Annotated in this window: 415 protein-coding genes, 2 tRNA genes and 1 other RNA gene (2 of these 418 cut by a window edge); 164 read left to right on the forward strand and 254 right to left on the reverse strand. The window is 70.1% G+C overall.

From position 1 onward, the window contains the following. The 7 genes from H284_RS0106015 to ffs all read right to left on the reverse strand — a co-directional run. Positions 1-254, reverse strand: partial view of an acyl-CoA thioesterase/BAAT N-terminal domain-containing protein gene (locus H284_RS0106015; RefSeq protein ID WP_231371088.1) — the start only. The gene continues 985 nt to the left of window position 1, outside the view; 254 of the gene's 1,239 nt are visible here — the first part of the coding sequence; its start codon is at positions 252-254; its stop codon lies off the left edge, out of view. Beyond that, positions 251-1,552, reverse strand: coding sequence for an acyl-CoA thioesterase/bile acid-CoA:amino acid N-acyltransferase family protein (locus H284_RS0106020; RefSeq protein ID WP_231371089.1), 1,302 nt, complete (start codon positions 1,550-1,552; stop codon positions 251-253). Before H284_RS0106020 ends, H284_RS0106015 begins: the two co-directional genes overlap by 4 nt. A gap of 13 nt (positions 1,553-1,565) precedes the next feature. Next, positions 1,566-2,927 carry an acyl-CoA thioesterase/bile acid-CoA:amino acid N-acyltransferase family protein gene (locus H284_RS0106025; RefSeq protein ID WP_051092448.1) on the reverse strand — a complete coding sequence of 454 codons (1,362 nt, stop codon included), beginning with the start codon at positions 2,925-2,927 and terminating at the stop codon, positions 1,566-1,568. A 16-nt stretch (positions 2,928-2,943) separates the two neighbouring features. After that, positions 2,944-4,146, reverse strand: coding sequence for an acetate/propionate family kinase (locus tag H284_RS0106030; RefSeq protein WP_020075521.1), 1,203 nt, complete (start codon positions 4,144-4,146; stop codon positions 2,944-2,946). Next, positions 4,143-6,278 (reverse strand): phosphate acetyltransferase, encoded by a 2,136-nt coding sequence (gene pta / locus H284_RS0106035; RefSeq protein WP_020075522.1) that lies wholly within the window; start codon positions 6,276-6,278, stop codon positions 4,143-4,145. The genes H284_RS0106030 and pta overlap by 4 nt, the downstream gene beginning before the upstream one ends. Before the next feature lies 1 nt (position 6,279). Next, positions 6,280-7,611, reverse strand: a complete 1,332-nt coding sequence (locus H284_RS0106040; protein ID WP_020075523.1) for a DUF1254 domain-containing protein — start codon at positions 7,609-7,611, stop codon at positions 6,280-6,282. Between the two features lie 114 nt (positions 7,612-7,725). Further along, positions 7,726-7,822: signal recognition particle sRNA small type (ffs, locus tag H284_RS20680), an RNA gene on the reverse strand. Positions 7,823-7,925: 103 nt separating this feature from the next. Here ffs and H284_RS0106045 point away from each other — a divergent pair. Then, positions 7,926-8,013, forward strand: a tRNA-Ser gene (locus H284_RS0106045). Between the two features lie 48 nt (positions 8,014-8,061). On the opposite strand, the gene H284_RS19960 is transcribed toward H284_RS0106045, so the two are convergent. Both H284_RS19960 and H284_RS0106055 read right to left on the reverse strand, forming a co-directional pair. After that, positions 8,062-8,691 (reverse strand): SMI1/KNR4 family protein, encoded by a 630-nt coding sequence (locus H284_RS19960; protein WP_020075524.1) that lies wholly within the window; start codon positions 8,689-8,691, stop codon positions 8,062-8,064. Between the two features lie 43 nt (positions 8,692-8,734). Then, positions 8,735-10,108, reverse strand: coding sequence for a DUF445 family protein (locus H284_RS0106055; protein ID WP_020075525.1), 1,374 nt, complete (start codon positions 10,106-10,108; stop codon positions 8,735-8,737). Here H284_RS0106055 and H284_RS0106060 point away from each other — a divergent pair. Next, positions 10,107-10,814: a hemerythrin domain-containing protein gene (locus H284_RS0106060; RefSeq protein ID WP_020075526.1), complete on the forward strand. Its 708-nt coding sequence runs from the start codon at positions 10,107-10,109 to the stop codon at positions 10,812-10,814. The two genes, H284_RS0106055 and H284_RS0106060, sit on opposite strands and share 2 nt — an antisense overlap. Before the next feature lie 26 nt (positions 10,815-10,840). Here H284_RS0106060 and H284_RS20495 read toward each other — a convergent pair whose 3' ends face one another. The 7 genes from H284_RS20495 to H284_RS20500 form a co-directional block, all read right to left on the reverse strand. Further along, positions 10,841-14,608, reverse strand: a complete 3,768-nt coding sequence (locus H284_RS20495; protein WP_020075527.1) for a D-Ala-D-Ala carboxypeptidase family metallohydrolase — start codon at positions 14,606-14,608, stop codon at positions 10,841-10,843. A 13-nt stretch (positions 14,609-14,621) separates the two neighbouring features. Beyond that, entirely contained in the window at positions 14,622-15,767 is a 1,146-nt protein-coding gene (locus H284_RS0106075) for a hypothetical protein (protein WP_020075528.1), read from the reverse strand. Continuing rightward, positions 15,764-16,270, reverse strand: a complete 507-nt coding sequence (locus H284_RS0106080; RefSeq protein WP_155885446.1) for a hypothetical protein — start codon at positions 16,268-16,270, stop codon at positions 15,764-15,766. The genes H284_RS0106075 and H284_RS0106080 overlap by 4 nt, the downstream gene beginning before the upstream one ends. 50 nt (positions 16,271-16,320) lie before the next feature. After that, the gene (locus H284_RS0106085) at positions 16,321-17,577 is read right to left on the reverse strand and encodes a hypothetical protein (RefSeq protein WP_020075530.1); all 1,257 of its coding nucleotides are present in this window, start codon (positions 17,575-17,577) and stop codon (positions 16,321-16,323) included. Next, on the reverse strand, positions 17,574-20,030 hold the full coding sequence (locus H284_RS19975; protein ID WP_020075531.1) for a hypothetical protein: 2,457 nt from the start codon (positions 20,028-20,030) through the stop codon (positions 17,574-17,576). Before H284_RS19975 ends, H284_RS0106085 begins: the two co-directional genes overlap by 4 nt. 228 nt (positions 20,031-20,258) lie before the next feature. Next, positions 20,259-20,942 carry an AfsR/SARP family transcriptional regulator gene (locus H284_RS0106095; protein ID WP_081630375.1) on the reverse strand — a complete coding sequence of 228 codons (684 nt, stop codon included), beginning with the start codon at positions 20,940-20,942 and terminating at the stop codon, positions 20,259-20,261. Between the two features lie 145 nt (positions 20,943-21,087). Next, positions 21,088-22,029, reverse strand: coding sequence for an NAD-dependent epimerase/dehydratase family protein (locus tag H284_RS20500; protein WP_020075533.1), 942 nt, complete (start codon positions 22,027-22,029; stop codon positions 21,088-21,090). 66 nt (positions 22,030-22,095) lie between these two features. On the opposite strand from H284_RS20500, the gene H284_RS0106105 reads away from it, so the two are divergent. The 5 genes from H284_RS0106105 to H284_RS0106125 all read left to right on the forward strand — a co-directional run bounded on the left by H284_RS0106105 (position 22,096) and on the right by H284_RS0106125 (position 25,323). Then, positions 22,096-22,440, forward strand: a complete 345-nt coding sequence (locus H284_RS0106105) for a metalloregulator ArsR/SmtB family transcription factor (RefSeq protein ID WP_018189901.1) — start codon at positions 22,096-22,098, stop codon at positions 22,438-22,440. Positions 22,441-22,499: 59 nt separating this feature from the next. Further along, positions 22,500-22,949: an iron chaperone gene (locus H284_RS0106110; RefSeq protein WP_018189900.1), complete on the forward strand. Its 450-nt coding sequence runs from the start codon at positions 22,500-22,502 to the stop codon at positions 22,947-22,949. A 91-nt stretch (positions 22,950-23,040) separates the two neighbouring features. Next, a complete protein-coding gene (locus H284_RS0106115; RefSeq protein WP_231371091.1) occupies positions 23,041-23,607 on the forward strand; it encodes a hypothetical protein in 567 nt (188 codons plus the stop codon). Positions 23,608-23,674: 67 nt separating this feature from the next. Further along, positions 23,675-24,502: a helix-turn-helix domain-containing protein gene (locus tag H284_RS0106120; protein ID WP_020075535.1), complete on the forward strand. Its 828-nt coding sequence runs from the start codon at positions 23,675-23,677 to the stop codon at positions 24,500-24,502. Then, positions 24,499-25,323 (forward strand): aminoglycoside phosphotransferase family protein, encoded by an 825-nt coding sequence (locus tag H284_RS0106125; RefSeq protein WP_020075536.1) that lies wholly within the window; start codon positions 24,499-24,501, stop codon positions 25,321-25,323. Before H284_RS0106120 ends, H284_RS0106125 begins: the two co-directional genes overlap by 4 nt. 25 nt (positions 25,324-25,348) lie before the next feature. On the opposite strand, the gene H284_RS0106130 is transcribed toward H284_RS0106125, so the two are convergent. The 13 genes from H284_RS0106130 to H284_RS0106190 form a co-directional block, all read right to left on the reverse strand. Continuing rightward, complete coding sequence (locus H284_RS0106130; protein WP_020075537.1) at positions 25,349-27,250, reverse strand: helicase HerA-like domain-containing protein; 1,902 nt, start codon at positions 27,248-27,250, stop codon at positions 25,349-25,351. A 5-nt stretch (positions 27,251-27,255) separates the two neighbouring features. Next, positions 27,256-27,981 (reverse strand): phosphatase PAP2 family protein, encoded by a 726-nt coding sequence (locus H284_RS0106135; RefSeq protein WP_020075538.1) that lies wholly within the window; start codon positions 27,979-27,981, stop codon positions 27,256-27,258. A 122-nt stretch (positions 27,982-28,103) separates the two neighbouring features. After that, the gene (locus H284_RS0106140; protein WP_018189894.1) at positions 28,104-29,333 is read right to left on the reverse strand and encodes a multidrug effflux MFS transporter; all 1,230 of its coding nucleotides are present in this window, start codon (positions 29,331-29,333) and stop codon (positions 28,104-28,106) included. A 389-nt stretch (positions 29,334-29,722) separates the two neighbouring features. Continuing rightward, the gene (locus H284_RS0106145) at positions 29,723-30,901 is read right to left on the reverse strand and encodes an ROK family transcriptional regulator (RefSeq protein ID WP_020075539.1); all 1,179 of its coding nucleotides are present in this window, start codon (positions 30,899-30,901) and stop codon (positions 29,723-29,725) included. Positions 30,902-30,995: 94 nt separating this feature from the next. Beyond that, positions 30,996-33,242 carry an alpha-xylosidase gene (gene yicI / locus H284_RS0106150; protein WP_020075540.1) on the reverse strand — a complete coding sequence of 749 codons (2,247 nt, stop codon included), beginning with the start codon at positions 33,240-33,242 and terminating at the stop codon, positions 30,996-30,998. Positions 33,243-33,258: 16 nt separating this feature from the next. Then, on the reverse strand, positions 33,259-34,155 hold the full coding sequence (locus tag H284_RS0106155; RefSeq protein ID WP_020075541.1) for a carbohydrate ABC transporter permease: 897 nt from the start codon (positions 34,153-34,155) through the stop codon (positions 33,259-33,261). Beyond that, positions 34,155-35,120, reverse strand: a complete 966-nt coding sequence (locus H284_RS0106160; protein WP_020075542.1) for a carbohydrate ABC transporter permease — start codon at positions 35,118-35,120, stop codon at positions 34,155-34,157. The genes H284_RS0106155 and H284_RS0106160 overlap by 1 nt, the downstream gene beginning before the upstream one ends. A 111-nt stretch (positions 35,121-35,231) precedes the next feature. Beyond that, positions 35,232-36,542 (reverse strand): ABC transporter substrate-binding protein, encoded by a 1,311-nt coding sequence (locus tag H284_RS0106165; protein ID WP_020075543.1) that lies wholly within the window; start codon positions 36,540-36,542, stop codon positions 35,232-35,234. Between the two features lie 214 nt (positions 36,543-36,756). Further along, a complete protein-coding gene (locus H284_RS0106170) occupies positions 36,757-37,959 on the reverse strand; it encodes an ROK family transcriptional regulator (RefSeq protein WP_020075544.1) in 1,203 nt (400 codons plus the stop codon). A 52-nt stretch (positions 37,960-38,011) separates the two neighbouring features. Beyond that, a complete protein-coding gene (locus tag H284_RS0106175; RefSeq protein ID WP_020075545.1) occupies positions 38,012-39,109 on the reverse strand; it encodes a Gfo/Idh/MocA family protein in 1,098 nt (365 codons plus the stop codon). Continuing rightward, positions 39,094-39,786 (reverse strand): ThuA domain-containing protein, encoded by a 693-nt coding sequence (locus H284_RS0106180; protein WP_020075546.1) that lies wholly within the window; start codon positions 39,784-39,786, stop codon positions 39,094-39,096. The genes H284_RS0106175 and H284_RS0106180 overlap by 16 nt, the downstream gene beginning before the upstream one ends. Before the next feature lie 89 nt (positions 39,787-39,875). Continuing rightward, positions 39,876-41,063, reverse strand: a complete 1,188-nt coding sequence (locus H284_RS0106185) for a Gfo/Idh/MocA family protein (protein WP_020075547.1) — start codon at positions 41,061-41,063, stop codon at positions 39,876-39,878. An 88-nt stretch (positions 41,064-41,151) separates the two neighbouring features. Then, positions 41,152-42,105: a LacI family DNA-binding transcriptional regulator gene (locus H284_RS0106190; protein WP_020075548.1), complete on the reverse strand. Its 954-nt coding sequence runs from the start codon at positions 42,103-42,105 to the stop codon at positions 41,152-41,154. Positions 42,106-42,278: 173 nt separating this feature from the next. Here H284_RS0106190 and H284_RS0106195 point away from each other — a divergent pair, with 173 nt between their 5' ends. Further along, positions 42,279-43,250 carry an acetylxylan esterase gene (locus tag H284_RS0106195; protein WP_020075549.1) on the forward strand — a complete coding sequence of 324 codons (972 nt, stop codon included), beginning with the start codon at positions 42,279-42,281 and terminating at the stop codon, positions 43,248-43,250. 230 nt (positions 43,251-43,480) lie between these two features. Here H284_RS0106195 and H284_RS0106200 read toward each other — a convergent pair whose 3' ends face one another. After that, entirely contained in the window at positions 43,481-44,479 is a 999-nt protein-coding gene (locus H284_RS0106200) for a LacI family DNA-binding transcriptional regulator (RefSeq protein WP_018189882.1), read from the reverse strand. Positions 44,480-44,589: 110 nt separating this feature from the next. On the opposite strand from H284_RS0106200, the gene H284_RS0106205 reads away from it, so the two are divergent. The 6 genes from H284_RS0106205 (at position 44,590) to xylB (ending at position 53,031) form a co-directional block, all read left to right on the forward strand. Continuing rightward, on the forward strand, positions 44,590-45,876 hold the full coding sequence (locus tag H284_RS0106205) for an ABC transporter substrate-binding protein (RefSeq protein ID WP_020075550.1): 1,287 nt from the start codon (positions 44,590-44,592) through the stop codon (positions 45,874-45,876). Between the two features lie 11 nt (positions 45,877-45,887). After that, positions 45,888-46,925 carry a carbohydrate ABC transporter permease gene (locus tag H284_RS0106210; protein ID WP_018189880.1) on the forward strand — a complete coding sequence of 346 codons (1,038 nt, stop codon included), beginning with the start codon at positions 45,888-45,890 and terminating at the stop codon, positions 46,923-46,925. Beyond that, positions 46,922-47,818, forward strand: a complete 897-nt coding sequence (locus H284_RS0106215) for a carbohydrate ABC transporter permease (protein WP_018189879.1) — start codon at positions 46,922-46,924, stop codon at positions 47,816-47,818. The genes H284_RS0106210 and H284_RS0106215 overlap by 4 nt, the downstream gene beginning before the upstream one ends. A 30-nt stretch (positions 47,819-47,848) precedes the next feature. Further along, positions 47,849-50,173 (forward strand): beta-xylosidase/alpha-l-arabinosidase, encoded by a 2,325-nt coding sequence (locus H284_RS0106220; protein ID WP_020075551.1) that lies wholly within the window; start codon positions 47,849-47,851, stop codon positions 50,171-50,173. Positions 50,174-50,271: 98 nt separating this feature from the next. Next, positions 50,272-51,462, forward strand: a complete 1,191-nt coding sequence (gene xylA, locus H284_RS0106225) for a xylose isomerase (RefSeq protein WP_020075552.1) — start codon at positions 50,272-50,274, stop codon at positions 51,460-51,462. Between the two features lie 129 nt (positions 51,463-51,591). Continuing rightward, a complete protein-coding gene (xylB, locus tag H284_RS0106230; RefSeq protein ID WP_020075553.1) occupies positions 51,592-53,031 on the forward strand; it encodes a xylulokinase in 1,440 nt (479 codons plus the stop codon). Between the two features lie 80 nt (positions 53,032-53,111). Here xylB and H284_RS0106235 read toward each other — a convergent pair whose 3' ends face one another. Together H284_RS0106235 and H284_RS0106240 are read right to left on the reverse strand one after the other, a co-directional pair. Then, positions 53,112-53,621 (reverse strand): gluconokinase, encoded by a 510-nt coding sequence (locus H284_RS0106235; RefSeq protein WP_020075554.1) that lies wholly within the window; start codon positions 53,619-53,621, stop codon positions 53,112-53,114. Further along, positions 53,618-55,048 carry a GntP family permease gene (locus H284_RS0106240; RefSeq protein ID WP_018189874.1) on the reverse strand — a complete coding sequence of 477 codons (1,431 nt, stop codon included), beginning with the start codon at positions 55,046-55,048 and terminating at the stop codon, positions 53,618-53,620. Before H284_RS0106240 ends, H284_RS0106235 begins: the two co-directional genes overlap by 4 nt. A gap of 144 nt (positions 55,049-55,192) precedes the next feature. Between H284_RS0106240 and H284_RS0106245 the strand changes: the two genes are divergently transcribed. After that, entirely contained in the window at positions 55,193-55,876 is a 684-nt protein-coding gene (locus tag H284_RS0106245; protein WP_020075555.1) for a FadR/GntR family transcriptional regulator, read from the forward strand. 145 nt (positions 55,877-56,021) lie between these two features. On the opposite strand, the gene H284_RS0106250 is transcribed toward H284_RS0106245, so the two are convergent. The 5 genes from H284_RS0106250 to H284_RS19985 all read right to left on the reverse strand — a co-directional run bounded on the left by H284_RS0106250 (position 56,022) and on the right by H284_RS19985 (position 61,881). After that, entirely contained in the window at positions 56,022-57,125 is a 1,104-nt protein-coding gene (locus H284_RS0106250) for a glycerate kinase (protein ID WP_020075556.1), read from the reverse strand. A gap of 52 nt (positions 57,126-57,177) precedes the next feature. Continuing rightward, positions 57,178-58,050: a sugar phosphate isomerase/epimerase family protein gene (locus H284_RS0106255; protein WP_020075557.1), complete on the reverse strand. Its 873-nt coding sequence runs from the start codon at positions 58,048-58,050 to the stop codon at positions 57,178-57,180. Next, positions 58,047-59,231 (reverse strand): dihydrodipicolinate synthase family protein, encoded by a 1,185-nt coding sequence (locus tag H284_RS0106260; RefSeq protein ID WP_020075558.1) that lies wholly within the window; start codon positions 59,229-59,231, stop codon positions 58,047-58,049. Before H284_RS0106260 ends, H284_RS0106255 begins: the two co-directional genes overlap by 4 nt. Next, a complete protein-coding gene (locus tag H284_RS0106265) occupies positions 59,228-60,427 on the reverse strand; it encodes a Gfo/Idh/MocA family protein (RefSeq protein ID WP_020075559.1) in 1,200 nt (399 codons plus the stop codon). The genes H284_RS0106260 and H284_RS0106265 overlap by 4 nt, the downstream gene beginning before the upstream one ends. Positions 60,428-60,591: 164 nt before the next feature. Further along, positions 60,592-61,881 (reverse strand): MFS transporter, encoded by a 1,290-nt coding sequence (locus H284_RS19985; protein ID WP_020075560.1) that lies wholly within the window; start codon positions 61,879-61,881, stop codon positions 60,592-60,594. A gap of 109 nt (positions 61,882-61,990) precedes the next feature. Here H284_RS19985 and H284_RS0106275 point away from each other — a divergent pair, with 109 nt between their 5' ends. The 6 genes from H284_RS0106275 to H284_RS0106300 all read left to right on the forward strand — a co-directional run bounded on the left by H284_RS0106275 (position 61,991) and on the right by H284_RS0106300 (position 68,563). Beyond that, positions 61,991-62,653 (forward strand): ThuA domain-containing protein, encoded by a 663-nt coding sequence (locus H284_RS0106275; protein WP_020075561.1) that lies wholly within the window; start codon positions 61,991-61,993, stop codon positions 62,651-62,653. Between the two features lie 118 nt (positions 62,654-62,771). Then, on the forward strand, positions 62,772-63,782 hold the full coding sequence (locus H284_RS0106280; protein WP_020075562.1) for a hydroxyacid dehydrogenase: 1,011 nt from the start codon (positions 62,772-62,774) through the stop codon (positions 63,780-63,782). A 46-nt stretch (positions 63,783-63,828) separates the two neighbouring features. Further along, complete coding sequence (locus H284_RS0106285) at positions 63,829-65,250, forward strand: aldehyde dehydrogenase family protein (RefSeq protein WP_020075563.1); 1,422 nt, start codon at positions 63,829-63,831, stop codon at positions 65,248-65,250. Positions 65,251-65,305: 55 nt separating this feature from the next. Next, on the forward strand, positions 65,306-66,622 hold the full coding sequence (locus H284_RS0106290; protein WP_231371092.1) for an extracellular solute-binding protein: 1,317 nt from the start codon (positions 65,306-65,308) through the stop codon (positions 66,620-66,622). A 109-nt stretch (positions 66,623-66,731) separates the two neighbouring features. Continuing rightward, the gene (locus H284_RS0106295) at positions 66,732-67,646 is read left to right on the forward strand and encodes a carbohydrate ABC transporter permease (RefSeq protein WP_018189863.1); all 915 of its coding nucleotides are present in this window, start codon (positions 66,732-66,734) and stop codon (positions 67,644-67,646) included. Continuing rightward, entirely contained in the window at positions 67,643-68,563 is a 921-nt protein-coding gene (locus tag H284_RS0106300) for a carbohydrate ABC transporter permease (RefSeq protein WP_018189862.1), read from the forward strand. Before H284_RS0106295 ends, H284_RS0106300 begins: the two co-directional genes overlap by 4 nt. A gap of 12 nt (positions 68,564-68,575) precedes the next feature. On the opposite strand, the gene H284_RS0106305 is transcribed toward H284_RS0106300, so the two are convergent. The 3 genes from H284_RS0106305 to H284_RS0106315 form a co-directional block, all read right to left on the reverse strand. After that, the gene (locus tag H284_RS0106305; protein WP_020075565.1) at positions 68,576-69,616 is read right to left on the reverse strand and encodes a LacI family DNA-binding transcriptional regulator; all 1,041 of its coding nucleotides are present in this window, start codon (positions 69,614-69,616) and stop codon (positions 68,576-68,578) included. A gap of 31 nt (positions 69,617-69,647) precedes the next feature. Then, positions 69,648-70,676 carry a LacI family DNA-binding transcriptional regulator gene (locus H284_RS0106310; protein WP_020075566.1) on the reverse strand — a complete coding sequence of 343 codons (1,029 nt, stop codon included), beginning with the start codon at positions 70,674-70,676 and terminating at the stop codon, positions 69,648-69,650. 70 nt (positions 70,677-70,746) lie between these two features. Continuing rightward, the gene (locus H284_RS0106315; protein WP_018189859.1) at positions 70,747-71,247 is read right to left on the reverse strand and encodes a winged helix-turn-helix transcriptional regulator; all 501 of its coding nucleotides are present in this window, start codon (positions 71,245-71,247) and stop codon (positions 70,747-70,749) included. A gap of 96 nt (positions 71,248-71,343) precedes the next feature. Between H284_RS0106315 and H284_RS0106320 the strand changes: the two genes are divergently transcribed. Beyond that, positions 71,344-72,732, forward strand: a complete 1,389-nt coding sequence (locus H284_RS0106320; protein ID WP_231371093.1) for an MFS transporter — start codon at positions 71,344-71,346, stop codon at positions 72,730-72,732. Further along, the gene (locus tag H284_RS0106325; RefSeq protein WP_020075568.1) at positions 72,729-73,640 is read left to right on the forward strand and encodes a ketopantoate reductase family protein; all 912 of its coding nucleotides are present in this window, start codon (positions 72,729-72,731) and stop codon (positions 73,638-73,640) included. The genes H284_RS0106320 and H284_RS0106325 overlap by 4 nt, the downstream gene beginning before the upstream one ends. Before the next feature lie 40 nt (positions 73,641-73,680). Here H284_RS0106325 and H284_RS0106330 read toward each other — a convergent pair whose 3' ends face one another. From H284_RS0106330 to H284_RS0106370, 9 genes are all read right to left on the reverse strand, one after another. Beyond that, on the reverse strand, positions 73,681-74,205 hold the full coding sequence (locus H284_RS0106330; RefSeq protein ID WP_231371172.1) for a hypothetical protein: 525 nt from the start codon (positions 74,203-74,205) through the stop codon (positions 73,681-73,683). A gap of 2 nt (positions 74,206-74,207) precedes the next feature. Continuing rightward, entirely contained in the window at positions 74,208-75,584 is a 1,377-nt protein-coding gene (aldh, locus tag H284_RS0106335; protein ID WP_020075570.1) for an aldehyde dehydrogenase AldH, read from the reverse strand. Between the two features lie 43 nt (positions 75,585-75,627). Then, positions 75,628-76,524, reverse strand: a complete 897-nt coding sequence (locus H284_RS0106340) for a BadF/BadG/BcrA/BcrD ATPase family protein (RefSeq protein ID WP_039731216.1) — start codon at positions 76,522-76,524, stop codon at positions 75,628-75,630. An 82-nt stretch (positions 76,525-76,606) separates the two neighbouring features. Further along, positions 76,607-77,626 (reverse strand): SIS domain-containing protein, encoded by a 1,020-nt coding sequence (locus tag H284_RS0106345; RefSeq protein WP_020075572.1) that lies wholly within the window; start codon positions 77,624-77,626, stop codon positions 76,607-76,609. After that, positions 77,623-78,783, reverse strand: coding sequence for a Gfo/Idh/MocA family protein (locus tag H284_RS0106350; RefSeq protein WP_020075573.1), 1,161 nt, complete (start codon positions 78,781-78,783; stop codon positions 77,623-77,625). Before H284_RS0106350 ends, H284_RS0106345 begins: the two co-directional genes overlap by 4 nt. Beyond that, positions 78,780-79,496, reverse strand: a complete 717-nt coding sequence (locus H284_RS0106355; protein ID WP_020075574.1) for a sugar phosphate isomerase/epimerase family protein — start codon at positions 79,494-79,496, stop codon at positions 78,780-78,782. The genes H284_RS0106350 and H284_RS0106355 overlap by 4 nt, the downstream gene beginning before the upstream one ends. Continuing rightward, complete coding sequence (locus H284_RS0106360; protein WP_020075575.1) at positions 79,493-81,517, reverse strand: primary-amine oxidase; 2,025 nt, start codon at positions 81,515-81,517, stop codon at positions 79,493-79,495. Before H284_RS0106360 ends, H284_RS0106355 begins: the two co-directional genes overlap by 4 nt. A 1-nt stretch (position 81,518) precedes the next feature. Continuing rightward, positions 81,519-82,292, reverse strand: a complete 774-nt coding sequence (locus tag H284_RS0106365) for a GntR family transcriptional regulator (RefSeq protein ID WP_018189849.1) — start codon at positions 82,290-82,292, stop codon at positions 81,519-81,521. Beyond that, on the reverse strand, positions 82,289-83,329 hold the full coding sequence (locus H284_RS0106370; RefSeq protein ID WP_018189848.1) for a Gfo/Idh/MocA family protein: 1,041 nt from the start codon (positions 83,327-83,329) through the stop codon (positions 82,289-82,291). The genes H284_RS0106365 and H284_RS0106370 overlap by 4 nt, the downstream gene beginning before the upstream one ends. A 166-nt stretch (positions 83,330-83,495) precedes the next feature. On the opposite strand from H284_RS0106370, the gene H284_RS0106375 reads away from it, so the two are divergent. From H284_RS0106375 to H284_RS0106395, 5 genes are all read left to right on the forward strand, one after another. Further along, positions 83,496-85,172, forward strand: a complete 1,677-nt coding sequence (locus H284_RS0106375; protein WP_231371094.1) for an ABC transporter substrate-binding protein — start codon at positions 83,496-83,498, stop codon at positions 85,170-85,172. A 61-nt stretch (positions 85,173-85,233) separates the two neighbouring features. Next, positions 85,234-86,217, forward strand: a complete 984-nt coding sequence (locus tag H284_RS0106380; RefSeq protein WP_020075577.1) for an ABC transporter permease — start codon at positions 85,234-85,236, stop codon at positions 86,215-86,217. A gap of 8 nt (positions 86,218-86,225) precedes the next feature. Further along, positions 86,226-87,218 (forward strand): ABC transporter permease, encoded by a 993-nt coding sequence (locus H284_RS0106385; RefSeq protein WP_020075578.1) that lies wholly within the window; start codon positions 86,226-86,228, stop codon positions 87,216-87,218. After that, a complete protein-coding gene (locus H284_RS0106390; protein WP_018189844.1) occupies positions 87,215-88,078 on the forward strand; it encodes an ABC transporter ATP-binding protein in 864 nt (287 codons plus the stop codon). Before H284_RS0106385 ends, H284_RS0106390 begins: the two co-directional genes overlap by 4 nt. Further along, the gene (locus H284_RS0106395; RefSeq protein WP_029042842.1) at positions 88,075-89,007 is read left to right on the forward strand and encodes an ABC transporter ATP-binding protein; all 933 of its coding nucleotides are present in this window, start codon (positions 88,075-88,077) and stop codon (positions 89,005-89,007) included. Before H284_RS0106390 ends, H284_RS0106395 begins: the two co-directional genes overlap by 4 nt. Positions 89,008-89,155: 148 nt before the next feature. On the opposite strand, the gene H284_RS0106400 is transcribed toward H284_RS0106395, so the two are convergent. The 10 genes from H284_RS0106400 to H284_RS0106445 all read right to left on the reverse strand — a co-directional run bounded on the left by H284_RS0106400 (position 89,156) and on the right by H284_RS0106445 (position 100,160). After that, positions 89,156-89,929 (reverse strand): GntR family transcriptional regulator, encoded by a 774-nt coding sequence (locus tag H284_RS0106400; protein WP_018189842.1) that lies wholly within the window; start codon positions 89,927-89,929, stop codon positions 89,156-89,158. A 48-nt stretch (positions 89,930-89,977) separates the two neighbouring features. Next, complete coding sequence (locus H284_RS0106405) at positions 89,978-90,955, reverse strand: NAD-dependent epimerase/dehydratase family protein (RefSeq protein WP_020075579.1); 978 nt, start codon at positions 90,953-90,955, stop codon at positions 89,978-89,980. Further along, a complete protein-coding gene (locus H284_RS0106410; protein WP_020075580.1) occupies positions 90,952-91,746 on the reverse strand; it encodes a sugar phosphate isomerase/epimerase family protein in 795 nt (264 codons plus the stop codon). Before H284_RS0106410 ends, H284_RS0106405 begins: the two co-directional genes overlap by 4 nt. Beyond that, entirely contained in the window at positions 91,743-92,411 is a 669-nt protein-coding gene (locus tag H284_RS0106415; protein WP_020075581.1) for a ThuA domain-containing protein, read from the reverse strand. The genes H284_RS0106410 and H284_RS0106415 overlap by 4 nt, the downstream gene beginning before the upstream one ends. A 70-nt stretch (positions 92,412-92,481) precedes the next feature. Then, the gene (locus tag H284_RS0106420) at positions 92,482-94,140 is read right to left on the reverse strand and encodes an ABC transporter substrate-binding protein (protein ID WP_231371095.1); all 1,659 of its coding nucleotides are present in this window, start codon (positions 94,138-94,140) and stop codon (positions 92,482-92,484) included. After that, complete coding sequence (locus tag H284_RS0106425; RefSeq protein ID WP_020075583.1) at positions 94,137-95,324, reverse strand: ABC transporter ATP-binding protein; 1,188 nt, start codon at positions 95,322-95,324, stop codon at positions 94,137-94,139. The genes H284_RS0106420 and H284_RS0106425 overlap by 4 nt, the downstream gene beginning before the upstream one ends. Then, the gene (locus tag H284_RS0106430; protein WP_020075584.1) at positions 95,321-97,402 is read right to left on the reverse strand and encodes a dipeptide/oligopeptide/nickel ABC transporter permease/ATP-binding protein; all 2,082 of its coding nucleotides are present in this window, start codon (positions 97,400-97,402) and stop codon (positions 95,321-95,323) included. The genes H284_RS0106425 and H284_RS0106430 overlap by 4 nt, the downstream gene beginning before the upstream one ends. A 6-nt stretch (positions 97,403-97,408) precedes the next feature. Then, the gene (locus H284_RS0106435; RefSeq protein WP_018189835.1) at positions 97,409-98,383 is read right to left on the reverse strand and encodes an ABC transporter permease; all 975 of its coding nucleotides are present in this window, start codon (positions 98,381-98,383) and stop codon (positions 97,409-97,411) included. Further along, positions 98,380-99,075 (reverse strand): ThuA domain-containing protein, encoded by a 696-nt coding sequence (locus H284_RS0106440; RefSeq protein WP_231371096.1) that lies wholly within the window; start codon positions 99,073-99,075, stop codon positions 98,380-98,382. Before H284_RS0106440 ends, H284_RS0106435 begins: the two co-directional genes overlap by 4 nt. Positions 99,076-99,080: 5 nt before the next feature. Next, positions 99,081-100,160 (reverse strand): Gfo/Idh/MocA family protein, encoded by a 1,080-nt coding sequence (locus tag H284_RS0106445; RefSeq protein WP_231371097.1) that lies wholly within the window; start codon positions 100,158-100,160, stop codon positions 99,081-99,083. 220 nt (positions 100,161-100,380) lie between these two features. On the opposite strand from H284_RS0106445, the gene H284_RS0106450 reads away from it, so the two are divergent. Further along, a complete protein-coding gene (locus H284_RS0106450) occupies positions 100,381-101,331 on the forward strand; it encodes a zinc-binding dehydrogenase (protein ID WP_020075586.1) in 951 nt (316 codons plus the stop codon). A 108-nt stretch (positions 101,332-101,439) separates the two neighbouring features. Beyond that, complete coding sequence (locus H284_RS0106455; protein ID WP_020075587.1) at positions 101,440-102,831, forward strand: APC family permease; 1,392 nt, start codon at positions 101,440-101,442, stop codon at positions 102,829-102,831. A 24-nt stretch (positions 102,832-102,855) separates the two neighbouring features. Here H284_RS0106455 and H284_RS0106460 read toward each other — a convergent pair whose 3' ends face one another. The 6 genes from H284_RS0106460 to H284_RS0106485 form a co-directional block, all read right to left on the reverse strand. Next, on the reverse strand, positions 102,856-104,598 hold the full coding sequence (locus tag H284_RS0106460) for a cellulase N-terminal Ig-like domain-containing protein (protein WP_020075588.1): 1,743 nt from the start codon (positions 104,596-104,598) through the stop codon (positions 102,856-102,858). A gap of 72 nt (positions 104,599-104,670) precedes the next feature. Continuing rightward, entirely contained in the window at positions 104,671-106,062 is a 1,392-nt protein-coding gene (locus H284_RS0106465) for an MFS transporter (protein ID WP_020075589.1), read from the reverse strand. A gap of 71 nt (positions 106,063-106,133) precedes the next feature. Beyond that, complete coding sequence (locus tag H284_RS0106470) at positions 106,134-107,153, reverse strand: LacI family DNA-binding transcriptional regulator (protein WP_020075590.1); 1,020 nt, start codon at positions 107,151-107,153, stop codon at positions 106,134-106,136. A 53-nt stretch (positions 107,154-107,206) separates the two neighbouring features. Further along, positions 107,207-108,574, reverse strand: a complete 1,368-nt coding sequence (locus tag H284_RS0106475) for an APC family permease (protein WP_029042843.1) — start codon at positions 108,572-108,574, stop codon at positions 107,207-107,209. Positions 108,575-108,616: 42 nt separating this feature from the next. Continuing rightward, positions 108,617-110,704, reverse strand: coding sequence for a glycosyltransferase family 39 protein (locus tag H284_RS0106480; RefSeq protein WP_020075592.1), 2,088 nt, complete (start codon positions 110,702-110,704; stop codon positions 108,617-108,619). Then, positions 110,701-111,966 (reverse strand): bifunctional glycosyltransferase family 2/GtrA family protein, encoded by a 1,266-nt coding sequence (locus H284_RS0106485; protein WP_020075593.1) that lies wholly within the window; start codon positions 111,964-111,966, stop codon positions 110,701-110,703. The genes H284_RS0106480 and H284_RS0106485 overlap by 4 nt, the downstream gene beginning before the upstream one ends. Positions 111,967-112,121: 155 nt before the next feature. On the opposite strand from H284_RS0106485, the gene H284_RS0106490 reads away from it, so the two are divergent. The 3 genes from H284_RS0106490 to H284_RS0106500 all read left to right on the forward strand — a co-directional run bounded on the left by H284_RS0106490 (position 112,122) and on the right by H284_RS0106500 (position 114,252). Beyond that, complete coding sequence (locus H284_RS0106490) at positions 112,122-113,708, forward strand: Na+/H+ antiporter (RefSeq protein WP_020075594.1); 1,587 nt, start codon at positions 112,122-112,124, stop codon at positions 113,706-113,708. Positions 113,709-113,803: 95 nt separating this feature from the next. Then, positions 113,804-113,965 carry a hypothetical protein gene (locus H284_RS21015; RefSeq protein WP_018189823.1) on the forward strand — a complete coding sequence of 54 codons (162 nt, stop codon included), beginning with the start codon at positions 113,804-113,806 and terminating at the stop codon, positions 113,963-113,965. Positions 113,966-114,045: 80 nt separating this feature from the next. Then, complete coding sequence (locus tag H284_RS0106500) at positions 114,046-114,252, forward strand: hypothetical protein (RefSeq protein ID WP_018189822.1); 207 nt, start codon at positions 114,046-114,048, stop codon at positions 114,250-114,252. 31 nt (positions 114,253-114,283) lie between these two features. Here H284_RS0106500 and H284_RS0106505 read toward each other — a convergent pair whose 3' ends face one another. Both H284_RS0106505 and H284_RS0106510 read right to left on the reverse strand, forming a co-directional pair. Then, positions 114,284-114,553, reverse strand: a complete 270-nt coding sequence (locus tag H284_RS0106505) for a hypothetical protein (protein WP_020075596.1) — start codon at positions 114,551-114,553, stop codon at positions 114,284-114,286. Between the two features lie 97 nt (positions 114,554-114,650). Beyond that, positions 114,651-115,763 carry a glutamate--cysteine ligase gene (locus tag H284_RS0106510; protein WP_286132266.1) on the reverse strand — a complete coding sequence of 371 codons (1,113 nt, stop codon included), beginning with the start codon at positions 115,761-115,763 and terminating at the stop codon, positions 114,651-114,653. Positions 115,764-116,004: 241 nt separating this feature from the next. On the opposite strand from H284_RS0106510, the gene H284_RS0106515 reads away from it, so the two are divergent. After that, positions 116,005-116,286 (forward strand): hypothetical protein, encoded by a 282-nt coding sequence (locus H284_RS0106515; protein ID WP_020075598.1) that lies wholly within the window; start codon positions 116,005-116,007, stop codon positions 116,284-116,286. Between the two features lie 23 nt (positions 116,287-116,309). Then, positions 116,310-117,140: a hypothetical protein gene (locus H284_RS0106520; RefSeq protein WP_231371099.1), complete on the forward strand. Its 831-nt coding sequence runs from the start codon at positions 116,310-116,312 to the stop codon at positions 117,138-117,140. Here H284_RS0106520 and H284_RS0106525 read toward each other — a convergent pair. The 3 genes from H284_RS0106525 to H284_RS0106535 form a co-directional block, all read right to left on the reverse strand. Continuing rightward, positions 117,127-117,546, reverse strand: coding sequence for a VOC family protein (locus tag H284_RS0106525; RefSeq protein ID WP_020075600.1), 420 nt, complete (start codon positions 117,544-117,546; stop codon positions 117,127-117,129). The two genes, H284_RS0106520 and H284_RS0106525, sit on opposite strands and share 14 nt — an antisense overlap. A gap of 68 nt (positions 117,547-117,614) precedes the next feature. Next, complete coding sequence (locus tag H284_RS0106530; protein ID WP_020075601.1) at positions 117,615-118,760, reverse strand: cystathionine gamma-synthase; 1,146 nt, start codon at positions 118,758-118,760, stop codon at positions 117,615-117,617. 35 nt (positions 118,761-118,795) lie between these two features. After that, a complete protein-coding gene (locus tag H284_RS0106535; RefSeq protein WP_018189815.1) occupies positions 118,796-120,160 on the reverse strand; it encodes a cystathionine beta-synthase in 1,365 nt (454 codons plus the stop codon). 65 nt (positions 120,161-120,225) lie between these two features. Here H284_RS0106535 and H284_RS0106540 point away from each other — a divergent pair, with 65 nt between their 5' ends. Then, a complete protein-coding gene (locus tag H284_RS0106540; protein WP_020075602.1) occupies positions 120,226-120,897 on the forward strand; it encodes a metal-dependent transcriptional regulator in 672 nt (223 codons plus the stop codon). A 16-nt stretch (positions 120,898-120,913) separates the two neighbouring features. Here the strand turns inward: H284_RS0106540 and H284_RS0106545 are convergent, their stop codons facing one another. From H284_RS0106545 to H284_RS0106555, 3 genes are all read right to left on the reverse strand, one after another. Beyond that, positions 120,914-122,158, reverse strand: coding sequence for an Nramp family divalent metal transporter (locus tag H284_RS0106545; RefSeq protein ID WP_020075603.1), 1,245 nt, complete (start codon positions 122,156-122,158; stop codon positions 120,914-120,916). Positions 122,159-122,308: 150 nt separating this feature from the next. Continuing rightward, positions 122,309-122,659 (reverse strand): nuclear transport factor 2 family protein, encoded by a 351-nt coding sequence (locus H284_RS0106550; RefSeq protein ID WP_020075604.1) that lies wholly within the window; start codon positions 122,657-122,659, stop codon positions 122,309-122,311. A 31-nt stretch (positions 122,660-122,690) separates the two neighbouring features. Beyond that, on the reverse strand, positions 122,691-124,577 hold the full coding sequence (locus H284_RS0106555; RefSeq protein WP_029042844.1) for an ABC transporter ATP-binding protein: 1,887 nt from the start codon (positions 124,575-124,577) through the stop codon (positions 122,691-122,693). Positions 124,578-124,731: 154 nt separating this feature from the next. On the opposite strand from H284_RS0106555, the gene H284_RS0106560 reads away from it, so the two are divergent. The 5 genes from H284_RS0106560 (at position 124,732) to H284_RS0106580 (ending at position 129,318) form a co-directional block, all read left to right on the forward strand. Next, the gene (locus tag H284_RS0106560) at positions 124,732-126,015 is read left to right on the forward strand and encodes an ABC transporter substrate-binding protein (protein WP_018189810.1); all 1,284 of its coding nucleotides are present in this window, start codon (positions 124,732-124,734) and stop codon (positions 126,013-126,015) included. Between the two features lie 83 nt (positions 126,016-126,098). Further along, on the forward strand, positions 126,099-127,142 hold the full coding sequence (locus H284_RS0106565; protein WP_020075606.1) for a carbohydrate ABC transporter permease: 1,044 nt from the start codon (positions 126,099-126,101) through the stop codon (positions 127,140-127,142). Further along, positions 127,139-128,053 carry a carbohydrate ABC transporter permease gene (locus H284_RS0106570; RefSeq protein WP_018189808.1) on the forward strand — a complete coding sequence of 305 codons (915 nt, stop codon included), beginning with the start codon at positions 127,139-127,141 and terminating at the stop codon, positions 128,051-128,053. The genes H284_RS0106565 and H284_RS0106570 overlap by 4 nt, the downstream gene beginning before the upstream one ends. A 4-nt stretch (positions 128,054-128,057) precedes the next feature. Continuing rightward, a complete protein-coding gene (locus H284_RS0106575) occupies positions 128,058-128,297 on the forward strand; it encodes a hypothetical protein (RefSeq protein WP_018189807.1) in 240 nt (79 codons plus the stop codon). 13 nt (positions 128,298-128,310) lie between these two features. After that, complete coding sequence (locus H284_RS0106580) at positions 128,311-129,318, forward strand: LacI family DNA-binding transcriptional regulator (RefSeq protein ID WP_020075607.1); 1,008 nt, start codon at positions 128,311-128,313, stop codon at positions 129,316-129,318. A gap of 195 nt (positions 129,319-129,513) precedes the next feature. Here the strand turns inward: H284_RS0106580 and H284_RS0106585 are convergent, their stop codons facing one another. The 4 genes from H284_RS0106585 to H284_RS0106600 all read right to left on the reverse strand — a co-directional run bounded on the left by H284_RS0106585 (position 129,514) and on the right by H284_RS0106600 (position 132,762). Further along, positions 129,514-130,752, reverse strand: coding sequence for an MFS transporter (locus tag H284_RS0106585; protein ID WP_018189805.1), 1,239 nt, complete (start codon positions 130,750-130,752; stop codon positions 129,514-129,516). Positions 130,753-130,817: 65 nt separating this feature from the next. Further along, positions 130,818-131,282, reverse strand: coding sequence for a MarR family winged helix-turn-helix transcriptional regulator (locus H284_RS0106590; protein ID WP_018189804.1), 465 nt, complete (start codon positions 131,280-131,282; stop codon positions 130,818-130,820). Positions 131,283-131,314: 32 nt separating this feature from the next. Continuing rightward, positions 131,315-131,971, reverse strand: a complete 657-nt coding sequence (locus H284_RS0106595; RefSeq protein ID WP_502685485.1) for a class I SAM-dependent methyltransferase — start codon at positions 131,969-131,971, stop codon at positions 131,315-131,317. After that, on the reverse strand, positions 131,968-132,762 hold the full coding sequence (locus H284_RS0106600; RefSeq protein ID WP_020075609.1) for an SDR family oxidoreductase: 795 nt from the start codon (positions 132,760-132,762) through the stop codon (positions 131,968-131,970). The genes H284_RS0106595 and H284_RS0106600 overlap by 4 nt, the downstream gene beginning before the upstream one ends. A 79-nt stretch (positions 132,763-132,841) precedes the next feature. Here H284_RS0106600 and H284_RS0106605 point away from each other — a divergent pair, with 79 nt between their 5' ends. Continuing rightward, entirely contained in the window at positions 132,842-133,717 is an 876-nt protein-coding gene (locus H284_RS0106605; protein WP_020075610.1) for a sigma-70 family RNA polymerase sigma factor, read from the forward strand. Positions 133,718-134,153: 436 nt separating this feature from the next. Here the strand turns inward: H284_RS0106605 and rplL are convergent, their stop codons facing one another. The 8 genes from rplL to H284_RS0106645 form a co-directional block, all read right to left on the reverse strand. Then, positions 134,154-134,543 (reverse strand): 50S ribosomal protein L7/L12, encoded by a 390-nt coding sequence (gene rplL, locus H284_RS0106610; RefSeq protein WP_018189800.1) that lies wholly within the window; start codon positions 134,541-134,543, stop codon positions 134,154-134,156. 53 nt (positions 134,544-134,596) lie between these two features. Continuing rightward, a complete protein-coding gene (gene rplJ / locus H284_RS0106615; protein WP_018189799.1) occupies positions 134,597-135,112 on the reverse strand; it encodes a 50S ribosomal protein L10 in 516 nt (171 codons plus the stop codon). 258 nt (positions 135,113-135,370) lie between these two features. Continuing rightward, positions 135,371-136,939: a sensor histidine kinase gene (locus H284_RS0106620; protein WP_020075611.1), complete on the reverse strand. Its 1,569-nt coding sequence runs from the start codon at positions 136,937-136,939 to the stop codon at positions 135,371-135,373. After that, a complete protein-coding gene (locus H284_RS0106625) occupies positions 136,936-137,706 on the reverse strand; it encodes a response regulator transcription factor (protein WP_269209383.1) in 771 nt (256 codons plus the stop codon). The genes H284_RS0106620 and H284_RS0106625 overlap by 4 nt, the downstream gene beginning before the upstream one ends. A gap of 60 nt (positions 137,707-137,766) precedes the next feature. After that, a complete protein-coding gene (locus H284_RS0106630; protein WP_231371100.1) occupies positions 137,767-139,011 on the reverse strand; it encodes a CynX/NimT family MFS transporter in 1,245 nt (414 codons plus the stop codon). Beyond that, positions 139,008-139,730 carry a FadR/GntR family transcriptional regulator gene (locus H284_RS0106635; RefSeq protein WP_020075613.1) on the reverse strand — a complete coding sequence of 241 codons (723 nt, stop codon included), beginning with the start codon at positions 139,728-139,730 and terminating at the stop codon, positions 139,008-139,010. Before H284_RS0106635 ends, H284_RS0106630 begins: the two co-directional genes overlap by 4 nt. Positions 139,731-139,786: 56 nt before the next feature. Further along, positions 139,787-140,683 carry an RNA polymerase sigma-70 factor gene (locus H284_RS0106640; RefSeq protein ID WP_020075614.1) on the reverse strand — a complete coding sequence of 299 codons (897 nt, stop codon included), beginning with the start codon at positions 140,681-140,683 and terminating at the stop codon, positions 139,787-139,789. Further along, positions 140,680-141,897, reverse strand: coding sequence for an NAD(P)/FAD-dependent oxidoreductase (locus tag H284_RS0106645; RefSeq protein ID WP_020075615.1), 1,218 nt, complete (start codon positions 141,895-141,897; stop codon positions 140,680-140,682). Before H284_RS0106645 ends, H284_RS0106640 begins: the two co-directional genes overlap by 4 nt. Before the next feature lie 172 nt (positions 141,898-142,069). Here H284_RS0106645 and H284_RS0106650 point away from each other — a divergent pair, with 172 nt between their 5' ends. Both H284_RS0106650 and H284_RS0106655 read left to right on the forward strand, forming a co-directional pair. Continuing rightward, complete coding sequence (locus tag H284_RS0106650; protein ID WP_020075616.1) at positions 142,070-143,596, forward strand: ABC transporter permease; 1,527 nt, start codon at positions 142,070-142,072, stop codon at positions 143,594-143,596. Positions 143,597-143,627: 31 nt separating this feature from the next. Beyond that, positions 143,628-144,299: an ABC transporter ATP-binding protein gene (locus H284_RS0106655; protein ID WP_018189792.1), complete on the forward strand. Its 672-nt coding sequence runs from the start codon at positions 143,628-143,630 to the stop codon at positions 144,297-144,299. A 6-nt stretch (positions 144,300-144,305) separates the two neighbouring features. On the opposite strand, the gene H284_RS0106660 is transcribed toward H284_RS0106655, so the two are convergent. Genes H284_RS0106660 through H284_RS0106695 form a run of 8 tightly spaced genes read right to left on the reverse strand, consistent with a single transcriptional unit; the run spans position 144,306 to position 152,826 of the window. Next, entirely contained in the window at positions 144,306-145,190 is an 885-nt protein-coding gene (locus H284_RS0106660; RefSeq protein ID WP_020075617.1) for an alpha/beta hydrolase, read from the reverse strand. Between the two features lie 51 nt (positions 145,191-145,241). Continuing rightward, the gene (locus H284_RS0106665; protein ID WP_020075618.1) at positions 145,242-145,907 is read right to left on the reverse strand and encodes a TetR/AcrR family transcriptional regulator; all 666 of its coding nucleotides are present in this window, start codon (positions 145,905-145,907) and stop codon (positions 145,242-145,244) included. A 52-nt stretch (positions 145,908-145,959) separates the two neighbouring features. After that, positions 145,960-146,925 (reverse strand): sugar kinase, encoded by a 966-nt coding sequence (locus tag H284_RS0106670; RefSeq protein WP_020075619.1) that lies wholly within the window; start codon positions 146,923-146,925, stop codon positions 145,960-145,962. Further along, positions 146,922-147,575 carry a bifunctional 4-hydroxy-2-oxoglutarate aldolase/2-dehydro-3-deoxy-phosphogluconate aldolase gene (locus tag H284_RS0106675; protein ID WP_020075620.1) on the reverse strand — a complete coding sequence of 218 codons (654 nt, stop codon included), beginning with the start codon at positions 147,573-147,575 and terminating at the stop codon, positions 146,922-146,924. Before H284_RS0106675 ends, H284_RS0106670 begins: the two co-directional genes overlap by 4 nt. Then, positions 147,565-148,794 carry a D-mannonate dehydratase ManD gene (manD, locus tag H284_RS0106680; RefSeq protein ID WP_020075621.1) on the reverse strand — a complete coding sequence of 410 codons (1,230 nt, stop codon included), beginning with the start codon at positions 148,792-148,794 and terminating at the stop codon, positions 147,565-147,567. The genes H284_RS0106675 and manD overlap by 11 nt, the downstream gene beginning before the upstream one ends. Before the next feature lie 16 nt (positions 148,795-148,810). Then, the gene (locus H284_RS0106685; protein ID WP_018189786.1) at positions 148,811-150,211 is read right to left on the reverse strand and encodes an MFS transporter; all 1,401 of its coding nucleotides are present in this window, start codon (positions 150,209-150,211) and stop codon (positions 148,811-148,813) included. A gap of 42 nt (positions 150,212-150,253) precedes the next feature. Next, complete coding sequence (locus tag H284_RS0106690; protein WP_020075622.1) at positions 150,254-151,303, reverse strand: L-idonate 5-dehydrogenase; 1,050 nt, start codon at positions 151,301-151,303, stop codon at positions 150,254-150,256. Further along, complete coding sequence (locus H284_RS0106695) at positions 151,300-152,826, reverse strand: mannitol dehydrogenase family protein (protein ID WP_020075623.1); 1,527 nt, start codon at positions 152,824-152,826, stop codon at positions 151,300-151,302. The genes H284_RS0106690 and H284_RS0106695 overlap by 4 nt, the downstream gene beginning before the upstream one ends. Before the next feature lie 162 nt (positions 152,827-152,988). Between H284_RS0106695 and H284_RS0106700 the strand changes: the two genes are divergently transcribed. Genes H284_RS0106700 through H284_RS0106715 form a run of 4 tightly spaced genes read left to right on the forward strand, consistent with a single transcriptional unit; the run spans position 152,989 to position 155,720 of the window. Beyond that, a complete protein-coding gene (locus H284_RS0106700; protein ID WP_020075624.1) occupies positions 152,989-153,948 on the forward strand; it encodes a LacI family DNA-binding transcriptional regulator in 960 nt (319 codons plus the stop codon). Positions 153,949-153,985: 37 nt separating this feature from the next. After that, the gene (locus H284_RS0106705; RefSeq protein WP_020075625.1) at positions 153,986-154,855 is read left to right on the forward strand and encodes an MBL fold metallo-hydrolase; all 870 of its coding nucleotides are present in this window, start codon (positions 153,986-153,988) and stop codon (positions 154,853-154,855) included. Beyond that, on the forward strand, positions 154,852-155,346 hold the full coding sequence (locus H284_RS0106710; RefSeq protein ID WP_020075626.1) for a MarR family winged helix-turn-helix transcriptional regulator: 495 nt from the start codon (positions 154,852-154,854) through the stop codon (positions 155,344-155,346). The genes H284_RS0106705 and H284_RS0106710 overlap by 4 nt, the downstream gene beginning before the upstream one ends. Then, positions 155,343-155,720 carry a carboxymuconolactone decarboxylase family protein gene (locus tag H284_RS0106715; RefSeq protein ID WP_020075627.1) on the forward strand — a complete coding sequence of 126 codons (378 nt, stop codon included), beginning with the start codon at positions 155,343-155,345 and terminating at the stop codon, positions 155,718-155,720. The genes H284_RS0106710 and H284_RS0106715 overlap by 4 nt, the downstream gene beginning before the upstream one ends. Here H284_RS0106715 and H284_RS0106720 read toward each other — a convergent pair. Further along, positions 155,717-156,316, reverse strand: coding sequence for a pentapeptide repeat-containing protein (locus H284_RS0106720; RefSeq protein WP_020075628.1), 600 nt, complete (start codon positions 156,314-156,316; stop codon positions 155,717-155,719). The genes H284_RS0106715 and H284_RS0106720 overlap by 4 nt on opposite strands. A gap of 117 nt (positions 156,317-156,433) precedes the next feature. Here H284_RS0106720 and H284_RS0106730 point away from each other — a divergent pair, with 117 nt between their 5' ends. From H284_RS0106730 to H284_RS0106745, 4 genes are all read left to right on the forward strand, one after another. Further along, positions 156,434-157,330, forward strand: a complete 897-nt coding sequence (locus tag H284_RS0106730) for a UbiA family prenyltransferase (RefSeq protein ID WP_020075629.1) — start codon at positions 156,434-156,436, stop codon at positions 157,328-157,330. Between the two features lie 9 nt (positions 157,331-157,339). Continuing rightward, complete coding sequence (locus H284_RS0106735) at positions 157,340-158,371, forward strand: sensor histidine kinase (protein WP_020075630.1); 1,032 nt, start codon at positions 157,340-157,342, stop codon at positions 158,369-158,371. After that, positions 158,368-158,976 carry a response regulator gene (locus H284_RS0106740; protein WP_020075631.1) on the forward strand — a complete coding sequence of 203 codons (609 nt, stop codon included), beginning with the start codon at positions 158,368-158,370 and terminating at the stop codon, positions 158,974-158,976. Before H284_RS0106735 ends, H284_RS0106740 begins: the two co-directional genes overlap by 4 nt. Positions 158,977-159,254: 278 nt before the next feature. Further along, positions 159,255-159,881: a DedA family protein gene (locus H284_RS0106745; protein ID WP_020075632.1), complete on the forward strand. Its 627-nt coding sequence runs from the start codon at positions 159,255-159,257 to the stop codon at positions 159,879-159,881. Positions 159,882-159,929: 48 nt separating this feature from the next. Here H284_RS0106745 and H284_RS0106750 read toward each other — a convergent pair whose 3' ends face one another. The 6 genes from H284_RS0106750 to H284_RS0106775 form a co-directional block, all read right to left on the reverse strand. Beyond that, positions 159,930-162,941: an alpha-mannosidase gene (locus tag H284_RS0106750; protein WP_020075633.1), complete on the reverse strand. Its 3,012-nt coding sequence runs from the start codon at positions 162,939-162,941 to the stop codon at positions 159,930-159,932. A gap of 45 nt (positions 162,942-162,986) precedes the next feature. Further along, a complete protein-coding gene (locus tag H284_RS0106755; RefSeq protein ID WP_018189773.1) occupies positions 162,987-163,823 on the reverse strand; it encodes a carbohydrate ABC transporter permease in 837 nt (278 codons plus the stop codon). Further along, positions 163,823-164,785 carry a carbohydrate ABC transporter permease gene (locus H284_RS0106760; protein ID WP_020075634.1) on the reverse strand — a complete coding sequence of 321 codons (963 nt, stop codon included), beginning with the start codon at positions 164,783-164,785 and terminating at the stop codon, positions 163,823-163,825. Before H284_RS0106760 ends, H284_RS0106755 begins: the two co-directional genes overlap by 1 nt. After that, the gene (locus H284_RS0106765; RefSeq protein ID WP_020075635.1) at positions 164,785-166,137 is read right to left on the reverse strand and encodes an extracellular solute-binding protein; all 1,353 of its coding nucleotides are present in this window, start codon (positions 166,135-166,137) and stop codon (positions 164,785-164,787) included. Before H284_RS0106765 ends, H284_RS0106760 begins: the two co-directional genes overlap by 1 nt. A 134-nt stretch (positions 166,138-166,271) precedes the next feature. Next, positions 166,272-167,519, reverse strand: a complete 1,248-nt coding sequence (locus H284_RS0106770; RefSeq protein WP_020075636.1) for an ROK family transcriptional regulator — start codon at positions 167,517-167,519, stop codon at positions 166,272-166,274. An 81-nt stretch (positions 167,520-167,600) separates the two neighbouring features. After that, positions 167,601-168,584 (reverse strand): helix-turn-helix transcriptional regulator, encoded by a 984-nt coding sequence (locus H284_RS0106775; RefSeq protein ID WP_020075637.1) that lies wholly within the window; start codon positions 168,582-168,584, stop codon positions 167,601-167,603. A gap of 100 nt (positions 168,585-168,684) precedes the next feature. On the opposite strand from H284_RS0106775, the gene H284_RS0106780 reads away from it, so the two are divergent. Next, complete coding sequence (locus H284_RS0106780; protein WP_020075638.1) at positions 168,685-169,137, forward strand: VOC family protein; 453 nt, start codon at positions 168,685-168,687, stop codon at positions 169,135-169,137. Between the two features lie 3 nt (positions 169,138-169,140). On the opposite strand, the gene H284_RS0106785 is transcribed toward H284_RS0106780, so the two are convergent. After that, positions 169,141-169,575, reverse strand: a complete 435-nt coding sequence (locus H284_RS0106785; RefSeq protein ID WP_020075639.1) for a MarR family winged helix-turn-helix transcriptional regulator — start codon at positions 169,573-169,575, stop codon at positions 169,141-169,143. Positions 169,576-169,646: 71 nt separating this feature from the next. Between H284_RS0106785 and H284_RS0106790 the strand changes: the two genes are divergently transcribed. Continuing rightward, complete coding sequence (locus H284_RS0106790) at positions 169,647-170,582, forward strand: quinone oxidoreductase family protein (RefSeq protein ID WP_020075640.1); 936 nt, start codon at positions 169,647-169,649, stop codon at positions 170,580-170,582. Positions 170,583-170,591: 9 nt separating this feature from the next. Here H284_RS0106790 and H284_RS0106795 read toward each other — a convergent pair whose 3' ends face one another. Genes H284_RS0106795 through H284_RS0106810 form a run of 4 tightly spaced genes read right to left on the reverse strand, consistent with a single transcriptional unit; the run spans position 170,592 to position 174,639 of the window. Beyond that, entirely contained in the window at positions 170,592-171,647 is a 1,056-nt protein-coding gene (locus H284_RS0106795; RefSeq protein ID WP_020075641.1) for a sugar phosphate isomerase/epimerase family protein, read from the reverse strand. Then, positions 171,640-172,809, reverse strand: coding sequence for a Gfo/Idh/MocA family protein (locus H284_RS0106800; RefSeq protein WP_020075642.1), 1,170 nt, complete (start codon positions 172,807-172,809; stop codon positions 171,640-171,642). The genes H284_RS0106795 and H284_RS0106800 overlap by 8 nt, the downstream gene beginning before the upstream one ends. Positions 172,810-172,822: 13 nt before the next feature. Beyond that, positions 172,823-173,920, reverse strand: a complete 1,098-nt coding sequence (locus H284_RS0106805) for a Gfo/Idh/MocA family protein (protein ID WP_020075643.1) — start codon at positions 173,918-173,920, stop codon at positions 172,823-172,825. Beyond that, entirely contained in the window at positions 173,917-174,639 is a 723-nt protein-coding gene (locus H284_RS0106810; RefSeq protein ID WP_020075644.1) for a sugar phosphate isomerase/epimerase family protein, read from the reverse strand. The genes H284_RS0106805 and H284_RS0106810 overlap by 4 nt, the downstream gene beginning before the upstream one ends. 167 nt (positions 174,640-174,806) lie before the next feature. Between H284_RS0106810 and H284_RS0106815 the strand changes: the two genes are divergently transcribed. The 5 genes from H284_RS0106815 to H284_RS0106835 all read left to right on the forward strand — a co-directional run bounded on the left by H284_RS0106815 (position 174,807) and on the right by H284_RS0106835 (position 179,862). Then, positions 174,807-175,997 carry an ROK family transcriptional regulator gene (locus tag H284_RS0106815; protein WP_020075645.1) on the forward strand — a complete coding sequence of 397 codons (1,191 nt, stop codon included), beginning with the start codon at positions 174,807-174,809 and terminating at the stop codon, positions 175,995-175,997. Positions 175,998-176,079: 82 nt separating this feature from the next. Further along, entirely contained in the window at positions 176,080-177,222 is a 1,143-nt protein-coding gene (locus H284_RS0106820; RefSeq protein WP_020075646.1) for a Gfo/Idh/MocA family protein, read from the forward strand. Further along, positions 177,219-177,953, forward strand: a complete 735-nt coding sequence (locus H284_RS0106825) for a ThuA domain-containing protein (RefSeq protein WP_020075647.1) — start codon at positions 177,219-177,221, stop codon at positions 177,951-177,953. Before H284_RS0106820 ends, H284_RS0106825 begins: the two co-directional genes overlap by 4 nt. Before the next feature lie 41 nt (positions 177,954-177,994). Continuing rightward, a complete protein-coding gene (locus H284_RS0106830; protein WP_020075648.1) occupies positions 177,995-179,038 on the forward strand; it encodes a Gfo/Idh/MocA family protein in 1,044 nt (347 codons plus the stop codon). Continuing rightward, entirely contained in the window at positions 179,035-179,862 is an 828-nt protein-coding gene (locus tag H284_RS0106835) for a YqaJ viral recombinase family protein (protein WP_020075649.1), read from the forward strand. Before H284_RS0106830 ends, H284_RS0106835 begins: the two co-directional genes overlap by 4 nt. Here the strand turns inward: H284_RS0106835 and H284_RS20685 are convergent. Next, positions 179,748-180,512, reverse strand: coding sequence for a DUF998 domain-containing protein (locus H284_RS20685; protein ID WP_081630377.1), 765 nt, complete (start codon positions 180,510-180,512; stop codon positions 179,748-179,750). The two genes, H284_RS0106835 and H284_RS20685, sit on opposite strands and share 115 nt — an antisense overlap. Before the next feature lie 220 nt (positions 180,513-180,732). Here H284_RS20685 and H284_RS0106845 point away from each other — a divergent pair, with 220 nt between their 5' ends. Beyond that, on the forward strand, positions 180,733-181,701 hold the full coding sequence (locus H284_RS0106845; RefSeq protein WP_018189755.1) for an NADP-dependent oxidoreductase: 969 nt from the start codon (positions 180,733-180,735) through the stop codon (positions 181,699-181,701). Between the two features lies 1 nt (position 181,702). Here the strand turns inward: H284_RS0106845 and H284_RS0106850 are convergent, their stop codons facing one another. The 9 genes from H284_RS0106850 to H284_RS0106890 form a co-directional block, all read right to left on the reverse strand. Beyond that, complete coding sequence (locus H284_RS0106850) at positions 181,703-182,248, reverse strand: GNAT family N-acetyltransferase (RefSeq protein WP_020075651.1); 546 nt, start codon at positions 182,246-182,248, stop codon at positions 181,703-181,705. A gap of 106 nt (positions 182,249-182,354) precedes the next feature. Next, positions 182,355-184,349 carry a S53 family peptidase gene (locus H284_RS0106855; protein ID WP_231371101.1) on the reverse strand — a complete coding sequence of 665 codons (1,995 nt, stop codon included), beginning with the start codon at positions 184,347-184,349 and terminating at the stop codon, positions 182,355-182,357. Between the two features lie 239 nt (positions 184,350-184,588). Then, complete coding sequence (gene rplA / locus H284_RS0106860) at positions 184,589-185,278, reverse strand: 50S ribosomal protein L1 (RefSeq protein ID WP_018189752.1); 690 nt, start codon at positions 185,276-185,278, stop codon at positions 184,589-184,591. A 72-nt stretch (positions 185,279-185,350) separates the two neighbouring features. Further along, positions 185,351-185,782, reverse strand: a complete 432-nt coding sequence (gene rplK, locus H284_RS0106865) for a 50S ribosomal protein L11 (protein ID WP_018189751.1) — start codon at positions 185,780-185,782, stop codon at positions 185,351-185,353. Between the two features lie 119 nt (positions 185,783-185,901). Continuing rightward, the gene (gene nusG / locus H284_RS0106870) at positions 185,902-186,825 is read right to left on the reverse strand and encodes a transcription termination/antitermination protein NusG (RefSeq protein WP_020075653.1); all 924 of its coding nucleotides are present in this window, start codon (positions 186,823-186,825) and stop codon (positions 185,902-185,904) included. A gap of 53 nt (positions 186,826-186,878) precedes the next feature. Then, on the reverse strand, positions 186,879-187,151 hold the full coding sequence (gene secE / locus H284_RS0106875; RefSeq protein WP_018189749.1) for a preprotein translocase subunit SecE: 273 nt from the start codon (positions 187,149-187,151) through the stop codon (positions 186,879-186,881). A 42-nt stretch (positions 187,152-187,193) separates the two neighbouring features. Beyond that, positions 187,194-187,266 (reverse strand) — tRNA-Trp (locus H284_RS0106880). Positions 187,267-187,466: 200 nt separating this feature from the next. Further along, complete coding sequence (locus tag H284_RS0106885; RefSeq protein ID WP_020075654.1) at positions 187,467-188,141, reverse strand: LuxR C-terminal-related transcriptional regulator; 675 nt, start codon at positions 188,139-188,141, stop codon at positions 187,467-187,469. After that, a complete protein-coding gene (locus H284_RS0106890) occupies positions 188,138-189,346 on the reverse strand; it encodes an ATP-binding protein (protein ID WP_020075655.1) in 1,209 nt (402 codons plus the stop codon). The genes H284_RS0106885 and H284_RS0106890 overlap by 4 nt, the downstream gene beginning before the upstream one ends. Before the next feature lie 114 nt (positions 189,347-189,460). Between H284_RS0106890 and H284_RS0106895 the strand changes: the two genes are divergently transcribed. From H284_RS0106895 to H284_RS0106905, 3 genes are all read left to right on the forward strand, one after another. Further along, complete coding sequence (locus H284_RS0106895; RefSeq protein WP_020075656.1) at positions 189,461-190,747, forward strand: PspC domain-containing protein; 1,287 nt, start codon at positions 189,461-189,463, stop codon at positions 190,745-190,747. Between the two features lie 47 nt (positions 190,748-190,794). Continuing rightward, the gene (locus H284_RS0106900; protein ID WP_020075657.1) at positions 190,795-191,175 is read left to right on the forward strand and encodes a hypothetical protein; all 381 of its coding nucleotides are present in this window, start codon (positions 190,795-190,797) and stop codon (positions 191,173-191,175) included. 92 nt (positions 191,176-191,267) lie between these two features. Next, the gene (locus H284_RS0106905) at positions 191,268-193,358 is read left to right on the forward strand and encodes a RecQ family ATP-dependent DNA helicase (RefSeq protein ID WP_020075658.1); all 2,091 of its coding nucleotides are present in this window, start codon (positions 191,268-191,270) and stop codon (positions 193,356-193,358) included. 83 nt (positions 193,359-193,441) lie between these two features. Here H284_RS0106905 and H284_RS0106910 read toward each other — a convergent pair whose 3' ends face one another. From H284_RS0106910 to H284_RS20865, 5 genes are all read right to left on the reverse strand, one after another. Then, a complete protein-coding gene (locus H284_RS0106910; protein WP_020075659.1) occupies positions 193,442-194,260 on the reverse strand; it encodes a hypothetical protein in 819 nt (272 codons plus the stop codon). 197 nt (positions 194,261-194,457) lie between these two features. Next, on the reverse strand, positions 194,458-195,597 hold the full coding sequence (locus H284_RS0106915; RefSeq protein ID WP_020075660.1) for a UDP-N-acetylmuramate dehydrogenase: 1,140 nt from the start codon (positions 195,595-195,597) through the stop codon (positions 194,458-194,460). After that, a complete protein-coding gene (locus H284_RS0106920) occupies positions 195,594-196,019 on the reverse strand; it encodes a MaoC family dehydratase (RefSeq protein WP_020075661.1) in 426 nt (141 codons plus the stop codon). The genes H284_RS0106915 and H284_RS0106920 overlap by 4 nt, the downstream gene beginning before the upstream one ends. Then, positions 196,019-196,465 carry a MaoC family dehydratase N-terminal domain-containing protein gene (locus H284_RS0106925; RefSeq protein ID WP_026307047.1) on the reverse strand — a complete coding sequence of 149 codons (447 nt, stop codon included), beginning with the start codon at positions 196,463-196,465 and terminating at the stop codon, positions 196,019-196,021. Before H284_RS0106925 ends, H284_RS0106920 begins: the two co-directional genes overlap by 1 nt. A gap of 842 nt (positions 196,466-197,307) precedes the next feature. Continuing rightward, complete coding sequence (locus H284_RS20865; RefSeq protein WP_155885449.1) at positions 197,308-197,682, reverse strand: hypothetical protein; 375 nt, start codon at positions 197,680-197,682, stop codon at positions 197,308-197,310. A 1,513-nt stretch (positions 197,683-199,195) separates the two neighbouring features. On the opposite strand from H284_RS20865, the gene H284_RS0106940 reads away from it, so the two are divergent. From H284_RS0106940 to H284_RS0106990, 11 genes are all read left to right on the forward strand, one after another. Further along, complete coding sequence (locus tag H284_RS0106940) at positions 199,196-199,621, forward strand: hypothetical protein (protein ID WP_020075663.1); 426 nt, start codon at positions 199,196-199,198, stop codon at positions 199,619-199,621. A gap of 158 nt (positions 199,622-199,779) precedes the next feature. Further along, complete coding sequence (locus H284_RS0106945) at positions 199,780-200,610, forward strand: ABC transporter ATP-binding protein (RefSeq protein WP_020075664.1); 831 nt, start codon at positions 199,780-199,782, stop codon at positions 200,608-200,610. A gap of 11 nt (positions 200,611-200,621) precedes the next feature. Next, positions 200,622-201,482: an ABC transporter permease gene (locus tag H284_RS0106950; RefSeq protein WP_018189736.1), complete on the forward strand. Its 861-nt coding sequence runs from the start codon at positions 200,622-200,624 to the stop codon at positions 201,480-201,482. 113 nt (positions 201,483-201,595) lie between these two features. Continuing rightward, positions 201,596-202,708: an ABC transporter substrate-binding protein gene (locus tag H284_RS0106955; protein ID WP_020075665.1), complete on the forward strand. Its 1,113-nt coding sequence runs from the start codon at positions 201,596-201,598 to the stop codon at positions 202,706-202,708. A 31-nt stretch (positions 202,709-202,739) separates the two neighbouring features. After that, complete coding sequence (locus H284_RS0106960; protein WP_020075666.1) at positions 202,740-203,804, forward strand: LLM class flavin-dependent oxidoreductase; 1,065 nt, start codon at positions 202,740-202,742, stop codon at positions 203,802-203,804. After that, positions 203,801-204,460 carry a cysteine hydrolase family protein gene (locus H284_RS0106965; protein ID WP_020075667.1) on the forward strand — a complete coding sequence of 220 codons (660 nt, stop codon included), beginning with the start codon at positions 203,801-203,803 and terminating at the stop codon, positions 204,458-204,460. The genes H284_RS0106960 and H284_RS0106965 overlap by 4 nt, the downstream gene beginning before the upstream one ends. 5 nt (positions 204,461-204,465) lie before the next feature. Further along, complete coding sequence (locus H284_RS0106970) at positions 204,466-205,791, forward strand: NtaA/DmoA family FMN-dependent monooxygenase (RefSeq protein ID WP_231371173.1); 1,326 nt, start codon at positions 204,466-204,468, stop codon at positions 205,789-205,791. Positions 205,792-205,804: 13 nt separating this feature from the next. Next, entirely contained in the window at positions 205,805-207,577 is a 1,773-nt protein-coding gene (locus tag H284_RS0106975; RefSeq protein WP_018189731.1) for an MDR family MFS transporter, read from the forward strand. Beyond that, complete coding sequence (locus tag H284_RS0106980) at positions 207,577-208,080, forward strand: NADPH-dependent FMN reductase (RefSeq protein WP_018189730.1); 504 nt, start codon at positions 207,577-207,579, stop codon at positions 208,078-208,080. Before H284_RS0106975 ends, H284_RS0106980 begins: the two co-directional genes overlap by 1 nt. A gap of 2 nt (positions 208,081-208,082) precedes the next feature. Further along, positions 208,083-208,577 (forward strand): flavin reductase family protein, encoded by a 495-nt coding sequence (locus tag H284_RS0106985; RefSeq protein ID WP_018189729.1) that lies wholly within the window; start codon positions 208,083-208,085, stop codon positions 208,575-208,577. Between the two features lie 69 nt (positions 208,578-208,646). After that, on the forward strand, positions 208,647-209,243 hold the full coding sequence (locus H284_RS0106990; RefSeq protein WP_020075669.1) for a dihydrofolate reductase family protein: 597 nt from the start codon (positions 208,647-208,649) through the stop codon (positions 209,241-209,243). Positions 209,244-209,261: 18 nt separating this feature from the next. Here H284_RS0106990 and H284_RS0106995 read toward each other — a convergent pair whose 3' ends face one another. Further along, positions 209,262-210,080, reverse strand: coding sequence for a hypothetical protein (locus tag H284_RS0106995; RefSeq protein WP_020075670.1), 819 nt, complete (start codon positions 210,078-210,080; stop codon positions 209,262-209,264). 49 nt (positions 210,081-210,129) lie between these two features. Beyond that, positions 210,130-211,026, reverse strand: a complete 897-nt coding sequence (locus H284_RS0107000; protein WP_020075671.1) for a LysR family transcriptional regulator — start codon at positions 211,024-211,026, stop codon at positions 210,130-210,132. A gap of 100 nt (positions 211,027-211,126) precedes the next feature. Between H284_RS0107000 and H284_RS0107005 the strand changes: the two genes are divergently transcribed. Together H284_RS0107005 and H284_RS0107010 are read left to right on the forward strand one after the other, a co-directional pair. Beyond that, complete coding sequence (locus H284_RS0107005) at positions 211,127-212,044, forward strand: NAD-dependent epimerase/dehydratase family protein (protein WP_020075672.1); 918 nt, start codon at positions 211,127-211,129, stop codon at positions 212,042-212,044. Positions 212,045-212,124: 80 nt separating this feature from the next. Beyond that, positions 212,125-213,333: an MFS transporter gene (locus H284_RS0107010; RefSeq protein ID WP_039731320.1), complete on the forward strand. Its 1,209-nt coding sequence runs from the start codon at positions 212,125-212,127 to the stop codon at positions 213,331-213,333. Between the two features lie 45 nt (positions 213,334-213,378). On the opposite strand, the gene H284_RS0107015 is transcribed toward H284_RS0107010, so the two are convergent. The 3 genes from H284_RS0107015 to H284_RS0107025 are packed head-to-tail and all read right to left on the reverse strand — an operon-like array spanning position 213,379 to position 215,089. Beyond that, positions 213,379-213,687: a hypothetical protein gene (locus H284_RS0107015; protein ID WP_020075674.1), complete on the reverse strand. Its 309-nt coding sequence runs from the start codon at positions 213,685-213,687 to the stop codon at positions 213,379-213,381. A gap of 45 nt (positions 213,688-213,732) precedes the next feature. Then, a complete protein-coding gene (locus tag H284_RS20690) occupies positions 213,733-214,560 on the reverse strand; it encodes an AraC family transcriptional regulator (protein WP_081630398.1) in 828 nt (275 codons plus the stop codon). 43 nt (positions 214,561-214,603) lie between these two features. Beyond that, on the reverse strand, positions 214,604-215,089 hold the full coding sequence (locus H284_RS0107025; protein ID WP_020075676.1) for a MarR family winged helix-turn-helix transcriptional regulator: 486 nt from the start codon (positions 215,087-215,089) through the stop codon (positions 214,604-214,606). Positions 215,090-215,117: 28 nt separating this feature from the next. On the opposite strand from H284_RS0107025, the gene H284_RS0107030 reads away from it, so the two are divergent. Then, a complete protein-coding gene (locus H284_RS0107030) occupies positions 215,118-215,999 on the forward strand; it encodes an SDR family NAD(P)-dependent oxidoreductase (protein WP_020075677.1) in 882 nt (293 codons plus the stop codon). Between the two features lie 40 nt (positions 216,000-216,039). Here the strand turns inward: H284_RS0107030 and H284_RS0107035 are convergent, their stop codons facing one another. The 3 genes from H284_RS0107035 to H284_RS0107045 form a co-directional block, all read right to left on the reverse strand. Continuing rightward, a complete protein-coding gene (locus tag H284_RS0107035; protein ID WP_020075678.1) occupies positions 216,040-217,722 on the reverse strand; it encodes a type 2 periplasmic-binding domain-containing protein in 1,683 nt (560 codons plus the stop codon). Positions 217,723-217,807: 85 nt separating this feature from the next. Continuing rightward, positions 217,808-218,761: a carbohydrate ABC transporter permease gene (locus tag H284_RS0107040; protein ID WP_020075679.1), complete on the reverse strand. Its 954-nt coding sequence runs from the start codon at positions 218,759-218,761 to the stop codon at positions 217,808-217,810. Beyond that, the gene (locus tag H284_RS0107045; RefSeq protein ID WP_231371102.1) at positions 218,755-219,741 is read right to left on the reverse strand and encodes an ABC transporter permease; all 987 of its coding nucleotides are present in this window, start codon (positions 219,739-219,741) and stop codon (positions 218,755-218,757) included. Before H284_RS0107045 ends, H284_RS0107040 begins: the two co-directional genes overlap by 7 nt. A 273-nt stretch (positions 219,742-220,014) precedes the next feature. Between H284_RS0107045 and H284_RS0107050 the strand changes: the two genes are divergently transcribed. After that, on the forward strand, positions 220,015-221,205 hold the full coding sequence (locus H284_RS0107050; protein ID WP_231371103.1) for an ROK family protein: 1,191 nt from the start codon (positions 220,015-220,017) through the stop codon (positions 221,203-221,205). 6 nt (positions 221,206-221,211) lie between these two features. Here H284_RS0107050 and H284_RS0107055 read toward each other — a convergent pair whose 3' ends face one another. Further along, the gene (locus H284_RS0107055) at positions 221,212-222,378 is read right to left on the reverse strand and encodes an ROK family protein (protein ID WP_020075680.1); all 1,167 of its coding nucleotides are present in this window, start codon (positions 222,376-222,378) and stop codon (positions 221,212-221,214) included. Positions 222,379-222,410: 32 nt separating this feature from the next. Then, positions 222,411-224,813 carry a glycosyl hydrolase family 95 catalytic domain-containing protein gene (locus tag H284_RS0107060; RefSeq protein ID WP_020075681.1) on the reverse strand — a complete coding sequence of 801 codons (2,403 nt, stop codon included), beginning with the start codon at positions 224,811-224,813 and terminating at the stop codon, positions 222,411-222,413. Between the two features lie 87 nt (positions 224,814-224,900). Between H284_RS0107060 and H284_RS0107065 the strand changes: the two genes are divergently transcribed. The 3 genes from H284_RS0107065 (at position 224,901) to H284_RS0107075 (ending at position 230,763) form a co-directional block, all read left to right on the forward strand. Beyond that, positions 224,901-227,099, forward strand: a complete 2,199-nt coding sequence (locus tag H284_RS0107065; RefSeq protein ID WP_020075682.1) for an alpha-galactosidase — start codon at positions 224,901-224,903, stop codon at positions 227,097-227,099. 92 nt (positions 227,100-227,191) lie between these two features. Beyond that, a complete protein-coding gene (locus H284_RS0107070) occupies positions 227,192-229,783 on the forward strand; it encodes a X2-like carbohydrate binding domain-containing protein (RefSeq protein ID WP_020075683.1) in 2,592 nt (863 codons plus the stop codon). Positions 229,784-229,839: 56 nt separating this feature from the next. Further along, the gene (locus tag H284_RS0107075) at positions 229,840-230,763 is read left to right on the forward strand and encodes an acetylxylan esterase (protein ID WP_020075684.1); all 924 of its coding nucleotides are present in this window, start codon (positions 229,840-229,842) and stop codon (positions 230,761-230,763) included. Positions 230,764-230,775: 12 nt separating this feature from the next. Here the strand turns inward: H284_RS0107075 and H284_RS0107080 are convergent, their stop codons facing one another. Continuing rightward, the gene (locus H284_RS0107080; RefSeq protein WP_018189709.1) at positions 230,776-231,108 is read right to left on the reverse strand and encodes an L-rhamnose mutarotase; all 333 of its coding nucleotides are present in this window, start codon (positions 231,106-231,108) and stop codon (positions 230,776-230,778) included. Positions 231,109-231,194: 86 nt separating this feature from the next. Between H284_RS0107080 and H284_RS0107085 the strand changes: the two genes are divergently transcribed. The 3 genes from H284_RS0107085 to H284_RS0107095 are packed head-to-tail and all read left to right on the forward strand — an operon-like array spanning position 231,195 to position 234,104. Next, positions 231,195-232,046 carry a fumarylacetoacetate hydrolase family protein gene (locus tag H284_RS0107085; protein ID WP_029042849.1) on the forward strand — a complete coding sequence of 284 codons (852 nt, stop codon included), beginning with the start codon at positions 231,195-231,197 and terminating at the stop codon, positions 232,044-232,046. 38 nt (positions 232,047-232,084) lie between these two features. Further along, a complete protein-coding gene (locus tag H284_RS0107090; protein ID WP_020075686.1) occupies positions 232,085-232,831 on the forward strand; it encodes an SDR family NAD(P)-dependent oxidoreductase in 747 nt (248 codons plus the stop codon). A 4-nt stretch (positions 232,832-232,835) separates the two neighbouring features. Then, complete coding sequence (locus H284_RS0107095) at positions 232,836-234,104, forward strand: alpha-hydroxy acid oxidase (protein ID WP_018189706.1); 1,269 nt, start codon at positions 232,836-232,838, stop codon at positions 234,102-234,104. Positions 234,105-234,737: 633 nt separating this feature from the next. Here H284_RS0107095 and H284_RS0107100 read toward each other — a convergent pair. Together H284_RS0107100 and H284_RS0107105 are read right to left on the reverse strand one after the other, a co-directional pair. Further along, positions 234,738-235,571, reverse strand: a complete 834-nt coding sequence (locus H284_RS0107100) for an amidohydrolase family protein (RefSeq protein WP_020075687.1) — start codon at positions 235,569-235,571, stop codon at positions 234,738-234,740. A 3-nt stretch (positions 235,572-235,574) separates the two neighbouring features. Further along, a complete protein-coding gene (locus tag H284_RS0107105) occupies positions 235,575-236,933 on the reverse strand; it encodes an alpha-L-fucosidase (RefSeq protein ID WP_231371175.1) in 1,359 nt (452 codons plus the stop codon). A gap of 131 nt (positions 236,934-237,064) precedes the next feature. On the opposite strand from H284_RS0107105, the gene H284_RS0107110 reads away from it, so the two are divergent. The 7 genes from H284_RS0107110 to H284_RS0107140 all read left to right on the forward strand — a co-directional run bounded on the left by H284_RS0107110 (position 237,065) and on the right by H284_RS0107140 (position 244,643). Continuing rightward, positions 237,065-238,429 (forward strand): alpha-L-fucosidase, encoded by a 1,365-nt coding sequence (locus tag H284_RS0107110; protein ID WP_020075689.1) that lies wholly within the window; start codon positions 237,065-237,067, stop codon positions 238,427-238,429. Positions 238,430-238,622: 193 nt separating this feature from the next. Next, positions 238,623-239,870 carry an ABC transporter substrate-binding protein gene (locus H284_RS0107115; RefSeq protein WP_231371104.1) on the forward strand — a complete coding sequence of 416 codons (1,248 nt, stop codon included), beginning with the start codon at positions 238,623-238,625 and terminating at the stop codon, positions 239,868-239,870. Between the two features lie 3 nt (positions 239,871-239,873). Beyond that, positions 239,874-240,860, forward strand: coding sequence for a carbohydrate ABC transporter permease (locus H284_RS0107120; protein ID WP_018189701.1), 987 nt, complete (start codon positions 239,874-239,876; stop codon positions 240,858-240,860). Then, complete coding sequence (locus H284_RS0107125; protein ID WP_018189700.1) at positions 240,850-241,746, forward strand: carbohydrate ABC transporter permease; 897 nt, start codon at positions 240,850-240,852, stop codon at positions 241,744-241,746. The genes H284_RS0107120 and H284_RS0107125 overlap by 11 nt, the downstream gene beginning before the upstream one ends. Positions 241,747-241,778: 32 nt before the next feature. Further along, complete coding sequence (locus H284_RS0107130; RefSeq protein ID WP_018189699.1) at positions 241,779-242,903, forward strand: mandelate racemase/muconate lactonizing enzyme family protein; 1,125 nt, start codon at positions 241,779-241,781, stop codon at positions 242,901-242,903. After that, positions 242,903-243,880, forward strand: coding sequence for an aldo/keto reductase (locus H284_RS0107135; RefSeq protein ID WP_020075691.1), 978 nt, complete (start codon positions 242,903-242,905; stop codon positions 243,878-243,880). Before H284_RS0107130 ends, H284_RS0107135 begins: the two co-directional genes overlap by 1 nt. 55 nt (positions 243,881-243,935) lie before the next feature. After that, positions 243,936-244,643, forward strand: coding sequence for a GntR family transcriptional regulator (locus tag H284_RS0107140; protein ID WP_018189697.1), 708 nt, complete (start codon positions 243,936-243,938; stop codon positions 244,641-244,643). 41 nt (positions 244,644-244,684) lie between these two features. Here the strand turns inward: H284_RS0107140 and H284_RS0107145 are convergent, their stop codons facing one another. Next, entirely contained in the window at positions 244,685-245,593 is a 909-nt protein-coding gene (locus H284_RS0107145; RefSeq protein ID WP_039731222.1) for a DMT family transporter, read from the reverse strand. Between the two features lie 145 nt (positions 245,594-245,738). Here H284_RS0107145 and H284_RS20000 point away from each other — a divergent pair, with 145 nt between their 5' ends. After that, positions 245,739-246,659 (forward strand): LysR substrate-binding domain-containing protein, encoded by a 921-nt coding sequence (locus H284_RS20000; RefSeq protein ID WP_039731223.1) that lies wholly within the window; start codon positions 245,739-245,741, stop codon positions 246,657-246,659. Between the two features lie 124 nt (positions 246,660-246,783). Further along, entirely contained in the window at positions 246,784-248,109 is a 1,326-nt protein-coding gene (locus H284_RS0107155) for an enolase C-terminal domain-like protein (RefSeq protein ID WP_020075694.1), read from the forward strand. 37 nt (positions 248,110-248,146) lie between these two features. On the opposite strand, the gene H284_RS0107160 is transcribed toward H284_RS0107155, so the two are convergent. The 5 genes from H284_RS0107160 to H284_RS0107180 all read right to left on the reverse strand — a co-directional run bounded on the left by H284_RS0107160 (position 248,147) and on the right by H284_RS0107180 (position 253,474). Continuing rightward, a complete protein-coding gene (locus H284_RS0107160; protein WP_020075695.1) occupies positions 248,147-249,304 on the reverse strand; it encodes a serine hydrolase domain-containing protein in 1,158 nt (385 codons plus the stop codon). Then, positions 249,301-250,293 (reverse strand): glycoside hydrolase family protein, encoded by a 993-nt coding sequence (locus tag H284_RS0107165; protein WP_020075696.1) that lies wholly within the window; start codon positions 250,291-250,293, stop codon positions 249,301-249,303. Before H284_RS0107165 ends, H284_RS0107160 begins: the two co-directional genes overlap by 4 nt. Positions 250,294-250,296: 3 nt before the next feature. Then, on the reverse strand, positions 250,297-251,121 hold the full coding sequence (locus H284_RS0107170; protein WP_018189691.1) for a carbohydrate ABC transporter permease: 825 nt from the start codon (positions 251,119-251,121) through the stop codon (positions 250,297-250,299). Next, positions 251,118-251,990: a carbohydrate ABC transporter permease gene (locus H284_RS0107175; protein WP_020075697.1), complete on the reverse strand. Its 873-nt coding sequence runs from the start codon at positions 251,988-251,990 to the stop codon at positions 251,118-251,120. Before H284_RS0107175 ends, H284_RS0107170 begins: the two co-directional genes overlap by 4 nt. Before the next feature lie 131 nt (positions 251,991-252,121). Continuing rightward, a complete protein-coding gene (locus H284_RS0107180) occupies positions 252,122-253,474 on the reverse strand; it encodes an ABC transporter substrate-binding protein (RefSeq protein WP_231371105.1) in 1,353 nt (450 codons plus the stop codon). Between the two features lie 157 nt (positions 253,475-253,631). On the opposite strand from H284_RS0107180, the gene H284_RS0107185 reads away from it, so the two are divergent. Next, positions 253,632-254,654 (forward strand): LacI family DNA-binding transcriptional regulator, encoded by a 1,023-nt coding sequence (locus tag H284_RS0107185; protein WP_020075698.1) that lies wholly within the window; start codon positions 253,632-253,634, stop codon positions 254,652-254,654. A 15-nt stretch (positions 254,655-254,669) separates the two neighbouring features. On the opposite strand, the gene H284_RS0107190 is transcribed toward H284_RS0107185, so the two are convergent. The 5 genes from H284_RS0107190 to H284_RS0107210 form a co-directional block, all read right to left on the reverse strand. Then, entirely contained in the window at positions 254,670-255,767 is a 1,098-nt protein-coding gene (locus tag H284_RS0107190) for a glycoside hydrolase family 172 protein (protein WP_020075699.1), read from the reverse strand. A 47-nt stretch (positions 255,768-255,814) separates the two neighbouring features. Then, entirely contained in the window at positions 255,815-256,726 is a 912-nt protein-coding gene (locus H284_RS0107195; protein WP_020075700.1) for a carbohydrate ABC transporter permease, read from the reverse strand. Then, complete coding sequence (locus H284_RS0107200; protein ID WP_020075701.1) at positions 256,723-257,580, reverse strand: ABC transporter permease subunit; 858 nt, start codon at positions 257,578-257,580, stop codon at positions 256,723-256,725. The genes H284_RS0107195 and H284_RS0107200 overlap by 4 nt, the downstream gene beginning before the upstream one ends. Positions 257,581-257,728: 148 nt before the next feature. After that, positions 257,729-259,063: an ABC transporter substrate-binding protein gene (locus H284_RS0107205; protein WP_018189684.1), complete on the reverse strand. Its 1,335-nt coding sequence runs from the start codon at positions 259,061-259,063 to the stop codon at positions 257,729-257,731. 160 nt (positions 259,064-259,223) lie between these two features. Then, positions 259,224-260,261: a LacI family DNA-binding transcriptional regulator gene (locus H284_RS0107210; protein WP_020075702.1), complete on the reverse strand. Its 1,038-nt coding sequence runs from the start codon at positions 260,259-260,261 to the stop codon at positions 259,224-259,226. Between the two features lie 171 nt (positions 260,262-260,432). On the opposite strand from H284_RS0107210, the gene H284_RS20005 reads away from it, so the two are divergent. Next, positions 260,433-261,134, forward strand: coding sequence for a YoaK family protein (locus H284_RS20005; protein ID WP_018189682.1), 702 nt, complete (start codon positions 260,433-260,435; stop codon positions 261,132-261,134). Here the strand turns inward: H284_RS20005 and H284_RS0107220 are convergent. The 4 genes from H284_RS0107220 to H284_RS0107235 are packed head-to-tail and all read right to left on the reverse strand — an operon-like array spanning position 261,036 to position 268,529. Continuing rightward, the gene (locus tag H284_RS0107220; protein ID WP_020075703.1) at positions 261,036-261,857 is read right to left on the reverse strand and encodes an ABC transporter ATP-binding protein; all 822 of its coding nucleotides are present in this window, start codon (positions 261,855-261,857) and stop codon (positions 261,036-261,038) included. The genes H284_RS20005 and H284_RS0107220 overlap by 99 nt on opposite strands. Then, positions 261,854-262,771: an ABC transporter ATP-binding protein gene (locus tag H284_RS0107225; RefSeq protein ID WP_020075704.1), complete on the reverse strand. Its 918-nt coding sequence runs from the start codon at positions 262,769-262,771 to the stop codon at positions 261,854-261,856. Before H284_RS0107225 ends, H284_RS0107220 begins: the two co-directional genes overlap by 4 nt. Then, a complete protein-coding gene (locus H284_RS0107230; protein WP_020075705.1) occupies positions 262,768-265,467 on the reverse strand; it encodes an FtsX-like permease family protein in 2,700 nt (899 codons plus the stop codon). The genes H284_RS0107225 and H284_RS0107230 overlap by 4 nt, the downstream gene beginning before the upstream one ends. Further along, positions 265,464-268,529, reverse strand: coding sequence for an FtsX-like permease family protein (locus H284_RS0107235; RefSeq protein WP_020075706.1), 3,066 nt, complete (start codon positions 268,527-268,529; stop codon positions 265,464-265,466). The genes H284_RS0107230 and H284_RS0107235 overlap by 4 nt, the downstream gene beginning before the upstream one ends. A 65-nt stretch (positions 268,530-268,594) precedes the next feature. Here H284_RS0107235 and H284_RS0107240 point away from each other — a divergent pair, with 65 nt between their 5' ends. Together H284_RS0107240 and H284_RS0107245 are read left to right on the forward strand one after the other, a co-directional pair. Beyond that, positions 268,595-269,590 (forward strand): class I mannose-6-phosphate isomerase, encoded by a 996-nt coding sequence (locus H284_RS0107240; RefSeq protein ID WP_231371108.1) that lies wholly within the window; start codon positions 268,595-268,597, stop codon positions 269,588-269,590. A 58-nt stretch (positions 269,591-269,648) separates the two neighbouring features. Beyond that, positions 269,649-270,191: a GIY-YIG nuclease family protein gene (locus H284_RS0107245; protein WP_018189676.1), complete on the forward strand. Its 543-nt coding sequence runs from the start codon at positions 269,649-269,651 to the stop codon at positions 270,189-270,191. Between the two features lie 82 nt (positions 270,192-270,273). Here the strand turns inward: H284_RS0107245 and H284_RS0107250 are convergent, their stop codons facing one another. Next, a complete protein-coding gene (locus tag H284_RS0107250) occupies positions 270,274-271,860 on the reverse strand; it encodes an MFS transporter (protein WP_020075707.1) in 1,587 nt (528 codons plus the stop codon). A 166-nt stretch (positions 271,861-272,026) separates the two neighbouring features. Between H284_RS0107250 and H284_RS0107255 the strand changes: the two genes are divergently transcribed. The 5 genes from H284_RS0107255 (at position 272,027) to H284_RS0107275 (ending at position 276,667) form a co-directional block, all read left to right on the forward strand. After that, positions 272,027-272,593, forward strand: a complete 567-nt coding sequence (locus tag H284_RS0107255; RefSeq protein WP_018189674.1) for a TetR/AcrR family transcriptional regulator — start codon at positions 272,027-272,029, stop codon at positions 272,591-272,593. 38 nt (positions 272,594-272,631) lie between these two features. Next, positions 272,632-274,359, forward strand: coding sequence for a cation:proton antiporter (locus H284_RS0107260; RefSeq protein WP_020075708.1), 1,728 nt, complete (start codon positions 272,632-272,634; stop codon positions 274,357-274,359). 107 nt (positions 274,360-274,466) lie between these two features. Then, on the forward strand, positions 274,467-274,661 hold the full coding sequence (locus H284_RS0107265) for a hypothetical protein (RefSeq protein ID WP_018189672.1): 195 nt from the start codon (positions 274,467-274,469) through the stop codon (positions 274,659-274,661). Positions 274,662-274,691: 30 nt separating this feature from the next. Then, positions 274,692-275,132 (forward strand): Fur family transcriptional regulator, encoded by a 441-nt coding sequence (locus tag H284_RS0107270; RefSeq protein ID WP_020075709.1) that lies wholly within the window; start codon positions 274,692-274,694, stop codon positions 275,130-275,132. Positions 275,133-275,173: 41 nt separating this feature from the next. Next, positions 275,174-276,667 carry a catalase gene (locus H284_RS0107275; RefSeq protein WP_018189670.1) on the forward strand — a complete coding sequence of 498 codons (1,494 nt, stop codon included), beginning with the start codon at positions 275,174-275,176 and terminating at the stop codon, positions 276,665-276,667. A 74-nt stretch (positions 276,668-276,741) separates the two neighbouring features. Here the strand turns inward: H284_RS0107275 and H284_RS0107280 are convergent, their stop codons facing one another. Then, positions 276,742-277,434, reverse strand: a complete 693-nt coding sequence (locus tag H284_RS0107280) for a PhzF family phenazine biosynthesis protein (RefSeq protein ID WP_020075710.1) — start codon at positions 277,432-277,434, stop codon at positions 276,742-276,744. A gap of 58 nt (positions 277,435-277,492) precedes the next feature. Between H284_RS0107280 and H284_RS0107285 the strand changes: the two genes are divergently transcribed. Further along, positions 277,493-277,717, forward strand: coding sequence for a three-helix bundle dimerization domain-containing protein (locus H284_RS0107285; RefSeq protein ID WP_018189668.1), 225 nt, complete (start codon positions 277,493-277,495; stop codon positions 277,715-277,717). Positions 277,718-277,744: 27 nt separating this feature from the next. Here H284_RS0107285 and H284_RS0107290 read toward each other — a convergent pair whose 3' ends face one another. Further along, positions 277,745-279,229 (reverse strand): NAD-dependent succinate-semialdehyde dehydrogenase, encoded by a 1,485-nt coding sequence (locus H284_RS0107290; RefSeq protein WP_018189667.1) that lies wholly within the window; start codon positions 279,227-279,229, stop codon positions 277,745-277,747. Next, positions 279,226-280,587 (reverse strand): 4-aminobutyrate--2-oxoglutarate transaminase, encoded by a 1,362-nt coding sequence (gabT, locus tag H284_RS0107295; RefSeq protein WP_020075711.1) that lies wholly within the window; start codon positions 280,585-280,587, stop codon positions 279,226-279,228. Before gabT ends, H284_RS0107290 begins: the two co-directional genes overlap by 4 nt. Positions 280,588-280,678: 91 nt before the next feature. Between gabT and H284_RS0107300 the strand changes: the two genes are divergently transcribed. Further along, positions 280,679-282,130 carry a PucR family transcriptional regulator gene (locus H284_RS0107300; protein ID WP_020075712.1) on the forward strand — a complete coding sequence of 484 codons (1,452 nt, stop codon included), beginning with the start codon at positions 280,679-280,681 and terminating at the stop codon, positions 282,128-282,130. 112 nt (positions 282,131-282,242) lie between these two features. Further along, entirely contained in the window at positions 282,243-283,166 is a 924-nt protein-coding gene (locus tag H284_RS0107305) for an aldose 1-epimerase family protein (RefSeq protein ID WP_020075713.1), read from the forward strand. 142 nt (positions 283,167-283,308) lie between these two features. On the opposite strand, the gene H284_RS0107310 is transcribed toward H284_RS0107305, so the two are convergent. The 6 genes from H284_RS0107310 to H284_RS0107335 all read right to left on the reverse strand — a co-directional run bounded on the left by H284_RS0107310 (position 283,309) and on the right by H284_RS0107335 (position 291,385). Beyond that, a complete protein-coding gene (locus H284_RS0107310) occupies positions 283,309-284,919 on the reverse strand; it encodes an alpha-amylase family glycosyl hydrolase (RefSeq protein WP_020075714.1) in 1,611 nt (536 codons plus the stop codon). Positions 284,920-284,975: 56 nt separating this feature from the next. Beyond that, on the reverse strand, positions 284,976-285,986 hold the full coding sequence (locus H284_RS0107315) for a LacI family DNA-binding transcriptional regulator (protein WP_020075715.1): 1,011 nt from the start codon (positions 285,984-285,986) through the stop codon (positions 284,976-284,978). Between the two features lie 31 nt (positions 285,987-286,017). Further along, positions 286,018-286,878 carry a carbohydrate ABC transporter permease gene (locus H284_RS0107320; protein ID WP_020075716.1) on the reverse strand — a complete coding sequence of 287 codons (861 nt, stop codon included), beginning with the start codon at positions 286,876-286,878 and terminating at the stop codon, positions 286,018-286,020. Continuing rightward, positions 286,875-287,816: a carbohydrate ABC transporter permease gene (locus tag H284_RS0107325; RefSeq protein ID WP_231371109.1), complete on the reverse strand. Its 942-nt coding sequence runs from the start codon at positions 287,814-287,816 to the stop codon at positions 286,875-286,877. Before H284_RS0107325 ends, H284_RS0107320 begins: the two co-directional genes overlap by 4 nt. Positions 287,817-287,889: 73 nt before the next feature. Beyond that, a complete protein-coding gene (locus H284_RS0107330) occupies positions 287,890-289,212 on the reverse strand; it encodes an ABC transporter substrate-binding protein (protein WP_018189659.1) in 1,323 nt (440 codons plus the stop codon). A gap of 37 nt (positions 289,213-289,249) precedes the next feature. After that, complete coding sequence (locus H284_RS0107335; RefSeq protein WP_018189658.1) at positions 289,250-291,385, reverse strand: glycoside hydrolase family 36 protein; 2,136 nt, start codon at positions 291,383-291,385, stop codon at positions 289,250-289,252. 241 nt (positions 291,386-291,626) lie between these two features. Here H284_RS0107335 and H284_RS0107340 point away from each other — a divergent pair, with 241 nt between their 5' ends. Beyond that, positions 291,627-294,335: a CBM35 domain-containing protein gene (locus tag H284_RS0107340; protein WP_020075718.1), complete on the forward strand. Its 2,709-nt coding sequence runs from the start codon at positions 291,627-291,629 to the stop codon at positions 294,333-294,335. A 37-nt stretch (positions 294,336-294,372) separates the two neighbouring features. Here H284_RS0107340 and H284_RS0107345 read toward each other — a convergent pair whose 3' ends face one another. Together H284_RS0107345 and H284_RS0107350 are read right to left on the reverse strand one after the other, a co-directional pair. Beyond that, positions 294,373-295,149 (reverse strand): isocitrate lyase/PEP mutase family protein, encoded by a 777-nt coding sequence (locus H284_RS0107345; RefSeq protein WP_020075719.1) that lies wholly within the window; start codon positions 295,147-295,149, stop codon positions 294,373-294,375. A gap of 32 nt (positions 295,150-295,181) precedes the next feature. Continuing rightward, positions 295,182-296,111, reverse strand: coding sequence for a helix-turn-helix domain-containing protein (locus tag H284_RS0107350; RefSeq protein WP_196802418.1), 930 nt, complete (start codon positions 296,109-296,111; stop codon positions 295,182-295,184). 126 nt (positions 296,112-296,237) lie between these two features. On the opposite strand from H284_RS0107350, the gene H284_RS0107355 reads away from it, so the two are divergent. The 3 genes from H284_RS0107355 to H284_RS0107365 are packed head-to-tail and all read left to right on the forward strand — an operon-like array spanning position 296,238 to position 298,034. Next, on the forward strand, positions 296,238-297,260 hold the full coding sequence (locus H284_RS0107355) for a zinc-dependent alcohol dehydrogenase family protein (RefSeq protein ID WP_020075720.1): 1,023 nt from the start codon (positions 296,238-296,240) through the stop codon (positions 297,258-297,260). 25 nt (positions 297,261-297,285) lie between these two features. Continuing rightward, positions 297,286-297,693, forward strand: coding sequence for a (R)-mandelonitrile lyase (locus H284_RS0107360; protein WP_020075721.1), 408 nt, complete (start codon positions 297,286-297,288; stop codon positions 297,691-297,693). Next, positions 297,690-298,034 carry a carboxymuconolactone decarboxylase family protein gene (locus H284_RS0107365; protein ID WP_020075722.1) on the forward strand — a complete coding sequence of 115 codons (345 nt, stop codon included), beginning with the start codon at positions 297,690-297,692 and terminating at the stop codon, positions 298,032-298,034. Before H284_RS0107360 ends, H284_RS0107365 begins: the two co-directional genes overlap by 4 nt. Here the strand turns inward: H284_RS0107365 and H284_RS0107370 are convergent. The 4 genes from H284_RS0107370 to chvE all read right to left on the reverse strand — a co-directional run bounded on the left by H284_RS0107370 (position 298,031) and on the right by chvE (position 302,865). Beyond that, on the reverse strand, positions 298,031-298,942 hold the full coding sequence (locus H284_RS0107370) for an NADP-dependent oxidoreductase (protein WP_029042852.1): 912 nt from the start codon (positions 298,940-298,942) through the stop codon (positions 298,031-298,033). The two genes, H284_RS0107365 and H284_RS0107370, sit on opposite strands and share 4 nt — an antisense overlap. Positions 298,943-298,951: 9 nt before the next feature. Beyond that, entirely contained in the window at positions 298,952-300,127 is a 1,176-nt protein-coding gene (gene mmsB / locus H284_RS0107375; protein ID WP_020075724.1) for a multiple monosaccharide ABC transporter permease, read from the reverse strand. Continuing rightward, complete coding sequence (gene mmsA, locus H284_RS0107380) at positions 300,124-301,668, reverse strand: multiple monosaccharide ABC transporter ATP-binding protein (RefSeq protein WP_018189647.1); 1,545 nt, start codon at positions 301,666-301,668, stop codon at positions 300,124-300,126. The genes mmsB and mmsA overlap by 4 nt, the downstream gene beginning before the upstream one ends. Positions 301,669-301,743: 75 nt before the next feature. Next, positions 301,744-302,865, reverse strand: a complete 1,122-nt coding sequence (gene chvE, locus H284_RS0107385) for a multiple monosaccharide ABC transporter substrate-binding protein (RefSeq protein ID WP_029042853.1) — start codon at positions 302,863-302,865, stop codon at positions 301,744-301,746. A gap of 318 nt (positions 302,866-303,183) precedes the next feature. Between chvE and H284_RS0107390 the strand changes: the two genes are divergently transcribed. Together H284_RS0107390 and H284_RS0107395 are read left to right on the forward strand one after the other, a co-directional pair. Beyond that, on the forward strand, positions 303,184-304,218 hold the full coding sequence (locus H284_RS0107390; protein WP_026307036.1) for a LacI family DNA-binding transcriptional regulator: 1,035 nt from the start codon (positions 303,184-303,186) through the stop codon (positions 304,216-304,218). Between the two features lie 26 nt (positions 304,219-304,244). Beyond that, positions 304,245-306,191: a potassium transporter Kup gene (locus tag H284_RS0107395; protein ID WP_020075725.1), complete on the forward strand. Its 1,947-nt coding sequence runs from the start codon at positions 304,245-304,247 to the stop codon at positions 306,189-306,191. Positions 306,192-306,272: 81 nt separating this feature from the next. Here the strand turns inward: H284_RS0107395 and H284_RS0107400 are convergent, their stop codons facing one another. Next, positions 306,273-307,142, reverse strand: coding sequence for an SDR family oxidoreductase (locus tag H284_RS0107400; protein WP_018189643.1), 870 nt, complete (start codon positions 307,140-307,142; stop codon positions 306,273-306,275). Positions 307,143-307,235: 93 nt separating this feature from the next. Here H284_RS0107400 and H284_RS0107405 point away from each other — a divergent pair, with 93 nt between their 5' ends. Next, positions 307,236-307,631: a winged helix-turn-helix transcriptional regulator gene (locus tag H284_RS0107405; protein WP_020075726.1), complete on the forward strand. Its 396-nt coding sequence runs from the start codon at positions 307,236-307,238 to the stop codon at positions 307,629-307,631. 21 nt (positions 307,632-307,652) lie between these two features. Here the strand turns inward: H284_RS0107405 and H284_RS0107410 are convergent, their stop codons facing one another. Continuing rightward, positions 307,653-308,555 (reverse strand): alpha/beta hydrolase, encoded by a 903-nt coding sequence (locus tag H284_RS0107410; RefSeq protein ID WP_020075727.1) that lies wholly within the window; start codon positions 308,553-308,555, stop codon positions 307,653-307,655. A gap of 47 nt (positions 308,556-308,602) precedes the next feature. Here H284_RS0107410 and H284_RS0107415 point away from each other — a divergent pair, with 47 nt between their 5' ends. Next, entirely contained in the window at positions 308,603-309,082 is a 480-nt protein-coding gene (locus H284_RS0107415; protein ID WP_231371110.1) for a MarR family winged helix-turn-helix transcriptional regulator, read from the forward strand. Positions 309,083-309,122: 40 nt separating this feature from the next. Here H284_RS0107415 and H284_RS0107420 read toward each other — a convergent pair whose 3' ends face one another. Then, positions 309,123-309,659, reverse strand: coding sequence for a TetR/AcrR family transcriptional regulator (locus H284_RS0107420; RefSeq protein WP_020075729.1), 537 nt, complete (start codon positions 309,657-309,659; stop codon positions 309,123-309,125). A 105-nt stretch (positions 309,660-309,764) separates the two neighbouring features. On the opposite strand from H284_RS0107420, the gene H284_RS0107425 reads away from it, so the two are divergent. The 4 genes from H284_RS0107425 to H284_RS0107440 all read left to right on the forward strand — a co-directional run bounded on the left by H284_RS0107425 (position 309,765) and on the right by H284_RS0107440 (position 313,546). After that, a complete protein-coding gene (locus tag H284_RS0107425) occupies positions 309,765-310,769 on the forward strand; it encodes an amidohydrolase family protein (RefSeq protein ID WP_020075730.1) in 1,005 nt (334 codons plus the stop codon). A 26-nt stretch (positions 310,770-310,795) separates the two neighbouring features. Next, positions 310,796-311,665 (forward strand): LysR family transcriptional regulator, encoded by an 870-nt coding sequence (locus H284_RS0107430; RefSeq protein WP_020075731.1) that lies wholly within the window; start codon positions 310,796-310,798, stop codon positions 311,663-311,665. Positions 311,666-311,756: 91 nt separating this feature from the next. Further along, entirely contained in the window at positions 311,757-312,458 is a 702-nt protein-coding gene (locus tag H284_RS0107435) for a type 1 glutamine amidotransferase domain-containing protein (protein ID WP_020075732.1), read from the forward strand. A gap of 101 nt (positions 312,459-312,559) precedes the next feature. After that, complete coding sequence (locus H284_RS0107440; RefSeq protein WP_020075733.1) at positions 312,560-313,546, forward strand: aldo/keto reductase; 987 nt, start codon at positions 312,560-312,562, stop codon at positions 313,544-313,546. Positions 313,547-313,558: 12 nt separating this feature from the next. Here the strand turns inward: H284_RS0107440 and H284_RS0107445 are convergent, their stop codons facing one another. From H284_RS0107445 to H284_RS0107455, 3 genes are all read right to left on the reverse strand, one after another. After that, positions 313,559-314,641: a LacI family DNA-binding transcriptional regulator gene (locus H284_RS0107445; RefSeq protein WP_020075734.1), complete on the reverse strand. Its 1,083-nt coding sequence runs from the start codon at positions 314,639-314,641 to the stop codon at positions 313,559-313,561. An 83-nt stretch (positions 314,642-314,724) separates the two neighbouring features. After that, positions 314,725-316,353: an amidohydrolase gene (locus H284_RS0107450; protein ID WP_020075735.1), complete on the reverse strand. Its 1,629-nt coding sequence runs from the start codon at positions 316,351-316,353 to the stop codon at positions 314,725-314,727. Then, the gene (locus tag H284_RS0107455; protein ID WP_020075736.1) at positions 316,350-317,780 is read right to left on the reverse strand and encodes a purine-cytosine permease family protein; all 1,431 of its coding nucleotides are present in this window, start codon (positions 317,778-317,780) and stop codon (positions 316,350-316,352) included. The genes H284_RS0107450 and H284_RS0107455 overlap by 4 nt, the downstream gene beginning before the upstream one ends. Before the next feature lie 84 nt (positions 317,781-317,864). On the opposite strand from H284_RS0107455, the gene H284_RS0107460 reads away from it, so the two are divergent. After that, positions 317,865-318,494, forward strand: coding sequence for a TetR/AcrR family transcriptional regulator (locus tag H284_RS0107460; RefSeq protein ID WP_020075737.1), 630 nt, complete (start codon positions 317,865-317,867; stop codon positions 318,492-318,494). 1 nt (position 318,495) lies between these two features. Here H284_RS0107460 and H284_RS0107465 read toward each other — a convergent pair whose 3' ends face one another. From H284_RS0107465 to H284_RS0107495, 7 genes are all read right to left on the reverse strand, one after another. Next, entirely contained in the window at positions 318,496-320,493 is a 1,998-nt protein-coding gene (locus H284_RS0107465) for a beta-galactosidase (protein WP_020075738.1), read from the reverse strand. After that, the gene (locus tag H284_RS0107470) at positions 320,490-321,431 is read right to left on the reverse strand and encodes a carbohydrate ABC transporter permease (protein WP_020075739.1); all 942 of its coding nucleotides are present in this window, start codon (positions 321,429-321,431) and stop codon (positions 320,490-320,492) included. Before H284_RS0107470 ends, H284_RS0107465 begins: the two co-directional genes overlap by 4 nt. After that, positions 321,424-322,377 (reverse strand): carbohydrate ABC transporter permease, encoded by a 954-nt coding sequence (locus H284_RS0107475; protein ID WP_018189631.1) that lies wholly within the window; start codon positions 322,375-322,377, stop codon positions 321,424-321,426. Before H284_RS0107475 ends, H284_RS0107470 begins: the two co-directional genes overlap by 8 nt. A 70-nt stretch (positions 322,378-322,447) precedes the next feature. Further along, on the reverse strand, positions 322,448-323,806 hold the full coding sequence (locus H284_RS0107480) for an ABC transporter substrate-binding protein (RefSeq protein WP_231371112.1): 1,359 nt from the start codon (positions 323,804-323,806) through the stop codon (positions 322,448-322,450). 28 nt (positions 323,807-323,834) lie between these two features. Then, the gene (locus tag H284_RS0107485) at positions 323,835-325,937 is read right to left on the reverse strand and encodes a beta-galactosidase (RefSeq protein ID WP_020075740.1); all 2,103 of its coding nucleotides are present in this window, start codon (positions 325,935-325,937) and stop codon (positions 323,835-323,837) included. A 142-nt stretch (positions 325,938-326,079) separates the two neighbouring features. Beyond that, complete coding sequence (locus H284_RS0107490; protein ID WP_020075741.1) at positions 326,080-327,078, reverse strand: LacI family DNA-binding transcriptional regulator; 999 nt, start codon at positions 327,076-327,078, stop codon at positions 326,080-326,082. A 40-nt stretch (positions 327,079-327,118) separates the two neighbouring features. Further along, a complete protein-coding gene (locus tag H284_RS0107495; protein WP_020075742.1) occupies positions 327,119-327,802 on the reverse strand; it encodes an SDR family NAD(P)-dependent oxidoreductase in 684 nt (227 codons plus the stop codon). Positions 327,803-327,904: 102 nt separating this feature from the next. Here H284_RS0107495 and H284_RS0107500 point away from each other — a divergent pair, with 102 nt between their 5' ends. After that, a complete protein-coding gene (locus H284_RS0107500) occupies positions 327,905-328,744 on the forward strand; it encodes a helix-turn-helix domain-containing protein (RefSeq protein ID WP_020075743.1) in 840 nt (279 codons plus the stop codon). 77 nt (positions 328,745-328,821) lie between these two features. On the opposite strand, the gene H284_RS0107505 is transcribed toward H284_RS0107500, so the two are convergent. Beyond that, entirely contained in the window at positions 328,822-329,565 is a 744-nt protein-coding gene (locus tag H284_RS0107505; protein WP_029042855.1) for a phosphotransferase, read from the reverse strand. A 56-nt stretch (positions 329,566-329,621) separates the two neighbouring features. Here H284_RS0107505 and H284_RS0107510 point away from each other — a divergent pair, with 56 nt between their 5' ends. From H284_RS0107510 to H284_RS0107535, 5 genes are all read left to right on the forward strand, one after another. Next, on the forward strand, positions 329,622-329,888 hold the full coding sequence (locus H284_RS0107510; RefSeq protein WP_018189624.1) for a lipopolysaccharide assembly protein LapA domain-containing protein: 267 nt from the start codon (positions 329,622-329,624) through the stop codon (positions 329,886-329,888). Between the two features lie 65 nt (positions 329,889-329,953). After that, positions 329,954-330,496 carry a sigma-70 family RNA polymerase sigma factor gene (locus H284_RS0107515; protein WP_020075745.1) on the forward strand — a complete coding sequence of 181 codons (543 nt, stop codon included), beginning with the start codon at positions 329,954-329,956 and terminating at the stop codon, positions 330,494-330,496. Further along, positions 330,486-331,259, forward strand: coding sequence for an anti-sigma factor (locus H284_RS0107520; RefSeq protein WP_020075746.1), 774 nt, complete (start codon positions 330,486-330,488; stop codon positions 331,257-331,259). The genes H284_RS0107515 and H284_RS0107520 overlap by 11 nt, the downstream gene beginning before the upstream one ends. Positions 331,260-331,392: 133 nt before the next feature. Further along, complete coding sequence (locus H284_RS0107525; RefSeq protein ID WP_029042856.1) at positions 331,393-332,247, forward strand: DUF4397 domain-containing protein; 855 nt, start codon at positions 331,393-331,395, stop codon at positions 332,245-332,247. A gap of 35 nt (positions 332,248-332,282) precedes the next feature. After that, positions 332,283-332,921: a class F sortase gene (locus H284_RS0107535; RefSeq protein WP_231371113.1), complete on the forward strand. Its 639-nt coding sequence runs from the start codon at positions 332,283-332,285 to the stop codon at positions 332,919-332,921. Positions 332,922-332,952: 31 nt separating this feature from the next. Here H284_RS0107535 and H284_RS0107540 read toward each other — a convergent pair whose 3' ends face one another. From H284_RS0107540 to H284_RS0107605, 14 genes are all read right to left on the reverse strand, one after another. After that, positions 332,953-333,294: a hypothetical protein gene (locus H284_RS0107540; RefSeq protein WP_020075750.1), complete on the reverse strand. Its 342-nt coding sequence runs from the start codon at positions 333,292-333,294 to the stop codon at positions 332,953-332,955. Then, on the reverse strand, positions 333,295-333,750 hold the full coding sequence (locus H284_RS0107545; RefSeq protein ID WP_020075751.1) for a hypothetical protein: 456 nt from the start codon (positions 333,748-333,750) through the stop codon (positions 333,295-333,297). 54 nt (positions 333,751-333,804) lie between these two features. Continuing rightward, positions 333,805-333,993, reverse strand: coding sequence for a hypothetical protein (locus H284_RS0107550; RefSeq protein WP_018189616.1), 189 nt, complete (start codon positions 333,991-333,993; stop codon positions 333,805-333,807). Between the two features lie 8 nt (positions 333,994-334,001). Beyond that, the gene (locus tag H284_RS0107555; protein ID WP_020075752.1) at positions 334,002-334,415 is read right to left on the reverse strand and encodes a hypothetical protein; all 414 of its coding nucleotides are present in this window, start codon (positions 334,413-334,415) and stop codon (positions 334,002-334,004) included. A 16-nt stretch (positions 334,416-334,431) separates the two neighbouring features. Further along, positions 334,432-335,166 carry a DUF4397 domain-containing protein gene (locus H284_RS0107560; protein ID WP_020075753.1) on the reverse strand — a complete coding sequence of 245 codons (735 nt, stop codon included), beginning with the start codon at positions 335,164-335,166 and terminating at the stop codon, positions 334,432-334,434. Between the two features lie 160 nt (positions 335,167-335,326). Continuing rightward, a complete protein-coding gene (locus H284_RS0107565) occupies positions 335,327-337,282 on the reverse strand; it encodes a glycoside hydrolase family 127 protein (protein ID WP_020075754.1) in 1,956 nt (651 codons plus the stop codon). Continuing rightward, positions 337,279-338,994, reverse strand: coding sequence for an amylo-alpha-1,6-glucosidase (locus H284_RS0107570; protein WP_020075755.1), 1,716 nt, complete (start codon positions 338,992-338,994; stop codon positions 337,279-337,281). The genes H284_RS0107565 and H284_RS0107570 overlap by 4 nt, the downstream gene beginning before the upstream one ends. Before the next feature lie 2 nt (positions 338,995-338,996). Then, complete coding sequence (locus H284_RS0107575) at positions 338,997-339,815, reverse strand: carbohydrate ABC transporter permease (RefSeq protein ID WP_018189611.1); 819 nt, start codon at positions 339,813-339,815, stop codon at positions 338,997-338,999. Next, entirely contained in the window at positions 339,812-340,783 is a 972-nt protein-coding gene (locus H284_RS0107580) for a carbohydrate ABC transporter permease (protein WP_029042857.1), read from the reverse strand. Before H284_RS0107580 ends, H284_RS0107575 begins: the two co-directional genes overlap by 4 nt. 37 nt (positions 340,784-340,820) lie before the next feature. Then, complete coding sequence (locus tag H284_RS0107585; protein ID WP_020075757.1) at positions 340,821-342,071, reverse strand: sugar ABC transporter substrate-binding protein; 1,251 nt, start codon at positions 342,069-342,071, stop codon at positions 340,821-340,823. A 70-nt stretch (positions 342,072-342,141) separates the two neighbouring features. Continuing rightward, complete coding sequence (locus H284_RS0107590) at positions 342,142-343,149, reverse strand: LacI family DNA-binding transcriptional regulator (protein ID WP_018189608.1); 1,008 nt, start codon at positions 343,147-343,149, stop codon at positions 342,142-342,144. Positions 343,150-343,515: 366 nt separating this feature from the next. Then, a complete protein-coding gene (locus tag H284_RS0107595) occupies positions 343,516-344,529 on the reverse strand; it encodes a LacI family DNA-binding transcriptional regulator (RefSeq protein WP_020075758.1) in 1,014 nt (337 codons plus the stop codon). Positions 344,530-344,620: 91 nt separating this feature from the next. Beyond that, on the reverse strand, positions 344,621-344,848 hold the full coding sequence (locus H284_RS0107600) for a hypothetical protein (RefSeq protein ID WP_020075759.1): 228 nt from the start codon (positions 344,846-344,848) through the stop codon (positions 344,621-344,623). Between the two features lie 9 nt (positions 344,849-344,857). Beyond that, positions 344,858-345,301 carry an MSMEG_6728 family protein gene (locus tag H284_RS0107605; RefSeq protein ID WP_020075760.1) on the reverse strand — a complete coding sequence of 148 codons (444 nt, stop codon included), beginning with the start codon at positions 345,299-345,301 and terminating at the stop codon, positions 344,858-344,860. A 115-nt stretch (positions 345,302-345,416) separates the two neighbouring features. On the opposite strand from H284_RS0107605, the gene H284_RS0107610 reads away from it, so the two are divergent. Then, positions 345,417-346,241, forward strand: coding sequence for an alpha/beta fold hydrolase (locus H284_RS0107610; protein WP_020075761.1), 825 nt, complete (start codon positions 345,417-345,419; stop codon positions 346,239-346,241). A gap of 56 nt (positions 346,242-346,297) precedes the next feature. On the opposite strand, the gene H284_RS0107615 is transcribed toward H284_RS0107610, so the two are convergent. Both H284_RS0107615 and H284_RS0107625 read right to left on the reverse strand, forming a co-directional pair. Then, positions 346,298-347,041 carry a hypothetical protein gene (locus tag H284_RS0107615; protein ID WP_020075762.1) on the reverse strand — a complete coding sequence of 248 codons (744 nt, stop codon included), beginning with the start codon at positions 347,039-347,041 and terminating at the stop codon, positions 346,298-346,300. Positions 347,042-347,219: 178 nt separating this feature from the next. Then, entirely contained in the window at positions 347,220-347,957 is a 738-nt protein-coding gene (locus H284_RS0107625) for a GntR family transcriptional regulator (RefSeq protein WP_018189601.1), read from the reverse strand. Between the two features lie 290 nt (positions 347,958-348,247). On the opposite strand from H284_RS0107625, the gene H284_RS0107630 reads away from it, so the two are divergent. From H284_RS0107630 to H284_RS0107645, 4 genes are all read left to right on the forward strand, one after another. Next, positions 348,248-350,737, forward strand: coding sequence for a hypothetical protein (locus tag H284_RS0107630; RefSeq protein WP_020075763.1), 2,490 nt, complete (start codon positions 348,248-348,250; stop codon positions 350,735-350,737). Beyond that, positions 350,734-352,884: a phosphocholine-specific phospholipase C gene (locus H284_RS0107635; RefSeq protein WP_020075764.1), complete on the forward strand. Its 2,151-nt coding sequence runs from the start codon at positions 350,734-350,736 to the stop codon at positions 352,882-352,884. Before H284_RS0107630 ends, H284_RS0107635 begins: the two co-directional genes overlap by 4 nt. 70 nt (positions 352,885-352,954) lie before the next feature. Continuing rightward, the gene (locus tag H284_RS0107640; protein ID WP_020075765.1) at positions 352,955-353,530 is read left to right on the forward strand and encodes a TetR/AcrR family transcriptional regulator; all 576 of its coding nucleotides are present in this window, start codon (positions 352,955-352,957) and stop codon (positions 353,528-353,530) included. A 72-nt stretch (positions 353,531-353,602) separates the two neighbouring features. Further along, complete coding sequence (locus tag H284_RS0107645) at positions 353,603-354,538, forward strand: NADP-dependent oxidoreductase (RefSeq protein WP_020075766.1); 936 nt, start codon at positions 353,603-353,605, stop codon at positions 354,536-354,538. Positions 354,539-354,664: 126 nt separating this feature from the next. Here H284_RS0107645 and H284_RS0107650 read toward each other — a convergent pair whose 3' ends face one another. Next, complete coding sequence (locus H284_RS0107650; RefSeq protein ID WP_020075767.1) at positions 354,665-355,282, reverse strand: helix-turn-helix domain-containing protein; 618 nt, start codon at positions 355,280-355,282, stop codon at positions 354,665-354,667. Positions 355,283-355,394: 112 nt separating this feature from the next. Between H284_RS0107650 and H284_RS21020 the strand changes: the two genes are divergently transcribed. Next, on the forward strand, positions 355,395-355,655 hold the full coding sequence (locus H284_RS21020) for a putative antibiotic biosynthesis monooxygenase (RefSeq protein ID WP_166645307.1): 261 nt from the start codon (positions 355,395-355,397) through the stop codon (positions 355,653-355,655). Between the two features lie 23 nt (positions 355,656-355,678). On the opposite strand, the gene H284_RS0107665 is transcribed toward H284_RS21020, so the two are convergent. The 6 genes from H284_RS0107665 to H284_RS0107690 all read right to left on the reverse strand — a co-directional run bounded on the left by H284_RS0107665 (position 355,679) and on the right by H284_RS0107690 (position 361,051). After that, positions 355,679-356,059 (reverse strand): VOC family protein, encoded by a 381-nt coding sequence (locus tag H284_RS0107665; protein WP_020075769.1) that lies wholly within the window; start codon positions 356,057-356,059, stop codon positions 355,679-355,681. Positions 356,060-356,146: 87 nt separating this feature from the next. Beyond that, positions 356,147-356,842, reverse strand: coding sequence for a helix-turn-helix transcriptional regulator (locus H284_RS0107670; protein WP_020075770.1), 696 nt, complete (start codon positions 356,840-356,842; stop codon positions 356,147-356,149). A 113-nt stretch (positions 356,843-356,955) separates the two neighbouring features. Next, positions 356,956-357,468 carry a hypothetical protein gene (locus tag H284_RS0107675; protein WP_018189591.1) on the reverse strand — a complete coding sequence of 171 codons (513 nt, stop codon included), beginning with the start codon at positions 357,466-357,468 and terminating at the stop codon, positions 356,956-356,958. Positions 357,469-357,570: 102 nt separating this feature from the next. Beyond that, a complete protein-coding gene (locus H284_RS0107680) occupies positions 357,571-359,172 on the reverse strand; it encodes an N-acyl-D-amino-acid deacylase family protein (RefSeq protein ID WP_020075771.1) in 1,602 nt (533 codons plus the stop codon). Beyond that, entirely contained in the window at positions 359,169-359,792 is a 624-nt protein-coding gene (locus H284_RS0107685) for a bifunctional 4-hydroxy-2-oxoglutarate aldolase/2-dehydro-3-deoxy-phosphogluconate aldolase (RefSeq protein WP_020075772.1), read from the reverse strand. Before H284_RS0107685 ends, H284_RS0107680 begins: the two co-directional genes overlap by 4 nt. A gap of 8 nt (positions 359,793-359,800) precedes the next feature. Then, on the reverse strand, positions 359,801-361,051 hold the full coding sequence (locus H284_RS0107690) for an alanine racemase (RefSeq protein ID WP_020075773.1): 1,251 nt from the start codon (positions 361,049-361,051) through the stop codon (positions 359,801-359,803). Positions 361,052-361,149: 98 nt separating this feature from the next. Here H284_RS0107690 and H284_RS0107695 point away from each other — a divergent pair, with 98 nt between their 5' ends. The 3 genes from H284_RS0107695 to H284_RS0107705 are packed head-to-tail and all read left to right on the forward strand — an operon-like array spanning position 361,150 to position 363,344. After that, entirely contained in the window at positions 361,150-362,166 is a 1,017-nt protein-coding gene (locus H284_RS0107695; protein ID WP_020075774.1) for a sugar kinase, read from the forward strand. After that, complete coding sequence (locus H284_RS0107700) at positions 362,163-362,909, forward strand: IclR family transcriptional regulator (RefSeq protein ID WP_029042860.1); 747 nt, start codon at positions 362,163-362,165, stop codon at positions 362,907-362,909. Before H284_RS0107695 ends, H284_RS0107700 begins: the two co-directional genes overlap by 4 nt. Positions 362,910-362,939: 30 nt before the next feature. Then, entirely contained in the window at positions 362,940-363,344 is a 405-nt protein-coding gene (locus H284_RS0107705; protein ID WP_020075776.1) for a RidA family protein, read from the forward strand. Positions 363,345-363,350: 6 nt separating this feature from the next. On the opposite strand, the gene H284_RS0107710 is transcribed toward H284_RS0107705, so the two are convergent. Together H284_RS0107710 and H284_RS0107715 are read right to left on the reverse strand one after the other, a co-directional pair. After that, complete coding sequence (locus tag H284_RS0107710; protein ID WP_020075777.1) at positions 363,351-364,139, reverse strand: thioesterase family protein; 789 nt, start codon at positions 364,137-364,139, stop codon at positions 363,351-363,353. A 7-nt stretch (positions 364,140-364,146) separates the two neighbouring features. Then, positions 364,147-365,046, reverse strand: coding sequence for an NAD(P)H-binding protein (locus H284_RS0107715; protein ID WP_020075778.1), 900 nt, complete (start codon positions 365,044-365,046; stop codon positions 364,147-364,149). A gap of 82 nt (positions 365,047-365,128) precedes the next feature. Between H284_RS0107715 and H284_RS0107720 the strand changes: the two genes are divergently transcribed. Then, entirely contained in the window at positions 365,129-365,692 is a 564-nt protein-coding gene (locus H284_RS0107720; protein WP_020075779.1) for a TetR/AcrR family transcriptional regulator, read from the forward strand. A gap of 10 nt (positions 365,693-365,702) precedes the next feature. Here the strand turns inward: H284_RS0107720 and H284_RS0107725 are convergent, their stop codons facing one another. Further along, on the reverse strand, positions 365,703-366,281 hold the full coding sequence (locus H284_RS0107725; RefSeq protein ID WP_020075780.1) for a TetR/AcrR family transcriptional regulator: 579 nt from the start codon (positions 366,279-366,281) through the stop codon (positions 365,703-365,705). 84 nt (positions 366,282-366,365) lie between these two features. Between H284_RS0107725 and H284_RS0107730 the strand changes: the two genes are divergently transcribed. The 3 genes from H284_RS0107730 to H284_RS0107740 all read left to right on the forward strand — a co-directional run bounded on the left by H284_RS0107730 (position 366,366) and on the right by H284_RS0107740 (position 368,901). Continuing rightward, positions 366,366-367,325, forward strand: a complete 960-nt coding sequence (locus H284_RS0107730; RefSeq protein ID WP_020075781.1) for a zinc-binding dehydrogenase — start codon at positions 366,366-366,368, stop codon at positions 367,323-367,325. A 135-nt stretch (positions 367,326-367,460) separates the two neighbouring features. Then, positions 367,461-367,757 (forward strand): DUF2277 domain-containing protein, encoded by a 297-nt coding sequence (locus H284_RS0107735; protein WP_018189579.1) that lies wholly within the window; start codon positions 367,461-367,463, stop codon positions 367,755-367,757. A gap of 52 nt (positions 367,758-367,809) precedes the next feature. Next, positions 367,810-368,901, forward strand: a complete 1,092-nt coding sequence (locus H284_RS0107740; RefSeq protein WP_020075782.1) for an epoxide hydrolase — start codon at positions 367,810-367,812, stop codon at positions 368,899-368,901. 7 nt (positions 368,902-368,908) lie between these two features. On the opposite strand, the gene H284_RS0107745 is transcribed toward H284_RS0107740, so the two are convergent. After that, positions 368,909-369,775, reverse strand: a complete 867-nt coding sequence (locus H284_RS0107745; protein WP_020075783.1) for an AraC family transcriptional regulator — start codon at positions 369,773-369,775, stop codon at positions 368,909-368,911. Between the two features lie 159 nt (positions 369,776-369,934). On the opposite strand from H284_RS0107745, the gene H284_RS0107750 reads away from it, so the two are divergent. From H284_RS0107750 to H284_RS0107765, 4 genes are read left to right on the forward strand one after another with little or no spacing between them, the layout of a single operon-like run. Further along, positions 369,935-370,681, forward strand: coding sequence for a hypothetical protein (locus H284_RS0107750; protein ID WP_020075784.1), 747 nt, complete (start codon positions 369,935-369,937; stop codon positions 370,679-370,681). A gap of 43 nt (positions 370,682-370,724) precedes the next feature. Beyond that, positions 370,725-371,072, forward strand: coding sequence for an ArsR/SmtB family transcription factor (locus tag H284_RS0107755; protein ID WP_020075785.1), 348 nt, complete (start codon positions 370,725-370,727; stop codon positions 371,070-371,072). A 1-nt stretch (position 371,073) separates the two neighbouring features. Further along, positions 371,074-371,718 (forward strand): dihydrofolate reductase family protein, encoded by a 645-nt coding sequence (locus H284_RS0107760; protein ID WP_020075786.1) that lies wholly within the window; start codon positions 371,074-371,076, stop codon positions 371,716-371,718. A 9-nt stretch (positions 371,719-371,727) separates the two neighbouring features. Then, positions 371,728-372,201, forward strand: coding sequence for an SRPBCC domain-containing protein (locus H284_RS0107765; RefSeq protein WP_020075787.1), 474 nt, complete (start codon positions 371,728-371,730; stop codon positions 372,199-372,201). On the opposite strand, the gene H284_RS0107770 is transcribed toward H284_RS0107765, so the two are convergent. Next, complete coding sequence (locus tag H284_RS0107770; protein WP_020075788.1) at positions 372,198-373,709, reverse strand: DHA2 family efflux MFS transporter permease subunit; 1,512 nt, start codon at positions 373,707-373,709, stop codon at positions 372,198-372,200. The genes H284_RS0107765 and H284_RS0107770 overlap by 4 nt on opposite strands. Before the next feature lie 63 nt (positions 373,710-373,772). Between H284_RS0107770 and H284_RS0107775 the strand changes: the two genes are divergently transcribed. Then, entirely contained in the window at positions 373,773-374,441 is a 669-nt protein-coding gene (locus H284_RS0107775) for a winged helix-turn-helix transcriptional regulator (protein ID WP_020075789.1), read from the forward strand. Here H284_RS0107775 and H284_RS20505 read toward each other — a convergent pair. Further along, on the reverse strand, positions 374,438-375,661 hold the full coding sequence (locus H284_RS20505; RefSeq protein ID WP_196802824.1) for an ice-binding family protein: 1,224 nt from the start codon (positions 375,659-375,661) through the stop codon (positions 374,438-374,440). The genes H284_RS0107775 and H284_RS20505 overlap by 4 nt on opposite strands. A 240-nt stretch (positions 375,662-375,901) precedes the next feature. Between H284_RS20505 and H284_RS0107785 the strand changes: the two genes are divergently transcribed. The 7 genes from H284_RS0107785 to H284_RS0107815 all read left to right on the forward strand — a co-directional run bounded on the left by H284_RS0107785 (position 375,902) and on the right by H284_RS0107815 (position 384,289). Next, positions 375,902-377,161, forward strand: a complete 1,260-nt coding sequence (locus H284_RS0107785) for an extracellular solute-binding protein (RefSeq protein WP_020075790.1) — start codon at positions 375,902-375,904, stop codon at positions 377,159-377,161. Positions 377,162-377,217: 56 nt separating this feature from the next. After that, entirely contained in the window at positions 377,218-378,168 is a 951-nt protein-coding gene (locus H284_RS0107790; RefSeq protein ID WP_039731324.1) for a carbohydrate ABC transporter permease, read from the forward strand. Then, entirely contained in the window at positions 378,165-379,049 is an 885-nt protein-coding gene (locus tag H284_RS0107795; RefSeq protein WP_020075792.1) for a carbohydrate ABC transporter permease, read from the forward strand. The genes H284_RS0107790 and H284_RS0107795 overlap by 4 nt, the downstream gene beginning before the upstream one ends. Beyond that, a complete protein-coding gene (locus tag H284_RS0107800; RefSeq protein ID WP_020075793.1) occupies positions 379,046-380,329 on the forward strand; it encodes a family 1 glycosylhydrolase in 1,284 nt (427 codons plus the stop codon). The genes H284_RS0107795 and H284_RS0107800 overlap by 4 nt, the downstream gene beginning before the upstream one ends. A gap of 83 nt (positions 380,330-380,412) precedes the next feature. Further along, positions 380,413-382,527, forward strand: coding sequence for an RICIN domain-containing protein (locus tag H284_RS0107805; protein ID WP_231371115.1), 2,115 nt, complete (start codon positions 380,413-380,415; stop codon positions 382,525-382,527). Between the two features lie 115 nt (positions 382,528-382,642). Then, positions 382,643-383,749 (forward strand): phospho-N-acetylmuramoyl-pentapeptide-transferase, encoded by a 1,107-nt coding sequence (mraY, locus tag H284_RS0107810; protein WP_020075795.1) that lies wholly within the window; start codon positions 382,643-382,645, stop codon positions 383,747-383,749. A gap of 21 nt (positions 383,750-383,770) precedes the next feature. Further along, positions 383,771-384,289, forward strand: coding sequence for a P-loop NTPase family protein (locus H284_RS0107815; RefSeq protein WP_020075796.1), 519 nt, complete (start codon positions 383,771-383,773; stop codon positions 384,287-384,289). An 8-nt stretch (positions 384,290-384,297) separates the two neighbouring features. On the opposite strand, the gene H284_RS0107820 is transcribed toward H284_RS0107815, so the two are convergent. Then, a complete protein-coding gene (locus H284_RS0107820; RefSeq protein ID WP_020075797.1) occupies positions 384,298-385,215 on the reverse strand; it encodes an aldo/keto reductase in 918 nt (305 codons plus the stop codon). 78 nt (positions 385,216-385,293) lie between these two features. Between H284_RS0107820 and H284_RS0107825 the strand changes: the two genes are divergently transcribed. Both H284_RS0107825 and H284_RS0107830 read left to right on the forward strand, forming a co-directional pair. Next, positions 385,294-385,875 carry a TetR/AcrR family transcriptional regulator gene (locus H284_RS0107825; protein ID WP_020075798.1) on the forward strand — a complete coding sequence of 194 codons (582 nt, stop codon included), beginning with the start codon at positions 385,294-385,296 and terminating at the stop codon, positions 385,873-385,875. Positions 385,876-385,906: 31 nt separating this feature from the next. Continuing rightward, entirely contained in the window at positions 385,907-386,425 is a 519-nt protein-coding gene (locus H284_RS0107830) for an Lrp/AsnC family transcriptional regulator (protein WP_018189561.1), read from the forward strand. A 9-nt stretch (positions 386,426-386,434) separates the two neighbouring features. Here the strand turns inward: H284_RS0107830 and H284_RS0107835 are convergent, their stop codons facing one another. From H284_RS0107835 to H284_RS0107910, 16 genes are all read right to left on the reverse strand, one after another. After that, entirely contained in the window at positions 386,435-386,920 is a 486-nt protein-coding gene (locus tag H284_RS0107835) for an Lrp/AsnC family transcriptional regulator (protein ID WP_018189560.1), read from the reverse strand. 49 nt (positions 386,921-386,969) lie between these two features. Further along, entirely contained in the window at positions 386,970-387,701 is a 732-nt protein-coding gene (locus tag H284_RS0107840) for a 3-keto-5-aminohexanoate cleavage protein (RefSeq protein ID WP_020075799.1), read from the reverse strand. A gap of 38 nt (positions 387,702-387,739) precedes the next feature. Next, a complete protein-coding gene (locus H284_RS0107845; RefSeq protein ID WP_020075800.1) occupies positions 387,740-388,408 on the reverse strand; it encodes an RraA family protein in 669 nt (222 codons plus the stop codon). 31 nt (positions 388,409-388,439) lie between these two features. After that, a complete protein-coding gene (locus H284_RS0107850) occupies positions 388,440-389,234 on the reverse strand; it encodes a carbon-nitrogen hydrolase family protein (RefSeq protein ID WP_020075801.1) in 795 nt (264 codons plus the stop codon). A gap of 39 nt (positions 389,235-389,273) precedes the next feature. Next, positions 389,274-390,425, reverse strand: a complete 1,152-nt coding sequence (locus tag H284_RS0107855) for an ABC transporter ATP-binding protein (protein ID WP_020075802.1) — start codon at positions 390,423-390,425, stop codon at positions 389,274-389,276. Positions 390,426-390,471: 46 nt separating this feature from the next. Beyond that, positions 390,472-391,536 (reverse strand): ABC transporter substrate-binding protein, encoded by a 1,065-nt coding sequence (locus H284_RS0107860; protein WP_020075803.1) that lies wholly within the window; start codon positions 391,534-391,536, stop codon positions 390,472-390,474. Positions 391,537-391,573: 37 nt separating this feature from the next. Beyond that, on the reverse strand, positions 391,574-392,401 hold the full coding sequence (locus tag H284_RS0107865) for an ABC transporter permease (protein WP_018189554.1): 828 nt from the start codon (positions 392,399-392,401) through the stop codon (positions 391,574-391,576). Further along, positions 392,401-393,357, reverse strand: coding sequence for an ABC transporter permease (locus H284_RS0107870; RefSeq protein ID WP_020075804.1), 957 nt, complete (start codon positions 393,355-393,357; stop codon positions 392,401-392,403). Before H284_RS0107870 ends, H284_RS0107865 begins: the two co-directional genes overlap by 1 nt. Positions 393,358-393,523: 166 nt before the next feature. After that, on the reverse strand, positions 393,524-394,756 hold the full coding sequence (locus tag H284_RS0107875) for an ROK family transcriptional regulator (RefSeq protein ID WP_020075805.1): 1,233 nt from the start codon (positions 394,754-394,756) through the stop codon (positions 393,524-393,526). Between the two features lie 17 nt (positions 394,757-394,773). After that, positions 394,774-396,216 (reverse strand): glycoside hydrolase family 5 protein, encoded by a 1,443-nt coding sequence (locus tag H284_RS0107880; protein ID WP_020075806.1) that lies wholly within the window; start codon positions 396,214-396,216, stop codon positions 394,774-394,776. 25 nt (positions 396,217-396,241) lie between these two features. Beyond that, entirely contained in the window at positions 396,242-397,153 is a 912-nt protein-coding gene (locus H284_RS0107885; RefSeq protein WP_020075807.1) for a carbohydrate ABC transporter permease, read from the reverse strand. Further along, the gene (locus H284_RS0107890) at positions 397,140-398,018 is read right to left on the reverse strand and encodes a carbohydrate ABC transporter permease (RefSeq protein WP_018189549.1); all 879 of its coding nucleotides are present in this window, start codon (positions 398,016-398,018) and stop codon (positions 397,140-397,142) included. Before H284_RS0107890 ends, H284_RS0107885 begins: the two co-directional genes overlap by 14 nt. A gap of 53 nt (positions 398,019-398,071) precedes the next feature. Beyond that, positions 398,072-399,319 carry an extracellular solute-binding protein gene (locus H284_RS0107895; protein ID WP_286132270.1) on the reverse strand — a complete coding sequence of 416 codons (1,248 nt, stop codon included), beginning with the start codon at positions 399,317-399,319 and terminating at the stop codon, positions 398,072-398,074. A gap of 58 nt (positions 399,320-399,377) precedes the next feature. Further along, positions 399,378-400,754 (reverse strand): GH1 family beta-glucosidase, encoded by a 1,377-nt coding sequence (locus tag H284_RS0107900; protein WP_020075809.1) that lies wholly within the window; start codon positions 400,752-400,754, stop codon positions 399,378-399,380. A 97-nt stretch (positions 400,755-400,851) separates the two neighbouring features. After that, positions 400,852-403,689 (reverse strand): discoidin domain-containing protein, encoded by a 2,838-nt coding sequence (locus H284_RS0107905; protein WP_231371116.1) that lies wholly within the window; start codon positions 403,687-403,689, stop codon positions 400,852-400,854. Positions 403,690-403,801: 112 nt separating this feature from the next. Continuing rightward, complete coding sequence (locus H284_RS0107910; protein ID WP_018189545.1) at positions 403,802-404,404, reverse strand: TetR/AcrR family transcriptional regulator; 603 nt, start codon at positions 404,402-404,404, stop codon at positions 403,802-403,804. Between the two features lie 119 nt (positions 404,405-404,523). Between H284_RS0107910 and H284_RS0107920 the strand changes: the two genes are divergently transcribed. The 5 genes from H284_RS0107920 to H284_RS0107940 all read left to right on the forward strand — a co-directional run bounded on the left by H284_RS0107920 (position 404,524) and on the right by H284_RS0107940 (position 409,246). Beyond that, positions 404,524-405,300, forward strand: a complete 777-nt coding sequence (locus H284_RS0107920; protein ID WP_020075811.1) for an SDR family NAD(P)-dependent oxidoreductase — start codon at positions 404,524-404,526, stop codon at positions 405,298-405,300. Between the two features lie 86 nt (positions 405,301-405,386). Next, complete coding sequence (locus H284_RS0107925; RefSeq protein WP_020075812.1) at positions 405,387-406,562, forward strand: PP2C family protein-serine/threonine phosphatase; 1,176 nt, start codon at positions 405,387-405,389, stop codon at positions 406,560-406,562. Next, entirely contained in the window at positions 406,559-408,511 is a 1,953-nt protein-coding gene (locus tag H284_RS0107930; protein ID WP_029042861.1) for a glycosyltransferase family 2 protein, read from the forward strand. Before H284_RS0107925 ends, H284_RS0107930 begins: the two co-directional genes overlap by 4 nt. Further along, positions 408,508-408,840, forward strand: coding sequence for an STAS domain-containing protein (locus tag H284_RS0107935; protein WP_018189541.1), 333 nt, complete (start codon positions 408,508-408,510; stop codon positions 408,838-408,840). Before H284_RS0107930 ends, H284_RS0107935 begins: the two co-directional genes overlap by 4 nt. After that, complete coding sequence (locus H284_RS0107940; protein ID WP_020075814.1) at positions 408,833-409,246, forward strand: ATP-binding protein; 414 nt, start codon at positions 408,833-408,835, stop codon at positions 409,244-409,246. Before H284_RS0107935 ends, H284_RS0107940 begins: the two co-directional genes overlap by 8 nt. A 57-nt stretch (positions 409,247-409,303) precedes the next feature. Here H284_RS0107940 and H284_RS0107945 read toward each other — a convergent pair whose 3' ends face one another. Further along, positions 409,304-410,083, reverse strand: a complete 780-nt coding sequence (locus H284_RS0107945) for an alpha/beta fold hydrolase (RefSeq protein WP_020075815.1) — start codon at positions 410,081-410,083, stop codon at positions 409,304-409,306. Between the two features lie 50 nt (positions 410,084-410,133). Here H284_RS0107945 and H284_RS0107950 point away from each other — a divergent pair, with 50 nt between their 5' ends. Beyond that, the gene (locus H284_RS0107950) at positions 410,134-410,565 is read left to right on the forward strand and encodes a MarR family winged helix-turn-helix transcriptional regulator (protein WP_020075816.1); all 432 of its coding nucleotides are present in this window, start codon (positions 410,134-410,136) and stop codon (positions 410,563-410,565) included. On the opposite strand, the gene H284_RS0107955 is transcribed toward H284_RS0107950, so the two are convergent. Then, on the reverse strand, positions 410,562-411,332 hold the full coding sequence (locus tag H284_RS0107955; RefSeq protein WP_020075817.1) for an SDR family NAD(P)-dependent oxidoreductase: 771 nt from the start codon (positions 411,330-411,332) through the stop codon (positions 410,562-410,564). The two genes, H284_RS0107950 and H284_RS0107955, sit on opposite strands and share 4 nt — an antisense overlap. On the opposite strand from H284_RS0107955, the gene H284_RS0107960 reads away from it, so the two are divergent. The 5 genes from H284_RS0107960 to H284_RS0107980 all read left to right on the forward strand — a co-directional run bounded on the left by H284_RS0107960 (position 411,331) and on the right by H284_RS0107980 (position 415,489). Further along, on the forward strand, positions 411,331-411,771 hold the full coding sequence (locus tag H284_RS0107960; RefSeq protein WP_231371117.1) for a MerR family DNA-binding transcriptional regulator: 441 nt from the start codon (positions 411,331-411,333) through the stop codon (positions 411,769-411,771). The genes H284_RS0107955 and H284_RS0107960 overlap by 2 nt on opposite strands. A gap of 229 nt (positions 411,772-412,000) precedes the next feature. Continuing rightward, positions 412,001-412,738 (forward strand): cohesin domain-containing protein, encoded by a 738-nt coding sequence (locus H284_RS0107965; protein ID WP_231371118.1) that lies wholly within the window; start codon positions 412,001-412,003, stop codon positions 412,736-412,738. After that, positions 412,735-414,624, forward strand: a complete 1,890-nt coding sequence (locus H284_RS0107970; protein WP_231371119.1) for an amidase family protein — start codon at positions 412,735-412,737, stop codon at positions 414,622-414,624. The genes H284_RS0107965 and H284_RS0107970 overlap by 4 nt, the downstream gene beginning before the upstream one ends. A gap of 94 nt (positions 414,625-414,718) precedes the next feature. Beyond that, positions 414,719-415,114 (forward strand): RidA family protein, encoded by a 396-nt coding sequence (locus tag H284_RS0107975; protein ID WP_020075821.1) that lies wholly within the window; start codon positions 414,719-414,721, stop codon positions 415,112-415,114. Between the two features lie 72 nt (positions 415,115-415,186). After that, on the forward strand, positions 415,187-415,489 hold the full coding sequence (locus tag H284_RS0107980; RefSeq protein ID WP_020075822.1) for a YciI-like protein: 303 nt from the start codon (positions 415,187-415,189) through the stop codon (positions 415,487-415,489). Between the two features lie 19 nt (positions 415,490-415,508). Here the strand turns inward: H284_RS0107980 and H284_RS0107985 are convergent, their stop codons facing one another. The 19 genes from H284_RS0107985 to H284_RS0108075 form a co-directional block, all read right to left on the reverse strand. Continuing rightward, the gene (locus H284_RS0107985; protein ID WP_020075823.1) at positions 415,509-416,273 is read right to left on the reverse strand and encodes an SDR family NAD(P)-dependent oxidoreductase; all 765 of its coding nucleotides are present in this window, start codon (positions 416,271-416,273) and stop codon (positions 415,509-415,511) included. An 86-nt stretch (positions 416,274-416,359) separates the two neighbouring features. Continuing rightward, entirely contained in the window at positions 416,360-416,923 is a 564-nt protein-coding gene (locus H284_RS0107990; protein WP_020075824.1) for a TetR/AcrR family transcriptional regulator, read from the reverse strand. A gap of 90 nt (positions 416,924-417,013) precedes the next feature. After that, entirely contained in the window at positions 417,014-417,445 is a 432-nt protein-coding gene (locus H284_RS0107995) for a VOC family protein (RefSeq protein WP_020075825.1), read from the reverse strand. A gap of 167 nt (positions 417,446-417,612) precedes the next feature. Next, a complete protein-coding gene (locus H284_RS0108000; RefSeq protein ID WP_020075826.1) occupies positions 417,613-418,050 on the reverse strand; it encodes an HTH domain-containing protein in 438 nt (145 codons plus the stop codon). A 142-nt stretch (positions 418,051-418,192) separates the two neighbouring features. Next, positions 418,193-418,936, reverse strand: coding sequence for an HAD-IIB family hydrolase (locus H284_RS0108005; RefSeq protein WP_020075827.1), 744 nt, complete (start codon positions 418,934-418,936; stop codon positions 418,193-418,195). Beyond that, positions 418,936-419,997 (reverse strand): LacI family DNA-binding transcriptional regulator, encoded by a 1,062-nt coding sequence (locus H284_RS0108010; RefSeq protein WP_020075828.1) that lies wholly within the window; start codon positions 419,995-419,997, stop codon positions 418,936-418,938. The genes H284_RS0108005 and H284_RS0108010 overlap by 1 nt, the downstream gene beginning before the upstream one ends. Before the next feature lie 16 nt (positions 419,998-420,013). Next, positions 420,014-424,600 carry a polysaccharide lyase family 8 super-sandwich domain-containing protein gene (locus tag H284_RS0108015; protein WP_020075829.1) on the reverse strand — a complete coding sequence of 1,529 codons (4,587 nt, stop codon included), beginning with the start codon at positions 424,598-424,600 and terminating at the stop codon, positions 420,014-420,016. 31 nt (positions 424,601-424,631) lie between these two features. Then, positions 424,632-425,726 carry a glycoside hydrolase family 130 protein gene (locus H284_RS0108020; RefSeq protein ID WP_020075830.1) on the reverse strand — a complete coding sequence of 365 codons (1,095 nt, stop codon included), beginning with the start codon at positions 425,724-425,726 and terminating at the stop codon, positions 424,632-424,634. Between the two features lie 39 nt (positions 425,727-425,765). Next, positions 425,766-426,662: a carbohydrate ABC transporter permease gene (locus H284_RS0108025; RefSeq protein WP_020075831.1), complete on the reverse strand. Its 897-nt coding sequence runs from the start codon at positions 426,660-426,662 to the stop codon at positions 425,766-425,768. Then, positions 426,659-427,570, reverse strand: a complete 912-nt coding sequence (locus H284_RS0108030) for a carbohydrate ABC transporter permease (protein ID WP_020075832.1) — start codon at positions 427,568-427,570, stop codon at positions 426,659-426,661. The genes H284_RS0108025 and H284_RS0108030 overlap by 4 nt, the downstream gene beginning before the upstream one ends. 60 nt (positions 427,571-427,630) lie before the next feature. Beyond that, on the reverse strand, positions 427,631-428,959 hold the full coding sequence (locus tag H284_RS0108035) for an ABC transporter substrate-binding protein (protein WP_020075833.1): 1,329 nt from the start codon (positions 428,957-428,959) through the stop codon (positions 427,631-427,633). Positions 428,960-429,119: 160 nt separating this feature from the next. Continuing rightward, positions 429,120-430,130, reverse strand: a complete 1,011-nt coding sequence (locus H284_RS0108040; RefSeq protein WP_231371121.1) for a LacI family DNA-binding transcriptional regulator — start codon at positions 430,128-430,130, stop codon at positions 429,120-429,122. 95 nt (positions 430,131-430,225) lie between these two features. Next, positions 430,226-432,016 (reverse strand): DEAD/DEAH box helicase, encoded by a 1,791-nt coding sequence (locus H284_RS0108045; protein WP_020075834.1) that lies wholly within the window; start codon positions 432,014-432,016, stop codon positions 430,226-430,228. Next, positions 432,013-432,657 carry a hypothetical protein gene (locus H284_RS0108050; RefSeq protein ID WP_020075835.1) on the reverse strand — a complete coding sequence of 215 codons (645 nt, stop codon included), beginning with the start codon at positions 432,655-432,657 and terminating at the stop codon, positions 432,013-432,015. Before H284_RS0108050 ends, H284_RS0108045 begins: the two co-directional genes overlap by 4 nt. Beyond that, positions 432,654-433,823, reverse strand: a complete 1,170-nt coding sequence (locus H284_RS0108055; RefSeq protein ID WP_020075836.1) for a Gfo/Idh/MocA family protein — start codon at positions 433,821-433,823, stop codon at positions 432,654-432,656. Before H284_RS0108055 ends, H284_RS0108050 begins: the two co-directional genes overlap by 4 nt. A gap of 81 nt (positions 433,824-433,904) precedes the next feature. Continuing rightward, on the reverse strand, positions 433,905-435,407 hold the full coding sequence (locus H284_RS0108060; protein ID WP_020075837.1) for a glycoside hydrolase family 36 protein: 1,503 nt from the start codon (positions 435,405-435,407) through the stop codon (positions 433,905-433,907). Between the two features lie 75 nt (positions 435,408-435,482). Then, positions 435,483-436,823, reverse strand: a complete 1,341-nt coding sequence (locus H284_RS0108065; protein ID WP_020075838.1) for an ABC transporter substrate-binding protein — start codon at positions 436,821-436,823, stop codon at positions 435,483-435,485. A 52-nt stretch (positions 436,824-436,875) separates the two neighbouring features. Then, entirely contained in the window at positions 436,876-437,832 is a 957-nt protein-coding gene (locus H284_RS0108070) for a carbohydrate ABC transporter permease (RefSeq protein ID WP_020075839.1), read from the reverse strand. Positions 437,833-437,841: 9 nt separating this feature from the next. Continuing rightward, complete coding sequence (locus H284_RS0108075; RefSeq protein ID WP_018189511.1) at positions 437,842-438,768, reverse strand: carbohydrate ABC transporter permease; 927 nt, start codon at positions 438,766-438,768, stop codon at positions 437,842-437,844. A gap of 201 nt (positions 438,769-438,969) precedes the next feature. Here H284_RS0108075 and H284_RS0108080 point away from each other — a divergent pair, with 201 nt between their 5' ends. Then, positions 438,970-440,133 carry an ROK family transcriptional regulator gene (locus tag H284_RS0108080; protein WP_020075840.1) on the forward strand — a complete coding sequence of 388 codons (1,164 nt, stop codon included), beginning with the start codon at positions 438,970-438,972 and terminating at the stop codon, positions 440,131-440,133. 51 nt (positions 440,134-440,184) lie between these two features. Here H284_RS0108080 and H284_RS0108085 read toward each other — a convergent pair whose 3' ends face one another. Continuing rightward, positions 440,185-441,978 carry a DUF4832 domain-containing protein gene (locus H284_RS0108085; RefSeq protein ID WP_020075841.1) on the reverse strand — a complete coding sequence of 598 codons (1,794 nt, stop codon included), beginning with the start codon at positions 441,976-441,978 and terminating at the stop codon, positions 440,185-440,187. 144 nt (positions 441,979-442,122) lie between these two features. Here H284_RS0108085 and H284_RS0108090 point away from each other — a divergent pair, with 144 nt between their 5' ends. Beyond that, positions 442,123-442,896: a GDSL-type esterase/lipase family protein gene (locus H284_RS0108090; protein WP_020075842.1), complete on the forward strand. Its 774-nt coding sequence runs from the start codon at positions 442,123-442,125 to the stop codon at positions 442,894-442,896. Here H284_RS0108090 and H284_RS0108095 read toward each other — a convergent pair. The 8 genes in view from H284_RS0108095 to H284_RS0108130 are tightly spaced (at most 23 nt apart) and all read right to left on the reverse strand, a layout consistent with a single transcriptional unit that may run on beyond the window. Beyond that, positions 442,880-444,433, reverse strand: coding sequence for a sulfatase family protein (locus H284_RS0108095; RefSeq protein WP_020075843.1), 1,554 nt, complete (start codon positions 444,431-444,433; stop codon positions 442,880-442,882). The genes H284_RS0108090 and H284_RS0108095 overlap by 17 nt on opposite strands. Further along, the gene (locus H284_RS0108100; RefSeq protein WP_020075844.1) at positions 444,430-446,886 is read right to left on the reverse strand and encodes a beta-glucosidase H; all 2,457 of its coding nucleotides are present in this window, start codon (positions 446,884-446,886) and stop codon (positions 444,430-444,432) included. The genes H284_RS0108095 and H284_RS0108100 overlap by 4 nt, the downstream gene beginning before the upstream one ends. Then, positions 446,883-448,556, reverse strand: coding sequence for a sulfatase family protein (locus H284_RS0108105; RefSeq protein WP_020075845.1), 1,674 nt, complete (start codon positions 448,554-448,556; stop codon positions 446,883-446,885). Before H284_RS0108105 ends, H284_RS0108100 begins: the two co-directional genes overlap by 4 nt. Next, entirely contained in the window at positions 448,553-450,313 is a 1,761-nt protein-coding gene (locus H284_RS0108110; protein ID WP_020075846.1) for a sulfatase, read from the reverse strand. The genes H284_RS0108105 and H284_RS0108110 overlap by 4 nt, the downstream gene beginning before the upstream one ends. 23 nt (positions 450,314-450,336) lie before the next feature. After that, positions 450,337-451,206 (reverse strand): ATP-binding cassette domain-containing protein, encoded by an 870-nt coding sequence (locus H284_RS0108115; RefSeq protein WP_020075847.1) that lies wholly within the window; start codon positions 451,204-451,206, stop codon positions 450,337-450,339. After that, positions 451,203-453,053 carry a dipeptide/oligopeptide/nickel ABC transporter permease/ATP-binding protein gene (locus H284_RS0108120; protein WP_020075848.1) on the reverse strand — a complete coding sequence of 617 codons (1,851 nt, stop codon included), beginning with the start codon at positions 453,051-453,053 and terminating at the stop codon, positions 451,203-451,205. The genes H284_RS0108115 and H284_RS0108120 overlap by 4 nt, the downstream gene beginning before the upstream one ends. Further along, a complete protein-coding gene (locus tag H284_RS0108125) occupies positions 453,050-453,991 on the reverse strand; it encodes an ABC transporter permease (RefSeq protein WP_020075849.1) in 942 nt (313 codons plus the stop codon). Before H284_RS0108125 ends, H284_RS0108120 begins: the two co-directional genes overlap by 4 nt. Positions 453,992-454,009: 18 nt before the next feature. Beyond that, a protein-coding gene (locus H284_RS0108130; protein ID WP_029042864.1) for an ABC transporter substrate-binding protein crosses the window boundary here: on the reverse strand, positions 454,010-455,446 show its 3' portion. The gene runs 114 nt beyond the window's last position; 1,437 of the gene's 1,551 nt are visible here — the last part of the coding sequence; its start codon lies off the right edge, out of view; its stop codon occupies positions 454,010-454,012.

The following is a 455,446-nucleotide window of genomic DNA, read 5'->3' on the forward strand; positions in this document are numbered from 1 at the left end:
CCGGACGACGGGACGCTGTAGACGGCCTGCGAGCTCCACCGCTCACCCACTGCCGCGCCGGACCGCGCCGTCGCGCGCACCGTCACCCGTCCACCCGGCGGCAGCGAGACGACCCGGACGTGGATGGGCTTCCACACCCCGCTCGGCTCCTCACTGACCTCGACGCGGGGTCCGCCCGCGCCCGGATTGGCGACGCAGGCGGCGAGGGATGCCACCAGCAGCGCGAGGACCACGCCCGCCACCATCCGCCTCATGGCCGCATCGCCCCCGCCAGCTTCGCGATGACGACCTGCCAGAACTGCGCCCGCGCCCCTTCGGTCGCCTGCGCGGTCGCCGGAGCCAGGTCGCTCAGCCCGATCGGCAGCAGCGGCGGTGTGGTGATGTCGTGGCCGGCGCCGTCCAGGTAGAGGAAGGCGTCGCCCGGTTCGTCGCCGCGCACCTGCTCCCCCGCCCGCGTCCAGTCGCACGCTGTCGGGAGCAGCCGGTCGTCGGTGCCGCAGGCGAGCACGAGCGGCCCGCTGATGCGCTGGAGCGGCAGGATGTCCGTGCCCGCGATCGTGCGCTCCGGGTTGGCGCACGGCAGCGCCCTCCCGTGCTGGATGAGCAGCGGGCTGCCCGCGGACGACGTGCACTGCAACGCCGTCGCGCCGCTGGCGGCGAACGCTCCGTGGACGCGATCCGGGTCGTTCGCGGCGAACCAGAGGGCCAGCGACGAGGCACGACCGGTGCCGTAGACGAAGATGCGTCCCTCATCCACGACGGGAAGAGAGGAGAACCAGGTCAGCACGGCGTCGAACGTCTCGACCGAGAGCGCGGCGGATCCGGGGATGCGCCCGGCCGGGACGAACGCCGGCAGCACGACGACGGGGAAGCCGGCCGACGCGATCCGCCGCGAGACGAACGCGCCGGACGCTCCGCCGTCGTCGCCGTCGATGACGATCACGCCGGGACGCAGGTCGACCGGCGTCGGCACCGAGTCGACCAGCGTCCCGACGGTGGCCGTCGGCGCGAGCCCGGACGCCTCGGGGTCGCCGGTGTCGATGAGATCGCTGCCCAGCACATCCCGGCTGATGGTCCCCGCCGAGAGCGGCGTGCGGTGGAGCTCGCCGGAGGCCACCTGGTGTCCCGCCTGCTCGGCCGAGAACCGGATGTCGAGCGGGCTGTACACCCACTGCGCCTCCAGCTGCTGCTGGCTGAGCGACGGTCCCGTCAGGCTCCACAACAGACCGGAACTGTCCGGTCGCGGGTAGGGCGCTGCCGTCGGCTCCTGCGACCACAGCCGGATGCTGCCGGTGGGCGGAACGGCGTAAACCGCCCGCGACGACCACGAGCCGGCGTTGGAGTGCGCGCGTGCGGTGAGCACGACGGGCTCGCCCGGCTCCAGGCCGACGACCTGGATGCCGACGGGCTCGGTGATCCCGTCACCGAACCGGCTGAACACGAACCGCGCGCCCCCTCCCGAACCCGTCGCGCAGGCCGAGAGGAGGAGTGCCGCCACCGCTCCGACCACCGCGACCCGCAGCAGCCGTCGCAGCGCCCACCGCCCGGTCACGCCCACCGCCTGGTCATCCGAGCACCGCCCGGAGCAGGTCGCGGCCGACCGCGTTCCAGAACGCGATACGGGCCTTCTCGGTCGGCTGGCCGCCGGTCGCCGGGAGGGCGATCGGCAGGCCCGGCGGCACGCTGACGGGATGCGTCGCGCCGTCGGCGTAGATCGTCCGGTCGCCGGGGCGCGGCTCCCGGGTGGCCGCCAGGGCGCGCTGCCAGGCGCACGACGACGGCAAGGTCGCGTCCTGCGTGCCGCAGGCCAGCACGACCGGGCCGTCGACGCCGTCGATGGACGGCACCGCGGAGGGGACGACGGTTTCCGCGTCGGTGAGGCAGGGAAGGCCGGACGAGTCCTCGAAGACCGGGGCCACCCGCGCCGCGGGCAGGCACAGCAGCGCCGGCGCGCCCCCGGCGACGAACAGCCCGTGGATGCGCGACGGGAACCGTGTCGCCGCCCAGACGGCCAACTGCTCGGCCGCCCCGGTGCCGTAGACGTAGACGCGGTCCTGCTCGATGTCGGGGCGCTCCGACAGCCAGTCGAACACGGCCTGCACGGTCGTGTCCGCGACGATGCCGGTCGAACGCACGCCGTCCGCCGCCGCGGCGACCGGGATGCGCAGCACCGAGGCGCCGAACTGCGCGATCACCGGGGCGACGTAGTCGCCGGACGCCCCCGGCCGCGCGTCGTCGAACATCAGCACCACCGGCGTCTGCGGGTGCTCCAGGCTCGCCGCGCTGTAGAAGGTGGCGAGTGCGACGTCCTCGTGCGTCTGCCGCGGCAAGCGCGGGTCGATGGCCGGCCGGAGGTCGCGCGTGTAGATGGTGCGCACCGCGAGGGACGATGCCAGCCCGTCGAGTTCGAACGATCGGGAGGCGACGACGCGGCCGGCGTCGGAGGCGGCGACGGTGACGCGGATGGTGTCGCGCATCCACTGCCGGGCAGCCGCCTCACCCGACAGCTGCGGCCCGCGCAATGTCCAGAACAGCCCGGCCGAGTCGGGCTCGGTGAACGGGGCGAGCTGCGGCCGGGCGGCCGCAAGGTCGAGCGTCCCCGAGGCCGGGACCGTGTAGGTCGCCGCCGACGTCCAGGTGCCGTGCGCCGTGGCGAGCCGCGCGGTCAGCCGTAACCGCGCCCCGGGCTCGGCGCCCACCAGCTCCAGTGGGAAGGGCCAGAGCACGGCGCTGTAGCGGACGAGCGGTGAGGTCACGAACCGGGCGCCGGCCGCCACGTCCCCGGTCGCGCACCCGGCGAGCGCGGTGACCGCGACGAGTGCGGAGGCGACGACCGCCACGATCCGCGGCAGCAGGCCGGGGCGGCGCGCGGCGGACACGCGTCGCGGCATCCCGTGCCGTTCGCCGTCGCCGCGCCGTCGCCGCATGGCCTCTCTGCTCCCGTCAGCCCCCGGTCGCTGCCCGAACCGCCTCGAGCGACTGCCGGGATATCTCCAGCTCCTCGTTCGTCGGCACCACCAGCACCGTCACGGCGGAGTCGTCGGTCGAGATGACCCGCGCGTCGCGCGACGTGCTCGCGTTGCGCTCCGGGTCGAGCCGGATGCCGAGCACCTCCAGCCCGGAGAGCACCTCCGCACGGAGCGCTGCGTCGTTCTCGCCGACTCCGGCCGTGAAGGTCAGCACGTCGAGGCGCCCGAGCAGCGCCGTGTACGCACCGATGTAGTGCTTCAGTCGGTGAACCGTCACATCCAGAGCGAGGCGCGCAGCGTCATCCCCGCGACCCGCCGCCTGACGGACATCGCGCATGTCGCCCCGGCCGGAGAGACCGAGCAGGCCACTCCGACGGTTCAGCAATTCGTCAAGGTCGTCAGTCGACAGCTGCGCGCGCCGCGCCAGGTGGATGAGCACCGCCGGGTCGAGATCGCCCGACCGCGTCCCCATGACCAGGCCCTCCAGCGGCGTCATGCCCATCGACGTCTCCACCGAGCGGCCGCCGTCGATCGCGCACGCCGACGCGCCGTTGCCCAGGTGCAGGACGATCTGGCGCAGCTCGCCGAGCGGCCGTCCGACGACATCCGCCACCGTCTCGGAGACGTACTTGTGCGACGTACCGTGGAAGCCGTACCGCCGCACACGATGGCGCTCGGCCAGGTCGGCGTCGATGGCGTACGTGTACGCCTCCGGCGCCAGTGTCTGGTGGAACGCAGTGTCGAACACCGCGACGTGCGGCACGTCCGGGAACGCCTTCTTGGCGGCACGGATGCCCTCGAGGTTCGCGGGGTTGTGCAGCGGCGCGAGGTCGGACAGGTCCTCGATGTTGATCTCGACGAGCGGCGTGACGATCGTCGGCTCGAAGAAGCGCTTGCCGCCGTGGACCACGCGATGGCCGACCGCATCCAGCGGGTTCTCGTCGAGGCTGGGGCCCTCCGCCGCGAACGCGTCGAGCATCGCGCGGAACCCGGCCGTGTGGTCCGGGATCTCGAGTGTGCGCTCGCTCGTGCCGTTCGGCCCGCGGTGCGTGGTGTGCCCGCTCGACTCGCCGATCCGCTCCACCAGCCCGGAGGCCAGGGACTCCTCGGTCTCGCTGTCGATCAGCTGGTACTTGAACGACGACGAACCGCTGTTGACGACCAGGACGGCGCTCATGACAGCGCCGCCTGGATCGCCGTGATCGCCACGGTGTTGACGATGTCGTCGACGGTCGCGCCGCGGGACAGGTCGTTGATCGGCTTCCGGAGGCCCTGCAGGACGGGACCGATGGCGACGGCGCCCGCGCTCCGCTGCACCGCCTTATAGGTGTTGTTGCCGGTGTTGAGGTCCGGGAAGATGAACACGGTCGCCCGCCCGGCCACCTCCGATCCGGGCATCTTGGCGGCACCGACCGCCGCATCCGCCGCCGCGTCGTACTGGATGGGGCCGGCCACCGCGAGCTGCGGCGCGCGCTCCCGCACCAGCTCCGTCGCCGTCCGCACCTTCTCCACGTCCGCCCCGGCGCCGGAGTCGCCGGTCGAGTATGACAGCATGGCGACGCGTGGCTCGATCCCGAACTGTTCGGCGGTCCGAGCGGACGAGATCGCGATGTCGGCCAGCTGCTCGGAGGTCGGGTCCGGGATGACGGCGCAGTCCCCGTAGACGAGCACGCGGTCGGCGAGGGCCATCAGGAAGACACTGGACACGACCGAGACGCCCGGCGTCGTCTTGATGATCTCGAAAGCCGGCCGGATGGTGTGCGCCGTCGTGTGCGCGGCGCCGGACACCATCCCGTCGGCGAGCCCCAGGTGCACCATCATCGTGCCGAAGTAGGACGTGTCGGTGATGGTGTCGGACGCCTGCTCGATCGTGATGCCCTTGTGCGCGCGCAACCGGGCGTACTCGGTCGCGAACCGCAGCCGCATCACATCGTCGAACGGGCTGAGCACTTCCGCGCCGGAGAGGTCGAGACCCAGCTCGATCGCCCGCGATCGCACCTCGAACGGCTCGCCGAGGATCGTCAACTGGGCGACCCCGCGCGCCAGCAGGGTGTGGGCGGCACGCAGGATGCGGTCGTCCTCCCCCTCGGGCAGGACGATGTGCTTCTTCGCCGCCCGCGCGCGCTCGATCAGGTCGTACTCGAACATGAGCGGGGTGACGACGTCGTGCCGGGAGACGTTGAGGCGGGCGAGGAGCGCGCCCGCATCCACGTGCCGTTCGAACAGGGCGAGCGCGGTGTCGTACTTGCGCTGCGAGTCGGCGGCGAGCCGGCCGCGCGCGTGCGTGATCCGCACCACCGTGTCGTACGTGTCGAGCCCGGTCCGCACGATCGGCAGCGGCGACCGCAGGCCGGCGAGCAGCCGTTGGATCGGCTCCGGCAGGTCGAACCCGCCGTTGAGGACGATGCCCGCGATCGACGGGAAGGTGCCGGACGCGTTCGCCATCAGCACGGCCAGCAGCACCTCGGTGCGGTCGCCCGGCACGACGACGACCGCGCCGTCCACCAGGCGCGGGAGCACGTTGTTCATCGACATCCCGGCGACGACCACGCCCAGCGCCTCGCGGGTGAGCAGCGCCTCTTCGCCGGCGATCAGGGTCGCACCGGTCTCCTCCATGATGGAGCGGATGCTCGGCGCCACCAGGAACGGGTCCTCCGGGATCGCCCACACCGGCGGACGGTCCGCACTGCCGGCCGCGGCCGCCGCCGCACCGACGACCGACCCGACCGCTGCGACGATCTCATCCAGCATCCCGTCGTCCGCCCGGTTCGCGATGACCGCGAGCAGTCCGGCGTGCTCCGTCCGCAGCTCGGCGACGGCGATCTCCGCCAGCTGGCGGAGCTCCTCCGGCGAGCGCGGGTCGGCCTGCCCGAGGCGCTCCCCGAAACCCTGGCCTATCCGTCCGCCGAGAACGAGCAGCACCGGCGCGCCCAGGTTCGCGGCGATCCGGGCGTTGTACCCGAGCTCGGTCGGGCTGCCGACGTCCGTGTAGTCGGAGCCCAGGATGACCACGGTGTCGCACTGCGCCTCCACCGCGCGGAAGCGCTGGACGATCTCGGCGAGGGCCGCATCCGCGTCGGCGTGGACGTCGTCGTAGGTCACGCCGAGCGCGTCCTCGTACGAGATGTCCGCTGTGATCCGCTGGAGAAGAAGCTCGAGCACGTAGTCGCGTTCGTCGGTCGACCGCGCGATCGGGCGGAAGACGCCCACTCGCTCGACCGAGTGACGCAGGGACTCGAGCACGCCGAGGGCCACGGTGGACTTGCCGGTGTGCCCTTCGGCGGAGGTGATGTAGATGGAGCGCGCCACGTCAGCCGATCCGCTCGATCGCCGGGATGCCGTAACGCCCGTCCAGCACCTCGTCACCCGGCAGGTACAGGCGGAGGATCGGGCGGAAACGTCCGGTCGGTGCGGGCAGCCAGTTGGCGGCCGCCTTCTCATCGGTCGGTCGGGTGGCGCTCATCGTGATGGTCAGTCCTCCGTCGTCGTCGTACACGAGCCCGCTGGTCCTGTCGCCGACCGAGTAGCGCTCGATCGGGTTGGCGACGAGGTAGTAGTGCGGGAGGTCGTACATGGTCAGTGACCAGAAGGCGCCCACCGGCGGCGTGGGGTTCAGCCGGAGGCGGTAGACGTGCTCGCCGCTGAGCGGCTCGCCGTCGGCGTCCTCGTAGGTCATGATGTAGGCCGCTTCGTAGGCGTGGTTGCCCCACAGCCCGCCGAGCGCCGCCGCAGCGCGGTGCGCGTACCGGGTGCGCGGGTCGTCCAGCTTCCACTCGGGCGCGTCGATGGCCCCCAGCTCGAAGAAGTCGAGGTTGTAGTCGAAGACGTGGAGGTTGACCGCCCAGTGGTCGGTCAGCGTCCCGGAGGTGCGCAGTGCCGACTCCAGTGCGTCCTTGCCGAGGGCGTACCCGGCGGCGAGCGCCTGGCGCACCCCCTCCGGCTGTTCGACGATCGTGTACGGGCTCACCAGCCCGAGCGGCGCATACGACTCGAGCGCGGGCCGATCGCGCAGCGCCGGCGGGAAGGCCTGCGACCACACCCGCAGCTTCTCGAAGAAGTCGAGCGCTTCGCCCTGGCCGCCGTCCACCGCCGGGACGCCCTGCGGCGGGACGAGGGTCTGGTGCAGCTGCGTCAACATCAGTGCGTCCTGCAGCGCGTGGACGGCAGGGAGGTCATCGGCGCCGTCGACCGCCCACCGTCCGACGATCGTCGCAACGCGTGTGGGGAAGCGGATGGCCGGGAGTCCGGAGGTGTCGGGCGCGGCCTCGTCGTCGGGCGGCAGCAGCAGGAACTCGCCACCCTCTCCCCCGGTGGCCCGGGTGCCGATGTAGGCGAAGTTGTTGGTCCACGCGTCCACGAACTGCAGGACGAAATAGCGGTCACCGGCTGCGGGGACGCTGAGCCTCACCGGCCCGACCCCCAGATCGACCTGGGCGATCGAGTACACGGTGTCGTTGTTGATCGACACGAACGTGTCGTCGGGTCCGGCCAGCTCGCGCGCGTGCCCGAACGAGTTGTATGGCGTCGGAGGAACCGACCCGATGCCCTCCTCCGTGAACCGGACGACCTGCTCCAGGTCGAACACGAGCGGGAAGCCCACCACGTACGCCTCGGTCGACAGCTCGGTCAGCTGATCGGTCACTGCGGCACCCGTCCCTCCATCGCTCCACGGAAGACACGGACCATTCTACAGGGCGTAGAAGGTCCGGCACTGGTGGCCACAATATACGCGGCGGCGGTGACACGCGGCTGGACATGAAAAGACTCCCCACGCACCCGCCAGAGCCCGGTTACCCTTGCTGCGTTTCCGCCCTGGGGGAGTTGGCCTGGATGGCGCCACGTGGGGAGCCATCAACGATTGTAGCGGCTACGGATGGGAGCCGTGTGCGCGAGGCCCTCCGGCATTCGGGTAAGATACTGGGAGCCGCCGGCCGCGACAGCGAATGGCGACGACCAGGAGAATTCGCCTAGTGGCCTATGGCGCACGCTTGGAAAGCGTGTTGGGTGCAAGCCCTCGGGGGTTCGAATCCCCCATTCTCCGCCAATTGACTCCGCGCGTGACGGCTCGTTTCTCGTCAGGTGAAGCAGCGCCTCAGATGCCCATCTCGACAGACGTCCCGTCAGGCGCTCCGTGGATTCGCTTCGCCAACGCGCCTCGGGTTCGCATCGCCTCGGCGTCGCGCACGGGGCCGAGATTGGAAAGCGCGTAATCGCCGCCCAGGACGAACGGCACCGTCGGGACGAGGCGGTACCCGGGCGTCAGTGCGCCATGCTCCTGCTGCCACGCGTGCGCGAGTGGATGGCCGGTGAGAAGGGAGTAATCACGCAGGATCTCGGCCGCCCACGCGTCGAGGGAGTCGGCGATGACGACGCGCTCCGCCGTTTCCGCGTCGAACGCAACGACGTCGGATCCGGCGAACCCGAACTGGCTACCGAAAACGTCCTCGGCGAAGAATGTGAGGCCGTGATCGAGACCATCGTAGGAATCTCTCCAGAGCGATTTCCGGTTCCATGCGCGGATGTCCACCGCGTCGGCGCCCAATCCCCTTACGAGCAGGGCGGATTCGAACGCATAGAAGCCGTTCCGCGCGCCGAGAAGCGCTAGGAGCTCCGATGATCCGCCGAGATCGTCGAGCGTCGAATCCTGCACGACGAGTTGACCCTCGATCGGCGCGCTGCCGAGCTCGATCAACGTTCGCAGGTGTGGTCCGATCTGGCTCATTCGTCTCCGCTTTCGATCCCGTTCGTGGGCAGACCCTCCGACGCTAGAGCAGCGCCGAGATACCCGTCGCCACACCGTAGATCGCAAGGCCCGCGAGCGCGCCGACGACCGTGCCGTTGATGCGGATGAACTGCAGGTCGCGGCCGACCTGGGTCTCGATCTTGTCGGTGGTCTCGGCCGCATCCCACGATTGCACCGTCTCGGTGATGACGTGCGAGATGTCGCTGCGGTAGTTCGTCACCAGGTGCAGGGCGGCGTCGGTCAGCCGGGTGTTGAGGGATGCCCGCATGTCGTCGTCGGCCAGGACGCGGCGGGCGACGTCGGCGACGAAGGCCTCCGCGCGGCGGCGCAGGTCGCTGTCCTCCTCCGAGAGCGCATCCAGCGCGGCCGTGCGTGCGGCTGACCAGGTGGATGCGGCGAGCTCGCGGATCCGCGGGTCGTCGAACGCGCGGCCCTTCGCCGCCTCCAGGCGTTCGATGGTCGCCTCGTCGTGCTGCAGCCGGTCGGTCAGCTGAGCGAGGTAGTCGTCGAGCGAGCGACGGAGGCGGTGGTCCGGGTCGTCCCGCATCTCGCGGACGAACCGGCGCGCCTCCGCATGGAGACGCTCGTCGATCACACGATCCACGAACGACGGCAGCCATGACGGGAGGCGCCGCGACACCACAGGTCCGAACGCTTCCGGATTCGCCGCGAGCCACTCATCCAGCCGGTCCAGCAGCAGGTCGACCGCCTCATGGTGGCCGCCCGAACTGAGCACACGCTCCCCGAGCCGTCCGAGCGGCGGACCCCACTCGGGCGCGACCACGTGCGTGCGCATGACACCCTCGATGGCTTCCCGCATCCGATCGTCGTCGAGCAGCGCGGCCAGCCCGGTCATGCCACGGAAGGACTCCGCCACCACGCGGCGCGAGTTCTGCGGCTCGGAGAGCCAGTCGGCGACCGCCCCGGCGAGGTCGATGCCCCGAAGCTTGCCGGCGACGACCTCGTCGGAGAGGAAGTTGGTCTCGACGAAGTCGCCGAGGGTCGCCCCGATCTCGTCCTTACGGGTCGGGATGATCGCCGTGTGCGGGATGCGGAGCCCGAGCGGATGCCGGAACAGGGCGGTCACGGCGAACCAGTCCGCGAGCGCGCCCACCATCGCCCCCTCGGCGGCGGCGCGCACGAACCCGAGCCACGGGTAGCGGTCCTGCAGTGCGAAGGCGATGGCGAACACCACGGCGGCCACGGCGAGCAGGCTCGTCGCGAGGGCCTTCATCCGCCGCAGGGCGAGTCGACGTTCGGCGTCGGTCGGGAGGGTTGCGGTCACGTTGTGGATGCTACTCACGCCCGGCGAGAGCGCACGGTGAGCATCGGACGCCGCTCGTCGCGGGAAATTGGGGAGCGCGCATCCCGCCGCGGGGTCGTAGAGTTCCGCCATGTCGGCGACCTCCCTGCCCTCCTCCGGCGAACCTCCCCTCACCGGCCCGAAGACCTGCGACGCGAGCGGGATGATCGAGATCCATCGGCTGTTCCGCCACTCCTTCGCCGAGGCTCCCGGCCTGGTCGAGGGTGTGGCCGACGGCGACATCGCCCACGCGGACGTCGTCGCCTCGCAGCTCGACCTCGTGTCCGTCTCGCTCCACGGCCATCACGAGGGAGAGGACGCCCGGCTATGGCCGGCGATCGACGAGAGGCGTCCCTCCTGCGCCCTGCACGTCGAACGGATGAAACAGCAGCACGCCGCGATGCTCGTCCACCTTCAGGAGCTGGACCGCGCGGTCCCTGCATGGAGGGCGGCGCCGGGCGCGACGACGGCCGCGCCGGTGCAGGCGGCGCTGACGGGCATCAACGCCGCGCTGGCGGAGCACCTCCCCGACGAGGAGGCGAACATCGTCCCAGTGATGGAGTACACGCTCACCGAGCCCGAGGTCGAGTGGTTCGCGAAGCACGGACGCGCCAGCACGCCCAAGGGTCAGACCTGGAACATGCTGGGAGCGATCCTCGCCGCGCAGCCGGACGGCGGCAAGGAATGGCTCGGGAAGAACCTCCCCGCACCGGTCGCCCTGGCCTGGCGGTGGGTCGGCTCGCGCAAGTACGCGCGGTACCGCGCCGCTCTCGAGGGGCGGGTGACGCCCGCGGCCTGACCGCGGGCTGCTCCGCGTCCGGCGTCTCAGCCGTCGTACGCCTCTTGGAGCACCGAGATCAGGTGCTGCAGCTTGATCGCATTGATGCGGGACTGCCGGAACTGGCCCTCCTTCGGCGTTCGGTGGAAAGCCCACACCGGCAGCGTGGGGATGGTGCCGTCCGGATCGGCACTCGTGGACATGTCCCGGCGGCGGAACTTCCGGAACGACTCAGCGACCATGTTCCATCGCATGTAGGTGAGACCGTCGAGGTCGAGCGGGGTCGGCGTGGACGCCGCGATCTCCGGCGCCGCCACGACGTCGGCCCTGTTCTGCCGCCAGAACGCGTCCACCAGCATGAGCGACAGGACGAAGAACCGGGTGGTGGGGACCACGCTGAACCGGTCCGTGGTCCCCGGAACGCGGCTCACCGTCAGCTGGGAATCGATCTCCGCCGACACATCCCGTGGCAGCCTCCCCGCCGTGACATGCTGTGCGACCGCAGCGCGCAGGATCGCGTCGTGCTGCGTACCGGTGCCCGGCCGGTCGTCGATCTCGTTGTCGCGGTTCGGCTGCTTGGGTTTCAGCAGGATGTAGTGGTCGATTCCCATGTTGACGAAGTAGCAGCGCGAGCGCCAGATCGAGCGGGCGTCCGCCGGGCTCGTCGCGACGACCTCGCCGGCGACCTGCGGCTGCCCGAGGCCCTCCTTCACCCAGAGGGCCATCAGCGTCCACGGCTCGACCGACTGCAGGGGGTTCTCCGCCCACGCCCGATACGCCTGCTCGAACCGGTCGTCGGTGGAGTTCGCGGCGTACGGGTTGCGCTCCGCGTCCACACCGGTCTCGGCGGCGATCCTCCGCCGGGACGCCGAGGTCCGGCTGGTCGGTCTGCCGGCGTCACGACGGGCCTGCGCGGCGTGGGTGCGGGCGAACGCGATGCCGCGCTGCAGCACGGCGGCCCGCGCCGCGGGGTCGGTCGCCGCGATGAACGCAGGCTTGATGATCCGGAACCGGTCGTCGACGACCGGCGTCGGAGCAGGCTTCGGCTGCGGGTTCGGATGGGGCTGCGGCTTCTTCTTGCCCTTTTTCGCGACGTGGTGGGCGAGGACGACCTGCTTCGCCGCCAGGCCCGCTGCCCCCGGGAGGTACGTCCACAGCTTCCAGGTGCCGCGGACGTCCACATGGAGGTAGTTGCCGCCGATGCCGAGCGCGAGGTCGTCGTCGACAGCGTCGATCGCCGCCTGCGCCAGCTGGGTGCCCGTCAGTCCGATCACGCGGATGTCCGCGGCCTGGCCCGAGGCGTGCCGGGTGTTCTTCGGATGGCCGCCGCGCGCCTCCGCGACGGCCAGCGCCTGGGCCCACCGCCGGTAGCCGGAGTCGACGTACACCGGGCGCCCCAGGCGCGCGCGGATGGCCTGGAGCACGCGGACCAGTTCGGGCGAAATGCGCGAGTACGGCGACGCCGTTCCTCCGCTCGACGCCAGCTCGCGGACGACGAAGTTGGTCGCCAACTTCTGCCGGTGGGTCGACGGCGGCGTCGCCACCAGCGGGACGCCCGTGTTGTTCGGGTCGGCGTATCCCGGAGCCGCGGCGATGGATGCGGGGGCGGGCGCGAGCACCAGACCGGACGGATAGACGACGCCGGTCGTGACGAACCCCTCCTCCAGCCCCTCGAAGCCCTCCGACTCGCCGTCCTCGTCCTCCGACTCCTCCGCCACCATCGCCGCGGGCGTGAAGGCCTCGGAGCCGGACTGCTCGGTCTCCGACCACTCGTCGTGGCCGCGCTCGGAGTCGAACGACTCCGCCTCCCCGGCCTCGCTCTGGTCGAAGCTCTCGCCCTCGTCGAAGGCTTCGGCCTCATCCAAGCTCTCGCCCTCGTCGAAGGCTTCGGCCTCATCCAAGCTCTCGCCCTCGTCGAAGGCCTCACCCTCGTCGAAGGCCTCACCTTCATCGAAGGCCTCCGCCTCGTCGAACCCCTCCGCCTCCTCGAAACCCTCAGACTCCGATTCCGCCTCGTCGTACCCTTCCCCCTCGGTGTCCAGATACTCGGCCTCGCCCTCGTCGAGCCCCTCCAGGGCGAACGACTCCGCGTAGTACTCGGGTTCGAAGAACTCGCCCTCGTCCAGGTTCTCGCCCGGATACGGGCCCTCGTACGCATCCCAGGCCAGCGACTCCTGTCCGTCGAACGCCTCCTGCTGGACACCGGGCACCGGGCTGGTCCCCGACAGGTCGGCGCCCGCGTCCCCGAGCAGTGTGCTCCCGTACCTCTTCGGGATCGTCCCGTGCTGCTCCGTGGTGCGCTCCACCCGGAACCGCGGTCGCAACGGCGCGGCGGCGGGAACGGAGAGCACGGCGGCGAGCTGCCGGGCGAGTGCCTCGCTCGACGGCTGCGTCGACTTCTTGCCGTCGGCGCGGTACAGCACACGCAGCGCCGGGGCAGGCGCGGAGGGCGACGCGATGTGCCTGGCGACGCGTCTCTCCATCCACGCGCCGAGCGCCGTCGCCCGCTGGTAGAGGGCGTCGAACACGAAGACCTCGTCGGGATCGGTGTGGTTCAGGATCGCGAGGAGCGCCTTCCCGCCGCCGGAGTGCGCGGTGAGGATGAGACGGCCCCGCGGCGCTCCCACGCCGGTCCGTGCGGTGAACGCGGCGAACGCCGACGCGATCAACGCGTCCAGCCGCCCGGCGGGTGTCAGCGCGGGGAAATCGTAGCCGCGCCCCGAGTCCCCACCGAAGTAGTCGCCGCGCGGCAGGATCGTCAGCGTCGGGCGGGCGCGGCTCCCGAGCCCGAGACCGCTCACCGGCAGCTTCTCGGTGTCGACGCGCATGGCGGCACCGCTCGCCGAGAAGCCGTGCAGATGGACGACGACGTCGATCGCCGTCGGCGAGCTCATCGCGTTCCAGCCGAGGATCAGATCGGGATGCGTGCCGCGGTGCGACGCGAGCAGCGGCGATCTGCGGATCACCAGGCCGCCGGCTCCCGTTGCGCCAGGGACGATGGGGATGGGGACGATCGGGACGGGCACGGGAGGGACGGGCACCGGAACCGGCTGCGGGAGCTTCCCTGCCTTCTTCGCCGCGCGATACGCGTCGATCTCGGCGATCGCACGCCGGTTCGCCTCCCCTTTCAGGTAGGTCCAGCGACTCCACCTCGGCCGCACGTCGACGTGGGCGTAGTCGCCGCCGATCCCGACCCCGATCGTCGGTCCCCAGACGTCGATCGCGAGTTTGGCGATCTGCATCCCGCTGTAACCGGAGATCCGGATGTCTGCGGCCTGACCCGAGCAGTGGCGGCTCAGGGTCGGCGGCTTGCCGTAGCCCTTGTACACGACGCCGTTCCGCTTCCACGATCGGTAGCCGGAGGTGATCCGCACCGCCCTGCCTGCGCGGTCGCGGATGCGCTGCAGCAGGTCGACGAGCGCCGGAGCGATGCGGGCGGGATCGGCGTACACGCCGCCGCTGCGCACCAACTCGCCGACGGTGAAGTTGCGCGACACCTTCTGCGATCGCACAGCGGGGCCGGTCGAGAGCAGCGGGATCCCGGTGTCGTTCGGGTCCCAGTGCTCCTGCCCGGGGCCGGTCGCGCCGGTCGTCTCCGAGAGCACCAGCCCGGAGGGGAACGTCTCGCTCTCCGCGGAGGGACCCTCGAGCGTGAAGCCCTCGTATCCCTCGAACGCTTCGTATCCTTCGTACTCCTCGGACTCGTCCGCCGTGAATCCGCTCTCGTTCACGGTGAACCGCTCGCCGGGCGTCACCTCGAACGGCGACTCGAACCCGCCGGGCACCGGCTGCTCGTCGAAGGTCTGCGTCGGCATGATCGCCTCCGTCTCAGCGTGCCAGGGCCGCGGGCCGGCGCTGCTGGGTGTCCACCGGCGCTTTGCGGGCCTTCAGGTCGCGGCCGGCGGCCGAGGACCACTCGGTGATGACCCGGCGCGTGTAGGAGCCGAGCGGCTGCACCGGCGACGGACCGGGCGCGACAGTGTCGTAGAGCACCCACGCGAACTCCGGCCCGGTGACGATGTCGGCTTCGATGGTCCTCATCAAGATGGACAGGTCCTGCGCCATCGTGATGAGCGACGTCGACTTCGAGTGCGCCGCCAGGCCGACCCGTTCGCCGACCAGCCGCAGGCGGTCGCCCGCGCTCGTCGCCTGGGACTTGAGGTCGGTGATGACGGAGGTGTTCGAGTCCAGTGTGAGGTTCAGCCAGCCGACCACCGTGGCGGCCGCCAACTCCTCGCGCGCGAGCACGGCGTTCTGCCGCCGCGATCGGAGGATGTACTTCAGCTCCTGGGCGATGGCGTAGATGCGGTCGTTGTCGGCGGAGTTGACGCCGGCGACGTTCCGCAGGTTCACCATCGCCTGCCAGACCTCGTACAGCAGCTCCTCGAACAGCCGGACGAACGTCGAGTTGGATGCGGTGGAGCGGGCGTAGGTCGCCGGCCGGTTGTCGTCCATCCCGAAAGACAGGTCCATCCCGAACATCCGCCAGTACGCGTTCCGGCGCACCGCCTCGGGGTCCGTGCGCACAGAACTGGTGCTCAGCCAGAGCGGCAGCGGATTCCATGCGCCGAGGAGCAGCGCCTCCGTGGTGTCCAGCCAGCGCTGGGTCGCGATCGACGGCACGCCGAGGCTCTCGCCCGTGCGGTACTCCTTCACGACACGGGCGAAGATCTGCACCATGCGGGTGTTCTCGAGCACGTACGAGGACAGGAAGTGGTCCCAGGCCGGCCCCGCGACCGGGACGTAGCCCGCGAACTGACCGGTGGCGAAGAGGGCGCTGCGGGCCGGTCCGGCGCGGTAGCCGTTCGGCGCCCAGACGTCGGCGCTGTCCCACACCTCCTCCAGGTACAGCACGAGGTCGAGCGGATCGGCCTTCAGCACAGCGGCGGCCGCGTCTGCGGCGTTCCCGATCGGGAGGACGGGCCCGGGCGCCGACGGCGGCGAGAGCAGACGGTTGGTGAGCTGCGGGATCATGACGGCATTCCCTCCTGGGTGTAGCCGGCCGAGCCGGCGGCGCCGGTGTCCGGCCGGTCGCGCGGGTCGTTGAGGAAGCCGACGTCGTACTCGCCCAGCGGCACCTGGTACGAGTCGGCCTGGATGCGCTGCTGCGTCGCCTGCAGCGACGCGAAGCGGTACTGGGTCGGCAGAGGGAGCGGGGTCTCCCCGCTCGGCGGCCGGAACTCGGTCAGCGGCTCGAGCTGCCCGATCACCTGCTCGAAGCCGTTCTCGAGCACCGTGCTGATCGCATCCAGGCCGCTGACCAGGAACAGGTCGCGCTGGCGGTCCTCGTACTCGCGGCGGAGCTGGGACTGCTCGCTGCGCAGCTGCTCGTACTCCTGGCGGAGCGCCTCGCGCTCTTCGGCCAGCCGCGCCGTCTCGACGGCGATCAGCGCCTCCATCGCCTCGAGTCGCTGCGTCGTGTTCTGGCGTCCCGAGGACCCCGAGGATCCTCCTCCCGGGGGAGCTGACTGGGCCATTTCGTCTCCGATCTCTCTGTCTGAAGTGCCGGCGGCCTCGCCGTCGGCGGTCACGCCGCGAGCGGCGTCGCGGTCATCCATTCGCGGGCCCGCGCGATCCACGCGGAGGCTTTGTCGGGCTGTTCCGCCTCACGCAGCCCGGCGAGGGCGACGATGCGGATCCCTTCGGTGCGCCGCCAATGCGGCGAGGTCCACAGGGCGGCCCCGGCGGTCCGATCCAGTTCGGCCAGTGCGGCGGGCGAGACGCGCGCCGGGTCGACCGCGGCCCCGATCGGGCTGCCGCCGAGTCCGGGGACGGGAGCGGTGAGGCACGCGACCGCGATGCCCGGCATCCGGCTGCGCGAGCGTTCGAGGAGCGCGCGCACCGTCGGGTCGGCCCGGCGCAGCGGGAACCCCGTCACGACGGCGGCTTCGAGGTCGTCCCACGGCCCGGCGCCGAACGCCGCACGGCACATCGCGCAGCCCAGCAGAGTGCGCAGCCAGCCGACGGGATGCGGATCGCCGATCGGCCAGCGGAGGAGCGTGCGCGCATCCCCCACCACATCGAACAGGGCCGTGACCGACGCGTAGCCGGTGTGCGCGAACGCGAAGACGTCGGCCGCGATCTCCGAGGCCCACGGCAGCCACATCGCGCGCAACTCCGCATCCCCGGCGAGCGATCGCCCCAACGACTCCTGGAGGGAGGGCACCCAGCCGGTCACTGCGGCGACCTGATGGCCGGCCTCGTGGAACAGCGATGTGGGCCGGTAGAGGTTGTGCCGCACGATCTTGATCGCGGCGACCGGGTTGATACTGCCCGGCGCCCACAGCCGGATGTCGGCGCGCAGGATGGAGGCCCCCATCCCCTTGTCGACATAGGTGAGCACCGGGATGGGCGCGAGCCCGGCGCGGGTGAGCACGGGCGCGATGCTGGCTCCGGCCAGGGCGTCGAGTGCCTGAAGCGCTGCGCGGAGCTGCGGGCTGGTGCGCGACGAGACGGCGTCGCCGAAGAAGTCGAGGGTGGTCTCCACCTGGGTGTACCGGCGGCGCAGCTTCTGCACCGCTGCCATCGCCTCGGGGAGTGCGAGCGCATCCCGCCGTGCGGCGCGGGTCAGCGCGATCGTCGCCCGGCCGATGTCGATCAGTTCCTCGACGATGACCTTCAGGTGCCGCCGCAGGGGCAGCCCGACGAAGGTCTCGACGGATCGCCACGCGGCCTCTGAGGCGAACTCCTCGGCGTCGAGGAATGTAGTCGCAGCCGCGACCCAGTGCGCGCTCTGCCGCTCCAGGTCGGCGGCGACCGCTCGCGTCGCGGCGTCGGCGATCATGGCCGGCGCCGCCCGGGGTGCGCGGTGACGGCGATCGCGGGAGCGCCGCGGAAGGCCCTCCCCGACGCGAGAGCGGCGAGCGACGCGGCGCTCAACGCGCCGGAGGCCGCCTGCCGCACCAGGTCGAGGCCGGGTGCGGACCGGATGGTGGCGGTCACGGTCACGCCGTTCCGCGGGTCGGCCGATGCGCGGGCGAACTCGGCGCTGCCCTCGCGCGACCACATCGCGAAGGCGGGCAGCAGCCAGCGCCGCAGGGCGACGGTGAGTCCGGCCACCGCCCCCGGAGGGATGCGGTCCAGCACCCGGGGTAGCCGCGAGACGGCCTCGGACTGCTCCAGCTCGGCGCGGATCCGCAGCCGGCCGGTCCGCTGCGCGAAGCGGCGCGCGAGGCCGTCGTAGGCCTTCGTCAGCGCCGGCAGCAGCACGGCCTCGGACCGTCCCTCCCGGATGGCGGCGGCGATCGTCTGGGTCTCCGCCTCGGAGAAGAACAGTCCCACCCGGATCACGGAGGCTCGCGTGTCGACCACGACCCAGCCCTGCGAGGGCTCCCCGCCGCTCCGCCTGCCCGGGCCGCCGACGGTCGGCAGCAGGGTCTGGTCGAGCGGCTCCAGCCAGTAGAACCGCTGCCCTGCGGCGACGCGGGCGCGGCTGCGCAGGAACTCCGCGGGCACGGCGACGCCCATCCCCGGGTCTTTCAGCAGCAGTCCAGCGGCCCTCGGCGTCAGCGGGTGCAGTTGCGAGCTCGAGAGGCGGACACCGCTGCGCGTCCGCTCGATGGCCGCGATCCGCCGCAACGACGTGCCGATGGTCGCCTGGAAGAGATGGATGCGCACCCGCGCCGGCAGCGTCAGTCCGGCCGCGCGCAGGCTCGACCCGAGGCTGACACCGCCGAAGGTGTCGATCGCGTCGGCGATCCCCGCCGTGACCTCGACGTCGATCGAGCGGCTGTACCGTCGGTAGGGCCGGGGCGAACGCGCCTTGCGCGTGACGAACCGGCCGCCGAGCTGCGCTCCGCGCTGCACTCCCGAGCGCAGGAGCGACGGGGGGAAGGTCGCGGCGACCGAACGGTCGAACGCCCGGGCCGTCGCCGCCCGCATGAGCGACTCGTCCTCCAGCTCGTACTCGGACGTCTCCGCCAGCTGCCGCACAGTGTCCTCGATCGTGCCTGCGAGCATCGCGGGGACGGCCTCCGACTCCAGTTCGGGTTCGATCTGCTCGAGCGAGATGAGCCGCAGCCCGGTGTCGACGATGGCGTTGGAGAGCGGACCGGACAGCTGCGGGCCGACCCATTTGCCGATCAGCTTCCCCAGGAACTTCGCGAGGAAGCCGACGACACGGGGACGACCGACCAGGTTGATGCCGATCCGGAGCGCTCCGAGGAGCGCCGGGATGAACTGCTCGACCGCTGGCGCGACCTCATCGGCGCTGCGGGCCTCCGCGAGCGCATCGATGAGGCGTCCGCGCGCTTCCGCGAGGAGTTCGAGCTCCGAGCTGCCCTGAGCGGCCTCGCTCTCGCCTTCGGCTTCGGCCTCCCCTTCTCCGGCGAAGCCCACCTCGCCCGTCTCTCCGGAGACGAGCGCTTCGGCGAGTGCCGCATCGAACGACTCGGTCAGCGCCTCGGTATCGCGCGACACGGCCGGGGAGATCGCGAAGGCCTCGCCCTCGCGCTCCGCCTCGAAGGCCTCGGCCTCTGCGGAGGTCTCGGCGAAGCCCTCGGATTCGCCGAAGAGCTTGGACGACAGCAGCCGGGCCGGTGCGCGCAGCGGCGCGGGCAGGCGTCCGATCGCGAAGCTCAGCACCCGCTTGAGGAGCGGCCGCACCAGCTTGGTGAGACCTTTCAGACCCGCGGTCAGCAGCCCTCCCGCGGCGGCGCCGACCTTCTTGGCGGCGTTGGCGACGAACCTGACGGCACTCCGGGCCTTCCGGATCAGACCGCCGATGAACTGCTCGCCCGCGGGCGAGACCTCGCTCAGCTCCGGCTGCACCCGATCCATCAGCTCGTCGAGCTGCTCATCGCTGAGCGACTCGACGTCCTGCCCGACGAGCGCCTCGCTCAGCCGCTCCAGGTACCGCTCCGCTGCGTACTGCGTCGGCGCCAGGTGCGCTGCGGCGAGCCGCTCGCGCTCCCCCGCCGTCGCGGGCGACTCGTCCGAGAAACGCTGCCCGACGGCGTCCTCCGTCTCGGCGAGCAGCTCGGAGACGGCCTCGTCGAACGCCTCGTCGCGCACGGCCTCGAACGCGCTCTCGAGCAGCGCCTCCTGCTCCCCCGCCGGCGACTCTCCCTCGGAGAACGGCGTCAGCCCTTCGGCCCACGGCGAGAACGACGCCAGGCTCTCCGACGTCGCTCCCTCGGACGTCGGGGACTCGGTCTGCTCCGCTTCGCCCCCGGGAGCCGCCTCGGCGAACGGCTGGCTCTCCAGCGTGAACTGCTCCTCGTTCGTGATGATGGTCATCGCGCGAACTCCCTCCGGCGGCATCCGAACCCCGTGGTCCCACTGCACCAGACGACCCGTCCTCCGCCGTGGCCGCGAGCGACCGACTTCCGTGCGCCGGCCGTCGCGCCGGAGGGATGCGGGCGTCGGTAGCCGCTGCCTGCCGCGTCCGCGGTGCGTCCGGCCGACGTGACTCCGGCGTCGTCGGAGCGTCGCGCAGGCAGCCGCCTGCACGCAGCCGGGTCGGGCTCAGAGCGAGCGGACCGCCACGGCGGAGTTGACCGCGCGGGCAAGCCGCGGATCGGGCGCGACGCCCAGCTCCTCCTCGAGGGTGCGGGCGAACGCCCGGAACCGCACGGCAGCCGCGTGACGGTTGCCCTCCTGCAGATGCGCCAGGATCAGCGCGTAGGCGGCGGACTCCCGCAGCGGATCGGCCGCGAGCGCCGCCGTGCCCGCCTGCGTGGCGAGTGCGTGCATCCGCTGCTGGGTCATGGTCACGCACGCCGCCTCGAGGGCCTGAACGCGCAGCAGGTGGAAGGCCTCCTGCGCGGGGATCGCCCACTCCTCATGCCACCCAGGAAGCAGGTCGCGCGACAGCAGGTCGATCTCGTCCATCGTCAGCGGGGCGCCCTCGATCGCGGCGCACGCCACCTCGTGCAGCCGGGTCAGGTCGACTTCGGCATCCAGACGCAGCTCGTCGCCGTCGGCGACCACCCATCCTCCCGGCGACTGCCAGATCGCGCGCCGGAGGTTCGCCCGCGCCTGTGTCTCGGGGATGTCCGCCCACAACCGGCCGGCGACGACACCCCGGGAGGCCTCCGAGCCGGCGACCGCGAGGAAGGCGAGCAAGCGGCGCGACGGCAGCGACAGCCGGACGGAGGGCAACACTCCCAGTCCCCCGACCACAGCGAGTCTCCGCGTCGGCTCAGGCATGACGGCTTCCTGCAGACGCGTCGTGCCCCGGGCACGGCACGTGATCTCCCCGCGACGCGAGCCATTCCCCCGCCGCTCGCCTCAAGGGTGGACCCGGCCCTCCACCCGCGTCAATACACAATCCGGCCGGGCGCCGGCGGGTCGGTCAGCGACGGGAGGCGCCCGCCGGCCGGACGCGCCGGGCCGCTGCCTGCCTGAGCCCAAGGCGACGCACGATCCGCAGGTCGTCGAGCGAGAAGCGACCCTCGGGCATCGCGGCGCGGATGCTGTCGTCGCTGAACGGACGCGACGGCCGCAGGTCGGCCGGCAGCTCCGGAGCGTGCGGTGCGGACTCCGCGACGCCCTCTGCAAGCATCCGGGCCTGCGCCTTCGCCACCAGCGGGACCACCATCGTCCACTCGGTCAGCTGCGCCAGCGCGCGGATCGTCCAGACCGGCGCCGGGAAGAAGATCGGACGACGGCCGGCCACCCGCGCGATGCGGCGCACCGCCTCGCCGAGCGTGAACTCCTCTGCACCCATCACGGCGACAGTCGGCTCCGCGACCCGGCCCTGCAGCGCCGCCACCAGCACGTCGACGGCGTCATCGACCGGGACCGGGCGCACGGTCCGCTCGCGGAACCCCACCGTCGCGAAGGCCGGGAGGGTCCGGACCGCGCGGGTGACGTGATCCACCATGTGATCGCCGGGGCCGTAGACCATGCTGAGCTTCAGGATGGTGTGGTCGATGCCTGAGGCCCGGATCAGCTCCTCCGCCGCCCACTTCGACTCGTGGTAGCCGGAACCGCAGTCGGGCCGTGCCCGCAGGAAGCTGACCATCACGATGCGGCGCACACCCGCTCGCCGTGCCGCCTCGATCACGGCTCGGGTGCCGTCGATGTGGATGCGCTGGAACGTCTGGTCGCCGATCTCACGGTTGATCCCGGCGCAGTGCGCGACCGTGTCGCAGCCCGCGAAGGCCGCCGCGAGCGCATCCACGTCGTCGATGTGGACCCCGGTGCGGCGCGAGACCACGACGGCCTCATCGCCGAGACGCTCGGCGAGATGGCGGCCGATGAAGCCGGTCCCTCCGGTGATGGCTGTTCGCATCCTTCACTCCTTCGCTTATTAGCAATGTAGCTAAACTGTATATAGCAATGATGCTATAGTGCAAACATGACAGACTCAGCGAGCGACATCTTCGCCGCGCTGGCCCACCCGACCCGGCGGCAGATCCTGCAGGACCTGAAAGACGGGGAGCTCGCGGCCGGCGAGATCGCCGCCCGCTTCAACGCGACCGGGCCGACCATCTCCCGGCACCTCAGCGTGCTCCGCCAGGCGGGCCTCGTCACCGAACGACGGGATGCGAACCGCATCCTGTACTCGCTGGCGGGCGAACGGCTGGCGCTCTCGGTCGGCGACTTCCTGTCGACGGTCTGCCCCGAGCAGATCGTGCTGCGCGAGGTCCGCAAGCGGGGCACCGCCCGGACCGATGGGCGGAAGTCCGCGGCGACCGCATAGCGGTCAGGTGAGCAGTTTCGGAGAAGCGCACAGCACCCCGCCCGTTCTACGGTCGGACTATGACCAAGACAACCGAGACCTCATCCACGGCTCCCGCCTTCACCGACGAGGAGCGCGCCGCCATGAAGGAGCGGTCGAAAGAGGTGAAGACCGCGCGCAAGGGCAAGACCACGCGCGAGGACGACACCCGCGACCTGCTCGCCAAGATCGCCGAGCTCCCGGAGCACGACCGATCTCTCGCCGAGCGCATCCACTCGATCGTCACCGAGACGGTGCCGGACGTCTGGCCGAAGCTCTGGTACGGGCAGCCGGCCTACGCCATCGGGGGCAAGACGTTCTGCTTCTTCCAGCCGGCGTCGAAGTTCAAGACCCGCTACTCCACGCTCGGCTTCAACGACCCGGCGAAGCTGGACGACGGGCCCATGTGGGCGACGGCGTTCGCCATCCTGGACCTCGGACCGGAGGAGGAGCAGCGCATCCGCGAGCTCGTGCGCACCGCCGCCGGCTGATCCGGGCGGCGACGGGAGCCGTCCGTCCCACGAATGGGTGTCCCCCAAAATGCCGCTACCGAGCCCTTGCGCTTTGGGCGAGGCTCGTCTGGTGAGTGAACCAGCCGAGGTGGGGACGGATGTGGCAGCGACCCGTGAGACCGTCCTCCGCCCGCACCGGCACCTGTTCACCCGGGGCATCGTCGCGGTGCTGGCGCTCACCACACCGGTGTTCGCCGTCCTCTACTGGCTGACCATCCCGTCCGGGGCCTGGGTCTTCGTGCTCATCGCGCACCTCGTCGTGATCGCGGCGACAGTCGTCGGCGTCGCATCGTTCCTCAACACGACCATCACCTACGGGCCGGACGGCGTGCGCGAGCGCGGATTCTTCGGGCGGACGGTACGCGTCGGCCACGGCGAGGCGGGCGCTGTGATCCTGGTGCAGGTCTACGAGCGCAGCACCCTCGACGTCCTCCCCCAGCTCTTCGTGGCGTCCCCCGAGGGGCGGCTTCTCATCCGTATGCGCGGTCAGTTCTGGTCCGCGGACGACATGGAGCGCATCGCGGAGGAGCTGGATGTGCCCGTCACCCGGCCCGAGGAGCCCATGACGCACGGGCAGTTGCGCCGCGCGTGGCCACGCCTGCTCTACTGGTTCGAGCGCATCCCGGTCGGTCGCTGAGCCGCCGACGGCTCCCCGCCGGAGTCGACGCCCGCCCCGCACCCAGCGGGCGTGGCAGGATGACAGCGTGACGCCGCGCACCGAGGTCGAGCCGCGCAGCAAGGGTCTGCTCACGCCCAGCCGGATCGCCCCGGCCGCCCCGGTATCCATCGCGCGGCACGCGGCCGAGGGCCGGGCGGCCGCGTTCGTGCGGCACTACTGGCTCCCCCGCTGGCAGCTCCCGGACGGGACGAGCATTCGACAGGACGTGCTCGAGTACCCGACGGCGAACCTCGTTGTGGAGGAGCGGTCCGCCGCGCTGTACCGGGCGCACCGCGGGATGAGCTCCCGCACCTTGGAGGGCTCGGGGTGGGCGCTCGGCGTGCTCCTTCATCCCGGTGTGTCGCGAGGGTGGGCCGGCACCTCCCTGCGCGGCCTGCCGCCTTCCGTCCCGCTCGACCGGCTGCCGATCGGGCAGGGCGCGGCGGGGATGGTCGCCGCCGTCCGAGAGCGCATGGCCGACGGCGACGATGCGAGCGCGATCGCCGCGTTCGAGGAGTGGCTGGGCGGCATCCCCGAACCGGATGACGACGCCCGCCTGGTCGACCGCATCGTCGCGGCAGTGGAGCAGGACCGCACCCTCCTGCGGGTGGAGCAGCTCGCCGACCGCTTCGGGCTCGGCGTCCGGCACCTGCAGCGCCTGGTCGCCGGGCACATCGGTTTCGGACCCAAGTGGCTCATCCAGCGGTACCGGTTGCAGGAGGCGGCCGCCGCCCTGCGATCGAGCACCCCTCCCCCGCTCGCGGACCTCGCCGCGGAGCTGGGCTACGCCGACCAGGCGCACTTCAGCCGGGAGTTCAAGTCGGTCATCGGCTCGACGCCCGGCGCCTACACCGCAGCCGAGGGGCAGGAGTGACCGACCTCGACGCCGCGCTGGCGCCGTGGCGTGAGCGGTGGCAGCTCGACCCCGACGGAGAGGCCTTCACGACGCCGTCGAGCGTTCTGCAGCTCGTCCGGCACCGTGGGGAGCCCCTCTTCCTCAAAGTCGCGACCGCTGAGGAGGAACGGGCGGGCGGAACCGTGATCGCCTGGTGGAGCGGCGACGGAGCCGCGGCCGTCATCGAGGCCGACGCGGATGCTGTGCTCCTCGAGCGTGCGACCGGGGCCCGCGACCTCGGGCAGCTCTCGCGCTCGGGCGCCGCAGGCGACGACGAGGCGACGCGCATCCTCTGCCGGGCCGGCCGTCGGCTGCATGCTGCGGGGACCGGGCCGCGCCCGGACGGCCTCTTCGACCTCCGTCGTTGGTTCCGCGATCTCCTGCAAAGAGGGGATGCGGCCGGCGACGATCTGTTCGTCGTCGCCGCGCGGGTCGCCGAGGGGCTGTTGCGGCATCCCGATGGGGACGTCGTGCTGCACGGCGACCTGCACCACGGCAACGTGCTCGACTTCGGGCCGCGCGGGTGGCTGGCCATCGATCCGAAGCCGCTGCACGGCGACCCCGGTTTCGACGCGGCCAACATCCTCTGCAACCCCGACCCCGCGACGGCGCTCGCGCCGGGTCGCCTGGAGCGCGCGGTCGCGGTGATCGCCGCGGAGACCGGCCAGAGCGAGGACAGGGTGCTGCGCTGGGCGCTGGCCTGGGGCGCGCTGTCCACGGTCTGGGCGGAGCAGGACGGCGCCGCGCACGCCTCGGCGGCCGGTGTGGCGCAGCGGGCACGGACGCTCCTCGGGCTTTGACCCGGCTCCACGTTCCGGCCGCGGCTCAGCGACGGCGGCGGGTGCCGAAGATGCCCTCCACCACGCTGCCCAGGATGTCGCGGGTCGCCTTCGAGCCGAGCACCTGCTCCAAGACGGTCTTCGACGAGCCGGATGAGGCGCGCCGCGTCGTGCTGCGCGGCGAGGTCTGGCGCAGGATGCGGTCATACTCCTTCTGCGCTGCGCGCTCGGCGGCCTCGCGCGCCTTCGCGTCGGCCTTGGCCTGCGCTTCGGCCGCCTTCTGCGCCTCGGCGGCCGCCTTGGCCGCGGCCTCCTCGGCCTCCGCTTTCGCTGCGGCGGCCGCGGCGGCGTCGAGCTTCCGGCCGAGCATCTCGCGGGCGGAGTCGCGGTCGAGCGGGGTGCCGTATCTCGCCTGCAGCGGGGAGGCGGCGATCGTCGCATCCACCTGCTGCTCCGATGCCGGCGACATGGAGCCCTGCGGTGCGCGGAGGCGGGTCCAGGCGACCGGCGTCGGCGCGCCCTTCTCGTTCATCACCGTGATGACGGCCTCACCGGTGCCGAGCGACTGCAGCACCTGGCCGAGGTCGTAGCCGGAGGTCGGATACGTCGACACCGTGGCCTTCAGCGCCTTGGCGTCGTCCGGTGTGAACGCCCGCAGCTGGTGCTGGACGCGCGAGCCCAGCTGCGCGAGCACCTCCGAGGGCACATCCTTCGGCGTCTGGGTGACGAAGAAGATGCCGACGCCCTTCGAGCGGATGAGGCGGACCGTCTGCGTGATCGCCGCCAGGAAGTCCTTCGACGCATCCCGGAACAGCAGGTGCGCCTCGTCGAAGAAGAACACCAGCTTCGGCTTGTCGAGGTCGCCGACCTCGGGCAGGTCGTTGAACAGATCGGCGAGCAGCCACATGAGGAAGGTGGAGAAGACGGCCGGCTTGTCCTGGACGCCGGGCACCTCCAGCAGGCTCACGACGCCCGTGCCGTCGGGAGCCGTGCGGAGGAACTCGGCCGTGTCGATCTCCGGCTCGCCGAAGAAGGCGTCGGCGCCCTGGTCGGCGAAGGCGACCAGCTCGCGCAGGATGACGCCGACGGTCGAACCGGACAGCCCGCCCAGCCCCGACAGCTCCTCCTTGCCGTCGTCGCTCGCAAGGTACGTCAGCACGGCACGCAGATCGGCGAGATCGAGAAGCGGCAGCCCTGCCTGCTCCGCGTAGTGGAAGACCAGCCCGAGGCTCGACTCTTGCGTCGCGTTCAGGCCGAGAACCTTCGACAGCAGCAGAGGTCCGAAACCGGCGACGGTCGCCCGGACCGGCACCCCGCGGCCGACGCCGCCGAGCGAGAAGAATTCGGTCGTCGCCGCGTGCGGTGCCCAGTCCTGGCCGATGCCGCGGGTTCGTTCGAGCAGTTTGTCGTTCGCCTCGCCTGGTGCCGCGATGCCGGAGAGGTCGCCCTTGATGTCGGCCGCGAACACCGGGACGCCCGCCGCCGAGAGCTGCTCGGCGAGCACCTGGAGCGTCTTGGTCTTGCCGGTGCCGGTCGCTCCGGCGACGAGGCCGTGACGGTTGGTCATGGCGATCGGGATGCGGATCGGTACGTCCGGCAGCGGATCGCCGTTGACGAGGGCGCCGAACTCCAGCACATCGCCTTCGAACGCGTAGCCGGCCCGGATGGTCTCGATTTCTGCGGCGTCCAGCGGGCCGGAGGTCGGGGGCGGCGGGGTGGTCGGCGGGGTGCCGGCTTCGGGAGCCGCGGGCGTTGCCGCTGCAGCGGTCGCCGCGGCCGCCGCGGTCGAAGCGGCCTCCCGCAGGGATGCGGCCTGGGCCTCCGCCGCGGCCGACGCCTCCTGCGCCCTCCGGACGGCCTCGGCCGCCTCCGCCTGCAACCGCTCGGCCTCCTCGGCCGCCGCCAGTGCTTCCGCCTGCGCCTTCGCCAGCGCGTCCGCGTCGCTCATGCGGCTCACTCTACTGGCGCGTGACGGCGTGCGAGCCAGAATGGATGCGGCTCCGCCGCCTCCCTCGCGAGACGGTGCGCGAGCGGCGCCCACACGATCACGGCGACCCCGGCGCCGAGCAGCAGCCCGCCGATCGTGTCGCTGATCCAGTGCGCGCCGAGGTACGTGCGACTGACCGCCATGAGAACTGCCCACACCACGCCGAGGATCCACACCCACACCCTCGGGAACAGGATGCCGAGCACGACCACCATCGTTGCCGCATTCGCCGTATGCCCGGACGGGAATGAACCGGTGTCGGCGTTCACGAGGATCTCCGTCGGGCGGGCTCGTCCGACCGTGTGCTTGATCAGCTGGACGCACACGACCGACAGCACGCTGGCGATCGCGAAGAAGGTGGCGCCCCAGGGCCTCCGGAACGCGAGCAGCAGCAGGAAGATCAGGACAGGGATCACGACCGAACCGAGGATGCTGCCGCCGACGTAGTTGAAGAAGAGCGCCGGTCCGAGCCAGAGCGGGGAGCGATGCTCGACGATCTCGCCCATCCACTCGGCGTCGATCGCGAACGGCTCCCGCGGACGGAGCGCGATGATGAGGCCGAGACCGACGACGAGGACGACGGCCACCGACGCCGCCACGACCGGCCACCTCCGCGTGACCCGCGCCGCCTTGACGACGTCGTGGCCTTCGGCATCCTCGGGCGGCGGCGGAGCGGGATGCGGTTCTGTCATGCGCCCAAACGTACCCGCGCCCACAGTCCGCCCCACCGTCGAGTACGCGAAAACTGCACACGAATCGCCGCGCGCGCGTGCAGTTTTCGCGTACTCGACGGTGGGCGGTAGGGGCTTGGCGGCTAGTGCGCGAGTTGCGGGACGGTGCGCGGCCGCACGACGATCCACAGCGAGGCGATCGAGACGAGCGCGCAGATGGCCATGACAGCGCCCATCGGGGCGGCGCTGCCGACGCCGAGGATGCCGACGACCGGCGACACGATGCCGGCGATGCCGAAGTTGAGCGCACCGAGCAGGCTCGCCGCGGTCCCCGCCTCGTGACCGTGGCCGTTGAGCGCGAGCACCTGGACGCACGGGAATCCGAAACCGCACGCCGCGATGAAGAACCACAGCGGGATGACCGTTCCCCACAGTCCGACGTGCGACTGGTCGAGCACCACGATGGTCACGGACGCCAGGAACATGACGATGGTGGAGCACGCCAGGATCCACTGCGGACCGACGTACTTGGTGAGGCGTGCGGCCGACTGCACGCCGATGATGATTCCGATCGAGTTGATCGCGAACAGCAGGCCGTACTCCTGCGCGTTGAACCGGTAGATCTCCTGGAAGATGAACGAGCTCGACGAGAGGTACGAGAACAGGCCGGTGAAGTTGGCGGCGCCGACGATGGCGATGCCTACGAACACCCGGTCGCTGAGGACGGCCTTGTACCGCTGGCCGACCGTCGAGTGCCCGGCGTCGTGGCGTCGCGCCTTGGGGAGCGTCTCCACGATCCACAGGGCGACGCAGATGACCACGAACAGGCCGTAGCAGGCGAGCACGACGAAGATTCCGCGCCACGGCATCACGAGGAGCAACCAGGAGCCGAGCACGGGCGCGAGCACGGGGGCGAGGCCGTTGACGAGGGCGAGTCGGCTCAGCATCCGCACCAGCGGACGTCCGCCGAAGAGGTCGCGGACCATGGCCATCGCGACGACACCACCGGCCGCGGCGCCGATGCCCTGCAGGGCACGCGCGACGCCGAGCAGCTCGACGTTCGGAGCGATCGCGGCCGCCAGACACGCGATGATGTGCACCCCGGTCGCGACCATGAGCGGCGTGCGCCGGCCGATCTTGTCAGACCACGGGCCCACGAGCAGCTGGCCGACGCCGAAGCCGATGGTCGTGGCGGTGAGGGTCAGCTGGATCGCCGCGGTGGAGACGTTGAAGTCGTTCTGCAGCGTCGGCAGCGCGGGCAGGTACGTGTCGATCGTGAACGGGCCCAGTGCGGTGAGCGCGCCGAGGATCAGGATGTAGGCGAGGCGCTGGCGGCCGGAGAGCGAGTCTCCGGGATGCACGACGGTGGTCACGAAAGGGTCCTTGGCAGGTCGAGGTGGATGAGGCCGCGCCCGCCGTCGGACGCAATGACAACAGCACCGCGCGGAAGCGGTGCTGTCGGGATGGTGGTTCGAATCGATTCGATTGATCGACTACAAGGAATCCTATACCGTACAGCCCCCGAATGTGAACGTGCGCATAGGCTTTCCCTTCGCCGAGATTCGTGCCGAATGTGCGTTATGGCGGCGCCAAAGCGCACATTCGGCACGAATGTCCGCCCCTAGAGCGCCTCGGGAGCGTGGATTTGCGCCAAATCTCGGTTATCGCGGCGTCAGAACGTGGATTTGCGCCAAATCTCGAGCACCACGGAGGCGCACAGAGGGGACGCGAGGGGATGCGGGCGGATGCGGGTGGAATGCGGTCAGGATGCGGGCGCGGCCAGGAGCGGGCGGAAGGCCAGCTCGGCCGCACCGATCATGAGGATGTCGGAGCCCAGCCCCGCACGGACGATCGAGAGCCGCTCGGCGCTGGCTGCGAGGGCCTGCTCCCCCACGAGGCGCGGCAGCCGCTCGGGATCCAGCGCGTGGAGCGCGCCGAGGAATCCGCCCAGCACGATCAGCTGCGGGTCGAAGACGTTGGTGGCGTTGCGCAGCGCCGTCGCGAGGAACCCGACCTGGCGGTCGACCTCCGCGGTCACGGCCGGATCGCCCGCCGCGATCGCCGCCGACAGCGCCCGGTCGAGCTCCTCGGGGTCGGCCGCATCCATCCCGAGCACGTGCAGCAGCGCACTCTGGCTCACCTCGGTCTCGAGGCAGCCGACGGCGCCGCAGTGGCAGCGGACGCCCGCCGAGTTGACGAGCGTATGCCCCAGCTCACCCGCGTACCCGCTGATCCCCGTGAGGGGCGCTCCGCTGACGATCACCCCGGCGCCGATGCCCGACGCGCCGCCGTTGAGGTACACCAGGTCGCTCGCACCGCGTCCTGCGCCGAACAGCCGCTCGGCGTCGGCGCCGAGGCTCGCGTCGTTGGCGGCGAGCACGGGGTACCCGGTGGCCGCGGCGAGTTCGGCGGCGAACGGCTCCTCGGCCCATTCGAGGTGGGGAGCGAGCCGCACGACGCCGTCCTCCTCCCGAACGAGCCCGGGGACGGCCACGCCGATCCCGACCACGCGCGAGGCCTTCGCGAGGTCCGCGCGCAGTCCGTCGACGACCGCTGCGGCGATGGCCACTGCCTCCGGGGCCGACGGGATGTGCCCGGTCGGGTACCGCACTCGCCGGTGCACGGTCGCGTCCAGACCGACGACGCCGACGGTCACCGCGTCGATCTCGGGGTTGATGGCCAGCGCGACGACGCGCCCGTCCGGCGCGACGACGGGAGACGGCCGCCCGACCCGGTTGCTGAGTGCGGGCTCGCGCTCCTGCACGAGGCCCAGCTCCGCCAGCTCGGCGACCAGGGCGCCGACGGTCGAGCGGTTGAGTCCGGTCGCCTGCGTGAGCGCCGAGCGGGCCAGCGGACCCTCGCGGTGGACGAGCCCGAGCACGGTCGCGAGATTGTGCCGCCGCACCGTGTCGAGGTTCGTCCCCGTCGCCCTGCCGTTCATACTCCGCGTAACTGTACCGTCGGGCGCGGCCTCCGGTGACGTGGGCGCCAGGCGCGCGCCCACGTCGCCGGTCCGCCGGGCTGGATGCGCCGGCTCAGTCGAGGGTCGCCGTCCCCGACTCCGAGGCCGCGGTGCGGCCGGTGACCGCATCCCGCAGCGTGAAAGGATGCCCGCTCGGCCCGGTCGCCGTCAGCGCCTCACCGCGGCGGGTCACCGTGTACTCGGCGACCTCGCCATCGGGCGTCGTGACGACCACCGTGCGCACTCCGTCCGGCCCGGGGTAGACGGCGAGCGTGAGGTCGGTGCGGTAGTCGTAGTCCGGGCGGTCGTCGCGGGCGCCGAGCGGCAGGACGGCCCCTTCACGCACGAACAGCGGGATGCTGTCGAAGCCGTGGGTCTCGCGCAGCCAGCGTCCGCCCTCCACCGTCCGGCCCGAGAAGTACTCGGTCCACGTGCCGTCGGGCAGGTAGAACTCGACCTCGGACGGCGAGAACACGGGCGCGACCAGGAGGTCGGCTCCGAGCATGTACTGGCGGTCGAGGTAGTCGACGGCCGGGTCGCCCGGGAACTCGAGCTGCATCGGCCGCATGACCGGCGTCCCCGCGACGTGCGCCTCCTGGCCCGCCGCGAACAGATACGGCATCAACCGCAGCTTCAGCTTCGTGAACAGACGCGTGACCTCGACGGCTTCCTCGTCGAACGCCCACGGCACCCGGTACGAGTCGCTGCCGTGCAGGCGCGAGTGGCTCGACAGCAGCCCGAACGCGGTCCAGCGCTTGAAGACGCCCGGGTCGGGGGTGCCCTCGAAGCCGCCGATGTCGTGGCTCCAGAAGCCGAAGCCGCTGAACGCCAGCGAGAGGCCGCCGCGCAGGGTCTCGGCCATGGACTCGTAGCTGGAGGTGTTGTCCCCGCCCCAGTGGACGGGCAGCTGCTGGCCTCCTGCGGTCGCCGATCGCGCGAACAGCACGGCCTCGCCGACGCCCTTCGCCTCCTGCAGCACCTCGAACACGGCCTCGTTGTAGAGCTGCGTGTAGAGGTTGTGCATGCGCTCCGGCGACGAGCCGTCGAAGTAGTCCACCTCGAGCGGGATGCGCTCCCCGAAGTCGGTCTTGAAGCAGTCGACGCCCTGGGCGACCAGACCCCGCAGCTTGTCCTGGTACCAGCGGGTCGCATCCGGGTTCGTGAAGTCGACGAGGCCCATCCCGGCTTGCCAGAGATCCCACTGCCAGACGTCGCCGTTGGGGCGCTTCACCAGGAAGCCCGCCTCGGCGGCCTCCGCGAACAACGGCGAGCGCTGCCCGATGTAGGGATTGAGCCACACGCAGACCCGGAGGTCTTTGTCGTGCAGGCGCGCGAGCATCCCCTCCGGGTCCGGGAACGTGCGCGGGTCCCACTCGAAGTCGCACCAGTTGAACTCGCGCATCCAGAAGCAGTCGAAGTGGAACACCGACAGGGGCAGGTCGCGCTCGGCCATGCCGTCGATGAAGGAGGTGACGGTCGCCTCGTCGTAGTCGGTGGTGAAGCTGGTGGAGAGCCACAGGCCGTACGACCAGGCAGGAACCGACGCCGGCCGACCCGTCAGTGCGGTGTACCGCTCCAGGATCTCCTTCGGAGTCGGGCCGTACACGAGGTAGTACTCCAGGCTCTCGCCCGGCACCGAGAACTGGACGCGCTCCACCGACTCCGACCCGATCTCGTACGAGACGTGGCCGGGGTGATTGACGAGCACGCCGTAGCCGCGGTTGGTCAGATAGAACGGGACGTTCTTGTACGCCTGTTCGCTGGACGTGCCGCCGTCGGCGTTCCAGATGTCGACCACCTGGCCGTTCTTCACCAGCGGTCCGAAGCGCTCCCCCAGGCCGTAGACCAGCTCGCCGACGCCGAGCGCCAGCTGCTCGTGGACGAACGTCCCCTCGCCGGCGACGGTCATGTAGCCGAGCGACTTGTGTCCGCTCGAGGTGAGCACGCGGTCACCCGCCGAGAAGGTCAGCGACCACGGCGCCCCGCGCTTCACCGTCGCCGTGAGGCCGCCGCTCGTGAGCACGCCCGCCTCGTCGTCGACGGACACGTGCGCGTGCCCCTCCTCGACGTTGAGGTCGAAGCCGCGCTCCGGCTGCGTGCCCTGCCAGTGGTCGACGCGGACGCCGACCACGCCGGGCAGCGGCGAAGTGAGCGTGACGGTCAGCGTCGGGCGGTTCAGGGTGTCCCCCCTGCGCTCGATGACCTTGGCGGGCGCGGTGATCGTGATGCTGCCGTCGCCGGCGACCACGTCGTACGCCTCCTGGGCGTAGACGGGCGTGACGCCGTCGCGCAGCATCCAGAAACCATCGGTGAACTTCATGCGGTGACTGCTCCGGTTACTTGACCGCGCCGGCGGTGATGCCGCGGGTCAGGGTGCGCTGGAAGATGAGGAAGAAGACGAGCGTGGGGATGAGGCCGAGCAGTGCCGAGGCGGACGTGGTCGTCACATCCATCAGCCGGTCGCCCTGCAGGGCGCTGATCGCGACAGGGACCGTCTGATTGTCGTTCGACACCAGGAAGGTCAGCGGGATCAGGAACTCGTTCCACGTCCAGATGAAGAAGAAGATGAGCAGGACGCTCAGCGTCGGGCGCGAGATCGGGACGACGACGCGCCACAGGATGCGCCAGCGGCCGGCGCCGTCGAGCGATGCGGCCTCCAGCACCTCCTTCGGGAAGGTGCCGTACACGCTCGACAGCAGGTACGTGCCGAACGCGCTCTGGATCACCGTGAAGATGATGATGACCGCCCACGGATTGTCGTACAGGCCGACCTGCTTGAACATGAAATACAGCGGGTAGAGCAGGGCCTCCTGCGGCAGCATGTTGGCCAGCAGAAACAGCACGATGATCCAGGTGCGCGCCTTCACCCGGCCGATGCCGAGCGCGTACGCGTTGAGGACCGACAGCACGACCGACAGCAGGGCGACCATCCCGGAGATGAAGATGGAGTTCCACAGCTTCTCGGGGAAGTTGACGCGGTTCCAGAAGTTGACGATGCCGTCCGTGTAGAGCGACGTCGGCAGCTGCAGCGGACCACCCGAGTTGTAGTCGGCCGGGCTCTTGAACGAGTTGATGAGGATCAGCAGGAACGGGAAGGCGATGCCGATCCCGATGAGGATCGCGACGACGAGGATGACCCAGTCGGTCACGGTCTTGCGCGGCTTCTGCCGCTTCAGCCGGCGGGGCTGCGCCGTCGCCGCATCCGTGCGGGGGCGCTCGATGGTGGTCGACATCAGATCTGGTTCTCCCTGCGCTCCGCGCGGTTCTGGGCGATCATGAAGAGGACGGAGACGGCGATGATGACCACCGTCAGCGCGGTCGCGATGGTGGCGCCGTATCCCACCTGCTGGCTCTGGAAGAACTCGCTGTAGGAGTAGTAGCTGGGCACCATGGTCGCCGTGCCGGGCCCACCGCGGGTCAGCGTGTAGACCGGGCCGAAGACCTTGAGGGCCGCGATGGTGCAGGTCAGGGTGACGACGAAGATCTCGGGCCGGATGATGGACACGGTGATCGAGCGGAACCGCTGGAACCAGTTGGCTCCATCGAGCTCGGCCGCCTCGTACAGCTCGGGGTCGACCCGCTGGAGCGCCGCCATGAAGATGACGACCGGATAGCCGATCTGCACCCAGACCATCACGGCCATGATGGATGCGAGCGCCGTGTCCGGGCTGCCCAGCCAGTTGTGGGCGAACTGCCCCAGACCGACGGCCTGCAGCATGGTGTTGAGCGCGCCGTTGTCGGGCCGCAGGATCCAGCCGATCACGATCGCCGCGATGACGACGGGCAGGATCTGCGGGAGGTAGTAGGTGGCCCGCAGGAAGCTGGCGAGCTTGCCGCCGAACTTCTTGCCGACCAGGTCGAACAGCATGGCCGCGAGGATGAGGCCGACGAGGGTCGGGATGACGACCATCGCGATGATCATCGCGATGGAGTTGCCGAACGATGTCCAGAACTTGTCGTCGCCCATCAGGCGGACCCAGTTGTTCAGCCCGATGAACTTCGGCGGGCGGATGCCGCGGTAGCTCGTGAAGCTGAGGTAGATGTTCCACACCAGCGGGACGAGGACGATCACCGTCAGCAGGACGAATCCCGGAAGCAGGTACAGCCAGAACCGGCCGTGCCCTCGGCCTGGCACCAGCGCTTCGCTCTGCGCCTTCCGTCTGCGCCCTTCCGGCGCGCGCACGCTCACGTCGACCATGCGTTCTCTCCTTTGCGTTCCCTCCCCCACCGTCGAGTCCGCGAACTTTGCACGCTGGAACGGCGTGGCGCGTGCAATTTGTGCGGACTCGACGGTGGGGGCTTGGGAGTTTTACTGGTTGACGATCTGGTCGACGCCGTCCTGGTACTCGGAGCCGAGCTCCTTATTGACCGCGGACGGGTCCTTCGTGCCGTTGATGAGCTCCTGCAGACCGGCGTTCAGCTGGTCGTAGAAGGTCGGCGTAGGCCAGTCGGGGTAGTACGCGATGCCGTCCTCCCCGGTGAGGGTGTTGAAGTTCGCGATGAGCTCCTTCGACTTCTCGTCGGTGATGTCGGCCGTGTCGGCCGCGACGGGGACGCCGCCGTTGTTGCCGATGAGCGCCTGGATCTTCGGGGTCATCGTGATGTCGATGAACTTCTCGGCAAGACCCTTGTTCTTCGCCTTCTCGGGGATCACCCACATGTTGCCCGCGGATCCGGGCGAGAGCTTGGTGCCCGGGAAGAGGAACGTGCCCCACTGGTAGTCCTTGATCTCCGTCTGGAAGCGGCCGTACCACCAGCTGCCCGAGAAGAAGATCGGGTACTTGCCCGAGATGAACGCGGTCCCGGCGTCCTCGGCCTTCAGGCCGGAGGCGTCCTTGGAGATGTAACCCTTCTGCACCCAGTCGTCGACCGTCTTGGTGGCGGAGAGGAGCTCACTGCCCTGCCAGTTCACCTTGCCCTTGTAGAGCTGGTAGTCGTCGACGAACGACCGGTCGGCCTTGGTCAGCGCGAGCTGGTACCAGAGCTGGCCGAGCGGGTACTCGGCCGCCGACTCCGCGAGCGGGGTGACGCCGTTGTCCTTGAACTTCTGCAGCGCGGCGACGAACTCGTCCTGCGTCTTCGGCACCTCGATGCCGTACTTCGCGAACATGTCCTTGTTGTAGTAGACCTCGACGTACTCGCCGTAGTTCGGGATGCCGTACCACGAGCCGGAACCCATGATGCCCTTGTCGTCGTATCGCGACGTGGTCTGCAGGCTGGGCGCGAGCTTCTTGTCCCAGCCGTACTTCTTGACGGCGTCGTCGAGGTTGGTGAGCAGGCCCTGGCTGGCGAGGAGGCCGGCGGTCGCGTTGCCCTTGTTGTACTCGAGGATGTCGGGGGCCTGGTCCGAGTTCAGGACCTGGGACGCGGTGGAGCGGATCTGCTCGAATGCCTTCGCCTCGAACTTGACCTTGGCGCCGGTCTCCGACTCGAACTCGTTGATGGCCTCGTTCCAGGCCTTGCCCATCGCCGAGTCTTCACTCTCGAAGTGCCACAGGGTGAGGGTCTTGCCCTTCCCGTCGGTGCTGTCGGACGACGAACCGGACGTGCCGGAGCATCCGGCGAGCAGCAGGGCACCGGCGGCCAGAACGGCGCCGATTGCGAGGTGCCTCTTGCGCATCTGTTACCTCCTTGTAGTGGAGTGGACGCGCGTCTGCAGGCCTCGCAGCCACTCCGATGCATTTTGTTGGTGAACACAACATAAGCGACGAAGGTGGCGAAATCAAGTCCGCATTTGGATGCTAAACCGCATGATTGCCGGGTAGAACAGTTAGTTTTCGGCAACAACATACGAGCCGCGTCAGGCGCATTCTCGCCCGGCAGCGCCCGCAGGCTCAGGCGGCGACGAGCGCTCGAGCGGGGTCCGCGATCAGGTCGGCCAGCACCAGCTCGGCCGCGCCGATGAGCAGCTGATCGGTTCCGAGCTCCGCCTCGACCACGGTGACGCCCTCCCTCGCCGAGTGCACGACATCGTCGAGCAGGTCGGGTGCGCCGTGCGCGCGGGCCCCCCGGTACAGGGCGGCGAGGAAGCCGCCGAGCACGAGCAGCGAGGGGTTGAACACGTTGACGGCATTACGCGCCGCGATCGACAGCAGCGCGTAGTCCCGCTCGATGACGGCGAGCGCCGCTGGATCCTCCGTGGCGACCAGCCGGTCGGCGAGGGATGCGGCCTCCGCCGACGCGAGGCCCACCGACGCCAGCAGCTCCGCCTGGGTGACCTCGGCCTCCAGGCACCCGCGCGATCCGCAGGAGCAGTGCCGGCCGTCCGACCGGACGAACGTGTGCCCGAACTCCCCCGCGTATCCGGCGGCACCCGTCAGCAGACGGCCGCCGCCGATCGCGCCGCCGCCGATCCCTGACGCTCCGCCGATCATGTACACGAGGTCGTCGACGCCGCGCCCGGCGCCGAACGCGCTCTCGGCCCGCAGGCCGAGGACGGCCGCGTTGGCCGCCCACACCCGGTAGCCGGTCGCGGCGGAGAGCATCCCGGCCAGCGGCTCGTCCACCCAGCCGAAGTGCGTCGCCTCCCGGACCATGCCGTCCGACAGCCGCACCTGGCCGGGCACTGCGACGCCGATCCCGGCGATGCGGATGCCGGACTCCCCCGCCAGCATCCCGGCGATGCCGGCGGAGGCCAGCGTGACGGTCTCCGCGGCCGACCGGGCCGACGCGGTCTCGATGCGGACCCGCTTGAGCACACGGCCGCCGAGACCGACGAGGCCGACGATCACCGCATCCACTTCGGGGTTCACCGCGACGGCGGCGACACTGCCCGAGACGCGGACGACGGGGCTCGGACGACCGGCGCGACCGCCTCCTGGCGTTTCGTCCACCTCGACCAGGTCGAGGGCCGCGAGTTCCGCCACCAGGTCGCCGACCGTCGAGCGGTTCAGCCCGGTCAGGCGGGTCAGGTCGCTGCGCGACAGAGCTCCGTCGCGGTGCACGAAACCGAGCACGGTCGCCAGGTTGCTGCGGCGCAGCGCGTCCGTGGCGCCGCCCGACGACGGGCGCACGGTGCTCAGCTCGGATGCGGACATGGAATGACCATAACGCGCGGCGTGCAGCCGCTCGGTCACCGGGTTCGGTCGCTCACCAGCTCTCGGGACGCGCGCCCAGCGGCACAGGGGCCGGACGCTCGACGGTCGACGCGAGCTCCACCACCGTGTGGGTCGCCCCGGCCCGGATCACCGACTCCATGATCTCGAGCACATGGAAGGCGAGCTCGCCGGAGGCCCGGTGCGGGCGGTCCGTCTCGATCGCCCGCGCCATGTCGGCGAGGCCGTAGCCGCGACCGGCGTCCGCGTAGCCGGCGGCGACCGGCACCTCGCGGAACTCGCGGTCGTCGGCCGTGGCCAGCTCCACCGGGTCGGAGAACATGTTGGGGTCGGGCACGGCGATCGTCCCCGCGGTCCCGTAGACCTCGAACTTCGGAGCGCGCGTCGCCCACACCTCGAACGAGACGGTCACGGTCGAGATGACGCCGGACGCATGCTCGAGCAGGGCGGTCACGTGGGTGTCCACATCCACCGGGATGGTCGAGCCGGCGAGCGGGCCGGTCGCGACCGTGCGCTCGCGCGTCGACCGGCCGGTCGCCCCCGACACCCGCACGACCGGACCGAAGAAGCTGACCAGGCTGGTCAGGTAGTACGGCCCCATGTCGAACAGCGGGCCGCCGCCCGGCTGGTAGTAGAACGCCGGAGCCGGATGCCACAGCTCGTGGCCCGGTGCGCTCCAGGCGACGGCGGCGGCGACCGGGTCGCCGATCCGGCCGTCGTCGAGCAGCGCGAGGGCGGTCTGGATGCCGGTGCCCAGCACGGTGTCCGGAGCGCTGCCGATCCGCAGGCCCTGCGCCGCAGCCCGCTCGAGGACCGGTGCCGCCTCCGCGGTCGAGAGAGCCAGCGGCTTCTCGCCGTAGACGTGCTTGCCCGCGGCGAGCGCGCGGAGGGCGATCTCGGCGTGCGCCTGCGGGATGGTCAGATTGAGCACCGCATCCACCTCGGGATGCGCGAGCAGCTCGTCGACCGAGAGCCCGAGCACGCCCTGCTCGGCGGCGACCGCGGAGGCGCGCTCCACATCCAGGTCGGCGACGGCGGTCAGACGCAGGTTCGGCAGCTGCGGGAAGTGCTCGAAGTACTGCCGGCTGATGTTGCCGACGCCGATGACGCCGACGTTCAACGGGACGCCCACAGCATCCCCCTCTCGATGATGGTGCGGACGGGCTGGCTCTCGACGATCTCCAGCCGGTGGCCGGGTGCCGAGACGAAGATGCGTCCCTTCCCCCACTGCCGGGTCCAGATGGCCGGAGCGGTGACGGGGCGGTTCCACGCATCCCACGGGCGGACGCTCTGGGTGGTTGTGGCGAGGACGTCGTTGTACTCGTCGCTGAGCACCCAGTACTGCTCGGTGACCAGGTCGAAGTCGTCGATCCCCTGCGTGATGGGATGCGTCCGGCCGTAGTAGGTGATGTGCACGGTGTACGGGATGTAGTTGTCCGACTGCTCGCCGACGCGCTCGGCCGGATCCTTGCCCGCGTGATGGGCGAACTGTCCGCCGATCATGTGCAGGTAGTCGGCGTTGTTGCGGTACGAGTCGGCGATCCCGCCGTGCCAGCCGGCCATCCCCGTCCCGTTGAGCACGGCCCGCTGGAGGCCGCGGAACTCAGGCTCCTCGATCGTGTTCATGGTGTTGACCTGCACGACGAGGTCGACGGTGTCCATGAAGGCGTCGTCCGCGTAGACGGCCGTGCCCTCCTCGACCCGGGTGTCGAAGCCGTTCTCGCGCAGGAAGGGGAGGAACAGCTCCGTGGTCTCGACGGGCATGTGCCCATCCCATCCTCCACGGACGATCAGTGCCTGCTTGCTCATGCTTCCTTCCGGTGGTCGCCGCCGGCTTCTGAGTTTCTCTGCTTTTCGAACGCCATTCGGCCGAAAAACTCAGGAGCTGCGGGCGTGGTTCAGGGGATCGGGGTCCAGGCGCTGCCGTCGGCGGCGCTGCGCTCGACGGCCTCGAGGACGCGCTGGATGTGGAGGCCGTCGGCGAACGACGGCTCGGGGTCGGTTCCGGACGCGATGGCGGTCACCAGGTCGACGACCTCGTGGCTGAACGCGTGCTCGTAGCCGATGGCGTGACCGGTCGGCCACCAGTTGGCCATGTAGGGATGCTCGGGCTCGGTGACGATGATCCGCGTGAAGCCCTGCTCCCCGGCCGGGGCCGTCGCGTCGTAGAACTGCAGTTCGTTCATCTCCTCGAGGTCGAACGCGATGGCGCCGCGCGAGCCGCTGAGTTCGATGCGGAGCGCGTTCTTGCGGCCGGTCGCGTACCGGGTGGCCTCGAAGGCGCCGATCGCGCCGTCGGCCTCCCCGCCTTCGAGCCGGGCGGTGAACCAGGCGGCGTCATCGACGGTGACCTTCCCGCGTTCTGTGGATGCGGTGCCGGACAGGCCGACGCCCTCGCCGAGCAGCGGGCGCTCCTCGACGAAGGTGGTCAGGGTCCCGGAGACCGCACCGAGTTGCGAGCCGGTGAGGTGTTCGATGAGGTCGACGGCGTGCGCCCCGATGTCGCCGAGCGAGCCGGAGCCGGCGAGCGCCTTGTCGAGGCGCCAGGTCATCGGGCCGTCCTCGTCGCGGAGCCAGTCCTGCAGGTAGAGCGCGCGCACCTGGCGGATGGCGCCGAGGCGCCCCTCCTGCACCAGCGAGCGGGCGTAGCCGATGGCGGGGACCCGGCGATAGCTGAAGCCGACCATCGAGCGGATGCCGCGGGCGGCGGCGCGCTCGGCGGCGGCGGTCATCGCCTCCGCCTCCGCGACGGTGTTGGCGAGCGGCTTCTCGCAGAGCACGTGCTTGCCGGCGTCGAGGGCGGCGATCGCGATCTCCGCGTGGCTGTCGCCGGGTGTGCAGATGTCGACGACGTCGATCTCGGGGTCGTCGATCACGGCGCGCCAGTCGGTCTCGGCGCGCTGCCAGCCGAACCGGCGGCGCGCATCCTCGACGCGGGCGGCGTCGCGGCCGACGATCACGGACATGACCGGCTCGGCGGGGAGGTCGAAGAAGCGCGGGGCGGTGCGCCAGCCCTGCGAGTGTGCTGCGCCCATGAACCCGTACCCGATCATGGCGACCCGGAGCTGCGGCTTGTCGTCGGTCATCGTCGGCCCTTCGTCTGGCGGTACCCGTGCGACGGTAGTTCGCGGGCGGCGGGGGAGCAAGTTTCCTGCGGGGGTTGGAAAACTTTCGTCAGGCGGCGGGCGCTGCCGTCGACCCGCGCTCGACCAGGGCGGTCGCGAGCTCCAGCCGGGTGTTCTCCACCGCGCCGGCCCGGAGCCGCAGCGCGAGGCGGGTCGCCTCCTCCGCCATCTCCTGCAGCGGCTGCCGGATGGTCGTCAGCGGCGGTCGCGCCCACGCCGCGGACGGCGCGTCATCGAAGCCGACGACCGACACATCCCGGGGCACATCGAGGCCGAGCGCGAAGGCGGCGTCGTACACGCCGAGCGCCTGCATGTCGTTGCCGCAGACGATGGCGGTCGGGCGGTCCGGCGACGCGAGCAGCCTGCGCCCTTCCCGCTCGCCCTCCGCGCGCGAGAACCCTCCCCCGCCGATCTCCGACGGCACCGGGAGGCCGGCCTCCTGCAGGGCCGACTGATATCCGGCGACCCGAGCGCGGGAGCACATCAGATCGGCGGGGCCGGCGATCGCCGCGATGCGCCGATGGCCGAGCGCCAGCAGGTGACGGGTGGCGGCGACGCCGCCCGCCCAGTTGGTGGCCCCGATGGCGGGCACGTCCGGCGGAGGGTCGCCGGCGGGATCGACGACGACGAAGGGGATGTTGCGGGTGCGCAGCTGGCGGCGGTGGTCGGCCGTCAGGTTCGAGAACTGCAGCACGATCGCGATCGGCTTGCGGCGGAGTACCCCGGTGATCAGCTCGTCTCCGACCGCGTGGTAGTCGCCGATGGTCGAGAGGGTCATCGCCAGCCCGTTCTCGCGGGTGACGCGCTCCACGCCGCGGATGACCTCGACGGACCACTCGCTCGCCAGGTTCTCGATGACGAGCTCGACGGTCTCGCCGCGTTCCGCATCCACACCGCGGCGGGCGTACCCGGAGTCGTGCAGCAGCTCTTCGACGCGTCGGCGGGTGTCGGCGGACACGCCGGGGCGGCCGTTGAGCACCTTCGACACCGTCGACAGCGACACGGACGCCTCGCGCGCGATGGCCTCCAGGGTGGGGCGCGTTGGTGCGGGCATGGAGCCACTGTCGCACACACCGTCGCACGCCGGGCCGGTCCCACGCTCGGCGCCCGGCTGTGCCACAATGACGCCCAGCCTCTGCCGCCCGCGTCGCGAAAACCGTTCAGAAAGCGAGACCGATGCCGCTCACCGACCTGACCCACTCCGAACTGCTCGCCTTCCGTCCGGAGGTCCAGGAGCCCGCCGACTTCGACGCCTTCTGGGAGCGCACGATCGCCGAGGCGCGCGCCGCCGGTGGCGTGCCGGAGCTGACTCCCGCGGACTCGCCGGTGACGCAGCTGCGCATCGACGACCTGGTCTTCCCCGGGTTCGGAGGGGAGCCGGTGCGAGCCTGGGTGTCACGGCCGCTCCACGATGACGGGCCGCTCCCTGCGGTCGTGCAGTACCAGGGTTACGGCGGCGGCCGCGGGCTGCCGGGCGAGAACGTGGCGTGGGCACTGGCCGGCTACGTGCACGTCTTCGTCGACACCCGCGGGCAGGGCAGTGGATGGGGCAGCGGCGGAGACACGCCCGACCCGCACGGCTCGGGTCCGGCCACTCCGGGCGTGATGACCCGGGGCATCCACGCGCCGGAGACGTACTACTACCGCCGCGTCTTCACGGACGCCGTGCGCGCCGTCGACGCCACGCGGTCGCTGCCGTTCGTCGATCCCGACCGCATCGCTGTGACCGGCGGCAGTCAGGGCGGTGGGATCGCCCTCGCGGCCGGCGCACTCGCGGGCGGCATCACGGCCGTGATGCCGGATGTCGCGTTCCTCTGCGCGTTCCGCCGCGGCGCGGAGGTGGCGGCCGGCGGACCCTTCCTGGAGCTCGCGACCTACCTGTCGGTGCATCGCGACGAGGTCGCGGACGTGTTCCGGACGCTGTCGTACTTCGACGGGGTCAACTTCGCCCGCCGCATCCACGCGCCCTCGCTGTTCTCGGTGGCGCTGATGGACACGGTGGTGCCGCCGTCGACCACCTTCGCGGCGTACAACCACGTCGCGGCGTCCGACCGCGCGATCGAGGTGTACCCGTTCAACGACCACGAGGGCGGCGGCGGCGCTCACTGGCGCACGCAGGCGGCCTGGCTGGCCCCCCGCCTCCACTGACCGCCGCCCGCTTCCCTGCCCTCTCCCCATCGGAAGATTTGCGCCAAATCGCGGTTCTCGCGCTCCGATAACCACGATTTGCGCCAAATCGCGGTTATCACGCCACGTAAGCCACGATTTGCGCCAAATCGCGGCCGGACCGGTGCCGGGCCAACCCGTCGGGAACGCGCTGATTCGTGCCGAATGTGCGCTTTCGGGGGCGCAAAACGCACATTCGGCACGAATGTGCGTCAGGCGGGCGGGGCTGTCGTCGCCCGGCGGACGAGCCGGGTGGGAAGGCGGACGTGGATGCGCTCCGGCGTCTCTCCGTTCATCAGCCGGATCAGGAGGTCGGCCGCCGTCGCGCCCAGGCCCTGCATCGGCTGCCGCACGGTCGTCAGGGGCGGGCTGAACTGCGACGCCTCGGGGATGTCGTCGAAGCCGACCACCGAGAGGTCGCGCGGAACATCGAGGCCGAGCTCGGCCGCGACCTCGATGACCGCGATCGCGGAGATGTCGTTCGCCGCGAACACCGCCGTCGGGCGGTCCGCCCGCCGCAGGAGCGGCAGCGCCACCTCGCGCACGGTGTCGTGCTCGTAGCGGCCGACGGCCACCAGCGACGGATCGAATGGGATGCCGGCCTCGCCCAGCGCGCGGCGGTATCCCGCGTCGCGCAGGCTCGACGAGCGGAGGTCCGGACGACCGGCGACGAAGGCGATGCGGCGGTGGCCCAGCCCGATCAGGAAGGCGGTCGCGTTGCGTGCGCCGCCGAAACTGTCCGACTCGACGGTGGGCAGGTCGGCCCGTCCTGCGTGCGGGTCGATGGCCACCATCGGGACGTCGGCGTTCGCGTTCACGACGGTCGGAGTGACCATGATCACGCCGTCGATGAGCGTGCCGCTGAGCCGGCTCAGCGAGCGCCGCTCCCATCCCTCGCTCGACGGCTGGCGTGACCCGCTGTAGGCGAGCAGGTCGTAGCGCGAGTCATGGAGCGCCGTCCCGACGCCTTTCAGGATCTCGGCGGAGAACGGCTCGAAGTCGGCGACGAGCACGCCGATGACGCCGGTGCGCCGCGAGCGCATGCTGCTCGCCACGAGGCTCGACTCGTAGCCGAGCTCCTGCACCACCTGCAGCACGCGCTCCACCGTCGAGGTCGCGACACCGTACCGGCCGTTCACGGCCTTGGACACGGTGGCGACCGAGACGCCGGCAGCAGCAGCCACATCGCTGATCGTCGGACGCCGTCCCATGGCGACCGAGCATAGCGTAGAAAAGGTTTTCGAAAACGTTTGACACAGTCCCCGTCGCTTGCGACACTTCCGACGTCCCCACCTCAACGAAGAGAACAGGTTGGAATCACATGAAAGGCACCAAGCTCCTCACCGGGGCCGCCGTCGTGATGGCCGGCGCACTCGCACTCACCGGGTGCAGTGGCGGCTCCGACAGCTCCGGCGACGGCAAAGTCAACATGACCCTCTGGCAGAACTCCACCACCGGCCCCGGCCAGGAGTTCTGGAAGAACGCCGTCGCAGCATTCGAGAAGGCGAACCCGAAGGTCACCATCAAGGTCCAGTCCATCCAGAACGAGGACCTCGACGGCAAACTGCAGACCGCTCTCAACAGCGGCGACGCACCCGACATCTTCCTGCAGCGAGGCGGCGGGAAGATGGCGGCGATGGTCAACGCGGGTCAGCTGATGGACATCACCGACAAGGTGTCGTCCGAGACCAAGAAGAACATCTCCGAAGGCTCGTTCAAGGCGGAGACCTACCAGGACAAGGTGTGGGCCATGCCCATCGCCGTGCTCCCGGGCGGTCTCTTCTACAGCCAGGACCTGTTCAAGGCGGCAGGCATCACCGAAGCGCCCAAGACGATCGACGACCTCAACGCCGACGTCACCAAGCTGAAGGCCACCGGGGTCTCCCCGATCGCCCTCGGCGCGAAGGACGCCTGGCCGGCCGCGCACTGGTTCTACTGGTTCGCTCTGCGCGAGTGCGCAGGGTCGACCATGGAGAAGTCGGCCGACTCGAAGTCGTTCAACGACCCGTGCTGGCTGAAGGCCGCTGAGGACCTCAACGACTTCGCCAAGACCCAGCCGTTCAACGAGGGCTTCCTCACGACGACCGCACAGCAGGGCGCCGGAAGCTCGGCGGGCCTCGTCGCCAACCACAAGGCGGCGATGGAGCTCATGGGCGCGTGGGACCCGGGCGTGATCGCGTCCCTGACCCCCGACCAGAAGCCCCTCCCCGACCTCGGCTTCTACCCGTTCCCGGAGGTTCCGGGCGGTAAGGGCGAGCCCGGCTCCATCATGGGCGGCGTCGACGGCTACTCGTGCTCGGTCAAGGCTCCGAAGGAGTGCGCCGACTTCCTCAACTTCGTCGCGTCGACGGAGCAGCAGGAGGCCTACTACAAGGCCTTCAACGCCCCGCCGGTCAACTCGGAGGCGCAGAAGGTCGTCACCGAGCCCTACCTGAAGGATGTGCTGGCCGCCTACAACGCAGCCCCGTACGTCTCGCAGTGGCTCGACACCGTTCTCGGACAGAACGTCGGCAACGCGCTCAACGTGGCGGTCGTCGACATGCTGGCCGGCAAGAGCGACCCGAAGCAGCTCATCCAGGCGGCCAACGACGCCGCCAAGAAGGGCTGAGGACTCTCCTCGTGACACACATCCGCGAGAACACGTCCCCCGGCCTCGTGCCGAACGCGGGTCTCGCGCAGCACGGCGGGGGCGGCGCAGTCGCGTCGCCCCCGTCGCAGCCGCGCCGCCGCAAGCGCACCGGCTGGGCCATGCGCCTGGAGATCGCTCTGCTGGCCGGACCCGCAGCCATCGTCTTCCTGGCCTTCGTGATCTTCCCGGTCGCGATCGCCGCCTACTACGGCTTCTTCCGCTGGCAGGGATACGGGCCGGCCACCGACTTCATCGGCCTGCAGAACTACATCACCATCCTCCAGGACTCCGCGTTCCAGCAGGCTCTGCTGCACAACGGGATCATCGTGATCGGCTCCCTGGTGCTCCAGGGGCCGGCGGCCATCCTGCTGGCGCTCCTGCTCAACCGCAAGATGCGCGGGCAGTCCCTGATCCGCGTCCTGATCTTCGTGCCGTACGTGATCGCCGAGGTCGTCGTCGGCACCGGGTGGAGCCTGATGCTCTCCACGAAGGGCGCCCTCAACGGGCTCCTGGAGAACCTCGGGCTCGGATTCCTCACCCAGGACTGGCTGTCGAACCCGAGCCTGGCGATCTGGACGCTGCTGGCCATCCTGACCTGGAAGTACGTCGGCTTCGCCGTCATCCTCTTCCTCGCAGGGCTCCAGGGCATCCCGGAGGAGCTGTACGAAGCGGCCGCCCTCGACGGCGCGTCGTACTGGCAGATCCAGCGACGGATCTCCCTGCCGCTCCTCGGCCCGACGCTGCGCATCTGGGCGTTCCTCTCCATCATCGGAGCGCTCCAGCTGTTCGACCTCGTCTACATCATCTGGGGCCAGTACGTCGCCTCGACCGCCGGCACCTCGACCATGGCGACCTACATGGTCGCCAACGGCCGCAACGCCGGCAACTTCGGCTACGGAAACGCCGTCGCCGTCGTCATCTTCCTGATCTCCCTGATCGTCGCCCTGTTCTACCAGCGGTTCGTGCTGCGGCGCGACACCGAGGGCGCGCTCACGGGTGACAGGCGCACCGGAAGGAAGAAGCGATGAGCGCCTTCACCGTCATCCCCGACGCGCCGGACGCGCCGGGCGTCCTGGATGCGCCCGACCGCAAGAAGGCCAAGGGGCTGCCCTGGGGCTCCCCCACCGTCTACTTCGTCGCCCTCGTCGTCATCGCGCTGATGCTGGCGCCGATCGCGTACATCGTGATCGGCGGGTTCCGCACCAACTCCCAGATCACGGTCGACCCGGCCGGATTCCCCAACCCGTGGAACGCCGCCAACTACATCGGCGTGCTCACGGGCGGGGTGTTCTGGCAGGAGGTGCTCAACTCGACCATCGTCGCCGTCGTGACGACGGTCGGCGTGATCATCCTCGGACTGATGGCCAGCTACGTGCTCGCCCGCTACCAGTTCCGCGGCCGCGGCGCCCTCTACGCGCTGTTCGCCGCCGGGCTGATGTTCCCGATCACGGTGGCGATCACCCCGCTGTACATCGTGGTCCGCAACCTGGGCCTGATGAACTCGCTCGGAGGCGTGATCCTCCCGCAGATCGCTTTCGCCCTGCCGACGACGATCATCATCCTGGTGCCCTTCCTCCGCGCCATCCCCGACGAGATCCAGGAGGCGGCCTTCATCGACGGCTGCAGCCGCCTGGGCTTCTTCTGGCGGATGGTGCTGCGGCTGTCGCTTCCCGGCGTCATCACCGTCGGCATCCTGGCCTTCATCGCGAGCTGGAACAGCTACCTGCTGCCCCTCTTCCTCCTCAACAACGAGGCGACGTTCACGCTGCCGCTCGGGGTGCAGGCGTTCTCGTCGCAGTACTCCGTCGACACCGCCAAGGTGCTCGCGTTCACGTCGCTGTCCATGATCCCGGCGCTGATCTTCTTCAGCCTGTTCGAGCGCCGCATCGTCGGCGGCCTGACCGGCGCCGTCAAGGGCTGACGCCCGCACGTCAAGAAGTGTGAGATCGACATGACCGAATCCCTCCCGCGCTCCACTGCGCCCTCCGAGCGCGTGAGCGCCCTCCTCGCCTCCATGACGCTGGAGGAGAAGCTCGCCCAACTGGTCGGCTTCTGGGTCGACAAGGGCGACGAGCTCGTGGCGCCGATGGCCGGCGAGATGGGCAACCCGGGCGCGTACGCGGACGCCACTGTCCACGGCCTCGGGCAGCTCACCCGCGTCTACGGCACGCGACCGGTCGAGCCGGTCGAGCGCGCGGCCTGGCTGTGGGCGGAGCAGCGCCGGCTGAAGGAGGAGACCCGGCTGGGCATCCCCGCGCTGGTGCACGAGGAGTGCCTGACCGGGCTCGCAGCCTGGAAGGCGGCGACCTTCCCGACGCCGCTGGCGTGGGGCGCCTCCTTCGACCCGGAGCTGGTCGAGGAGATGGCCGGCCTGATCGGCATGTCGATGCGCGAGCTGGGCATCCACCAGGGGCTCGCTCCTGTGCTGGATGTCATCCGCGACCCGCGCTGGGGACGCGTCGACGAGTGCATCGCGGAAGACCCGTACGTCGTCGGCACGCTCGGCACCGCTTACGTGCGCGGGCTGCAGGGCGCCGGCGTCCACGCGACGCTGAAGCACTTCGTCGGCTACTCCGCGTCGCAGGCGGGCCGCAACCACGCGCCGGTGCACGCCGGACCCCGCGAGGTGCGCGACACCCTGCTGCCTCCGTTCGAGATGGCGCTGCGGGACGGCGGCGTCCGGTCGGTCATGAACTCGTACGCCGAGATCGACGGTATCCCCGTCGCGGCGAGTGCCGAATACCTCACGGGCGTGCTGCGCGACGAGTGGGGCTTCGACGGGACAGTGGTCTCCGACTACTTCTCCGTCGCCTTCCTCCACACCATGCATGGCGTCGCCTCCGACCTGGGCGAGGCCGCGGCGATCGCGCTCGCGGCCGGCATCGACGTCGAGCTGCCGACGGGCGACGCGTTCCTCGAGCCGCTGGCCTCCCGCATCCGATCGGGCGAGGTCGACGAGGCGCTGGTCGACCGCGCCGTCCTCCGTGTGCTCGCGCAGAAGGAGGAGCTCGGCCTGCTGGACGAGACCTTCGACGCGCCCCCCGCATCCATCGATCTCGACACTCCCGCCCACCGGGATGTCGCCCTGCGGCTGGCCGAGGAGTCGCTCGTGCTGCTGACCAACGACGGCACGCTGCCGCTCGCGTCGGCACCGGCGAGCATCGCGGTGCTCGGCCCGAACTCCGACGCCCCGGAAGCCCTGATGGGCTGCTACTCGTTCGCGAACCACGTGCTCGCGCACCATCCGGAGGTGCCGCTCGGCTTCGAGCTGCCCTCTGTGCTGGAGGCGGTGCGCGCCGAGTTCCCATCCGCCTCGGTCGCCTATGAGCGCGGCTGCGACGTGGAGGGCGACGACCGCTCCGGCATCCCCGCAGCAGTGGCCGCGGCGAGCGCAGCGGACGTCGCCGTGGTCGTCGTCGGCGATCGCGCCGGCCTGTTCGGCCGCGGGACCGTCGGCGAGGGCAACGACGTGGAGAGCCTCGAGCTGCCCGGCATCCAGCGCGAGCTGGTGGAGCGTGTCGTCGCGACCGGCACGCCGGTCGTGCTCGTCGTGCTCTCCGGCCGCCCGTACGCGATCGCCTGGGCGGTCGAGGGCGTCACCGCCCCCGCGGCCGTGCTGCAGGCGTTCTTCCCGGGCGAGGAGGGAGGCCGTGCGCTGGCCGCGGTGCTCTCGGGGCGGATCTCGCCCTCCGGGCACCTCCCCGTCTCGCTCCCCCGCTCGGCCGGCGCGCAGCCGTACTCGTACCTGCACCCCGTGCTCGGCGGCCCCAACGAGATCACGAGCGCGGACAGCACCCCGGTGCTGCCATTCGGTCACGGGCTCTCGTACACGACGTTCGAGCACAGCGATCTGGTGGTCGACGGGGAGGTGGCCGCCGGGGGGACGTTCGCCGCGAGCGTCCGCATCCGCAACACGGGTGAGCGCGCCGGAACCGATCTGGTGCAGCTGTATGCACGGGATGTGCAGGCGAGCGTCACCCGTCCGGTCGCGCAGCTGCTCGGCTACCGCCGGGTGGAGCTGCAGCCGGGCGAGGAGGCCGTCGTGCGGTTCGCCGTGCCGACGACCCGCCTCGCCTTCTCGGACCGGTCGCTGACCCGCATCGTCGAGCCCGGCGCGGTGGACCTGTGGGTCGGGCCGTCGTGCGACCTGCGCGAGAGCACGGCGGCGCTAACGATCACCGGTCCCGTTCACGAGGTCACCCCGGAGGACGCCCGCCTGGTGACGGCGGACGTCGAGACGGCTACCGTGGGTGCCGTCTTCACGGACGCCCGCTGACCGGCGCCGCGAGTTCACTCCCCGGACTCGCGCTCGCCCCGCCAGTGCTGTATAAGTTTATTGAAACAACAAATCACCGACGACGCTGAAGGAACATCATGAGCCTCACCCCCACCCGCGCCGACAAGTTCTCGTTCGGACTGTGGACCATCGGCTACAACGGCACCGACCCGTTCGGCGGCCCCACCCGCCCGCAGCTCGACGTGGTGGAGGCGGTGCACAAGCTCGACGAGCTCGGCGCCTACGGCCTCACCTTCCACGACGACGACCTGTTCGCGTTCGGCTCCACCGACGCCGTGCGCCAGAAGCAGATCGACCGACTCAAGCAGGCCCTCGCCGACACCGGCATCATCGTGCCGATGGTGACCACCAACCTGTTCAGCGCTCCGGTCTTCAAGGACGGCGGATTCACCTCCAACGACCGTGCCGTCCGCCGCTTCGCCCTCCGCAAGGTGCTCCGCAACATCGACCTCGCCGCCGAGCTCGGCGCCAAGACGTTCGTGATGTGGGGCGGCCGCGAGGGCGCCGAGTACGACGCCGCGAAGGACATCCGCGCCGCGCTCGAGCGCTACCGCGAGGCCGTCAACCTCCTCGGCGACTACGTCACCGACAAGGGCTACGACATCCGCTTCGCGATCGAGCCGAAGCCGAACGAGCCGCGCGGCGACATCCTGCTTCCGACCGTGGGCCACGCGCTCGCGTTCATCAACTCGCTGGAGCGCCCGGAGCTCGTCGGCCTCAACCCCGAGGTCGGCCACGAGCAGATGGCGGGCCTCAACTTCGCCGCCGGCATCGCCCAGGCGCTGTACCACGGCAAGCTTTACCACATCGACCTCAACGGCCAGCGCGGCATCAAGTACGACCAGGACCTCGTCTTCGGTCACGGCGACCTGCAGAACGCCTTCGCCCTCGTCGACCTGCTCGAGAACGGCGGCCCCGACGGCGGCCCGGCCTACGAGGGCCCGCGCCACTTCGACTACAAGCCGTCCCGCACCGAGGACATCACCGGCGTCTGGGACTCGGCCGCAGCGAACATGCGCACCTACCTCCTGCTCAAGGAGCGGGCGCAGGCGTTCCGCGCCGACCCGGAGGTGCAGGAGCAGCTGGAGGCGTCCCGCGTCATCGAGCTGTCCCGCCCGACCCTCGGCGAGGGCGAGTCGTACGACGACCTGCTCGCCGACCGCAGCGCGTACGAGGACTTCGACCCGAGCGCCTACTTCGGCGCCAAGGGCTTCGGGTTCGTCCGCCTGCAGCAGCTCGCGCTCGAGCACCTGCTCGGCGCGCGCTGATCCGCATCCACCCCCTCCCATCCCGCTCCCACCCTCCGTCGAGTCCGCACTTTTTGCACGTTCTCGCTCCGAAAACGTGCAAAGTTCGCGGACTCGACGGCGGGTGGGATCGCCCGTGAAAGGACACCCGTGACTCTCGTCGCCGGCGTCGACTCCTCGACGCAGAGCTGCAAGGTGGTCGTGCGCGACCTCGAGACCGGTGCGCTGGTGCGGTCCGGCCGCGCCGCGCATCCCGACGGCACCGAGGTGGACCCCGCGGCCTGGTGGAGCGCGCTGCAGGAGGCCATCGCGTCCGCAGGCGGGCTCGATGACGTCGACGCGATCTCCGTCGCCGGGCAGCAGCACGGGATGGTGGTGCTGGATGCGCAGGGCCGGGTCATCCGCGACGCCCTGCTCTGGAACGACACCCGCTCGGCGCAGGCCGCCCGCGACCTGATCGACGAGGTCGGGGCCGAGGAGTACGCGAACCGCGTCGGCGTGGTTCCCGTCGCCTCGTTCACCGCGACCAAGCTGCGCTGGCTGCGGGATGCCGAACCCGAGAACGCCGCGCGGGTCGCCGCGGTCGCGCTCCCGCACGACTGGCTGACCTGGCGCCTCCGCGGCTACGGGCCGGAGGGCGAGAGCGAGCTCGGACCGGACCTCGAGGCGCTGACCACCGACCGCTCCGACGCCAGCGGCACCGCCTACTGGGGCGCGGCCTCAGGCGCATACGATCTCGACCTGCTCGAGCGGGCGCTCGGTCGGCCGGGCCGTGAGGCGGGCTCGTCGGCCGGTGCGGCGGGCGACGCCGTCGTGCTCCCGCGTGTGCTCGGACCGTCGGATTCGGCCGGCCGGACGCCATCCGGTGTTCTCGTCGGACCGGGCGCGGGCGACAACGCCGGTGCGGCCCTCGGACTCGGCGCCGCGGAAGGCGACGTCGTCGTCTCGATCGGCACCTCCGGAACGGTCTTCGCCGTGACCGATGCACCCATCGCGGATGCGTCGGGCACCGTCGCGGGCTTCGCGGACGCCTCCGGCCTCTCCCTGCCGCTCATCGCGACGCTCAACGCCGCGCGGGTGCTCGGCTCCGTCGCCGGCCTGCTGTCGGTCGACCACGACGGACTGTCCGCCCTGGCGCTCTCGGCGGAGCCCGGATCCGGCGGCGTGGTGCTCGTCCCGTACTTCGAGGGCGAGCGCACCCCCAACCTGCCCGACGCGAAGGCCAGCATCCACGGACTCACCCTCGCCTCGACGACCCCGGCGAACCTCGCGCGTGCTGCCATCGAGGGGATGCTGTGCGGGCTGGCCGACGGCCTCGACGCCGTGCGGGCGGCCGGCGTACGCGAGCGCCGCATCCTGCTCATCGGGGGAGCGGCGCAGAACCCGGCCGTGGCGCAGGTCGCCGCGCAGGTGTTCGACGCGCCGGTCGAGGTGCCGGCGCCCGGCGAGTACGTCGCGGACGGCGGCGCGGTGCAGGCCGCATGGGCGCTGACCGGCACGCGTCCGTCCTGGACCGTCGAGACGTCCGCCGCGCTCCCCGTCGACACGCGCTCCGTCATCCGCACCCAGTACGCCGCCGCCCGCGCCTGACCCTCCACCGTCGAGTACGCACAAATTGCACGCTCGCGCGGCGATTCGCGTGCAAAGTTTGCGTACTCGACGGTGGGGGCTCAGGGGGTGAAGGCGGAGGCGGCGAGCGCGGCTCGGGCGGCGAGGGCGGACGGCGGCTCGGCGATGTCGAGGGTGAGGTGGCGTTCGTCGTCGGCGGGCGGCTCGAGCGTCGCCAGCTGACTCTGCAGCATGCCCGACTTCATGAAGTGATGCTCGCGCGACGCCAGGCGCGCCTCGAGGAGCTCCGGCGAGCCGCTCAGGTGCAGGAACAGCACGTCGTCCCGGCGGAGCACATCGCGGTACCTCCGCGCGAGCGCGGAGCAGGCGACGACGACCGGTCGTCCGGCGTCGAGCCGCTCCCGCATCCACTCGGCGATGGCGGCGAGCCAGGGCGCGCGGTCGTCGTCGGTGAGCGAGACCCCCGCGCTCATCCGCTCGACGTTCGTCGCAGGATGCAGTCCGTCGCCTTCCAGCAGCTCCCAGCCCAGACGCTCGGCGAGGAGAGCCGCGACGGTCGACTTGCCGCATCCGGCGACGCCCATGACGACGACCGCGCGCACCGGCGTCACCCGAGGCCGCCGACGAACAGGCTCAGGATCAGGACACCCGCCAGCCCGACGATCGAGACCAGGCACTCCAGCACGGTCCAGCTCTTCAGGGTCTGCGGGATGCTCAGGCCCAGGTACTCCTTCACCAGCCAGAAGCCGGCGTCGTTGACGTGGGACAGGAACACCGATCCCGCGCCGATCGCCAGCACCATCAGCGACACCATCGGGGTCGACAGGTGCTCGGTGAGCGGGAGCAGGATGCCCGCGGCTGTCACGGTCGCGACCGTCGCGGAGCCCGTGGCGATGCGGATCAGCGCCGCCACAGTCCAGGCGAGGAGGAGCACGAGGATCCCGCTCGCACCGGTCGCCCAGTCCGCGATCACCTGACCGATGCCGGTGTCGACGAGGACCTGCTTGAACCCGCCGCCGGCGCCGACGATGAGGAGGATGCCCGCGATCGGGGGCAGGGAGGCGCCGAGGCTGGTCTGCATGGCCTTGCGGTCCATCCCGCCGCCGACACCGAGCAGCAGCAGGCCGGCGAGCACGGCGACCGTCAGGGCGATGACCGGCGTGCCGAGGAAGTCGAGGACGACCTTCCACACCGGGGCCGCGTCGGGGGCGGCGATGTCGGCGACGGCCTTGCCGAGCATGAGGACGACGGGCAGCAGGATGCTGATCAGCGCGGCCCCGAACGACGGCCGGCGGCGCGCGGGGCCGTCGCCCTCCTCCGGGACGAACAGGTCGGGGACGCCGACCGGAACCCAGCGCGCGGCCAGCCGGCTGAACAGGGGGCCCGCGACGGCGATCGTCGGAATGGCGACGAGCACGCCGAAGGCCAGCGTGAGGCCGAGGTTGGCGCCGAGCGCGCTGATCGCGACCAGGGGCCCGGGGTGCGGCGGCACCAGTCCGTGCATGGCGGAGAGGCCCGCGATGGTCGGCAGAGCGATGCGCATCAGCGGGAGGCCGGACCGGCGGGTCACCAGGATGATCACCGGCATCAGGAGCACGAGGCCGACCTCGAAGAACATCGGCAGACCGATGATCGCGCCGACGGCGCCCATCGTCCACGGCAGCAGGCGCGCGCTGGTGCGCGAGACGAGGGTGTCGACGATACGGTCGGCGCCGCCGGAATCGGCGAGCAGCTTGCCGTACATCGCACCGAGGCCGATGAGCACGCCGACGCTGCCCATCGTGTTTCCGAAGCCGGTGATGAAGCTGGCGATCGCCGCATCCGCCGCCAGTCCCGCGGCGAGGCCCGCGACGAGCGAGCCGAGCAGGAGCGAGAGGAACGGGTGCAGCTTGAGCCAGGTGATCAGCACGACGATGACCGCGATGCCGGCCAGGGCGGCGAAGATGAGCTGGCCTTCGGGGCCGCTGGGAGTTGGAGCGGGGGCGGGGGCCGCAGTGCGGGCGGCAGCCGCCAGGTGAGCGAGCAGGGTGGGGGTCATGAACGTCCTTGGTCGTGAATCCGGATAGGGCACGAACACTCTAGGAATAAACCTGATTTGTGTCTAATCGAGGTAAATAATGACGGGTTTATGGGCAATGCGTGTCGCTTTGACCCGATCACTTCCGTACGCAGATAATGAAGCGTGACTCAGGCAACGCAGGCCTCCCAGCACGAGCAGGCGATCGCCTCCCTCGGCGCCCGCATCGTGGCGGGCGACATCCCCGTCGGAGCGGTGCTCACGCCCGAAGGGCTCGGGATCTCGCGGACGGTCCTGCGGGAATGCATCCGCGTGCTCGAGTCGCTGGGGCTCGTACAGGCCAGGCGGCGTCGAGGGACGGTCGTGCTGCCGGAGTCGTCGTGGCAGGCGCTCGATCCGCGCATCCTCAGCTGGCGTCTCGCCGGTCCCGACCGGCTGACCGCGCTCGCGGAGCTCGGCGAGCTGCGGATGGCGATCGAACCGGTCGCCGCGCGGCTGGCGAGCGCCCGGGCGACGCCGGCTCAGTGCGGCGAGCTCACCGCCGCGATCGTCGGGATGTCGGCGACCCAGCGATCGGCGGACCGCGAGGAGTATCTGGCGCACGATCGCGACTTCCACCGCGTGCTGCTGGAGGCATCCGGCAACCCGGTGTTCTCGGCGCTCAGCGACGCCGTCGCGGAGGCGCTGAACGGGCGGACCGTGCACGCGCTGATGCCCGACACGGCGAACCCGGAGGCGATCCGGCTGCATGAGGAGGTCGCCGCGGCGGTCCGTCGGGGCGACGCCGCAGCCGCCGAGGCCGCGATGCGCGCGATCGTGGAAGAGGCGAGCGCCGCCCTCACCCGCTGACGCGCCCTATCCCTCCGCTCCGCCCCCTCCCGCCCACCGTCGAGTACGCACAAATTGCACGCCCACACGGCGATTCGTGTGCAAAGTTTGCGGACTCGACGGTGGGGGGAGGGGCGAGAGGGATAGGGGGCGAGAGGGGCGAAGGTCAGGGGCGGAAGCGGCGGGCGAGGGCGGCACCGGCGGCGCGCGCCCAGCGCACGGGGTCGGCGATCGCGGCGGCGGAGGAGCCGGCGAGGTCGGCCAGCGCGACGGCGTCGGCGAAGCCGGCGGTGGGCGCCTGGATGCTGCCGGCGGCCAGCAGGACGCGCGCGCCCGCGTCGCGCGCCAGCCCGGCGACGTACGTCGGCACCTTCCCCGACGCCGACTGAGTGTCGAAGCGCCCCTCCCCCGTGACGACCGCATCCGCCGCCGCGATCGTCGACGGCAGCCCCAGCGCCTCACCGACCGCGGCCGCGCCCGGCGCCATCCGCGCGCCCCAGACCAGGAGGCCGAAGCCGGTCCCGCCCGCGGCTCCGGCGCCGGGCTCGTCCGGGTCTGTCGCAGCGCCGGCCGCCCGCAGCGTCTCGGCGAGGCGCCGCAGTCCCGCCTCCAGCACCGGCACATCCCCCTCGCCCGCACCCTTCTGCGGTCCGAAGACCGCGGCGGCCCCGAGCGGACCGAGCAAGGGGCTCGTGACATCGCTGAGGATGCGCGCGCCACCGACCGGGAGCGCCGCAAGGCCCGAGAGATCGGCCCGCGCGAGCGACGCGAGGCCCCGGTTGCCGCGCGGGATGTCGCGCCCGGCCGCATCCACGAACCGCGCACCGAGCGCGGTGAGCGCCCCCGCGCCGCCGTCCGTCGACGCGCTGCCCCCGATCGCCAGGAGCAGCGAGCCGGCCCCCGATTGCAGGGCGTCCGCGATCGCCTGCCCGAACCCCACCGTGTGCGCGGCGAACGGCGCCAGCCGCGGCATCCGCCCCAGCCCACTCGTCTCGGCGAGCTCGACGACCGCCGTGCCGTCCGGCAGCATCAGCCAGGAGGCGTCGACCTCCGCGTCGTCGGGGCCGACGACACGCACGGGATGCCGCACGGCGCCGGGCACCGCCGCCTCGAACGCGTCGAGGGTCCCCTCGCCGCCGTCCGCCATGGGCGCGAGCACGACGCGGTCACCCGGGCGCTCGGAGGCCCAGCCCTCCGCGAGAGCAGCGGCGACCTCGGCGGCGGACGCCGAGCCCTTGAACGAGTCCGGCGCGACGACGATGACGCTCATGCCCCCACCTTCGCATGGATGCGGTGGCAGCGCCCCGGCACCGGCCCGCGGATCACGCCCGCTCGGCCGACCGCAGTCCGACCGCGCGATCGAACGCGTCCACGGTGCGCGCGACGACCGCTGCGGGGTCCGCCGCCCAGATCGCCTCGTTGAAGATCTCGACCTCGACATCGCCGGTGTAGCCCGCCTCGGCGACCGCCGCGCTGATGGGCGCGAAGTCGATGTGGCCGTCGCCCATCATCCCGCGCGCCAGGAGCACGTCGGCGGGGAGCGGCGTCACCCAGTCGCACACCTGGTAGCTGGCGATGCGACCGTCACGACCGGCGCGGGCGATCTGGGCGAACAGGTCGGGGTCCCACCACAGGTGGAAGGTGTCGACGACGACACCGACGGACTCGGCCGCGAAGGGGTGCGCGATGTCGAGCGCCTGGCCGAGCGTCGACACCACTGCGCGGTCGGCCGCGTACATCGGGTGCAGCGCCTCGATGGCGAGGGTGACGCCGGCGGCGCGGGCCTCCGGTTCCAGCTCCGCGATCGCGTCCGCGACCCGGGCACGGGAGCCGGCGAGGTCGCGCGACCCGTCGGGCAGCCCGCCGGCGACCAGGACCAGGACGGCCGCCGAGCCGGGGGCGCCGGCCGCGGCGAGCGCCGCCGTCTCCTCGATGGCGCGCCGGTTCTCGTCCAGGGCCGCGCGCCGCTTGGCGCCCTCCGGCGCGGTGAAGAAGCCGCCACGGCACAGGCTCGAGACGCGCAGACCGGAGTCGGCGAGCATCCGCGCCGCCGCATCCAGCCCGACCTCGGCCACGGGCTCGCGCCACAGGCCGATCGCCTCGACTCCGGCCGAGCCGACGACGCGCAGCGCCTCGGCGAGGTTCGCGTACTTGATGGTCGCCTGGTTGATCGACAGGCGCGGATCGGCCGTCATGCGTCGACCCCGTTCAGCCGGAGCAGCGACGTCCAGCGCTCGGCGGCGAGGTCCGGTCGCTCCAGCGCACCGCACTCCCCCGCGAGCCGGACGATCTCCGACAGGTGGGGCAGGCTGCGCGCGGAGTGCAGTCCACCGACCATGGAGAACGACTTCTGGTGCCCGTTCAGCCAGGAGAGGAAGGCGACGCCGGTCTTGTAGTAGAAGGTCGGCGTCGCGAAGACCTGGCGGGAGAGCTGCTGCGTCGGCTCGAGGATGCTCCGGTACTGTGCGGAGTCGCCGCGGTCGAGCGCCTGGATCGCCGCGGATGCCGCCGGCGCGAGCGCCGCGAACGCGCCGAGGAGGGCATCCGAGTGGCCGGAATCATCGTCCTCGATCAGCTCGACGTAGTTGAAGTCGTCGCCGGTGAACATGCGCACGCCCTCGGGCAGGCGCGCCCGCAGCGAGCGCTCCGCCGCGGCGTCCAGGAGGCTCATCTTGATCCCGGAGACCCGGCCGTCGGCGGCCTCGATGATCCGAAGCACCGTCTCGCCGGCCGTCGCGACATCGGCGGAGCCGAAGTACCCGTCGAGCGCGGGGTCGAACGCCGGGCCGAGCCAGTGCAGCACGACCGGCGTTGACGCCGCGGCGAGCACCTCGCCGTAGACGCGCTCGTAGTCGGCCGGCGACTCCGCCACGCGGGCCAGGTGCCGGCTGGCCATGAGGACGACCCCCGCACCGGCGTCCTCGGTGAAGTGCAGCTGCGTCTTGTACGCGTCGATGACGGCATCCAGCGGGATGACCGGCTCGTCGACGTGGTCCGTGTTGACTCCGGCGACGACCGAGCCGCCCACCTCCCGGGCGTCGGCGGCGCTCCGCGAGATCAGCTCACGCGTCGCCGCCGCGTCCAGACCCATGTTGCGCTGGGCCGTATCCATCGCGTCGGCGACACCGAGCCCCCAGGAGTACACGTGCCGGCGGAACGCGAGCGTCGCCTCCCAGTCGATGTCGGCGGGTGCTCCGGGCACGTTCTCCGCCCAGGGCTTCGGGATGACGTGAGCCGCCGCGTAGGCGACACGAGACCGCAGCGGGGCGGCCGGTCGCGTGAACGCCGGGGCGGAGCCGAGATCGACGGACGACGTGGCGCCGTCGGCACCGATCAGGGTGACGGCGGTCGCGGTGGAGAGCGCGGCGGCCGTCATCGTGCCGCCGCCTCCAGATCAGCGGCGCCCGCGGTCGGTGCCGGTGTGGTGTCGAGCGTCACCTCGGGCAACTCGATCCGCCGTCCCTCCCGCGACGAGCGCAGCCCGAGCTCGGCAAGCTGAACGCCGCGGGCACCCGCGAGGAAGTCGAACCGGTTGGGGCCGTCCTCGAGCACGTGCCGCAGGAACTCCTCCCACTGCGTCTTGAACCCGTTCTCGAACACCTCGTTGGCCGGCGACTCGATCCAGTCGGCCGCGTAGTCGTGCGCGTCGGCGAGGTCCGGGTTCCACACCGGCTTGGGCGTCGCGTTGCGGGGCTGGATCTTGCAGCCGAACAGACCGACGACCGCGCTCCCGAGCGTGCCGTCGACCTGGAACTCGACCAGCTCGTCGCGGTTGACGCGGGTGGTCCAGCTGGAGTTGAGCTGCGCGGTGATGCCGCCCGCCAGCTGGAAGATCGCGTAGGCCGCGTCGTCCGCGGTGGCCGCGTACGCCTCCCCGCGCTCGTCGACGCGCTGCGGGATCTCGGTGACCGCCTGCGCGTACACCGACTCCACGCGGCCGAAGAGGTTCTCGAGCACGTAGCTCCAGTGCGGGAACATGTCGACGACGATGCCGCCGCCGTCCTCCGCGCGGTAGTTCCAGCTCGGCCGCTGCGCCGCCTGCCAGTCGCCCTCGAACACCCAGTACCCGAATTCGCCGCGGACCGACAGGATGCGGCCGAAGAAGCCGGAGTCGATCAGCCGCTTGAGCTTGCGCATGCCGGGCAGGTAGAGCTTGTCGTGGACGACGCCGTTCTTGATGCCCGCGTCGTCGGCGAGGCGCGCGAGCTCCAGCGCCTCCTCGAAGCTCTCGGCCGTCGGCTTCTCGGTGTAGATCGCCTTGCCCGCGGCGATGGCCTTGCGGATGGCGGCCGAGCGCGCCTTCGTGACGAGGAAGTCGGCGTAGATCTGCCAGCGGTCGTCGGCGAGGGCCGCGTCGAGGTCGGTCGTGTAGTCGGCGATGTCGTGGCGCTTCGCGAGCTCGGCCAGCTTCTCCTCGTTGCGCCCGACCAGCAGGGGCACCACCTGCACGCGGCGGCCGTCGGACAGCTCGACGCCGCCCTGGTCGCGGATGGCGAGGATCGAGCGGACCAGGTGCTGGCGGTATCCCATGCGCCCGGAGACGCCGTTCATGATGATGCCGATCGACGACACGTGTACTCCTTCGTATGTGCTGCACTGGGTTGGAAAGCGCTTACCGAGCCTAACGCCCGCCGCCCCGCCCGGTCAAGCCGCCCGCCCCCGCGCCGATTTGGCGCAAATCGCGGTTATCAGTGAGCGATTCCCGCGATTTGCGCCAAATCGCGAACGGGGCGGGGTCAGGCGGCTCGACGCGCTGCGGGCATCGAGGCGGACACCGGGTCGTCCCGCGTGAAGTCGATGGCGTGCGCCTGCTTGCCGAAGGCGGTCAGCAGGATGACGGCGATCGCCGCGATGCCGACTGTCGACGCCATCGCCCAGCCGTAGCCGAGCTGCGGCGCGAGCGCCTGCTGGATGGGCAGGTTGAACGCCGCGATCACGTTGCCCAGCTGGTAGGTCACGCCCGGATAGAACCCGCGGATCGCGTTCGGCGACATCTCGTTCAGGTGCGCCGGGATGGCACCCCAGGCCCCCTGCGTCGTGAACTGGATGAGCGCGGAGCCGAGGCACAGCAGCCCTGCCGTCTGCGAGAACGCGAAGATCGGGATGATCGGGATGGTCAGAGCCGCCCCGAGGATGATCGTCGCCTTCCGGCCCCAGCGGTCCGACAGCGAGCCGAGCACGATGCAGCCGACGATCGCGCCGATGTTGTAGACGACGGCGATCCAGCCGGCCGTCGCCGCATCCAGTCCGGCTCCCCCGTTCTCGGTCGACTTCAGGAACGTCGGGTAGATGTCCTGCGTGCCGTGGCTCATCCAGTTGAACGCAGCCATCAGCAGCACCAGGTACACGAACCGGCGCAGCACCTTGCCGTCGAAGAACACGCGGCGGATGGACGTGTCGGCCTTCCGCATCTTCTCGCGGGTGTTCTCCCACACCTCCGACTCCTTGACGCGGGAGCGGATGATGAGCGTGATCAGCGCGGGCAGGATGCTCAGCGCGAACATCCACCGCCAGTTCAGTCCGAGGACCGAGTGCACCAGCAGGAAGGCGAGCGACGCCAGCAGGTAGCCGGCGGAGTAGCCGGCCTGCAGGATGCCGGAGTAGAAGCCGCGACGGGTGCGCGGCACCTTCTCCATCGTGAGCGCGGCGCCGAGGCCCCACTCCCCGCCCATCCCGATGCCGTAGAGCAGCCGAAGGATGAAGAGCACGGTGAAGTTGGGGGCGAAGGCGCAGAGGAATCCCACCACCGAGTAGAAGCACACGTCGACCATGAGCGGGATGCGCCGGCCGATCCGGTCGGCCCACAGACCGAACAGGTACGCGCCGACGGGGCGCATGATCAGCGTGATGGTCGTGAGGTACGCCATCTGCTCGAGCGGGACGTGGAACTCGGCCCCGATCTCGGCGTAGACGAGCACGATGATGAAGTAGTCGAAGGCGTCCATCATCCAGCCGAGGAGCGACGCGATGAACGCGTTGCGCTGGTCGGGGTTCAGGCGGGTGGAGGCGATAGCAGTGTCGGACACAGGTTCCCTTCCGATCGACGGTGATCGGCACGCGCGCGAGAAAGCGCTTACCATCGCGTTACGATAGACCCCGTTTCGCGGGTGTCAACCCGAACCGACGGAGGTTGTGATGCGAGCACTGATCCTGAGCGGCGCCGGACGGTACGCCGATCCCTGGCACCCGTTCGCCGAGACGTCGGAGCGACTGGCGGGCATCCTCCGCGACGAGGGACTCGAGGTCGAGATCTCCGAAGAGGTGGATGCGCGCATGGCCGCGCTGACGACCGATGGGCCCGACCTGCTGGTGCTCAACATCGGCGACCCGGCGCTCACCGGCACCCCGGACCCGGAGGCCGAACGCCGCGGCCGGGACGGCCTGCTCGCGTATCTCGCCTCCGGGCGGCCGCTGCTCGCGTCGCACGTGACGTCGACCTCGCTGCGCGGCATCCCCGAGTGGGAGAGCATCCTCGGCGGCGTCTGGGTGCGCGGCACGACTTTCCACCCCGACTACGGGCCGGCCCGCATCCATGTTCACGCCGATCGCAGCCCCATCGTGGCGGGGCTCGACGACTTCTCGGTGACGGACGAGCGGTACACCGACCTGCGGGTGCAGCCGGACGTGTTGGCGCTCGCCTCGCATGAGCACGAGGGCGCCGAGCATCCGCTGATGTGGGAGCGCGAGTACGGCCCGGCGACGATCTTCTATGACGCGCTCGGCCATGACACCGCTTCCTACGACGCCGAGACCCACCGCGAGATCCTCCGCCGGGCGGTGCGTCGCCTCGTCTCCTGAGCCGCTTCCAGGCTCTCCGAAATTCGTGCTTGACGTGGCGACCCGGGATGCGCATTATTGGGAATGCGCATTCTGGGAATGCGCAATCCGGACCACCGCCCCACCCGAGGAGTCGACGATGACCGCAGCGAGCACGCCCGTCGCCGCCTTCGCCATGCGACCGGACCTGCCGGCTCTGCTGTTCTCGTCCGACGACCTCGCCGCCCTCCGGTCGATCGTCGTGCTGGACGCCACCGTCACCATCACCGACTTCGCCACCGCGCCCGCCGGGCTGCTCGACAGCGTGGAGATCCTCGTCACCGGATGGGGCGCCCCGCACATCGGGCCGGCGGAGCTCGACCGCATGCCCCGGCTGCGGGCCATCGTCCACGCCGCCGGCACGGTCAAGGGCCACATCGACGACGCCGCGTGGGATCGCGGAGTGCTCGTCACCAGCGCGGCCAACGCCAACGCCTATCCCGTCGCCGAGTACACGCTCGCCATGATCCTGCTGGCCGGGAAGGGCGTGCCGGACTACATCCGCGGGTACGCGACCGACCCGGCCCTCTACGAGCGCGAGGCCGACCCGGCGATCGGCAACTTCCGCCGGACGGTCGGCATCATCGGCGCCTCCCGCGTCGGCCGCCGGGTGATCGAGCTGCTCGAGCCTTTCGACATCGACGTGCTGCTGTACGACCCGCAAGTGCGCCAGGGCGACCCCGTCCTCGAGCGAGCACGCGCTGTGCCCCTCGACGACCTCTTCGCCGGATCGAGCATCGTCAGCGTGCACGCGCCGCTGCTGCCCGAGACGGTCGGGATGGTCGGGGCCGCGCAGCTCGCCCTGCTGCCCGACGGCGCCACCCTGATCAACACCGCCCGCGCCCCGATCGTCGACCAGGAGGCGCTCACCGCCGCGGTCCGCGACCGCGGCCTGCGCGCCGTCCTCGACGTGACCGAGCCCGAACCCCTCCCCGCGGAGCACCCGCTGCGGTCTCTGCCGGGAGTGGTGCTCACACCCCACGTCGCGGGTGCGCTCGGCACCGAGGTCCGTCGCCTGGGAGAGTGCGCCCGGCACGAGATCGAACGATTCGTCGCCGGGGAGCCGGCCGAACATCCCGTCACGAAGGAAGCTCTGATCGCCGTTGCCTGAGACTGTCACCGTACCCACCACCCCTTCGATCCAGGAGGCATCCCCCATGCGCGAGCTCCGCGACTACGACGTCCAGGTGTTCATCGACGGCCGGTTCGAGCGACCGGAGGCCGGCGACGGCATCCCCGTGCTCGACAAAGCGGCAGGCGTGCCGTTCGGCAGCTACGGCAACGCCTCCCCCGCACAGGTCGACCGCGCGGTGGCCGCGGCCCGCCACGCGCAGCCCGCCTGGGCGCAGGTGGACGCGAACACGCGTTCCGCGATCATCCGCCGGTTCGCCGCGGAGCTCGAGAACCGGCGCGACGAGCTCCTGACCCTGCTCATCCGCGAGACCGGCGGAACGCTCGAGAAGGCGGAGGAGGAGCTCGGGCAGGCGATCACGCAGCTCGAGAACTCCGCCACCCAGCTCACCGAGAACGCGGGGAGCATCCTCCCTCCGTACAAGTCGGGAAAGCTCTCGCTCTCTCGCGCCGTCCCCCTCGGCGTCATCGGCCTGATCGTCCCCTGGAACTACCCGATGAGCCTCGCCATGCGTGCGCTCGCCCCCGGGCTCGCCTACGGGAACGCCGTCGTGCTCAAGCCCGCCGAGCTGACCCCGATCGCCGGAGGCCAGATCCTCGCGGAGGCCGCGCTCGCGGCCGGCGTCCCGGCCGGCGTCTTCGCGGTCGTCCCGGGCGACGGGCCGACCACGGGCCGCACGCTCAGCGAGCACCCGGACCTCGACCTCATCCACTTCACCGGATCGTTCGAGGTCGGCCACCAGATCGCCAACTTCGCCGCGCGATCCTTCCGGCCCGTCGCCACCGAGCTCGGCGGCGACAACGCCTTCGTCGTGCTCGACGACGCCGACGTCGACCAGGCCGCCAGCTGCGCCGTGTGGTCGTCGCTCTGGTACCAGGGTCAGACCTGCATCACCGCCGGGCGCCACATCGTCCACCGGGATGTCGCGGCGGCATACACCGACGCCGTCGTCGAGCGCGTGGGCGCCCTCCGCGTGGGCGACCCGCTGCGCGACGACGTCGACCTCGGCCCGATCATCAGCGAGACCCAGCTGCGCCGCTTCGCCGATGGCCTGGTCCGGCCGTCCATCGCGGCCGGCGCCACCGTGGCCGTCGGCGGCGATCACGACGGCCTTTTCTACCAGCCCACCGTCCTCACCGGCGTCACCCCCGACATGCCGGTGTTCACGGAGGAGATCTTCGGCCCGGTGATGCCGATCACCGTCGTCGACAGTGAGGCGGAGGCACTCGCCCTCGTCAACAGGCACCGCACGCTCATGAACTCCGTCTTCACCGGCGACCCGATGCGCGGACTCGCGTTCGCGGAACAGGTGAAGAGCAACGAGGTCCATGTCAACGACGGGTACGCCCGCCACGGCGGCGAGGGACAGCTCGCCGGCTTCACCCATCGGCAGTGGATCGGCATCCAGACCACCCCCGTGCGCTACCCCGCATGGGCCGAGGGCTGAACCCACCCGACGCACCACGAGAACGCACCACGAATCATCGAAGGAGATGCACACAGTGAGGAAGTCAACGCTGAGGACCATCGGAGCGGTGGTCGGCGTGGCCGCCGCTGCGGCCACGGTCCTGACCGGCTGCTCGAGCTCCGGCGGAGGGACCTCGTCGTCCTCCGGCGGCAAGGTCACCCTGTCCTACGTCAACTGGGACGGCGGCATGCAGGCCGTCGTCGACGAGTGGAACAAGGCCAACCCGGACATCCAGGTCAAGCTGACCAAGCCGTCCGGCACCGGATACACCCTGTACAACAAGCTGATCACCAACAACAAGGCCGGCACGAATCCCGACGTGACCGAGGTGGAGTATCAGGCGCTCCCCGCCCTGATCGCCAACAAGGTCGTCGTCCCGATCGACAAGTACGTCGGCGACCTCTCCGGCGACTTCTCGAAGTCGACGCTGGCGCAGGTGCAGTTCGAGGGCAAGACGTACGGCGTCCCGCAGAACGTCTGCCCGATGGTGTTCTTCTACCGCAAGGACATCTGGGACTCGCTCGGCCTGACCGCACCGAAGACCTGGGACGAGTACGCCGCCGACGCGGCGAAGATCCACGCGGCCGACCCGTCCAAGTTCATCGGCAACTTCACCGCCGCCGACCCCGGCTGGTTCGCCGGGCTCGCCCAGCAGGCGGGCGCCGACTGGTGGAAGGCCTCCGGTGACGAGTGGACGGTCGCCATCAACGACGCCGCCTCCAAGAAGGTCGCCGACTACTGGAGCGGGCTCGTCAACCAGGGCGTCGTCAGCCCGGAGCCGAACTGGTCCGCCCAGTGGAACACCGACATGAACAACGGCACCCTCGTGGGCTGGGTCAGCGCGCAGTGGGCGCCCAACCAGCTGCCGTCCATCGCCAAGGACACCGCGGGCAAGTGGGTCGCGGCGCCCCTCCCCGCCTGGACGGCCGGAGACGACACCGTCGGCATCTGGGGCGGCGAGACCGAGGCCGTGACGGCCAACTCGAAGCACCCGGCCGAGGCCGCGAAGTTCGTGAAGTGGATGAACTCCTCCAAGGAGGGCGTCGCCTCGCTGATCAAGAACGTGCAGGTCTTCCCCGCGAGCCTGTCGAACCAGACGGCTCCGGAGCTCCAGACCCCGCCGCCGTTCATGTCGAACCAGCCGGACTACTACACCCTCATGGGCACGCTGGCGAAGGGCGTCCGCACCTTCGACATCTGGGGACCGAACGCGAATGTCACGTTCGACTCCTACTCGAACGCCTTCGGCGACGCACTGCAGAACAAGACGCCGCTCGCCGCGGCTCTCGACAAGATGCAGTCGAGCACGGTGTCCGACATGAAGAAGATCGGGTTCAAGGTCACGGGCTGACCTTGCTTCCCCCGGCGGGGGCGGCGACCCCCACGTCGTCCCCGCCGAAACCCCACCGCATCCACCGCCCGTATCCACCGCCCGTACCCACCGAACTGGAGACCCGCCCATGGCCGTCATCGGAGCCGGCACCGCACGGAGACCCCGCCGCAGGCGCACGCTTCTGCCCGTGTTCCTCGTCGCGCCCGCCGTCATCCTGCTGCTGCTGTTCACCGTCGCACCCGGCGTGTACGCGGTGATCCTCAGCTTCCTGCAGCTGAAGGTGGGCGGCGGACTCCTCGGCGGCGGCGATCCGACCGAGGTCTTCGCGGGCTTCGCCAACTACGTGACGACCCTCACCGACCCGGAGTTCTGGGCGAGCCTCGGACGCATGCTGCTGATCGCCCTGATCGGCGTGCCGCTCACCATCGTGCTGGCCACCCTCTTCGCGCTCTGCCTCGATGCCAAGCGCGCCCGGCTGGTCGGCGTCACCCGACTGGCGATCTTCCTCCCCTACGCGGTTCCCGGCGTCGTCGCGTCGCTGCTCTGGGGCTTCATGTACCTCCCGGCGACCAGCCCGATCGGCGGCCGCTTCATCGACTACTTCGGCAGCACCGGGATCTTCTTCTCGGTCGCGAACGTCGCGGTATGGGGCGTCGTCGGCTTCAACATGGTGATCATCTACACCGCCGTCCGGAGCCTCCCCAAGGAGCTGTTCGAGGCGGCGGAGCTCGACGGCGCCAGCGAGCTGCAGGTCGCCCTGCGCATCAAGCTGCCGCTGATCGCCCCGGCCATCACCATGGTCGCCCTGTTCTCCGTCATCGGCGCCCTGCAGCTGTTCAACGAGCCGACGACCCTGAAGCCGCTGGCGAACGCCATCTCGTCCACCTGGGTGCCGCTCATGCGCGTGTACACGGACGCGTTCGTCAACAACAGCATCTACGAGGGCGCTGCCACCTCGTTCATCCTCATCCTCATGACCGTCGCCGCAACGGTGATCGTCAACGTGATCGGCCGGCGCTTCGCCCGGAGGGAGACCCGATGACCACCGCGACCGTACGCACCCCCGACGGGCCGCCGACGACGGCGGCGCGGCGATCCGACCCGCGACCGCCGCTGCGGACGCGCTCCGGTCTGCGGATCGTCCCCACCCTCATCCTCATCGTCGGCGCGCTGTACTGCGTCCTGCCGGTGCTGTGGATCCTCATCGCCTCCACGAAGACCAACGACGAGCTGTTCTCGACCCCGTCGTTCGTGCCGTCCTTCACCGGCGGCTTCTGGACCAACATGCAGGCGCTGTTCACCTACAACAACGGCATCTTCGGCCGCTGGGCGCTCAACTCGGTCATCTACGCGATCGGCGGCGGCGTGCTGTCCACCGTCATCGCGGGGGCGGCCGGGTACGCCCTCGGCAAGTACACGTTCACCGGGTCGAAGTGGATCTTCCGGCTCATCGTCGCGGCCGTGCTGCTCCCCCAGATCATGCTCGCCATCCCGCAGTTCCTGCTGCTGGCGAAGTTCGGGATGACGAACACCTACGCCTCCGTCATCCTCCCCCAACTGGTGTCGCCGTTCGCGATCTACCTGTGCAAGATCTACGCGGAGGCGTCGGTTCCCGACGAGATCATGGAGGCCGCCAGGATCGACGGCGGCAGCGAGTGGCGCATCTTCTGGTCGGTCGGATCGCGGCTGATGATGCCGGCACTGGTGACGGTCTTCCTGCTGCAGTTCATCGGGATCTGGAACAACTTCCTCCTGCCCTTCGTGATGATCAACAACGACCAGCTCTACCCGCTGACTCTCGGACTGTACGGCCTCATGATCATCACCGGCGGCCAGGCGGCGCAGTACTCGATCGTGATCGCGGGCGTGCTCGTGTCGATCGTGCCGCTGGCCATCCTGTTCCTGTCGCTGCAGCGCTACTGGAAGATCGATCTCATCTCGGGCGGCGTCAAGCTCTGAGGTCCGTCCTCGTCAGCGCCGAGGAGTGGATGCGCGCACGCGCACCTCGGCGGAGACCGGCGTACGCTCTCTGTCCGGCCCGCCCTGCTCGTCCGACTCGTCCGACTCGTCCGCGAGCGCGAGCTCGAGCGCACGGGCTCCGATCTCGGCCAGCGGAAGCGACACCGAGGTGAGGGCGGGAGTGACGTCGGCGACGAGCGGGATGTCGTCGAATCCCGCCACCGCCACCTCCTCGCCGGGTGCGATGCCCGCTTCGCGCAGAGCCGCCATCACCCCGATCGCCATGACATCGCTCACCGCGAAGACGCATTCGGGGCGCGCACCCGAGCGGAGCATTTCGGCCATGGCATCCCGTCCTCCCGCGCGCGAGAACTCGGCGTGGGCGATGGAGGCCGACGGCACGACCGACCGGAAACCGTCGACGCGGTCGCGCACCGTGACGAGTTCCTCGGGGCCGGCGATGACGGCGAAGTCGCTGTAGCCGAGCGCCAGCAGCTCGCGGGCGAGTGCCGCCGCCCCGCCGTGGTTGTCGACGGCGACGGTGCGATGCTCCGGAGCTCCCCCGCCGACCACGGCCACGTTCGCACGGGCGCCCGCGAGCGGGTCGTCCGGCGCTGCGGCGGCGCTCTGGGCGTCCGGCCGCACGACGCGGCTTCCGGCGAGGACGACCGCGCGCGGGCGCTGCCCGCGGAGAGCCGCCAGCGCGGCCTGCTCGCGCGCGACCGACGCTTGGCCTGCGTAGGGCCCCGTTGCGGTGATCGTGACGATGAGGCCGCGCTCGTCCGCCACACGCACGACCCCGGAGGCGATGGAGGCGAAGTAGGGGTCGGCGATGTCGCCCACCACGAGCGCGACCACGTTGCTCGTGCCCCGGGCGACCGCCTGCGCCTGGACGTTGGGGCTGTAGCCGAGCTCGCGGGCCGAAGCGAGCACCCGCTCCTGCAGCGCCGCGTTGACCTTGCGCGTACTGCCGTTCAGCGCGCGGGACGCGGTCGCCAGCGAGACGCCGGCATGCGCGGCGACGTCGGACAGGGTGGGGGCGTTCTCGCTCACAGCCCCAACCTACCGGCCGTCACCTGCGGGCCTACCGCCGCACCGGCGGGGTCGATGCCCGGATCACGGGGTGCGCCGGGACCGTGCGGCCCCCCGCATCCCCGTCGAGGGCACGGCGGACCGTCTCGTCGGCGACCTGGTCGAGCGGCACGTGGACGGTGGTGAGGGCGGGCACGACGTCACGGAGCGTGGTGATGTCGTCGAACCCGGCGACCGCGACGTCCTGGGGGATGCGCCGCCCGCGGTCGCGGAGCCCGGCGATCGCCCCGAGCGCCATGTCGTCGGTGATCGCGAAGACGAGCTGGATGCGCGCGAGCTCGTCGTCCGGCAGCGACCGGATGTGCTCGCGGGCTCCCTCCCACGAGAACTCGGGATACGCGACGGCCGCCTCCCCTCCGAACCCTTCGACGAATCCGTCGACGCGCTGCTGCATGGAGAGAAGCGGGGTGGCGCTTCCGAGCACGAGCGCGCGCCGGTAGCCGAGCGTCGTGAGCTCCGCGGCGAGCTCGCGTGCGCCCTCGCGGTTGTCGAAGGTGACGGTCTCGAAGGGAAGGTCGGTCCGGCTGATCAGCACGACCCGGCCGCCGGTCTCCTCGAAGCGGCGCAGCTCGGCCACCAGCTCGTCCCCGTTGGGCGGATCGACGTACCCGGTGCCCGCCAGCACGATCGCCTGCGGCTGCTGTCCGCGCAGTTCGCGCACCAGCTCCAGCTCGCGGTCCACTCGACGGTCGGTCACGGCGATCGAGACACGCATCCCGTACTCCGCCGCCTGCTTCATGAGCTCGGAGGCCATGGCCGAGAAGTACGGGTCCGAGATCCCGCTGATCACCAGGGCGATGGTGCGGGAGGTGCCGCGCGCGATCACCTGTGCGGCCAGGTTGGGCGTGTAACCCAGCTCGCGGGCGGCGTCGAGCACCCGGCGCCGGTAGCTGTCTGCGACGGTCCGCGCGCTTCCGTTGAGCACCCGGGACGCGGTCGGCTGTGAGACGCCGGCCCGCCGCGCGACGTCGGTCAGAGTGACGGGACGTCGGGGCGCCGCCTCGCTCTTCGCCTCACCCACACGGCAACAGTACCGGCTCCGCCACCGCCTGGGAATGCGCATACCGGGCGCGGCGGGATGTCCGCTCGGCTCAGTCGGCCGGTGTCGCGGCGCCGACGAGCTCGACCTGGGCGCCATCCCATTCGCCGGGTCGCGTCCACCGCACATTGTCCGGCGTCAGCCGCCGGCCGCACGAGACGCAGACATCGGCCGCCTCGGCGCGCGCTCCGCACGCGACGCAGTTGATGCCGAGACGGCCCGGTCGGGGTTCCGGCCCGTGCTCGTCGGCCCACAGGGCGAATGCGTGCAGGATGGGCAGGGTGGCGGCGCCGGACTCCGTCAGCCGGTACTCCGCCCGAGGGCGCGCCCCGTCGCCCGCGGTGGACCGCTCGAGCAGACCGCTCTCGACCATCGTGCGCAGCCGGGCGCTCAGCGCCTTGTCGGTGATGCCGGTCCGGGAGGCGAACTCCTCGAATCGGCGGGCGCCGGCGAACGCCTCGCGCAGGATGAGCAGCACCCAGGGGTCGCCGACGACATCGATGCCCCGGGCGATGGTGCACGGGCGGGTCGACCAATCGGATCGCAGCGGCATGTCGTCCTCCTGCAGCTAGCTTAGCGCTAGCACTCCTGAATGCTCGCTCAGGATCCGAGCTTGCGCTCCAGCGGCAGCCTGTGGCCTACTTGTCTGGTGGCTGACTTGCTTGAAGCTAGTAAAGACGAGACGCGAGGCTCCCGACTGGGACTGACGTTCTTCGTGGTCGCCACCGGGAGTGTGCTCGCCTCCCTCGACCTCTTCATCGTCAACATCGCGTTCGGCTCGATCAGCGCCAGCTTTCCGGGCGTGCAGCCTCAGCAGCTCGCCTGGGTGCTCAACGCCTACGGCATCGCCTTCGCAGCGCTCCTGATCCCGTTCGGCCGGCTGGCCGACGTCGTGGGCAGGAAGCGGACCTTCGTGACCGGCCTGGTCGTGTTCGTCGTCGCCAGCGCGGTCTGCTCGATCGCGCCCGGGATCGGGGTGCTGATCGCGGCACGCGCCGTGCAGGGAGCGGCCGCTGCCGCGATCATCCCGACCAGCCTCGGCCTCCTGCTCACCACGGCACCGCGAGAGCGGCACACCCGGCTCGTCAGCGTCTGGGCGGCCACCGGCTCCATCGCCGCCGCCCTGGGGCCGACGGTCGGCGGGCTGCTCGTGCAGGTCGACTGGCGCTTCATCTTCCTCATCAACGTCGTGCTCGCGCTGCCGGCCCTGATCGTCCTCCCGCGCGTGCCCTCCGCGCCCGGCTCGGGCGGCCGGCGACCCGATCTCCTCGGTTCGCTCGCTCTCGCCGCCGCGGCCGCGCTGGTGGTCTGGACCGTCTCGTACAGCTCCGACCCCGACGTGAGCCTCTGGCAACTCGGCGTCGGCGCGCTGCTCGCCGCGCTCTTCGCGGTGCTGTTCGTGTGGAGGAGCCGGCGGGCGGCGGTCCCCGCCGTGAATCTGCAGGTGTTCGGCGATCACGGCTTCCGCGCCGCCTCGGCCGGCATGTTCTTCTTCTACGCGGGCTTCGGCATCATGCTGGTCGGAGCACCGCTGGTGCTCTCCGGCCCGCTCGGCCTGTCTCCGGCCGTCGCCGGCATCGCCTTCGGTGCCGGACCCGCCGCCGCCGTGGTCTCCACCATCGTCGCGGGGCGCCTCCCGTCCACCCCGCGCACCCTCGGCCTCCTCGGCGGTGCACTGTTCGCGCTGGGCGGGCTGTGGTGGACCATCCTGCTCACCGCCGGCGGCTCGTTCTGGTGGGGTTACCTCCCCGGCATCGTGCTGACGGGTCTCGGAGCCGGGCTCGCGCAGACGGCGTTCATCGCCGGCGGGACGGCGGGCCTCCCCCAGCACGAATACTCGGCCGGCGCGGGCGTCCTCAACACCGCGCGTCAGATCGGCTCGGCCATCGGAGTCGCGGTCTTCGTGGCGCTCACACTCGGAGCGACGAGCTCCCTCACCGGGTACACCGGCGCCTGGGCGGTGCTGACCGCGGGCGGCGTTCTGGCCGTCCTGGCGGCGTGGGCGATCCGCGATCGGTCAGCGGAGGGCGGTCGATGAGATACCTGATCGTGGGGGCAGGGGCCGTCGGCGGCTATCTCGCTGCGCTGCTCCAGGAGTCCGGTCACCGGGTGACGCTGCTGGTCCGGCCGGAGCGGGCACGCATCCTCGCGCGGGACGGGCTGGTGCTGGCCGAGCCGGACGGCTCGACCTCCGCCTTCCCGATGGAGACCGTCACGGCGGACACCGTGCGCCCCGAGTACGATGTCGTGCTGCTGTCGGTGAAGGCGTACGCCCTGCCAGGGGCGATCGCCGACCTGCGCGGCGCGATCGGACCGGGCACTGTCGTCATCCCGTCCCTCAACGGCATCGCCCACATCGAGGCGCTCGACGCTGCGTTTCCCGGGCAGGTTCTCGGCGGCGTCTGCCTCACGGCGACCGAGCTGCGGGACGACGGCGCGATCCGGATCCTCCGGCCCGGGGCCACCCTCGGCTTCGGCGAGCTCGACGGGCGGGACACCGAGCGCGCGCGCCGGATCGCGGACGACCTGAGCGATTCGCCCATCGAGAGCTCCGCGTCGACCACCATCGAGGCGGACATGTGGGAGAAGTGGCTGCTGCTCGCGTCCGGCGGTGCGACCAACACCCTCCTGGGGGCGGATGTGGGCCGCATCGTCGCGGCGGACGGCGGCGCACGGACGGCGGAAGCCGTGGTCGACGAGGTCGTCGACGTGATGACGCGCGCCGGTCATGCGCCGCGGACGGATGCCGTCCAGCGTGCGCGCGGCGTCCTCACCGAGGCGGGGTCGCACTTCACGACCTCGATGTACCGCGATCATCGCGCGGGCCGTCCGGTCGAGGTGGAAGCGGTGCTGGGCGACCTCGTGCGCCGCGCCGACCGCCTCGACACACCGGTGCCCCTGCTCGCGGCCGCCGCGGCCGCGCTCCGCATCACCCCGGAGTCGTGACGGGCGCGTCGAGACCCCTACGTACCAGCTGACGCGTCGCTCACATGGCGAGCATCGCGACGAGCATCCCGCCGCACACAGCGGCCGATACGACGGTATGCAGCCGGCGCACCCGGCGAGCCAGCACCAGGCGGCCGATCAGCCAGCCCGCCACGGCGATGGCGACGAGCGCCGGGCCGACCGGGCCGCCGACGGACGCGTCGAGGTGTCCGTGCGGCGACGCGACAGCCGAGCCCACGACACCAGCCGGAACGGGAGCAGCCGAGAAGGCCATCCCCACCATGACGAGGAGCATGGCCCAGAGGTCGACCACATGCTCGCGCGCGAACGGGGATCGGCGGGCGATCCGCCCGTAGCCGCAGGCGAGCAGGGCGAGTGCGACAGCGCCCGCGCAGAGCGCCGCCGCGTTCCCGGCGGCGCAGGCGAGCGCCATCACCCCGGCCGCGGGCAGCTCGTGCACGAGGGTGCCCGCCGTACGGTGCGCGCGCCCGCGACGGCGCACCGCGGCACCGGCGGTGGATGCGGTCGCGACCGCCCCCGCCGCCGGCGCCACGGCCGCCCCCATGGTCACGCGCGCCAGACGGTCTTCACGTTGGTGAACTCGCGGATGCCGAACGCGGACAGCTCGCGTCCGTACCCGGAGTCCTTGATGCCGCCGAAGGGCAGCTGCGGGAAGGATGCGGTGAGCCCGTTGACGAAGACGCCGCCGGCCTCGATGCGGTCCTGGAAGAAGGCGGCCTCGTCATCGTCCTGCGTCCACACGCTGGAGCTCAGGCCGAAGTCCGAGTCGTTCGAGCGCTCGACGGCATCCTCGGCCGACTCGACCCGGTACAGGCACGCGACCGGCCCGAAGCACTCCTCGCGGAAGATGCGCATCTCGGGGGTGACATCCCGCAGCACCGTCGCCGGGTAGAACCAGCCGGGGCCGTCCGGCAGCTCGCCTCCGGCCAGCAGGGTCGCACCCTTGGCGACGGCGTCCTCGACCAGCTCGTGGGTGTCGCGACGCACCTGCTCGGTGGCCAGCGGGCCGAACGACGTCCCCTCGTCGAACGGGTCGCCGACGACCTGCGCGCGCATCCCCGCGACGAAGGCTTCCTCGAACGCGTCGTAGACGTCCGCGTGGACGTAGTACCGCTTGGCGGCGATGCAGCTCTGACCCGAGTTCTGCACGCGCGCGTTCACCCCGGCTGCGGCCGCCGCTGCGATGTCGGCCGACGGCATCACGACGAACACGTCCGTGCCGCCGAGCTCCAGCACCGACTTCTTGATGTTGCGTCCCGCCGCCTCCGCCACAGACGATCCCGCCCCGACCGAACCGGTGAGCGTGACCGCGCGGATGCGGCGGTCGTCGATCAGAGGCGCCACCGCGCCGCCCTCCACGAGGACGGTCTGGAACGCTCCGGCCGGGAACCCGGCCCGCTCGAACAGCGAACCGAGGTAGAGCGCGCTCTGCGGAACGCTGGAGGCGTGCTTCAGGATGCCGGTGTTGCCGGCCATGAGCGCGGGGGCCGCGAACCGGATCACCTGCCAGAACGGGTAGTTCCACGGCATGACCGCCAGCACCGTCCCGATCGGCTGGTAGCGGACACTCACCGCCGAGGCGCCGACGTCGCCCGCCGCGACCGGGCGCTCTTCGGCGAGGTACTCCGCGGCGTGGTCCGCGTACCAGCGCATGCCGCGCGCCGACTTCGACACCTCGTACTTCGCCGTCCCGATGGTCTTGCCCATCTCGGTCGTGACGAGCGCGGCGACCTCGTCGAGCTCGGCGTCGAGGAGGTCGGCGGCGGCGCGCATCCACGCGCCCCGCTGCTCGAACGTCGTGTCCGCGAGCCCGCGGTAGGCGGCCTCGGCCGCGGCGAGGATCTCCTCCAGCTGCTCGGCCGTGTGCGGCTCGAACGTCTTGAGTGTCTCGCCGGTGGTGGGGTTGATGGTGGCGATGGCCATGGTTACTCCTTTGTTGTGACGGCCGATGGGATGCGCGCGCGGCTCACACCGCGATGCGCCTGGCCAGCTCGACGGCGCCGGCGACCGGTGCGTCCGTGAGCGGCACGACAGTGAGTCCGGGATGCGCGGCCGCGACCGCCCCGGAGAAGGCCGCAAGCAGCCGCGGCTGGTGGGCGAACACACTGCCGCCGACCACGATGTGCGACCCGGCGGCGCCCCGGGCGACCAGGCGGCCGATCAGCGCAGCGAGCCCGGAGGCGGCCCGGTCGATGACGGAGACGGCGAGGGCGGAGCCGCCGTCCGCCGCCGCGAAGACGGCGACGGCGCGCGGACCCCAGTTCTCCGGTGTCGGGTCGTCGTTGACGGCGCGGGCGAGTGCCGGCGCGGACGACACCCCGAACGCGCGCTCCAGAGCGGCGAGGAGGCCGTCGTCCGGTGCGCCGTCGTCATCGGCGCGGAGAGCGGCGATGGTCGCGTCACGGACGATGGCGGGTGCACCGCCCTCGTCGCCGATGACCCATCCCCAGCCGCCGGCGAACAGGGTCCGGCCGGACGCATCCGCGCCGACGGCGATGGAGCCGGTCCCGGCGATCACGCCGATGCCCTCCCGCAGGCCCGCGGCCGGGACGAGCAGTTCGGCGTCGTTGACGACGGCCGCGCGGTAGCCCAGCTCGCCGAGGGCGGCGCGGAGCTCACGGGCGTGCTCGACGGTGTCTAGGCCCTGGGCGCCGACGCCGAGAGCGGAGACGGTCGCGCCCTCGGGTAGCACGTGCCGGATGCGGGCGTGCAGCCATCGAGCGGCGCCGCCTGCCGGGGATGCGCTCCATTCATCCGCCGGCAGGGCGACGTCGGCGACGCGTGAGCCGTCGAGGGTCTCAGCACGCACGCCGAGCTTGGTGCCACCGGCATCCAAGCCCACGATCAAAGGGGAGGCGGTCATCCGACGCACCCCGCTTGGAGGCAGCGCCCACCCGGGGCATCCAAGCCCACGATCAAAGGGGAGGGCACAGAGGGCGCAGCCGTCACGCGGCGCCCCCCGCATCCACCGACACCTTGGTGTCCGCGTTGTGGAACACGAACTCCTCGATGTCCACACCGCGCACCTCGGCCACGGCGCCGACGAGGATCTGCATCACCAGCGCCTCGAGCACCGCGCGCTGGGCGGCGGGAAGTTTGGGCAGGCGCACCGGGTGCAGGGTGCTCGTCGCAGCAATGGACTCGGCCGAGATGAGCACGACGTGGTGGCCGGCATCCGCCAGCGTCGTCGCCAGGTCGAGCTCCCGGCTGTCGCCGAAGACCACGTGCACCCCATCGCCCGCCGACTCCATCGAGCCGTGCAGGTACTGCCGCGTGCTCATCCCGGTCGCCGGGATGCGCGCCACCTCTCGGAACAGCAGCGCACCCGCCTCGGCCGATCCGACCGCCGGTCCCGCGCCGACGAAATCGCTCGACGAGACCGTCGCGAACAGTTCGGCGAGCGCCGAGACCGGAGCAGTCAGCCGATCCTCCACCTCGGCGAACGTCTCGGCCAGCCGCGCCCATCCTGCATCGGGCGTCCCGCCGTCCCAGACATCGGCGAGCAGCCCGAGCGCCGCGACGGTCGCCGTGTACCCCAGGGTCGAGGCGTAGCTGTCGGCCAGGTTGCCGAGCGACAACGTCGAGGCGATGCGCCCGATCGGCGACGGCTCGCTGTTCACGACCGCGAAGCGCAGCTCCTCCGGCACCGACTCGAGCACCGCCAAGGTCTCGGCGCTGCGGCCGCTCTGCGAGATCCCGACGATGGGATGCACGCTCGGCGGGAACGGCACGGGGTAGTCCCCAGCGCCGAGGCGCAACGAGTGGATGCCGCGCGAGCGCAGCTCCCAGACCGGCGCGCACGCCGCGGCGAGGCTCGCGCCGATCCCGACGAAGATCGGGCCGGGTCCCGCGAGCTGGCCGAGCGCCGAGCGTGCTTCGACCTGGTCGGCGATCAGCGGGATCGCCCGGCCGAGCTCCTCCGCCTGCGTCGCCCGCGCGGACGCGTACGTGATGTACCCCTTCATCGGAGTCCCCCTGACTGTGCTGGGCTGGTTGCTCGCGAGCCGGTTGCTGCCGAGCTGGATGGTGTGGTCGCTGCGTTCGGGTCCCAGTCGGGCGGGAGCGGCTCGACGGGCGGCGCCGTGCTGTCGATGGCGACGGGCACGCCGGAGCGCGCCGACTCCTCGACCGCGAGCATGACCTCGAGCGCGTGGAACGCGAGCGGGCCGGACGCGCGCGGGGGCCGGCCGTCGCGCAGGGCGCGGGCCAGCTCCAGCACGCCGACACCGCGTTCGCGGTGGGCTCCGGGCGGGGGGACCTCGCTCCACGAGTGGTCGCGGTCGTCGCCGGCGAGCACCCGCGTTGGTCCGTCGAAGCCGCTGACCGGCACCTCGAGCACGCCCTCCGATCCGGTGATCTCGAACGCCTGCCGCCGCCGTGGCGAGTCGAAGCTGTACACGGAGGTGCCGACCACACCGGAGGCGAACCGCGTCAGCACGCTGAGATGTGTGTCGACCTCGACGGGGAACCGCAGACCCGCGTCCGGTCCCGACCCGACGACGCGTTCGGCGCGCGGACGCTGGCCCATCGCCTCCACCTGGACGATCGGACCGAGCAGCTGGATCATCGTGCTGACGTAATACGGGCCGATGTCGAACAGCGGACCGGCGCCCCGGGCGAACAGGAACTGCGGCCGCGGGTGCCAGGCATCCGGTCCAGGGCCCTGCATGAGGGTGAGCAGCGTCCTGGGCTCTCCGACCACACCGTCGAGCAGCAGCCGCTGCGCGTTCTGGATGCCCTCGCCGAGGATCGTGTCCGGCGCGTTGGCTACGACGACGCCGGCCTCCTGCGCTGCGTCGAGCACCGCGCGGGCCGACGCCAGGTCGAGCGTGAGGGGCTTCTCGCCCCAGACGTGCTTGCCCGCCGCGATGGCGGCGAGCGCGACGTCGGCGTGGGCGGCCGGAATGGTCAGGTTGACGACGATCTCGATGTCGTCGCGTGCCAGCAGGTCGGCGACGGTGGGCGCGGCCTCCACGCCGTACCGGTCGGCCTGCGCCGCGGCGCGCTCGACGTCGAGGTCGGCGATCGCGACCACCCGCACATCCGGGTACGTCGCGAGCGAGCGCAGGTACTCGTCCGAGATGTTTCCTGCGCCGACGATCCCGACGCCGGTGGCGGTCATGCGTCCACCGCCCGCGGGAGGCGCTCGGCGAAGAACGCGGCGTTGCGCTCGACGAGCGGGAACACATCCCCCTCGTGCACGACCACCTCGACCACCGGCAGCTCCAGGGATCGGGCGGCGGCGATGGCCGCCGTGACGTCGAACGGGTTGGTGCCGTCCTCCTTGACGTGCAGGAAGCGCACCCGGTCGCCGAGTCTCGGGATGAGGCCGAGCACGTCCTCGCCGCCGACCGCCGCCCAATAGGTGTCGAGCTCCAGCACGACAGCGGGGTCGAGCGCGTCGACCAGCACGTCGTAGGCCGTCCGGCCGTCGACCGACTGCGAGAACTCGAAGTCGTGGTTGTGGTACCCGATGCGGATGCCGCGGTCGGCCGCCACGGGCACCACCGCGTTGATCGCGTCGGCGAGGGCCAGCACGCCGTCGCGGTCGGCGATGCTCACCGGCGGCACGAAGGGGACGATGACGGTCTCGATGCCGAGGCTCTCCGCCGCATCGAGCACGGCGTCGCGGTCGAGCTCCGTGATCTTGGCGTGCGCGGTCGACGCGGTGAGGCCCGTGGCAGCGACCGCGGCGCGCAGCCCCGCGGTGTCGCTCAGGATGTCGTACGGCTCCACATGGGTGAAGCCGTAGCCCGCCAGGCGTTCGAGAGTGCCCTCGAGCCGGTCCGGGCCGATGTCCTCGCGGACGCTGTACAGCTGGATTCCGAGACTCACGCGCCGTGCCCTCCGTGATCGTGCGTGTGCGCATCCGCGTGGCCGTCACCGTGCCCGTGATGACCGGGCGCGCAGTGGTCGCCGACCGACTCCGGGATGTCGAGGGTCGGGTTGGCACCGAAGAACCCGTGCGGCTTGAGCACGAACCCCGCCGAGTCGACCGGCATCACCGGCCAATCCTCGATGCGCGGGAAGTGCGTCAGCCCGAAGGTGTGCCAGAGCACGATGTCGGCGTTGTCGACGTCGCGGTCCGCGGCCGTCCACTTCGGGAGGCCGGCGCCGCCCGGGTGCATGTTGACGAAGTCGCCCGCCGGGTACAGCTCGGCGGGTTCGTAAGGCGTGACCCACAGGTGCTTGGCCGAGTAGGTGGCGCGCTGGTGGATGTCGGAGAGCTCGTCGGCCAGCAGGGCGGGTTTCCCCTCCGGGTAGAGCACGTACCCGACGGCGCCGCCGAGCCGGTTCCTCCTGCCCGGGTTCGAGACGAGCCAGACCCGGTTCTTCGCGTTGTCCGCCATCCGCTGCGCCTCCTTCTCCGTGCGCAGCCGGGTGACCGTCTGGGTGATCCCGGTGCCGGTCGGGTTCTCCGGCCCGCGCGGGACGAGCACCGCCTCCAGCTCGTCGACCGCGTTCTCCACGCCGTCGACCATCATGTCGAGACGCGCCGAGAAGAGGTGCTGGTGATACGGCGCCCCGAGGCCGGGAGCGAGCTCCGACGCGTAGGCGTAGCCCGGGCCCGGGTACGCGGAGGTGAACACGACGCCGGTGGCCTTCACCTCCAGCTCGATGTTGCCGTCGAGCGAGAAGTACCAGTAGAAGCCGTAGTCGTAGTTGCCCACGGTCACGAAGAAGCTGACCACCAGCCGGCGGTTGCGGCGGGAGTCGCTCGAGCCGTTCCAGTTGTCGAAGTGCTTCCAGAGGATCCCGGCGTCCTCCTCGTGGATGCAGATCGCCTGCGGGATGACGCGCACGTTCCCGGCGTTGTCGGCCAGGGTCGCATCCAGATAGGTGATGTCTCCGACGCAGTCGCAGCCGAGCTCCAGCGAGTTCGCGAAGCCGCCCAGCAGGTACTCGCCGCAGTCGAAGAAGTTCTGGAACCAGCGCTGCGGGCTCGGGTCGCCGTAGGGCACCATCATCTCGGCGATGGATGCGCGGTAGAGCACCGGGCGCTGCACTCCGTCGTCCGCGATGGACACGTTGTGGAAGACCAGCCCCTCGCGCTGGTCGAACGACACCTGCAGCTTCCAGCCCAGCCACGACAGGACGCCGTTCTCGTCGATGGTGAAGCTCGGACCGTCCGGCTGGCTGATCTCGATCGGCTTGAGGCCTGCGCGCTCGGGCTTCCCCACCCACTCCGTGAGGTGGAAGTTGCCGTCCTCCTGCGGCACGGGCAGCTCGACGTAGTCGATCACGTCGAGCACCTCACGGGTCACGACGTCCACCATCACCGTCACGCCGTCGACGGGATGCGCCCAGCCGAGGTCGTCCGGCGTCTTCTGCACGAAGGTGAAGCAGCGCTGGATGCGTCGGCCGGCCTCGTCGGTCGCCGGAGCGCCGGCCGAGAGCGGGTTCACGCGCAGTGTCGAGATGTCGGTGAGGCCGCGCTTCGCCATGGCCGCGAGCCAGCGCTCGTCCTGGTGGACGATCTCCTCGACGAGCCCGAACTCGGCCAGGACCACCGGAACCTGGCCGTCTGCCGGGTCGAGCTCCACCACCGACACGAGGCGGTCCTCCGCCGGACAGACGACGGCGTCGTGGGACGCTCCCGTGGCGAAGTCCACCAGCATCGCGCGGAACCGGCGGGCCTCCGGCCGGGACCCCGGGGCGAGCAGAGTGCGCTTGTCCTGCTCGAGCAGGCCGAAATAGGACACATGTCCGTCGGGGCCGAGCAGTCCCTCCCGCTCGAGGATCGCCCGCGAGGCGGCGACCTCCTCCGGCCGGAGGCTCGCCAGGGCGGCCGCGATGGCGGCGTCGGCCTCCGGGTCCGCGTACGGTGCGGCAGGCGCTTGGGCGGTTTCGGTCACGTCAGGACTCCGTTCGGTTGTGGCGGGAGAAGTAGGTGCGGAGGCGATAGCGGTCGCCGGCGTACTGGACGGTCGAGGCGAGCACCGCCCGCTCCGACCGGTTGCGCACCACCTGGTGCATCACGAGGGTCGGTGTTCCCGGCTGGACGCCGAGCTGGCCTGCGACGTCGGCGCTCGCCTCGCGCGCCTCGATGGTCGTCTCCGCATTGGCGAGCTCGTTGCCGGTCTCGGTGAGCGCCTCGTACAGCGAGGAGGTCTCGAAGTCGTAGCTCTCGGCGTCCGGAAGCAGGGCGGCCGGGATGAGCGCCCAGTCGAGGGCGATCGGAACGCCGCCGAGCATCCGCACGCGGCCCAGCCGGAAGATCGGGAGGCCCGGGGCGATGCCGAGCAATTCCGCGTCGTCGATGGTGGAGGGGGCGACGCTCGCCTGCAGCACGCGCGAGCTCGCCGCCAGACCCATCCGCTCGGCGGTCTCGCTGAACGACTCGAGGCTGTTCGGCCACTCGTTGCGCTGATCGCTCTCGCCGGACACGTACCAGCCCCGGCCGTGCGACGGCGCGAGCGCGCCGTCCTCGACGAGGGCCTGCAGTGCTTTGCGGAGAGTGACGCGGCTGATCCCGAGCGTCAGGCAGAGCTCCCGCTCGGGTGGAAGGCGCGCGCCAGCCGGCAGCGAGCCGGAGGCGATCCGCTCGCGCAGCGAGTCGGCCGCCTGCATCCAGAGCGGGTCCGGGTAGTCGGTCCGGACGACGCCCGTCGTTGTCGGTGTCGTCGTCATCGCTCGAGGCTCACCGTCTCCCAGACGCCCGAGCGCATCGAGGCGTAGCAGGCGTCGAGGATGCAGTTGACGACGAAGCCGTCGTCGAACGTCTCGTCCGGCTCGCGCCCCTCGGCGAAGCGCTCGACGAAGTGCCGCATCTCCTGGCTGAACCCGTAGGCGCGCGCCTCCTCCGGGACCGGGTAGACCCATCCCGTCTCGGCGTCCGCCTTCTCGACCAGATAACCGGCGGGATTCTCGATGAAGCCCCAGACGGGAGTGTGCGAGGTGTCGGTGACGAGGCGCCCGGCAGTGCCGACGAGTTCGTGGCGCAGCTGCATGCCGCCCTTCTCGATCCACGACGACTCGATCTGGGCCAGCTGACCGCCCGCGAACTTCAGGAGGGCGATGGCGGTGTCCTCTCCGGTGGTCTTGTCCGCGTGGGCCATCGTCGCGCCCCACGCGAAGACCTCGGTGACCGGGTTGTCCTTCCCGAAGAAGTGGCGTGCGGACTCGACGGTGTGGCAGCCCATATCGAGCAGGGCTCCCCCGCCGGCCGTCTCGGCGTCCCAGAAGTGCGGGGCGTGCGGGCCGGAGTGCGCCTCCCGCGCTCGCATGGTGAGAGGGTCGCCGATGGCGCCGGCGACGACCATCTGGTGGGCCTTCGCGATGTTCGGCGAGAAGACCGAGCTCTCCGCGTAGCCGTGCCAGACGCCGGCGTCGCGCACGATGCGGAGGATCTCCGCCGCCTCTGCTCCGGTGCGGGCGAGCGGCTTGGTGCATACGATGCCCTTGCCCGCGGCCGCGGCGATGCGGACCGCCTCGACGTGCACCTCGTTGGGGAGGGCGATGACGACGAGGTCGATCTCCGGGTCGGCGCACAGGGCCGCCATGTCGTCGTACTGACGCGGGATGGGGCCCCACTTCTCGGCGAAGGCCTGAGCGCGGGCGAGGTCGCGTGAGTAGGTGGCGACGAGCTCGGCCCCGCGGACGTCTTGGAGGGCGTCCGCGTACGTGTCGGCGATGAAGCCGGAACCGAGGAGTCCTACTCGAATCACATTTCCTCCTGCTGGAACGGGTGTGATCGCCATAGTAGCCATGTGGTACGCCATTGGTCTATACCGAAACCCGTAATAGACCAGAAACAAAATACCTCTTGCTACCTCTATGGACCGCTATGTATGCTCGCGGTCAATCCATCACCCCGAACCCGAGGAGAATGCAGTGCGACCACGCAAGTCGATGAAGATGCGAGTGGCTGCGGCTCTCGCGACGGTGGCGGCGGCCACGCTGATCATCACGGGATGCGCCGGCAGCGGCGCGTCCAGCAGCTCCCGCTACCTGAACGTGTACTCCGGCAACCCCGGCAACCTGACCGACAACTTCAACCCGTTCGTCGCCGACGTCGCCTATGGCGCGAACGGCGCCGTGCTCGGCGCGGTCTACGAGCCGCTCTTCTACTTCAACTCCGCCAAGAACGAGAAGCCGCAGCCGTGGCTCGGCACCGAGTACACCGTCTCGCCGGACGGCCTCACCTACACCGTGACCCTGCGCGACGGCGTGAAGTGGCAGGACGGCAAGCCGTTCACCGCGGCCGACGTCGCCTACACGTACAACCTGCTCGAGAAGAAGCCGGAGCTGAACCTCTACGGCCTCAAGATCGCCGAGGCGAAGGCCGTCGACGACACCCACGTCACCATCACGCTCAGCCAGCCGGACTACCCCAACGAGTACCGCCTGCTCGGCCTCACCTTCATCGTGCCGGAGCACATCTGGTCGTCCATCTCCGACCCGGCGAAGACCACCAACCAGAAGCCGATCGGCACCGGAGCCTTCGACTTCGGGCAGTTCACCCCGCAGTCGGTGACCCTCACGGCCAACAAGGACTACTACCAGAAGGGACAGCCGGCGATCCCCGGCATCCGGCTGGTCACGTCCACCGGCAACGCCGCGGCGCTCAACTCGCTCAACGCCGGCCAGATCGACTGGGCCGGCATCGCGCTGCAGGATGTGCAGAAGTCGTTCGTCGACAAGGACAAGAAGTACAACAAATACACGTCCATCCCGGCCGACATCAAGGTGCTGATGCCGAACCTCAGCAAGGCGCCCTTCGACGACCTCGCCTTCCGTCAGGCGCTCAGCCTCTCGATCGACCGCGACGCGATCATCAAGCAGGCCTTCGGAGGGACCGACACCCCGGCCAACCCGACGAGCCTCCTGCAGCCCCGGGACGAGGCCTACATCCCGGCCGACTACACGGGCAAGACGCTCGACCAGGATGTGGACAAGGCCAAGAAGATCCTCACAGACGCCGGCTACTCGTACGACGGCTCCGGCAACCTGATCGGCAAGGACGGCCAGCCGGTGAAGTTCAAGATCACCACCGTCACGGGCTACACCGACACGATCACCGCCAACCAGCTGCTGGTGCAGGACTTCCAGAAGATCGGCGTGCAGGCGACCCCGGAGGAGCTGTCGCTCGGCGCCTACTCCACCGCTCGACAGAACGGCTCGTTCGACCTCCTGGACGACCGCATCCCGACCGGCCCGAACCCCTTCCAGCAGTTCAGCGACAGCCTGGACTCGGCCAAGACGGCTCCGGTCGGCAAGCCGGCCAACGCCAACTTCGTGCGCTTCCAGGACCCGAAGGTCGACCAGCTGATCGCGCAGGCGGGCGGCACCAACGACCCGGCTCAGCTGACCAGCGCCTACCAGGCACTCGGCACCTACTTCGCCGAGAACCAGCCGTACATCATCCTCAGCCAGAACGGCGCGGTGACCACCTACCGCGACCAGTACTTCACCGGGATGCCAACGCCCGACAACCTGTGGGCGACCCCGTCCAACTGGCTGTCCGGCAACATCGGCTACATCGCCAAGTCGCTGAAGCCCGTCAAGTGACCCCTCGGCGCGGGACGGCGGTCACCCGTCGTCCCGCGCCCCGACCCGGCGGGACCACCTCATGCGCTACTACCTCAACAAGCTCGGCTTCTACCTGATCGCAGGCTGGATCGCGATCACCCTCAACTTCCTGCTCCCCCGGCTGGTCAAAGGCAGCCCGGTGGACGTCATCCTCGCCAAGACGCAGGGTGTCGCCCCGATGCCCCCGGAGGCCCGGCACGCCCTCGAACTGCAGTTCGGTGTCTCGCACGAGCCGCTCATCGTCCAGTACGGGCAGTACCTGCACAACATCTTCACCGGCCAGTTCGGCCTCTCGGTCAGCTACTACCCGACCCCGGCGATCGACGTCGCCATGCAGGCGCTCCCGTGGACGCTCGCGCTCGTCGGCCTCGCGACCGTCATCAGCTACGTGATCGGCGTCGTCTTCGGCTCGTGGCTCGGCTGGCGTCGCGGGAGCTGGACCGACGCGATCCTCCCCGCCTCCACCTTCTTCTCGGCGATCCCCTACTTCTGGCTCGCCCTCGTGCTCGTCTACGTGTTCGGGTCGATCCTGCACTGGTTCCCGGTCAGCGGCGGCTACGACCTCAACATCGTGCCCGGGTTCACACCGGAGTTCATCGGCTCCGTCATCGTCTACGGCGCCCTCCCGGCGATCACGATCATCCTCGCGTCCGTCTCGGGCCAGCTGCTCGGCACCCGCAACATGATGGTGTCGACGATGGCGGAGGACTACGTGGTCACCGCGCGGGCGAAGGGGCTGCGACCGGGACGGGTCTTCGGCTCGTACGCCATGCGGAACGCGCTGCTCCCGAGCGTCGCCGGGTTCGCGATGTCCCTCGGCTTCATCGTCAACGGATCGGTGGTCACCGAGAGCGTGTTCGGGTACCCGGGCGTCGGCTTCACCCTGCTGACCGCCGTGCAGAACAACGACTACCCCCTGATGCAGGCGCTGTTCCTCATCATCACCCTGGCCGTCCTCGGAGCGAACCTGGTCGTCGACCTCGTCTACGGCTTCATCGACCCGCGCACGCGGCTGGCGAACTAGGAGTCCCCATGAGCTTCACGCAGCAAGAACTCGCCGACCCGGAGCTGTCCGGCTCCGAGCCCGACGCCGACGACGCCGCGGCCGCCCGCACCGGGTTCCTCCGGGCCGCCGGCCGATCGCGCCGCGCCGACCGGCGCCGCACCTCCCGCGGGTGGAAGTTCTGGGTCGGGATCGCGATCTGCGTCTTCTTCGCGCTGGTCGCCCTGACCGCTCCCCTCCTCGTCCCGAACCCCAACCAGTCCAGCCTCGTCGGACTCCAGCCGCCGAGCGCGGAGCACTGGTTCGGCACGACGAACATCGGGCAGGACGTCTTCGCGCAGGTCTACGCAGGAACCACGGGCTCCGTGGTGATCGGCGTGGTCGCCGGCGCGATCACCGTGGTGCTCTCGATGCTGTTCGGCATCGGCGGCGCGTTCCTCGGCGGGTTCTGGGACAACCTCTCGTCCCTCATCAGCAACGTGTTCCTCGTCATCCCCGGCCTCCCGCTGCTCATCATCGTGACCGACTACGTCGAGTCGCGCGACATCGTGGTGATCGCCGTCGTCATCGCCCTGGTGTCGTGGGCGGGTGCGGCCCGCGTCCTCCGCGCGCAGACCCTGTCGGTGCGCTCCCGGGACTACGTGGATGCTGCGCGCGTCGCCAGCGAGTCGAACTGGCGCATCATGCTGCGCGAGATCCTCCCCAACCTCATGCCGATCATCGCCAGCCAGTTCGTCTTCGGCGCCCTCGGCGCGATCCTCGCGGAGGCCGGGCTGTCCTTCCTCGGGCTCGGCGCGCCCGGCGGCAAGAGCTGGGGCAGCATCCTGTTCTTCGCCCAGAACGCCCAGGCGATCACCCTCGGCGCGTGGTGGTGGTTCGTCCCGCCGGGGCTCTGCATCGCCATCCTCGGGGCCGCCCTCGGCCTGATCAACTTCTCGATCGATGAGCGCATCAACCCGCGGCTGCGGACGGCGGCCATCGCCAAGCGCTCCCGTACCGCCCCGAAGGGAGCAGCCGCATGAGCGAACCGCTGCTGCGCATCAGCGACCTGACCGTCGATTACGCCACCGACCGCCCGGTGCGGGCCGTCGACGGCGTCTCGCTCGAGATCCACCCCGGCGAGATCGTCGGGCTGGCGGGAGAGTCGGGATGCGGGAAGTCGACCCTCGCGTACACGGTGACCCGGCTACTGCAGCCTCCCGCCCAGATCAGCGGCGGCTCCATCGAGTGGCGCCGCGAAGACGGCGGGACGACCGACATCCTCGGTCTCGACGGCCGCGAGCTGCGCGCCTTCCGCTGGCAGGAGATCTCGATGGTCTTCCAGGGCGCCATGAACGCCCTCAACCCCGTCCACCGGATCGGGGCGCAGATCGAGGACGTCTTCGTCGACCACCGCGCGGGACTCAGCCGAGCGGAGCGCCGGGAGCGCGCCGCCGAACTGCTCCGCACCGTCGGCATCCCGGTCGACCGGCTGAAGAGCTACCCGCACGAGTTGAGCGGCGGGATGCGGCAGCGCGTCATGATCGCCATGGCCCTCGCCCTGCGGCCCCGGCTGATCATCATGGACGAGCCGACGACCGCGCTCGACGTCGTCGTGCAGCGCAACATCCTCGAGGAGATCGACCGGCTGCGCAGCGAGTTCGGCTTCGCCGTGCTGTTCATCACCCACGACCTCGGTCTGCTGCTCGAGATCAGCGACCGGGTCGGCGTCATGCTGTCGGGGCGTCTAGTCGAGGAGAACACCCCGCAGGCGCTGCTCGACGGCGCCGGCCACGAATACACCCGGCACCTTCTGCGGTCGTTCCCCAGCCTCCGCGGCGACGTCCCGCTCACGGGCACACGCTATGTCGACATCGAACGAGGAGAGGAGGCGCTGGCATGACGACGCTCGAGGCGCTCCACCTGGCCAAGGACTACCAGATCCGCGGGAGCGGCCTGCGCCCGCACATCCTGAAGGCCGTCGACGACGTCTCACTGATCGTGCGTCCGGGCGAATCCGTCGCCCTGGTCGGCGAGTCGGGCAGCGGCAAGTCGACGATCGCCAAGATGCTCATCCGGCTGGTCGATCCGACGGCGGGCGACATCACGCTCGACGGGGAGCGCATCGGCTCCGGACGCCGCGCCACCAAGCGCTACCGCAAACGCGTCCAGATGGTGTTCCAGGACCCGTTCTCCTCCCTCAACCCGTCGCTCCCGATCCGCCACCAGCTGGTGCGGCCGCTGCGCATCCACGGCATCGTGCGCACCCGCGCGGAGGAGGAGAGGGAACTGCACCGGCTGCTCGACTCGGTGAATCTGGGGCCGGCGGCCGAGATCCTGGCGAAGTATCCGCACGAGCTCTCGGGCGGGCAGCGTCAGCGCATCGCCATCGCGCGGGCGCTCGCCCCGCAGCCGGAAGTACTGATCGCCGACGAGCCGGTGTCGATGCTGGATGTGTCCATCCGGCTCGAGATCCTGCAGCTCCTCGACGACCTCAAAAAGCAGCGGAACCTCGCCGTGCTCTACATCACGCACGACCTCGCGACCGCGCGGCACTTCTCGACGCAGATCGTCGTCATGCGCCACGGCCGGGTGGTCGAGCGCGGTCCGTCGAGCGAGGTCATCCTCAACCCCATCCACCCGTACACGCAGCTGCTGGTGCGGGCGGCGCCGGACCCGCACTCCGAGGCCTTCGACCTCGACCCCGAGCGCTTCCGCCTCTCCCCCGACGTGCTGGTGACGCCCGACGACCCGGGCCCCGCGCAGCCGGGTCACTGGGCGCGTGCGTGGGCGGACGACGCCGCCGTCGCGGAGCTCCTCGCCACCGCCTGACCCCCGCGCCCCGCCTGATGCGGAAAACGGAGGTGCTCGGAACCCTTCCGGCCCCGAACCACCTCCGTTTCCCGCATCCCGCGGCGTGCCGCCCGCCGAACTCCTCCGTTTTCGCCTGCCGCGGTGGCGGACGGGCGGAGGGATGCGGCTAGCGCGTGCGGGCGAAGTGGGTGCGCAGGCGGTAGCGCTCGCCCGCGTACGTGATCGTCGACACGAACAGCGGACGCTCGGACTGGTCGACGGCGACCTGGCGCATGACCAGCACCGGCTTCCCGAGCTCCAGCCCCAGGTGCTCGGCGACCGTTCCGGTGGCCTCGCGCGCCTCGATCGTCGCGTCGGCGCGGAACGGCTCGACGCCGGCGTCCGCCAGGGCCTCATAGAAGGATGCGGTGGCGAAGTCAACCGATTCGAGCGACGGGGCGATGGTCGCCGGCAGCCGCGTGACGTCGACGGCGATCGGCACCTCGTCGAGCAGGCGGACCCGCTCCAGGTGGAACAGCGGAGTGCCCGGCGCCACGCCCAGCTCCTCCGCCTCGTCCAGCGTCGCCGCCTTCGTCTCCGCGCGCAGCACGGTGGACGACGCGGCCAGCCCCATCCGGTTCGCGGTCTCGGTGAACGACTCGAGGTTGTTCGGGAAGTCCTTGCCCGGCGCCGGCGCCTGGGCGACGTACCAGCCACGGCCGTGCGACGCGCTGAGCACGCCGTCCTCGACCAGCTGGCTGAGCGCCTTGCGCAGCGTCACACGCGAGATCGACAGCTGCTGGCACAACTCGCGCTCCGGTGGCAGGCGTGAGCCCGGCTTCAGCACGCCGGTGGCGATCTCGTGGGTGATCAGGTTGATCACCTGGATCCACAGGGGCTCGGGGTAGTCAGGCCGGATGGCGGCGACCGCGTCTCGACCGAGAGTCTCCGGCTGCGTCAACGTCGATACCCTCTCCCTGCCGATAGCACGCCTCATTCATACCACTCGTTACCGCGCCGCGAGACGATCGAATGCCGCGGCGAGTTCCGCGCTGACTCCGCGCGCATCCGGGTGCTCGTCGTGGTGACGCACCACCCGACGCGCCCCCTCGGCGAACGACACCTGCGGCGCGAAGCCGGGCACGAGCCGCTGCAGCTTCGTCGTGTCGAACAGCATCGTGTGCCGGAAGTCGTGCTCCAGCACCTCGTCCCAGCCGGGGATCTCCTCGCCGATGGTCTGGCTCGAGCGGTGCACCAGCAGCGGCGAGCGCACCCCGGCGGCGCGGGCCAGCTCCAGGTGGATCTGATCCCAGGTGAGGATGTCGCCGCTGACGACGTTCACGCTCTCGCCGATCGCGTGGCCCTCGCCGAGCAGCGGCACGAACGCGCGGGCGAAGTCGCTCGAGTGCATCAGCGTCCAGAGCGATGTGCCGTCACCGTGGACGACGACCGGTTCGCCCGCGCGCATCCGCTCGATCGCCGTCCAGCCGGCGAGCACCGGGACCGTCGTCTCGTCGTACGTGTGGAACGGGCGGACGATCGTGAGCGGGAATCCCTGCTCGCGGTACGCCTCTTCGAGCAGCAGCTCGCAGGCGATCTTGTCGCGGGCGTACCCGAAGACCGGCTGCCGGCGCGGGGTGGATTCGGTGATCGGCAGCAGCGGAACCGGGCGCGCGAACACGGAGCACGTCGAGATGAAGACGTACTGGCCGGTGCGTTCGCCGAAGTAGTCGACGTGGCCGTCCAGGTCTTTCGGCGTGAACGCGACCCAGTTGACGACGGCGTCCCACCGCTCGTCGCCGAGCAGGCCGGGCAGCGCTGCGGGATCGCGCACATCGCCGGTCAGGAGGCGGACACCCTCCGGTACCAGACGCCGGGGCGCCGACCGCGTCACGATGGTGAGGTCGATCCCCCGCTCGACGGCCTCGCGCGCGGCGGCCGAGCCGATCATCCCGTTGCCGCCGAGGAAGAGCACCCGCGCGCTCATGCGTCCACGCTCCCGCGGGACACGCCCAGGCCGACCAGGTGACGGTACGACTGCTCCAGCGCGTCGAAGGTGTCGACGCTGAGCCGCTCCAGCTCGACGATGTGCCAGCGCAGACCGGAGGGAGCCGTCAGGATGCGCTCCCAGTCCATCGCGCCCTCGCCGATCGGCACCATCACGTCGTCCTCATAGCTGACCGCGGGCCCGTCCTTGATGTGGACCAGGCGCGCGCGTTCGCCCAGCCGGGTCAGCACCTCGGCGGGATCGGCGCCACCCATGCGCGCCCAGTAGGCGTCGAGTTCGACCACGACCCGCGGGTCGAGGAGGTCGAGCAGCAGGTCGTACGCCTGGCGGCCGTCGAAGCTCTGCGAGAACTCGGCGAAGTGGTTGTGGTACCCGATCGCGAGTCCCCGGGCGGCCGCGTTCTCCGCGGCCTCGTTCACCCGCTGCACGCCGGCGCGGATGCTCTCCGGAGAGTCGAACTCCTCGCGCTCCATCGACCACACCAGGGTCGGCGCGCCGAGAGCCTGGGCCGCATCCAGCAGCCGCTCCGCGGGCTCGCCCGCCGGGAACGGGGTGTGGGCGCTCGTGATGGCGAGGCCCGAGGACGCGGCGGCGATGCGCACCCGCTCCGCGCCGTACGCCTCGACCAGCCCGTACGTCTCAACACCGAGGTAGCCGATGGCGGCGACGCGGTCGAAGGTGCCCTCCAGGTCGGCGAGCGCCTGCTCCAGGATGGTGTACCCCATCACGGCGAGCGGTCGTGCGCCGCCGCCGGAGTCCTCCCCGCTCACAGCGCACCCGCCGTCCACTGCAGGGCGCGCCGGACGAGCTCGCGCACGGGCGGTTCGCCCCACGAGCGCAGGTCGTGTCCGAGTGCCAGGTAGACCACACGACCGTCGCCGACCTGGCGCGCGTACATCACGGGGATCTCCGCGCCGTCCGCCCGATGCCGCCGCGCGAGCACCTGCACGTCGTCGTCCGCGAGTTCGAACTCGTAATACTCGTCGAACAGCTCGAAGTCGTCGATGCCCTCGGTGATGGCGTGGTCACCCACGATCTCGATCGTGTGCCTTCCCTCGTGGTGACCCGGCCCGTGCGACAGATACCGGTTGCCGAGCAGCTCGAACATGGGCCGGTCCGCCGGGTCGAGCCCGTCGCCCTGCCAGCCCAGGATGTTGGCGCCGTGGATGCCGACGAGCCCCTTCCCTCCGCGGACGGCCGCGGCGAGCGCCTCCTGCTGCGCCGTCGGGAACAGCCCGCCGGAGGTGTACAGCAGGTAGGTGTCGGCGTCGGCCGTCTCCGGGCGGGCGTCGACGAAGCGGTTCATGCCCATCCCGCGCCGGGTCACCAGGCCCGCCTCGATGCCGAGCTGCTGGTACACCAGGGAGGCGGTGAGCAGGTCGTGGTGGATGTCGTCGCCGTTCACGACGACCAGTGCGTTCTTGTTGCGCGTCATCTCTCTCGTTCTCTCGCGAGACCGCGGGCGGACCGGCTGACCGGCCCGCCCGCGGACGGTGCACGTCCGGTCAGGAGACCGGCTTCAGCTTCAGCGCCACCACCGGGTTGGGGTACGGCGCGAAGTAGGGGTTGTCCTCGCTCGGCCAGCCGGTGACCTTCGCGCTGCTCCAGTCGCCGTAGTTGCCCCAGTAGAACATCACGATCATCGGGAGCTGGTCGATCCAGATGCCCTCGAGCTGCTCCAGGATCTTCGCCCGCTCCTCGTCCGTGGTCGCGAGCGGGTACTTGTTGAACAGCTCCTTCGCGACCGGGTCGTTGAACCGCTCGATGTTCTCGAACGTCGGCGTCGCCTGCCCCAGCGGGTAGTACTTGTTCGGGTTCATCATCGAGTCGTAGATGTTGAACGCGCGGGGTGCGGGGCCCACCGGGTATCCGATGGTCGACTGGAACGTACCGTCGGCGGTGATCTTGTTGATGTCGTTCACCGAGGTGGTGTCGATGTCGAGCTTGATGCCGAGGTCCTTCAGCTGCGACACGAGCACCTGGGCGCGGGCCGCGATGTCGGTGTACGACGCGGGGAAGCTGACCGAGAACTCGACCTTCTTGCCGTCCTTCTCGTAGTAGCCGTCCGATCCCTTCGTGTAACCGGCATCGGTCAGCTGCTTCTCGGCGGCCGGCTTGTCCTGCTTGAAGTCGAGGTTCTTGTACTTGGATGCGACCTCGCTCTCGAAGGCCGGCATCGGGAGCCCGGTCTGGCTCGTCGCGGGCGGCGAGTCCGTCGCCGCCCCGATCTGCGCCCGGTCGACGCCGAGGCTGATCGCGCGGCGCACGGCGATGTCGCTCAGCGGCCACTTCTCCAGGTTCGGGATGAGGCCGTCGGATCCGACGACCGGTGCCCAGTAGTGGTTGTCCTTGCTCTTGGAGAGGTAGGTCTTCTCGGCGTCGGCGATGTAGGTGCCCGACCAGTCGGCCTGGCCCTGCACGAGCGCGTTCGTCTGGCCCTGGTTGTCCTTATAGGGGATGAACCGGATGCCGCCGATCTTGGCGGGCGTCTGCCAGTAGTCCTTGTTCGTCTTGAGCACGAAGCTCTGCGGCGAGAAGGTGTCGAGGATGAACGGCCCGGTGCCGACCGGGTTCTTGTCGACGTACTTGGTGGGGTCGCCCACTTTCGACCAGATGTGCTTGGAGACGATCGCGGCCGAGACCAGCGAGGTGAACTTCGTCTCCGACGGTGCCGCGAAGGTCATCACGACGGTGTCGGGGTCCTTGGCCGTGATGGTGTCGAAGTCGACGCCGCCCACGTTGAGGGCCGGGTACTTCTTCAGCAGGTCGTACGTGAACACGACGTCGTCGGCCGAGAACTTCTGGCCGTCCGTCCACTTGACGCCCGACTGGAGGTGGAGGGTGAGCGTCTTGTTCTCGTCGCTCCACTCCCACGACTTCGCCAGCCACGGGATGTCGTGCCCGATGTCGACGTTGTTGATCTGCACGAGCGGCTCGTAGATGAAGCCGCCGGCGCCCTGGTTCGTGTAGGTGGCCCCCTGCGCGGTGTTCGGCAGGTACGGGTTGAAGGACTGCGTGAGGCTGTCGGACTGACTCGCCACGTTGAGGATCAGTCCGTCGCCCGAGCCCGAACCGTTCGACGAGCAGGCGGCGAGCGGCACGACGAGCGAGGCGGCCAAAGCCGCGCCGATGGCGGCGCGACGTATGGACCTTCTGCGATTCATTGCTGGTCTCCCTTGGTATCGGTTGTTTCTGGAGCGTCTGTGCTCGTTGGAGCGTCTGTGGGGGCCTGCGGCCCGGTGTGGATGCGGCGGCCGGCCGGTCGCACGGCACCGAGCCCGTAGGCGACGGCGTTCTCGGAGCGCCGTTCGGTCGCCTCTGCGTCGTCCGCGTACAGCCAGCACTTCGCCCACTGGCCCTCCTCGAGGGCGAAGGCGGGCGGCGCGTCCGTGCGGCACCGGTCCATCGCGAACGGGCAGCGCGGGTGGAACCGGCAGCCGGTGGGCGGGTCGATCAGGCTCGGCGGCTGTCCGATGTCGCGTGGCCGCGCCTCGTCGGGACGCGACGGATCCGGTGCCGAGGCGATGAGCAGCTGCGTGTACGGATGCGCCGCCTTCTGGGTGACCGTCTCGCTCGGGCCGGCCTCGACGAGCTGTCCCGCGTACATGACGCTGGTGTCCTCGGCGAAGTAGCGGGCGGACGCGATGTCGTGGGTCACATACAGCAGCGCGACGCCGCGCTCCTCCACCAGCCGGCGCAGCAGGTTGAGCACGCCGAGGCGGATGGACACGTCGAGGCTCGACACCGGCTCGTCGGCGAGGAAGACATCGGGGTCGGCGGCGAGCGCCCGCGCGATCGAGATGCGCTGCAGCTGACCGCCCGACAGCTCGTGCGGGTACTTCTCCGTGAACTGGCGCGCCGGCCGCAGGCTCACCTGCGCAAGCAGGTCGTCGATGATGCGCCGCTGGGCGGCGCCGTCGGCCTTCGGGTGATGGATGCGCACGGCGCGCGTCAGAGTGCGCGCGATCGTCGCGACCGGGTTGAACGACCCGAACGGGTCCTGCAGGATCAGCTGCACCTTGCTGACGTGCGCCCGGAACGACGCCCCGCCCTTCACGCGGACCGGCTTGCCGCGGTACAGGATCTCTCCCGACGTCACCGGGTGCAGCTGCGCCAGCAGCCGGGCGAAGGTCGACTTGCCCGATCCGGACTCGCCGACGAGCGCCATGATCCGCCCGGCGTAGAGGGCGAGCGACACGTCGTCGGCGGCGTGGACGACGCGGCGCGGACCGCGACGGAACGGCGAGCTGTGCACCGTGAAGTGCTTGGTGACGTGACGTGCCTCGAGCAGGGGCGCATCCTCACCGGATGGTGCGACCTCCTGCGGCGCGGTCTCGATGGTGGTCATCGGACATCCTCCATTCGGGCGTGCGGAAGTTCGGCGACGGCGTCCGGCGTCCGGTTCGGCGCAGAACCGTCCCCCTCGTAGAGCAGGCAGGCGGCTTCCGCCTGTCGCCACTCGGCCGGTCCTGCCAGGGGGATGAGCGGAGGAACGACCTCGACGCAGCGGTCGAACGCGAGCGGGCAGCGGGGCGCGAAGGCGCATCCCGTCGGCAGCTTGCGGAGGTCCGGCGGCGACCCGGGGATGCCGGCGAGCTCGCGCTTCGGGCCGGACAGGGTCGGGAACGACGCCAGCAGCCCCTGACTGTAGGGGTGCCGCGGGTTCCGGTAGAACTCGTCGGCGTCCGCGAGCTCCACCACGCGTCCGGCGTACATGACCGCGATGGTGTCCGAGAGCTCGATGAGCAGCGAGAGGTCGTGGGTGATGAACACGACGGCGAAGCCCAGCCGGTCCTTCAGCTCGATGATCTTCTCGATGATCTGGCGCTGGATGACGACGTCGAGCGCCGTGGTGGGCTCGTCCATCACGATGATCTCGGGGTCGAGGGCGAGCCCCACCGCGATCATGGCGCGCTGCCGCATCCCACCGGAGAGCTCGTGCGGGTAGGCGTTCACCCGGTCGGTCTGGATGCCGACGAGCCCGAGCAGCTCGACCACGCGTGCGGCGCGATCCGCGGCCGACAGGTCGGGGCGGTGTGCGCGGAGCACGTCGTCGAGCTGCGCGCCGACCGTCAGCACGGGGTTGAGCGCGTGCATGGCCGACTGGAACACGATGGACAGCTCGTCCCACCGGAAGTCGCGCAGCTCGCTCTCGCTCATCCGGAGGATGTCGATGGTCGAGCCGTCGGAGTTCGTGTAGAGGATGCCGCCGCCGGTGATCTGCGCGGGCGGCTTGTGCAGCCGTGTGATGGCGTAGGCCAGCGTCGACTTGCCCGACCCGGACTCCCCCGCGATGCCGAGGACCTCGCCCCGGCGGAGCGTCAGCGACACGTCGTTGACGGCCGGCGTCACCGAGTTCTCGCCGACGTAGTCGACGTGCAGGTTCTCGATCTTCAGGATGACGTCGCTGGTCACCGGGTCGTACGGCTGGTGGGGCGGACGCTGGCCGCGCACCCGGGCCGGCCCCCGCACGATCTTCGCCCGCTGCGCACGCACCTGCGCCCGCTGCGCCTTCCTGGTGCCGATGCCCGCCTGGCGCAGCCGTGGGTTGATGAACTCGTCGATCCCGAAGTTCACCAGCGACAACCCGGTGCCGAGCAGCGCGATCGCCAGCCCGGCCGGGACGAACCACCACCAGGAGCCGGTCAGCATCGCGCTCGAGACCTGCGCCCAGTAGAGGATGGTGCCCCACGACCACTCGGTCACGTTCGTCAGCCCGAGGAACGCGAGGCTCGCCTGCGTGAGGATCGCGCCGGTGACCGTTCCGAGGAAGCTCGCGGCGATGACGGCGATCTGGTTCGGGAAGATGTCGCGGAAGATGATGCTGGACGTGCGCTCGCCGGTCGCCCTGGCCGCTTCGACGAAGTCGCGTTTGCGCAGCGACAGGGTCTGCGCCCGCAGCACGCGAGCGCCCCACGCCCATCCCGTGATCGAGATCACCAGGATGATGCCGAGCGATCCCGACTTCGGCAGGTAGGAGGCGAGGATGACCGTCAGGGGCAGGGCGGGGATGACCAGGAACACGTTGGCGAGCAGCGACAGCAGTTCGTCCGAGAGCCCGCCGAGGTATCCGGCGGCCAGACCGACGAGCACCGAGAGCACGGTCGCGACGATCGCCGCGCCGACGCCGACGAGCAACGAGATCTGCGTGCCGTACAGCATCTGCGACAGCACGTCCTGGCCGGTCTGCGTCGTGCCGAGCCAGTGCTCCGGGCTCGGCGGCTGCAGGGTCGCCTTGCTGACCGCCGACGGGTCGTACGGCGCCACCCAGGGGCCGATGATCCCGAAGATGCAGAAGACGGCGGTGATGACGATGCCGGTGAGGGTCCAGGGACGGCGGAAGGCGCGCATCCACGCGAAGCGGGATGTCGGGGTGTCCGTCTCGGCGTTCTCCGCTTCGACGGCGGTGGCGGCGGCGATGGCCATGTCAGCTCAGCTCTCTCGTGTGCGGGGGTCGAGGAAGACGTACATGAGGTCGGCGAGGAGGTTCGCGACCAGGACGGTGATCGTGATCACCAGGAAGATGCCCTGCATGAGCGGGTAGTCCTGGGCCTGCGCCGCCTTGAACAGCACGGTGCCGATCCCGGGGTAGTTGAAGACGACCTCGGTCACGATCGAGCCGCCCACCACGAAGCCGAGCGACATCGCGAAGCTCGAGAACGACGGGAGGATGGCGTTGCGCGCCGCGTAGCTGAACATCACGCGCCGCTTCGGGAGGCCCTTCGCCTCCGCCAGCCGGACGTAGTCCTCGCTGAGGGTCGTGACCATCATGTTGCGCATCCCGATCAGCCAGCCGCCGATCGAGGCGACCACGATGGTGAGCGCCGGGAGGACCGCGTAGTACGTGGCGCTGCCGATGAAGCCCAGGTTCCAGCCGATCGTCTCGGTCACCGAATAGCCGCCGGACAGCGGGAACCAGTGCAGGACGATCGAGAAGATCAGCACGACGCAGATCGCGAACCAGAAGTACGGGATGCTCGACAGCAGTGTCGTGAACGGGATGAGGCCGTCCAGCCACGAGCCCCGCTTCCAGCCCACGATCATTCCGAGCCCGGTACCGATGAGGAAGCCGAGCACCGTGCACACCGTGATGAGCACGAGCGTCCAGCCGATGCTGCTCGCCAGCACGTCCGACACCGGGGTCGGATAGTACGCGTACGACGTGCCGAAATTGCCCGTGAACAGGTTCTTCCAGTAGTCGAGATACTGCTGCCACAGGCTCGCGTCGCTCTGGCCGAACAGCACGCGGAGCGCTTGGATGGCGTCCGGCGACAGCTTGCCGTGGAACTTGGCGATCAGCGCGTCGGCCGGACTTCCCGGCATGATGCGCGGGAGCAGGAAGTTGAGGCTGATCGCCGCCCAGGCGGTGATCAGGTAGAAGACGGCTCGTCTCAGGAGCACTCTCATGGGCGGTCGGTGTCCTCCGCGTCGATCGGGCGGGTGGTGGGTGCGGCCTCTGCGGCCGTCCGTGCAGGCTGGGCGAGCCAGCGCGCCGCGTTCGTGACGAGCCGGCGGACCTCCGTCGACCCCCAGGCCCGCAGGTCGTGGCCGAACTGCAGGTAGCAGACGCGTCCGCGTCCGTAGGCGTGCGCGGTCACCAGCGGCTCGCGTCCGTACGGGGCATCGCGCCAGGCCAGCACATCCACGCCCGGCTCGACGGCGAGGCGGTAGTGCTCGTGCTCCAGCTCGAACGGTTCGACGCCCTCCGTCACCGGATGCGGCGCCAGGCCGACGGCGAACCGGGACTCGTGGGGGCGCGGACCATGGTCGAGGTACCGCGCGCCGATCACCGGCACGAGCGCGTCGTCCTCGAGGTAGGCGGTGGAGTGGACGGCGAGCAGTCCTGCGCCACCGGCCACCGCGCGCTCGAGTCCCCGGCGGGCGTCGTCGTCGAGCTCGCCGGCGGCGCGATAGAGGGCGATGACGTCGTCCGGCGCGTGCGGGACGGATGCGGAAGCCGGTTCGCGCAGCGACCCCGCGCCGATGCGCACGCGAGTGGCGAGACCTTCGTCGGCCAGCATCGCCTGGAGCTCGACGCCCGCGCCGAAGAGGTCTTCGTAGACGTCGTCGCCCACGAGCATGACCGTCGCCGTTCCCATCCGCGTCACCACGTCGACCGCAGTTCGCCCACCGGCGACCACAGTCCCTTGTCGAGCCCGCTGAGCAGGGCGTTGTCGTACACCTGGAGCGGCAACCCGACGCGGCCCCGCGACCGGCTGCTCTCGTAGGTCGCGAAGACGATGGCCGCGCCGGCGAGAGCGTGGCGCGCGGCCAGAACAGGCTCCTCGCCGGTCTGCAGGCCGTCGACCAGATCGGCGACGGCCTCGCGGGTGCAGGCGAAGATGGCCGGATCGATCCCGTGGTCCCAGGTCGACGGATCGCTCGCGTACGGGGACGCGAAGCGCATGCCGTCGACCCCGAACCGCTGGACGATGCACTCCTGGCCGTTCACGACGATCCTGCCGCGGCTGCCCTGCAGGATCAGCCCGAGGTTGTTCTCGCGGTTCAGGATGGGCGTGGCCGGCTCACGACCGGTCGCGATGGTCGCGCGGACGCCGTCGGACCAGGCGACCTGCGTCAGCGACGACGTCTCCACGAACGCGCCGTAGACGTAGCGGTTGGTGCTGACATCGATCTGTCCGAGCACCCACTCGGCCGGCTCGTCGTGCCGGTAGAACAGCGCGAGGTCGACGATGTGGCTGCCCCAGTCGAAGAGGTTCGGGCAGTAGCCCTCGATGCTGACCAGCTCGCCGATGGCGCCGTCGTCGAGCTGGGCCCGGGCGAAGCGGTGCACCGGCTCGAAGCGGCGCTGCAGATTGACGGTCAGCTGGACGCCTGCATCGGCCGCACGCTCGGTCATTGTGACGGCATCGCCATAGCTGAGCGCGAAGGGCTTCTCGCAGTGGATGGCGCGGACACCCGCGTCGATCGCCGCGTCGACCACGGCGCGGCGGAAGGCGGGAGGCGTGCACACGCTCACGATGTCCGGTCGCTCCTCGCGCAGCATCGCCGAGACGTCGGAGTAGCTCCGCGGAATTCCGAGTTCGGTCGCGAGCCGGTCGGCCGCGCCGCTGTCGACATCGGCGACCCCGACGAGTCGCACCCGCTCGTCGGCCTGGTAGGCGGCGGCGTGGACCCGGCCCTGCCCACCGGCGGCGACGACGACCGCAGAGTACGTCTGCATGTGCTTCTCCATTGAACTTCTCGGGTGCCGAATCGGCTGCGGGGTGGACCCGACTGTATCCCAGATCGATACCACCCAATGCCAGACTAAGACAGAATGTGAGCGGTAACAAGAGATGGTTTCTTCGTTTACGCGGTCGAAACAATGTGTGACCGGTTTTCATCGACCCGAGCGCGCATCCACATAAGACCACAACGGACCACCGCGCTACACTGCTCGCATGCTCATCAGCCATGTCGTCGCCGCCCGCACCTCCCGCATCGAGGAGGCCCCCACTCCGGAGCCGCACCCCGGCCAGGTGCTCGTCGAGATCGTCGCCAGCGGCGTGTGCACTTCCGACCTCTCCCCGTGGCTGCGGGGACCGGGAGACGGCGGCGAGCCCATCGAGCTGGGGCACGAGATCTCCGGGCGCGTCGTCGCCGTGGGATCCTCCGCGTCGCGCTGGAAGGAGGGCGAGTTCGTGACCGGCCTCGGCGGCCCCGGCTTCGCGACCCACGCCCTCCTGGAGGAGGACCTGCTCCTTCCCGTCCCCGCCGGGATCGAGCCGGCTCACGCCATCGGAGAGCCGATCGCGACACTCGAGGAGGCGATCTCCCGCACCCCGCTCAGCCCCGGCGCCCGCGTGGCGATCGTCGGACTGGGATTCATGGGTCTCGGGCTGCTGCAGCTCGCGCTGGCCCGAGCGCCGCGCACCGCCATCGCCGTCGACCCCAACCCGGAGGCGCGGGAGCGCGCCCTCGCCCTCGGCGCCGCGGTCGCCCTGCACCCGGACGAGGTCGCCGCATTCGCGGATGCCGCCGAGGGTGCCGGGACCGCCGACCCCCGCGCCGACGTCGTGCTGGAGGCGACCGGGGTGACACCGGGACTCGCCACCGCATCCCTGCTGGTCCGGCCCTTCGGCACCCTGTGCGTCGTCGGATACCACCACGCGGGCACCGCCCCCTTCGACATGGAGCTCTGGTACAAGGGCGCGACGGTGGTCAACGGCTTCTGCCCGGACCATCCGCGCGTCATGCGGGCGATGCGGGACGCCCTGGCGCAGGTCGCTTCGCGCGGGTTCACCTTCGCGCCGCTGATCACGCATCGCTTCGCGCTCGACGGGGTGGATGCGGCCTACGAGCTGATGGCTCAGCGCGCCTCCGGATTCGTGAAGGCCGTCATCGAGCCGTGAGCCGGCGGGGCGCCTGCCGTCCCTTCCGAAAATATCTCTTTACCAATCGCGCACCAAAGCTATACATTCCCGGGTAACCGCTTTCCGGCTTCGACGAAGGGCACACCCGTGACCACCACCTCCCGACCCTCGAGCACCGCCGCTCCCGCCGGTCCGCGACTGAAGCGCAGCCTGGGCACGCCGTCCCTCTTGCTCTTCGGCCTGGCCTACATGCTGCCGCTCGCCGTCTTCACCACGTACGGTCTCGTCACCGAGACCACCGGCGGCCACCTCGCCGGCGCCTACTTCGTCACGACGATCGCGATGCTGTTCACCGCCGGCAGCTACGCCAGCATGGTGCGGGCCTACCCCGTCGCCGGGTCCGCGTACACATACACGCAGCGCACCTTCGGCCGCCACCTCGGCTTCCTGACCGGGTGGACGCTGCTCCTCGACTACCTCGCCCTCCCCCTGCTCAACTACCTCGTCATCGGCATCTACCTCAATGCGGCTTTCCCCGCGGTTCCGGCGTGGGTGTGGGTGGTCGGATCGGTGGTCGTCGTCACCCTGCTGAACGTGATCGGCATCACCCTGGTGTCGAGCGCCAACCTGGCGCTCGTCGGAGTGCAGGTCGTCTTCATCGTCGTCTTCGTGGCCACCGGGATCGCGTACCTCTCGGGCGGGGCGACCGTCCCGAACCTGCTCGACCCGTTCTTCTCCGGCAACACGACGCTGGGCGGGATCGCCGCAGGCGCCGCCATCCTGGCGCTCGCGTTCCTCGGCTTCGACGCCGTCTCGACCCTCAGCGAGGAGGCGAAGGACGCCAGGAAGAGCATCCCGCGCGCGATCATCCTGTGCACCCTGGCCGGCGGCCTGCTCTTCATCGTCACCGCCTACGTCGCCGGGCTGGTCTTCCCCGACTTCAAGAACTTCACCGACACCGACTCCGCTCCGCTCGACGTGATGACGCGGATCGGCGGCGGCGCACTGTTCACGTTCTTCACCGCCGCCTACATCGCCGGCAGCTTCGCCTCTGCGATGACATCGCAGGCCAGTGTCGCGCGCATCCTGTTCGCCATGGGCCGCGACGGCCAGCTGCCCCGCCGCGTGTTCGCCGCGATCCACCCGCGCTTCAAGACGCCATGGCTGTCGGTGCTCATCGTCGGCGTTGTCGGTCTCATCGGCGCACTGCTCCTACCGCTGGACGTCGCCGCATCGGTGATCTCCTTCGGCGCGCTCGTCGCCTTCAGCTTCGTGAACCTCGCCGTGATCAAGCACTACCTGATCGACCAGCACGAGCGGGGAACGCGTGCCGTGCTGGCGCACCTGGTGGCTCCGCTGATCGGTTTCGCCCTCACCGTCTGGCTCTGGACCAGCCTCTCCTTGACGACATTCATCGCCGGCGGGATCTGGGTGCTGATCGGCGTCGTCCTGCTCGCGATCCTCACCTCCGGCTTCCGCCGCAAGCCGCCCGCGATGGACTTCTCGGAGGAGGACCCTGCACCTCTCCCGGAGGCCTGAGGGCCACGTCTTCCGGTCGGCTGCTCAGCCGGCGCAGACGGCGAGGAGGAACCAGCCGGAGTGCGGGATCCACTGCTCGGCCCACCGCCACTCCTCCCCGTCCGGCGCGTCGGCGGGGAGGAAGGCGACGCCTTCCTCGTCCGTCCAGCCGGAGGTGATGCCGTTGACGATGCCTCCCGGGGTGTTCTGATACACCGCGGAGTACTCCACTCCGTTCCTCCCGCGGCCCTGCAGCATGCACGAGTCGAACGGGTTGAGACCGCCGACCCAGGCGATCACGTCGGCGTTCAGCCGACGGAGGCGGGTTCGGAGCCGCTCATCGGTCCGCGGCACCCGCGCCGCCATTGCTGCGGCATAGCCGAAGGATGCGAGCCCGGCGTTCTCGCCCTGCCACCAGTACCCGGTCTCGTTCTCGTGCGGGAAGAAGAACGCGTCCCGCGGTTCCGATCCGATGGGCTGGACGCGCTGCCGCGGGTAGCCGAACGGATTGGGCGCGGCATCCGTACGCTGCAGCACGCCGGCGAGAATGGCGAGCGCGGTGCGTTCCGCGGCGTCGGCTGCGGCCGCGTCCGTGTCCGTGCCCGCTGCCGAGCCCTGCCTCAGCACCTCGGCCCAGCGCAGCAGTGCCACAACGGGCAGGCCGGCCTCGGCTGCATGGAAGTAGGGCCGCCCCTCCACGTCGCCCACCAGCCATGCCCCGGTCTCGCCGTCGCGAAGTCGCTGTGCGATGGACTCTGCGCGGCGCGCCCCCGCCGCAGCGAATGCCTGTCGTTCCACCCCGGTACCGCCAGTGGCTGCCAGCAGTTCCGCGGCGGCGAGCAGCGCGCAATAGTCGTCGATGATCGACTCCTCGCCGTCGAAGAGATAGTCGCGGTTGTGCTGCTCCAGATGCTCGAAGCCGCGCACCGCCGCGGCGAAGTACTCCTCGCGACGGAAATCGCCCTCGTCGTCGGCGCACGAGGCGAGAGCGAGCGCGGCGATCGCGAGGCCCCCTCCCTGGCGGTACGCCGCCTGCCACCGCTGGGTGCGGACACTGTCCTGGAGCGGCGCCGTGATCACGCGCTCCTCCAGCCGCTTCGTCAGCGCGTCGAAGATGGCCGTGTAGAAGAAGCCGCTCGGATCCTGGAAGCGCACCAGGAAGTCGGCGCCGAACAGGCCTTCGTCACGGAGCCGCGGATACTGACTCGTCCGGAAGCCCGGATGCGCCGTGCGCAGTTCCCGGCCCGCGGTCAGCAGCGCCCAGGCACAGAGCGGGATCTGCTGCGGACTCATCATCCGGGTGTAGGTGAGATGGCTGAGGAACTTGCTGTAGTCGCCGGATGCGTCGAGCCAGCCGCCGCGTGCATCCACCGTGCGGCCGGAGTCGTCGTCGTAGAAGCGCGCTGCGGCATCCTTGCGATCGATCTCCCCGCTCGACCGCTGCGCGCGGAACATCGCCGTGATGTCGGACACGACGAGGCTCGGGATGCGGTCCTCCGCGATGACGAACGGCGCCGACGCGACCCCGCCCTCGTCGGTCTCGGCGACGAGCCGGTAGCGACCGGGAGTCGTGATGGACGAGAAGTCCGCGCGGGCGTAGGGCCGTGCCGACCACCGGGAGACGCGCTGCGGTGAGTCGACGGCGACGGACACGGTGTCGCTGTCGTCGAGTCGCTCGATCCGAAGGCGTGGAGCGGCATCGAACCCGACGAGCACGGCGGCCTTCGGCGCTCCCGTGTCGTAGCCGAGATGGCTCACGAGGATCGCGGGTTGGTCGACCGTCTGCATGCTGCCTCCATGTGCATACCAAGGAGTACCACACGATACCAGGGCGATCCCCAGCGCTGGTATGCGGGCGCGTCAGCGACGCACGAGTCGCGAGCCGACGGCCCACGCGAGGCAGCAGAGCACCGCTGTCACCGCGAACGCCCCGACGAACGGAACGCCGCCGCCGAGGCCGCGGAGGGCCGCGAAGACGACCGCCGTCGCAGCCAGCGCGACCGCGGAGCCGGTGGAGTCGGCGATCGTCAGGGCGGAACTGTTGAAACCCTGGTCGGCGGTCATCGAGTAGTGCAGCGTGAGGACGCCGAGGCGCGGGTACACGAAACCCATGCCGGCGCCGGCGAACGCCCAGCCGACGACCACGACCCACGGATCGAGGTGCCAGGCCGCCGTGGCGATAAGTGACGCGAGGGCGATAGTCAGTCCGGTGGCGCCGAGGCGTGCGGCCAGACGGTTGCCGATGCCGGGGAAGCGGCCCTGGGCCCACGAGGCCGCCGACCAGCTGAGGCCGGCCGCGGTGAGAGCGAGGCCGGCGATGGCGGCGGAGAGCCCGTACTCGGTCACCATCATGAGCGGTACGTAGACCTCGGAAGCGAAGAAGGTTGCGGCGACGATGGCACGCATCAGGATGACGCTCGGCAGACCGCGACGCGCGACCAGTGTCCCCCGCGGCACCAGCGGATGGATCGCGACAGCCGCGACCGCCACGGCGAGCACCGGCACGATCCACTGGATCGGGCCGGACGCCTCGGCGCCGAGAGTGAGGGCGAGCACCGCCACGGCGAGCAGCAGGGACCACAGGATGCGCCCGACCGGGAAGGGCCCCGGCTCACCGGGAGCCCGGCGCACACCGCGCATCACCGGAACCACCATCAGCATGGCGAGGGCGGTCAGCGCGACGACGCCCAGGAACACCCAGCGCCAGCCGACGGTCTCGCTCAGCACGCCCGCGATGAACGGACCGATCAGCGACGGGATGACCCACGCCGCGGCGAAGCCGGCGAAGATCCGGGGATGCAGTCGCGGCGGATACACCCGCGCCACGATGACGTACAGCACAACGGTGAGCGCTCCGCCGCCGAGACCGTGCACGAGGCGCCCGGTGACGAACACCCCCATCGTCGGGGCCAGTCCCGCGGTGAGGAGACCGGCCGCGAAGAGGACGACGGAGGCGATCAACGCCGACCGGGGATTGCCGCGATCGGTCCACGCGCCGGCGGCCACCATCCCGACGACGCCGACCGCGAGGGGACCGGCGAAGGCGAACGCGTAGAGCGAGGCGCCGTCGAGCTCGCGGCTGACGGTGGGCATGATCGTGGTCACGGCGAGGGCCTCGAAGGCCGCGAGCGTGATCAGAAGGCACATCCCGATGCTCGTCCAGCGGAACGGTGCGCTCAGCACACCGCCGGCCGGCGCGACATCGGGGGTGGCGGGGGCCGCGGTCTCCGAATCCACGTCGCGCGAGCTCATGGGCTCCAGCCTAGGCCGAGCCGCCGACGCCGGTCGGGGCCGGTCCCGAGCCCCCGGGTCGGCCGGTGGCGTCAGCCGACGGAGACGGGAGGAGCGGTGGAGGCGCGGACCACGAGGTCGGGCCGCAGCGTCACCGGCGTCGGCTCCGTCCCGCCCTCGATCTCGGTCACCAGGCTCTCGACACTTCGCCGGCCGAGCTGGGTGAAGTCCTGCAGCACGGTCGTGAGCGGCGGCCAGTAGTGAGCGGCTTCGGGGATGTCGTCGAAGCCGACGACGCTCACGTCTTCGGGGATCCGCCGACCCAGTTCGTGCGCCGCGTGATAGACGCCGAGCGCCATCTGGTCGTTGGAGGTGAACACCGCCGTCACCTCCGGATCGCCGAGCACCTGGCGGCCGAGCCGGTAGCCGGATTCCGCGGTCCAGTCGCCTTCCGGCGACGGCATCGGAGTCAGGCCGGCGGCGGCGAGCTCCGACCGGTAGCCGTGGACGCGGGCCTGCGCCTCGAACCATTCGAGCGGCCCCGACAGGTGGACGATCCGCCGGTGGCCGAGGTCGATCAGATGCCGGGTCGCGGACCGGGCGCCGGCCACCTGGTCGACGGTGAGCTCGCGCTGGACCGACGCCGGACCGCCCAGCAGGGTGACGTACGGGACGTCGAGGCGTGCCGTCTCGAGCTGCTGGAGCACGACCTCCTGCGGCGCGATGACGATGAGCCCTTCGACCGATTGCGCGAGCAGGTGGTCGAGGCCGGCGGCGATCGACTCCGGCTCGAGGTCGGCGAGTTGGGCGACGGCGATGAAGTAGCCGGCCGCGCGGCCCGCATCCTGGATGGCGTTGATGCTCGACACCGGCCCGTAGAGCGCCGCGGCGGACGTCGAGAGGATGCCGATGGTGCGCGATCGGGCGGTGACCAGCGCCCGGGCGGCGCGATTGGGCCGGTAGTGCAGCTGGTCCATGGCGACCAGCACCCGCTGCCGCGTCGACTCCCGGATGCTCGGATGACCGTTGATCACGCGCGAGACCGTCTGGTGCGAGACGCCGGCGAGGGCGGCGACATCCCGCATGCTGGAGGCCCGCTGATGCTCGGTCACCGCGCCCCCTCCCGTGCGTCGCGACGCGCGCGGCGGCGCCGCGGCTGCCCCTATTATGCGGGATCGGCTCCAGCAGGCCGCCCGGAACGCCGACGGCGCGAGCGCGGGAGGGCGCCGACCCCCAGGGCGACGACGGCCGCGACCGCGGGGAAGACCAGGTGCCAACCGGCGAGCACGAGCAGCCCGGCCGCGAGCACGCATGAGATCAGCGCCATCCACCAGCCGAGCGAGCGCGCCGGGAGCAGCCGCAGCGCCGACGCCACTCCCAGGCCGTAGACCGCGGCCGCGATGCTGGTGTGGACGAGGATGAACGGCTGGAGGTCGCCGCTCGCCAGCACGACGACGGAGTACAGAGCCATGACGACAGCCGACAGCAGCAGCCCGCGCCGGGCGACCGCGCCGTTCTCGACGCCCCGGCCGAACCAGGCGGGGAGGTCGCCGTCGCGTCCCATGGCCGCGCCGAGCTTGCTGAAGGCCGCGAGGTAGGCGTTGAAGACGCCGGTCACGACGATGGCGGCGATCACGGCGACCACCACGCCTCCTCCGTCACCGGTCGCCACCCGGACGAGGTCGAGCAGCGGGACATCGCTCGTCGCCGCCTTCCCGCCGAGCACCACGACCGTGACGGCTTGGATGGCGAGGTACGCGACGGAGACGATGACCAGCGCGAGCGCGGTCGCCCGAGGGATGTCGCGCCGGGGGTTCCGGAACTCGCCGCCGATCCCGGCGACGGCCTCCCACCCGGCAAAGGCCCAGATGTAGAGGCTCATCGCCAGTCCGACGCCCGCCCAGCCGTGCGGGAGCAGCGGCACGAGGTTCTCTGGGCGCGCGTGCGGCGCCGCCGCCGCCAGCACGAAGATCAGCACCGCGACGAGCGCGCCCGACAGGACGAGTTGAACCGAAGCGGCGAACCGCACGCCGAAGGCCGTCACGATGACCGGGATCACCATCAGTCCGATGGCGATCAGGGTCGTGCTGAGCGCGTCGCCCCCGATCACCGCGACCACGTATCGGGCGGTCATCAGCGCTGCGATCGGCGCGCCGATGGGTGTGCCGAAGAAGAACCAGTACCCGATCACCCGGGCGGCGTCCGGGCCGAACGCACGCCGCGCGAAGGTGGCGACGCCACCGGCGTCGGGGTGCCGTCGCGCGAGCGCGGCGAAGGTGCTCGCCAGCGGCACCGAGATCAGGGCGAGCGCCGCGACGGCGAGGATCGCGCCAGGACCGGCGGCGGCCGCGGCGAGCGCCGGGAGCACGAGGATGCCCGTGCCGAGCACCGCCGCGATGTACAGCGCGGTGCCGCCGGCCACTCCCAGCCGCCCGTGCGGGGGCGCGGGCACCCGCGGATCGCTGAGCTCGGGCTCCGGACCGCCGGCGCTCGTCGTGCTGCCGTTCGTCATCGAGGGCCCGCGATCCGTCATGTTCCCATGATGTCGCGGGCCCCCGACATGCGCGTAGCTGCGTCACTCCGTCAGGTCGTACACCGTCACTCCGTCGACGGTCTGCGCGGTGAACGTGTCGGCCACCCAGGCCGCGATCTGGCTGGACGCACTGCTCCCGCCGTTGGCCCGACCGCCCACGCCGCCCGCGATGAAGTAGTGGATGCGTCCCTCGGACACGTACTTCTGGAACTGTGCGAGCGTGGGCGATGGGTCGGAGCCGTTGAAGCCTCCGATCGGCATGACCGCCTCCTGAGTCGCCAGCTGGTAACCGGCGGCCGAGTTGGAGCCGACGGCTGCGGCGGCCCAGGTGTAGGACGACGCGTCCGCCTTCAGGAGCGCCGCGAGCTGGGAACCGACGGTGCCAGCGCCCAGGAGCGAGCCCATCCCTCCCCCGCCGCCGGGCGCGGTTCCGGTGCCTCCGGTCGCGCCCGTCCCGCCCGGCGCCGTGCCGGTCGCGCCCGGAGGAGTCGCCTGGCCGCCGAAGCCGCCGGGACCGCCGTTCGCCCCACCGGGGGCGCCTCGGAAGCCGCGGGCGCCGCCCGGGCCGCCCATCCCGCCGGCCACGGTCGGTCCGGCGGTGACGATGGAGCCGGTGTGGGCCGTCGTCACCGTCTGGATCGTGTACGCGAGTGGCGCGAGAAGCGCGGCCACCAGGGTCACCGCGATGGTCGCGCCCGCGAGCGCCCGCCGCGGCGGCAGCACGAGCAGCACGGCCGCGACGAGGGAGGCGACGAGCACGGCGACCTTGAGCCACGGTAGCCAATCCGTTGCGCGGTCGAGCAGCGCCCAGGCCCAGATCCCCGTCCCGAGGACGACGACCGCGGAGACGATGCGGATCCAGAGCCGATCGCGCGCCTGCCAGAGCGCGGAGGCGCCGACCGCCACGGTGACAGCGAGCGCCGGAGCGAGCGCCACCGTGTAGTACGCGTGGAAGATGCCCGCCATGAAGCTGAACGCCAGGGCGGTCACGAGCAGCCAGCCGCCGAAGACGAGCAGCGTCGCCCGGCGCGCGTCGGTCCGGACCATCCCGCGCCCGAGAACGAGGGCCACGGCGAACAGGACGAGCGCGGCCGGAAGGAGCCAGGCGATCTGACCGCCGATCTCGTTCTCGAACAGCCGGAGGATGCCGGTCTGGCCCCACATCCCACCGCCGGCCCCTCCTCCGCCGCCGGTGACCGATCCCGTCTCGTCGCCTGTGAGCCGCCCGAGGCCGTTGTAGCCGAACGTGAGCTCCAGGAAGCTGTTGGTCTGCGATCCGCCGATGTAGGGCCGCAGGGAGGCGGGTACGAGTTCGACGATGGCGACCCACCAGCCGGCCGAGACGACCACGGCGCCGAGGGCGGCGAACAGGTGCCCGAACCGCTTGCGCCACGACAGCGGCGCTGCGGCCAGATAGACCCCGGCGAGGACCGGGAGGATGAGGAACGCCTGCAGCTGCTTCGTCAGGAACGCGAACCCGACCGCGACGCCGGCCCACACCACCCAGCGCACCCGTCCGCTTTCGATGCCGCGCAACGTGAGGTACGCCGAGAAGGTCAGCAGGAGCACCAGCAGTGCATCCGGGTTGTTGAACCGGAACATGAGCGCGGCGACCGGAGTGATGGCCAGTACGCCGCCCGCCAGGAGAGCGGTCTGCGCGCTGAACCGCCGGCGCACGGTCGCGTAGACGAGACCGACCGTGGCGACGCCCATCAGCGCCTCCGGAACGAGGATGCTCCAGGAGCTGAGTCCGAACAGACGGACCGACAGCGCCATGATCCAGAGGCTCGCGGGCGGCTTGTCCACCGTGATCGAGTTCGCCGCATCACTCGACCCGTAGAAGAAGGCCTCCCAGTTCACACTCCCGGCCTGCACGGCCGCGGAGTAGAAGGAGTTCGCGTAACCGCTCGCCGCGAGGTCCCAGAGGTAGAGCAGCGCGGTCACAGCAAGGAGGCCGAGCAGTGCGGGGCGCTCCCAGCGGGCGGCGCCCTCCCGCCCGCGGACGATCCGGCGAAGGGCATCGCGGACACGCCCCGGGGAATGCCCCGGGGCGGCCTCGGACGGCGTAGCTCCGGAACCCGGGAGGACGGACGGCGTGCCGGTGGTGGCAGTGGTGGACATGGCGTTCACTCGCTTTCGGTGGAGGTGAGGGAGAGCGTGGGAGTGGAAGTGGTGGACGGCACGGGGGCCGCACCCACCCGCGGCCGCCGGAACACCCACAGCCGCAGCAGTACGAAGCGCAGCAGCGTGGCCACGAGGTTCGCCGCCGTCAGCACGAGCAGCTGGAGTTGTGCAGAGGCGTGCGGGACCGCGGCGTGGAGCACGGCGAGCGAACCGCTGGTGAGGGCCCACGCGATGCCGAACACCACGAGCCCTTGGAACTGGTGCTTCACCATCCCGGGCCCGTCGACGCCGAAGGTGAAACGCCGGTTGGCCCAGGTGTTCGCGATCGCGGTGAGGAGCAGCGCAGCCAGATTGGCGACCTGCGCGGACAACGCACTCTGCAGCACGAGGTACAGCAGGGCGTAGGCCGCGGTCGACAGGGCCCCGACGATCCCGAAGCGCAGCACCTGTCCGAAGAAGCCGGGCGGACGCGGGGGCGCGAACGGGCGCCGGCCGAGCTCGGCGTACACCGACTCGAGCGGGATGCGACCGCGCGCCAGGTTCGTGCCCACCCGCAGCATCCCCTTCAGGTCGTCCGTCGCCGTCCGGACGATGTCTACCGAGCTGTCCGGGTCGTCGACCCAGTCGACCGGGATCTCGTGGATGCGCAGCCCGGCGCGCTCGGCGAGGATGAGCAGCTCGGTGTCGAAGAACCAGCCGTCGTCCTCCACGAGGGGCAGCAGTCGCTGGGCCACATCCCGCCGGATCGCCTTGAACCCGCACTGGGCGTCGCTGAAACCGACGGACATGGCCCGCCGCAGCAGCAGGTTGTAGCTGCGCGAGATGAACTCTCGCTTCCCGCCTCTCGCCACCCGGGAGGAACGCCCGAGCCGGGTGCCGATCGCGAGGTCCGAATGACCGGACAGCAGCGGCGCGACGAGCGGCGGCAGCGCAGCGAGGTCGGTGGAGAGGTCCTCGTCGAGGTACACGAGCACCTCGGCGGGCGACGTGCCCCACACCAGTTTGAGTGCGCGACCGCGTCCCTTCAGCGGCAGATGCACGGCCACGACGTGCGGAAGGTCGGCCGCCAGCGCATCGGCGAGCGCCGGCGTCGCGTCCGTGCTCGCGTTGTCGGCGATGGTGATGCGCCAGCTGTAGCGCACGTCAGCGCTCAGGTAGGCATGCAGTCGGCGGATGGACGTGTCGAGCGTCGCCTGCTCGTTGTAGACCGGCACGACGACGTCGAGCGCCAGGAGGGGCGCAGGGTGGGGAGAGGGTTCGTGCGTCATCCCGACACCCTCGCGTCGTTACATTCCTGTGACCTTTCGCAGTCCTATGAGCCGTGAATGCCTTCTCTGCGGAGTTCCTATGCCCTGCACATCCACCCGCCGAGGGTTACGGCGCACCCGACACCGCGGGAGGATGTGCGGCAGAAGGAGGTCCAGTGCTCGGACTCGAACTGGTCGTCGTCATCGGCGTCACCACCCTGCTCACCAAGGTGATCGCGCGGAAGACGGGGATCGCCCAGCCGCTCCTCCTCGTCGGCATCGGCGTGCTGATCGGGTTCATCCCCCTGTTCCGCGACATCGAACTGGCGCCGGAGGTGGTGCTGTTCCTGTTCCTCCCGGCGATCCTCTACTGGGAGAGCCTGACCACCTCGCTGCGGGAGATCCGCTCCAACCTGCGCGGCATCGTCCTGATGAGCACGGGCCTCGTCGTCGTCACCGCCGCCGCAGTCGCGGTGCTGGCGCATGCGATGGGTCTGCCGTGGGGTGCGGCGTGGACGCTCGGCGCCGCGATCGCGCCCACCGACGCGACCGCGATGACCTCGTTCACGCGCTCGCTCCCCCGCCGCAACGTCACGATCCTGCGCGCGGAAAGCCTGGTGAACGACGGGACGGCCCTCGTGCTGTGGTCGCTCGCGGTCGGGTTCACTGTCGGCGACACCGATGTCAGCGTCGGCGCCGTCACGCTGACCCTCCTCATCGCCTACGTCGGCGCAGCCGTCATCGGCGCCGTGGTCGCCTGGATCGCCATCCTCGCCCGCCGTCGGCTCCGGGATGCGATCACCCAGAACATCGCCATGCTGCTGACCCCGTTCGTGGCATACCTGCTGGCCGAGCTGGTGCATGCCTCCGGTGTGCTCGCCGTGGTGGTCGCCGGGCTGATCATCAGCCAGGCCGGTCCCCGCATCGGCGTGGCCGAGGGGCGGAGGCAGTCGGACGCCTTCTGGACCTTCACGACCTTCCTGCTCAACGCCAGCCTGTTCGTCCTCGTCGGCATCGAGCTGCCGCGCTCGACCATGGAACTGGCGGCGGTCGACGTCGGGATGGGACTGGTCGCGATCGCCGCCGTGACCGCCGTCATCGTCGCGGTCCGTTTCGCCTACCTCTTCGGCACGGTGTACCTGATCCGGCTCCTCGATCGGCGCCCGCAGCAGAAGAAGCGCCGGATGAGCGACCGCGCCCGCGTCGTGAGCGGGCTCTCCGGCTTCCGCGGCGCCGTCTCCCTCGCCGCCGCTCTCGCCGTGCCGACGACCTTGGAGAACGGCTCCCCGTTCCCCGGCCGCGACTTCATCGTGTTCGTCACCACCGGCGTGATCGTCGTAACGCTGGTCGGGCAGGGCCTCGTCCTCCCGGCGGTCGTCCGCTGGGCGCACCTTCCCTCCGACGAGTCGGTCGGGCACGAGCTGCGGCTTGCCGAGACGAGCGCGACCCGCGCGGCCCTCGACGAGCTGCCGCAGCTCGCTCAGAGGCTCGGCGTCGACCCCGAGATCAGCGAGCGCATCCAGGGCGAGTTCGAGGAGCACCTCGAGCTGCTCGAGGTCGAGGACGAGTCGCGCGACGGCGAGGAGGCGGCGGAGCGGAGCCGGCAGGACACCGAGCTCCGGCTGGCGCTGCTGCACTGCAAACGCGAAGAGGTGGTCCGGCTGCGGGATGAGGGCGAGATCGACGACATCGTGCTGCGCGACATCCAGCGGCGGCTCGACGTGGAGGAGGTCCGGCTCACCGGGCGCGAACCCGGCGAGTGAGCTGCGTCCCTGCCCGGCGGCCCTACCCGGGAGCCCGAGAGCCGTCTACCATCGCGCTCAGAGCATCCACGCGACAGCGATCCGGGAGGGACGCCATGAGCGACGCCAAGGAGAACTGGCCGGAGACGCCCTCGGGCGAACCGGTCGACACCGACGCCATCGCCGAAGGGGGCGGGGAAGGACCGTACGACGCCGACGGTTTCGTCGAGCCGGAGCACGACGAGTTCGATCCGCTCGAGGACGACAGCGGCAACTGATCGCCCGCACCTCTTGTCCCCCGGTCGTGTACCCCGCTAGGGTCGTGGTCAGACAGGCCGCCCGAGGGGAGGGGTGCAGCGTGACCACATTCGAATCACCGATCGGGAACGTTCCGAAGCCCGGTCAGGATGTACATCTGGTGCGGTGGGTGCGCTCGGCGGACGGGTGGTCCAGCGAGACCCTGCTCTGCACATACCTGGGATGCACATCCGACTCCTGGATCGTCGACTCGCGCGGTGAGCAGGTCTCGCTCGCGCGCGACGAGTGGTCGCAGTTCGCGTTCTGACGCGGCGAATCGGAGCGCACGGCACCGGGCGCTAAAGCCCCGCCTGCCCCGCCAGCACCTCGACGGCCACGCGCCAGTCGCGGGCGGGGACACCCTCGCCGTCCTCCTCCTCGCCGGGAAGCCGGGCGACGAACGCCGGCCACAGCTCGCCGGTGTCGTGGACCTCCTCGATTAGGCCGAGGTACTCGCCGCCGTAATAGACCTCCCACGCCGCGGTCGCGGTGGGGCTGTACATGAGCGTCAGCGGCAGCGAGCCGTAGGTGTAGACGGCATGCTGGTGGGCGAGCTCCTTCTCCGTCATGACCGCAGAATAGGCGCGATCCCCCGCGGGCGGAAGGCCGCGTGACAGCGCGTGAACGCCGGCCCCGCCGCGGAGGGCACCATCCGGCTCAGGCGGGTCAGGCGACGACCAGGTCGTCGTCCTCCGACTGCTCGTGGGTGGCCGAGACCGCGAGCGCGACCACATCGCGCATCCGCCCTCGACGCTCGAACGCCGCGCGCTGACGACCGGCTCCTCCACCGGTGGCGAGGATGCGCGCGAGGCCGCGGCGCACCAGCACCAGATCCCCGTTCGCCTCGAGTGCGGCCGCCGTGTGCGACAGCAGCGCGTCGATGGCCTCGACAGCCGGCACCTCGCGCCAGGTGACGGGATGCGGCAGCGAGCCGCGGACGCCGGTCAGCGCCGCCTGCCACTCGGCGAGGCGCAGTGCCGCCGAGGGGACGGGAGCCGGAGGAACGCCCGCCTGCCAGTCCGCCGCCGCCGTGTCGACGAGGGCGCGGACGAGTGCCGCGATGACCGCGGCGTCGCGGGCGTCGAGGCAGACGTCGGCGACCCGGACCTCCACCGTCGGCTGCTTGTGCGAGACGCGCGCGTCAAGGTACAGCATCCCCGTGTCGAGGATGACGCCGGTGTCGACCAGGAACCGCTCGAACCGGTCGTACGCCTCCACCGAGCCGAACACGTCGGTCGGTCCGGCACTCTGCCACTGGTGCCATGCGGCGAAGCGGTAACTGGCGTGCCCGGTGTCCGCTCCGCCGAAGAACGGCGAGTTCGCGCTCAGGGCGAGCAGGGTCGGAAGCCAGGTGCGGACGCGGTCGAGCACCGCGACGCCCTCCTCGCGCGACTCGATGCCCACGTGCACGTGGAAGCCGCAGACGAGGGTGCCCCGAGCCGTGAGCCCATAGCGCTCGATCATCTTCGCGTAGCGGGGGTCGTCGGTCACGTGCGGGCGGAGCCGCATCGGCGACATCCCGACGGCGATGGCCCGGGCGCCGTGACGTTGAGCGAGTCCGTCGGCGAGCTCGCGGCCGCCGATGATGTCGAGCAGCAGCTCGCTGGTCTGCAGCTGCGGACGCGTCTGCGTCTCGATCATCTCCTGCTGGAACTCCGCGCTCACCGACGGCCCGTCGACGACCGGCGGAGCGTCCGCAAGGACGGACGGAGCCACCGGCGTGGCCATGCCGCGCGCGTCTACCAGGAGGAGTTCCTCCTCCACCCCGAAAGTCCTCACGAGACCACTATCGGCGAGGGCGGGCAGCCGGACAATACCCGATCAGCCGTGAATGTGCCGTGCGTCGGTTTATGTCGGCGGCCGGGCCATCTCTCGCGGCTGCCGCACATCCGTTGCGGTGTATTTGCTCTATTCGGCGAATCGTGGCGTGCATGGATTGCGGGGATGCCGACCTTGCCCTATAACTGACCCTGCGGCGCAAAGAATCGCCGGCGCAGTGATGCGAGATCGAGGAGCCTCCATGTGGGACACGGCGACGCGGATCCCCTTCGATCCGGCCCTGCTGACCGAGCGGAGCGACGCCGCCGCACGGATGCGGCTGATGGCCCTCCTGCTCGAACGTCCGGGTATCAGCATGGACGAGCTGCACGGGATGCGCCTGCCGGGCCTCTTCGCCGACCTGCGGTCCTTCCACCGGGCCGGCCTCATCCGCACGTCGACGACGCCCCCGCGGTTCTTCGAACGGCAGACCCGCGTATACCCGATGTGCGACGGGACCGGCGACGGGACCGCCCCCGCCTGAGGCCGCCCCTCTAGACTCCGGGCATGCCCCGGACCCCTGACGTGACCGCTTCCGCCGATTCCGAACCGGCCGCCTCCTGGCAGCGCGCGCTCGACGGCGATGCGGATGCACTGGAGCGCCACCTCGCCGAGGGCAGCCGGCTGCCCGGACCCCGCGCCAACCTCGAGCTCGCGCACCGCGTCGCCGACCTCGCGCAGGCGACGCCGCCCGAACGCCGGGCGGACGCGCTCCGCGTGCTCCGCCGGTGGCTGAGCGACGACCCCGGCACCGCCCCCGACCTTCCCGAGGCGCACCGCGAGTACCTCGCCGCGGTGGCCGCTCTCTCGGCCGGCGCTATCCTCGCCACCGGTCCGGATCCGGATGCGCTGGCGCTCCTCGACGCCGCGACCGCCGATCCACGCTGGCGCGTGCGCGAACTCGCCGCCACGGGACTGCAACGGGTGCTCGCCGCCGACTGGGATCGCGGCATCGCGCACGCGCACGCCTGGCTGCCGACCGGCCCGCTTCCCGTGCGAGCGGCCGTCGCCGCGGTCGCCGAGCCGTCCCTCCTGCGGGATCCCCGCCACGCCGCGGAAGCCGCCTCCATCATCGAGCGTGCGGTCGACGCGCTGCTCGCCGTCCCGCCCTCCGGGCGCCGCGATCCAGACGTTCGGGTGCTCCGGAAGGCCCTCGGCTATGCCGTCAGCGTGGTCGCTGCGGCCGACTCCGATGCCGGGGTGGCCCTCCTGGAACGCCTCGCCACCTCCACGGACGGCGACGCCCGCTGGACCGCCCGCGAGAACCTCACGAAAGCGCGGCTGGCGCCGCTGTCCGACCGGCTGGCCGTCGCACGCGGGGCCCTCAGCCGACCCTGAGCGTGCCGTCCTCCGCCAGCGTCCATCCCGGGTTGTACGCGACCTCCCAGACGTGGCCGTCCGGATCGGCGAAGTACCCCGAGTAGCCGCCCCAGAACACACGCTCGGCGGGTTTCAGGATGCGGGCACCGGCGGCCTCGGCCTGCGCGAAGACGCGGTCGACGTCCTCCTCCGACCGCTGATTGCACGCGAGCGTGATGCCGCTGAACGTCCCGTCGACCGGATGGCGGGCGTCCTCGGCCAGCTCCTCCCGCCCGAACAGCGCGAACGCCATCCCGGGCAGCTGGTAGAAGACGACGCCCTCCGGCGCGTCGGCCGGCCTCCAGCCGAGTCCGTCCTCGTAGAAGGCGCGGCTCCTCGCCAGGTCGGCCACTCCGAGCGTCACGAGACTGATGCGTTGATCCATGCGCCCGAGGCTAGCCCCGGCCACCGACTCCCTGGTGAACGATCGAACGCCGCTTGCGACCGGCCCCGCTAGCGACCGAGCGCCTGCTCCACATCCGCGAGCAGGTCGTCCACATCCTCGATGCCCACAGACAGGCGCACGATGTTGTCCGGCACCTCGAGTGCGGTCCCACGAACCGAGGCGTGCGTCATCTCGGTCGGGTAGCCGATCAGCGATTCCACACCGCCGAGCGACTCCGCCAGCTGGAACACCTGCGTCGACTCCGCGAACCGCCGGGCGGCCGCCGCACCGCCGGAGAGCGCGACGGACAGCATGCCGCCGAATCCGCTCATCTGGCGCGCCGCGAGCTCATGGCCGGGATGCGCCGGCAGGCCCGGGTAGTAGACGGTCTCGATGCCCGCGTGACCGACCAGCGCCTCCGCGATCGCCTGCGCGTTCGCACTGTGCTGGCGGACACGCACCTGCAGCGTCTTGATGCCGCGCGTGGTGAGCCACGCATCCATCGGCGACGACACCGCCCCCGCGGCGAACTGGATGAACTGCGCCTTCCCGGCGAGCTCCTCGTCGGCGAAGATCAGCGCGCCGCCGATGACGTCCGAGTGTCCGCCCAGGTACTTCGTGGTCGAGTGGACGACGACATCGGCGCCGAACGACAGCGGCTGCTGCAGCGCGGGCGACGCGAACGTGTTGTCGACGACGACGATCGCGCCGACGGCGTGGCCGAGCTCCACCAGCGCCGCGATGTCGCTGATCTTCATCAGCGGGTTGCTCGGCGTCTCGATCCACAGCATGCGGGTGCCGTCCGTCCCGAGCGCGGTGCGGACGGCGTCCAGGTCGGCGAGGTCGACGGTCGTGTTGCGGATCCCCCACTCGCTGTGGATGCGGTCGATCAGCCGGTGGGTGCCGCCGTACGCGTCGTTGCCGAGCACGATGTGGTCGCCCGGGCGGAGCGCTGCGCGCAGCAGGGCGTCCTCCGCCGCCAGTCCCGACGCGAACGACAGGGCGCGTACGCCGCCCTCCAGCGAGGCGAGCAGCGTCTCGAGGGACGTGCGCGTCGGGTTGCCGGCGCGACCGTACTCGTAGCCGTTGCGCAGCCCGCCGATGCCGTCCTGCACGAACGTCGAGGTCTGGTAGATGGGCGGGATGATCGCGCCGGTCGTCGGGTCGAACTCCTGACCCTCGTGGATGGCGCGCGTGGCGAAGCCGTGTGTCATTGTCTCTGTTCCTGTGTGGGTCGGCCCGGTGCGGGTCAGTCGCTGAAGTAGTTGAGGAGGTCCTGGCGGGTGAGCACCGCGACGGGCTTGCCGCCGTCGGTCACCAGAAGAGCGTTCGTCGTGGCGAGCGCGGCGCGGGCGGCCGTGACCGGCTCGTTGACGCCGATGAGCTCGAGCGGCTCTCCGAGGTGGGTGCCGACGGAGTCGCTCATCTCGGCGTGCCCGCTGAAGACCGCGTCCACCAGCGACCGCTCGTCGAGCGCGCCGGCGACCTCGCCCATGACGACGGGCGGCTCGGCGGTGAGGACCACGAGCTGGGAGACGCCGTAGGTGTTCATCGTCTGGATGGCGTCGCGCACCGTCTCAGAGGGGTGCGTGTGCACCAGGTCCGGCAGGGCGCCGCTCTTCGTCTTGATGATGTCGTGCACCGTGGACTCGTCGGGCACCTCGCTGAAGCCGTAGGACTGCATCCACCGGTCGTTGAAGATCTTGGCGAGGTAGCCGCGGCCGCCGTCGGGCAGGATGACCACGACCACGTCGTCCGGGCCGAGGTCCTTCGCCGCCTGCAGAGCAGCCGCGACGGCCATGCCGCTCGACCCGCCGACGAGGATGCCCTCCTCGCGGGCGAGCCGCCGGGTCATCCGGAACGCCTCGGCGTCGCTGATCGCGATCACCTCGTCGACGACGCTGGGGTCGTAGGCGCCGGGCCAGAAGTCCTCGCCGACGCCCTCGACGAGGTAGGGCCGACCGGTGCCGCCGGAGTAGACGGACCCCTCGGGGTCGGCGCCGACGATGCGGACGCGCCCCTCGGAGACCTCCTTGAGGTACCGCCCGGTGCCGCTGATCGTGCCACCGGTGCCCACACCGGCGACGAGGTGCGTGATGCGGCCGTCGGTGTCGCGCCAGATCTCGGGACCGGTGGTCTCGTAGTGGCTGCGCGGACCGTTCGGGTTGAAGTACTGGTTGGGCTTGAACGCACCGGGGATCTCGGCCGTCAGGCGGTCGGAGACCGAGTAATAGGAGTCGGGATGGTCCGGCGGCACCGACGTCGGCGTCACCACGACCTCCGCTCCGTAGGCGGTGAGGACGTTGATCTTGTCCTCGCCCACCTTGTCGGGGAGGACGAACACGCACCGGTAGCCGCGCTGCTGCGCGACCAGGGCGAGCCCGACTCCTGTGTTGCCGCTCGTCGGTTCCACGATGGTGCCGCCGGGCTTCAACAGCCCGTCGCGCTCCGCAGCGTCGATGATGCGGGAGGCGATGCGGTCCTTCGACGAACCTCCGGGGTTCAGGTACTCGAGTTTGACGAGCACCGTCGCCGCGATCCCCTCGGTCAGCCTGTTGAGCTTCACGAGCGGGGTGTCGCCGACCAAGTCGATGATGGTCTCTGCGTACTTCACCCGACCCACCTTAACAGCGCGGATGCACCGCTGGCAGAGTGTGACGCCCGCCCTAGAATCGGCTCATGCCCGTGTCCGACCTGTCGTCCGTCGCACAGGACTACCTGAAGATCATCTGGTCGGCGACCGAATGGTCGGACGACCCGGTGACGGTCAAGCAGCTCTCCGAGCGGATGGGCGTGCGCGCAGCGACCGTGTCGGACGGCATCCGGCGGCTCGCCGAGCAGGGGCTCGTCGCCCACGAGCGGTACGGCGGAGTCGAGCTGACGGACGCCGGGCGCCGGCACGCGGTCGCCATGGTGCGGAGGCACCGGCTGATCGAGACGTTCCTCGTGGAGGAACTCGGCTACGGCTGGGACGAGGTGCACGACGAGGCCGAGGTGCTGGAGCACGCCGTCTCGGACGACCTGGTCGAGCGCCTGGATCGGCGCCTCGGCTTCCCGGCCCGCGATCCGCACGGAGACCCGATCCCGACCGCGGACGGCACACCGCGCCGCCCGGACGCCGTCCCCCTGCTGGACGCGGAGACCGGAACGCCCCTGAGCGTCGCGCGCATCTCGGACGCCGACCCTGCGGTGCTCCGCTACCTCGGAGAGCGGGGCATCGGACTCGACACCGTGCTCAGCGTGGAGGAGCACCGCGCCTTCGCGGGCGATGTCACGGTGACGGTCGACGAGCAGCACATCGTGCTCGGGGCGACGGCCGCCGCGGCCGTCTGGGTGGCAGCGCGGGGCTGAGCAGCGGACCCGCCGCCTACGCTCCCGCGATGGTCAGGCCGACCAGGGCGAGGTTCAGGAGCACGACGAGGCCCGCGACGACGCCGCCCAGGATGCGCACCCACAGCCGGTCGGCCGATGCGCCCATCACGGCCCGCGAGCCGGTCAGCCGCAGCAACGGGATCATGGCGAACGGGATGCCGAGGCTGAGGAACACCTGCGACAGCACCAGGGCCCAGGTGGGGTCGACGCCGGCGGCGAGGATGATCACGGCCGGGATCAGCGTCACGATCCGGCGGACGAGGAGCGGCACGCGCAGCTTCAGCAGTCCGCCCATGATCGTCGCGCCCGCATAGCTGCCGACCGACGTGGAGGCCAGGCCGGAGGCGAGCAGGCCGATCGCGAAGACGACCCCGATCGCCGGGCCGAGGGCGGAGGAGATCGCATGGTAGGCGCCCTCGATGGTGTCCGTCCCGTCGACGCCGCGCAGGGCGGACGCCGCGACGAGCAGCATGGCGATGTTGACGGCGCCGGCGAGCACGAGCGCGAGCACCACATCCACTCGGGTGGCGTGCAGCAGCCGGCGGATGCGGCCGGGGTCCGCGGTGGTCCCGTGCCGGTCGCGGGCCAAGGCCGAGTGCAGGTAGATCGCGTGCGGCATGACCGTCGCGCCCAGCATGCTGGCCGCGAGCAGCACGGTCTGGGCGCCGTCGAATCGCGGCACCAGGCCGCCGACCGCCTGGCCCCAGTCGACCGGGCTTGCGAACAGCCCGGCGAGGAACCCGACCGCGATCACGGCGAGCAGCCCCAGGATGACGGCTTCGAACGGGCGCTGGCCGCGGCGCGACTGGATGGCGAGGATGCCGATGGCGACGATGCCGACGATCAGCCCGCCGATGGGCAGCGGCAGCCCGAACAGCAGGTTCAGCGCGATGGCGCCGCCGATCACCTCCGCGATGTCGGTGGCCGCCGCGACGAGCTCGGCCTGCACCCAGTAGGCCCGGCGCGCGCCGGTGCCGAGCCGCTCCCCGAGGAGTTCGGGGAGGCTGCGACCGGTGACGATGCCGAGCTTCGCCGACTGGTATTGCACGAAGACCGCGATCGCATTGGCGGCGACCAGCACCCAGACGAGCAGGTATCCGTACCGCGCGCCGGCGGTCAGGTTGGCGGCGACGTTGCCCGGATCGACGTAGGCGATGGCCGCGACGAACGCCGGTCCGAGCAGCAGCAGGAGCCGCGCGGGCGCGGCCCGCGGCACCCGCTCCTCGACCTCGACGCTCATCCGCAACCTCGCCTACCTAAAAAGTTAGCCCAGTCTAACTCTCCCCCTCCCCCCACCGTCGAGTCCGCATACTTTGCACGCCGAACGCCCCCGGAACGTGCAAAGTTTGCGGATTCGACGGTGGGGGGGATGGGGCAGGGGGCGGAGGCGTCAGGCGAGGAGGGTGCGGAGCGCGGCGATGCGGCCGTCGCGTACCTCGATGACGTCGATGCCGCGGGCGACGGGCGCGCCCTCGGGGCCGAACGTCCAGGCGAGGGCTCCGGTGTCGCGCCCGAGGTAGACGGGGCCGGCGTCCGCGAACGCGAATGCGGCCGGCGCGGCGTCGATGAGGCCGGCGGCCTTCGCCTCGAGCGCATCCCATCCGGTCACCTCGCCCTCGGGATCGGCGAAGACGACGTCCTCGGTGTAGGTGCGCTCGATGGCGGCGCGGCGCGAGCCCGCGTCGCGGTTGCCGAAGACCTCGAGAAGGTTGGCGGACAGCAGTTCGGTGATCGTCGGCACGGGAAGCCCTTTCGTCGGATGGATGAGGACGCTACTCCTCGAGGACTGCGCTCTCGGTCTGCTCGCGGTACAGGCGCGAGTACACGCCGCCGAGCTCCAGCAGCTCGCGGTGCGTCCCGCGTTCGACGACCTGCCCGTGGTCGATCACGAAGATCACATCCGCCGAGACGATGGTCGACAGCCGGTGCGCGATGGCGATGGTGGTGCGGCCGCTGGATGCGGTGTCGAGCGCCTGCTGCACGACCCGTTCCGAGATGGTGTCGAGGGCGCTCGTCGCCTCGTCGAGGATGAGCACCTCCGGGTCCTTCAGCAGCACGCGGGCGATGGCGATCCGCTGCTTCTCGCCGCCGGAGAGCCGGTAGCCGCGCTCCCCCACGATCGTCGCGTAGCCGTCCGGGAAGCGCGCGATCGTGTCGTGGATGTTGGCACGCTTGGCCGCATCCTCCAACTGTTCCTGCGTCGCGTCCGGCCGGGCGTAGCGCAGGTTCTCGGCGATGGTCGCGTGGAACAGGTAGGTCTCCTGGCTGACCACCCCGATGTGTGAGACCAGCGAGTCCTGCTGAAGGTCGCGCACGTCCGTCTCGCCGAAGAGGATCGAGCCGCTCGTCGCGTCGTAGAACCGTGGGATGAGGTAGGAGACGGTGGTCTTGCCCGCGCCGCTCGGCCCGACGAACGCAGCGAACTCCCCGGGCTCGATGACGAACGACACGTCGTCGAGGGTGTTGCGCTCCCCGTCGCGGGCGTCCGGGTAGCGGAACACCACGTGGTCGAACTCGATCCTCCCGAGGTCGTCGGACGGATCTACCGGCACGGCGTCCGGACGGTCGGCGATCGCCGGTTTCAGGTCGAGGTACTCGAAGATGCGGGCGAACAGCGCACCCGAGGTCTGCAGGTCGAGCGCCACCCGCATCAGCGCGAGCAGCGGGAACAGCAGTCGCGCCTGCACGGTGGTGAACGCGACGATCGTTCCGGCCGAGATGTCCGTCGCACCGCCCACGATCAGCCACCCGGAGACCAGGTACACGATTGCGGGGATCGACGACAGGAAGATGTTGACCATCGCGAAGAACCACTGGCCGCTCATCGCCTGCGACACCTGGAGGCGGATCTGGTTCTCGTTCTCGGCGGAGTAACGGCCGACCTCGGTGGTCTGGCGGTTGAAGCTCTTCGACAGCAGGATGCCGCTGACGCTCAGCGTCTCCTGCGTGATCGCCGTCATGTCCGACAGCGATTCCTGCGTCTTGGTCGCGATGCGTGCACGCACCTGGCCGACCCGGCGCTGCGCGATCACGAGGATCGGCATGAGCACCACGGCGACGATGGTCAGCTGCCAGTTGAGCAGCAGCATCGCGACGAGCGCGGCGATCACCGTCACGGTGTTGCCGAGGATGCTCGAGATCGTGTTGGTGAGGACGCTGGCGACCCCGCCGACATCGTTCTGGAGCCGCGACTGGATGATGCCCGTCTTGGTGTGCGTGAAGAAGCTGAGCTCCATCGACTGCAGATGCGAGAACAGCCGGACGCGCAGCGCCCCCATCACCTTGTTGCCGACCGACGCCGTCAGGTAGGTCTGCCAGACGCCCAGCAGCGCCGACGCGATGTACACGATGAGCATGAACACGACGATCTCGACGAGCACCGGGATGTTCGGGCCGCCGGGCGGGAACAGCCCGTCGTCGAACGCCCGCTCGGTGAGCAGCGGCGGCACCACCGACAACGCTGCACCGATCAGCACGAGCACCATCGTGAACACGATCGCCATGCGGTGAGCCGAGAAGAGCGAGACGATCCGGCGGAACAGGTGCGGGATCTTCGGCGCCTCGGCGTTGATGGCCCGCTGAGCCTCCGCGTCGCCGCCGCTGACGCGCCCGCGACCGCCGCCGCCTCCGGCCGCAGCCATGCCGCGCATCCCGCTCATGGTCTCAGCGTAACCCCCGTCGGCGACCCGTCCGGCGTGACGCAACCGTGATGCAAGCGCTTGACGTAAACGCTTGCATCACGCGAGAGCGTGGGGGTACGGTGATCGGCGGGCGCACACCTGTGCCCGCACCAAGAGCTCAACGAGGAGTGAAATGAAAGCAGCACGTCTCTCCGTGATCGCCGGGGTGGCCCTCGCAGGCCTCGCGCTGGCAGGATGCACCGGTGGCGGCGGTTCGGGAAGCGGTGGCGGCGACGCCAACTCGAATCTCGACAGCAAGGGTCCCATCACCTACGTGCAGGGCAAGGACAACTCCAATGTGGTCCGCCCGCTGATCGAGAAGTGGAACAAGGCCCACCCGGACGAGAAGGTCACCTTCAAGGAGCAGACCGACCAGGCGGACCAGCAGCACGACGACCTCGTGCAGCACTTCCAGGCCAAGGACACCAACTACGACGTCGTCGACGTGGACGTGGTGTGGACGGGTGAGTTCGCCGCGAAGGGCTGGCTCCAGCCGCTGACCGGCAAGTTCAAGATGGACAACTCGGCCCTCCTGGAGCCGACGGTGAAGTCGGGAACGTACAACGGCACCCAGTACGCGGCGCCGCAGACCTCTGACGGCGGCATCCTGTACTACCGCAAGGACCTGGTCCCGGAGCCCCCGAAGACGTGGGACGACATGCTCAAGGACTGTGACATCGCCAAGGCGAAGGGCATCGGCTGCTACGCCGGTCAGTTCGCCCAGTACGAGGGCCTCACGGTGAACGTCGCCGAGGCGATCAACACCAACGGCGGCACGATCGTCGGTGAGGACGGCAAGAAGGTCACCGTCGACAGCGACGAGGCGAAGGCGGGCCTGACCCGACTGGTGGACGGCTTCAAGAACGGGCAGATCCCGGCCGAGGCCATCACCTACCAGGAGGAGCAGGGCCGGCAGGCGTTCGAGGCCGGCAAGCTGATGTTCCTGCGCAACTGGCCGTACGTGTACAACCTGGCCAAGACCGACGGCTCCTCGACGGTGAAGGACACCTTCGGCATCGCGCCGCTCCCGGGCATCAGCGCGGACAAGCCGGGCGTCTCCAGCCTCGGTGGCCACAACGCCGCGATCAGCGTGTACTCCAAGCACAAGGCGACCGCCTTCGAGTTCCTGAAGTTCCTCCAGAGCGAAGAGACGCAGAAGTTCTTCGTGACCCAGGGCTCTCTGGCACCGGTCGTGTCCTCGCTGTACGACGACGCGGCGCTGAACAGCCAGCTGCCGTACCTGTCGACGCTGAAGACCTCGATCGAGAACGCGGTCCCGCGTCCGGTGTCTCCGTTCTACCCGGCCATCACCAAGGCCGTGCAGGACAACGCGTACGCCGCCCTCAAGGGCGACAAGACGGTCGACGAAGCCCTGAAGGACATGGCATCGGCGATCAACACCGCCAGCGCCGGCTGATCCCGGCCTGAAACGGTTGCCGGGCGGCGGGACCTCTCCCGCCGCCCGGCCCCTCTCCTTCCGACAAGCATCCGGAGGCACACATGTCAACGTCGAACGTCGTCGCCCCCTCATCCACCAGTACCGGTAAGAACGGCAGGCCGCCGATCCGCGCCGGCGCGAAGCGGCAGCGTGCCCAGCAGAGTCGCTGGGCCTTCTACCTGATCATCCCCACCCTGGTCCTGCTCGCGGTCGTGATCGGCTACCCGGTCGTCTCGGCGATCGTGATGTCCTTCCAGAAGGACGCGGGTCTCGACCCGGCGACCGGCCTGTTCGTGCAGGGCGGGTTCGCCGGTTTCCAGAACTACGCCCACTGGCTGCTCCAGCAGTGTCAGGGCCCCAATGGCACCACGATCTCCTGCCCGCCCGGCAACCTCGGCTCCAGCTTCTGGAGCGCCGTGTTCGTCACCTTCTTCTTCACGGTGACGACCGTCATCCTCGAGACCGGCCTGGGGCTCTGGTTCGCGCTGATCATGAACCGCGCGTTCCGCGGCCGCGGCCTCGTCCGCGCGGCGATCCTGATCCCGTGGGCGATCCCCACCGCGGTCACCGCGAAGCTGTGGTTCTTCATCTTCTCGGTCGCCGGTGTCGCCAACGCGGTCCTCGGCGCCCACATCCTGTGGACGTCGGATGAGTGGGCGTCCCGGTTCGCGGTCATCATCGCCGACACCTGGAAGACCACGCCGTTCATGGCGCTGCTGATCCTGGCCGGTCTGCAGATCATCCCGGAGGAGGTCTACGAGGCCGCGAAGGTCGACGGCGCGACCACCTGGCAGCGCTTCTGGCGCGTGACCATGCCGCTGCTGAAGCCGGCGCTCATGGTCGCGATCCTGTTCCGTGTGCTCGACGCCCTCCGCATCTACGACCTGCCGCAGATCCTCACCGGCGGTGGAGGTGGTACGGGCCATGCCACGACCACGTTGTCCATCCTCGTGGTCGATCAGATCAGGCAGGGCTTCAACAGTGCGGCCGCCCTGTCCACCATCACGTTCATCATCATCTTCCTGATCGCCTTCATCTTCGTCCGGCTCCTCGGGACGAACGTCGTGCGAACACAGGAGGACCAGCAGAAGGGGGCGAAGCGATGACCGCCGTCGCCGGCCAGGCAGCAGCGACCGCCGAGGCGGGAGCTCTCCCTCGTACCCAGACCAAGAACCGTGGCAGGCAGCGCCGCCGTAACGCCGGTCTCCGCACCGGCATCCAGGCGATCGTGATCGTGCTGTGGTGCTTGCTGCCCTTCTACTGGATGGTCGTGACCTCGTTCCGGGATGTCGGCTTCACCAACGACAACACCCCGTGGATCACGCACTTCACCTGGGACAACTACGTCACCGCCCTCTCGACCAACCTGGGCAACCACCTCGGCCAGGCGCTGCTGAACTCGCTGTTCATCGGCATCTGCGTCACGGTGATCTCCCTGGTCGTCGGCATCTTCGCCTCGTACGCCCTCGCCCGCCTGGACTTCAAGTTCAAGGGCATCGTGCTGGGGATCATCCTCGCCGCCTCGATGTTCCCGGGCGTCGCGCTGATCACCCCGCTGTTCCAGCTGTTCACCAACATCGGCTGGATGGGCACCTACCAGGCGCTGATCATCCCGGAGATCTCCTTCGCCCTCCCCCTGACCGTCTACACGCTCAACTCGTTCTTCCGCGAGATGCCGTGGGACCTGGAGGAGGCCGCGCGGATCGACGGGTGCACCCAGGCGCAGGCATTCAGGAAGATCATCCTCCCGCTGGCGGCTCCCGCCGTGTTCACGACGGCGATCCTGGCGTTCATCTCGTCGTGGAACGAGTTCCTGATCTCCAGCCAGCTGTCGAGCGACGCGACGCAGCCGGTCACCGTGGCCATCGCCTCCTTCACCGGCAGCCAGCCGCACCAGGAGCCGTACACCGCGGTCATGGCAGCCGGTACGATCGTGACCGTGCCGCTGATCATCCTGGTGCTGATCTTCCAGCGGCGCATCGTGGCCGGACTCACGGCCGGTGGCGTGAAGGGCTGATCGTATGCGCTGGAGCGACTCCCGCGAGGTCGTCGACGTCGGCCTCGGCTTCGTCGGGTTCTTCGCGGTGGCGTTCCTCGGGATCACCGTCTTCTGCGAACTGACCGGCGAACCGGCCCTCGGCTGGGCGCTCACCCTCCTCGTACTCGTCCTCGCCTTCATCGGCCTTCTGCAGCTGCGCCGCCGCATCATCGCGCGGCGGCAGGAGGCCGAGGAGGCGCGGCTCGAGCACCAGGACTCCTGAACGGAGCCGGGCGATGGCAGGGATCGAGGAGGTCGCGCGCGCGACCGGGGTCTCCACGGCCACTGTCTCCCGGGCGTTGCGCGGTCTGCCGAACGTCTCGGACAAGACGCGCGCGGCGGTCCGCCGAGCGGCGGACGAGCTCGGCTACGTCGCGTCGTCGAGCGCGTCGGGCCTCGCCAGCGGCCGCACCCTGGCCATGGGGGTCGTCGTCCCGTCGGTGAGCCGGTGGTTCTACACCCAGGTGCTGGAGGGGGTGGATGCGGAGCTGCGGTCGGCGAGCTACGACATGATCCTCTTCAACCTCGGGGGGCACCGCGGCGACCGGGAGCGCGTCTTCCACCGCAGCATCCTGCGCAAGCGCACCGACGCCCTGCTCGCGCTGTGCCTCGACTTCACGACGGAGGAGCGGGAGCAGCTGGCGACGCTCGGACATCCGACGATCGTCGTCGGTGGACCGGTCAAGGGTCTCCGCAGCGTGGGCATCGACGAGACCTCGACCGCCTACACCGCGACCTCCCACCTCATCTCGCTCGGTCACACCGCGATCGCGCACCTGGGCGGCGAGGACGAGGAAGGCCTCAACAGCCAGGTGCCGATCGGGCGCCTGCACGGGTTCAAGGATGCGATGCGGGACGCGGGTCTCCCGGTGCGTCCCGAGTGGGTCATACCCGGCGGGTTCTCGTTGCCCGAGAGCCGCGCGGCGATGAACCGGCTGCTGGATGCGCCCGGCCCCCGGCCGACCGCGGTGTTCGCCGGATCGGACGAGATGGCGTTCGGTGCCATCCTCGCGGCGGGCGATCACGGCCTGCGGGTGCCGGACGACCTGTCGGTGATCGGCATCGACGACCACGACTACGCTGCCGGATTCGGGCTCACGACGATGGCGCAGGACCCGTTCGAGCAGGGGGCGACCGCCGCGCGCATCCTGCTGGACGAGCTCGCCGGCGCCGAACCGCGCACCGGATCGGTGGGGTCGCCGGTCAGCCTGGTGGTCCGCTCGTCCACCGCACCGCCGCGCTGATGTCCCGTTGCGCGCCCGCTGTCTGAAAGAATGGTGAGGCGGCCATCCGGCTGAGCGCGCCTTTCGGGTAGGCACGGTCAGCTGACGGGGTCGCCCGTCGGGCTATCGGGGCCCACATGACGGGAAGAGCCGCCCTGACTAGGACAGGGCGGCTCTTCGAATTCGGTGGGAACGTTTCCGCACCGGCGGTTCTCGTCAGTCGGCGTCGGCGAGCGACAGCACCTCGGCCTCCTGCTGCGGAGTCTCTGCGGGTGCATCCACCCGCTTCAGGTGCTTGTGGCCGATCATGATCAGCGCCGCCGCGATCAGCACCGAGATGGCTCCGGCGTAGAACGGCATGGCCGGGCCGACAATGTCGGCGAGGAGCGTCGCGGCCGGCGGGGCGACGGCGCCGCCGAGGAAGCGGACGCCCGAGTAGGCGCTCGACGCCACGGATCGCGGCAGATCGGTCGCCTCCATGACGCACTCGGTGAGCACGGTGTTCAGGATGCCCAGCAGCAGTCCGCCGACGATCACGCAGACGATGAGCGCGACCAGCGAGCCGACGAAGAGCCCGGCGGCCAGAAGGTCGAGCGCGAGCAGGGGCATGACGAGCCAGAGCACACGCGTGCGCGGGAGGCGGGCTGTGAGGAGCGGCGCGACCCACACCGAGGTGACGGCGAGGGCGACGCCCCAGCCGAAGAAGATCAGGCCGAGCGTGATGGCGTCCTCGACCCCGAGCGGCACGAGCGCGAACGGCGTGTAGGCGAGCAGCACGAAGAAGCCGATGTTGTAGAACAGGGCGGCGCCGGCGAGGAAGCCGAGCGCGGGCCGGCCGAGGGCGCGGAACGGCGCGGACAGCTTCGTGGGCTGCGGCTTCTCCGGGTTCTTCTTGAGGAGGGCGACGATCGCGATGAAGCCGATCGCCATCAGGGTCGCGGTGCCGAAGAACGGCCCGCGCCAGCTCCAGCTGCCGAGCAGGCCGCCGAGCAGCGGTCCGATCGCGATGCCGAGTCCCAGGGCGGCCTCGTAGAGGATGATCGCCGCCGACGTCCCGCCCGACGCCGCTCCGACGATGGTCGCGAGCGCGGTGGAGATGAACAGCGCGTTGCCGAGCCCCCAGCCGGCGCGGAACCCGATGATCGACTCGACGTTCTGCGACAGGCCGGCGGCGAGCGCGAACACGACGATCAGGGCGAGTCCGATGAGCAGCGTCCTCTTCGCCCCGATGCGGCTCGAGATCCAGCTGGTGAAGAACATGGCGGCACCGGTGATGAGCAGATAGCTGGTGAACAGCATCTCCGTCTCGGTCGGCGTCGCCTCCAGGCTCTTCGCGATCGCGGGCAGGATCGGGTCGACGAGACCGATGCCCATGAAGGCGATGACGGAGGCGAAGGCGACGGCCCAGACGGCGGTCGGCTGCTTCAGGATGCTGGTGGGGCGTTCGTGGGACATGAAGGGGAGACGGCTCCTTGCCGGTCGGTGGTGCGGAGAGAGGGGATGTGGCGACGGGATGCGACTCAGCCGCGGCCGGCCAGGGCGGCCGAGGCGGCCGTGGAGAGGTCGACGCGTGATCCGATGATCTCGACGGTGGCGCGCATGGCGGCGAGTTCGTCGTCGCTGAGGTCGGCGAACATCGGGACGAGCGCGGCGGACAGTTCATCACGCCACGTCTGGAGCGCGTCGGCGCCCTTCCCCGTGATCGCGATCTGCCAGGCGCGCGCGTCGGAGGTGTCGGCGATGCGCTTGACCCACTCGGCGTCGACCAGGTTGCGGACGATCTTGGTCATCGTGGGCTGGGACACCCGGCTGTGCTCGGCGAGCTCGCCGAGACGCATCGGGCCGACCGTCTGCAGCACGCTGAGGGTGCGCCAGGTGGCGGGCGACTCGGTGCTGCCGGTCACCCGGGCCGCGAGCCGGGTGAGACGGTGGGCGGCGACCACGAGGTCGCCGAGGATCTGGTGGAGTTCGGGGGTCTCGGGCATGAGACCAATTATATATAGCTTGCCTATGTTTATCAAACGTCGCGGCGCGCGAGCACGTAGCCCTGGGGCGACTTCTCCGGCGGCACCGCCTGCCGGATGAGCTCAGCGGTCACCGTGAACCCGGCCTCGACGAGCCGCCCTTCGACCCGGTCGGGATGCTGTCGCCGGGTGTGGAGGTCGAGGTCGTGCCCGTAGGCGTGCGTGAGGTGCACGACGTCCTCCCCCACCTGGAAGGCGAGCAGGAGGATCCCGCCCGGCCGGACGACACGGGCGAACTCCGCGTAGAGCTCCCCCTGGCGCTCCTCCGGCGTGTGGATGACGGAGTACCACGCGAGCGCTCCGGCGAGCGCGCCGTCCGCGAACGGAAGGGCCGCCATCGTCCCGACTTCGAACCGAACAGCAGGATGCTCGCGCCGGGCCACCTCGATCATGCCAGGCGACAGGTCGACGCCGACGACCTCCAGTCCGAGTCCCGCCAGGTACCCGGCGATGCGGCCGGGACCGCATCCCAGATCCCCCACCGGGCCGCCCCCGCCGCGCGCCACCTGCTCCGCGAAGACGCCGAGCATGGCGCGGTCGAACTCGCTTCCCGCGAGGTGGTCGCGGAGCAGGTCGGCGTAGTCCTGGGCGACGGTGTCGTAGGCGAGACGGGTGGCGGTCACATCGGCGGGCTCGGTCACGCGACTCATCGTAGGGCGGAGGACCGACCCGGCACGTTCTCAGACGCCGCGAGCTCGCGGACGAACTCCGCCCAGGTGCGCGTGCCCCGGGCCGCCGCCGGGCCGGCGAGATTCTCTCCCGCTCGATAGGCGCGGCCGACCGCTCCCGGCAGCGGGAGCGCGATCGTGGGCCGGCGACGCCCGGTGTAGGTGCGCACCAGGTCGGGGATGTCCAGCACCTCCGGCCCCGCCAGGTCGGGCACCCGCCCTGCGGGATCCGACAGCGCTAGCGACGCGAGTCGTTCTGCGACCTCCTCCCGGTGCACGGGCTCGAACCGCAGCCCTCGCGGCGCCGGGGTCAACGGCAGACGCGCCATCCCCCGGACCAGCGGCAGCACGAACTCGTGGAGCTGCGACACCGCCAGGATGCTCCAGGGCACCCCCGACGCGGCGATCGCTTTCTCGGCCGCGGCCTTCGCGCGGAAGTAGCCGATCGGCATCCGCCCGGCCCCGACCACGGAGATGAGGATCAGATGGCCGACTCCCGCACTCCGTGCCGCCTCAGCGACGTTGGCGGCCGCCCGGTCGTCCCCGGTCGCGCCGCCGGCGAGGTGGAGCACCGTCCCCGCTCCGGCGAACGCATCCTCCAGCCCGTCGCCCGCGACGGTGTCGCCGCCGATATGGGTGATGCCGGGGTCCGTCCCAGCCTGCTGCGGGTGACGGCTGAGCACCCGCACCTCACGCCCTCCGGCGCGCAGCAGCGGGACCACGCTGCGCCCGATCCTGCCGGTACCTCCTGTCACCACGATGGTGTCGTTCATGGCCGTCCTCCTGTCTCGTGTCACATGTGCCGTCTCCGGCTCGTCGATAGGGTGACGATCGAGAGACGGAGAACGTGACATGACGGATGCACGACCCCTCGCCGAGCACTTCGAGGCGGCACGACCGCGGCTCACCGCCATCGCCGGACGGCTGCTGTCGTCGCACGCCGACGCGGAGGACGCCGTGCAGGAGACCTGGCTGCGGTTGAGCCGCACCGACCCCGCCGGCATCGACAACATCGACGCCTGGCTGACCACGGTCGTGTCCCGGGTCTGCCTCGACCAGCTGCGGTCGCCGCGCCGCACGCGGGAACGATCGTGGGAGGTCACCCCGTGGATGGACGAGCCGGTCTCGGCCCTCGGCGACCCCGCCGCGGAGGCCGAGCGGGGAGACCGCATCGCCACCGCGCTCCTCGTCGTGCTCGATGCGTTGAGCCCCGCCGAGCGCATCGCGTTCGTCCTCCACGACGTCTTCGGCCGGCCGTTCGAGGAGGTGGCGGAGGCGCTCGACCGCTCTCCGCAGGCCGCTCGTCAGCTGGCCTCGCGCGCTCGACGCCGCCTCCACGGGTCTCCGGACGCGGCACAGCCGGATCGGCGCCGGGCGCGACCGCTCGTCGACGCGTGGCTGGCGGCGGCGCAGCAGGGAGACGTGCGCCGCCTGCTGAGCCTCCTCGACGACGGCGCGGTGCTCGATGCCGACTACGGGACGAGTGAGCAGCATCTGGTCGGAGCCGAGGAGATCGCGGCACAGGCCGTCCTCTCCGCCCGGCTCGCCGCCCACTCGACGCCGGTGCTGCTGGGCGGCCGTCCGGGCGTCGCGGCGGTGCTGTCGGGTCGCGTCGTCTCCGTCATGGCGTTCGAGATCGAGGACGACCACATCGTCCGGCTCGACGTGCTCGCCGATCCCGCTCGCCTCGCGGACCTCGGCGTCGCCCGGGTGCTGGGCCTTGCGTGACGGCGAAGCGCCCCCGGCCGGGTGGCCGGGGGCGCTTCGTAGTGGGTGTTACCGCAGGTACCTGTCGTAGAGGAGGGTCCTGCGGCACAGATCCGGTGGGTGGCAACCGCTGTCGCGGTCCTCACCGTGGAGCATCGCGTGACCGAAATCACGCAGTCGCGAGGCGTAGGCACGCCAAGAACTGGTATTCATCGTGGTTCTTCTTCCGGTTGTGCGTCCTTGCACACCGATGCCCGCTGGCGGGCGCGATCGGACGCGTGGGATGGGTGAGCATCCGCGCCCGTGCGTCACTTAACGCACGGAGGGCGTCGCCCCGTTACGGGGGCGACGCCCTCCGCAACGCGGACACTCTCTAGTGGAGGAGTCCGCGTCGCGCCTGTGTCTACGACACAGCGGCAGTCAGCCGTCGGTAAGAAGAGCCCCGATGGGGCCCTGATTACTTCAGGGTGACGGTGGCGCCAGCCTCTTCGAGCTGGGCCTTCGCCTTGTCTGCGGTCTCCTTGTTGGCACCCTCGAGCACGGTGCTCGGAGCGCCGTCAACGAGGGCCTTCGCCTCACCGAGGCCGAGGCTGGTGAGGGCGCGCACCTCCTTGATGACCTGGATCTTCTTGTCACCGGCGGCCTCGAGGACGACGTCGAAGGAGTCCTTCTCCTCGACCTCTTCGGCAGCGGCGCCCGCACCACCGGCGGCCGGAGCGGCCACGGCGACGGGGGCGGCGGCGGTGACCTCGAAGGTCTCCTCGAACTTCTTCACGAACTCGCTGAGCTCAATGAGCGTGAGCTCCTTGAACGCGTCGAGCAGCTCCTCAGTCGAAAGCTTTGCCATTGTTCTCTCCTTAGTGTGTGTGGTTACTCACCGCTGGCCTGGTCCGTGAGGACTCAGGCAGCGGACTCCTGCTTCTCACGCAGCGCGTCGACCGTGCGAACGGCCTGCGACAGCGGTGCGTTGAACAGATATGCGGCTCCGAACAGCGAGGCCTTGAAGGCGCCGGCCAGCTTGGCCAGCAGAACCTCACGGGACTCGAGGTCGGCGAGCTTGCCTACCTCTTCTGCGGTCAGCGGGTTACCGTCGAAGTAACCGCCCTTGACCACAAGCAGAGGGTTTGCCTTGGCGAAGTCACGCAGCGACTTCGCGACGGCGACAGGGTCACCGTGCACGAAGGCGATCGCGGACGGCCCAGCGAGCTCCTCGTCGAACGACGAGATGCCCGTGTTGTTGGCCGCGATCTTGGTCAGCGTGTTCTTCACCACGGCGTAGGTCGCGTGCTCACTGATCGACGTGCGCAGCTGCTTGAGCTGAGCGACAGTGAGACCGCGGTACTCGGTCAGCAGAACGGCGGTCGAGCTCTCGAACAGGTTCGTGAGCTCGGCGACCGTGGCTTCCTTGTTCGCCATGGCCTACTCCTCAATCTTCTTCGTCGCACACCGCGGAAGCGGTGTGCCCGCCAAAGTCGCTGGACGACACCGTCACCGGACAAAGAAAAAAGCTCCGGCGCAGAGGCACGGAGCTGGCGACGCAGAAAATGCGGAACTTGCTTCATACACCTGCGCGGGCCCCCACCTGAGTGGATCTTCGGTCATGCGAGCACGACAACCAGCGGTCTTTGGCTTCGTACAGGGTACGGGATGCGCACCCCGGTCTGCAAATCGGGTTCAGACGGCGGCGGGTACGAGCGGCAGCGACACCGTGAACACGGTCCGGCCCGGCTCGCTCGTGACCGTCACGTCTCCCTCATGCGCCTGCACGACCGCCTGGACGATGGCGAGGCCCAGCCCGGTGGATCCGGTGGCGCGGTTGCGGGAGCTGTCGCCTCGAGCGAAGCGCTCGAACAGCGTCGCCTGCATGTCCTCCGGGATGCCCGGTCCGTCGTCCGCGACCGTGATGACGGCGAGGTGCGCGTCCTCATCCACGCTCAGGCCGGCCGTCACCTTGGTGCCCTCCGGCGTGTGCACGCGCGCGTTCGCGAGCAGGTTCATGAGCACCTGGTGCAGTCTCGGGGCGTCGCCGACGACCTCGACGGGCTCGTCGGGCAGGTCGAGCGCCCACTCGTGGTCGGGTCCGGCCGCGTGGGCGTCGCTCAGCGCATCCACCAGCAGCAGGGAGAGGTCCACGGGATCGCGGTCGAGCTCGCGGCCCTCGTCGAGCCGGGCGAGCAGCAGCAGGTCCTCCACGAGGGAGGTCATCCGGGTCGCCTCCGACTCGATGCGACCGAGCGAGTGCGTGACGTCCGGCGGGAGTTCGTGCGGGGCTCGCCGGGTCAGTTCGGCGTAGCCGCGGATGGAGGCGAGCGGTGTGCGCAGCTCGTGGCTGGCGTCGGCGACGAACTGGCGCACCTTCTGCTCGCTCGCCTGGCGTGCGGTCAGGGCGGAGGCGACGTGGCCGAGCATCCGGTTGAGGGCGGAGCCGACCTTTCCGACCTCGGTGTGCTGGTCGGTGTCGGCCTCCGGAACCCGGACGGAGAGCGCGACGTCTCCTCGATCGAGCGGCAGGGACGAGACCTGTTCCGCGGTGTCCGCGACCCGCTCCAGCGGACGCATCGCCAGCCGGACGACGACGCTCGCGAGAAGGAACGCGAACACCAGCCCGGCGAGGGTGACCAGCACGATGACGAGCGTGAGCCGGGCGACGGTCGCATTCACGTCGCTGAGCGGGAGGCCGATGATGACGCTGTCGCCGTTGGTCAGCTCGACCGCGGCGACGCGGTACTCCCCCAGGGACGCGCCGAGGTCGATGGTCCGCGGGTGCCCGTCCGACGGCAGGCTGAGCAGGGCGGTGGTGGAGATGAGCACCCGCTTCGGCGCCACCGGTTGATCTGGGGTGCTGCCGGCCGGCCTCTCGGAGAGGATGACCGGGTACAGCAGCATGTCGCCGCTGCGGATGACGCCGAACGTGCCGGTCTGCTGACCCGGCGTCTGGACGATGCCGATGACGTCCGGTCCTGTCGGCTGATCGCCGTAGATGCGATCGGCGGCGCGCTGGCCGCGGTCGAGCGCCGAGGTGAGCTGCCCGTCCAGCCGCTGCATCAGGTAGTTCTGCAGCGCGAACACGCTGACGGTCCCGATCACCGCGCCGAGCACCGCCAGCATCGCCACCACGACGAGCACGACACGGCTCCGGAGGGTCCACGAGCGGAACGGGCGGATGCGCCAGGACCGGCCGCCTGCGCGACCGGTTCCGCCTGGCCCGGTGACCGGGGCGCCCGCGTCGCGGGCGGAGGTCATTGCGCGGCCTTCACCATGTAACCGGCGCCGCGGACGGTGTGGATCATCGGGGCGCGGCCGGCGTCGATCTTCTTGCGCAGGTAGGAGATGTAGAGCTCGACCACACTGGACGATCCGCCGAAGTCGTAGCTCCAGACCCGGTCGAGGATCTGGGCCTTGCTGAGCACGCGGCGCGGGTTGCGCATCAGGAAGCGCAGCAGTTCGAACTCGGTGGCGGTCAGCTGGATGGGCTCGCCGTCGCGGTGGACCTCGTAGCTGTCCTCGTCGAGGACGAGGTCGCCCACGATCAGTACGGGGTCGTCGTGGTCGGCGACCGCCGCGCGCGACCGGCGCAGCAGGCCGCGCAGGCGCGCGACGAGCTCCTCCAGGCTGAACGGCTTGGTCACGTAGTCGTCGCCGCCGGCGGTGAGGCCGGCGATGCGGTCGTCGAGGGAGTCCTTCGCGGTGAGGAAGAGCACGGGCGCCTCATTGCCGTCTGCGCGCATCCGCGACAGCACCTGGAGGCCGTCGATGTCGGGGAGCATGATGTCGAGCACCACGACATCCGGCTTGAACTCGCGCGACAGCTGCAGCGCCTGCTGACCGTTCGACGCCGTCTTGACCTCCCAGTCCTCGTAGTGGAGGGCCATCGCGAGGAGGTCCGTCAGCGTCGCCTCATCGTCGACGACGAGCACGCGGATGGCGCTGCCGTCCGCGCGGCGCAGGAGGGTACGGGGCTGGCTGGAGGGGCCGGAGGCGGCGCGCGCGTTGATGGTCACCTTTCTCATTATGAGGAGGGTGATGGATGCCGTCTTTGCACAACCTATGAACTCTCTGAGCGCTCAGGCTCACTCCAGGATGCGGTTCCGTCCGGCCAGCAGACCGAACACCAGAAGCACGACCTGCACACCGATGACCACCAGGAGAGGACCCGTCCACGACCCGGTCGCGTCGTGCAGCGCGCCGACGCCGATCGGGCCGGCGGCGGCGACAAGGTAGCCGACGGACTGCGCCATGCCGGACAGTGCGGCCGCCTGCGCGTGGTGGCGGGTGCGCAGGCCGAAGAACGAGAGCGCCAGCACGATCGTGACACCGCCCGCCACCCCGGCGATGCTGTCCCAGATGGCCGAGAGCGCCGGAGCGAACAGCACACCGAGCATCGCGATCACCGTGAAGGCGGGTGCCGCGGCGGCCAGCAGCCGCTGGTCCCGGAACCGCGGGATGAGGAAGGAGCACGTGACGCTGCCGACGATGCCGCAGCCATTGAGGAGGAGCTGGTGCCACCCGGCCGCCTCCGGGCTGATCCCCGCCGACCTCTCGATCGAGGGCAGCCAGGTGATGAAGATGTAAAAGCCCACCGACTGCAGCCCCATGAACGCGGTCACCTGCCACGCGAGGGCCGACCGCCACGGCGAGCGTCCGCCGCTGCGATGGCCCTCTCCACCGAGGGTCAGGTCTTCCTGCCCGTCGGGCACGACGGTTCTGCGGCGCAGCTGCGGTGCGAGGACGGCGATCGCGATGACCGCCAGCACCGCCCACATCCCGAGCGGGAGCCTCCAGCCGACCGCCGTCAGCCCGGCGACCGGGACGGCGACACCGGCCGCGATTGCGGCGAAGACGGCCTGCACGACCGAATATGTGCCGGTGATCTGCCCGATGCGCGTGGGGAAGTCGCGTTTCACCAAGGCGGGCAGCACCACGTTGAGGACGGCGATCGCGACGCCGATGAGGGCCGTGCCGGCCCAGAGCGAGCCGAGGCCGGGGAGGGAGCGGAGCACGAGGCCGCCGGCGAGGAGGAGGAGCGCGAGCGCCAGGGACCGTTCGAGCCCGAGCGCGCGCGCAACACGCGGCGCGAACGGCGACACGACGGCGAACGCGACGAGCGGGAGGCTGACCAGCACGGACGCTGCGACGGAGGTGAGGCCGAGCGCACTGGTGATGTCGGTGAGGACTGGGCCGACGGTGGTGAGCCCCGCCCGCAGGTTTCCGGCGACGAGCAGCAGACCGGTGAGGACGAGCGCGGGACTCAGGGTCCGGACGATGCGAGCGCCCCCGCTCCCGCCGCCGCGCAGCGCCGTCCTTTCCGACATCATCGGCCCGTGCCCGTCGCGTCGTATCCGGGCAGGTGGATGCCCTGTCTCTCGTTGATCAGGCGGACCGCCGCCTCCGCCGCCGCGGCTGCGGCCACCGGATCGCCCGCGGCGACCGCCTCGACGATGGGCGCGTGCGCTTCGTCGATGTCGGTGGGTCGCGCCTCGCCGTCGGCGGACACGGCGGCCTCGTCGCGAAGGGCGTGCAGAGCCCGTTCGTTGCCGCCGACGCCGCGGTACAGCTCGGCCAGCAGGGAATTGCCGGTGGCGTCGAGGAGGGCCTGGTGGAAGGCGATGTCCGCGTCGTCGTATCCGGGGAGGCCGATCAGCGCGGTCCGTTCGGCGAGGGCCTCGTTCAGCCGCGCGAGCTGCTCGGGCGTGCGCCGGAGGGCCGCGAGCCGGGCGGCCTCCCTCTCGAGGAGGGCACGCACCTCTGCGACATCGACGTCCCTCTCCTGGTCGAGGCGTCGCGCCAGGGTCGGAGCCACGTCGTTCGTGGCGCGCACGAAGGTGCCGTATCCCGCCCGCGCGCCCAGCATCCCCGCGTGGACCAGCGACCGGAGGGCTTCGCGGATGCTGTTGCGGCTGACGCCGAGTTCTTCGGCCAGTTCCGTCTCCGGCGGCAGGAGCGCGCCGACGGGGAACTCCCCCACGGAGATCCGCCGACGCAGCTGATCGGTGACCTGTTCGGCGAGCGTGGGATGGGGGGCGATGCGTGGCATTCCTCCACGCTAGGACAGGCTCCCCTAAATGTCCAACATTTGGCTATTTGGATCGATCAGCGCAGCGACAGGGTCAGCTCCTCCCCCAGCCACGACAGTTTCTGCGGGTTGCGGACGATGTACAGCCCCGTGATCCTGCCGTCCTGCACGCGGGCAGCCAGCACCCCGTCGAACTCGCCCGCCACATGCAGCGCCAGTGCCGGGTTGCCGTTGACGACGGCCGGTTCGATGGCGAAATCGACGGCGGTCTTCCGGATGCCGCCGGAGATGAAACGCGCCACCTTGTCGGCGCCGAGGATCGGCCGGAGTGCGGCCTGCTTCACTCCGCCGCCGTCGCTGATGAGGACGACGTCGGGGGCGAGCACGTTCAGCATCGCCTGCACGTCCCCGGTCTCCACCGCGACACGGAACGCGTCCAGCGCGGCCCGCGCCTCATCGGCGGTGACACTGACCCGCGGGCGCCGCGCCTCCACGTGCTGCCGGGCGCGGTGGGCGATCTGACGCACGGTCGCCGGCGTCTTCTCCACCGCCGCTGCGATCTCGTCGAACTCGAAGCCGAAGATCTCACGCAGCACGAACACCGCGCGCTCGGTCGGCCCGAGAGTCTCCAGGACCACCATCAGGGCCATGGAGATGCTCTCCGCGAGCTCGGCGTCGTCCGCGACATCGGGCGAGGTCAGCAGGGGCTCGGGCAGCCAGGGTCCGACGTACGCCTCGCGACGATGCTGCGCGCTGCGGAGGCGGTTGAGCGCCAGCCGGGTCGCGATCCGCACCAGGTAGGCGCGGGGCTCCCGCACCTCCGCCTGGTCGACGGTGCTCCAGCGCAGCCAGGTCTCCTGCAGCACGTCCTCGGCGTCCGCCGCCGAGCCGAGCATCTCGTACGCCACCGTGAAGAGGAGGTTGCGGTGCGCCACGAAGAGCGACGTCGCCGCATCCGTCCGGTGCGAGCTCATGCGCCCTCCCATCCCGGGGTCGCGCCCGCGACTTCAGGGGCCGACCCGTTCACTGCGAGCATACGGCGGCGCTCGCGGTCGCCGAAGGCCGCAGGCAGTCGAGTGACGCCGGGATGCCGCGCCTCGAGGGTCAGCTGCTGTACCGTGCCCCGGCAGACCAGCTCCTTCACCGCTGCTCCCGCACGGCCGCCGATGTGCGCCCGCGTCGCCGTGTCGTTCCTGTGCTCGAACTGGAAAATCCCGTGACGGCGGCCCAGGCTGATGCAGAGACCGACGAATCCCATCACCAACGGCTCCGGGTCGCGGCCGTCGATCCGGCGGAGGACGGTGTCGGCGGCGTGACCGCCGAGCGGCCCGGCGGCCTGGCAACTCATCCGGAGCGGGTGCCCGGACGGCGCGGCCGAGTCGCCCGCCGCGACGATGCGGTCGTCGTCGACGCTCGTCAGGGTCTCGTCGGTCAGGAGCCGGCCGGCGGCATCCACGGTTAGTCCGCTGCGGCGCGCGAGGTCGGCTGCGACGAACCCGGCCGCCCAGATGGTGAGCGCGCTGGGGCGCGTGCTCCCGTCGGCCAGCACCACCGCATCCTGCTCGACCGCCATCACCCGTGAGCCGGGGCCGTCCTCGACCGTGACGCCGAGCGCGGCGAGCCGCCGGGCGATGGAGCGGCGTCCGCGGGGATGCAGCGACGGGCCGAGGGGTCCACCGCAGTAGAGCGTGACGGAACGGCCCTGCTCGGCGAGCTCCGAGGCGACCTCGATGCCGAGCGGACCGCCGCCGACCACCGCGATCGGGTCCGTCGACCCGAGTGCAGCCAGCTCCTCCCGCAGCCGGTCCGCGTCGCCGAGCTGCGCGATCGGCAGGGCGTGCTCGGCAGAGCCAGGGACATCGGCCAGCGCGCGGACGCTGCCCGCTGCGTAGACCAGGTAGTCGTAGTCGAGATGGCCGCCGGACGACAGCTCCAGCCGTCGGGCGGGCGCGTCGATGCGCTCGACGGCGTCGACGACCAGGTGGACCGACGGCGCCAGCACCTTCCCGAACTCCACGATCGCGTCGTCCGTGCCCGCCGCCAGCTGGTGGAGACGGATGCGCTCGACGAAGACCGGCCGCGCGTTCACCAGGGTCACGGAGACGTCGTCCCGACCGCTGAGCCGGTTGGCCGCCGCGACTCCGGCATACCCGCCTCCGATCACCACGACCTGGGCCTGCTGCTGCATGGGATTCCTCCTTCTCGTTGCCTTCACCCGTACGACACGGCAGGGGCGCCGGATGTGACAATCCGCAGGAAACCGGGCACTCGGCAGATGCATAGCTTCGCCACAGCGACCCGAAAACGGCCGTTCCTAACCTCACGCCAGACGTTCATCCGACAGCACAGTTTGGGAGCCCATGTTCGGAACCTATCTGCGGCGCGAGTTGCTCAACCGCCGCAAGCAGACGATCATCATCGCCATCGGGATGGCCCTGGCGATCGCGCTGGTCATCATCGTGGACGCGGTCTCGGCGGGGGTGCGCCAGGCGCAGGAGAGCGTGCTGCAGTCGGTGTACGGGGTGGGCACAGACATCACGGTGAGCCAGCCCGCGACCGCGCAGAACGCGACCGGACTCCAGGGTGCGGGAGGCGGTCCGCGCTTCGACTTCGGCGCCAACGCCGGGACCGACACCGGCGGCGCACGGCAGGTCAACACCTCCCGTCTCGAACCGACCCGCGGCGCCACGGTCATGGACGCATCCACCCTCACCACGGTGAAGAAGGTGCAGAACGTCGAGTCGGCCGCCGCCGTGCTCTCGCTCACGAACACCAGCTTCAGCGGAACCCTGCCGAACTTCCAGCAGCTCCGCCAGGAGCGCGAGAACGGTCAGGCGGCACAGCCGACCGCGCCCCCGACGGGCGGCTCCGACGGCGCAGGCGGCAGCTCCTTCACCGTCGACTCGTTCTCGGTGCTCGGCCTCGATCCCGCCGGCAAGTCCGTCGGCCCGCTCGCCTCGGTCACCCTCACCGGCGGCCGGAGCTTCACGGCGGCCGACGCGGGCAAGGATGTGGTGGTGCTCGACGCGAGCTACGCCAAGACGGCGAGCAAAGCCGTCGGCGACACCATCACGATCGGCGGCACGGACTTCTCGGTCATCGGGATCGTCGCGGCGACCGGCTCCGACGCGACCACCGCGGCGAACGCGTACATCCCGCTGGATGTCGCCCAGACGCTCTCCGGGCAGAGCGGCAAGGTCTCGTCGGTGTACGTGAAGGCGGCCTCCTCCGGCGACATCGACCAGATCAAGACCGATCTGACGAAGGCCGTGTCCGGGGCGACGGTCAGCACGCAGGCCGACCTCGCCTCGACGGTCTCCGGCTCCCTCGGCAGCGCCGGCCAGCTCATCGCGAACCTCGGCACCTGGCTATCGGTGATCGTCCTCGCGGCCGCGTTCCTCATCGCCATCCTGTTCACCATCTCCGGCGTCACCCGGCGCACCCGCGAGTTCGGCACCCTCAAGGCGATCGGCTGGTCCAACCGGCGCATCGTCGGGCAGGTCGCCGGCGAGTCCGTGGTGCAGGGCGTCATCGGCGGCGTGATCGGCGTCGCGGTCGGCCTCCTCGGGGTGCTGGTCGTCAACCTGATCTCGCCGACGCTGACCGGCAGCATCAGCCACGGCACCACCAGTGCGGCCGCCGGGCGTTCCGGCGCGGCGACGGGTGCGACCGGCGAGGGCGCGGCCCGCGGCTTCGGCGGCGCCTTCGGAGCGGCCAGGGAGGCCGCGACGACCTCCGCGAACATCGCCCTGCACGCCCCGGTGACCCTGTGGATCATCGTCGGCGCGGTCGGGCTCGCCGTCCTCGGCGGTCTGATCGCCGGGGCCATCGGCGGATGGCGTGCCTCGCGACTCCGCCCGGCCGCGGCCCTCCGCTCGGTCGCCTGAACCCGGTCATCCCGCCCTCGAAGGAGCACACATGTACACCCTGACCGACGTCACCAAGACCTACAGCCAGTCCAAGCGCCAGGTCGTCGCCCTCAACGACGTGACCCTGGAGATCCCGGACGGCCAGCTGGTCGCCATCCAGGGGCCGACCGGAGGCGGCAAGTCGACCCTGCTGCAGATGCTCGGGGCGCTCGACCGGCCGACCTCCGGCTCGGTCGAACTGGGCGCCGACAGCCTCTCGAAGCAGCACGACGGACGGCTCACGAAGATCCGGGCGAAGGAGATCGGGTTCGTCTTCCAGGGGTTCAATCTCATCCCGACCCTCACGGCTCAGGAGAACGTCGAGACGGCTCTCGCCCCGCTCAAGGTCAGCGCCGCCGACCGCAAGCGCCGCGCGGCGGAAGCCCTGGCCTCGGTCGGGCTCGCCGACCGAGGCAACCACCTGCCGTCGGAGCTCTCCGGCGGCCAGCAGCAGCGCGTCGCGATCGCGCGGGCGCTGGTCAAGGATCCGGAGGTGCTGCTGGCGGACGAGCCGACGGGCAACCTGGACGAGGAGACACGGGACGAGATCATGGACCTGCTCGAGGGACTGTGGCGCGACCGCGGTCTCACCGTCGTGATCGTGACGCATGACACCGCGGTCGCGAAGCGCGCCCAGCGCCGCCTGCACATCAAGCACGGGCAGGTGCGCGAGGTCGACTGACCCGGTCTAGGAGCGGGCGCGCGCGGCGAGCGAGCGGATGAAGCCGGCCACGTCATCCGGCTTCTCCTCGGCCATGAAGTGGCCGGCGTCGATCGGCTCGTAGACCAGGTCGTCCGACCAGGCGCCCCAGATGGCGCGCGGGTCGAAGCCGAGCTGCGACCCCCAGTCCTGCGAGAGGACGCCGACCGGCATGGCCAGCCCACGGCCCGCGGCGCGATCGGCGCGATCCAGCTCCAGGTCGATCCCGGCGCTCGCCCGGTAGTCGGCGACGATCGACGGCACCGCCGCCACCGAGCTGTCGATGTAGTGCCTGCGCACGTCCGGCGTGAACGTGGTGCCGTCGGTGTCCCACGCGTCGAGGAACGAGGCGAAGAAGTCGTCGGCGACCGCGGAGATCATGCGCTCGGGCAGCCCCACCGGCTGGGCCATCAGGTAGAGGTGCCAGGCGATCTTGGCATCCACCCCGTGCAGCACGTCCCAGGTGTCGAGGGTGGGCAGCACGTCGAGGATGCCGAGGTACTGCACGCGCTCCGGGTGGTCGAGCGCGGCGCGGACGCCGACGAGCGCACCGCGGTCATGGCCGATGAGCCCGAACCGGTCGTGTCCGAGGGCGGACGCGACCGCCACGACGTCGTCGCCCATCGTGCGCTTGGAGTAGGTGTCCGGTCCGTCCTCCGCCGGCTTGCCGCTCTCGCCGTAGCCGCGGAGGTCGGGGACGATCACGGTGTGATCGTCGGCGAGCCGCCGCGCGACCTCGCGCCACATGTAGTGGGTCTGCGGGAAGCCGTGGAGCAGCACCACCGCCGGGCCGGACCCTCCGACCGCGACGTGCAGCGGGATGCCGCCGCTGCCGGGGATGGTCTGGTAGCTGAAGCCGTCGATCGTGGCCATGGTGGATGTGCCTCCTGGGTCGTGGGGGTGGTCGGGCGGTGGAGTGGGCGGTCAGGCGTCGGCGGTCGCCGGGTGTCCGGAGAAGATGCCGGCGGGAAGGGGTCGGGTGCCGGATGCCGTCGCCCGGAGTGCGGGGATCAGGATGGTGTCGACCAGTGCCTCGAGGTAGTCGTCGGTGACGGCGAGGCCGTTGAGGCGGCGGAGCAGGAGCACGGAGCCGGTGACCTCTTCGAACGGGAAGGGGTCGACCCCCTCGGGCAGCTCGCCCCGGCCGATCGCCGCAGCGACGACGTCCGCCGGAAGGCGCGCACCGGTCGGGCCGACCGTCTGCTCGATCGTCTCGCCGAGCTCCGGGTCCTCGAACCCGGCCTGCAGGAGCGCGAGCGCGGTCTGGCCGTCGGCCGAGCGGAGGGTCGTGAGCAGGCGCCGGCACAGCGCCAGCAGGTCGCCACGCAGAGACCCCGTGTCGATCGCGTCGGCGTCGTCCCGGCGGGCCGGGCCGACTTTCAGTGCGGCGACGACCATCTCGCGCTTGTTCGCCCAGCGGCGGTACAGCGTCGGCTTGGAGGCGCCGGCTCGGCGGGCGACCTCCTCGAACGAGACGCCGTCGTAGCCGCGCTCGGCGAGGAGCGCGTTGACGACGGCGAGGATGTGCGACTCGCGGCTGTCGTCGCGCGGGCGCCCCGCACGGCGTGGGCTGGTCTCTGAATACGACACGTACCGTATCGTAACGCGATTCGCCTCGATCGCCAAACGGTGGGGAGACGCGTCAGCGGAGCACGGGGTCGCCGACGCCTGCGGTGAACTGCCGGACCTCCCGAAGCGTGGGACTCGACTCCCAGTCGCCGGGCGTCATGCAGAGCATCGCTCCGCAGACGTTGGCGCGGTGCAAGCGCGCCGCGACGTCCGATCCGTCCAGGACGCCGCTCAGGTACCCCGCGACGAAGGCATCGCCGGCTCCGACCGTGTCGACGACATCGACGACGAGCCCCGGGGCGTCGACCACCTGCGTCGACAGGATGGTCGTCGCGCCCTCGGCGCCGCGCTTGAGCACGACCTCCGTGGGGCGATGCGCGAGGAGGCGCTCGCACGCGTCCGCGGCATCCGTGCGCGGGGAGAGCAGTTCGAACTCCTCCGCGCCGCCGAACACGATGTCGGCGCGTTCGGCCACCTCCCGGAGCCACGGCCCCGCAACGGCCGGAGCAGCGAGAGAGGATCGGTAGTTGATGTCGAAGGTCACTACGACGCCGGCCTCTCGGGCGCGGTCGATCGCGACCGAGAGGGTCTCGCGGGCCGATTCGGAGATGAGGGCCGTGATCCCCGTGAGATGCAACAGGTCGGCCTGTTCGATCCAGCCGTCGGGCAGGTCGGAGGGCGACAGCCGCGATCCGGCCGAGCCGGATCGGTAATACAGAACGCGGGTCGACGTCGGGTGGGGGCGTTCTTTGAGCATGAGGCCCGTCGGGGCGCCCGCATCCACGACGGCGCGCGCGTCGACCCCCTCCGCGCGGATCTCGCGCACGACGCGCTCCCCCAGCGAATCGTCGCCGACCCGACCGAGCCACGTGACGTCGACGCCGAGCCTGCGCAGGGCGATCGCGACGTTGCTCTCGGCGCCGCCGACGCCGAGAGCGAGGTCGGACGCGTGCCGGAGGCTGCCGATGTCGCGGCTGCGCACGAGAGCCATCGTCTCGCCGAGCGTCGCGACACGTGGGCGGTCGGACACGGCCGTCATGCGCTGCCCCCGGCGGCGACAGCGACGAACGCGCGGGCCCGCTCACCGAGGGCGACGAGGTCGCCGCCCTGGAACGCGTCGCCCAGCAGCGGGCCGCCGATGCTCACGGCCGCGGCGCCGGCCGCGAGCCACTGCGAAGCGCTCTGGAGATCGATGCCGCCAGACGGCACCACCTCGATGTCGGGGAACGGTCCCCGCAGATCCTTGACGTATCCCGCGCCGAGCCGTCCGGCAGGGAACACCTTGACGGCGGACGCCCCGGCCGACCACGAGGCGAACAACTCGGTCGGCGTGAACCCACCGGGAACGAGCGGCACACCGGCCTCCGCGGCCGCGGCGAGGAGCGCGGGAACCGTGATCGGGGTGACGAGGTAGCGGGCGCCCGCATCCACCGCGCGCCGGAGCTGGTCGGTGTCCGTCACGGTCCCGATCCCGAGGTCGACGTCATCGCCGAAGCGCTCGATCAGCCCCGGGAGGTGCTCGATCGTCCCCGGTGTCGTGAGGGTCAGCTCGACACTGCGGATGCCGGCATCGATGAGCACCTCCAGCACGGGGTCGTAGTCCTCGGCGCTCCTGGCTCGCGCCACGACGATGAGCCGCGACTGCGCCGTCTTCTGCGGGAGCGGAAGCCGCGCGACGTCACCAGTCATGGACGGTCCCGTCCGTGAGCCGATTCACGGGGAGGTAGGCCTTGGTGTACTCGAAGGCGGCCGCCGCGTCCTCGTCGAGCTCGACACCGAGCCCGGGCTCCTCCCCCGGGTGAAGGAAGCCGCGGTCGAACGTGAACGACGTCTGGAACACCTCCAGCGTCTGCTCGTTGTGGGGCATGTACTCCTGGATGCCGAAGTTGTGGATCGCGAGGTCCAGGTGGAGCGCTGCCGCCATCCCGACGGGCGAGATGTCGGTCGGACCGTGGATGCCGGACTTGATCCCGTAGATCGCGGCGAAGTCGAGCAGCTTCTTCATCGCGGTGATGCCGCCGGTGTGGGTGACGGCGGAGCGCACGTAGTCGATGAGGCGCTCGGTGATGAGCGTCTGGTAGTCGAAGACGGTGTTGAAGACCTCGCCGATCGCGAGCGGCGTCGTCGAGTGCTGGCGCACGAGACGGAGCGCCGTCTGGTCCTCGCCCGGGGTGCAGTCCTCGAGCCAGAACAGGTCGTACGGCTCGATGTCCTTCGCGAAGCGCGCGGCCTCGATCGGCGTCATCCGGTGGTGGCCGTCGTGGAGGATCCGGAGGTCGGTGCCGAAGTCCTCGCGGATCTTGGCGAAGATCCCCGGCATGTGGTTGAGGTAGTTGCGGGTGTCCCACGTCTCTTCGCTCGGGCGGCCGTTCTCGGCGCGCTTGGCCGGCTCATAGTCGTAGCGCACCCCGGGTCCGGCCGCCGAGACGCCGTAGATCTGACCGAGCCCCGGCACACCGGTCTGCACGCGCACGGCGGTGAAACCGAGCTCCTGGTAGCCGGTGATCGCGTTCGCGAGCGCGTCGTAGTCGGTGCCGGAGGCGTGGGCGTAGACGCGGACGCCGGACCGGCTCGCACCGCCGAGGAGCTGGTAGAGCGGCATCCCGGCCTTCTTGGCCTTGATGTCCCACAGGGCCATGTCGACCGCGGCGATGGCCGCCATGGTGACCGGTCCGCGCCGCCAGTAGGGGCCGCGGTAGAGGTACTGCCAGGTGTCCTCGATGCGGTCCTCGTCACGGCCGATGAGAGTGGAGGCGACATGGTCCTCCAGGTAGGAGGCGACCGACAGCTCGCGCCCGTTCAGTGTGGCGTCCCCCCAGCCGACGATGCCGTGCGAGGTCGTGATCTTGAGGGTGACGAAGTTGCGTCCGGGGCTGGTGATGATGGTATCGACGCGGTCGATGGTCATTGATCGTCCTTCCTTGTCACATCGCGGCGCGCGGGTCGGTGAGGTCGCGCCCCGTCCACTCGGGCGCCACGATCGCGGCGACCAGTGCGCACACGGTATAGATGCCGAGCAGCACCATCACCGGGATGATGCTGCCGGTCGTCGCGGCGACCCAGGCCGCAGCGATGATCGGGCCGATGCCGGTGGCGATGATGGCGGCGATCTCGCGGACGATGGCCGTCAGCGTGTAGCGGTTCCGCGCTCCGAAGATCTCGGGGAGCGAGATGTTCTCCATGGACGCGAGGCCGAGGACCGAGACGTTGTGGATCACGGCGTAGCCGACGAAGATCCAGCCGACCTCCTTGGTGTTGATCGCGAGCATCGTCGGGATGATCAGCACGAGCGAGAGCGACGTCATGATGATGTACATCCGCCGGCGGCCGAACAGGTCGCCGAGCCAACCGACCAGCGGGATGGTGCCGAAGCCGATGAGCGAGGAGACGATCACGATCTCGGGGCCGACGCCCTTCTGGACGGCGAGCGTGATCGTGATGAAGGAGATCATGTAGGTCTGGATCAGACCCGAGTTGCCGGCCTGGCCGAAGCGGAGGAAGAACGACACGAGCGTCGCCTTGACCGGCTTCTTCCGCAGGGCCTCGAGCGCGCGGAGGTCGTTGCTCTTGGTCGCGAGGTCGACCATCTCATCGCGCGAGAGCGCCTTGCCGTCGACGACGTCGGTGCGCTCCTCGAAGACGGGGCTCTCCTTGAGGCGGAAGCGCACCCAGACGGCGAACACCATCACGATGGAGCTCGCGATGAAGGGGATCCGCCAGCCCCAGGCGATGACGTCGTCCTCCATCATGACGGCGAGGAGGAGTGCCCAGATCGCGGAGGCGAAGAGCGTTCCGCAGTTCGTGCCGAGCGCGACGAGGGAGGCGATGATGCCGCGCCGACGCGCGGGAGCGTACTCGGCGAGCATGACGCCGGCACCCGAGATCTCCGCGCCGGCGCCGAAGCCCTGCGCGAGACGCAGCACGACGAGCATGATCGGCGCGAGGATGCCGGCCTGCGCGTACGTCGGCAGGAAGCCGATGAGCGTCGTCGCGAGGCCCATGAGCAGGATCGTGTAGAAGAGGACCTTGCGGCGGCCGACCTTGTCGCCCATCCGGCCGAAGTACCAGGCGCCGAGCGGACGGGCGATGTAGCCGACGCCGTAGGTCGCCATGGCGAGCACGACGGCCATGCCGGGCTCCTCCCCGGCGAAGAAGAGCTGGCTGAAGACGAGGGCGGCGGCCAGGGAGTAGAGCTGGAAGTCCATGAACTCCAGTGCCGTGCCCAGCCAGCCCGAGACCGCGGCCCGGACGAGGTCGCCGGTCGATCTCTCGACCGTCTGCGGGGGCGCGGAGGCGTCCACACCGGGGACGTTGGAAGTGCTCATCGTTACTCCTTCGTAAATGAGTGGGGGGAGGGTGGTGGAGGGTCAGAGACGCAGAAGGACCTTGGCCGACGCGGACGAGTCGCGCGCGACCCGGAACGCGTCGACGGCGTCTGCGGCGTCGATGGTGTGCGAGATGACGGAGTCGAGGGCGTCCGACTCGGCGAGCATCGCGACGGCGTCGTCGATCTCGGTCGAGAAGCGGAATGCGCCGCGGAGGGTCAGCTCCTTGGCGAGCATCGGCGCGAGGTTGACGCCGATCTCCGCGTCGGCGAGCATCCCGACCTGCACGACGGTTCCCGCCCGGCGCGCCGCGCGGACGGCCTGGGTGACGGAGACGGGGACGCCGGAGCATTCGAAGACGACGTCGTACGACTCGTCCGCGATGGAGTCGCGGCCGACGAGCACGGGCTCGCTCGCGCCCAGGGCCGCGGCGCGATCGAGGGGCTCGGCGCGCACGTCGCTCGCGCCGACGGTGGCGGCCCCCGCGTGCACGGCCGCCGAGACCACGAGCAGTCCGATGGGGCCCGCGCCGATGACGAGCACACGCTTTCCGCTGATGTCGCCCGCCAGGCTCACGGCGTGCAGGGCGACGGCGAGCGGTTCTGCGAGTGCCGCGCGTTCCAGCGGAAGGCCCTCGGGGAGAACACGGATCATGTGCTCCTCGACGAGGAGGTACTCCGCGGCGCCGCCCTGGCGATGCGGCATCGTCGCGGCGCTGCCGAAGTAGTCGCCGCCGGGGCGCAGGTGCGGCCTGTCCTCGAGGCCGGGCACGTCGGCGCCGTAGCGGGCCGGGTGAACCGTCACGGGGGTCCCGGCGGCGAGGCGCCCCGACGGGTCGAGGTCGACGACGGCCGAGAGCTCATGGCCCGGGGTCAGCGGCTCCCGGATGGTGTACTCGCCGTTCGCGCCGTGGAAGTAGTAGTGCAGATCGGAACCGCAGATACCGACGTACCGGACCCGGAGCCGCACCTCGCTCGACGCGGGCTGAGGCACCTCGCGGTCCTCCCAGCGGATGTCTTCCTTGCGGTGGATGGCGAGCGCCTTCATCATCGCGCCTTCCTCGTGATCGTGGGTCGGGTTCACCGTGCTCATGCCGGGACCTCCGATGCTCGTGACCTGATGTCGGTCTCCGCCGTCGTGACGCTCTCCGTGATCGCCGCCGAGACGCCGTCGCGTTCGATCGTGTCGACCAGCTCGCCGACGCGCTCGATGAACGCCGGACGGTCGGCGAGGTCGGTGCCGAAGAGCCGGAGGTCTGTGATCGAGGCCTCGGCGAGATCGGCCCCGGTACGGGCCGACCCGGCGAGCGGGATCAGTCGCTCGCGGGCGGCATCCTTCATCGCGGCGGCGAAGGGGCCGGGATCGAATCCGGGCCGGGGTGCGATGCAGGAGAGGTAGGCGGCCACGGTGAGGGCGATCATGTGCGGCATCTCGCCGCGGTCGAGCAGCCGGAGCGCCGGCTCGGGGATGCGCTGACGCAGTTTGACCGAGCCGTCCGTGCCGACCTGGCTCGTCTTGTGCCCGAGTGCGGTGTTGCCCCAGCGGAGGAACAGCTGACGCTCGTACTCCGCGATGTCGACGCCCGACGGGACCTGGATGGACGGCGTGTACTCGTGGGCGAGCACCGCGCGCGCTGCACGCTCGATCGCCGGCCGGCCCACGGCATCCGGGATCGTCTCGGCGTTCTGCAGCGCGCCCAGGTAGGCGATCAACGAATGCGTTCCGTTGAGGAGCCGCACCTTCATGTCCTCGTAGCGGCCGACCTCTCTGCTGAAGACCGCTCCGCCGGCCTCCCAGGCGGGCCGTCCTGCGGCGAAGTCGTCCTCGATCGCCCACATCGTGAAGGGTTCGGCCGGGACGGGGATCTCGTCCCACGCGCCGAGGAGCGACGACACCTCGCTGCGGAGCGCGGGCGTCGTGGACGGGACGATGCGGTCGACCATGCTCGAGGGGAACGAGACCGACGACTCGAGGAAGGCGAGTGCCTCGGTGCCCTCGCTGGCAGGCAGAGCCTCCAGGAACTCGCGGACGAGAGCCTTCGTGCGGGCGCCGTTGGCTGCGAGATTGTCGCAGCTGAGGATCGTCAGAGGGGCTCCGGATGCCGCGGCCCGCCGCTGGATGCCGCGAGCGAGCTGTCCGATGGTCGAGCGAGGGTGGCCTCCGCGCAGGTCGGAGACGATGGTCGGGTCTGCAGTGTCGAGGTGACCCGTCGCGGGCGAGGAGCTGTAGCCGTTCTCGGTGACCGTGAGCGTGACGATGCGGATGCCGGGGTCGGCGATGCTCTCGACGACGCGGTGGGGCTCGTCCGCCGCGACGAAGGCGTCGGTGTGCACGCCCGGGATGCTCAGCGACATTCCCTCGGGCGAGATCGTCGCGACCGAGGAGAGCAGGTCCTGTGCGCGCATCGCGTCGACGACGGTCCGCGATCGCGAGGCGACGCCCACGATGCCCCAGTCGCCGCCGTCGGCCGCGATGGCTGCAGCCGTGTAGACCGCCTGGTGTGCGCGGTGGAAGCTGCCGAGGCCCAGGTGGAGGATTCCGGCACGGGCGGGAGTCTCGGGGAGCGGGACAGCACCGTGGTGGGAGCGCGACAGGCGCTGCGGAGTGCCGCTCACGAGTGCACCCCGGTTCGAGGTGCCCGTCGGCGGGTCCTGGGATCTTCGATGATCGGCATGGAAAAGAGTGTGAATGGTTTGTACAAAATTGTCAAGACGCATTCCATGTTGCAGGATGAGCCATGATGGAACAACTGTTCCCGCAACACCGGAGAGGCGGCAATGGGTGCGACGCTGACTGACGTAGCGCGACGCGCGGGCGTCTCGATCGCCACGGCATCCCGCGCCTTCGGAGAACCCGACCGCCTCGCGACCGCCACACGAGACCGGGTGCTCCAGGCCGCCAACGACCTCGGTTACGACAGCCCGCAGGTGGCGACCGCCACACGTTCGTTCGGCGTCGTCGTGCCGGACGTCGCCAACCCCGTCTATGCGACGCTCCTCAAGGCCATCCACTCGCAGGCGTGGCACGGTCGTCACCGCACCGTGCTGTTCGACACCGACGAGGATCGCTGGCGGGAGCGCGAGCAGATCGAACAGGCGCGCAAGCTCGACGGCATGCTGCTGTGCTCACCCCGCCTGCCGGACGACGAGGTGCTCACGCTCGCCGGAGACACTCCCTTCGTCATCGTCAACCGCCTCATCGAGGGCGCCCCCTGCGTGCTCATGGACATGGAGAACGGGCCGCAGCAGGCGGTCGAGCACCTCGCCGCACTCGGCCACACGCACATCGCCTACGCGGCCGGGCCGACAGGATCCTGGGCCGACGGCCAGCGTGCCGCCACGATCACGAAGGCGTGCGAGCGGTTCGGCATCCGCCTCACGCACCTGAGCCACCAAGCGGCGTCGATCGAAGGCGGGCGGGCCGCGGCCGCGCCCGTGATCGCGAGCGGGGCGACGGCCGTCATCGCCTACAACGACCTCGTCGCGCTCGGCCTCGAAGCCGGCATGTCGGAGATGGGACGGTCCTGCCCGGCCGACATCAGCATCATCGGAATCGACGACATCGACATGGCCAGCGCCGTGAACCCCGGGCTGACGACGGTCAAGATGCCGATCGAGCGATGCGGAGCGCTCGCCGTCGAGCTCCTGCTGCAAGTGATGGCCGGCGCAACGCTCACGGAAGCCGCAACACTCGGCTCGCAGCTCATCGTCCGGGGGACGACGGCGGCTCCGAAGTAGTTCATTTCAAGATAGTCCGAAATGGTACTATCTGCTCATGACCAATCATCTCGCTGTCGCACCATGGTCGCTGGGCCTGCCGGACGCATCCCCGCCGCAGGGCATGTCCTTGTATCGGCTACCGACCGGCTTCTACGAGACCCGGGCGGCTTTCGCCGTGAAAGGCGGGGCCTTCAGTGACAAGCGCCGCTTCGCAGCCTCGTCGGTGCTCATCACCCACCCCGCCGGGGACCTGTTGATCGACGCCGGTTTCGGGGCGGGCCTGGCCGACCATGTCGCCCTGCTCCCCCGCGTCGAACGCGCTCCGTATTCGCGCGAGAAGACGGTGCAGGAGCAGCTCGACGCCGCGGGCTACGACTGGGCGAACCTGCGCGGAGTGCTGGTCACCCACGTCCACTGGGACCACGTGAGCGGTCTCGACAGCCTGCACGTCCCCATCTGGATCAACGCGGATGAGATGCGATACGGCGCAGAAGACACGCACGGCGCCGTGTTCCGGACGGTGTCGGCCTGCCTGCCCGTCCATGAGTACGCCTTCGACGGGCCCGCCTACCTCGGCTTCCCCGCCAGCCATGACGTATACGGCGACGGCTCGGTGGTGATCGCTCAAGCGGGTGGGCACACCTTCGGCTCCGTCGTGGTCTTCGTGACCGTGCCCGACGGCGATCGCTACGCGTTCATCGGAGACATCGCCTGGCAGTCCGATGCGATCACCGACGGGCTCGAACGTCCGTGGCTGATGCGGAAGATGGCGGACACGGATGCGGCGAAAGTGCGTGAGAACCTGCAACGGGTGATCGCGCTCCGAGACCTCATGCGGATCGTGCCCGCCCACGACGGCGGCGCATATGAGAGCATCGCAGCACTGCCCGCCCGATTCCCGACCGTGGATGGGAGCCAACGATGACCGCGGAATCTCCAGCCCCTGCCGAGGCGTCCGCAGCCGGACCCGGACCAGAGTCCGAGATCACCTGGCTCCTGCACCGGGCGGCGCAGCGCATGCACGCGGTCACCGAACGGGAGGCCGTCGCGCACGGGCTCCAGCTGCGCGACTACATCATCCTGAGCGCCCTCGACAAGACGACGGGGCTGACCCAGATCGAGCTCGGCAGGGTGCTCGGGCTGGACAAGACCACCCTCACCAGCCAGCTCGACCGGCTGGAGCGGAACGGCCTCATCGAGCGACGCCCCGACCCGCGCGATCGGCGCGCCCGCATCCCGGTCATCACCGAGGAGGGCGAAGCCCTGCGGTCCGCGGCGGCGCGGTCGGCAGACGAAGCCGAACGCCACGCGCTGCGCGACTTCGACGACGACGACATCGTCCGACTTCGTCGCATCCTCTTCGCCATCGTCGGCGACACCGACACCGACACCGACACCGATGGATCGCGGCCATGACCGAGAACGATCGGATCGCTGCCGGACGGGCGACCTACGCCCGCAACGTCGGCGTCGACGAGACGCAGGTCGAGGCGATCATGACCGAACGCGCCGGCGCCGCATACACGCGGGAGGCGTTCCTGGCCGCCGGCGGCCCCGGCTGGCAGGGCGATCAGCTCACCGATCGCGACCGGTCGATCGCGGTCATCGCCGCCCTCGTCGGCCAACACGTCGTCGACGACCGGCTGGCGACCTATCTCTCGGCCGCCCGCGCCAACGGGGTCACCGAAGACGGGCTGGCTTCGCTGATGATCCTGCTGACCGCCTACCTCGGTCAGCCGGCGACATCGGCCGCCATGGCCGCCGTGCGCCGGACTCGACCTCTGGCCTAACGAGGGGTCGGCACGACGACCATCCCCAGCGCCTCGGCCAGCACGACCGCCTGTCGCTCGTCGATGACCGTGCCGCGGACGACGACCTCCGACGGGTCGACGCCCGTCAGGTCACTTCCCGCGATGCTCGCCGCGGTGAGGTCTGCGCCGGTCAGCGTCGCGGCGCTGAGGTCGCATCCCTCGAACCGGGCCTCCTGACACCGCGCCTCGGAGAGGTCGGCCTCGCGCAGGCGGACTCCCTCGAACGACGCACCCCGCAGCTCCGCGCGCCGCAGACCGACGAACGACCAGTTGCCGTCCGTGACCTTCAGCAGGGAGAACTCGCATCCATGGAACGAGCTGCCGGTGACCTTACAGCGCCGGAAGCTCGCGTCGAAGAAGTTGCAGAACTCGAACCGGCAGTTCACGAACGCCGAGTCGTCGTGCTCGCTCACGTTGAAACGCACCTTGCGGAACACGCACTCGGTGAAGGTCGCGCCCCTGCTGCGCAGCTCGGTGAAGTCGACGTCGTCGAACACGACCCCGGTGTACTCGACCGAGTCGAGCTCGCGCCCGTACCAGTCCTCGCCCTTGATGGTCTCTCCGCCGTCCGTCACGAGGCGAGCCTAGCCCGGCGCGGAGCGGCGGGCGGCGGCCACCTGCCGCGCGGAATGTGACTTTCGTTGTAGTCGATCGGGCCCCCGAAATGGTGAGGACCACTCGACAATGAGCGGATGAGCACCGCGGCCCACCCGAACCGGGGCGCCTTCGCGTCGTGCGCGTCCAGGGTAGGTCTGGCCTTCCTCGAGGGCCGTCCGGTGGTGATGGGCGTCTTCGCGTTCCGCTTCCTCGTCGGCAGGCTGCTGGCCGCCGGCGAGGACGGGGCGTCGGCGTCGCTGTGGCTCGGCGCGTCCTCGTGGATGCTCGCGGTATGGGCCGTCTACCTGATCAACGGGATCAGCGACGTCGAGGGCGACCGACTCAACGGCTCACCCCGCCCCCTGGCGACCGGCAGGCTAGATCTCCCGTCGGCGTCCGTGATCGCGGCGACTCTGCTCGCGCTATCGCTCCTCATGGCCTCCCTGCTCCCCCGCCCGTTCCTGCTCGCCGTGGTGGGGTTCGTGGGCCTCGGACTCGTCTACTCGGTCGGGCCGTGGGCGGCCAAGAAGGCGGCGATCGCGGCGCTCACGATCGCAGCCGCGGGGGTGTTCCTGACGTATCTCGCTGCGGCGCTCGTCGTTGCCGAAACGGTGCCGACACCCGCGCTGGTCTTCGCGGCGGTGGCATCCTGCTGGATCGCGGTCGCCGGGCACACCAAGGACTTCGGAGACGTCGCGGGTGACGCGGCGGAAGGGCGCCGGACCCTTCCGGTGATGCTCGGAATCCAGCGCGCCCGCGTCGTGGTGGCGATCGGAACGGGTGTCGTGTCGGCCACGTCGATGGCCCTCGGTGCACTCGTCCACCAGCTGCGGGCCCTGATCGCCCTCGGCGTCGCCGGTCCCGTCGTGATCGCCTTCACCCTGCTGGTCGAGGGCGGAGACCGCCGACGCGACAAGCGGCCGTACCGCTCCTTCATGGCGGGTCAGTACGCTCTGAACGTCGCAGCGCTTCTAGGCGCGCTCGAGAGCTGAGGGTCGGACGTGGTGATCGGTAACGACGGAGTCGCATTGCGCGACCGCATCGTGGAAGCGCTGTTCGAGCGGCTCCGGGGCGCGGAGAGCACCCTGGTTGCAGACCCCGACGTGAGCGAGCAGCTCGTGGCGCAGGTCGACTGGATCCTCGACCGCACCTTCGACCGGCTCGGCCGCCCAGCCGGTGCGGGACGGCTCGCGACTCCGGCCCGGCACGGGTCCGGCGTGGGCGAGACGCGGGCGCGCCAGAACATCCACCCGGTAGACAGCCTCAGCGCGGCGACCGAGCTCTTCGATGTCGCGTTCTCGATCATCAGCGCCGACCAGGACTCGGCCGTCAGCCTCGCCGACCTGGCGCGGGCCCTGAACGCCTCCATCATGGATGCCGTCGTCCCGGCCTCGATCGGGTACGTCGATGTGCTGCTGGAACGCCTGGCCGTCGCCCACAGCGAGGAGCGCCTCAGCATCTCGCGCGAACTGCACGACCGCGTGGCGCACAGCATCGCCGCCGGCCTCCAGCGATTCCAGCTCGGGGGCGTCGACGACGCGTCCGATCCCCGCCTGCGGGAAGGCTTGCAGCTGTTCGGCGCCGCACTCGACGAGACCCGCGCGATCGCCCTCGACCTCCGTCACGCCGTGGGCGACAAGCGGCTCGACGAGGCGCTGCGCGACTACGTCGGCGACCTCGACGACTCGGGCCCGCCGGTCGAGACCACGGTCGACGGGGAGCCGTACCGCCTCTCCACCGCAGTTCAGGAGGAGGCGTTCATCATCGTCCGCGAGGCGGTGCACAACGCGCGGCGGCACTCCGGCGCCGAACTCATCCGTGTCCACTCGCGGTGGGACCGCCGCAGTCTCACCATCGTGGTGAGCGACAACGGGCACGGATTCGCCCACGAAGCGGTCCGGTCGGGCGCGCTCGGCCTGATCGCGGCGCAGGAGCGTGCAGAACTGATCGGCGCCGACCTCCACATCGCTCCGGGTCTCGGCACCGGGACCGTACTCACACTGACCATTCCGAGAGGGCGGGAAGCCGCATGAACGACGAAACGCGAACCGTGGTCCTCATCGACGACCACGGGATGTTCCGCCAGGGCATCCGGGCGCTCATCGAGGACCGGTTCCGGATCGTCGGGGAGGGTGGATCCAGCGAGGAGGCGTGGGCGCTCGTCACCGAGCGCTCCCCCGACGTGCTGCTCCTCGACGTCGAGATCCCGGGGGTGCCGGCGGAGCAGACGATCGCGCGCATCCGGCGGCATCACCCGGAGACGGCGGTCGTCATCCTCACGATGCACAGCGACGCCGTGCTCGAACGGCAGCTGTTGCGCGCCGGAGCGGCGGCCTTCGTCACCAAGACTGTGGGGAGCGAGCAGCTGATCGCGGTGATCGCCCGTGCGACTCCTCCCGTCGGAGAAGCGGCGGAGGCGGGCGCCGATGCGGAGGCGGCCGGCGCCATCCTCACGGTGCGTGAGCAGGAGGTGCTCCGGATGATCGCCCAGGCGTATTCGAACCGCGACATCGCGATGTCGCTGTCGATCGCCGAGGGCACGGTCAAGCGGCACACGACGAACATGTACGAGAAGCTGGGAGCCACGTCCCGGATCGACGCCGTCCGGAAGGCCGCGCGCCTGGGGCTGCTCGACTGACGCTGTTTGCTGAAGAGTTGGGGCGGTGGCAGGCCCCCGCTCCCGCCACCACCAGCGCCGTTCCCCCGAAGGCGCACATTGAAAGTAATCGCTTCCCTCCCCCAACTGAATACACCTTTCGTCACATTCCCCCTCCACTCCCTTCCCACCCACCTTCGAGCCCGCAAACTTTGCACGCCGCCGCGGCGCTTCGTGTGCAAAGTTTGCGGACTCGACGGTGGGGCGGAGGCGCGACGGGAGTGGGCGGAGGGGCGGAGGGGGTCCGATACGCTCGGGGTATGGCCCACGATCTCGCTGACTTCCTCGGCGACGTCGGGCCGCTCGTGTTCTACCTGGCGGTGTGGGGACTCGTCTTCGCCGGTACCGCGCTCTTCATCGGCGTCTTCATCCCGTTCATCACGGGCGACTCACTGCTGTTCGGCGCCGGCATCCTCACCGGCACCAACCCGGAGCTGAACATCTGGGTCCTCGCCATCGGCGTCGGGATCGCCGCCGTGCTGGGCGACCAGGTCGGATTCTGGCTCGGCCGTCGGCTCGGCCGGCCGTATCTGACCCGCCGCGGCGGTCGCTGGGTGCAGGCCGGGGTGAAGCGGGCTGAGCGCTTCTACGAACTCTTCGGCTGGTGGTCCGTGGTCATCAGCCGGTACATCCCGTGGGGTCGCGTCTTCATCCCGCCGATCGCCGGGATCAGCGCGATGAGCTACTGGCGGTTCCTCACCGCCAACATCGTCGGAGCGCTCAGCTGGGGCGTGCTCATCACCGTAATCGGCTACTTCGCCGCCGTCAATCCGAGCGTGCGACCGGTCGCCTACGTCGTGGCGGGCGTCGTCATCCTCGCTTCCCTCGTCGCGGGCGTCCGTGCCTGGGTCCTCGACCGGCGCGCGCGGCGGACCCTCGCGGAATGACCTGTACCCGCCCCGGGGTTCGCGCGGCCCGGGGCGGGCGATCGGGCGTCACTCGCGGACGAACCGCAGCGTGACGAGCTCGAAGGGACGCAGCTGCAGGTCGAGCGCACCGTCGCCGGTCTCGCGCTCGAGCAGATCCGTCCTCTGGATGCGCCGGTAGGGGAACGACGCGACCAACGTCGTCGCGGCGCGCGACCCGAGCGATTCGTACAGCCGGACGACGACGTCGCCCGAGCCGTCCTCGGCGAGCTTGACGGTCTCCACGACGACGGCCGGATCGCTCGACACGATCAGCGGATCCACCGCGGCGGGCGCGGGACGCAGGGGCAGGTTGAGCCGGTAGCCGGCCTCGATCGCCGCGTCCACTCCGCCCACCACGAGGGAGGTGCGCAGCGTGTGCCGGCCCTGGTCTGCTTCCGGGTCCGGGAAGAGCGGGGCGCGCAGCAACGTCTGACGCACCAGGGAGTAGGTGCCGCCGCCATCGCGCGGGTGGCGCGTCACATCGTGGCCGTAGGTGGAGTCGTTGGCGACCCCGACGCCGAACCCCGGCTCGCCGACGTGGACCCAGCGGTGCGCGCTCGTCTCGAACCGGGCGACATCCCAGCTCGTGTTGGTGTGCGTCGGGCGTTCGATGTGGCCGAACTGGATCTCGGACCGCGCGGACGCGGTGTGCACGTCCACGGGGAAGGCGAGTTTCAGCATGCGCTGGCGCTCGTGCCAGTCGACGTTCGTCTCGATGTCGAGGGCCGGGGAGCCGGCGGCGAGCGCGAGCGTCTGCGTGACGGTGGACGCCCCGAACCGGCGGATGACCCGCACCGCGACGAGCTCCGGCGACTCGGAGACCACCTCCAGGGAGTCGAGACCGCTCAGGTCCTCGCCGGAGAGCCGATACTCGATGTCGACGTCCCAGGCGTCCCACTGGGCGGGGGTGTCGCGGAACAGCTGGAGCACATTGGCGCGCGTGCCCGGGGGCACCGCCTCGCGACCGGTGGTCGCATCCAGCAGGGACGCGACCAGACCGTCGGCATCGACGAGGACGCTGACGCGGTCGTTCGACAGCCGGATGCCGTCGCCGTCGCGCTCGATGCGCGCGTCGCCGGTCCGCTGCGGGACCGCAACTCCGCCGGCCGGTACGCCGTCGACAGCGAACGGGGAGGAGTTGGCGACGAGACCGGCGCTCGTCGCATCCGCAACTCCATCCGCAACTCCGTCACCCAGAGCCGCCAGCGACCGCGCGATGACCGCCTCCAGCGACTCCGCCACCCGCGCGTAGTTCTCGACCGCCTGGTCGTGCACCCAGCCGATCGACGAACCGGGCAGGATGTCGTGGAATTGCTGCAGCAGCACCGTCCGCCAGGCCTCGCGCAGCTCGCGCTCCGGATAGTCGGCCCCGGCACGGACGGCGGCGGTGGCCGCCCAGAGCTCCGCCTCGTGCAGCAGCGCCTCGCTGCGGCGGTTGCCGCGCTTGGTCCGCGCCTGCGAGGTGTACGTGCCGCGGTGGAATTCCAGGTAGAGCTCCCCCACCCACACCGGCGCCGGGTCGAACTCGGCCTGCGCCGCCTCGAAGAAGGTGGCGGGCGATGCGACGCGCACCGTCGGCGACCCCTCGAGGTCGGCGGTGCGCTCCGCCGCCGCGAGCATCTCGCGGGTCGGGCCGCCGCCGCCGTCGCCGAAGCCGAAGGGCACGAGCGAGGTGTTCGCCCGGCCCTTGTCGGCGAAGTTCCGTTCGGCGCGTGCCAACTCCTGGCCGGAGAGGAGGGAGTTGTACGTGTCCACGGGCGGGAAGTGCGTGAAGATGCGCGACCCGTCGATGCCCTCCCACTCGAACGTGTGGTGCGGGAACAGGTTCACCTCGTTCCACGAGATCTTCTGGGTCAGGAAGTTGTCCATCCCCGCCTCCCGCGCGATCTGCGGAAGCGCACCCGAGTAGCCGAAGGAGTCGGGAAGCCACACCTCGCGCGGCTCGTACCCGAACTCCTCGAGGAAGAACCGCTTGCCCTCGACGAACTGCCGGGCCATCGCCTCGGATCCCGGCATGTTGGTGTCCGACTCGACCCACATGCCGCCCACCGGGACGAACCGGCCCTCGGCGACGCGCGCCCGGATGCGCTCGAACAGCTCCGGATAGAACTGCTTCATCCAGGCGAACTGCTGGGCGGACGAGCACGCGAACACGAAGTCCGGGTCCTGATCCATCAGGTCGAGCACGTTGGAGAAGGTGCGGGCGCACTTGCGGATGGTCTCGCGCACCGGCCACAGCCAGGCCGAGTCGATGTGCGCGTGCCCGACCGCGAAGACCCGGTGCGCCGTCGCGGACGCAGGCGAGGCGAGCACCCCGGCGAGCGCCTCCCGCCCCCGCGACACCGTCCCGGCGACGTCGAAGGGATCGACCGCGGTGACGGCGGCCTCCAGCGCGGCGAACAGGGCGGCCCTGCGGGGCGACGTCTCGGGCAGCACGAGCGCGAGCCCCTTCGCGGTGAAGATGTCCTGCACCAGCTCCCACACCTCGCGGTCGCGATGAACGATGTCCACGCGGCGCAGCGTGTAGATCGGGGTCTGCGGCGCGGTCGACACCCGGCCCATCCCGGTCGGCGCGAAGGTCCAGTTCGAGCCGACGTCCGGGTTGGCCGCGGCCTCGACGTACAGTTCGAACGACTCCCCCGGCCGGGCCTGGAGGCGCACGTAGGCGTTGTACGGCTCCAGCGCCTTCAGGATGGTGCCCTCGGGAGTCCACACCAGCCCCTCCGCCTGGAATCCCACCTGGCTCAGCGTGAACCCGAGGTCGACGAGGAGCTCGACATCCTCGGCCGCCGCATTCCACTCCGCCGGGACCGTGCCGGTCACGCGGAACCACACGGTCCCCCACGGACGACCCCACGCCTCCCCCGCCGCGAACGGCCGGAAGTCGTTCGCGACGGCGTCGGCGAAGGGCACCGGCTCGCCGGGCGCCTCCCACGCCTCGATCGACGCGGGCACGGCCGCACGCTCGAGGGCGGGCGTGAGGCGTTCGCGGACGAATCGATCGATGCGCATCTCGGCGAGCTGGTTCTGCTGGTACAACGGTTCTCCTTGGGTGAGGGGATGGGACGGGGCGAAGGGACGGGCTCATCCCTTGACGGCGCCGGCGAGCGCGGACGAACCGCCGAGCGCGCGCGACACGATGACGTAGAGGGCGATCACGGGAACGGAGTAGATGAGCGAGTACGCCGCGAGCTGCCCGTAGGCGACCGCACCGTACTGGCCGAAGAACGTGAAGATGCTCACGGCCGCCGGCTGGTTCTCCGGGCTCAGCAGCAGCACGAAGGGGACGAAGAAGTTGCCCCAGGCTGCCACGAACACGTAGATGAACACCACCGCGATCCCGGGGCGGACGAGGGGGACGACGACCGTCCACAGCGTCTTCATGCTGGATGCGCCATCCACCCAGGCCGCCTCCTCCAGCTGCACGGGAACCGAGTCGACGAAGTTCTTCGTCATCCAGATCGCCATCGGGAGGGACGAAGCGGCGAGGAACAGGATGGTCCCGCCGAGCGAGTCGATCAGGTTCAGCGAGACGAACAGGCTGTACACCGGCACCATCATCGCGGTGATCGGAAGGCACGTGCCGAACAGGATCGCGTACAGGAACGGCCGGTTGAACCGGTTGCGGTAACGCGACAGCGGGTACGCCGCGAGGATGGCGACCACCACCGTGACGATCGCGCATCCCGCCGACAGCAGCAGGCTGTTCCACAGCGGCAGGAACGACAGCTCGGGCGTGAGGACCTTGCGGAAGTTCTCCAGGGACCACTGCTTCGGCCACGCGACCGAGAGCGTGGCCCCGCCGTCGAACGACGCGAGCACCACCCACACCAGAGGGAGCACGAAGACCGCGCCGATGAGGAGCAGGATGACGTTCGACGTCCAGCGCAGGGCGACCCCGTTGGGTGACGACAGCTTCATCAGTCCACCTCCGTCTTGAGTGCCCGCACATAGATCACGGCGAACACCGCTCCCACGAGCAGGAGGATCGTCGCGATCGCGGTGCCGTAGCCGAGCTCGGAGAACTTGAACGCCTCCTGGTACGCCAGCACGGGGAGCGTCATACTCTTGTTGCCCGGGCCGCCTCCGGTCATCACGTAGATGAGGGTGAAGACGGACAGCGTCTGAAGCGTGATGAGCATCAGGTTGGTGGAGATGCTCCGCCGGATCATCGGCAGCGTCACGAGGAAGAACCGCTTGACGCCGTTGGCACCGTCGACCTCCGCCGCCTCGGTGATCTCCGGCGGCACCTCCTGCAGCGCCGCAGAGTAGACGAGCATCGAGAAGGCCGCGCCTCGCCACGTGTTGGCCAGGATGATCGACAGCATCGGGAAGGCGAACAGCCAGGACGGACCCGTCACGCCGAACATCGCGAGGATGGCGTTCAGCGTCCCGTGCTGGCTGAAGAACGCGTACGACGCGAACGCCGCGACGATCTCCGGAAGGACCCACGCGCCGACGACGAAGGTCGAGACGATCGCGCCGACCCAGCGACTCCCGCTCCGCATCAGCAGAGCCAGCACCATCCCGGCGACATTCTGGCCGATGACCGCGGACCCGAGCAGGAAGACCAGGGTCAGCCACACCGAGACCGGGAAGTCCGGGCTCTTGAAGAGGTCGATGTAGTTCTGCAACCCCACCCACTGGCTGGATGCGGCCGCAGAGCCCGTCAGCGACATGTCGGTGAACGAGCCGTAGAACGACGACAGGATCGGCCCGAGCAGGAACACGACGAGCAGACCGATGGCGGGGAGAAGGGGGACCGAGCGGGCGAGCGACCGCCGGGTGTGTGCGCGCGAACGTGCCGTGTCCCGCTGGCGCGGCGGCCGGGCCGACGAGGCCCGGCCGCGCGCGTCCGAGACGGCGGGGACGGTGGAGGTCACTACTTCGACTCCGTCTTGCCCTCACCGACGATCCCCACGACGGTGTCGTCGTAGGTCTTGGCGGCCTCTGCGGGCGTGGCCTGCCCGGTCATCACCGACTCCATCGCGACCTGGATGCCGTTCGAGATCTTCGGATAGTCGGGTGTGGCCGGCCGGAACTTGGTCACGGCGACGAGCGACGAGAAGAACTCCGAGGTCGGGTTCGACGTCTTGTACTTCTCGTCGTCGGCGACATCCTTGCGGACCGGGATGCCGGCGGTGTTGATGTTGTACTCGAGCGAGCGCTGCTTGTCGGTCAGGAAGGTGATGAACTTCCACGCCAGGTCCTTGGCCTTGCTCTTGGCGCCCATGGAGAACGTCCAGCCGCCGGAGAGGCTGATCTTCCCGGGGTCCTGCCCCTCTTTCGTCGGCATGGCCGCGGTGCCCATGACTTTCGACCAGTCCGCCCATGGCGTCGCGCCGGTCGGCAGCCAGGCGTTCGAGGCCCACGAGCCGTCGAGGTTGATCGCGAGCTTGCCCTGCGGCATGAGCTGGTTGTTGATCGTGTTCTGGTAGTTCGTGTCGCTGGTGACCTCCTGGCTCGGGCCGAGGCCGCCCTGGTAGACCTCCTTGATCACGTCGAGCGCGTCCGTGAACGCCTTCGAGCCGACGATCCACTTGGCCTTCGAGTCGTCGTAGAGGCCCTTCTCGCTGGCTCCGTACAGCAGCATCTCGAAGCCCTGCATCGAGCTCGCCTCACCCGCGGCTTTTCCCGAGAAGATGTTGAGCGGGATGACGCCCGGCACGGCCGCCTTGATCTTCTTCGCGGCGCCGATCACGTCATCCCAGGTCTTCGGCTGCCACGGGGTCGGGATGCCGGCCTTCGCGAAGATGTCCTTGTTGTACCAGAGGCCCCGGGTGTCGGTGCCGGTCGGGATCCCGTAGACCTTGCCGTCGTCTCCCTTGCCCGCGTCCTTGGCGTTGTCGAAGAAGTTCGACCAGTCCGACCATTTGTCGACGTACGAGTCGAGCGGGGCCAGATAGCCGGCCTGGGCGTCGGCGCGGATGAGGAAGGTGTCCTCCGACATCACGTCGGGCGCCGTGGTGGCCGCACGGTTCATGAGGGAGAGCTTCGTGTAGTAGTCGTTCTCGGCCGCCTTGATCGGGACGAGCGTGATCTTCTTCCCCGGGTTGGCCTTCTCGAAGTCGGCCTTGGCCTTGGTCATGAAGTTGGCCATGATGTCGGACCCGAAGTCCTGGAAGGCGACCTTGATGGTCGTGCCGTCGCTGCCGCCGGACGAGGACGAACATCCCGCCAGTGCGACGAGGGCCGCAGTGGCCACGGTGGCGGCCAGGATCCTGCTTCGCTTCATCGATGCTCCTTTGCATTGACGTCCGTGGCGTGACGCCGCCGGACCTGCGTAATTTATAAATCAATTTGATTTACAAGCGCAAGGGAAGCGGCGAGATTGTCCCCCGCCGTGGCGCAAGAGCAGCGCGGCAGCGGTCAGCGGACGACAGCGCGCGGCGAGAACGTCCCGTCCAGGACGAGCGCGGCAGCACCGACGGCGGCGACGTCCTCGCCGATGGCGCTGGAGGCGATCGCGATGCCGTGCGTCAGGATGCCCGTGTCGAGCTCGGCCAGCCGCGCCGGCAGCTGGTCCAGATAGCGGCGCTCCACCCGCGACCACGACGGGCCGCCGTAGACGATGCGGTCGAGATCGAGGAGGGACGTCAGATTGGACAGGTAGAAGGCCGAGTTGCGGATGCTCCGGTCGATGATCTCCCGCGCCCCCGCATCACCGGCCTCCGCCGCGGATGCCAGTTCGGTGAAGAGCTCGTCGACGGTCTCCACATCCAGCTGCAGGTCCTCCTCCGGCACGACGGTCGTGCCGGAGGGAGGCGTCAGAACGCCGGCCCACAGGCCCTGCATGACCAGCCGGTACGGCCGGACGGACTCCCCGTAACAGCCGCGCCGGCCGCAGGCGCACAGCGTTCCGCCGGGGTCGACGAGCACATGGCCGACATCGCCGGCATTGTCGGTTGATCCCGTGTAGACCTCTCCGCCCAGCACCAGGCCGACGCCGACGCCCGTTCCGTAGTAGACGAACGCGTAGTCCCGGGATGCTCCGGCCGGATCGCTCCACCGCTCGGCGACAGCCGCGCACGTCACATCCTTCGCGACCAGGGAGGGCAGGCCGGTCGCTGCCGTCAGCTCGTCGCGGAGGTGGAAGTCGTTCCAGCTGGGGATCAGCGGCGGTCGGACCACCACACCCCGCTCGACGTCGATGGGTCCGGGCGCGGCGACGCCGACGCCGATCACGCGCTCCGGATCGACGCCCGGCGTCGCGAGCACCTCGTGGATGGCGTCGACGGCGGCCGCGAGCGTCGAGACGGCGTCGCCGTCCGGCGGGGACGGACGGTGCACGTGGGCGACCACAGACCCCTCGAGATCGAGCAGGACGCAGGCGATCACGGTGGGGTCGAGGTGGACACCCACGGCGTAGGCGCCCGCCGGGTTCAGGCGCAGGATGGTGCGCGGCTTGCCCGGGCTGCCCTCGCTCTGCTTCCCGGCCTCGCGGATGAGCCCCTGCTGCAGGAGGCGGCGCGTCACGTTGGTGACGGTCTGCGCCGAGAGGCCCGTGCGGGCGGCGAGCTCCACCCGGCTGAGCCCGTCCGGCGACCGCCGGACGGCATCCAGCACGACCGTCTCGTTGAACGCCGCGATGGCGGGGAGGTTGGCTCCTCTGGCCACAGGTCCTCCGTTCGCCGCCAGGTGTCCCCAGTGAGTACTGAGGATACCTACTGACTGGGGGCTGGACGCCTGCGGGGGCGGCTAGGCGACCCTCCCCCGTTCGGGCGGTCCCGGCGGTCCGAGCGATCGGGCCGCGGCGACCAGACGGTTGGCGAGCGTCGCCGCTGCCTCAGCCAGTGCGGGCGGCCCGACGATCTCGAACGCGACGTCGAACCGCGTGAGAGACGCCAGCACGCCGATCCACGACCACGAGCCGAGGATGAGACGGCTCCGGGAGTCACCCACGGGCTCCACGTGGCCGTCGGTCACCCACGGGATCACGTCGCGCGGCGGCAGGTCGATGACGACCTCGCCCACGCATGGCCAGCGGTCCTCGTCGTCGCTGCCCTTGAAGCGCGCCGCCACATACGACGTCGCGTCTCCGGTGGGGATCCGCCGCGGACGGAACCCCGGACCGGCCGGGAACCTCGGCACCAGCCGATCGAGCCGGAACACCCGCCAGTCGTCCCGGTCGAGGTCCCACGCCACCAGATACCAGCGTGCATCCCGAGCCACGAGACCGTGCGGCTCCGTGCGACGCGGCGGTCCGTCCGCGCCGGCATAGTCGAACCGGAGCACCTTCCTCTCCCGGACGGCGTCGCTCACCGCGCCCAGCACGGCCGGCTCGACCCCCGGCCCCGCGCTCGGCCGGTCGAAGCGGATGCCGTCGATGCGGTGCCGCAGGCGAGACGGCATGACCTGGCGGACGGTCGCGAGCGCGCGCGCAGCGGCCTCCTCGATCCCGGCTCCGGACGCCCCGGCGTTCTGGAGCGCGATGGAGAGGGCGACGGCCTGCTCTTCGTCGAACAGGAGGGGCGGCAATTCGGAGCCCGCGGCGAGACGGTACCCGCCGTCGGGACCCTTCAGCGCGTCGATGCGGTAGCCGAGCTCGCGGAGGCGGTCCACATCCCGCCGGACCGTCCGGGTGCTCACGTCGAGCCGATCCGCGAGCGCCTGCCCGGGCCAGTCCCGTCGCGCCTGCAACAGCGAGAGCATCGTGAGCATGCGCGAGGAGGGTGCGTTCATGCCTCGATTCTCGCGGGAGTAGCGGACCGAAACTGTCCGCTACCGCTGCGATTCTGGCGTCGCCGGGAGAAGCCGGCGATCTCACCGAGAGGAAACAGTCATGAGTATCACCGTCACCACGCACCTCAACTTCCGCGCCGGAGAGGCGCGAGCAGCCCTCGACTTCTACGCCGGCGCGTTCGGCGGAGAGGTGACCGCGGCGACGTATGCCGATTTCGGCATGCCCCCCGAACTCCCTGACGCGCAGCGCATCGTCTTCGGCCAGGTCGTCTCACCCGAGGGGTTCCGGGTGATGGCGTACGACGTTCCGGGCACTGGAGATCCGGGCGCGGCTCGGTCCGCATCGACGCGGCGGGAGAACGGGATGACCATCACCCATCAGCCCTTCTTCGTCTCCGTCCGGGCGGGCTCCCTCAACGAGCTGGGCGGCTACTGGGAGCGCCTCGCGGAGGGCGCCACGGTCGTCGAACCGCTGGCGGCCTCCGCCTGGTCGGCGGGGTTCGGGATGCTGACGGACCGCTTCGGCGTCACCTGGGTGCTCGACGTGGCGTGACCGTCAGCGACGTCCGCCGAGCAGAGCTTCCAGCAATTCCGTGAGTCGCGCTCCGTCGTCCGGCCCCAGGCTGCCGAGCAGGGGCGCGACTCCGGTATGGATGGCCGCGGCTCCGGCCCGCGCCAGCTCGTGGCCGGCCGGCGTGAGTCCCACTCGGGCGGAGCGACGGTCGACGGTGTCCCGGACGCGGGTCACGAGCCCCCGTTGCGTCGCCCGATCGACCAGGCCGGAGACGGACGAACGGTCCACACCCAAGTGCTCTGCGAGCTCGGACATGCTGGGCTCCCGATCGCGCAGGATGGCCAGCACGCGCAGCTGAGTGAGGGACAGTTCGTTGTCGGCTGCCACCCGACTGACCACTCCGATGACCTCGAACGAGGTCTGCACGAGGGCGTCGAGAAGGCGCTCCGAGTCGTGCGGGTGTGCCGAGGTCGTCATGTCGCTAGCGTAGCGCATTAGTTGGGGTTACCATCTATTTAATTCGTAATCCCAACCATTTGGAGACTGTCATGAAAGCAGCCGTCGTCACCGAGTTCGGCGCACACCCGCGCTACCTGGACGTCGAGGAGCCCGCGCCACGGCGAGCCCACGAGGTCGTGGCCGACGTTCTGGGCGCCGCGATCTCCCCGCGGGTGCGCTCGCAGGCGGCGGGCAGCCACTACACGAGCACGGACGAGCTGCCGCTCATCCCGGGGTTGGATGGGGTGGGACGAACTCCTGACGGCTCGCTCCGGTACTTCATCCTCCCCGACGCCACGAAGGGCGCGATGGCCGAGCGGACCGTCGTGGATCTGCGACGTAGCGTCGCACTGCCGCCGGACGCCGATCCCGTCCCGTTGGCCGCGGCGATGAATCCGGCCATGTCGTCCTGGGTCGCCTTGCGTCGCCGCGCACGGATGCAGCCGGGCCAGAGCGTGCTGGTGCTCGGTGCGTCGGGTAACGCCGGCGGGCTGGCGGTGCAGGTCGCCCGGCGTTTGGGCGCCGGCCGGGTGGTTGCGGTCTCGAGGGACTCGTACCGGCTGGACGATTCGGGGGCTGACGTCGTCGTCGAGCTGGGCGACGCGGATGCGCTGGCACGGGCCGCGAGCGACGTGGATGTGGTGCTCGACTACCTGTGGGGACGGCCGACCGCGGATGCACTCCGCGCCGTTATCCCCGGTCGGGCGCGAGACGATCAGCCGCTCACGTGGGTGCAGATCGGGTCCGTTGCCGGAGCGGAGTCACCGATCCCGTCGGCTGCTCTGCGCGCTGTCGATCTGCGGCTGATCGGTAGCGGTCAGGGTTCGGTGAGCACGGAGGCGATCGTCGATGAGCTCTCCGAGTTGGCCGTCGAGGTGGCGGGCGGCGCGTTCGTCACCGACGCACGTGCCGTACCGCTTTCCGACGTCGAGCGGGCATGGGACGAGGTGGCCACGACCCGTGACCGCCTCGTCCTCGTCCCGTGATCGGCGTGCTCAGTCCTGGTTACTGAACGCCGCGTCGAAGGAGGCGGTCGGCTGCTTCCAGAGCAGGGAGCGGATGTAGCCCACGGCCTCTTTGGCGCCGTGGAGGCGGTCCATCCCCGCGTCTTCCCACTCGATCGAAATCGGGCCCGTGTAGCCGATGGACTCGAGGGCTCGGAAGGCGTCCTCCCACGGCACGTCGCCGTGGCCGGTGGAGACGAAGTCCCAGCCGCGACGCGGGTCACCCCACGACAGGTGCGAACCGAGCACGCCGGCGCGGCCGTTCTTCGGGCGGAGACGCGTGTCTTTGCAGTCCACGTGGTAGATACGGTCCTGGAAGTCGATGATGAACCCGACGGGGTCGATGTCCTGCCACATCATGTGGGACGGGTCCCAGTTGAAGCCGAAGGCCTCGCGGTGGTCGATCGCCTCGAGGGACCGCACGCTCGTCCAGTAGTCGTATGCGATCTCGGACGGGTGCACCTCATGCGCGAACCGGACGCCCTCGCCGTCGAAGACGTCGAGGATGGGGTTCCAGCGGTCGGCGAAGTCCTGGTAGCCGCGGTCGAACACCTCGGCGGGCACCGGCGGGAATTGCGCGACGTACGGCCAGATGCTCGACCCCGTGAACCCGACGACCGTGTCGACGCCCAGCTTGCGGGCGACCTTCGCCGTGAGCTTGAGCTCTTCGGCGGCGCGCTGGCGCACGCCTTCCGGGTCGCCGTCGCCCCAGACCTTCGACCCGACGATCGCCTGGTGGCGGAAGTCGATCGGGTCGTCGCAAACGGCCTGGCCCTTGAGGTGGTTGGAGATGGCCCAGACCTTGAGGCCGTAGCGGTCGAGGATGTCGAGTCGCCCCTGCAGGTACGCGTCGTCTTCGGCGGCGCGCCAGACGTCGAGGTGCTCGCCGGAGCACGCGATCTCGAGGCCGTCGTAGCCCCACTCGCTCGCGTACTTCGCGACCTCTTCGAACGTGAGGTCGGCCCACTGACCGGTGAAGAGGGTGACCGGGTGCGTCCGGCCCGACTCGGTGGTCTCCGAGCCGCCTGCACTGGTGGCGTCAGTCATTGTTCGTTCCCATCTCGATCCAGGTGCCCGACTCGGCCGAGTCGATCACCGCATCCGTGATCCGCACGGCACGAAGGCCGTCGGTGAAGCGCGGCAGGCCGTCGGGGTTCTCCCCCGCGACCGCCGCGTAACTGTCGGCGACGAACGCGTTGAACGCGTCCTGGTAGCCCTGCGGGTGCCCGGAGGGCACGACGCACAGGCGGGCGGCGTCTTCGCTGAGCTGGTCGGCGTCGCGGGGGATGATCAGGCTTCCCTTTCGACGGCCCACCCACAGCGTTTCCGGCTGCTCCTGATCGAAGGCGACGCTCTCGGCGCTGCCGGAGATCTCGAGCCAGAGGCGGTTCTTCCGGCCAGGAGCGACCTGCGACACCAGCAGTGTTCCGAGAGCGCCGGAACGCGTCTCGATCACCACGGCGACGGCGTCCTCCGTCGTGATCGCCGCATGGGAGGCGCGCTCGGCGAACACCGTGCGTTTGGTGGCGGAGACGCGGCTGACGCGGTCGCCGCTGACGAACTCGACGAGGTCGACGAGGTGCGACCCGATGTCGGCGAAGGCGCGCGAGCGGCCGCCCTGCGCCGCATCCACCCGCCAGTTGTCGTCGTCGGACCCCAGGAGCCAGTCCTGCAGGTAGGAGGCGTTGATGCTCAGCACGCGTCCGGCCTCGCCGGAGGCGAAGCGGGCGCGGGCCTCCCGCACCAGCGGGTGGAAGCGATAGACGAAAGGAACGGTCGCCGTCCGTCCCTCCGCCGCGGCCACCAGGCTCTCGGCGTCGGCGACGGACGTGGCGAGCGGCTTCTCGCAGACCACGTCCTTGCCGGCGGCCAGTACGGCCGCCGCCTGCTCTGCGTGGAGGGCGTTGGGCGTCGTGACGTGCACGACGTCGACCGTGTCATCGGCGAGCAGCTCGTCGAGCGATCCGTACGAGCGGCCGATGCCGAGCCGTTCGGCGGCCGCCGCCGAACGCTCCGGCGTCGAGGAGACGAGTCCGGCGATGTCGGCGCGTGCCGCACGAGCCGCACGCGAGTGAACCTCCGCCATGAAGCCGCCGCCGACGATCGCGACGCGGAGCCGGGCTCCGGCCGAACCACCGTCGCGGCGGGTGAGCGCGCCGTTGGTCGCGGCACTGCCGGCCGAAGCTCCGGCCTGATTCCCGTCCGTCATCGCTCGGCTCCCGTCACGCCAGGGTCGCCGCTCGCGGGTCCCAGTCCTCAGGGAGGGCCGGCGCGACATCCACTGTGCTCTCGACCTCGACCGGAGTACGGGACTCCCCCGCCTCGATGGTCGAGACCATGATGTCGAGCACGTGGTAGGCCTGCTCGCCCGATGCGCGCTCGGGGACGCCGGCGCGGATGGCCCGTGCGAGCTCCACCACACCGATGCCACGAGAATCGGTCGTTCCGGTCGACGGGACCGTCTCGATGCCGTCGCCGCCGTGGACCAGCAGTTCGCCCTCGAAGGTATTGGGGTCGGGAACGACCAGCGTGCCGTCGACGCCCGCGACCTCGAACTGGGTGCGGCCGAGCTTGGAGTCGAAGCTGAACACAGCCTGGGCCGTCTGCCCGCTCTCGAACTCGTACAGCGCGCTGACGTGCGTCGGCACGGTCACGGCGAACTCCTCGCCGGCGCGCGGCCCGGAGCCGATGACGCGGGTCTCGCGAGCGCGGGATGCGCTCGCGCTCACCCGGGCGACCGGTCCGAAGATCTGCACGAGGGCCGTCAGGTAGTACGGACCGATGTCGAACAGCGGACCCGCGCCCTCCTGGAACAGGAAGTCGGGGTTGGGGTGCCACGACTCCGGGCCGGGGCTCTGCATCAGCGTGAGCGCGGTCAGCGGAGCACCGATGTCGCCGTTCTCGATCAGGCGTCGGGCCGACTGGATGCCCGAGCCGAGGAACGTGTCGGGCGCCGTGGCGACCCGGAGCCCGGCCGCGTGCGCGGCTTCGAGCAGCTCGCGACCGCTCGCGCGGTCGAGGGCGAACGGCTTCTCGCTCCAGACGTTCTTGCCGGCGGCGAGCGCCTGCAGCGCCACCTCGACGTGCACCTTGGGGATGGTCAGGTTGACGACGATCTCGATGTCATCGTCAGCCAGCAGCTCCTCCACCGTGCCGGACCCCGGCACGCCGTACTTGTCGGCCTGTGCCTTGGCCCGCTCCAGGTCGATGTCGGCGACGAAGCGCACATCGAGGTCGGGGAACACGGTGAGGTTCTCGAGGTACTGGTTGCTGATGACACCGGCGCCGATGACACCGACTCCCACGCGCCCGCCGCTCATGCGAGGCCCTTCGAGGTCAGGAAGGCGAAGCTGTCGGCGACAGCCTGGAAGCGGTCACCGCGCGAGTCGTCGAGCTCGATGACACGGAGGGCGTCGGGCGCTGCTGCGATGATCTGCTCGATCGGGAGCGAACCCTGGCCGACGGCGACCTGGTCCTTCGTCTCGGTGGTGCCGGGGCCGTCCTTGATGTGGAGGGCGACCACACGCTCGCCGAGCTTGGGGAGCAGCGCGACCGGGTCGACGCCGCCGACGGCCACCCAGTAGGTGTCGACCTCGAGCACGACCTCCGGGGCGAGCTTGCCGGCGAAGAACTCGAGCGCCGTCGTACCCTCGATCGTGCTCTCGAGCTCGTGAGCGTGGTTGTGGTAGCCGACACGCACACCGTGACGGGCCGCGACCTCGGCGGCGGCGTTGAGCTGCTCGGCGATCTGCGCGACGTCGTCCGCGGTCTGCCAGCGCTCGGGCGCGACGAACGGGTCGATGACCGTCTGGACGCCCAGCTCCTTCGCGGCGCCGAACACCTCGTCCAGGTCGCCGCCGATGAAGCCCTGGTGGGTGGTGGGCGCGGACAGGCCGGCCTCGGCGAGGCCCTGGCGGAGCGCGTCACCGAAGGTGAGGAAGGCGAAGGGCTCGACCTGGGTGAACCCGATCTCGGCGATCCGCTTGAGGGTACCGACCGTGTCCTCGGTCAGGAGTTCCCGGACCGTGTACAGCTGCACGGAGACTTTTGACGTCGACACTGTTCTCCTCGTCGAGTTCATGGAGTGGAAAGGCGCCGGATGGCGTGGCTCTATTCAAGTGCCACTTCTGCCGGATGTCAATCAAAAGTCGACCGAATGCAGACGATCTTTGAGCAGTCCGCCGGCACTGTGGTTCAATACCCTCTATGACCGACAGCGCGCGAGACTCGGTGCTCGTCGCCGCAGACGCCGCGGAGCTGCTGGCGATCCTGCGCGACGGCATCCCGCGCACCCGCGCGCAGCTCGCCGAGCTGACCGGCATGGCGCGCTCCACCATCGCGTCCCGGATCGACACGCTCACCGCGGCGGGACTCGTCGCGCCCGCGGGTGACGACGTGTCGTCCGGAGGCCGCCCTCCCTCGCGCATCCGCTTCAACCCGGAGTCGCGCGTGGTCGTGGCGATCGATCTCGGCGCGACGCACGGGGTGGTCGCCCTCGCCGATCTCGCCGGCAACATCACGGCGAGCGAGTCACGCCGGCTCGACATCGCCGACGGCCCGCAGCCAGTGCTCGACTGGGCGATGGAGACGGCGTCAGAGCTCTACGTGGCCAGCGGCCGGAAGCCGGAAGAGCTGATCGGCGTCGGCGTCGGGGTGCCCGGCCCGGTCGAGCACTCCACCGGGCTGCCGGTGAACCCGCCGATCATGCCCGGCTGGGACCGCTTCGACATCCCCGCCTACATCCGTCGCGTCTTCGACGTGCCCGTCCTCGTCGACAACGACGTCAACCTCCTCGCCCTGGGCGAGCAGGCGCTGATGTGGCCGGAGGAGACAGACCTCCTCTTCATCAAGGTCGCGACAGGCGTCGGCGCCGGGATCATCAGCGGAGGCCGCCTGCAGCGTGGGGCGCTCGGCTCGGCCGGAGACCTGGGTCACGTCCGCGTCCCCTTCGGCAGCGACACCCCGAGCCATGGCGAGCAGGATGCGGACCTCGAGTCGCTGGTGAGTGGTCCGGCCATCGCGCGGGCACTCTCCGAAGCCGGTCTCGCCGCCGAGACCAGCGACGACGTCGTCGCCTTGGCGCGCACGGGCAACCCGGCCGTCCAGAATGCGATCCGGCAGGCCGGACGCGACCTCGGCGCGGTCGTCGCCACCTGCGTCAACCTCCTGAACCCGTCGATGATCGTCGTCGGCGGCAGCCTCTCCCGCGTCGGCGAGCAGCTCCTCGCCGGGATGCGCGAGGTCGTCTACCAGCGGTCCACGCCGCTGGCGACGCAACATCTGACCATCACGCAGTCGCGCTCCGGCGAGACCGGCGGCGCGATCGGGGCGGCCATCATGGTCATCCAGCGCGCGCTCGATCCCGACGCGGGCACACCGCGCTCCCTCTTCCGCTGACACCGCCGGCGGAACATCCACCCCGTCCCTCACAACCTCGAATCGATTCGAATCCCCCAAGGATCACACTGAAAGGAGTGCCGTGAGCACCCAGAGCGAACCCCTCGACCGCCCCCTCCGCGCCGGAGTGGTCGGCCTCGGCTGGGCCGGACAGCAGCACATGGCGGCCTACTCGGCCCTCCCCGGAGTCGAACTCGTCGCCATCGCCGGCATGGAGGACGGCCCCCGCGCCGAGCTCGGCGAGACCTACGGCGTCAAGCGCCTGCACCGCGACTGGAAGGACCTCGTCGCCGAGGGCGACCTCGACGTCGTCAGCGTCGCCGTCCCCACCTTCCTGCACGCGCCGATCGCCGTCGGAGCACTCGACGCGGGCATCCACGTGCTCAGCGAGAAGCCGATCGCCCGCACCGCGGCGGAGGCCCAGACCATGGTGGATGCGGCCCACCGCGCCGGCCGCGTGCTCGAGGTCGCCTTCAACCACCGCCGCCGCGGAGACATCGAGGCGCTGAAGGCCGCGATCGACGACGGGCAGATCGGCCGCCCGTATCACGCGCGTGCGGTGTGGCTCCGACGAGCCGGCATCCCCGCGCTCGGCAGCTGGTTCACGAACCGCGAGATGGCCGGAGGCGGCCCGCTGATCGACATCGGCGTGCACGTCCTCGACTACGCCCTCCACCTGTTCGGCGAGCCTCGCGTCGAGGCCGTCTCGGCCGTCACCCACTCCGAGCTCGGGGTCCGCGGCCGCGGCGGGGCCGCCGCCTCCAAGCAGCACGTCGGGTCGGACTACGAGGTCGAAGACCTCGCCAGCCTCCTGCTCCGGCTCGAGGGCGGCGGCTCCATCGTCATCGAGACCAGCTGGGCCGCCTACCGCCCGGCCGGCGACGAGTTCGGCATCACCCTCTACGGCACCGAGGGCGGCGCCGACCTGCGCGTCGTCGACTACGCCCCGTCGGGTGAGCTGACGATCTTCACCGGCGACGGCGAGCAGAGCGAGGACATCACGGTCACGGCCGACCCCGGCCGTGGGCACCTCGCTGTGGTCGAGACCTTCCTGGAGCACGTCGCCGACCGCGCGAACTGGTCGAACTGGGACGGCTCGCTCGCCCTCGACCGCGCTCGCGTCATCGACGCCGCCTACGAGTCCGCCCGCATCGGCGCCGAAGTCCGGCTGACCCCGGCGACCAACGCGGCCAGCACCACCGACACCGCCCTGAAGGGAGCATGACCATGACACTGCGCGTCACCGTCTGGAACGAGGGCGTCCACGAGGCGACCCAGCCCGAGATCGCCGCCATCTACCCGCACGGCATCCACGGAGCCATCGCCGAGGGCTTGTCTGAGCTGCTCGGCGACGAGGTCGCCGTCCGCACGGCGACCCTCGACGACCCCGAGCACGGGCTCAGCGAGCAGGCGCTCGACGAGACCGATGTGCTGCTCTGGTGGGGCCACATCGCGCACGACCGCGTCTCGGACGAGGTGGTGGAGCGCGTCCGCCGTCACGTCCTCGGCGGGATGGGCCTGATCGTCCTCCACTCCGGCCACTTCTCGAAGATCCTCATCCGGATGCTCGGCACGACCTGCTCGCTGCGCTGGCGCAACCCGGAGGGAGGCGAGCGCGAGTTGGTGTGGAACGTCAACCCGACGCATCCCATCGCCGCGGGCGTCGAGCAGCCGATCGTCATCGAGGCGCAGGAGATGTACGGGGAGTTCTTCGACATCCCGACGCCGGACGATCTGGTCTTCATCAGCTCGTTCACCGGCGGCGAGGTGTTCCGCTCCGGCGTCACCTTCACCCGCGGGCGTGGCAAGATCTTCTACTTCAGCCCCGGCGATCAGGAGTACCCGGTCTACTTCCACCCGCAGGTGCGCCGCGTGCTCGCCAACGGCGTGAAGTGGGCCGCCCCGGTGGAGGGCGCGCGTCAGGCGCCCGAGGTGTCGAACCCGCAGCCGGTCTAGGCCGAGCAGCACAGAACCGACGGAGACGAGGAGACCTGCCCATGACCGACGTATGGTCCACGCTCCCCCAGCCGCGCCATCCCGACCCCGCCGACGCCCCGCCGCTGCGGTGGGGCGTGCTCGGTCCCGGCGTGATCGCCGCCGACTTCACCCACGCACTCCATCGGCACACCCGTCAGCGGGTGGTGGCGGCGGGGTCGCGCTCTGCAGAGCGGGCGCAGGCGTTCGCCGACGCACACGGGGTGGAGCGCGCGTACGGCTCCTACGAGCAGCTCGTCGGCGACCCGGAGGTCGACGTCGTGTACGTCGCGACCCCGCACAGCGAACACCTCGAGCACTCCCTGCTCGCGATCGCGGCGGGCAAGAACGTCCTCATCGAGAAGCCGATGGCGGTCACCGCCGACCAGGCCAGGCGGATCGTCACGGCCGCACGCGAGGCGGGCGTCTTCGCGATGGAGGCGATGTGGACGCGCTACCTGCCGCAGACGGACATCGTGCGTCAGCTGCTGGAAGACGGGGCGCTCGGAGACATCCGTGTCGTCACGGCGGACTTTGGAGGGCGGGCGCCGTTCGATCCGTCGAGTCGGCTGTGGAATCCCGACCTCGCGGGCGGAGCGCTGCTCGACCTCGGTGTCTACACGGTGTCGTGGGCCTCGTTCGCGCTCGGCGCGCCCGCCGGGATCATCGCGGCCGGGACCCTCGCCGAGACGGGCGTGGACGAGCAGGCAGCACTGGTGCTGTCGTCCGCGAGCGGCGGGCAGGCTCTCCTGAGCACCACCCTGCTGGCGGGAACGCCCTCGCTCGCGACGATCAGCGGGAGCGACGGCCGCGTGGAGACGGACAGCCCGTTCTGGGGGCCGAGCGGCCTGCGCGTGTTCCGCGGTGACGGGACACTCGCCGCGCACTGGCGCGACCCGTACGGCCGGCCGCACCGCGACGGCATGTCCTACGAGGCCGCGGCCCTCGCCCGTTTCGTCGCCGAAGGGCGGACGGAGTCGCCGCTCCACCCGCTCGCGGAGGCGGTCGACACGCTGGCGACGATCGACGAAGCACGCAGGCAACTCGGGGCGACGCGCGTGGAGTGACGGCGAGCGTCGGCGCGACGCGGCACAATGGAGAGGTGCTCGACTCCGCTCCGTACCGCACCGCCGACCTCTACCGGCCGGGCGTCCTCGCGGATCTGAGCCCGGCGCGGCCCGCTCCCGTCCCGGTGGTGCCGGCCGTACCCGGTCAGACCGGGCACCTGGCGCGCGTCGTGGCGCGGTCGAGCGACCGCGTGAGCTGGCTGCGGGCGCGCAGCCGCGGCATCACCGCCACCGATGTCGCCAAGCTGTCGAGCCCGCGCTCCATCCGCGCCGCCGCCTACGACAAGCTGCACGGCACAGGGTTCAGCGGCAACGTCTTCACGCAGCACGGCCGCTCGCGTGAACCGGAGATCGCCGCCTGGGTGGCGGCGACGCACGGCATCGAGCCGTCCGACCTGCTCTTCCACGCCGAGCGCGACCGCCGGCATCTGGCGACTCCCGACGGCCTGATCGCCCGAACCGGCGGCAAGCTCGAACTCGCTGAGATCAAGACGACGAACAAGCCGTTCCGCAGCATCCCCCGCCCGTATCTCCGTCAGATCTGGTGGCAGCAGTACGTGCTCGGCGCCGAGCGCACCCTCTTCGTCTGGGAGCAGCACGACGGCTTCGTCCCGCTCCGCGACGAGCCGGAGTGCCGTTGGGTCGACCGTGATGATGCCGAGATCGCGAAGCTGGTCGCGCTGGCGGCCGATCTGATCGAGCTGCTGCGTCAGGCGACGTCGGCTGGAGCACCGGCGACCGTGTCGGTCACCGAGGCCGGCGCCGCCTCGGGCCCGGCCGCATCCACGACTCCGACCGGGATGCGGGTCAGCGCCACCGCGTAGACGGCGATCCACCCGACGGCGACCGTCGTCCCGATCAGTTCGAGCCACGCGCCGACATCGGCGCCGACGCGCACGATGGCGAGCAGCCCTCCGATGATCGTGATCACGGCGACCGCCCCGCAGCTCAGCCGCGACAGGCGGGACAGGCGCGGGAGCTTCCGGCTGAAGCCCACCTGCAGCATGGCGAAGCACGCCGCCGCGAAGCCGATGACGGCGGACACCGTGTGCACCAGATCCTGCACGGTCGACTTCGGGTCGACGATCGGCACCGGGCAGTACGCCGTGCAGGTGACCTGCGACGCGAGGACGAAGCACACAGCGGCGAACCCGAGCGTGACCGCAGGAGCCCAGCGGTCGAGCATTCGTGCGGACGAGCGGATGTGGCCGCTCGCGACGGCGATCGCGAAGCCGCCGCCCGCGATGAGGAGCAGTGCGACAGCGAAGGCGCCGGACGTCGCCGCGCCCTTCGCGCCGAGCTCGCTCACGTACACCGGGTACGGCACGGTCAGCCGTGCGGCCCAGATGATGACGAGGCCGCCGAGGACGCAGAGGGTGCCGATGCCGAGCAGGATGGGGACGGCGCGCTGCCATCCGCGCGCAAGGACCGGGACGGCGAAGGGCTCGCGAGCGATCCGCAGCAGTTGTCGCACCTGTCGCTCCTCGGGTCTGGCCGTCGTGGTCCGCTCCCGCAGGCGTCGTACGCCCCGGGTCGCAGCATCCTAACCGGCGCGACGCTGGGAAACGGCCTGGGGGTATCCGAAACAGACTGTTCACATCTGGTGACCCGACCGTAACACCGGTGAAGCACGCGCAGGATTGACTGAGGGGACGCCGCGCCGACGCAGCGGCAGACCGACGAGGGGATGACGAATGCCGAAGACCATGCGGGCCGCACTTCTGGACGCCGCGGGAGCCCCGGAGGCACTCCGCATCGGGGAGACCGCCTATCCGGATCGTGTGAACGCCGAGTTCCTGGTCAAGGTGGTCGCCTCGAGCGTGAACCCGATCGACGCGAAGACGCGGGCCGGACGTGGGATCTACGACGCCATCCACTCGTTCCCCGCCGTGCTCGGCCACGACTTCAGTGGCGTCGTCGTGGAGTCGCCGTACAGCGCGCACCCCATCCGCCCGGGCGACGAGGTGTTCGGCATGGTCATGGTGCCGCGCCTGGGCGGCAGCTTCGCCGAGTACATCTCCGTGCCGTCGCTGAGCGTCGTGCGCAAGCCGGCGACCCTGAGCCACATCGAGGCGGCCGGCGCACCCCTGGCCGCTCTGACCGCGTGGGGTCTGGTCGTCGAGGTCGCCAAGGCGCACGAGGGACAGCGGATGCTCATCCACGCGGGCAGCGGAGGCGTGGGTCATTTCGCCGTGCAGTTCGCGTCGTATTTCGGCGCGCACGTCATCGCCACCGCCTCCGGGTCGAACGCGTCGTGGATGCGCTCCCTCGGTGCGGCCGAAGTGATCGACTACACGACCACGCGCTTCGAGGACGTGGTGCACGACGCCGACGTGGTGATCGACCTGGTCGGCAATGTGCACGACGACACCGGCACCCGCTCCCTCTCCGTTCTGCGCCCCGGCGGCCTCATCGTCAACGTGCCGACCGGGAGCTGGCCCACCTTCGCGGAGGACGCCGCCGCCGCCGGAGTGCGCGGCACCGACTACAAGGTCGCGCCGGACGGCAGCACGCTCGCGGTCATCGCCCGCCTGCTGGAGTCGGGGAACGTGCGCGTGCACGTCGACCAGATCTTCGCCCTCGAGCAGATCGCCGAGGCACACCGAGCCGTCGAGAGCGGCCACACGCGCGGCAAGGTCGTCCTGAAGGTCGCGGAGGGCTGACCTAGCCGACCGGGGTGAGCGGCCTCTCCATCACCCAGTCGTCCTCGTACCGGTCGCCGACCAGGAACCGCTTCGCACCGACGCGCTCGAAGCCGTGCTTGCCGTAGAAGCGCTGGGCGCGGGCGTTCTCCTCGTTGACGCCCAGCCACATCCCCTCGGCTCCCGCTTCGCCGCCGGCCCGCAGACTCTCGGCCATGAGCCGGCCCGCGACGCCCTCGCCGTGGTGGCCGGGGAGGACGTAGCACTTGCTCAGCTCGGCGGTGGGGTGGATGCGCAGGGAGCCGCGCACATCGGCGTCGGCCGGTTCGCCCAGGTTGATCATCGTGTAGCCGACCGCGGTGCCCTCGTCGTCTTCCGCGATGAGCAGGCGGCGTGATGCGTCGGCGAGGTACTCGACGAACCGCTCCTCCGAGAGCACGGTCCGGATGAACGCTGCCTTCGCCTCCTCGGTCGTGTGCGGCGGGCAGGCGAGCGGGAAGGTCGCAGCGGCGACCGCGGCGAGGGCGGCGGCATCTCCGGCGACGGCGGGGCGGATGGTGACGGTCACCCCGCCAGCCTAGCCAGCGGACGGGCGGGTTTCACACAGCGGACCGGCCGCCTCCGATCGGGAGACGGCCGGTCCGTGGTGCGGTGGGGCCGGAGCCGCAGGGCCGCTAGTGCCGCCCCTGCGCCACCCAGCTGAGCAGGTCGAAGGAGACACCGCCGAGGCCGGTCACCGGGTCGTAGCCCTTGGCCGTCTTCAGCGAGGTGTCCTGATCCATCGACACCAGGTAGGTGTTGCCGCTGATAGCACTCGTGTAGACGAGCGCCTGCGTCGGGTTCTGCGGCAGCACGTCGCGGAACGCGTTCGGCAGGATGCGCTTCACGCCGTACAGCGTCGGGTTCGCGAACCCGATCGTGGACCGCGTCGCCTGCTGCACGATCGCGATCTGCGCCGCGACGATCGGCGAGGCCAGCGACGTTCCGCCGTAGGTCTCGTTGACGTAGTCGCCGGTCTCCAGCGTCGTGTCGTCGATGATCGGACGGATGCCGATCAGGAACCCGGTGTACGGGTCGGCGAGGGCCGCGACGTCCGGCGAGACGCGCTTGCCGTTCGCGAGAGCCGCCGGCACGATGCCGCGCTGGTAGTCCGGCTGCGCGAACACCGCGCTCGTGCCGCCGCCGGCGCCGCCGACGAACCGCGTGCCCGGGAGGGGCTGAGCGTAGCTGAGCGTGCCGTCGGTGTTCTTGACGATCTGGTCGAACTGGTCGCCCCAGCCCGTCTCCCACGCGATCTTGCCGTTCTTGTCGATCCCGGTGCTGGTTCCGCCGACCGAGGTCACCCACGGGGAGGACGCCGGGAAGTCCGGCGACGGGTAGCCGAGGTTCGCGACCTCGTCGCCGTTGTCACCGCTCGAGAAGTACAGGCCGATGCCCTCGCCCGCGGCCTGGAGCTGCAGGTTTACCTCGCCCTGGATCACGTCAGCCGGAACGGCCTCGCCCACGTTGCCGTAGCTGTTGCTGACGATGTTCGCGAGCTTGTTGTCGAGGATCTTCGACATGGCCACATCGAGGCCGCCGCCGCAGTTGAAGCCGCCGACGTAGAGGATGCGGGCTCCCGGTGCGATGGCGTGCACGGACTCGACATCGAGCGTCTGCTCGCCCTGCCATCCACTCGGGTACTGGCACAGCTCCTGGTCGACGAACTCGCTCGGGCTCGGCACCAGCTGCTGGTAGCTGCTGTTGGTCAGGCCGGGCTCGCCGTTCTGCTGCGAGTAGCTGTTGACGTCCTTGACGATCGTCGGGCTGGCGTAGGCGTCGATGATCGCGACCGTCTGGCCGGAGCCGTTGATGCCGCGCTTGCCCAGGTCGTTCAGGCCGTACGCGCTGCGCAGCTGCTGCGGCGTGTAGCCGCAGTTGTAGGTGCTGTACTGCGTGTTGCCGTTGTACGCGGGCGGGACCGTCACCGTGTGCTCACCGTAGTAGTGCGAGCACGGCGTCTGGATGACGGGCGCCGCGGCCGCCTTGCGCGCGACCTGCGGCGCGCCGGACGGACCGAGGTCGCCCTGCTTGATCGAGTCGGGACGCGTCAACGTGCGCGACTGCTCGATGCTCACACCCGAGACCTTGCCGCCGATCGAGGTCGGAAGCGACGGCGCCGAAGACGGGGCCACGAGCTGGCGCCCCGCGTAGTTGAACGCGTGGAGCGACGTGCCGAAGATCGAGCCGAGCTGGTCCGGAGTGCCGCGGAAGACGACGTACTGGCGGCTGGCGGGAACGGCCGAGATGGTGAGGCCCGCCGCCTTCAGGAAGCTGACCACCGCGTCGGAGTCCGCCTGGCTCGGCGCGAAGCGATCGATCCACTGCTTCGGGCTGAGAGCCTTGCGGTATCCGCGATCGAGGGGGTTCGAGACGGCTTTGGCGAGAGCCTGCGCGCCCGCCTGGTCGCGGAGCGGAAGGTAGATCTCACCCTCCACCGTCTCGTCGGCCGGTGCGGCGCCGGCGTCGTTCGCCGCGGTCGCCCAGGAGGGGACGGAACCGGCGTAGGTCACCCGGTCGGCTGCGTTCGCCGCCGATGCCCCCGCCAACGACAAAGCCACCACGGCAGACGTGGTGGCAATGATTCCGAGCGCCCTCTTGTGGAGGGATCCCGTGGTGCGATGTGCCATGAATGTCATCCTTAGCTCGGACGGACTCGACTTCGAGCCGCCGCGCACGGCGCGCGACAGGAGCGACACTAGACCCCATCGTTCTACCACCGCAACGAGGGGTAGACAGTTCTGTCGTGATCGTTGCTGTAGGTGAAGCATCCTCACCCGGGAACCGCATCCACTCTCCCGGGAAACGACGAAGGGGCCGGGACCGGCAAGCGGTCCCGACCCCGTCGGAGTGAGTTCGCGGAACGACCTCAGATGGCGTTGACGTCCAGCGGGATGCCCGGGCCGAACGTGGTCGACACGGCGCCCTTCTGGATGTAACGGCCCTTCGCGGCGGACGGCTTGAGGCGCACGACCTCCTCGAGAGCGGTCGTGATGTTGTCGTTCAGCTGCTCGGCGGTGAAGCCTGCCTTGCCCACGACGAAGTGCACGTTGGCGTGCTTGTCGACACGGAACTCGATCTTTCCGCCCTTGATGTCGGAGACGGCCTTCGCCACGTCCGGCGTGACCGTTCCGGTCTTCGGGTTCGGCATGAGGCCGCGCGGGCCGAGCACCTTACCGAGACGACCGACCTGGCCCATGAGCTCCGGGGTGGAGACGGCCGCGTCGAAGTCGGTGTAGCCGCCGGCCACCTTCTCGATCAGCTCCGCGCCGCCGACCTCGTCCGCACCGGCGGCGATGGCCGCCTCGGCGGCCGGGCCGGTCGCGAACACGATGACGCGGGCGGTCTTGCCCGTACCGTGAGGAAGAATGACGGTACCGCGGACCATCTGGTCCGCCTTGCGCGGGTCGACGCCCAGCTTCAGCGCGACCTCGACGGTCGAGTTGAACTTGGCGGAGCCGGTCTCCTTCGCCAGGGCGACGGCCTCAGCGGGGGTGTAGAACTTTCCGGCCTCGATCTTCTCGGCCGCGGCCCGGTAGGCCTTGGACTTCTGTGCCATGTGATTTCTCCTTACGAGAATGTGGTGCGAGCCTGGCCGGCTCTTCCACGAGATGTCTTGAGTGGGTGGGGCTTACGCCTCGACCGTGATGCCCATCGAGCGGGCGGTGCCTGCGATGATCTTCGACGCCGCGTCGATGTCGTTGGCGTTGAGGTCGACCATCTTCTGCTCGGCGATCTGGCGCACCTGCTCCTGGGTCAGCTTTCCGACCTTGTTGGTGTGCGGGACGCCCGAGCCCTTGGCGACGCCGGCCGCCTTCTTGATGAGCTCTGCCGCCGGCGGGGTCTTCAGGACGAACGTGAACGAACGGTCCTCGTAGACGGTGATCTCGACGGGGATGACGTTGCCGCGCTGCGACTCGGTCGCCGCGTTGTACGCCTTGCAGAACTCCATGATGTTCACGCCGTGCTGACCGAGCGCCGGGCCGATAGGCGGGGCGGGGTTGGCGGCGCCGGCGTTGATCTGAAGCTTGATCAGACCGGTGACCTTCTTCTTCGGTGCCATGTCTCTTCCTTCTTTGTGTATTCGAGCGAGCCGGACCGCGGTCCGCGTCGCTCTCCCGGTTTCTCGGCCCTTCCGAGACCCGGTGTTCTGAAAAACAGTGGGGAGGCTCTGAATGTTCCCTAGAGCTTCGTGACCTGGTCGAAGCTGAGCTCGACCGGGGTCTCGCGCTCGAACAGGGAGACGAGGACGGTGAGCTTGCCGCTCTCCGGCTTGATCTCGCTGATGGAGCCGGGGAGGCCCGCGAACGAGCCCTCCTTGATGGTGATGGTCTCGCCGATCTCGAAGTCGACCTCGGCGGGGATGACGCGCGCGGCGGCCTTCTGGCCCTTCGCGGCGCCCTTGGCCGGGGCGGCCTCGACCTGCACGAGGCTCTTCAGCATCGAGAAGGCCTCTTCGAAGCGCAGCGGCGTCGGGTTGTGGGCGTTGCCGACGAACCCGGTGACGCCCGGCGTGTGCCGGACGACCGACCAGCTGTCCTCGTTCAGGTCCATGCGCACCAGCACGTAGCCGGGGATGCGCACGCGGTTGACCATCTTGCGCTGGCCGTTCTTGATCTCGACCACGTCCTCCATGGGGACCTGCACCTCGTAGATGTAGTCCTCCATGTTCATCGAGACCATGCGGTTCTCGATGTTGGACTTCACGCGACGCTCGAAGCCGGCGTACGAGTGGATGACGTACCACTTGCCGAGCTTGGAGCGGAGCTCTGCGCGGAACTCCTCGTACGGGTCGACGGAGGTCTCCTCCTCCTCGTCCTCGACGGCCTCGAGAGCCGCCTCGGCCTCGTCCTCGCTGTCGACCTCCAGCGCCTCGTCGACGGCGCGGTCGGCCTCCGGGTCCACGGCCTCCGCCATGGCGTCGAGCACGGCGTCGAGGTCGATCTCGGTGCCGTCGTCGGCGACGACGTGCAGCGCCTCGTGCTCGGCGGAGTCGGACGCCTCGTCCTCGCTGGCGAGAACGTTGCCGGTCTGCGCCTCGTCGTCCTCGGAGGACTGCTCCGCAGCGGGCGCCCAGTCCACGTCGTCGCGATTCGTCTCAGACACTGAATTCATTCCATTTCTTGTCGGGAGGGCCGGTGCGGCCCGATCGACGTCGTCTACTTCGGGTTTCCGAAGACCCAGACGACACCCATGCCGAACACCCAGTCAAGGAGTGACACGAGAGCCATCATGATCACCACGAACACGAGCACGACGCCGGTGTAGCTGAAGAGCTCCTTGCGGGTCGGCGTGACGACCTTCTTCAGCTCGCCGATGACCTGCCGGATGAACAGGGCGATCCGCGCGAAGGGGTTGCGCCGTGCGGCGCGATCCTTCTTCGCGTTGGCGACGATCTCCTCGCTCGGCTCGTCGATTACCTTTCGGGCCACCTCGTTACACCTTTCGTGGATCGGCACCAGAGTGCCGACTTGCAGGGCGGACAGGAATCGAACCTGCAACCTGCGGTTTTGGAGACCGCTGCTCTGCCAATTGAGCTACCGCCCTAGGGAACCGAATCGCCGACTTCCTGCGCTGGCTGTTCCAGGCTAACCGATCGAACATCCGAACGTGCTGCGGATGCCCGGCCGGAGCGGGGCAGTACTGCCGTCGCTACACCAGAAAAAGGGCGCAAAAAAGCTTGGCAGATTCAACCACCGCGTCAAGTGTACGGGACGCGACAGGTCGGCCGCAAAGCGGTCACCGGACTACAGGAGTTTGCGCTCCAGAGCCCACGCGGTGAGCTCGTGCCGGGAGGAGAGCTGCAGCTTCCGCAGCACCGCGGAGACGTGCGTCTCGACCGTCTTGATCGAGATGAACAGCTCGGCCGCGACCTCTTTGTAGGCGTATCCGCGGGCGATCAACCGCATCACCTCGCGCTCCCGCGCGGACAGCCGGTCCAGCTCGTCGGTCGACTCCGCCTGCTCACCGGAGGCGGCGCCGAAGGCGTCGAGCACGAAGCCGGCGAGGCGGGGCGAGAAGACCGCGTCGCCGCCGGCCACCGCGACGACCGCGTCGCTGACCTGGCCGCCCGAGCTGCCCTTCGTGAGGTAGCCGCGGGCTCCGGCGCGGATGACGCCCACCACATCCTCCGCCGCATCCGACACGCTGAGCGCGAGGAAGCGCGTGGACGGGGTCTCGGCCGCCGTCCTGCGAACGACCTCCGCTCCCCCGCCGCCGGCGCCGCCGGGCAGGTGCACGTCGAGCAGCACGACGTCGGGCCGGGTCTCCAGGACCACCGCGACCGCCGCATCCACATCGGCGGCCTCTCCGACGACGTGCAGGCGGTCGTCGAGGTCTGCGCGGAGCCCGGAACGGAAGATGGAGTGGTCGTCCACGATCACCACGGTGACGGGCCGCCCGGTGGCGGTGGTGTCGGTCATGCGGCCTCGTTCGCGGTATCGATGGTCAGCTGGATCTCGGTGCCGGTCTCGCGCGCCGTCACGGTCGCCTGACCGCCGGCACGGCGCATACGGCCGATGATCGATTCTCTGACACCGAGACGCCCTTCGGGAAGCGCCCCGAGGTCGAAGCCCGGTCCGCGGTCGCGGATGAACACATCCACTCGTCCGGACGCGTGCTCGACGTAGACGGAGACGGCGCCTCCCGCGTGACGCGCGGCGTTCAGCATCGCCTCGCGCGCGGCCGCCCCCAGCTCGGAGGGCGCGTTCCTCACCGGCTCGCCGACGGAGACGACGTCGAAGGTGACGGGATGCTCCACCTCCAGGGCGGCCGCGACCTCCCGGAGTTCGGCGGCGAGGTCCCGCTCCTCCGCTCCCGAGGCCGCCGCCCCCTCGGTGAACAGCCACTCGCGCAGCTCGCGCTCCTGGGCGCGGGCGATGCGCCCGACCTCGCTCGACGCTCCCGCACGGTTCTGGATGAGAGCGAGCGTCTGCAGCACGGAGTCGTGCAGGTGCGCCGCCATCTCCGCTCGCTGCTCCTCCTTGATGCGCGCAGTCCGCTCGGTGATCAGCTCCCGCCACAGCCGCAGCCCCCACGGAGCCACCAGCACCGCCGCGCCGGCGAAGGTGGCGATCAGGATGCCGAGCCACAGCACCCCCGAGCCGGAGACGTTCTGCGTGAGGGCGATCGCCAGCGCGACCAGCACGAGGAAGGCGCCGCAGACGATGCGGAAGGCCGCGGGAGAGAGAGGTGCGAAGGCGACCGGCTCCTCGTCCGCCAGCTGCTCCCAGGCGACAGCGAGCACCAGCAGGGCGGCGCAGGCGACCAGCGCGCCGAAACCGGGGCCGAGCGCCCCGCCCGCAGCGAGGACCACGGCCGTGATCCCCGCCGCCGCACCGGCGCCGGCGAGCAGCCAGGGCAGGTTCACCCGGCGGCGCACGCCGTCCGCGGGGTCGAGGCCCGACGGGGCGCGCAACGGCGTGAATGCCCACAGCCAGAGGTACAGCAGGATGCCGGCGCCGCCCAGGAAGGTGGCGCCCACGAACGCCCAGCGCACGGCAGCGACGGGCCAGCCGAGGTGGTCGGCGAGCGCGACGCTCACCCCGCTCACGGCGCACGTGCGCGGCCGGGCCAACGGGGGCCGCGGCAGGCCGGCGCGCGAACCGGCGGGCGCTGTGGACGACATAGTCAGATCCAAGCAGACCCCGAGGGGACCCGCACCCGATGGCCGCCGTAATCAGGGTCCGCTCAGGGGTTCACCCGATACCCGGGCGAGAAGCCCGCCGCCAGGATGGGGAACATGTCACAGAACGACTCGACTCCCCCGGTGGGGACGCCCGCGAACCCCTACGGCGGTCCGCAGACCGGATTCTCCGGCCGCGGAACACGCTTCTTCGATTGGATGCGCGGCCTCGGCATCGTCCGCGCCGATGGCTGGCTCGGCGGAGTGAGCGCCGGGGTGGCGTACCGCCTGGGCATCGACCCTCTCATCGTGCGCGGCATCATCGTGGTGGCCGGCATTCTCGGCGCACCGGTGCTGCTGCTGTACGCGGCGGCGTGGGCCCTCCTGCCGGACCGCGAAGGCCGCATCCACCTCCAGCAGCTCTTCGAGGGCGACTTCCAGCCGCCGATCGTCGCGATCGGCGTGATGGCGCTGCTCTCGCTGCTGCCGTGGACGAGCGGTGTCTGGTGGGCTGACGGGCCGTTCTGGAACGTTCCGGACTGGGGCGATGTGATCGGCCGCGTCATCTGGACGCTGGTGGTCATCGGCGCGGTGGTCGCGCTCATCGTCATCGCCGTGCGGAACTCGGACGCCCGGGCGGCGACGCGGGCGACACCGCCGACGCCGGCGGCGGGGTCGAGTGGGTTCGGGACGACGGCCACGGCCGGTGCCGACACGACGGCGAGCACTTTCACGGCGGACGCGAGCTCCGCGGCCTCGACGGACACCGCGACGGACGCGGGCACCGCTTCGGCCGGAACCCCGTCCTCGACCGTGCCGGCGGCGAGCGCCGCATCCATTCCGGCACCGCAGCTGGACACCGCCGCCGAGCCGACGGCGCCGCCTGCACCGCGCCTGGGCGCGTCCGCCGACGAGGTCGCCGACTGGCAGCAGCGCCAGGCGCAGTGGCGGGCGGAGCACGCGGCGTGGAAGCAGCGACTGGCCGCGGACATGCGGGCGGTCAAGGCCCAGCGATCGGCCGAGCTCCGGACGCAGGTCGCCACCGCGACGGCCGAGGCGGCTGCGCGCCGGGAGGCCTACCGGGCGGCGAACCCGCGCGTCGGCGCCGCGGTCGGCTGGCTGACCGTCGGGCTGGCTCTCGTCGCCGGATCGCTGGTGGCCATCGTGTGGCCTCAACTGGCCGACGTCACTCGCTTCACGACGGCCGCCGGACTCGCCGCCGCCACGCTCGTCGTCGGCGTCGTCGTGCTCATCGCCGGGCTGGCGCGGCGTCGCAGCGGATTCCTCATCTTCCTCGGGATCCTGCTGGCCGTGCTCACGACGGCCGCACTGTTCCTCGCGGGTGACAACGTCGCCGGCATCCACCTGACGAGCGTCGGGCTGCCCGCGCTCCTCCAGCACTGATCCAGCGCCGACCCGTGCTGGCCGAGAATCGACCGAGAGAGACGACCATGACCGACCAGGACCCGCAGAACCCACCTCAGGAGGCCTCGACCTCCGAGACGGCGCCCCTCACGGGAGCACCGTTCACCGCGCCGACGCCGCCTCCCCCCAGCCCTGTGTACACGGCGCCGCTCACACCGACCGGCGAAGCACCCGTGCGATGGGGCGGCGTGGTCTGGGGACTCCTGCTGACGCTCTTCGCCGCTGCCACCCTCTACGTGCTGGCGTCATGGGAACGCGTCCGCGACGTCGCCGACTGGCTCGCGTCGCTCACGCCGGGTTCGGCCTGGGCGCTCGGAGCCGCCGTCATCGGCCTCGTCATCGTCGTCTCCGCCCTGCTCGGCGGCATCCGAGCCTCCCAGCGCAGGCGCGTGCGCGCGCGGATCTGACCGGTTCCGTCCACAGAACGGCTTCGACGCCCGTTCTCCACCGATGTCCTCGGCGGGGAGCGGGCGTCAGGCGTCCCTGACACGATGGCTCCATGACCACTGCAACAGATGCCCTCTCCAGCCTCCGGGCCCTCGTCGGGCGACCGGAGGCCGAGTTCCACGACGGGCAGTTCGAGGCCATCAGCGCTCTGGTCGAAGATCATCGACGGGCCCTGGTGGTGCAGCGCACGGGATGGGGCAAGTCCGCGGTGTACTTCGTGGCGACCATGTTGCTGCGAGCCCGGGGCGCAGGGCCGACCATCCTGGTCTCGCCTCTGCTGGCGCTCATGCGCGACCAGGTGGCGGCAGCCGAGCGGGCGGGCGTGCGCGCCGTGACCATCAACTCGTCCAATCGGCACGAGTGGGACGACGTGGCGGCGCGTCTCCGGGAGGACTCGGTCGACGTGCTCCTCGTCTCGCCGGAGCGGCTGAACAACCCGGACTTCCGCGACACGCAGCTGCCGGCCCTGGTCGAGCGCAGCGGACTGCTGGTGGTGGATGAAGCCCACTGCATCTCGGACTGGGGACACGACTTCCGGCCCGACTATCGCCGGCTCCGCGACCTGATCGGGCAGCTTCCCGACGGCGTGCCCGTGCTCGCGACCACGGCGACGGCCAACGAGCGCGTCGTGGCCGACGTGGTGGAGCAGCTCGGTGCCGGCCGCGAAGCCGAGGTCGTGACGATCCGCGGGCCACTCGCCCGGCGATCGCTGCGATTGGGAGTCCTCCCCCTTCCCGACGCCACCGCCCGGCTCGCCTGGCTCGCGGGTCACCTCGGCGACCTGCCCGGCAGCGGCATCGTGTACACCCTGACGGTGTCGGCCGCGGAGGACACCGCGCGGGTGCTCCGCCGCGCCGGCCACGAAGCGCACGCCTACACCGGGCAGACGGACACCGCCGAGCGGGAAGACCTGGAGGGCCGGCTCAAGCGCAACGAGCTCAAGGTGCTCGTGGCGACGAGTGCTCTCGGGATGGGCTTCGACAAGCCGGACCTCGGCTTCGTCGTTCACCTGGGGGCGCCGTCGTCTCCCGTCGCCTACTACCAGCAGGTGGGTCGCGCCGGCCGGGCGACCGAGAACGCCGATGTGCTGCTGCTCCCCGGCCCGGAGGACCGCGCCATCTGGCAGTACTTCGCGACCGCGTCCATGCCGTCGCGCGAGAAGGCCGACGCTGTGCTCGAGACGCTCGGGTCGGAGCCCCTGTCGACGCGCGTACTGGAGAGCCGCGTCGACCTCCGGGCGTCCACGCTCGAACTGCTGCTGAAGGTGCTGGATGTCGACGGCGCCGTGAGGCGGGTGAGCGGCGGCTGGGTCTCGACCGGCGCACCCTGGGAGTACGACGAAGAGCGGTACGCCCGCATCGCCGCCGCCCGGGAGGCGGAGCAGCAATCGATGCTCGACTACGAGTCCACGTCCGGGTGCCGGATGGAGTTCCTGCAGCGCGCGCTCGACGACCCGGATGCCGGCCCCTGCGGCCGCTGCGACAACTGCGCGGGCGTCTGGTACCCGACGGAGGTGGACGGCAGTGCGGCCGGCGAGGTCGGCACCATCCTCGACAGGGTCGGTGTCGAGCTCGAGCCGCGCAAGCTGTGGCCGACGGGCGCTGATCGCCTCGGGGTTGCGGTGAAGGGCAAGATCGGGGTGGACCAGCAGCTCCGGCCCGGTAGGGCGCTCGCCCGGTTGACAGACCTCGGCTGGGGCGGTCGCCTGCGTGAGCTGCTGGCCGACGACGCAGCCGACCAGCCGGTGCCGGCCGCTGTCCTCGACGCCTGCGTGCGGGTACTCGCCGACTGGGACTGGGATGCGCGCCCGGGAGCCGTCGTCGCGATGCCCTCACGCCGGCGACCGGTGCTCATCGAGTCCCTCGCTCGCGGGCTCGCGGGTATCGGCCGCCTTCCGTTCGCCGGGACGCTCGACTGGCGCGGTGGACCGCCGACCGGAGCACCCGGCGGCAACAGCGCTTTCCGGCTGGCGTCCGTGTGGAACCGGTTCTCGGCCGACGGGTTCGATCTGCCGCCCGGCGTCCCCGTCCTCCTCGTGGACGACCTCGTCGACAGTCGCTGGACGATCACGGTCGCCGGTCAAGAGCTCCTGCGTGCGGGAGCAGGGGCAGTTCTCCCGTTCGCGGCCGCAGTGCGTAGCTGAGCTCCGTCATGTCGCACTCCGTGCAGGTAGGAGCGCGGCTGAGGGAGGCGAGCGCCGAACCGGTGCTCGCCTCCCTCAGCCGGTCACATGAAGTCGCCGCCGCCGCCGAAGTCGCCACCCCCGAAGTCGCCGCCACCGAAGCCACCCCAGTCGCCGCCACCGCCCCAGTCGCCACCGCCACCGAAGTCGCCGCCGCCGGAGGCGTCGCCGCCTCCGTCCCAGCCGGCCGCGTCGACCGAGCCGGCGTCACCGGTGCCCCCGTCGCCGCCCTGGTCGCCGCCGTTCTGGTCGCCGCCCTGGTCGGTCCCGTCCTGGTTGTCGCCGTTCTGGGTGTCGCCGTTCTGGTCGCCTGCGCCGCCGTCGGCCTGGTCGGCGCCGGGCGCCGGAAGGAACGCGCTGACCAGGGCGGAGCCGATCACGTAACCGGCCACGCTTCCGAGCAGGGAGCTGGCGAACATGCTGCCGAAGCCCGCTCCGCCGAAGCCGGGACGGCCGGCGCCGCCTGCGCCACCGCCGCCGAGGGCACGCTCGAGGGTGCCCGGCTGACGGAGCTCGGAGCGGGTCGCCGCCTGAGCGAGCGATCGGGGGTCGTCGCCGCGCGGCTGCTCCCCTGCGGGAGCGTTCTCGCTGAGCTGCTGGAACAGCAGGCGCCGCTGGTCGGGCGTCAGCTTCGCGAACGCCTCCTCGTGCACCTGCTCGATCGTCTCGGGCGGGGCGGTGCGGAGCAGGTACCGGTAGCGCTCGACCGCGATCTCATCCTCACTGCGGCCCTGCGGCTGGGTGGGAGCTTGTCCCGGCGCTTGGCCCTGGCCTCCGCCGTACGGCTGGTTGGCGGTGTTCTGCGTCTGCGTGCCGTTCGGGCGCGGTTCCTCGCGTCCGAGCAGGCGGTCCAGGAATCCCATGTCGTCCCCTCCGGTCCTTCCCGGCGCGAACGCGCCGTGTGGAGTTCAGCCTACGGAGCGCGGCGTGAGAAAACTCTCAGAGTTGGATGGGTGTCAGCACAGCGCCGGGTGCGAGACCGCCGGATGCGAGACCGCCGGACGCCAGACCGCCGGACGCCACACGACCGGGCGCCAGACCACACGACGCAAGGCCGCCGTCAGAGGCTGAGGCCGACCATGACGGGTTCCGGCTGCAGCACCACACCGAACTCGGATTGCACCCTTGACTGGATGAATGACGCCAGCTGGGCGACGTCGGCCGCCGTCGCGCCACCGCGATTGATGATCGCGAGCGTGTGCTTGGACGAGATGGCGGCGCCCGAGCCGGGCAGGGCGAACCCGCGGCGGATGCCCGCGTTCTCGATCAACCACGCGGCACTGAGCTTCACGGTGTACTCGGCTGTCGCGAGGGGCGGAACATCGAGCGGGTGCACGCCGCCGAGCGGGATGTCCATCACCGTGTCGGCCTCCAGCGGCGCCTGCGGCCAGCGGGGGGCGTTGGCGGGAAGGGTGCGGGCGAAGCCCTCTGACACGATCGGGTTGGTGAAGAACGATCCGGAGCTGACCGAGTCGGGGTCCGCCGGGTCGAGCACCATGCCCTTCGACGACCGCAGGGCGAGCACCGCGCGCCGCAGTTCGGCTACGGGCACCCGGGAACCGAGAGGCACGCCTAGGGCGTCCGCGAGCTGGGCATACGCCACCGGCGCGCTCAGCGGCGCACCGATCGCGCCGGGCACTGCGCCGTCTGCGAGCTCCAGGTCGACCGAGAGCACGACGCCGATGCGTCCGCGTTTGAGCACCGAGGTGCGGTATCCCAGGCCCAGCTCCTGTCGAGTGAGGTACACGATCTCGTCCGAGGCGTCGTCGAGGAATTCCACCCCGACCAGCGCTGACTCGAGTTCCTGGCCGTACGCGCCGATGTTCTGCACGGGCGCGGCGCCCGTTGAGCCGGGGATGCCGCTCAGCGCCTCGATCCCGGACCAGCCGTTGCGCACGGTGAGGGCGACGAGCTCGTCCCACGGCTCGCCGGCCTGCACGCGGAGCCGGATCCGGCCCTCGGGCGCGGGCAGACGCTCGACACCACGGCTGCGGATGTGGATGACGGTCCCATCGAAGCCGTCGTCGCTCGCCACCGTGTTCGAGCCGCCGCCGAGCAGCAGCCAGTCCTCGGCAGTGTCGCGCGCTTCCCGCACCGCATCCACCACGCCGTCGCGGTCGTTGGCGACGACGAGCCGGTGCGGCACGCCGCCGACGCGGATGGTGGTGAGCTCGGCGAGTGCCGGCGTCGAGTCGGTCATGCCAGCCGGACGCGGACCTGCGCCTTGCCGAGCACGGTCTCGCCGCCGAACGTCGTGGTCAGGTCGATGCGCGCGATTCGCGCTTCCGTATCCAGCTGGCCGACCTTGGCGGTCACGGTCACCGTGGCGCCCTCCGTCGGGTCGACCACCACTGGGCGGGTGAACCGGACCTGGTAGTCCGCCACCAGGGCAGGGTCACCGGCCCAGTCGACCACAGGCTGCACGGAGAGGCCCATGGTGAGCATCCCGTGCGCGATGACGCCGGGCAGGCCCACCGAGGTCGCGATGTCGTCGCGGTAGTGGATGGGGTTGAAGTCGCCGGAGGCGCCCGCGTATCGAACGAGCGAGTCACGGGTCAGTTCGACCGTGCGCTCGGCGACCACGTCGCCGACGGTCAGGCTGTCGAAGTCGGGGGTAGCCATTACTCGTCTCCTCGCACGACCAGGGTGGATGTCGCGGTCACCACGTGGGCGCCGTCGGCGTCGACGATGGTCGACTCGGCTGTCACCATCGAGTGCGCGCCGAGCGACTTCACGGAGGTCACCCGGAGGGTCGCGGTCAGCTCGTCGCCCGCGAACACCGGGCGCGAGAACGAGAAGCGCTGGTCGCCGTGGACCACACGGCTGAAGTCGATCCCCGCGTCGGGCTCGGAGAGCAGCTGCGCGAGCGTCGCCTCCTGAACCACGACCGGGAACGTCGGCGGGGCCACGAGGTCGCGGTGTCCCTGCGCGCGCGCCGCGTCGACATCGAAACAGACCGGCGAGGTCGCGAAGACCGCGCGAGCGAACTCGCGCACTTTCTCTCGCCCGACGAGGTACGGCCGGGTGGGCGGGAACTCACGCCCCTGAAGCTCTGGGTTCACTGGCACCCGACGATTCTACTGGCGCGTTCCTCGCCGGGTCCCTGGCACCCGCGAACGACAGAAGACCCCGGAGGCGGTGGGGCCTCCGGGGTCTTCGTGCTCGGTGCTAGCGCCTTACTGGCAGCTGTCGCACTGCAGCAGGTCCATGGGGTCGACGGGAACCGAGTAGCCGCCAACGCTGTCGTTTTCGTAGTCCATGATGGCCTCCCCTAGAAGTCTTGATGATCCGCGTTCCCGCGGTGTTCACCCACTATATAACCCGAATGACACGATTGTCATTCCACTACATGTTGTGTTTTGGGGATTTTTTCTCGCTGCCCCCAGAGTAGGGGCGACCACCGACATTTTCAGTTCGCATCGACCCGGACGCCTAACGCGCCATTGATGACATTTCTCGCGCATGACCTGCAGGAAAACGCTGCTCGCATGCTGGTGGGCACCAATTCGACGCCGCTGGGTTGCCTGCTGTCCACACTTGCCAAGGCGTGCGAGTCCTCGGCGTGTCGGCGTGTCGGCCTTTCGGCGCGGTCAATCGGGACGGTGGGCTGTGCTGTCTCCCGGTCGCGAGCCTCGACAACTCGGCACAACGCCCAGAGAAGTCGTCAGACAGGTGGCGCGCTCGCTAAGAGGCGCCCGGTTGGGGCGGACCAGACCGAACCTGGCGTCCCACGAGCGCTGACACTCGAACGGGTTGCTTCGCCGATTCCAGCCGAGCATTGCGCGTAAATATCAACGGGTCGGAGAACTCCTGATAGCACTCGCCTGACGGATCATTCGGAGCTGCGGGGTTATTGGCACAGTATTCGCGGCCATTCTCCCGTTGCGGCGTGAACGCGGACGAGAGCTGGTCAGCGGCCCACGTAAGCTTCGACGGCTGCCCGATACTTGTCGTCATCCAATACGTAGGGGGCCGGGGTTTGAAGGTGATTCGCCAACTCGCCCATCAGGACTGACGGGCGCGCTCTGGGCCTCAATCTCCTCAACTGGCGATCATTCAACAATCGCTTTCCCGCGCGGGTGACGCGGAACCGCCCTTCGTCATCTGCTTCGATCAGCTTGGATCCAAGGAGAATCGCGATTGATTGCTCAAGCTGAACCCGACTCGGGACACCTGCGTTGACCAGGTCCCAGACGGCAATCACCTGACGCAACACTCGCCAGCGCCCACGACCAGCTGCTAGAAGAAGAATCTCGGGATGCGCCGGTGATTCGCTACTCACCACGGCGCACTGGCTCCCTTGCCAGCTCTCTGTGTCTGGTTGGCATGCTCGTCCACCGTTCTTTTTGGCCGTTGCCAGTCGGGCTGTTCGCTTCGCACAATGACAACCTCCGTGCTGTCGATCCGTCAGCTCGCCGACGGCGAATCGTTCGGAGTGAAGTCCCGGTGCCGCCTCAAGGCCGTCTAGCCGAGCTAGTCCGGCGCCGTGTGTCCACGATGCGGACAGCGACGGCACGCTGTCGATTTCAGGCCCAAGGATCTCCGTCCCTGGTGTTCTCGCTGGAGTGAGCCAACATCAGCGGTCGGATCGATACTCAGGGCTAGCAAGAATAGTCCTCAAGAAGTAGTTGCATGCTGCTTCTTCACTGTCGAAGTGTCTTTCGCCCGTTCGCTGGCCGCGCTCGGAGTAGTACACGTTCCAAGACCGACGCGCGTCCTCAAGAACCAACCGTTCGGACAGGTCGCCTCCATCGAGTGAGTACGCATCAGCTCGGATCCCTTCCGCCACGAGCCGTTGGCTTAGCTCAACTCGATTCATCGGCAAACCGCCTTCAGCAAGCGTCATCGCAACCAACCGTTCTCTATCTGAATGGAAGCGTAGTCATCTGCTGGCGCGCTCCGCCGAACGAAGCCCCCCGATTGGATGAGTCGACGAGGCTCTCCTCAGGTTGCTGCTTCGTCAGATAGAACTCCGACTCCAGCTCCACCACCCAAAGCAAGAGCCCCTGGGTCCTGCCGTTTGGAAGTGGTCAGTTGTGGTGCTTCGACAAGTGGGAGTGTCTCGATGTAGGTCAGCTCGTCGGTGTGCCGAGGGCGTCGCGCAGCCGACGGCCGATGCCCTGCTAGGGCCGGGAACCCAGCAGGTGTTCCTTAAAGTCGGAAGGGATGCGCCTCCGTCGTCGTGAGTTACGGATCGATTGTCGCCCGCGGCCAAATGGCCGCTAAAAGTTCGGACCGGTCCTCGGAAAGCAAAAGGGCTAGCGGATCGGTGGCATCTTCAACCGATACAAGCCGAACTGTCTCCCGTCCCCGCAGCGCTTCGAGCCAGGCGTCTATCTGGCGAGCAAGGACAGTATCAGCCGACAAACGACGCCGACGGCGCTCGTAGATATCGATAAGTCGGTGGCTGTCGACCGATGGGCAACGGTACGCCGGCAACTCCAGACTTCTTAGTTCGGCCGCCAGGCGCGGAGCGACACGCAAGACGGAGCGTTCAGCACGCGAAATCAGTTCCTGTCGATCAAGTAGATCTTGTGGTGTCATGGCAGGACACGCGCTCCCGTTACAGTTCCTCTCAGCAACACTTCATACTCCTCGAGTGCGTCCGGCGATTCAAGAACACGTCAACGAGTCCCGCGCATCGTCGGGATCGTTCGTCACGGCTCGGCTGAGGTATCAACAGCGCCGCAGCGGTCTGAGAAACCTTCGTGGCTCAGAGACCGCGACGGCGCCCTGACACGGCGGCACGCGGCCCGGCGAGTAACACGCAGGAAATCAACCGCAACTACCCTTGCGCCATGTCCTCGCCGAAACCGAGCGCACCGCGGGAGTGGGGGCGGTTCGCCGACGGCTCCGTCGAGCAGCGGATGCTCGTCGCACTGGGCGCTCACTTCGGGGTCCCCCTGCGACCCCGGTCGCTCTCCCTCGCCCACGGCGCGCGGGTGGAGGTCGAGGGCATGGATCACGACGGCACGATCGTCGTGCAGCTGGTGGCGAATCAGGGTGCCTACAAGCCGTCGTACCGGAACAAGGTGATGGCCGACATGTTCAAGCTCCTCTGGTTGCGCGCGGCCGTGCCCGGGGTCACGCGTGCTGCCGTTGTCGTGAGCGCCCGCACGACCCAGGCTCTCAACGGCTGGGTCGCCGTGGCCGCGGCCGAGCTGGGTGTCGAGGTGTACGTCTTCGACGGGGACGACGTCGCCCCGCTGGCCGGCCAGAGTTAACATCCGCGCAATCTCCGGAGGCCGATTCACGAAACATTGGCTCGGTAGCGTTGTGGAACAACAAGCGGACTCCGCGTGGCAGACATCAACCTCGCTACGCACGCTCTCCGCCATCTGGGAACGGGCCTATGGGTCCGTACACGGCATGGAGGGTGTGGATGGTGACGCCAGCGGTACAGCTGACCTCGGTCGGCAAGGTCTACGGGTACGGGTCCTCGGCGATGATCGCGTTGAACGACGTCGATCTGGCCATCGAGCCCGGGCGGTTCGTCAGCCTGATCGGCCCGAGCGGATGCGGCAAGTCGACGCTCCTGCGCATCGTCGCGGGTCTCGAATCCGCTGATCGCGGCGAGGTGCGCGTCCACGACGTGACGCCCAGCGAGGCGGGTGCGGCGAAGCTGATCGGGCTGGTGCCGCAGACCCCGGCGCTGCTGCCGTGGCTGTCCGTGCTGAAGAACGTGACGCTGCCGCAGAAGATCAACCCAGGGGCGGCGCGGCGACGGCAGCGCATCGGCGACCTCGCCGACCGTGGCGACCGCACACAGGCCCCGGACATGCTTGAACTCCTCGATCGAGCCGGGCTGGCGGATGCCGCGCACAAGCTCCCCGCCCAGCTCTCCGGCGGGATGCAGCAGCGCGCGGCGATCGTGCGGGCCTTCGGCCTCCAACCGGATGTGCTCCTCATGGACGAGCCGTTCTCAGCTCTCGACGAGTTCACGCGCGAAAGCCTCCAGGATCAGCTCCTCGACCTCTGGGACGAGCTGAAGACGACGGTCCTGTTCGTGACGCATTCGGTGTCCGAGGCCGTGCGGATGTCCGACACGGTCGTCGTGATGGCGCCGCGCCCCGGGCGGATCGTCGACGTGATCGACATCGATCTGCCGCGGCCCCGCAACCAGAAGCTGTTCGAGGAGCGCCGCTTCCACGAATACGAAGACCTGATCAGAGACCGCCTGCACTCCGCCTGGCGATCCACGGACGCAGCATAGGAGGCCACCGGATGAGCGTCGCAACAGAACGAGCAACCGTACGGCCGCCGCTGCCGGACGGCGTCCCCGCCGAGCCGTCGCGGTTCAGCCTGAAGCATCCCAAGTCCCGGCTGGCGTGGATCCGTCCCGCGGTGTGGCTGCCGCTGGTCGTCATGCTCGCCCTGCTCGCCGGGCTCTGGCAGTGGGGCGCCGCATCCATGCCGTACCTCCTCCCGCCGTTGCAGGCGATCGGGGACTCGCTCGCCGGCAACATCGGCTACTACCTCGGCAACGCCCTGATCACGCTCGGGGAGGCGACGGCCGGCCTGGCGATCGGCTTCGGCGCCGCCTTCGTCGTCGCCGTGCTCATCAGCGAACTCCCGGTGGCGCGGAGAGCCATCATGCCGATCGCGGTCGTGCTCAACGTGACGCCGCTCGTCGCGATCGCCCCCGCACTCGTCGTGGCCTTCGGATTCGGCCCGCTGCCCAAGCTGATCATCACGGCCCTGATCTGCTTCTTCCCCATCCTCATCAACACCGCCGTCGGCCTCCGCTCGGTGCCGCAGCAGGTGATGCAGGTCTACAAGACCATGGACGCGTCGCGGCTGGAGATGCTCATCCACCTGCGCATCCCCAACGCGCTCCCGTACATCTTCGCGGCCCTGCGCATCGTCTTCCCGCTCTCGATCATCGGCGCCGTCGTCGCAGAACTCTCCGCGTCCGGGTCGACCGGCGGCCTGGGGACTGCTATCAGTGTCGCGTCGTCGATGAACCAGCTCGCTGTGGTCTATGCGGCGATCTTCGTCCTCGCCGTGATGGGCGTCCTCCTGCTCGCCTTCATCACCCTGATCGAGCGCCGCGTCCTGCACTGGCACGAGAGCTCCACCGACTGAGCGAGGGCCACCGGCCCCACCTCGCGTTCCCCCCACCTGTCGCCGACCGGCGACCAGGCCCACCCCTGCCTCAGCGCACCCCTGCACCACCCCATCCGAAGAAGGAGTGACCCATGCAGCACCGTCTCATCAAGGCCGGTCTCGCGTCCCTCACCGCCGTCGTCCTGACGTTCGGTGTCGCCGCGTGCAGTTCCGGCTCCCCCGCGGACTCCGCGTCGTCCGGCACCGCCATCTCGGCCAAGCGTTGCGAAGAGAACAAGGCGGCCGGCCCGATCACGTACCTGTCCGGCTACCAGTTCCAGTCCTCCGCCTCGATCCTGGAGTACGTCGCCGCCAGCAAGCTCGGGTACTTCTCGGACCTCTGCCTGAACGTGCAGCTGAAGCCGGGAACCGGCGACACCGCCCAGAACACCAAGCTGCTCGCGAGCGGGCAGGCGACGGTCTCCGCGATCGCTCAGCAGGACCTCATCCAGGCACGCGCCAACGGCATCGACATCGAAGGCATCTCGTCGTACTCGAACGCCGGCCTCGACATCCTGATGACCAACCCCGACATCACCGACCTCACCCAGCTCGACGGAAAGGTCGTCGGCCACAAGGGCTACGTCCCGGCCTCCGTCGAGGCGATGATGGTGAAGGCCGGCGTCCACTGGAAGTCCCTCACCCTGGTCAAGGAGGGCTACGACCCGTCGGTGCTTCCGCGCAAGCAGGACGGCCTCGCCGCGCTGACCGGATTCATCTCCAACGAGCCGAACCAGCTCAAGGCGGCCGGTGACAAGGTCACGGTCTGGCAGCCGGTGAAGTACGGCATCCCCAGCTCGCTCGGCGCCATGGCGGTCAACCCGGCCTTCGCGAAGGCCCACCCCACCGCGGTGCAGGACGTCCTCCGCGCCGCCCTGCACGCCTACGACTACTGCAGCGCCAGCGACGCGAACACCGAGAAGTGCGTCGGCTTCGCGGCCGACCTGTCCGGTGGCGCCACCTACGACAAGAAGCTGAACGCCACGATCTGGAAGACCGAGACCCAGGTGGTGGCCGACAACCCGACCCCCGGCCAGCCGCTCGGCGGGATGGACCCGGCCAACGTGACGAAGCTCGTCGACATGCTGCACCAGTTCGAGATCGTCCCGGACAGCGTGACCGGCGACGAGGCGGCGAAGTGGTTCGACAACTCCTACATCGAGGCCATCTACAAGGGCGACACCCTGATCTGGCCCGCCCCGTAACCACACCACCGAGCGCAGCGAAAGGCGAGCAATGCCCGCGAAAGACTATGGGATCTTCCTCCCGATCGGGAACGGCGGCTGGATGCTGTCCACCACCGCCCCCCATCCCGAAGCCACGTACGCCTGGAACAAGCGTGCCGCCCTGCACGCCGAGGAGATCGGTCTCGACTTCATCATGTCGATGGCGAAGTGGCGCGGTTTCGGCGGCACAACAGACCACTGGGGCCGTTCGCTGGAGTCGATGACCATGATGTCGGCGCTCGCCGAGGCCACCGAGCGGGTCAAGATCTGGGCCACCATGCACGCCAACGTGCACAACCCGGCGATCGCCGCGAAGATGTACGCAACGCTGCAGGACGTGTCCCGGGGCCGTGCGGGCATGAACATCGTCAACGGCGCCTACGCCGGCGAGTTCGAGCAGTTCGGCATCTGGGACCCCACCCTCAGCCACGCCGACCGCTACGCGATGACCGAGCTGTGGACGGAGGCCGTCACCCGGCTGTGGTCGGAGGACTCCGTCACCATGCACACCCCGTACTTCGACCTGGTCGACTGCGAGTCGCGCCCGCACCCGTCCTCGACGCCGACCATCATCAGCGCGGGGAAGTCGGAGGCCGCACGCGCCTTCCAGGCGCGGTTCGCCGACGGGGCCTTCCTCGCCGGCGACAGCCTGGAGGAGATGAAGGAGCTCTCCGCCGACGTCCACGCCAGGGCCGAGGCGAACGGCCGCACGTGCAAGACGTACTCCATGCTCACCGTCGTCCAGGATGAGACCGACGCGCTCGCCGAGGCCAAGGTGAAGGAGTGGGGCGCCGGCGTCGACCGGGAGGCTCTGGCGAACATGCGGGCGTCGTGGGGCGTCCCGGAGGACCAGGCTCGCGCGTGGGCATCGGGAGCCGTCGGCGAGGCGGCGTTCCAGACGGCGTACGTGGCGGGGTCCGCGGAGACCGTCACCGAGCACATCCAGTACATCGTGGGCGAGGCGGATCTGGACGGCCTCATGCTGATCTTCCCCGAGTACGACCAGGACATGGTCCTGTTCGGCGAGACGGTCCTCCCGGCGCTGCGCGCCCACGACGCGGGTGGCGACCGGTGAGCGCCCTCCGCGAGGCGCAGTTCGCGCAGCTGACGCGGCCCGGGAGCGCACCCGCTCTCGTCGTCGTCGACGTCCAGCGCGACTTCGGCGACCCGGCCGCGCTGGGCGCCTACGGTCTGAGCGAGGAGGTCGTCGCCGAGCTCGACGCGACCGTGACCCGCATCGGCGCCCTGGTGGACGCCGCCCGGGAGCTGGGCGTGCCGGTGGTCTGGGTGGAGCTCGGCAGCGACCCGTCCCGTCCCTGGCGCTCGAGCAACTGGCTGCGCGAGGGCGACTACGACGCCCCGATGGGCGAGTCGGAGCCGTGCATCGTCGGAACGCCCGGCGCGGAGTGGTACCGGATGCAGCCGGCAGACGGCGAGCTCCGCGTCGTGAAGCGCGGGTACAGCGGCTTCCTCGGGACCGACCTCGACCAGCGGATGCGCACCGCCGGCTACGACTGGCTCACCATCGTCGGCCTCACCAGCGAGTGCTGCGTCGACGCGACGGCCCAGGACGCGATGCAGCTCGACTGGCCGGTCGTCGTGCCCCGGGACGCGACCGCCGCATACGACCTCGCCGTGAACGAGGCGGCGCTCGTCCAGCTGGAGCTCAACGTCGCCGTGCTCTCGGACACCGACGAGGTCGTGTCCCTCTGGAAGCAGGTGACCGCGTGAGCGGCATGCACATCGCCTACGATCTGTCGTTCACGCACACCGAGGGCCGCTGGGCTCAGCCCGGGTCGTGGGTCGGGCAGCAGTTCCCCGACGTGCGCATGTACCTGGAGGTGGCTCGCACCGCCGAGCGCGCCGGCGTGGACATGCTGTTCTTCGGCGACGGCTCCGGCATCCCGAGCACCTGGCGGGGAAGCATCGACCCGGCGGTGGAGTGGGGCATCCAGTGGCCGCGTCAGGACATGTCGCCGATCATCGCCGCGATGTCGACCGTCACGGAGAGCATCGGCTTCGGGCTCACCTACTCCTCCACCTTCATGCACCCCTTCTACGTCGCGCGCCTTCTCAACTCACTCGACCACGTGACCGGGGGCCGGATCGCCTTCAACGTCGTCGCCTCCAGTCGGGGGGCCGACGCCGCGAACTACGGCTACGCGCAGCTGATCGACCACGACCTGCGCTACGAGCGGATGGAGGAGTTCATCCAGGTCTGCCGGGCGCTATGGGACTCGGTGGCCCCCGACGCGATCGTCCGCGACGCGGCGACGGGGCGGTTCGCCGACCCGTCGAAGGTGCGCCCGATCGACCACGACGGGCGGTTCTTCACCGTCAAGGGTCCGCTCGCCTCGGTGCCGAGCCCGCAGGTGCACCCCGTGATCGTGCAGGCCGGCAACTCTCCGCGCGGAATCGCGGGTTCTGCGGCGTTCGCGGATCTCGTCTTCGGCTTCGGCGGAAGCCTCGCCGGTCAGCAGCGTCACCGGCGCCTGCTCGACGAGGCGCTCACCGCCGAGGGGCGCGATGCGGAGCACGTGGGCATCCTGTGGGCGACGCAGGCGATCGTGGGCCGCACGGCAGCGGAGGCGTCTGCGCGGCGGGATGCGGTGCTCGACTTCTGGACGGACGAGGCCGTCGGCACCATGCTGTCGCACAACGCCGGGTACGACTTCTCCACGCTGCCCGCATCGTTCCGGCTGGGCGAGCTCCGGGATGAGATCGTCGCGGCCCAGGCGAGCCCGGCCGGTTTCGTCGGCGCGCTCGTCGCGGAGTTCGGCGAGGACCACACCATCAGCCGGGCCGAGTTCTTCGAGCACGGCTTCGAGGCGGCCAGCGGACTCGACCACACCGTCGTCGGCGATGCCGCCACGGTCGCCGACGCCCTGGAGGAGAACTTCGCCCAGACCGGCTCGCGCGGCGGGTACATGCTGTCGAGCCCCCTGTCGATGCCGTCGGGGCTCGCCGACCTGAGCGAGCTGCTCGTCCCGGAGCTCCGCCGGCGCGGCGCCCTCGCGCCGCGCTACCCCGGCTCGACCCTGCGCGAGAACCTGGCGGTCTGAGGTGGGTGGCGCTGTGCGGCGTACGACGCGGGACTGGCTCGCCCTGAGCAGCCTGTGTCTCGGCTTCTTCATGCTGCTGCTGGACAGCACCATCACCTCGGTCGCGCTGCCGGCCCTGATCGCCGGGCTCGGAACGACGTCGACCCTCGCGATCTGGATCAACAGCGGGTACCTGGTCGCCTACGCGGTCCCTCTGCTGATCGCCGGGAGGCTGGGCGACCGGTTCGGCCGACGTCGGGTCTACCTGATCGGGCTGGCCGCGTTCACGATCGGGTCCGTCCTGTGCGCGGTCTCGCAGGACATCGGCTCGCTCATCGGCTGGCGCGTCGCCCAGGGCGTCGGAGCCGCGCTGATGACGCCGCAGTGCCTCACGATCATCCGGACGCTGTTCGCTCCGCCGCGACTCGCGATCGCACTGGGGATCTGGGGTGCTGTCGGCGGAGCCGCCACGGTCGCCGGTCCCATCCTGGGAGGCCTTCTCGTCGGTGCGGCGGGCTGGCCGTCGATCTTCGCGGTCAACCTGCCCATCGGCGTGATCACGGCGGTCGCCGTGCTGCTGTGGGTGCCGGCGTCCGAGCGCCTGCCCGCGCGCATCCCGCTCTGGGCGATGGCGGGCAACGCCCTCGGGGTCGCCGCGCTCGTCATGGGCATCCAGGGAACCGACGCGGCCTCCTCCTCCGTGGCCAATATCCCTCGGTGGCTCCTGGTGGTGATGGGCGCTGCGCTCGTCACGAGCGTGGTGTGGCTGCAACGCCGGTCCCTCGACCGCGCGCTGCTGCCGGTGTCGCTGTTCCGCAGCCACGGCTTCGTCACCGCCTCCTGGGGCGCGGCGGCGGCCGCGTTCTGTGTCGGCTCCGCGCCCATCCCGCTGATGCTGGCGCTGCAGGAGGATCGGGGGCTGGATGTGGTGACGGCCTCGATCGTCCTGGTCCCGATGGGCGTCGTCTGCCTCCTTGCCGCTCCGGTGTCCGCCCGGCTGAACAACACCGTCGGGCTGCGGGTGGTCGCGGTGATCGGCGGCGTCGCGCTCGTGCTCTCGATCGGCGGCACGGCGGCGCTCGTCTGGGCGGAGGCGCCGATCTGGGCGATCGCCGGGGTGTTCGCTCTGTTCGGGATCGCGAACTCGTTCCTGTGGTCGCCCTTCTCCATCGCCACGGTCACTTCGGTCGAGCGGTCGTCGATCGGAGCGGCCTCCGGCGCTTTCAATTCCGTGAAGCAGCTGGGCGCCGTGCTCGGGAGCGCCGCGACGGCGGTCGTGCTGGCGTGGACGGGCAACGCCGTCGCGCTGGCGGTGCTCGCGCTCGTGGGCGTGCTGAGCATCGTCGCCGCCTCCCTCCTCCGCGTCACCCCGACGGACGCCGGCGACGCGAGCGACCAGGACCGCGGCGGCATCCTCATCGGCACCGTCGTGGGGGGCGCGGGCGCGGGACTCGGCCTGGGCTTCCCCACCGCGAACCTCGACCTGGAGGAGCGGGCCGGCCTGCCGGCCGACGGCGTCTACATCGGCGGGTTCCGCGCCGAGACATGGAGCGAGCCGCTGCCTGCGCTGATCTCGATCGGGACGAACGACACCTTTCCCGGCCGGGCACACACGATCGAGGTCCACGTGCTCGACTTCGCGGGCGACCTCTACGGACGCCGCGCCGAGGTGACGACGGATCGGCTCATCCGCACGCAGAGGGCCTTCGCGAGCCCCGAGGAACTGGTCGAGGCCATGCGGCAGGACGAGCGGGAGGCCCGCTCGCTGCTCATCGCCCGGCAATCACACGAAAGGAAGGTCTCCTGATGTTCACAGCCGCCGTCATCGTGGGCAACCCCAAGCCGCAGTCGCGCACCCGCGACGCCGCCGAGCGCCTCGCGTCCGCCCTCGGGGCGACCGCGACGACGATCGAGGTGTCCGAGCTGGGCGCCGGTGTCCTCGGCTTCGGCGACCCGGTCGTCGCCGAAGCCGTGGCCCGGGTACAGGATGCGGACCTCGTGATCGCCGCATCCCCCACGTTCAAGGGCACCTACTCGGGGCTGCTCAAGCTCTTCCTCGACCAGTTCGCGACGGCCACCGGCCTCGCCGGTCAGGTCGGCATCCCGCTGATGCTGGGCGGGGGTCCGACGCACGCCCTCGCTCCCGAGCTGACGCTCAAGCCCGTGCTGGTCGAGCTCGGCGCGGTCTGTCCCGCCCAGGGCCTCTACCAACTGGACTCGCGCTATGCCGAGGAGGGGGCACTCGACACCTGGGTGACCGCGTGGGCCCCCGCGATCCATGCTTCTCTGCGGGAGGACCGATCACGATGACGATGACGTACGACTTCACCTCAGACCCGGAGGAGATGAGAGCGGCCTTCGCCGGGTTCCCGTCCGGGGTCGCTGCGCTGGCCGCGACCATCGGCGGCGAGCCGGTCGTGATGATCGCCTCCTCCTTCTCGGTCGGCGTCTCCTACGATCCGCCGATGGTGTCCTTCGCGGCGCAGCGGAGCTCGACGACCTGGCCGGAACTGGCGAGCGCCCCGGTGATCGGAGTGTCCATCCTCGGCGAAGACCACGCGGGCAAGACCAGTCAGCTCGCCTCGCGAGACAAGCAGAACCGGCTGCGCGGTGTCCGCAAAGCCGAGCTTCCGTCCGGCGCGGTGTTCCTCGAAGGATCGCCCACCTGGCTGGAGTGCGTCGTCGAGCACCGCTATCCCGCGGGCGATCACGACATCATCGTGCTGCGCGTGCTCGCGATGATGAGCGACGAGCTCCCGGCGCCGATCGTCTGGCATCAGCGCAAGGTGAAGATATTGCTCGAGTGATCGCACGTGGACGCTGTCGAAATGGAGGAGAGTCGTTCGTTGCAGGGGTGAGAGAGAGGAAATCACACCATGAAGCTCACGATCAGTCTCCAGGTCACCCTCGATGGCGTCGCCCAGGCGAACGGCGGAAACAACGAGGAGATGGACCCCGGATTCACCCGCGGCGGCTGGGCGCTTCCGCTGAACGACGGCGAGGCCGTGCAGTACATCCTCGACACCTGGCGGCGTCCCGACGCCTTCCTGCTCGGGCGGAAGACCTACGGGCTGTTCGAGACCTACTGGGGCGCCCGCAGCGACGACGGCGGTTTCGGTGAGGCGATCAGTTCCCGGCCGAAGTACGTGGTCTCCCGCACCCTGACCGCGCCGACCTGGCAGGGCACGACGGTCATCTCCGGGGATGTCGCGGACCGGGTCCGCGAGCTGAAGGCCCACGCGGATGGCGAACTGCTGGTGGTGGGAAGCGCGGCGCTCGCACGATGGCTGCTGGAGAACGAGCTGGTCGACGAGCTGAACCTCGTCCAGTTCCCGGTGATCGTCGGCGAGGGCGAGCGCTGGTTGCCCGAACGGGGACTCGACTTCGCCCTCGACCTCACCGACACGCGCGTGTTCCCCACGGGCATCGTCGCCCTCACGTACCGCGTCGGGGGCCGGCCCGAGTACGCCTGACCGGCAGCGGCGGGGCTGTCAGGAAGACGGCATCGTCCGCCGGTTGCGCTTCTTCGCGACCGGCGGCTTGTTGGGCCAGGACCAGCGGTACGGACTGTTCTCGAGCGCTCCCGGCATGACCGTGGGGAACACCGACCGGCGCTGCCAGATCATCCACAGCAGGACGCCCGCGAGGGCCGCGCTGACGACGCCGCACACGACGAGACCGACGCCGGTCGCGGGCCACAGCACCCATCCGACCGTGAAGACGTAGAGGGCTCCCCACACCGATCCGATGCTGAACATCGGGCCGTTGATGACCCACCCGTTGAACTGCACGATCATCACGAACTTGGTCCAGCGGGTGAGGCGCATCGGAAGCAGCGAGAGCGAGACCCCCGTCACGGCGGTGGTCGCGGGTCCGACGGCCTCACCGCCGGCCGCCCGGATGCTGGCCGAGAGCCGCTCGTGCCGGAACGACGGCCGCAGGCTCCGGGCGAACAGGGTGAGGGCGGCCAGCATGTTCCCGAGCGACGCCAGGATCAGGAGGTACCCGACGCAGCCCAGGACCGCCATGACGAGCGGGATCACGATGAACGCCATCCACGTGTCGGAGCGATGGAAGGCGGGCGAGGCCGCCAACCCGGCGTCGCCCACGGTGCCCGACAGTGCGGCCGGCAGGGCGACGACGGCGGTGGCGACGCACGCGAGGAACAGCACCACCCAGACGACGGATACCAGCAGATAACCGAACGGGCGGAGCAGCACCGCCGCGACGCGCGGCTCGATGTCGCGGCCGAGCATGATCGGACGGGCCAGCGGGTCGATCGTCCTCCGGGCCGTCGCGCTTCTCGCCATCCTCGTCTCCCCCTCAGCCAGCCGAGCGAGAGCACGCTATCACGGCGCGTCAGCCGGGGATGCGTCGCTGGGCAGGCGAAACGGCCAACCGGTCGCGGATGTCCGCGACGAGGTGCGCGACGAGACCGTCCGGAGCGGTGCGGGTCGTTGCGACGAGCTCGCGGGTCCACGTCGGAGAGAAAGAGAGCACCGCACCGGGAAGGCCCGCCGGCACCGCGCTCGCCGGGCACACCGAGACACCCAGACCGGCGGCAGCGAGCTGCGGGGCGGCGGCGGTCACCGCCGTGCGCATGATGACCGTCGGCCGTACCCCGGATCGCGCGAACGCCTGGTCCAGCCAGCCGCTCAGACTGTTCTCGGGGGCGTAGTGCACCAGCGAGACGCCGTCGAGCGCCTGCCGTTCCACCCGGTCGGATGCGGCGAGGGGATGATCGGCGGAGGTGACCAGGACGATCTCCTCGTCTCCGAGCGCTGTGCCCACGAAACGAGCCGGCGCCGGTCCGGCAATCACGACGAGGTCGATCTCGTCGCCGTCCAGTTGCGCGGTGACCTCCTCCACCGTGGTGAACTCGCGCAGCGTGAGGAGCACGTCGGCCCGTCGCCGATGCCAATCCACCAGGACCGGCGCGAGCACGGTCACGAGGCTCTGAGCGCATCCGATCCGGATGGTGCCGCCCGTCGCCCGGCCCGCGGCTGCCGCGGCCGGCAGCGCTGCGCCGGCCGCATCGACAGCGCGTCGGGCCTCCACGAGCGCGGCGCGGCCGGCCGGGGTGAGCCGCACGCCCCGCGTCTCCCTCACGATGAGCGCGACACCAGCCTCCTGCTCCAGTTGAAGCAGGTGATGCGAGACGGCCGGCTGCGACAGGTAGAGCGAGCGCGCCGCCTCCGTGATGGATCCGGCATCGGCGACGGCGACGAGGCAAGCGAGGGCGCGGAGCGACGGCATAGAAGAAGTTTATGAGTACCGTCCAATACCTCGATGCTTTCGAGGGAACACATCCCGGTCCCGGACTGCTGGACCCCTCGACAGGTAAGGAGAGTTCCCCATGAACGTGTTCGTGACAGGTGGATCGGGCTTCATCGGACGGCGGCTGATCAGCCGCCTCATCGAGGAGGGCCATGAGGTGACGGCGCTGGTGCGCAGCGAGCGCTCGGCCGAGGTGGTGACCCGGGCCGGCGCGAAGGCCGTGCTGGCCGAGCTGAGCGACACCGCGGCCCTGACGCGCGCCATCGCCGGCATGGATGTCGTGTTCCACCTCGCAGCGGAGACCGACATCCTCGCCCCCTGGGAGCGCCACGAGCGCGTGACCGTCGAGGGGACGCGCTCCGTCGTCGAGGCGGCGCAAGCGGCAGGCGTTCCACGCTTCGTGCACTGCGGGACCGAAGCGGCGCTGATGGCCGGCGAACCCCTCCGCGATGTGGATGAGAGCGCACCTCTGCGACCGGACTCGCCCGCCGCATACAGCGCGTCGAAGGCGATGGCGGAGCAGATCGTGCTCGACGCCGACGGCCCCGATTTCACCACCGTCGTCATCCGGCCCCGCTTCGTCTGGGGACCGGAGAGCAGCCTGATCGCGAGTTTCGCCGATGCGGCACGCGCCGGGCAGCTGCCCTGGATCGAGGGCGGCCACCACCTCACCGATGTCACGCACGTCGACAACGCCGTCGAGGGACTCCTCCTCGGCTGGACGCGTGGCCGAGCCGGTCAGGCGTACTTCGTGACCGATCAGGAGCGGGTCGACCTGCGCGATTTCGTCAGCCTGCAACTCGAGCTCGTCGGCGCGCCCGTGCCCGACCAGGAGATCGACGCGGCCACCGCCGAGCAGGTCGTGCCCGTCCCCGTGCTCTGGTTCCTCGGTCAGTCCTGCACGCTCCGCACGGCCAAGGCGGTCGAAGAGCTGGGATACGCGCCGGTCGTCTCGCACGAGGTCGCGATCGCCGCGCTCCGAGCAGCGGACCGATGACCGCCGACACGGGACGCTCGGTCGCCCGACGCCGGACGCAGAGTCAGGTGCCGACGGCTGCGATCCGGCAGAGTCGAAGGGTGACGACAGACACTTCGCCCATCCGGGCCACCTCCCCCGCCGCCCAGCCGCTCACGCACACGCGTTGGGCCGGCCTCATCGTCATGTTCCTGACCAGCTTCGTGCTGGTGACCGCAGAGTTCCTGCCGTCCGGTGTGCTGACCGCGATGGCCGCAGAGCTCGGCGTGACACCGGGGCAGGCCGGACAGACGGTGACCGTGACCGCGTTCGTCGGGTTCCTCGCCGCGCCGACCATCGGCATCCTGATCCCGCGGATGGACCGCCGGACGCTGCTCGTGCTGGTCGCGGCACTCGCGGCCGTCTCCAATCTCGCCGTGGCGCTCGCACCCTCGCTGTGGGTCCTGCTGATCGCGCGACTGCTCATCGGCGTCGCGATTAGCGGCTTCTGGTCGATGTCGCTGACCGTCGCCGCATCGCTCGCGACCCCCGACCGGCTCGGCCGCGCGCTGACAACGGTGAGCGCCGGAATGACGCTCGCGGTCGTCGCCGGCGTCCCGGTCGGCGTGTACCTCACCGCCCTCGTGGATTGGCGTGGCGTCTTCGTCGGAGCGGCGATCCTCACCGCCCTGGTCGCGGTCGCGATGCGTCTCGCGCTGCCCCCGGTCGCCCCGGCCGAGGCGTCGAGCCTGCGCATCCTCGGCGACACGCTGCGGCGGCCGGGAGTGCGCCAGGGGCTGGCCGGTCACATCCTGATCGTCCTCGGCCACTTCATGGCGTACACGTTCATCCGGCTCACCCTCGACCAGGTGCCCGGGCTGGACACCGCGTTCGCGGCCGCGCTGCTCGTGGCCTTCGGCGTCGGCGGAGTGATCGGCAACCTGGTCGTCGGGGCGCTTGCCGATCGACACCTGGCGCTGCTGCGCTACCTGCAGCCGTCGCTGATCGCCGGCGCCATCCTGCTCGCGATCGTCGGACAGGGGTCGGTCATCGTCGTGGCGGCGGCCGTCGTGGTCTGGGGCTTCGGCTTCGGCGCCTGGCCCGCGGTCATCAACACGTGGGCCGGCCGCTACATCCCGGATCGGCTGGAGGCGGCCGGCGGCCTGGTCGTCGCCGGGTTCCAGCTGGCGATCACGCTCGGCGCAGGCGTGGGAGGCCTCCTCGTCGACACGGTCGACGTGCGGTTCACCTACTTCGTCGCCGTGGCCGTCGTCGCGGTCGGGGTCGTGCTGTTCGGCAGCGCCGGGCGACGCAGCGCGGCTCTGCGCTGAGCGAGTCGAGTGGATGCCGGCCGCATCCACTCGGCCCACGCCCGATCAGCGGACGGATGACCGCCTGATCGCGACGACCGCGGCCGCCAGGAGCGCTGCGATGCCCAGCCCGGCGATCAGCAGGCCGGTCCAGAGACCGGAGGTGTCGATCGCGGGCAGGTGCTGGGTGTACTGCGCGTAGACGTGCACCGGGAGAGTCGGCAGGGAATTCGACCGTTGCGCACTGTTCGCGACCGCGGCCTTCGCGGTCAGGAACCACCCTTCGCCCACGACCGTCGCGAGAGCGCCGACGAGGAGGAGGACGACGAGCGGAACGGGGAGGCGCCGAGGTGCACCCGAGCGGGGCGTCTGCATGAGGCGACACTAGCGCGGCGGGCCATCCACCGCCATCGGCGGCGTTCAGCTCGCGCGCTGCCGCCACACGGACGGGACCGCCCCGGTGTGGCGGCGGAACGCGCGGCTGAAGCCCGCGTCCGACTCGTAGCCGAGGAGGCGGGCGGTCTCGCTCACGGTGAGGCCGTCCTGCGAGAGGTAGGTCATGGCCGCCTCCATCCGCACCTGCGCGAGGTAGCTCGCCGGCGACTGACCGACCTGCTCGCGGAAGCGCTCGGCGAACGTGGTCCGCGACATCGCGCCGACGGCGGCGAGGTCGCGCAGCGTCCACGGGTGCCCCGGGTTCGTGTGCATGGCGTCGAGCACGCGGCTGAGGAAGGGGTCCTCCACGGCGACGGGCCAGTTGTCGGGCGCGCAATCGCCCTCGGCCCAGGCGCGGATCGCGACGGAGATGATCGTGGTCGCCATCCGGCCGCAGATCACGCGGTCGCCGGCGCGACGGACCGCGGTCTGGCAGCCCATCCGGGAGGCGAGCAGCGCGACACCGGGGTCGAGGTCGGCGAGCCGATGGACGCCGAGATGGTCGGGCAGCAGGTCGAGGGCGTGGAATCCGGCTGTCGGCCGGAGCGCGGTGACGACGACCTCGCCGGGGCCGTCGGCGCTCAGCTCGGAGTCGTGCCGACCGGGCAGGAAGACCACGTCGCCCGCGCCGTAGGCGAACGACATCGCCCGCGGTCCGGTGGAGCGCACGCGCACGGATCCGTCGACGACGTAGACGAAGGTCGGGCCCTCCAACCGGATCCGGATCCCGCGGTCGAACGCTTCGCGGCGCGACGCATCCACGTGCCACTCGAGCGTGGAGAGCAGCTCGTCCAGTGTGGCGGGGGCGCGCATGCCGGTGATCGTCACATTCGGCGAAACCGTGGGGCGGGGCGTGCTATTCCGTCGGAGAGGATGCGCTCCCGCCGCCGCGCGGCCCCGTCAGCTCGTGCAGGAGGCGCACGAGCGTGCGGAGGTCCGCGATCGACCAGTCCGCGGTGCGCTCGAAGAAGGCGGTTCCGCGCAGGTCGAGCGCCTCGCGCACCCGCTCGGCGCCGGCGGGCGTCAGCGATACCCGCACGGCCCGGCCGTCGGCCGGGTCGGGGGTGCTCTCGACGAGGCCGGCGGCCTTCAGCTGGCGGATGAGGGCGCTGGTGGAGCTGCGGTCCATCGCGACCGCGTCGGCCACGGCGCTCGGGTTCGCCGGGCCGTAGGCATACAGCCAGCGGGCCACATGGAAGGCGGCCGGCTGGACGCCCGGGTGGAAGACGGCGGCGCTGCGCTCGGTGAGGGCACGGGATGCGCTGAGCAGGGCGTTGAGCTCGACGCCGAGGGCGAGTTCGGCTGCCCGGCGGTCCGCGCCCGCCTGTGAGTTAGTGGACATTTCCCCATCAATTCTTTATGGTGTGGAAATGCCCACTTTATCCGGCTCGTCCGCGCATCCACCGACCATCGTCATCACCGGCGCCACCAGCGGCCTCGGGCGGCTCGCCGCCATCGAGCTGGCCCGCCAGGGCGCCCGACTGGCGATCACGTCTCGGGATGCCCGCCGCGCCGATGCCACGCGCGCCGAGATCGAAGAGGTCCACCCGGGCGCGGAGGTCCGCGTGTTCTCGGCCGACCTCACCCGCCTGGACGACGTCCGCCGGGTCGGGCGGGAGATCGCCGGCGCCTACGAGCAGGTCGACGTCCTCGTGAACAACGCCGGCATCCACGCGTTCGAGCAGCGGGTGACCGCCGATGGCTTCCCCGAGATGGTCGCCGTGAACTACCTCGCGCCGTGGCTGCTCACGCGGGAGCTGCTCCCCGTGCTCACGCGGACGCCGGGAGCGCGGATCGTGAACGTCGCCTCCGAAGCCTCCCGTCGGCACGGCACGCTCGCGCTGCCCGAGGATCTGACCGACACGACTCCGTTCACCGCGCGGGGATCCTCCGTCGTCTACGGAAAGACGAAGCTCCTCGACATCATGTTCACCCGGGAGCTCGCCCGGCGGATCGAGGACACCGGCGCCACCGCGAACTGCCTGGACCCGGGCTTCAACGTGACCGGTCTGGGACGGGAGCTGCGCTTCGCCGCACCGCTCGAGCGCGCGTTGCGCCTGCTGCGCATCGGCGATCCGGACCACGGCGCCGGCCTGATCGTCCGGCTGGCCACCGATCCCGCGTTCGCCGGCACAACCGGCGGGTACTACTCGGTGCGGAGTGCGAAGCCGTTGACGCCGGCGCACCCGGGTGGCGACCCGGAGTGGGAGCAGCGGCTGTGGGCCGAGACGGAACGCCTTCTCGGCGTGTGACGGACGCCGGCGGGGATGTCCCCGCCGGCGTCCGCGGGCACTACTTCTTCGACGCGTCGTACGCCTTCTGCAGCGTGCTGAGGTAGTCCTTCAGCCCAAGGCCGTCGAAGCCCTTCACGTAGGAATCCCAGTCGCTGTCGAGGCTCTTCGAACCCGTGATGAAGGCGAGGGCGTTCTGCGTGACGTAGTTGTCGATGTTCGTCTGCTGGGTCGCCACCTGCGTCGCCTTCGCGGGATCCGGCCACACCTTCCAACTCGGGTAGATCTGGCTCTTGTCCTCGTGGCCCTGGTAGAGCTGCGTCGCCTGGAACAGCCGGCGCTCGTACCCGGACGTGTCGTAGATGTCCGTCGGCACGGCCTGCGACTCACGGAACGCGGCGTTCTGGTTGTAGGTGGACAGCGCACCCCACTGGACGGCGTTGGCCTCATCCTGAGAGAGCTGCAGGTTGACGAACTGCGCCTTCACGTCGGGGTTGAGCGCTTCGGAGCCCGCGGGCGCCTTGCCCCATCCCTTGCCCTCCGGGCCGAAGTTGCCGTCGAGCTGGCCCTTCTCGGTGAACAGGTAGTTCACGAGCTTGATCGCGGCCACCTGGTCGTTCTTCGACGCCTTGTTCGTGAGCATGAACGTCGCGCCCGGCGTGCTGCCGAAGGCGTACGTGGCGTAGTCCGCTCCGTCCGGACCGGTGAGCGGCGGGACCGCGTCGTACTGCTTGTCGCGGCCATCCTTCGCGCCGGGGCTGACGAAGATGTACGGGTGCAGCCCGCTCGCACTTCCGAGCAGCACCGGACCCTCGTTGTTGCCCTCCTGGGCGAGCGCCGCGGGGTTCTGCGTGAACGCGCCCTTGTCGATCAGACCCGCATCCCACAGCGACTTGATGTACTTCAGGCCCTCGCGCCAGCCGTCCTTGTTCGCCTGGATGTCGACCTTGCCCTTGTTGAGGACCGTCGTCGACTGGATGCCCTTGTCCGGGTTCTGCGGGTCGTAGATGAACGCGTTCATGAAGAACGGGATCAGGGTGTCGTGCGAGTCGCCGCTGAGCGGGATCTCGTCCTTCTGACCATTGCCGTTCGGGTCGTCGTTCTTGAACGCCTCGAGCACCTTCGTCATCTCGTCGGTGGTCTTGGGCATCTGGAGGCCGAGCTTCTTCAGCCACTCCGTGTTCATCCAGAGCTTCGACGGGTACTGGATGTGCAGTGTCTCGGCCAGCTGCGGCAGGCCGTAGATCTTGCCGTCGGGCGAGGTCGCCATCGCCTTGTAGTCCGGGTTGCTGTCGAGCGCCTTCTGGATGTCGGGGGCGTACTGCTTGATGAGGTCGTTGAGCGGCAGCGCGACGCCCTGCTTCGCCAGCTTCTCGACGTCGACCTGATTGAACTGGTCCACCCAGGGGATGAGGAGGAACGCGTCGGGATAGTCGCCGCTCGCCATCAGGATCTGCCGCTTCTCGGGCGCCACCGACGAGTCCTGCGTCGTGGTCTGCCAGGAGAACTTGATGTTGAACTTCTTCTCCACCTCCTTGGTGAAGGCGTTTGTGGCCAGATCCTGTCCGGTGCCCTGCTGGGCGAACACGCTCAGGTGCGCCGTCCCGCCGATCTTGTCGTCGGCACCCGACCCGCTCGCGGGGGTGCAGGCGGAGAGGGCCAGCAGCGCGGCGGTGCCGCCCACCGCGGCGACGAGCGCCCGCGACCGGACCCGGCGGGGTCGTCGATCAGTCTTCGAGAACATGGTGCGTTCCTCCTTTGGAACTTCGGGTGTGTCAGTGATGTGGATGGTGCCGTGTGTGGTGGGAGATGATGCTCGATCGGCCGGCTCAGCCTTTGACCGAACCGATGAGCACGCCTTTGTTGAAGTACCGGGCGACGAACGGATAGATGATCAGCACCGGGACGCTCGTGATCACGATGAGCGCGTACTTGAGGAGGTTCACGAGCTCCTGGTTCTGCGCCTGAGCCGCCAGGTCGCTCACGCCTCCGTTGGTCGCGTTGAGGACCAGGATGTTGCGCAGGACGAGCTGGAGCGGGAACAGGTCCGAGCTCTTCAGATAGAGGAGCGCGTCGAAGTAGCCGTTCCACTGGCCGATCGCGTACATGAGCGCGATGACGGCGATCAGGGGCTTCGAGAGCGGGAGCACGACGGTCCACAGGAACCGGAAGTCGCTCGCACCGTCGAGGGACGCGGCCTCGACGAGTTCTTCGGGGATCGCCGAGCGGAAGAACGTCCGCGCGATGATGACCTGCCACACCGCGACAGCCTGCGGCAGCAGGAGCGCCCAGCGCGTGTCGAGGAGGCCGAGGTTCTGCACGACCATGTAGGTCGGGATCAGTCCGCCGCTGAACAGCATGGTGAACAGCAGCAGCGACATGATCACGTTGCGGCCCATGAACGACGGGCGCGACAGCGGCCACGCGATGCAGACCGTGAGGGTGGTGCTGATCAGGGTGCCCGCGACCATGTAGAACAGCGAGTTGGCGTAGCCCATCAGCACCTGCGGGTCCGCCAGGACCGTCTGGTACCCCTTGAGCGTGAAGTCCACCGGCCAGAGGAAGACCTGGCCCGCCGTCACCGCATGCGGCGAGGAGAAGGAGCTGGCGAGGATGAACAGCAGGGGCAGGAGGACGACGAGGACCGCCAGCGTGAGCCCGAGGTAGATGACGACGAGCAGCGCGCGGTCGCCCGGAGACTCCTTGATGCGGCGGGGCTTCTTGATGCGCTTCGCACGCGCCTTCTGCCGCGCGCGCTCGGCCGGAAGATCGATGGTCACCACAGTCCGCTCCCACTCACTCGGCGTGCCACCCAGTTGACGACCAGCAGGAGCACGAGGTTCACGACGGAATTGAAGAGGCCGACGGCGGTCGCCGTCCCGAAGTCGGCGTTGAGGATGCCCAGCTTGTAGACGTAGGTGGCGATGATCTCCGACTGCCCCAGGTTGAGCGGGTTCTGCAGCAGGTAGACCTTCTCGAAGCCGATCGCCATGATGTTCCCGACGCTCAGGATGAGCACGATCATGGCCGTCGGCATGATCCCGGGGATGTCGACGTGCCAGATCTTCCGGAGCCGGGAGGCGCCGTCCATCCGCGCGGCCTCGTAGAGCGACGGGTCGATGCCGGAGAGCGCCGCCATGTAGATGACGGCGGAGTAGCCCGCGGTCTGCCACACGTCCGACCAGACGTAGATGTTGCGGAAGTAGTCGGGGTTGCCCAGGAGGTCGGGCGACGGGACGCCGAAGAACCCGAAGACCTGGCTGATGACGCCCAGTCGCGGGGCCATGATCAGGATGAGCATCGACACGACGACCACCGTGGAGATGAAGTACGGAGCGTACGTGACCATCTGCACGGTCTTCTGGAACCACCGGTGACGCACCTCGTTGAGCGCGAGCGCCAGGATGATCGGGATGGGGAAGCTCGCCAGCACCGCGTATCCGGAGAGGATCAGGGTGTTCGAGACCAGGGTGGGGAACTGCGGGTTCTGCAGCATCGCCTGGAAGTTCGCGAAGTCGTTCCAGGGACTCCCCCACACGCCCAGCACCGGGCTGTAGTCCTTGAACGCGATGATCGCGTTGGAGATCGGCACGTACTTGAAGATCGCGAAGTAGGCGAGGGGCAGCACCGTCAGCAGGTACAGCTGCCAGTGCCGTCGGAGCGCGATGCGCCAGCGCTGACCGAGGGTCCTGCGCCGGGTCGTCACGCGGGCTTTCGGCGGCGGAGTGGTCCGAGCCGGTTGCCGGGTGGTGGTGGTCGTCATGGGCGGGGCGCTGGTCATCCGCGCACCGCCGCGTGCCAACGGTGTTGCCGCTTCGTCATCGAAGACTCCTGAACAGATCGAGCCGGATGGACGCTCGGTCCGCCCGGACTGGATACAGCAAAACCTATTTCCTTACCGTTGTCAATAATCTATCCTGACAGCAGGCGCACTCCGCCGCGCGAACCTGCGATCCTCCCGTATTCGCGCGAATCGTGGACGCTGCGCATTCGAACACGAAAGAAAGAAAGCGACACGATGGGGTACTCTCTCGACATGCCACTCGATGACGTGGGCACCCGTCGGCGGCCGGAACTGGGGACTCCCCGGTCGGCCGAGATCTTCACGCGCATCATCACGCACGGACCGGTCAGCCGGCTCGACATCGGCCGTCTCACCGGCCTGTCGCAGGCGAAGGTGACGAAGACGGTCAATCCGCTCATCGAGGGCGGCTACGTGACCGTGGGCGAGCACGCCGAGCACTCCTTCCCCGGCCGCCCCGTCCGTCCGCTCAGCGTCGTCTCGCGGTCGATGATCGCGATCGGGGTCAAGGTGAACGCGGACGAGATCTTCGCCGTGACCGTCAGCCTGGGCAACGAGGTGCTCGGCTCCACCCGTCGCCGGCTCAAGAGCCACGACCCGGAGAGCACGGTCGCCGCCATCGTGACCTCGGTGACGTCGCTCATCGCGCAGCTCGGCGACACGGCTGCGAACCTCACCGGCGTCGGCGTCTCGGTGTCGGGCGACATCGACAGCACGACCGGGCTCGTCCGCGACTCCCCGCTGCTCGGCTGGACTCACTTCCCGCTGGGCAGCCGCCTGGCGGACGAGATCCCGCTGCCGATCACCGTCGAGAACGACGTGAGGGCCCTCGCGAAGTCCGAGCAGTGGTTCGGAGCGGGCAGGGACGTGGAGTCGTTCGCCATCATCACGATCGGTGCGGGCATCGGATGCGGCATCTACGTGAACGACGACGTGGTCGTCGGCGCTCACGGCGTCGCGGGCGAGATCGGGCACCTCCCGCTCGCATCGTCCGACGCCCTGTGCGTGTGCGGCCGCCGCGGGTGCGTCGAGGCCGTCGCGTCATCCCGGGCCATCCGCGACGCGGTGAGCCTGGAAAGAGGGGAGCCGGACCTCACCCTGGCGGACGTCATCCGTCTCGCACACGAGGGCGACCCCGCAGCCGTCGACGCCTTCGAGCGGGCGGGCACGGCCATCGGCGCCGCGGTGGCCGCCACTGTGAACCTGTTCGGGCCCGAAGTGGTGGTGATCGCCGGCGAGGGCGTCATGGACTACGACCTCTACGAGCGCCGGTTCCGCGAGGAGTTCCTTGCGCACGCGTTCGGCGCCGCTGCCAACTGCCGGCTGGTCGTCCGCCGCCACACCTTCACCGATTGGGCCCGCGGCGCTGCGGTGGCCGCGCTCCGCGAATCCATCACCGTCTCGCCCCAGCAGACCGCGGACTGAGGCGCGTCACACGACGAGGGAGCGGATGGCCGAGGCGGCCGCGCCACGCGCCCAGTCCTGGAAGGTGTGCGGCCTCACGACGATGCGGCAGCGGCCGGCGGACTCGAACACGTGCTCGGCATAGGCGGCGCGAAGACGCTCCTCGAAGAGTCCGAATTCGACCACGCCCTCGCCGCCGATGATGACGAGCTCCGGCCCGACCATGTTGACCAGGCTGGCGATCGCCAGTCCGATGACGGCACCGGCCTCGCCGAACGCTTCGACGGCCGCACGGTCCCCCGCGTGCGCCAGCGCGACGGCCTCCTCGACTGTGACGGGCCGGCCGTGGGCCGCGGAGACCGTCGCGACGATCGCGCTGGTCGCGGCAACCGCCTCGACGCAGCCGCGGCGCCCGCACGCGCAGACGCGGTCGGGCGACGTCAGCGGCAGGTGGCCGATCTCGCCCGCGACCCCGTAAGCGCCCTCCACGACCTCGCCGTTCAGGTGGAGGCCGCTGCCGATGCCGCGGCCGATCGTCACGATGGCGAACGAGCTCGTACCGAGCCCGACGCCGAACCAGTGCTCGCCGATCGTCAGCGCTCGCACGTCGTTGTCCACCACGATCTCGGCGTCGAGGTGCTCATGCAGCGCGGCGGCGAGCTCCACACCGTGCCAGCCCATGATGGCCGAGTCGCGGACGACGCCGGTCGCGGTGTCCACGTCGCCCGAGACCGAGACGCCGATGGAGGCGACGCTCGACCGGAGGTCGCCGAGCGGCTCCTGCAGGCGGGCGCACATCCGGACGATGGCGTCCATCACCGCGACCGGATCGTGCGACGCCAGCTCCACGCGATCGGAGGCGATGATCCGCGTGGTCAGATCGGTCGCCACGCCGATGAGCTCATCGACGTTCACCTTGATCCCGAGCGCGATGACGGAGTCCGGGACCACCGCGACCGGGTTCGCGGGCCGGCCCGGCAAGCCGGTGGGCGTGACGCCGAGCGAATCGTCGACGAGACCGGCAGCCAGCAGTGGCGTCACCGCCTTGGTGACCGCGGCCTGCGACAGGCCGGTGAGCCGGGCGACGTCGATCCGGCTGATCGGGCTACGGGTGAGGATGGTGGTGAAGACCCGGGTCGCCGCCTCCGATGACGATCCGAGCAGCGCTGTCCGCGCTCGCAGCTCGTCGTTCATGGGGTGCTCTCTCCGGTCGGGGTGCTTCCACCTTACGGAGTGGAGACGGGGAGCCGAGGCTCGCCCTGGAGCACGTGCTCGCCTCCGGCCTCCAGCCGGACGACGACGTCGGTGCCGTCATACCGGAGACGGACGGTGCGCGGCGCTCCGTGGGGGTTGCGGATGACGGCCGTCGTCAGCCGCCCTCCCGCCCACTCGAGGTCGACGCGGAGCGCACCGCGGGCACCGAGCCCCTGGACCCACCCGTCGGGCCAGGCGGCGGGCAGCGCGGGCAGCAGATGGATGACTCCCCCGTGACTCTGCAGGAGCAGCTCGGCGATGGCCGCCGGGAACCCGAGGTTGCCGTCGATCTGGAACGGGGGATGCGTGCTGAACAGGTTGGGGAGGAGTCCGCCCCACTCCGATCCGTCGACCGGCCCGTGCCGGCGGGCGTCGCCGTCGTAGGGGGTCAGAGCCTGCTGCAGGAGCTCGTGAGCGGCATCGCCATCGCCGAGTCGCGCACGGAGTGCGATCTTCCACGCCCAGGACCACCCCATCGCACCCGGCCCCCTCGCGTCGAGGAACCGACGAGCCGCGTCCGCGAGCTCCGGGGTGCCCTCGGGCGTGATGAGGTCGAGCGGGTAGAGGCCGACCATCGGAGACATGTGCCGGTGTCCGGGCTCGTGATCGGCCACCTCCTCGGACCATTCCTGCAGCCTCCCGTCGCTGCCGATCGGCGGCTCCGGGATGACGGCGAGCGCCGCCTCCAGCTCCCGCCGGAGTGGGTCGCCTTCGCCGAGCACGTCGAGCGTGTCCAGGCAGCGCTGGAAGAGGGAGCGGATGAGTTCGAGGTCCATCGTCGCCGTGAGGCCCAAGGAGCGCGGGTTCCCGTCGGCGTCCCGGTAGGAGTTCTCCGGCGAGGTCGACGGAGCGAGGCATGCGCGGCCGTCCGGCCCGACCTGCAGCCAGTCGAGGCAGAACTCCGCAGCGCCGCGCAGCAGCGGCCAGATCCGGTCGCGCAGGAGCGCGTCGTCCGCGCTGAACTCGTAGTGATCCCAGAGGGAGTGGGTGAGCCACACGCCGCCCATCATCCAGATCGCCCAGCTCGGCGCGCCATGACCCATGCCGACAGGGAGCGCCCAGCCCCAGAGGTCGCTGTTGTGGTGGGCGACCCAGCCGCGGCAGCCGTACAGCTCACGCGCGACGTCACGACCGTTTGCGGCCAGACGCCCGACGAGCGAGATCAGGGGCTCGGCGTGGTCGATCACCCCGAGCGGTCCGGCCGCCCAGTAGTTCATCTCGGTGTTGATGTTGATCGTGTAGTTCGACGACCAGGCCGGACGGAGCTCGCCGTTCCAGATGCCTTGGAGGTTCGCCGCCGGTCCGCCCGGACGCGACGACGACGTGAGCAGGTAGCGTCCGTACTCGGCCGCAACCGTCGCCCGCAGCCCGTCGTCGGCGCCCCGCAGGATGTCGGCCTCGACATCCCACCGGCCCTCGCGCCGCCCGCCGATCGCGAACCGCGCCGGCGCAGGACGACGCGATGCGTCGTCCTGCGCGCCCGCGTCCTCGGCGATGGCGCTGAGGGCACGGGCACCGGCGCGGTCCCGGATCGTCTCACGGGAGACGGTCCGCCACTCGTCGTCCGCGCCGGCCCACCACGACTCAGCGCGGGTCGACGACGAGAGGGCGATCGACAGCCGACGGGCATGACGCACGATGAGGTCGCCATCGGCAGACTCTGTCGTGCCGTCGCTCCGCACCGCGAGGGTCGCGGTGGCGAAGCCGTCGTAGTCTGCGTCGTCCTGCTCCGTGTAGCGCAACGGAGGGACGACGGACTGTTCGTGGAGGGGCGCTCCGTCGATCGGAACAGCGAGATCGAGCGTCAGCATCCCGTCCGCCGAGGTGCGCGCGAGCTCGCGGAGCGGTGTACGAAGCGAGATGCGCACCTCAGGGAGCGGCTCGGAGGAACGGAGCGAGACCAGGAGGGTTCGCGACGCAATGCGCGACACCCGCTCGACGCGCGCTCCCCCGACCTGCAGCGCCTCCTCGACGATCCCGCGGTCGAGATCGAGCACGCGCGCGGGTTCACCGTCGACCGGCGTTGCGCCCGGCAGTCCGACCGTGAGGTCCACGAAAGGGAGGAACTCCTGGCTGTAGCGCCCCTCGAAGGTGAGCAGCAGTTCCTCCGCGCGATCGAGGTCGCCCGTGGCGAGCGCCTCGCGCACTTCATTGAGGCGCTCCGGACCCGCGCCTCCGGCGAGCACGCGACGCAGCTCGTCCGCCGCCGTCTCCGGAGTGCCGGACCACACGGTCGCGTCGTTGACCTGATAGCGGCCCTCGGAACCGCCGAAGACCATCGCGCCGAGGGAGCCGTCGCCGATCGGGATGGCCTCCTCCCACTGGGCGGCGGGACGGCGCCAGGCGAGCTGGAGAGTATCGGTGGAGATCGTCATCGGTCTTCCTTCTCGGGGTTGCACTCGACACACTAGGCATGGTTGATTGACACTGTCAAGTAACCGGAAACCTCCGAGGAGTCCTTCATGCTCGACGGCTACGGCGCCGTTCTGAGCCTGCGAGCCGCAGGCACGTCACTCGTCATCGATGCGGCGGGTCGAGTGCCTCGCGTGCTGCACTGGGGCGCGGATCTCGGCCCCATCGACGACGCCGGCGCCGAGGCGTTGCGGGCGACCGCCGGACCGGCTCTGCTCAACAACTCACCCGACGTCCCGCGCACCTTCAGCCTGCTGCCGACCGAGTTCGAGGGATGGGCGGGGACACCGGCGCAGGAGGGTCACGCCTCCGGAACCGCCACCACCCCTCGCCCGCGGACAGTGGCCGTGCGGTACCGGACGGACGACGACCAGGGCGGGACGATCGAGATCGAGCTGGTCGACGAGATCACCGCCCTGCGGACGACGATGACCCTGGCGCTCGACCGCTTCGGCGTGCTCTCGGTGGACACGACTCTGGTCCGGGATGCCGCCCTCGGCGATGCGGGCATCCCGTACACCCTCGACGCCCTGCGTGTGATGCTGCCCGTGCCGGAGCGCGCGGTGGACATCCTCGACTTCACCGGCAAGTGGTGTCGTGAGCGCGCACCCCAGCGCGGTCCGCTGTTCTATGGCAGCCACGTGCGCCGCGCACGCAGGGGCAAGCCCGGCCACGATGCGCCGTTCCTGGTCGTCGCCGGCACGGAGGACCTCGGCTTCGGCCGCGGCGAGGCCTGGGCGACGCATCTCGCGTGGAGCGGCGACGGCGAGTACGTCGTCGAGCGGCTGACGGAGGGCGCCGGTGCGTTCTCGTCGGTCCTGGGCGTCGGGGAGGGGCTGCGGCCCGGTGAGATCGTGCTCGCCGACGGCGACCGGTACACCGCTCCCACAGCTCTCTTCGTGTGGTCGGCGAACGGCCTGGACGGCCTGGCCGATCGGCTCCACCGCCGGCTGCGCGCGCGGCCGTCGCATCCACGGTCCCCGCGTCCGCTCACCCTGAACTCGTGGGAGGCCGTCTACTTCGACCACGACCTCGCCCACCTGACCGCTCTGGTGGATCGTGCGGCCCGGGTCGGCGTCGAGCGCGTCGTCCTCGACGACGGCTGGTTCCACGGCCGCCGTGCCGCCGACGCCGGGCTCGGCGACTGGTTCGTCGACCGCACCGTGTGGCCGGACGGCCTCGGGCCGCTCGTCGACCTGGTCCGGTCGCACGGCATGCAATTCGGAATCTGGTTCGAACCCGAGATGGTGAACCTCGACTCCGACCTCGCGCGGGAGCATCCCGACTGGGTGCTCGGCCCGCGCCAGGGGCTCGGCGCGACCTCCCGAGCGCAGTACGTGCTCGACCTGACCCGCCCCGACGCGTACTCCCATGTCCTCGAGCAGATCAGCGCGATCATCGAGGAGTACGCCGTCGACTACATCAAGTGGGACCACAACCGCGATCTGTCCGAAGCCGTCAGCGGTTCGCCCGGTGTCGACCGGCCGGCCGTCCACGAGCAGACGCTCGCGCTCTATCGGATGCTCGACACCCTCCGTGCCCGCCACCCGCGCCTCGAGATCGAGACGTGCTCGGGAGGCGGCGGCCGGGTCGATCTCGGCATCCTGGAACGGACCGACCGCGTCTGGGCATCCGACTGCAACGACCCCGTCGAGCGCCTGCAGATCGAGCGCTGGACGCGCATGCTCCTCCCGCCGGAGCTCATCGGCTCGCACCTCGGCGCCGAGCGGTCGCACACCACGTCCCGCCGGACGGACCTGTCGTTCCGGCTGATCGTGGCCCTCACCGCCCACGCCGGCATCGAGTGGGACCTTCAGGAGGCGGACGACGACGAGCTGGACCGGATCGCCCGCTGGGCGGACGTCTACCGCGAGCTCCGGGGGTTGATCCACTCCGGCCGGATCGTCAACGCCGACCTGGCGGACGACGCGACCGCACTCACCGGGATCGTCGCCCAGGACGGGTCGCGAGCGCTCTACACCTGGGCGCGGCTCGTGACCTCGGCTCCCGGCCAGTCCGGCCGGGTCCGATTCCCCGGGCTCGACCCCGATGCCCGCTACACGGTGCGCGTCCGCGACGAGTTCGGTCCGGCCAGCCGGCACCAGGGCGCCGATCCCTCCTGGATCACCGCCGCCCTCGAGCCGGGCGGCGTCGACCTCCCCGGCTCGGTCCTCGCCGGCGCCGGCGTCCCCCTTCCCACCCTCAACCCGCAACAGGCGATGCTCTTCGACCTCGTCCGGCTGGCCTGAGCCACCGGACGCCGGTCTGACCCAGACGGCCCACCGCACCGAACACCCCTCGCGCACCGACGCGCCCGGGGCTCTTCAGAGAGGAAGAACGCATGACACGCATGACGCGTGCACGACGGAGCCTGCGTGCTCTGGTCGTGACGGTCGCGGCCCTGGGGATCGTGGCCGCCGCCGCCGTCCCTGCCGGCGCGACGCCGACGCCGGAACCGACGGCGACAGCCACACCATCCACCACCCCGACCGGGACGCCGACGCCCACCGTGTCGCCGACCGCGACGGGCACACCGGCACCCACATCCACCGAGAGCCCGAAGAAGGAGACTCCGACGGGCGCTCCGACGTCGGCGACGCCGGGGGTGCCGACCCCCATCCCGCCCGCTGCCCCCGCCGTGGACCCGTGGGCGGTCACGCCCTACATGGGGTGGAGCAGCTACAGCATGCAGGTCTACTCGGGCAACGGGAAGTGGATCACCGCCGACCAGCTCATCGCCCAGTCGGATGCCATGCACGCCAAGCTGCAGAAGGCCGGCTACGACTACATCAACGTCGACGCCGGCTGGAGCGACGGCGTCGACGCCAACGGTCGGCCGACTCCCAGCGCGACGCTCTACCCGCAGGGGCTGAAGAAGGTCATCGACCACGTTCACGCGAACGACCAGAAGTTCGGTGTCTACTTGATCCCCGGCATCGGACCGGACGTCTACAACAAGGCGTACCCGATCGCCGGTGCACCGGGATGCACCACGCACGACATCGCGAAGCAGCCGCTGACGCAGGCGGACTACTGGAAGATCGGCTACGCCATCGACTTCTCGAACCCGTGCTCGCAGAAGTACATCGACTCGATCGCAGACCAGCTCGCCGCGTGGGGCGTGAACTTCGTCAAGTTCGACAGCGTCACCCCCGGCTCCGGCATCAGCGACGGCTCGGTGGACGCGCGTGACGACGTCGCCGCCTGGTCGAAGGCCCTCAAGAAGCACAACATCTGGTTCGAGCTGTCCTGGGCGCTCGACATCAACTACGCCGACTACTGGAAGCAGTACGCGAACGGCTGGCGTGTCGAGTGGGACGTCGAGTGCTACTGCGGCAACGAAGCGCTCACCCAGTGGGACAACATCGCCCGGCTCTTCCCCCGCGCCGCTGACTGGTGGCGTCACGCCGGACCGGGCGGGTGGAACGACTTCGACTCGCTCGACGTCGGCAATGGGAAGATGGACGGCCTGACGCCGGACGAGCGCCGCACCGCCACCACGCTGTGGGCGGTCTCCGCCGCGCCGATGTACACCGGCAACGACCTCACCAAGCTCGACCAGCTGGGCGTCGATCTGCTCACCAACCCGGAGGTCGTCGGCGTCGACCAGGCCGGCGTCCCGGCACGTCCGGTCTCGACGACGACGAAGCAGCAGGTCTGGTACGCGTTGAACAAGGACGGCAGCTACACGGTCGCGCTGTTCAACCTGGGCCGGGCCGAGTCCGACATCACCGCGAAGTGGTCCGACATCGGCCTGACCGGGTCGGCGACGGTCCGCGACCTCTGGGCGCGCAAGAACATCGGCCGCGCGGACGGCTCGTTCACAGCGTCGGATGTGCCGATCCACGGCGTCCGGCTGCTCAAGGTCACGCCCGACAAGGGCGCGACGGTCACGGTCAACGACGACGCCCAGGGCTTCTCGTACGGCGGCGACTGGACGCGCAACGGGGGTGCCGAAGTCGCCGCGACCTCGCAGCCGCTGACCGTCAGCGTCACCGACACCGGCACGCCGGCACCGCCGACGTCGACCGGGCCGACCCGCACCACGAGCATCAACGACACCGACCCCGGCATCGCCTACTCCGGTCAGTGGGGGTACAGCAACGGGCGCAACTTCGGCGACTACCAGGACGACGTGCACTATGCGGAGCATCCCGGCAGCGACTCGTTCTCGTACACCTTCACCGGCACCGGGATCTCGTACCTCACCGAGCTCGACTCCTCCGAGGGCGAAGCGGACGTGTACATCGACGGGCAGTTCGTGAAGACGATCAGCGCCAACATCCCGAGCGCCTCCCACACGGCGCAGCAGACGGTGTTCACGACGAACGACCTCACCGACGGGAAGCACACGCTCCGGGTGGTGATGAAGTCGGGGCAGTTCATGCTGCTCGACCGGCTCGACGTCATCCAGCCGAGCCTGATCGACCCGTCCAGCGTGTCGTTCGACACGAAGGCGCCGGCGCCGGCGACCTTCTCGGTGCTGCGCGACCCGGACGAGTTCACCGGGATCACGGCGAACGGCACGGCGCTGAAGAAGGGCTCCGACTACACCGTGTCCGGGTCGACCGTCACGCTGCAGCCGTCGTACCTCGCGACGCTGCCCGTCGGGGCGACGACCCTCAACGTGGGCTTCCGCGGCGACTACCTCGATGACGTCCACGCCACGACGGCGACCGGAGCTTCGGTGTCGTACACGTTCACCGGCACCGGGGTCGACTGGCTCGCGCCGACCGGTCCCGACCAGGGCATCGTCGACGTCTATCTGGACGGCAAGCTGGTGAAGCGGGTCGACACCCACAGCGACACCCGCCGCACCCAGCAGAAGGTGTTCAGCGTCTCGGGACTCCGGAACGGGAAGCACACCATCATGGCGGTGAAGGAGTCGGGTGCGGTGATGCGCGCCGACGCCCTCCGCTACTCCGTCCGCTGATCCGTCGGGTGGGCCGGGAGCACCTCCCGGCCCACCCTCTCCGAAAGGCCCTCCGCATGTCCGGCTCCGACTCCGACGCCCTCCTGGGGACCGCCCCGCTCCCCACCCCCGACGACTACGACGCCTATTGGGCGAGCGCTCTCGACGACGCCGCGCGGCATCCGCTCGCCGTCCAGTTGGAGCCGGTGGACACGGGCCTCACCGCGGTCGACGTGTTCGACATCTCGTTCGCGGGGGCGGACGGGCGGCGGGTGAGCGGATGGCTCCGGCTGCCGCGGCATCGCGAGGGACGGCTCCCGGGCGTCGTGCACTTCAACGGCTACGGCGCCGGACGACTCGACCCGATCGACGACCTCACGTGGCCGGTCGCGGGCTTCGCACAGCTGGTCATGAACACGCACAGCCAGGGCGGCGGCAGCACCGGGCACCTGCTCGACGGGATCGAGGACCAGCACCGCTCCTATTACCGTGGGGTGTTCGTGGATGCGGCTCGCGCCGTGGACGCACTGCGCTCGCTGGACGAGGTGGACGGCGACCGGATCGCGGCGATCGGGAACAGCCAGGGCGGCGGGATCGCCCTCGGCGTCGGAGCCCTCCGGCCCGAGCTCTCCGCCGTTCTGGCGCAGGCGCCCTTCCTCACGGACGCACCGCAGGGCATCCGGCTGGCGCGCAACGGACCGTGGCTGGAGCTGCGCGCGTACCTGGCGGAGCATCCCGACCGGGCAGATGCGGTGGCGCGGACGCTGGCGTACGTGGACGGAGTCACGTCCGCCCGGCACGCGTCGGCACCGGGATGGATCAGCGACGGCCTCGACGACGACATCTGCCCGCCGGAGACCGCGCGCGCGGCAGCGGAGGCCTACGCCGCCCCGGTGACGCTGCGCGAGTGGCCGGGCGCCGGGCACGAGGCGGGGGCCACTCGCGACCGGCGCGGTGCGCTCGCGGTCCTTCGCGATCGTCTGCGGCTCGTGGATGCCTGAAGGCGCACCGCCTCAGGCATCGACGCGCTGGGCCGCCAGACTCCACACCTGCGGCAGCACCATCCCCTCGGCGCCGGGGCCCGACGTGGCGAAGTGGTCGACGTGCTGGTTGATCGACTCCTGCCAGCGCTGATTGGCGGGGTCGTCGTCCAGCGCGCTCATCGCCGCGGCGAAGTCGTCGCAGTCGACCACATGGAACAGGTCGCGTCCGCTGCGCCAGATCTGCCAGTCGTGGATTCCGAGCCGTTCGAACGACGCGACGAGGTCGTCCGGGATGGCGGAGTGCGCGGCGTCGTAGGCAGCCTCGTGGCCGTCGCGGATGATGGAGTGAAGCGCGACGCGCATCCCGGTGCTCCTTTGCGTCCGAAGTTTGAATTCCTATAGGAAATAGTAATAGTCTCGATGCCGGAAGGCGAGCGAAAGGACCCTCGATGCGATTCATGCGACTCGGCGAGCCGGGAGCGGAGATCCCCGTCGTCACCGACGGAACCACCACGTGGGACCTGCGCCCCCTCACCGCCGACATCGACGGCGCCTTCCTCTCCGACGACGGCCTGACGCGGGCCGAGGCCGCCGCAGGCGCGGGGGACCTCCCCGAGCTCGACCCGGCCGGGCTCCGCATCGGCGCCCCCATCGCCCGCCCCCAAGCCGTCATCTGCATCGGCATGAACTACGCGGCGCACGCCCGCGAGTCCGGCTCCGAGCCGCCCACCGACATCGTCGTCTTCTACAAGCACCCCAACACCGTCGTCGGGCCGAACGACGACATCCTGCTCCCGCCCGGGTCCACGACCACCGACTGGGAGGTCGAACTCGCCGTGGTCATCGGCAAGCGCGCCCGCTACCTCGACTCCCCCGAGCATGCCATCGACCACATCGCCGGCTTCGCGGTCGCCAACGATGTGTCCGAGCGCGAGTACCAGCTGCAGCGCTCCCTCGGCCAGTGGAGCAAGGGCAAGAGCTTCGAGACCTTCAACCCGCTGGGCCCGTGGCTGGTCCCAGCCGCCGAGGTCGGCGACGGAAGCGGGCTCGGCATCCGTTCGCGCGTCAACGGCGAATCGCGCCAGGACTCGAACACCAGCGACCTCATCTTCAACGTCGCCGAGATCGTCTACCGGCTCAGCCGGTTCACCGTGCTCGAACCGGGTGACCTCATCAACACGGGCACCCCCGAGGGGGTCGGCCTCTCCGGTCGCTTCCCGTACCTCGCCGCCGGCGACGAGGTCGAGGTCGAAGTCGACGGCCTGGGCGCGCAGCGTTCGGCCGTGCGGCCGGCGCTCTGACCGCATCCATCACCCACCCTCACTGCAAGGAGACAAGGATGTCGCACTTCGATGGCCTGGTGGCCGCCGTCACCGGCGGTGCGTCCGGGCTCGGCCGGGCGATCGCCGACGAGCTGGCCGCCCAGGGAGCGCGCGTGTTCGCGCTCGACCTCGACCCGGACGCCGTGAGCGTCCCGCACACCGGCATCCGCTGCGACATCGGCGACGACACCAGCGTGCGGGAGGCCATCGCGGCGGTCGTTGCCGAGGCCGGGCGGCTCGATGTCGTCATCGCGAACGCCGGGATCGGCGCGCAGGGCGACATCGAGGCGAACGACGACGACGAGTGGATGCGCGTGCTCAACGTCAACGTGATCGGCTCGGCCCGCACCATCCGGCACGCGATGCCGCATCTCAAGGAGTCGCCATCGCCCGCCGTCGTGCTCACCAGCTCCATCGCCGCCTGGGCCGGCCTGCCACAGCGGGTCCTGTACTCCGCATCCAAGGGCGCCATCTCGGCCATGACCCTGGCGATCGCCGCCGACTGCCTGCCGCTGGGCATCCGCGTCAACGCCGTCGCCCCCGGAACCGCCGACACCCCGTGGGTCGGCCGCCTGCTCGACTCCGCCGCCGACCCGGATGCGGAGCGCGCGGCGCTCGAGGCGCGCCAGCCGAGCGGACGCCTGGTGCAGCCGCAGGAGGTCGCGGAGGCGGTCGCGTACCTCGCGTCGCCGACGTCCGGGTCGAGCAACGGCGTCATCCTGCCGGTCGACGGCGGGATGTACTCGCTGCGGCCGCGGAGGTAGCCCGGTGGTCGATCGTCAGTTGCCTCGTCCGGCGGAGTTGTTGGAGTTGATGCAGTTCCGGAAGCCGGAGCTGAATTCGAAGAAGCGTCGCCTGGAGGCGGCGCTCACGATCGAGGATCTGGCCAGGATCGCGCGTCGGCGGACGCCGAAGGCGGCGTTCGACTACACCGAGGGCGCCGCGGAGGGCGAACTGTCGCTGGCCAGGGCCAGGCAGGCGTTTCAGGATGTGGAGTTCCATCCGTCGATCTTGCGCGATGTGTCCACGGTGGATACGTCGTGTGAGATTTGGGGTGGGCCGTCGGCGTTGCCGTTCGGGATCGCGCCGACCGGGTTCACGAGGTTGATGCAGACCGAGGGCGAGACCGCCGGGGCCGGGGCTGCGGGGGCGGCGGGGATCCCGTTCACTCTGTCCACGCTGGGGACCACGTCGATCGAGAATGTGAAGGCGGCGAACCCGCACGGCCGGAATTGGTTCCAGTTGTATGTGATGCGGCAGCGGGAGATCTCCTACGGTCTGGTGGAGCGGGCGGCGGCTGCGGGGTTCGACACGTTGTTCTTCACCGTGGACACCCCGATCGCCGGGGCGCGGTTGCGGGATAAACGCAACGGGTTCTCGATTCCGCCGCAGCTGACCCTGGGGACGATTCTGAACGCGATCCCCAGGCCGTGGTGGTGGTACGACTTCCTCACCACCCCCAAACTGGAGTTCGCGTCGTTGTCGTCCACCGGCGGCACGGTCGGGGATCTGTTGAATGCGGCGATGGACCCGTCGATCAACTACGACGACCTGAAGATCATCCGGGACATGTGGCCCGGGAAACTCGTGATCAAAGGCGTGCAAACCCTCGAAGACGCTCGCACCCTGGTCGACCACGGGGTGGATGGGATCGTGCTCTCCAACCACGGCGGCCGCCAACTCGACCGCGCCCCGATCCCGTTCCACCTGCTCCCGTCCGTGGTGCGGGAAGTGGGCCGGCACACGGAGGTCGCGATCGACACCGGCATCATGAACGGCGCCGACATCATCGCCGCCTACGCCCTCGGCGCCAAGTTCACCCTCATCGGACGCGCCTACCTCTACGGGCTCATGGCCGGCGGCCGGGAGGGTGTCGACCGCACCATCCACATCCTCACCGACCAACTCACCCGCACCATGAAACTCCTCCAAGTCACCTCCCTCGCCGAACTCGGCCCCCACCACGTCACCCAACTCACCCGCCTGCAACCCCTCCGCAACGCCCCCGCCGCTGCGCGCGAGGACGCCGACGCCTGATCCCCTCGCGAGATTTGCGCCAAATCGCGGCAACCCACGCCACCTCCGCGCGAGATTTGCGCCAAATCGCGGTAATACGGCGCCCAGAACCACGATTTGGCGCAAATCTTCACGGGACGTGACGCGCAGGACCGCGATTGAGCGCAAATCTCGCACCGCGGAGTCGGGCGAACGCCGTAAGGGCGCCCACATTCGCGCCGAATGTGCGCTTTGCCCGCCGCATTCCGCACATTCGGCACGAATCTCGGGGCTTGTCAGCGCGGGGTGCTCGCAAGCGACGGCGGATCTCCCGCACGATGTGCGCCAAATCGCGGGAATGCGGCGCTCAGAACCGCGATTTGGCGCAAATCTCACACGCAGCGATGGGGAGAGGGCGGCAACATTCGTGCCGAATGTGCGCTTTGCCCGCCGCATTCCGCACATTCGGCACGAATCTCGGGGCTTGTCAGCGCGGGGTGCTCGCAGACAACGGCGGATCTCCCGCACGATTTGCGCCAAATCGCGGTAATGCGGCGCTCAGAACCGCGATTTGGCGCAAATCTCACACGCGGCGGTGGGGCGAGGGCGGCGACATTCGTGCCGAATGTGCGCTTTGCGCGCCGCATTCCGCACATTCGGCACGAATGTCGCGGGTCAGGGGAGGCGGTAGGCGCGGCGCGACGTGAGCGACAGCACCTCGTCGCGCTCGGCGGGGGTCAGCGGCTCGAGGAGGGCGCGCGCGGTGGCCATGGTTTCTGCGTAGGGCGTCGCGAGGGTCGAGACCGGCCAGTCCCCGCCGTAGAGGAGGCGCGACGGGCCGAATGCGGCGAGCGCACGATCGACGTACGGACGCAGGTCCGCGGCCGACGCCCGCCCGGCCGGACCGAGGGTCGTCAGGCCGGACAGCTTCGCGAAGACGTTCGGGCGGCGCGCAAGCGAGTCCATCAGACTCCCCCAGTCACCGGGCTCCGCGCCGACCGGCGGGGTTCCGAGGTGGTCGATGACGAGCCGCAGCTCCGGCAGTTCGTCGGCGAGCGCGACCGCATGCTCCAGGTGCCGCGGCAGCACCCCGATCACGTCGAACGTCAGCCCGCGGGAGGCGAGCACACCGAGCGACCGGCGCACCGGCTCCTGCGCCAGCCAGTCCGGGTCGGGTTCGTCGTGGATGAGGTGCCGGATGCCCACAAGCGGCCCCGCCTCCGCCCAGTGGTCGAGCTGCTCTCCGACCCGGTCGGGGTCGAGCAGATCGACCCACGCGACGACACCGGCGACCAGCGGCGACTCCGCAGCGACGGCGAACATCGCCGCGGAGTCCTCGATCGTGCTCGCCGCCTGGACGAGCACGACCCCGTCCACCCCGGCCTCCCGCAGCTGCGGTTCCGCCTCGGCGAGCGTGAAGGTCCGGTTGATCGGGGCGACCGCGTCGGACAGCCACGAGTAGGTCCCGTACTCCAGGTCCCACAGGTGCAGGTGCGCGTCGACCGCCATGGCTCAGACCAGGTCGAACCGGATGAGGGCCGGCCCGGCGACCGCCGGCTCCGGGAGGGTCAGGGCGATCGCGTCGCCGTCCCGCGTGGCGGCGACCGGCGTGCCGTCCGCGAGCCGCGCGCTGTCCGCATCCACCGCGGACGACACACCCTCGAGGCGCACCGAGCCCGTCGCGTCGACGAACGCGTTCGCGACGGAGTCGGACCCGACGCCCTCACCGCCGCGCGTCCAGCGCACCCACGGCTCCTCCGACGGACGGGCGATGGATGCGTCCAACACCCGCGAGCCGAACACGGCGTCCCCGTTGACCGCGTTCCACGCGGCCAGGTGCTCCAGCGTCCGGCGCTGCAGATCGGGTACGGTCCCGCGAGCGGTCAGGCCGACGTTGAGCAGCAGGTTCCCGCCGCGCGAGACGATGTCGACGAAGGTCTTCACCGCATCCGGGCCGCTCAGCATGTGCCGTTCGTCCTCGAGCGTGTTATGGCCGAAGGAGTAGCCGATCCCGCGGCAGTTCTCCCACGCGCCGGCGCCCTCGACGTTGGTGCCGTTCTGGTACTCGCTGGTGCGGAAGTCCCAGTGCGTCTCACCCCAGCGGTCGTTCGAGACGCCGTCGGGGGCGGCGGCGTAGAACTTCTCGAACAGTCGCTCCATGCTGTGCGGACCGCTGGGCTTGCCCGCATCCGGCCACTCGATGTCGCCCCAGAGCACATCCGGACGGTAGCGGTCGATGAGGTCGGCGACGTGTTCGTACGCGTACTCGGCGTAGCCGGCGTCGACGGGGCGGCGGAAGGCCTGGCCGTCGTCGGTGATCGGCTCCAGCTCGGAGTAGTGCCAGTCGAGCCCGCCGGAGTAGTAGACGCCGAAGCGCAGGCCGGCCGCACGGGTCGCCTGCTCGAAGGCGCCGACGAGGTCGCGGCGCGGTCCGCGGGCGACGGTGTTGCGGCCGTCGGTGCCGGGCGCATCCCACAGGGTCACGCCGTCGTGGTGCTTCGTCGTCGGCACGAAGTAGCGGGCGCCGGTGCTCTTCACGAGCGCGATGAACGCCTCCGGGTCGAAGTCGACCGGGTCCCACTGGTCGATGAAGTCGTCGTAGGGCGCCCCTCCGTAGACCTCGCGCTGGTGTTCGGCGGCCGGGCTGCCGGGGATGCGGATGGTGTTGTAGTACCACTCGGCGTACGGGTTGTGCGCGAACCAGTACCCCTTCTCGATCGTGCCCAGCTCACCGATCGGCTCGGCCCAGGCCGGCACCGAGTACGGCCCCCAGTGCACGAAGATCCCCAGCTTGGCGTCGGTGAACCACTGCGGCACCTCGCGCTCGAACCGGCGGTAGTTCTCCGGGCGGACGGGATCGTCTGTGAACATGGCCACGGGTGGTCTCCTTCGTCGTCGAATGGATGCGCCGGAGCGATTGTGGGATGCGTCCGGAATCCATATCCTATAGGCAATAGCATCCGTGTTCAACGATGCGATCCCCCACTCGAAGGAGAGTTCCCGTGACCACCGCGCTCGACGCACCCCCCGCCTCGTTCGTCCGGCCCACCGACTTCCGCCTGCCCGGAGGCGAGTGGTTCATCGGTGCGGGCTTCGGCCTGTTCGTGCACTGGGACCACGCCAGCCAGCAGGGGATCGAGATCTCCTGGCCGCTGGTCGGTCGTTCCATCATCCCCGGTTCCGACGGCGTCGAGGACACCGTGACCGTCGACGAGTACCAGTCGACTGCGGCGACCTTCAACCCGGTCGAGTGGGATGCGGTCGCTCTGGCCCGGCTCGCGAAGCGCGCGGGCGCCCGCTACGTCGTCTTCACTGCCCGCCACCACGCGGGCTACGCCATGTTCCACACCGAGCAGTCCGACTTCGGCATCGAGCACTCCCCCTTCGGGCGCGACATCACGCGCGAGTTCGTCGAGGCGATCCGCGCGGAGGGCATCCGGGTCGGGATCTACTACAGCCTCCCGGACTGGAACCACCCGGACTACCCCGCCTTCCGCATGGAGGACCGGCCGTACGCTCTCGAGCACTGGCCGGCCGCCGGCGACCCGGCCAACGCCGGAACACCGGTCGCCGACGACCGGCACCGCCGCGCGACGCCCGAGCAGTGGCAGCGCTACCAGGAGTACCTGCGCGGCCAGCTCACCGAGCTGCTCACCCGTTACGGCACCATCGACCTGCTCTGGTTCGACGGGGAGTGGGAGCGGTCGGAGCGGGAGTGGGACAGCGCGGGCCTGCGCGCCCTGATCAAGTCCCTGCAGCCGGACGTCGTCATCAACGACCGCCTGCTCGGCCAGGGCGACTACAAGACGCCCGAGCAGGGCTTCCCCGTCACCGCCCCCGATGGGCCGTGGGAGCTGTGCATGACAATCGGCCAGATGTGGGCGTGGCGCCCGGGCGACACCAAGAGCAAGAGCACCACCTCCCTGATCACGACGCTGATCGAGGTGGCGTCGCGCGGCGGCAACCTCCTGCTGAACATCGGGCCGAAGGGCGACGGCAGCCTCAACGAGTCGCAGGTGCGCACCCTGGAGGAGACCGGCGAGTGGATGGACGTGCACGCGCAGAGCGTCGTGGACGTCTCCCCCACCGCCGGCGTCGACTTCTACGGTCCGTCCACCGCCCGCCCGGGGACCCTGTACCTGCACCTGGTGATGCGCCCGATCGAGGAGGTCGTCGTGCGCGGCATCCCGGTCGGCCGGGTCACGGGGGTCCGCCTGCTGGCCACCGGCGAGGAGCTTCCGTACGACGTGAACCTGGAGGTGCACGAGCAGCCGGCGCCCGGGGTCGACCCGCTGGGCGAGCTGCACATCCCGGCGCCGGCAGCATCGGGCGCGGTCGTCGATGTCATCGCGATCGATTTCGCGTAGACCGGGCCGACCTCTTGACCGCCGACCGGGCTCCGATCTAAGCTCCGCATGAGGCCTATATCGTAGACCCTATAGGATTGTGAACCACCCGACGGGGCGAGGACGCCCCGGACGATCCTCACGAAGACAGTACGACAGGCACCACCAACGCAAGGCGATCACCTGGATGAATCCAATGGAGGAGGCACAGCACGTGACACCACGAAGCAAGCGCAGGGCGGCCAGGATCGGCACCGCCGTCCTGCTGACCGGAGCACTCACCGCACTGGCCGGCTGCGCCGGCGGCAGCGGGGGCGACGCCAAGGGCGGCCCGATCAGCATGTACACCTGGGTCAGCAGTCAGAGCGACCGCGACCAGTGGGAAGGCTTCATCGATCTCGGCAAGAAGGTCGACCCCGACCTCGACGTCACGATCGAAGGCCCGAGCTTCAACGACTACTGGACCAAGGTCAAGACCCGCCTCAGCGGCTCCAACCCGCCCTGCCTGCTCACCACCCAGGCCGCGCGGGCGCAGGAGCTCTCGGGACTGCTCATGCCGCTGAACGACCTGATCAAGAAGAACAAGCTCGACACCTCGAAGTTCGACGAGTCGATGCTCAAGGGCATGACCGTGGACGGCACGATCCGCGCGATCCCCTACGACGCCGAGCCGATCGTCCTCTACTACAACGCGGACAACTTCGCGAAGGCGGGCCTGCAGCTCCCGAGCACCACCTACACGCGGGAGCAGTTCCTGGCCGACGCGAAGAAGCTGACGACGGGCGACCACAAGGCGCTCGCGATCTCCCCCGGCTTCTTCATCCCGAACGCCTGGGCCATCGCCGACGGCGCGGAGGCCGTGAAGGACTCCAAGCTCGACCTCACCAACTCCAAGCTGGTCGACCAGGTGCAGTCCTACTTCGACCTGGTCGGCAAGGAGGGCATCGCGAAGGCACCCGAGGCCGCGGACGGCTCCGACGTCTCCCAGTCGGCGTTCACCAGCGGCGCCGTCGACATGCTGATCGAGGGCCCGTGGATGTACGGCACCTTCGCCGACGCCGCCAAGTTCAAGATGGGCGTGACGATCGTTCCGAGCACCTCTGGTGAGGCGCACGGCATGACGGCCGGCTCCGGCTTCGGCATCGCGAAGAACTGCAAGAACCCGGACGCGGCCTTCAAGGCGATCGTCGCGATGACCGACACCAGCGTCCTGAAGGGTCAGGCGGAGAAGCGCGGCATCGTGCCCTCCCGAGCCGACGCCCAGTCGGCCTGGGCCGAGGGCAAGTCGCCGGAGGCGTACGCCGCGGTGCAGGCTCTGCTGAAGAACGCGACGGCGCAGATCACCACCCCCACCTGGAACCAGGTGGAGACCCTGTTCACCCAGTACGGCGTCGAGGGGTACCGGGGTGACAAGACGGCCAAGGACGTGCTGAGCACGATCCAGAAGTCGGTCGGGCAGTAGCGCATGACCTCCCCCCTGGTCACGGGTGCCGTCGTCTCCGAGGAGACGGCGGCACCCGCCGCGCCCCCGACCCGCCCGTTCGGCGTGCCGCATCCCACCCCTCCCCGCCGGGGCGGCCGCAAGCGCCGCGGGGACGGCCTGGTCGCCCTCGCCTACCTCTGGCCGGGTCTCGCCGGCTTCACGTTCTTCATCGTCGTCCCGCTGCTCGGGTCGCTCGTCATCAGCCTGTTCGAGTGGCCGCTGTTCGGCTCCCCCACGTTCATCGGGCTGGCGAACTACCAGAAGCTGTTCAGCGACCCGACGTTCTACACGGTGCTGATCAACACGGTGATCTTCGCCTTCGTCTACACGGCCCTGAACCTGGCCGTCGCCCTGGCGGTCTCGCTGTGGCTCAACACCCGCATCAAGTTCGCCGGGTTCTGGCGCGTCATCTTCTTCCTCCCGGCCATCACCCCGATGGTCGCGAACGCCCTGGTCTGGCGGCTGCTCCTCAGCGACGACGGTCTGGTCAACTCGGCGCTCGCCGGCATCGGCATCGACGGTCCCAGCTGGCTCTCCGACTCCCGCTTCGCTCTGGCGTCCGTCATCGCGATGTCGGTGTGGCAGTCGTTCGGCTACAACGTGATCGTGCTCTCGGCCGGTCTCGGCGGCATCCCGAAGGAGATCCTCGAGGCCTCCCGGATGGACGGAACGAACGCCTGGCAGCGGCTGCGGTCGATCATCCTGCCGATGATCTCGCCGTCGCTGTTCTTCACCATGACGATGACGATGATCGGCGCGTTCCAGGTCTTCGTTCAGCCGCAGATCCTGACCCAGGGCGGACCCGGTGAGTCGACGAACACCTTCGTGCTCTACCTGTACCGCAACGGCTTCGTCTTCGACCGGCTCGGCTATGCGTCGGCGCTGGCGTGGATGCTGTTCATCGTCGTCATGATCATCACCGCCCTGCAGTTCGCGGGCCAGAAGAGGTGGGTCAACTATGACAAGTGACACGCTCGAACGCGCCGGCACTCGCACGAACGGCCGCCGGCACGGACTCCGGCCGGCTCAGCGCGTCGTCGTGACGAAGACCTGGCTCAACACGCTGCTGATGGCCATCGTCGCGCTGCTGTTCACCTTTCCCTTCATCTGGATGTTCTTCTCGGCCCTCAAGCCGGAGTCCGAGGTGTTCTCGCCCCACCCGACCTTCATCGGGTCCGAGGTGAAGTGGTCGAACTTCGTGGATGCGTGGACCCTGGTGCCGTTCGGCCGGTTCATCTTCAACGGTTTCTTCGTCTCGATCTGCGGCGCCCTGCTCTCCGTCATCGTGGCGGTGCTGTCGGCGTACGCGTTCTCGCGCCTCCGCTTCAAGTACCGCGACCGCATCTTCCTGCTCTACGTGCTCACGCTGGTGCTCCCGCAGGAGGTGCTGGTCGTCCCGCTGTTCATCATGATGAACCAGCTCGGCCTCGTCGACACGTACACGGCTCTGATCATCCCGTTCGCGTTCACCGCGTTCGGCACGTTCCTGCTTCGCCAGTTCTTCCTGACGATCCCGATCGAATTCGAGGAGGCCGCGCTGATCGACGGCGCCTCGCGCTTCCGCACCCTGTGGTCGGTGCTGCTCCCGCAGCTCACGGCGCCGCTGTCGGTGCTGGGCGTGTTCTCATTCGTCGGCTACTACAACTCCTACCTGTGGCCGCTGATCATCATCAACAGTCAGGAGCTCGCGACCGTGCCCCTCGGGCTCTCCATGTTCACCGGCGAGCACGGCACCCAGTGGAGCCTGATGATGGCCGCATCCACCATCGCGATCATCCCGTCGCTGATCATCGTCGCGCTGCTGCAGCGTCAGCTGATCAAGGGCGTCGCCCTCGGCGGCTTCGGCGGCCGCTGACCTCCCCGTCCCTCACCAGAAAGCAGACACCCATGAGCCTCGCCCCGCCCGCCGCCCTCACCGCCGTCGACGGCACGATCGTCAGCGCCGAGGCCTGGCTGAGCGACCTGGAGGTGGAGACGGTCCGCACGGATGCGGTGCAGTCGTTCCTCAAGCAGGAGACCATCTTCGTCCGGTTGCGCACGGTCGGCGGGGTCGAGGGGATCGGCTACAGCTACACGATCGGGACCGGCGGCGCCGCCGTCCTCAGCCTCCTGCGCGAGACGCTGCTCGACGTGGTGGTCGGGATGGACGTGAACCGTCCGGAGGACGTCTGGCGCGCCCTGTTCTCCTCCACCCGCGCCACGACCGTGGGCCTGATCACCTCGCTCGCGCTCGCCGCCGTCGACACCGCGGTGTGGGATGCGCGCTGCAAGGCGGCAGGCCTGCCGCTCTGGGTGGCGGCGGGAGGCGCGCAGCCGCGGATCCCGCTGTACGACACCGAGGGAGGCTGGCTGCACTTCAGCACGGACGAGCTGGTCGCTCAGGCGGTCGAGTCGCAGCGGCGCGGGCTCGGCGGCGTGAAGATCAAGGTCGGCAAGCCGCGCGCGCACGAGGACTTCGAGCGGTTGAGCGCCGTCCGCGAGGCCGTCGGGGACAGGATGGACATCATGGTGGATGCGAACCAGTCCCTGACGGCGGCCGAGGCCATCCGCCGCGCTGCCCTGTTCGAGAAGCTCGACATCTTCTGGTTCGAGGAGCCCCTCCCCGCGGAGGACGTCGCCGGGCACCGCCGGCTCGCCGAGTCGACCAGTGTCCCGGTCGCGGTCGGCGAGTCGATCTACTCGGTCGGCCACTTCCGCGAGTACCTGCAGTCGGGTGCCGCCTCCATCGTCCAGGTCGATGTCGCCCGCGTCGGCGGCATCACGCCGTGGCTGAAGGTCGCGCACCTCGCCGAGGCGTTCAACGTGGCGGTGGCTCCGCACTTCCTGATGGAGCTGCACGTGTCGCTGTGCTGCGCGGTGCCCAACGCGCTCTATCTGGAGCACATCCCCCAGCTGCGCGCTGTGACCCGCACCGAGATGGCGATCCGCGACGGTCACGGTCTCGCGCCGTCGCAGCCGGGCCTCGGCATCGAGTGGGACCTGGACGCCGTCGACGACCTGCGGGTCGCCTGATGGGCCCGAAGCGCGCGTTCGGGCGCGGTGGCCTGTCGGTCGGTCCGATCGGCTACGGCGCCGCAGCCCTCGGCAACCTCTACAGCGCACGGCCCGAAGACGAGTGGCCGCGCATCGTCCCCGCCGCCTGGGAGGCGGGCGTCCGCTACTACGACACGGCGCCGCACTACGGCCTGGGGCTCGCCGAGGAGCGTCTGGGCGAGAGCCTGCGCGCCTTCCCGCGCGACGAGTACGTGCTCTCGACCAAGGTCGGCCGCGTCCTCGATCCCAACCCGGACTACCGGCCGGGAGACACCGACATCGCGAACCTGTTCGACGTGCCCGCGACCCTGCGGCGCCGCTTCGACTACTCGCGCGACGGCGTGCTCCGCTCGGTAGAGGACTCCCTGCGACGCCTCGGTGTCGACCGCATCGACGTGCTGTTCGTCCACGACCCGGACGATCACGAGCGGGAAGCACTGGAGGGCGCCTTCCCGGCGCTCGACGAGCTCCGGTCGCAGGGCGTCATCCGCTCGTACGGGGCCGGGATGAATCAGACCGCCATGCTCACCCGTTTCGTCCGCGAGACGGACCTCGACATCGTGATGTGCGCGAACCGGTACACACTGCTCGATCCCTCCGCCGAGGAGGAGCTGCTGCCGGCGGCGCAGGAGCGAGGAGTGTCGGTCGCCGTCGCGGCGGTCTTCAACTCCGGCATCCTCGCCACCGACCGACCCGCGGCCGACGCGACCTTCGTCTACGGCACGGCGTCGCCTGAGCTGATCGCGCGGGTGAACCGCATCGCCGACATCGCCGAGCGGCACGGCGTCACGGTGCCGCAGCTGGCGGTGCAGTTCCCGCTGCGGCATCCCGCGGTCTCGACCGTGGTGCTGGGGGCGGACACCCCGGCCCAGATGGAACGGAACGCCCTGCTGTCCACTCCCCCGGTGCCCGAGGCGGTATGGGGGGAGCTGCGGGAGGAGGGACTGTTGCCGTGAAGATCCTGCATCCTCTATCCTCTCGGTTCTTCGGACGCCGACCTAGGATGTGCACATGACGATCCAATCGGGGGAACACTTCCTGCCGGCGCGGCGGGCGCTGGCCGATGACGTGTACGACGCCGTCCTCGGCCTGCTGATGGACCAGGTGATCGAGCCGGGCAGCCGCGCCAGCATCGACGGCATCGCCCGCCAGCTCAATGTCTCCCCCACCCCGGTCCGGGAGGCGCTCGCGCGCCTCGAGTCGGAGGGCCTGGTCGTCAAGAAGGCCCTGAAGGGCTACACCGCGGCGCCCCTGCTCGACAGCGACGGACTGCGTCAACTGTTCGAGATGCGGCGGCTGCTGGAGCCGTACGCGACCCGCAACGCGGCGGGCGAGCTGGATGCGGACACGCTGAAGCAGCTGGAGGACCTCTGCGACGCCATGCACCGCAGCGGCCAGGCGGCGCAGACCGGCGGCGACCGCTTCAAGGACTACAAGGACTTCGCCAACCAGGACGCCGAGTTCCATCGCATCATCGCCGAGCACTCGGGCAACGCCCTGCTGGCCGACGCGATCGGGCGCCTCCGCTCGCACATGCACCAGTACCGCATCTACTTCAAGCACGGCGTCGTGGACGAGACGTCGGGCGAGCACGAGGCCGTGCTGGAGGCGCTGCGCAGCGGCAAGCCCGCCTCGGCCGAGAAGGCGATGCTCGACCACATCACCAAGTCGTACGCCCGCATCTCCGCGAGCCTCGCCGAAGCCGAGAAGGCCGGCTAGCGTCCCTCCCCTCGCGCTTTCTCCACTGCTCGATTCCACGATCAGCGCTCGATGGATACCGTCGCCGGCTGACGGCGATGGGCGCGCCGGACGAGGCGTGCGCCCTGCGAGATCACGACGACGCCTGCGATCACGATGAGGCCGCCGATCAGTTCGGTGGGGAGCGGGATCTCGCCCAGCCAGACCCAGGCGATGAACACCGCGATCGGCGGGACGAGGTAGAGCAGGGAGGTCGCGATCGCCACCGGGAGATGGCCGACCGCGTAGCCCCAGAGCACGAACCCGAGCGCGGACGGCAGAAGACCGAGGTAGACGGCCGCTATCCATCCTGTCGGCGACGCCTCGACCAGCCGCCCCCACCCGAACGGGACGAGGGGCAGCGTCATCGCGGTGCCGGCGACCATCGTGTAGGTGGCGACCTCGAGACCGGTGTAGGTCTTCAACAGCGGCCGCTGCAGGGGATGATAGATGCCCTGTACGACCATCGCCGCGACGACGATCCACACGGAGGCGGACAGCGACACGCCTGCTCGCGCCAGGCACACAACGGCCACCCCCGCCAGGGCGATCAGGCTGCCGACGACGGTGAACCGCGTGACGGGTTCGCGGAAGAGGAGGAAGGCGACCGCGACCGAGACGAGCGGTGCGGCCGCGACGATGATGCTCGCCGTCCCCGCAGGCACGTGCAGCTCGCTCTCGTTGAGGAGTAGCTGGTAGGCGGTCATCCCGAAGAATCCAGCGGCGACGATCCAACCGAAATCGCGCGGCCTCGGGAGGCTGACCCGCTTCACCGCTGCGAACGCCAGGAGCGCGATCATCGCCACCGCGAGTCTGACGAACGAGAGCCCGATCACACCGAAGGCCGGCGCGGCCACCTGGATAGCAGGGAAGGCGCTGGCCCACAGCACGACGACGGCCAGACCGGCCAAGACTCCGCGATTCGCTTTCACTCTTCAAGGATTCTTGACGTGTTCCATACAGCACAAGTGAATAATCTTTATGCGACAACTCACTCACGCTTAGTTTTTTGTGACGACCTCGCCGCCTGAGCTCAGCATCGATTCGGCCTTAAGCTCTGAATGCTAAAGTTCACAGATGATAGATGTACGCAAGCTCCGGATGCTCGCCGACTTGGATCGGCTGGGGACCATCGCGGCGGTCGCCGAGGAGCTTCAGCTGACGGCGCCCGGCATCTCGATGCAGCTCTCCGCCCTGGAGAAGGAGCTCGGCGTCACCCTCACCGAGCGTCAGGGGCGGCGCCTGGCGCTCACGCCAGCCGGGAGAATGCTCGCCGAGCACGGGCGGGATGTACTGGACCGGCTCTCGCTCGCCGAGCTCGAGGTGGAATCCCTCCGACTCGGGAGGGCCGGAACTTACCGGCTCGCCGCCTTCCCTTCGGCTGCCCGGACTTTCGTCGCCGACACCTGGAGGCACCTGTCCGAGCACTCCGGCATCCAGCTGAACCTGAGCACGCCGGAGCCGGCGGAAGCCCTCGCGAATCTGCTCAGCGGGCTCTCGGATGTGGCCGTCGTCCACTCGTACTCCAATGTCCCCCGCCGCCTCCCGGACGGCATCGTGGGCCGCCGGCTCGTCAGCGAGCGGGTCTGGCTGGCGATCCGCGCCGACGACGACGCGGCGGCTCCGATGGTCGACATCGCCGATCTCTCCGAGCACTCGTGGGTGGCGCCGCAGGCGGACTTGACCTGCTATGAGATGGTGGATCGCGCCTGCGGGCTGGCCGGCTTCCGGCCGAGGGTCGTGGCCGAGAGCGTCGACTTCGCCGCACAGCTCGAACTCGTCGCCGCGGGAGCCGGTGTCGCGCTCGTGCCTGGACTCACCGTCCCGTCGGTCCCTGAGGGCGTGACACTGTGCGCGCCCACACTCCCGCTGCAGCGGCACATCGACGTCGCCTACCGCTCCTCCCTCCGCGGCGACGCCGGGGTGGAGCGCATCGCCGAAGTGCTGGCGGCGACCGCAAAGGATCACGTGCGACGCACCCCGACGGCGCACGCCTGAGTCACCCCGCCGACGACTCCAGCTCCTGCCCGGTCGCACTTCCCGCGCGCACGATGTGTCTTGCTGGCGCTCGTTGGACTATATCCAATAGGATATTGAGTAGGACGAGCGAGAGGACAACGGAGTGAGCATCGTCACGGGCTTCGAGACCCTGGATGTGCGGTTCGAGACATCCGCCCTGCTGGACGGGTCGGACGCGATGAACCCGGACCCGGACTACTCCGCCGCCTACCTGCGCGTTACGACCGACGCCCTGGACGGCCACGAGGGCCACGCCTTCGTGTTCACGATCGGTCGCGGCAACGACGTCCAGGTCGCCGCCATCGAGGCCATCGCCCACCGCGTGGAGGGCAGGAACGTCGAAGCGATCCTGGACGACCTCGGCGGGTTCTGGCGCGAGTTCGTCCACGACTCGCAGCTGCGCTGGCTCGGCCCCGAGAAGGGCGTCATGCACATGGCCATCGGCGCCGTCGTGAACGCGTTCTGGGACCTCAAGGCCAAGCGCGCGGGTCTTCCCCTCTGGCAGCTGCTGTCCCGCATGTCGCCGGAGGAGCTGGTCGCGCTCGTCGACTTCCGGTACCTCACCGACGCCCTCACCCCCGAGCAGGCGCTCGAATTGCTGCGCGCGGCGGAGCCAGGCCGTGCTGCGCGCGAGGCCGAACTGCTCGCCGACGGGTATCCCGGCTACACGACGACGCCCGGCTGGCTCGGCTACTCCGACGAGAAGCTGCGGCGCCTGGCGCGCGAGGCCGTCGACGACGGCTTCACGCAGATCAAGCTCAAGGTCGGCGACCGGCTCGATGACGACCTCCGCCGCCTCCGCGTGGCCCGCGACACGGTCGGCCCCGACATCCGGATCGCCATCGACGCCAACCAGCGCTGGGATCGCGACCAGGCCATCGAGTGGATCCGCGCCCTCCAGCCCTTCGACCTCGCCTGGGTCGAGGAGCCCACCAGCCCGGACGACGTCCTCGCCCACGCGGCGATCGCCCGGGCGGTGGCGCCGGTGCCGATCGCGACCGGCGAGCACGGCATGAGCCGGGTGCTGTTCAAGCAGCTGCTGCAGGCGGGCGCCGCATCCATCGTCCAGATCGACTCGACCCGCGTCGCCGGGGTCAACGAGAACATCGCGATCCTGCTGCTCGCGGCGAAATTCGGCGTCCCCGTCTGCCCGCACGCCGGCGGCGTCGGCCTGTGCGAGGCGGTGCAGCACTTCTCGATGTTCGACTTCGTCGCCGTCTCGGGCAGCCAGGAGGGCCGGATGATCGAGTACACGACGCACCTGCACGAGCACTTCGTCACCCCGGCCGAGGTGACCCGCGGACGTTACCGCGCGCCGCTGGCCCCGGGCATCGGGATGGAGATGCTCGCCTCCTCCCTCCACGAGCACGAGGTCGGTCGCGAATCCCGCGTCGAAGTGCACGTAGTGGCGGCTATCCCGGCGGAATAGCCACCACTACGTGCACTTCGGCGGAGGGTGGGGCTGGCTAGCCCGCGAGCGCGCGCTTCAGCGCCGCGACGATGTTCGTCGCCCGCTCGTCGGCTCCCGCCTCCATCCAGTTGGTGACGAACGCGAACCCGACGCGCGTGTCGCGGTCGGCGAAGGCGACCTGTCCGCCGGCTCCGTCGTGCCCCAGGCTCGACGGACCGAGGTACCGCCGCGCCTCCGAGTCCAGCTGGAAGCCGCGTGCCCACCGGGGCCACGGCCCGGGCGTCGGGAACACCGGCTCACCGCCGCTCATCGGGATGAGACCCGCATCCAGCACATCGTCGTCCAGCACCCGAACGCCGTCGGTCTCGACGACGGTCGACGACCAGAGGGACGCGAGGGCGTCCGCGGTGGCGATCCCGCCGGCGCCGGGGATCTGCGCGGCCCGGACCCGAGGGTCGTTGAAGCCCCCCTCCGGCGTCACGAGCTCCGGCGGGAAGGCGTCCCCGAGCGTCATCGCGAGGGCCGTCCAGGGCGACTCGGCCTGCTCCAGCTGCTCTCCCGCCTCGCGCTGGCTCTCCGACGCCTGCAGGTGCGCGACGCGGTCGGCGCGGCCGGCCGGCAGCCCGATCCACAGGTCGTCCGACCAGGGCGCGGCGACCGACGCCAGGTAGGCGCCGGGCATCGTGGAGGTGACGCGGCGGACGAGCTCGCCCGCCAGCCAGCCGTGCGTGAGCGCGTGATAGGCGTACCCCGAACCCGGCGTCCACAGCGGCTCCTGGGCGGCGAGGAACCCGGTGACCGTCTCCCAGTCGAGCGCCTGATCGAGAGTGAGCCGCTCGCGCAGGGCGGAGAGTCCGGCGCGGTGGGACAGCAGCTCGGCGACCGTCACGTCGCCCTTCCCGGCCGCGGCGAACTCGGGCCAGTATCGGGTGACGGGCGCCTCGTAGTCGAGCAGGCCGTCCTGCACCAGGCGGGCGACGAGGATGGACATGACGCCCTTGGTGCACGAGAACACGACCGAGGCCGTGTCCGCCGTCCACGCCTGTCCGTCGCGCTCGTCCTTCACGCCGCCCCACAGCTGCACCACCGGCCGGCCGTCGACGCGGACGGACAGGGCCGCGCCCATCGTCGGCCTCCCGGCGAAGGCGTCGGCGAACGCCGAGCCGACCTCCTCGAAGCCGGTCGCTGCGGTGCCCTCGATCACGTCGGTCATCTGGTCTTCGTCTCCGTTTCGTCGATCGCGGCTCTCGGCCGCATCCCTCCGGAGCCGTCCGGCTCCGTCGTCAGCCTGATCGGGTCGGTGATCCAGCCGCCGAAACCGCCCGCCTCCCCGGTGTTCTCGAACGCCAGGAGGTGCGGCGACCCGTCACGATCGACCACCACGCGCCCTGCATAGTAGCGCTCGTCCAGAAGCAGGTCGGCCGCCTCGAGCTCGAACGGGCCGAGCGGCGACGCCGATGGCGCGATCCAGATCCCGCCGGGGCCGTCCGACCGTTCGCCGGCGAGATGCGCCGTGTCGCACGAGAACAGCAGCCAGTCGCGGCCGTCCAGCCGGACGCTCTGCGGCACCTCCAGGTGCGCGAACCCCGCTCCCGGCTCCGTCAGGGGCGACTGCACCCGCCAGTCGGCGAGGTCGGGCGAGACCGCGTGGCCCACCACGCCGCGGTCACGGACGGACGCGCCGTCACGCACGCGCGCCGTGATCAGCATGTGCCAGCCATCGCCGGCGGCATCGCGGAACACCCACGGATCGCGCCACGCCTCCTCGTGCCAGGTGCGGTCCGGCAGCACCTCGTACCAGCGCGGGTCGGCCTGCAGCCGCAGCCGATCGTCCTTGCGCCAGTGGAACAGGTCGTCGGACACCGCGACGCCGATGGTCTCGATGTTGGTGATCTCGGCCGGCGAGAGGAATGCCGATCCGGTGTAGAACATCCGCCAGGCGCCGTCGTCGCCGCGGACGACGCTGCCCGTCCAGGTCGCCGAGGCGTCCAGGTCGCCCGGACCGCCGGGGCCCAGCACCGTCCCGTGATCGTCCCAGTCGACGAGGTCGGCCGAGGTGGCGTGCCCGATCCTGGCATTGCGATGCCGCAGATCCGGGTCGACGAGCGACACCGGCGCGTGCAAGTAGAACAGGTGGAAGAGGTCGCCGTCGTCGGCGACCCAGAAATCCCAGACCCAATGACCGTCTCTGCTGAACCCCATCCGTCAGCCCTTGACCGCGCCCTGGATGAGCGCCTTGATGAACTGGCGCTGGAAGATGACGAAGACCAGGATCGTCGGCAGGATGATGATCAGCGCTCCCGCGTTCAGCAGCGGGATGCTGAGGCTGTACTGCCCCTGGAAGAACGTCAGCGCTCCGGCCACCGTGCGCTGCAGCGGGTCGGCGATGAGCACGACGGGCAGCAGGAATTGGTTCCACGTCCACAGGAACAGCAGGATGCCGAGCGCCGACAGGGCCGGACGCGCGAGGGGAAGATGGATGAGCCGGAGCTCCTGCCACATCCCCGCGCCGTCGACCCGCGCCGCCTCGGACAGCTCGGTGGGCACTCCGACGAAGTGGGCGCGCATCCAGAACACGCTGAACGGCATGAACAGCCCGATCAGCGGGAGGATGATCGCCCACTGCGTGTTCAGCACGTTGAGCGACTGCATCTCGTAGTAGAGCGGGATGATCAGCGCCTCGAACGGGATGGTGAGCCCGAGCACGAACAGGATCAGCAGGGCGCGGGACCCCTTCATCCGGAGGCTGCCGAGCGCGTAGCCGGCGAGGCTCGCGATGACGAGGCTGATCGGCACGACGCCGAGCACGATGAGGGCGCTCGACCCCAGGAGCTCCCAGACATGACCGGTGTTGAACGCCTCGGCGAAGTTGCCCCACTGCGGGTTCGTCGGCCACGCGAGACCGGTCGGGTTTACGTCGGCCGGCTGCAGCGCCGCCGACACCATGTTCAGCAGCGGGATGACGGTGAGCACGAGCACGAGGACGAGCAGCACGCGGCCGGTCCACTTCTCGACGGGATTGACGATCATTGGTCACGGACTTTCGAGAGGCGCTGGATCGGGAGGACGACCACGAGGACGAGGATCATGAGCACGATGCCGAAGGCGGAGGCCAGCCCCACCTCGCTCTGCGTGAACCCGATCCGGTAGATGGAGATGCCGGGCACCAGGGTGGCGCGGCCGGGACCGCCGAGGGTGGTCGTGTAGATGATGTCGAAGCTGCTGAGCGCGGCGATGATCGTGATGGTGATGAGCACAGCCAGCTCCTGGCGGAGGCCGGGGAGGGTGATCGTGAAGAACTCGCGCCACCAGCCGGCCCCGTCGAGCCGCGCGGCCTCGTAGAGGGAGGCGTCGATCTTGCCGATGCCGGTGAGGAGCAGGACGGTGCACAGGCCGGTCAGCGTCCACGAGCCGATCAGCCCGACGGCCGGGAGCGCGGTCTGGTAGTCGCCGAGCCACGGGCGCGCGAGACCGCCCAGCCCGATCCATCCCAGGATCTGGTTGACGGCGCCGGTCTGCGCGTACATCCACGACCAGGCGATGCCGGCGGCCGCGAGCGGGATGATCTGCGGGAGGAAGAGCACCGTCTGCGAGAGGCTCGAGAAGAACCCGGCCCGGATGGAGCGGATGAGCGTGGCGAGCACGAGCCCCGCCACCACCGGGATGACGGTGAAGAACGCGATGAGGATGAACGCGTTCCGGATCGCGCCGAGGAGGTCGGGATCGGTGAACACCGTCAGGTAGTTCGAGAGCCCGACCCAGGTCGAGGCGCCGATGCCGTTCCAGTCGTAGAACGAGTACTGGACGCCCTGGATGAGCGGCCAGAGCACGAACGCGGCGTAGAAGAACAGGGCGGGAGCGACGAGCAGCCAGCCGATCCGTCCCGTGCGTCCGGCCATCCGCTTCCGGGTGGCCGGACGCACAGGGGTCCCGGATGCGGCCCCGCGCGAACCGTCGCGAACCGCCCGTCGCGCCGACGGGGTATGGCGGGTCGTGTCGTCGCCCGCGCGGGGTCGCACCGAGGTCATCGTTACTTCTTCACTTCCTGCTCGTAGAACGCCTGCACCTTGTCGACGAACTCCTGGCCGCTGATCTTGCTGGTCACCAGCAGCTGCGACTCGGGGATGATCGCGCCGGCGTAGATGCCCGCCGTGGTGTTCGCCATGAAGTCGACCTGGCCGTCCTCCTTGGCGATCTGGGCCGCCGCCGCGAGCACCTGCTCCGTGATGGAGCCCTTCTCGACCTTCGGCTGGGCCTGCGCCGGGTCACCGCCGGGGGCGGCGCCGGTGACGTCGACGACGATCTGGCGCGCCTTGTCGTTGGTGTGCACCCAGTTCAGGAAGTAGGCGACCTCGTTGAGGTGCTTCGACTTGGCCGCGGCCGAGAACGAGTTGGCCGCACCCATCGCGACGTGGTCTCCGCCCTTCTCCGCCGGGGGCACCAGGAAGAACGTCAGGTCCTTCCCGAGCTTCTTGGCGTAGTTCGCGGCCTCCCAGTTGCCGTTGAACGTGAAGACGCCCCCGCCGTCCTGGAAGCGGCTGACGAACGTGAAGTAGTCGAGCGCGTTGATGTCCGACGGGAAGTAGCCGGCGTCCGCCCACTTCCGGATGAGCTCGGCGCCCTTCACGTTGCCCGCGGTGTTGTAGGTCGCGCCCGGCTTGTTGAACATCCAGTCGAGGAACTCCTGCTTGTCGGCGTACTGGTTCATCGCCGCCTGGACGGTGAAGTTGACCACGCCGTCCTTGTCGCCCTCGACGAGAGGCGCGATGCCGGCCGCCTTGGCCTTCGCGAAGTCGGCCTCGAGTTCTCCGAGGGTCTCCGGCGGAGCGGTGATCCCGGCCTGGGCCGCGAGCTTCGTGTTCATGAAGATGCCCGTGACGCTGTAGCCGAGGCCCAGCTGGTAGAGCGAACCGCTGCCGCGCACGCCGTCCTTGGTCATGCGCAGCGGGGCGAGCTGGGCCGGGGACCACTTGTCCCAGCCGTACGCCGTGAAGAAGGGATCGAGGTTGGCCACCAGGCCGTCCTTCACCGTGTCGCCGAGGGTGGGGAGGCGGATGAGGTCGGGCGGCGTGGAGCTGGCGAGCAGCTTGGGGGCGTTGGCCGTGAGGTTCTGGAACGTGTCGCGGGTGATCTTGAACGTGATGTTCGGGTGCTGCTTGGTGAACTCCTTGGTGAGGTCGTCCGTCAGCGGGAACCCGGTCTCGTCGGCGATCGTCAGCTGGACCTTGTCAGAGGTGAGCTTGGTGCTGACGTCGGTCGCGGTGGTCGCGCCGGAGGTGGAGGATCCGGGCGCGCAGCCGGTGAAGACGAGTGCGGTGAGCGAGGCGATGAGGCCGGCGGCTGCTGCGCCGCGCACCCTCCGCCCGCGAGATGTTGTGGACATGCAGGACTCCTTCGTCGACAGGATGGGTCGATACCGATCCCAGTGCTAAATGCTTTCAGCAGGCCCTATACTGAGATACGTCGCGCACATTGTCAACTGCGTTCCGCGAACGGCGCACCCAAGCGGCTACCATCCCGAACAGGAGGAGGACGTCTCGATGCTGAGCAAGCGCGTGACCCTGGCCGACGTCGCCAGGAAGGCGGGCCTCTCCGTCTCCGCGGCATCCATGATCCTCAATGGCCGCCCGGACACGCGCCTCTCGCAGGACGCCCATGACCGCGTCCACGCGGCCGCCGCCGAGCTCGGCTACCGGCCCAACGTCGCGGCCCGCGGGCTGAAGACCGACAAGACGCACACCATCGCGTTCATCTCCGACGTCGTCGCCACCACCCGCTTCGCCTCCGGGCTCATCAAGGGCGCTCTGAACGCGGCCGAGACGGCGGGCCACGTCATGATGGTGCTCGAGACGGACGGCGAACCGAAGCGCGAGACCGAGGCGATCGGCGCAGCGCTCGACCGGCAGGTCGACGGCATCGTCTTCGCGACGATGCGTGCGAGGGAGCTGTTCCTCCCCGACATGCGGATCGAGACGCCGGTGGTCATGCTGAACGCGACGAACGCGCGCTTCCCGCACGCGGTGCTGCCGGACGAGTACGGCGGTGGCCGGTCAGCCGTCCACGTGCTGGCGGACGCCGGGTTCCGCGACGGCATCGCACTTCTCGGCCAGAGCGACGCGAAGGAGAAGGGGCTGTTCCGCTCCGCGACCGTCGCACAGCGCGTCGCCGGCATCCGCGACACGATGGCGGAGCTCGACCTCGACTTCGTCTCCGAGACGTCCGTGTGGCTGTGGGAGCCCGACGAGGGCTACGAGGCGACCAGGAAGCTGCTCCGCCGGAAGGACCGCCCGCAGGCCATCGTGGCGATGAACGACCGGCTGGCGTTCGGCGCATACCAGGCCGTGAGCGAAGCGGGCCTGCGCATCCCGGACGATCTCTCCATCGTCTCGTTCGACAACGACGAGCTCGCCGCCTACCTGCGACCCGGCCTGACGACCGTCGCCCTCCCCCACGAGGCGATGGGAGCCCGCTCGGTCGAGCTGCTGCTGCATCCCGGTCCGGCAGGCGAGGAGCTCATCCCGATGCCGGTCATCGAGCGGGCGTCGGTCGCCGCGCGGGTCTGAGCTCCCCGCTGCGGATCAGCGCGGGACGCGGGCCGCGGCGTCCGGGAAGGCGGGCGCCTCCGGCCGCGGACCGGTCTGGTACCAGTAGGCGACCGAGAAGACGTCGTCGGTGCGCTCGAAGAGGCCCTTGTCCCAGACGCCGATCTGCTGCACGGTCACGCGTAGGTCGCTCTCGAAGAAGATCGGGTCGGGCAGGTGCCAGCGGTACACCGCGTGCATCGGCGCCGTGGAGGTGATGAAGGTGCCCCCGCGCGTCTCGTCGCGCGTGCTGAAGAAGGGATAGCCGCAGTACGGCGCGCTGAACGTCAGCGGAACGGGCTCCGGGTCGTGACGCAGTTCGTCCTGGAACGCCCAGGCGCCTCCCGCGTAGTCCTCGAGCCCGGTGCTGCACAGCGTCGGGAGGTCGGTGTCGCCGTCGACGAAGAACTTCACCTCGCCCTCCCCCCACCAGTAGCGCGAGAGCGAGGCGACGCCGATGTAGGTGCCGAGGTAGCGGCCGCGTCCGGTGACGCCGTCGAGGATGACGTGGTCCTCCCCCAGCGCCGTCGTCGCATTGGAGCGCCGCCACTGCGCGTGGAACAGCGGCGTCCCCTCGGGGATGTCGTCGCCGACGGTGTAGTCGACCTGGAAGAAGACGTGGTCGACCGAAGCTGCGTGGTCGCTGTCCAGCACGATGCGGGCGCGCTGCCGGAACGGCATCGGGATGTAGGAGTTCATCCCGCCGGTCGGCGCCACCACGATCGGCTCGGAGGTGACCAGCGCCCGCGCGGCGAAGCCGTTGCAGAAGAAGTCGCCGAGCGGCGCCTCGACCGCGGGCTGCTCCTCGTCGTCCCAGTACATCCGCAGCACCAGGTCGCGCAGCACGAACGGGCCGCCGTCCGTGCGGTCGGGGACCGTGATCCAGATGTGCCGGATGACGCCGGGCCCCTCGATGTCGGCGAGCGTCAGGCTGCCGCCTGCGGGCAGGGCCGCGTACGCGCTGCCCTTCCGGCCGGGACCGAGGTGCGAACTCGCCGCCGCGGCCGCGCCCGGTGCGCCGGTGGGGTTCTCCGCGTTGATGGAGCGGGAGCGCACGCCGTCGGCGGCGAGCAGGTCGGACAGGGTGGGAAGCACGGTTCTCCTCAGGTCTGATGGGTGGATCGGATGGATGGGTCGGGCGGCTACTTGACCGAGCCGACGGTCACGCCGCGGCTCAGGGTGCGCTGGAAGATGATGAAGAACACGAGGGTGGGCAGCAGCGAGAGCAGCGACCCGGCGTTCAGCGAGGTGATGTCGATGGAGTTCTGCCCTTGCAGCGTCGCCAGGGCGATCGGCACGGTCTGCACCGACTGGTCGGAGAGCAGGATGAGCGGGATGTAGAACTCGTTCCACGTCCAGACGAAGAAGAACACCATCAGCACCGAGAGCGTCGGCCGCATCACCGGGTAGACGACCGACCAGAGGATGCGCCAGCGTCCGGCGCCGTCGAGCGCGGCGGCCTCCAGCAGCGACGGCGGCAGCGTCGACATCACGCTCGACAGCAGGTAGGTGCCGAATGCGGCCTGCAGCACGGTGAAGACGATGATGACGCTCCACACGGTGTTGAAGGTGCCGGTGGCCTGCGCCCCGTAGAACAGCGGGTAGATCAGCGCCTCCTGCGGCAGCATCGTCGCCAGCAGGAAGACGGCGAGCAGCGCCGTGCTCCCGCGCACCCGGCCGACGCCGATCGCGTAGGCGCTGAGCAGCGAGACGAGCGTGCCCAGCAGAGCCACCAGCGTCGAGATGACCACCGAGTTCCACAGCGCGCGGAGGAAGTCGACGCGGTCGAGGTAGTCCTGGAACGACTGCAGGCTCCAACTGGTCGGAAGCGCGAGCGGGCCATGCGCCGAGTAGTCGGTGCCGGTCTTGAACGCATTGAGCACGAGCAGGACGAGCGGCGCGAGCATCACCAGCGCGATCAGCACGGCGGCGACGAGGATGAGCCACCGGAGGGGCCGTCGCGGGCGGCGTCGGCGGGCGCCCGCGCGGACGGTCCGCTGCGGCGCATCGGCCCGGCGCGGCCGGGAGTCGGTGGGTGCGGTCGTCGTGGTCATCCGGCGGCCTCCTCTCGGGCGCCCCGACGCTGGAGCCAGAGCATGACGCCGGCGACGAGGAAGATGACGATGGACATGGCGGTCGCGATGGCGGAGCCGTAGCCGACCTTGGAGAGCTCGAAGAAGTTCCGATACGAGTAGTAGGACGGCACGACGGTCGAACCCTCCGGGCCGCCTCCGGTGAGGATGAGGATGGGCGCGAAGACCTTGAGCGCCCCGACGGTCGCGGTGATCACCACGACGAACACCTCCGGCCGGATCTGCGGGACCGTGATGGCGCGGAACCGCCGCCACCACCCGGCGCCGTCGAGGGAGGCCGCTTCGTAGAGCTCCGGGTCCACGCGCTGGAGGGCGGCCATGAAGATGACGACCGGATAGCCGAGCTGCAGCCAGATCAGCATCAGCATCACGGCGTAGATCGCGATGTTCGGGTCGCCGAGCCAGTCGGGCGGGCACTTCACCCCCAGCGCTTCGATCACGCTGTTCAGCAGGCCGTTCTGGGTGGCGAGCACCCAGCTCCAGATGAAGCCGGCCACCGCGATCGGGAGGATCTGCGGCAGGTAGTAGGTGGCCCGGAGGAACGCGGCCGTCCTGCCGCCGAACTCCCGGCCGATGTAGTCGAAGAGCATGGCCGCCAGCAGCAGCCCGAGCAGGGTGGGGACGATCACGATGCCGACGATCATGAAGATCGTGTTCGTGAACGCCAGCCAGAACTGCGAGTCGTGCAGCAGGTCCACGTAGTTCTGCAGACCGTTCCAGCGCATCGGGGCGATGCCGCCCTTCCAGCGGAACAGGCTGATGAACACGTTCACCGCGAACGGGAGGAGGACGATCACCGCCGTCCCGATGATCATCGGGAGGAGGTACATCCAGTAGCCGGCGCGTCGCGCTGACCGCCGGCGCCGCAGCGGGGGCGCCGCGGCTGGTGTCGCTGTCGTCATGTCATGCTCTCCGGATCCGGAGGGTGGGGCGGAGTCGCGTTCGGCGACTCCGCCCCGCCGCTCAGCCCTGGTCGGTCGCCTTCTTGCCGTCGTCGTAGAACTTCTGCAGCTTCTGGATGTACTCGTCAGCCGTCTCGTTCTTGTTGGACATCGCGGCCATGTTGGTCTGGATGAAGTCCAGGAACCCCGGAACCGGGTAGTCCGGGTAGAACGTCAGGGTGTCCGCCTTGACGATCTCGTCGAAGCGCTCGGTGTAGGCGCGGGTCACCGGGTCGGTGATCTTCGAGGAGTCGCCCGCGAGCGGAAGGCCGCCGAGTTCGCCGATCTTGTTCTGGACCTCCGGGCTCAGCGTCGTGTCGATCCAGTCGTAGGCGAGGTCCTTGTTCTTCGCCTTCGCCGGCACGCCCCACAGGTGGCCGGACGACCCCATCGACATGTTCGCGCCGGGGAGGGTGAAGTAGCCCCAGGCGAAGTCCTTCTGGTCCTTCACCCGCGAGAACACGCCGTTGTTCCAGATGAGCATCCCGGTCTTCCCGCTGAGGAAGTTGACGTTCGCCTGCTCGTAGGTGAGGCCGGCGAGGTCGGTGCCGAGGTAGCCCTTGTCGATCCAGTCCTGGAACTGCTCGGTGCCCTTCTTCCACGGATCCGCGGAGAAGTCGACCTTGCCCTTCAGGAACATGAAGTCGTCGATCTGCTTCCGGTCGGCGTAGGCGGAGACGAGCGAGTACCAGACCCACATCTGGTTGAAGCCCTGGTTGGTCGACGCAGAGGACGACACCGGCGTGATTCCGGCGGCCTGCAGCTTCTGCATCGCCGCGACGAACTCGTCCATGGTCTTCGGCTCGGCGGCGATGCCGGCCTTCGCGAACAGATCCTTGTTGTAGTAGAAGGTGACGTACTCGCCGATGTTGGGGATGCCGTACCAGTCGCCGGAGCCGGCCTTGCCCTGCTCGTCGTACTTGGCGAAGGACTGCATGCCGCCGGTGACCTTCTTGTCCCAGCCGTACTTCTCCACCTGGTCGTTCAGCGGCGTGAGCAGTCCCTGGCTGGCGAGCTGGCCGCCGTCGGCGTTGCCCTTGTTGAACTCGACGACGTCGGGCACCTTGTTGCCGCCGAGGGTGAGCTTGGCGTTCTTGCGGACGGCGTCGAAGCTGGTGGTCTGGAAGTCGACCTTCACGTCGGGATGCTTCTTCTTGAACATCTCGAGGGCGAGCTGCCAGCCCTGGCCCTGCGCCGTCTTCGGGTCCTCGTACTGGAGGATCGTGAACGTCTTGCCGGCGTCTCCGCCACTGCCGCTGCTGCAGCCGACGAGGCCGGCGGCGGCCACGGCGACCGCCGCTGCTGCGGCGGCGAGGCGGGCGACGGTGCGGCCGCCCGGTTTCCGGGGTGTTGTCATTGCGTTGCTCCTTTGCATCGGGTGTTCGGGGTGCGTGTGTTCTGGGTGGTGCGGATGGTGGGCATGGCGAGGAGGACGGCGGGCGCGCGGGCAGGCTCGCGCCACCGGTGCCTCCGGTCGATGGTTCGGTGTGCGGCGGGATATGTGGGCCGGGATGCGGTCAGGTGCCGGAAGGCGGCCCGATCGAGTGCCGGAGGACGGGCGCACAGGGCATGAGGAACCCTTCGCGCTCGGCGCCGTCGAGGGATCCGTCGAGCCGGCCGACCACGCGGCGCACCGCCCACGCGCCCATGTCGCGGTGCGGCAGCTGCACGGTCGTGAGGCCGGGGTCGAGCGCCTCGGCGACGAACTCCTGGTTGTCGAAGCCGGCGATCGAGAGGTCGCCGGGGATGTCGAGCCCGAGGTGGCGCGCCACCTGGTAGAAGCCCATCGCGGTCTGATCGCTGAAGCAGAACACGGCGGTCGGCCTGTCCTCCCGGTCGAGCAGCTGCCGGGCCGGCTCGACGGCGAACCGCGTGGCCGCGTCCTCCGCGACCACGGTGAGGCTCTCGTCCCGGCGGAGGCCGGCCTCCGTCAGCGCCCGCTCGTGGCCGCGGGCGCGCAGCCGCGAGGCGATCGGGTAGGCGCGGACGTCGCAGAAGCCGATCCGGGTGTGACCGGCCTCGATGAGCAGGCGCGTCGAGGTGTAGGCGCCCAGCTCCTCGTCGGGCACGACGTAGTCGACCGTGGGATGCGCATCCTCATCGGACGGGCGGCCGTCGAGGATCACGACCGGCATCGTCGGCGGAACGAGCGGCAGCTCGACGAGCTTGTGGAAGTTGGTCGCGACGATGAGGCCCTCGATGTTGCGCTGCAGGAGGGACTGGACAGCCGGGGTCTGCACCTCGTCGTTGCCGTAGGTGTCGATGAGCATCAGCATGAAGCCGCTGTCCCAGGCCGCCTGCTGCGCGCCCGCGAGCATGTGACCGGAGAACGGCACCGTGGCGACCTGGTCGGACACCATCCCGATCGTGCGGCTCTGTTTGGTCTTGAGCGACCGGGCCAGCTGATTCGGCACGTAGCCGAGCTCGTCGGCGACCTGCTTGATGCGCTGCGCGACCGAGGCGTTGACGCGGCCCTCGCCGCGACCGCTGAGCACCAGGCTGACGCTCGACACGGAGACGCCGACGTGCGAGGCGATGTCCTTCATCGTCAGCATCGGCGCTCCTTCGCTCTGTGCGTCAATCGGTTGACTTCAATCGATTGACGTCACGCTACGAGCGTCAAACGCGTTGACGCAAACGGCCGTTACGAAGTCGTTATCCGCTCGCCCCGATGCGGGACTCGGTGCGCCCGCATGCGATCCTGTCAGCGGCATGAAGGAGAACCGATGACAGACGGCAGCAAGCGGCAGAGCGAGATGACCCTGGTGCTCATGCTCGCGCTCACCTTCTCGACCGGGATCGTCGACGCGGTCGGCTACCTCGGGCTCGACAAAGTGTTCGCGGGCAACATGACCGGCAATGTGGTCATCCTCGGGATGGCCATCGTGGGCGCCGAAGGCCTGCCGTGGGTCGGGCCGCTGGTCGCGCTCATCGCCTTCATGGCGGGAGCCGTCATCGGCGGCCGGACGCTGCGTCGGGAGACGATCGGCTGGAACACGCGGACGAGCTGGTCCTTCACCGCTGTCGCCGCCGCCCTGGCGGTACTCACCGGCGTCACGATCGCGACCGGCGGCGTCCCGCCGAAGCCGTGGGAGCTCGGCATCACCGTCCTGCTCGCCGCGGCGATGGGATTCCAGGCGGCCGTCGCCCGGCATCTGGCCGTCAAGGATGTGACCACGGTCGTCGTCACCTCCACCATCACCGGCCTCGCCGCCGACTCGGTGCTCGCCGGCGGTTCCGGCCAGCCGTGGCGCCGGCGCGCGGGCGCGGTCGTGCTCATCGCGCTGGGTGCACTGGTCGGGGCGCTGCTGCTGAGGTTCGGGATCGCCCTACCGCTCGGACTCGCCACGGTGGTGACCGCGGCTGCCGCCGTCGTCGGCCACTTCGCCGCCCATGAGGGGCGCCGCGTGGCGGCCGCGCGGGCGTGACGTCCCGGCTCCCAGCCGCCCGTCGTGCAGTTCGAGCACCCGGTCGGCGCGTGCCATCAGCAGTGGATCGTGCGTGGTCACGACCGCGGCGATCCCCTGGCCGTGGACGAGGGCGACCAGCAGGTCCATGATCGCGCGGCCGGTCATGCTGTCCAGCTGCCCGGTCGGCTCGTCGGCGAACAGGATGCGCGGCTCGCCCGCCAACGCCCGAGCGATGCCGACGCGCTGCTGCTGACCGCCGGAGAGCTCCGTCGGCCGCTGCCGCGCATGGCCGCCGAGTCCGACACTGTCCAGCAGCGCTTCCACCCGGGCATCGCGCTCCGCCGGCGCGACGCCGAGCAGGCGGAGCGGCAGCTCGACGTTCTCCGCCGCAGAGAGCACGGGCACCAGCCCGAACGACTGGAAGACGAACCCGGTGCTGCGGCGTCGCAGGTCCACAAGCTGCGCCTCCGACGCGGTCGACAGGTCGACGCCGTCGAGAACCACGCGACCGCTGCTCGCCCGATCGAGGCCGCTCAGCACGTTCAGGAGGGTCGTCTTGCCCGAACCGGACGGACCCTTCACCACGACCAGCTCACCGGGGCGGACCGTCAGGCTCGCCTCGGCGAGCGCCGTCACTGTTCCCGCCGCCGTTTCAAAGGTGCGGGTCACCCCCTCCGCCACGAGCAGCGGGACATCCCGCTCGTCGTCCGGTCGGCCCGGCCGGGTCTCTGCGATCGTCACGGGCGGACGTCCTCTTCTGGTGCGTGCGGCTCGTCTGCGGCGTGCGGCCAGACACCCACATGGTCCTGCTCCAGCGCGAGTCGGACCCGGTCGCGCATCCCCAGGCTGGTGAGGTACTCCTGCGGCAGCTGCAGCCGCCCCACACGGTCGAGCACCGCGAACTCCTCGGCGACCGTGTGCTCGTGACCCTCCTCGTTGACACCCGTGCGCCGCAGCACCTCGGTCGCGGTGCGCCCGTCGCGGATCTGGACGGTGCGCGCCACATGCTCCGAGACGGTGGGGTCGTGCGTGACGATCAGCGTGGTGACGCCGAGCTCGCGGTTGACCCCGCGCATGGCCTCCAGCACCTCGGCGCTGGTGGCCTCATCCAGTTCGCCCGTGGGTTCGTCGGCGAGCAGCACCCGCGGCTCGTTGGCCAGGGCGACCGCGATCGCGACGCGCTGCTGCTCGCCACCGGACATCTCGGTCGGGCGGCGGTCGGCGCAGTGCCCGACCTCGAGCAGCTCCAGCAGCTCGACCGCGCGCCGGTCGCGGTCGCCGGTTCCGGCGACGGACATCGCGAGGGCCAGGTTCTCGCGGGCGGTCAGATACCCGAGGAGGTTGCGCGAGGTCTGCTGCCAGACGAATCCGACCGTTCGTCGCCGGTAGTCCACGCGCTCCCGGCTGCGCAGCGCGAGCAGGTCGCGCCCGGCCACGGTCACCGACCCGGCCGTCGGTTTGTCGAGCCCCGAGAGGATGCCGAGGAGCGTGGATTTGCCGGATCCGGATGCCCCGACGATGGCGACGAGGCCGCCGCTCTCGACGCGCAGGGTGAGTCCCTGGAGCGCCTGCACCTCGATGCCGTCGGCCGTGAAGATGCGGACCAGGTCGGTGCAGTCGATGGCTGCGTCGGCAGGGACGGTCACGGTGGTCATTCTCCTCCTCCGATCCTCAGCACGGCCGCCGCCGAACGACGACGTGCTGCTGCGAGGGCGACGAGCGTCGCCACGACGGCGACGACGACGAACCCGGCCAATGCCGCGGCGACGAGCAGCGGGTCCTGGACGACAGGCGGCTGGACGGGGCTGCCGGTGAAGCCGCGCAGGTCGAGCGGCTCCAGCACGACGGCGGGCAGCACGAGCCCGACGACGGCTCCGGCGAGGATGCCGACGACCAGCACCGGCCCGAGCTCCCAGGCGAGTACTCCGGCGGTCTGGCGCGAGCTGTATCCGATGGTCCGCAGGGTCGCCACGAGCCGCACCCGTGCCGACGTGTTGATGACCAGCGTGAGAAGCAACGCGGCCACGCAGAGCAGGACGGTCAGCCCGATGGACAGCACGGCCACCAGCTCGGTGCCCGCGGCCAACGGGGACGAACGCAGGGCGTCGCGCTCGGCGATCGCGTCACCGACCACGGCCCCCTCTCCCCCGATCCGGGCGAGCTCGGCGTGGACGCGTGCCGCGTCCGCGCCCGGAGCGAGCTTCACCAGCACGGTCTGCGGGCGGCCCGAGATGTCGCTCGACGCCGGGAGCGCGGTGCCGTCCAGGTAGACCCATTCGGCGTCCCGCACGTAGATGCCGGGTACGAAGTCGAGCTCCTTCACACCGAGGTGCACGTTGGTGCCGCCGGTGACCACGAGCGCGCTGGTGATCGGGATCTGGCTCGACCAGCCGCCGAGCGCTGCCGCGGTGCGCCCCGGAATCCCGCCTTTCAGGGCGGAGGAGAGCCGCGCCGCAGGCGGCAGGTCGGCCTGCACCGCGTCGAGCCGGCGGGGGTCCACGAGGTACCCGGAGACGTCCGACGACACTCCGCCTGCGGTGAGGCGCAGGCCGCCGGCCCACTCGACCGTGGCCGTGCGCTGGACGCCCGCGAGGTCGCCGACCGCATCCACCTGTCGCTGGCTGAGGGTGGATGCGGCGGTGAGCGACAGATCGGCTCCGACCCGGATGCGCGCACCCTCCGCCACACCGGCGGTCGCCGTTGCCAGCATGCTGACCGAGAAGAGCGCGATGCTCACGCCGGCGACGAGGGTGAACACGGGCCAGAGCAGTCCGGATCGTGACCGTCCAGCCGCCGAAGCGCCGAGGAACGCCACCGGTCCGCGGCCGCGCCGGAGGGCAGCCGCGATCCAGCCGATCGGGTACCGGGTCAGCCGGACGACGACCACGCAGGCGGCGAGCGCCACGAGGACCGGGGCGGCGGCGGTGAGCGGGTCGACCTCCAGGCCGGCGGCCGGCGACGCGAGCCCGCGCCGGGTGAGCAGCACGACACTCAGCGCCGCCAGGCCGATGACCACGGTCTCGGCGACCCAGGCCCAGCGCGAGCGTCCGCCGTGCCCGGCCGAGGGAGACAGCGGCCCGGCCGCCACCACCAGTGCGATCGGAGGCAGCACAGCGCAGAAGGCGGCGAGAGCGACCGGCAGCGCCACGGGCACGCCGGCGGGTGTGAGTGCCACCGCCGCAAGCAGTCCGAGCGTGGCGGCCGGGACCGACACGAGCAGCCCCTGCGCCGCAAGCTCGGTGCGGAGGCGGACCGGGGATGCGCCGCGCGCGGTCATCAGCGCGAGCGCGGGTCGTCGACGGTCCAGAACAAGACGTGCCCCCTGCGCGAGAACCGTCAACGCGACAACCAGGGGACCGCTGACGAGGATCGCGAACAGGGTCTGGGCCGGCTGCGCCCGGGCGACGAACTCGTCGAGCGGCCCCTGTACCGCCGTGGCGACGGCGAGCGGGATGGTCGCGTCTCCCACCGTGGCCGACAGCGGGGAGGCCAGGAACCCGCCCAGCGCGCTGCGCACGGCGGGCAGCGTCTCTGCGGTGAACCGCCGCGGCTCGACGGGGAACCAGACGGAGGCGAAGGTCGCGCCGACGCGCGGCGCGATCGCGGTCCAGGTTCCGGGATCGACCCACGCCACCCCTCCGAAGTCCTTGCCCGAGTCGCCGCCGTCGACGAAGTGTCCGCGCGCTCTGCTGACGTCGAGATCCCAGAAGTCGGCTGAGCCGTCCCGCGGCGCGATCGTCCCCGTCAAGCGGAACGACAGCTCCTCGCCCGGCGCGACGGAGGATCGACGGTCCTCGCCGACACGCCAGCCCAGCAGCCGAGCGGCATCGGCGGTGAGCACCACCGGGACGGGCGAAGCAGCCGACGCTCCGGCGGAGGTCGGCCAGGTGCCCTCCACGAGCCGTGCCGTCTTCCGCAGGTCCCGGTAGGCCTCGATGGTGACCGAGTAGCGGCTGTTGCCCTCCGCGCCCGCCGGAGCGGTGGTCGGCAGCTCGTCGCTCCGAGCCGCGGTGTCACCCGGCTCGGTCGCCGCACGGAGCGTCGGCGCCATCCGGTCGCGCACCTTCTCGGCGATCCCGGGCAGGCCGTCCCACAGCCGAACCGGATCGACGGCCGGCCCGTTCGACACGCCCCCGGTGCGGATCGCGGTGGTGAGGTCACGGCCACCCGCTCCGGCCTGCTGGAGTTCATGGCGCAGTTCACCGCCGAGAATTTCACTGCTCACCCGCGGCCAGGCGGCCAGCGCCGTCGCGGTCACGAGGGCGACCAGACCGAGCAGGGCGAGGCCGCCTCCGAACGCTCGGAGCGAGCGGACGAACAGCCGGAGGTCCGAGACGGGACGCGCGTTCACCGGGTCTCCTCCCGGTAGGCCGTGTCGTACGCCTGACGCCGCACGGACCGCCCGTAGGCCCAGACGGCGACGGAGAGAGCGGCGACCAGTGCGAGCAGGCCGACACCCATCCCGATCGGATCCACACGCCCCTGAACCGACAGCGTCGACGGCGCTGTCACGACCGAGAGCCGTGCGAGCGTGTTGCCGACGAGCAGCACGACGACCACGCCGCCGGCCAGGCCGAACAGGACTGCGGCCGCAGAGACGCCGATGACCTCGGCCCGCCGGGTCCATGCCTGCTGCTTCGCCGACAGGCCGACCGCGCGGAGCACGATGACCTCGCCCCGGCGGCGGCGCAGCGCGGAGGAGATCGCGGCGGCCACCGCGGCGACCGCCAGCAGCGCGCAGCCGGCCGCGCCCAGCCAGGTGCTCAGCACGGCGCCGCTGAGGAAGCGCGACACGAAGTCGCCCTCTGCGGTGGTGACCACCGCATCCCGTCCGGCGACCCGGGCGACGGCGCGCTCAAGGGCTGCCGCGTCGGGGGCGGTGACCCAGATCGAGCTCGCGCGCGTAACGGAGGGTGTCGTGCGGAGCAGCTGTGCGGTGACCGCGGAGTAGTCGGCGAGGACGGCGCGCTCCGCGGTGGTCCCGGGCAGCGCGGGGACGATGCGGTCGACGGTCGCGGTCAGTCCGCCGACCGGACTGTTCACGTCGATCTGCTGACCCACCCGCAGGGAGTCGTCCGCGGCGAGAGCCGTCGTGACGGCGACCCGCAGCATCGGCTCGGCGTCCGGCAGGAAGCGGGTGGTCACCCTCCCCTCGAGCAGAGCTGCGGAGGCCCGACCGGTCCCGGCGGCACGGAACGGCGTCTCCGCGCCGAAGGCGGTCGGCGCGAGCGACCACGCCCCAGCGGGCTTCGAGGCGACAGGCAGTCCGGTCACCGCGACGGTCACGTCGGTCGCGCCCGCGGACTCGGTCGTGACATCCACGGCGACGAGCCGACGCCCGACGTGATCCGGCAACGCGATGTCGGTGTCACCGGCGGCTGCCGGCTGCGCGGTGATGGGGACGGCCTCGCCCGCGGCTGTCGCCATCCACACCGTCACCTGTGTCGGCGTCGCCACACCGGTGGCCGACGCCGTCGTCGCACGCAGCGCCACCGACCGGGTGTCGGCGGGCAGGTCCGCTCCGGGCAGACCGGCCCTGTCAGGGAGGGAGGCGGCGAGCGCGCCGGTTCCGAGCAGATACCCGCCGACGGGAACCAGTGCGGGGAGCCGGCTGGTGTCCATGACGATCACGGAAGCGTTCGTGTCGCCGATGGTGGCGTCGTCGACGATGGCGGGCGACGCTGTGACCCCCTCCTCCTCGAGGCGATCAGCGCCGGACAGGTCGCCGCCGTCGTTCGGGCTGCCGCCGACGCCGAGATCGGCGCGGACTGCTCCCCCGGTCGTCAGCAGGGTGGAGTCGCGGAGGAAGCCGGAGAACGTGCCCGCATATCCCGCCGCGAACGTCAACGCGCCGACCGTGAGGACGATGAGGGCGACGGGCCCGGAGAACAGCGCGATCCCGCGCCCGACCTGACGCGCGGGGAGGACGCCGGCGACGCCGGGGCCGCGGCCGGCGAGCCGCTCGACGGCGCCGGCTGCTGGACCGAAGAGCGACAGCCCGAGAAGCGCGATGGCGCAGAGCACCGCGGCCGGGGCGACGACGCCGGCCGGATCGATCCCGCCCCCGTCTCCCGACGCCGTCGACGAGCTGAAGACCACGACCCGCCACAGGGCAACGGCGGCCGCGATGATCGCCAGCACCGCGAGACCGGCCGAGACGGCGGTGCGGCCCCTGCCCGCCTCGACGGCTCCCGGGGCGTCGGTGAGCGACCGCGCCGACAGCACGGTCGTCAGCGTGGCGGCGGCCACGGCGGCGACGAGAGCGGCGAGGGGTGGGAGCAGTACATCCACCGCTCCGGGGAGACCCGCGGAGGGCCCGCCGGTCAGCGATCGGAGCACGAGCTGGCCGGCCGCCGTGCCCACGATCACCGCGACGAGAGCCACCGCGCCGGACTCCAGCGCCGCCGAGCGTGCGAGCCACGGGAGGGTCACGCCGCGCGACCGGAGCAGTCGCGTCTCGACCAGGCGAGCATCGGCGGGCAGACGGCCGAGCAGCGCGAGAGCGATCACCGCGCACACCGCGAGCACGCTCAGCGGGATCGGGATGACGGCGCGCACGGCGACGACCGAGCGTTCCATGGCTGTCGTCGTCGCGAGCGCCTGACCGCTCGACGAGAACGGGCTGGCCGCGGCGGTCGAGTCGTCGCTCAGTGCGTCCGCGACGCCGGCGAGCCCCGCCCGCAGCCGCGGTAGCTGCGCGGCGGTGATGCGGTCGGCGTCCGGGGTCAGGACCCACTGCACCGAGGTGCCGTCTCCCGCCTCACCCGCCAGCGCATCCGAGACGATCGCCCGACCGTCGGTTCCGCCGGCGCCGCTCGCGAGGCCCAGCCACGCCGCCGACGCCGGGGCGACCGGGCGCCAGATGCCCACCACCGTGACGCTGACCGGGGCGTCCGGGCCGGACAGGACGGCCGTGTCGCCGAGACCGAGCCGGTGCGCCCGCGCGAAGTCGGTGTCGACCGCCGCTTCGCCCGCGCCCGGGCCGGGGGTGGATGCGGGCCAGCGTCCCGAGGTCAGCCGCGCTCGTTCCTGCAGGGCATCGGAGGCGACCAGCAATGTCGCGCTGCCACCGCCCGCCACGGCGACCGTCGGCACGAACGTCGTCTGCGCGATGCGCAGCGGGACACCCGGGAACTGGCGCGCCACGACCGACCGGACCGCGGCGTCCTGAACCTCCGGGTCGGATCCCTGCGACGCCTGCAGTGCGAGCGAGGTCGCCGCAGCCGGCTCGTGTTCCAGCGTGGCCCGCACCGCCGTATCCGGAGAGCGGAGCGCCAGGCCGGTCATCACGGACGCGAGGAAGGCGATCACCACGACGACGAGGCCGGTGGACACGAGCGTTCCGCGCTGCGCACGGCTCCGCAGCAGCCAGAACGGGCGGACTCGACCGAGCTGCCCGTCCCCTGCACGCATTGTCCCAACGTAGCGCGAGCGGGGCGCCCGTCCCGGCACTGCGCACGCGGTACTACTGTGTGTCGGTGACCACTGCGACGCCGCTCCTGCTCGGCCCGAACCAGCCTCTCGATCGGCCGTACCGGGGCGGCGCGGGCATCGCGCGCTTCCGCGGAACACCGCAGCCGAGCCCGTTCACGCCGGAGGACTTCGTCGCCTCGACCACCGAGGTCTTCGCGGGTGGCGGTGTCGGTCTCACCGTGCTGCCCGACGGCCGCACCCTGCGCGACGCGGTCGCGGCCGACCCCGTGCCCTTTCTCGGCCAGGAGCATGTCGCCCGTTTCGGCGCGCGCACGATGCTGCTCGTGAAGCTGCTCGACACCGCCGAGCGCCTCTTCGTCCACTACCACCCGGACGACGCGTTCGCCGATCGCCACCTGAACAGCCCGCTCGGCAAGACGGAGGCGTGGGCGGTCATCGAGGCCGAGCCGGGCGCCTCCGCGTTCCTCGGGTTCCGCCGCCCCGTCTCGACCGACGAGGTCCGCGTCTGGTGGGACGGCCAGGACGCCGACGCGATGCTCGATGCGATGAACAGCGTCCCGCTGGCCGCCGGTGACACGCTGCTCGTCCCGGCCGGGCTCGCGCACGCGATCGGCCCGGGTGTGACGCTCGTGGAGCTCCAGCAGCCGACCGACCTCTCGGTGCTGCTGGAGCGGCGGATGCTCTCCGAGCACGACGCGCTGCTCGGCCTCGACCTGGAAACAGCGATCGACGGGCTGACCCGCGACGTGACGCCCGAGGAGCGGATCGCCGCCCTGCGCCGGGGACGCGGCGCCGAGACGCTGTTCCCGGGCGATGCCGATCCGTTCTTCGCGGCGGAACGCCTCCGCGTCTCGGGCTCCCGCGAGCTCGACCTCGGGTTCTCGGTGCTCGTCGTGCTCGGCGGAGAGGGACGGCTGGAGGCGGAGGGCGGCACGGTCGTGCCGCTAAGCCGCGGGGCGACGGTGCTCACCGCGTTCGCCGACGGCCCGATCGGGTTGAGTGGCGAGCTCGAGTTGATCCGCTGCCGCCCGCCGCGCTGAGCTGCACCGCGAACTCTCTGAGGCGCCCGCTGTCGGCGGGCGCGGCTAGCCTCACCCTATGGACACCGTCTGCGCACTCTGCGAGAGCCCCGCGCATCCCGGCGCGTCCCTCCGGCTGTGCCTGACCCACCTGCTGGAGGCGCACGATCTGGTTGACGCCGAGTTCGGCGTGACGGACGCGCTGCCGTCACCGTGCGCGTTCTGCGGTTCGCGGCTGGGCGTCCGCTACCCGTCGGGGTGGCTCTGCGCAGTGTGCGAGTGGCGAGTGGGCGAGCCGCCTCCGGAGGGCGCGGCCGCATCCCGAGTGGATGTGGTCTATTACCTGCGGTTCCGTGACCGCATCAAGATCGGCACGACCGCGAACCCCGCCCAACGGTTCGCGGCGCTGCCGCACGACGAGGTGCTCGCGTTCGAACGCGGCGACCGGACCGTCGAGCACCGGCGCCACGAGCAGTTCGCGCACCTGCGCATCCCGGGCACCGAGTGGTTCGAGACCGACCCCGCGCTGGTCGCCCACGTGGATCTCGTCCGCGCCGGCGCCGACGACCCGTGGGCCCCGCTCGCGCGCTGGCGCAGCGAGGCGGCGGCACTGCGCGTCTGACGCCGGCCACGGCCGATGTGTCCCGAACGACGATGAAGGCCCGGATCCGTGCGGATCCGGGCCTTCGTCGAGAGAGAGACGGTCAGGCGACCTCGAGGCTCTCGCGCCGTTCGTCGCGCACGGTGACGGACAGCTCGCCGTCGACCTTCGCAGCGAGGCGGGCCATCTCGGCCGCCTCTGCCTCCGCGGAGGACAGCGCCGCGATGTCCACCAGGGCTGCCGCCGGCACGGGCTCGACGGTCTCCACGACCGCGGTCGCGACGATCTCCTCGGCCTCGGCCTCGGCGACGCGCCGGGCCGCCCGCATCAGGAACGCGGCCACGACGGTCACGGCCCCTGCCGCGAGCGCCAGCACGCCGGCCGTCGTGAAGCCCTCGGTGTAGCCGGACTCCGCGGGGAGCCCGTCCGGAGCGATCGCGCCGGTCACGAGGGCCGTCATCACGGCCGCTCCGACCGCCGAGCCGACGGTGCGCAGGTTGGCGTTCATCCCGCTCGCGATCCCGGTCTGGGTGGCCGGGACGCTCTGCACCACCACGCTCGTGATGGCCGCGTAGATCAGACCGAGTCCGATGCCGAACACGCCGGAGGCGGCGGCGACGGCCACGAGCGACCCGTGGAGGTAGGCGAGCGAGAGGGCCGCGGCCCCCATGAGCACCGCCGAGACCACGATCTGCGCGCGGAAGCCGACCCAGCGGGCGAGCGGGCCGCTCAGGAAGCCGGTCACAGCCATGGTCACCAGCATCGGGAGCATCAGCATCCCCGACTCCGCCACGGATGCGCCCAGGCCGTATCCGGTCGAGGTCGGCGTCTGCACGAACCGCGGGAAGAAGGCGAAGATCGCGAACATCGATGCGCCGATGAAGACGGCCGCAGCGTTCATGGACCAGACGCCCGGTTCGCGCATGAGCCGCATGTCGACGAGGGGATGCCGCGAGCGGAGCTCGACGATGATCCAGCCGGCGAGGAGCAGCGCGGCGGCGACGAACGGGCCGATCACGCCCGGCGACGACCAACCCCACTGCGCGCCCGTGCTGAGCGGCAGGAGGAGGGCGACGAGCCAGCTGGAGAGGAGGACGGCCGCCCACGGGTTCACGCCACCGGTCGCTCGGGTGGGCGATTCGGGGATGAAGATGAGCGCGAGCACGGCGGCGGTCACCGTCAGTGCGACGGGCAGCAGGAACAGGCCGCGCCAGCTGAGCGCATCGGCGAGGGGTCCGGCGAGCACCGTCCCGAGCCCGCTGCCGATGGCGATGATCGAGGCGATGGCGCCGATCGCGGACGGGAGGCGGCGCGCGGGGAACTCGTCGCGGATGATGCCGAAGGCGAGCGGGAACATAGCCCCGCCGAGACCCTGGATGACGCGACCGGCGATGACGACGCCGATCGACGGCGCGACGGCGGCCACGACGCTTCCGAGAGCGACGGCCAGGAGCGCGAGGACGAGGATGCGGCGCTTGCCGACGAGGTCGCCGACGCGACCGAGCAAGGGCGTCGCGACCGCGGCGGCGATGAGCCACGCGGTCATGGTCCAGGTGACGCCTGCGGTCGTGGTGTGCAGGTCGGACTGGATGACGGGGAGGACGGGGACGACGAGCGACTGGAGCGTCGCGAAGGAACCGACGCTGAGCGCCAGGATGGCGAAGGTCAGTCCGGGATGGGATCGAGACATTGTCCGGGGTTTCCGTTTCTCGAGAGGTGCCGAAAGGCGTAGAATTGGAGGGAGGCTCCGTTCGGAGGGTTCCTCCGGTTACGCTCAATACATTACCGGAGGGTGCCTCCGCTTCGCAACCTCGAGTTTTCGACCCCGCGAGGTCCGACCCGAAAGGACAGCTGCCGTGACCGGCACCGAGACCACAGCACCGAGTGTCGCCCGACCGCAGAGGGCGGATGCCCGACGCAACTTCGACGCGCTGCTCGCCGCCGCACGCGAGGCGTTCGCCGAGCAGGGACCGAACGCGTCGCTCGAGGACATCGCCCGCCGCGCCGGGGTCGGGATCGGGACGCTGTACCGCAACTTCCCCACGCGCGACTCGCTGGTGGAGGCCGTGTACATCGACGAGGTCGCCGCCGTCGTCCGCGCAGCGGAGGAGGCGGGATCGCTCGAGCCGTGGGAGGCCGTCCAGGCCTGGCTCCGCCGCTTCATCGCCTACGTCGGCACCAAGCGCGCGCTCATCGAGGGCCTCAACAAGGACTCCCCCGTCCTCCTCAGCTGCCGCACCTCGCTCTACGACGCCGGCGAGCCGCTGGTCCGCCGGGCGCAGCAAGCGGGTGAGCTGCGCTCCGACGCCACGATCGGCGACGTGATCCGCATGGTGTCCGGGATCGCCGGGGTCGCCTTCGACGACGACCAGCAGCGCGACCGCGTCCTCGCCATGGCCATCGACGGTCTCCGCCCTCGCTGACCCGGGCGCCCCGCCGGACGGCCCCGTACGCTTAGAGGATGGAGCTGGGCGTCTATGCGGTGATCGCTGTGGCGGTCATCGTCGGCGTGGCCGCATTCTCGCGGAAGCTCGGCATCGCGGCTCCGATCATCCTGGTCATCGTCGGCGTCACGCTGTCGTTCCTGCCCGGCGTCCCCGACATCGAGGTGCCGCCCGAGATCATCCTCGACGGCCTCCTCCCGCCGATCCTGTACGCGGCGGCCATCAGCGTCCCGCTGACCGACTTCCGGCGGAACCTCGCCCCGATCGCCGGCCTCTCCGTCGTGCTCGTCGTGATCACGGCCTTCGCCTCCGGCTTCGTGCTGTACACGATGCTGCCGGATCTCAACCTCGCGGCGGCCATCGCGCTCGGCGCGATCATCAGCCCGCCCGACGCCGTCGCGGCCACATCGATCGGCCGCAAGCTCGGTCTCCCACCCCGCCTCCTGACCGTGCTGGAAGGCGAGGGCCTGGTCAACGACGCGACCGCCCTCGTGCTCCTGCGGACGGCCCTCGCGGCCGCGCTCGGCGCCCTCGCGACGCCGTGGGCGGGCGTCGTCGACTTCATCTCGGCCGTGGTCATCGCGCTCGTCGTGGGTCTCGTCGTCGGCTTCGTCTCGGTCTGGGTGCGGTCCAAGCTCAGCGATCCTGTGCTCGACACGGCGCTCTCCGTGGTGGTCCCGTTCGCCGCGTTCGCGCCGACCGAGGCGCTGCATGGCTCCGGCGTCCTCGCCGTCGTCATCACCGGCCTCTACACCGGGCACGCCGCACCGCGCCAGTTCAGCGCGCAGGCGCGGATCAGCGACCAGATCAACTGGCGCACCATCCAGTTCCTGCTCGAGAACGGCGTCTTCCTGCTCATCGGCCTCGAACTGCGGACGCTGGTCGGCGACGTCGAGAACCCCGAGGTGCTGAGCGTGTGGAACGCCGTCGGCCTCGGGCTCATCGCCGTGCTCTCGCTCATCGTCATCCGGTTCGTGCTCATCGTCCCGCTCATCTTCGGCCTGCGAAGACGCGCGGAGCACGCCGAACGCTCCGTGCTGCGCGAGTGGCTGATGATCAGCTACTTCCGCGACCATCCCGTCCGCTACCGATGGCAGGCTCTGCGGAAGCAGCGGGCGGAGCAGCGGTACGAGCGGCATCGCACCGATCTGGAGGAATACCGGCAGGAGGCCATCGACTGGAAGGGCGGCGTCGTCCTCGGCTGGGCCGGGATGCGCGGCGTCGTCACCCTGGCGGCCGCGCAGTCGCTGCCGAGCGACATCCCCTACCGCCCCCAACTCATCCTCATCGCATTCACCGTCGCGTTCGTCAGCCTGGTGGTGCAGGGGGGGACGCTGCCCTGGCTGATCCGGACCCTCGGGCTCCAGGGCGCGGACGCCCGGGAGGACCGCCGGCTGCTCGCGCAGCTCCTCGACGACCTGAGCGAGGCGGGACTCGCGGTGCTCGACGACCCGGAGACCGCGGCCCAGACCATGACGACGATCGACCCTGAGGTGGTCGAGCGGGTGCGGCAGTCGTCGTACCTGCGCGCGGAGTCCGCGTGGGAGCGCACCCTGCTGAGCGACGCACCCCAGGACAGCCGCCCGCACCACGTCTACCGGACGCTGCGGCTCGCCGTCGTCGATGCCGAGCGCGAGCGGCTGCTGCTCGAACGCTCCCGCGGGTCGTATCCCTCCCGCGTCCTCACCGAGGCGCAGGCGCTGCTCGATCTCGAGGAGACCCGCCTCCGCTCCCGCTCGCGGTAGCGATTCCTGACAGACCTCTGCGAACGCCGACCGCCCGCGTCACGACCGTCCCGTGCTCTCGTCTCAAGTGGATGAGACCCGCAGGGGGCGGGAGGAAGAGGAGCGTCATGGAGCTCACCGTGATTCGCAACCGCGACCGACGTCGCATGGTCGTCGCCGTCGAGGCCGAGACCGAGGGCGACGCCCTGCGCGCGATCAGCAAAGCCATCGGCCCGGTCACCGTCGCGCATGAGAAGCTGCCGGTCCGCCGGTCGCGCGCCGAACTCGGGCGGCGCCACGCCCGGGTCATCACGTATTTTTAGCTATTCAAAATATCGGGCTAAGCTCGGGTCATGGACACGGCACGGTTCGAGAGCGCACTGCGCGATGCCGGCCTGAAAGCGACACGTGGCCGGGTGGCGGTGCTGGAAGCGCTGACCGACCGGCCGCACGCGAACGCGGAGACCGTCTTCCGGACGCTGCTGCCGACCCTTCCGGGTACGTCGATCCAGAACGTCCACAACGTTCTGGGCGACCTGACTGCGGCGGGACTGCTGCGGCGGATCGAGCCGGCAGGCTCGGCTGCGCTCTACGAGCGGCGCATCGGAGACAACCACCACCACGTGGTGTGCACCGGATGCGGTGCGGTCGCCGACGTCGACTGCGTCGTCGGTCACGCGCCCTGCCTGCATCCCTCGGATGCGGGCGGCTTCGCGATCGACACGGCCGAAGTCACTTTCTGGGGTCTGTGCCCGTCCTGCCAGGAGCGCGCCGCGCGCGCTCAGCAACCCTGAACGCTCAGCACTCGCGAGCGCTCACCGACACCGGGAGAACAATGACGGACGACTACACAACGACCCAGACCGGAACCCCCGTCGCCAGCGACGCCCACTCGCTGACGGCCGGCCGCGACGGCGTCACCGCGCTGCACGACCGCTACCTCGTCGAGAAGCTCGCCCAGTTCAACCGCGAGCGCATCCCGGAGCGCATCGTCCATGCAAAGGGCGGCGGCGCGTTCGGCGAGTTCGTCGTCACCGGCGACGTGACGGCCTACACCAAGGCGGCGGTCTTCCAGCCCGGCACCGCCACCCGCACCCTCCAGCGGTTCTCCTCCGTCGCCGGCGAGCAGGGCTCGCCCGACACCTGGCGCGACGTGCGCGGCTTCTCGGTGAAGTTCTACACGACCGAGGGCAACTACGACATCGTCGGCAACAACACTCCCGTCTTCTTCATCCGCGACGGCATCAAGTTCCCCGACTTCATCCACTCGCAGAAGCGCCTCCCCGGATCCGGCCTCCGCGACGCCGACATGCAGTGGGACTTCTGGACGCTGTCGCCCGAGTCGGCCCACCAGGTCACCTACCTCATGGGCGACCGCGGTCTCCCCCGCTCATGGCGGACCATGCCGGGCTACGGCTCGCACACCTACCAGTGGATCAACGCGGCCGGCGAGCGCTTCTGGGTGAAGTACCACTTCCACTCGCTGCAGGGCAACGAGGAGATCACGGGCGTCGAGGCCGAGCAGCTGGCCGGCGCCGACGCGGACCACTACCGCCGCGACCTGTACGAGGCGATCGAGCGCGGCGACTTCCCGGCGTGGCGCGTGTCCGTCCAGGTCATGCCGTACGAGGACGCCAAGACGTACCGCTTCAACCCGTTCGACCTGACCAAGGTGTGGCCGCACAGCGACTACCCGCTGATCGAGGTCGGCATCCACACCCTCAACGAGAACCCGCAGAACTTCTTCGCCGAGATCGAGCAGGCCGCGTTCTCGCCCGCCAACACCGTTCCCGGTATCGACATCAGCCCGGACAAGATGCTGATGGCCCGCGTGTTCTCGTATCCGGACGCCCAGCGCTACCGCGTGGGCACCAACTACAACGAGCTGCCGGTGAACCGCCCGGTCGCACCCGTCCACAACTACTCGCAGGACGGCGCGGCGCGCCACGGCTTCAAGCCCGCGGACGCCCCGGTGTACGCGCCCAACTCGTTCGGCGGTCCGTCCGCCCAGGCGGAGCGTGCGGGTGAGGGCTCCTGGGAGTCCGACGGCGCGCTCGTCCGCTCGGCGGCGACGCTGCACGCGGAGGACGACGACTTCGGTCAGGCCGGCGCGCTCTACCGCGAGGTGTTCGACGACGCGGCGCGAGCCCGGTTCCTCGACACGATCGCCGGCGCCGTCGGCGGTGTGAAGCGCGAGGACATCCGCGAGCGCGCCATCCAGTACTGGACGAACGTGGATGCGTCGCTCGGCCGTGCGCTGCGCGACCGCCTCGACTCGGCGGCGCAGACCCCGGACGAGGCCGCGGAGTACGTGGGCGTCGCCGAGTAGGCACGCCCCTTCCACAGCGCAGCACGCCGTCATCCCGCTCGGGATGGCGGCGTGCCGCGTTTCGGAGACCGCTGCTAGAGCGTCGCCTCGATCGTGCGGTCGTAGACCGTGCTCCCGCCGACGCGGATGCGGCCGTCGCCCAGCGGCTCGGTCGCCAGCTGCGACCCCTCGCCCTGCAGGATGCTGAGCGGCCGGCCCAGGCGTGCCGTCAGCGCGATGGCCGCCGCGCCGGTCGCCTCGTCCTCGATGATCCCCATGTCCGGTGCGAACATCCGCGAGCGCAGCGTCCCCGCCGCCTCGTCGATCCAGGCGTAGGCGTAGTGGTGGCCGGAGGTGAATGCGAACGGGTCGAGCGCGTCCACATCCTCCGGCGACTGGAGCTCGAGCCACTCGAAGGTGGGCGCCCACTCGGCGCGGGCGGTGATCCACGCGGTGTCGTCGTCGACGGTGGCCTCGACGTCCCCCGCGGGCTCCCGGAGCACGTCGACCGGGGTCCGCTGATCGGACAGCCACCAGGCCGTGCCGACGCTCGGGTGGCCCGCGAACGGCAGCTCGCGCGCCGGTGTGAAGATTCGGATCGTGGCGGCACGCCCCGCCTCGTCCAGCGCATCCACGAACACGGTCTCGCTGAAGCCGAGCGCGTTGGCGATGTCCTGCTCGCGGGACGCCGTGGCCGGGGAGCTCGTGATGATGCCGAGCTCGTTGCCGTTACGGCCGCTCTCGTTCGTGAACACGCGAACGACGACTACTTCGATGGTCTCATCCATGGCATCAGCCTGGCAGAAGGCCTCCACTTCGTTAACCCGGCGGGTGCATAATCGCGCCATGACGATCGACGACCGCCAGAACGCCAGCGAAGAGGACCTCGCCGTCGAGCACGCCGCCGAGCGGCTCGCCGAGCGCTATCCGCAGGTGCCGCGCGAGCGCATCGACGAGCTGGTCGAGAAGCACCACGAGGAGTTCGAGGGGGCGCCGGTCCGCGACTTCGTCCCGGTCCTCATCGAGCACGACGTGAAGCAGGAGTTGAACGCGGAAGAGCGCGCCGACTGATCGGCGCGCTCTCCCCCGTCGTCCCGATCAGGCCGGGATCAGCGTGTACTTCGTGCTGAGGTACTCGTGGATGCCCTCCAGGCCGCCCTCGCGGCCGAGGCCCGACTGCTTCACGCCGCCGAACGGCGCAGCGGCGTTGGACACCAGGCCCGTGTTGAGCCCCATCATCCCGGTGTCGATGCGGTCGATCATCCGCTGGCCGCGAGCCAGGTCCTGGGTGAAGACGTAGCCGACGAGGCCGTACTCGGTGGAGTTCGCCGCGGCCACCGCTTCGTCCTCGGTCGAGAAGGTGGTGATCGCGAGGATCGGCCCGAAGATCTCCTCGCGGAGGATCTCGCTGCCGGGCTGAACATCCACGATCACGGTCGGCTCGAAGAAGGAGCCGTCGCCCTCCGGCGCGGCACCGCCGGTGAGCACGCGGGCGCCGCGGCCCACCGCATCCTCGACCAGGGCCGACATGGATGCGACGGCACGGTCGTCGATCAGCGGTCCGATGGTGACGCCCTCCTCGGTGCCGCGCCCGATCCGCAGCGCCTGCACCTTCTCGGTGACACGGCGGGCGAACTCGTCGGCGACCGACTCGTGGACGATGAACCGGTTCGCCGCCGTGCAGGCCTGGCCGATGTTGCGGAACTTCGCGAGCATCGCGCCCTCCACCGCCTTGTCGAGGTCGGCGTCGCCGAACACGACGAGCGGCGCGTTTCCGCCCAGCTCCATCGAGGTGCGCAGGACGTTCTGGCCGGCCTGGGCGAGCAACGACCGGCCGACCGGGGTCGATCCCGTGAACGACAGCTTGCGCAGGCGCGGGTCGGCGATGATCGGCTCGGAGACCGTGCGCGCCGTGCTCGTCGGGATGACGTTCACGACGCCGGCGGGCACACCGGCATCGGCGAGCAGCTGAGCGAAGAACAGCGTGGTCAGGGGCGTCAGCTCGGCGGGCTTCACCACGACCGTGCAGCCCGCGGCGAGCGCCGGGGCGATCTTCCGGGTGGCCATCGCGAGCGGGAAGTTCCACGGCGTGATCAGGAAGCACGGGCCGACCGGGCGCTGCGAGACGACCATCGTGCCGGTGCCCTCGGGGTTCTGGCCGAAGCGGCCGGAGATGCGCACCGCCTCCTCCGAGAACCAGCGCAGGAACTCGCCGCCGTAGGTGACCTCGCCGTTCGCCTCGGCGAGCGGCTTGCCCATCTCGAGCGTCATCAGCAGGGCGAAGTCGTCCCGGCGCTCCTGCAGCAGGTCGAAGGCGCGGCGGAGGATCTCGGCGCGGACGCGGGGCGCGGTGGCGGCCCACTCGTCGGCGGCGGCGACCGCGGCATCCAGCGCGCGCATCCCGTCCGAAGGATCGGCGTTGGCGATGCGCTTGATGACGCGCCCGGTGGCCGGATCCTGCACCTGGATCGGGTCGCGGGAGCCCGCCTCCCAGCGGCCCGCGATGAACAGGCCGTCGGGCACGCGGGCGAGCAGCTCGGCCTCACGTGCGGTCAGCTCCGCGGTGGTGTCGACGATGGTCATGCGCCCGCCACCGCCTCTGCGACGACGTCCAGGCCCTCGATGAGGAGGTGGTCCGGGATGCTCAGCGGAGGGAGGAAGCGGATGACGTTGCCGTACGTGCCGCAGGTGAGCAGCACGACACCGGCCGCGTGGGCCGCGGCGGCGACCTTCGCGGTGAGCGCGGCATCCGGCTCGCCTGTTACGGGGTCGACGAGCTCGATCGCGACCATCGCACCGCGGCCGCGCACCTCGGCGACGCGAGCGTCCGCATCGCGCAGGGCGCCCAGCTTCTCGAACAGGATGTCGCCGATCTGCCGGGCGCGCGCCGCCAGGTCCTCCTGCTCGTAGGTCTCGATCGCGGCGAGCGCGGCGACGCAGGCGAGCGGGTTGCCGCCGTAGGTGCCGCCGAGGCCGCCGACCTGCGGTGCGTCCATGATCTCGGCGCGACCGGTGACGGCCGACAGCGGGAGGCCGCCCGCGATCCCCTTCGCGGTGACGATCAGGTCGGGGACGATGCCGAACTGCTCGGAGGCGAACATGGTGCCCGTGCGGGCGAAGCCGGTCTGCACCTCGTCGGCGATGAAGACGACGCCGTTCGCGTTCGCCCACTGCTGCAGGGCGGGGAGGAAGCCGTCGGCCGGGACGATGAAGCCGCCCTCGCCCTGGATGGGCTCGATGATGAGCGCGGCCAGGTTGGCTGCGCCGATCTGCTTCTCGATCATGGTGATGGCGCGCTTGGCCGCCTCCGCGCCGGAGAGGCCGCCGTCGCGCAGCGGGTAGCTGAGCGGTGCGCGGTAGATCTCTGGGGCGAAAGGCCCGAAGCCGTTCTTGTACGGCTGGTTCTTGGCGGTGAGGCCCATCGTGAGGTTGGTGCGGCCGTGATACGCGTGGTCGAACGCGACGACGGCCTGCTTGCCCGTGTAGTGGCGGGCGATCTTGACGGCGTTCTCGACGGCCTCCGCCCCCGAGTTGAACAGCGCGCTGCGCTTGGCGAAGTCGCCGGGGGTCAGCCGGTTGAGCGCCTCGGCGACGTCGACGTACGAGTCGTACGGGGCGACGGTGAAGCAGGTGTGGGTGAAGGCCGCGACCTGCGCGCTGACGGCGTCCACGACGCGCGGGGCCGAGTTGCCGACGCCCGTCACGGCGATGCCGGAGCCGAAGTCGATGAGGGAGTTGCCATCCACATCCACCAGCACGCCGCCTCCCGCTGCGACCGTGTAGACGGGGATGGTCGTGCCGACGCCGGCGGCGACGGCCTGGGCCTTGCGCTCGGCGCGCTTGCGCGACTCGGGGCCGGGGATCGGGGTGACGAGCCGGCGCTCCTGCGGGAGCGAGGGTCCGCCGACGGGGGTGTCGATGGCGGTGTCGAGGATGGTCATGTGTCGAATGTAAGAAGTCGGCGCGAACCGCGACCTGGACGCGACGTACAATCACAGCGTCGGGGATCGACACCCTGGCAGATGGAGCACGATGCCCGCCACCCTCACCCAGCTGCTCGCGCGCGGCGAGCTGGGCCTGCGCCTGCTGACCCCCGCCGGAGTGGGCGACCCGGATGCGTCCCTTGCCTGGGCGCACAGCTCGGACCTGCCCGACCCGACGCCCTTCCTGTCGCGCGGCCAGGTGCTGCTGGTGACGGAGCCGCCGGAGGACGCAGAGCCGTACGTCGGCCGGCTGGCCGAACACGGCATCGCGGCGCTCGGCTTCGGGACCGAGGTGGTCCGTGACGGGGCGCCGGCCGCGCTCGTCGAGGCGTGCACCCGGCACGGCCTCCCGCTGTTCGAGGTGCCCTACCGGACGCCGTTCATCGCGATCGCGCGCTTCGTGGCCGACCGCGTGGCGGCCGATGCGTACGCCCGCAGCACCTGGGCGCTGCGTGCGTCGCGCGCGATCTCGCTCGCGGCCCTGCGGCCGGATGCCCTCGGCGCCGTGCTGTCCGAGCTGTCGCGGCAGATCGAGCGACCGGTCGCGCTCGTCGGCGGCGACGGCGCCGTTGCGCGCAGCTACCCGTCGGGTGCGCTCGACGCGCGGGCACGCAAGGCGCTCGCGGACGCCGCCGACCCGCTGCTGCGGAGCGGCCGTCGCGCGGCGGGCACGGTCGGGACCGACGCCGGACCGTTCGCCCTGCAGACCCTCGGCGCCGCCGGGCGCCTCCGCGGCGTCCTGGCCGTCGGGTCGGACGGGTTGGATGCCGCCGCACAGCAGGTCGTGACCGGCGTCGTCGCCCTGGCCGGGCTGGCGCTCGAACAGTCGCGGGCCGCCGACGCGGCACGGGAACGCCTCCGCACGGCGGTGTGGCGCGCCCTGCTCGCCGGCGACCTGGGTGTCGCCGCGTCCGTCGCCGAGCCGGTGCTGGGGGCGCTCCCCGCCGCGCCGCTCCGCGTCGCCGTGCTGAGCGGCCCGGCGATCGCCGCCGCACTCGACTGGCTCGAGAGCAACGCATCCGGCTTCTTCGCGCGGGAGGGTGCCGACCTGCTCGTGCTCGGCGACGACGACGCGGCCTCGGCCATCGCGGTGCGGTTCGACCTGCGCGGCGGGCTGTCGGCTCCGGGCGAGCTGGATGCGCTGCCCGCCGCCCTGGAGCAGGCGATCGCGGCGCGCGGCCGCGCAACCGCCGATGACCCCATCCCCTCGTTCGAAGACGTGGCCGGGGCCGGGATGCTGGCGCTGCTGCACACGCCGGACGCCCGCGCGGTGGCGCAGAGCGCGCTCCGGCCGCTGACCGCGGCGGATCCGTCGCTGCCGGGCGTCCTGCGCACCTGGCTCGACTCGGACGGCGTGTACGACGTCGCCGCCCGGAAGCTCGGCATCCACCGCCACACCCTCCGCGCGCGCGTCGCCGAGGCGGAGCGGCTGCTCGGTCGCGACCTCACCTCCTTCGCCGCCCGCGCCGACCTCTACGCCGCCCTCCGCGCCTCCGCCTGACGCCCCCTCTACCCCCGCCGTCGAGTCCGCAAACTTTGCACGCTCTGGAGCTCCAGAGCGTGCAAAGTTTGCGGACTCGACGGTGGGCGGAGGGGTTGGAGAGAATGGGCGGATGAGCACACCCATCTCCGGTACCCACTTCGGCCTCACGGCGGGCGACTACCACGCGACCATCGCGTCGGTCGGCGCCACCCTGCGGACGCTCCAGTTCGACGGACGCGACCTCGTCGTCCCGTTCGAGGCCGACGAGGTGCGTCCCGCGTTCCGCGGCGCCACCCTCGCACCCTGGCCGAACCGGGTCGTCGACGGCCGTTACACCTTCGACGGCGTCGAGCAGCAGCTTGCGCTCACCGAGCCCACCCGCGGGCACGCCCTCCACGGACTGGCGGCGTGGCTCGACTTCGTCGCGGTCGATCGAGCCGCGGACAGCGTGACGTTCGCCGCGACCATCGAGGCGCAGGCCGGCTACCCGCACCGCGTGGAGGTGACGGTCGCGTTCTCCCTCGACGAGGAGGGCCTGCACACGGCGGTGACCGGCACGAACACCGGGCCGACGCGCGCCCCGTGGGGAACCGGCCCGCACCCGTACCTCGTCGCGGGCGACGGCCGAGTGGACGACTGGACGCTGTCCCTCCCCGCCGACCAAGTCCTCACCGTCACCGAGGACCGCCTGATCCCGACCGGCCTCGCCGACGTCGCGACCGAGCAGGGCGGCGACTGGGACTTCCGCACGCCCCGGACCATCGGCGACACGTTCATCGACCACGCATTTACGGGCCTCACCCGCTCGGCGGACGGCGCGGCCGTCGTCCGTGTCACGACCGCGGAGGGCACCGGAGTGGAGCTCGCCTGGGGCGAGGACTGCCCGTGGGTGCAGATCCACACGGCCGACCAGCCCGTCCCCGAGCTGAACCGGCTCGGACTCGCCGTCGAGCCGATGACGTGCCCGCCGGACGCCTACAACTCGGGCACCGACCTCATCGTGCTCGAACCGGGAGCATCGGCCACCGCATCCTGGACCATCCGCGCCGTCTGACGAAGCCGTCCAGGGGAAGAAGGTGCGCGCGGCCTTCCACGACGGGCCGCGCGCACTGCGATGCTAGGCGGAGCCGGCCGTCCGCAACGCTGTACGCGGTGTCGAGCGGGTCATCCCGCCGTCGACACTCCGTCGGATGCGCTCACAGGGACAGCCACGCGAAGCCGTACGGGCCGAGCACGCGGCCGTCCCATCCCTCCGCGAGCGGCGCCTCCGGCTCGCCCCCGAGGTCGAGGTGACGGCCGAGATCGAGCTCGACGGACTCGTCCGACAGGTTGTGCACGGTGAGGAGACCGTCCCGCCGCAGGGCGAGGACGGAGGGGGCGCCCACGTCGAGCGCCGTCCATCCGGCTGCACCCGCCCCCTTCTCCCGGCGGAGCTCCGCGATCCTCCGCACGAGGGTCAGCAGCGACGCCGGGTCGCCCTCCTGCGCCCTCACGTTCACCTCCCGGAATCCGAACGGCCCGTCGACCTGCGCCGGCAGGGTGAGGGGCGACTCCTCCGCGCTCGTGAACCCGCCCCACCGCGAATCGTCCCACTGCATCGTGGTCCGGGCGGCTCCGCGACCCTCGATGCTCAGGTCGTCGCCGACTCCGAGCTCCTGGCCGGCGAGCAACAGCGGGACGCCCGGCAGCGCATACAGGAGGCTCAGGGTCATGCGCACCCGCTGATCGGGCTGCATCATCGGCGCCCAGCCGCGCCGGATGCCGCGCCCGTAGATCAGCATGGACGGCTCGGGCGCGAAATGCTCGAACGCTTCCTTCCGCTCGTCGTCGCTCAACTGCTGCAGGTCGAGCTCGTCGGCGTTGTGCACGAAGTTGAGCCGCGCATCGGGCGGGATGGTGTCGTCGAGACGCCGGAGGGCGTCCACGAGTGGCTGCGCCCGACCCCGGGTGAGCGCGAGGATGAGTGAGTTGTTCAGCGTGAAGTCGATGACCGCCTCGAACCGGCCGCGTTCGACGAGGGCCGCCATGAGCTCCGGCGACTCGTCCGCCTCGGCGATCAGCGCCACATCCTGCTTCACCTCGCGGAGGCGTGCGCGCAGGCGGTCGAAGAAGGAGCCGTCGTCCACGTCGGTGTCCGGCCGGCCTTTGCCCTGCACGATCAGGAGGGCCGCGTCGATGCGGAAGCCGTCGACGCCGACCTCCAGCCAGTAGCTCAGCACCCGGACGATCTCCTCGAACACGTCCGGATCCGTGGCGTTGAGGTCCGGCTGGAATTCGTAGAACTGGTGGTGGTAGTACCGGCCGGCCCGGGGCTCGTACGCCCAGACCGCGTCGTCCTCGCCCGGGAACATCGGATGGTCGCCCGGCTCGACCGAGTCGTCCTCGCTCCAGATGAAGAAGCGTCCGGCGGTGGAGTCCGGCGCGTCGACGGCCGCGCGGAACCAGGCGTGCCGGTCCGAGGTGTGGTGCAGCACCGCGTCGATGAGGACGCGCATCCCCCGCTCGTGCGCCGCGTCGAGGAAGGCGCGCAGGCTGTCGAGGTCGCCGAACCGCGGGTCGACCGCGAGATGGTCGTCGACGTCGTACCCGTTGTCGCGGCGGGCGCTGGGATAGAACGGCAGCAGCCAGATCCAGGTCACCCCGAGCGAGGCGACGTAGTCGAGGTGCTCGATCGCCCCGGCGAAGTCGCCGAACCCGTCGCCGTCGCCGTCCGCGAACCGCGACAGGTCGAGTCCGTACACCAGTTCGCCGGGATCGCCGGCCCAGGCGCCCGTCCAGCCGTCGGTGGTGGCAGCAGTGTTCGTCATGCTCCAGTCATACGCCCCCGGTCCGGCGGGGCCGCGATCAGGCATCACTCCCGTCGTCAGGCGGGCGGCGGCGCCGTGCTCTCGCGGATGACGACGGTCGGGCGCTCCGAGGAGAACTTCCGTACCTTGCCGCCCGCGATCACGCCCTCGAGCAGGTCGTAGGCGCGGGAGCCGAGCCCGACGAAGTCCTGGTCCACCGTGGTCAGCGGCGGGCTCCACATCCGGGCGAGAGGATGGTCGTCGAACCCCACGACGCTGACGTCCTGCGGCACGCGCTTGCCCTTCTCCACGAGACCCCGGATGACTCCCATCGCGATCTCGTCGTTTCCGCAGAACACGGCGGTGACCGACGGGTCGTCGGCGAGGGCGCGTCCGATCTCGCGCCCGGACTCCGGCTCCCAGGTGGCGTCGACCGGCGGGGGGACCGGGGCTCCGCGGGCGGTCAGCGCCCGCTTCCAGCCGGTCGTTCGGCCGTCCTCCTTGCGCGACGGCGGCACTCGGACGTGATGGACGGTGGAGTGGCCGAGTTCGAGGAGGTAGTCGACGACCTCTTCCGCGGCGTCCGCCTCGGCGAGCACCGCCTGGGGAACCCCCGACTCCCGAACGCCGGAGATCGACACGGTCGGGATGGACTTCGGCAGCCGATGCAGCGCCGCCACTCCCGGCGGGTCGAATTTGAGGACAACGACGCCGGCGATCGGCTGGTCGAGGACGAGCGACACGGCCCCGTCGACGGTCTCATCGTCGGCGGACTCCACCACGGTGATGCTCACGGTGTAGCCGGCCGCGCGGGCGCGTTCCTCGATGCCGCGGATGGTCTCGGCGTACCCGTACCGGGAGGTGTTGCCGGCGATCACGGCGATGAGCCGCGGCTGACGAGCCACCAGCGCGCGCGCGGCGGCGGAGGGACGGAAGTCGAGCTCCCGGATCGCCTCCATGACGCGTGAGCGCTTCTCGTCGGACACGTACGCGGCGCCGTTGAGGACGCGCGACACCGTCGGGACCGAGACGCCGGCGCGGCGCGCGACGTCGCTGATCACGGGCGGTTTCGGCGCGTTGTTCGGCATCGCCCTCAGCATAGCCACGCGCCCCGCTCCGTCACTTCACGGCCCCGCTGGTGATGCCCGAGATGATGCGGCGCTGCATCACCGTGAAGGTGATCAGCAGCGGAAGGCTCATCAGGATGATGTAGGCGAAGATCAGGTGCCAGTTCTGCAGGTACAGACCCGCGCTGGCGACCTGGTAGAGGTTGAGCGGGAGGGTGTCGAGCCGTCCCCCCACCACGAACAGCGCGTAGAAGACGTCGTTCCAGATGTACAGGCAGATCAGGATCGTCGCCGTCGCGAGCGTCGGGGTCAGCAGCGGCAGGATGACACGGAAGAACACCTTCACCGGGCCGGCGCCGTCGACGCGCGCCGCCTCCTCCAGTTCCACCGGGATGGTGCGGACGAAACCCGTCACGAAGAAGATGACGGTCGACATGTACATGCCCATGTAGACGCCGATCATCCCGACGGCCGTGCCCGCGAGCCCCAACTGGCGGAGCAGGAGCACGATGGTCACGACCGCGGGCGGGAGCACGATCCCGCTGATGCCGAGCGCATAGACGAACGAGATCGCGCGCCCGCGCCGTCGGCCCAGGATCCACGACGCCATCGCGCCGAGGAGGAGGACGCCGAAGACCGACGGCACCATGATGAGCAGGCTGCCGAAGAAGGCGGGGACCATGCGTCCCTGGTCCAGGACGGTCGCGAAGTTCTGCAGCAGGTGCCAGCTGGTCGGCAGCGCCAGGCTGGGGTTGAGGGCCTCGGCCTGGTCTTTTCCCGCGGTCACGACGACCAGCCAGAAGGGGATGCCGAGCAGGAGCACGACCAGCAGGATGGCGACGATCGGCTGGACGACGCGCGAGGGCTTCAGAGGCCGGCGGCGACGGCGGGCGGTGGAGGCGAGCGCGCTCACAGCACGTTCTCCCTTCTGCGGAGGAAGTAGATCACCGGGAAGGCCAGGACCGTCACCATGAGGAACAGGGTGAGGCTCATGGTGGTCGCCTGCGCGAACAGTCCCTGCCCGAACGTGCGGAAGATGAAGATGTTGAGCAGCTCGGTCGTTCCACCGGGGCCGCCTCCCGTCGTCGCCTGGACGATGTCGAAGCCGTTCATCGAGCCGAGCAAGGCGGTCGCGACGTTGAACGTCACGGCGGGGGCGAGGAGGGGGAACCGGATGGTGCGGAACGTCGTCCACCAGCCGGCGCCGTCGAGGCGGGCGGCCTCCAGGATGTCCTCGTTGATGGTCTTGAGACCGGCCAGGTAGATCAGCATGGAGAGGCCCATCCACTTCCACGCGTGGATCAGGGCGACGACGACGATGGTCCACGTGGTGCTGCCGAGCCAGGCGATGGACACGTGCTGCCCGCTGACGAAGCCGAGGATCTGGTTGAGCGCGCCCTCGGGCTTCAGCATCGCCTGGAAGATGTAGCCGACGGCGAGCGCCGACATCACGACGGGGACGAAGAAGGCGACGCGCGCGAAGCGGTTGATCGGGGTGTCGCGCTCCAGCACGAGGGCCAGGATGAGACCGAACACGTTCTGGAACACGGCGACGAGAATGGCGTAGACGAGCGTGATCCGGAGGTCGTTCAGCAGGCTGCCGTTGGTGAAGAGAGCCGCGAAGTTGTCGGTGCCGACGAAGCCGATGTCGCTGTGGAAGCTGGACCAGTCCGTGAACGCGTACACGAAGTTGAAGATCGTCGGGACGAAGAAGAAGACGATCAGGACGAGGAGCGCGGGCACCAGGAACCAAGCAGGGTGGTCCTGCCGTCGGCGGCCTCGCGGTCGCGGCGCACTCGGGCGGGCCGTCGGCGCGGCCGCGGGGGCGGGCGGGGCGAGTTGGGCGGTCACGGTGTCTGCCTTTCTGCGAGTGGTCGGGGAGCGCCGGGGCGGGTGGGGGGGGGTCCGCCCCGACGCCCGTCGGCTAGAAGCCCTTGACTCCCTGCGCCTTCGCGAGCTGTGCGAACTGCGCCTGTGTCGCCTCTGCCACCTGGACCGGGGTCTTGGTCCCTTGGATCATGTCGGCGAGGTTCAGATACAGGTCGGGGTTCGCGACGGCGAGCGCCTGCATCGAACCGACCGACCCGTCGAGGGATGCCGCCACATCGGTGAGGGCGGTGGGGACGCTGCTGGGGGTGTCGACGCCCTTGATCAGGGACACGGTCGACTGCGCCTTCACGAAGTCGGCGTACCCGTCTCCGAGCCAGTAGCTGAGGAACTGACGGGCGGCGGCCTCCCGCTTGCTGTCACCCGTCTTGAAGGCGACGAGGGCGTTCGACTGGTCCGGGATGTACGTGCCGACGTTGCCCTTCGGCGAGATCGGGAAGAATCCGATCTTCTTGTTCAGCTCCTCGGTGCTGGAGGTGGCCTGCAGTTCGCCGAAGAACGAGTTGACCTGCATCGCCATGGCCGCCTTGCCTCCGAGCAGTGCGTTCCCCTGGTCGACGAATGTCGCGGTCTTGATGTCGGCGTTGAACAGCCCCTGCTGGATCAGCTTCTGATAGTTGTCGATCGCGCCCTGGATGGTCGGGTCGGTGAACTTCTCCTCGTTCTTGTTCACCTTGTCCCAGAGGCCGTCCTTGGCGGCGTCGGCCAGCTGCGCCTGCACCCACCACTGGGTGGCCCACTTGTCGCCGCCCATCTCGTAGAAGGGGTCGACTCCCTTGGCCTTCAGCTGCTCGGCCAGGGCGATGAACTCGTCCCAGTTCTTCGGGGTGGCGGTGATCCCGTTCTTCGAGAACACCTCCTTGTTGTAGTAGACGCCGATGACGGCCGGGGTGGTCACCAGGGCGGCGTAGCGCGTGCCGTCCAGCGTGCCCGTCATGTCGGCCAGGTTGCCGGTGTAGTTCTTCACCCACGGAGCGCCCTCCAGCGACTGCAGGTTCTGCGCCGCGTTGAGCGCCGTGAGCTCGGAAGCCGTGGGCTGCCAGAAGGCGAGGTCTGGCTTGTCACCCGTCGCGACCTTGGTCTGTACGCCCTGCTCGTACGGGTCGGGGATGGTGACGACCTTCACCTTCGCGCCGGTCAGTTTCTCGAAGCCCGTGATCACGCTCTCGGGGGTCTTGTTCGAGTTCTGCGCGGCCCAGATGGTGAGGTCGACGCCGTCGAGTTTGGTGTCCTGCGCCGGCCACGACGCGCTGCCCGCGCTGCCGCCTCCGGATCCGGGGTCGCTGCACCCCGACAGCACGAGCGCCGCGGCGGCGGCGATGGCCGCGATCGAGGCGGCTCCCTTCCAAGCGATCTTCATTGAACTGCTCTCCTTGAGTGACGTAGCGACGGTAGCGCTACTGGGTTCGGGTTGCGGAATGCGGTGCGGACGCGATGTTCGTCGCGGCCTGGAGGCGGAGGACCCGCGCGCCGACCTCGCCGGTGGGGCTGGTGACGGTGAGTTCTCCTGTCCCCGCGTCCCAGTGGGTCTCCCAGTCGGGAAGGGATCGCGGGAAGACGGTCGAGACCGTGAGCTCCCGTCCGGCGAACGCCGGAAGGGAGAGCCGGACCTCGGGGGTCGCCGGGTCGCGGTTCCAGACGGCCACCAGGGCGCCGTCGTCGATCGCGAGCCCCAGCGAGGTCCACCCCGCGTCCCAGGTGGGGATGCCGAGCGGCCAGAAGGGGGTGGATGCGGTGAGCTCGCCGCGCAGCTGCTTGGCGGCCCCGACCGCGTCGGAGACGAGCGCCAGGCGATCGGCGTCCATGCGCGCCAGATGCCCGGAGACGTAGTAGCGGCCGAGGAGTCCGGTGGCGAGGCAGAAGGCGACCTCCTCCATCGTCATCTCCGGCTGCGGATACGCCCAGCTCGCCGCCTGCTCCGGCAGCATCGCGGCCGGCGCGCTCGCCGCGATCGGCGGGTACTTGAGGAAGTCCTGCTGGTCGGAGGTGGACTGCATCTGCAGCCGGGAGAGCATGGCGTAGTCGGAGCGCATCGCCCCGGAACCGCAGTTCTCGAGCACGAGACCGGGATGGCGGTCGAGCACGCCGTCGAGCCAGTCGAGGTGGGCGCGGTTGTGGGCCAGCAGTCCGGCGCCGACGCTGTCCGCATCCCGATCGGTCCCCGGCCCCGGGTTGATGTTGTAGTCGAGCTTGAAGAAGCCGATCCCGAACTCGTGCACGAGCCGGTCGACGACGGAGTCCAGGTGCTCGCGCGCCGCCGGATGCCGGAGGTCGAGGTGGTAGCGGTGGTGCTCGACGACGCGCTCGCCTTTGCGCTGCAGGAAGGCGCCGTCGGGCAGACGGTCGGCCATCGGGCTGTTCACCCCGATGACCTCGGGCTCGAGCCAGAGGCCGGGCACCATCCCGGCGTCTCGGATGTGGTCGATGACCTCCGAGAGCCCGCCGGGGAAACGTGTGGTGCTCGGCATCCACTCCCCCACGGTGTCCCACCATTCGCCGCTGTCGTCGTACCAACCCGCGTCGATGCAGAACACTTCGGCGCCGACGCGGGAGGCCGCGTCGATGAGCGGGAGCAGCTTCTCCGTCGTCGGGTCGCCGTTCAGGGTGTTCATGTAGTCGTTGAAGACGACGGGCATCGCGCTGTTGTCGGGATGGGGCCGCCGGTGTGCGCGCCGGTAGGCGGTCAGCTGGCCGATCGCCGACGTGACGTCGCGGGCGAGAGCCAGGGCGACGGTGACCGTGGTGAACGACTCGCCGGGCCGGAGTTCCTCGCTCCACTGGTGGTCGGTGTCGGTGGGCCCGGAGAGGGCGAGATAGCCGCTCGCGGTGTCCTCCCCCAGCTCCCAGCGCCAGGCGCCGTTGTGCTCGATCTGCCAGGCCCAGGCGGCTCCGAGCCGCGTCGACCGGACCGCCGCGACGGGCAGGTGCTTGCCGGTGGACCAGGTGCCGGAGGAGATCACGCTGAACTCTCCGCGCGGGTTGTGGTTGGTCAGCTGCTGTTCGAGGCGCGGGAAGCGGACGCCGTTGAGCGGCTCGCGCACCCACCGCCCTTCGCCCAGCCAGTCACTGAGCGCGTGGTAGACCTCCCACTCGCGGATGCTGCTGCGGCCGTTGCCGCCGAGATAGAGCGCGAGCGATGGGATGGAGCGGAGCACGACGGGTTCGTGACCGTCGTTGAGGACGGTGGCAGATGAACGGAGCACCGACAGGCCGTCGGTGAGTTCGAGGAGCAGCTCGATGCGGAGGCCGGCCTGTACGTGGTCGAGCCGGACCCGCAGGGCCGATCCGGTGGCGGTGGCCGCCTCGTCGTGGCCTGCATAGCGGAGGTCGTGCCCGATCGCCGTGTGGACCAGCCGGTCGCTGGCGAGCGAATGCCCCTGGTTGACCGCGAGCACGTCGACCAGCGGGAGCCCCGTGGGCATGTCGAGCCGCAGCCCGTCGTGCTCGACCGCGGCGATTCGGGGTGCGGAGTCTGCCGACCATTCGATCTCGACGGTCAGCTTCTCGGTGCCCCAGCTCAGGCGGTCGGTCATCGGTCTCCTCGTCATCGTGGATGGTGGCGGCCGGTTGCCGCGTCGGTTCATGATAGCGCTATCAGATCGCAGCGCAAGTCTTTTCTGATAGCGCTATCAGCGGCGCGGTCATTGGGTGACATCGACACTTGCGGGCCGCGGCGATATCGCTATCATGATAGCGGTTTCAGAGTGGCGCTCCACAGTGGGGACCCGACGCGAGCCCGGAACCGTCCAACCGATCCGTACGAAGGAGTACCGCGTGAACGGAACACATCGCAGGCGCCGCCTGCGCAGCATCCTCCCGCCCTCGATCGCCATCGCTGCCGGGCTCGCCCTCGCGGTGAGCGGCCTCTCCGCCCTTCCCGCCGGCGCCGCCGGCGTCGACCACCTCGGTGTCGACTTCTCCCAGACCACCGGCGCTTTCCGAGGTGGCGCCACCGGCACGCTCTACGGCCTCGGCGACGACGGGGTTCCGAGCCAGTCCGTCCTGAACGGCGCCCACATCACCAACACGTCGCAGAAGCCGCCCTTCGGTGCTCAGCATCCCAACGGCGACGCGCTGCAGGTCGAGTCGTCGTTCTTCGCCGGCGGAGGCCAGGACCTGTACGTCTACGCGCAGGACATGTATCCGGACTGGCCCTACAACGGCGGCACGCGGCCGGGCGACGCGAACGGCGACGGGGTCTGGGACTACCTCCCCATTCTCAAGAAGGTCGTCGAGGACGTCGCGACGACGTCGAAGCATCCCGAGAAGTACGTCTTCATCCCGTTCAACGAGCCGGACGGCGGCAACTGGTACCCGAACTGGTCGACGCAGAAGGACCAGTTCCTCGCCGACTGGTCGGCCGCCTACCAGGTGATCCAGGGCGTCTACGCCGAGCACGGCCTCGGGCACGCCCGCGTCGGGGGACCGGGCGATTCCGTCTGGCACCCCGACCGGAGCGCCGACTTCCTCGCCTACGCCAAGGCCCGCTCCGAACTCCCGGACATCTTCATCTGGCACGAACTCGGCACCTACAACCTGGCCACGTTCCGAGGCCACCACGACGAGTACACCGCGCTGCTCCAGCGGCTCGGGATCGCGCCCATCCCCGTCAACATCACCGAGTTCGGGATGCTGCGCGACATGGGCGTGCCCGGCCAGCTCATCCAGTGGATCTCGATGTTCGAGAGCGAGAAGGTCGACGCGCAGACGGCGTACTGGAACTACGCGGGCAACCTCTCCGACAACTCCTCGCGCAACAACGGCGCGAACGGCGGATGGTGGATGTTCAACTGGTACGGCGACCTCGCCGGCTCCACGACCGCGCAGGTCACCCCGCCGAAGCTGAACACGCCGGACTCCCTCCAGGGCCTCGCCGCCATCGACACCGGCGCTCGCACGGCCACCGTGCTGTTCGGCGGAGGATCCTCGGACGTGGCGGTCGATGTGAAGGGACTCGACGCATCCACCTTCGGCTCGACCGTCGACGTGCGCGTCCGCGCCGACCGCCTCAACGGGGCGGAGGGCGCCTCGCTCCAGCCTCCGGTGATCCTGTCGACGACCGCGGAGGTCACAGACGGGCGGCTCTCGGTGACCGTTCCGAACAGTGACCGCTACTCGGCGTACCAGCTGGAAATCACCCCGCGGCTCACCGATCCGCAGCCGGTGTCGGCAGACCTGGTGAACAGCACGGAGGCCGAGAACGCTACTCTCGCGAACGCGACCGTCTACACGCAGGACCCGTCGCGCGAGTGGTCCTTCATGGCGTCCGGCGGCAAGGACGTCGGCTCGTTCAACCGCGCCGGATCCTCCGCGACCTGGAACGTGACCGTGCCGACGACCGGCGACTACCGGCTGTCGGTGCTCAGCGGCACGAACGCGTCGCCCGGGCAGCACGCGCTGTTCGTCGACGGCGCCTTCGGCCGGCTGGTGAAGTACTCCGCCGATCTCGGCTGGGGATACCGCGGGACGGCGGATGCCACGATCCACCTGACCGCGGGCACTCACGCGCTGTCGCTGCGGGCGAGCGTCGACGGGACGACCCTGCTGCCCGGTGCGGACATCACGCTCGACCGGTTCGACCTCCACGATGTCACCGCGGGTGAGCGGGCGACGTACCCGGCCGTCGACGCCCGCCTCTCCGGCGGGGCGACCCTCTCCTGGAAGCACCCGGCCGCGCGGGGCTACGCCTCGGTGACGGGCGACGGCGCCGCCACCTTCTACGCGACCACTGCCGAGACGGGCTACTACGACGTGACGACGCACTTCGCGTCGACGGGTCGCGGGGCGACGCCCTCCCTGGTCGTGAACGGCCGGACCGTGGCCCTTCCGGCCTCCACCGGGCCGGGCGTCTTCGATGCGACCGTGCGGCTGTTCCTCCCGCAGGGAGTGAACGAGCTCACCGTCCGTGCGGAGGCGGGCACCGTGCTGGTCGGCGATGTGTCGACGATCCGGGGTGCGGCGCAGAAGGCGGCCGACGCGGATGCGGCTCTCGTCTTCCGCAGTGAGGCCGAGGCTCTGCCCCTGTCCGGCACGGCGGTCGTGCAGACCGACCCGGCCGGCTCGAACGGATCCGCGGACGCGCAGGGCGTGGTCCGCCACGTCGGCTACCTCGGAAACGGCCCGGCGAACACGCTGACCGTTCCGCGGCCGAGCGGCTTCGCGGCGGGCGACTACCAGCTCGTCATCGGAGCAGCCAACGCCGACAAGTCGGCGGCGATCAACTACAACCCGCAGGTGATCAGCCGTTTCCTGGATGTGGCGGAGGCCGGCGGAGCCACCACCCGCGCCGCTTTCCGCCACAACTACTCGTGGAGCAGCTATTGGGACAAGACGGTCCCGTTGACGCTCTCGACCGACGGCGGCGCGCTCAGCCTGGGCAACGCCACGGCGTACGGGCCGAACGTCGACACCGTCACACTGGCGAAGTTCGTCGGTGCGGCACCGTCGATCGCGAAGCGACAGACCGGACTCGGCGCGAAGTAGCCGGCACCGGAAACGGACGGCGGGCGGCGTCGGAGCCTCACGGCTCCGGCGCCGCTCGCGCGAAGTCGATCAGCCGCTGTTGCGCCTCCGCGTAGGAGGTCGCTGTCGGGAGCTCGCGGCCGTCCCGCACCGCTGCCGCGACATCCACTGCCGCGTCGATCGCGACCCGGTACGGCAAGGAGCCGGTGCTCACCCGTCGCACCCCCAGCTCACCGAGGCGGTCGAGGCCGAGGCCCGGCACGACGAGCACGTTGAGGGGAAGCGGGATGGCCGCCGCCAGCTGCTCGATCGTCGCCGGGTCCGAGACGCCCGGCACGAAGATGCCGTCCGCTCCGGCGTCGGCGTACCGCTTCGCCCGCTCGGCGACGGCGTCGACGGTCGCCTCCTCGTGGAACCAGTAGGAGTCGATGCGGGCGTTCACGAACACGTCGGGTGCGCTCCGAGTGATCGCCGTGATCTTGGCCGCGGGGATGGCGGGGTCCACGAGATGACCGCCGGCGGAGTCCTCCAGGTTCACACCCGCGACGCCCAGGCCTGCGACGAGGTCGGCGACCTCCTCCGCGTCGTCGCTGAAGCCGTCCTCGATATCGGCCGAGATGTACGCCGGGAGCGCACTGATCCGCTCGACGAGGGCGAGCGTCGCCTCCCGGCCCGCACCCTCCGCGTCCGGGCGGCCCGATGCTGCGTTCACGCCGAAGCTCGTCGTGCCGATCGCCGGGAAGCCCGCCGCGGCGAAGGCGATCGCCGACCCCACATCCCACGCGTTGGGCAGCAGGAGCGGCCGGTCGCCGCGATGGAGTTCGTGGAACGTCATCGGCTCCCCCTCACGGGATGCGCTGGAAAGCCCTACCGGCCCTCACCATCACGGGGCGAGGATAGCCCGCCGAGGGCGGCGGCGGCGATCCCCTCCTGCGCGGCCGGGTGCTCGGCCGCCCACGATGCGAGCAGCCGGAGCTTCTGCGCCGACTCCGACCCGGGCTCCGCGGTGTAGACGAGCACGACATGACCCGGCTCCGCGGTCACGGCCAGCTCCTCGAAAGCGAGGGTGACGTCCCCCACGACCGGATGATGGAAGCGCTTCGTCCCGGTGCCGTGCGTCCGCACGTTGTGGGCCCCCCACAGCCGCCGGAACTCGTCGCTGCGGGTGGAAAGCTCCCCGACGAGCTCCTGCAGGGCCGGATTGTGGGGATCGCGGCCCGCCTCCGCCCGCATCATCGCCACACACATGTCAGCGAAGAGGTCCCAGTCCGGGTAGAAGTCGCGGGACGCCGGGTCGAGGAACTGGAAGCGGGCGAAGTTCGGGGTGCGACCGCCGTCTCCGATCATCGGGGCGTAGAACGCCCGGGCGAGCGCATTGAACGCGATCACGTCGGACTGCGGGTTGCGCACCACGGCGATCCCCTCGGTCACCGCCTCCAGCATCCAGTGCAGGCTCGGCCGGCCCGCCGGGTTGCGGGTGCTCGCGCGGCGACGGGAGCGCCCGGAGGTGGGGATGCCGTCGGCGGCGCGGGCCAGGTCGAACAGGTGCGCGCGCTCGGCGTCGTCGAGCTGCAGCGCCTGCGACACGGCGTCGAGGACGGATGCGGAGGCGCCGGAGATCATGCCGCGCTCCAGCTTCGCGTAGTACTCGACGCTGACTCCCGCGAGCATGGCGACCTCGGAGCGGCGCAGGCCGCTCACCCGGCGGCCGTCGCCGGCCGGGAGCCCCGCCATCTCGGGTCGGAGCCGCGCGCGCCTGCTCATCAGGAACTCGCGGACCTCAGCTCGGTTTTCCATGACAACGAGGCTACGTCGCCCTGGACCGCCGAGGGGTGCCCTCTCAGTACACGTCACGGCAGGGACTCCCTCGGCCGGCACGCGCAGGGTGTGATGGAGGGGCACTCGATCGAAAGGAACATCCATATGCGTGGAGTCGTCATGCACGCCCCGCGGGACGTCCGGGTGGAGGACCGCGACGACCCGACCATCGAGCAGCCGACGGACGCTGTCATCCGCATCTCCGGCGCCTGCATCTGCGGATCGGATCTGTGGCCCTACCGCGGGACGGACCCGCTGGACGGGCCGACGCCGATGGGCCACGAGTACGTCGGTGTGGTGGAGGAGATCGGCGACGCCGTGACGACCGTGAAGGTCGGCGATGTCGTGGTCGGATCGTTCTTCGCCTCCGACGGCACGTGCGAGATCTGCCAGGCCGGCTACGAGTCGCACTGCGTGCACCGCGTCCCGATGGGATCGCTGGGCACGCAGGCGGAGCGCCTGCGCGTCCCGCTGGCCGACGGCACGCTCGTCGTCGTGCCGGGCGAGCCGGATGACCGCCAGCTGCGCGGACTGCTCGCCGCCTCCGACGTGCTCGGCACGGGATGGTTCGCCGCCGTCGCTGCGGAGGCCGGACCGGGCAAGACGGTCGCCGTCGTCGGTGACGGCGCGGTCGGGCTGCTCGGCGTCCTCGCCGCCCGGCGTCTCGGCGCGGAGCGGGTCATCGCGATGAGCCGTCACGCCGACCGGCAGGCGCTCGCCCGCCGCTTCGGCGCCACCGACATCGTCGAGGAGCGCGGCGACGAGGGCGTCGAGCGCATCAAGGAGCTCACCGACGGTCTCGGCGCGCACTCCACCATCGAGGCGGTCGGCACGCAGGAGTCGATGATGCAGGCCATCCGCGCCACGCGCGCCGGCGGCCACGTCGGCTATGTCGGGGTCTCGCACGACGTCGAGCTCCCCGGCCTGGAACTGTTCTTCTCCGGTGTGCATCTGCACGGCGGGCCGGCTCCCGTCCGGCACTTCCTCCCCGAGCTCGTCGGGCTGATCATGGACGGCGAGATCGACCCGGGTGCCGTCTTCGACCTCACCCTGCCGCTCGAGGACGCCGCGGAGGGCTACCGGGCGATGGATGAGCGGCGCGCCACCAAGGTCCTGCTCACCCTCTGAGCACGAACACCGAGGAAGGAACCACATGAACATCGAGCCACGGACCCCCACGGTCAAGAATCCGCCGGAGCAGTTCGCCGGCGACGTCTGGGTCGATCCGATCGCCGGGCCGCATGAGGCCGACCAGCGCATGACGGTCGCCCTCGTGCGCTTCGCGCCGGGCGCACGCACCGCGTGGCACAGCCACGCCCGCGGGCAGTACCTCCGGGTCACCGCCGGTGTGGCCCGGTTCGGCGACCGCGACGGGAACATCCTCGAGGTGCACCCCGGCGAGACCCTCTACACGCCGCCCGGCCAGGACCACTGGCACGCCGCCGCGCCGGGCTGCTTCATGGAGCACATCGCGATGCTGGAGTCGGCCGACGACCCGGCGGACACCACCACGTGGAAAGAGCACATCACCGACGACGAGTACGAGGGGCGGACAGCATGAGCGACGAGACGACCGGCTGGACCGGCGGCCAGCGCGCCTTCGGCGACTTCGCTCCCGGGCTCGTGCACTACACCGACCGCGTGCTCTTCGACGAGGTGTGGGAGCGTCCGGAGCTCTCGAAGCGCGACCGCAGCCTCGTCACAGTGGCCGCCCTGCTGGCCGGCGGCAACGCGGAGCAGCTGCGCTTCCACCTGGACTTCGCACGCGACAACGGCGTGACCGAGCAGGAGCTGATCGAGGCGATCACGCACCTCGCGTTCTACGCGGGCTGGCCGAAGGCGATGTCCGCCATGGCAATGGCCAAGGAGGTCTTCAGCCCAGCGGAGGACGGCAGGCCCTAGTCCGCCACCCTCACGATCGTCTTGCCGTTCCGCGAACCGCGGCCGGCGAACGCGGCGGGGGCGCCATCCAGCTCGACCACGTCGCCGATGAAGCTGCGCAACGCGCCGGCACGGACGCGGGCGACCAGCTGCTCCAGCTCGACGCGGCTCGGTTCCACGACGAAGAACAGTGCCGTGACGTCCGGCCGCTCCGACGCGGGCGGCGCGGCGATCGTGACGAACCGGCCGCCCGGCCGCACCAGCCCAAGGGCCCGGGCACCGACGTCGCCGCCGAGCACGTCGACGACCAGGTCCACGGATCCCGCCGCATCGAGCTCTTCCGTGTCCACGAACGAGTGGACACCCGCTTCCGTCGCACGATCGCGGTGACCCGCCCGCCCAGTGCCGATGACGACGGCTCCGGCCTCGCGCGCGAGCTGGACGACGAGTGACCCGACGCCTCCCGCGGCTCCGGTGACGAGCACCGTCTGTCCCGCCTGGATGCCGCCGTGCTGGAACAGCGCCTGCCAGGCGGTGAGACCGGAGATCGGGAGGCTCGCCGCGGTCACGAAGTCCACATCGGCAGGCAGCGGGGCCAGGTTCCTGGCCTCCACCGCGACGAACTCGGCCAGCGTTCCGTCGCGCGCCCAGTCGGCCAGCCCGAACACGCGCTGACCCACGGTCAGGCCGGTCGTGCCGTACCCGAGCCCGGTCACGACGCCCGCGAGCTCGTGCCCGGGGATGGCCGGGGTGCGGTCGTGGCCGGCCCGGTCCGTCCAGGTGGCCGGCCATCCCAGCTCGCCCGGGGTGAACCCGGCGGCGTGCACGCGGACGATGACATCGTTCTCGGCCGCGTGCGGCGCCGGGCGCTCCTCCACTCTCATTCCCGCGACTCCAGCGGCGGGATCGCTGACGGTGATCGCCTTCATGCCGGAAGGTTACTGCCCGACGGACCGCCGCTTGTTGTAGACGTCGAACGCGACCGCGGCGAGCAGGACCAGGCCCTTGATCAGCAGCTGGTAGTCGCTGTCGATACCCAGGATCGACATACCGTTGTTCAGCACGCCGATGATCAGACCACCGATGATGGCGCCGGTCACCGTGCCGATACCGCCCGTGACCGCCGCGCCACCGATGAAGACGGCGGAGATCGCATCCAGCTCGAACCCGTTGCCCGCGCTAGGGCTCGCCAGGTTCAGGCCCGCCGTGAACACGAGACCGGCGACGGCCGACAGCACGCCCATGTTGACGAACAGCAGGAAGGTGACCCGCTTGGTCTTGACGCCGGAGAGGGCGGCAGCGGCCAGGTTGCCGCCGATCGCGTAGATGTGACGGCCGAACACGGAGCGGTTCATGATCGCCGAGTAGCCGACGACCAGCACGGCCAGGATGATCAGCACGATCGGGGTGCCGTTGTAGCTGGCGAGCAGCACCGTCATCACGAGCACCAGGGCGATCAGGAAGACGAGCTTCACCACGAACCACCACAGCGGCTCGTCCTCGAGGTCGTACTTGCGCCGGACGGCGCGCTGGCGAAGCGACGACACCAGGATCGCGATGCTCGCGAGCAGACCGAGGACCATCGTCAGCGGCTCGTAGCCTGTGGTGCCGAACGCCGGCAGGAAGCCGGAACCGATCGCGCGGAACTCCTTCGGGAAGAACGAGATCTGCTGGTTTCCCAGAGCGATCTGCGCCGCGCCACGGAACGCGAGCATGCCGGCCAGGGTGACGATGAAGGCCGGGATGCCGAAGTAGGCGATCCAGAACCCCTGCCACGCTCCGACCAGGGCTCCGAGCACCAGGCAGAACACGATCGCGAGCGGCCACGGCAGGTGCCATTCGGAGATGAACACACCCGCCATCGCCCCGATGAACGCCACGACACTCCCCACCGACAGGTCGATGTGCCCGGCGATGATGACCATCACCATGCCGATCGCGAGGATGAGGATGTAGCTGTTCTGCACGATCAGGTTGGACACGTTGATCGGCGCGAGGGTGATGCCGCCCGTCGCGATCTGGAAGAAGATCACGATGGCGATCAGGGTGATGAACAGCCCGATCTGACGCAGCTGGCTGGTCAGGTAGCTGAGGGCTTTCGTGAGCGATTTCATGCGGTGTTCTTCTCGCGTTCCTGGGTCATGAATTGCATGAGGTATTCGGCGGTTGCCTTCTCGCGCGGGACGTCGGCGGTGATGCGGCCCTCGCTCAGGGTGTAGATGCGGTCGCAGATGCCGAGCAGCTCCGGCAGCTCGGAGGAGATGACGATGATGCCCTTCCCCTGGTCGGCGAGCCGGTCGATGATCGTGTAGATCTCGTACTTCGCGCCGACGTCGATGCCGCGGGTGGGCTCGTCGAGGATGAGCACATCCGGGTCGGCGTACATCCACTTCGACAGCACGACCTTCTGCTGGTTGCCGCCGGAGAGCTTCCCGGTGAGCGTCAGCACGTTCGGCGTCTTGATGTTCATCGTCCGGCGGTACTCCTCCGCCACCAGCGACTCCCGCTGGTCGTTGACGAACTTGAACCAGTTGACGAGCTTGTCGAGCGCGGCGATGGAGATGTTGCGCTGGATGTTGTCGATCAGATTGAGCCCGAAGTGCTTGCGGTCCTCGGTCGAGTAGGCGATGCCGTTCGCGATCGCCTTAGACACCGTGCTGACCGAGATCTGCTGGCCGCGCTTGTAGACGCGCCCGCTGATCCCGACCCCGTAGCTGCGGCCGAAGATGCTCATCGCGAGCTCGGTGCGCCCGGCGCCCATCAGGCCCGCGATGCCGACGATCTCGCCGGCGCGCACGTGGAAGCTGACGTTGTCGACCACCGTGCGGGTGCGGTCGAGCGGGTGATGCACGGTCCAGTCCTCGACCCGGAGCAGCTCCTCGCCGATGTGGGGCACGTGGTCGGGGAAGCGGCTCGCCACATCCCGGCCCACCATCCCCTTGATGATGCGCTCCTCGCTCGTGCCCTCTGTGCCCATCTCGAGCGTCTCGATCGTGCGGCCGTCGCGGATGATGGTCACCCGGTCGGCGATCGCCTTGATCTCGTTGAGCTTGTGGCTGATGATGATCGCCGTGATCCCGTGCGACTGGAGCTGACGGATCAGGTCGAGGAGGTGCGCGGAGTCCTCGTCGTTGAGCGCCGCGGTGGGCTCGTCGAGGATGAGGATCTTCACCTCCTTGGACAGCGCCTTGGCGATCTCGACCAGCTGCTGCTTGCCGACGCCGATGTCCTTGATCTTGGTGATCGGGTTGTCGTGGAGACCCACCCGGGCGAGCAGCTTGGCCGCCTCCAGGTTCGTCTCGTTCCAGTCGATGAACCCGTGCTTCTGCCGCTCGTTGCCGAGGTAGATGTTCTCGGCGATCGACAGGTAGGGCGACAGCGCCAGCTCCTGGTGGATGATGACGATGCCGGCCGCTTCGGAGTCGTTGATCGACCGGAACTCGACGGGCTCGCCGTTCATGACGATCTCGCCCTCGAAGGTCCCGTGCGGGTACACCCCCGAGAGGACCTTCATGAGCGTGGACTTGCCTGCGCCGTTCTCGCCGCAGATCGCGTGGACGGATCCCTCCTCGACGCTGATCGAGACATCCTGCAGCGCCTTGACGCCGGGGAAGGACTTCGAGATGTTGCGCATCTCGAGAATCGTGTTGGCCATGGTCTCCCTTGCTTGGCGAAATGAGGCCCGGGCCGGCGGCGTTGTCACCGACCGGCCCGGACCGTCAGGCCGGACCTACTGAAGGTCGGACTCCTTGTAGTAGCCGCTGTCGACCAGGATCTCCTTGTAGTTGTCCTTGGTGACGACGACCGGCTGGAACAGGTAGCTCGGGACGACCTTGACCTTGTTGTCGTAGCTCTTGGTGTCGTTCACCTCGGGCTTCTTGCCGGAGAGCAGGTCGTTGGCCATCTTGGCGGCCTCGTTCGCCAGCTTGCGGGTGTCCTTGTAGATCGTCGAGTACTGCGTCCCCGCGATGATCTGCTTCACGCTGGCGACCTCGGCGTCCTGACCGGTGATGATCGGGAGCTTCTTGCCGCCGGACCCGTAGCCGGCGCCCTCGAGCGCGCTCAGGATGCCGTCGGAGAGACCGTCGTAGGGCGATAGCACGCCCTGCACCTCGGTGCCGGTGGAGTACGACTTGGCGATGAGGTCCTGCATGCGTGCCTTGGCCGTCGCCGGGTCCCAGCGCAGGATCGCGACCTGGTTGAAGTTGGTCTGCCCGCTCTTGACGACCAGGGTGCCGTCGGCGATGTACGGCTTCAGGGTGTCCATCGCGCCGTTGTAGAAGAAGGTCGCGTTGTTGTCGTCGGGGCTTCCGGCGAAGACCTCGATGTTGAACGGGCCCTTCTGCCCGGTCGGCTTGCCGTCCTTGTCGAGGACTCCGAGGCCGGTGAGGAGCGAGTTGGCCTGGTAGACGCCGACCTTGTAGTTGTCGAACGACACGTAATAGTCGACGTTCTTGTCGCCGGTGAGCAGTCGGTCGTACGAGATGACCTTGATGCCCGCCTTGGCGGCCGCGTCGAGCTGGTCGGTGAGCGAGCCACCGTCGATGGAGGCGATGATGAGCACCTTGGCGCCCTTGGTGATCATCGTGTTGACCTGCTGCACCTGGGTCGGGATGTCGTTGTTGGCGTACTCGAGGTCGACCTTGTAGCCGTTCTTCTGCAGGTCCGACTTGACCGCATTGCCGTCCGCGATCCAGCGTTCGGACACCTTCGTCGGCATCGCGACGCCGACCAGCGCGCCCTTGTTGTCGGTGCTCGACCCTGTTCCGCCGCCGCGGCCTCCGGTGCACGCGGCGAGCGCGACGGCGATGCCGAGCGCGGCCGCAGCGAGTGCCACTTTCCTGAACTTCACTGTGATTCCTTTCGAGCGGTGAGGCGACCCGTGCGCCCACTGCGCACGAGCTCGCCGAGCTCGGAACTGTCACGCGCCCCCGTCGCAGCGTGCGACGGGGAGCTGCAGGAACGGCCGCTGCTGTGCGGCCCGATTGCTGCTGTCATGTGCGACTCCCTCGTCGTATGCTGGTCCGTACGCGATATATGTGACCGGTCCCAGAACGGGTTAGACGTTATGACCTGAGCCGGGCGTCAGTCAAGTGCTCCGCGGAAAAATATGATGAACACGTTCACCGAGCGTGGCAGCGCAGCCGCTCTCGCCGACGAGACAGGATGCATGGACAAGCACCCACCCGACGAGCAGCGCGCGCTCTCCATCCGGGACATCGCCCGGCTGGCCGGTGTGTCGCGTCAGACCGTGTCCCGGGTGCTGAACGGCGAGCGCTACATCAAGGCCTCCACCGAGGCGCAGGTGCGGAAGGTCATCGAGGAGCACTCCTGGCGGCCGAACAGCGCGGCGCGGGCGCTGGCCACCTCCCGCTCGAAGACGATCGGGCTGCTGGTCTCCGCCCGCTCGCACTACGGACCGTTCAGCGCGGCCGCGGCGATCGATGAGGCGGCGCGCGCACGCGGCTACGCCATCCTCTCGGCCACCCTCGCCCGCGAGGACGACGCCGCGATCTCGGAGGCGCTCGACGCGTTCGCGGCGCAGGGCGTGGACGGCGTCGTCGTGATCGCGCCGCAGCAGCGCGCCCACGAGGCGCTCCAGCGGGTGGCCGTGCGGGTTCCCTTCGTGAGCATGCACTGGAAGGACGACAGCGACGGCCGTGTCGCGGCATTCGACCAGGAGGCGGGAGCACGGCTCGCGACACGGCACCTGATCGAGCTCGGCCACACCCGGATCCGGCATCTCGCCGGCCCGCAGGACTGGAACGAGGCAGAGGACCGCATGAACGGCTTCCTCGCCGAGCTCTCCGACCACGACCTGCCGGCGACCGCGCCGGTCCTCGGCGACTGGACAGCCGACCTGGGCTACGAGGTCGGACTGAAGCTGCTCGACCATCCCGACTTCACGGCGGTGTTCGCCTCCAACGACCAGATGGCGCTGGGCCTCATGCACGCCGCCGCCGACCTCGGGCTCGCCATCCCGGGCGACCTCAGCATCGTCGGCTTCGACGACATCCCGGAGGCGAAGCACTTCGCACCGCCGCTGACGACCATCCGCCAGGACTTCGCCTGGCTCGGCGCGCACGCGATCGACGTGCTGGTCACGCAGATCGAGGGAGGGGATGCGTCGACGATCGCGGCGGAGTACCCGATCCCGCAGTTGGTGGTCCGGCAGAGCACCGCGCCGCCGCGTGTGCCCGGCTGACACGGAATCGGCGTACCGTTGCCGGAGTGCGAGAGTTCGTAGCGCCGCCGACGGCGCACGCGGGTGCGCCCGCGGGTGCGCCTCACCATCCGCGCGCGCTGGCGGCCGCCGCCCTCGCCGCACTCGGCGTCGTGTTCGGCGACATCGGCACGAGCCCGCTGTACGCGCTGAAGACGGTGTTCCTGCTCGACGGCGGTGCGGTGCGTCCCAACCAGGACGACGTCTTCGGGGTGATCTCGCTGATGTTCTGGAGCATCACCATCATCGTGTCGATCAAGTACCTCGGCATCCTGATGCGCGCCGACAACGACGGCGAGGGCGGGGTCATGGCGCTGGCCGCCCTGGCGCAGCGGCTCTACGCGAGCCGGGCGGGCAAGGCAGGCATCCTGCTCGTGATCGGCATCGTCGGGGTGTCGCTGTTCTACGGCGACTCGATCATCACGCCGGCGATCTCGGTGCTGTCGGCCGTCGAAGGTCTTCACGTCACCATCCCGGCGATCTCGCATCTGGTCATCCCGATCGCCGCGGTGATCATCGTCGTCCTGTTCGCCGTCCAGCGGTTCGGGACAGGCAAGGTCGGCGTGCTGTTCGGGCCGGTCATGGTGCTCTGGTTCGTCGTGATGGCGGTGGCCGGCGTCGTGATGGTGGTGCAGTATCCGGCTGTCCTCCTCGGCCTGTCGCCCACCTACGCCGTCGTCTTCATCGTCTCCCACCCGACCATCTCGTTCATCGCTCTGGGTGCGGTGGTGCTCGTGATCACCGGCGCGGAGGCCCTCTACGCCGACATGGGCCACTTCGGCCGCTCCCCCATCCGGAGGGCCTGGTTCGTGCTCGTCTTCCCCGCGCTGACGCTCAACTACCTGGGGCAGGCCGCGCTGATCCTCCACGACCCCGCCGCGCGCAGCAATCCGTTCTTCCTGCTCTTCCCCGAGTGGAGCAGGCTGCCCGTCGTCATCCTGGCCACGGCAGCGACCGTGATCGCGAGCCAGGCCGTCATCTCGGGCGCCTACTCGCTGTCGCGGCAGGCCGTCCAGCTCGGGTTGCTCCCGCCGCTCACGATCCGGCAGACGTCGGAGCGCGAGGGCGGCCAGATTTACCTGCCGGCAGTCAACATCCTGCTCTTCATCGGCGTGATGGCCGTCATGCTCGCGTTCGGATCGTCCGACCGGCTGTCCACCGCGTACGGGATCTCGGTCACGGGCGCGCTGGTCGTCGACACCCTGCTGCTGCTCCTCGTCGCCAAGCCGCTCTGGAACTGGGCGCCGTGGAAGATGATCCTCGCCGCCGTTGCGTTCGGCGGACTCGAACTCGCGTTCCTCGCCGGCAACCTCTCCAAGATCATCAACGGCGGGTGGGTGCCGCTGCTCATCGCTGCGGCCGTCATCCTGGTGATGACGACGTGGCGCCGCGGACGCCAGCTGGTGCAGCAGGACCGCAAGCGCAAGGAGGGGTCGCTCTCCGAGTTCATCGACAACCTGCGCGAGCAGAACCTCCCCCGGGTGCCCGGCGTCGCCGTGTTCCCGCACCCCAACAAGGACACGACCCCGCTCGCTCTGCGGGCTAACGTCAAGCACAACCACGTCCTCCACGAGCACGTGATCATCGTGTCGATCAGCACGGCGCAGGTGCCGCACGTGCCCACCTCGGAGGCGTTCACGTACGACGACCTCGGGTACGCCGACGACGGCATCGAGCACCTCAGCATCCGGTTCGGCTTCTCGGACAAGCCGGACATCCCCCGCGCGCTGCGTGCCGCGTGCCGCGCGGGCGCACTGCCGCTCGATCCCTCGGACTTCCCGCGTGCGTCGTACTTCATCTCGCGGGGCGCCATCCGCACCACCCGGACCAAGGGGATGGTGCGGTGGCGCCGATCGCTGTTCGTCGCGCTGGCGCACAACGCCGCCGACCCCGCCGCCCGATTCGGGCTGCCGCCGCTCCGGACGGTGACGATGGGCAGCGACGTCGAGATCTGAGCCGCGATTCGTGCCGAATGTGCGTTTAGCGGGCGCGAAAGCGCACATTCGGCACGAATCTGCCCGACGGGAAGGGTGCGACTAGGCCGCGGCCTCTGAGCGCGACTCCGCGAGGCCCTGCGCGAGCGGCGTCGTCGGGCGGCCGATCAGGTCGGCCAGCGTGCTGCGCACGTCGGCCAGCTCCCCGTCGCGGATGTTGCCGTCGAGCGCGACGACGAAGCCGGCCGTGCCCTCGTCGAGTCCCGCCTCGGTGAGGATGCGCGTGTGCTCCTCCGGCGAGACCGACCGGTAGACGACCTCACGTCCCACCAGCTCGCCGATCGTGGACGCCAGCTCGTCGAACGTCCAGGCGGAGTCGCCGCTCAGCTCGTAGACCGCATCCTCGTGGCTCGGGGTCATCAGCACGACGGCCGCGGCCTCCGCGTAGTCCTTGCGGGAGGCGCTCGCGACCCGTCCGTCGCCCGCGCTGCCGACGATCTCGCCGGTCGCGGCGGCCTGGTCGATCAGGCCGGTGTAGTTCTCGGTGTACCAGTTGTTGCGGAGGATCGTCACGGGCAGCGACGACGCGGTGAGCAGCTCCTCGGTCGCCTTGTGTTCCGGCGCCAGCACGAGCGCCCCGTCGGTCGCGTGCGGTGCGCTCGTGTAGACGAGCCGGCCGACGCCCGCGGCCTCGGCGGCCTCGATCGCGTTGCGGTGCTGCTGCACCCGCTTGCCCACCTCCGAGCCGGACACGATCAGCACGGCGTCCGCACCGGCGAAGGCCTCCGTGAGCGTCTCGGGCTTCTCGAAGTCGATGACGGCGGTCTGGACGCCCCGCGCTGCGAGCGGGGCGAGCCGCTCGGCGGAACGGCCGGCCGCGCGGATGTCGGAGGCGGCGACGCCGCGGGCGAGCAGGGAGTCGACGGTGAGGCGGCCGAGGTGGCCGGTGGCGCCGGTGACGACGATGGTCATGATGGATTCCTTTCGATCGGACATCGGAGGCAACTCATCTCCGCGTCCATTACTTCCCCATCGCAGGTACCCACTTTTTGGTAAGTTACTGACGTGGACACCAGTCTTGCGTCACTCAACGGCTTCGGCTTCACCGACGGCGTGCTCCCGTCGGCGTGCCCCACCCGGATCGTCCTCAACCACGTCACCAGCACCTGGGGTGTGCTGGTGCTCGTGGCGCTCTCGCAGAGCGACCTCCGCTGGGGCGAGCTGCGCCGAACGGTGCAGGGCATCAGCGAGAAGATGCTGGCGCAGACGCTCCGCACCCTCGAGGCCGACGGCTTCGTGCTCCGCACGGCGCAGCCGACCATCCCGCCGCGGGTGGACTACAGCCTCACCGCCCGCGGGCACGAGCTGACCGAGCACCTGCTGCCCCTGATGTCGTGGATCGCGGCGAACGCCGACGACATCCTCGCCGATGAGGAAGCCCAGCAGCCCCAGCAGGCGTGATCCCGGCGACACTCGGTACGGTCAGCGGGTGCACAGCCGCTGCGTGATGAACAACACCGCCCGGTCGACGGCTTCTTCCGCCTCATCGAGCATCCCCACGAAGGCCGGGAACACGTGGGGGACGTCCGCGACCACATCGAGGATCACGTCGACGTCCGCCTCCCGCGCCCGGTCGGCGAGCCGCACGGAGTCGTCGAGCAGCAGCTCGTTGGTGCCGACCTGCAGCAGCATCGGCGGGAACCCGCTCAGGTCGCCGAGGATCGCGGGGGCGAGCAGCGGCTGGTGCGGATCCTGACCGTCGAGGTAGAGCTCGCCGGTGCGGCGCATCCCTTCGGCGGTGAAGAAGGGATCGATCCCCTCCTTCGTCGTCATCGACTCTCCGGAGCGCGTGTGGTCGAGCCCCGGCGAGAAGGCGACGATGCCCGCGGGGACCAGGAGACCCGCATCCCGCGCCGCGAGGGTCGTCGTGACGGCCAGTCCTCCGCCCGCGGAGTCGCCGGCCAGTACGATCGACGCGGCCTCGGCGCCGTCGTCCAGCAGGGCCCGATAGGCGGCCAGGCAGTCGTCGATCGCCGCGGGGAAGGGGTGCTCGGGCGCGAGCCGGTAGTCGAGGGAGAGCGCCCGCACCCCGGTCCGCTCGACCAGATGCGCCGTCAGCGCCATCGCCGTCTCCGGCGAGCCGAGCGAGAACGAGCCTCCGTGGAAGTAGATGATCGTGCCGGCACGCTGCCCCGTCGACGGCTCTACGAGAACCGCCGGTCGGCCGGCCACCTCGGTGGGAGTCCGGCGGACGGAGGAGGGGATGGGGAACTGGCTCATCAGCCGGGCGAAGCCCTCTCGCATGCTCTCGACCGAGGCCGGTCCGTCCGGCTGCGGCGCCTCCCGCAACTGCCGGTCGAGTGCTCGTCGCTGTTCCCTGCTCATGTTCTCTCCTCGTCGCCAACTACTTGCCGCGGCATGTATCTCATAGAATGTATGCCGTGGCAACTAAAAGTGCAACCGATGGCCTCGTCCGGCTGTTCGACGACCTGGTCCGGTGCGAGACGCGGCTGTACAACGCGATCGGCGAGACACTGCGCCGAGAGCACGGGATCGCGACCTCGCAATACGAGTTCCTCCGCTACTTCCGCGACCACCCCGGCTCCCGCATCGCGGATATCGCCACGAACTTCGCCGCGGGGATCGGCGCGATCAGCAAAGGTGTCGACCGCCTCGAAGCCCGCGGCTGGGTCACCCGCCATCCGAATCCGGCGGACGGGCGCTCCTCCCTGGTCAGCCTCACGCCCGCGGGTGCGGACCTCGTCGCCGAAGCCGAGAGCACGTTCCGCGAGCGCCTCGCCGAACTCGTGTCCCCCGAGATGACGCCGTCGGACATCGATGCGATGGGCCCGGTCCTCGCGCGGCTCCGCACCGCTCTGGAGGGCGGCCGGGTCGGACTGCCCGTCGGCTAGCCGAGCAGGTCAGCCCGCGCCGCGATCGACCGGCGCGCCGTCAGGTGAGCGGTGCCAGCCAGGCGGCCGTCAGCGCCGCGATCTGAGCCTCATCGGCGTCCTTCAGCGGCGCGAGCTCCAGGAAGTGGCGGGCGATGGTGACGCCGAGGATGCTCGACACGATCGCCGCCGCGCGCAGCTCGGCGTCGTCACCCGAGAACGTGCGGGCCAGGTTCTCGGTGCGCTCCTGGAGATACTCGCGCATCACCGCAGCCGCCTCGGCGGAGGTGAGCATCGACCGCATGAGCGCTTTGGTCGCAGGCGACAGGTCCGTCAACCGGGCCTCGAGCACCTCCGCCAGGTGGGCCGGCACCCCTTCGGCCGTGAGATCGGCGGCCGGGCGGACGGCGAGCGCGAACAGCCCCTGCTTGGAGCCGTAGTGCTGCAGCACCAGGGACGGATCCACGCCGGCCCGTCGCGCGATGCCCCGGATGGTCGCTCCTTCTGCGCCATGCGCACCGAACTCGGCCCGCGCGGCGTCGAGGATCCGGGCGGCGGTCGCGGCGCGGCGTTCGGCGCGCGAGGGGGAGGCGTCCATGCATTCACTCTACAGCTGGTGAGCGAATGTGATACGGTCACTCAACAGTCGATGAGCGAATCGCTCTGAGCGCCCGGACTTTCGAGAACACAGACAGGAGATTCCATGAGCGGGACCACGCAGGCCACGACCCCGGGTCTGGTCGGCATCGAGGAGCACTGGACCTTCGACGGTATCGACGCGGCACTGCGCGCGCAGCCGCCCGGAGTCCGCGACGAAAGCCTCGCGCTCAACGACCACGGCGGTGCGCGAGGCCGGCTCGCCGACGTGGACGCCGAGAGGATCGCGACGATGGATGCGCAGGGCGTCGCGCTGCAGGTGCTGTCGCTGGCGCCGCCCGGAGCACAGGGCCTCTCGCGGGCGGATGCCGCGGTGCTCAGCCGCGAGGCCAACGACACTGCGGCCTCGATCGTGAGCGCGCATCCCGGCCGGTTCCGGGCGATGGCGACGCTGCCGCTGGCCGACCCCGCGAGCGCGGCCGGGGAGCTCGAACGGGCATCCGCACTCGGCCTCACCGGCGCGATGGTCCACGGCCGCGCCGGCGACATCCTGCTCGACGACCCCCGCTTCGACGACCTCTGGGCGGTCGCGGCCCGGCTGCGGCAGCCGATCTTCATCCACCCGCAGATCCCGCCGACCACCGTGCGTGCCGCGAGCTACAGCGGCTTCAGCGACATCGCCGACCTCGCCCTCGCCACTTTCGGGTGGGGCTGGCACCTCGAAGCGGGCACGGCGGCCCTCCGGCTGATGACCCGCGGCGTGCTCGATCGGCACACCGACCTGCAGCTCGTTCTCGGCCACTGGGGCGAACTGCTCCTGTTCTGGCACCAGCGGGCGGACGGCCTCGCCCGCGCCGCCGGACTCGAGCGATCGATCACCGAGTACCTGCAGCAGAACGTCTGGATCACGGCATCCGGGATGCTGGACCCGGCCATGCTCCACCATGCGCTCGCGGTGACGACGCCGGACCGCATCCTGTTCTCCACCGACTACCCGTTCCAGCTTCCGACCCGCGACGAGATCGAAGTCTTCCTCGATGCGTTGCCCGACGAGACCGCTCGGGACGCGTTCGCATCCGGCAACGCGAGAACCCTGTTCGGCATCGGATGACACCCGCTGTCGCATAGGGTGACCCCGTGACCAGCCAGAGCCTCGACCACCTGCGCACGTTCGTGACGGTGTGGCGGACCGGCTCGCTGACCCGCGCCGCCGACCTGCTGGGCATTTCGCAGCCGACCGTCTCCGCGCACATCCATGCGCTGGAGCGGTCGCTCGGATACGCCGTCTTCACCCGGGGGCCGGCCGGCGTCTCGGCCACACCCAAAGGCAGCGAGCTGGCCCGCGAGGTGGCCGCGCATCTCGACGCGATCGAGGATGCCACCGCCGGGTCCGCCGCGCCCGGCCCGCTGCGTCGATCGGTGCACATCGGCGGCGCTGCCGACATCCTCTCCCTGCTGGTCCTGCCGCGCATCGCCGAGGCGCGGGACGAGGTGGATGCGACCCTGCGGTTCGTGTTCGGCCTCGCCGACGACCTGCTCGACCAGCTGGCCGCTCGATCCCTCGACATCGTCGTGAGCGCGGTGCCCCCGCGCCGTCGCGGCATCACCAGCGTTCCCGTGTACGACGAGGAGTTCGTGCTCGTGGCAGCGCCGCGGTGGACGGGCACGACACTCGACGAGGTGCCCGTGGTCGCGTACGCCGAGAACCTGCCGATCATCCGCCGGTACTGGCGCAGCGAGTTCGGGAAGCGGCCGGAACCCGCGACGATCGCGGCGATCATCCCGGATCTCCGCGGCATCCGCTTGGCCGTGCTCGCCGGCGCCGGCCTCTCCGTCCTCCCCCGCTACCTCGTGGAGGGCGATCTGGCTCAGGGATCGCTGGTCGCCCTCCACTCCCCCGAGGTGCCGCCGCTCAACACGCTGTACCTGGCGACGCGCGGTCGAGAGTCGGAGAGGGATGCGCAACTCGGCGCAGCGGCGGAGTTCCTCCGCCGCTGCCTGCGCTGACCATCCCAAGATTTCCGATGCCCGGGTGCGGTCGCACCGATCGGGAGCGACCGTTGCGGCCCGCGACAATCGGGGAGTCGAAAGGACCCCCATGTCGAACATCCTGATGGTCGTGACCGCGGCCGACTCCTTGACCCTCGCGGACGGCTCCGCGCATCCCACCGGCTTCTGGGCCGAAGAGCTGGTCGTCGCGCACCGCGACCTGGCGGCGGCGGGGCACACGATCACCGTCGCGACGCCCGGCGGCCGCATCCCGACCGTCGACCCCGGATCGCTCACGGTCGAGATCGTCGGCGACCAGGCGAAGGTCGACGACTTCCGCGCCTACCTCTCCCAGATCGCGGACGAGCTGGCGCATCCTCTCGCGCTCGACTCGGCGGTCGCCGCCGGCTACGACGCGGTCGTGCTGCCGGGCGGCCACGGCCCGATGGCGGACCTGGCGTTCGATGCCGCGCTCGGCTCCCTCCTGACCGAGGCGGATGCGCGCGGGACGCTGATCGCGCCCTTCTGCCACGGACCCGCCGGCCTGCTCAGCGCCGTCGATGCGTCCGGCGCGTTCGCCTTCGCCGGTCGGCGCCTGACGGTCTTCACGGACGAGGAGGAGCGCACGGGCGGTCTGGGCGAGAACACCCCCTGGCTCGTCGCCTCCACCCAGCGCGAGCGCGGTGCGCTCGTCGAGGACGGCGACGCGTGGACCTCGCACGTCGTTCGGGACGGCAATCTGATCAGCGGCCAGAACCCGCAGTCGAGCGAGGCGGTCGCGAAGGCGCTGGTGGAGGCGCTCGCCTCCTGACACGCGCATGCTGACACGCGCATGCTGGCGGCGCGGTGCCGCGGGTGCATCGCATCCGCGGTACCGTTGCTCCGCACCCCCGCCGATCAGGAGCCCGCCGCATGACCTTCGTCGCCGATCCCGCCCGCTACGACTCCATGCCCTACCGGCGCGCCGGCCGCAGCGGGCTGCTGCTGCCCCCGCTGTCGCTGGGGCTGTGGCAGAACTTCGGGAGCACGCGCTCCTTCGAGACGCAGCGCGCGATCGTGCTGCGGGCCTTCGACGCCGGGATCACGCACTTCGACCTGGCGAACAACTACGGTCCTCCCCCCGGCGCCGCCGAGGAGGTGTTCGGCCGCATCCTCGCCACCGATCTAAAGGCCCACCGGGACGAGATCGTCGTCTCCACCAAAGCCGGTTACCTGATGTGGCCCGGCCCGTACGGCGACCACGGATCGCGCAAGTACCTCCTGTCGTCGCTCGACCAGAGCCTCACGCGCCTCGGACTCGACTACGTCGACGTCTTTTACCACCACCGGCCCGACCTCGAGACACCGCTCGATGAGTCGATGGGCGCCCTCACCACCGCCGTCGAGCAGGGCAAGGCCCTCTACCCCGCCATCTCGAACTACGGCGCAGAACGCACCACTGCTGCGGCCGCCCTGCTGGCCGGCGCCGGCACCCCGTTGCTGCTGCACCAGCCGCGCTACTCCCTCTTCGACCGTTCGCCCGAAAACGGCGTGCTGGATGCGGTCGAGCAGGCGGGCGCCGCGGCCATCGTGTTCTCGCCGCTCGCCCAGGGCCTCCTGACCGACCGCTACCTGGGCGGAGTACCGGAGGGATCGCGCGCGGTCACCAGCGCCTTCCTCCACGAATCCGACCTCACCGAGGACGTCCTCACTCGGGTGCGCGCCCTCAACGACATCGCCGCCGGGCGTGGCCAGACGCTCGCCCAGCTCGCCCTGCAGTGGGTGCTCCGCAGCCCGGTCGTCGTCTCGGCGATCATCGGTGCGAGCAGCGTGCAGCAGCTGGAGCAGAACCTCGGCGCGCTCGACGGGCCGGAGCTGACGGACGACGTGCTCACCGTGATCGACGCGGCGCTGGGCTGAGGAAGCGGCGGCTCACGCCTCGGCGGCCACCGGCGTCTCCGCGGCCACCGGGGTCGCGTCGGCAGCGTCCGCGGCGGCCGGCGCCGGCGGCGTCGACTCGCGCTGGATGACGCGGAACGGCACCGCGATCTCCTCCGGCTGGAGGGTGTCGGCGTCCTCCTCGATTCGCCGCACGAGCAGTTCGACGGCCCGGCGGGCGATCTCGTCGCGTCCGGGGTCGATGGTCGAGAGGGTCGGCATCGAGTAGTGCGTCTCGTCGATGTCGTCGAAGCCGATGAGGGCGACGTCGTCGGGGACGCGGAGACCCGCCTCCTGAAGCACGCGGAGCGCGCCCAGCGCGAGGGTGTCATTGAAGGCGACGACCGCGTCGAACTCGAGGCCAGTCTCCAGGAACGCGCGCATGGCGCGCGCGCCGTCGGCACGGTGCCAGGTGCCGGCGGGGACGACGAAGCGCTCGTCGTAGGCGACGCCCGCAGTCTCCAGCGCCTCGCGGTACCCCGCGAGCCGCAGTCCGGCCGAGCCGATCACCTCCCCGGGGTGCGCGCCGATCGCGAGCACCCGACGGCGGCCGCCGGCCAGCACCAGCTCGGTGGCGGCACGGGAGCCCTCGACGTTCTGCATGGTCACGTGGCCCTTCGGACCGTTGAAGATCCGCTCGCCGAGCAGCACCATCGGCGTGTTCACCTCGGCGATGGCGTCACGGTCCGACTCGTCCAGGCCGAGCACGCTGTACAGGATGCCGTCGACCATGCGACCGCTCCGGTTGCGCAGCACGGACAGCTCGCTGGCGCGGTCGTTTCCGAACTGCTCGATCAGCACCGACAGCCCCCGCTCGCGCGCAGCCCGCATCACCGAGTCCGCGAGCTCAGCGAAGTACGCGTTCCGCAGCTCCGGAATGAGGAGGCTGATCACGTTGGTCCGCCCGGACCGCAGGCTGCGCGCCGACAGATTGGGCGTGTAGTCCAGCTCTGCGATGGCCGCGAGGACGCGCTGACGTGTGCTGTCCCGAACGTACGGGTAGTCGTTGATGACGTTCGAGACGGTCTTGATCGACACCCCGGCAAGCCGGCTCACGTCGTGCAGCGTCGCTGCCATTCGTCCTCCTGGTGGGCTGTCGTCCCACTGTACAACGTTGGATATCCGGAGGGCGATGGCCGCGGCGGCCTCGGTTCGAGGGGCTACGCGGAGTACACCGTTCGCCCGGCGACGATGGTCTGAACGACCCGGGCGCTCAGCAGCGACGCGGGCTCCTCCGCGAACACGTCCGCGTCGAGCACCACGACGTCCGCCGCGTGGCCCGGCGCGATCCGCCCGCGCCAGGAGCCGTCTCCGACGGAGGCGGCGGCATCCCTCGTGGCGTGGGCGACGGCGCGCTCGAGAGGCAGCGCGTACTGCGGCTGCACCGCGCCGACCGAGGGCACCAGGGCAGACGCGCGCGTGGCGGCGACGTACATGTTGGCCAGCGCGTCGTGCGGCGCCGTCGGCGAGTCCGTCGAGAACGCGAGAAGCGCTCCGGAATCCTCGTACTCCGGCCACGGGAAGGCGCGTTCGACCCTGTCGTCGCCGAGCATCTGCATCCAGTTGTCGAAGATCGCCGGGTCGGCGTGGACGGGCTGCATCGACGCCGTGACACCGAGGCGCGCCATCCGCTCGGCCGTCCCGGGTGCGGCGTACTCCAGGTGTTCGATGCGGTGACGTCGCGGGAGCTCGCCGTTCTCGGCTACCGCGCGCTCCAGCGCGTCGAGCGCGATCTGGCTCGCGTAGTCGCCGATCGCGTGCTGCGCGATCTGCAGCCCGGCGGCGTCGGCCGCGACCACGACCGGCGTCAGGCGCTCCAGCGGCCAGATCGGATCGGCGTTCGAGCCGTTCGCGTACGGCTGGCGCATCGCGGCCGTGCAGGCATCGATCACGCCGTCGAGGATCAGCTTGATCCCGATCACGCGCAGCCAGGGAGTGGCTGGCTCGGCCGCCACGCGTGCGGCCTCCGCGACCTGCGCGAGGTTCTGCTCGTCGTCGCCGGTGTTGGTCACGAGCCAGTGCGCGGCGATGCGGATCGGCAGCTCCCCTCCGCGGCGGTCCTGCGCACGCCGGAGGGCCTCCAGCCCGTAGGCGTCCATCGCCATGTCGACGGCGCCCGTCACTCCGGCAGCGGCGTAGGCGGCGAGGGTCCGCTCCACCTGGGCGTCCCGGTCGGCGTCCGTGGTCGCGGCGTCCCGCTGCGCCCAGGCGTACTGGGTCGCTGCCGTCTCGAGGAGCAGACCCGTCGGCTCTCCGTCGGCGTCGCGCACGATCTCGCCGCCGATCGGATCGGGCGTCTCGCGGGTGATGCCGACCTCGGCCAGCGCCGCCGTGTTGAGCCAGCAGGAGTGGTAGTCGTTCGCATCCAGGTAGACCGGGATATCGCGCACCGCCGCGTCGATCATGCCGGCGGTGGGCGCTCCCCCGGGCACCGCGTCGAACAGCCAGCCGCGCCCGCGCAGCACCGTCGCACCGGGGTCCGCCTCCCGCGCTTCGCGCAGCAGCGACTGGATGCCGTCGAGGTCGCGGGCACCGGTCAGGTACACCTGGCCGAGGGCGGCGCCCATCATCAGCAGGTGCGTGTGCGCATCCGTGAACCCCGGCAGGACGACGCGGCCGCCGAGCTCGACGACACGGTCGGCCGGCGGGGTGGCGTCGCCATCGCGCCCGACCCAGACGATCCGGTCGCCGGTGACGGCGAAGGCGTCCGCCCAGGCGGAGCGCGGGTCCGCGTCCGCGGTGAAGACGCGGGCGTCGCGGTACAGGGTGGTCTCGGCGGGGTCGGTCACGGCCGTCCCTCCTTCCCGAGCCGAGTGCGGCTCAACAGGGCGTACACGGTGGCAGCGACGATCATCCCGAGCGGCACCGAGAGATCGATGTGGCCGATCGACGCGGCGATCGGACCGCTCCACACGTCGGTCGACAGGCAGACGGCCGTGACGAAGCCGCCCAGGACGAGCGCCGCCACGCCCGGGATGCTCCACCCGCCCGTGAACCAGAACGCCGCGCCGCGCCGGGTGTCGAACAGATCGACGCTGTCGTACACGTATCGGCGCCGAAGCACGTCGACCACGAAGATCGCCATGGCGGGGCCGGACACGATCACGAGGAACTGCAGCATGAGGTTGGCGGCCTGGAGCAGGCTCGACGAGAGCACCAGGTAGATGGTCAGCGCCGTCCCGACCACGCCCACGATGATGGCGGCCGGGATGCGCTTGAGCCGGAATCCGATCGCCTGCAGCGCCATGCTCGAGGTGTAGGTGGTCATGGCGTTCAGTGCGATCGTGTTGAGGACGACCCCGATGACGAGCACCGGCCCGAGCCACTCCGGCAGCAGGTCGAAGAGCGCGACGTCGATGCCGGCGTCGAACGCACTCGCCTTCAACCCGGTGGCCAGCAGCACACCGACGCCGGTGAACACGATGAACGGCAGCGCGCCGCCCAGCGCGGTCGCGGCGGCGATGTTCGCGGGCCGGGTCGTGCGCGGCAGGTAGCGCGCGATGTCGGGGCTGTTGATGAACGACAGCGGCGTGGACGCGAGGATCGTGAAGCCGATCGAGACGGCCGACCACAGCTCCACTCCCCCGAGCGGCTCGGGCGCGGTGTACTGCCAGTCCACGGTCGGGAGGATGAAGCCCGACACCACGATGAAGATGACGAACAGCACGATCGCGAGGATCGGATAGATCCGGAGGATCAGCCCGTGTCCGAAGATCGCCACCAGGATGGTCACCGCCGAGACCACGATCGTGACGCCGATCGGCACCCACACCGGGTCGTCCAGGCCGACCCGGCGCAGCAGGTCGGCGCCCATGAAGGAGGACGCGAGCCACGTCAGCGACAGGAAGACCGCGCCGATGAACCAGCCGACGAAGGCGACGAAGAGCTTGTTGCCGAGGATGCCGTACATCGCGCGCGTCACGACCGAACCGGAGGTTCCGGCGGCGGGCCCGCTCGCCGCGATGATCCCGGGGAAGACCCAGAGCAGGGAGGCGGCGACGATGACCGCGATCGCCTGCCAGATCTCGAGCCCGAGCAGGATGAGGGTCGCGCCGATGGTGAAGTTCAGGATGCTCACGCCGGGGGCGGCCCAGACGAAGAAGAGGTCCCGGGCGCTCCCGTGCCGCTCGGCGTCGCCGATGACCTCGATGCCGCGGGTCTCCGGCTGCGTGGAGGCGTCGACGAACTGCTCCTCGCGGGCTTGCGTTCCGGACATGATGCCTCTTTCCTGACCGAGCACCGTTGCTGTTGGTCATGTGCCCAATAAGCTGTTGGTCAGTCATTCAATAGCATGGGGCCCATGGAGTCAAGCGCATCCCCTCCCCGCTCCCGGAAGGCACCGGAGGAGCGACGGGAGGAGATCCTGTCCGAGGCCGCATCCATCGCCCTCGACGAGGGGCTGGAGCGCATCACCCTGCGTGCCGTCGCCACCCGACTCGGCGTCCGCCCCGGCCTCATCTCCCACTACTTCCCGGCGGCGGAGGACCTCGTCGACGAAGCCTTCGTGCGGGCGGCGACGATCGAACGCGAGCGGTTCTTCCCCGCCGACGGCTCACCTCTGGAGCGACTCGCGCACTTCGTCCACCACATCGAGACGGGCGCCTCGCTCCCGCTCGCCCGGCTGTGGCTCAACGCCCGGCACCTGTCGCGCTTCATCCCGAGCCTCGAGACCACACTGCAAGAGCAGGATGCGCTCGACCGCGCCCGCCTGCGCGCGATCATCGAGGACGGTGTCGCGTCCGGCGACTTCGCCGCCGTCGACCCGGAGGCGGCCAGCATCCGCATCCTCATCGCGGTCGACGGCGGAGGCTCGTACGTGAACAGCACCGACGACCTCAGCCACCCGGCGCACGTGCACTTCGTCGCCGACGTGACCGAGTGGACGCTCGGTCTCGCTCCGGGAACGCTCGGCGCCGTCGCGAAGAGCTGACTCACTCCTCTCGGAGGAGCGCCACCCCCTGCGGCTCCAGTCGAAGACCGGCCGCCGACCCTCCCGTGAGGATGTCCGTGCCGGACAGGTCGAGCGTCACCGCCTCCTGGCCGTGGTTGATGGCGGCGAGGAACGCGCCGCGGCGGACGAACTCCACGCCCGGGATGCGCGGCAGCCGCTCCACCGCGGCCTCGGTCAGGATCGAATCCAGCAGCAGTCCGAGCGGTTCAGCATCGAGCCGGGTCGCGACGTACCAGGCCTGCCCGGAACCACGGGCGTGGCGGGTCACCGCGGGATGCCCGTCCAGGGCTCCTCCCTCGAAGACCGCCTCCACGTCGGCCGATTCGACGCGCACGTACTCCGACCAGAGCGACGCGGAGGCCCGGCCGCCGATGCGGTCGCCGCGGACACCGACGGCGGGCGGCTCGCCGCCGCCGAGCGCGGCGAGATCCGGCGCGGCGGGCGGGGCGAACTCCTCCACCCAGAGCCCGAGCGTCTCGCGCAGCGCTCCGAGGTATCCGCCGGTGCGCACGTGGAGGTCGGGGTCGAGGATGCCGGTGAGATAGCCGACGACCAGCGATCCCCCTCCCGCCGCGTACGCGTCGAGCGCCTCGAGCTGGGCGTCGCTGGCGACGAACAGCGACGGGACGACGACGGCCCGATAGCCGGACAGGTCGCCCGTGGCCTGGACGAAGTCCGCCGTGACGCCCGCCGCGGTCAGCGCGATGTGCCAGCCCAGGACGTCGGCGAGGTACGAGATCGTGGTCGGCGACGCCTTCTGCTCGATCGCCCACCAGGAGTCCCAGTCGAAGACGATGGCGACCTGAGCAGGAACGGGTCGCCCGAGCAGGCCGTCGACCGACGACAGCGTCGCCAGTTCGGAGCCGAGCTGCTCGACCTCGCGGAAGACGCGCGTGTCCGTGCCGCCGTGGGGCAGCATCCCGGCGTGGAACTTCTCCGCGCCGGCGACCGCCTGCCGCCACTGGAAGAAGAGGATGCCGTCGGCTCCGCGCGCGATGCTCTGGTACGACCAGGCCCGCATCTGCCCGGGGAGCTTCGCGGCGTTCCGCTCGCGCCAGTTCACAGCGCCGGGCGACTGCTCCATGAGCAGCCAGGGCGCGCCGCCGCCGAGCGAGCGCATCAGGTCGCGCTGCATCGCGCCGTACGCCGGGGCGAGCGGATCGGCGGGATCGGGGTACGAGTCGTCGGAGACGATGTCGACCTCCTGCGCCCACGTCCAGTAGTCGACCGGCTTGAAGAAACCCATGAAGTTGGTCGTGATCGGAACGTCCGAGTGCGCGCGGATGATCGCCGCCTCTGTGCGGAAGCAGTCCAGCAGCTCGTCCGAGCTGAAACGGTCGAAGTCCAGCACCTGGGTCGGGTTCTTGAAGGTCGGGGCGGCTCGCGGCGGGAGGATCTCGTCGAAGGCGGCGTAGTGCTGCGACCAGAAGGCCGTGCCCCACGCGTCGTTGAGCGCCTCGATGGTGCCGTACTTCTTCTCCAGCCAGACCCGGAACGCCGCCGCCGACGCATCGCAGTAGCAGTGGCTGACATGGCAGCCGTACTCGTTGTTGACATGCCACAGCGAGAGCGCGGGATGGTCGGCGTAGCGTTCGACGATCCGCTCGACCAACCGCGCGGCGTAGCGCCGGTAGACCGGCGAACTCGGGCAGTACGCCTGTCTGCTCCCCGACGAGAGCGTGACGCCGTCGACCGTCACCGGCAGCATCTCGGGATGCTTCAGCGCCAGCCACGGCGGCGGCGAAGCGGTCGCCGTGGCCAGGTCGACGCGCACTCCGCCCGCGTGCAGCAGGTCGAGCACCTCATCCAGCCAGGCGAAGTCGAACTCGCCGTCCCTCGGTTCGATGCGCGCCCACGAGAAGATGCCGACCGACGCGATGTTCACGCCCGCCCGGTTCATCAGGCGCACGTCCTCGCGCCACACCTCCTCCGGCCACTGCTCGGGGTTGTAGTCGCCGCCGTACCAGAATCCACTCACTCTTTGACACTCCCGCTCGCTAGTCCGGTCGTCCAGTATCGCTGCAAGAACAGGAACGCGATGACCAGAGGGATGATCGACACGAGCGAACCCGTGATGACGACGGAGAACAGCGCCTGCGATCCCCCGCCCGCCGCGCTCGTCGCCTGCTGTTGGGCGAGCCCCACCGTCAGCGGGTAGAGCTCGGAGCTGTTCAGCATGATCAGCGGCAGGAAGTAGTTGTTCCAGGTGCCGACCAGCGCGAACAGGAACACCGTGACGATCCCCGGTCCGAGGAGGCGGAGACCGACCTGCCAGAAGATGCGGAACTCGCCCGCGCCATCCACTCGCCCGGCCTCGATCATCGAGTCGGGGATGGCGTCCGCCGCGTACACCCGCATCAGGAACACGCCGAACGGGCTGACCAGCGAGGGCACGATGACCGCGGCCGGGGTGTTCGTGATGCCGATCTGGCTGAACATCAGGTAGGTCGGGAGGGCCAGCGCGGTCAGCGGGATCATGATCGCCCCGAGCACCACGCTGAACATCAGCACGGACCCCGGGAAGCGGTACTTGGCGAACGCGTATCCCGCCATGGTCGCGAGCAGCGATGCACCGATCGCGCTCACCAGCGCGTAGACGAGCGTGTTGATCGCCCAGTGCAGGTAGATGCCGTTCTGCGCCGTGAAGACCGCGCCGATGTTGTTGAACAGGTCGAAGGTGCGCCCGAAGGCGAACCCGAAGGTGGTGAACAGGTCGGCGTTGCTCTTCGTGGATGCGATGAACAGCCAGACGATCGGGAGCACGAAGTACAGCGCGCAGATCCAGAGCATCACGGTGAGCAGGGTGCTGCGCTGCGTCTCCCGGTTGTAGGCCCGTGCGCCGCGGCGCCCGGTCCGGCGGCGCGGTGAGGCGTCGTCGACAGTCGGCAGCGGGCTGCCGGTGGCGGTCTCAGTCATTGCGGGCCTCCTTCCGCTGGGTCGAGAGCTGGACGACGTACGACACGACCGCGATCACCAGACCGAGCAGGAAGGCGATAGCGGCGGCGTAGTTGACGTCCTGGTTCGTGAACGCCAGGTTGTACGCGTAGTAGTTGGGCGTGTAGCCGTTGTCGATCACGTTCGGCGCGAGCGCGTGCAGCAGGCTCGGCTCGTTGAACAGCTGGAACGTTCCGATGATCGAGAAGATCACCGTCAGGATGATCGCGGGACGGATGCCGGGGATCTTGATGCTCCACGCCACCCGCCACTGGCTGGCGCCGTCGATCTCGGCCGCCTCGAACAGCTCCGTCGGGATCGAGCGGAGCGCCGCGTACATGATGATCATGTTGTAGCCGACGAAGGCCCACGTGACGATGTTCATCATCGAGCCGAGCATGTTCTGGTCGCTCAGCAGGTCGGGGGCCCCGAGGCCGACCGCACGGAACAACTGGGCGATCGGGCCGAAGTCGTTGCCGTACAGGTAGCCCCACATCAGCGTCGCGACCACGCCGGGCACGGCGAACGGCAGGAAGATCAGGAGCCGCAGGGCGACAGAGCCGCGCACGCGTCCGCTGTCGAGCGCGAGCGCGAAGAACAGCGACAGCGCCAGCATGATCGGAACCTGGATGACGAGGAAGAGCGCCATGCGCCCGACGCCCGCGAGGAAGTCCGGGTCGGTGAACGCCCGGACGTAGTTGGCGAAGCCGGCGAAGGTCTGGCCGCCGATCAGCTGCGTCGTGAAGAGGCTGAGGTAGCCGGAGTAGAACAGCGGCAGCAGGAGCATGACGATGAAGACGATCATGAAGGGCGCCACGAACAAGTAGGCGGCGATGTTCAGCCGGCGCTGGTTCGCGTTCCGCCGGGGCCGCTGCTTCTCCGCGTGCTCGCGCGTGCGCACCCTCCCGGGTGCGACGGACTGGGTCATGGTGAACTCCCTTGTTCGAGCCGAGGGTGCGGGCCGGCGGCGGATGCGCATCCACCGCCGGCCCCGACCCCTACTTGTTGACGGAGAAGCCCTGCTGGGTCCCGTAGCTGACCAGCGCCTTCTGCCAGGCGTCGAGCCCGGCGGAGAGATCGCCCTTCGCAGCGAGCGCCTTGCCCATCGTCTCGGTGTAGCTCGAGTAGGCGTAGTCCATGTAGGGCAGCCAGTCGAACTTGGTGTCGACGGTGGTGGAGATGTTCGCGAACAGCTTGTTGACCTCCTGGCCGCCGTAGAACTCGGCCTTCTGGTCGACGAACGCCGGGTCCTTCAGCGTGGAGTTCAGCGTCGGGAACAGGAACTGCTTGTTGGCGAACATCAGCGTCGACTCCGGGTCGTTGTTGATGAACTTCGCCAGCTCGTACGCCGCGATCGGGTTCTTCGTGGTCTTGAGGACCGCGTCGGAGGACCCGCCCCAGTTGCCCGAGGCCGGCTTCGTTCCGGGTGTCTGCGGCAGCTCGGCCGCACGCCAGAGTCCGGAGGTCTTGGCCGCGGTGCCCTGGAGGAACACCGGAGCCCACGCCGCGGTCAGCCAGCCGGCGTACTTGCCGTTGGCGAGACCCTGGTACCAGCTGTCGGTGAAGTCAGGGTCGGTGGAGACGTATCCCTTCTGGATGAGGTCCTGCCAGTACGACGCGACCTTCTTGGCCTCCGCGCTGTTGACGTCGACCGTAACGCCCTTCTTTCCGTCGTAGCCGAACGGCTTCACGCCGGCCTGCCAGAGGAGGCCGAGCATCTGACCCGCCTGGCTGGAGGCGAGGTTCGACATGTAGACGCCGGTCTTCTCCTTCACCGTCGCGGCGTCGGTCGCATACTGGTCCCACGTGGTCGGCGGCGTGGTGACGCCGGCCTTGTCGAGGATGTCCTTGCGGTACAGGTTGCCCATCGGGCCCGAGTCCTGCGGAACGGCGTAGACGCCGTTGTTCTGCTTCACCTGATTCCACACCCACGGCACGTATTGGTCGCCGAGGTCGTTCGCGCCGTACGGCGTGAGGTTCAGGAGGCTGTCGGTGACGGTGAACGACGAGATGTACTGGAACTCGATCTGCGCGACGTCCGGGGCGCCCTTGCCCGCCTTCAGTGCCGTGCGCAGCTTCTGGTAGTGCGGAGCGCCCTGGCCGACGTTCTCGACCTTGACCTTGATCGCGGGGTACTTCTTCTCGAAGAGCGCGACCTCGTTCTTGATGTCGGGCACCCACGTCCAGAAGGTGAGGGTGGTCGGCGTCTTCATCGCCTTGTCGATGTCGGACTGCGAGACCGGCTTGGTGTTGTCGGCGGTCCCGCCTCCACCACCGGTGCAGCCGGTCAGCACGAGGGCGACGGCCAGGAGGCCGGTGCCCAGCGCCACTGCTGTTCTCGGTGCTTTCTTCCTCATGAGCGTTCTCTTTCTCTTGGTGTTCCGGTCACGCCTGTGAACCGGCGACCTCGAACACGGCGACGCCGCGCGGTTCGAGGGTGAAACGGGACCCGGCGGCGAACCGCTCGCCGGTGTCCAGGTGGATGCTGTCCGCCGGCACGGTGACCACATGCTCGGTCGCGGACCAGTTGTGCACGAAGGCGACGTCGTGGCCGCCGGTGCGCCCGGTGCTGACGGTGACGGGCGACGCGGTCTGCCAGCGCGCGACGGCGGTCTCGGGGACCAGCCAGCGCGCGAGGCTGCGGGCGAGTTCCCGGTTGGGGACCGTTCCGACGTAGGTCACGCGGCCCGCGCCGAACGGCGTGGTCGTGATGGCGGCGTCGGCTCCGAGCTCGGTGGGCTCGTACGACACGAGCGTTGTGGCCGCCTCGACGTTGAGCACGTCGACCCAGGCCGTCGCCTGCGCGCCCGGCTCGAGGTCGAATCCTTCGTCTGCGGCAGTGACCGCCAGCGGCTCGGCGAGGTTGCTGTACTCGTCGTACCAGACGCCGGCGGCGTCATGCAGCCGATCGGGAGCGACAGCGCGGCGGGCACGGGCGAGCTCATCGCCGTACCCGGTCCGGATGCCCAGCACGAGGTGTCCGCCCGCTTCGGCGTAGGCGCGGAGCGCGTCGAGGGTCGCGTCGTCGGCGACGTACTCGGCGGCCGCGACGAGGATGGGGTGCTCGGCGACGAGGTCGGCCGCGGACCGCTGTACGAACTGCCGGGTGTGCTGCACCCTGACCTGCGCGCCGACCTCGCTGAAGCCGCGATAGAACGCATCGGCGATGCGGGCGTAGGAGGTGCCGTCCGGCCCTCCGTCGTCGGTCGCGAGGGGCGGATACGTCTCGAACGACCACAGGGTGTCCGTTGAGTGCAGCATGAGCACGTCCGCATCCGGCACGAACCCGTCGAGCGCGTCGCCCAGCCGCTGCAGGCTCGCGCCCAGTTCGGCGACCTCGCGGTAGATGCGGCCGGGCACCTGGCTGTGCGGGAGAACGCCGCCCCAGTACGTCTCCACCCCGAAGTGGAGGGTGTGCCAGTGCCAGTACTCGATCATCCGGGCGCCGCGGCTGATCAGCGCATAGGCTGCCTGCTTGATCTGGCCGGGGAACGGCGGCTGGTTTTGCCACGGTCCACCGATCGACTGCGCGTTGGTCTCGGTGACGAGGAACCGCTCCTGCGCCGACGAGAAGGCGCGGTCGCCCCACTGGAACAGCGCCCACGGTCCGGTGTGCCACCACTGGGCGCGGCGCGGGAGGTCCACGTCGGCCGAGAGGCCGTCCTGCATCAGGTAGTAGGGGTTGCCCGCGGTGATGTCGAGAGAGGAGACGAGCTCGTCGTCGGAGATCTGCGGCCGGGAGTACGAGATGCAGGTCGTAACGAACTGGTCCTCCCTGGCGTACTCGCGCACGATCTCGGCCTGCCACGCGATGAGGTCGGTGGCCTGCTCGCCCTGGAACCGGCGCCACTCCAGCTGGTACTGCGGCATCAGGTTGCCGCCCGGGCGCCACAGCTCCGACCACTCGGCGATGCGGTGCGACCAGTAGACGAGCCCCCACTCGTCATTGAGGCGCTCCACCGTGCCGTAGCGCCTCCGGAGCCAGGAGACGAACGCCTGGAAAGTCGTCTCGTTGTGCGGGAGGTTGTTGCCCGGCTCGTTGTCGACCTGCCAGCCGATCACAGCCGGGTGGTCGGCATAGCGCGCGACCACCTTCCGGATGATGCGCTCGGCGTACCAGCGGTAGACGGTCGACGACTGGTCCATCTCCTGGCGGGCTCCCCAGCCGATGGCGTGCCCGCGCCCGTCGATCGCCGCGATCTCGGGGTGGAGCGTCTGCAGCCACGGCGGGATGGCGTAGGTCGGCGTCCCGAGGATGACCGCGATGCCGCGGGCGTGGGCTCCGTCGAGCACCGGCTGCAGCCAATCGAGGTCGAACTCGCCGTTCCGCGGCTCCCAGGTGGACCACACCGACTCGCCGACCCGGATGACGGTGAACCCCGCCTCCGACATCAGGTCGAGGTCGCGATCGAGCGTCCCCTCCTGCTGGTACTCGGCGTAGTAGGCGGCTCCGAAGAGCACGCCGGGGAACGGGGGGTTCTGCGTCATCGTCGACCTTCCGCATCGTTGCGTCGTGCTGTGTGTTGTCGACAACATCCTGTAGTGCGTGCATCGAATGTTGTCGACAACATTTCCTGGTCGTGATGCTACACAGACCGATGCTCGGCGCACAACCACCGAGACCGGATGGTTACTTTCCGGCTGTCGGCGCTTCGGCCGTCGAGCCCCTCTGCACCAGCTCCGGCAGGCGGTAGCCCGGCACGTCGGCTGTGTCTGCACCCTCGATCTTCGCGATCAGCACGTTCATCAGGTACGCGCCCTCGCCCTCGAAATCGAGGCGGATGGTCGACAGCGACGGCAGGTGGAAGCGCGACTCGGGGGCGTCGTCCATCCCGATCACGCTCACGTCGTCCGGCACCCGGCGGCCGCGCTCCGCCAGGCCGAAGATCAGGCCGATCGCCATGCTGTCGTTGGCGAGGGCGACCGCGGTCACGTCGTCCGGAAGCTGCTGTGCGGCGCGGTAGCCGGCCTCGGCCGACCAGTCGCCCTCGTACTCCCACACCACATCGAGGTCTCGTTCCGCCGCAACGGCGAAGAAGCCACTGCGCCGCTCCCCCGCCGCGATCCAGACACCCGGCCCGTTCACGAAGGCGACGCGGCGATGGCCGAGGTCGGCGAGATGCGCCGCCGCGAGCCGGCCGGGATGTGCCCGCGGGTTGGTGCCGGAGGACGAGAGCCCCTCCCCCGAGTCGATCGAGATCGGGACGTCGAGTCCGCGATTGGCGACGGCCTCGCGCACCACGTCGGTCTGGGCCGTCGCGAAGACACCCGCGATCTGGTGCTCCATCACCACATCCAGTGCGGCGTCGACCGAGTCGGCGTCCTCCCCGTCCATCGACGCGATGTCGAGCACATAGCCGCGGCTCCGCGCCGCGGTCGTCGCGCCGGCGATGATCCGCCCGGGGCCGGAGAGCTCCATCCGGTGGGCGAGGATGCCGATCCGGTTGGACTGCCGCGAGCGCAGCCAGCGGGCGGCGCCGTTCGGCCGGTAGTTCAGTTCGTCGATCGCGGCTTGGACTTTCTCCCGCGTCGCGGGCCGGATCCCCTCGAAGCCGTTGAGGAACCGGGTGACCGTCTGGTGCGAGACCCCCGCGTGGCGTGCCACATCGTAGATGGTGGCGCGTTTCATGGAATGAAGTGTAGCCACACCGCGCGAGGGCCCCGCCCGGTCAGTACTCGATGCGCCCGAAGCGGTTGTGGAACTCGCCGGTCGGGCCATCGGCACCGAGGGTGGCCAGCATGACCGTGGCGTCCGTCCCCTCCTGGACGGTCTGGTGCCCGCTGTACCCGTTGAACTCGGTCGCGGTGTAGCCCGGATCGCTCGCGTTCACGCGGAAGCCCGGCAGTCCCTTGGCGTACTGCACGGTCAGGGCGATGACCGCCGCCTTGGATGCCGCGTAGGCGATGCCGAGCACCGGATGCTCGTCGTGCCCGGGCGTCGACAGCCAGCGCGGCCAGCCCACTCCCGAGGCGACGTTCACGATGACCGGTGCCGCCGAGCGGCGCAGCAGGGGAAGGCAGGCCTGGGTGACCCGGGCGACGCCGACGACGTTCGTGTCGAGCGTCTGCTGCATCGCCTCGATGTCGAGGTCGTCGGCACCCTGCCGTCGGCCGCCGAGCACGCCGGCGTTGTTGACCAGCACATCCAGTTCCGGCAGGGAGGCGACGGCCGCATCCACACTGCCCTGGTCGGTGACATCGAGGGCCAGCGGGATGGCGCCCAGCGCTCGCGCCTCGTCTCCTGCCGCGATATCGCGCATCCCGGCGTAGACCGTGTGCCCGGCTTCGATGAGTCGGCGGGCGGTCTCGAGGCCGAGGCTGCGGTTGGCTCCTGTGATCAGTGTCGTCGTCATGACCTCGATCCTGCGCGCCCGCCGCGCGGATGCCCAGGCACCGGTCTTCGGGGGTACCGGCAGTACCAGGGTCGGGCGGGCGACCGGACGTACGATGAGCCCATGAGCGAGTTCGCGGCGGTGCTGCGGTCGTGGCGCGACCGGGTCGACCCGGTCGAGGTAGGGCTCCCCGCCGGCCCGGGCCGACGGACGCCGGGCCTGCGCCGCGAAGAGCTCGCCGCCCTCGCCGGCGTGAGCGTCGACTACATCGTGCGCCTGGAGCAGGGTCGCGCGACGAACCCGTCGCCCCAGCTGCTCAGCGCGCTCGCCCGCGCTCTGCGGCTCTCCGCCGAGGAACGCGGCCACCTGTTCCGGGTGGCCGGTGCGGCGTCGTCGCCGGCGGGCAGCATCCCGAGGCACCTCACGCCGGGCGTGCAGCGCATTCTCGACCGGATCGGGGATGTGCCGCTCGCGGTGTTCACGGCGTCGTGGGACTTCCTCGTCTGGAACCCGTTGTGGGCGGCGCTGCTGAAGGATCCGTCGGAGATGACGGGGCTGGACCGCAACCTGGTCTGGCGGCACTTCACCCACGGCCACTCGGGGGTCGAGTTCGACGACATCCACGCTGAGGAGTTCTCGGCCGACCTCGTCGCCGACCTCCGCCAGGCGCACGGCCGCTACCCCGCCGACCGCGACCTCGAACGCCTGATCGGCCGGCTGCGTGCCGCCTCGCCCGACTTCGAGCGCCGCTGGGCCACGGCCCGCGTGGCCGCGCACCGTTCGAGCAGGAAGAGGATGACCGAGACGATCGTCGGCCCGATCACCGTCGACTGCGACGTGCTGACCGTGCCCGACGGAGACCTGCGCATCGTCGTCTACACCGCAGTGCCGGGCAGCGAGGATGCGGCCAAGCTCGACCTGCTGCGGGTCGCCGGCGTCGAGCGGTTCGCCCCCGCGCCCTGACCTCCCGCGAGATTCGTGCCGAATGTGCGCTAAGCGGCGCTCAAAGCGCACATTCGGCACGAATGTCGGCCCGGGTTTTACAGGGCGCGCGCCCACGCGTCGCGGTGAGTGGTCACGTAGCGGGTCACCGCCTGCCAGTGCGCTCCGTGCCCGGTCTCGTACATCGTCGCCCACGGCTCCCGACCCGCGCGGTTCGATGAGTGGAGCAGGTCGTACATCGCCTGGCTCCTGCGGCCCATCTCGGTCGGGAGGTTGGCGCGCAGACTCTTGTCGGCGCCGTAGCCGTCGACGAATGCCGCGAGCGCCCGGGCGGAGTCCTCGGGGGCGCGGGCCGCGTCGTTGAGCGTGAACGCCTGGGCGGCGTAGGCCAGATCCCAGAGGCGGGTGCTGGGGGCGGAGGCGTCCCAGTCGATGAACAGCCAGCGGTCGCCGACCATCAGGTTCCAGGGGGCCAGGTCGTTGTGGCAGACGAGCTCCGCACCCGGTGCAGGGATCGCCGTCTCCCAGACCGCGCCCGGCGGCGGGACGAACGCGGCACTCGCGTCGTGGATGGCGCGGACCATCTCCCCGACCCGATGCAGCTCGGACAGGGTGAGCGGGTCCGCATCCATCGCCAGACGGCCCGGCACGAACTCCTGGACCTGCCGCCCCTCGTCGTCGCGGCCCAGCGGGGCGGGCGCATCCACACCGGACTCCCGCAGGTGCTGGACGAACGACACGACGCTCGGCGTCGCCGCCATCCACGGCTTGCGGACCGTGTCGCCGATGCGCACCACTGTGCCCCCGGCGTTTCCCCCGGCGAGCGCCTCTTCCTCATCCACAGGTCGAGGCTAGCCGCCCCTGGCGACCCACCCCTCCTCGCCGCCATACTGACCGGATGAGCAGCGCGGGGAACACCGGCCGGGATGACGAGAACCGTCTGACGCGGTTCCTGAAACGCAAGTGGCTGGCGATCGTCCTCATCCTGCTGTTGGTGATCGTGGCCGTGCAGAACCTCGTCGGCGGCGACCGCGCGACAATCTTCGTCCTGTGGACGCAGGTACAGGTGCCGACCTGGCTGCTGGTGGTGCTGGTCTTCCTGATCGGCGGAGTCGTCGGCTGGGTGCTCGCGCGCAACCGCGCGGCCAGGCGCGCGCGGCGCTGAGGCGTTTTTCGCCAGAACACGGCCGTTTCCTCGCTTTCTGCGGACCTGGGAGCGATGATGACTGCGTGGATGACACCGAGCGTTCACTCGTCGGCGCCCTGCATGCCGGCGATGTGTCCGCGATCGAGCTGTTGTACCAGCGCTGGGGACGGCTGGTCTACACGCTCGCGCTGCGCTCGCTCGGCAACGTCGCCGACGCCGAGGACGTGACGCAGCAGGTGTTCGTCGCCGCCTGGCAGGGACGCGCGGGATTCGATCCGGAGCGCGCGAAGCTCAGTACGTGGCTGATGGCGATCACCCGCCACAAGATCGTCGACGCGTACGAGGCGCGGGCGAAACGTCAGCGCGAACTGGAGGCCTTCATGGAGAGCGTCTACCTCCAGTCGCTGAGCTGGACGGACGAGATCGCCGACAGCGTCGCCATGAGCCAGGAGCTCGACCAGCTGGAGCCGGTGGCGCAGCAGATCATGCGGCTCGCCTTCTACGATCGGCTGACCCATACGCAGATCGCGGCGAAACTCGACCTTCCGTTGGGTACGGTCAAGAGTCATATCCGGCGCAGCCTCCTCCGGCTGCGTGCACGGTTGGAGGACACGGATGACGCATAGCGACCCGGATGTCCTCGCGATGCTCGCCCTCGGCGAGACCGACATCGACGCGAGAGACGTCGACCACGTGATGACCTGCCCGCAGTGCAGGACGGAGCTGGAGCGCCTGACGCGTGTGACGCGTGCGGCGCGTGAGAACGGCCCGGTCGACTTCGCCCTGCAGGAGCCCTCTCCCCGCGTGTGGGAGAACATCAACGCGCAGCTGACACTCGACCCACCCGCGACCTCCAGCGTGGCGGTCGACGACGGCATCCCCTCGGCCACTCGGGCTGATGCTTCCCCGACCCGGGATGTCGCCCCGCGTCGCCGGGGACGCGGCGGCCGTCGTCGCTGGCCGTACCTGGTCTCCGCCGCAGCGGTCGTGCTCGTCGCCGTCGCTGTGGCTCTCGTCGTGTTCATCCGTCCGGCGCCCCAGGTGGAGGCGCAGGCCACGCTGGCCGGACTGCCCGCGTGGTCGACCTCCAACGGTCAGGCCACCATGGAGCGGGAGCCCGACGGCACGACGGTCCTGGCGGTCGAGCTGGACTCCCCGGCCGTGCACTCCCCGGGCACCGCGTACCGCGAGGTGTGGCTGATGAACAGCGACCTCACGAAGGCGATCAGCGTCGGACTCCTGGATGGAGGCACGGGTCGCTTCGTGATGCCGCCCAACATCGCCGCCGCCGACTACCCGGTCGTCGACATCTCGCAGCAGCCGCTCAACGGCGATCCGGCGCACTCGGGCGACAGCATCGTCCGGGGCACCCTGTCCGCGGCACGCTGACCCGGGCCAGCTCCGCTTCCTCTGTTTCCTCCGGTTCCCCCGCGAATCCGAAGGAGGTGCATCCGATTCGCCCTCCGCCCGGAATGTATGGGCATGCGACGCGATCCCGCGTCCGACATCCCTAGGAGGATCGATGAAGATCAGAGCAGTTTCCGCTTCGGCCGTGGTGATCGCCGCGCTCGCGTTCGCGGTGAGCGCCGCCCCCGCCACGGCTGCCGAGTCGGACGTCCAGCTTTCCGTGATCCACGGAGTGCCCGGCACGCCCGTCGACGTGTGGGTGAACGGCACCGACACGATCAAGAACTTCCAGCCCGGCACGATGGCCGGTCCGCTGACCCTGCCGGCCGGGACCTACAGCGTCTCGATCACCAAGGTGGGCGCCGCCTCGGCGACGGACAGCCCGGTGATCGGCCCCATCGACCTGCCGCTCGCAGCGGGCGGCGACTATTCGGCGGTCGCGCACCTCGACGCATCGGGCAAGCCGACGGCCACGCTGTTCACGAACGACATGTCCGCCACGGCGGCCGGCCAGGGCCGCCTGACCGTCCGGCACGTAGCGGCGGCTCCCGCGGTCGACGTCGTCGCCGGGGGCAAGGCCGTCGTCAGCAACCTGACCAACCCGAACGAGGCGAAGCTCGACCTGCCCGCATCGACCGTCTCCGCCTCGGTGACGGCCGCGGGCACGACCGAACCCGCCCTGATCGGCCCAGCCGACGTGACGATCGCCGACGGAACGAACACGATCGTCTACGCTTACGGCAGCGCCACCGACAAGAACCTGGCGCTGATGGTCCAGACGATCGACGGCCTGGGCACGCCGCCGAACGGCGTGCAGGCCGGCACGACCGGTGCCGCGTTCCGCGCAGACCAGGCGGCCCGGTCGGAGCAGACCGCGCTGTGGGTCGGCGCCATCGCGCTCCTGCTGACAGCCGCCGTCACGGCCGGTCTCGTCGTCCGCCGCACCCGTGCGGAGTCCACCCGGGGATGAGTCCCCACACCACAGCCCACGCGAGGGCGGCCGCCGTGTTCGGCGCCGCCCTCGCGTTGGTGGTGCTCGCGGGGTGCTCGGCGGGCGGGAGCGAGGCGCCGACGCCGACACCGACGCCGACGCCGACCCCAGCCCCGGCACGAACGTCGCCGCCCGCCGCGGCGCCAACTGTGCCTGACATCCCGAGAACACCGATCGACACGCGATCGGCCCCGCCCATCCCACCGGCGCAGGCGCCCTCGCGAGTGGCCGTCGCGTCGCTCGGCATCGACATGCCGGTGGTGCCCGTCGGCCTCGACCCGACGGGCGACGTCACCATCCCGCCCGAATCGCACACCGCAGGCTGGTACCGCTACTCGTCCGGCGCATCCGCCGCGACGGGCTCGATCGTGCTCGTCGCGCATGTCGACGCCTGGGACGGCATCGGCCCGTTCAGCCGCCTCAAGGATGTGGCGCCCGGCGCAGTGGTCGCGCTCACCGGTGGCCCCGGCCCTCGCCACTTCCGGGTCGACGACGTCGCCCAGCCGCAGAAGGCGCCCGGGTCGCTGAAGGACTACTTCGTCGAGACCGGCCCGGCCAAGCTCGTGCTCATCACGTGCGGCGGCGTCTTCGACGACGCCACGGGCCACTACCGCGACAACGTGATCGTGACGGCGACACCGATCGGGCCGTGACGCGCGGAGGCATCCCACCGAGCGCGCCTGCTCACTTCGTCTGGTTCGGGTGGCGAGTGTGCACCTGCTCGAGATACACCGTTCTCTCGTCGACGTAGAACCAGATGCGGGCGTCGCCCTTCATGGTCGGCTTGTGCTGCCAGCGTGCATGGGTCTCTCCCGCGCGCGTGATGGTTCCGAGCTCACCTTTCAGCGGATAGTTGGTGGGGGTCACCACGAGAGGTGTACGGGTCAGGAAGTCCCACGCGTCTGCAAGCGGGTTGCGGATCGTCGCGCAGAGATCGGTCCAGCCTCTCTGCGCATGCACGGTGGCGAACTCGATGACGAACTCGGTGCCTTTGGTCGGGCGCACGACCTTCTTTTCGCGCGCCACCTACGGGCGCTCTACCGGGCCGACCGAGTCGAGCCATTCGACCGACGTGGTTCCGAGTCCGGCCGCGATAGCGGTGGCAGTCTCCATCCAGGAATTCAGTTCAGCTTCGGCGAGATGCGCCTGACCCGTCGCGAAAGACGCGCGGGCGGCGTCGAGGAGTCCCCGAGCGCAGCTTTCGCGGTCCTTCAGGTTGAGGGCAAGCATCCACGGCATCGCCTCGGTCAGGCGCTCTGCGAAGGTGCCACGGGTGTCGCTGGCCACCCCAACCAACGTCGCCGCGAGCTGGAGCAACGATTCGCGTGCCTCCGCCTCGCTCTTCGACATGAGCACGAGATCTTCGCCGTCGCGGCGAGTGACTTCGACGGGCTGAGCCTCGGCTGCAGTAAAGACGCGGGTCGAATTCCTGCTCAATTCAGAGGAATGGAAGACCCGCTCGGGTCGCGCGGTGGCTAGCATGATGCCATCCTAGTTCAGAACTACTTCTGAATAAAGGGAACGCGGTTAGAGCGTTCAAGCGCTGAGCTGCTCCCCGGCCGACTCCTCCGCCAGCCGCTCGAAGACGAGCGCGAGCACCGCTCGCTCGCGGCGGCTGAGGCGCGCGACGATCGGGGCCAGCTGCTCGACGGTCGGCGCGGCGGGGAGACGATCGGCGAGGTCGCCGAGGGCGGCCGCGATGTCGTCCGCGGTGGCTGAAGACATGGTTCCTCCTAGTGGTGTGGTCTCTGCGCTGGGGATGCTCCGAGCAGCAGCCGGGTTCGGCCGCCGTCGGACTGCAGGAAGCCCAGGCGACCGGGGATGCACGAGATGAGCGCGCCCTCCCGGGAGAGGAAGACGCGGTGCACGGCGGACGTGAGCGTCGTGATCTCGTCCTCCACGAGTCCGTCCTTGACCAGGACGCACGTGTCGGGCGCCCCGCGCGCGACGAGCAGGGCGTGCACGTCGCGCTCGGGCAGCGCGCTCACGTCGAGCGCGCTGCCGTCCTTCAGGACGACAGGGCCGGTGAGGCGGCTCCGGAACTCCCGCCGGCCGCGCGTGGTCACGCGGCCGGCGAGCAGCAGGACCCACTGCTGCGAGAAGAACTCGTGCACCGTCGCAGTGATGTGCGCCTCGACGACCCGCACGGCACCCTCCTCGGGATCAGCGATGCAGCATCCACGGGACGTCGAAGAGGCGCCCCTGCCGCAGCGATTGGACGGCGACCCTCAGGGTGCCCGCGCTCGCGCTCCCCCAGGCGTAGACGATCGTGTCCGTCTTGGCCTTCACCGGGACCGCTGCCGGGCCGATGACCGGGGTCGTCGTTCCGGCGAGCGCGACCGACGCATCCACCGTGCCCGCTGGCAGCACCAGTGCCGCCTGGTTCGGATTCGTGAGTCCGGTGATCACCGGAGTGCCACCCGCGAGCACATCCACCGCCGGAGCAGCCGCGGTGTGCCGTACAACCAGCCGGCCGGTGCCGGACGGCGAGACGGACAGGTCGTTCGTGAAGACGCTCGCCGTCGGCGTCCCGGTCGGCGTGAGGTGCGCGGCCACGGTGTAGCTGGTGTTCCGAGCGAACGAGACCGTCACCGGTCCGATGACGGGATTCCGGTCGTTACGGGCGTCCGCCGCCGTGATCGCCAGGCGGTAGGTGCCCGACGGCAGCAGGTACGGGCCGGCGAACGTGCCGGGCTGGAAGTCGTTCAGCACCCGCAGGCCGTTCACGTACACATCCACCGGCGTTGCAGGGACGCCGTGGAAGACCGACACCTGCGAGATGCCGAACGGGCGCCAGGTGGATGGATGCGGCGCCGCGTTCGCGGGCGCCGCTACCCCGATCAGGGCAAGCGCTGCGCCGATGGCGACGCCGATCCGCCACTTCCGAGTCCTCGTCATGATGAACCCCTTCGTCTCCGCGGAAGTACCGTGTGTGCTCCCACGGGTTCATTCGGCTGAAGAGGGGCGATCGGATGCACCCGGTCCGGGGAAAATCCCGAACCGGGGAGAGAAGGACTCGGCTGCCGGCCCCGATGACTCGCCGGCAGCCGAGCGTCGGTCAGCCTGCGGCGGGGATCCACACCCGCATCAGGCTCGGTCCGCGGTTCGCCCAGTGGGCGTAGGGGATGAGGCCCGCCGTGACCGCCTGGCCCGACCGGGCGGTCACGGCGGAGTCGAGGCGGAGGTACGGCCAGTCGTCGGTAGGGTTGCGGTCGGCATCGTCGCGGTCGTCGTTGCGCCCATCTTCCACGATCAGCCGCACCGACGCACCGTCTGCGGTGGAAACCGGCGCAGTTTCCGTGTCGACCCGGACGCGATCGAACGCTGTCGTGCCGGGCAGATCCACCGACTCCAGGCACAGCACGAGCGGCCCGCGCTCGACGGCGACGGTCCCGCGCACGGCGTCGACCGCGTCGGGCGCGACGGTGAACCGCGGGGAGGTGTCGAGGTCGAGCGCCAGCTCGTCGCCCGGAGCGAAGGCACGACGCAGACGCAGGACGTCGCCGTCGACGGGGACGGGTTCGCCGTTCAGGGTCGCGCGCGCCCGGCCGCGCGACCAGGCGGGGATGCGCAGGCTCAGGGTGAACTCTGACGCTTCGGCCACCGAGACGACCACTCGACCGTCGAAGGGGTAGCCGGTGCGGACGGCGAGCGCGACGTGCCTGCCGTCCGGGAGGGCCGTATCCACATCCAGATCCGCGTACTGGTGGAGTTGAAGGCCGTCGTCGTCGGCCGTTGCGAAGTACGCGCCGATGCTCGCCAGCGTGCGGGCGACGTTCGTCGGACAGCAGGACACCTCGAACCAAGGCGCGCGGAGATTGGCCTCTGCGCGCTCGCTCAGCTCGTCGTCGTGCGTCTCCGACGCCAACTCCCGCTGGTGCAGAGTGTTGGCGTAGTAGAACGCGCGGCCGTCCTCGCGGGGGGAGACCAGCACCGCGTTGAGGAGCGTTCGCTCGATGAGGTCCGCGTGAGCCGGTTCGGCAGTCTGCAGGAGCAGGCGCCAGCTGACCATGACGGAGCCGATGGCGGCACAGGTCTCGGCGTAGGCGCGGTCCGGCGGCAGTTCGTCGTCGGCGCCGAACTCCTCGTTCTGGTGGTGCGAGCCGATCCCGCCCGTGAGATAGGTGCGGTGCGCGACCGTCCGCCGCCACTGGTTCTGCACGGCGGCGAGCAGGCCGTCGTCGCCGGTCTCGACGGCGACATCGGCCGCCCCGGCCGTGAAGTAGGCGGCGCGGACCGCGTGCCCGCGCAGCACGGTCGCCTCGCGGACCGGCACGTCGTCGAGGAAGTAGTCGCTGCCCTGGAACAGGGTCGTGGCGAGGGTCCGGCGGCCGCGCCGCTCCACGAAGATCCGCGCCAGCTCGATGTACCGATGCTCACCGAGGGCACGCCCCAGCTCGACCAGCGCCGGCTCGATCTCCGGGTGACCGCAGATCGCATCCCGGCCGCCCTCGCCGAACTCGCGGGCGACGTGGTCGGCCAGCCGCCGGGCGGTCCGGACGAGCACGTCGTCGGGATGCCCACTCCTAGCACGCGCGACCGCCGCCTGGAAGAGGTGGCCGAAACAGTACAGTTCGTGGCCCCACTCGAGATCGCTGTACCGCGGACGCTGACCGGGACGCCCGAAGGCGGTGTGCAGGTAGCCGTCGGGCTCCTGCGCCGCCGCCACCCGGGCGGCTAAGGCCGAGTAGCGCGCCTCGAGCCCGGCATCGGGACGACGGCCGAGCTCCCAGGCCATCGCCTCGAGCAGCTTGTAGACCTCCGAGTCGACGAACTCGATCCCGTCGTGGTGCTCGGCGACCGTGCCCGCGGCGGCACGGTCGAAGTTGCCGATCCAGCCGATCCGCTCCATCCACGTCTCGCAGTGGTCGAGGATGACGGTCGCGTTGAGCTGCTGCTTGTCGGCCCAGAACCCGCTCGAGATGCGGACCTCGTCCGGTCCGAGCGGCCGGAGGAGGCTGCGGGAGGGGACGACCGGTCCCCCGGTCAGCAGGGCGGTCGAGGTGAGGGTCATCGTTCTCCCGACAGTCGGTGGGTGGCGAGCAGCAGGTAGACCGCTGCCGTCCAGGTGTAGGCACGGTCGCGCAGGCCGTCGCCGGTGAGGGCGTCGAAGTTCTCGGCGAATCCGGAGCGCTCGCAGGCGGCGAGGAAGGCGTTCGCGACCCGGTCGGCCAGCTCGCCGTGCCCGGCGCGGCGCAGGCCGTCGACGATGAGGTGGGTGCTCGGCGCCCAGACCGGTCCGCGCCAGTAGCCGTCGGCGGTGTACTGCGCCGAGTCAGGCAGCTCGGTGGCCGGTCCCCACGGTGTGAGGTGGGCCTCGACCGCGGCGGCGAGCGCGGACGCGATGTCGGCGGGAAGACGGTCTCCGAGCACGATGGGGAGCGACCCGAGCAGGCTCGTGGAGGTGGACGGCCGCCCCGAGGCGACCGACCGGGCGACGAAGTGGTCACCCGCCCACAGCTCGTCGAACAGCGCCCGCTCGATCGCGATCCGCTCGTCCTCCCACTCGGCCGCAGACTCTCCGAGCTCGACCGCGAGGCGGCCCAGCTCCTCCAGCTGCAGGATGAGGAACGCGGCGAGGTCGGGCGACTCGACCACCCGATCCCGGTCGAAGAGCGTTGAGTTGTCCCACCCGCTGTCGTTGCCGTGCTGGTAGTACGGGAGCGCATGACCGGGTGCGCGGCGGCTGTCGAGCCAGAACCGCGTCCACGCGGAGAGCCTCCGGTACACCAGGCGCAGCGCGCCGTCGTCGAAGGGTGTGGAGACGCGCTCCCGCAGGAGCCGGAACGCCCAGCCGTGGATGGGCGGCTTCACGAAGTTGTAGAGCACCTCGGAGTGCGTGACCGAGTCGGGCAGCGCTCCGCCCGCGTCCTGGTGATCGAAGGGCAGGAGGAACTGGTCGAGGGCGGCCTCCGCGTCGAGCGGTGCGAGGGCGAGGGCGTTGAAGCAGTGGTCCCACGACCAGACCTTGTCCATCCAGTGCTTCGACATGAGCACCGCCTCGCGGCCGACGAAGCCGCCGGGCTCGACGGTGGCCGACCAGAGCACGTACGCGGCCTTCACCGCGGTGGGCGTCGCCTCCGCCCCGGCCAGCAGGCCGGAGCAGTACGCCGCGAACTCCGCACGGCGGTGCTGTACCAGGTCGTCGAAGGATGCGGTGGCGTCGAGTGGACGCACACCCGCCTCCGTCTGCTCCAACCGGACCTCCCACGGGTCGTCCGCACCGAACGCCACCTCCCGGGCTCCGCTGCCGAGCAGCCCGTCGCCCACGATCTCCGCCGAACCGGCCAGGACCGTGAACCGGTAGCGCCGGCCGGTCTCATAGCTGGTCAGCGTGGCGGCGCCGTCGACCGGATCTGTGAACAGGTAACCCCCGGTGAACGGGGTCAGCTCGTCGGAGGCGGCGAACCGCATCCCGAGCCCCCGGCCGCGGAAGCGTATGGCTCCGGGATGCTCGAACACGGCCTCCACGAGCCCGTCGCCCGACGTCCAGGCGACGCGGGAGGCGGTGGCCTCGACACGGGCCGCGGTGGCGGCGTCGACGAGCGGCGTGAGCCGGAGCACGGCGTGCATCCCGGTGACATGGCTGACGAGATGGAGGTCGTCCGAGACCTGGTGCGTGCCGATCACCGGCGATATGTCGAACCAGCTGCCCCGGACGGAGAACGGGATCTCGGACAGGTCGACGGCGACGTCGGTCGACGCGATGGTGCTGAGGTTCGTCACGGTCAGTCCTTCACGGCCCCGGCGGTGACACCGGCGGCGACGTAGCGTTGCGCGAGCACCAGCAGCACGGCGGCGGGCACCGACGCGACGACCGCGGTCGCCATGATGGCGTTCCACTCCTGGTTGTTGTTGCCGATGTACTTGTAGATGCCGAGCGTGATCGTCTGCAGCGCGCCGCCGCTGTTCAGCGTCGACGAGAACACGAAGTCGGACCACGCCCAGAGGAACGCGAACAGCGACACCGTGACGATGGAGTTGCGGCTCACCGGGAGCACGATCGAGCGGAACGTGCGCCACGTGCTCGCGCCGTCGATCTTCGCGGCGTTCATCAGCTCGTCGGGGATGCCGGACATGAACGCGCTGAAGATCAGCACGCCGAACGGCACGGCCAGCGTCGAGTCCGCGATGATCAGGCCCCACAGCGTGTTCAGGATGCCGAGGTTCAGGTAGATCGCGTAGAACCCCATCGCCATGATGATCCCGGGGATCATCTGCGCGATGAGCAGCAGGAAGTTGAGGACGCCGCGGCCGCGCGGGCGCAGCTTCGCCAGCGAATACGCGGCCGGAGCCGAGATCGCGACCGTGAGGATCACGGTGCCGATCCCGACCAGCAGGCTCGTGCCGAGGTACGGCAGCTGCTGGTCGAGCACGGCCTGATAGCCCTCGAAGGTGGCGTGGATGGGGAACAGGTCCGGCGGGCTCTTCCGCATCAGGCTGGTCGGAGTCAGCGAGACGTTGATCATCCAATAGACGGGGAAGAGCATCACCAGCGTCAGCACGACACCGACGACGGTCTTCCACCAGGGCCGCTTGCCGTTCATGCGAGGTCCTGCTTCCTCTGGGTGCGGATGTACACGAAGCCGAAGACGAGCGCGAGGATGATCAGCAGGTTGCCGACCGCGGCCGCCGGGCTGAAGTCCGGCAGGGTCGAGGCGAACCCGAGCTGGTACGACCAGGTCGCGAACGTCGTGGACGCCGTTCCGGGCCCGCCGCGCGTCATGATCCAGATGATGTCGAACACCTTGAGCGTGTAGATCAGCCCGAGCAGCAGGGTGATCGCCGACACCGGGCGCAGCAGCGGGAAGGTCACGCGCCAGAAGCGCTGCCATCCGTTGGCCCCGTCGATCGACGCCGCCTCGTAGAGCTCCTGCGGGATGTTCTGCAGGCCCGAGTAGAGGATGACCAGGTTGAAGGGGATGCCGATCCAGATGTTCGCGATGATGACGCTGGTCAGCGCCCAGTCCGGCGAGGTCAGCCAATTGATCCCGGGCAGTCCGAACGCCTCGAGCGCCGCGTTGACGACGCCGGAGTCGCTGTTCAGCATCCACGACCAGGTGGAGGCGGAGACGATCAGCGGAAGCAGCCACGGCACCAGGAAGAGGGCGCGCAGCGTGGCCGAGAGGCGGAAGTTCTGGTGGAAGAACACCGCCAGCGCCAGCCCGATCGTGAACTGGAACGCGATCGAGACGAGGGTGAAGACGGCGGTGTGCCAGAACGCCGGCCCGAAGGTCGGATCCTGCAGCACCTTGATGTAGTTGTCGAGCCCGACGAACGGGGCGTCGCCCATCACGAACGACCGGACGGTGTAGTCGCGGACGCTGAGCTCGACGTTGCGATAGAGCGGCCACGCGTAGAACACGACCAGGTAGATCACGACGGGGGCGAGGAACGCCCACGCCGTCCACGAGCCGCGCCGACGCCGGCGCCGGGGCGCGGGTGGGACGGTGGCTCGCACCGTCCCACCCCCGTCCGTGGCCGTGCCGCGCGACGCTGTCTGAGTTGTCGTCATCGGTGTTTCCTCAGTTGCGTTGCTGGTCGTGCTCGGGTTACTTGGTGGCTGCGGCCGCTGCCGTCTGGGCCGCCTTCAGGGCGTCCGCGGGCGACTGCGCTCCGCTGAGGGCGTTCTGGACCGCGGTCCAGAGCTCCTTGGAGATCTTCGGGTACTTCGTGCCGAGGTCGTCGCTGGTGCGACCCTTCGCCGCGGCGACGGCGTCGACCCACGGCTGCAGCTCCGGGTTCGCGGCGACCTGCTCCTTCTGCGCCGCCTCCGTGGGGGCGATGTAGGAGAGCGTGGTGTCGGTCTTCACGAAGCTCTTCGTGCTGGTGAGGCACTCGGCGATCTTCTTCGAGGTGGCGTAGCGGGCGGTGTCCTTCTGGACGGGGAGCGTCATGAACTCGCCGCCGGTCGGAGCGGGAGCCGCTCCCCCATCCATCGCCGGGATGCTGAGGATGCCGTAGTCGATCCCGGCCTTCTTCACGTTGCCCAGCTGCCAGGTGCCGTTCTCACCGAACGCGAAGTCACCGGTGGCGAACTCCTGCCACGACGTCGTCTGCGTGTTGTTGATGACCGAGTTGGGGGCGTATCCCTTCTTCACCCAGTCCGTCCACAGCGAGAGCGCCTGCTCGGCCTTGTCCGAGTCCAGCTTCGTCAGGTTGGCGCCGGAGCCCCAGAACCACGGCAGGAACTGGAAGCTGCCCTCCTCGGTCCCGATCGCTGAGAAGGTGATGCCCTTCTTGCCGGCGGCCGTGACCTTGGCGAGGGCATCGGTGAGCGTCGACCAGTCCTTGATCGAGCTCGCGTCCACACCGGCGGCCGACAGCACAGCCTTGTTGTAGTAGAGCGCCAGGGTGTTGGCCCCGATCGGTACGCCGTACGTCTTCCCGTCCAGCTGACCGGCGGCCAGGATGTTCTTCTGGATGTCGGACGTGTCGAGCTTGTTCTCCGACGTGGTGGTCAGGATGCCGGCCTCGGCGAGCGTCGAGACGACCGGGTTGTCGACGAGCAGCAGGTCGGGGGAGCTGCCCTGCTGGCCGGCGAGCAGCGCCTTGTTGGTCAGGTCGCTGGTGTCGTAGCCGGTGCGCTTCACGGTCACTCCGGCCTCCGTTCCGCACTGCTCGACGAGCTTCGTCCAGTCGGCCGATGCGTCGAACTGCGGGTACGGATCCCAGAACGTGTAGGTGCCTCCGGCGCTTCCGCTCGAGCCGGAGCCCGAGCCCGAGCAGGCGGCGACGCCGGCGACGACCGCCGCGGCGACGACCGCTGCGCCGAGCAGGCGCGAGGTCTTCTTGGTGATCACAGTATTCCTCCTTGAATCGTGCACTGGGGCGAGTCCGGCCGGGGGCGCTGAGCGTGCTGCGTGGGGCGGTTCATCGGGTGCTCCCACGGTCGGTTATTTCGGGGGCGACGAATCTCGTCACCGCCGGACCGGCGAGATCGGGTGAGGTGATCCGCCGGACGAGCTGCCGGACCGCGGAGCGGCCCAGCTCATCGGGTGAGCTCTCGACTGCCGTGTACGGCAGGGAGAACGCTCGGCCGAAGTCCTTCGCGTAGAGGCTGACGACAGAGAGGTCGTCGGGCGTGCTGACGCCGCGTGCGGTGAGCACCGAGGGCAGCGCCGCGATCGTCGCGTCATTGTGGACGATGAGCGCGGTGGCGGTCGGCCGGGCGTCGAGCATGGCGTTGATGCTCCGGCCGATCTCGGGCTGCCGCGCCTCGCCGTAGTACGGGTGCATCTGCAGGCCGTAACGGGCGGCGCGCTCGAGGGCCGCATCCCGGAACCGCCAGCCGTAGGCGCCGCCGCGCTCGAAGACGTGGAGCGGGGGCGACACGACGATGATCTCGCGGTGACCGCGCGCGTACAGGTGGTCGACCAGCATGCGGGCGGACTCGCCGAAGTCGAGGTCGAAGACGTCGAGGCCCTCGGTGTGCTTCGGGAGCCCGACCAGGGCTCCGGGCTGCGCGGCGTCACGGAGGGTGGCCAGGCGCGGGTCCTCGTGGACGACGTCGAGCAGGACGACGCCGTCGACCATCCCGGAGCTGGTGACCCGGCGCAGGGCGGCGACGCTGTCGAGTTCGGTGACGAGCAGGATGTCGTAGCCGAGCTCGCGGGCCGTGTCGGACACCGGGAGGATGTACTCGAGCATGGCGGGGGCGAACTCGTCGGCATGGAACTGCGTAAGCAGGCCGATGACCATCGTCTGCGAGGTGGCGAGCGCGCGGGCGCCCGCGTTGACGATGAAGCCGAGGTTCGTGATCGCCTCGTCGATGCGGCGGCGGGTGTCCGGAGAGATGGAGCGCTTGCCGGAGAGGGCGTACGAGACGGTGCTCGTGGAGACGCCGGCTGCACGTGCCACGTCGGTGATGGTGACGGCCATCGCGCCCCTCCTTCGCTCCATCGGGAAGTCGTCGGCCCGACTGCTGTCGAACCGCTTCGATGAAGATAGCGCGCTCGCGCGTGCTGCACAAGTCGAACCGCTTCGCTCCTGCGCGAATCGGCACCTTCTCGCTCCGATTCAGCCCGCAGACGGCCCGTTACACCCTCTCTCCGGGCGTGCCCGACCTCGTCACCGAACCGCTTCGACGCATCCCCGCCCCGCGAGATTTGCGCCAAATCGCGGGAAACGCGCCGCTATAACCGAGATTTGGCGCAAATCTCGCGCGGGGACGGGCGGAGATTCGGCACGAATGTGCGGAAAGGGGCGCTCAAAACGCACATTCGGCACGAATGTGCGCGACACGGCTCAGACCGCGCGCGTGCTGCCCCGGTCGACGAACCCCGGCTCGATCAGCCGCACCTGCGGCGCCTCGGCACCCTCGGGATCGGCGATGCGCTCCACGAGGCGGGACACCGCCCACTCCCCCAGGAGCTCCGGACGCGTGTCCACGGAGGTGTACGGCAGCGAGAACGCCGTCCCGAACTCGGCGGAGAACATGCCGACGACGGAGAGGTCGTCCGGCACCGAGATCCCGCGCTCATGCAGCAGCGACGGCAGCGCGGCGATCGTTGCGTCGTTGTGCACGACGAGAGCCGTCGCGGACGGATACCGGTCGAGCGCGGCCGTGACGGCCTGCCCGAGAGCGGGTTGGCGCGACTCCCCCTCCACGATGTGCAGCTGCATGCCGTGGCGCGCTGCCCGCTCCGCCGCCGCATCGCTGAACCGCCAGGCGTACGAGCCACCGCGCTCCGAGACGTGCCGTGGCGGCGTGACGAGGACGACCTCCCTGTGCCCGAGCCCGTGCAGGTGATCGAGAGCATTCCGTGCCGCCTCGCCGAAGTCGAGGTCGACCGCGTCGAAGCCCTCGGCGTTCTTCGCATACCCGATGAGTGCGGCCGGCTGGCGCGTCTGCCGCAGCGGCTCCAGCCGCGGGTCGTCGTAGGTGACGTCGAGGAGGACGACCCCATCCACCATCGCCGACGACGTCGTGCGGCGGATGGCCGCATCCACGTCGGGGTCCGTCACCATCAGCAGGTCGAACCCGTGATTGCGTGCCGTCGTCGACACCGGCAGCACGTACTGCAGCATCGCGGGCGCGAACTCGTCCTCCTGGAACTGGAGGAACAGCCCGAGCACGTTCGTCTGCGACAGCGCCAGGGCGCGGGCGCCGGCGTTGGGCGTGAAGTCGAGCTCCACGATGGCCCGCTGGATGCGCTCCCGCGTCTCCTCGGAGATGGCCCGCTTGCCGGACAGCGCGTACGACACCGTGCTCGGGGTCACCCCCGCGACCCGTGCCACATCCCGGATCGTCGCCGCCATCGCCCCTCCAGCCGTTCGCCGTGTCAATTCTCACACGGGAGCGCGAATCGAACCGATTCGAAAGCCGTCCAGAACGCTGGGCGGCACTGAGTCAGACGATGCCGCCGACCATCGCGTCCCGCCGCAGCTGCGCGTGGGTCGCGTGGAACTTCCCGTCCGGAGTCCACCACGCTTCGTGCCCTGCCGCGTCCGGATCGTTCTCGACCACGGCGGGCCAGTGCTCGCGGATGTTCTTCACGTAGTAGCGGATCTCATCGCCCACCGTGCGCTTCTCGAGCTTGTCGGACGCCTCGAGTTGGTCCTGTGTCGGGTCAGCCATGCGGTCATGCTAGCGGGGCCCAGGCCACACGTAGGGCAGGTCGTCCGGCACCCCTGGGAACAGCGGCCCGTAGAACTCGGCGTCCTTGCGGACCAGGTTCGACTGGTGGCTGCGGTGGAAGTCCGGGTCGCCGATCCACGGCGGCAGCTCCAGTTCCTCCTGCGACAGCGCCTCGACCTCCGGCGCGAAAGCCAGTACCTGCGGCCGCACGGTGTCGGCGTGGCCCTGCTCGATCCACGCGTCCGTCGACTCGAGGGCGTACTTCGTCAGGGCGGGGAGGTAACCGCGCCACATCTTCGCGACGGGATGGTGGCGCCAGCCGTACCCGGGCACAGTGATCGCCCGCAGAACCTGCAACGCCTCGACGCGCTGCTTGCCCATGCGCGCGCGGTCGAGCACGCGCACGCTCCGGGCGAAGGACGGATAGGGCAGGAAGGTCTGCACGCCCGTCACGGTACCCGCGTCACCCCCTGGCACTCGCTCCGTACCGACGGCTAGGTTGAGAGCGCGCCGAACGTTCCGCAGCACCGTCCCACAGCACCCCGCTTCGCCACTCCCGGAGGGAACCATGGGCACTGTCACCACGTCAGATGGCATCGAGATCTACTACAAGGACTGGGGAACCGGTCAACCCATCGTCTTCAGCCACGGCTGGCCGCTTTCGGCCGACGACTGGGACACCCAGCTGCTGTTCTTCCTGCAGCACGGCTACCGCGTCGTCGCCCACGACCGCCGGGGCCACGGCCGTTCCACGCAGTCCGGCGACGGCCACGACATGGACCACTATGCCGCCGACCTGCGGGCCGTGGTCGAGGCGCTCGACCTGCACGACGCCATCCACGTCGGCCATTCCACCGGCGGCGGCGAGGTCGCTCACTACATCGCCACCTACGGTGAGGACCGCGTCGCCCGGGCGGTGCTGATCAGCGCTGTGCCGCCGATCATGGTGCAGACCGAGAACAACCCCGGCGGTCTGCCGAAGAGCGTCTTCGACGACCTGCAGGCGCAGCTCGCCAAGAACCGGTCGGAGTTCTACCGGGCGCTGCCGTCCGGTCCGTTCTACGGGTTCAACCGGCCGGGCGTCGAGTCGTCCGAGGCGATCATCGAGAACTGGTGGCGTCAGGGCATGATGGGCGGCGCGAAGGCGCACTACGACGGGATCGTCGCGTTCTCGCAGACCGACTTCACCGAGGACCTCGAGAAGATCTCGGTGCCCGTCCTCGTCATGCACGGCGAGGACGACCAGATCGTGCCGTACGCCGACTCGGGCCCCCTCTCGGCGAAGCTCGTCCAGAACGGCACGCTGAAGTCGTACCCGGGCTTCCCGCACGGGATGCCGACCACGCAGGCGGAGACGATCAACGCCGACCTGCTGGAGTGGCTCCAGTCGTAGCGTCCGCCGATGCGACGGATCGGGCCACCCGCCTTCCGACGGGTGGCCCGATGTCGTCAGCGCAGGTGCCGGGCGAAGAACCGGGCCGCGTCCTCGCCGGCGAACGCGGGGACACCGCGGTGGCCGCCGAGGTTCGCCTGCAACGTCTTCTCCGCCGAGCCGAACGCGTCGAACAGGTCGAGCGCCGCCTGCCGGTCGTTGCCCTCGTCATCCCATTGCAGGAGCACGTGCAGCGGGATGGTGACCTGCCGCGCCTCCTCCTGGATGACGGACGGGATGTAGCTGCCGGCGAAGAGCCCGGCCGCGACCATCCGTGGCTCGGTGAGAGCCAGCCGGACGCCGACCGAGATGAATCCGCCGGAGTACCCGACCGGACCGGTGATCTCCGGCAGTGCGAGAGCCGCATCCACCGCCGACCGCCATTCCGGGACGGCCCCCTCGACGAGCGGGAGCACGAGACGGTCGACGAGGTCAGGGCCGACCGGGTCTCCCGCCGCGAGCGTGCGACGGAGGTCGGCGCGCGCCTCCTCCGTCACCGCCGATGGCGGGCGGTCGCCCGTCCCGGGCAGCTCGATGGTGAGCGAAGCGAAGCCGTCGGCCGCGGCCTGTCGCGCTCGCCCGACGAGCCGCGGGTACATCTGCTCGACGCCGCCGGGATGCCCCAGCAGGATCAGCGGGACGGGCGCGGAGGAGGATGCGGATTCGGGCGTCCACAGGATGCCCGGGATTCCGCCGAGGGTGAAGCGGCGCTCGGTGACGCCGTCGACGAGGTGTGGTGCTGAAGTGAAGTCGAAGTGCATGGTCGTGCCTTTCGTGGAGTGCCTGAAGGGCGCTCCCGGACGACCTATCGCCCGACCGTGTCCTCAGAGAAGAGCACCCACGTCGTTTCGTTCATGGGTATCACCTCCTCGATCTGCTGCACGGACGCCGGAAGCCTAGCACCGGCTCGCCCTGCGATCATCCCCGAGCCCGATCGACTCAGCCGCCCATCCTCCGCATCGCCGCGGCGGTGAGCCGGGTGTGCACCTGGAAGGCGACCGTTCCGGGGACGTAGCGGTCCTCGCCGTACTCGATCGGGCGGCCTCCCGCGTCGGAGCTCTCCCGGCGCAGCCGGAGCAGCGGGGACGAACGGCGCACGCCGAGCAGCTGGGCGTCCTCGCTCGTCGCGGCGGTCGCGTCCAGCGTGTTGTCCGCCTGGCCTGTGACGATCCCGAAGCGGTCGAAGAGCACCTGCACGACCGATGCCTCGCGCGGTGAGAGCGACTGGATGATCGGGATCATCCAGGTGGCGTATGTGGTCCGCTCGAGCATCACGCGCCGGCCGTCGAGTGTGCGGACCCGGACCACCCGCAGCACCTCGTCCCCCTCGTCGAGGTGGAGGCGGCGACGTTCGGCGACGCGGGCGGGCGCGGTCTGGAGCGACACCACCTGGCCGCCCGGCGTCATCCCCCTGCTCCGTGCCCACTGGGCGAAGGAGCGAAGTTCGTCGAACTCCTGCCCCTGACGCGCCGCGGCGACGACCCACGAGGAGCCCTGGCGCGAGGTCAGGTCGCCGCGGGCGCGCAACAGGGCGAGCGCCCGTCGCACGGTGCCGCGGGCGACGCCGTAGGTCTCCGCCATCCGGTTCTCCGACGGCAGGGAGGTGCCCGCGCCGAACTCGCCCTGGAGGATGCGCGCGCCCAGGTCTTCGGCGATCTCTCGATACAGCGTCGGCATGTTCGGTCCTTCCGCTCATCCTGGTCGCGTGCATCCGCTCGGGCGCAAACACTTGTACAGACCAGTGTGACCGCTCGTCCCGGTATCCCGCGTGTCCGTGCCCCTACGCCCCGCTGCTGAGTGCGCAGACGGTGCCAGGTGGACGGCTCCGGTTCGACGGCCGTTCACCCGTACGTCGCGAGCACGCAGGGTCCGCGACCGCTGCGGTCGGTTGGGTGGGGACCTGTGCCGACGGGCGCGGTGCGGGTTCGGGATCCCGCCCCGCCCGCGGCCTCACCGAAGGAGCACCCGTGCGCAGGATCACCCGGTCGACCGTCGCCGCAGCCCTCATCGGCGCCGTCGCCGCCGCGACGGCCGCACTCGGCGTCGTCGCCCAGCCGGCCGCTGCAGCGCCCGCTCCGAACGGGACGCTGACGCTCACGAACACCATGCCCGCGCCCGGCGATCCGCTCACGTTCTCGTACACGACGGACAAGCCGAACACGAAGAACTGGGTCGCGGTGTACAACGACCCCGCCACCGGCCCGACCGACGAGAAGAGCCACGGCTCCTCCACCGACTGGGCGTACGTCAGCGCGACGACGGCGGCCTCCAGCGGAACGGTCACGGTCGCGAGCACAGGGCTCACCCCCGGCCACGACCTCGTCGCGTACTTCCTGTACGCGGACGGCTACACCTGGCTCGCGCAGCCCGTCACCTTCCACGTCGGGTACGCCACCGGGGGTTCGCTCGCCCTCACGACGGCGACGCCGCGGGTCGGCGGCGACCTGACCTTCTCGTACTCCACCGGTGACGCGAACGCGTCCGGGACCGACTGGGTCGCCATCTACAACGACCCCAAGAAATCCCCGCTGAACCAGACCTACCCCGGAGCCGGCTCGACGGCGTGGTCGTACGTGTCCGGCACCTCCGGCACCGTCACCATCCCGGCGGGCGCACTCACGTCGGGCCACGACGTGATCGCGTATCTGCTCGCCGACGACGGCTACACCTGGCTCGCGCAGCCCGTCGTCTTCCGGCTCGCCGCAGCGGCCTCCGGACCGACCGACAGCGGGACGCTGACGCTCCTCACACAGGATCCGATGGCCGGGAAGCCGCTGACCTTCTCGTTCACCACCGCCACCCCCAACGCGAAGAACTGGATCGGGATCTACGACGATCCCGCAACGGCGCCGAGCGGCGGCGCGTCGCACGGAGCATCGACGACCTGGGCGTACGTGCCGAACGCGACATCGGGGACGGTCACGATCCCGGCGGGGGCGCTCACCGGCGGCCACACCGTCGCCGCCGTCCTGCTCTACGACGACGGCTATGTGAACCTGGCACCGCCCATCACGTTCGCCCTGAAGGCCGAACCGCCGCTCACCGGGTCCACGGAGCCGACCGTCGACCACTTCCTCACCGACGACATCGTCCGGCCCGCCGCCGCGCCGTCGACGGCCGTGCGCTTCTCCGTCGCCGGGATGTGGACCGGAGTGCGCGGCGCGGCTCCCGCCGCGGCGACGTTCACCGCGCAGGGCGGCCCGGACTGGCTTGCGGTCGCGCCCGACGGGACGGTGACGGGCACGACGCCCTCGTCCATCCCGGCACAGACCCCTTTGCTGACGGTGCTCGCCACCGAGGCCAGTGGCCTGACCGCAACTCTGACCATCGAGCTGCCGATCAGCGAACCCGGTGCTCCGCCGGCCGTGCACGCCGCGACGCTGAGCATGTGGGATGGGGGAACCCACGTCGACGACGCCGTCGGCAAGCTGGCGCGGTCGGTGCTCGTCAACCGCTTCGACCTGATCGCGCTGCAGGAAACCGGCGGGAACGCCACCGCGGTGGCGCAGCGGCTCGGCTGGAACGTGGTCGAAGACCCGACCGGCCTCGCCGTGATCGCGCCCTTCCCCCTGACCGCGCTCCCTGCGCCGGCCGGGGCCGTCCTCGCGGTGTCGGCCGCCATCGGCGGGACGGATCTGCCGGTGTGGGATGTCGCCCTGGACGCCGGCGGCCCCGACCGGGCAGCGGTCTGCACCGATGGGGCCGCGGCCGCCGTCTCCGCCGAGAAGGCGAGCGCGCGGTACGCGCAGGCGCAGGCGATCGCCCGAGCCGCGCGCGCCGCCCATGCCTCGGCGCCGGAGGGCCGGCTGCTGCTGCTCGGCGACCTGGAGTCGCCGTCGGACGTCGACTGGGCCGGCGCGGCCTCGGCAGCGAACTGCGCAGCGGGCCCGGTGGCCTGGCCGGTCACGTCGGAGCTCCACGCGGCCGGCCTGGTGGATGCGTTCCGCACAGCCCGGACGGACACCGCCGCCGACCCCGGCGTGACGGCCGGCATCCTCGGCGGCACCGTGAGTGCGGCGGCGGCACGACCCGCCCTCCTCGACCGGCTCGACTACGCGTACGTCGCCGGAGCGATGACCGTGCAGGACGCCAACCTCGTCATCGACGGGTTCCCGCAGGCATCGCCGTCGAACGCCAACCGCTGGGTGTCGGATCGGGCGGCGGTGGAGGCGACCATCGTGCTCGCAGCGCCCCCGACCGGCGGCGGCGGCGCGGGCAGCGGAGGCGGAGCCGCGCCTGCCGACCCCGGCACGAGCGCCGCCGCCCCGCACGCCGGCCTGCCCGGAGCGTTGGCCCGCACCGGCGACGTGCTCGGCCTGGTGATGGCCGGCCTCGCGATGGCGGCCGTCGTGATCGGCGCCCTGACGATCCTGATCCGCCGCCGGATGGACGCGTCCACTCCCTCCGGCATCGCAGCAGCAGAACCGAACGCACACCCGGAGGAAGCGAACCCATGAGCCGATCCAAGCCGGAGCGCCACGCGCCCGAAGTCACGTTCGACGCGGCGCCGCCGCTCGACGAGAACGCCGCGTACGTCAGCTCCGTCCCGCGTGGGGTGAGCCGCCGGACGCTCCTCCTCGGCGGCGCCGCGGCGATCATGGCCGGTGTCGCCTACGGGACCGCCGGCCGGGCCGCCCTCCCCGCCGCCGCGGCCGCGAAACTCACCGGCACCTACAAGGACATCAAGCACGTGGTGGTCCTGATGCAGGAGAACCGGTCGTTCGACCACTACTACGGCACCCTCCCGGGCGTCCGCGGGTTCGCCGACAAGCAGATACTGGAGTACCCCGGAGGCGGGGACATCTTCCACCAGCCGGATGCATCGCGCGCCGACGGGCAGGTGATGCTGCCGTTCCGAATGGACTCGACGAAGTACAACTCGCAGAACGCGGGCGGTCTCGATCACAGCTGGAGCGGCGGGCACACCGCGTGGAACAAGGGCGCCTGGAACCGCTGGGTCGCCGCCAAGGGCGAGCAGACCATGGGCTACTTCACCCGCGACGACATCCCCTACCAGCACGCCCTCGCCAGCGCCTTCACCGTGTGCGACGACTACCACTGCTCGCTCAACGGCCCGACGACGCCCAACCGCCTGTACCAGTGGTCCGGGATGATCAACCCGGCGGGCGGTCTCGGCGGCCCGGCCATCGACAACCCGGCCGACTACAACCCGGTGTACCGCTGGGGCACCTACGCCGAACGGCTTCAGGCGGCGGGCGTGAGCTGGAAGACCTACGCCAACGACGAGGTCGGCGACAGCGGCAGCCACCCGTACGTCGGCGACTACGGCGACAACCCGCTCTGGCTGTTCCAGCAGTACCACGACGCGCTGGCCTCCTCCGATCCGGCGACGCGGCAGCTCGCGCTCAACGGCGGCCTGCACGACGGCTGGAAGGCAGACTCCGGGCGCGGGCTCGACGTCACTTACCTGCTGTCCGACTTCGGCCGCGACTGCGCGACGAACTCGCTCCCCACCGTCTCGTACGTCGTCGCCCCGTACGGCTGGTGCGAGCACCCGTCGGCCAGCCCCGACTACGGCGCGCACTACACGAACGCCGTCGTGCAGGCGCTGTTCAGCAATCCGGAGACCTGGGCCTCGACCGTCCTCCTCATCAACTACGACGAGAACGACGGCTACTTCGACCACGTGCTGCCGCCGTTCCCGGAGGCGGGGACCGCGGACGAGTTCGTCAACGGCCTGCCCATCGGGTTCGGCTCCCGCGTGCCGCTCACGGTCGTCTCGCCGTGGTCGCGCGGTGGATGGGTCAACTCGCAGACCTCGGACCACACGTCGGTCATCCGGTTCCTGGAGGCGATCACCGGGGTCACCGAGCCCAACATCTCGCAGTGGCGGCGGACCGTCTCGGGTGACCTGCTGAGCTGCTTCGACTTCGCGCATCCCGACTTCAGCATCCCGGGGACGGACGTCGTGCCCGGCCTCGCGCAGACGCAGCAGCTGGTCGCCGCGGCGGACGCGGACCGCAGCAAGCCGCCCGTGGCCGTGCCGGCGGTCGGCGCCCAGTCCATGCCGGGACAGGATGCGGGCGCGCCCCGCCACCGGACGCTCCCCTACCGGCAGAGCGCCGACGTCGCGGTCGACCGCACGAGCGGCCGGGTCACGCTGACCATGCGCAACCAGGGCACGGTGGGCGTCAACCACCAGGTGTTCCCGAACATCGCGCTGCCCTTCCAGGCCGACCCGCACACGCTGGCGGCCGGTGCGACGGCGGACTGGGTGTGGGACGCGGCGGCGACCGACGGCCTGTACGACGTCAGCGTCTATGGTCCCGACCGCTTCCTGCGCCGGTTCGCCGGAACCGTCGTGCGTGGTGACCGCCGCGACATCGGCGTCCCGCACGCGACGGCCGCCGTCGGTGCGGTCGGGTCGCGCAGCCTCCGCCTCACGCTCACGAACGAGGGTGGAGCGGCCGTCCGGTTCCGCCTGGTGGGGAACGACTTCACCGACCACGCCGAGCAGGTCACGGTGCCGCCGCGCGGATCCCGATCGGTCGACTGGCCGGTCGACGAGTGGGGCTACTACGACGTGGTCGTGACCGCGGGGACGGGAACGGGCTTCCGCTACCGCTTCGCCGGGCGGGTCTGACGCGCCCCGCTCGACGACCCTCGAGCAACTATCGTGGGGCGACGACGTCGAGTGGATCCGAGGGCAGGTCATGGCGGGCAGCGAACCGAAGAAGCTGAGAAGGGATGCGGCGGAGAACGCCGACCGGCTGATCGCCGCGGCCGTCCGCTCCGGGCTCGCCGAGGGCAGGTTCGTGCCGCTCGAGAAGATCGCGGCCGACGCCGGGGTCGGCATCGGCACCCTGTACCGCCGGTACCCGAACCGGGAGGCGCTGCTCGAGGCGATGGCCGTGCGCGCCTACCGCCTCATCCTCGCCGAGGCGGAGGACGCGCTCGCGTCGGGCGAGACGGGACTGGATGCGATCGCCCGCTTCCTGCGGCAGTCGTTCGAGCACCGCGACCAGTTGGTCCTCCCCCTGCACGGCGGCCCGATGACCGAGGGGACGGAGTCGGCGGAGCTGCGGGGCCGGATGCAGGAGACGATGGCCGCCATCGTCGCGCGCGGCCATGCCGACGGCTCCGTGCGGCGGGAGGTCGACGCGGGCACTGTTGTCCGCTTCGGGGCCATGCTCGCGCAGCCCATGCCGAACGTCTCCGACTGGCCGCGGGCCGCCGAGGAGCAGCGGGCGATCTTCCTGCGCGGGATCTCTCCCGATATCGGGGAATAAACGGATGATTTCCTCCGCTTGATGTGAGTGCGACGCCGAGGACGGGTGCCGCGACCATCCTGAGAGGAAGTCATGACCATGAAGGCAATCCGTTTCCACGAGACCGGCGGACCGGACGTGCTCCGCTACGAAGAAGCCGAACTCCCCGTCCCGGGCGCGGGCGAGGTTCGGCTCCGCGTCGCCGGCTCGGGGTTCAATCCCGCCGACAACGGCATCCGCGCGGGGAGCCTGCCGATCCCGATCACGCTGCCGCACATCCCCGGCTACGACGTCTCGGGCACGGTCGATGCGCTGGGCGCGGGCGTCGAGGGTCTCGCCGTCGGCGACGAGGTCGTCGGGTTCCTGCCGATGACCGCCGACGGCTCGGCGGCCGAGTATGCCATCGCCCCCGCCGAGGTGCTCGCCCGGGCGCCGCACTCCATCCCGCTGGCGGATGCGGCCGCCCTCCCTTCGGTCGCCCTGACCGCGCGGCAGGCGCTGTTCGACGACGCGGGACTCACGTCGGGCCAGCGCATCCTCATCACGGGTGCGGGCGGGGCCGTCGGCGGCTACGCGGTGCAGCTCGCCAAGCGCGCCGGCGCGTACGTCATCGCCACAGCGAGCCCGCGCAGCAGCGCGACCGTCCGTGAGGCGGGCGCGGATGAGGTCATCGACCACACCGCACGCTCGGTGCTCGACGCGGTCGCCGAACCGGTCGACGTCCTCCTCAACCTGGCCCCGCTGGAGCCCGACGAGTTCGCGGCCCTGGTCGCACGGGTGCGCGACGGTGGCGTGGTGGTCAGCACGACCGCATGGATGCCCGCCCCCGACGACGCGGAGCGGAATGTCCGCAGCGTGGTGGTCTTCGTGCGGAGCGATGCGGAGCAGCTCGCCGAGCTCGTCTCCCTCGTGGACAGCGGCGACCTTCGGGTCGACGTCGCCCAGCGCGTGCCGCTCGCCGAGCTTCGCAGCATCCACGAGCAGGCCGCCGCCGGCACGCTGCGCGGCAAGGTTGTCGCCCTCCCGTAGGCGCCCGGCGCGCTTGAGGTGGGCGCAGGGTGGGCGGCGGATCGTCGCGTCAGATGGCCCCACCGTTGACGTAGATGATCTGGCCGTTCACCCAGCGGCCGCGGCGCACAAGAGAGGCGGATCGCCCTAGCGGGTGGGCTTGTCAGCGGGCGGTGTCGATGCCGCCCCCCGCGAGCGGGCCCGGAGGTGGATCCGCTCGCCGTTCTTGCCGAACATGCTGAGGATCTCGACCGGCCCGTTGCCCGCCGAACCGAACCAGTGCGGATTCCTGGTGTCGAACTCGGCGGCCTCGCCGGGACCCATCACGATGTCGTGCTCACCCAGGACGATCCGGAGTCGCCCGTCGAGCACGTAGATCCACTCGAACCCGTCGTGGGTGCGCAGCGCGGGCTCCCGCTCGGTGGCCGGGATGACGATCTTGAACGCCTGCGGCTCACTGTGCGGCTGGGAGAGGCGGGTGAGCTCGCGGCCATCCGTGTGGGTCGCCTTCCGCTGCACGCGCGGGTCGGGGATCGTGGGGGCGTTGACGATGTCATCCAGCGAGATCGCGAGTGCGGCGACGACCGGCAGCAGCAGTTCCAGACTGGGTTTGCGCTGGCCGGATTCCAGCCGCGAGAGGGTGCTCTTGGAGATTCCCGTCGCCTGCGCGAGCTCCTCCAGCGTCATGTCCTGCTTCTGACGGGCGTGGCGCAGCCGGGAAGGGATGCTGCCCAGTTCGCGCGCGATGCGCTGGGAGATGCTCACCCGGTCATCCAAGCAGCCTGTTCCTGTTTCGGCAACGAATCACAGTCGCGCGTCGACCGTGCTGACATCGTGGTCCTCGACCGCACGACCCGATTCGAGAGGACCCCAGACCATGTCTCAGCCCGCGACAGCACCGACACGCATCCCGCCTTCGGCACCGCCGCCTTCCATCCACGTCAGGGCGCTGATCACCTGGATCGCCATCTTCCCGTTGGTCACGCTCGGCTTCTACGCCATCGCTCCGTTCGCGGAGGACTGGCACCCGATCCTGCGGGCTTTCGTCCTCACCCTCATCGTCGTGCCGACGGCCGTCTACCTGGTGGTCCCCCGGTTGATGAGACTGCACGGAAAGGTGCGCGGCCGCCGTCGGTGACAGAGCGCCGTCACGTGCCTCGCTCAGGGAGCGGGCTGCGGGCGCGCGAACAGGTTGACGAGGGTGCCGTCGGGGTCGCGGAACAGCGTGGAGCGGTTGCCCCACGGCATCGTCGTCGGCTCCAGCACGATGTCAGTGAGCGCGTCGCGCAGGCGGTCGAACTCGCCGTCGACGTCGTCCACCTCGAACTCGACGATGGCCGGTCCGCCACTCGATGGCCGGGGAGCGTCGTCGCCGAGCATGGCGACCGTCGCGACGTCGGCGATGGCGAGCGCCACCGCTCCCTCCCGGAACTCGGCGAACACCGGGGCGGGACGGGACGCCGTCTTCCCGGTGACGAGTTCGTAGAACCGCACGAGTCGATCGACGTCGTGGGTGATGATCCTGATCGAGCTGAAAGCCATGGTGAACCTCTCCGCCCGGGCCGCTCGACCCGCGCAGAACCATGGTCGCGTGCCCCGGCGACAGCGTCCTGTCGGTGTTTCCAGGATTCAGGGTCCGAGTACCGGGCGCAGGTCTCCGTACGGGATGTCGAGGTCGGCGGCCGTGAGCTCCCGCCGCGGCGGCCTCTCGCCCGTCGGCTCGGCGGCGACGATGCGATCGCCGCGGAACGCCCGGATGGCGCTGTGCGTGCGGCACCAGGCGATCAGGTACCACGTCCCGTCCCGGCCGACGTATCCCTGCGGCTCGACCTCGCGTTCCGTCTCGACGCCCGCCCGATCGCGGTAGCGGATGCGGAGTACCGTCCCGGCGCGCAGGGCGTCCGAGAACCCGTCGGGCGCAGGCGCGGGCGGGTCGCCCTGGAGCAGGTGGACGCGCGCCGCGAGCGCCCGCGTCTCCTCAGCCCTGCTGCCGTCCATCACAGCGAGCACTTTGCCGAGCGCCGCTGACGCTTCGGCTCGGAACGGGCTGGACGCGAGCATCCCGAGCCCGATCGTGACGGCGAGCGCCTCCTCGACCGTCAGCCCCAGCGGAGGGAGCGTGTGCGCGGTGTCGAGGCAGTAGCCGCCGGTCCGGCCGGGCTCCGCCCAGATGGGGACGCCGGTCTGCTGAAGCGACGACAGGTCGCGCTCGATGGTGCGGGTGCTGACCTCGAACCGCTCGGCCAGCCGCCGCGCACTGAGCGGGCGCGGCGCCACGGCGCGAAGCGCCTCCACGATGGCGTACAGCCGGTCGGTGCGGTTCATCCGTCGACTCTAGCGAGCACCGCAACGGTCGGCGCCGGGAGGGCTCGCGAACGGCGAAGGGCCCAGCGGGAGCGCCGGAGCGCATCCCACTGAGCCCTGTGGAGCAGCGGCGGTCAGGCCCGCGGCTGCTTGCGCGCCTTGACCTCGCGGAAGTAGTCGTTCGCGGGCTTCAGGAAGATCAGGATGGTGGCGATGACACCGACGACGACGCGCGCGGCGCCGATGCCGAAGCCGCCGAGGATGCCGAACAGCGACAGCACCGTCACGACGAGAAGGACGATGCGCGCCCAGTTCGCGCCACGGCGCATGAAGTACGCGAAGAGCACGTAGGCGGCGATGTAGAGGATGCCGAAGACGATGGCGAACGTCACCGATGCGGTGACCGTGGCGTTCAGCGCGCTGTCGGAGATCTGCTGACCCTGCGCGGCGAGCTGACGCTGCACCTCATCCTTCAGCGAACCGACCGTGGCCAGCGAGACGATGAGCGAGATGAGGCTCAGGGCCGCACCGACGATGTACAGCCAGAACGCGATGTTCACCTGCTGCGGAGGGGTGACCGGACCGCCGGCGGCAGGGGCCGGCGACGACGAGGCGGGGTAACTCGGGGGCAGGTTGGAATCACTCACGGTGGGTCTCCTTCTGAAGCAGATGGTTCTGGAGCTGATGGATGCGACGGCCGCTGGGCCATTGCATTTGAGCGCCGCTCACGTTATCCCTTCACGGCGCGGTTAGCAACGTCCCGCGCCGCGACGGAGCGCGCGGCCGGGGGTCGCGAGCGTCCGCTCGCCGTCCTCGATCACCGGCTCGCCGGAAACGAGGACCCACGGGATGCCCTCCGCAGGGCGTCGGGGATCGTCGAACGTGGCGGCGTCGGCGACCCGATCCGGATCGAACAGGACGAGGTCGGCGACGAAGCCGCGCGCGATGCGGCCGCGGTCCTCGAGTCCGAGCCGACGGGCCGGTCGTGCCGAGAGGTGCACGATCGCCTCCTCGAGGGTCAGCACCCCCTCCTCCCGCACGTAACGGCCCAGGTAGCGCGGGAAGGTGCCCCAGGCGCGGGGATGCGGCCGGTCGCCGACGAGGATCCCGTCGCTGCCCGCGGAGTGGCGGGAGTGGCGCATGACGGCGCGGACGTTCTGCTCGTCGCCCACGTGGTGCAGGATGGTCGTCCCCAGGCGGTCCCGCTCCAGCAGGTCGAGGTACACCTCCGCGGGCGGAAGGCCTGCGTCGCGAGCGAGATCGGCGATGGTGCGGCCGACCCGGTCGGCCAGCGATCCGTCCCGCACGCCGGCCACCTGCACGGCCGCCCAGTCCACCGGGACACCGTGGCTCCCGTCGCTCCCGGTCGTGTCGAGCTCGTGAGCGATCCGGACCCGCACCTCCCGATCGCGCAGTCTCTGCAGGGTGGCCTCCGGGCCGTCGGTCTGCACCCAGCTCGGCAGGAGCGCGGCGAGCGTCGTCGACCCGGGGAGGTAGGGGTAACTGTCGAGCGTCACGTCGACGCCGGCTGCGACCGCCCGGTCGACCAGGTCGAGCAGCTCGCCCGCTCGACCCCGGTTCACGTCGAAGTTCATGGTGGCGTGCGTGAGATGCAGGGCGCTCCCCGACCGTGCGGCGATGTCGATCATCTCGGCGTAGCCGTCGAGCGCGCCCGCTCCGTACGACCGCTGGTGCGGCGCGAAGAAGCCGCCGTGGCGGGCGACGACCGCGCACAGGGCGACGAGTTCATCCGTGCTCGCGAACATCCCCGGCACGTACGACAGCCCCGCCGACAGCCCGAAGGCGCCGTCGCGCATCCCCCGGTCCACCTCCGTGCGCATCGTCTCGAGCTCCTCCGCCGTCGGCGGCCGGTCCTCCGTTCCGATGACCTTCATCCGAATGGTGCCGTGGGGAAGCAGGTAGGCCGCGTTCACCGCGAGTGGATGCCGGTCCAGCTCGTCCAGGTAGTCGGCGACACGGCGCCAGCCGACGTCGCTGCCGGAGGGCAGGCCGTTCCAGCCGGCGAGCTGTTCGCGCAGGATCCCCCGCGTCCGTTCGGTGGCGGGTGCGTAGGAGAGTCCGTCCTGCCCGAGGACCTCGGTGGTGACCCCCTGCGTCGTCTTCGCCCGATGCTCCGGATCGGTGAGAACCGCGAGGTCCGAATGCGCGTGCATGTCGATGAATCCGGGAGCGACGGCCAGTCCCTCCGCAGCGACGATGCGGGCGTCCCCGGCATGGATGCGGCCTCCCACCCCGGCGATCCGCCCGTTCTCGATCAGGACGTCGCCGATGACGCCCGGGCTCCCCGAGCCGTCCAGGATCAGGGCGCCGCGGAGGAGGATGCCGCTCACGCGCTCAGCGCCGCCGTCGAGAACTCCCGCGCCCGTGCGGTCACCGCCGCCCAGTCGGCGCCCTCGACCAGCGCGGCGCCGACCACGCTGGAGCCGGCCGTGACGGCGAAGGCGCCCGCGCGCATCCAGTCGGCCGCGTTGCCGGCATCGAGGCCGCCGGACGGCACGACGGGCACGCCCGGGAACGGACCCCGCAGGTCGGTGAGGTAGGCAGGGCCGACCAGCCCGGCCGGGAAGATCTTGACCGCGGCGGCTCCGAGCGCCAGCGCGCGCATCACCTCCGACGGCGTCAGCGCGCCGAGCAGGATCGGGATGCCCGCCTCGCGCGCGACCCCCGCCGCGCCCTCGCTGATCCCGGGCGTGACGAGGAACTGCGCACCGGCCGCGACCGCCGCCTCGGCCGAGCGCGCATCCGTCACCGTGCCGGCGCCGACGATCACGTCGTCGGCACCGCGGACCGCCTCGGCGATCACCGCTTCGACCCCCGGCGTCGTGAACGTGAACTCGACCGTGCGGATGCCGCCCGCCGCCAGCGCGCGGCACAGGGCTGCCGGGTCGTCGACGCGTGGTGCGCGGACGACGGCGAGCGCGCGGTCGCGCTCGAGGGTGGGGATGAGCATCAGGACTCCTAGCCGAAGAAGGTCTCGATCAGCCCGATGACCCGCGGGTCGTCGGAGAGCGCGTCGTCCACGAGTGGCAGCGCGCGCCACTTGTCGAATGCGGTGCAGGGATGCGACAGACCCAGCCGGACGACATCGCCCACCTCGACGAGCGCGTCGGCGGGGACCCGGATGAACATGTGCTGATCGTTCATGGCGGTCACTTCCGCTCCCTCCACCGGGACAGCGGGTCCTCCGCGCAGCGGCCGCACCGCCTGAACCTCCGGAAGGCCCTCGTCGTAGGGCAGGTCGCGCTTGCCTGCGTCCACCAGGACGAGGCCCGGTTCCGGCCGCGACAGGACCGTCGCCCAGCCGTGGATCGCGGAGCGGAGCCGCTCGCCGGAGCCACCACGGGAGAACGGCGTGATGCCGCGGTAGAAGCCGTCGTCATGGGTGATGTACGCGCCAGACCGGAGCAGCACATCGACCGGCCGCCCGCGCTCGCCCTCCGGGTCGCGGAGCGGAGCCAGGACCGCCGCGACATCGTCGAAGTATGCGCTGCCACCGGCGGTGAGCAGCACCGGGCCCTCCGCCGGGTAGAGATCCTGCGCATCCAGTTCCTCGTGCAGCCGCGCCATATCGGCGAGGTACGACCGCACACGGTCGAGCGATGACGTCGATGCATCGTGGGCCAGCGCACCCTCGTACCCGCCGACCCCGGCCAGCCGCAGTGTGGGAGCAGCGGCGATGGCACGCGCGACCTCGAGAGCCGCGTCGACGCCACGTGCCCCGGTCCGGCCTCCCGTGCCTCCCAGCTCGACCAGCACCGCCAGCGGCACGGGAGCATCCGCCTCGTCCAGCACGCTCGCGAGGAGTTCCACGGCACGCACCGAGTCGGCCCAGACGGTCAGCCGGGCGGCGTACGGGGCGAGAGCGCGGATCGCCGCCGGCTGAACGAGCTCGTTGGCCAGCAGGATGCGCGGGACGCCCCAGTCGAGCGCCACCGACGCCTGCCAGGGCGTTGCCACCGTGATCCCCCAGGCGCCCGCATCCAGCTGCCGTTGCCAGAGCACCCGGCTCATGGTGGTCTTGCCGTGCGGCGCCAGTCCGACGCCCGCCGACGCACACCAGGCCGCCATCGTCCGGAGGTTGTGGGCGAGCGCCTCTTCGCTGAGGGTGACGAGAGGGGTCGGGAAGTCGGACAACGACGGGCGATCGGCCGCGAGGGTGTCGATGGCGGCGGGTGGCCCACCGAGGGGCATCGCTTTGAAGTCCGGCACAGGCCTCCCTCGCTGGTTGCACGATATGCAACGGTCATTGCGTCTTGTGTGCATCCCTGTCTAGCATGGAGTCCGTCGATCGAGGAAGGGCACACCGCATGCGAAGCGCCGGTCTCCAGGTCACGATCGGCGAGGCGATGGTGGTCCTCTATCCGGACGCGCAGCAATCGCTGGCCGAGGCGAGCACCTTCGGCTCGGACGTCGGCGGCGCGGAGTTCAACGTCGCGACCAGCCTCGCGCGCCTCGGCGTGCCCACGTCGTGGGTGTCGCGGCTCGGAACCGACGGATTCGGCGAGCGCATCCGTCGTGTCGCGGACGAGGCGGGAGTCGACACGTCCGCCGTCGAACTCGATCCCACCCGCCCGACGGGGCTCTACATCAAGGAGACGATCCGGGCCGCGGAGGGCGTCCGCACCCGGATGCACTATCACCGCAGCGGATCCGCGGCCTCTGCCCTGTCGCCGGACACCGTGGCTGCTCCGACCGTCGCCGCCCTCCTCGCCCGGGCCGAACTCGTGCACACCTCGGGCATCACTGCGGCGCTGTCCCGCACTGCCGCCGAGGCCGTCTCGGGCTTGCGGCAGGCGCTCGGTGCGAACACCCGGCTCAGCGTGGACCTCAACTTCCGCCCTCAACTCTGGAGCGACGGCGACACCTCCGCGCTGACCGCCCTGGTCGGCCAGGCCGACCTCCTCTTCGTCGGTCGCGACGAGGCCGAGGCGTATTTCGGGCACGGCGACGCCGGTCGGCTCTTCGCTGCGCATCCCCGGCTGGACACCATCGTCGTGAAGGACGACGTCCGTCGCGCGTCCGTCCACCGACGAAATGGCGCGGAGGTGCACGTCCCGTGCCTCACCGTGGACGTCGTGGAGCCCGTCGGCGCCGGCGACGCGTTCGCTGCCGGCTTCCTCTGCGGAGTCGCGGAGGGACGCGACGACGCCGCCAGCCTCCGCCTCGGACACGCGCTGGCGGCGCTGACCCTCACCAGCCGCGGAGACCGCCCGCCCGCCGTTCCGAACGAGACGGAACGCGACAGGATCGTGCGCGCGTCCGACGACGAGTGGGCGAGCTGGTCCGTCGGTCCGGGCATGATTCCCTGGAGCGTGTCGTCGTGAGCCAGTCGCTCGGCCGCGCGCTCGACCTCCTCGGGCTCATCGCCCGGGGCATCACCACCCTCGACCCGCTCGCCTCGGAGCTCGGCGTTCACAAGACGACGGTCCTGCGCCTGCTCCAGACGATGGAGCAGCGCGGCTTCGTCGGCCACGACAGCCACCACCGGTATCGGATCGGCCCGGCCGTGCTCGCCCTCGCCTCCGGTGCACTGGATGCGCTGGATGTGCGCGGCGCCGCCGGTCCGGAGCTCCGGGCACTCGCCGCCGAGACCGGGCAGACCGTCCACCTCGCGACCTACGACGACGGCGTCGCGACCTACGTCGACAAGGTCGAGTCGCGGCAACCGCTCCGCATGTACTCGCGGATCGGCCTCCCCGCCGCCCTGCACGCGACCGCGGTCGGCAAAGTGCTGCTGGGAGGGCTGGATGCCCCGGAGCGCCGCGCGGTCGTCTCCGGCCTCGACTTCGAGCGCTTCACCGACCGGACGATCACCACGCCCGAGGCCCTGCTCGCCGAGGTCGACCGCAGCGTGCGACGGGGCTGGGCGCAAGACCACGAGGAGCATGAGACGTTCATGAACTGCGTCGGAGCGCCCGTGCGCGGCCCCGACGGTCGTGTCGTCGCCGCCATCTCGATCTCCGTCCCGAACGTCGTCCTCCCGTACGAGGGCGTCGTCGAGCTCCTCCCGGCGCTCCACGCCGCGGCCGGGCGCGTCTCCGCGGAGCTGGGCGCCCGCGCCGCCTGACCGCAGCGATCCCCCCTTCGAAAGGAAGCCATGTCCGAACGCATCGCCGTATTCACCGCCGAGGCCCCTGCCCCCGCGCACGTCTTCTCGCAGGGGGTGCGACGCGGTCCGTTCCTCCAGGTCTCGGGACAGGGGGCCGTCGACCCCGCCACCAACGCGTACGTGCACGAGGGAGACGTGAAGGGCCAGACGATCCGGACTCTGCAGAACGTGGAGGCGATCCTCACGGCCGGCGGCGCGACCTTCGACGACGTGATGATGCTGCGCGTCTACCTGACCACGCGCGACGACTTCGCGGCGATGAACGAGGCGTACGGCGAGTTCCTCTCCTCGCGCGTCCGCTCGGGCGTTCTGCCGGCGCGCACCACGGTGTTCACCGGGCTCCCCCGCGCGGAGATGCTGGTGGAGATCGACGCCCTCGCCGTGCTCGACTGAGCCGGCCTAGGCGCGTCCGGTCAGCGGCCGGACGGTGAGGATCTGCTCCGCCCGGCCGACCGGCCCGGTTACGTCATGGAGCGCTGTGCTGGTGAGGCCCTGCCCGGTCGACCCGAAGGTGACGGTCGTGTCGAGGCCGACCCACCCCCCTGTCGGCTGCGCGAACAGGTGGATGGTCAGGTCGAGGTTGGGGAACATCCACTCGGTCGGATGCCGGCGCACGGCGATTCCGTTCGCCGTGTCGACCAGCGCGATGAACGCGGCGTGGGGGCTGGCCTCCTCACCGGCGACGATCGCCCGATCGGTGCGCAGCCACGCGGTCGCGCGGCCCGGGCGCGGGTCCTCGGCCGCCCGCATCTCGAGCGAGGCCACGTAGCCGCCGGGCCAGGTCTCCGTCATCGGCCAGCGCCGGTCGGGACCGGGAACGGCGATCCGCTCCGGCTCGCCTCCCGCCACCTCGCTGGTGTCGCCGTCGACGGTGTACCAGGCCCGCGCGAGCACAGCGGTACGGCCCGCGATGACGACGGTCGCCTCCACCAGTTCGATGGTCCGGCCGGGACGGATGGTCTCCACGGCGATGTCGCACACGTCGGCGGCGAGGAAGCCGAGGATGTCGAAGCTCACCCGCGCGAGCGAGAGCGGAGCCGCGTCGCGGTCGGCGCGGTGGCGGTCCATCGCGTGCACGATGAGGCCGCCGAGCGGGCTGAAGTGGATCTCGCCGTCGTTCCAGGCTCCCCCCGCATCGACGGTCGGGCGGAAACGGGTGTCGTCGATGCGCCGGAAGTAGGAGTCCATCCCCCGATTATTTCGCGCCCACCGTCGCAGCGGTTCGTTCCACCGCCGGGCGCAGCACCTCGCGGCACCAGGTACGGAAGTCGGTGGGGGCGATCTCGGCCGTCGCCCAGTCCGCGTCGTAGATGCCGGCATCCTGTGCGGCGAACATCTCGATCGTGTCGGTGATCGCCTGCCCGCTCGCCCCTCGGGACCGCAGGAGCTCGGCGAAGTCGTCCATCGCGATCCTCTCGTAGGCGACCGGGCGTTCCAGCTCCTCGCTCATCACCCGGGCGATCGCGTCGGGCGCGAGGCGGTCCGGGCTGAACAGCGGGAGGTTCTCCTGCCCGTGCCAGGTGGGATCGGTGAGCAGGTCCGCCGCGCGCTCGGCGATGTCGCGGGTCGCGACCATGGCGAGCGGCCGATCGGCGGCGAACGTGAGCGAGAAGGCCCCACGGCGCACGATCGCGTCGGCCTGCCCGAGCAGGTTCTCCATGTAGAACGGCAGCGACAACGCCCGGTAGGCCGCGCCGGACCGGGCGAGTTCCGCATCCATCGCGAACGCCGCGGACAGCACGCCCGCCGGCTTTCGGAAGTCGTGTCCGGCGCTGGTGACCCCGACCACGCGGCCGACTCGGTGACGACGGATGGCGGCGGAAGCGGCGCGCGCGAAGGCGAGGTAGTGCTCCTCGGCGCTCGGTGCCGCCGGGTTCGGCGGAACGAGCCAGAACAGCGCGTCCGCGCCGGGCAGGGCCGCGTCGAGGACGGCCGGGTCTGCGTGCGATCCCTCCACGACCTCCACGCGGGTGCGGACGGCGTCGTCGAGCTGGGATGCGTCCCGCACGATGACGCGGACCTCGCTGCTCCGCTCGAGCAGCAGGGTGACGAGCCGGCTGCCGATCCGGCCGGTGGGAGTGGTGACGACGATCATGAGACCTCCATAAAAATGAACCTGAATTCCGGTTCCGAATGTAGCCCCGACGCCTCCCTGACGTCAACTACAGTGAGGGATCATGACCGCACCGGAACGCTCGCTGCGCGCCGACGCCCGGCGCAACCGTGAAGCCGTCCTCGATGCGGCCAGCGACCTGTTCGCACGCCACGGCGACAACGTGCAGATGGATGAGATCGCCGCCCGGGCCGGGCTCGGCGTCGGGACGCTCTACCGGCACTTCGCAGACAAGCGGGCGCTGCGGGCCGCGATCATCGCGCGCCGGTTCGCGGCGGTCACCGAACTCGCCCGGGCGGCCGAACAGCTCGACGACCCGTGGACGGCCTTCGAGACCCTCCTCGTCGGCTACCTCGAATCGGCGCAGCCCGACGCCGCGTTCCGCTTCGCCATCCTCAGCCCGGAGGAGCCGACCTGGGCCGACATCGCCGCCGAGAAGCACGCGTTCTCGGAGATCGTCGACCGGGTCGTGCAGCGCGCCGTCGACGCCGGGCTGCTGCGCCCCGACTTCCGGCCCGACGACTTCATCCTGATCACCCGCGGAGCCATGGCCAACATGTCCGGAAGCGGCGACTGGCGCCGCTACCTCGACCTCCAGCTCGACGGGATCCGCAGCACCGCCGGCTGAGCGCCCGCGGTCAGCCGGCGGAGGCGGCCCGGTCGGTCCGGAAGGCGTCGATGGCGAGACCCGCGAAGCGCCGCGCCGCCGCATCCCGCCGCGAGAGCGACACGGACCCCAGGCCGCGGCCGGCGAGCAGCATGAGCACCAGGTCGTCGACGACGAAGTCGGGGCGCAGCCGGCCCTGTGCCTTCGCCCGCGTCGCGAGACCGTCCAGCATCCCAAGCAGCTCCCGGCGGTGCTGCGCGAAGGCTGCGGAGCTGTGCGCGATCGACAGGAAGGCGTCGACGAAACCCCGGTTCCGCACGTCGAGCGCGGTCAGGCGCTCGATGACCGACGTGAAGCCGTGCCACGGATCGGGATCGGCGCAGCCCTCCTCGACGATCGCCCGGCACGTCCGCATCTCGACCTGGAACGCCTCGTCGATGAGCGACTGCTTCGTGGGGAACCGGCGGTAGAGCGTCGCCGGGCCGACCTCGGCGTGGCGGGCGACCTCCCGCATCCCGACGTCGAGTCCGCGCTCCGAGAAGAGGGTGCGTGCCGCCGCCAGGATGCGGTCGCGGTTATCCTGCGCATCCGAGCGGAGGATCTGAGTCACTCGTCCTCCCGACGGTCTCACTTCGATCAAGTGGACGGGGGCGTCCACTACCGTGCGAGAGTACCGCAACGAGAAGGAGAAGATGTGCGAGCGATTGCGATCCAGGAATACGGCGACCCGAGCGGGATGGCCGTCACCGACGCCCCCGAGCCGAAAGCCGGTGCCGGGCAGCTGCTGATCGAGACGGAGGCGATCGGCGTCGGAGGCGTCGACGCGGTGATCCGGCGCGGGACGCTCGGTTCGAGCTACCCGCTGGGCATGATCCCGGGCAGTGAGGTCGCCGGGACGGTCGCCAGGGTCGGCGACGGCGTGGACCCCTCCTGGATCGGTCGCCGCGTCTGGGCGTTCACGGGTCGATCGGGCGGCTACAGCGAGCGCGCCGTCGCCTCAGTGGAGGACGTGACCCCGCTCCCCGACGACCTGTCGGCGGTGGATGCGGTGACGATCGGCAGCGCGGCCCCCGTCGCGCGATTCGCGCTCGCCCGCGCCCCCTTCGCGCCTGGCGACTCGGTGCTCATCCGCGGTGGCAGCGGCAGCATCGGGATCGCCGCGGTGGAGCTGGCGGCGCGCGCCGGCGCTTCCGCGGTGGCCGTGACGACCTCCTCCGCTGAGCGGGGTCGTCGGCTTGCGGCGCTCGGTGCGACGGACGTGCTCGACCGGTCCGGCCACGGGCCCGACGGGGCTTCCCGCCCGTTCGATGTGATCGTGGACATCGTCGGAGGCGACGGCATGCCGGCGTTCATCGACCGGCTCGCCCCCAATGGCCGCCTGGTCCTGGTCGGTGCGGTCGCGGGATTCCCACCCGCCGACTTCGGGGCGCGCCTCCTCCAGGGCTTCCAGGCCTCGCGCTCCGTCGCCGCCTTCAGCCTCGACTCCATCCCTCCGCTCGCGCGCTCCGCCGCACGCGCCGAGCTGTTCGAGGCCGCCATCCGCGGCGAGCTGCACGCCGTCGTCCACGAGGTCATCCCGCTCGACCGCGCGGCGGACGCCCACCGCCTCATGGATGACGGCGCCGTCTTCGGCCGCATCGTCCTCACCCCCTGACCCGTCGCCGTCGCCCCCTCCGCCCACCGTCGAGTCCGCACAGACTTACCGCTTTTCGCACCCTCAGCGTGCAAAGATCGCGGACTCGACGGTGGGCGGTTGGGAGGAGGGCGGTGGGCGGTATATCGTCGCGGCATGTGCCGGAACATCCGTTGCCTTCACAACTTCGAACCGCCCACGACGGACGATGAGGTGCGGGAGGCCGCACTCCAGTTCGTGCGCAAAGTCAGCGGCTCGACGCATCCGTCCCGGGCCAACACCGCGGCGTTCGAGCAGGCCATCGACGAGATCGCCGAGGCGACCAGACGGATGCTCGACCAGCTGGTGACGAACGCCCCGCCGAAGAGCCGCGAGTTGGAGGCCGCGAAGGGCCGACAACGCCACGAGAAGCGCATGGAGCGCGAGGTGAGGATCCGGACGGCGTCGGCATGAGCGAGTCGGGCGTGAGAGCAACGACGCGCAGCGCGGCTGCGGAGGAGGAGCGATGAAGCGTCACGAACTCATCCCGGTGCCGGAGGAGGCGATCGCCGACCTCCGTTCGCGCCTCGAGCGGTTCCGGAGGGTGCCGCTGCCACAGCGCGACGGACTCGGCGGAGTCGACCCCGAGGTGCTGTCCGACCTGCTGCGGTACTGGGCGGACGACTACGACTGGCGCGAGCACGAGCGCCGCATCGCCTCCTGGCCGTGGGTGCAGACCGAACACACCGCGGTGCCCATCCGCGCGATCGTCCGGCCCGCCGACCGCGAGGATGCGCCGGTCGTCCTCCTCCTGCACGGCTGGCCGGACTCGGTGCTCCGTTTCGAGCGCATCCTGCCCCTGCTCGACGACGTGACGCTCGTGCTCCCCGCTCTGCCCGGGTATCCGTTCGCCGCACCGGTGGAGGGCGGCGGGATGTCATCGGTCGAGATGGCGGACGCCGTCGCCGACGCCATGGCCGAGTTCGGGTTCGACCGGTATGTGATCTCGGCGGGCGACGTGGGATGCGATGTCGGGGAGGCTATCGCCGGACGCCACGGCTCGCACGTCAGCGCCCTGCATCTGACCGACCTCTCGCAGTACCACTTCCTCGTCGGACTCCCCGACGACCTCGACGAGACGGAGCGCGCCTACGTGGAGCGCGGCCGCGACTGGCAGCAGCGCGAGGGCGGGTACATGCACGAGCAGTCCACCCGCCCCCGAACCCTCGCGGTGGGGCTCGGCGATTCCCCCGCGGGGATGGCCGCGTGGATTCTGGAGAAACTCATCGACTGGACGGACTCCGGCGGCGACCTCCGCCGGGCGTTCACCCCCGATGAGGCCCTGACCTGGATCTCGGCGTACTGGTACACCGGCGCGATCGGTACCTCTTTCACTCCGTACGCGGCTGCGGCGCCGAAGGATTGGCCGAGGATCGAGATCCCGACGGTCATGACGGTGTTCCCGCGCGACCTCGTCAATGCCCCGCGGCAGTTCGTCGAGCGGTTCTTCTCCGTCGTCGACTGGCTGGAGTTCCCGCACGGCGGTCACTTCGCCGCCTGGGAGCAGCCGACCGACTACGTCGAGGGTGTCCGCCGGGCGCTCGGCGCGATCAGCTGATCCGCTGTCAGGCGCGCTCCACCGGCAGCCACAACTCGCAGGTCGCGGTGGTGAAGTCCGCCGATCGGTCGAGGACCGCGACGATCGACGGGCCCGGCCGCAGACGCCACGGGTTGGAGGGGAACCACTCGCTCGCCGTCGCGGCCCACGCCGACTGGAGCGCCGCGGGGTAGTCCCCGTCGATGCGGAACACCGCCCAGGTCCCGGCCGGGACCTCGATGGCGTCCAGGTCGTCCGGTGTCGGCGAGTCCACCGTTCGCGCGACACCGTGGACATAGGTGAGCTCGGTCCCCTCGGTGTAGTCGGGGTCGACGTCGGCGCTGACCTGGAGCAGGCCTGCGGGCTCGGTGTCGCTGAGGCCCGTGAGGCGAGCATGCTCGTCCGGCTCGATGGATGCGACGAGGGCCTGGATGTGCGGGTTGACGCCTTCGTGGATGAGCGGCACGCGAGCTGCGTGGCCCACGAGCCGGAAGGCCGGTCGGTCGGTGATTCGGGTGTCCATCGGGGTGTTCCCTTCTACGATCAGGCGGAACCTGAGCTGCGGTTGCGTGCGAAGGGGGCCGCCATCGCGTCTCACGGTGGCGGGGCTCGCGCCGTGCACCGACCGGAACGCCCGGTTGAACGCCTCCGTGGAGCCGTAGCCGTGACGCACGGCGACGGCGAGCAGGTCGTCGCCTCCGAGCAGATCGGCGACGGCGACGGTCATGCGACGACGGCGCACATACTCTGACAGGGGCATCCCGGCCAGCGACGAGAACATGCGACGGACGTGGTACTCCGTGGTGCCGAGTCCGCGGGCGACCTCGGCGAGGTCGAGGTCGTCGGCGAGGTGGTCTTCGATCACCTCGACCACCCGGTTGAGAATCGCGATCACGGTCCCTCCTTCGCCTTTCAGCCTGGTAGGCCGTGGGACGCCGCACCCGACTATCGCGGTCCGAAACGATCGCCGCCGGGTCGGCCTGGTGTACCCGCTTGGCCGAGCTCATCCCGGAGGCTGACGCCCGCAACGGGCCACCGCACTAGCCTCGAGCCTATGCTTCGCCGCGCCGCCACCATCCTGGCCATCGTCTGCGCTGCCGCCCTCATGTCCGGGTGCTCGATGATCGAGGGGCTGGCGCGGGATGCGACCGGCCGGGATTCCGCCGCGCCTGCGGAGGCCTGCCTTCCCCGCGGCGCCGAGCCGGATCCATCCCCGACGCCGGCCCCGACGCTCGATCCGCATGTCGCCGGAGAGGTCCGGGAGGCCGTCGCCGCCGTCCGAAAGCTCGCGCGCGTCGACACGGTGAGCGAGCGCACATCGAACTCACGAACCGCCTCGGACGATCCGAACCGACCGGACTGCCGGGTCGTCTCCAACCACTTCTCCAGCCAGGTCGACGTCGTGATGGAGGCGGAGGCGACACCGGCTCAGGCGGCGGCAGTTCCGACGACGATGGCGCAGCATCTCGCGTGGACGGGTGTGAGCCTCTCCTTGAAGATGCCGGCCGGCCCCGGGCACATCGAGACGACGGTCCACTACAGCCGGACCTTCGACCAGACCATCCCGATCGAGACCTCCACGGACGTCGCAGAGGGCCTCGCGCGTCTGGCGGCGACGCCGCATGTCACCTCACTGGAGGCGTCCATCCCGTACACCATGCGCGTCGAGTACGGCTCGCTGACGGTGCTCGTCGACGGCGCGGACCCGGCGACGCTGGATGCGGTCCGCGCGGTCATCGACACCACGGTGTTCGCCGACACCACCCTGCACGGTTCGTTCAGCAACGGCGCCAAACCCTGACCACGGGTTGACGAACGAGGCCGTTACCGCCACACTTAGGCACGTGCCTAAGTATTACGACGAGCTCGACGCCGTGCTCCGCGCCCTCGCGGACCCCACGCGGCGAGCCGTCGTGGAGCGGCTGGCGGCGTCACCGGCGGTGGTGAGCGAGCTCGCGGAACCGTTCCCGATGGCGCTGCCGTCGTTCATGCAGCACCTGAGCGTGCTCGAGAGCGCCGGAGTGATCACCTCCGAGAAGCACGGGCGCGTCCGCACCGTGAGCCTGCGGCCGGGCGCCCTCGACATCCTGCACCTCTGGCTCGGCGAGCAACGCACGCCCGCCGAGCACCAGGCCGACCGCCTCGGCATCCACCTCGCCCGCGCCTCGGCGCCGACCCCGAAGGACACCTGACATGACCCGCGTCCGCATGAACCTCTTCGCCTCGCTCGACGGCTACACGCCGTCCGATGTGTCGCCCGACAACCCGATGGGCGAGGACTGGGGCCGCCTCACGGCCGCCTGGGCATCGACCCGGACGTTCCGCGAGCGCATCTTCGGCGACACGAGCGGGGCCGGCACGACCGGCGTCGACGACCGGGTCGGCCGCGAGTTCTTCGAGGGCGTCGGCGCCGAGATCCTGGGCGCCGGGATGTTCGGCCTCCACTCGTTCCCCGACGACCCGGAGTGGAAGGGATGGTGGGGAGACACGCCGCCCTTCGGAACCCCGGTCTTCGTGCTCACGAGCACCGCTCCCCGCCCCGCGATCGAGATGGACGGCGGCACGACCTTCCACTTCCGCAACGCCTCCCCGGAGGACGTGCTCGCCGAGGCGACCGAGGCCGCTGGCGGCCAGGACGTCCGGGTGGGCGGCGGGTACCGCACGGCCCGCGCCTTCCTGCAGGCCGGACTGGTGGACGACCTCCACCTCATGATCACGCCGGTCTTCCTGGGCCGCGGCAATCGGCTCTTCGACGACCTGACCGGCATGGACTCGACGCACACGGTGACCACCGAGGTCGCCGAGAGCGGCACCATCCACGTCACCCTGACCCGCTAGGACGCAGCCATGACGATCGATCGCCGCCTCGCCCGCGCCGGATTCACCCTCACCCGCGACTACCCCGCCCCGCCCGAGCGCGTCTGGGACGCCTTCGCCGACGAGCAGCAGAAGCTCAGCTGGTGGGGAGCCGGCGACGCCATGGAGCCGCGCGAGTGGTCGTTCGACTTCCGCGTCGGCGGACGGGACGTCGCCGAGGGGAAGTTCCACCACGGCCCGGTCTCTCGGTACGAAGCGACCTACACCGACATCGTCGAGCACGTCCGCATCGTCACCACCTACGACATGTGGATCGACGGGGAACACATGTCGACGTCCGTCGCGTCGCTGGAGTTCGACCCGATCGAGCAGGGCACCCGCTTCACGCACGTGGAGCACGGCGTCTTCTTCGACCGGTTCTGGGCCGACGGCCCCGGACGCGAGAGCGGCACCCGGGGCCTGCTCGATGCCCTGGGCGCCTATCTCGAACGCTCGGCCGGTTAGGCCTCCGCGACCTCCAGCTCCGGCATCTCCGCGGCGCCCGCGGCGGGCTTCCGGACGAAGAGCGCCAGCACGACCACTCCGAGCGACAGGATGCCGCCGGCGAGGAACGCGAGGTGCGAACCGTGCGCGGCGGCGGCCGCCGTCGGCAGGTCCGGGTCGGCGCCTCCGGTCGAGGCGACGCCCGTCGCGTACAGGGCGACGAAGATGGCCGTTCCTGCGGCGCCGGCAACCTGCTGCAGAGTGGCGATGGTGGCACTGCCGTGCGAGTACAGCCGCGGCGGGAGCGAGCCGAGCGACGAGCTGAACGCCGGCGTGAAGAGGAACGCCAGAGATAGCATCAGGACGATGTGCGCCCCGAGCAGCACGACCCACGACGACCCTTCGCCGAGACCGAGCGCCAGCGTCCAGAGGGCGACGGCGAGACCGATCGACCCGGGGATCACGAGCGGCCGCGGCCCGAACCGGTCGTACAGCCGGCCGACCGTCGGACCGGCCAGCCCCATCAGCAGGCCGCCGGGGAGCAGGATCGCGCCGACCCAGAGCGGCTCGAGACCCAGGGTGTAGCGGGCGAACTGCGGCAGCACGATGAAGGCGCCGAAGAGGGACACCATGGCGGCGGTCATCATCGAGACCGAGACCGCGAAGTCGCGGGAGAGGAACGTGCGCAGGTCGAGCAGCGCCGAGTCCGTGCGCTGCAGCGCCAGCTGCCGCCACACGAAGAACGCCAGCGTGATCAGGCCGACGACGATGGGGATCCACGGCTGGACCGCCGCCGAGCCGACCGCCGCGGCGCCGATCTGGCTGAGGCCGAACACGAGGGCCGAGAAGGCGAGCGCCGAGAGGATCACCGACGGCGTGTCCAGGCGCACCTTCCGCGTCTCCGACACATTCGGCACCCGGCGCACGCCGATGGCGAGCATGACGAGCCCGATCGGCAGCATCACCCAGAACAGCCCCTGCCACGGGAGCACCTGGATCAGCGCCCCGGACACGATCGGACCGATCGCGGGAGCGACGGACATCACGATCGAGACGCGCCCCATGACGCGGCCGCGCTGCTCCTCCGCGACGATCGTCATCACCGTCGTCATCATGAGAGGCATCATGATCGCGGTGCCGACCGCCTGGACGACCCGGCCGACCACCAGGGTCTCGAACACCGGCGAAAGGGCCGCGATGAGGGTTCCGATCACGAAGCTCGACATCGCGACGATGAAGACGGGCCGCGTGTTGAGCCGCTGCATCAGCCAGCCCGTCACGGGGATGACCACGGCCATCGTCAGCGCGAACGCCGTCGTGAGCCACTGCCCCTGGGTGGCGTCGATGTGGAGGGACTCCTGGATGCGCGGGAGCGCGACACCCATCATCGTCTCGTTGAGGAACACGACGAAGACGGCGGCGAGGAGCAGGGCGAGCGCGGTGCGGTTGCGTGCTGCGGTGGCGACCGGGGTCGGCTCGCTGGCGAGCTCTGCGCGGTCGATGGTGTCGGTCATGGCGTTCTCCTTCATCGGATGTACTTCAAAAAATAAAGCACACTGCAAATAATGAAGTCAAGTGCTACAGTGAGATTCATGACGAACCAGCACTACGGGCAGTTCTGCGGTCTCGCACGCGCAGCCGAGATCGTCGGGCAGCGATGGACCCTGCTGATCCTGCGCGATCTGAGCGTCGGCCCGCAGCGCTACTCTGACCTGGTCTCCGGCCTCCCCGGCATCCCCACGAACACCCTCGCCTCCCGGCTGAAAGAGCTCGAGGAGGAGGGCATCGTCGAGCGGATGGCTCCGTCAAGCGGTGAGCGGGCGGTCGTCTACCGGCTGACCCCGCGCGGCGAGGAGCTCGGCCCGGCGATGGACGCGCTGTCGCGCTGGGGCGCCGGCGGGATGCGGACTCCGCGCGACGGCGAGATCGTGACGACCGCATCGATCGCCTCGGCGCTGAAGGTCGCCGCGGGCGACGGCGTCGTCCCGAAGGAGTGGGACACGGCCTACACCGTCCGCGTCGGCGAGGTGGTGACGCACCTGATCATGCGCGACGGCGTCATCACCGTCGGCCCTGGCGCGGCCGAGGCACCGGACCTCGTCATCACCGCGGGCCCGCAGATCCGCGACCTCCTCGCGGGAGAGCTGGATGCGGACACCGCGATCGCGACCGGTGCGGTGCAGCTGGAGGGCGACGCCTCGCTGTTCGCCCGCTTCGCCGACACGCTCCACGTGCCGTACAGCCCGAACGTGCCCGCCTAGAGCCGGCCGCGAGCCGAACGGGACACTCCGAGACGGCTCACCGCGATCCCCAGGACGACCAGCGCGAGAGCCGCGACGAACGGCAGGACGGGGTCGCTCCCGCTGTCTGCGAGTGATGCGGTCGCGCCTTCCGAGCCGATCGCCAGCACCCCCTCCGTCCCGACGAGCACTAGCGCAGGCGCCGTCACGAAGGTGTACGTCGCCGATGCGTCGGGGCCCTGTCCGTTGGAAGCGGTGATGGTCACGGTCGACGAACCCGGCGTGGTCGGCGTCCCGGAGATGACTCCGGTGGTGCCGTTCAGGGTGAGACCGGCCGGGAGAGCCCCGGCGCTCACGGTGAACGTGGGTGACGGCGTGCCGGAGGCGGTCACGGTGAACGCGTACGGTGTCCCGGCGACCGGAGCGGTCGGCGTTCCGGAGGTGATGGACGGGCTCGACGTCGTGACGGGTGTGCCCGGCGGCGGGCATCCCGTCGGGGCCGTCACGGTGTTGGTGTCGAGGGTGACCGCCGCGTTGCTCGCCAGCAGGCGGCCCACGATCGTCGCGCCGGTCGTCGCGGTGATGGACTGGTCCGCGAGCACGGTCCCGATGAACTGCGCGGCTGTGCCCAGCGTCGCCGACGACCCGACCCTCCAGAAGACGTTGCAGGCGGTCGCGCCGCCGGTCATCGTGATGTGCGTCGCCGATCCGATGGTCAGCGTGCTGGCCGCCTGGAAGACCCAGACCGAGGTCGCACTGCCGGCGAGGGTCAGCGCTCCGTTGTCCGCGAGCGAGAGCGCGCCACCCGAGTAGACGCCGGGTGTCAGCGACAACCCGTTGAGCTCGCCGATGCCGGAGGTCGTCGGCGTGAGTCCGCTGGCGGTGTTGAAGGCCGTCGTCACGTCGCTCTGCGCCTGAGCTGCGACGGCGTCGGTCTGATGCAGGGTTCCGGTGAACGTGCCGTCGGGAGCGCCCCCGAACCCGGTGATCGACGAGCCAGGAGACACGCCCACATCGCCGTCGACGACGGTCGGCCCGGTGTTCATCACCTCACTCGCTCCGAGCACGCCGAAGGGCGCGGCAGTCCCGATGTCCACCGGTCCGTCGAGGGTGGTGTCCGCGTGCGCCGCAGCCGGGCCGAAGCACAGGCCGAGCAGCGCCAGAAGAGCTGCCGCTGTCGCCCCGACGCCGATGCGCGCGCCGAAAGATGGTGAAGAAGAAGTGGATGTCGAATCGGCCACGAAGGCCCCCGCCCGAATCGGGGGGTCCTGGCATACGACGAGATTCGTCTTCCACACCCCTTGGCGCGGAGTCTGGCACAGTTCCGGGCCCCGTGCCGGATCCGGCCGAACGGGGGGTAAGCGGTTTTCGGCTTGACGCCCGCTCCGCCGCCTGCCTATACTCCCATTTACAACGTTGATTACATCGTTGTAAACCCGATCCGATCGACGATGAGCGGTCGGTCCCATGAGAGGCATTCAATGAAGAAACTGCTCGCGACGCTGGCCGTCGCGGCCGGCGCTTCTCTCGCGCTGGCCGGCTGCTCCACCTCCCCCGGCTCCGGCGACTCCGGCCCCGTCACTCTCACCTTCTGGCACGGCTACACCGAAGCAGACGGCAAGGTGCTCGACGCGATCGTCGACGACTTCAACAAGTCGCAGGACAAGATCACGATCAAGACCACGACCAAGACCTGGGCCGTCATCGGCGACACATTGCTCCCCGCGCTCTCCGCCAAGAAGGGGCCGGACATCGTCGCGATGCCGGCCGAGACCCTCCCGGTGTACGCATCCAAGGGCGCGTTCGCCAAGCTCGACGACTTCTACGCGAGCAGCGCGACGAAGAGCGCGTCGCTGCGGCCCGCAGCGGTCGAGATGGAGAAGGTCGACGACTCCTACTACGGCATCCCCACCGGCTTCGTGCCGCTCTCCGTCATCTACAACAAGGCGCTCTTCGAGAAGGCGGGGATCACCGAGTTCCCGAAGACGTGGGACGAATGGGTGGCCGACGCCAAGAAGCTCACCGTCGACGAGAACGGCGACGGCACCCCCGAGCAGTACGGCCTGGCACTCCCCGACCACGCGACCGTGGGCAACGGCGTCTGGGCGAGCCTGTTCTACGGCAACGGCGGGAAGATCGTCGACGGCTCGAAGTCGGTGCTCGACTCCTCCGAGAACGCCGAGACGCTGTCGTACTGGGCGAAGGCCGTCACCGCCGACAAGATCTCGCCGACGGGCCTGGACGGCGTCGCCTCCGACAAGCTGTTCTCCTCCGGCAAGGCCGCGATGGAGATCGGCGGACCGTGGATGGCGGGCGTCGCCACCGAGAACAAGATCGACTACGGCATCGCCGGCATCCCCGCCGGACCGAAGGGCGCCGCCGCCTCGGCGATCGGCATCTCGGCCGCGGTGACCGCTCAGGCAGACGCTGCGAAGAAGGCTGCGGCGGAGAAGTTCTTCGCCTACTTCTTCACCAAGGAGGTCGCCACGAAGTGGTCGCTCGGCTCGGCGTGGCCGCCGCTGCGCACCGACATCCCGTCCTCCGACGTGTCGTCGAACCCGGTCGTGGCGACGCTCACCGACCTGGTCGGGGATGCGCGTCCCCTGCTCCCCGGCGTCGCCAACAGCACGGATGTCCTCTCGGCGGTCGACGAAGCGACGCAGAAGGCCCTCGCCGGCGGCGACCCGGATGCGTTGCTGAAGTCGGCATCCACCCAGGTGCAGCAGGCACTCGGCAAGTGATCCACCCGGTGGACCGCCGCACCCCGGCGGTCCACCACCCTCTTCCGAAAGCGATCATGACCACACTCACCCGCTCCCGCACGGGCCGCCGGCCGTATCGCCCGCCCGCCCCGCTCGGCGGCCGGCCGCGTTCGGGCCGCCGCCGCGGACCGATGGCCCTGCTCTTCATGCTCCCCGCGACGGTCGTCCTGATCGCCTTCGTCGGGTGGCCGATGCTGTCGGCCCTGCGTCTCTCGTTCACGAACGCGAGCGGCTTCGGCCTGGAGGAGTGGGTGGGCTTCGACAACTACGTGCAGGTCTTCACCGACCCACGCGTGCTCGCCACCCTCGGCAACACCGCGCTCTACACGGTGCTCTTCACCCCGACGGCGCTGATCGCGGCACTGCTGCTCGCGCTCCTCCTCACCAACCGCCGCCTGCTCGGTCGCGGCTTCTTCCGCACGGCACTGTTCCTCCCGTTCATCGTCTCCCTCGCCGTCGCCGCCTTCGCCTGGACGTACCTGCTCGACCCGCAGGTCGGCCTCCTCAACTACTGGCTGCGCAGCGTCGGCATCCAGCTCGGAAACGTTCTGCAGGACCCGGCGCTCGCCATGCCGACGGTCGTGCTCGTGGCCATCTGGAAGAGCTTCGGCTTCTACATGGTGATCTTCATCGCCGGTCTGCAGGAGATCCCCGAGTCGCTGTACGAGGCGGCGAAGATCGACGGCGCGGGAGCCTGGCGGCGCTTCATCAGCATCACCCTCCCCCAGCTCAGCAACACCCTCGCGTTCGTCGTCGTGTTCGCGATGATCGCCGCCCTCCAGGCCTTCGACCAGATCTACGTCATGACGGGCGGCGGTCCGTACCGTTCGACGCAGACCGTCGTCATGGAGATCTACCAGGAGGGCTTCAAGAAGCTCGACCTCGGGCTCGCGACAGCGCTCTCCTACGTGCTGCTGGCCGCGACCCTCATCCTCAGCCTCATCCAGTTCCGCTTCTTCGGACGCCGTGAGAAGGACCTCGCATGACCGCCACCCTCGCCCCCGCCGCCACGGCCCGGGCCGCCACCACGGCCCGCCGCCGGCGCGTCGGCCGCACCACAGAGCGCTGGCTGCTCTTCGCCGCCGCCCTGGTGCTGACCGCCATCGTGCTGCTCCCCGTGATCGTGATCGTCCTCACGGCGTTCAAGCCGGCGTCCGAGATCAACGCCTATCCGCCGACACTGCTCCCCGGAACGTGGACGCTGGACAACTTCACCAAGATCTTCAGCGACCTCCCGTTCGGGCGGCTCTTCCTCAACAGCCTCGTCTTCGCGGGCGGGGTGACGGTCTTCGCCCTCGTCTTCGACTCGCTCGCGGCCTACGCCCTCGCCCGCATCGACTTCCGCGGCAGCAGGGTCGTGCTGATCGTGATCGTGGCCAGCCTGATGATCCCGTTCCAGGCGACGCTCATCCCCGTCTACCAGCTGGTGGCGCAGCTCGGCTGGGTCAACACGTTCGCCGGGCTGATCATCCCGCGGGCGGCCGACGCTTTCGGCATCTTCTTCCTGCGCCAGTTCTTCATCGCCCTCCCCCGCGACCTCGACAACGCGGCGCGGATCGACGGGGCCGGCGAGTTTCGCATCTTCCGCAGCATCGTGCTCCCGAACGCCGTCCCGGCCCTCCTCACGCTCGCCATCTTCACCTTCGTGAACAACTGGAACGACCTGCTCTGGCCGCTCGTCTTCACGACCTCGCCGGAGATGGGCACGATCACGTCGGGCCTCACCCTGCTGACCGGGCCGAGCGGCATCATCCCCTACGGCACGATGATGGCCGGATCGCTCATCGCGGTCCTGCCGCTCGCCGTCATGTTCCTGATCATGCAGCGCCGCTTCATCGAGAGCGTCGCGACCACGGGGCTCAAGTGACGGCCCCGCGCTGGTTCGAGGACGGCCGCCTGCACCTCGGACTCGGGATCGAGGACACCTTCGTGCCGCAGGAGCGGCCCGGCGAGCGCGCCATCGACGAGTACGAGCTCACCGAGCACTACGACCGGTACCGCGAGGACTTCGCCCTCGCGGCGGGCGTCGGCGCCGAGGTGCTGCGCTGGGGCGTTCCCTGGTACCGGATCGCGCCGGAGCCCGGCCGCTGGGACTGGGACTGGACCGACCGGGCGGTGGATGCGCTGCTCGGCGCCGGCCTCCGGCCGATCATCGACCTGCTGCACTACGGCACCCCCACCTGGCTGACCGACCAGTTCGCCTCCGCGGACTACCCGCAGCATGTCGCCGAGTTCGCGGACCGCTTCGGCGAGCGCTACGGCGACCGGGTCGTGGACTACACGCCGGTGAACGAGCCGGTCATCCATGCGCTGTTCTCCGGAGAGTACGGCTACTGGCCGCCCTACCGGACCGGCGCCGAGGGCTTCGCCACCATCGCCGCGAACCTGGCGCGCGGCTTCGTGCTCAGCCAGGAGGCGCTGGCCGCCCGCATCGGCGACCGCGCGACCTTCGTGCACGTCGACGCCGCCATCAGCTACGTCGGAGACGACACCGCACCGGAGCATCACGCGGAGGCCGAGCGGCTGCGGCACCAGGTGCACCTGGTCGAGGACCTCGTGACCGGTCGCGTCGACGACGCCCACCCGCTGCGCGACCGGCTCGCCCCGGCGGTCACGGACGCCGAGCTGGACTGGTTCGCCGCCCACGCCGTGCGCCCCGACATCATGGGCGTCAACTATTACCCGCGCCACTCCACCGAGCTGTTCGAGGCGGGCGCCCGGCACGGCGGCGGCTTCGCCGACCCGCGGCCGAGCGTCGACCGCGGAACGCAGGGCCTCCGCGAGGCGCTCGAGCGGTTCGCCTCGCGGTACGGCGCACCGGTGATGGTCACCGAGACGTGCGTGACGGGAACGGTCGAGGAGCGCATCCACTGGCTGGATGAGTCGCGCGCCCTCGTGGAGAGCATGCGGTCCGAGGGTGCACCGGTGGTCGGGTACGTCTGGTGGCCGCTGTTCGACATGTACGAGTGGACGTGGCGGCACAGCGACCGGCCGCGCGCCGACCACCTGCTGACCATGGGGCTCCACGACCTGGTCGAGTCGCCCGCCGGGTTGCTGCGGCGGCCGAACCCGGTCGCCGACCGCTTCCGCGAGTACGCCGCCCGGCTCGCCCCTCTGCCTGCCGATGACGTCAGCCTGCTGACCTGACGTCCAGACGTGACGACGAGCCCGACGTCGTGACGGCCCGCCCGCGCCCGCGGACGGGTCACCAGTGAGAGAAGGAACCGACAATGTTTCCATCACGCACCACATCGGGCGCGTCGCCGCGGCGACGACTCCGGGCACTCGCCGTGGCCGGCGCCGTCGCCGGCGCCCTCGTCGCGGCGACATTTACCGCCGCGCCCGCCTCCGCCGTGACGACCGGCAACGGATCGCTCGTCTACTCCCCCGCCGCCGGCACGTCGTTCAACCCGGAGGGCGGCCGCGCGGCCGGAACGACGTACGCGAAGAACATCGTGCTCAAGAACAGCGGGGCGGCGAACGGCACCCAACTGGTCACCTACGACCAGCTCGTGCTCGTGAACGGCGTGCAGGTCTACCCGATCTACCGCAGCACCGACGACGGGACCAGCTGGACCCACGTCACGGACGTCGTGCCGAGCGCGACGTTCCCGACGCTGACCCGCACCTCCCAGCCGTTCCTGTTCGAGGTCTCGCAGGCGACGGGCGGGCTGGCCGCGGGCACCATCCTGCTCGCCGGGATGATCATGCCGGAGGACCGCTCGAGCAGCCGCCTGGTCGTCTACAAGAGCACGAACCAGGGCACGTCGTGGTCGTATCTGAGCACCATCGACACCGGCGGGCCCGCCGTCTACGACCCGAGCCCGACCTCCACGACCTCGACCGTGTGGGAGCCGTCGCTGGCCATCGACGGGCAGGGCGGCCTGGTCGCCTACTTCTCGGACGAGCGGCAGAAGGCGAGCGGTGTCCTGCAGGCGGTGTCGTATCGGCGGTCCACCGACGGCGGCGCGACCTGGGGTGCTGAGTCGAACGTGTCGGCCCCGAACAACCAGTCCGACCGGCCCGGCATGATCACGGTGACCAAGCTGCCCGATGGCCGCTACCTCGCCACGTTCGAGGTGGTCAACCGGCCGTCGCAGACCAAGAACACCGCGCCGGTGTACTTCAAGACGTCGCCCGACGGCCTGAACTGGTCGCCGACGACCAGCATCGGCACGCCCATCACCCTCGCAAACGGCCGCGGCATCGGATCGTCGCCGTATGTGAAGTGGGTCCCGGGCGGCGGGCCGAAGGGCATGGTCGTCGTCGCATCCAAGTGGTCGCTGGATGCCACGGGCACCATCGACGGCGGTCAGAACTTCTACGTCAACTACAACCTCGGCGACGGGCCGTGGGAGCGACTTCCGATGGCGGTCACGTACGACGGACCGGACGCCGAAGGCGGCACCTTCAGCGGCTTCGCCCAGAGCATCGACTACTCGGTGGACGGCCGCACGCTGTACCAGGCGACCAACGTCGAGAACCTCACGACCACCTACAACGACATCCGTGTCGGCTCCATCCCGCTGGACGCCCAGCAGTACGAGGCCGAGAAGGCCGCCCGCACATCGGACACCTCCCTCGTCACGGATCCGGATGCGTCGAACGGCAGCAAGGTCGGCAACATCAACAACACGACCAGCTCGGTGACCTTCACCGTGCGGGTCCCGTCGGCCGGCTCGTACACGATGAACGTCCGCTACGACAACGGAACGGGCGCGGCATCCACGCACAACGTCAGCGTCAACGGCGGCACCGCATCCACCCTCAGCTACCCGGCGACGGTGAACTGGGGACGCTACGGCTGGGTGCAGAAGACGGTCACGCTGAACGCGGGCGCGAACACGATCGCATTCACGAAGGGCACCTCGTTCGCCGAGCTCGACGCCATCCAGCTGTACAAGCCGGGGACCGCCCTGGATCCGCAGTTCCGCGTCGTGAACCGCAACAGCGGCAAGTACCTGGAGATCGCGAGTGCGTCCCTGGCAGACGGTGCGGGGGCCGGGCAGTGGGGTGACACCGGCAACGCGTGCCAGGTGTGGAACGTGCACCCGGTGTCGAACGGCCTCCAGCTGTTCAATGTGAACAGCGGCAAGCTGCTCGAGATCCCCGGAGCTCAGACCGCAGACGGTGTGCGGGCGGCGCAATGGGGTCCGACCGGCAACGCCACCCAGGTGTGGTCGCCGAGCACCTCGGGCGGCTGGTGGACGCTGACGAACGCGAACAGCGGCAAGCCGCTCGAGATCGCCGGATCGTCGACGGCCGACGGCGCCTTCGCCCAGCAGCGCACCGCCGACGGCAGTGCGACGCAGCAGTGGCGGCTCGTGCGCGAGGGCATCCAGTAGTCCATCCGACCGGGGCGACGGCGATCGGGCCGCCGTCGCCCCTCCCGGCGCGTCGACTCTTCGAGTGCTCGGCGCGGATCACGTCCGGCGAGGCGCCGCCTGCCAGACTCGCTGCGTGGGGACCCTACTTACGGCGGGCGGTCTCGCCCTCGCCTTCTCGCTCTTCCTGACGCCGCTCTTCATCCGGCTGTTCCGGCGGCTGGAGTGGGGGCAGTTCATCCGGGACGACGGACCCCAGTCGCACCACGTCAAGCGCGGGACCCCGACGATGGGCGGCATCGTCTTCATCCTGGCGACGCTCTTCGGGTTCTTCGTATCCGCCCTCCTCAACGGCGGGGACGGCATCTCCCCGTCGTCGCTCCTGGTGCTGCTGATGTTCGTCGGCATGGCGGCGGTCGGGTTCGTCGACGACTTCCTGAAGGTGCACCACCAGCGCAGCCTCGGACTCGGCGGATGGGCGAAGATCGCCGGGCAGGCGATCGTCGCGACCGCGTTCGCCGTGCTCGCACTCCAGTTCCCCACCGCCGACGGCACGACGCCGGCGTCCATGGCCGTCTCGGCGATCCGCGACATCCCCGCGCTCAACTTCGCCCGGATCGCCACAGTGGTGCCCGTGGTCGGCTTCGTCCTCTACCTGGTCTGGATCAACCTCCTGGCGTCGGCGACCACCAACGGCGTGAACCTCGCGGACGGTCTCGACGGCCTGGCGACGGGCGCCTCGGTCCTCGCGATCGGCTCGTACACGCTGATCGGCTTCTGGCAGTTCAACCAGTCCTGCTTCAACCCCAACATCAACCCGGCGAACGTGGCCAAGTGCTATCCGACGAGCGACCCGCTGTCGCTGGCCATCGTCGCTGCGGCGATCTGCGGCGCTCTGGTCGGATTCCTCTGGTGGAACACCAGTCCCGCCAAGATCATCATGGGAGACACCGGCGCGCTCGGTCTCGGCGGAGCGCTGTGCGCCCTCGCGATCCTCACCCACACCGAACTGCTCCTGATCCTCATCGGCGGCCTCTTCGTCATCGAGGCGGGCTCGGTCATCGTCCAGCGCGCGTACTTCAAGGCGACCCACGGCAAGCGTCTCTTCCCGATGACGCCGATCCACCACAGCTTCGAGCTGAAGGGATGGCCCGAGGTCACGATCGTCGTGCGGTTCTGGATCATCGCGGGCGTGCTGATCGCCGTCGGCGTCGGGTCGTTCTACTTCGAGTGGCTCGCCTAGCGCGTGCGGTTGACTGATCCCATGCGTGAGCAGGCACTCTTCCTCAACGGCACGGTCGGCGTCGGCAAGAGCACGACGGCGGATGCGGTCAGCGCGCTCTTGATCGAGCGCGGCGTCCCGCACGCGATCATCGATCTGGACGCACTCCGCGCGGGCTGGCCGGCCCCGGAGGGCGACCCGTTCAACTCCGCGCTGGAGCTCGCGAACCTGCGTCCGGTCGCGGCCAACCACCGCGCTGCGGGCGCTCAGGTCCTCATCCTCCCCGGCGTCATCGAGGACGCCGCAGAGCTGCCCCGCTATCGCGACGCACTCGGCGGACTCCCTCTCACGGTCGTCCGCCTCACGGTCGACCCGGTGATCGGCGAGGCCCGGCTGCGCGCACGGCACCGCGACGACGACGCGGCGGCCGGCTGGCACCTGCACCGCTTCGGAGAGTTGGATGCGGTGCTCGACGCAGCACGCATCCCCGGTCGGGTGGTGGACACGAGCCGGCTCACGCCCCGCGAGGCGGCGGCGCGGGTGCTCGACGGGGCGCTCTGACGTGGGGACTAACGCCGCGCGGAATCCGACGGACCGGCCGTCGCTCCGGCCACGGCGTCCAGTTCGGCCAGCTGCTCCGCGGTGAGCACCAGCGCGCCGGCGGCCACGTTCTCCTCCAGGTGCGGGATGCTCGCCGTGCCCGGGATGAGCAGGACGTTCGCCGCGTGCGCGAGCAGCCACGCGAGGCCGACCTGGGCAGGCGTGGCGTCCGTCTCCGTGGCGATGCGCCGGACCGTGGGGTCGTCGGCGACCTTCGGGTACTGCGCGAAGCCGCTACCGAGCGGGAAGAACGGCACCCAGGCGATCCCTTCGGCGAGACAGAGGGCGAGGAGGTCCTCGTGCTCCCGGCTGAGCAGGGAGTAGGCGTTCTGCACGCAGGCGATCCCGGCGGGCAGGGCGCGGCGCAGGGTCGACGCACCGACGGCGCTCAGCCCGATCGCGCCGATCAGGCCGTCGTCTCGCAGCGCGATCAGTTCGGCGAGCTGGTCGTCCAGGTCGACCAGCTCCTCGACCGGCACCGTGAGACCCGGCCCGACCTCCGGTCGGCGCAGGTTGACCACGTCGAGTCTGCTCCGCCCGAGCGTCCGCAGATTGTCCTCGACCTGGGCGCGCAGCTCCGCGGGTCGCTGGGCGAGAGCGAGGGGCACGGGCGCATCCACGCGCACAGCGCCCACCTTCGTGGCGATCGCGACTGTGTCGGAGTCTCCGAACGCCCGCCGGATGATGTCGTTCGAGACGCTGGCACCGTAGAAGTCGGCGGTGTCGACGTGGTCGATGCCGAGTTCGGCCGCACGGCGGAGCAGGGCGACCCCGGTCTCGCGGTCGTCCTCGTAGCGCTCCAGGGACATCGCGCCGTAGCCCACGCGGGCGACGTCACGGCCGCCGAGATGGAACGTCCCCCCGGGTCGGATCGTCGTGTCGGTCATGTCTCCTCCTAGACTGGTCAGAAGCGGAGGCCCCTCCGCTGCCATGACGCTACCACTTAAACCGGAGGTACCTCCATTTTGAGCGCCGATCCCGCATCCACTCGCGCGCGCAGACCGCGTGCCGACGCGGCACGCAACCGGTCGGCCATCCTCCACGCCGCCCGTGAGGCGCTCACGACCGAGGGCCCGGATGCCTCCCTCGAAGCCATCGCACGTGCGGCCGGGGTCGGCATCGGGACGCTCTACCGCAACTTCCCGACCCGCGAGGACCTGGTCGCCGCGGTCTACGAGAACGAGTTGGACGCCGTCCTCGACCGCGGCGCCTCGCTTCTGCCGACGGAACAGCCGGATGTCGCACTCCGCGAGTTCATGCGTCTCTACTCCGGGTTCATCGCCACCAAGCGCGGGATGGCCGAGTCGCTCCGGGCGGGAGGCGCACGAACCGCAGCAGCCTCGGCGCAGACCCGGCAGCGGGTCGACGCGGCCGTGCAGCCCTTCCTCGCCGCCGGCATCGAGCGCGGGCTCTTCCGCGACGACGTCTCGGCCGACGACGTGACCGCCGCCATGGTCGGCGTCTTCCTCACGACCGCGGAATCGACCGACAGCGCGCAGGTCGAGCGCTTGCTGGACCTCGTGGTGCGGGGGCTGACAACCGCATAGAGTTGGACCACCGACGCCCCGGGAGCCCCGCATGGACATCGACACGATCGACCGCAAGATCATCGATCAGCTGCGCGTCGACGGGCGCCGTTCGTTCGCCGTCATCGGCCGAAACGTCGGCCTCTCGGAGCCGAGCGTCCGAGCGCGGTACCGCCGCCTCTCGAAGGCCGGGATCGTCCAGGTTGTCGGAATGCCCGACGCCCCGAAGCTCGGCGAGATCGAGGTGCACATCGCCATCCGCATCCGCGGTGTCGCCGTCGCCGCGGTCGCGAAACAGCTGGTGACGGTTCCGGAGATCAAGTTCGTCGCCAGCGCGGTCGGAGCCTACGACCTCATCGCCGATCTGCGCTGCGACGACGTCATCCACCTCTCCAGCATCCTGAACGAGAAGGTCCGGAGGGTCAACGGCGTCCAGCACGTCGAGACGATGACCGTGCTCGAGGTGATGAAGGACACCTACCTCTGGGCGGGCTTCCGCGAGGACTCGGCGCCGGTCGACGAGGCCATCATCAAACGGCGGACGGCCCGGCCGCAGCTCCCCAAGCTCTGACGCTCGGGCTCAGTCGGTCTGGCCGGTGCCCTGACCCGCGCTCTGGCCGGCCTTGTCGCGCAGACCCACCCACGAGTAGTCCTTGAACAGCTCCAGCAGCACGAACTGGTCGATGTCCGTCACGCCGGGAACGCGCCGAACGTCGTCGAGCAGGGTCACGAGCTGGTCCAGGTCGCGGCAGGTCGCCTCCACGTAGACGTCGTGCGCGCCCGTCCCGAGGGCGACGTGGTTGACCATCGCCATGTCGGCGAGCGCCTTCGCCACGGCCCGCGGCGAGTGGCCCCCGACGCCGATCATCAGGCGCACCGACTGGTGACCCAGCGTCAGCGGGTTGCAGAGGGCGACGATCTTGAGGATGCCCGACTCCTGCAGGCGCGCGACCCTCCCGCGCACCGTCGCCTCGCTCACCTCGAGCTCGGCGCCGAGCTCGGTGAACGGCCGGCGCCCGTCGCGCATGAGCAGCTCGATGAGCTTGCGGTCGGTGTCGTCGATCATCGCAAGCACCCTAAACGCTCATCCTGAGAACGCCGGAGCCGGTGCACCCTCAGGCGATGATCGGCTCGAGCGCACGCACCGCGCCGATCAGCTCCACGTTGCCCGCGGTCGGAGAGCCGTCCTCGCGGGTGAGCCCGTCCTCGAGCCCCACCCGTGTCTCGCAACCGTCCTGGATCGCGGCGCGGACGACGGGCCAGACGGTCTGGTCGGCCCCGTGGTAGAGGATCGGGGCCTCCACGCCCGCGTCGCGCAACACGTGGGCGATCGTGCGGCACGCAGACACCGCCTCCTCCACGTCCTCTGTCTCCGGTTCGATCAGGATGCGCACGTTGCGGTGCAGCGTCGGCGAGGCGAGCAGCGCCGACACGTCGGCCATCGACCAGACCGCGCTCTCCAGCACCATTCCGCGGTCGAGGACCAGCTGGGCCGCCTCGGCCGCGCCCTCCTCGCTGAATGCGACCGACGCGAAGTCGGGCAGGGCGTCCTCGGGCCACGCGGCGATGAGCCGCATCCGCTCCGCGTGTCCGGAGCACGTCCAGAGTCCGGTCGTCGTGCCGATCACCCCGTCCGGGACCGTGGCACGGAAGGCTCGCACCATCGCGCCGATCGCCTCCGGGTCGATCGTCTGGGAGCCATCCGCCGCGCGGGCGTGAGCGTGGACGACGTCGGCGCCGGCCGCGAGCACGGCGGCGGACTCCCGGGCGATCTGCTCCGCGGTCAGCGGGACTGCGGGGAACTCGTCGGGAGTCCTCCCTCCGTTGATGGCGGCTTTGAGGAGCATGGGGTCCTTTCGGTAGCGGGAGGAGGAGTGAGGGGAGTTCAGGACGTGAAGCCGGCGATGGTCGCGCTGGCGCCCGTGAGGTCGCCGAGGCGTCCGCCGTCCCGCAGCGCCTGCACGAGATCCGGCTCTTCCGCGTCGTCTTCGAGCGCGGTGTCGATGAGCTGCTCGAGCACCGACGCGGGTGCGAAGAGCACCCCGTTCGCGTCCGCGAGCACCACGTCGCCCGGGCGCACGACGACGCCACCGCAGACGATGGGGATGTTGAGTCCCCCGGCGTCGATGTCGTGGAGCTTCGTGGTGAGCATGCTCAACCCGCGCCCGTACACCGGGAGCCCGAGTCCCGCGATCTCGTCGATGTCGGTGGCCGCGCCGTCGACGATCGCTCCGGTCGCTCCCCGGAAGGTGAGCGCGGAGGCGACGACCTCGCCGAGGGGTGCATGGCGGATGTCCCCGCCGGTGTCGACGACGATCACGTCCCCGGCCTCCACCAGGCCGGCGGCGTGGTGGAGCATCGTCGAATCGGTGGCCGTCGTCCGCACCGTGACGGCGCGACCGATCACGCGCGTCGTGCCGGCGAGCCGGACGATCCCCGGGTCGGCGAACCCCTCCTCGAGGTAGTGGCCGAGTGTCGGGAACGAGACGCGGGCGAGCTTCTCGAGGAGCTCCTGGGGAAGCGCGGACGGGGTGGGGCCGATGGTGACGGGCATGGATGTTCCTCGCGAGGTGGGGCGGACGGGGTCAGAGGCTGATGGATGTGTTCAGCCGGCGGTTCTCGAGCACGGGCAGCACGGCGCGGACCTCGTCCGTGCGGCGCTGGGACACGGTGGACACGGCCAACCCGTACGTCTCACCGCCGAGCGACGAGCGCACGATGCCGAACGGGTCGACGACCATGCTCTGGCCGATGCAGTCCGGTGACGCCGATCCCGCCGCGACGACCCAGGTTGTGGATTCGATGGCCCTGGCGCGCAGGAGTGTGCGCCAGTGGTCCTCCTTCATCGCGCCGGAGACCCAGGCGGCCGAGACCGAGATGAGGTCGGCTCCCTGGTCGATGAGGTTGCGGGTCAGCTCGGGGAAACGGAGGTCGTAGCAGTTGACGAGCCCGACGGAGGCACCGGCGAGCTCGACCACGACCGGGTTCGCGTCGCCCGGGGTGACGTAGTCGGACTCCCGGTACGCGAACGCGTCGTACAGGTGCAGCTTGCGGTATCGCGCACGTTCGATGCCGCGCTCGTCGATGGCGACGATGGTGTTGTAGGGGCGGTCGCCGTCGGTGCCCTCGTACCCGGCGGCGATGATGGCCATGCCGGTGCGCTTGGCGAGCCCGGAGACGAACTCGACGAACCCGCCCCACTCCGCCCGCGCGATGTCGCCCAGCGGGAGGTCGACGCCGTCCGCGAGGAGCATCGCCTCCTCCGGCAGGACGAGGAGGTCGACGTTGTCCGCCGCGGCCTCATCGACCAGGGTCTCGATCGTCCGGCGGTTGGCGGCCAGGTCCGTCGTCGGCGCGAGCTGGCCTGCTGCGACCTTCATGGTGATCCTTTCGGGGAGGGGGAGCGGGGGTTCGCGCGCTCAGGCGGCGAGGATGTGGGCGTCGTCCGCGTGCCAGGAGACCGTGACCGCGTCGCCGGGCACCAGCCGGGTCAGTGCGTCGTCGCCGGGGCCGCTCGGCCGCGTGACGACCAACTCGGCGCCCTGCTCGGCGCGGACGATGTAGCGCCACTCGTCGCCGAGGAAGACCGCGTCGAGCAGCGTCGCCGCGACCGCGCCGCTGCCGGCCGGCGCCGGCTCCGATCCGGCGCGCAGGGCGACGCGCTCGGGACGGACGGCCACCGTCACCTCGGCGCCCGGTCCGGCCGCGTCGGTGCGGGCCGGCACGATTCCGAGGCCGGCGATGTCGACCGTGGCCCCGGCCGGAGTGCCGTGATAGACGGCATCGAAGAGGTTGCACGTGCCGATGAAGCCGGCGACGAAGCGGTTCGCCGGGCGGTCGTAGATGGCGCGGGGCGCATCCACCTGCTGGACGCGTCCCTCCGACATCACGGCGATGCGGTCCGACATCGTCAGCGCCTCCTCCTGGTCGTGGGTCACGTAGACGAACGTGATCCCGACCTCTCGCTGCATCCGCTTGAGCTCGACCTGCATCTCCTTCCGGAGCTGCTGGTCGAGGGCGCCGAGGGGCTCGTCGAGGAGCACGACCGCGGGTCGCGAGACGATGGCGCGAGCCAGCGCGACGCGCTGCCGCTGGCCGCCGGACAGCTCGTTCGGCTTGCGGTCGGCGAAGCGCTCCATCCGCACCAGGGCGAGTGCGGCATCCACCGCGCCCTCCCGGTCGGGGAAGCGCTTGCGACCGCGCACCTTCAGCTCGAAGCCGATGTTGTCGCGCACCGAGAGGTGCGGGAACAGCGCATAGCTCTGGAACAGCATGTTGAGGTCGCGCTTGCGGGTGGGGAGCGACTCCACCGACCGGCCCGCCAGCTCGATCGAGCCGCCGGTCGGCGTCTCGAAGCCGGCGATCATCCGCATCAGCGTCGTCTTGCCGCATCCCGACGGACCGAGGATCGAGAAGAACTCGTTGTCCCCGATCGTCAGGTCGACGGGCTGCACGACGGTCGTGCTGCCGAACGTCTTCGTGACGCCGGTGAGACGGATGGCCGGAGTCTTCCGGTCCGCCGCTCCGGCGGGTGCCGGGGCGGTGACGGTCGGGCTGGCGGGCGTGGTCATGGTGTCGTCCTCGTGGTGTCGTCCGTGTGGTGTCGGCGGCCTGGCCTCAGGAAGCCTTGACCTTCGTCCAGCCCTGCTGGAAGTAGGCGAGCGCCTTGCCGGGGTCGACGATGAACTCGGCTCTCGCGAGCTGTTCGTCCGTCGGGTACACGGCGACGTTCTCGAGGAGCGCCTTGTCGGTGATGTGGGCCTTGGCCGCCTCGTTCACCGAGGCGCTGCCGCCGTCGTTCGTGGCCATGGCCGCGATCTCCGGCTGGAGGGTGAAGTTGAGCCACTTGTACGCCGCGTCGGCATGCGGGGCGTCCTTGGCGATCGAGAACCCGTCGACCCACAGGGTGCCGCCCTCCTTCGGGATGACGAACTTGACGTCGGGGTTCGCGGCCGTCACCTTCGCGATCGCGCTGCCGCCGTACGCCTCCGCGACGCAGGCGTCTCCGGACGCGAGCAGGTCGGAGTAGTTGGAGGAGTTGTATCCCGCCAGCAGGGGCTTCTGGTCGAGCAGCGCCTGGGTGCCCTTCTCGATGTCCTTCTCACTGGTGGTCGTCGCCTTGAGGCCCTTGTACTGCAGGGCAGGGATGTATGCGCTCAGCATGTTGTCGAGCATGTAGATCTTGCCCTTGTACGCCGGGTCCCACAGGGCGTCCCAGCTGTCCACGGCCTTTCCGGTGCACGCCTGGTTGTAAGCGAGCCCGGTGGTGCCCCAGATCCACGGGACGCTGTACTCGTTGCCCTTGTCGTAGCTGGGGTCGGCGAACTTCTTGCCGAGGTTGTCGAGCCCGGTGATCTTGGAGTGGTCCAGCTTCTCGATCAGCTCCTGGCCGACCAGCTGCTGCACCGCGTACTGGCTGGGCTCCACGATGTCGTAACCGGATCCGCCGGCCGCGAGCTTGGAGATCATCGTCTCGTTGGCGTCGAAGGTGTCGATGGTGACCTTGATGCCGGTCTTCTTCTCGAAGGCCGAGATCACGGACTTCGGGATCTCGTCGGCCCACGCGTAGATGTTGAGCTGGGTGGAGGGCGCCGAGGACGAGCCGCCGGAGCCGGACGAGCAGGCGGTGAGGCCGAGGGCTGCGACCGCGGCGACCGCGATGAGGGCGGAGGTGCGCTTCATGAGGGTTCTCCCGTTCTGGGGGGTGCGGGGGTGGGGGCTAGCGGGTGCGGATGGAGGTGGTGCTGGTGTCGGGTGGTGCGGCGGCGCCGGATGGGCTCGCGAGGATGCGTCGCATCTGTTGGATGCCGACGGAGAGGACGACCACGAACGTGAGCACGATCAGGAGCGTCCCGAGCGCGTTCAGCTCCGGGGTGAGTCCGGACTTGAGCAGCGAGTAGACGCGCAGCGGCATGGTCGTGGATCCCACTCCGCTGACGAAGGTGGAGATCACGATGTTGCCGAGCGAGACGGTGAAGGCGAGCAGCCACGACGCGAGGATCGAGGAGCGCAGAAGCGGGAAGAGGACCCGCGTGAAGGTGCGCCACGGCGTGCAGCCCAGGTCGGCGGCGGCCTCGATGAGGCTCGGGTCGAGGGTGCGGAAGGCGCCGATCAGAATGAGCGTGGTCAGCGGCAGTGTGATGATCATGTGGCCGAGGACCAGCGTGAGGATGCCGAGCGGGATGTGGAGGAAGCTGAAGACGCTGAGCAGGGCGACGCCGAGCACGATCTCGGGCACGATCAGCGGAAGGGCGATCGCGCCGAGGATCGCGGCCGACCCGCGGAACGGGAAGCGCACCATCCCGATGGCGGCGAGCAGGCCGATCACGGTGGCGACGGATGCGGCGAGGACGCCGACGATCACGCTGATGAGGAGGGTCTGGAGCAGGGCGCCGTCGCTGAAGAGCTGGCCGTACCACTGGAGGGTGAATCCCTTCCACTGGTACCCGCCGGACGCCGAGTTGAACGAGTACACGATCACGGCGACGATCGGGATGTAGAGGAACACCAGGACGATGCGGGCGATCCAGGAGGTGACGCGATCCATCAGGCGACCTTCTTCCGTCCGCGTCGCGCGATGAGACCGGCGACCACCATGGCGAGCAGCATCAGCACGAGGAGCACCATGGAGACCGCCGCGCCCATCGGCTGGTTGCGGAACTCCGTGTAGAGGGTGACGATCAGGTTCCCGACGAGCTGGTCCTTGCCGCCGCCGAGGAGCACGGGGATGACGAAGACGCCCAGGGTGGGGACGAACGTGAGCATCGCCGCGGCGACGATCCCGGTGCTGCTGAGCGGGATCAGCACGCGCAGGTGGGTCTGCCACCACCCGCAGCCCAGGTCGGCCGCTGCCTCTTTCACCGAGGGGTCGATCGCCCGCATGCTGGCGTAGATCGGGAAGATCGCCGTCGGGAGGAACGCGTACAGCAGCCCCATGACCACGGCGCCCTGGCTCGGGATGAGCGAGAGGCTCCCCGTGTCGACGCCCAGCGCTCCGAGCACGCCGTAGACGGGACCGCCGCGGCCGAGCACCGAGATCCAGGCGAACGTGCGCACCAGGAAGTCCGTCCAGAACGGCACGATGATGAGCAGCAGGAGCAGGGACTGGCGCTGCGGCGGCCGCGAGACGATGTAGTACGAGACGATGTAGCCGATCACCAGGCACACGACGGTGTTGATCGCGGCCATCCCGAGGCTGTATCCGAGCACTTTGGCGTAGGCCGGATCGACCAGCTGCGCGTAGTTCGCCCAGGTGAATCCGCCGGTGATCCCGCCGTACAGGTTGCTCTCGGCGAACGAGTTGCGGGCGACGATGACGATCGGGATGATGGCGAGGCCGAGCACCGCGACGATCGCGGGGGCGAGCAGGAGGAGGCCTGTCGCGGTCCGACGACCCGAGCCCCGCAGGCGGCGGGAGCGTGGTCCCGCGCTCGGCGCGTCCGCGGGAGTCGCGACGTCGAGTGTGTCGTCGTCGGCGGGGACGAAGGTGTCGGTGGTCGTCACTGCGCTCCTCCTTCGTGGCATCTCAGCGGCGTGAGCGGGGTTGATCCATTGTTGGTGTCCCGTTCACCTGCTCGATACAGGAGGGTGCTGCGAGATCAGTGGCGTCCCCGTTACATGCTTTCGCATATCGCAGCCGTCGCCGGCGCCTGGCAGCCGGAGGAGGCGCTCAGCTCGCGAAGAGCTCCGCCCGCGGAGTGTCGATCAGCGCCGTGATCGGCATGAGCGCGGAGCCGAGGGCGACCGTGTCGCCGCCGAAGGTCGCCGGCACGAGCTCGAACTGGGCGCCGAGGCGGTCCAGGCAGTTCCGGCGCACCGCCGCCGCGATCTGGTCCGCATGCTGCTCCATCAGGCGCATCCCGACCCAGCCGCCGATGACCACGCGCTGCGGGTTGGTCAGGTTCACCACGCTGCCGAGTGCGGCTCCGAGCGCGTCGATCGTGTCGTCCAGCACGGCCGTCGCGTCCGGGTCCGAGGAGGCCGCCGCCGCCAGAAGCGCGCCGAGAGCCTGCCAGCCGCTGCCGTCGAAGGAGCCGCCGCGGGCGCGCCACGCCTCGAGGATGGCGTCGGCGCCGAGGTACGCCTCCACGCAGCCGAGCTGACCGCACCGGCAGAGCGCGCCGCCGTAGCGGATCTTGGTGTGGCCCCACTCGCCGGCGCTGCTATGTGCGCCGTGCGCCAGCTCGCCGTCCGTGATCACGCCGAGACCGACGCCACGGCCGAGGAGAGCGACGACGGCATGGTCGATGCCCCGCGCCGCGCCGTACCAGAGCTCGGCTCGCGCCTGCGTCTTGGCCCCGTTCTCCGCGTAGACGGGGAGGTCGGGGTCGAGGTCGAGCGGGATCGGCCGGGGCGCCCAGCTCAGGCTCTGGGCGTAGAGCACCTGGGTGCCGTCGGCCTCCGTCTCCACCACGCCGGGAAGGCCCAGCCCGATGCCGAGGACGCGCGGCCAGCGCTCGCGGTTGCGCTCCCGCAGCTCGGCGATCGCCTCGCTGAGGTCGCGGTGGATGTCGTCGGGCGACTCCTCCCGCCGGCCGCCGCGGAACTCCCGGTCGACCATCGTCAGTGAGAGGTCGAACAGCTCGACGGCGACGCCACGCTCTCCCACGTCCACCCCGATGGCGTACGCGCCGTCGGCGCGCGGTGCGAGGAGCGAGATGGGGCGCCCGCCCCGGGATGCGACAGAGCCGACCTCGGCGATCAGGCCGTCTTCGATGAGCTCTGCGGTGATGTTCGCGGCCGAGGCCGAGGAGAAGCCGCACCGACGGGCCAGTTCGGCACGCGTGGTCTCGCGCTGCTGCAGCACGAACCGCAGCGCGGCGGCACGGTTCTGATGGCGCAGCGACGTCACGGTGGCGGACTCCCGGATGCCGGGTGCCGCGGGCCGTGACTGTGCGCTCATGGCTCGACGATATCCCGTCATACGCTGACCTCGAGTCTGCGCACCAGCACGCGCTCGGCGACCGCGAGGGTGAGCGCGCCGTCGTCCCAGCTGGCGGTGACGGCGTGCGGCCGGTCGGCGTCCACGGTCCACGATCTCGGCGGTGCCGAGAACCCGAAGGAGAGCCGGGAGCCGGGATGCAACTCCACCGGCACGTACTCGTCGTGGGCGTACGGGCGCCCGGCGGTGTGATGCCAGATGCCGTCCGGCACCACGGACGGAGTGAGGTCGTCGATGGGCGTCTCGGCCGCGTCCCGGACCCCGGTCCAGGCCGGGAGGTGCAGGTCGGGACGGGCGAAGAGCGCGTCCAGCACCGGTGTGCGCACGTCGCAGCGGTCCGCAGGCACAGCCGCGAGGAACGCATCGAGGATGCGCGCGGCCTCCTCGGGTTCGGGATGCTCGGCCGGGTCGGCGATCCGGTCCCATCCCTCGGGTGGCCGGACGGACAGCGGAGACGTGAGCGTGTCGAGCTTCTTCCACGGCCAGAAGTTCCAGCCGATGCCGTGCCGCTCGTACAACCGGGTGGCCGCGTAGATCCAGCCGGGGGTGTTCTCCCCGCCCTCGCCCATGTAGATCGGGACGCCGAGCTCGCTCCGCAGCTGCAGGAAGTCGGCGATGCTGGTCTCGTCGGGCGGGCACCAGTAGCGGTGGAACTGGACTGCCTGATTGTCGTCGAAGCGCTGGCGCACGGGCTCCGGGTTGGTGGCCCAGTGGCTCCCCTCGTACATCAGCAGGTGCCGGTCGTCGATCGCACGGATCGCCGCCGTCAGCTCGCGGTAGAGGTCGATGAGCTCGTCGTTGTAGCGGTGCTGCCACTCGTTCGGGAGCGGCTCGTTGAGGAGGTCGTAGCCGAGCACCGCCTCCCGGTCGCGATACCGACGCGCGAGCTCACGCCACAGCTCCACGGTCTGCGCGCGGTAGCGGGGCGACATGAACAGCTCGGGCAGGCCGTTCGGCGAGTCGTCGATGTTGGTGCCGGTCTGACCGCCGGGCGCCCCGTGCAGGTCGAGCAGGATGCGCAGGCCGTGCTGCTCGCTCCAGCGCACCGCGCGCTCGATCAGCTCGAAGCCCTCCTCCAGGAGTCCGGCGTCGTCGTCCATCACGCCGCGGGCGTTGATCGGGAGTCGGACGTGGTCGAACCCCCGCTCGGCGATGAGCGCGAAGTCCCGCTCCGTCACGAACGAGTCCCGGAAGCGTCGCCAGAACGCCTCCGCCCGCTCGGTGCCGACCAGCGCTTCGATGCGCGCCTCGATCTGACGCGGGGAGGACATCTCGTCGCCGAACCGCCACATGTACCCCTCGGCCAGCAGCCAGTTGCCGAGCCCCACCCCGCGGAGCAGGAGGGGGCCGGAGTCGTCGACCAGCTGGGTCCCCTCGGCGCGCACGAAGCCGGCCGGGCGGGGGCGGAGGGAAGAGTCCATGGTGTTCCTCATCGGTTCGGGTGGGTCACTTGAGTCCGGAGAGGGCGAAGCCCTGCACCACGTAGCGCTGGAAGACGACGAAGACGATCAGGATCGGAACGACCATCAGCGTGGAGGCGGCCATCTGCAGCGACGGGTTGGTGGCGATCTGCTGGTTGAGCAGCGAGAGCCCGACGGAGAGCGTGTAGAGGTTCTGGTCGTTGGCGATGATCAGCGGCCAGAGGAAGCTGTTCCAGCCGGCGATGAAGGTGAGAACCACCTGCACCGCGAGGATGGGGCCGGACATCGGCAGGATGATGCGGAAGAAGATCCGCCACTCCCCCGCCCCGTCCATCCGGGCCGCCTCGACGATCTCGGTAGGGATGGTCGCCATGAACTGCCGGAAGAGGAAGACCGCGAAGCCCGAGACGAGCATCGGCAGGGCGATGCCGACCAGGGTGTTCGTCAGTTTCATCCCGTTGAGGATGAGGTAGCTCGGGATCATCGTGACCTGGCCCGGGATCATCATGGTCACCAGCACGAGGAAGAACAGGGCGTCGCGTCCGGGGAAGCGGAACTTCGCGAACCCGTAGCCGGCCGCGGCCATGAGCAGAAGGCCCGCCATGCAGATGACCACGATGATCAGCGTGTTCAGGAGGTACCGGCCGAAGTCGAGCTCGGTGAAGAGCTGGACGAAGTACTGGAAAGTGGGCTCCTTCGGCAGCAGCTGGGGCGGGTAGGCGACGGATTCGCTGCGCGGCTTGACCGACGCGAACACCATCCAGAGGAAGGGGAACGCGGTCGCCAGCGCGCCGATGGCGAGCAGCGCGCCGACGATCACGGTGCCGACGCGGCCGCGGCGCACGCGGCGACGGGGCGCGGCCGCGGGCTCGTCGTCGTCGGGCCCGTCGGTGACGAGCCGGCGGCTTCCGCGGGCGAGCAGCTCAGTAGTCGACATCGGATCTCCTCAGGCGCAGCTGGACGACGGTGATGATCGCGATGATCGCGACGAGGACGACCGAGCCGGCGCTGGCGTAGCCGAACTGGCTCGACGAGAAGCCCTTCTGGTACAGGAAGAGCGAGATGGAGGTGGAGGCGCCGAGCGGGCCGCCCTTGGTGAGCACGAACGGCTCGTCGAAGAACTGGAGCCAGGCGATCACCGTCGTGATGGTCACGAAGAAGATCGCGAACCGCAGCAGTGGGATCACGATCGACCAGGTGCGGCGCGCGCCAGAGGCGCCGTCGATCGATGCGGCCTCCAGATACTCCTTCGGCACGCCCTGCAGGGCGGCGAGGAAGATGATCACGTTGAGGCCGAGCCCCCGCCAGACGGCGACGAGCACGACCGAGAACTTGACGACCGTCGGGTCGGAGAGCCAGGGCACCGGCGGCAGCCCCACCAGCGACAGCAGGTAGTTGAAGAGGCCGAACTGCGTGTTGTAGAGATACCCCCACACGAGCGCGACGGCGACGATGGCCGTGATGGCCGGGACGAAGTAGAAGGAGCGCAGCGCACGGAAGAACCGCCCCTGCGACCGGTTGAGGGCGAGCGCGATGAGGAGCGAGAGCACGATCACACTGGGCACGCCGATGAAGGCGAACAGCGCGGTGTTCCCCAGCGCCTGCCAGAAGGCGGGATCGGCGAACAGGGCCGCGTAGTTGTCGCCTCCGACGAACTGGATGCGCGACCAGTTGCCGAGTCCGGCGAGGTTCATGTCGGTGAAGCTGACGAGGAGGGCGACGGCGATCGGCAGGATGCCGAACGCGATCAGGAGCAGCATCGCCGGGGCGACGAACGTGTAGGGAACGAGTCGGGTCTTCATGGCCTCATGGTCGACGGTGCGCGGCGACCGGGGCCACCGCGCACCGCCGGGTCTCATTTCGCGGACGTTCCGCTAGTGGTGGTGAACAGGTTCTTCAGCGTCTCGTCGCGATTCGCGCCGGTCAGCACGATGGAGTTCAGCGAGTCGAGCAGGGCCTTGCCGGTCTCACCGTCCCAGTTCGGGACGAGGGGCAGCAGCCGCGACGAGGCGAGCTGCTTCGTGTAGACCGCGACCATCGGGTCGGCGGAGAGCTTCTCGTCCTCCAGCGCCTTCGTGACCGTCGGGAGCTGCCCGTCGGACTCGTACCACTTCACCTGCACGTCGGGCTGGGAGAGGTAGTCGAGCAGCTGAAGGGCACCCGCCTTGTTCTTGGTGGAGCCCCAGACGCCGAGGTTGGAGCCGGCGAGGAGGGACGTGTCCTTCTCGGCCGCCGGGACCGTCGTCACGTTCCACTTGCCGGCGAGCTCGGGAGCCGCCTGCGAGATCGCCGCGGCCAGGTACGGTCCGCTCACCAGCATGGGCGTCGTGCCGGTCACGAACCCCTGGGTCTGGTCGAAGTCGCTGTTGGTGGGAACGCTCTTGTCGGCGTAGAGGCCGGTGTAGAGGTCGACCGCCTTCTCGAACTCGGGCGAGTCGAAGTCGATGGTGCCCTTCGAGTTCACGATCTCGCCGCCCTGGTCCCACGTCATGATGACGGGGAGGGCGCTGTCCCACTGCGGGATGTAGTAGCCGTACGAGCCGTTGCCGCGCGCGGTGAGCTTCTTCGCGTCGGCGCGCAGTTCGTCCCAGGTGGCCGGAGGAGTGTCGATTCCCGCGGCGCCGAGGATGTCGCTGCGGTAGAACAGCACGCGGGTGTCCGACACCCAGGGCACCGAGACGACCTTCCCTCCGATGGCGGTGGCATCGCCGGCGACGCCCTCGACGAAGTTGGATGCGGCGAGGTTCGGGTAGTCGCCGAGGGTGGCGTCGTCCAGGGTCATCAGCGCGCCGCTGTCGGCGTAGGTGCGCAGCTTGGAGAGACCGATCTGGACGACGTCCGGTCCGTCTCCGGAGGCGACGGCCGTCGTGAACTTCTGGTCGACGTTGTCCCACGGGATCGCGACGGTCTTGACGTCGATCCCGCTCTTCTCCTCGAACGGCTTCACGAGCGCGTCGAAGTGGGCGGAGCTGTCTCCCATGACCCAGACGGTCAGGTCCTTTCCGGCGGTCGCGTCGCCGGACGAGCCGGAGGAGGAGCAGCCGGCGAGGGTGGCGGCGGCCAGGGCGGCGGTGCCCAGGGCGAGCCAGCGCATTCTCTTCATCGAGATTTCCTTTCGGGTGTGCAGGGGTGTGCAGGTGGGTGCGGGTGGTGGATGCCGGCTATGGGAGGTCGGCGGTGGTGAGACGGGCGTGCTGCGACACGAGGTCGCGGTACCAGCGGGCGCTGAGCTTGGGGATGCGCTCCTGGGTGCGGTAGTCGACGTAGACGATGCCGAACCGTTTGGAGTAGCCCTCCGCCCACTCGAAGTTGTCGAGCAGGGACCAGACGAAGTAGCCGCGCAGATCGACGCCGGATGCGATAGCCCGGGATGCGGCGGCGAAGTAGCCGGCGAGGTAGGCGACGCGTTCCGTGTCGTCCACACCGCCTTCCGGGTCGACGTAGTCGTCGAAGCTGGCGCCGCTCTCGGTGATGTAGACCGGCAGGCCGGAGTACTCGCGGGAGATGCGGAGCAGCACGGCGTGCAGCGAGTCCGGGATCACGGACCAGCCGAACGATGTGGTCGCCGGCTGCGCGGGGGTCTCGCGCACGCCGAACGGGGCGGCCGGGTCGGCCGTGGCGATCACACGCTGGTAGTGGTTGAGGCCGACGAAGTCGACGGGTGCCGAGATGAGCGCGAGGTCGCCGTCGTGGATGAGGTCCGCGAGCCCGTGAGGATCGAGGAGGGCGTGCACGCCGGCCCCGTACTCCCCGCGGTACACCGGGTCGAGGAACACCCGGTTGCTCACGGCGTCGAGGCGGTCCGCGGCAGCGGCGTCGTCCGGCCCCTCCCCCGCGACGATGTCGGTGACGATGTCCGTCACGCCGACCCGCGCACCGGGCAGAGCGGAGCGCAGAGCGCGCAGGGCCAGCCCGTGCGCGAGGTTGAGGTGGTGTGCGGCAGCGGTGGCGAGCCGGAGGTCGCGCCGGCCCGGCGCGTGTGCTCCGTAGCCGTAACCGAGGAAGGCGGAGCACCACGGCTCGTTGAGGGTGATCCAGTCCTGCGCGAGGTCGCCCAGCGAGTCGGCGACGCGGGCGGTGAACTCCTCGAAGCGCAGCGCGGTCTCCCGCTCCGGCCAGCCGCCGAGATCCTCCAGCGGCTGCGGCAGATCCCAGTGGTAGAGGGTCACGAAGGGCCGGATGCCGCGCTCGGCGAGCCCCGTCAGCATCCGCCGGTAGAAGGCGACGCCCTCCGGGTTGAGCGGGCCGCGCCCGCTCGGCTGGAGTCGCGACCAGGAGAGCGAGAACCGGTACGCGGTGAGGCCGAGCGACGCGATCAGGTCGAGGTCGGCGTCGAGCCGGTGATAGTGGTCGCAGGCGATGTCACCCGTGTCTCCGCGATGTGTGAGGCCGGGCGTGTGGCTGAAGGTGTCCCAGATGCTCGGGCCGCGTCCGCCCTCGGCCGCTGCGCCCTCGATCTGATAGGCCGCGGTGGCGACGCCCCAGAGGAAGTCCGGGGGGAAGTCGACCGGGAGGCCGCTCGGGTCGGTGAGAGTCATGGAACTCCTTCGTTCTTTCTCTAGGTCTTAGAATAAGGCATGGATCAGCAGGGATGCAAGAGGCCGGCCCGCAGGCCGGCCTCTTGTCCCCGTGTTCTCAGTACGACGAGTAGACGGTCACCTCGTCGATGGTCCACCACTGCGGCGCGGCGCCGGTCTGGGTGATCCGGATGTAGCGCGCGGTGGTCGGTGCGATCGAGATCGGCCGCTTCCAGCCGTACGCGATTCCGGTGGCGGCGGTCGACCAGGTGGAGCCGTCGAGAGACGTCTCCACCGTGAAACCGCGCGGGTAGTCCCACTTCGAACCGCTCGCGGTCTGCACGGTCACCATGGCGACCGTGCGGTTCGCGCCCATGTCGATCCGGTACCACTCACCGCCGGCCATCGCCTGCCCGCTCTGCCACGACGTGCCGTTGGCGCCGTCGATCCCGGAGGCCGCGGACGAGCCCGCCGCGGTCGTGGAGGCGGTCGCCGTCCACCCGGTGTGACTGATCGCCGTCGGCGAGAAGGTGGACAGGCCACCCGCGTACTTGGCGATCGTGCCGACGAACCGGGTGTTCTGGGTGAAGTTCGACGTTCCGAACTGGGCCAGCTTCGACTGGAACGTGGCGGCGTCGTCGCTGTTGATCACCGGGACCGGCTTGCGGTTGTCGTAGTAGAGACCCCAGTAGGCGAAGCCGTCGTCGGCAGAGCCTTTGACCTTGTACGACCAGTTCGACCACGAGACGCTCGACGCGTTCAGACCGGCCATGAACCGGGCCCAGACGTCGTCGTTGTAGTACAGCGAGTACTCGCCATAGAGGATCGGAACCCCGGGGTTGGAGAGCTTGGCCGCGAGGCCGCCCAGCTCGTTCGTCACGAGCTGGTTCTGCGCCGTCCAGTCCTTCGAGTTCGGCATGTCGTACGGGTGGTACTCGTAGGCCACATTGGTCCAGCCGTACGTCGACGGCGGCGCGATCTTGTCGAGGCCGAAGAACGCCCCGAGGAAGATCGTGTGGTCGGCGTCGATCGCCCGGACGGCGTCGTAGAGGCGGTCGTAGTACGCGCTCTTCTGGGCCACGTCGTCCGTGTCCTCGCCGTAGTCGATCAGCGGCTCGTTGATGAGGTCGTATCCCGCGACGGCGGGGTTGCCGTTGTAGCGGGTCGCGATCTTCTTCCAGATGTCCTCGACCCAGTTCTGGTAGGTGGCACTGCCCCAGAACCCGTTCGGGTTCGGACCGATGCGGCCGCAGGAGCCCCACGGGCAGCCTCCGCCCGGCACCGTGTGCAGGTCGATGAGCGTGTAGATGCCACGGGAGGCGGCCTGGCTGACGACCCAGTCGATCTTCGTCCACGGGTTCGACTTCCACGTGCCGTCGAGGTTGAGGAACACGTTCCAGCCGATGGGCACGCGGATGAAGTTCATCCCGGTGGCCTGGATGTTGTCCAGATCGGTCGCGGTGAACCAGGTGTCCTGATGGGTGCCGACCACCGAGGCCGTCGTCGCCGTGCCGAACCGCGAGGTCATCGTGTTCGTCAGCGAGTAGTCGTCGTTGTAGAGGCCCGCCGTGAGCTCGCCGATCGACCACCAGTTGCCCGCCGACCCGGTCTGCGTCAGGCGCACGTAGCGCGCGGCCTGGGCCGTGAACCCGATCGTGGTGGCCTTCCGCGTTCCGACGCCGGAGGCGACGGTGCTCCAGGAGGAGCCGTCTCGCGACAGCTGGAGGCTGTAGCCGCGCATCCAGTCGTCCTCATCGGTGGTGTTCTTCGCCGTGTCCGTCGTCACATTGTTGAGCGTGACGAGCGCGCCCATGTCGACGGTCACGGTCTGCCCGGGCGTCTGGGCCGCCCCGGTCGTCCAGCGGGTCCCGGTGTTGCCGTCGAGCATGGCGGCCGGGGTCGCGCCGACCGAGGAGACGACGGACCAGCCGCCGCGGTCGAGGGAGGTGCCGCTCGAGATCGCGACCTCCGCCACCGACCACCATTGCGTGGACGTCCCGTTCGAGACGATCCGGAGGTAGCGGCCGTTCTTGCTGCCCTGGAAGTCCGCCTGCGTGACCCGGTTCGAGCCGTATCCACTCGCCACCTGGGTCCAGGTGGTGTTGTCGTAGGACGTGAACACGTCGTAGATGCGCGGGTAGTCGTTGGCCGTGGCCGCGCCGGCGTCGAAGAGCACCTTGTCCATGTCGACGTTGCGGCCGAGGTCGATCGTGAGGCTCTGGCCGGGCGCCTGCGCGGCTCCCGTCTGCCACACCGTCGAGGTGTTCCCGTCGAGGACCATCTGCGCGGTGGTGCCGGGCGCGCTCACGGAGGCGGTGGCGGTGTGCGTGCCGTTGAAGAGCACCGGGTCGCTATAGAGGTTGATCTCCCCGACCGACCACGGCGTCGCCGCCGTGCCGGTCTGCGTGGCGCGCACGTACCGGGCGACCTGCGGGGTGAACTTGACGGTGGTCAGGCCGTCCGTCCCCGCCTGGGTCGCGACGCTCGTCCAGGTGGTGCCGTTGGTGGACGTCTCGATGTTCAGGGCGCGCGGCCACTGGCCGGCGTTGGCCGTGTTGTCGACGGTGAGCCGGTTGAAGAGCGTGTTGGCGCCCAGGTCGAGCCGGATCCACTCCCCGCCGGCCTGGTTGGTCCCGGTCGTCCAGCGGCTGGTGCCGGAGCCGTCCAGGGCGTTCGCGGCGGTGCCGGCCGACGCGGTCACGGTCCATCCGCTCCGGTCGGCCGCGAACTCGCCGAGCGGCGACATCCAGTCCTCTTGCGTGAGCCAGCCGCCGATGTTCGTCCCGCGGAGATTGACGGTGGATCCGGTCCCCGACGCCTTCTTCAGGACGTTCCCGTTGGCCTTCAGGAAGTCGGTGGCGGTGAGAGCCGCGGCGTTGGCCGCGGTGACGGGCAGGACGGCTGTCGCCGCCACGGCCGCGGCTGTCACCAGCGCGGCCACTACGTATCGTTTCACGATCCTCCTTGATCGGTACGCGGAACGTCTGGTCGTTCCGTCGCACGTAGCATCGCGAGGATCGTGCCACTTTGTCAAGAGCTTAAATTAAGCCAAACCCTAAGCGGCGGTGTCACGCCGAGCCGCCCGGAAAGGCCCGGAGCGCGCGCTCCGCGACCGCCATCAGTGCGCGGCGGGATGCGCCCGCGGCCGCCTGCACTGCGAGGCCGGCGCTCACGGTCGAGAGGTAGCGCGCGAGCTCGGTCGGACTCTCCCCCGGCGGAAGGTCGCCCTCCGACCGCGCGCGCCGGAAACGCTCGGCGAACCTGCGCTCGCCTGCTGCCCTGCTGTCGGCGAGGAAGCGCACGATCCGTTCGTCCTCCGGACTACCCGCGAGGCCGCCCTGCACCGAGAGGCACCCCGCCGGCTTGCCGGGCCGGGTGATCGCCACGACGTTGCTGCGGAGGTAGTGCTCGGCGACGGCCCGTGCCGTCGGCTGGGCCAGCGCCTCGGAGACGTACGCCATGTCCACCGCGGAGTAGCGCTCGACCGCGCGACGGAACGTGGCCTCCTTGTTGCCGAAGGCCGCATAGAGGCTGGGCCGTTTGATGCCCATGGCATCCGTCAGATCGTCGAGCGTCGTCCCCTCATACCCCTGGCGCCAGAACACCTCGATCGCGCGGTCGAGCGCGTCATCAGTGTCGAATCCCCGGGGACGCCCACGCGTCGCCGTCATCTGCGACCCCTTTCTGTACTGAGCTGGAAAAAATTATCGCTCAGACGGAATACTCGGGCAAGCCCATGGTTTTCTGTACCAACTGGAACAGAATCCAGGACAGAGAACCGGAGGACATCATGAGCACCGCATCCACCACCGCAGCACCGACCACGCCCCTCACCCTCGCCGGCAAGCGAGCCCTCGTCACCGGGGGCTCCCGCGGCATCGGCGCCGGCATCGCCCGCTCGCTCGCCGCCCACGGGGCCGAGGTCGCGATCACCTACTGGTCGTCGCCCGAGCGCGCGACGGCTCTTGTCGACGAGATCACCGCTGCGGGGGGCACGGCTGTCGCCATCCGTGCGAACAACGGAGACGCCGCGGCGGCCCGGGAGGGCGTCCGCGACGCCGTTCAGGCGCTGGGCGGCCTGGACATCCTGGTCAACAACGCGGGAGGCGGATGGTTCGAGCCGTTCACCGAGACGCCGGACGAGCACATCGAGCACACCATCGACCTCAACGTGCGCGGCACCGTGTACACGACGCAGGCGGCGCTCGAGAGCCTCCCCGACGGCGGGCGCATCATCACGATCGGCAGCGACAACGCCGAGCGGATCCCTTTCACCGGCGGTGCGGTCTACGGGCTCACGAAGGCCGCGATGGTCGGCTTCACCAAGGGGCTCGCGCGCGACCTCGCCGCGCGCGGCATCACCGCCAATGTGGTCCAGCCGGGCCCGATCGACACCGACGGCAACCCGGCCTCGGGCGAGGCCGGCGACTACCTCGCCGGGTTCACGGCGTTCGGCCGCTTCGGCCACAGCTCCGACGTCGGCGAGCTGGTGTCGTGGATCGCCTCCGACGCCGCGGGTTACATGACCGGCTCCGCGGTGACGATCGACGGCGGCTGGACGGCCTGAGCCGATCGGCCCGCGGCCGAAGTCGGACATCGATCGACTTCGGCCGCAGGCCTGGCGCGGGGTAGACCGCTCGGTACGATGGGGGCATGGTCGTCGACGCGGACTCGGTACAGCAGGCGGAGTTCCGGCGACAGCGGGCGCTCGCAGGCCTCGGCATCCTCGATTCGGGGCCGGAGGCACGGTTCGATCGCATCACGCGGTTGGCCCAGCAGCTCTTCGACGTGCCCATGGTGAGCATCACGCTCATCGACCAGAACCGCCAGTGGCGTAAGTCGCAGCTGGGCCTCACAACCGAGGCACCGCGCGAGGGCGCGTTCTGCGATGTCACCGTGCGGCAGGATGCCGCCCTCATCGTGAGCGATGCCTCCGTGGACGAGCGGTTCAGCGACAACCCGTTCGTCCTCGGCGACCCCCACCTCCGCTTCTACGCGGGCGAACCGCTCCACGCCCCGGGCGGCGACGCCGTCGGCACCCTGTGCGTGCTGGACACGGTCCCCCGCGAGCTCAGCCCGGAGCAGGAGCGTGTGCTGCGCGACCTGGCGGACTGGGTGCAGGCCGAGCTCGACCGCGACGACGAACTGGACCGTGCGGCCATCGCCCAGAAGGGGCTCCTCCCCCGGCGCCAGCCGCGCGCTCCCGGCTTCGACGTCGCTGCGGCGTGCGAGCCGTCTCGCGGCGTCTCCGGCGACTTCTACGACTGGTACGACGTCGACGACGACTTCTGCGTCTCGGTCGCCGACGTCATGGGCAAGGGAATGGCCGCCGCGATCGTCGCCGCCTCCGTGCGTACTGCGCTCCGCAGCGCGATGGACCTCGCCGACCTTCAGGCGTCCGTCGAGGCGGCCTCGCGCGTCGTCGAGGAGGACCTCGACCAGTTGGCGACGTTCGTCACCCTGTTCCACGCCCGCGTGCATCCGGACGGAACCATCGACTACCTCGACGCCGGTCACGGGCTGGCGATCATCGTGCGGCACACCGGGCGGTTCGAGCGGCTTCCCGCCGGATCCCTGCCGCTCGGTCTTCCGGTGTTCGAGCCGCGGACGCCCGGACGCATCCAGCTCGGCCCGCGCGACGCCCTCCTGTGCGTCAGCGACGGCATCCTGGATGCACTCGGCGGCGACCACGCCCTGACCCGGTTGGAGGCCATCGTGCGCGGATCGGCGACAGCGGCGGGTGCGGTGTCCCGCATCCTCAGCGCTGCCCGACAAGGCATCCCGATCGACGACATGACGGCCGTGGTCGTGCGACGGAGCGATCGGTGAGGCCCGTGCTGCTGCGCGTCGTCGCGCTGCTCGCCGTCCTCGCGGGCGTGAACTACGTGGTCTGGCGGTGGCTCGCGTCGGTCAACTGGGAGGCGTGGTGGATCGCCGTCCCGCTCGTCATCGCCGAGACGTACAGCCTCGTCGACACCTTCTTCTTCGCGCTCACGATGTGGCGCATCCGCATCCGCAACGGTCCGGACGCCCCGGCCACCGGCACCGTCGACGTGTTCATCACGACCTACGACGAGCCGGTCGACCTGGTCATGACCACGGCGGCCGCGGCCCGGCGCATCCCGTACCCGCACACCACCTGGGTGCTCGACGACGGCGACCGGCCCGAGATGCGCGCCGCCGCCTCCCGGGAGGGCGTCGGCTACATCACGCGCACCGAGGACTGGACCGACAAGCCCCGGCACGCCAAGGCCGGCAACCTCAACAACGCCCTGCTGCAGACGGACGGCGAGTTCCTCCTCATCCTCGACGCCGACCAGATCCCCGAGCCGGAGATCCTCGAGCGGACGCTCGGCTACTTCGCCGACCCGAAGGTCGCGCTGGTGCAGACACCCCAGTACTTCTCGAACGTCGACGACGCCGACCTGCTCGGCAACCAGGCGCCTCTGTTCTACGGACCCATCCAGCAGGGCAAGGACGGCTGGAACGCGGCCTTCTTCTGCGGGTCCAACGCCGTGCTGCGCCGCGACGCCCTGATGCAGCTCGGCATCTCCGGCTACGTCCGGGACGTCGAGCGGACGGTGCGCACGTCCCTGCGCGCCGCCGAGCGGATGCTCACCAAGACCGAGCGCGCCTCCCACCTCGACCCGGAAGCAGCCGCCCTCGTCGGCGAGCTGCGCGGACACGTGCACGAGGCGAGCGAGAGCCTGCGCGCCGGACTGAGTGTCGGCGAGGTGACCTTCCGGCTCCGGGAGCAGGTGGATGCGGTCTCGCGCGCCGCCGTGCGCGGCCACCTGACCTCGGTCGAGGCGGACCTCGCGGCGATCGCGCAGCTGCCCGTCCAGGCCGACTCCGAGCTGCCGGCGTTCGTCGTCGACGAGGTCGCCCTCGACCGCCTGGCGGAGCGCGACTGGTCGCCCCTCGGGGCCATCGAGTCGGTGCAGAGCATCACCGAGGCCCTCGCCGTCGACCGCCCGGACCAGGCGCAGCCGGTCATGCCGATGGCGACGATCTCCGTCACCGAGGACATGGCGACGGCGATGCAGCTGCACGCCAACGGTTGGCGGAGCGTCTACCACCACGAGCTGCTCGCGACCGGGCTCGCCCCGGAAGACCTCGGGACGATGCTGAAGCAGCGCCTGCGCTGGGCGCAGGGAACGCTCCAGGTCATGCTCAAGGACAATCCGCTCCTCAAGCGCGGACTCGACGCCGGGCAGCGGCTCATGTACTTCGCGACGATGTGGAGCTACCTGGCCGGCTTCGCCGCGATCGTCTACCTGGCGGCCCCCGCGATCTACCTGCTGGCGGGCGTCATGCCGGTGACCGCCTGGAGCGTCGACTTCTTCGCCCGCTTCATCCCGTACTTCGTGCTGAGCCAGCTGATGTTCCTGATCGGCGCGCACGGCATCCGCACGTGGCGCGGCCAGCAGTACGCGCTCGCCCTGTTCCCGCTGTGGATCAAGGCGTGCTGGACCTCCGCGGCCAACGTCTGGTTCAAGCGTCCCCTCGGCTTCGTCGTGACACCGAAGGAGCGCAACGGCCGTGCGCCCGTCCCATGGCGCGAGATCTGGCCGCAACTGACCGCGATGGCACTGCTCGTCATCGCCGCGATCGTCGGAATCCTGCGCGTCATCGCGGGGACGGCCGACGGCGTCGGGACACTGGTCAACACGGTGTGGGTCGTCTACGACCTGGTCGTGCTCAGCATCATCCCCCGCGCCGCCCTGTACCGAGGCCCCGCCGCTCACGCGGCGAGGAAGGAGAACCCCCCACGATGAACATCACGACGACACTCCGCGACGACGGCGTCGCCGTCCTCGCGGTGGAGGGGCGGATCAACCTCGTCAGCGCTCCGGACCTCCGGCGCGCCGTTCAGAGCGTCGTGGACGAGGGCAGCGCGCGCGTCGCCGTCGATCTCAGTGCCGTCGAGTTCATCGACTCCTCCGGCCTGGGCGCTCTCATCAGCGGCCTGAAGACCGCCCGCACGGCCGGTGGCGATCTGCGGCTCGCCGCTGCGACCGAGCAGGTCACCAGCGTGCTGCAGCTGACCAACCTCGACCGCATCCTGCGCGTCTACCCGTCGCCGGACGACGCCTACCGTGACTGAGCCGTTCCGGGACGCGTTCCGGGCGCCGGCCGACCTGGAGACGATCGGTCGCGTCCACGAGAGCTTCGAGCGGCTCGCGGAGCAGCGGCCGGACCTCCCCGCGCAGGTCCGCGGGGCGTTCGAGCTGGCCGTCGTCGAGGTGGTGACGAACGTCGTCACGCACAGCGAGGACGACCGTCCGGTCCGCGTCGAGCTCGTCATCCGGACCACGACCGGTGGCCTGGAGGCGATCATCACGGATGACGCCCCTCCCGCCGATGTGGATGTGGCCGATCCGGCCATGCCGGAGGCGGAGGACCTCGCCGAATCGGGTCGTGGCCTTGCGCTGGTCACCATGCTCGTGGACCGCTTCGAGCACGACACTCTCGACGGGACCGGCAACCGCTGGCTGCTGGCTCTCGGCTAGGCCGCGTTCGACCGTCGCGCCGGGCTCACCCTCGCGCCGGTCTCACCATCGCTGGTCTCACCGTGCGCGGGCGAGGAACGGGTCGATGACGGCCCAGGTCGCGTCCGGCGCCTCGAGGTGCGGGAGGTGCCCGGCGGCGGGCACTTCGGCGAACTCCGCACCGGGGATCGCGGCGGCGACCGCACGGCCGTAGGCGGGTGTGACGATGCCGTCGCTCTCGCCGAACACGACGAGGGTCGGAACGTCGATCGTCGCGAGCCGATCGAGGAGCGTCGGGTCGCTCATGCTCACGCCGGCGACGGCGGCCATGGTCCGGCCGTTGGACAGCTGCACGGCACGCTGCTCGTCCGTGAGCTGGGCCGGGTCGCGGTAGCCGCGGTCCGGGTCGTGCCACGCGGCCTCGGCCAGCCCGCGGGCGTCGAGGGCGAAGAAGTCGGCGACCGGCTCCCCCTCCACGACCGCGCCGACGCCGTCGATGTCGATCACCGCGCGGATCACCCCGGCATACCGTTCGTCGGCAGCGGCCTGAACGGCCATCTCGAGGGCGATCCACCCGCCGATCGACGATCCGATCAGGACGACGCCGTGCTCGCCGTCATCGAGGAGACGCGCCAGGTACGCAGAGGCGAGGTCGCGGATCGACGCGATGTCCTCCGGGCGGGCGGTTCCCTCCCAGCCCGGATGGGTCGGCGCAGAGGCGTGCATGGTGGCGCCGAGATGGCCGACGATCGGGGCGACGGTCTGCGGGCCGCCGCCACCGTGGAGCACCAACGCGGTGCGGCCGCTCGGGTCGCCGGCCTGGAGGGTGGGCAGATCTTCGGGAAGTGAGGGGTTCATGATGCGCCTATCTAAACATGTTTATCTACGAATGTTGATACAGTAGCACCGTGACCACGGATCTGGAACAGCTCGGCCTGGCGATCAAGCGCGCGCAGTACCGCAACCACCGGACGATGGACGCCGCTCTGCGCGACGTCGGCGTGAGCCTGGTGCAGTGGGACGCGTTACGGGCGATCGAACGGATGCCCGGCGCGTCCGGCCACGACCTCGCGGTGACGACCTTCCAGAGCGATCAGGCGTTCGGCACTCTGGCGAACCGCCTGGTCGAACGGGGTCTCATCTCGCGCACCGCCGGCCGCGGGAGACGCATCGAGCACTCGCTCACGGAAGCCGGGAGGGATGCGCTGCGCGCGGGGCACCGCGTCGCCGCGGGTGTGCTCGAGGATCTCTTCGCACCCCTCGACGAGAGCCAACGTGCTGCGCTTGCCGCCGGGCTCCGGCTCCTCACGGACGAGCAGGAGGCCTCGGGGCTCGGCTAGGCGGCCATCGCCCGTCGGGCGATGGCCGTGATGACGCGGGCAGGAAGCAGCCGGATGGCGGCAACGGTCACGGCGTTCGCGGCTCCATCCACCACCGCGGGGCCGGCGCCCTCCAGCGCCCGCAGGACGGTGCGCGCCACCTGGGCGGGCTGCCGCATCCCCTTCCTCTGCGAGGTGTTCATCGGGGTCCGTGTCGGTCCCGGGCTGACGGCGACCACCCGCACCCCGGCACCCCTCGTCTCCGCCCACAGCGCCTGGGTGAACGAGAGGACGTAGGCCTTGGACGCGGCGTATGCGGCCAGGATGGGCGCGGGAGCGTAGGCGCCCGTGCTGGCGACGTTCACGATCGCGCCGTGCCCGCGCTCCACCATGCCGGCCACGACGGATGCGGTGAGTTCGGTCAGCGCACCGACGTTGAGCTCGACGAGGCGGCGGAGGACCGTGGGATCCGAGTCCGCCACGAACCCCCGCGAGCTCATCCCCGCGCTGTTGACCAGGAGCTCGATCTCGATGCCGGCGTCTTCGACGACCTCGAGCACGTGGGCGACCGCTCCCGGCTCGGCGAGGTCGACGGCGATCGTGAGCACGGCGACGCCGAACCGCGTCTGCAGGTCGGCGGCCGTGACCTCCAGCTGACGCGCATCCCGGGCGACGAGGACCAGGTGGGTTCCGTTGCGTGCGAGCTCCGCGGCGACGGCCGCGCCGATCCCGGTCGAGCCGCCCGTGACCAGGGAATGGCGATCCTTCAGCTGCGTCAGTGATGTCATGAGGGCTAACCTAAACATTGACGTCAATGTCAAGGTCAAGCGGAGGTGGATCGTGCGGATCGGCGAGTTGAGCACGCAGACCGGTGTCAGCACGCGAGCCCTCCGCTACTACGAGCAGCAGGGCCTCATCCACAGTCGCCGCCTCCCGAACGGCTACCGGGACTACGGCCCGCAGACCGTGGACGTCGTGCTGTTCGTCCAGGACCTCTTCGCCGTCGGCCTCCCGTCTCGGCTGCTTCGCGACATCATCCCGTGCGTCGCGGAGGGCGGCACGTCCTCCCCGCCGGAGGATCTCCTCGCCCGCGTGATGGCGGTCCGCGACGACCTCCTCCGGCAGGAGCGTCGCCTCCGCGAGCGCCGGAAGACGCTCGACGACTATCTCGCCGGCCGGTTGCTCCCGTCCGGGACCAACGCCGTGCACGAGTCCGAGTCTGTGTAATCGTTCAGAAACACGTTCGCCCGCTCCGCGAAACAGCGGCCCTCTAGCGTCGACCCTGTCGATGGCGCCGCTCTCTCAGCCGCCGGCTCACCCCCGGGGCCGGTACTGGACCGTTCGCCGGTCGTGCTCCTCGACGCCGCGAGTCTCCCCTTCCTGCCGCTGACGGCGGTCGCATCGGCGACCCCACCCGCCCGCGAGCCCCCTCGCCCGCTCAGGAAGGCACTACCCGATGCATCACACCCCCAGGCGACTCGTGCGCCTCCTCGCCGCCGCGGCGGCCGCGCTCGCCGGCCTCGGCCTCGCGGTCGGCGCAGCGGCGCCCGCTGTCGCGGCGCCCGCGGTGACCGGCACCACGGTCTCCGCGCCGTCCGCCGTCACCGCCGGCGACTCGTTCACCGTGACCGTGACCCTGACCGGCGCGACCGACGTCTTCGGCTACGAAGCGGTACTCGCATTCGACCCTGCCGTCGTGGCGTATGTCGACGGCAGCGCGGTCGTGCCCGCCGGAGGATACGACGCCGTCGCCACCTCCTCCGGCACCGTGGACGTCGTCTACACGCGGCTCGGCACCTCCCCCGCGCTCTCCGGCACCATCGCGTACACCCTGACGTTCACCGCGAAGGCCGCGGGCTCGACGGCGTTCACGCTCCGCTCGCTCTCGCTGGTGGATCCCGCATCGGCCGTGACGCCGCTGTCGAACGCCGCAGTGAGCCCGGCCGTCGTGGTCTCGCCCGCCTCGGTCCCCGGCCCGCCCACCGGCAGCGGTCCGTCCACCGGGTCCTCGCCTGGCTCGGGCTCCGGCTCGGGCGCGGCGACGAGCTCGTCCGCATCCACCTCCGATGATGACCTGGCCTCGACCGGCTCCGATGTCGCTCCGTACCTGATCGCCGGCGCCGTGCTGGTCGTGCTCGGCGCGGCCGTCGTCCTGATCGCAGTCCGCCGCCGCCGTGCAGGAGAAGCCCGATGACCGCCCGCCGACCCGCCCAGAGGAGCGCCACCGCCATGCACACCCGAACAACTGCCCGCCGCGCCACGACCACCGTCGGCGCGGTCGCAGCGCTTGCCGCTCTCGTCGCCACCGGCGCCGTCGTCGCTCCCGCCGCAGCCGCCCCCGCGGCGAGCGCCGCCGAGCCGTTCCTCGCGCCGTACTACACGGCTCTCGACCTGACCGGGGACAAGCAGGTCACGAAGGCCGACCTCGACGTGCTGACCGACCACCTGGGCGCCACCCCTGCGTCGGCGGGCTGGTCCACCGTTGCGGCTGCCGACTCCGACACGGACGGCGTCATCACCGTCAAGGACGTCGTCGCCCTGTCGCAGCGGATGATCTACGACGACGGACCGTTCGAGCTGGTCGAGGCCTCCGCTCTGGACATGCAGGCCGCCATGAACGCCGGCGTCACCACGTCCGTGAAGATCACGCAGGAGTACCTCGACCGGATCGCCGCACTCGACCGGACCGTGGTCGACCCGGGGGCCGGCGGCCGCGCGCTCAACTCGATCATCTCGACGAACGCCCAGGCGCTGACGATCGCGGCGCAAGCCGACGCCACCCGCGCGCAGAAGGGGATGACGAGCATGCTGCTGGGCGTCCCGATCGCCGTCAAGGACAACTACGACACCGCCGACATGCCCACGACCGGTGGATGCGGCTGCTGGGACGCCAACCAGACGAGCGACGACGCGACCATGGTGAAGAACCTCCGCGCGGCGGGAGCCGTCATCCTCGCGAAGGCCAGCCTGGACGAGTTCGCGTACGGGTTCGTCTCCGAGTTCTCCTCGTTCCAGGACCCGGGCAAGACGCTGCTCGTCGCCAGCCCCCTGAACACCACCAAGACCGCCGGAGGCTCCAGCGGCGGGACGGGCGCGGCCATCGCGGCGAACCTGGCGGGCATCGGCTTCGGCACCGACACGGGAGGCTCGATCCGTGTGCCGTCGACCTACAACTCGCTGGTCGGCATCCGCCCCACCGTCGGCCTCACCAGCCGCGACGGCATCATCCCGCTCGCCCTCACCCAGGACACCGGCGGCCCGATCGCCCGCAGCGTCACCGACGCGGCGGTCGCGCTCGACGCCGTCACCGGAGTGGATGCAGCCGACCCGATCACAGCGGAGCAGCAGGGCCACGTCCCCGACTCGTACACCGCAGCACTCGACCCGACGGCGCTGAAGGGCAAGCGGATCGGCATCGTCACCTCCATGCTCGGCAGCAATGCGACGGTCCTCCGACTGTGGGCGGACGCGAAGGCGAAGCTGGAAGCGAAGGGGGCGACGGTCGTCGAGATCACCACCGTTCCCGCCGCCTTCACGGCGACGCTGAACGAGGGAAGCGGCAGCACCAATGAGTTCAAGCACGACCTGAACATCTACATTCAGAACCACCTGGCCCCGAACGTCACCGCGCGGTCGATCGACGACATCCTGGCCAGTGGGCGCAACGTCACCTCCCGCAACAGCATCTACACCTCGCGCAACAACGTGACCGACGCGCAGTACCAGGCGTGGGCGGGCCCGAGCGGAACGCACACGGCGGCGATCGCCACCGGCAACGCGACCGTGACGCAGCTGATGAACGACAACGCGCTGGACTCGCTGGTGTATCCGAGCGGATCCCCGTACAGCACCATCAGCACGAACATGCGTCTGAGCCCCAACACTGGGATGCCCGCCATCACGGTGCCGATGGGGCAGGCCGTCGCCGCCGACGGAACGAACCCCGTCGTCGGCGCCAACGTCAACCTCGAGTTCCTCGGGCGCGACTACGACGAGAGCGGCATCATCGGCCTGGCCTACGCGTTCGAGCAGGCGACGCACGCGCGGGCGACCGCGCCGCTCTACGGCCCGCTGAAATAGGGCGACCGCCCGTTCGAGACGAGCGTCCCGGCCATCCCGCCGGGGCGCTCGTCTGCCCCTGGCCACCGCGGACGCCACAGGTCATAGTGAGCACATGCGCGAAGTGATCATCACCCCGGATGCACCGAGCTCCCCGTTCTACAGCCAAGGCGTGAAGGCGGGGGACTTCATCCATATCTCGGGCCTGGTGGGGGTCGACGTGAAGACGGGGAGACCCGCCGGCCCCACGATCCAGGAGCAGACGCGGCAGGCACTCGCGAACTGTCGCGCAGTTCTCGCGGCGGCGGACGCCACCTTGGACGACGTCGTCGAAGTCGGGATCCTCCTCAGCGACCCGGCCGACTTCGCCGGCATGAACGAGGAGTACCGATCGTGGTTCCCGAGTGAGCCGCCCGCTCGGTATGCGGCGAAACTCGGCGCCGTGATCCCCGACGTGCTGATCTCCATCCGCATGACCGCGTACGTCGGCGACCGCCGGAGCGGCTCCTGATTCGTTTCTCTGCGACGCCACCTCGATAGGCTCGATCGCAGCAGCCGACCGTGAGCAGAGAGGAATAGACGCATGCATGCCGTGCTCGAGTACACCTACGGCGACGACTATCTGACCGCTCGGGAGGCGCACCGCTCGGCCCATCTCACGGCAGCGTGGGCTGCCGTCGAGCGCGGGGAGCTCGTGCTCGGAGGCGCTGCCGGGGACGGACCGTTCACCGGCCTCCTGATCTTCACCGGCGAGGACGCGCTCGAGACCGCGCGTTCTTTCGCCGCCGTCGATCCGTACGTCACGGAGGGCGTCGTCAGATCCTGGACCGCCCGCCCCTGGCGCACCGTCGTCGGAAACGACGCAGCCACGCCGGTGCGCCCGTAGGCGCAGCTCCGCTCTCAGCTCACCAGCTCTGATCGGCCGCGCGGACGAAGACCTCGTTGACGGCCACGCGCCGGTCGCTCGTCACGATGTAGGCCACGGCGTCCGCGATGTCCTCCGGCTTCAGCCGTTCGATGGCGCCGGTCTGCGCCTCGACACCGGCCCGGAGTTCCTCTCGCGTATGTGATGCGAGTTCGGTGTCGACGTTCCCGGGCTCGACGACACTGACGCGGACCCGCTGTGCCTGCATCTCCTGCCGAAGGGCTTCGGTGAAACCGTTGACGCCGAACTTGGTGAGGTTGTAGACCGCCGTCCCCGGACGGGCGACGCGTCCGGCCGAGGAGCTGATGTTCACGAGATCCGCGGTTCGCCGCGGTGCGTCGGAGGCCGCCTTCACCAGATGGGGCAATGCCGCTCGCGACATGTACAGGAGCCCGAGGATGTTGACGTCGACCATCCGCTCCCACTCGCCTTCCGGCGCATCCGCGAAAGGCCCGACGAGCATCGCGCCGGCGTTGTTGACGAGCACATCCAGCCGCCCGAACGCTGCGACGGCCTGCTCCACGGCGCTGTCTGCTCCCGCGCGAGTGGTGATGTCCGCGACGACCGCTCTCGCCACACCACCGTTCGACTCGATCTGCTCGACCACCTGATCCAGGCGCTCGCCCCGGCGCGCGACGAGCACGACCGCGGCGCCCTCGGCGGCGAGCTTGCGAGCCGTAGCGGCGCCTATGCCGCTGCTTGCGCCGGTGACCAGCGCGACTGTCCCTGTGAGTGCGTTCGACATCTCCCTCTCCTGACTGACGGCATGCGGAGCCGACTCCGGTTAATGTAGCACAAACGGAGCCGACTCCGTATACGGAGCAAAACGAGTCAGGGTCGCTGCGCCACCAGCCCGTCGATCAGGAGGGAGACGAGGCGCGAGGCGAGTTCACGCTGACGCTCGTGCTCGGCGATGAGGGTGATGCCGCCGAGCGCCATCAGCACATCGTGGGGAACGATGTCAGGACGGAGCACCCCGTCTCGCCGGCCGGCGTCGACGAGCGCGCTCACCGCACCCTCGAGGGCCTCCCGGCTCTGCGCCCTCAGCCCGTCGCGAGCGGCAAGGATCATCGGGAGGGCGTCCGACATCCCCTGCTTCGTGAGCATGTAGTCGACGAAGCGTTCCATCCACGCCCGCAGCGCATCGATCGGCGCCTGCTGTTCCAGCAGTTCTTCGGCCGCTGCGGCCAGCCGGGCGTTCTCACTCCGGTACACGGCCTCGATCAGGTCCTCGCGCGTGGGGAAGCGACGGTACAGCGTGCCGATCCCCACCCCGGCTTCCGCGGCGATCGCCTTCAGCGAGGCGTCCGTACCCTCCCGCGTGAAGGCCGCCGCGGCGACCTCCAGCAGTCGTTCGTGATTGGCCTGCGCATCGGCCCTCAGGGGTCGAGCCACGGTGTCCTCCTTGCTGGATGGACGATGTCGTCTCATCCTCCGCAGTAAGCGGATCTAGCTCCGCTTAGATCCTAAGCGACCGACGCGGAGCTACTGCAGGCAGAACTCGTTGCCCTCCGGGTCGCGCATCATGATCACGAACTCCTCGTAGGGGCCCCAGTACCCCAGGAGGGTCTTCTCCTCGGTGGCGCCCAGCGCGATCAGGCGGTCGCGCTCCGCTTCGAGCTCCTCACGCGAGGCGCGGCGGTCGTCGAACGGCGTGATGTCGAGGTGCACGCGGTTGTGCTGCCGTCGCTCGTGCCGGTACCGGCTGAAGTAGAACCGTTGATGCGCCGGGTTCTGATCCCACGCTTCGGCGCGATCCGCGATCTCCTCGTCGGTCATCCCGGAGGCCTTGAGCTCTGCCACATCCTCCGGGTCCCAGCCGGTGGGTTCCGGGTAGCCCATCACGGCGCTCCAGAAGCGCGCCAGCTCGGTGGGATTCTCGGCGAAGAACGTCACGTTCGCAATCCGGGCGGTCATGCGTCGAGGATAGCGATCGCGAGCCTCAGCCGCCGCGTGGTTGCAAACTGCTCGGCGACCTGATCGGCCGCAATACGAATGGACCCGTTGCCCGGCAAGCAGGGCCCGGAAGGGCTGTTCCCCGACGTCCGAGCGCAATGAGGGCCGCAGCGGCAGCGGTTCGGCGACTACTTCGCTGTGGCGTTCAACACAGCGTGAAAGAGGTAGTACACGCGCATGGCCATCGCGAACTTGGCTTCCCACGACACCGAATCGGGATCATCGAAAAACGCTTCCAGCTCCTCCATCTCGATTCGGGCGAGGCGTGCAATGTTCTCGTGAGTCAGCTCGAACTGTGCCGTCAGCGTCTCGACGATCGCACGGAGGCGCTCATAATCGCCGATCTCTGCCCCCCACGTCAGCTGCCCGGCAAGCCTGGAGACGCGCAGAATCTCATCTTCAGAGAATTCGCTCGCGGCTGTAGAAAGACCCGGTTCCAGATCCAAGAGCTTTTTCACGCGTGTGGGTGCAATGCCGGTGATTGCCGTGAGGGCTGGCATAGAGATGCTTCCCTCCGCAATGAGCCGTCCCAACTCGTCCCCGACGTTCAATCCCTGCACTGTCATGGCGGTTACCCTCGTCATCTTTGGAGCAATGTGGTTCCCCGTATGCAGGGCCGACGCTACCCGAGCGCCCACCCTGCATCGACAGCGAATCAGGGATTGGGCTACGTCTGCAGTGGAGCCGGCCTGAAGGCGCCCCGCCACATCACGCCGCGGCGATCACCTCCTCGATGAGCGACGCGGTCTCCGTCCAGTCCCTGACGGCACGCGTCGGGATGCCGAGCGCGAGCACCGGATAGTCGTTGCCGTCCGGGTCGAGACGGTCCCCGACGAAGAGCATGTCCGAGAACGGGATGTGCGTGATCGCCGCGAGCCTCCTCATCCCGTAGGCCTTGTCCACGCCACGGCGCGTGATGTCGATGCTGGTCGAACCGCCCGCGCGCACCTCCAGCCCGGGAAGCCGGGACTGCACCGCCGTGCGCAGACTGCTGCGCCGCGTTCCGGCCGGATCCCAGGCGGACTTCTCGGCGACCGGGGCGAACTGGCCCAGCGCGGAGAACGTGATCTGCGAGCCGCGGTCCTCCATGACCGGCCCCCACGTGCCCGCCTCCCACAATCCCAGGCGGGACGCCTCCTCCTCGACGACGGCGAGCGCCTCCTCCCGCTCGGCGTCGCTCAGGTTCTCGGCGTACCTCAGGCGCCAGCGGGCTCCGTCCCAGTTCAGGTAGCGCGTCCCGCAGGTCGGCATGAGGTGGAGGCGTTCCAGCGGCGCAGACGCGGGCAGACGGGTCAGCAGCTGGTCCCGGAACTGCTCGAACCGGCCTCCGGAGATCACGCACACCTCCTTCACCTCGAGGAGGAGTCCGAGCAGCGCGGCCATCCGCGGGTGGATGGGCGACTTCGACGGAGCGAGGGTGTCGTCGAGATCGAAGGCGACGAGACGGGGCATCAGCGGGACCTTTCGTGGTCGAGTGGATGGGGTGGCGGGCCGGTACTGCCCCGCGCGACGAGTTCCGAGGGAGCAAGCGCGAGTTCGTGGGGTTCTCCACCGCCGACGCGGTCGGCCAGGAGGCGTCCGCATGCCCGGCCCCAGGCGTCGGCGTCGCTGTGCACGGCGGAGAGGGAGGGCGTGGTCACGCGGGCGATCAGGCCGTCGTCGAGACCGATGACCGACAGTTCCTCCGGGACGGCCATGCCCCGACGCTGGGCGACCTGCATCCCGGTGGCCGCGAGGACGTCGCACTCATAGAGGATCGCGGTCGGCGGGACGGTTCCATCGAGGAGACGCACTGTCGCGGCCGCAACGGACGGTGGAGACGAGTCGGCACGGAACACGCGGACGTCGAGGCCGAGGAGGCGGGACTCGTCGACGAACACGGCGATCCGCCGGGCCGACGGGACGAGCGATCCGTCGGCGACCAGCGCGACCCGCCGGTGGCCGAGCGCGTGCAGGTGACGGATCGCCAGCCGCATCCCCTCCGCGTCGGCGCCGGACGCCCCCGCGTCGTCGGCCACCACGAACGGCAGACCGAGAGCCGTCAGAACGTCCGGACGCTCGTCGCCGATCCGCATGCCGAGGAGAAGGACGACGTCGACCTGGGACTCGCGGACGAACCCGGAGTAGACCTCCTGCTCTTCCACGCCCGTCGTGACGACGCGGACGACGAGGACGGCGCCCGTCGCGGCGAGCGCATCCCCGAGCCCGTGGAGGAACCCGGCCAGATCGGAGTCCACGCCCGCATCGCCTCTGCGGATCACCACGCCCGCACTCCGCGGCCGGCGCGCCGAGAGCGCCCGGGCGCGGGAGTTCGGCCGCCAGCCGAGCTCCCGCGCCGCCCGCACGATGCGGTCGGTCGTCACCTGGCTGAGGCCGCGACGACCGTTGAAGACGAACGAGACGGCGCTCTTGGAGACACCAGCTCGCGCGGCGACGTCCGCGATGGTGATGCGCCGCTCCCCCGGCTGCTGGGCGGCGCCGAAGGCGGGATCCGGACCCGAACCGGCTCCCACCTCGGCGCCCCGTCCCCTACCGCGCCACGGCCCACGGGCCGTTGACGTCACCCGGAGCCTGGTTGCGGGTCCACCACTTCGCGACGTAGACGACGCCCTTGTAGCTGGCCCGGTCGCCCGCGGTGAAGATGCGCGACGGCGTCCACAGCGCGGTGCCGTCCGGTGCGGTGGCCATCTCCTGCCACGGTCCCGTCACCGACCCCGGGACATCGCCACGGCTGTACCAGCCGGCCAGGAAGGTCTTGCCCTGGTACACGACGGTGTCACCCGCAGCGAAGACGCGGGACGGCGTCCACACGGCGGCACCGCTCTCGGTCATCGCCAGTTCCTGCCAGGCTCCGGTGTTGCTGAGCCCGGGCTGCTCGCCCTTCGTGGACCACCCCGCCTTGTAGACGGAACCCTTGTAGCTGACGATGTCGCCCGTCTTGTAGGACGTCGTCTTGCTCCAGGCGGCAGGCAGCACCACGGTGACGGTCAGCGTCGTGCTGGCACCGGCGACCGTGTCGCTGCCGCTGTAGGTCGCGGTCAGCACGTGGTCGCCCGCTGCGAGACCAGGCGGCAGGGTGAACGTGGCGACACCGCCCGTCAGGGATGCGACCCCGCGGTCCTTGTCCCCCTCGGTGAGAGCGACCTTCCCGGAGACCGGGAGCGGTGAGGTGACCGTGACGGTGACCGTCGCCGCCGTCCCCCACTTCGTGCTGACAGCGGGTGCGCTGACGACGGCGGTGGCGCGCAGACCGTCGAGAGCCGCCTTCAGCGCAGCGGTGCTCGCGTCGATCGCGGGCTGTGTGGCGTCGGCCGCCGTGAGCGTCGCCTTCGCGGCCTCCAGCGCGGGCAGCACGGGCGACCAGGTGGCCGGCGTGTACACCGTGCTGTCGAGACCGTTGGCCCGATCCACCTGTGCCTGCAGAGCGCTCTTGTCGACCGCCACCGTGACCGGGCAGCGGACGAACTCGTCCCCTGCACTGTGCACGAGCACGACGGACGTGGTGCCGGGCGCCCCGGTCTTCAGGCCGACGGAGACCGTGCCATCGGCGGCCGCCTGGGGTGCGGACACCACCGCCGCGACGGACGGGTCGAGCGAGTACGCCGTGAAGGAGTCGCCGTCGACGAGCGGGGTGACGGTCGCGGCGAGGGTGCTGGTGCTGTCCCTGTCCGCGTTCACCGGCGCCGGGCACGCCAGGCTGTAGCCGCCGTACACCTCGAACTCCCAGATGTTGAGTCCGTACTTGGTCGCCGGCGACCCGATGACGCGGACGTACCGCACTTCTGCCGTCGGGAACGAGGTGGTGTCACGGCGGTGGTCGGCGGTGCCGGTGTTCTGCACGCGGGCCAGCGGCGTCCAGTCGCTTCCGTTCACCGATCCCTCGAGCTGGTAGTCGGTCGAGTTGCCGCTCTCCCACTCGACGACCGCCTGAGACACCGGACGGACCGTGCCGAGGTCGACCTGCAGCCAGTTGCGGTTGGTGTACGGCGCCGTGCCGGAGGGTCGGGCGGAGGACCACTTTGTGGTCTTCGAGCCGTCCGTCGCCGCCGGAGCCTGCACGTTCGCAAGGTTGTTGTACACGCTGTCCGCTGTGGTGGGCTTCCCGAGAGCGAGGTTCACCCGCCCGGCCGATGCGGGCGCAGTGGTGATGGCGCTGTCGCCGAACACCTCGAACTCCCACACCGAGACGCCGTAGGTGGTGAGCGCCCGCTTCACGGTCTGCATCCGGACGTAGCGTCCTGTCGCGTTGAGCGCGACGAGGTCGGTGCCGCCATCGCTTCCGGCGGCGGGCGTCGTGTAGGCGTCGCGCCAGGTGCTGCCGTCATCCGAGACCTGGATCTTGTACTGGCTGGCGTAGGACGCCTCCCAGAACAGCCTCGCGGCGCCGATCTTCCGGATGCTGCCGAGGTCGACCTGGAGCCACGAGGTATCCGGCGATCCGGTCCTGTCGGCGATCCAGCGGGTGGTCGCGTTCCCGTCGGTCGCGCTCGCCGGGCTCGTCCCATCGGAGGCGGTGGTGGGCGCACCGAGGGCGAGGTTCGCGCGGGCGAACGCCGCGAACTCGGTCACCGAGTAGGAGCCGCCTCCCGGGCCGTCCAGGGGCAGGATGCGGACGAAGTTCGCCGCGACCGCCGGGAAGTCGACGTGCTGGTGTCCTCCCGTGCCGTTCTGGACCAGCGACTGATCGGTCCAGGTCGTCCCGTCCAGAGAGGTCTGGACGAGGAAGCGCGTGGCGTAGTCGGCGCCCCAGTCGATGTCCGCGCCCATGGCGTACGTGCCGGCGGCGAGCCGCTGGCTCAGCCACGGGGCCGCACCGGACGACTGCCACGCGGTCGTCTGGTCGGCGTCACCCGCACGCGAGGGGCCGTGGCCCGCGACCGAACCGCTCGCCGTGTAGGGCGAGCCGTCCGAGTCGTCCGTTACCAGCGGCTCCGTGACGGTCTTCCCGAGGTTCGCACCGGTGCCGAGCACGAAGGTGCCGCGCGACGCCGACGCGCCCCCGCTCAGCGCCACATCCACGAGCAGGCCGGGCTGGCTGGGGTTCGACAGACTCACGACCGGGGTGCCGGAGGACTCGTCGAGCATCACGATGCTCGGCTGGCTCACCGAGAGCGTGCGGCCGTCGCCGAGGTCGAGCGAGCCGGCGCGGTAGAAGGTCGCCATCGTCCGCTTGAGGCCGGGATGCTGCACCGCCTGCACCGAGGTGTCGTTGCGGAGGATCTTCACGGCGGGGTTCGCCGCGTAGGCCTGGGTCTGCGCTGCCGACTTCGCCGGCAGCACGATGTACTGGTATCCGGCGCCGCTGGGCGTCGTCCCGTGATCGAAGTACAGCGTGAACGCGTCGTGGCTCTCCGGCTGGTCGCCGTAGTAGCTGCCCGTCTGCGTCTTGTCGGACACGGTCACCGCCTGGTCGGACGGGAACACGTACCCGACCTTGTCGTTATAGGCCCACGACGGATCGGCGACGACCTTCCCGTCGGTGCCGGGCGCGACCTTCTGACCGTCGACCGAGGCGTTGTCCTTCGCGGCGACCTGGTTGACGGTGGTGTGGATGGGCGCGGTCGAGGACGACTGGATGCCCGCGCCGAGCGCCACCACCTCGTCGTCGAAGTAGTAGTAGCTCTTCTGCGCCTGCGTGCCCGCGCGGTCGAGGCTCTCCACGCTCGCACCGTAGGTGCCGTCCGAGACGCCGCCGGTGAACGCGCCGCCATTGGCGGAGCGGCCGTCCTTGCCGAGCGTGGTCTCCTTCACGTAGGGCACGGTCGTGCCGGGGTAGTGATACCAGTCGAACGCCGGCCCGAGGTCGGTGTACTCCTTGTTCGTCACCTGGATCGCCGTCGTGCCTGTGCGATTCCAGACGATCTCGTTGCCGACGTCCTTGCGGAGGGTGGAGCGGTACTCGCTTCCCACCGTCCTGCTCGAGTTCAGACCGGTCACGATGCCGTAGTCCGCCCGCTGGTGCGAGGAGAACTCGGAGCGCCAGAAGTACTTGTCGCCGGTGACGCCGTTGCCGGCCGTCTTCCCGCGGATGTTGTCGGCCATCTGCCGGTAGGCCGTCGCGTAGAGCGGGTCGGTGCGCGCCATCCGGTCGAGCGGATCCAGGAAGACGGCGCCGTAGCTCGTGATCCCGTCGACCGTGGTCGCCGGCCGGTAGAGGAGGTACAGCATCTCGATCTCGCCGCGGATCAGCCAGCGGGTGCCGTCGACGATGTAGAACGCGATCGTGTCCAGCTGGTCGCGGGTGAAGGCCAGGCTCGTGCCGCGGGCGGAGTCCGCCCACATCGCCACCATGGTGAACAGGGCCATCCCGTAGCCCTCGCTGTAGAGCTGCGCGCCGTGCGCCCAGAACGTCGAGTCCGGCTGCACCGCCTCCTGCACGGTGCCCGAGTCGTCGACCGCCACCGTCTGCACCATCGTGGCGAATCCCGCCGTGATCGCGGCGGCGTCGCGGGTGGCGAGCGCCTTGTACAGGTAGTCGGAGGTGCGCCAGGCGCCGTTCGCGCCGGCCGGGTCCAGCTTGCCCTGGTTGTGCTTGATCGCCAGAGCTGCGGCATCGGCGCTCAGCTCGTCGCCGACGAAGATCGAGATGCGACCCATCGCGATCGACTCGCCGATCTCGGTCTCCCACCAGTTCGTGTTCCCCGGGTTCACCTGATCCCAGTACGCGAGCGCGCGTTCCTCCGCGGCGATCAGCGCGGGGTCGTGGTAACCCTTCGCCGACGTCTCGCGGTAGGCCTGGGCGATGGCGACCATCCGGTAGAGCGCCTTGTAGGCATCCCAGGTCTTGCCGTTCGCCGAGCTCGTCGTGTCCTGATAGTTCACGTCCGACCACGAGCCGTCCGCGTTCTGCGAAGCGACGTAATCGAGCGCGTTGCTGGTCTGCGCCAGGTAGATGCCGTTGGCGATCTGCACCTCATCCCCCTGGCTCAGGTAGTAGTCCTGCAGCCGGGTGACGATCGTGGAGACGTCTGTCTGCAGGTCCGCCGCCTGGGCGGGCGCTGCGAGACCGGCCGCGCTCAGGAGGGCTGCGACGAGGAAGGCCACGAACGCCGAGAGGCGCGAGCGGCGGAGGAGCGTTGGACGTGGAGCGTTCGGGTCTTCGGGATGACGCGTCATTGCGTTGGACTCCTTGTTCGCTGGAGGTGGGTCAGGGGATGCGGACGAGCCGGGCGACGCAGATCCGCGTGTCGGCTGCGCCGTAGAAGACGACATGCTCTCCGTCGATCTTCTCGATCGCCGTGGGGAACAGGACGTTCGCCACGGTTCCCGCGGTCTCGTCCGCGGTCTCCGGGGCCATCAGGGGCTCGCTCGTGCGGGCGAGCACGCGCGAGGGGTCGTCGGCGTCGAGGAGCATGGCGCCGACCACGTAGCGGACGGTGAATGCCTGGGGCACAAACGATCCGCCCGGCAGGCTGCCGGTGACGCCGTGGTGGAGCAGCAGCCAGCCCTCGGGTACCCGCAGCGGAGCGGGGCCGGCGCCGATCTTCAGGGCCTCCCACTCGTATTCGGGGCCTGCGACGAAGCGGTGGCCGCCGGGGCGGGTGAGCGCCGTGATGTCCTGCACGGCGTCGTCCACCGGCACGTAGGAGATCCAGATGCTCGCGCGGTCGTCCGTCACGCCCGCCGGAAGCGGCGGCTGCTCCTCCGGCCGGACGAACCCGAAGTCCCACATGGGCCGGTGCAGCATGGCAAAGCTCGGGCGGCCCTCCGGGTCGGGCACGACCTCCGGGAAGAACACGACGTCCTTGTTCGGAAAGAGGTTGAGGTCGGTGTCGAGGGCGTCGTCGTAGGCGAACTGGATGGGGCCGAGCCGCCTCCACTCGCGGCCGTCGGTCGACACGGCGAGAGCGGGCTTCGGTCCGAGCGGCCCGAACGCGACGTAGCTCATCACGTGGATGCCGAGGTCGTTCAGCGGGGTGATGCGCGGGTCCTCGACGCCGCCGTGGGCCGTGCCGTGCTCCCATCCCCGCTGCGCCTGGAGGGCGATCTCGAGGTCCGCGACGCCGGTCGGCACACCGTCGGTCACGACGACACGCGCCCGCCCGATCCGCGACACGTTCTGCTCGGCGACCAGCCGCGGGAACAGGTGCACCGTGCCGTCCGGGTCCTGCACGGTCGCGGGGTTCAGCACGCCCTCGACCTGGCGCGGGTCGGCCGGGTCGGGCTCCATGACGATGCCGATGCGCTCCAGTGCGTACGGGATGGCGACGGCGGTGGTGCGGGCGGGGGTGGTGGTGGACAACAGGACCTCTCTAGCGGATGGGGTGATGCGTGGACGGGGTCAGCCCTTGACGGCGCCGACGACGCCGTTGACCAGGTAGCGCTGGATGAAGATGTAGCCGACGATGAGCGGGGCCGCGACGATGAAGGTCGCGGCCGCGAGCAGCGGCCACTGGTTGCCGTACGTCCCCTTGAAGGCGTAGAGCCCGACGGTCACCGGGAACTTGGTGGGGTCGGCGAGCAGGACGGTCGCGAGGATGATCTCGTTCCAGATCCACACGGCCTGCAGGATGAACACGGTCACCAGCGCCGGCCGGGCCAGCGGCAGGATGAACGTGAAGAGGTAGCGCCAGTAGCCGACGCCGTCCATCGCGGCCGCTTCGTCGAGCTCGCGCGGGATGGACTTCACGAATCCGCTCAGCAGCAGGGGCCCGACGCCGACACCCACACCGACCAGCAGGATGTACCCGAGCTGCGTGTCGTAGAGCCCGAGCCGCAGCAGCAGCTGGAACTGGGTGATCAGGGCGTTGGGCAGGAACAGCACCAGAACGAAGACGATGGACCAGTACTTCGCACCGCGGATGTACCCGCGTGCGACGGGGAACGCCAGCACCAGGGTGAGGAGGGTGCCGATCGCCGACCCGGCCGCCGTGTAGAGGACGCTGTTGAGGATGTACGCGCCGAAGTCGCCCTTCTCCCACGCGGTCGCGAAGTTGCCCCACTGCGGGTTGGAGACGATCCCGACCGGGTTCGCGACGAACTCGGCTTGCGACTTCAGCGCGGTGTTGAGCAGGTAGAGCAGCGGGAAGAGGAACACGACCATGAGGATGAGCGCGCAGATGTACGCGCCGATCGGCCGGCGCCGGCGACGGCGCGGCACCGTGGCACGGCGTGGGCCGGATGCCTCCGGCAGCGACTCGGTCGTCGGGGTCGTCACCTGTTCGGTGGTGGTCGTCACAGTCTCGCCTCCCGTCGGCGGAGAATCAGCAGAGCGATGATCGAGACGATGGCCACCAGGAAGAACTGGACCATCGATACGGCCGCCGCATAGCCCTGCGACTGCGACAGCGTCGTCCCCGAGGCGCCGCCGAAGCCCTGGACGTACACGAGCAGGGAGAGCACCTGGGTTGAGCGGTTGTTCGGACCGCTGAGCACGTAGATGAGCTGGTAGCTCTGGAGCGCGTTGACGATCCCCAGGAGGACGTTCGCGGTGATGGACGGCGCCAGCAGGGGGACGGTGATGCTGCGGAAGCGCTGCCAGCCGCTCGCCCCGTCGATCTCCGCCGCCTCGTTGAGCTCCTCCGGGACGGCCTGGAGGCCGGACAGGAAGATGATGACCGAGACGCCGAGCACCATCCAGACCTGGACGAGGATCACCAGGGCAAGCGCGAGCTTCGGGTCGCCGAAGAACGCGGAATGGCCGCCGAAGAGGCCGAGCAGGGATGCGGCCGGTCCGCCGCTCACGTTGAAGATCAGCGACCAGACCAGCCCCGTGACCGTCACGCCCAGGATCGTGGGCATGAACACCACGGCCCGATAGAAGTCGCGGCCCTTCAGCCGGCGGTTGAGGAGCACCGCGACGGCCAGGGCGACGACGATCTGCAGCACCGTGCTCACGACGGCGAAGATGATCGTGTTGCGCAGGGCGTTCGCGCTGTCTGCCCACTTGGCGGGCGAGAAGAAGTCGATGTAGTTCTGCAGGCCGACGAAGTTGATCGGGAGGCCGGGGAGGCCGCGCAGGTCGGTGAGCGAGGCGATCAGCACGCCGACCGCCGGAACGAAGCCGAAGATGCCCAGCAGCAGCATCCCGAGCCCGAAGGTGACGCGGACGGGCGTGCGGCGGGGGAAGGGGAACGATTCAGTCATGTGTCTCTCGACTCCCGGGAGGGTGGCCGGCGCTTGGCCGGCCACCGTCCCGACAGAGGATCAGCCGGCGGCCGACCACGCCTTCTGCGCGGCCTCGGCGGCCTGCTCGGGCGTTGCGGAGCCGAGCGGGCTCAGCGCCGGGTAGTTGAACGGGAAGACCGCGTCCTGGCCCGCCTTGTTGTTGGCGAACCAGACCTGGTCCCAGGCGGGCTCGTACGACTTGGTGTAGTCGCCGATCGACTGGAGGAACGCGCTGGTGGAGATGCCGGGCTGAGCCGACGAGAAGCCGGACTTCTGCAGGAACAGCTCGTAGTTCTTCTTGTCGGAGAAGAACTTCAGCCACGCGAGCGCCGCCGTCTTGTTCTTCGCCGAGGTCGGGACGGCCAGCTGGAGCTCCGTCTTGCCGTTGAGCAGGGCGTTGTCCGCCGCGTTGTCGGAACCCGGGAACGGGAAGTACCCGTAGTCGAACTTCTTGGCGACGGCCGCGTCGATCGTCGGCTGGTCCCAGGTGCCGTCGACCGTCATCGCGAAGTCGCCCGCAGCGAAGCCCGACGGGATGGACGTGTAGTCGGCTCCCGCAGCTCCCTCCTGCGAGTTCTGCAGCACGTACTCGGTCTGCTTCAGCACCTTGACCTCGGTCGGGTCGGTGAGCTTGGCCTTGTTCGTCCAGAGGTCCTTGGCCAGCTGCTGCTTGTCGGCGAGCGTCGGGTAGTTCGCCGTGACGGAGGCGAGCATCGGCAGTCCGGCGGGCCAGCTGTCCTTTCCACCCATGCCGAACGGCGTGACGCCCTTGGCCTTGAGCGCGTCGACCACTGCGGTGAACTCGCTCCAGGTCGTCGGGATCGTGAGCCCGTTGTCGGCGAAGATCTTCTTGTTGTAGAAGACGCCCGTGTAGTAGCTGACGCCGGTCGGGACCGCGTACTGCTTTCCGTCGATCGCCTGCGTTTCGAGCAGGGTCGGCGTGTACTGCTTGAGGAACGACTCGCCCGTGAGGTCGACCAGGCCGCCCGCCTTGGCGAGACGAGCGTCATCGGTGGCCGCGTCCTTCGCGTACGACGGCGTCTCCATGAGGCCCTTCACGACGAAGAGGTCGAGGTTGCCCGCCGTGAGGCGCGACGACTTGGTCGCGGGGTAGTTGTCGTTCGAGACGGTGGAGAAGACGACGTCCACCTTCGGGTACTGCTTCTCGAAGGCCTCGTTGATCGCCCGGAAGCCGGCGTCCGTGGCGTCGCTGCTCGAGACGAGAAGCTGCAGCTTCCCGCTCGGCTCTCCATCTGTCGATCCGCCGCCGCTGGAGCAGGCGGCGAGTGCGCCGATCGTGGCTGCGGCGACCGCGCCGGCGATCAGCCGCCGGCCCAGGGTCGCGCCGCGCAACCTCTTCGTTGCCATGTGTTGTCTCCTCGTCGAGTTTCGGGATGTGTGCAGGTGTATCGGGTACAAAAACGTTTCGGTTCTGCAAGCGCAGGTTACCGAAACGTTTCGGTGACGACATGGTGGCACGCCCCGGCATGCAAATGCAAGCCCGACCGAGCACACCGCCCGATCGCGATCAGCGCTGCGCGCGCGCCGGCCCCGTCGAATCGCGGACGATCATCTCGGCGTCGGGGATCCGGACGTCGTCGACGACGCCCTCCTCGATCAGGTCGACGAGCATCCTGCCCGACTCCCTCCCCAGTGTCCGCGGCGAGGTGTGCACCGTGGTGAGGGACGGCCGAACGTAGGTGCCGAGCCGGATGTCGTCGAAGCCGGCGACCGACAGCTGGCCCGGCACATCCACGCCGAGGTGCTGCGCCTGGGCGATGAGGCCGATGGCCGACAGGTCGTTCGCGCACATCACCGCGGTCGGCGGGTCGGCCGAGTCGAGCAGGATGGATGCGGCAGCCGCCCCGCCGAGGTAGGTGAACTCGCCGGGGACCACCGGTCCGGGCTCCAGCCCCAGCTCGCGCAGCCCCGCACGCCAGGAGTTCTCGCGCTCCACCGAGTGCGTCATGTTCGGGCGGCCGCTGACGTAGGCGATGCGCCGGTGCCCGAGGTCGACCAGGTGCCGGAGGGTGGCCCGGATCCCGGCGTCGGGGTCCTCGCGCACCGCGGGGATCGGGAAGCCGCTGCCCGGGTTGATGGCGACGGCGGGGAGCCCGAGCCGCTGGACCAACGCGATGCGCGGGTCGTCGACCTCCAGGTCGTTGATGAACACGCCGTCGACGCGACGGTCGGCCGCGAGCTTCTCGTACCGCTGGAGCACCTTGTCGGATTCCGCGCTGATCTGGAGGACGAGCGCATACCCGCGGGGATCAATCGCATCCTCGATGCCGCCGATGAACCCGCCGAAGAACGGGTCGAGCTCGAGCACATCCGGATCCCGGTGCAGGACGAGCCCGACCGTGAACGCGCGCCGCCCGGACAGGCTCTTGGCCCGGAGCGAGGGGACGAAGCCGAGTTCCGACGCGATCCGGATGATGCGCTCGCGCGTGACGTCCGAGACCCCGGGCCGCCCGTTGAGCGCGCTCGAGACGGAGCTGATCGCGACGCCGGCTTTGTTCGCGACGTCGACGATCGTCACCCGCTCATCACCCACCGACCCGCCTCGCCTTCCGCCCTGCATCGAGCGACGGACATCCTATGCCGAAGAGGGCGGCGGGCGCTCCTCAGCCGCCCTCAGCCGCGCCGCGGCTTGCGCGGCGGCCGGTCGTCGTCCTGCCACGAGCCGGACCGACTGCCGCCTCGCCCGCGATCGGGACGGAGCTGGATGAGCTTGCCGCCGATCCGCGTGCCCGAGAGCCGGGAGAGCGTGTCGCCCGGCAGGTCGGCCGGCAGCTCGACGATGGAGAAGTCGGGCATGATCCGGATGTGCCCGAAGTCCTCGCGGCTCAGGCCGCCCTCGTTGGCGAGCGCACCGACGATCTGGCGCGGCTCCACCTTCTGACGCTTGCCCACCTCGAGGCGGTACGGCGCCATGGGAGTGTCGTTCCGCTCCCGTCGCGCCGGACGGTCGGAACGGTCGCCGCGAGCGCCCCGGCCACCCGCGCGGTCGGCGCCGCCGGCACGGTCGCCGCGCGTCTCGCGCTCCACCGGCTGCGACAGCTCGTCCCGTTCGCTGAGCAGGAGCGGCTCGTCGCCCTGAGCGACGACGGCGAGCGCCGCCGCCACATCCGTCTCCGGCACATCGTGGTGCTCGACGTAGTGGGCGATGATCTCGCGGAAGCGCGAGATCCGGTCCTCCTGGGCAAGCGCCTGGGTGATGGCGTCGTCGAAGCGGGCGAGACGGGTGACGTTCACGTCGTCGACGCTGGGCAGCTGCATCTGTGTCAGCGGCTGGCGCGTGGCCTTCTCGATCGCGGTCAGGAGCCGGCGTTCGCGGGGCGTCACGAAGCTGATCGCCGCGCCGCTCCTGCCTGCGCGTCCGGTGCGGCCGATGCGGTGCACGTACGACTCGGTGTCGACCGGGATGTCGAAGTTGACGACATGGCTGATGCGCTCGACGTCGAGGCCGCGCGCCGCGACGTCGGTGGCGACCAGGATGTCCAGCTTGCCGGACTTGAGCTGGTCGACCGTGCGCTCCCGCTGGGCCTGCGCGACGTCGCCGTTGATGGCCGCGGCCGAGTAGCCGCGTGCGCGCAGCCGCTCCGCGAGCGTCTCCGTCTCGTTCTTGGTGCGGACGAAGATGATCATCCCCTCGAAGTTCTCCACCTCGAGGATGCGCGTGAGCGCGTCGACCTTCTGCGAGTACGAGACGACGAGGTAGCGCTGCGTGGTGTTCGCCGACGTCGTCGTCTTCGACTTGACGGTGATCTCTTCCGGATCGTGCAGGTACTTCTTGGAGATGCGCCGGATCTGCGCGGGCATCGTCGCCGAGAAGAGGGCGACCTGCTTGTCGTCCGGGGTGTCGGCGAGGATGGTCTCCACATCCTCCGCGAACCCCATCTTCAGCATCTCGTCGGCCTCGTCGAGCACCAGGTACTTCAGCTGGGAGAGGTCGAGGGTCCCCTTCTCCAGGTGGTCCATGATGCGTCCGGGCGTTCCGACGACGATGTGGACGCCGCGGCGCAGCGCGGACAGCTGCACCCCGTATCCCTGCCCGCCGTAGACCGGCAGCAGGTGCACCCCCTTCAGGTGGGTCGCGTAGCTCTCGAACGCCTCCGCCACCTGCAGCGCGAGCTCGCGCGTCGGGGCGAGCACGAGCGCCTGCGGACTCTTCTGCGACAGGTCGAGGCGAGACAGGATCGGCAGCGCGAAGGCCGCCGTCTTGCCGGTTCCCGTCTGAGCGAGACCGACGACGTCGCGGCCCTGCAGCAGCGGCGGGATGGTGGCGGCCTGGATGGCGGACGGCGTCTCGTAGCCGACATCCTTCAGAGCCTTCAGGACGGCCCCATCCAGCCCTAACGACGAGAAGGTCGGAGCATCGTCGGCGGTTTCGGAGCCGCTGTGTGCGGAATCTGGCGTGGTCACTGTCCCACGGTAGTCCCCGGGGGCCGATTCTCGGCGTGGCGAAGCACGCCGAGCGGCTCCGACCACACGCCGTCGCCCGTGAGCGCAGCGTAGGCGATCCGCTCGACGGCGGTCGCGCCCTCCGCGAGAGGGAGCGACAGCACCTCCTCCGGAGTCGACCGGAAGACGAACTTCGCCAGCGAGCGCGCGCCCTCCGTCGTGCGCGGCGCGGGCGTCACGTCGAAGCGCGCCGCGAAGCGGCGGACGTTCGAGGTCGGCGGCAGCTGCCGCAGCGCCGGGTCGAGCATCCAGCTCTCGCAGACGAACGGCGAACCATCGTCGAAGTATCGCGCCGCCCAGGCCAGCGAGGCATCCACCTGCGCGGGATCGAGACGACCGGTCTCCGGGATGTGGATGTGCCGGCCATGCGGGCCGGTTTCGCGTTCGAACTGCAGGCGGCCGAGCGCGAGCACCCTCCCGGACAGCACCTGCCGCAGCCAGTCGTCGTCGACGAGGTCGCCGTACAGCGCGACCTTGCGCGGGATGTCGGCCAGCGACGCCTCCGCCACCTCGGCCGGGATGCCTTCCGACACGAGGGCGGCGACGGCTTCGCCCGGGCGCTCCCCCAGCAGCGCGAGGATGTCCTCCCGATCCAGGGTCACGCCGGCTGTCCCGCGTCGAAGTAGGCGACGAGTTCGGGGTCCAGAGGCGGCACCGGCAGCAGACCGCCGTCCCCGCGGATCGAGGCCGTCGCCTGCAGTCCGGCGGCGACCGCCTGGCGCGCGGCGACCGGTGACGTCAGGGTCGGACCGCCGTCGCGCGCGAACGCGACGAACTCCGCGATCATCAGGGCGTCCGCACCGCCGTGTCCACCCGCGGCGTCAGGGACCAGGTACGTCTCGTCTGCGGGAGCCGCGGTGCCGTGCCGCCGGTTCCAGAGCCGCACCTCGGATCCCGGGGTGTCACCCAGGTTCTCCAGCCGGCCCTCCGTCCCGATCACGGTGTAGTTGCGCCAGTAGTCCGGGGTGAAGTGGCACTGCTGATAGGAGCCGAGGACTCCGTTGTCGAGCACCAGGTTCACCTGCGAGATGTCCTCGACGTCGACGACCGGATTGAGGCCGGTAGCGGCGGTCGGGGGCCAGTTGTCGAGGCTGAACCACTCCTCCACCCGCTCCGCGCTGCGGTCGCGCCGATCGTCGATCGCGCCGTACACGGCGAGCGCGCCGACCCCGCTCACACGCGCCGAGTAGCCGCCCGCCAGCCAGTGGATGACGTCGAGATCGTGCGCTCCCTTCTGGAGCAGCAGCCCGACGGACCGCGACCGGTCGGCGTGCCAGTCCTTGAAGTAGTAGTCGCCGCCGTTGCCCACGAAATGCCGGCACCAGACCGCCTTGACCTCCCCGATCCGGCCGCTGGAGATGAGGTCGCGCATCAGGGTGATCACCGGCATGTGCCGCATGTTGTGCCCCACGTAGAGCCGCGAGCCGGTGCGGCGTGCGGCGTCGAGGATGCGATCGCAGTCGTCGAGCGAGATGGCGAGCGGCTTCTCGCAGAACACGGCGGCGCCCGCCTCGAGAGCCGGGATGGCGACGGTCGCGTGCAGGTGGTCGGGGGTCAGCACCATGACGGCGTCGACGCCGGCGTCCAGGAGCTCGTCCAGGCTCGCCGCCACGACGGCGTCCGGGAATGCCGCGGACGCCTCGTCCCGCGCCCGCTCGGCGGGGTCGCACACCGCGACCACGCGGGAACCGGCGCCCGGACGGTGGGCCTCACGGGCGAGTGACCCGCGATTGCCGAAGCCGACGACGCCGATCCTCAGGTCTGCCATGGGTCCATCTTTCTCCAGAACGCTCTCTCCAGGTGCGGCAGTGGAGGCACGGCGGAAGTGAGGGGCGCCGTGCCTCCACGTCTAGACGACGAGCGAGGCCGCGTCCGTCACGGCCTCGCCTGTCACGATCGGGGTCAGGTCGACGTCGCGCCCGTCGATGCGGAACGCGTACCGTCCGGTCTGCTCGATGACGGAGGTCTCGAGCATGTACCGGCGCAGCTGCTCGCGCTCGCTGTCGTTCAGCCAGGCGATCGGGTCGGAGGTCGACCGGAACTCGAGGATCGCGGCCGTGTCCCGCAGCGCCTGCCGCTCGGCGTCGTCGAGCAGGCTGCGGGTGCTGCGGAAGTAGACGGCGTCGGGGTCCACCTCGTAGAGCCGCTTCATCCACGTGCGGTTGATGGACGACACGATCGAATTGCGGGCGCCCACTCCGGAGGGATCGCCGACCCGCTCCGCGTTGTCCCAGAATGCGCCGACGTCCGGCCCCACCCGGGCGCCGTCGAAGACGCCCACGCTCGGGATCATCGGGACGCCGCATCCCAGCAGGTACACGGAGTCCCCGACCACCGAGCGGATGTGCTGCACCGCCTCGCGGTAGACGGCCTCGCGGTGAAGCGGGATGCTGCGCTCGCCCGCCACCGCCCCGGCGTACATGAAGTCGAGCTTGAGGTAGCGGTAGCCCCAGCCGACGACCGTCTCGAAGACCTCGCGCAGGTGATCCTTGACCTCGTCCTGGGTCGTGTCGAGCGAGTAGTAGTGCGAGCCCCAGTTGTAGCCGGTGACCAGCGGACGCCCGTCCTCCCCCTGCACCAGCAGGTCGGGACGGCTGCACGCGAGCTCCGATCCGGGCAGGGCGATCAGCGGGGCCAGCCACAGACCGGGAGTGAACCCCGCGTCGGCGATCGTGCGGGCGGTCGCGCCCATCCCGGACGGGAACTTCGGGCCGGCGGTCCAGTCGCCGACGATCGGCTCCCATCCGTCGTCGAGCTGGAAGACGTCGAACGGGTAGCCCTCGAGGTCTGCGACGGTCCGGGCGACGAGCTCCTCGTCGATCCCTTCGAAGAACGAGTACCAGCTGCTCCACACCGTTCCTGCCCGGCCGGTCCGCCGGCCGAGGCGCTGCGACACCAGGTCTGCGTAGTCGGCGAACACCTGCCGCTCGGGTCCGTAAGCGACGAACCAGTCGGCGGTGTCGTCCTCGGCGCGGCCCCAGAGCACGTTGCGGTCGGCCCCGACGCGCGGGGATCCGAGGCCGAGGGCGCCGAGCAGCAGAACGTCCCCGCCGCTGCCCGTGACGGCTCCGACCGCCGCACCCGAGTGGCTGTGCGGCGTCTCGTTGGCCGCGTCGTCCGCGGTCAGCAGGCGGTTCGGGCTGTCCTTGATGCCGATGGTCTCGCCGTCGGTCCGCGCCCACCCGGACGGGCTCCAGGAGTTCCAGCCGTGCCGGTAGAACTCGGTGTCGCCGAAAGGATGCAGGAGCGCGACGGGACCGGCCGGCACGACGAAGCCGCCCGGCACCGCCTCCGGTTGCCCCGAAACGTTGGCCGGGATGCGGAGGCCGGCGAAGTCGAAGGTGTACAGCATGCTCTGCTTTCTGGGGGAAGGGCCATGGGGCCGGTCGGAGGGGCGGGGCGGCCCGGTGGCCGCCCCGCTCATGTGCTACTTGAACAGCGCGTTGACCTGGTCGTTCGCCTTGCCCAGCGCGGACTTCGCGTCCTGCTGGCCGAGGGCGACGCTCTGGATCGCGTCCTGAACGATCTGGCTGATCTCGGTGCCGTGGTAGCTGATCGGGATGATGAACGTGCCGTCCTTCGCCTGCTGCTCGTCGAGGAAGACCTTGGCGTTCAGGCCGTCCTTCTCGCGCACCTCCGCCGACTTCTCGGAGGCCTCCTTGATGGCCGGGAAGACGACTCCGGTGGCCGCAACGGTGTTCTGGCAGTCCGCCGAGGCGAGGTACTTGACCCACTTCCAGGCCTCGTCCTTGTGCTTGCTCCCCGCGTAGATGGCGTCGGACAGGCCGTTGATCGCGGACTTCCTGCCCTCTGGGCCGATCGGGAGCGGCGCGAAACCGAACTGGTCGGTCTTGCCCTTGTACGACGAGAGGTTGAACGAGCCGAGGGTGGTCAGAGCCCCGCCGTTGTTGGCGAGCACCTCGGAGCGCGCCTGCGTCGACTGCACGTCGAGCTTCGGGGCATAGCCCTTGTCGGAGAGGTCGGCGAGCCACTGGACGGTTTCGGTGAGCTTGGAGTCGCCGTAGTGGAACTTCGTCCCGAACGGGTTCTTGTCGGCGTAGGTCCAGCCGTTGGAGTAGGCGAAGTTGCCCCAGCCGTTCTGGCCCTGCGATCCGTCGGCCCACTCCGGCAGGAAGCCGTAGACCTTGACGTTGTTCTTGTCGAAGGCGGGGTCCAGTCCGTTGTGGCCGTTCTTGTCGACGGTCAGCTTGGCGATGGTCTGCTCGAAGGTGCCACCGTCCTGCGGGTTCCACGTCAGGTCCGCCAGCGACGCCTCGTCGATGCCCGCGGCCTTCAGGTCGGCCTTGTTGTAGACGAGGCCCATCGTGTCCCAGTCCTTCGGCAGCCCGTACCGGGCGTCCCCGACCTTCCAGAGGTCCGCCAGGCCGTCGACGTACTGACCGAGGTCGACCTTGTCCTTCTCGACCATCGGCTGGATGTCGACGATCTGCTTGTCCTGGACGAATTGCGGATAGTACGACGCCTGGTCCACCCACACGTCCGGGGCGCTGCCCGCCGCGATCTGGGTCGAGAGATTCGTCCAGTACTGGCCCCAGGCCGACTGGCTGATCTTGATGGTGATGTTCGGGTTCTCCTTGGTGAACTGCTCGGCGCACTGCTGGTAGGCGGGCACCTGCGTGTCGTCCCACATCCAGTACTGCAGGGTCACCTTGTCGTTCGAGCCGGACCCGCTGGACGAACACGCGGTGACTCCGGTGAGCAGTGCGGCGGCGACGGCTATGGCGGCGACGCGACGGACCTTGGTCATTGGTTTCTCTCTCTGTGTGGGTGGTGCATCGGGATGGGGGAGGTGGGGCTGGTCATTTGATGCCGGTGAAGTTGAGCGACTCGACGATCCGCCGGCCGAGGAAGATGAGCAGGATGAGCACGGGGATGACGGACAGCGTCGAGCCGGCCATCAGTCCGGTCCAGTCGGGCTGGGTGTTGGGCGACTGCTGCAGGTACACGCCGAGGGCGACGGTCATGGTGCGGACGCTCTCGTCACGCCCGATGAGGAGCGGCCAGAGGTAGTCCTTCCACGCCCAGACGACGGTGATGAGGCCGATCGTGATGAGCGGACCGCGGCTCATCGGGAGGGCGATGCGCCAGAACACGCGAGCCTTGCCCGCGCCGTCGAGCATCGCCGCCTCCTCCACATCCACGGGGATGTTGAGGAAGAACTGGCGCAGGAAGAAGAGCGCGAACGGGGTCATCAGCAGGCTCGGCGCGACCATCCCGAAGAGGTTGTTGAGGAGGCCCAGGTCACGGACGAGCACGAAGTTCGGCAGCAGCGTGAAGATGCCGGGGACCATGAGCGCGGCGATGAGGACGGCGAACAGGGCGTTGCGCCCGGGGAACCGGAGCCGCGCGAACGCGTACCCTCCCATCGCGCAGAACAGCGTCTGGAAGAACCCGATGAGGGAGCAGTAGATGATCGAGTTCCACAGGTAGAGGAGGAAGTTGATCGACGCGCCGGATCCGCCGGCGGCCTGATCCTGCGCCGGGGTGAGGAAGCCGAGCACGCGGGCGAAGTTGATCAGGGTCGGGCTGCCGGGGAAGAGCGAGCCGGAGTCCCGGATGACGTCGGCGGCGGGTGTGAGAGCCGTCTTCAGCATCCAGTAGAACGGGAACAGCGTCAGGACGAGCGAGATGATGAGGACCGCCCAGCCGAGGGCGCGGCCGATGGAGAAGCGGCGGCGGACGGTGTCGCGCGCGGGACGGGCGGGCTGCTCCGCGCCGGGAGCGAGGACGGGTGTCACAGGTCGTGTCATGGTCATGGTGTGGTCCTAGGCGAGCTGGGATTCGGAGGCGCGGAGGAGGCGCAGCTGGACGGCCGTGAGAACGCCGAGGATGACCACCAGGACGATCGCCATGGTCGCGGCGTAGCCCATGTGGAAGAAGTTGAACGCCTGTTGGTAGATGTAGTAGTAGATGACCCGTGTCGCGTTGACCGGGCCTCCCTTCGTGGTGATCGCCACCGTGTCGAAGATCTGGAACGAGCCGATCAGCGAGACGACGAGCACCAGGGCCATCACCGGGCGCAGCAGCGGCAGCGTGATGCGGGTGAACAGACGCCACTCCCCCGCTCCGTCGAGCGAGGCGCTCTCGTACAGATCGGCCGGGATCTGCAGCATCCCCGCGTAGAACAGCAGAGCGGTGTAGCCGGTGAAGGCCCAGGTGTTCACGATCGAGATCGTCGGGATGCCGAGGGCGGGGTTGGTGAAGAAGCCGACCGCGGGGAAGCCCATCGACGTGATGAGGTGGTTCACGAACCCGAGGTTGGTGTCGAGCAGCCACAGCCAGACCAACCCGACGGTGACGTTGGGTACCAGCCACGGCAGCAGCAGGGTGGTCCGCAGCATCACGGAACGCGTGAGGCGGTGCATCAGCGCCGCGAGGAGCAGCGCGAGGACGGTCTGCGTCGTCACGTTGACGATCACGTAATAGAGCGTGACGCCCATCGAGTTCCAGAACTCCTTGTCCTGGAGCACGGCCGTGTAGTTCTCCAGGCCGACGAACGTCGGGTCGCCCAGCAGGCTGTAGTCCGTGAACGACCACCACACTCCGCGGACCGTCGGGTACAGGTAGAAGACCGCGAATCCGATCAGGACCGGCGCGATGAAGAGCCAGGCGACTCTGCGGTCGTCCCGCCGGCGTCGTACCCTCGGCGCGCCGCCCGTCCGGTGCGCGGCTCTCGGGAGCAGGGCTGTCATGGCATCCTCTCGGCGCCGCGGGCGTGCTGCCGTCGTTGGCGCGATAGGGGTGGATCGGTTCGCGAGCGATTCGCTGGCCGTTGGTTCGCCCATCCGCGGTAAAGTCGGGTGGACGGGTTAATTATGCAAGTTGCCGTTATAAAGCGCAAGAGTGAGGATCATATGGCTCGAGAGGCCCTTATCCGCGGTGTCGAACCGGCCGTGGGCAGCCGCTCTCTGCTGCGGCGGATGAACTCGTGGGGAATCCTGCGCGCCGTGCTGGAGCGCCCCCAGACGATGCGCGACCTCGCAGCGGATTCCGGCCTGTCCCGCACCGCCATCGACGCGATCATCACCGACCTGACCGATGCCGGCTGGGTCGTCGGGTCGGACAGCGCCCCCGCCGGCCGCCTGGGCCGGCCGGCCGCCACCTACCGGCCGGCTCCCGGACTCGGGCATTTCCTCGCGCTCGACATCGGCGCCAACCACATCTACGCCGTCGTCACCGACCTGACCGGCCACGTGCGCGGACACCGCACGACGGCCACGGCGGAGTCGGATGCCGCAGAGAAGCGGATCGCGACGGCACTCCAGGTCGGAGACGACCTGCTCGACGAGCTCGGCCTCACGCGGGCCGACCTGTGGGCGGTCACCGTCGGCTCCCCCGGTGCCATCAGCACGACGGGCCAGGTGCTGCACTTCGGCGGCACCGGCATGCCGGGGTGGATCGGCCTCGATCTGCGGGAGCGGTTCCGGCGCGAGTACGACGCCGCCGTCCTGGTCGAGGGGGATGTGGCCCTCGGCGCGCAGGCGGAGCTCGCCATCGGAGCAGCCCGCGGTCACACGGATGTCGTCTACATTCTCTGCGGCGCCCGCACGAGCGGCGCCTCCATCGTCAACGGCCGGGTTCACCGCGGCGTCCACGGCGCGGCCGGCATCGTCGGCGAGATGCCGGAACTGCGCTGGGCGGAGCTGAACGAGCAGTACGGAGCGGCGGTGCTGGGCAGCCCCCGGCCCAGCCGGGAGCAGATCTTCGACCTGGCGCGCTCGGGCGACCCCGCAGCGGTCGAAGCCGTCCGCGAGTTCGCCGACGACCTGGCGACGGGCGCGGCCGCGATGACGCTGGCAATCGATCCCGAACTCCTGGTGATCGGCGGCGGAAGCTCTCCGAGCGCCGACGTCTTCCTGCCGCGGCTCGAGGAGTCCCTGCGGTCGATCGTGCCGCTCGCGCCGACCGTCGTCGCCTCCACGCTCGGCTCCGAGGCGGTTGCGATGGGCGGCATCAGCCTGGCGGCCGACCACCTCGCCGCTGTGCTCGACGGAGCCGTGCGCGAGCGCGAGTCGTTCCCGAACCCGTCGGAGACGCAGGCGCTGCTCCGGGGCTGAACGACGACGGCCCCGGGGATGCGAGCGCACTCCCCGAGGCCGCCGTGGCCGTCAGCCGGTGGTGATCCGATCGATGTCGGGCGCCCATCCCGTCGGGTTGGCGATGGTGATCGTGTGCCCACCGCCTGAGGGGATGGCCACGTTCACCGTCACTGTGCCGACCGTGTTCCAGTCCGCCGTCGCCGGGAAGCTGACCGAGGTGGCCGTGCCGCTGTCGACCTTCACCGTCGCGGTCCGCGCGACCGCCGAGGCGTACGCGATGCGGAAGCTCGCCACGCCGCCCGTCACCCCGGTGACGGCGAGCGTCGCGCCGTTGCCGACGTAGCCGACCTTCGCGCCGCCGGAGCATCCTGAGCACGAGGCCACGACCGCGGTGCCGGTGAGCGTGTTCGACGCCGACTCCGCTTCATAGCTGGCGGCGGTCGACCCGCCGGTTGAGATCGTCGTCGTGCCGAGCGTGAGCCATCCGGACTTCACGGAGTCCTGTGTCGCGTTGGCGAACCGGATCGGGGCGCCGCCGCTGAGCGGGTTGGTCACCTGGGCGACCATCCGGTACGTGCCGTTCGCGACACCGCTCGCCGGGAAGGTCCCGGTGAACTGGGCGGACGCACCGCTCGCGATGTCCGAGACGTGCCAGGAGGTGGTCGACGTCTTCACGATCGCCCCCGACGCATCCACTAGGGCGAGGGTGATCGGCCAGCTGTAGTAGAAGGGCGCGATCCCGATGTTCGAGATCGTGATCCCGACGGACGCGCTGCTCCCCGTCGCGATCGTCGCCGGCACCAGCGCCTCCGTGGCCCGCAGCGAGTAGCCCACCGACTGCGCGCCGGCGAGGGCTCGCGGCTTGTCCGACGACGAGTAGCCGGTCTGGAAGGCGTACTGGTTCAGCAGCCAGCTCACGTGCGTCTGGCTGACGCTGCCGGGGAAGTCGTTGTCCCCGCCGTCCTCGATCACCGGGCACCCGGACGTGCTGAAGATGCACGACTGGAGCTCCGGCCGCAGCTCTCCGCCGATGGACTGCGTCTTCCACTTGTTCGTCGCACCCGCGGCGGCCATGTTGTCCATGAAGTGCCACCCCAGCGAGCTGGTCTTCGTCTCCAGGGCGAACGAGTCGTCGTGGTAGCCGATCGGCAGGGAGGCGTTCTGCGTGTTCGGCTGCCGCACTTCGAGCTTCGTGGTGTGGAACGCGTTGACGAAGTCGTTGAGGATCTCGCCCTGCGTCGCGCTCGAGGCGAACCAGTCCGGCTGGCCGTTCGTCCCGTTGTACGGGTAGGTGTGCCACTCCCCCCAGAACCCGAGGAGGCCCGCCTGGACGAAGCCCACGCGCGCGTCACCGTCGTATCGGGCGCCGAGCGCGGCGATGAACTGGTCCATGGCGGTGCGCAGGTTGGGGTCGTCGTAGTTCGGCGAGACGCTGACGCCGTTGTTGCCGTAGTCGTTGTAGGAGTGCGTCACCAGCCCGCCGTTGAGCAGGTACTGCGGGATGCCGCTCGGCTTGGTCGGATAGTCGAGGTAGAACCGGAACGCCGTCTGGTGTCCGCGCGATGCGATGTCGTTGAGCACGCTGTCGACCGACGACCAGTTGAAGGTGTTGGGCCCGCTCATGACGGCGTTGACGGGGAAGTAGGCCCATTCCATCGTGTACGGGAAGGCCGAGTACGACCCCTGGTACGGGATGAAGCCCTTGAGCGGATTGGATTGCGGCTCGGAACCCGCGGCGAGCGCGGTCCAGCCGGGTGTTCCTGCGGTGGAGGGCGGTGTCGGCGCCGCTCCGACCGCCGGCGCGATCACGGCCGCTGCGGCGAGCGCCAGCGACGCGATCACCGCGGGGATGATCCTCTTCATGGTGTTCCTCTCTGAACGATGACGAGTGGTCCGATAATTCTGCAACTTGCAGTAATAATGCGCAATGATCACGAGTGCGATAGTGGTCGGAGTGGAGACGGCGGCGTGACTGGCGATCGGAGAACGCCACGGCGAGGAGGAGACGTGAATCCATCACCGTCGGCCCGAGCACGACATCGGCTCATCCGCGTCGGTGCACTCGTCGGTGTCGGCGTGCTGGCCGGCCTCGTCGCTGCCGGCGCGGCCGCGCTGCGCCGCTTCGGCCGAGATGACCCCACGCAGTACGAAGGCCGCGTGCGCGAGCAGGAAGAGCGCTTCGGCGGCACCTACCCGACGGGCGGCGTGCTCCTCACCGGGAGCTCGTTCTTCGAGTTCTGGACGTCCTCCGATGAGGACCTTGCACCGTTGAGGTCGACCAACATCGGCATCGGCGGGACGAAGGCGGGCGATCACCTCTGGTTCTTCGACCGGATGGTCGTCCCCTTCGACCCCGAGGTGCTCGTGGTGTACGTGGGGTCGAACGACATCAACGGCATCCCCTTTGCGAGCAAACCGGCGGCCGACGCCGCCCCGCTGGTGCTCCGGTACCTGGAGTCGGCCCGGCGGCGTCTGCCCGATTCCCGCATCTACTACGTCGCGATCACGGAAGCCCCCGCCCGCGCACGCGTGCGCGGCGAGATCACCCTCGCCAATGCGATGATCGAAGCGGAAGCCGACCGCGTCGGCTTCCGCTTCATCGAGACGTCCTCGTTCCTGCTCCGGCCCGACGGGAGCATCGACCGCGGGCTGTTCGGCCCGGACCGGCTGCACTTCAACGCCCGCGGCTATGAGCGGTTCGCGTCCGCCGTACGCCACGGACTCCAGGAGGAACTGCGATCCGCGGACGCGGACGAGCCGACGATCAGCTCGACGCCCTGATGCTCTCCACGTACTTCTGGACGCGTTCGAAGAGCTCGACGTCGTAGGGACCCCAGACGGGCCGGGGCGTGTCCGGTCCGACATACGGCTCGTCGCGATAGTGCCGCTGGTACTCGGTCATCTTCGCCTCGAGCCCGCGGCGGATCTCCCGGTACGCCGGATCGTCCGCGACGTTCCGGACCTCGGTCGGGTCGTCGCGGAGGTCGTAGAGCTCCCACTCGGGCTCCAGGATCCGATCGGAAGCGCCGGGAACGCCCATCCCCGCACCGTAGTAGTAGATGAGCTTGAAGCGATCGGTCCGGATGCCGTAGTGCGCGGGGGCGGCGTGGATCGGGTCGTCGTGCTCCCAATAGCGGTAGTACATCGCGTCCGGCCAGTCCTCGATCTGCTCGCCGCGCAGGAGCGGCAGGAAGCTGCGGCCCTGGGAGGTGGGGAGATCGGAGGGATCGACACCGCAGGCGTCGAGGAAGGTCGCGGCGAAGTCGACGTTGGTGATGATCGCCTCGCACCGGCTTCCCGCTTCGATCTGAAGCGGCCAGCGCACCAGCATCGGCATCTGGAGCGACTGGTCGAACATGAGCCGCTTGTCGAACCACCCGTGGTCGCCGAGGAAGAAGCCCTGGTCGGAGGTGTAGACGATGAGCGTGTTCTCCGCCTGGCCGATCTCTTCCAGATGATCGAGCATCCGCCCGACGTTGTCATCGATCGACTGGATGCACTGCAGATAGTCCCGCATGTAGATCTGGTACTTCCAGCTCATGCGGGCTTCCCGGTTCTCCTCGCCCCGGAGGTGCTCCGGCACCTCGGTCTTGAGGTCGTCGGCGCCCATGTCGTCGGCGATCGTCATGTGGACGCCGCGCACGGCCTTGCTGCGGGTCGCGTAGTCGTCGAAGAAGGTCTCCGGCTCCGGGATGCTCCCGTCGGCGTAGAGGTGCCTGTGCTTCTCGTCCGGCACCCACGGACGGTGGGGCGCCTTGTGGTGGACCATCGCGCAGAACGGCTGATCGGCATCCAGGCTGTCGATCCAGTCGATCGACAGGTCGGTCACGATGTCGGTGGCGTAGCCGGGCACGATGCGTGCGCCGTCGGCGTCGATCATCTCGGGATCGAGGTAGTCGCCCTGACCAGGGAAGATCTTCCAGGCGTCGAATCCGCGCGGCAGCGATTGGCCGTGCTCGCCCAGGTGCCACTTGCCGAACATCGCCGTCTTGTATCCGTTGCGCTGCAGCACCTCGACGAACGTCGGGACCCGGTAGTCGAGCTCGGTCCAGATCGACGAGACTCCGTTCACGTGGCTGTACGTCCCGGTCAGGATGGTGGCGCGGGAGGGGCTGCAGATCGAGTTCGTGCAGTACACCGCATCCATGCGCATCCCCTCCTGCGCGATCCGGTCGAGGTTGGGGGTGACGTTGACCCGGCTGCCGTACGCCGAGATGGCGTGCGCAGCGTGGTCGTCCGACATGATGAAGATGATGTTCGGTCGCTTCGCGGTGTTCTTCACGGTGTTCTCCTGCGGGCTCGAGTCGGGGGCGGTCACAGGGTCACCGTGAGGGCCAGGGGGAGGTCGGTTGCGGAGGAGCCGAGCCGGAGGACGTAGTCGCCCGCCTCGAACTGCCAGCCGCCGTCCCAGTAGGCGAGGGCTCTGCGCGGGACGGGGATCGTCGCCTCGACGGTCTCACCGGCTGCCGCGCGGATCACAGCGAAGCCCACCAGCCAGCGCTCCGGTCGCTCGACGGCCGAGTCCCTCTTCTCCGCGTACACCTGCACGACGTGCTTCCCTGCGCGATCGCCGCTGTTGGTCACCCCGACCCGGACGTCGGCCTTCTCCGCTGCGAAGCCATCGGTCGCAGCATCCGAGAGGCTCCAGGTCGTGTACCCGAGGCCGTGACCGAACGGGTAGGCGGGCGTCGCACCCGCGCGTAGCCAGGCGCGGTAGCCGATGTGGATGCCTTCGTCGTAGCGCAGCACCCCGCCGACCGGCGTCACGTCGAGGACGGGGACGTCGGCCATCCGGGCGGGCCAGGTGGTGGGCAGCCGTCCCCCGGGCTCGCGCGCCCCGGTGAGGATGTCCGCGACGGCGGCACCGTACTCCTGGCCGCCGAACCAGGTGAGCAGGACCGCTGCCGCGTCTTCGCGCCACGGCAGTTCGACGGGCGAGCCCGCGTTCACCACCACGACCGTCCGCGGGTTCGCCTCCAAGACGGCCCGGACGAGGTCGTCCTGACGACCGGGGAGACGCAGGTCGCTGCGGTCGTACCCCTCGGATTCCACGCGGGAGTTGGTGCCGACGACCACGACGGCGACGTCGGCCGAGGCGGCCGCGGCGACGGCGTCAGCGATCAGGCGGTCGGCGTCCGTCTCGACCGGCTCGGTGCCGAAGGTGACGCTGAGCGCGTGACTCAGACCGCCTTCGAGGCGCTGCGGCCGGAGCTCGACGCGCACCCGCCGGGAACGCCCCGCTTCGAAGTCCACCGGGGCCGAGACCGCGGGCGGTGCCAGGAACGCGGCCCCGAGGTCGTCGCCGACGCCCTCCGGCGCCGCCTCGATGAGCAGCTCTCCGTCGACGAAGACCCGGCCCGTTCCCACGGAGGCGAAGCCGAGGCGGACGGTGCCGGTCTCCTCCATCGTCAGGTCGGTCTCGAACACGAGCGTGCCCAGCGAACCGACCGGGGCATCGCCGCCGAAGTAGACGAGGGCGCTGGCGAGGCGATCCTCGGCGAAGATCACGTCGCCGCTCTCGTCGAGGAACTCGACGTGGGCGCCCGGTCCGCCGGTGACCGGATTGGCCATCGCGTCCCGTTCGAACTCGGCCAGGCCCTCCTGTACGATCGCGCCGATGGCGTACCCGACCTCGGCTTCCGGGAACGCGGCCCGGATCCCGTCGAGGGGCGAGACGACGTGCTCCGGGAGCACCGTCGCGCTGCCGCCGCCCTGCGTCCGAGCGTTCTTCGCGTTGTGGCCGATGACCGCGATGCTCTGTGGACGCCCGAGGGGGAGGATGCCGTCGTTGCCGACCAGAACGCTCCCCTCGGCCGCGGCCTCCCGCGCGAAGGCGACCCCGTCCTCCACCGTGACCGGCTCGGCGACGACGGGCTCGACTCCTTCGAGAGCTCCCACCCGTGCGGCCAGCAGGAGCAGTCGGCGCACCTTGCGGTCGATCGCCGCCTCCTCGACGTCGCCGCGACGGACGGCATCGACGAGCGCGTCGCCCCACGGACCGACCGGCCCCGGCATGGCGAGGTCCTGGCTGTGCTTCGCGCTCTCGATGCTCCGCACCGCGGTCCAGTCGCTGATCACCACGCCGTCGAAACCCCATTCGGAGTTCAGTGGCGTCTCCAGCAGATCGTTCTCCGTCGCGGTGGCCCCGTTCACGGAGTTGTAGGCGCTCATCACCAGCCAGGCGCCCGCCTCGGTGATGGCGTCCTCGAACGCCCGGAGGTACAGCTCCCGGAGAGCGCGGTCGCTCACCTGCACGTCGGCGGTGAAGCGCTCGGTCTCGAAGTCGTTCGCGATGTAGTGCTTGGGCGTTGCGCCGACGCCGTTGTCCTGCACACCCTCGACGTAGGCCGCGGCGAGCTGCGCGGTGAGCACGGGATCCTCGCTGAACGCCTCGAAGTGACGGCCTCCGAGCGGCGACCGGTGCAGGTTGATGGTGGGGCCGAGGACGACGTCGACGCCCTTGCGCCTCGCCTCGACGGCGGACGCGGCGCCATAGCGGCGGGCGATCTCCGTGTCCCACGAGGACGAGAGCGCCGTCGCCGACGGCAGGTTGAGGGAGGGCGACCGCTCATCCCACACCTCACCGCGGACGCCGCTCGGGCCGTCGGAGACGAGGATGCGGCGCAACCCGATCTTCTCGATCGGCCACGTCGTCCAGAAGTCCCGCCCGGTCAGGAGTTGGACCTTCTCCTCCAGGGTGAGCGCCTCAAGCCGGGAGGTGATCTCGGGCGAGTCCTCAGTGAGGTCGGTGAGGGTGTTCTGGGTGCTCATGCAGCGTCCGTTCGTTCAGCGGTCGAGGCGGGCTCGACCAGGAGTTCTTCACTGGGGTCGTATCCGAGTCGCCAGGCCTTGACCCGGACGGGTCCGTCGATGGCGGTCGGTGAGGTGTAGGGATGCCAGCGTCGGCCATCCGCCGAAGCGGAGCCGAAGGCCTGGTGCAGCGGCTCGGCCGCCGCGGGCTCCCGCGTGGCTTCTGTCGTCCAGCCGAGGATCGCGCCGGGGGTGTCGCTGGCGAGTGTCAGCAGGCCGTCCGCGACCACCGCGTCCGGTGGGGGTGTCTTCCGTCTGCGCCCGTCCGGTCGCCACCGCTCCTCGAGCTCGCGCTCGGGCAGGAGACCGAGGTCGCCGTACTGCTCCTGCCACGCGGCGAGCGCTGCCCGCATCCGGACCAGGTCGGACGCGTGAGCGGGGTCGGCGGCGAGGTTCACCGTCTCGTGCGGGTCGGCGACGATGTCGTACAGCTCCTCCGCCGGCTTGGATTGCGCGACGACGGTGCGCTGCACCGGATCCAGTGCGGAGGGCCGCTCGCCGCGGGCGCGCTGCTGGGCCTCGTCCGAGGCGAGGCGCCGGTAGGCCGCCCAGGTCGGGAAGTGGTCGGCGTAGTCGGTGTGGATCATCGCCGGCTTGTCCGGGAAGTCGTTGCGGATGTACCGGAAGCGGGCGTCGCGAACGGTGCGGGACCGGTCCTCGGCCTCGCCCTGACGGTCACGGCCTCCGTATGTGTAGGCGTTCGGCTCGGGCACGATGCCGCCGTCCTCCGTCAGCACGGGGACACCGTGCAGGGAGTCGGGGATGTCGATGCCCGCCATCCGGAGCATCGTCGGGGCGAGATCCATCGTGTGGACGAGCCCGGTCGCGGCGACTCCCTCGGGAACATGCCCGGGCCAGCTGACGATCAGCGGCTCGCGGAGCCCGGACTCGTTCGGCCACCGCTTCGCGCGCGGCATGCCCTTGCCGTGGTCGCTCCAGAAGACGACGATCGTGTCCTCCAGCAGGCCGTCCTCCTCCAGCTCGGCGAGGATGCCGCCCGCCCAGGAGTCCATCGCGGTGATCAGGTCCGCGTAGCGCGCCCAGGCCGTGCGGAACTCCGGCTCGTCGGGATAGTAGGGCGGAAGGGGCGCGGCCGCCGGGTCATGCCGTGCGGACTCGGGCACCGAGGCGGTCGCCGCGGCGAAGGCCTCGTCGTCGAGATACAGCTGCGACTCGTGCGTGGCCATCCCGTGGAACACGGCGAAGAACGGGGTGTCCGCATCCGGCCTGTTGCGCCAGTGGGCCCGAGGGCTGCACTCGTCGAACGCGATCTCCGGCAGGTCGAGCTGGAAGTCGGTGAACCAGTTGTTGGTGCAGTAGTAGCCGGCTGCGCGCAGGATCTCCGGCAGCAGCCGCACGGTGGGAGGCGGGACCGCCTTCGACCGCATGTGCATCGTGCCGATCGCCGTCGGATAGCACCCGGTGATGATGGCGGATCGGGAGGGAGCGCAGATCGGCGCGGCCGCGAAGGCGTTGTCGAAGCGGACGCCCCGGGCGGCGAGCGCGTCGAGATTCGGTGTCACCGCGTACTCGGCGCCCGGCCAGACTCCGGCGTAGCAGCCCAGGTCGGGGTTGATGTCGTGCGTGCTGATCCACAGGATGTTCGGATGCCGCGGCTCGGACGGGCTCATGACACGACGCTCGCCTCGGTCGCCGCCTCCAAGTCCTCGGCGATGGCGACGAGCTCCGAAGCACCGATTCCCCCGGACCGGGCCATCCCGAGGATGCTCAGCCACGGTGTGGACGCGACGAGCTCCGTCGTCCCCATCCATGGCAGGTGGCGGTCGAGGACCGGCCGGACCGCGTCGTCGGCCAGGAGCGCGTGCACCGGGGTCTGCAGGAGGGCGAGCGCCGGCAGCGTCTCGAGCTCGGGAAGCGGTTCAGCCACGGCGCGCGCCCGCTCGAAGTCGGCGCGTGCGGCGAGGTGCCGTGCCTCCGCGTCGCCCTGCAGCGGAAGGCCGAGCCGCTCGAACACACTGGCCGGTGCGTCGTTCTCCCGCAGCAGGCGCAGCAGGAGGGCGATCATGCGCAGCTCGACGTCGTCGTCCAGGATCGGGGACTCCTGGGCGGGATCCGTCTCGAGGTCCCAGAGCAGCGTGCCGTGCTGCCAGGAGTTGATGCGGAACCCGCCTTCGGCGTCGACCCGCATCGTGCGGAGGCCCTTGGTGAAGCTGAACGGCTCCGCCGGTTCCCAGTGCTCCAGCTCCTCCACCCGGAACCGGCTGCGCATGTGCGTCGGCATGAGGGTGAAGTCCTCGATGGGACCGTTTCCCGCGTCGGCGCTGGCACGCATGTAGACGTAGCGTCCGTCCGTGACGTTGACATGGCCGCCGTGGATGCCGAACAGTGCGCCGTCCTTGCCCTCCCCCTGGGCGAGGTCCTTCCCCAGCATGTCGGGCGTCGGCTCCAGGCCGAAGAACTTCAGCACCGTCGGAGCGATGTCGATCGTCTGGGCGAGCTCGCCACGACGGGTGTCCGCTCCCTGCGACCGCGGGTCCCAGAGGAACATTGGGAGGTGCACGAGCTCGTTGAACCAGGGCTGCACCGACTTCGCCCACCAGCCGTGCTCCCCGAGCAGGAAGCCGTGGTCGGTGTTCACGATCAGCATCGTGTCGGACCACATGTCGTGCTCGTCCATGTAGTCGAGCACACGGCCGAGCGAGTGGTCGCACATCGAGACGAGTGCCGCATACTGCGTGCGCGCGTGCTCGACCTGGTCGGCCGGCTCCACGACCTTGGCGTAGTCCGGCCAGTCGAACTCGGGCCCGTCGTACGTCTCCGGGTAGCGATCTCGATACTGCTGGTGCACGAAGAAGGGCTCGTGCGGATCGAACAGCTCGATCTGCAGCAGCCACCTGTCCGCATCGACGTTGGTCTCCAGGAACTCGATGCCCGCATCCACCGTCCGGGTCTGCGAGTGCTCGGCCTCGGTGCTCATGTAGCGGCGGTTCACGGCGTCCTGGGTGCGGAGCGTCGCCGGGAAACGGACGCCCCGCAAAGCGTCGGCGTCCCCCTTCCAGTTGTCGCCCTCCTGGCCGCGGAAGAACTCCCAGGTGTTGTAGCGCGTGTGGTACGTGGCGCCCCCGTCCTCCCAGTAGTGCTGGTGGTCGGAGACGAGATGCGTGTGCACTCCGGCGTCCTTGAGCATCTCGGGCATGGAGTCGTCGAACGGCTCCAGCGGACCCCAGCTCCGGTGGAGGAAGTTGTGCCGGCCTGTGTGCAGCTCGCGTCGGGCCGGCATGCACGGCATGGAGCCCGCGTAGAAGTTGTCGAACGTCGCCGCCCGGCGAGCGAGTCGCACGAAGTTGGGGGCGTCCACGAAGGTGTCCGCATAGGGCGGGAGCATGTGCCGGTTGAGGCTGTCGAACATCAGGATGATGGCGCGCATGGTGAAGGAATCCTCGCTTCGGATCAGACGGCGGGCACGGCGACCGTGCTCGTCGAGTCACGGTTCTGACTGGCGAGGAGCGCGTGCCGCTCGGTCCGCCGCTTCTGCTGGAGCACCGGGTCGGGCACTGGCGCCGCGAGGAACAGCCGCTGCGTGTACGGATGCTGCGGCTGAGTGGTGACCTGCTCCGCCTCACCCCATTCGACGATCTCCCCGTGGTACATGACCGCGACGCGGTGACTCAGATGCCGCACGACGGCGAGGTCGTGGGAGACGAAGAGGTAGGCCACGCCGGTGCGGTCCTGGATCTCTTTGAACAGCTCCAGCACGCGCGCCTGTGTCGACAGGTCGAGCGCACTGACGGGCTCGTCGCAGACGATGAGCCGTGGTTGGAGGGCGAGCGCTCGGGCGATCGCGACGCGCTGGCGCTGTCCGCCGCTGAACTCCCGGGGCAGGCGCTGGCCGGCGTTGCTGGGCAGGCGCACCTCGTCGAGCAGGCCGCGGACCCGGGCGCGGGCATCCTTCGCGGTCATGTCGCGCGCCGTCAGCGGCTCCATGAGGATCTGCTCGATGGTCATCGACGGGTTCAGCGACGTGTACGGGTCCTGGAAGACCACCTGGATCTCGTGGGCCAGCCCACGGCGCTCCCTGTTGGAGAGCCGGGCGAGGTCGCGCCCGTCGTAGGTGATCGATCCGCCGGTGACCGGCGCGAGACCGAGCACGGCGCGCCCCAGGGTCGTCTTGCCCGAACCGGACTCCCCCACCAGCCCGACGGTCTCGCCGGCCTTGATGTCGATCGAGACCCCCTTGAGGGCGCGGAACGGTTTCTTGCCGATGCCTTTGGCCGGGTACTCGACGACGACATCGCGGATGTCGACGAGGGTCTCGCTCATCGGAGTGCTCCCTTCGGTTCGGCCGTCTCGGCCTTCTCGACCTGGTCGGCCTGCTCCGGCGTGGACGCCGCCTCTCCGGTCTCCTCCAGGACGGCGTCGAAGAGGGACTGCGTATACACATGCTGCGGGCGGGCGAACAGCTCGCGCACCGGTCCGGTCTCGACGATGCGGCCAGAGCGCATCACCGAAACGGTGTCGCAGATATCGGCCACGACACCGAAGTTGTGGGTGACCAGGACCATGCCCATGTTCCGTTGGCTCTGCAGGCTGCGGAGCAGGTCGAGCACGTCCGCCTGCACGGTGACGTCGAGCGCTGTGGTCGGCTCGTCGGCGATCAGCAGGTCCGGGTCGCACGAGACCGCGCCGGCGATGAGCACGCGCTGCGCCATCCCGCCCGAGATCTGGTGCGGGTAGGAGTCGAATGTGCGCTCCGGGTTCGGGATGCCGACCCGGCGGAGCAGTTCGAGTGCCCGCTTCTTGGCCTCCGCCTTGCTGATCTTCAGTTTGACCCGCATCGGCTCGACGAGCTGGCTCCCGATGGTGAAGGAGGCGTCGAGGTTCGACATCGGCTCCTGCGGGATGTAGGCGATCTTGAGTCCGCGGAGCCCGCGCATCTGGGCCTCGCTCTGGGTGGCGAGATCCTGCCCTTCGAACGAGATGGACCCGGCGACGATGCGGCCCCCTTCGGGGAGGAGACGGAGCACGGACCAGGCCGTCTGGGTCTTTCCCGACCCGGATTCGCCGATGAGCCCGTGCACCTCGCCCCGGTGGACGGTGAGCGAGACGTCCTCGACGACGGTCGTGGTCGAGCCGTCCTCCTGGGCGTACCCGACGGCGAGCTCCTTCACGGAGAGCAGGACCTCCGCCTGATCGAACCGGTGGTCGGTGCCGTGGTCGACGATGGGCTGACGCTCGATGCTCGGCGGTGACACGACGGCCGTGCGGCGCGGACGCCGGCGCCGGGTGCGCCCGCTCTGCTCGAGCGTGTCGCGGAGAGCGTTCGCGAGGAGGACGAGGGACATGCAGGTCAGGCCGATCGCCAGGCTCGGCCAGAGCATGAGCACCGGGTCGGTGTAGATGTTCGAGAAGCCCTCGTTGAGCATGGAGCCCCAGGTCGGGATGGACAGGTCGCCCAGTCCCAGGAACTCGAGTCCCGCCTGGATCGAGATCGCGATGCCGGCGACGAACGACGCCTGGACGAGCGCCGGACCGCGGACCACGGTGAGGATGTGCCGCGAGATGATGCGCCCGTCGGTCAGCCCGGAGACCCGGGCCGCGTCGACGTACAGTTCGTCGCGCACGGCGGACACCGTCGAGTACACGAGGCGGTAGAACGCGGGCGAGAGCAGTACGCCGAAGATCGCCATCGAGGTCCAGAGCGACGGCCCGAGCACGGCGCGCGCCGCGAGCAGGACCACGATGCCGGGGAGCGCCTGCAGGAGACCGACCACCCACGAGGAGAGCCCCTCGAACCAACGGCCGTAGTAGCCGGCGATCAGGCCGCCGGTCACACCGACGACCGCTGCGACGACGAGCGCGAGCGCCGCGCCGGCGATGCTGAAGCGGGTGGCGTAGAGGAGGCGCGAGAGCACGTCCCGGCCCGCGCTGTCGGTGCCGAACGGGTGCGCGGGCGTGATCCCGCCGAGCACGTCCGCCGCCGACGCCGCGTCGGGGTCGTGCGGGGCCAGCATCGGTCCGAAGATCGCCACCAGCACGATCAGGATGAGGAAGGACAGCGTGGCGACCGCGATGGGCTTCTTCACCAGACGGCGGAGCAGCGAGCGCGAGGACCGCGTCTTGGCGGCCTGGATCTCGTCCGTGAGATCTGCGGCGAGGGGGTCGATCATGACAGACGCACCTTGGGGTTGAGCCAACCTTGGGCCAGGTCGACGACGAGATTGAGCAGGACGACGAGGATCGCCGTCGCGATGACGAGACCCATCACCAGCGGGATGTCGCCCTGGGAGGTCGCGGTCACGGCCACCTGACCGACACCGGGGATCGCGAAGATCTGCTCGATGATGACGGCGCCGCCGAGCAGGCCGACGAAGTGCACGCCGAGGACGGCGAGCGCCGGCCCGGCGGCATTGCGGAGCACGTGCTTCAACACGACGGATCGTGTCGACAGCCCGCGGCTCTTGAGGGTCCGGACGTAGTCCTGGCGGAGCGAGTCGAGCATCGAGCCGCGGATCTGCTGCGTGACGCCCGCGATGCCGCCGAGCGACAGGGCGATCACGGGCAGGGTGATCGAGCTGATCCATCCCTGTGGGGAGTCGGCGAATTGCACGTACCCCGTCGGCGCGAACCGGTGCAGGTTGATGGCGAACACCACCACCAGGCCGAGCGCGATGAGGAAGGCCGGGATGGCGGTGCCGATCACCGAGATGACCTGCACGACACCGTCGATCCAGCCACCGCGGGTCGCGGCGAGCACGCCCAGGACGACCGAGACGATCGCGATGAGGATGGTCGCTCCGAACACCAGGGAGAGGGTCACCGCCAGCCGGCTGACGATCGCGTCGCTGACCGGCTGGCTGGTGAACCAGGAGGTGCCGAAGTCGCCGTGCAGCACACCCGACACCCAGGAGCCGAACTGCACGAACAGCGGTCGGTCGAGTCCGAGCTCGTGCGACTTCTGGGCGACCGTCTGAGCCGAGGCGTCCTCGCCCAGGAGGCGGCGGGCGATGTCGCCGCCTCCCGCGTAGAGCAGCAGGAAGGCGATCACCGAGATGGCGACGACGAGCACGACGCCGGACAGGATGCGCCGGGTGATGAATGCGAGCATGGTGTGATCCTTACCGCGTCACTTCTTCGGGACGAAGTTCCAGAGGTACGGATAGGCGTTGCCCGTCTGCGTCTGGACCGTCGTGTTCGGGTCGGTGGCATACGTCTGCTGCGGGCGGTACCACGGCGCGAACCACGCCTGCTTGACGATGTACTCGTTGAGCTGCTTGGCCGCATCCGCTGCGTCCGCCTTGCTCCCGCTCTGGATCGTCTTCGCCAGCGAGTTCACGGTGTCGTCCGTCGTGTGGAACGGGTTCCATCCCGCCGTGGGCAGGACATCCAGCGTCAGGGTCTCCCAGGTGGTCGGAGCGGCCTTCAGCTGCATGACCGTGCTGCCGTACTTGGCGGCGAGGAGATCGCCGAGGAAGCTGGTCGGTGCCACGTTGACCTGGTTGACCTTGATGCCGATGTCGCCGAGGTACTGCTGGGTGAGCGCGTACGTCGCCGGGGTGAAGCCGGAGGAGCTGGGCATCGTCAGGGTGATCTCCCCGTCGGAGTACCCCGCCTCTTTCAGGAGCGCCTTGGCCTTCTTGGGGTCATAGCCGTAATAGCTGTCCATCGCCTTGTCGTAGCCGGAGGAGTCCGGCGAGAAGATGGAGGACGTCACCGTGCCGTAGCCCTGCCCGATCGCCTTGAGCATGGCCTTGCGGTCGAAGGCGTAGTTGATCGCCTGGCGGACCTTGACGTCCGCGAGAGCGGGCGAGACCGCACCGCCGCGGTCGAACAGCAGCAGCCCGAAGAAGTTCAGCTGCTGGCCGTTGGCCGTGTATCCGGCACCCTTGACCTGCGGAATCGTGGAGTTGTCCGTGAGCGGTGCCCCGTTGATCTGCCGCCCCTTGATGGCGTTGAGGATCGCCGTGGGGGTCGAGTAGACGTTCATCACCAGCTTGGAGTAGTGCTGCTGCTGGGGCGCCCAGTACTTCGGGTTCTTCGTGAAGACGTACGTGGAGCCGACGACGGTCGCCTTCTTGTCGAGGACGTACGGACCGGAGCCGACGGGCGTCGTCTTCTCGTCCGGGGTGCCGAAAGCGGCCGGGCTCTCCTGCAGTCCCGGGTTCTGGGTGAGGAAGGCGAGCAGCGACGGGTTCGGGGCGCTGAGCGTCAGCTGCAGGGTCGTGGGGTCCACGGCCTTCGCGTCGGCCAGCGTGTTGAGGTAGGCCTTCTGGGGCGAGGTGCCGTCCCGGAACCGGAGGAGGTTCTTGGCGGCGACCGTCGCATCGAACTTCGTGCCGTCGGTGAAGGTCACATCGTCGCGGAGCTTCATCGTGAGCACGGTGTTGTCGGCGTTGTACGACCACTTGGTCGCAAGCCACGGCTTCACCGACCCGTCGGGATCGGCGTGCAGGAGGGTGTCGTAGACGGCCTGGAGGTAGGGCGACTCGTTCGCCCAGGCCGAGTTGTTCACGGCGAACGTCGTGGAGGCCACGATCGTGCCGATGGTGAGCGTCCCGCCCGA

The organism is Cryocola sp. 340MFSha3.1, assembly GCF_000383315.1.
Taxonomy (GTDB): domain Bacteria; phylum Actinomycetota; class Actinomycetes; order Actinomycetales; family Microbacteriaceae; genus Leifsonia.

What these genes read in the sequence shown, in the direction of transcription:
- H284_RS0108105 (WP_020075845.1), bottom strand. Translation starts at nt 448,556, where the DNA reads ATGAGCCCGTCCGAGCCGCGGCATCCGAACATCCTGTGGATCAGCACG.
- H284_RS0107225 (WP_020075704.1), bottom strand. Translation starts at nt 262,771, where the DNA reads ATGACCACCGTGACCGTCCCTGCCGACGCAGCCATCGACTGCACCGAC.
- H284_RS0107175 (WP_020075697.1), bottom strand. Translation starts at nt 251,990, where the DNA reads ATGGCCGGACGCACGGGACGGATCGGCTGGCTGCTCGTCGCTCCCGCC.
- H284_RS0107075 (WP_020075684.1), top strand. Translation starts at nt 229,840, where the DNA reads ATGTCCGGCTCCGACTCCGACGCCCTCCTGGGGACCGCCCCGCTCCCC.
- H284_RS0107485 (WP_020075740.1), bottom strand. Translation starts at nt 325,937, where the DNA reads ATGACGCAGAACCCCCCGTTCCCCGGCGTGCTCTTCGGAGCCGCCTAC.
- H284_RS0107635 (WP_020075764.1), top strand. Translation starts at nt 350,734, where the DNA reads ATGAGCCGATCCAAGCCGGAGCGCCACGCGCCCGAAGTCACGTTCGAC.
- H284_RS0106660 (WP_020075617.1), bottom strand. Translation starts at nt 145,190, where the DNA reads ATGGCCACGATCGACGGCTTCAGCTACCAGACCATCCCCGGCAGCGGC.
- H284_RS0107565 (WP_020075754.1), bottom strand. Translation starts at nt 337,282, where the DNA reads ATGACCCTCACCTCGACCGCCCTGCTGACCGGGGGACCGGTCGTCCCC.
- H284_RS0107065 (WP_020075682.1), top strand. Translation starts at nt 224,901, where the DNA reads ATGCTCGACGGCTACGGCGCCGTTCTGAGCCTGCGAGCCGCAGGCACG.
- rplK (WP_018189751.1), bottom strand. Translation starts at nt 185,782, where the DNA reads ATGGCACCGAAGAAGAAGGTCACCGGTCTGATCAAGCTTCAGATCAAC.
- H284_RS0107015 (WP_020075674.1), bottom strand. Translation starts at nt 213,687, where the DNA reads ATGCAGACGCCCCGCTCGGGTGCACCTCGGCGCCTCCCCGTTCCGCTC.
- H284_RS0106145 (WP_020075539.1), bottom strand. Translation starts at nt 30,901, where the DNA reads ATGAACGGCAGGGCGACGGGGACGAACCTCGACACGGTGCGGCGGCAC.
- H284_RS20500 (WP_020075533.1), bottom strand. Translation starts at nt 22,029, where the DNA reads ATGCGAACAGCCATCACCGGAGGGACCGGCTTCATCGGCCGCCATCTC.
- H284_RS0106655 (WP_018189792.1), top strand. Translation starts at nt 143,628, where the DNA reads ATGTACACCCTGACCGACGTCACCAAGACCTACAGCCAGTCCAAGCGC.
- H284_RS0107030 (WP_020075677.1), top strand. Translation starts at nt 215,118, where the DNA reads ATGCCCACTTTATCCGGCTCGTCCGCGCATCCACCGACCATCGTCATC.
- H284_RS0106445 (WP_231371097.1), bottom strand. Translation starts at nt 100,160, where the DNA reads ATGCAGACGTACTCTGCGGTCGTCGTCGCCGCCGGTGGGCAGGGCCGG.
- H284_RS0106795 (WP_020075641.1), bottom strand. Translation starts at nt 171,647, where the DNA reads ATGACTGACGCCACCAGTGCAGGCGGCTCGGAGACCACCGAGTCGGGC.
- H284_RS0107910 (WP_018189545.1), bottom strand. Translation starts at nt 404,404, where the DNA reads ATGACGGCGACGCGTGGGCGTCCCCGGGGATTCGACACTGATGACGCG.
- H284_RS0106765 (WP_020075635.1), bottom strand. Translation starts at nt 166,137, where the DNA reads ATGAAGCGAAGCAGGATCCTGGCCGCCACCGTGGCCACTGCGGCCCTC.
- H284_RS0107865 (WP_018189554.1), bottom strand. Translation starts at nt 392,401, where the DNA reads ATGGATCGCGTCACCTCCTGGATCGCCCGCATCGTCCTGGTGTTCCTC.
- H284_RS0106280 (WP_020075562.1), top strand. Translation starts at nt 62,772, where the DNA reads ATGACCGCAGCGAGCACGCCCGTCGCCGCCTTCGCCATGCGACCGGAC.
- H284_RS0106185 (WP_020075547.1), bottom strand. Translation starts at nt 41,063, where the DNA reads ATGACCGACGACAAGCCGCAGCTCCGGGTCGCCATGATCGGGTACGGG.
- H284_RS0107545 (WP_020075751.1), bottom strand. Translation starts at nt 333,750, where the DNA reads ATGCTAGCCACCGCGCGACCCGAGCGGGTCTTCCATTCCTCTGAATTG.
- H284_RS0107820 (WP_020075797.1), bottom strand. Translation starts at nt 385,215, where the DNA reads ATGACCGACACGACGATCCGACCCGGGGGGACGTTCCATCTCGGCGGC.
- H284_RS0107875 (WP_020075805.1), bottom strand. Translation starts at nt 394,756, where the DNA reads ATGAGCGCACAGTCACGGCCCGCGGCACCCGGCATCCGGGAGTCCGCC.
- H284_RS0106745 (WP_020075632.1), top strand. Translation starts at nt 159,255, where the DNA reads ATGGCCCACGATCTCGCTGACTTCCTCGGCGACGTCGGGCCGCTCGTG.
- H284_RS0108030 (WP_020075832.1), bottom strand. Translation starts at nt 427,570, where the DNA reads ATGACTGAATCGTTCCCCTTCCCCCGCCGCACGCCCGTCCGCGTCACC.
- H284_RS0106640 (WP_020075614.1), bottom strand. Translation starts at nt 140,683, where the DNA reads ATGAGCTCGCACCGGACGGATGCGGCGACGTCGCTCTTCGTGGCGCAC.
- H284_RS0107560 (WP_020075753.1), bottom strand. Translation starts at nt 335,166, where the DNA reads ATGACGAGGACTCGGAAGTGGCGGATCGGCGTCGCCATCGGCGCAGCG.
- H284_RS0106135 (WP_020075538.1), bottom strand. Translation starts at nt 27,981, where the DNA reads ATGACAGAACCGCATCCCGCTCCGCCGCCGCCCGAGGATGCCGAAGGC.
- H284_RS0106485 (WP_020075593.1), bottom strand. Translation starts at nt 111,966, where the DNA reads ATGACGCACGAACCCTCTCCCCACCCTGCGCCCCTCCTGGCGCTCGAC.
- H284_RS0107305 (WP_020075713.1), top strand. Translation starts at nt 282,243, where the DNA reads ATGAGCACACCCATCTCCGGTACCCACTTCGGCCTCACGGCGGGCGAC.
- H284_RS0107360 (WP_020075721.1), top strand. Translation starts at nt 297,286, where the DNA reads ATGAACATCGAGCCACGGACCCCCACGGTCAAGAATCCGCCGGAGCAG.
- H284_RS0107200 (WP_020075701.1), bottom strand. Translation starts at nt 257,580, where the DNA reads ATGATCATCGGGACGGCGGTGATCGTCCTCCTCCCGTTCGCGGTGAAC.
- H284_RS0107985 (WP_020075823.1), bottom strand. Translation starts at nt 416,273, where the DNA reads ATGTCGAACGCACTCACAGGGACAGTCGCGCTGGTCACCGGCGCAAGC.
- H284_RS0107105 (WP_231371175.1), bottom strand. Translation starts at nt 236,933, where the DNA reads ATGTTCACAGACGATCCCGTCCGCCCGGAGAACTACCGCCGGTTCGAG.
- H284_RS0107720 (WP_020075779.1), top strand. Translation starts at nt 365,129, where the DNA reads ATGACCGCACCGGAACGCTCGCTGCGCGCCGACGCCCGGCGCAACCGT.
- H284_RS0107005 (WP_020075672.1), top strand. Translation starts at nt 211,127, where the DNA reads ATGAACGTGTTCGTGACAGGTGGATCGGGCTTCATCGGACGGCGGCTG.
- H284_RS0107935 (WP_018189541.1), top strand. Translation starts at nt 408,508, where the DNA reads ATGAACATCACGACGACACTCCGCGACGACGGCGTCGCCGTCCTCGCG.
- H284_RS20000 (WP_039731223.1), top strand. Translation starts at nt 245,739, where the DNA reads ATGATAGATGTACGCAAGCTCCGGATGCTCGCCGACTTGGATCGGCTG.
- H284_RS20690 (WP_081630398.1), bottom strand. Translation starts at nt 214,560, where the DNA reads ATGCGCGCCCCCGCCACACTGGACGAGCTGCTCTCCACGCTCGAGTGG.
- H284_RS0106645 (WP_020075615.1), bottom strand. Translation starts at nt 141,897, where the DNA reads ATGCAGCAGCAGGCCCAGGTCGTGGTGATCGGAGGCGGGTATGCCGGA.
- H284_RS0107855 (WP_020075802.1), bottom strand. Translation starts at nt 390,425, where the DNA reads ATGACCACGCCCGCCAGCCCGACCGTCACCGCCCCGGCACCCGCCGGA.
- H284_RS0106460 (WP_020075588.1), bottom strand. Translation starts at nt 104,598, where the DNA reads ATGCAGACGGTCGACCAACCCGCGATCCTCGTGAGCCATCTCGGCTAC.
- H284_RS0106790 (WP_020075640.1), top strand. Translation starts at nt 169,647, where the DNA reads ATGAAAGCAGCCGTCGTCACCGAGTTCGGCGCACACCCGCGCTACCTG.
- H284_RS0106365 (WP_018189849.1), bottom strand. Translation starts at nt 82,292, where the DNA reads ATGACGACGACACCGACAACGACGGGCGTCGTCCGGACCGACTACCCG.
- H284_RS0107640 (WP_020075765.1), top strand. Translation starts at nt 352,955, where the DNA reads ATGGCGGGCAGCGAACCGAAGAAGCTGAGAAGGGATGCGGCGGAGAAC.
- H284_RS0106465 (WP_020075589.1), bottom strand. Translation starts at nt 106,062, where the DNA reads ATGAGCTCGCGCGACGTGGATTCGGAGACCGCGGCCCCCGCCACCCCC.
- H284_RS0107615 (WP_020075762.1), bottom strand. Translation starts at nt 347,041, where the DNA reads ATGCACTTCGACTTCACTTCAGCACCACACCTCGTCGACGGCGTCACC.
- H284_RS0106740 (WP_020075631.1), top strand. Translation starts at nt 158,368, where the DNA reads ATGAACGACGAAACGCGAACCGTGGTCCTCATCGACGACCACGGGATG.
- H284_RS0106515 (WP_020075598.1), top strand. Translation starts at nt 116,005, where the DNA reads ATGTGGGACACGGCGACGCGGATCCCCTTCGATCCGGCCCTGCTGACC.
- H284_RS0107100 (WP_020075687.1), bottom strand. Translation starts at nt 235,571, where the DNA reads ATGGCGGTCGACGCGCACCTGCACCTGTGGGACCTGGAGTACGGGACC.
- H284_RS0108115 (WP_020075847.1), bottom strand. Translation starts at nt 451,206, where the DNA reads ATGAGCGAGACCCTCGTCGACATCCGCGATGTCGTCGTCGAGTACCCG.
- H284_RS0107885 (WP_020075807.1), bottom strand. Translation starts at nt 397,153, where the DNA reads ATGTCGACTACTGAGCTGCTCGCCCGCGGAAGCCGCCGGCTCGTCACC.
- H284_RS0106605 (WP_020075610.1), top strand. Translation starts at nt 132,842, where the DNA reads ATGACGGATGCACGACCCCTCGCCGAGCACTTCGAGGCGGCACGACCG.
- H284_RS0107435 (WP_020075732.1), top strand. Translation starts at nt 311,757, where the DNA reads ATGTCGAACATCCTGATGGTCGTGACCGCGGCCGACTCCTTGACCCTC.
- H284_RS0107455 (WP_020075736.1), bottom strand. Translation starts at nt 317,780, where the DNA reads ATGTCCGGAACGCAAGCCCGCGAGGAGCAGTTCGTCGACGCCTCCACG.
- H284_RS0107390 (WP_026307036.1), top strand. Translation starts at nt 303,184, where the DNA reads ATGGACAAGCACCCACCCGACGAGCAGCGCGCGCTCTCCATCCGGGAC.
- H284_RS21015 (WP_018189823.1), top strand. Translation starts at nt 113,804, where the DNA reads ATGAGCGACGCCAAGGAGAACTGGCCGGAGACGCCCTCGGGCGAACCG.
- H284_RS0106805 (WP_020075643.1), bottom strand. Translation starts at nt 173,920, where the DNA reads ATGAGCGGCGGGCGCGTGGGAGTCGGTGTCATCGGCGCCGGTGTCATC.
- H284_RS0107460 (WP_020075737.1), top strand. Translation starts at nt 317,865, where the DNA reads ATGGAGTCAAGCGCATCCCCTCCCCGCTCCCGGAAGGCACCGGAGGAG.
- H284_RS0107575 (WP_018189611.1), bottom strand. Translation starts at nt 339,815, where the DNA reads ATGAACGGCAAGCGGCCCTGGTGGAAGACCGTCGTCGGTGTCGTGCTG.
- H284_RS21020 (WP_166645307.1), top strand. Translation starts at nt 355,395, where the DNA reads ATGTCTCAGCCCGCGACAGCACCGACACGCATCCCGCCTTCGGCACCG.
- H284_RS0107060 (WP_020075681.1), bottom strand. Translation starts at nt 224,813, where the DNA reads ATGACGATCTCCACCGATACTCTCCAGCTCGCCTGGCGCCGTCCCGCC.
- gabT (WP_020075711.1), bottom strand. Translation starts at nt 280,587, where the DNA reads ATGACCATCCTCGACACCGCCATCGACACCCCCGTCGGCGGACCCTCG.
- H284_RS0107195 (WP_020075700.1), bottom strand. Translation starts at nt 256,726, where the DNA reads ATGACCACGACGACCGCACCCACCGACTCCCGGCCGCGCCGGGCCGAT.
- H284_RS0106395 (WP_029042842.1), top strand. Translation starts at nt 88,075, where the DNA reads ATGACGACGCTCGAGGCGCTCCACCTGGCCAAGGACTACCAGATCCGC.
- H284_RS0106700 (WP_020075624.1), top strand. Translation starts at nt 152,989, where the DNA reads ATGGGTGCGACGCTGACTGACGTAGCGCGACGCGCGGGCGTCTCGATC.
- H284_RS0106900 (WP_020075657.1), top strand. Translation starts at nt 190,795, where the DNA reads ATGACCGACCAGGACCCGCAGAACCCACCTCAGGAGGCCTCGACCTCC.
- H284_RS0107815 (WP_020075796.1), top strand. Translation starts at nt 383,771, where the DNA reads ATGCGTGAGCAGGCACTCTTCCTCAACGGCACGGTCGGCGTCGGCAAG.
- H284_RS0107835 (WP_018189560.1), bottom strand. Translation starts at nt 386,920, where the DNA reads ATGATCGACGACACCGACCGCAAGCTCATCGAGCTGCTCATGCGCGAC.
- H284_RS0107765 (WP_020075787.1), top strand. Translation starts at nt 371,728, where the DNA reads ATGACGATCGATCGCCGCCTCGCCCGCGCCGGATTCACCCTCACCCGC.
- H284_RS19975 (WP_020075531.1), bottom strand. Translation starts at nt 20,030, where the DNA reads ATGACCATCATCACGAACGAGGAGCAGTTCACGCTGGAGAGCCAGCCG.
- H284_RS0107520 (WP_020075746.1), top strand. Translation starts at nt 330,486, where the DNA reads ATGACGCATAGCGACCCGGATGTCCTCGCGATGCTCGCCCTCGGCGAG.
- H284_RS0106945 (WP_020075664.1), top strand. Translation starts at nt 199,780, where the DNA reads ATGGTGACGCCAGCGGTACAGCTGACCTCGGTCGGCAAGGTCTACGGG.
- H284_RS0106995 (WP_020075670.1), bottom strand. Translation starts at nt 210,080, where the DNA reads ATGGCGAGAAGCGCGACGGCCCGGAGGACGATCGACCCGCTGGCCCGT.
- H284_RS0106325 (WP_020075568.1), top strand. Translation starts at nt 72,729, where the DNA reads ATGAGATACCTGATCGTGGGGGCAGGGGCCGTCGGCGGCTATCTCGCT.
- H284_RS0106755 (WP_018189773.1), bottom strand. Translation starts at nt 163,823, where the DNA reads ATGAAGCTGTCGTCACCCAACGGGGTCGCCCTGCGCTGGACGTCGAAC.
- H284_RS0106600 (WP_020075609.1), bottom strand. Translation starts at nt 132,762, where the DNA reads ATGAACGACACCATCGTGGTGACAGGAGGTACCGGCAGGATCGGGCGC.
- H284_RS0106630 (WP_231371100.1), bottom strand. Translation starts at nt 139,011, where the DNA reads ATGATGTCGGAAAGGACGGCGCTGCGCGGCGGCGGGAGCGGGGGCGCT.
- H284_RS0106055 (WP_020075525.1), bottom strand. Translation starts at nt 10,108, where the DNA reads ATGGCGGAACTCTACGACCCCGCGGCGGGATGCGCGCTCCCCAATTTC.
- rplA (WP_018189752.1), bottom strand. Translation starts at nt 185,278, where the DNA reads ATGGCACAGAAGTCCAAGGCCTACCGGGCCGCGGCCGAGAAGATCGAG.
- H284_RS0107625 (WP_018189601.1), bottom strand. Translation starts at nt 347,957, where the DNA reads ATGCCGACGCTGTATCGAGAGATCGCCGAAGACCTGGGCGCGCGCATC.
- H284_RS0107370 (WP_029042852.1), bottom strand. Translation starts at nt 298,942, where the DNA reads ATGAAGGCGATCACCGTCAGCGATCCCGCCGCTGGAGTCGCGGGAATG.
- H284_RS0108015 (WP_020075829.1), bottom strand. Translation starts at nt 424,600, where the DNA reads ATGACGCGTCATCCCGAAGACCCGAACGCTCCACGTCCAACGCTCCTC.
- H284_RS0106730 (WP_020075629.1), top strand. Translation starts at nt 156,434, where the DNA reads ATGAGCACCGCGGCCCACCCGAACCGGGGCGCCTTCGCGTCGTGCGCG.
- H284_RS0108100 (WP_020075844.1), bottom strand. Translation starts at nt 446,886, where the DNA reads ATGAGCACCCAGAACACCCTCACCGACCTCACTGAGGACTCGCCCGAG.
- H284_RS0107955 (WP_020075817.1), bottom strand. Translation starts at nt 411,332, where the DNA reads ATGACATCACTGACGCAGCTGAAGGATCGCCATTCCCTGGTCACGGGC.
- H284_RS0107045 (WP_231371102.1), bottom strand. Translation starts at nt 219,741, where the DNA reads ATGACGACCACCACCACCCGGCAACCGGCTCGGACCACTCCGCCGCCG.
- H284_RS0107695 (WP_020075774.1), top strand. Translation starts at nt 361,150, where the DNA reads ATGCGAAGCGCCGGTCTCCAGGTCACGATCGGCGAGGCGATGGTGGTC.
- H284_RS0107265 (WP_018189672.1), top strand. Translation starts at nt 274,467, where the DNA reads ATGGAGCTCACCGTGATTCGCAACCGCGACCGACGTCGCATGGTCGTC.
- H284_RS0107600 (WP_020075759.1), bottom strand. Translation starts at nt 344,848, where the DNA reads ATGGCTGACCCGACACAGGACCAACTCGAGGCGTCCGACAAGCTCGAG.
- yicI (WP_020075540.1), bottom strand. Translation starts at nt 33,242, where the DNA reads ATGAAGTTCACCGATGGTTTCTGGATGCTGCGCGACGGCGTCACGCCC.
- H284_RS0107775 (WP_020075789.1), top strand. Translation starts at nt 373,773, where the DNA reads ATGACGAACCAGCACTACGGGCAGTTCTGCGGTCTCGCACGCGCAGCC.
- H284_RS0106110 (WP_018189900.1), top strand. Translation starts at nt 22,500, where the DNA reads ATGACCAAGACAACCGAGACCTCATCCACGGCTCCCGCCTTCACCGAC.
- H284_RS0106085 (WP_020075530.1), bottom strand. Translation starts at nt 17,577, where the DNA reads ATGATCGCCGACGCCGCGACGCGAGCGGTCGCCGCCGACCTGGAGCGG.
- H284_RS0107470 (WP_020075739.1), bottom strand. Translation starts at nt 321,431, where the DNA reads ATGACTGAGACCGCCACCGGCAGCCCGCTGCCGACTGTCGACGACGCC.
- H284_RS0106170 (WP_020075544.1), bottom strand. Translation starts at nt 37,959, where the DNA reads ATGTCCGCATCCGAGCTGAGCACCGTGCGCCCGTCGTCGGGCGGCGCC.
- H284_RS0107410 (WP_020075727.1), bottom strand. Translation starts at nt 308,555, where the DNA reads ATGAGCAGGGAACAGCGACGAGCACTCGACCGGCAGTTGCGGGAGGCG.
- H284_RS0108000 (WP_020075826.1), bottom strand. Translation starts at nt 418,050, where the DNA reads ATGACAGTGCAGGGATTGAACGTCGGGGACGAGTTGGGACGGCTCATT.
- H284_RS0106545 (WP_020075603.1), bottom strand. Translation starts at nt 122,158, where the DNA reads ATGAGCGTCGAGGTCGAGGAGCGGGTGCCGCGGGCCGCGCCCGCGCGG.
- H284_RS0107280 (WP_020075710.1), bottom strand. Translation starts at nt 277,434, where the DNA reads ATGGATGAGACCATCGAAGTAGTCGTCGTTCGCGTGTTCACGAACGAG.
- H284_RS0107425 (WP_020075730.1), top strand. Translation starts at nt 309,765, where the DNA reads ATGAGCGGGACCACGCAGGCCACGACCCCGGGTCTGGTCGGCATCGAG.
- H284_RS0106130 (WP_020075537.1), bottom strand. Translation starts at nt 27,250, where the DNA reads ATGAGCGACGCGGACGCGCTGGCGAAGGCGCAGGCGGAAGCACTGGCG.
- H284_RS0107365 (WP_020075722.1), top strand. Translation starts at nt 297,690, where the DNA reads ATGAGCGACGAGACGACCGGCTGGACCGGCGGCCAGCGCGCCTTCGGC.
- H284_RS0107330 (WP_018189659.1), bottom strand. Translation starts at nt 289,212, where the DNA reads ATGAAGATCGCTTGGAAGGGAGCCGCCTCGATCGCGGCCATCGCCGCC.
- H284_RS0106025 (WP_051092448.1), bottom strand. Translation starts at nt 2,927, where the DNA reads ATGCGGCGACGGCGCGGCGACGGCGAACGGCACGGGATGCCGCGACGC.
- H284_RS0107035 (WP_020075678.1), bottom strand. Translation starts at nt 217,722, where the DNA reads ATGTTCTCGAAGACTGATCGACGACCCCGCCGGGTCCGGTCGCGGGCG.
- H284_RS0107140 (WP_018189697.1), top strand. Translation starts at nt 243,936, where the DNA reads ATGACGATCCAATCGGGGGAACACTTCCTGCCGGCGCGGCGGGCGCTG.
- H284_RS0107645 (WP_020075766.1), top strand. Translation starts at nt 353,603, where the DNA reads ATGACCATGAAGGCAATCCGTTTCCACGAGACCGGCGGACCGGACGTG.
- H284_RS0107965 (WP_231371118.1), top strand. Translation starts at nt 412,001, where the DNA reads ATGCATCACACCCCCAGGCGACTCGTGCGCCTCCTCGCCGCCGCGGCG.
- H284_RS0107345 (WP_020075719.1), bottom strand. Translation starts at nt 295,149, where the DNA reads ATGACGTTCCACGAACTCCATCGCGGCGACCGGCCGCTCCTGCTGCCC.
- H284_RS0106420 (WP_231371095.1), bottom strand. Translation starts at nt 94,140, where the DNA reads ATGAATCGCAGAAGGTCCATACGTCGCGCCGCCATCGGCGCGGCTTTG.
- H284_RS0106215 (WP_018189879.1), top strand. Translation starts at nt 46,922, where the DNA reads ATGAGCGCCTTCACCGTCATCCCCGACGCGCCGGACGCGCCGGGCGTC.
- H284_RS0107850 (WP_020075801.1), bottom strand. Translation starts at nt 389,234, where the DNA reads ATGAAGGTCGCAGCAGGCCAGCTCGCGCCGACGACGGACCTGGCCGCC.
- H284_RS0107610 (WP_020075761.1), top strand. Translation starts at nt 345,417, where the DNA reads ATGGGCACTGTCACCACGTCAGATGGCATCGAGATCTACTACAAGGAC.
- H284_RS0106685 (WP_018189786.1), bottom strand. Translation starts at nt 150,211, where the DNA reads ATGAGCACTTCCAACGTCCCCGGTGTGGACGCCTCCGCGCCCCCGCAG.
- H284_RS0106775 (WP_020075637.1), bottom strand. Translation starts at nt 168,584, where the DNA reads ATGAACGCACCCTCCTCGCGCATGCTCACGATGCTCTCGCTGTTGCAG.
- H284_RS0106330 (WP_231371172.1), bottom strand. Translation starts at nt 74,205, where the DNA reads ATGGGGGCGGCCGTGGCGCCGGCGGCGGGGGCGGTCGCGACCGCATCC.
- H284_RS0107160 (WP_020075695.1), bottom strand. Translation starts at nt 249,304, where the DNA reads ATGACCGACGTGATCGAGGGCACCGCAGCGACCGGCTTCGAGGAGGTC.
- H284_RS0107795 (WP_020075792.1), top strand. Translation starts at nt 378,165, where the DNA reads ATGACCGCCACCCTCGCCCCCGCCGCCACGGCCCGGGCCGCCACCACG.
- H284_RS0107355 (WP_020075720.1), top strand. Translation starts at nt 296,238, where the DNA reads ATGCGTGGAGTCGTCATGCACGCCCCGCGGGACGTCCGGGTGGAGGAC.
- H284_RS0107760 (WP_020075786.1), top strand. Translation starts at nt 371,074, where the DNA reads ATGACCCGCGTCCGCATGAACCTCTTCGCCTCGCTCGACGGCTACACG.
- H284_RS0107420 (WP_020075729.1), bottom strand. Translation starts at nt 309,659, where the DNA reads ATGGACGCCTCCCCCTCGCGCGCCGAACGCCGCGCCGCGACCGCCGCC.
- H284_RS0106625 (WP_269209383.1), bottom strand. Translation starts at nt 137,706, where the DNA reads ATGAGAAAGGTGACCATCAACGCGCGCGCCGCCTCCGGCCCCTCCAGC.
- H284_RS0106565 (WP_020075606.1), top strand. Translation starts at nt 126,099, where the DNA reads ATGTCAACGTCGAACGTCGTCGCCCCCTCATCCACCAGTACCGGTAAG.
- H284_RS0107165 (WP_020075696.1), bottom strand. Translation starts at nt 250,293, where the DNA reads ATGGGGTTCAGCAGAGACGGTCATTGGGTCTGGGATTTCTGGGTCGCC.
- H284_RS0107715 (WP_020075778.1), bottom strand. Translation starts at nt 365,046, where the DNA reads ATGATCGTCGTCACCACTCCCACCGGCCGGATCGGCAGCCGGCTCGTC.
- H284_RS0107920 (WP_020075811.1), top strand. Translation starts at nt 404,524, where the DNA reads ATGAGCACCGCATCCACCACCGCAGCACCGACCACGCCCCTCACCCTC.
- H284_RS0107925 (WP_020075812.1), top strand. Translation starts at nt 405,387, where the DNA reads ATGGTCGTCGACGCGGACTCGGTACAGCAGGCGGAGTTCCGGCGACAG.
- H284_RS0107235 (WP_020075706.1), bottom strand. Translation starts at nt 268,529, where the DNA reads ATGCGTGCAGGGGACGGGCAGCTCGGTCGAGTCCGCCCGTTCTGGCTG.
- H284_RS0107260 (WP_020075708.1), top strand. Translation starts at nt 272,632, where the DNA reads ATGGAGCTGGGCGTCTATGCGGTGATCGCTGTGGCGGTCATCGTCGGC.
- H284_RS0106520 (WP_231371099.1), top strand. Translation starts at nt 116,310, where the DNA reads ATGCCCCGGACCCCTGACGTGACCGCTTCCGCCGATTCCGAACCGGCC.
- H284_RS0106530 (WP_020075601.1), bottom strand. Translation starts at nt 118,760, where the DNA reads ATGACACACGGCTTCGCCACGCGCGCCATCCACGAGGGTCAGGAGTTC.
- xylA (WP_020075552.1), top strand. Translation starts at nt 50,272, where the DNA reads ATGAGCCTCACCCCCACCCGCGCCGACAAGTTCTCGTTCGGACTGTGG.
- H284_RS0107350 (WP_196802418.1), bottom strand. Translation starts at nt 296,111, where the DNA reads ATGGAAAACCGAGCTGAGGTCCGCGAGTTCCTGATGAGCAGGCGCGCG.
- H284_RS0107995 (WP_020075825.1), bottom strand. Translation starts at nt 417,445, where the DNA reads ATGACCGCCCGGATTGCGAACGTGACGTTCTTCGCCGAGAATCCCACC.
- H284_RS0107735 (WP_018189579.1), top strand. Translation starts at nt 367,461, where the DNA reads ATGTGCCGGAACATCCGTTGCCTTCACAACTTCGAACCGCCCACGACG.
- H284_RS0106690 (WP_020075622.1), bottom strand. Translation starts at nt 151,303, where the DNA reads ATGAGCACGGTGAACCCGACCCACGATCACGAGGAAGGCGCGATGATG.
- H284_RS0106575 (WP_018189807.1), top strand. Translation starts at nt 128,058, where the DNA reads ATGCGCTGGAGCGACTCCCGCGAGGTCGTCGACGTCGGCCTCGGCTTC.
- H284_RS0107710 (WP_020075777.1), bottom strand. Translation starts at nt 364,139, where the DNA reads ATGGACTCCTACTTCCGGCGCATCGACGACACCCGTTTCCGCCCGACC.
- H284_RS0107120 (WP_018189701.1), top strand. Translation starts at nt 239,874, where the DNA reads ATGACCTCCCCCCTGGTCACGGGTGCCGTCGTCTCCGAGGAGACGGCG.
- H284_RS0107840 (WP_020075799.1), bottom strand. Translation starts at nt 387,701, where the DNA reads ATGCTCCTCAAAGCCGCCATCAACGGAGGGAGGACTCCCGACGAGTTC.
- H284_RS0106710 (WP_020075626.1), top strand. Translation starts at nt 154,852, where the DNA reads ATGACCGCGGAATCTCCAGCCCCTGCCGAGGCGTCCGCAGCCGGACCC.
- H284_RS0106165 (WP_020075543.1), bottom strand. Translation starts at nt 36,542, where the DNA reads ATGCGCAAGAGGCACCTCGCAATCGGCGCCGTTCTGGCCGCCGGTGCC.
- H284_RS20005 (WP_018189682.1), top strand. Translation starts at nt 260,433, where the DNA reads ATGACAGACGGCAGCAAGCGGCAGAGCGAGATGACCCTGGTGCTCATG.
- H284_RS0108070 (WP_020075839.1), bottom strand. Translation starts at nt 437,832, where the DNA reads ATGACCATGACACGACCTGTGACACCCGTCCTCGCTCCCGGCGCGGAG.
- H284_RS0106990 (WP_020075669.1), top strand. Translation starts at nt 208,647, where the DNA reads ATGAAGCTCACGATCAGTCTCCAGGTCACCCTCGATGGCGTCGCCCAG.
- H284_RS0107880 (WP_020075806.1), bottom strand. Translation starts at nt 396,216, where the DNA reads ATGGACTCTTCCCTCCGCCCCCGCCCGGCCGGCTTCGTGCGCGCCGAG.
- H284_RS0107770 (WP_020075788.1), bottom strand. Translation starts at nt 373,709, where the DNA reads ATGAAGGAGAACGCCATGACCGACACCATCGACCGCGCAGAGCTCGCC.
- H284_RS0107500 (WP_020075743.1), top strand. Translation starts at nt 327,905, where the DNA reads ATGAGCGAGTTCGCGGCGGTGCTGCGGTCGTGGCGCGACCGGGTCGAC.
- H284_RS0106380 (WP_020075577.1), top strand. Translation starts at nt 85,234, where the DNA reads ATGCGCTACTACCTCAACAAGCTCGGCTTCTACCTGATCGCAGGCTGG.
- H284_RS0107895 (WP_286132270.1), bottom strand. Translation starts at nt 399,319, where the DNA reads ATGAAGAGAATGCGCTGGCTCGCCCTGGGCACCGCCGCCCTGGCCGCC.
- H284_RS0107170 (WP_018189691.1), bottom strand. Translation starts at nt 251,121, where the DNA reads ATGATCGTCAATCCCGTCGAGAAGTGGACCGGCCGCGTGCTGCTCGTC.
- H284_RS0106450 (WP_020075586.1), top strand. Translation starts at nt 100,381, where the DNA reads ATGCTCATCAGCCATGTCGTCGCCGCCCGCACCTCCCGCATCGAGGAG.
- H284_RS0107080 (WP_018189709.1), bottom strand. Translation starts at nt 231,108, where the DNA reads ATGCGCGTCGCGCTTCACTCCATCATCCGCGACGGCCACGAGGCTGCC.
- H284_RS0106555 (WP_029042844.1), bottom strand. Translation starts at nt 124,577, where the DNA reads ATGAGCGGGATGCGCGGCATGGCTGCGGCCGGAGGCGGCGGCGGTCGC.
- H284_RS0106260 (WP_020075558.1), bottom strand. Translation starts at nt 59,231, where the DNA reads ATGACGGCCGCCGCGCTCTCCACCGCGACCGCCGTCACCCTGATCGGT.
- H284_RS0107090 (WP_020075686.1), top strand. Translation starts at nt 232,085, where the DNA reads ATGTCGCACTTCGATGGCCTGGTGGCCGCCGTCACCGGCGGTGCGTCC.
- H284_RS0107525 (WP_029042856.1), top strand. Translation starts at nt 331,393, where the DNA reads ATGAAGATCAGAGCAGTTTCCGCTTCGGCCGTGGTGATCGCCGCGCTC.
- rplL (WP_018189800.1), bottom strand. Translation starts at nt 134,543, where the DNA reads ATGGCAAAGCTTTCGACTGAGGAGCTGCTCGACGCGTTCAAGGAGCTC.
- H284_RS0107790 (WP_039731324.1), top strand. Translation starts at nt 377,218, where the DNA reads ATGACCACACTCACCCGCTCCCGCACGGGCCGCCGGCCGTATCGCCCG.
- H284_RS0106905 (WP_020075658.1), top strand. Translation starts at nt 191,268, where the DNA reads ATGACCACTGCAACAGATGCCCTCTCCAGCCTCCGGGCCCTCGTCGGG.
- H284_RS0107070 (WP_020075683.1), top strand. Translation starts at nt 227,192, where the DNA reads ATGACACGCATGACGCGTGCACGACGGAGCCTGCGTGCTCTGGTCGTG.
- H284_RS0106620 (WP_020075611.1), bottom strand. Translation starts at nt 136,939, where the DNA reads ATGACCTCCGCCCGCGACGCGGGCGCCCCGGTCACCGGGCCAGGCGGA.
- H284_RS0106970 (WP_231371173.1), top strand. Translation starts at nt 204,466, where the DNA reads ATGCACATCGCCTACGATCTGTCGTTCACGCACACCGAGGGCCGCTGG.
- H284_RS0106435 (WP_018189835.1), bottom strand. Translation starts at nt 98,383, where the DNA reads ATGAGAGTGCTCCTGAGACGAGCCGTCTTCTACCTGATCACCGCCTGG.
- H284_RS0106425 (WP_020075583.1), bottom strand. Translation starts at nt 95,324, where the DNA reads ATGACCACCATCGAGACCGCGCCGCAGGAGGTCGCACCATCCGGTGAG.
- manD (WP_020075621.1), bottom strand. Translation starts at nt 148,794, where the DNA reads ATGACCATCGACCGCGTCGATACCATCATCACCAGCCCCGGACGCAAC.
- H284_RS0107245 (WP_018189676.1), top strand. Translation starts at nt 269,649, where the DNA reads ATGGACACCGTCTGCGCACTCTGCGAGAGCCCCGCGCATCCCGGCGCG.
- H284_RS0107055 (WP_020075680.1), bottom strand. Translation starts at nt 222,378, where the DNA reads ATGAACGACGAGCTGCGAGCGCGGACAGCGCTGCTCGGATCGTCATCG.
- H284_RS0106205 (WP_020075550.1), top strand. Translation starts at nt 44,590, where the DNA reads ATGAAAGGCACCAAGCTCCTCACCGGGGCCGCCGTCGTGATGGCCGGC.
- H284_RS0108110 (WP_020075846.1), bottom strand. Translation starts at nt 450,313, where the DNA reads ATGCGCGCCATCATCCTGATGTTCGACAGCCTCAACCGGCACATGCTC.
- aldh (WP_020075570.1), bottom strand. Translation starts at nt 75,584, where the DNA reads ATGGCCATCGCCACCATCAACCCCACCACCGGCGAGACACTCAAGACG.
- H284_RS0108120 (WP_020075848.1), bottom strand. Translation starts at nt 453,053, where the DNA reads ATGATCGACCCCCTCGCCGCAGATCTCACGGACGAGATCCAGGCCGCC.
- H284_RS0106295 (WP_018189863.1), top strand. Translation starts at nt 66,732, where the DNA reads ATGGCCGTCATCGGAGCCGGCACCGCACGGAGACCCCGCCGCAGGCGC.
- H284_RS0107805 (WP_231371115.1), top strand. Translation starts at nt 380,413, where the DNA reads ATGTTTCCATCACGCACCACATCGGGCGCGTCGCCGCGGCGACGACTC.
- H284_RS0106940 (WP_020075663.1), top strand. Translation starts at nt 199,196, where the DNA reads ATGTCCTCGCCGAAACCGAGCGCACCGCGGGAGTGGGGGCGGTTCGCC.
- H284_RS0107210 (WP_020075702.1), bottom strand. Translation starts at nt 260,261, where the DNA reads ATGCTGACGATGAAGGACATCGCCTCGCACGTCGGCGTCTCCGTGTCG.
- H284_RS0106350 (WP_020075573.1), bottom strand. Translation starts at nt 78,783, where the DNA reads ATGACCGCCACCGGCGTCGGGATCGTCGGCGCAGGAAACATCTCGGAC.
- H284_RS0107250 (WP_020075707.1), bottom strand. Translation starts at nt 271,860, where the DNA reads ATGTCTCGATCCCATCCCGGACTGACCTTCGCCATCCTGGCGCTCAGC.
- H284_RS0107860 (WP_020075803.1), bottom strand. Translation starts at nt 391,536, where the DNA reads ATGAAGCGCACCTCCGCCCTCATCGCGGTCGCCGCGGTCGCAGCCCTC.
- H284_RS0106340 (WP_039731216.1), bottom strand. Translation starts at nt 76,524, where the DNA reads ATGACCGCCTCCCCTTTGATCGTGGGCTTGGATGCCGGTGGCACCAAG.
- H284_RS0107960 (WP_231371117.1), top strand. Translation starts at nt 411,331, where the DNA reads ATGAGGGCTAACCTAAACATTGACGTCAATGTCAAGGTCAAGCGGAGG.
- H284_RS0106080 (WP_155885446.1), bottom strand. Translation starts at nt 16,270, where the DNA reads ATGGCCCAGTCAGCTCCCCCGGGAGGAGGATCCTCGGGGTCCTCGGGA.
- H284_RS0106240 (WP_018189874.1), bottom strand. Translation starts at nt 55,048, where the DNA reads ATGACCCCCACCCTGCTCGCTCACCTGGCGGCTGCCGCCCGCACTGCG.
- H284_RS0107475 (WP_018189631.1), bottom strand. Translation starts at nt 322,377, where the DNA reads ATGACCCAGTCCGTCGCACCCGGGAGGGTGCGCACGCGCGAGCACGCG.
- H284_RS0107595 (WP_020075758.1), bottom strand. Translation starts at nt 344,529, where the DNA reads ATGGCGGCGACGATCCGGGATGTGGCACGGGTCGCGGGGGTGACCCCG.
- H284_RS0107135 (WP_020075691.1), top strand. Translation starts at nt 242,903, where the DNA reads ATGGGCCCGAAGCGCGCGTTCGGGCGCGGTGGCCTGTCGGTCGGTCCG.
- H284_RS0107205 (WP_018189684.1), bottom strand. Translation starts at nt 259,063, where the DNA reads ATGACAACACCCCGGAAACCGGGCGGCCGCACCGTCGCCCGCCTCGCC.
- H284_RS0107590 (WP_018189608.1), bottom strand. Translation starts at nt 343,149, where the DNA reads ATGGCCGTCACCATCACCGACGTGGCACGTGCAGCCGGCGTCTCCACG.
- H284_RS0106075 (WP_020075528.1), bottom strand. Translation starts at nt 15,767, where the DNA reads ATGATCCCGCAGCTCACCAACCGTCTGCTCTCGCCGCCGTCGGCGCCC.
- H284_RS0108125 (WP_020075849.1), bottom strand. Translation starts at nt 453,991, where the DNA reads ATGCTCGCATTCATCACCCGGCGCATCCTGTCCGGCGTCGTGCTCGTC.
- H284_RS0107415 (WP_231371110.1), top strand. Translation starts at nt 308,603, where the DNA reads ATGTATGCCGTGGCAACTAAAAGTGCAACCGATGGCCTCGTCCGGCTG.
- H284_RS0107440 (WP_020075733.1), top strand. Translation starts at nt 312,560, where the DNA reads ATGACCTTCGTCGCCGATCCCGCCCGCTACGACTCCATGCCCTACCGG.
- H284_RS0106430 (WP_020075584.1), bottom strand. Translation starts at nt 97,402, where the DNA reads ATGGCCATCGCCGCCGCCACCGCCGTCGAAGCGGAGAACGCCGAGACG.
- H284_RS0106385 (WP_020075578.1), top strand. Translation starts at nt 86,226, where the DNA reads ATGAGCTTCACGCAGCAAGAACTCGCCGACCCGGAGCTGTCCGGCTCC.
- H284_RS0107290 (WP_018189667.1), bottom strand. Translation starts at nt 279,229, where the DNA reads ATGACCATCGTCGACACCACCGCGGAGCTGACCGCACGTGAGGCCGAG.
- H284_RS0107185 (WP_020075698.1), top strand. Translation starts at nt 253,632, where the DNA reads ATGCTGAGCAAGCGCGTGACCCTGGCCGACGTCGCCAGGAAGGCGGGC.
- H284_RS20495 (WP_020075527.1), bottom strand. Translation starts at nt 14,608, where the DNA reads ATGCCGACGCAGACCTTCGACGAGCAGCCGGTGCCCGGCGGGTTCGAG.
- H284_RS0106950 (WP_018189736.1), top strand. Translation starts at nt 200,622, where the DNA reads ATGAGCGTCGCAACAGAACGAGCAACCGTACGGCCGCCGCTGCCGGAC.
- H284_RS0107315 (WP_020075715.1), bottom strand. Translation starts at nt 285,986, where the DNA reads ATGCCGAACAACGCGCCGAAACCGCCCGTGATCAGCGACGTCGCGCGC.
- H284_RS0107900 (WP_020075809.1), bottom strand. Translation starts at nt 400,754, where the DNA reads ATGACTCTCACCGACCCGAGCGGCCTCCCGGTCGACTTCCCCCCGGAC.
- H284_RS0107490 (WP_020075741.1), bottom strand. Translation starts at nt 327,078, where the DNA reads ATGAAACGCGCCACCATCTACGATGTGGCACGCCACGCGGGGGTCTCG.
- H284_RS0106830 (WP_020075648.1), top strand. Translation starts at nt 177,995, where the DNA reads ATGACCGACGTATGGTCCACGCTCCCCCAGCCGCGCCATCCCGACCCC.
- H284_RS0106570 (WP_018189808.1), top strand. Translation starts at nt 127,139, where the DNA reads ATGACCGCCGTCGCCGGCCAGGCAGCAGCGACCGCCGAGGCGGGAGCT.
- H284_RS0106715 (WP_020075627.1), top strand. Translation starts at nt 155,343, where the DNA reads ATGACCGAGAACGATCGGATCGCTGCCGGACGGGCGACCTACGCCCGC.
- H284_RS0107300 (WP_020075712.1), top strand. Translation starts at nt 280,679, where the DNA reads ATGCCCGCCACCCTCACCCAGCTGCTCGCGCGCGGCGAGCTGGGCCTG.
- H284_RS0106985 (WP_018189729.1), top strand. Translation starts at nt 208,083, where the DNA reads ATGACGTACGACTTCACCTCAGACCCGGAGGAGATGAGAGCGGCCTTC.
- H284_RS0107945 (WP_020075815.1), bottom strand. Translation starts at nt 410,083, where the DNA reads ATGAACCCCTCACTTCCCGAAGATCTGCCCACCCTCCAGGCCGGCGAC.
- H284_RS0106800 (WP_020075642.1), bottom strand. Translation starts at nt 172,809, where the DNA reads ATGACGGACGGGAATCAGGCCGGAGCTTCGGCCGGCAGTGCCGCGACC.
- H284_RS0106980 (WP_018189730.1), top strand. Translation starts at nt 207,577, where the DNA reads ATGTTCACAGCCGCCGTCATCGTGGGCAACCCCAAGCCGCAGTCGCGC.
- H284_RS0106580 (WP_020075607.1), top strand. Translation starts at nt 128,311, where the DNA reads ATGGCAGGGATCGAGGAGGTCGCGCGCGCGACCGGGGTCTCCACGGCC.
- H284_RS0107750 (WP_020075784.1), top strand. Translation starts at nt 369,935, where the DNA reads ATGCTTCGCCGCGCCGCCACCATCCTGGCCATCGTCTGCGCTGCCGCC.
- H284_RS0108085 (WP_020075841.1), bottom strand. Translation starts at nt 441,978, where the DNA reads ATGAAGAGGATCATCCCCGCGGTGATCGCGTCGCTGGCGCTCGCCGCA.
- H284_RS0106255 (WP_020075557.1), bottom strand. Translation starts at nt 58,050, where the DNA reads ATGACGGCCGATCCGCGCCTGTCGATCAACCAGGCGACCATCAAGTAC.
- H284_RS0107025 (WP_020075676.1), bottom strand. Translation starts at nt 215,089, where the DNA reads ATGTCCACTAACTCACAGGCGGGCGCGGACCGCCGGGCAGCCGAACTC.
- H284_RS0106670 (WP_020075619.1), bottom strand. Translation starts at nt 146,925, where the DNA reads ATGACGGCCGTGTCCGACCGCCCACGTGTCGCGACGCTCGGCGAGACG.
- H284_RS0106845 (WP_018189755.1), top strand. Translation starts at nt 180,733, where the DNA reads ATGCCGAAGACCATGCGGGCCGCACTTCTGGACGCCGCGGGAGCCCCG.
- H284_RS0106345 (WP_020075572.1), bottom strand. Translation starts at nt 77,626, where the DNA reads ATGAAGGGGTACATCACGTACGCGTCCGCGCGGGCGACGCAGGCGGAG.
- H284_RS0108065 (WP_020075838.1), bottom strand. Translation starts at nt 436,823, where the DNA reads ATGACCAAGGTCCGTCGCGTCGCCGCCATAGCCGTCGCCGCCGCACTG.
- H284_RS0106895 (WP_020075656.1), top strand. Translation starts at nt 189,461, where the DNA reads ATGTCACAGAACGACTCGACTCCCCCGGTGGGGACGCCCGCGAACCCC.
- H284_RS0106885 (WP_020075654.1), bottom strand. Translation starts at nt 188,141, where the DNA reads ATGACCGACACCACCGCCACCGGGCGGCCCGTCACCGTGGTGATCGTG.
- H284_RS0107970 (WP_231371119.1), top strand. Translation starts at nt 412,735, where the DNA reads ATGACCGCCCGCCGACCCGCCCAGAGGAGCGCCACCGCCATGCACACC.
- H284_RS0107580 (WP_029042857.1), bottom strand. Translation starts at nt 340,783, where the DNA reads ATGACGACAACTCAGACAGCGTCGCGCGGCACGGCCACGGACGGGGGT.
- H284_RS0106595 (WP_502685485.1), bottom strand. Translation starts at nt 131,971, where the DNA reads ATGAGTCGCGTGACCGAGCCCGCCGATGTGACCGCCACCCGTCTCGCC.
- H284_RS0108055 (WP_020075836.1), bottom strand. Translation starts at nt 433,823, where the DNA reads ATGGCAGACCTGAGGATCGGCGTCGTCGGCTTCGGCAATCGCGGGTCA.
- H284_RS0106780 (WP_020075638.1), top strand. Translation starts at nt 168,685, where the DNA reads ATGAGTATCACCGTCACCACGCACCTCAACTTCCGCGCCGGAGAGGCG.
- H284_RS0107705 (WP_020075776.1), top strand. Translation starts at nt 362,940, where the DNA reads ATGTCCGAACGCATCGCCGTATTCACCGCCGAGGCCCCTGCCCCCGCG.
- H284_RS0106560 (WP_018189810.1), top strand. Translation starts at nt 124,732, where the DNA reads ATGAAAGCAGCACGTCTCTCCGTGATCGCCGGGGTGGCCCTCGCAGGC.
- H284_RS0106785 (WP_020075639.1), bottom strand. Translation starts at nt 169,575, where the DNA reads ATGACGACCTCGGCACACCCGCACGACTCGGAGCGCCTTCTCGACGCC.
- H284_RS0107510 (WP_018189624.1), top strand. Translation starts at nt 329,622, where the DNA reads ATGAGCAGCGCGGGGAACACCGGCCGGGATGACGAGAACCGTCTGACG.
- H284_RS0107125 (WP_018189700.1), top strand. Translation starts at nt 240,850, where the DNA reads ATGACAAGTGACACGCTCGAACGCGCCGGCACTCGCACGAACGGCCGC.
- H284_RS0106250 (WP_020075556.1), bottom strand. Translation starts at nt 57,125, where the DNA reads ATGAGCGTCATCGTCGTCGCGCCGGACTCGTTCAAGGGCTCGGCGTCC.
- H284_RS0106915 (WP_020075660.1), bottom strand. Translation starts at nt 195,597, where the DNA reads ATGACCGACTCGACGCCGGCACTCGCCGAGCTCACCACCATCCGCGTC.
- H284_RS0106095 (WP_081630375.1), bottom strand. Translation starts at nt 20,942, where the DNA reads ATGCCTGAGCCGACGCGGAGACTCGCTGTGGTCGGGGGACTGGGAGTG.
- H284_RS0106815 (WP_020075645.1), top strand. Translation starts at nt 174,807, where the DNA reads ATGACCGACAGCGCGCGAGACTCGGTGCTCGTCGCCGCAGACGCCGCG.
- H284_RS0106890 (WP_020075655.1), bottom strand. Translation starts at nt 189,346, where the DNA reads ATGTCGTCCACAGCGCCCGCCGGTTCGCGCGCCGGCCTGCCGCGGCCC.
- H284_RS0107845 (WP_020075800.1), bottom strand. Translation starts at nt 388,408, where the DNA reads ATGCCCGTCACCATCGGCCCCACCCCGTCCGCGCTTCCCCAGGAGCTC.
- H284_RS0107000 (WP_020075671.1), bottom strand. Translation starts at nt 211,026, where the DNA reads ATGCCGTCGCTCCGCGCCCTCGCTTGCCTCGTCGCCGTCGCCGATGCC.
- H284_RS0106590 (WP_018189804.1), bottom strand. Translation starts at nt 131,282, where the DNA reads ATGCCCGAGACCCCCGAACTCCACCAGATCCTCGGCGACCTCGTGGTC.
- H284_RS0107670 (WP_020075770.1), bottom strand. Translation starts at nt 356,842, where the DNA reads ATGAACCGCACCGACCGGCTGTACGCCATCGTGGAGGCGCTTCGCGCC.
- H284_RS0106200 (WP_018189882.1), bottom strand. Translation starts at nt 44,479, where the DNA reads ATGGGACGGCGTCCGACGATCAGCGATGTGGCTGCTGCTGCCGGCGTC.
- H284_RS0106060 (WP_020075526.1), top strand. Translation starts at nt 10,107, where the DNA reads ATGTCGGCGACCTCCCTGCCCTCCTCCGGCGAACCTCCCCTCACCGGC.
- H284_RS0106960 (WP_020075666.1), top strand. Translation starts at nt 202,740, where the DNA reads ATGCCCGCGAAAGACTATGGGATCTTCCTCCCGATCGGGAACGGCGGC.
- H284_RS0108075 (WP_018189511.1), bottom strand. Translation starts at nt 438,768, where the DNA reads ATGACAGCCCTGCTCCCGAGAGCCGCGCACCGGACGGGCGGCGCGCCG.
- H284_RS0107285 (WP_018189668.1), top strand. Translation starts at nt 277,493, where the DNA reads ATGACGATCGACGACCGCCAGAACGCCAGCGAAGAGGACCTCGCCGTC.
- H284_RS0106285 (WP_020075563.1), top strand. Translation starts at nt 63,829, where the DNA reads ATGCGCGAGCTCCGCGACTACGACGTCCAGGTGTTCATCGACGGCCGG.
- H284_RS0107975 (WP_020075821.1), top strand. Translation starts at nt 414,719, where the DNA reads ATGCGCGAAGTGATCATCACCCCGGATGCACCGAGCTCCCCGTTCTAC.
- H284_RS0107980 (WP_020075822.1), top strand. Translation starts at nt 415,187, where the DNA reads ATGCATGCCGTGCTCGAGTACACCTACGGCGACGACTATCTGACCGCT.
- H284_RS0106675 (WP_020075620.1), bottom strand. Translation starts at nt 147,575, where the DNA reads ATGACTGGTGACGTCGCGCGGCTTCCGCTCCCGCAGAAGACGGCGCAG.
- H284_RS0107130 (WP_018189699.1), top strand. Translation starts at nt 241,779, where the DNA reads ATGAGCCTCGCCCCGCCCGCCGCCCTCACCGCCGTCGACGGCACGATC.
- H284_RS0106405 (WP_020075579.1), bottom strand. Translation starts at nt 90,955, where the DNA reads ATGAGCGCGCGGGTGCTCTTCCTCGGCGGCAACGGGATGATCGGCTCG.
- H284_RS0106390 (WP_018189844.1), top strand. Translation starts at nt 87,215, where the DNA reads ATGAGCGAACCGCTGCTGCGCATCAGCGACCTGACCGTCGATTACGCC.
- H284_RS0107275 (WP_018189670.1), top strand. Translation starts at nt 275,174, where the DNA reads ATGACGGACGACTACACAACGACCCAGACCGGAACCCCCGTCGCCAGC.
- H284_RS0106195 (WP_020075549.1), top strand. Translation starts at nt 42,279, where the DNA reads ATGCCGCTCACCGACCTGACCCACTCCGAACTGCTCGCCTTCCGTCCG.
- H284_RS19960 (WP_020075524.1), bottom strand. Translation starts at nt 8,691, where the DNA reads ATGAGCCAGATCGGACCACACCTGCGAACGTTGATCGAGCTCGGCAGC.
- mmsA (WP_018189647.1), bottom strand. Translation starts at nt 301,668, where the DNA reads ATGGCCAACACGATTCTCGAGATGCGCAACATCTCGAAGTCCTTCCCC.
- H284_RS0108035 (WP_020075833.1), bottom strand. Translation starts at nt 428,959, where the DNA reads ATGGCAACGAAGAGGTTGCGCGGCGCGACCCTGGGCCGGCGGCTGATC.
- H284_RS0106540 (WP_020075602.1), top strand. Translation starts at nt 120,226, where the DNA reads ATGCCCGTGTCCGACCTGTCGTCCGTCGCACAGGACTACCTGAAGATC.
- H284_RS0106160 (WP_020075542.1), bottom strand. Translation starts at nt 35,120, where the DNA reads ATGGTCGACGTGAGCGTGCGCGCGCCGGAAGGGCGCAGACGGAAGGCG.
- rplJ (WP_018189799.1), bottom strand. Translation starts at nt 135,112, where the DNA reads ATGGCGAACAAGGAAGCCACGGTCGCCGAGCTCACGAACCTGTTCGAG.
- H284_RS0106475 (WP_029042843.1), bottom strand. Translation starts at nt 108,574, where the DNA reads ATGACGGATCGCGGGCCCTCGATGACGAACGGCAGCACGACGAGCGCC.
- H284_RS0106705 (WP_020075625.1), top strand. Translation starts at nt 153,986, where the DNA reads ATGACCAATCATCTCGCTGTCGCACCATGGTCGCTGGGCCTGCCGGAC.
- H284_RS0107310 (WP_020075714.1), bottom strand. Translation starts at nt 284,919, where the DNA reads ATGACGAACACTGCTGCCACCACCGACGGCTGGACGGGCGCCTGGGCC.
- H284_RS0106180 (WP_020075546.1), bottom strand. Translation starts at nt 39,786, where the DNA reads ATGAGCAAGCAGGCACTGATCGTCCGTGGAGGATGGGATGGGCACATG.
- H284_RS0107665 (WP_020075769.1), bottom strand. Translation starts at nt 356,059, where the DNA reads ATGGCTTTCAGCTCGATCAGGATCATCACCCACGACGTCGATCGACTC.
- H284_RS0106525 (WP_020075600.1), bottom strand. Translation starts at nt 117,546, where the DNA reads ATGGATCAACGCATCAGTCTCGTGACGCTCGGAGTGGCCGACCTGGCG.
- H284_RS0108005 (WP_020075827.1), bottom strand. Translation starts at nt 418,936, where the DNA reads ATGCCCCGTCTCGTCGCCTTCGATCTCGACGACACCCTCGCTCCGTCG.
- H284_RS0107785 (WP_020075790.1), top strand. Translation starts at nt 375,902, where the DNA reads ATGAAGAAACTGCTCGCGACGCTGGCCGTCGCGGCCGGCGCTTCTCTC.
- H284_RS0107550 (WP_018189616.1), bottom strand. Translation starts at nt 333,993, where the DNA reads ATGTCTTCAGCCACCGCGGACGACATCGCGGCCGCCCTCGGCGACCTC.
- H284_RS0106030 (WP_020075521.1), bottom strand. Translation starts at nt 4,146, where the DNA reads ATGAGCGCCGTCCTGGTCGTCAACAGCGGTTCGTCGTCGTTCAAGTAC.
- H284_RS0107830 (WP_018189561.1), top strand. Translation starts at nt 385,907, where the DNA reads ATGGACATCGACACGATCGACCGCAAGATCATCGATCAGCTGCGCGTC.
- H284_RS0106275 (WP_020075561.1), top strand. Translation starts at nt 61,991, where the DNA reads ATGCGAGCACTGATCCTGAGCGGCGCCGGACGGTACGCCGATCCCTGG.
- H284_RS0106910 (WP_020075659.1), bottom strand. Translation starts at nt 194,260, where the DNA reads ATGGGATTCCTGGACCGCCTGCTCGGACGCGAGGAACCGCGCCCGAAC.
- H284_RS0107685 (WP_020075772.1), bottom strand. Translation starts at nt 359,792, where the DNA reads ATGCTCATCCCCACCCTCGAGCGCGACCGCGCGCTCGCCGTCGTCCGC.
- H284_RS0107180 (WP_231371105.1), bottom strand. Translation starts at nt 253,474, where the DNA reads ATGTCCACAACATCTCGCGGGCGGAGGGTGCGCGGCGCAGCAGCCGCC.
- H284_RS0107890 (WP_018189549.1), bottom strand. Translation starts at nt 398,018, where the DNA reads ATGAAGACCCGACTCGTTCCCTACACGTTCGTCGCCCCGGCGATGCTG.
- H284_RS0106315 (WP_018189859.1), bottom strand. Translation starts at nt 71,247, where the DNA reads ATGCCGCTGCGATCCGATTGGTCGACCCGCCCGTGCACCATCGCCCGG.
- H284_RS0106635 (WP_020075613.1), bottom strand. Translation starts at nt 139,730, where the DNA reads ATGCCACGCATCGCCCCCCATCCCACGCTCGCCGAACAGGTCACCGAT.
- H284_RS0107445 (WP_020075734.1), bottom strand. Translation starts at nt 314,641, where the DNA reads ATGGCAGCGACGCTGCACGACGTGAGCCGGCTTGCCGGGGTGTCGATC.
- H284_RS0106415 (WP_020075581.1), bottom strand. Translation starts at nt 92,411, where the DNA reads ATGACGCGCAACAAGAACGCACTGGTCGTCGTGAACGGCGACGACATC.
- H284_RS0107480 (WP_231371112.1), bottom strand. Translation starts at nt 323,806, where the DNA reads ATGAGGAAGAAAGCACCGAGAACAGCAGTGGCGCTGGGCACCGGCCTC.
- H284_RS0107085 (WP_029042849.1), top strand. Translation starts at nt 231,195, where the DNA reads ATGCGATTCATGCGACTCGGCGAGCCGGGAGCGGAGATCCCCGTCGTC.
- H284_RS0106300 (WP_018189862.1), top strand. Translation starts at nt 67,643, where the DNA reads ATGACCACCGCGACCGTACGCACCCCCGACGGGCCGCCGACGACGGCG.
- H284_RS0107495 (WP_020075742.1), bottom strand. Translation starts at nt 327,802, where the DNA reads ATGACGACGACACTGATCACAGGAGCCAACCGCAGCCTCGGCCTCGAG.
- H284_RS0106955 (WP_020075665.1), top strand. Translation starts at nt 201,596, where the DNA reads ATGCAGCACCGTCTCATCAAGGCCGGTCTCGCGTCCCTCACCGCCGTC.
- H284_RS0107270 (WP_020075709.1), top strand. Translation starts at nt 274,692, where the DNA reads ATGGACACGGCACGGTTCGAGAGCGCACTGCGCGATGCCGGCCTGAAA.
- H284_RS0107335 (WP_018189658.1), bottom strand. Translation starts at nt 291,385, where the DNA reads ATGACCGACCGCCTGAGCTGGGGCACCGAGAAGCTGACCGTCGAGATC.
- mmsB (WP_020075724.1), bottom strand. Translation starts at nt 300,127, where the DNA reads ATGAAATCGCTCACGAAAGCCCTCAGCTACCTGACCAGCCAGCTGCGT.
- H284_RS0107740 (WP_020075782.1), top strand. Translation starts at nt 367,810, where the DNA reads ATGAAGCGTCACGAACTCATCCCGGTGCCGGAGGAGGCGATCGCCGAC.
- H284_RS0106440 (WP_231371096.1), bottom strand. Translation starts at nt 99,075, where the DNA reads ATGGGAACGGCGACGGTCATGCTCGTGGGCGACGACGTCTACGAAGAC.
- H284_RS0106585 (WP_018189805.1), bottom strand. Translation starts at nt 130,752, where the DNA reads ATGTCCCACGAACGCCCCACCAGCATCCTGAAGCAGCCGACCGCCGTC.
- H284_RS0106855 (WP_231371101.1), bottom strand. Translation starts at nt 184,349, where the DNA reads ATGGCACATCGCACCACGGGATCCCTCCACAAGAGGGCGCTCGGAATC.
- H284_RS0106155 (WP_020075541.1), bottom strand. Translation starts at nt 34,155, where the DNA reads ATGTCGACCACCATCGAGCGCCCCCGCACGGATGCGGCGACGGCGCAG.
- H284_RS0107400 (WP_018189643.1), bottom strand. Translation starts at nt 307,142, where the DNA reads ATGACCATCGTCGTCACCGGCGCCACCGGCCACCTCGGCCGCCTCACC.
- H284_RS0106505 (WP_020075596.1), bottom strand. Translation starts at nt 114,553, where the DNA reads ATGACGGAGAAGGAGCTCGCCCACCAGCATGCCGTCTACACCTACGGC.
- H284_RS0106105 (WP_018189901.1), top strand. Translation starts at nt 22,096, where the DNA reads ATGACAGACTCAGCGAGCGACATCTTCGCCGCGCTGGCCCACCCGACC.
- H284_RS0106920 (WP_020075661.1), bottom strand. Translation starts at nt 196,019, where the DNA reads ATGGCTACCCCCGACTTCGACAGCCTGACCGTCGGCGACGTGGTCGCC.
- H284_RS0106220 (WP_020075551.1), top strand. Translation starts at nt 47,849, where the DNA reads ATGACCGAATCCCTCCCGCGCTCCACTGCGCCCTCCGAGCGCGTGAGC.
- H284_RS0107050 (WP_231371103.1), top strand. Translation starts at nt 220,015, where the DNA reads ATGCCACTCGATGACGTGGGCACCCGTCGGCGGCCGGAACTGGGGACT.
- H284_RS0106825 (WP_020075647.1), top strand. Translation starts at nt 177,219, where the DNA reads ATGACCATGACACTGCGCGTCACCGTCTGGAACGAGGGCGTCCACGAG.
- H284_RS0106650 (WP_020075616.1), top strand. Translation starts at nt 142,070, where the DNA reads ATGTTCGGAACCTATCTGCGGCGCGAGTTGCTCAACCGCCGCAAGCAG.
- H284_RS0108060 (WP_020075837.1), bottom strand. Translation starts at nt 435,407, where the DNA reads ATGCTGTACACCTTCGACTTCGCCGGCCTCCGCATCCCGGCCAACGTT.